This window comes from Lientehia hominis (genome assembly GCF_021044755.1).
Classification (GTDB): domain Bacteria; phylum Bacillota; class Clostridia; order Lachnospirales; family Lachnospiraceae; genus Lientehia; species Lientehia hominis.
Map to the genome: position 1 here is coordinate 634,388 of NZ_JAJNOR010000001.1, position 405,460 is coordinate 1,039,847.

General features: G+C 49.8%; 398 protein-coding genes, 5 tRNA genes, 4 pseudogenes and 2 riboswitches (1 of these 409 only partly in view). Of the genes and pseudogenes, 79 read left to right on the top strand and 328 right to left on the bottom strand.

Features of this window, described 5'->3' with window-relative positions:
• From LQE92_RS02855 to LQE92_RS02865, 3 genes are all read left to right on the top strand, one after another.
• On the top strand, positions 1-1,738 hold the 3' end of the coding sequence (locus LQE92_RS02855) for a DUF7507 domain-containing protein (protein ID WP_231061492.1). Its footprint begins 5,831 nt before the window's first position; the window shows 1,738 of its 7,569 coding nt (coding positions 5,832-7,569); its start codon lies beyond the left edge, outside the window; it ends in the stop codon at positions 1,736-1,738.
• Between the two features lie 260 nt (positions 1,739-1,998).
• Positions 1,999-2,877 carry an MBL fold metallo-hydrolase gene (locus LQE92_RS02860; RefSeq protein WP_231061493.1) on the top strand — a complete coding sequence of 293 codons (879 nt, stop codon included), beginning with the start codon at positions 1,999-2,001 and terminating at the stop codon, positions 2,875-2,877.
• A gap of 5 nt (positions 2,878-2,882) precedes the next feature.
• Complete coding sequence (locus tag LQE92_RS02865; RefSeq protein ID WP_231061494.1) at positions 2,883-3,332, top strand: GNAT family N-acetyltransferase; 450 nt, start codon at positions 2,883-2,885, stop codon at positions 3,330-3,332.
• A gap of 71 nt (positions 3,333-3,403) precedes the next feature.
• On the opposite strand, the gene LQE92_RS02870 is transcribed toward LQE92_RS02865, so the two are convergent.
• From LQE92_RS02870 to LQE92_RS14620, 7 genes and pseudogenes are all read right to left on the bottom strand, one after another.
• Positions 3,404-4,531, bottom strand: coding sequence for an aldo/keto reductase (locus LQE92_RS02870; RefSeq protein WP_231061495.1), 1,128 nt, complete (start codon positions 4,529-4,531; stop codon positions 3,404-3,406).
• Between the two features lie 58 nt (positions 4,532-4,589).
• Positions 4,590-5,069, bottom strand: a complete 480-nt coding sequence (locus LQE92_RS02875; RefSeq protein WP_231061496.1) for a flavodoxin — start codon at positions 5,067-5,069, stop codon at positions 4,590-4,592.
• 305 nt (positions 5,070-5,374) lie between these two features.
• Positions 5,375-5,632 carry a heavy-metal-associated domain-containing protein gene (locus tag LQE92_RS02880; RefSeq protein WP_231061497.1) on the bottom strand — a complete coding sequence of 86 codons (258 nt, stop codon included), beginning with the start codon at positions 5,630-5,632 and terminating at the stop codon, positions 5,375-5,377.
• A gap of 139 nt (positions 5,633-5,771) precedes the next feature.
• Positions 5,772-6,023 carry a hypothetical protein gene (locus tag LQE92_RS02885; protein WP_231061498.1) on the bottom strand — a complete coding sequence of 84 codons (252 nt, stop codon included), beginning with the start codon at positions 6,021-6,023 and terminating at the stop codon, positions 5,772-5,774.
• Entirely contained in the window at positions 6,020-6,637 is a 618-nt protein-coding gene (locus tag LQE92_RS02890) for a TetR/AcrR family transcriptional regulator (protein WP_231061499.1), read from the bottom strand. Before LQE92_RS02890 ends, LQE92_RS02885 begins: the two co-directional genes overlap by 4 nt.
• 228 nt (positions 6,638-6,865) lie before the next feature.
• Positions 6,866-7,606, bottom strand: coding sequence for a 2,3-diphosphoglycerate-dependent phosphoglycerate mutase (gene gpmA, locus LQE92_RS14615; RefSeq protein ID WP_334301390.1), 741 nt, complete (start codon positions 7,604-7,606; stop codon positions 6,866-6,868).
• Positions 7,607-7,636: 30 nt separating this feature from the next.
• A pseudogene (locus LQE92_RS14620) lies at positions 7,637-8,194 on the bottom strand (hypothetical protein); the annotation flags it as partial.
• A 345-nt stretch (positions 8,195-8,539) separates the two neighbouring features.
• On the opposite strand from LQE92_RS14620, the gene LQE92_RS02905 reads away from it, so the two are divergent.
• The 6 genes from LQE92_RS02905 to LQE92_RS02930 all read left to right on the top strand — a co-directional run bounded on the left by LQE92_RS02905 (position 8,540) and on the right by LQE92_RS02930 (position 15,862).
• Positions 8,540-9,145 carry an MptD family putative ECF transporter S component gene (locus LQE92_RS02905; RefSeq protein ID WP_231061500.1) on the top strand — a complete coding sequence of 202 codons (606 nt, stop codon included), beginning with the start codon at positions 8,540-8,542 and terminating at the stop codon, positions 9,143-9,145.
• A 1-nt stretch (position 9,146) separates the two neighbouring features.
• Positions 9,147-9,824 carry an energy-coupling factor transporter transmembrane component T gene (locus LQE92_RS02910; protein ID WP_231061501.1) on the top strand — a complete coding sequence of 226 codons (678 nt, stop codon included), beginning with the start codon at positions 9,147-9,149 and terminating at the stop codon, positions 9,822-9,824.
• A 13-nt stretch (positions 9,825-9,837) separates the two neighbouring features.
• On the top strand, positions 9,838-11,223 hold the full coding sequence (locus tag LQE92_RS02915; RefSeq protein WP_231061502.1) for an ABC transporter ATP-binding protein: 1,386 nt from the start codon (positions 9,838-9,840) through the stop codon (positions 11,221-11,223).
• Between the two features lie 18 nt (positions 11,224-11,241).
• A complete protein-coding gene (locus tag LQE92_RS02920) occupies positions 11,242-12,180 on the top strand; it encodes a helix-turn-helix domain-containing protein (protein WP_231061503.1) in 939 nt (312 codons plus the stop codon).
• 150 nt (positions 12,181-12,330) lie between these two features.
• Complete coding sequence (locus LQE92_RS02925; RefSeq protein ID WP_231061504.1) at positions 12,331-14,121, top strand: ABC transporter ATP-binding protein; 1,791 nt, start codon at positions 12,331-12,333, stop codon at positions 14,119-14,121.
• Positions 14,114-15,862, top strand: coding sequence for an ABC transporter ATP-binding protein (locus LQE92_RS02930; RefSeq protein WP_231061505.1), 1,749 nt, complete (start codon positions 14,114-14,116; stop codon positions 15,860-15,862). Before LQE92_RS02925 ends, LQE92_RS02930 begins: the two co-directional genes overlap by 8 nt.
• A gap of 69 nt (positions 15,863-15,931) precedes the next feature.
• On the opposite strand, the gene LQE92_RS02935 is transcribed toward LQE92_RS02930, so the two are convergent.
• The 15 genes from LQE92_RS02935 to LQE92_RS03010 form a co-directional block, all read right to left on the bottom strand.
• On the bottom strand, positions 15,932-17,377 hold the full coding sequence (locus tag LQE92_RS02935; protein WP_231061506.1) for an ABC transporter ATP-binding protein: 1,446 nt from the start codon (positions 17,375-17,377) through the stop codon (positions 15,932-15,934).
• Entirely contained in the window at positions 17,374-18,069 is a 696-nt protein-coding gene (locus LQE92_RS02940; protein ID WP_231061507.1) for an energy-coupling factor transporter transmembrane component T family protein, read from the bottom strand. The genes LQE92_RS02935 and LQE92_RS02940 overlap by 4 nt, the downstream gene beginning before the upstream one ends.
• Positions 18,069-18,668 (bottom strand): MptD family putative ECF transporter S component, encoded by a 600-nt coding sequence (locus tag LQE92_RS02945; protein WP_231061508.1) that lies wholly within the window; start codon positions 18,666-18,668, stop codon positions 18,069-18,071. Before LQE92_RS02945 ends, LQE92_RS02940 begins: the two co-directional genes overlap by 1 nt.
• A gap of 23 nt (positions 18,669-18,691) precedes the next feature.
• Positions 18,692-18,943 carry a hypothetical protein gene (locus LQE92_RS02950; RefSeq protein ID WP_231061883.1) on the bottom strand — a complete coding sequence of 84 codons (252 nt, stop codon included), beginning with the start codon at positions 18,941-18,943 and terminating at the stop codon, positions 18,692-18,694.
• Between the two features lie 653 nt (positions 18,944-19,596).
• Positions 19,597-22,407 carry an ATP-binding protein gene (locus LQE92_RS02960; protein ID WP_231061509.1) on the bottom strand — a complete coding sequence of 937 codons (2,811 nt, stop codon included), beginning with the start codon at positions 22,405-22,407 and terminating at the stop codon, positions 19,597-19,599.
• A 17-nt stretch (positions 22,408-22,424) separates the two neighbouring features.
• Positions 22,425-23,804: a GntR family transcriptional regulator gene (locus LQE92_RS02965; RefSeq protein WP_231061510.1), complete on the bottom strand. Its 1,380-nt coding sequence runs from the start codon at positions 23,802-23,804 to the stop codon at positions 22,425-22,427.
• Between the two features lie 30 nt (positions 23,805-23,834).
• Positions 23,835-27,101 (bottom strand): response regulator, encoded by a 3,267-nt coding sequence (locus LQE92_RS02970; RefSeq protein WP_231061870.1) that lies wholly within the window; start codon positions 27,099-27,101, stop codon positions 23,835-23,837.
• Positions 27,102-27,178: 77 nt separating this feature from the next.
• A complete protein-coding gene (locus tag LQE92_RS02975; RefSeq protein ID WP_231061511.1) occupies positions 27,179-28,450 on the bottom strand; it encodes an ABC transporter substrate-binding protein in 1,272 nt (423 codons plus the stop codon).
• 88 nt (positions 28,451-28,538) lie between these two features.
• Positions 28,539-28,922 carry an Hpt domain-containing protein gene (locus LQE92_RS02980; RefSeq protein ID WP_231061512.1) on the bottom strand — a complete coding sequence of 128 codons (384 nt, stop codon included), beginning with the start codon at positions 28,920-28,922 and terminating at the stop codon, positions 28,539-28,541.
• A 3-nt stretch (positions 28,923-28,925) separates the two neighbouring features.
• Positions 28,926-32,522: a response regulator gene (locus tag LQE92_RS02985; protein ID WP_231061513.1), complete on the bottom strand. Its 3,597-nt coding sequence runs from the start codon at positions 32,520-32,522 to the stop codon at positions 28,926-28,928.
• Positions 32,510-35,101 (bottom strand): EAL domain-containing protein, encoded by a 2,592-nt coding sequence (locus LQE92_RS02990; protein ID WP_231061514.1) that lies wholly within the window; start codon positions 35,099-35,101, stop codon positions 32,510-32,512. Before LQE92_RS02990 ends, LQE92_RS02985 begins: the two co-directional genes overlap by 13 nt.
• Before the next feature lie 1,216 nt (positions 35,102-36,317).
• Complete coding sequence (locus LQE92_RS02995; RefSeq protein ID WP_231061515.1) at positions 36,318-36,488, bottom strand: hypothetical protein; 171 nt, start codon at positions 36,486-36,488, stop codon at positions 36,318-36,320.
• 439 nt (positions 36,489-36,927) lie between these two features.
• Positions 36,928-37,125, bottom strand: coding sequence for a YwbE family protein (locus tag LQE92_RS03000; protein ID WP_331001222.1), 198 nt, complete (start codon positions 37,123-37,125; stop codon positions 36,928-36,930).
• A gap of 9 nt (positions 37,126-37,134) precedes the next feature.
• Positions 37,135-37,863 (bottom strand): Fic/DOC family protein, encoded by a 729-nt coding sequence (locus tag LQE92_RS03005; protein WP_231061516.1) that lies wholly within the window; start codon positions 37,861-37,863, stop codon positions 37,135-37,137.
• A 1-nt stretch (position 37,864) separates the two neighbouring features.
• Positions 37,865-38,386 carry a hypothetical protein gene (locus tag LQE92_RS03010; protein ID WP_231061517.1) on the bottom strand — a complete coding sequence of 174 codons (522 nt, stop codon included), beginning with the start codon at positions 38,384-38,386 and terminating at the stop codon, positions 37,865-37,867.
• A gap of 221 nt (positions 38,387-38,607) precedes the next feature.
• On the opposite strand from LQE92_RS03010, the gene LQE92_RS14625 reads away from it, so the two are divergent.
• Positions 38,608-38,916 (top strand): recombinase family protein, encoded by a 309-nt coding sequence (locus LQE92_RS14625; protein ID WP_231061872.1) that lies wholly within the window; start codon positions 38,608-38,610, stop codon positions 38,914-38,916.
• Complete coding sequence (locus LQE92_RS03020) at positions 38,913-39,590, top strand: hypothetical protein (RefSeq protein ID WP_231061518.1); 678 nt, start codon at positions 38,913-38,915, stop codon at positions 39,588-39,590. The genes LQE92_RS14625 and LQE92_RS03020 overlap by 4 nt, the downstream gene beginning before the upstream one ends.
• A gap of 281 nt (positions 39,591-39,871) precedes the next feature.
• On the opposite strand, the gene queA is transcribed toward LQE92_RS03020, so the two are convergent.
• On the bottom strand, positions 39,872-40,897 hold the full coding sequence (gene queA, locus LQE92_RS03025; protein ID WP_231061519.1) for a tRNA preQ1(34) S-adenosylmethionine ribosyltransferase-isomerase QueA: 1,026 nt from the start codon (positions 40,895-40,897) through the stop codon (positions 39,872-39,874).
• Between the two features lie 120 nt (positions 40,898-41,017).
• Positions 41,018-42,268 carry an SH3 domain-containing protein gene (locus LQE92_RS03030; protein ID WP_231061520.1) on the bottom strand — a complete coding sequence of 417 codons (1,251 nt, stop codon included), beginning with the start codon at positions 42,266-42,268 and terminating at the stop codon, positions 41,018-41,020.
• Between the two features lie 173 nt (positions 42,269-42,441).
• Between LQE92_RS03030 and LQE92_RS03035 the strand changes: the two genes are divergently transcribed.
• Both LQE92_RS03035 and LQE92_RS03040 read left to right on the top strand, forming a co-directional pair.
• Positions 42,442-42,513 (top strand) — tRNA-Arg (locus LQE92_RS03035).
• A gap of 201 nt (positions 42,514-42,714) precedes the next feature.
• On the top strand, positions 42,715-43,695 hold the full coding sequence (locus tag LQE92_RS03040; RefSeq protein WP_231061521.1) for a DUF5688 family protein: 981 nt from the start codon (positions 42,715-42,717) through the stop codon (positions 43,693-43,695).
• 90 nt (positions 43,696-43,785) lie between these two features.
• On the opposite strand, the gene LQE92_RS03045 is transcribed toward LQE92_RS03040, so the two are convergent.
• The 13 genes from LQE92_RS03045 to LQE92_RS03105 all read right to left on the bottom strand — a co-directional run bounded on the left by LQE92_RS03045 (position 43,786) and on the right by LQE92_RS03105 (position 55,717).
• Positions 43,786-45,900, bottom strand: a complete 2,115-nt coding sequence (locus LQE92_RS03045) for a polyribonucleotide nucleotidyltransferase (RefSeq protein WP_231061522.1) — start codon at positions 45,898-45,900, stop codon at positions 43,786-43,788.
• Positions 45,901-46,074: 174 nt separating this feature from the next.
• Positions 46,075-46,341 carry a 30S ribosomal protein S15 gene (rpsO, locus tag LQE92_RS03050; RefSeq protein ID WP_147597329.1) on the bottom strand — a complete coding sequence of 89 codons (267 nt, stop codon included), beginning with the start codon at positions 46,339-46,341 and terminating at the stop codon, positions 46,075-46,077.
• Positions 46,342-46,493: 152 nt separating this feature from the next.
• Positions 46,494-47,429: a bifunctional riboflavin kinase/FAD synthetase gene (locus LQE92_RS03055; RefSeq protein WP_231061523.1), complete on the bottom strand. Its 936-nt coding sequence runs from the start codon at positions 47,427-47,429 to the stop codon at positions 46,494-46,496.
• On the bottom strand, positions 47,420-48,388 hold the full coding sequence (gene truB, locus LQE92_RS03060) for a tRNA pseudouridine(55) synthase TruB (RefSeq protein WP_231061524.1): 969 nt from the start codon (positions 48,386-48,388) through the stop codon (positions 47,420-47,422). Before truB ends, LQE92_RS03055 begins: the two co-directional genes overlap by 10 nt.
• A gap of 22 nt (positions 48,389-48,410) precedes the next feature.
• The gene (locus tag LQE92_RS03065) at positions 48,411-49,376 is read right to left on the bottom strand and encodes a DHH family phosphoesterase (protein WP_231061525.1); all 966 of its coding nucleotides are present in this window, start codon (positions 49,374-49,376) and stop codon (positions 48,411-48,413) included.
• Between the two features lie 46 nt (positions 49,377-49,422).
• Positions 49,423-49,821: a 30S ribosome-binding factor RbfA gene (gene rbfA, locus LQE92_RS03070; RefSeq protein WP_147597333.1), complete on the bottom strand. Its 399-nt coding sequence runs from the start codon at positions 49,819-49,821 to the stop codon at positions 49,423-49,425.
• Between the two features lie 27 nt (positions 49,822-49,848).
• Positions 49,849-52,671, bottom strand: coding sequence for a translation initiation factor IF-2 (gene infB / locus LQE92_RS03075; RefSeq protein WP_231061526.1), 2,823 nt, complete (start codon positions 52,669-52,671; stop codon positions 49,849-49,851).
• A gap of 19 nt (positions 52,672-52,690) precedes the next feature.
• On the bottom strand, positions 52,691-52,999 hold the full coding sequence (locus LQE92_RS03080) for a L7Ae/L30e/S12e/Gadd45 family ribosomal protein (protein WP_269141845.1): 309 nt from the start codon (positions 52,997-52,999) through the stop codon (positions 52,691-52,693).
• On the bottom strand, positions 52,986-53,264 hold the full coding sequence (rnpM, locus tag LQE92_RS03085; protein WP_231061527.1) for an RNase P modulator RnpM: 279 nt from the start codon (positions 53,262-53,264) through the stop codon (positions 52,986-52,988). Before rnpM ends, LQE92_RS03080 begins: the two co-directional genes overlap by 14 nt.
• A gap of 21 nt (positions 53,265-53,285) precedes the next feature.
• Positions 53,286-54,476, bottom strand: a complete 1,191-nt coding sequence (gene nusA / locus LQE92_RS03090) for a transcription termination factor NusA (protein ID WP_231061528.1) — start codon at positions 54,474-54,476, stop codon at positions 53,286-53,288.
• 48 nt (positions 54,477-54,524) lie between these two features.
• Positions 54,525-54,998, bottom strand: coding sequence for a ribosome maturation factor RimP (locus LQE92_RS03095; protein ID WP_331001223.1), 474 nt, complete (start codon positions 54,996-54,998; stop codon positions 54,525-54,527).
• A 160-nt stretch (positions 54,999-55,158) separates the two neighbouring features.
• The gene (locus LQE92_RS03100; protein WP_231061529.1) at positions 55,159-55,383 is read right to left on the bottom strand and encodes a hypothetical protein; all 225 of its coding nucleotides are present in this window, start codon (positions 55,381-55,383) and stop codon (positions 55,159-55,161) included.
• A 118-nt stretch (positions 55,384-55,501) separates the two neighbouring features.
• The gene (locus tag LQE92_RS03105; RefSeq protein WP_231061530.1) at positions 55,502-55,717 is read right to left on the bottom strand and encodes a hypothetical protein; all 216 of its coding nucleotides are present in this window, start codon (positions 55,715-55,717) and stop codon (positions 55,502-55,504) included.
• A gap of 198 nt (positions 55,718-55,915) precedes the next feature.
• On the opposite strand from LQE92_RS03105, the gene LQE92_RS03110 reads away from it, so the two are divergent.
• Entirely contained in the window at positions 55,916-56,167 is a 252-nt protein-coding gene (locus LQE92_RS03110) for a hypothetical protein (protein ID WP_231061531.1), read from the top strand.
• A 107-nt stretch (positions 56,168-56,274) separates the two neighbouring features.
• Here LQE92_RS03110 and LQE92_RS03115 read toward each other — a convergent pair.
• A tRNA-Val gene (locus tag LQE92_RS03115) sits at positions 56,275-56,348 on the bottom strand.
• 362 nt (positions 56,349-56,710) lie between these two features.
• On the opposite strand from LQE92_RS03115, the gene LQE92_RS03120 reads away from it, so the two are divergent.
• Complete coding sequence (locus tag LQE92_RS03120) at positions 56,711-57,853, top strand: M20 family metallopeptidase (RefSeq protein ID WP_231061532.1); 1,143 nt, start codon at positions 56,711-56,713, stop codon at positions 57,851-57,853.
• Positions 57,854-57,921: 68 nt separating this feature from the next.
• On the opposite strand, the gene LQE92_RS03125 is transcribed toward LQE92_RS03120, so the two are convergent.
• The 15 genes from LQE92_RS03125 to LQE92_RS03190 form a co-directional block, all read right to left on the bottom strand.
• Complete coding sequence (locus LQE92_RS03125; RefSeq protein WP_231061533.1) at positions 57,922-59,250, bottom strand: hypothetical protein; 1,329 nt, start codon at positions 59,248-59,250, stop codon at positions 57,922-57,924.
• A 27-nt stretch (positions 59,251-59,277) separates the two neighbouring features.
• Entirely contained in the window at positions 59,278-59,370 is a 93-nt protein-coding gene (locus LQE92_RS14665) for a DUF2200 family protein (protein WP_408611429.1), read from the bottom strand.
• A 66-nt stretch (positions 59,371-59,436) separates the two neighbouring features.
• Complete coding sequence (locus LQE92_RS03130; RefSeq protein ID WP_231061534.1) at positions 59,437-59,736, bottom strand: hypothetical protein; 300 nt, start codon at positions 59,734-59,736, stop codon at positions 59,437-59,439.
• A gap of 239 nt (positions 59,737-59,975) precedes the next feature.
• Positions 59,976-60,047 (bottom strand) — tRNA-Glu (locus LQE92_RS03135).
• A 24-nt stretch (positions 60,048-60,071) separates the two neighbouring features.
• Positions 60,072-60,145: transfer RNA gene (locus tag LQE92_RS03140), tRNA-Pro, on the bottom strand.
• 170 nt (positions 60,146-60,315) lie between these two features.
• Entirely contained in the window at positions 60,316-60,624 is a 309-nt protein-coding gene (locus LQE92_RS03145; RefSeq protein ID WP_147597340.1) for a metal-sensing transcriptional repressor, read from the bottom strand.
• A 79-nt stretch (positions 60,625-60,703) separates the two neighbouring features.
• Positions 60,704-65,143 carry a PolC-type DNA polymerase III gene (locus tag LQE92_RS03150; RefSeq protein WP_231061535.1) on the bottom strand — a complete coding sequence of 1,480 codons (4,440 nt, stop codon included), beginning with the start codon at positions 65,141-65,143 and terminating at the stop codon, positions 60,704-60,706.
• 41 nt (positions 65,144-65,184) lie between these two features.
• A complete protein-coding gene (gene ispG, locus LQE92_RS03155; protein WP_331001224.1) occupies positions 65,185-66,261 on the bottom strand; it encodes a flavodoxin-dependent (E)-4-hydroxy-3-methylbut-2-enyl-diphosphate synthase in 1,077 nt (358 codons plus the stop codon).
• A 35-nt stretch (positions 66,262-66,296) separates the two neighbouring features.
• Positions 66,297-67,595, bottom strand: a complete 1,299-nt coding sequence (gene rseP, locus LQE92_RS03160) for an RIP metalloprotease RseP (protein WP_231061537.1) — start codon at positions 67,593-67,595, stop codon at positions 66,297-66,299.
• A 5-nt stretch (positions 67,596-67,600) separates the two neighbouring features.
• Complete coding sequence (locus LQE92_RS03165) at positions 67,601-68,743, bottom strand: 1-deoxy-D-xylulose-5-phosphate reductoisomerase (protein WP_231061538.1); 1,143 nt, start codon at positions 68,741-68,743, stop codon at positions 67,601-67,603.
• Positions 68,744-68,784: 41 nt separating this feature from the next.
• Positions 68,785-69,630, bottom strand: a complete 846-nt coding sequence (locus LQE92_RS03170; protein ID WP_231061539.1) for a phosphatidate cytidylyltransferase — start codon at positions 69,628-69,630, stop codon at positions 68,785-68,787.
• Between the two features lie 2 nt (positions 69,631-69,632).
• Positions 69,633-70,355 carry an isoprenyl transferase gene (locus LQE92_RS03175; protein WP_231061540.1) on the bottom strand — a complete coding sequence of 241 codons (723 nt, stop codon included), beginning with the start codon at positions 70,353-70,355 and terminating at the stop codon, positions 69,633-69,635.
• A gap of 118 nt (positions 70,356-70,473) precedes the next feature.
• Positions 70,474-71,028, bottom strand: coding sequence for a ribosome recycling factor (frr, locus tag LQE92_RS03180; RefSeq protein WP_231061541.1), 555 nt, complete (start codon positions 71,026-71,028; stop codon positions 70,474-70,476).
• A gap of 13 nt (positions 71,029-71,041) precedes the next feature.
• Positions 71,042-71,755 carry a UMP kinase gene (gene pyrH, locus LQE92_RS03185; protein WP_231061542.1) on the bottom strand — a complete coding sequence of 238 codons (714 nt, stop codon included), beginning with the start codon at positions 71,753-71,755 and terminating at the stop codon, positions 71,042-71,044.
• 228 nt (positions 71,756-71,983) lie between these two features.
• Complete coding sequence (locus LQE92_RS03190) at positions 71,984-73,402, bottom strand: L-fucose/L-arabinose isomerase family protein (protein WP_231061543.1); 1,419 nt, start codon at positions 73,400-73,402, stop codon at positions 71,984-71,986.
• A 267-nt stretch (positions 73,403-73,669) separates the two neighbouring features.
• Here LQE92_RS03190 and LQE92_RS03195 point away from each other — a divergent pair, with 267 nt between their 5' ends.
• Both LQE92_RS03195 and LQE92_RS03200 read left to right on the top strand, forming a co-directional pair.
• Positions 73,670-74,245: a biotin transporter BioY gene (locus LQE92_RS03195; protein ID WP_231061544.1), complete on the top strand. Its 576-nt coding sequence runs from the start codon at positions 73,670-73,672 to the stop codon at positions 74,243-74,245.
• Between the two features lie 95 nt (positions 74,246-74,340).
• Entirely contained in the window at positions 74,341-75,027 is a 687-nt protein-coding gene (locus LQE92_RS03200; protein WP_231061545.1) for a TIGR00266 family protein, read from the top strand.
• Between the two features lie 41 nt (positions 75,028-75,068).
• Here the strand turns inward: LQE92_RS03200 and LQE92_RS03205 are convergent, their stop codons facing one another.
• The 12 genes from LQE92_RS03205 to LQE92_RS03260 form a co-directional block, all read right to left on the bottom strand.
• Entirely contained in the window at positions 75,069-75,473 is a 405-nt protein-coding gene (locus LQE92_RS03205) for a MerR family transcriptional regulator (RefSeq protein ID WP_231061546.1), read from the bottom strand.
• Between the two features lie 541 nt (positions 75,474-76,014).
• Positions 76,015-77,511 (bottom strand): rhamnulokinase, encoded by a 1,497-nt coding sequence (locus tag LQE92_RS03210; protein ID WP_231061547.1) that lies wholly within the window; start codon positions 77,509-77,511, stop codon positions 76,015-76,017.
• A 102-nt stretch (positions 77,512-77,613) separates the two neighbouring features.
• Complete coding sequence (locus tag LQE92_RS03215; protein ID WP_231061548.1) at positions 77,614-78,237, bottom strand: class II aldolase/adducin family protein; 624 nt, start codon at positions 78,235-78,237, stop codon at positions 77,614-77,616.
• Between the two features lie 80 nt (positions 78,238-78,317).
• Positions 78,318-78,554 (bottom strand): HPr family phosphocarrier protein, encoded by a 237-nt coding sequence (locus LQE92_RS03220; RefSeq protein WP_231061549.1) that lies wholly within the window; start codon positions 78,552-78,554, stop codon positions 78,318-78,320.
• 26 nt (positions 78,555-78,580) lie between these two features.
• A complete protein-coding gene (locus tag LQE92_RS03225; RefSeq protein ID WP_231061550.1) occupies positions 78,581-80,050 on the bottom strand; it encodes a rhamnulokinase in 1,470 nt (489 codons plus the stop codon).
• A gap of 65 nt (positions 80,051-80,115) precedes the next feature.
• The gene (locus tag LQE92_RS03230; protein ID WP_231061551.1) at positions 80,116-80,784 is read right to left on the bottom strand and encodes a class II aldolase/adducin family protein; all 669 of its coding nucleotides are present in this window, start codon (positions 80,782-80,784) and stop codon (positions 80,116-80,118) included.
• 48 nt (positions 80,785-80,832) lie between these two features.
• Positions 80,833-82,218: a hypothetical protein gene (locus LQE92_RS03235; RefSeq protein WP_231061552.1), complete on the bottom strand. Its 1,386-nt coding sequence runs from the start codon at positions 82,216-82,218 to the stop codon at positions 80,833-80,835.
• A gap of 12 nt (positions 82,219-82,230) precedes the next feature.
• Positions 82,231-83,289: a DUF4432 family protein gene (locus LQE92_RS03240; protein WP_231061553.1), complete on the bottom strand. Its 1,059-nt coding sequence runs from the start codon at positions 83,287-83,289 to the stop codon at positions 82,231-82,233.
• 87 nt (positions 83,290-83,376) lie between these two features.
• The gene (locus tag LQE92_RS03245; protein WP_231061554.1) at positions 83,377-84,459 is read right to left on the bottom strand and encodes a substrate-binding domain-containing protein; all 1,083 of its coding nucleotides are present in this window, start codon (positions 84,457-84,459) and stop codon (positions 83,377-83,379) included.
• A 62-nt stretch (positions 84,460-84,521) separates the two neighbouring features.
• Positions 84,522-85,517, bottom strand: a complete 996-nt coding sequence (locus LQE92_RS03250) for an ABC transporter permease (RefSeq protein WP_231061555.1) — start codon at positions 85,515-85,517, stop codon at positions 84,522-84,524.
• A complete protein-coding gene (locus tag LQE92_RS03255) occupies positions 85,510-87,027 on the bottom strand; it encodes a sugar ABC transporter ATP-binding protein (RefSeq protein WP_231061556.1) in 1,518 nt (505 codons plus the stop codon). The genes LQE92_RS03250 and LQE92_RS03255 overlap by 8 nt, the downstream gene beginning before the upstream one ends.
• 33 nt (positions 87,028-87,060) lie before the next feature.
• The gene (locus LQE92_RS03260; protein ID WP_231061557.1) at positions 87,061-88,029 is read right to left on the bottom strand and encodes a sugar phosphate isomerase/epimerase family protein; all 969 of its coding nucleotides are present in this window, start codon (positions 88,027-88,029) and stop codon (positions 87,061-87,063) included.
• Between the two features lie 267 nt (positions 88,030-88,296).
• On the opposite strand from LQE92_RS03260, the gene LQE92_RS03265 reads away from it, so the two are divergent.
• The 3 genes from LQE92_RS03265 (at position 88,297) to LQE92_RS03275 (ending at position 90,305) form a co-directional block, all read left to right on the top strand.
• Complete coding sequence (locus LQE92_RS03265; protein ID WP_231061558.1) at positions 88,297-89,058, top strand: DeoR/GlpR family DNA-binding transcription regulator; 762 nt, start codon at positions 88,297-88,299, stop codon at positions 89,056-89,058.
• 103 nt (positions 89,059-89,161) lie between these two features.
• Positions 89,162-89,830 (top strand): transaldolase family protein, encoded by a 669-nt coding sequence (locus LQE92_RS03270; RefSeq protein WP_231061559.1) that lies wholly within the window; start codon positions 89,162-89,164, stop codon positions 89,828-89,830.
• Between the two features lie 124 nt (positions 89,831-89,954).
• Complete coding sequence (locus tag LQE92_RS03275) at positions 89,955-90,305, top strand: hypothetical protein (RefSeq protein WP_231061560.1); 351 nt, start codon at positions 89,955-89,957, stop codon at positions 90,303-90,305.
• 108 nt (positions 90,306-90,413) lie between these two features.
• On the opposite strand, the gene LQE92_RS03280 is transcribed toward LQE92_RS03275, so the two are convergent.
• On the bottom strand, positions 90,414-91,244 hold the full coding sequence (locus LQE92_RS03280; RefSeq protein ID WP_231061561.1) for an aldo/keto reductase: 831 nt from the start codon (positions 91,242-91,244) through the stop codon (positions 90,414-90,416).
• 466 nt (positions 91,245-91,710) lie between these two features.
• On the opposite strand from LQE92_RS03280, the gene LQE92_RS03285 reads away from it, so the two are divergent.
• A complete protein-coding gene (locus LQE92_RS03285; RefSeq protein WP_231061562.1) occupies positions 91,711-91,995 on the top strand; it encodes a hypothetical protein in 285 nt (94 codons plus the stop codon).
• 47 nt (positions 91,996-92,042) lie between these two features.
• On the opposite strand, the gene LQE92_RS03290 is transcribed toward LQE92_RS03285, so the two are convergent.
• The 4 genes from LQE92_RS03290 to LQE92_RS03305 all read right to left on the bottom strand — a co-directional run bounded on the left by LQE92_RS03290 (position 92,043) and on the right by LQE92_RS03305 (position 98,672).
• Positions 92,043-92,999 (bottom strand): Gfo/Idh/MocA family protein, encoded by a 957-nt coding sequence (locus tag LQE92_RS03290; RefSeq protein WP_231061563.1) that lies wholly within the window; start codon positions 92,997-92,999, stop codon positions 92,043-92,045.
• Positions 93,000-93,231: 232 nt separating this feature from the next.
• Complete coding sequence (gene nifJ, locus LQE92_RS03295; protein WP_231061564.1) at positions 93,232-96,771, bottom strand: pyruvate:ferredoxin (flavodoxin) oxidoreductase; 3,540 nt, start codon at positions 96,769-96,771, stop codon at positions 93,232-93,234.
• A 135-nt stretch (positions 96,772-96,906) separates the two neighbouring features.
• Positions 96,907-97,848 carry a transketolase family protein gene (locus LQE92_RS03300; RefSeq protein ID WP_231061565.1) on the bottom strand — a complete coding sequence of 314 codons (942 nt, stop codon included), beginning with the start codon at positions 97,846-97,848 and terminating at the stop codon, positions 96,907-96,909.
• Entirely contained in the window at positions 97,836-98,672 is an 837-nt protein-coding gene (locus tag LQE92_RS03305; RefSeq protein WP_231061875.1) for a transketolase, read from the bottom strand. Before LQE92_RS03305 ends, LQE92_RS03300 begins: the two co-directional genes overlap by 13 nt.
• Before the next feature lie 348 nt (positions 98,673-99,020).
• On the opposite strand from LQE92_RS03305, the gene LQE92_RS03310 reads away from it, so the two are divergent.
• On the top strand, positions 99,021-100,046 hold the full coding sequence (locus LQE92_RS03310; RefSeq protein WP_231061566.1) for a glycosyltransferase family 2 protein: 1,026 nt from the start codon (positions 99,021-99,023) through the stop codon (positions 100,044-100,046).
• A 33-nt stretch (positions 100,047-100,079) separates the two neighbouring features.
• Positions 100,080-100,775 carry a putative ABC transporter permease gene (locus LQE92_RS03315; RefSeq protein ID WP_231061567.1) on the top strand — a complete coding sequence of 232 codons (696 nt, stop codon included), beginning with the start codon at positions 100,080-100,082 and terminating at the stop codon, positions 100,773-100,775.
• A gap of 61 nt (positions 100,776-100,836) precedes the next feature.
• Here the strand turns inward: LQE92_RS03315 and LQE92_RS03320 are convergent, their stop codons facing one another.
• From LQE92_RS03320 to LQE92_RS03330, 3 genes are read right to left on the bottom strand one after another with little or no spacing between them, the layout of a single operon-like run.
• A complete protein-coding gene (locus tag LQE92_RS03320; protein WP_231061568.1) occupies positions 100,837-102,309 on the bottom strand; it encodes a Mur ligase family protein in 1,473 nt (490 codons plus the stop codon).
• 12 nt (positions 102,310-102,321) lie between these two features.
• On the bottom strand, positions 102,322-102,693 hold the full coding sequence (locus tag LQE92_RS03325) for a VOC family protein (RefSeq protein WP_231061569.1): 372 nt from the start codon (positions 102,691-102,693) through the stop codon (positions 102,322-102,324).
• 35 nt (positions 102,694-102,728) lie between these two features.
• The gene (locus LQE92_RS03330) at positions 102,729-103,286 is read right to left on the bottom strand and encodes a 3-dehydroquinate synthase II (RefSeq protein WP_231061570.1); all 558 of its coding nucleotides are present in this window, start codon (positions 103,284-103,286) and stop codon (positions 102,729-102,731) included.
• Positions 103,287-103,425: 139 nt separating this feature from the next.
• Between LQE92_RS03330 and LQE92_RS03335 the strand changes: the two genes are divergently transcribed.
• From LQE92_RS03335 to thiE, 6 genes are all read left to right on the top strand, one after another.
• On the top strand, positions 103,426-103,755 hold the full coding sequence (locus LQE92_RS03335) for a hypothetical protein (protein ID WP_231061571.1): 330 nt from the start codon (positions 103,426-103,428) through the stop codon (positions 103,753-103,755).
• Positions 103,756-103,830: 75 nt separating this feature from the next.
• A riboswitch (TPP riboswitch) is annotated at positions 103,831-103,933 on the top strand.
• A 121-nt stretch (positions 103,934-104,054) separates the two neighbouring features.
• Positions 104,055-105,362, top strand: coding sequence for a phosphomethylpyrimidine synthase ThiC (gene thiC, locus LQE92_RS03340; RefSeq protein ID WP_231061572.1), 1,308 nt, complete (start codon positions 104,055-104,057; stop codon positions 105,360-105,362).
• A gap of 13 nt (positions 105,363-105,375) precedes the next feature.
• On the top strand, positions 105,376-105,894 hold the full coding sequence (thiW, locus tag LQE92_RS03345) for an energy coupling factor transporter S component ThiW (protein WP_231061573.1): 519 nt from the start codon (positions 105,376-105,378) through the stop codon (positions 105,892-105,894).
• On the top strand, positions 105,891-106,703 hold the full coding sequence (gene thiD / locus LQE92_RS03350; RefSeq protein ID WP_231061574.1) for a bifunctional hydroxymethylpyrimidine kinase/phosphomethylpyrimidine kinase: 813 nt from the start codon (positions 105,891-105,893) through the stop codon (positions 106,701-106,703). The genes thiW and thiD overlap by 4 nt, the downstream gene beginning before the upstream one ends.
• Entirely contained in the window at positions 106,690-107,523 is an 834-nt protein-coding gene (locus LQE92_RS03355; RefSeq protein WP_231061575.1) for a hydroxyethylthiazole kinase, read from the top strand. Before thiD ends, LQE92_RS03355 begins: the two co-directional genes overlap by 14 nt.
• Positions 107,520-108,137 (top strand): thiamine phosphate synthase, encoded by a 618-nt coding sequence (gene thiE, locus LQE92_RS03360; RefSeq protein WP_231061576.1) that lies wholly within the window; start codon positions 107,520-107,522, stop codon positions 108,135-108,137. The genes LQE92_RS03355 and thiE overlap by 4 nt, the downstream gene beginning before the upstream one ends.
• A gap of 59 nt (positions 108,138-108,196) precedes the next feature.
• On the opposite strand, the gene LQE92_RS03365 is transcribed toward thiE, so the two are convergent.
• From LQE92_RS03365 to LQE92_RS03375, 3 genes are all read right to left on the bottom strand, one after another.
• A complete protein-coding gene (locus LQE92_RS03365; protein WP_231061577.1) occupies positions 108,197-109,543 on the bottom strand; it encodes an MATE family efflux transporter in 1,347 nt (448 codons plus the stop codon).
• Positions 109,544-109,653: 110 nt separating this feature from the next.
• A complete protein-coding gene (locus tag LQE92_RS03370) occupies positions 109,654-111,609 on the bottom strand; it encodes a GTP-binding protein (protein ID WP_231061578.1) in 1,956 nt (651 codons plus the stop codon).
• A gap of 35 nt (positions 111,610-111,644) precedes the next feature.
• Entirely contained in the window at positions 111,645-111,983 is a 339-nt protein-coding gene (locus tag LQE92_RS03375; protein ID WP_231061579.1) for a cyclic-di-AMP receptor, read from the bottom strand.
• A gap of 153 nt (positions 111,984-112,136) precedes the next feature.
• On the opposite strand from LQE92_RS03375, the gene LQE92_RS03380 reads away from it, so the two are divergent.
• Both LQE92_RS03380 and LQE92_RS03385 read left to right on the top strand, forming a co-directional pair.
• A complete protein-coding gene (locus LQE92_RS03380; protein ID WP_231061580.1) occupies positions 112,137-112,274 on the top strand; it encodes a hypothetical protein in 138 nt (45 codons plus the stop codon).
• Between the two features lie 199 nt (positions 112,275-112,473).
• Positions 112,474-112,911: an RrF2 family transcriptional regulator gene (locus LQE92_RS03385; protein ID WP_231061581.1), complete on the top strand. Its 438-nt coding sequence runs from the start codon at positions 112,474-112,476 to the stop codon at positions 112,909-112,911.
• Positions 112,912-112,925: 14 nt separating this feature from the next.
• Here the strand turns inward: LQE92_RS03385 and cysK are convergent, their stop codons facing one another.
• On the bottom strand, positions 112,926-113,855 hold the full coding sequence (gene cysK, locus LQE92_RS03390) for a cysteine synthase A (protein ID WP_231061582.1): 930 nt from the start codon (positions 113,853-113,855) through the stop codon (positions 112,926-112,928).
• Between the two features lie 338 nt (positions 113,856-114,193).
• On the opposite strand from cysK, the gene LQE92_RS03395 reads away from it, so the two are divergent.
• A complete protein-coding gene (locus LQE92_RS03395) occupies positions 114,194-115,486 on the top strand; it encodes an O-acetylhomoserine aminocarboxypropyltransferase/cysteine synthase family protein (protein WP_231061583.1) in 1,293 nt (430 codons plus the stop codon).
• Positions 115,487-115,522: 36 nt separating this feature from the next.
• Here the strand turns inward: LQE92_RS03395 and LQE92_RS03400 are convergent, their stop codons facing one another.
• The 22 genes from LQE92_RS03400 to LQE92_RS03505 all read right to left on the bottom strand — a co-directional run bounded on the left by LQE92_RS03400 (position 115,523) and on the right by LQE92_RS03505 (position 138,727).
• On the bottom strand, positions 115,523-116,140 hold the full coding sequence (locus LQE92_RS03400; RefSeq protein WP_231061584.1) for a DUF305 domain-containing protein: 618 nt from the start codon (positions 116,138-116,140) through the stop codon (positions 115,523-115,525).
• 64 nt (positions 116,141-116,204) lie between these two features.
• Positions 116,205-117,158, bottom strand: coding sequence for a CobW family GTP-binding protein (locus LQE92_RS03405; RefSeq protein WP_231061585.1), 954 nt, complete (start codon positions 117,156-117,158; stop codon positions 116,205-116,207).
• Between the two features lie 104 nt (positions 117,159-117,262).
• Positions 117,263-118,324 (bottom strand): NAD(P)-dependent alcohol dehydrogenase, encoded by a 1,062-nt coding sequence (locus LQE92_RS03410; RefSeq protein WP_231061586.1) that lies wholly within the window; start codon positions 118,322-118,324, stop codon positions 117,263-117,265.
• Positions 118,325-118,426: 102 nt separating this feature from the next.
• The gene (gene deoC / locus LQE92_RS03415) at positions 118,427-119,143 is read right to left on the bottom strand and encodes a deoxyribose-phosphate aldolase (protein WP_231061587.1); all 717 of its coding nucleotides are present in this window, start codon (positions 119,141-119,143) and stop codon (positions 118,427-118,429) included.
• A 1-nt stretch (position 119,144) separates the two neighbouring features.
• Positions 119,145-119,876, bottom strand: coding sequence for a GntR family transcriptional regulator (locus LQE92_RS03420; RefSeq protein ID WP_231061588.1), 732 nt, complete (start codon positions 119,874-119,876; stop codon positions 119,145-119,147).
• Between the two features lie 87 nt (positions 119,877-119,963).
• On the bottom strand, positions 119,964-120,713 hold the full coding sequence (locus LQE92_RS03425; protein ID WP_231061589.1) for a GNAT family N-acetyltransferase: 750 nt from the start codon (positions 120,711-120,713) through the stop codon (positions 119,964-119,966).
• Positions 120,714-120,733: 20 nt separating this feature from the next.
• A complete protein-coding gene (locus LQE92_RS03430; protein WP_231061590.1) occupies positions 120,734-121,507 on the bottom strand; it encodes a helix-turn-helix domain-containing protein in 774 nt (257 codons plus the stop codon).
• A 416-nt stretch (positions 121,508-121,923) separates the two neighbouring features.
• Positions 121,924-122,005 (bottom strand) — tRNA-Leu (locus LQE92_RS03435).
• 89 nt (positions 122,006-122,094) lie between these two features.
• A complete protein-coding gene (locus LQE92_RS03440) occupies positions 122,095-123,429 on the bottom strand; it encodes a sodium-dependent transporter (protein WP_231061591.1) in 1,335 nt (444 codons plus the stop codon).
• A 98-nt stretch (positions 123,430-123,527) separates the two neighbouring features.
• Positions 123,528-123,752, bottom strand: a complete 225-nt coding sequence (locus LQE92_RS03445) for a hypothetical protein (protein ID WP_231061592.1) — start codon at positions 123,750-123,752, stop codon at positions 123,528-123,530.
• A 477-nt stretch (positions 123,753-124,229) separates the two neighbouring features.
• A complete protein-coding gene (locus LQE92_RS03450) occupies positions 124,230-124,640 on the bottom strand; it encodes a CBS domain-containing protein (RefSeq protein WP_231061593.1) in 411 nt (136 codons plus the stop codon).
• 111 nt (positions 124,641-124,751) lie between these two features.
• Positions 124,752-124,946 (bottom strand): small, acid-soluble spore protein, alpha/beta type, encoded by a 195-nt coding sequence (locus LQE92_RS03455; protein ID WP_231061594.1) that lies wholly within the window; start codon positions 124,944-124,946, stop codon positions 124,752-124,754.
• Positions 124,947-125,029: 83 nt separating this feature from the next.
• Positions 125,030-125,221, bottom strand: a complete 192-nt coding sequence (locus tag LQE92_RS03460; RefSeq protein ID WP_231061595.1) for a PspC domain-containing protein — start codon at positions 125,219-125,221, stop codon at positions 125,030-125,032.
• A gap of 65 nt (positions 125,222-125,286) precedes the next feature.
• The gene (locus tag LQE92_RS03465; protein WP_231061596.1) at positions 125,287-126,042 is read right to left on the bottom strand and encodes a hypothetical protein; all 756 of its coding nucleotides are present in this window, start codon (positions 126,040-126,042) and stop codon (positions 125,287-125,289) included.
• On the bottom strand, positions 126,039-126,926 hold the full coding sequence (locus LQE92_RS03470) for a DUF1700 domain-containing protein (RefSeq protein WP_231061597.1): 888 nt from the start codon (positions 126,924-126,926) through the stop codon (positions 126,039-126,041). The genes LQE92_RS03465 and LQE92_RS03470 overlap by 4 nt, the downstream gene beginning before the upstream one ends.
• A 2-nt stretch (positions 126,927-126,928) precedes the next feature.
• Complete coding sequence (locus LQE92_RS03475) at positions 126,929-127,243, bottom strand: PadR family transcriptional regulator (protein WP_147597406.1); 315 nt, start codon at positions 127,241-127,243, stop codon at positions 126,929-126,931.
• 159 nt (positions 127,244-127,402) lie between these two features.
• Positions 127,403-128,491: a C39 family peptidase gene (locus LQE92_RS03480; RefSeq protein WP_231061598.1), complete on the bottom strand. Its 1,089-nt coding sequence runs from the start codon at positions 128,489-128,491 to the stop codon at positions 127,403-127,405.
• A 130-nt stretch (positions 128,492-128,621) separates the two neighbouring features.
• Positions 128,622-129,845, bottom strand: a complete 1,224-nt coding sequence (locus LQE92_RS03485) for a pyridoxal phosphate-dependent aminotransferase (RefSeq protein ID WP_231061599.1) — start codon at positions 129,843-129,845, stop codon at positions 128,622-128,624.
• A 32-nt stretch (positions 129,846-129,877) separates the two neighbouring features.
• Positions 129,878-130,717 (bottom strand): YhfC family intramembrane metalloprotease, encoded by an 840-nt coding sequence (locus LQE92_RS03490; protein WP_231061600.1) that lies wholly within the window; start codon positions 130,715-130,717, stop codon positions 129,878-129,880.
• A gap of 51 nt (positions 130,718-130,768) precedes the next feature.
• The gene (gene addA, locus LQE92_RS03495) at positions 130,769-134,557 is read right to left on the bottom strand and encodes a helicase-exonuclease AddAB subunit AddA (protein ID WP_231061601.1); all 3,789 of its coding nucleotides are present in this window, start codon (positions 134,555-134,557) and stop codon (positions 130,769-130,771) included.
• Positions 134,558-134,568: 11 nt separating this feature from the next.
• Positions 134,569-137,985: a PD-(D/E)XK nuclease family protein gene (locus LQE92_RS03500; RefSeq protein WP_231061602.1), complete on the bottom strand. Its 3,417-nt coding sequence runs from the start codon at positions 137,983-137,985 to the stop codon at positions 134,569-134,571.
• A 43-nt stretch (positions 137,986-138,028) separates the two neighbouring features.
• Positions 138,029-138,727, bottom strand: coding sequence for a GTP pyrophosphokinase (locus tag LQE92_RS03505; protein WP_231061876.1), 699 nt, complete (start codon positions 138,725-138,727; stop codon positions 138,029-138,031).
• A 185-nt stretch (positions 138,728-138,912) separates the two neighbouring features.
• Here LQE92_RS03505 and LQE92_RS03510 point away from each other — a divergent pair, with 185 nt between their 5' ends.
• Complete coding sequence (locus LQE92_RS03510) at positions 138,913-139,353, top strand: FMN-binding protein (protein ID WP_231061603.1); 441 nt, start codon at positions 138,913-138,915, stop codon at positions 139,351-139,353.
• Positions 139,354-139,460: 107 nt separating this feature from the next.
• Here the strand turns inward: LQE92_RS03510 and LQE92_RS03515 are convergent, their stop codons facing one another.
• Positions 139,461-140,345 carry a fumarylacetoacetate hydrolase family protein gene (locus tag LQE92_RS03515; protein ID WP_231061604.1) on the bottom strand — a complete coding sequence of 295 codons (885 nt, stop codon included), beginning with the start codon at positions 140,343-140,345 and terminating at the stop codon, positions 139,461-139,463.
• A 38-nt stretch (positions 140,346-140,383) separates the two neighbouring features.
• Positions 140,384-141,391 (bottom strand): tryptophan--tRNA ligase, encoded by a 1,008-nt coding sequence (trpS, locus tag LQE92_RS03520; RefSeq protein WP_231061605.1) that lies wholly within the window; start codon positions 141,389-141,391, stop codon positions 140,384-140,386.
• 185 nt (positions 141,392-141,576) lie between these two features.
• Between trpS and LQE92_RS03525 the strand changes: the two genes are divergently transcribed.
• Both LQE92_RS03525 and LQE92_RS03530 read left to right on the top strand, forming a co-directional pair.
• On the top strand, positions 141,577-142,056 hold the full coding sequence (locus LQE92_RS03525) for an S-ribosylhomocysteine lyase (protein ID WP_231061606.1): 480 nt from the start codon (positions 141,577-141,579) through the stop codon (positions 142,054-142,056).
• A 171-nt stretch (positions 142,057-142,227) separates the two neighbouring features.
• On the top strand, positions 142,228-143,100 hold the full coding sequence (locus tag LQE92_RS03530) for a MerR family transcriptional regulator (RefSeq protein WP_231061607.1): 873 nt from the start codon (positions 142,228-142,230) through the stop codon (positions 143,098-143,100).
• A gap of 70 nt (positions 143,101-143,170) precedes the next feature.
• Here the strand turns inward: LQE92_RS03530 and LQE92_RS14670 are convergent.
• From LQE92_RS14670 to LQE92_RS03555, 6 genes and pseudogenes are all read right to left on the bottom strand, one after another.
• A pseudogene (locus LQE92_RS14670) lies at positions 143,171-143,272 on the bottom strand (TetR-like C-terminal domain-containing protein); the annotation flags it as partial.
• 18 nt (positions 143,273-143,290) lie between these two features.
• A complete protein-coding gene (locus LQE92_RS03535; protein ID WP_231061608.1) occupies positions 143,291-144,433 on the bottom strand; it encodes a carbohydrate kinase family protein in 1,143 nt (380 codons plus the stop codon).
• Positions 144,434-144,468: 35 nt separating this feature from the next.
• Entirely contained in the window at positions 144,469-145,179 is a 711-nt protein-coding gene (locus tag LQE92_RS03540) for a TraX family protein (RefSeq protein ID WP_231061609.1), read from the bottom strand.
• Positions 145,176-147,068: an alpha-amylase gene (locus tag LQE92_RS03545; protein ID WP_231061610.1), complete on the bottom strand. Its 1,893-nt coding sequence runs from the start codon at positions 147,066-147,068 to the stop codon at positions 145,176-145,178. The genes LQE92_RS03540 and LQE92_RS03545 overlap by 4 nt, the downstream gene beginning before the upstream one ends.
• A 16-nt stretch (positions 147,069-147,084) precedes the next feature.
• The gene (locus tag LQE92_RS03550) at positions 147,085-148,938 is read right to left on the bottom strand and encodes an ABC-F family ATP-binding cassette domain-containing protein (RefSeq protein WP_231061611.1); all 1,854 of its coding nucleotides are present in this window, start codon (positions 148,936-148,938) and stop codon (positions 147,085-147,087) included.
• Positions 148,935-149,693, bottom strand: coding sequence for an exodeoxyribonuclease III (locus LQE92_RS03555; RefSeq protein WP_231061612.1), 759 nt, complete (start codon positions 149,691-149,693; stop codon positions 148,935-148,937). Before LQE92_RS03555 ends, LQE92_RS03550 begins: the two co-directional genes overlap by 4 nt.
• Positions 149,694-149,903: 210 nt before the next feature.
• On the opposite strand from LQE92_RS03555, the gene LQE92_RS03560 reads away from it, so the two are divergent.
• Positions 149,904-151,544 (top strand): ABC-F family ATP-binding cassette domain-containing protein, encoded by a 1,641-nt coding sequence (locus LQE92_RS03560; protein ID WP_231061613.1) that lies wholly within the window; start codon positions 149,904-149,906, stop codon positions 151,542-151,544.
• Positions 151,545-151,563: 19 nt separating this feature from the next.
• Here the strand turns inward: LQE92_RS03560 and LQE92_RS03565 are convergent.
• The 13 genes and pseudogenes from LQE92_RS03565 to LQE92_RS03625 all read right to left on the bottom strand — a co-directional run.
• Positions 151,564-151,677 (bottom strand): annotated as a pseudogene (locus LQE92_RS03565) (protein adenylyltransferase Fic); the annotation flags it as partial.
• A 61-nt stretch (positions 151,678-151,738) separates the two neighbouring features.
• On the bottom strand, positions 151,739-152,293 hold the full coding sequence (locus tag LQE92_RS03570; protein ID WP_231061614.1) for a CarD family transcriptional regulator: 555 nt from the start codon (positions 152,291-152,293) through the stop codon (positions 151,739-151,741).
• A 62-nt stretch (positions 152,294-152,355) separates the two neighbouring features.
• Positions 152,356-152,829 (bottom strand): acyl-CoA thioesterase, encoded by a 474-nt coding sequence (locus LQE92_RS03575; RefSeq protein ID WP_231061615.1) that lies wholly within the window; start codon positions 152,827-152,829, stop codon positions 152,356-152,358.
• 41 nt (positions 152,830-152,870) lie between these two features.
• Positions 152,871-153,572 carry a winged helix-turn-helix domain-containing protein gene (locus tag LQE92_RS03580; protein ID WP_231061616.1) on the bottom strand — a complete coding sequence of 234 codons (702 nt, stop codon included), beginning with the start codon at positions 153,570-153,572 and terminating at the stop codon, positions 152,871-152,873.
• Between the two features lie 91 nt (positions 153,573-153,663).
• Positions 153,664-155,811 carry an RNA degradosome polyphosphate kinase gene (locus LQE92_RS03585; protein WP_231061617.1) on the bottom strand — a complete coding sequence of 716 codons (2,148 nt, stop codon included), beginning with the start codon at positions 155,809-155,811 and terminating at the stop codon, positions 153,664-153,666.
• Between the two features lie 3 nt (positions 155,812-155,814).
• Positions 155,815-157,341, bottom strand: a complete 1,527-nt coding sequence (locus LQE92_RS03590) for a Ppx/GppA phosphatase family protein (RefSeq protein WP_231061618.1) — start codon at positions 157,339-157,341, stop codon at positions 155,815-155,817.
• A gap of 152 nt (positions 157,342-157,493) precedes the next feature.
• A complete protein-coding gene (locus tag LQE92_RS03595) occupies positions 157,494-158,759 on the bottom strand; it encodes an ATP-binding protein (protein WP_231061619.1) in 1,266 nt (421 codons plus the stop codon).
• Positions 158,746-159,909: a bifunctional chorismate mutase/prephenate dehydratase gene (locus tag LQE92_RS03600; RefSeq protein ID WP_231061620.1), complete on the bottom strand. Its 1,164-nt coding sequence runs from the start codon at positions 159,907-159,909 to the stop codon at positions 158,746-158,748. Before LQE92_RS03600 ends, LQE92_RS03595 begins: the two co-directional genes overlap by 14 nt.
• A gap of 35 nt (positions 159,910-159,944) precedes the next feature.
• Positions 159,945-160,766, bottom strand: a complete 822-nt coding sequence (gene folK, locus LQE92_RS03605; protein WP_231061621.1) for a 2-amino-4-hydroxy-6-hydroxymethyldihydropteridine diphosphokinase — start codon at positions 160,764-160,766, stop codon at positions 159,945-159,947.
• A gap of 64 nt (positions 160,767-160,830) precedes the next feature.
• Entirely contained in the window at positions 160,831-161,643 is an 813-nt protein-coding gene (gene folP / locus LQE92_RS03610) for a dihydropteroate synthase (RefSeq protein WP_231061622.1), read from the bottom strand.
• Between the two features lie 18 nt (positions 161,644-161,661).
• Positions 161,662-162,144, bottom strand: a complete 483-nt coding sequence (locus LQE92_RS03615; protein ID WP_231061623.1) for an HD domain-containing protein — start codon at positions 162,142-162,144, stop codon at positions 161,662-161,664.
• 122 nt (positions 162,145-162,266) lie between these two features.
• A complete protein-coding gene (gene folE, locus LQE92_RS03620) occupies positions 162,267-162,821 on the bottom strand; it encodes a GTP cyclohydrolase I FolE (RefSeq protein WP_231061624.1) in 555 nt (184 codons plus the stop codon).
• Positions 162,814-164,124 (bottom strand): bifunctional folylpolyglutamate synthase/dihydrofolate synthase, encoded by a 1,311-nt coding sequence (locus tag LQE92_RS03625; protein ID WP_231061625.1) that lies wholly within the window; start codon positions 164,122-164,124, stop codon positions 162,814-162,816. Before LQE92_RS03625 ends, folE begins: the two co-directional genes overlap by 8 nt.
• A gap of 153 nt (positions 164,125-164,277) precedes the next feature.
• On the opposite strand from LQE92_RS03625, the gene LQE92_RS03630 reads away from it, so the two are divergent.
• On the top strand, positions 164,278-164,700 hold the full coding sequence (locus LQE92_RS03630; protein ID WP_231061626.1) for a putative ABC transporter permease: 423 nt from the start codon (positions 164,278-164,280) through the stop codon (positions 164,698-164,700).
• A gap of 64 nt (positions 164,701-164,764) precedes the next feature.
• On the opposite strand, the gene LQE92_RS03635 is transcribed toward LQE92_RS03630, so the two are convergent.
• From LQE92_RS03635 to LQE92_RS03670, 8 genes are all read right to left on the bottom strand, one after another.
• Positions 164,765-165,532: an SDR family oxidoreductase gene (locus LQE92_RS03635; protein ID WP_231061627.1), complete on the bottom strand. Its 768-nt coding sequence runs from the start codon at positions 165,530-165,532 to the stop codon at positions 164,765-164,767.
• 50 nt (positions 165,533-165,582) lie between these two features.
• Entirely contained in the window at positions 165,583-166,641 is a 1,059-nt protein-coding gene (locus tag LQE92_RS03640; protein WP_231061628.1) for an NAD(P)-dependent alcohol dehydrogenase, read from the bottom strand.
• A gap of 165 nt (positions 166,642-166,806) precedes the next feature.
• Entirely contained in the window at positions 166,807-167,925 is a 1,119-nt protein-coding gene (locus tag LQE92_RS03645) for an ROK family transcriptional regulator (protein WP_231061629.1), read from the bottom strand.
• Positions 167,926-167,958: 33 nt separating this feature from the next.
• Positions 167,959-168,732, bottom strand: a complete 774-nt coding sequence (gene hisA, locus LQE92_RS03650; RefSeq protein ID WP_231061630.1) for a phosphoribosylformimino-5-aminoimidazole carboxamide ribotide isomerase — start codon at positions 168,730-168,732, stop codon at positions 167,959-167,961.
• A 162-nt stretch (positions 168,733-168,894) separates the two neighbouring features.
• The gene (locus LQE92_RS03655; RefSeq protein WP_231061631.1) at positions 168,895-169,737 is read right to left on the bottom strand and encodes an ECF transporter S component; all 843 of its coding nucleotides are present in this window, start codon (positions 169,735-169,737) and stop codon (positions 168,895-168,897) included.
• A gap of 221 nt (positions 169,738-169,958) precedes the next feature.
• A riboswitch (FMN riboswitch) is annotated at positions 169,959-170,087 on the bottom strand.
• A 100-nt stretch (positions 170,088-170,187) separates the two neighbouring features.
• A complete protein-coding gene (locus LQE92_RS03660) occupies positions 170,188-170,604 on the bottom strand; it encodes a YjdF family protein (RefSeq protein ID WP_231061632.1) in 417 nt (138 codons plus the stop codon).
• A 225-nt stretch (positions 170,605-170,829) separates the two neighbouring features.
• Positions 170,830-172,122, bottom strand: a complete 1,293-nt coding sequence (locus LQE92_RS03665) for an MFS transporter (RefSeq protein ID WP_231061633.1) — start codon at positions 172,120-172,122, stop codon at positions 170,830-170,832.
• 143 nt (positions 172,123-172,265) lie between these two features.
• Positions 172,266-172,928 (bottom strand): TetR/AcrR family transcriptional regulator, encoded by a 663-nt coding sequence (locus LQE92_RS03670; protein WP_231061634.1) that lies wholly within the window; start codon positions 172,926-172,928, stop codon positions 172,266-172,268.
• A 149-nt stretch (positions 172,929-173,077) separates the two neighbouring features.
• Between LQE92_RS03670 and LQE92_RS03675 the strand changes: the two genes are divergently transcribed.
• A complete protein-coding gene (locus LQE92_RS03675; protein WP_231061635.1) occupies positions 173,078-174,265 on the top strand; it encodes a ComEC/Rec2 family competence protein in 1,188 nt (395 codons plus the stop codon).
• Here the strand turns inward: LQE92_RS03675 and LQE92_RS03680 are convergent.
• Positions 174,262-175,440 (bottom strand): iron-containing alcohol dehydrogenase, encoded by a 1,179-nt coding sequence (locus tag LQE92_RS03680; protein WP_231061636.1) that lies wholly within the window; start codon positions 175,438-175,440, stop codon positions 174,262-174,264. The two genes, LQE92_RS03675 and LQE92_RS03680, sit on opposite strands and share 4 nt — an antisense overlap.
• Before the next feature lie 587 nt (positions 175,441-176,027).
• Here LQE92_RS03680 and LQE92_RS14630 point away from each other — a divergent pair.
• Together LQE92_RS14630 and LQE92_RS03690 are read left to right on the top strand one after the other, a co-directional pair.
• A complete protein-coding gene (locus LQE92_RS14630; RefSeq protein ID WP_334301391.1) occupies positions 176,028-176,288 on the top strand; it encodes a methyltransferase family protein in 261 nt (86 codons plus the stop codon).
• Positions 176,289-176,316: 28 nt separating this feature from the next.
• Complete coding sequence (locus tag LQE92_RS03690) at positions 176,317-176,511, top strand: hypothetical protein (RefSeq protein WP_231061638.1); 195 nt, start codon at positions 176,317-176,319, stop codon at positions 176,509-176,511.
• 77 nt (positions 176,512-176,588) lie between these two features.
• On the opposite strand, the gene LQE92_RS03695 is transcribed toward LQE92_RS03690, so the two are convergent.
• The 9 genes from LQE92_RS03695 to LQE92_RS03735 form a co-directional block, all read right to left on the bottom strand.
• Positions 176,589-177,875, bottom strand: coding sequence for an alkyl/aryl-sulfatase (locus LQE92_RS03695; RefSeq protein WP_231061639.1), 1,287 nt, complete (start codon positions 177,873-177,875; stop codon positions 176,589-176,591).
• A 228-nt stretch (positions 177,876-178,103) separates the two neighbouring features.
• Complete coding sequence (locus LQE92_RS03700) at positions 178,104-178,952, bottom strand: MerR family transcriptional regulator (RefSeq protein WP_231061640.1); 849 nt, start codon at positions 178,950-178,952, stop codon at positions 178,104-178,106.
• 78 nt (positions 178,953-179,030) lie between these two features.
• The gene (locus LQE92_RS03705) at positions 179,031-179,396 is read right to left on the bottom strand and encodes a SufBD protein (RefSeq protein WP_231061641.1); all 366 of its coding nucleotides are present in this window, start codon (positions 179,394-179,396) and stop codon (positions 179,031-179,033) included.
• A gap of 134 nt (positions 179,397-179,530) precedes the next feature.
• The gene (locus LQE92_RS03710) at positions 179,531-179,863 is read right to left on the bottom strand and encodes a nucleotidyltransferase family protein (protein ID WP_231061642.1); all 333 of its coding nucleotides are present in this window, start codon (positions 179,861-179,863) and stop codon (positions 179,531-179,533) included.
• An 11-nt stretch (positions 179,864-179,874) separates the two neighbouring features.
• Positions 179,875-180,327 (bottom strand): DUF6773 family protein, encoded by a 453-nt coding sequence (locus LQE92_RS03715; RefSeq protein WP_231061643.1) that lies wholly within the window; start codon positions 180,325-180,327, stop codon positions 179,875-179,877.
• Positions 180,324-180,527 (bottom strand): helix-turn-helix transcriptional regulator, encoded by a 204-nt coding sequence (locus tag LQE92_RS03720; RefSeq protein ID WP_231061644.1) that lies wholly within the window; start codon positions 180,525-180,527, stop codon positions 180,324-180,326. Before LQE92_RS03720 ends, LQE92_RS03715 begins: the two co-directional genes overlap by 4 nt.
• Positions 180,528-180,675: 148 nt before the next feature.
• On the bottom strand, positions 180,676-181,539 hold the full coding sequence (locus LQE92_RS03725; protein WP_231061645.1) for an SIR2 family NAD-dependent protein deacylase: 864 nt from the start codon (positions 181,537-181,539) through the stop codon (positions 180,676-180,678).
• Positions 181,527-182,318: a protein-ADP-ribose hydrolase gene (locus LQE92_RS03730; protein ID WP_231061646.1), complete on the bottom strand. Its 792-nt coding sequence runs from the start codon at positions 182,316-182,318 to the stop codon at positions 181,527-181,529. The genes LQE92_RS03725 and LQE92_RS03730 overlap by 13 nt, the downstream gene beginning before the upstream one ends.
• A 15-nt stretch (positions 182,319-182,333) precedes the next feature.
• Positions 182,334-182,963, bottom strand: a complete 630-nt coding sequence (locus tag LQE92_RS03735) for an NAD(P)-dependent oxidoreductase (protein ID WP_231061647.1) — start codon at positions 182,961-182,963, stop codon at positions 182,334-182,336.
• A gap of 146 nt (positions 182,964-183,109) precedes the next feature.
• On the opposite strand from LQE92_RS03735, the gene LQE92_RS03740 reads away from it, so the two are divergent.
• On the top strand, positions 183,110-183,436 hold the full coding sequence (locus tag LQE92_RS03740) for a winged helix-turn-helix transcriptional regulator (protein WP_231061648.1): 327 nt from the start codon (positions 183,110-183,112) through the stop codon (positions 183,434-183,436).
• On the opposite strand, the gene LQE92_RS03745 is transcribed toward LQE92_RS03740, so the two are convergent.
• From LQE92_RS03745 to LQE92_RS03780, 8 genes are all read right to left on the bottom strand, one after another.
• Positions 183,425-184,069 carry a CatB-related O-acetyltransferase gene (locus tag LQE92_RS03745; protein ID WP_231061649.1) on the bottom strand — a complete coding sequence of 215 codons (645 nt, stop codon included), beginning with the start codon at positions 184,067-184,069 and terminating at the stop codon, positions 183,425-183,427. The two genes, LQE92_RS03740 and LQE92_RS03745, sit on opposite strands and share 12 nt — an antisense overlap.
• Before the next feature lie 328 nt (positions 184,070-184,397).
• Entirely contained in the window at positions 184,398-184,661 is a 264-nt protein-coding gene (locus LQE92_RS03750) for a CD3324 family protein (protein ID WP_231061650.1), read from the bottom strand.
• Positions 184,662-184,837: 176 nt separating this feature from the next.
• The gene (locus tag LQE92_RS03755; RefSeq protein ID WP_231061651.1) at positions 184,838-185,317 is read right to left on the bottom strand and encodes an NUDIX hydrolase; all 480 of its coding nucleotides are present in this window, start codon (positions 185,315-185,317) and stop codon (positions 184,838-184,840) included.
• A gap of 157 nt (positions 185,318-185,474) precedes the next feature.
• The gene (locus LQE92_RS03760; protein ID WP_231061652.1) at positions 185,475-186,353 is read right to left on the bottom strand and encodes an AraC family transcriptional regulator; all 879 of its coding nucleotides are present in this window, start codon (positions 186,351-186,353) and stop codon (positions 185,475-185,477) included.
• A 246-nt stretch (positions 186,354-186,599) separates the two neighbouring features.
• Positions 186,600-188,087 (bottom strand): aldo/keto reductase, encoded by a 1,488-nt coding sequence (locus LQE92_RS03765; RefSeq protein WP_231061653.1) that lies wholly within the window; start codon positions 188,085-188,087, stop codon positions 186,600-186,602.
• Between the two features lie 23 nt (positions 188,088-188,110).
• Complete coding sequence (locus LQE92_RS03770) at positions 188,111-188,641, bottom strand: flavodoxin family protein (protein WP_231061654.1); 531 nt, start codon at positions 188,639-188,641, stop codon at positions 188,111-188,113.
• A gap of 66 nt (positions 188,642-188,707) precedes the next feature.
• On the bottom strand, positions 188,708-189,865 hold the full coding sequence (locus LQE92_RS03775) for an iron-containing alcohol dehydrogenase (protein ID WP_231061655.1): 1,158 nt from the start codon (positions 189,863-189,865) through the stop codon (positions 188,708-188,710).
• Positions 189,865-190,110 (bottom strand): hypothetical protein, encoded by a 246-nt coding sequence (locus tag LQE92_RS03780; protein WP_231061656.1) that lies wholly within the window; start codon positions 190,108-190,110, stop codon positions 189,865-189,867. The genes LQE92_RS03775 and LQE92_RS03780 overlap by 1 nt, the downstream gene beginning before the upstream one ends.
• A 142-nt stretch (positions 190,111-190,252) precedes the next feature.
• Between LQE92_RS03780 and LQE92_RS03785 the strand changes: the two genes are divergently transcribed.
• The gene (locus LQE92_RS03785) at positions 190,253-191,131 is read left to right on the top strand and encodes a LysR family transcriptional regulator (protein WP_231061657.1); all 879 of its coding nucleotides are present in this window, start codon (positions 190,253-190,255) and stop codon (positions 191,129-191,131) included.
• A 94-nt stretch (positions 191,132-191,225) separates the two neighbouring features.
• Here LQE92_RS03785 and guaA (LQE92_RS03790) read toward each other — a convergent pair whose 3' ends face one another.
• From guaA (LQE92_RS03790) to uvrB, 12 genes are all read right to left on the bottom strand, one after another.
• Positions 191,226-192,518 (bottom strand): glutamine-hydrolyzing GMP synthase, encoded by a 1,293-nt coding sequence (gene guaA / locus LQE92_RS03790; RefSeq protein ID WP_231061658.1) that lies wholly within the window; start codon positions 192,516-192,518, stop codon positions 191,226-191,228.
• 157 nt (positions 192,519-192,675) lie between these two features.
• Entirely contained in the window at positions 192,676-193,803 is a 1,128-nt protein-coding gene (locus LQE92_RS03795) for a sensor histidine kinase (RefSeq protein WP_231061659.1), read from the bottom strand.
• Positions 193,800-194,486, bottom strand: a complete 687-nt coding sequence (locus LQE92_RS03800) for a response regulator transcription factor (protein WP_231061660.1) — start codon at positions 194,484-194,486, stop codon at positions 193,800-193,802. Before LQE92_RS03800 ends, LQE92_RS03795 begins: the two co-directional genes overlap by 4 nt.
• 85 nt (positions 194,487-194,571) lie before the next feature.
• Positions 194,572-197,121 (bottom strand): M13-type metalloendopeptidase, encoded by a 2,550-nt coding sequence (locus tag LQE92_RS03805; RefSeq protein ID WP_231061661.1) that lies wholly within the window; start codon positions 197,119-197,121, stop codon positions 194,572-194,574.
• A gap of 811 nt (positions 197,122-197,932) precedes the next feature.
• Positions 197,933-198,847 carry a DUF1848 domain-containing protein gene (locus tag LQE92_RS03810; RefSeq protein ID WP_231061662.1) on the bottom strand — a complete coding sequence of 305 codons (915 nt, stop codon included), beginning with the start codon at positions 198,845-198,847 and terminating at the stop codon, positions 197,933-197,935.
• Positions 198,844-199,305 carry a MarR family winged helix-turn-helix transcriptional regulator gene (locus tag LQE92_RS03815; protein ID WP_231061663.1) on the bottom strand — a complete coding sequence of 154 codons (462 nt, stop codon included), beginning with the start codon at positions 199,303-199,305 and terminating at the stop codon, positions 198,844-198,846. Before LQE92_RS03815 ends, LQE92_RS03810 begins: the two co-directional genes overlap by 4 nt.
• A gap of 394 nt (positions 199,306-199,699) precedes the next feature.
• The gene (gene guaA, locus LQE92_RS03820) at positions 199,700-201,241 is read right to left on the bottom strand and encodes a glutamine-hydrolyzing GMP synthase (protein ID WP_231061664.1); all 1,542 of its coding nucleotides are present in this window, start codon (positions 201,239-201,241) and stop codon (positions 199,700-199,702) included.
• Positions 201,242-201,324: 83 nt separating this feature from the next.
• The gene (locus LQE92_RS03825) at positions 201,325-201,822 is read right to left on the bottom strand and encodes a zinc ribbon domain-containing protein (protein ID WP_231061665.1); all 498 of its coding nucleotides are present in this window, start codon (positions 201,820-201,822) and stop codon (positions 201,325-201,327) included.
• 77 nt (positions 201,823-201,899) lie between these two features.
• On the bottom strand, positions 201,900-202,508 hold the full coding sequence (locus LQE92_RS03830) for a histidine phosphatase family protein (RefSeq protein WP_231061666.1): 609 nt from the start codon (positions 202,506-202,508) through the stop codon (positions 201,900-201,902).
• Positions 202,509-202,521: 13 nt separating this feature from the next.
• Complete coding sequence (gene uvrA, locus LQE92_RS03835; protein WP_231061667.1) at positions 202,522-205,368, bottom strand: excinuclease ABC subunit UvrA; 2,847 nt, start codon at positions 205,366-205,368, stop codon at positions 202,522-202,524.
• 6 nt (positions 205,369-205,374) lie between these two features.
• A complete protein-coding gene (locus LQE92_RS03840; RefSeq protein WP_231061668.1) occupies positions 205,375-206,193 on the bottom strand; it encodes a hypothetical protein in 819 nt (272 codons plus the stop codon).
• A 96-nt stretch (positions 206,194-206,289) separates the two neighbouring features.
• Positions 206,290-208,284 (bottom strand): excinuclease ABC subunit UvrB, encoded by a 1,995-nt coding sequence (uvrB, locus tag LQE92_RS03845; RefSeq protein ID WP_231061669.1) that lies wholly within the window; start codon positions 208,282-208,284, stop codon positions 206,290-206,292.
• A 799-nt stretch (positions 208,285-209,083) separates the two neighbouring features.
• On the opposite strand from uvrB, the gene LQE92_RS03850 reads away from it, so the two are divergent.
• The 5 genes from LQE92_RS03850 (at position 209,084) to LQE92_RS03870 (ending at position 215,475) form a co-directional block, all read left to right on the top strand.
• Entirely contained in the window at positions 209,084-209,287 is a 204-nt protein-coding gene (locus LQE92_RS03850) for a helix-turn-helix domain-containing protein (RefSeq protein ID WP_231061670.1), read from the top strand.
• A 113-nt stretch (positions 209,288-209,400) separates the two neighbouring features.
• Positions 209,401-210,525, top strand: a complete 1,125-nt coding sequence (locus tag LQE92_RS03855; protein ID WP_231061671.1) for a hypothetical protein — start codon at positions 209,401-209,403, stop codon at positions 210,523-210,525.
• Positions 210,526-210,542: 17 nt separating this feature from the next.
• The gene (locus LQE92_RS03860; protein WP_231061672.1) at positions 210,543-212,216 is read left to right on the top strand and encodes an ATP-binding protein; all 1,674 of its coding nucleotides are present in this window, start codon (positions 210,543-210,545) and stop codon (positions 212,214-212,216) included.
• The gene (locus LQE92_RS03865; protein WP_231061673.1) at positions 212,216-213,799 is read left to right on the top strand and encodes an ATP-binding protein; all 1,584 of its coding nucleotides are present in this window, start codon (positions 212,216-212,218) and stop codon (positions 213,797-213,799) included. Before LQE92_RS03860 ends, LQE92_RS03865 begins: the two co-directional genes overlap by 1 nt.
• Positions 213,796-215,475 carry a hypothetical protein gene (locus LQE92_RS03870; RefSeq protein ID WP_231061674.1) on the top strand — a complete coding sequence of 560 codons (1,680 nt, stop codon included), beginning with the start codon at positions 213,796-213,798 and terminating at the stop codon, positions 215,473-215,475. The genes LQE92_RS03865 and LQE92_RS03870 overlap by 4 nt, the downstream gene beginning before the upstream one ends.
• A 46-nt stretch (positions 215,476-215,521) precedes the next feature.
• Here the strand turns inward: LQE92_RS03870 and LQE92_RS03875 are convergent, their stop codons facing one another.
• Positions 215,522-215,851 carry a helix-turn-helix domain-containing protein gene (locus tag LQE92_RS03875; RefSeq protein WP_231061675.1) on the bottom strand — a complete coding sequence of 110 codons (330 nt, stop codon included), beginning with the start codon at positions 215,849-215,851 and terminating at the stop codon, positions 215,522-215,524.
• Between the two features lie 212 nt (positions 215,852-216,063).
• On the opposite strand from LQE92_RS03875, the gene LQE92_RS03880 reads away from it, so the two are divergent.
• From LQE92_RS03880 to LQE92_RS03925, 10 genes are all read left to right on the top strand, one after another.
• Positions 216,064-216,711, top strand: coding sequence for a TetR/AcrR family transcriptional regulator (locus LQE92_RS03880; RefSeq protein WP_231061676.1), 648 nt, complete (start codon positions 216,064-216,066; stop codon positions 216,709-216,711).
• A 118-nt stretch (positions 216,712-216,829) separates the two neighbouring features.
• Complete coding sequence (locus LQE92_RS03885; protein WP_331001226.1) at positions 216,830-217,504, top strand: ABC transporter ATP-binding protein; 675 nt, start codon at positions 216,830-216,832, stop codon at positions 217,502-217,504.
• Between the two features lie 39 nt (positions 217,505-217,543).
• Positions 217,544-218,275: an ABC transporter permease gene (locus LQE92_RS03890; RefSeq protein ID WP_231061677.1), complete on the top strand. Its 732-nt coding sequence runs from the start codon at positions 217,544-217,546 to the stop codon at positions 218,273-218,275.
• Positions 218,256-218,552, top strand: a complete 297-nt coding sequence (locus LQE92_RS03895) for a hypothetical protein (protein WP_231061678.1) — start codon at positions 218,256-218,258, stop codon at positions 218,550-218,552. The genes LQE92_RS03890 and LQE92_RS03895 overlap by 20 nt, the downstream gene beginning before the upstream one ends.
• Positions 218,549-219,814: an MFS transporter gene (locus LQE92_RS03900; RefSeq protein ID WP_231061679.1), complete on the top strand. Its 1,266-nt coding sequence runs from the start codon at positions 218,549-218,551 to the stop codon at positions 219,812-219,814. The genes LQE92_RS03895 and LQE92_RS03900 overlap by 4 nt, the downstream gene beginning before the upstream one ends.
• Before the next feature lie 24 nt (positions 219,815-219,838).
• Entirely contained in the window at positions 219,839-220,327 is a 489-nt protein-coding gene (locus LQE92_RS03905) for a winged helix-turn-helix domain-containing protein (protein WP_331001227.1), read from the top strand.
• Positions 220,328-220,515: 188 nt separating this feature from the next.
• Positions 220,516-220,902 (top strand): cysteine-rich VLP domain-containing protein, encoded by a 387-nt coding sequence (locus LQE92_RS03910; protein WP_231061680.1) that lies wholly within the window; start codon positions 220,516-220,518, stop codon positions 220,900-220,902.
• A gap of 373 nt (positions 220,903-221,275) precedes the next feature.
• Positions 221,276-221,560, top strand: coding sequence for a replication initiator protein A (locus LQE92_RS03915; protein WP_408611434.1), 285 nt, complete (start codon positions 221,276-221,278; stop codon positions 221,558-221,560).
• On the top strand, positions 221,550-221,798 hold the full coding sequence (locus LQE92_RS03920) for a transposon-encoded TnpW family protein (protein ID WP_231061682.1): 249 nt from the start codon (positions 221,550-221,552) through the stop codon (positions 221,796-221,798). Before LQE92_RS03915 ends, LQE92_RS03920 begins: the two co-directional genes overlap by 11 nt.
• 74 nt (positions 221,799-221,872) lie before the next feature.
• Positions 221,873-223,069 (top strand): DUF4368 domain-containing protein, encoded by a 1,197-nt coding sequence (locus LQE92_RS03925; RefSeq protein ID WP_231061683.1) that lies wholly within the window; start codon positions 221,873-221,875, stop codon positions 223,067-223,069.
• A gap of 95 nt (positions 223,070-223,164) precedes the next feature.
• Here the strand turns inward: LQE92_RS03925 and LQE92_RS03930 are convergent, their stop codons facing one another.
• From LQE92_RS03930 to LQE92_RS03965, 8 genes are all read right to left on the bottom strand, one after another.
• Positions 223,165-225,882 (bottom strand): sensor domain-containing phosphodiesterase, encoded by a 2,718-nt coding sequence (locus LQE92_RS03930; RefSeq protein ID WP_231061684.1) that lies wholly within the window; start codon positions 225,880-225,882, stop codon positions 223,165-223,167.
• 336 nt (positions 225,883-226,218) lie between these two features.
• Complete coding sequence (locus LQE92_RS03935) at positions 226,219-227,421, bottom strand: S41 family peptidase (RefSeq protein ID WP_231061685.1); 1,203 nt, start codon at positions 227,419-227,421, stop codon at positions 226,219-226,221.
• A gap of 112 nt (positions 227,422-227,533) precedes the next feature.
• Positions 227,534-228,910, bottom strand: coding sequence for a murein hydrolase activator EnvC family protein (locus LQE92_RS14510; protein WP_331001228.1), 1,377 nt, complete (start codon positions 228,908-228,910; stop codon positions 227,534-227,536).
• Positions 228,911-228,958: 48 nt separating this feature from the next.
• Positions 228,959-229,867 (bottom strand): permease-like cell division protein FtsX, encoded by a 909-nt coding sequence (ftsX, locus tag LQE92_RS03945; RefSeq protein WP_231061686.1) that lies wholly within the window; start codon positions 229,865-229,867, stop codon positions 228,959-228,961.
• Positions 229,857-230,555, bottom strand: coding sequence for a cell division ATP-binding protein FtsE (ftsE, locus tag LQE92_RS03950; protein ID WP_231061687.1), 699 nt, complete (start codon positions 230,553-230,555; stop codon positions 229,857-229,859). Before ftsE ends, ftsX begins: the two co-directional genes overlap by 11 nt.
• A 13-nt stretch (positions 230,556-230,568) precedes the next feature.
• Entirely contained in the window at positions 230,569-231,657 is a 1,089-nt protein-coding gene (locus tag LQE92_RS03955) for a PucR family transcriptional regulator (RefSeq protein WP_147595010.1), read from the bottom strand.
• Between the two features lie 207 nt (positions 231,658-231,864).
• Entirely contained in the window at positions 231,865-232,839 is a 975-nt protein-coding gene (locus LQE92_RS03960; RefSeq protein WP_231061688.1) for an ABC transporter ATP-binding protein, read from the bottom strand.
• Positions 232,840-233,092: 253 nt separating this feature from the next.
• Positions 233,093-233,380 (bottom strand): hypothetical protein, encoded by a 288-nt coding sequence (locus LQE92_RS03965; protein ID WP_231061689.1) that lies wholly within the window; start codon positions 233,378-233,380, stop codon positions 233,093-233,095.
• Positions 233,381-233,609: 229 nt separating this feature from the next.
• Here LQE92_RS03965 and LQE92_RS03970 point away from each other — a divergent pair, with 229 nt between their 5' ends.
• On the top strand, positions 233,610-234,047 hold the full coding sequence (locus LQE92_RS03970) for a helix-turn-helix domain-containing protein (RefSeq protein ID WP_231061690.1): 438 nt from the start codon (positions 233,610-233,612) through the stop codon (positions 234,045-234,047).
• Between the two features lie 230 nt (positions 234,048-234,277).
• On the opposite strand, the gene LQE92_RS03975 is transcribed toward LQE92_RS03970, so the two are convergent.
• The 11 genes from LQE92_RS03975 to LQE92_RS04025 all read right to left on the bottom strand — a co-directional run bounded on the left by LQE92_RS03975 (position 234,278) and on the right by LQE92_RS04025 (position 245,820).
• Positions 234,278-234,751 (bottom strand): hypothetical protein, encoded by a 474-nt coding sequence (locus tag LQE92_RS03975; protein WP_231061691.1) that lies wholly within the window; start codon positions 234,749-234,751, stop codon positions 234,278-234,280.
• Positions 234,752-234,807: 56 nt separating this feature from the next.
• Positions 234,808-235,629 carry a DUF4367 domain-containing protein gene (locus LQE92_RS03980; RefSeq protein ID WP_231061692.1) on the bottom strand — a complete coding sequence of 274 codons (822 nt, stop codon included), beginning with the start codon at positions 235,627-235,629 and terminating at the stop codon, positions 234,808-234,810.
• Entirely contained in the window at positions 235,626-236,207 is a 582-nt protein-coding gene (locus LQE92_RS03985; protein WP_231061693.1) for an RNA polymerase sigma factor, read from the bottom strand. Before LQE92_RS03985 ends, LQE92_RS03980 begins: the two co-directional genes overlap by 4 nt.
• Positions 236,208-236,275: 68 nt before the next feature.
• Positions 236,276-238,066 carry an aminopeptidase P family protein gene (locus tag LQE92_RS03990; RefSeq protein ID WP_231061694.1) on the bottom strand — a complete coding sequence of 597 codons (1,791 nt, stop codon included), beginning with the start codon at positions 238,064-238,066 and terminating at the stop codon, positions 236,276-236,278.
• A gap of 119 nt (positions 238,067-238,185) precedes the next feature.
• Entirely contained in the window at positions 238,186-239,463 is a 1,278-nt protein-coding gene (gene hemL, locus LQE92_RS03995; RefSeq protein ID WP_231061695.1) for a glutamate-1-semialdehyde 2,1-aminomutase, read from the bottom strand.
• Positions 239,464-239,491: 28 nt separating this feature from the next.
• Positions 239,492-240,475 carry a porphobilinogen synthase gene (hemB, locus tag LQE92_RS04000; protein WP_231061696.1) on the bottom strand — a complete coding sequence of 328 codons (984 nt, stop codon included), beginning with the start codon at positions 240,473-240,475 and terminating at the stop codon, positions 239,492-239,494.
• A 31-nt stretch (positions 240,476-240,506) separates the two neighbouring features.
• The gene (gene cobA, locus LQE92_RS04005) at positions 240,507-242,042 is read right to left on the bottom strand and encodes a uroporphyrinogen-III C-methyltransferase (RefSeq protein ID WP_231061697.1); all 1,536 of its coding nucleotides are present in this window, start codon (positions 242,040-242,042) and stop codon (positions 240,507-240,509) included.
• Positions 242,039-242,950: a hydroxymethylbilane synthase gene (gene hemC, locus LQE92_RS04010; RefSeq protein WP_231061698.1), complete on the bottom strand. Its 912-nt coding sequence runs from the start codon at positions 242,948-242,950 to the stop codon at positions 242,039-242,041. Before hemC ends, cobA begins: the two co-directional genes overlap by 4 nt.
• The gene (locus tag LQE92_RS04015; RefSeq protein ID WP_231061699.1) at positions 242,950-243,408 is read right to left on the bottom strand and encodes a precorrin-2 dehydrogenase/sirohydrochlorin ferrochelatase family protein; all 459 of its coding nucleotides are present in this window, start codon (positions 243,406-243,408) and stop codon (positions 242,950-242,952) included. The genes hemC and LQE92_RS04015 overlap by 1 nt, the downstream gene beginning before the upstream one ends.
• 41 nt (positions 243,409-243,449) lie before the next feature.
• Complete coding sequence (hemA, locus tag LQE92_RS04020; protein ID WP_231061700.1) at positions 243,450-244,688, bottom strand: glutamyl-tRNA reductase; 1,239 nt, start codon at positions 244,686-244,688, stop codon at positions 243,450-243,452.
• A 211-nt stretch (positions 244,689-244,899) separates the two neighbouring features.
• Positions 244,900-245,820: a LysR family transcriptional regulator gene (locus LQE92_RS04025; RefSeq protein ID WP_231061701.1), complete on the bottom strand. Its 921-nt coding sequence runs from the start codon at positions 245,818-245,820 to the stop codon at positions 244,900-244,902.
• 152 nt (positions 245,821-245,972) lie between these two features.
• Between LQE92_RS04025 and LQE92_RS04030 the strand changes: the two genes are divergently transcribed.
• From LQE92_RS04030 to LQE92_RS04050, 5 genes are all read left to right on the top strand, one after another.
• Positions 245,973-246,455, top strand: coding sequence for a spore coat associated protein CotJA (locus LQE92_RS04030; protein ID WP_231061702.1), 483 nt, complete (start codon positions 245,973-245,975; stop codon positions 246,453-246,455).
• Positions 246,452-246,736, top strand: a complete 285-nt coding sequence (locus LQE92_RS04035) for a spore coat protein CotJB (RefSeq protein WP_231061703.1) — start codon at positions 246,452-246,454, stop codon at positions 246,734-246,736. Before LQE92_RS04030 ends, LQE92_RS04035 begins: the two co-directional genes overlap by 4 nt.
• Positions 246,700-247,323: a manganese catalase family protein gene (locus LQE92_RS04040; RefSeq protein ID WP_231061704.1), complete on the top strand. Its 624-nt coding sequence runs from the start codon at positions 246,700-246,702 to the stop codon at positions 247,321-247,323. The genes LQE92_RS04035 and LQE92_RS04040 overlap by 37 nt, the downstream gene beginning before the upstream one ends.
• A gap of 3 nt (positions 247,324-247,326) precedes the next feature.
• Positions 247,327-247,824: a superoxide dismutase family protein gene (locus LQE92_RS04045; RefSeq protein ID WP_231061705.1), complete on the top strand. Its 498-nt coding sequence runs from the start codon at positions 247,327-247,329 to the stop codon at positions 247,822-247,824.
• Between the two features lie 161 nt (positions 247,825-247,985).
• Complete coding sequence (locus LQE92_RS04050; protein WP_231061706.1) at positions 247,986-248,975, top strand: diguanylate cyclase domain-containing protein; 990 nt, start codon at positions 247,986-247,988, stop codon at positions 248,973-248,975.
• Positions 248,976-249,057: 82 nt separating this feature from the next.
• Here LQE92_RS04050 and LQE92_RS04055 read toward each other — a convergent pair whose 3' ends face one another.
• The 7 genes from LQE92_RS04055 to LQE92_RS04085 all read right to left on the bottom strand — a co-directional run bounded on the left by LQE92_RS04055 (position 249,058) and on the right by LQE92_RS04085 (position 255,222).
• Positions 249,058-249,855 (bottom strand): SH3 domain-containing protein, encoded by a 798-nt coding sequence (locus LQE92_RS04055; RefSeq protein WP_231061707.1) that lies wholly within the window; start codon positions 249,853-249,855, stop codon positions 249,058-249,060.
• A 48-nt stretch (positions 249,856-249,903) separates the two neighbouring features.
• On the bottom strand, positions 249,904-250,698 hold the full coding sequence (locus LQE92_RS04060; RefSeq protein ID WP_231061708.1) for a PHP domain-containing protein: 795 nt from the start codon (positions 250,696-250,698) through the stop codon (positions 249,904-249,906).
• A gap of 238 nt (positions 250,699-250,936) precedes the next feature.
• A complete protein-coding gene (locus LQE92_RS04065) occupies positions 250,937-252,007 on the bottom strand; it encodes an ABC transporter substrate-binding protein (protein ID WP_231061709.1) in 1,071 nt (356 codons plus the stop codon).
• 6 nt (positions 252,008-252,013) lie between these two features.
• A complete protein-coding gene (locus LQE92_RS04070) occupies positions 252,014-252,799 on the bottom strand; it encodes an ABC transporter permease (RefSeq protein ID WP_231061710.1) in 786 nt (261 codons plus the stop codon).
• On the bottom strand, positions 252,799-253,611 hold the full coding sequence (locus LQE92_RS04075; RefSeq protein ID WP_231061711.1) for an ABC transporter permease: 813 nt from the start codon (positions 253,609-253,611) through the stop codon (positions 252,799-252,801). The genes LQE92_RS04070 and LQE92_RS04075 overlap by 1 nt, the downstream gene beginning before the upstream one ends.
• Positions 253,604-254,677 (bottom strand): ABC transporter ATP-binding protein, encoded by a 1,074-nt coding sequence (locus LQE92_RS04080; RefSeq protein WP_231061712.1) that lies wholly within the window; start codon positions 254,675-254,677, stop codon positions 253,604-253,606. The genes LQE92_RS04075 and LQE92_RS04080 overlap by 8 nt, the downstream gene beginning before the upstream one ends.
• 11 nt (positions 254,678-254,688) lie before the next feature.
• Positions 254,689-255,222 (bottom strand): cupin domain-containing protein, encoded by a 534-nt coding sequence (locus LQE92_RS04085; RefSeq protein WP_231061713.1) that lies wholly within the window; start codon positions 255,220-255,222, stop codon positions 254,689-254,691.
• A gap of 296 nt (positions 255,223-255,518) precedes the next feature.
• Here LQE92_RS04085 and LQE92_RS04090 point away from each other — a divergent pair, with 296 nt between their 5' ends.
• Entirely contained in the window at positions 255,519-256,574 is a 1,056-nt protein-coding gene (locus tag LQE92_RS04090) for a lactonase family protein (RefSeq protein WP_231061714.1), read from the top strand.
• A gap of 17 nt (positions 256,575-256,591) precedes the next feature.
• On the opposite strand, the gene LQE92_RS04095 is transcribed toward LQE92_RS04090, so the two are convergent.
• Complete coding sequence (locus tag LQE92_RS04095) at positions 256,592-260,782, bottom strand: HAD-IIB family hydrolase (protein WP_231061715.1); 4,191 nt, start codon at positions 260,780-260,782, stop codon at positions 256,592-256,594.
• A gap of 91 nt (positions 260,783-260,873) precedes the next feature.
• Between LQE92_RS04095 and LQE92_RS04100 the strand changes: the two genes are divergently transcribed.
• Positions 260,874-261,428: a manganese efflux pump gene (locus LQE92_RS04100; protein ID WP_231061716.1), complete on the top strand. Its 555-nt coding sequence runs from the start codon at positions 260,874-260,876 to the stop codon at positions 261,426-261,428.
• Here LQE92_RS04100 and radA read toward each other — a convergent pair whose 3' ends face one another.
• The 21 genes from radA to uvrC form a co-directional block, all read right to left on the bottom strand.
• The gene (gene radA / locus LQE92_RS04105; protein ID WP_231061717.1) at positions 261,429-262,820 is read right to left on the bottom strand and encodes a DNA repair protein RadA; all 1,392 of its coding nucleotides are present in this window, start codon (positions 262,818-262,820) and stop codon (positions 261,429-261,431) included. It lies immediately after the preceding gene.
• 134 nt (positions 262,821-262,954) lie between these two features.
• Complete coding sequence (locus tag LQE92_RS04110) at positions 262,955-263,368, bottom strand: endosialidase (protein ID WP_231061718.1); 414 nt, start codon at positions 263,366-263,368, stop codon at positions 262,955-262,957.
• 76 nt (positions 263,369-263,444) lie between these two features.
• Entirely contained in the window at positions 263,445-265,889 is a 2,445-nt protein-coding gene (locus LQE92_RS04115) for an ATP-dependent Clp protease ATP-binding subunit (protein WP_231061719.1), read from the bottom strand.
• Between the two features lie 17 nt (positions 265,890-265,906).
• Entirely contained in the window at positions 265,907-266,944 is a 1,038-nt protein-coding gene (locus LQE92_RS04120; RefSeq protein WP_231061720.1) for an ATP--guanido phosphotransferase, read from the bottom strand.
• The gene (locus tag LQE92_RS04125) at positions 266,931-267,488 is read right to left on the bottom strand and encodes a UvrB/UvrC motif-containing protein (RefSeq protein ID WP_231061721.1); all 558 of its coding nucleotides are present in this window, start codon (positions 267,486-267,488) and stop codon (positions 266,931-266,933) included. The genes LQE92_RS04120 and LQE92_RS04125 overlap by 14 nt, the downstream gene beginning before the upstream one ends.
• A gap of 39 nt (positions 267,489-267,527) precedes the next feature.
• The gene (locus LQE92_RS04130) at positions 267,528-267,935 is read right to left on the bottom strand and encodes a GntR family transcriptional regulator (RefSeq protein ID WP_231061878.1); all 408 of its coding nucleotides are present in this window, start codon (positions 267,933-267,935) and stop codon (positions 267,528-267,530) included.
• A 150-nt stretch (positions 267,936-268,085) separates the two neighbouring features.
• On the bottom strand, positions 268,086-269,723 hold the full coding sequence (locus LQE92_RS04135; RefSeq protein ID WP_231061722.1) for a cadherin-like beta sandwich domain-containing protein: 1,638 nt from the start codon (positions 269,721-269,723) through the stop codon (positions 268,086-268,088).
• A 157-nt stretch (positions 269,724-269,880) separates the two neighbouring features.
• On the bottom strand, positions 269,881-270,249 hold the full coding sequence (locus tag LQE92_RS04140; protein WP_231061723.1) for an arsenate reductase family protein: 369 nt from the start codon (positions 270,247-270,249) through the stop codon (positions 269,881-269,883).
• A 514-nt stretch (positions 270,250-270,763) separates the two neighbouring features.
• A complete protein-coding gene (glyA, locus tag LQE92_RS04145; protein ID WP_231061724.1) occupies positions 270,764-272,002 on the bottom strand; it encodes a serine hydroxymethyltransferase in 1,239 nt (412 codons plus the stop codon).
• Between the two features lie 23 nt (positions 272,003-272,025).
• Positions 272,026-273,816, bottom strand: coding sequence for an aspartate--tRNA ligase (gene aspS, locus LQE92_RS04150; protein WP_231061725.1), 1,791 nt, complete (start codon positions 273,814-273,816; stop codon positions 272,026-272,028).
• A 36-nt stretch (positions 273,817-273,852) separates the two neighbouring features.
• Positions 273,853-275,109, bottom strand: coding sequence for a histidine--tRNA ligase (hisS, locus tag LQE92_RS04155; protein WP_231061726.1), 1,257 nt, complete (start codon positions 275,107-275,109; stop codon positions 273,853-273,855).
• 76 nt (positions 275,110-275,185) lie between these two features.
• Positions 275,186-276,637 (bottom strand): coproporphyrinogen dehydrogenase HemZ, encoded by a 1,452-nt coding sequence (gene hemZ / locus LQE92_RS04160; protein WP_231061727.1) that lies wholly within the window; start codon positions 276,635-276,637, stop codon positions 275,186-275,188.
• A gap of 73 nt (positions 276,638-276,710) precedes the next feature.
• On the bottom strand, positions 276,711-277,355 hold the full coding sequence (locus tag LQE92_RS04165) for an MBL fold metallo-hydrolase (protein ID WP_231061728.1): 645 nt from the start codon (positions 277,353-277,355) through the stop codon (positions 276,711-276,713).
• Between the two features lie 10 nt (positions 277,356-277,365).
• Positions 277,366-279,612 (bottom strand): RelA/SpoT family protein, encoded by a 2,247-nt coding sequence (locus LQE92_RS04170; RefSeq protein ID WP_231061879.1) that lies wholly within the window; start codon positions 279,610-279,612, stop codon positions 277,366-277,368.
• 213 nt (positions 279,613-279,825) lie between these two features.
• Positions 279,826-280,800, bottom strand: coding sequence for a 6-phosphofructokinase (gene pfkA, locus LQE92_RS04175; RefSeq protein ID WP_231061729.1), 975 nt, complete (start codon positions 280,798-280,800; stop codon positions 279,826-279,828).
• Between the two features lie 58 nt (positions 280,801-280,858).
• Complete coding sequence (locus tag LQE92_RS04180; RefSeq protein ID WP_231061730.1) at positions 280,859-284,344, bottom strand: DNA polymerase III subunit alpha; 3,486 nt, start codon at positions 284,342-284,344, stop codon at positions 280,859-280,861.
• 171 nt (positions 284,345-284,515) lie between these two features.
• Complete coding sequence (locus LQE92_RS04185) at positions 284,516-284,758, bottom strand: HPr family phosphocarrier protein (RefSeq protein ID WP_331001237.1); 243 nt, start codon at positions 284,756-284,758, stop codon at positions 284,516-284,518.
• Between the two features lie 10 nt (positions 284,759-284,768).
• Positions 284,769-285,710, bottom strand: a complete 942-nt coding sequence (whiA, locus tag LQE92_RS04190) for a DNA-binding protein WhiA (protein ID WP_231061731.1) — start codon at positions 285,708-285,710, stop codon at positions 284,769-284,771.
• A 48-nt stretch (positions 285,711-285,758) separates the two neighbouring features.
• Complete coding sequence (gene murB / locus LQE92_RS04195; RefSeq protein WP_231061732.1) at positions 285,759-286,664, bottom strand: UDP-N-acetylmuramate dehydrogenase; 906 nt, start codon at positions 286,662-286,664, stop codon at positions 285,759-285,761.
• Between the two features lie 73 nt (positions 286,665-286,737).
• Positions 286,738-287,694, bottom strand: coding sequence for an HPr(Ser) kinase/phosphatase (gene hprK / locus LQE92_RS04200; RefSeq protein ID WP_231061733.1), 957 nt, complete (start codon positions 287,692-287,694; stop codon positions 286,738-286,740).
• A 96-nt stretch (positions 287,695-287,790) separates the two neighbouring features.
• Positions 287,791-289,638 (bottom strand): excinuclease ABC subunit UvrC, encoded by a 1,848-nt coding sequence (gene uvrC / locus LQE92_RS04205; protein ID WP_231061734.1) that lies wholly within the window; start codon positions 289,636-289,638, stop codon positions 287,791-287,793.
• A gap of 528 nt (positions 289,639-290,166) precedes the next feature.
• Here uvrC and LQE92_RS04210 point away from each other — a divergent pair.
• The gene (locus LQE92_RS04210) at positions 290,167-290,370 is read left to right on the top strand and encodes a hypothetical protein (RefSeq protein ID WP_231061735.1); all 204 of its coding nucleotides are present in this window, start codon (positions 290,167-290,169) and stop codon (positions 290,368-290,370) included.
• 163 nt (positions 290,371-290,533) lie between these two features.
• Here the strand turns inward: LQE92_RS04210 and ftsH are convergent, their stop codons facing one another.
• A complete protein-coding gene (ftsH, locus tag LQE92_RS04215) occupies positions 290,534-292,615 on the bottom strand; it encodes an ATP-dependent zinc metalloprotease FtsH (RefSeq protein WP_231061736.1) in 2,082 nt (693 codons plus the stop codon).
• Between the two features lie 241 nt (positions 292,616-292,856).
• Here ftsH and LQE92_RS04220 point away from each other — a divergent pair, with 241 nt between their 5' ends.
• Positions 292,857-294,467, top strand: a complete 1,611-nt coding sequence (locus LQE92_RS04220) for a CTP synthase (RefSeq protein ID WP_231061737.1) — start codon at positions 292,857-292,859, stop codon at positions 294,465-294,467.
• A 60-nt stretch (positions 294,468-294,527) separates the two neighbouring features.
• On the opposite strand, the gene LQE92_RS04225 is transcribed toward LQE92_RS04220, so the two are convergent.
• The 27 genes from LQE92_RS04225 to LQE92_RS04355 all read right to left on the bottom strand — a co-directional run bounded on the left by LQE92_RS04225 (position 294,528) and on the right by LQE92_RS04355 (position 323,632).
• Positions 294,528-296,012: a DUF1846 domain-containing protein gene (locus LQE92_RS04225; RefSeq protein WP_331001230.1), complete on the bottom strand. Its 1,485-nt coding sequence runs from the start codon at positions 296,010-296,012 to the stop codon at positions 294,528-294,530.
• A 115-nt stretch (positions 296,013-296,127) separates the two neighbouring features.
• A complete protein-coding gene (locus tag LQE92_RS04230; protein WP_231061738.1) occupies positions 296,128-296,535 on the bottom strand; it encodes a PH domain-containing protein in 408 nt (135 codons plus the stop codon).
• A gap of 382 nt (positions 296,536-296,917) precedes the next feature.
• Positions 296,918-297,682, bottom strand: coding sequence for a class I SAM-dependent methyltransferase (locus tag LQE92_RS04235; RefSeq protein WP_231061739.1), 765 nt, complete (start codon positions 297,680-297,682; stop codon positions 296,918-296,920).
• Between the two features lie 25 nt (positions 297,683-297,707).
• Complete coding sequence (locus tag LQE92_RS04240; protein WP_231061740.1) at positions 297,708-298,454, bottom strand: ABC transporter ATP-binding protein; 747 nt, start codon at positions 298,452-298,454, stop codon at positions 297,708-297,710.
• On the bottom strand, positions 298,447-299,253 hold the full coding sequence (locus LQE92_RS04245; protein ID WP_231061741.1) for an ABC transporter ATP-binding protein: 807 nt from the start codon (positions 299,251-299,253) through the stop codon (positions 298,447-298,449). Before LQE92_RS04245 ends, LQE92_RS04240 begins: the two co-directional genes overlap by 8 nt.
• Complete coding sequence (gene nikC / locus LQE92_RS04250; protein WP_231061742.1) at positions 299,246-300,070, bottom strand: nickel transporter permease; 825 nt, start codon at positions 300,068-300,070, stop codon at positions 299,246-299,248. Before nikC ends, LQE92_RS04245 begins: the two co-directional genes overlap by 8 nt.
• Before the next feature lie 14 nt (positions 300,071-300,084).
• A complete protein-coding gene (nikB, locus tag LQE92_RS04255) occupies positions 300,085-301,011 on the bottom strand; it encodes a nickel ABC transporter permease (protein ID WP_231061743.1) in 927 nt (308 codons plus the stop codon).
• Between the two features lie 64 nt (positions 301,012-301,075).
• Complete coding sequence (locus LQE92_RS04260; RefSeq protein ID WP_231061744.1) at positions 301,076-302,674, bottom strand: ABC transporter substrate-binding protein; 1,599 nt, start codon at positions 302,672-302,674, stop codon at positions 301,076-301,078.
• A 67-nt stretch (positions 302,675-302,741) separates the two neighbouring features.
• Positions 302,742-303,311, bottom strand: a complete 570-nt coding sequence (locus LQE92_RS04265; protein WP_231061745.1) for a DJ-1/PfpI family protein — start codon at positions 303,309-303,311, stop codon at positions 302,742-302,744.
• A 256-nt stretch (positions 303,312-303,567) separates the two neighbouring features.
• Complete coding sequence (mscL, locus tag LQE92_RS04270) at positions 303,568-304,065, bottom strand: large conductance mechanosensitive channel protein MscL (RefSeq protein ID WP_269141847.1); 498 nt, start codon at positions 304,063-304,065, stop codon at positions 303,568-303,570.
• Positions 304,066-304,118: 53 nt separating this feature from the next.
• Entirely contained in the window at positions 304,119-304,706 is a 588-nt protein-coding gene (locus LQE92_RS04275) for a hydrolase (protein ID WP_231061746.1), read from the bottom strand.
• A gap of 15 nt (positions 304,707-304,721) precedes the next feature.
• Positions 304,722-305,183, bottom strand: a complete 462-nt coding sequence (locus LQE92_RS04280; protein WP_231061747.1) for an acyl-CoA thioesterase — start codon at positions 305,181-305,183, stop codon at positions 304,722-304,724.
• Positions 305,184-305,236: 53 nt separating this feature from the next.
• Positions 305,237-306,325, bottom strand: coding sequence for a lysylphosphatidylglycerol synthase transmembrane domain-containing protein (locus tag LQE92_RS04285; RefSeq protein WP_231061748.1), 1,089 nt, complete (start codon positions 306,323-306,325; stop codon positions 305,237-305,239).
• Positions 306,322-306,951 (bottom strand): polysaccharide deacetylase family protein, encoded by a 630-nt coding sequence (locus tag LQE92_RS04290; protein WP_231061749.1) that lies wholly within the window; start codon positions 306,949-306,951, stop codon positions 306,322-306,324. Before LQE92_RS04290 ends, LQE92_RS04285 begins: the two co-directional genes overlap by 4 nt.
• Positions 306,902-308,056: an MGDG synthase family glycosyltransferase gene (locus LQE92_RS04295; RefSeq protein WP_231061750.1), complete on the bottom strand. Its 1,155-nt coding sequence runs from the start codon at positions 308,054-308,056 to the stop codon at positions 306,902-306,904. The genes LQE92_RS04290 and LQE92_RS04295 overlap by 50 nt, the downstream gene beginning before the upstream one ends.
• A gap of 450 nt (positions 308,057-308,506) precedes the next feature.
• Positions 308,507-308,992, bottom strand: coding sequence for an MGMT family protein (locus LQE92_RS04300; protein WP_231061751.1), 486 nt, complete (start codon positions 308,990-308,992; stop codon positions 308,507-308,509).
• A gap of 117 nt (positions 308,993-309,109) precedes the next feature.
• Positions 309,110-309,598, bottom strand: coding sequence for a deoxycytidylate deaminase (locus LQE92_RS04305; protein WP_231061752.1), 489 nt, complete (start codon positions 309,596-309,598; stop codon positions 309,110-309,112).
• Between the two features lie 137 nt (positions 309,599-309,735).
• Complete coding sequence (locus LQE92_RS04310) at positions 309,736-310,908, bottom strand: PucR family transcriptional regulator (protein ID WP_231061753.1); 1,173 nt, start codon at positions 310,906-310,908, stop codon at positions 309,736-309,738.
• A gap of 237 nt (positions 310,909-311,145) precedes the next feature.
• On the bottom strand, positions 311,146-312,324 hold the full coding sequence (locus LQE92_RS04315) for a pyridoxal phosphate-dependent aminotransferase (RefSeq protein WP_231061754.1): 1,179 nt from the start codon (positions 312,322-312,324) through the stop codon (positions 311,146-311,148).
• 55 nt (positions 312,325-312,379) lie between these two features.
• Positions 312,380-313,087 (bottom strand): ABC transporter ATP-binding protein, encoded by a 708-nt coding sequence (locus LQE92_RS04320; RefSeq protein ID WP_231061755.1) that lies wholly within the window; start codon positions 313,085-313,087, stop codon positions 312,380-312,382.
• Positions 313,081-313,857 (bottom strand): ABC transporter ATP-binding protein, encoded by a 777-nt coding sequence (locus LQE92_RS04325; protein WP_231061756.1) that lies wholly within the window; start codon positions 313,855-313,857, stop codon positions 313,081-313,083. Before LQE92_RS04325 ends, LQE92_RS04320 begins: the two co-directional genes overlap by 7 nt.
• Before the next feature lie 20 nt (positions 313,858-313,877).
• On the bottom strand, positions 313,878-314,972 hold the full coding sequence (locus tag LQE92_RS04330; protein ID WP_231061757.1) for a branched-chain amino acid ABC transporter permease: 1,095 nt from the start codon (positions 314,970-314,972) through the stop codon (positions 313,878-313,880).
• Positions 314,973-314,982: 10 nt separating this feature from the next.
• Entirely contained in the window at positions 314,983-315,864 is an 882-nt protein-coding gene (locus LQE92_RS04335; protein WP_231061758.1) for a branched-chain amino acid ABC transporter permease, read from the bottom strand.
• A gap of 110 nt (positions 315,865-315,974) precedes the next feature.
• A complete protein-coding gene (locus LQE92_RS04340; RefSeq protein WP_231061759.1) occupies positions 315,975-317,216 on the bottom strand; it encodes an ABC transporter substrate-binding protein in 1,242 nt (413 codons plus the stop codon).
• Between the two features lie 69 nt (positions 317,217-317,285).
• Positions 317,286-318,176, bottom strand: a complete 891-nt coding sequence (locus tag LQE92_RS04345) for a dihydrodipicolinate synthase family protein (protein ID WP_231061760.1) — start codon at positions 318,174-318,176, stop codon at positions 317,286-317,288.
• Positions 318,177-318,480: 304 nt separating this feature from the next.
• Positions 318,481-322,401 carry a PAS domain-containing hybrid sensor histidine kinase/response regulator gene (locus LQE92_RS04350; protein ID WP_231061761.1) on the bottom strand — a complete coding sequence of 1,307 codons (3,921 nt, stop codon included), beginning with the start codon at positions 322,399-322,401 and terminating at the stop codon, positions 318,481-318,483.
• A gap of 37 nt (positions 322,402-322,438) precedes the next feature.
• Positions 322,439-323,632, bottom strand: coding sequence for a DUF362 domain-containing protein (locus tag LQE92_RS04355; RefSeq protein WP_231061762.1), 1,194 nt, complete (start codon positions 323,630-323,632; stop codon positions 322,439-322,441).
• Between the two features lie 110 nt (positions 323,633-323,742).
• On the opposite strand from LQE92_RS04355, the gene LQE92_RS04360 reads away from it, so the two are divergent.
• Positions 323,743-325,101, top strand: coding sequence for an MATE family efflux transporter (locus LQE92_RS04360; RefSeq protein ID WP_231061763.1), 1,359 nt, complete (start codon positions 323,743-323,745; stop codon positions 325,099-325,101).
• Here the strand turns inward: LQE92_RS04360 and LQE92_RS04365 are convergent.
• From LQE92_RS04365 to LQE92_RS04375, 3 genes are all read right to left on the bottom strand, one after another.
• Positions 325,090-326,076 carry a hypothetical protein gene (locus tag LQE92_RS04365; RefSeq protein ID WP_231061764.1) on the bottom strand — a complete coding sequence of 329 codons (987 nt, stop codon included), beginning with the start codon at positions 326,074-326,076 and terminating at the stop codon, positions 325,090-325,092. The genes LQE92_RS04360 and LQE92_RS04365 overlap by 12 nt on opposite strands.
• A gap of 19 nt (positions 326,077-326,095) precedes the next feature.
• Positions 326,096-327,844, bottom strand: a complete 1,749-nt coding sequence (locus tag LQE92_RS04370; protein ID WP_231061765.1) for a DUF975 family protein — start codon at positions 327,842-327,844, stop codon at positions 326,096-326,098.
• A gap of 148 nt (positions 327,845-327,992) precedes the next feature.
• Positions 327,993-328,940, bottom strand: a complete 948-nt coding sequence (locus LQE92_RS04375) for an L-lactate dehydrogenase (RefSeq protein ID WP_231061766.1) — start codon at positions 328,938-328,940, stop codon at positions 327,993-327,995.
• A gap of 240 nt (positions 328,941-329,180) precedes the next feature.
• On the opposite strand from LQE92_RS04375, the gene LQE92_RS04380 reads away from it, so the two are divergent.
• Positions 329,181-329,567 (top strand): metal-dependent transcriptional regulator, encoded by a 387-nt coding sequence (locus tag LQE92_RS04380; RefSeq protein WP_231061767.1) that lies wholly within the window; start codon positions 329,181-329,183, stop codon positions 329,565-329,567.
• Positions 329,568-329,631: 64 nt separating this feature from the next.
• Here LQE92_RS04380 and LQE92_RS04385 read toward each other — a convergent pair whose 3' ends face one another.
• The 15 genes from LQE92_RS04385 to LQE92_RS04450 form a co-directional block, all read right to left on the bottom strand.
• Entirely contained in the window at positions 329,632-330,804 is a 1,173-nt protein-coding gene (locus LQE92_RS04385) for a phosphopentomutase (protein WP_231061768.1), read from the bottom strand.
• Positions 330,805-331,036: 232 nt separating this feature from the next.
• Complete coding sequence (locus tag LQE92_RS14420) at positions 331,037-331,162, bottom strand: hypothetical protein (protein ID WP_269141848.1); 126 nt, start codon at positions 331,160-331,162, stop codon at positions 331,037-331,039.
• Positions 331,163-331,227: 65 nt separating this feature from the next.
• Entirely contained in the window at positions 331,228-331,635 is a 408-nt protein-coding gene (locus tag LQE92_RS04390; RefSeq protein WP_231061769.1) for a Fur family transcriptional regulator, read from the bottom strand.
• Positions 331,636-331,646: 11 nt separating this feature from the next.
• Positions 331,647-331,829: a FeoB-associated Cys-rich membrane protein gene (locus LQE92_RS04395; RefSeq protein ID WP_231061770.1), complete on the bottom strand. Its 183-nt coding sequence runs from the start codon at positions 331,827-331,829 to the stop codon at positions 331,647-331,649.
• Positions 331,830-331,981: 152 nt separating this feature from the next.
• Positions 331,982-332,257, bottom strand: coding sequence for a hypothetical protein (locus LQE92_RS04400; RefSeq protein ID WP_231061771.1), 276 nt, complete (start codon positions 332,255-332,257; stop codon positions 331,982-331,984).
• Between the two features lie 172 nt (positions 332,258-332,429).
• Positions 332,430-332,723, bottom strand: coding sequence for a DUF2325 domain-containing protein (locus tag LQE92_RS04405; RefSeq protein ID WP_231061772.1), 294 nt, complete (start codon positions 332,721-332,723; stop codon positions 332,430-332,432).
• A 216-nt stretch (positions 332,724-332,939) separates the two neighbouring features.
• Entirely contained in the window at positions 332,940-333,719 is a 780-nt protein-coding gene (locus LQE92_RS04410; RefSeq protein WP_231061773.1) for a ZIP family metal transporter, read from the bottom strand.
• A gap of 31 nt (positions 333,720-333,750) precedes the next feature.
• Positions 333,751-334,254 carry a GreA/GreB family elongation factor gene (locus tag LQE92_RS04415; protein ID WP_231061774.1) on the bottom strand — a complete coding sequence of 168 codons (504 nt, stop codon included), beginning with the start codon at positions 334,252-334,254 and terminating at the stop codon, positions 333,751-333,753.
• Between the two features lie 21 nt (positions 334,255-334,275).
• On the bottom strand, positions 334,276-335,304 hold the full coding sequence (locus tag LQE92_RS04420; RefSeq protein ID WP_231061775.1) for an alpha-hydroxy-acid oxidizing protein: 1,029 nt from the start codon (positions 335,302-335,304) through the stop codon (positions 334,276-334,278).
• 153 nt (positions 335,305-335,457) lie between these two features.
• Positions 335,458-336,063 carry a flavin reductase gene (locus tag LQE92_RS04425; RefSeq protein WP_231061776.1) on the bottom strand — a complete coding sequence of 202 codons (606 nt, stop codon included), beginning with the start codon at positions 336,061-336,063 and terminating at the stop codon, positions 335,458-335,460.
• Positions 336,064-336,170: 107 nt separating this feature from the next.
• A complete protein-coding gene (locus tag LQE92_RS04430) occupies positions 336,171-336,914 on the bottom strand; it encodes an SDR family NAD(P)-dependent oxidoreductase (protein WP_231061777.1) in 744 nt (247 codons plus the stop codon).
• Positions 336,915-337,054: 140 nt separating this feature from the next.
• Complete coding sequence (locus LQE92_RS04435; protein WP_231061778.1) at positions 337,055-337,822, bottom strand: ABC transporter permease; 768 nt, start codon at positions 337,820-337,822, stop codon at positions 337,055-337,057.
• Positions 337,819-338,736, bottom strand: coding sequence for an ABC transporter ATP-binding protein (locus LQE92_RS04440; protein ID WP_231061779.1), 918 nt, complete (start codon positions 338,734-338,736; stop codon positions 337,819-337,821). Before LQE92_RS04440 ends, LQE92_RS04435 begins: the two co-directional genes overlap by 4 nt.
• Complete coding sequence (locus LQE92_RS04445) at positions 338,733-338,936, bottom strand: PLD nuclease N-terminal domain-containing protein (protein WP_231061780.1); 204 nt, start codon at positions 338,934-338,936, stop codon at positions 338,733-338,735. Before LQE92_RS04445 ends, LQE92_RS04440 begins: the two co-directional genes overlap by 4 nt.
• Positions 338,933-340,048: a helix-turn-helix domain-containing protein gene (locus tag LQE92_RS04450; RefSeq protein ID WP_231061781.1), complete on the bottom strand. Its 1,116-nt coding sequence runs from the start codon at positions 340,046-340,048 to the stop codon at positions 338,933-338,935. The genes LQE92_RS04445 and LQE92_RS04450 overlap by 4 nt, the downstream gene beginning before the upstream one ends.
• Positions 340,049-340,226: 178 nt before the next feature.
• Here LQE92_RS04450 and LQE92_RS04455 point away from each other — a divergent pair, with 178 nt between their 5' ends.
• Positions 340,227-340,988 (top strand): MerR family transcriptional regulator, encoded by a 762-nt coding sequence (locus tag LQE92_RS04455; RefSeq protein ID WP_231061782.1) that lies wholly within the window; start codon positions 340,227-340,229, stop codon positions 340,986-340,988.
• Positions 340,989-341,008: 20 nt separating this feature from the next.
• On the opposite strand, the gene LQE92_RS04460 is transcribed toward LQE92_RS04455, so the two are convergent.
• The 7 genes from LQE92_RS04460 to rplM form a co-directional block, all read right to left on the bottom strand.
• The gene (locus LQE92_RS04460; RefSeq protein ID WP_231061783.1) at positions 341,009-341,572 is read right to left on the bottom strand and encodes a CDP-alcohol phosphatidyltransferase family protein; all 564 of its coding nucleotides are present in this window, start codon (positions 341,570-341,572) and stop codon (positions 341,009-341,011) included.
• Positions 341,573-341,642: 70 nt separating this feature from the next.
• Positions 341,643-343,025 (bottom strand): MATE family efflux transporter, encoded by a 1,383-nt coding sequence (locus LQE92_RS04465; RefSeq protein ID WP_231061784.1) that lies wholly within the window; start codon positions 343,023-343,025, stop codon positions 341,643-341,645.
• 280 nt (positions 343,026-343,305) lie between these two features.
• Entirely contained in the window at positions 343,306-344,151 is an 846-nt protein-coding gene (locus LQE92_RS04470) for a MerR family transcriptional regulator (protein WP_231061785.1), read from the bottom strand.
• Positions 344,152-344,190: 39 nt separating this feature from the next.
• Positions 344,191-344,394 carry a hypothetical protein gene (locus tag LQE92_RS04475; protein WP_231061786.1) on the bottom strand — a complete coding sequence of 68 codons (204 nt, stop codon included), beginning with the start codon at positions 344,392-344,394 and terminating at the stop codon, positions 344,191-344,193.
• Between the two features lie 89 nt (positions 344,395-344,483).
• Positions 344,484-346,382 carry a collagen-like domain-containing protein gene (locus LQE92_RS04480; RefSeq protein ID WP_231061787.1) on the bottom strand — a complete coding sequence of 633 codons (1,899 nt, stop codon included), beginning with the start codon at positions 346,380-346,382 and terminating at the stop codon, positions 344,484-344,486.
• A gap of 258 nt (positions 346,383-346,640) precedes the next feature.
• Positions 346,641-347,033, bottom strand: coding sequence for a 30S ribosomal protein S9 (gene rpsI, locus LQE92_RS04485; RefSeq protein ID WP_147595121.1), 393 nt, complete (start codon positions 347,031-347,033; stop codon positions 346,641-346,643).
• Between the two features lie 29 nt (positions 347,034-347,062).
• Positions 347,063-347,491, bottom strand: coding sequence for a 50S ribosomal protein L13 (rplM, locus tag LQE92_RS04490; protein WP_231061788.1), 429 nt, complete (start codon positions 347,489-347,491; stop codon positions 347,063-347,065).
• 662 nt (positions 347,492-348,153) lie between these two features.
• On the opposite strand from rplM, the gene LQE92_RS04495 reads away from it, so the two are divergent.
• Positions 348,154-349,221, top strand: a complete 1,068-nt coding sequence (locus tag LQE92_RS04495; protein ID WP_231061789.1) for a hypothetical protein — start codon at positions 348,154-348,156, stop codon at positions 349,219-349,221.
• A 98-nt stretch (positions 349,222-349,319) separates the two neighbouring features.
• Positions 349,320-349,877 carry a hypothetical protein gene (locus LQE92_RS04500; protein WP_231061790.1) on the top strand — a complete coding sequence of 186 codons (558 nt, stop codon included), beginning with the start codon at positions 349,320-349,322 and terminating at the stop codon, positions 349,875-349,877.
• Positions 349,878-349,951: 74 nt separating this feature from the next.
• On the opposite strand, the gene LQE92_RS04505 is transcribed toward LQE92_RS04500, so the two are convergent.
• The gene (locus LQE92_RS04505; RefSeq protein WP_231061791.1) at positions 349,952-350,251 is read right to left on the bottom strand and encodes a hypothetical protein; all 300 of its coding nucleotides are present in this window, start codon (positions 350,249-350,251) and stop codon (positions 349,952-349,954) included.
• Between the two features lie 241 nt (positions 350,252-350,492).
• Here LQE92_RS04505 and LQE92_RS04510 point away from each other — a divergent pair, with 241 nt between their 5' ends.
• Positions 350,493-350,678 (top strand): hypothetical protein, encoded by a 186-nt coding sequence (locus LQE92_RS04510; protein WP_231061792.1) that lies wholly within the window; start codon positions 350,493-350,495, stop codon positions 350,676-350,678.
• Between the two features lie 53 nt (positions 350,679-350,731).
• Here LQE92_RS04510 and truA read toward each other — a convergent pair whose 3' ends face one another.
• From truA to LQE92_RS04535, 5 genes are all read right to left on the bottom strand, one after another.
• A complete protein-coding gene (gene truA / locus LQE92_RS04515) occupies positions 350,732-351,784 on the bottom strand; it encodes a tRNA pseudouridine(38-40) synthase TruA (RefSeq protein ID WP_231061793.1) in 1,053 nt (350 codons plus the stop codon).
• A 31-nt stretch (positions 351,785-351,815) separates the two neighbouring features.
• A complete protein-coding gene (locus LQE92_RS04520; protein WP_231061794.1) occupies positions 351,816-352,616 on the bottom strand; it encodes an energy-coupling factor transporter transmembrane component T family protein in 801 nt (266 codons plus the stop codon).
• Between the two features lie 6 nt (positions 352,617-352,622).
• A complete protein-coding gene (locus LQE92_RS04525) occupies positions 352,623-353,483 on the bottom strand; it encodes an energy-coupling factor transporter ATPase (RefSeq protein ID WP_231061795.1) in 861 nt (286 codons plus the stop codon).
• 9 nt (positions 353,484-353,492) lie between these two features.
• The gene (locus LQE92_RS04530) at positions 353,493-354,359 is read right to left on the bottom strand and encodes an energy-coupling factor transporter ATPase (RefSeq protein ID WP_231061796.1); all 867 of its coding nucleotides are present in this window, start codon (positions 354,357-354,359) and stop codon (positions 353,493-353,495) included.
• A gap of 104 nt (positions 354,360-354,463) precedes the next feature.
• Positions 354,464-355,666, bottom strand: coding sequence for an ROK family transcriptional regulator (locus tag LQE92_RS04535; protein ID WP_231061797.1), 1,203 nt, complete (start codon positions 355,664-355,666; stop codon positions 354,464-354,466).
• 177 nt (positions 355,667-355,843) lie between these two features.
• Here LQE92_RS04535 and LQE92_RS04540 point away from each other — a divergent pair, with 177 nt between their 5' ends.
• The gene (locus LQE92_RS04540) at positions 355,844-356,533 is read left to right on the top strand and encodes a D-lyxose/D-mannose family sugar isomerase (protein WP_231061798.1); all 690 of its coding nucleotides are present in this window, start codon (positions 355,844-355,846) and stop codon (positions 356,531-356,533) included.
• A gap of 25 nt (positions 356,534-356,558) precedes the next feature.
• Here LQE92_RS04540 and LQE92_RS04545 read toward each other — a convergent pair whose 3' ends face one another.
• The 12 genes from LQE92_RS04545 to LQE92_RS04600 form a co-directional block, all read right to left on the bottom strand.
• Positions 356,559-356,726 carry a hypothetical protein gene (locus LQE92_RS04545; RefSeq protein WP_331001231.1) on the bottom strand — a complete coding sequence of 56 codons (168 nt, stop codon included), beginning with the start codon at positions 356,724-356,726 and terminating at the stop codon, positions 356,559-356,561.
• Positions 356,723-357,607, bottom strand: coding sequence for a YitT family protein (locus tag LQE92_RS04550; RefSeq protein ID WP_231061799.1), 885 nt, complete (start codon positions 357,605-357,607; stop codon positions 356,723-356,725). The genes LQE92_RS04545 and LQE92_RS04550 overlap by 4 nt, the downstream gene beginning before the upstream one ends.
• 168 nt (positions 357,608-357,775) lie before the next feature.
• Positions 357,776-359,320 (bottom strand): FGGY-family carbohydrate kinase, encoded by a 1,545-nt coding sequence (locus LQE92_RS04555; RefSeq protein WP_231061800.1) that lies wholly within the window; start codon positions 359,318-359,320, stop codon positions 357,776-357,778.
• A 2-nt stretch (positions 359,321-359,322) separates the two neighbouring features.
• On the bottom strand, positions 359,323-360,168 hold the full coding sequence (locus LQE92_RS04560) for a class II fructose-bisphosphate aldolase (protein ID WP_231061801.1): 846 nt from the start codon (positions 360,166-360,168) through the stop codon (positions 359,323-359,325).
• 58 nt (positions 360,169-360,226) lie between these two features.
• Complete coding sequence (locus LQE92_RS04565) at positions 360,227-360,724, bottom strand: ureidoglycolate lyase (protein WP_231061802.1); 498 nt, start codon at positions 360,722-360,724, stop codon at positions 360,227-360,229.
• A gap of 22 nt (positions 360,725-360,746) precedes the next feature.
• Complete coding sequence (locus tag LQE92_RS04570; protein WP_147595132.1) at positions 360,747-361,730, bottom strand: ABC transporter permease; 984 nt, start codon at positions 361,728-361,730, stop codon at positions 360,747-360,749.
• Positions 361,727-363,223, bottom strand: coding sequence for a sugar ABC transporter ATP-binding protein (locus LQE92_RS04575; RefSeq protein ID WP_231061803.1), 1,497 nt, complete (start codon positions 363,221-363,223; stop codon positions 361,727-361,729). The genes LQE92_RS04570 and LQE92_RS04575 overlap by 4 nt, the downstream gene beginning before the upstream one ends.
• Positions 363,224-363,326: 103 nt before the next feature.
• Positions 363,327-364,385 carry a sugar ABC transporter substrate-binding protein gene (locus LQE92_RS04580; protein ID WP_231061804.1) on the bottom strand — a complete coding sequence of 353 codons (1,059 nt, stop codon included), beginning with the start codon at positions 364,383-364,385 and terminating at the stop codon, positions 363,327-363,329.
• A gap of 227 nt (positions 364,386-364,612) precedes the next feature.
• Positions 364,613-365,830, bottom strand: a complete 1,218-nt coding sequence (locus tag LQE92_RS04585; RefSeq protein ID WP_231061805.1) for a hypothetical protein — start codon at positions 365,828-365,830, stop codon at positions 364,613-364,615.
• Positions 365,831-365,853: 23 nt separating this feature from the next.
• Positions 365,854-366,651: a sugar phosphate isomerase/epimerase family protein gene (locus tag LQE92_RS04590; protein WP_231061806.1), complete on the bottom strand. Its 798-nt coding sequence runs from the start codon at positions 366,649-366,651 to the stop codon at positions 365,854-365,856.
• Positions 366,648-367,472: an alpha/beta fold hydrolase gene (locus LQE92_RS04595; RefSeq protein ID WP_231061807.1), complete on the bottom strand. Its 825-nt coding sequence runs from the start codon at positions 367,470-367,472 to the stop codon at positions 366,648-366,650. Before LQE92_RS04595 ends, LQE92_RS04590 begins: the two co-directional genes overlap by 4 nt.
• 5 nt (positions 367,473-367,477) lie before the next feature.
• Positions 367,478-368,575 carry an alcohol dehydrogenase catalytic domain-containing protein gene (locus LQE92_RS04600; protein ID WP_231061808.1) on the bottom strand — a complete coding sequence of 366 codons (1,098 nt, stop codon included), beginning with the start codon at positions 368,573-368,575 and terminating at the stop codon, positions 367,478-367,480.
• 177 nt (positions 368,576-368,752) lie between these two features.
• Here LQE92_RS04600 and LQE92_RS04605 point away from each other — a divergent pair, with 177 nt between their 5' ends.
• On the top strand, positions 368,753-369,658 hold the full coding sequence (locus LQE92_RS04605) for an ArsR/SmtB family transcription factor (protein WP_231061809.1): 906 nt from the start codon (positions 368,753-368,755) through the stop codon (positions 369,656-369,658).
• A 9-nt stretch (positions 369,659-369,667) separates the two neighbouring features.
• Here LQE92_RS04605 and LQE92_RS04610 read toward each other — a convergent pair whose 3' ends face one another.
• From LQE92_RS04610 to LQE92_RS04645, 8 genes are all read right to left on the bottom strand, one after another.
• Positions 369,668-370,426 (bottom strand): DeoR/GlpR family DNA-binding transcription regulator, encoded by a 759-nt coding sequence (locus LQE92_RS04610; RefSeq protein ID WP_231061810.1) that lies wholly within the window; start codon positions 370,424-370,426, stop codon positions 369,668-369,670.
• A gap of 181 nt (positions 370,427-370,607) precedes the next feature.
• Complete coding sequence (locus LQE92_RS04615; RefSeq protein WP_231061811.1) at positions 370,608-371,585, bottom strand: carbohydrate kinase family protein; 978 nt, start codon at positions 371,583-371,585, stop codon at positions 370,608-370,610.
• 194 nt (positions 371,586-371,779) lie between these two features.
• Positions 371,780-372,466 carry a D-lyxose/D-mannose family sugar isomerase gene (locus tag LQE92_RS04620; protein ID WP_231061812.1) on the bottom strand — a complete coding sequence of 229 codons (687 nt, stop codon included), beginning with the start codon at positions 372,464-372,466 and terminating at the stop codon, positions 371,780-371,782.
• A gap of 25 nt (positions 372,467-372,491) precedes the next feature.
• Positions 372,492-373,109, bottom strand: a complete 618-nt coding sequence (locus LQE92_RS04625) for an L-rhamnose mutarotase (protein WP_231061813.1) — start codon at positions 373,107-373,109, stop codon at positions 372,492-372,494.
• 13 nt (positions 373,110-373,122) lie between these two features.
• The gene (locus LQE92_RS04630) at positions 373,123-374,634 is read right to left on the bottom strand and encodes a sugar ABC transporter ATP-binding protein (RefSeq protein ID WP_231061814.1); all 1,512 of its coding nucleotides are present in this window, start codon (positions 374,632-374,634) and stop codon (positions 373,123-373,125) included.
• 118 nt (positions 374,635-374,752) lie between these two features.
• Positions 374,753-375,925: a sugar ABC transporter substrate-binding protein gene (locus tag LQE92_RS04635; protein ID WP_231061815.1), complete on the bottom strand. Its 1,173-nt coding sequence runs from the start codon at positions 375,923-375,925 to the stop codon at positions 374,753-374,755.
• Between the two features lie 68 nt (positions 375,926-375,993).
• Entirely contained in the window at positions 375,994-376,992 is a 999-nt protein-coding gene (locus LQE92_RS04640; RefSeq protein WP_231061816.1) for an ABC transporter permease, read from the bottom strand.
• 38 nt (positions 376,993-377,030) lie between these two features.
• Entirely contained in the window at positions 377,031-378,458 is a 1,428-nt protein-coding gene (locus LQE92_RS04645; RefSeq protein ID WP_231061817.1) for an L-fucose/L-arabinose isomerase family protein, read from the bottom strand.
• Positions 378,459-378,940: 482 nt separating this feature from the next.
• Between LQE92_RS04645 and LQE92_RS04650 the strand changes: the two genes are divergently transcribed.
• Positions 378,941-380,014 (top strand): GntR family transcriptional regulator, encoded by a 1,074-nt coding sequence (locus tag LQE92_RS04650; RefSeq protein WP_231061818.1) that lies wholly within the window; start codon positions 378,941-378,943, stop codon positions 380,012-380,014.
• A gap of 90 nt (positions 380,015-380,104) precedes the next feature.
• Here the strand turns inward: LQE92_RS04650 and LQE92_RS04655 are convergent, their stop codons facing one another.
• The 33 genes from LQE92_RS04655 to LQE92_RS04815 form a co-directional block, all read right to left on the bottom strand.
• A complete protein-coding gene (locus LQE92_RS04655) occupies positions 380,105-380,641 on the bottom strand; it encodes a bL17 family ribosomal protein (RefSeq protein ID WP_231061819.1) in 537 nt (178 codons plus the stop codon).
• Positions 380,642-380,725: 84 nt separating this feature from the next.
• Positions 380,726-381,685, bottom strand: a complete 960-nt coding sequence (locus tag LQE92_RS04660; protein WP_147595148.1) for a DNA-directed RNA polymerase subunit alpha — start codon at positions 381,683-381,685, stop codon at positions 380,726-380,728.
• A 69-nt stretch (positions 381,686-381,754) separates the two neighbouring features.
• Positions 381,755-382,348: a 30S ribosomal protein S4 gene (rpsD, locus tag LQE92_RS04665; protein ID WP_231061820.1), complete on the bottom strand. Its 594-nt coding sequence runs from the start codon at positions 382,346-382,348 to the stop codon at positions 381,755-381,757.
• A 17-nt stretch (positions 382,349-382,365) separates the two neighbouring features.
• Positions 382,366-382,767 carry a 30S ribosomal protein S11 gene (gene rpsK / locus LQE92_RS04670; RefSeq protein ID WP_087221165.1) on the bottom strand — a complete coding sequence of 134 codons (402 nt, stop codon included), beginning with the start codon at positions 382,765-382,767 and terminating at the stop codon, positions 382,366-382,368.
• 80 nt (positions 382,768-382,847) lie between these two features.
• A complete protein-coding gene (rpsM, locus tag LQE92_RS04675; RefSeq protein ID WP_147595150.1) occupies positions 382,848-383,219 on the bottom strand; it encodes a 30S ribosomal protein S13 in 372 nt (123 codons plus the stop codon).
• 148 nt (positions 383,220-383,367) lie between these two features.
• Positions 383,368-383,481 carry a 50S ribosomal protein L36 gene (gene rpmJ, locus LQE92_RS04680; protein WP_022088561.1) on the bottom strand — a complete coding sequence of 38 codons (114 nt, stop codon included), beginning with the start codon at positions 383,479-383,481 and terminating at the stop codon, positions 383,368-383,370.
• A 91-nt stretch (positions 383,482-383,572) separates the two neighbouring features.
• Entirely contained in the window at positions 383,573-383,791 is a 219-nt protein-coding gene (gene infA, locus LQE92_RS04685; protein ID WP_147595151.1) for a translation initiation factor IF-1, read from the bottom strand.
• An 11-nt stretch (positions 383,792-383,802) separates the two neighbouring features.
• A complete protein-coding gene (locus LQE92_RS04690) occupies positions 383,803-384,078 on the bottom strand; it encodes a KOW domain-containing RNA-binding protein (RefSeq protein WP_231061821.1) in 276 nt (91 codons plus the stop codon).
• Between the two features lie 12 nt (positions 384,079-384,090).
• Complete coding sequence (map, locus tag LQE92_RS04695) at positions 384,091-384,840, bottom strand: type I methionyl aminopeptidase (protein WP_231061822.1); 750 nt, start codon at positions 384,838-384,840, stop codon at positions 384,091-384,093.
• A gap of 2 nt (positions 384,841-384,842) precedes the next feature.
• A complete protein-coding gene (locus tag LQE92_RS04700; protein WP_231061823.1) occupies positions 384,843-385,487 on the bottom strand; it encodes an adenylate kinase in 645 nt (214 codons plus the stop codon).
• A 90-nt stretch (positions 385,488-385,577) separates the two neighbouring features.
• Positions 385,578-386,894 carry a preprotein translocase subunit SecY gene (secY, locus tag LQE92_RS04705; protein ID WP_231061824.1) on the bottom strand — a complete coding sequence of 439 codons (1,317 nt, stop codon included), beginning with the start codon at positions 386,892-386,894 and terminating at the stop codon, positions 385,578-385,580.
• 1 nt (position 386,895) lies between these two features.
• A complete protein-coding gene (gene rplO, locus LQE92_RS04710) occupies positions 386,896-387,336 on the bottom strand; it encodes a 50S ribosomal protein L15 (protein WP_231061825.1) in 441 nt (146 codons plus the stop codon).
• 21 nt (positions 387,337-387,357) lie between these two features.
• Positions 387,358-387,540, bottom strand: a complete 183-nt coding sequence (rpmD, locus tag LQE92_RS04715; protein ID WP_147595157.1) for a 50S ribosomal protein L30 — start codon at positions 387,538-387,540, stop codon at positions 387,358-387,360.
• Positions 387,541-387,554: 14 nt separating this feature from the next.
• Positions 387,555-388,064, bottom strand: coding sequence for a 30S ribosomal protein S5 (gene rpsE / locus LQE92_RS04720; protein ID WP_231061826.1), 510 nt, complete (start codon positions 388,062-388,064; stop codon positions 387,555-387,557).
• Positions 388,065-388,080: 16 nt separating this feature from the next.
• A complete protein-coding gene (gene rplR / locus LQE92_RS04725) occupies positions 388,081-388,449 on the bottom strand; it encodes a 50S ribosomal protein L18 (RefSeq protein ID WP_231061827.1) in 369 nt (122 codons plus the stop codon).
• Between the two features lie 21 nt (positions 388,450-388,470).
• Positions 388,471-389,013, bottom strand: coding sequence for a 50S ribosomal protein L6 (rplF, locus tag LQE92_RS04730; RefSeq protein WP_231061828.1), 543 nt, complete (start codon positions 389,011-389,013; stop codon positions 388,471-388,473).
• A gap of 123 nt (positions 389,014-389,136) precedes the next feature.
• Positions 389,137-389,538 (bottom strand): 30S ribosomal protein S8, encoded by a 402-nt coding sequence (gene rpsH / locus LQE92_RS04735; protein WP_231061829.1) that lies wholly within the window; start codon positions 389,536-389,538, stop codon positions 389,137-389,139.
• 71 nt (positions 389,539-389,609) lie between these two features.
• A complete protein-coding gene (locus LQE92_RS04740; RefSeq protein WP_147595162.1) occupies positions 389,610-389,795 on the bottom strand; it encodes a type Z 30S ribosomal protein S14 in 186 nt (61 codons plus the stop codon).
• Positions 389,796-389,811: 16 nt separating this feature from the next.
• Positions 389,812-390,351: a 50S ribosomal protein L5 gene (gene rplE / locus LQE92_RS04745; RefSeq protein ID WP_147595163.1), complete on the bottom strand. Its 540-nt coding sequence runs from the start codon at positions 390,349-390,351 to the stop codon at positions 389,812-389,814.
• A gap of 20 nt (positions 390,352-390,371) precedes the next feature.
• Entirely contained in the window at positions 390,372-390,683 is a 312-nt protein-coding gene (gene rplX, locus LQE92_RS04750; RefSeq protein WP_147595164.1) for a 50S ribosomal protein L24, read from the bottom strand.
• A gap of 14 nt (positions 390,684-390,697) precedes the next feature.
• Entirely contained in the window at positions 390,698-391,066 is a 369-nt protein-coding gene (rplN, locus tag LQE92_RS04755; RefSeq protein ID WP_147595165.1) for a 50S ribosomal protein L14, read from the bottom strand.
• Positions 391,067-391,096: 30 nt separating this feature from the next.
• Positions 391,097-391,351 carry a 30S ribosomal protein S17 gene (gene rpsQ / locus LQE92_RS04760; protein WP_408611436.1) on the bottom strand — a complete coding sequence of 85 codons (255 nt, stop codon included), beginning with the start codon at positions 391,349-391,351 and terminating at the stop codon, positions 391,097-391,099.
• 29 nt (positions 391,352-391,380) lie between these two features.
• A complete protein-coding gene (gene rpmC / locus LQE92_RS04765) occupies positions 391,381-391,584 on the bottom strand; it encodes a 50S ribosomal protein L29 (protein ID WP_147595167.1) in 204 nt (67 codons plus the stop codon).
• A complete protein-coding gene (gene rplP, locus LQE92_RS04770; protein ID WP_231061830.1) occupies positions 391,574-392,011 on the bottom strand; it encodes a 50S ribosomal protein L16 in 438 nt (145 codons plus the stop codon). Before rplP ends, rpmC begins: the two co-directional genes overlap by 11 nt.
• Positions 392,011-392,661, bottom strand: a complete 651-nt coding sequence (gene rpsC, locus LQE92_RS04775) for a 30S ribosomal protein S3 (protein WP_231061831.1) — start codon at positions 392,659-392,661, stop codon at positions 392,011-392,013. The genes rplP and rpsC overlap by 1 nt, the downstream gene beginning before the upstream one ends.
• Before the next feature lie 9 nt (positions 392,662-392,670).
• Entirely contained in the window at positions 392,671-393,057 is a 387-nt protein-coding gene (rplV, locus tag LQE92_RS04780) for a 50S ribosomal protein L22 (protein ID WP_147595170.1), read from the bottom strand.
• Between the two features lie 28 nt (positions 393,058-393,085).
• Positions 393,086-393,367, bottom strand: a complete 282-nt coding sequence (rpsS, locus tag LQE92_RS04785) for a 30S ribosomal protein S19 (RefSeq protein WP_147595171.1) — start codon at positions 393,365-393,367, stop codon at positions 393,086-393,088.
• Positions 393,368-393,389: 22 nt separating this feature from the next.
• Positions 393,390-394,232 carry a 50S ribosomal protein L2 gene (rplB, locus tag LQE92_RS04790; protein WP_147595172.1) on the bottom strand — a complete coding sequence of 281 codons (843 nt, stop codon included), beginning with the start codon at positions 394,230-394,232 and terminating at the stop codon, positions 393,390-393,392.
• Between the two features lie 131 nt (positions 394,233-394,363).
• A complete protein-coding gene (gene rplW / locus LQE92_RS04795) occupies positions 394,364-394,663 on the bottom strand; it encodes a 50S ribosomal protein L23 (protein ID WP_147595173.1) in 300 nt (99 codons plus the stop codon).
• A complete protein-coding gene (rplD, locus tag LQE92_RS04800; RefSeq protein ID WP_231061832.1) occupies positions 394,663-395,283 on the bottom strand; it encodes a 50S ribosomal protein L4 in 621 nt (206 codons plus the stop codon). The genes rplW and rplD overlap by 1 nt, the downstream gene beginning before the upstream one ends.
• A 30-nt stretch (positions 395,284-395,313) precedes the next feature.
• Positions 395,314-395,946 (bottom strand): 50S ribosomal protein L3, encoded by a 633-nt coding sequence (gene rplC, locus LQE92_RS04805; protein ID WP_231061833.1) that lies wholly within the window; start codon positions 395,944-395,946, stop codon positions 395,314-395,316.
• Between the two features lie 138 nt (positions 395,947-396,084).
• Positions 396,085-396,402 (bottom strand): 30S ribosomal protein S10, encoded by a 318-nt coding sequence (gene rpsJ / locus LQE92_RS04810; protein ID WP_231061834.1) that lies wholly within the window; start codon positions 396,400-396,402, stop codon positions 396,085-396,087.
• Between the two features lie 426 nt (positions 396,403-396,828).
• Positions 396,829-397,017 (bottom strand): hypothetical protein, encoded by a 189-nt coding sequence (locus tag LQE92_RS04815; protein ID WP_231061835.1) that lies wholly within the window; start codon positions 397,015-397,017, stop codon positions 396,829-396,831.
• On the opposite strand from LQE92_RS04815, the gene LQE92_RS04820 reads away from it, so the two are divergent.
• Positions 397,007-397,378, top strand: a complete 372-nt coding sequence (locus LQE92_RS04820) for a hypothetical protein (RefSeq protein ID WP_231061836.1) — start codon at positions 397,007-397,009, stop codon at positions 397,376-397,378. The two genes, LQE92_RS04815 and LQE92_RS04820, sit on opposite strands and share 11 nt — an antisense overlap.
• Before the next feature lie 29 nt (positions 397,379-397,407).
• Here the strand turns inward: LQE92_RS04820 and LQE92_RS04825 are convergent, their stop codons facing one another.
• Positions 397,408-397,872: a chromate transporter gene (locus tag LQE92_RS04825; RefSeq protein WP_231061837.1), complete on the bottom strand. Its 465-nt coding sequence runs from the start codon at positions 397,870-397,872 to the stop codon at positions 397,408-397,410.
• On the opposite strand from LQE92_RS04825, the gene LQE92_RS04830 reads away from it, so the two are divergent.
• Positions 397,871-398,053 (top strand): AbrB/MazE/SpoVT family DNA-binding domain-containing protein, encoded by a 183-nt coding sequence (locus LQE92_RS04830; RefSeq protein ID WP_231061838.1) that lies wholly within the window; start codon positions 397,871-397,873, stop codon positions 398,051-398,053. The genes LQE92_RS04825 and LQE92_RS04830 overlap by 2 nt on opposite strands.
• A gap of 257 nt (positions 398,054-398,310) precedes the next feature.
• On the opposite strand, the gene LQE92_RS14635 is transcribed toward LQE92_RS04830, so the two are convergent.
• The 6 genes and pseudogenes from LQE92_RS14635 to LQE92_RS04860 form a co-directional block, all read right to left on the bottom strand.
• Positions 398,311-398,517: a MobA/MobL family protein gene (locus LQE92_RS14635; protein ID WP_334301387.1), complete on the bottom strand. Its 207-nt coding sequence runs from the start codon at positions 398,515-398,517 to the stop codon at positions 398,311-398,313.
• A 251-nt stretch (positions 398,518-398,768) separates the two neighbouring features.
• Positions 398,769-399,140 (bottom strand): metal-dependent transcriptional regulator, encoded by a 372-nt coding sequence (locus tag LQE92_RS04840; RefSeq protein WP_231061839.1) that lies wholly within the window; start codon positions 399,138-399,140, stop codon positions 398,769-398,771.
• Positions 399,137-399,541: pseudogene (locus tag LQE92_RS04845) on the bottom strand (ATP-binding cassette domain-containing protein); the annotation flags it as partial. The pseudogene LQE92_RS04845 and the gene LQE92_RS04840, both read right to left, overlap by 4 nt.
• Positions 399,542-399,668: 127 nt before the next feature.
• The gene (locus LQE92_RS04850) at positions 399,669-401,135 is read right to left on the bottom strand and encodes an ABC transporter ATP-binding protein (protein ID WP_231061840.1); all 1,467 of its coding nucleotides are present in this window, start codon (positions 401,133-401,135) and stop codon (positions 399,669-399,671) included.
• A gap of 15 nt (positions 401,136-401,150) precedes the next feature.
• On the bottom strand, positions 401,151-401,891 hold the full coding sequence (locus LQE92_RS04855) for an energy-coupling factor transporter transmembrane component T (RefSeq protein ID WP_231061841.1): 741 nt from the start codon (positions 401,889-401,891) through the stop codon (positions 401,151-401,153).
• Positions 401,891-402,475: an MptD family putative ECF transporter S component gene (locus tag LQE92_RS04860; RefSeq protein ID WP_231061842.1), complete on the bottom strand. Its 585-nt coding sequence runs from the start codon at positions 402,473-402,475 to the stop codon at positions 401,891-401,893. The genes LQE92_RS04855 and LQE92_RS04860 overlap by 1 nt, the downstream gene beginning before the upstream one ends.
• A gap of 191 nt (positions 402,476-402,666) precedes the next feature.
• Here LQE92_RS04860 and LQE92_RS04865 point away from each other — a divergent pair, with 191 nt between their 5' ends.
• Positions 402,667-403,659 carry a helix-turn-helix domain-containing protein gene (locus LQE92_RS04865; protein WP_231061843.1) on the top strand — a complete coding sequence of 331 codons (993 nt, stop codon included), beginning with the start codon at positions 402,667-402,669 and terminating at the stop codon, positions 403,657-403,659.
• Positions 403,660-403,717: 58 nt separating this feature from the next.
• Here the strand turns inward: LQE92_RS04865 and LQE92_RS04870 are convergent, their stop codons facing one another.
• Both LQE92_RS04870 and LQE92_RS04875 read right to left on the bottom strand, forming a co-directional pair.
• A complete protein-coding gene (locus tag LQE92_RS04870; RefSeq protein ID WP_331001234.1) occupies positions 403,718-403,897 on the bottom strand; it encodes a TnpV protein in 180 nt (59 codons plus the stop codon).
• A gap of 237 nt (positions 403,898-404,134) precedes the next feature.
• Positions 404,135-405,061, bottom strand: coding sequence for a hypothetical protein (locus tag LQE92_RS04875; protein ID WP_231061844.1), 927 nt, complete (start codon positions 405,059-405,061; stop codon positions 404,135-404,137).
• Positions 405,062-405,460 lie beyond the last annotated feature (399 nt).

A 405,460-nucleotide genomic window follows, 5' to 3' on the forward strand; every position in this document is an offset into this window, starting at 1 on the left:
GGAAAACGTCATCATAAGGGATACCGAAGTGACGGGGCAATTGACCGATGTCCAGTACTCTGCCGACGACGGTAAGACATGGAATATCTGGAATGGAAGCTATAACGCCGGAATCCTGCAGCCCAACAGCACACTTCCGGACTTCCTGCTCCGCGGGACCGTACCGGAATCAGCCACGGTCATTACCAACACCGCTTCTGTGAGCAGTGATACGCCGGACCCGGATACTAGCAATAATACGTCCTCCCTCAACATCCGGGCAGAAAATATGGCCAATTTGTCAATCACCAAATCGGCCTCTCCGTCTCCTGCCGTACCTGGGCAGAAAATCACCTACACTTTGACGCTGACTAACAATGGGCCTGGAACCGCCAGGCGTGTCACCTTAGTCGACGCGGTGCCGAGTCAGATATCCGGCACAGAGTTTTCCATTGACGGAGGAGCTACGTGGACACCCTGGAAATCCCCTTATGAAATCGGGTCCATGAACGCCGGAAGCACCACTGTAGTGCTGATACGGGGAACCTTGAGCGTATCGGCATCCGGCACAGTCATCAATACCGCCGTTGTATCCTCTTCCACCCCGGATCCGGTTCCCGGCGACAACACGGCAACCGATACAACTCCTGTGCAGGATGCTGCCGACGTATCCGTAATAAAACTGGCCCATCCGACACCTGCTGTCCCCGGACAATACCTGACCTATACCCTTTTTGTTGCCAACGCAGGACCTGCCGATGCCCACGATGTCCTTCTGACTGACTTAACAAGGAATGCGGAATATTCCCTGGACGGAGGCGTTCACTGGCAGCCTTGGTACGGTTCCTACAAGCTGGGCACCATATCCGGCGGAGCCTCGGCCAGACTTTTGATTCGCACCCTGCTTCCGTCCGACACATCCGGAAGCATTGAGAACACGGCATCCGTATCTTCTTCCACTCCGGATCCGAATCCGGATAACAACACGGATACCATAAATACACCTGTGGCTGTGACTGCCGACCTCTCCGTACAGAAAACGTCTGAGACTGCCGTTGCAAGTCCTGGAGATACGGTGACTTATCAGATTGTCGTGAGAAACCTCGGAACTATACAGGCTGAAAACGTCCGGCTCCGTGATGATATACCGAATGGACTTTCCAACCTGGAATACTCCACAAACGGCGGCGCAAACTGGTCCGCGTGGATCAGCCCCTACCAGCTTGGAAATCTGGAGAATCAGGGAACCAGGACGATCCTGCTCCGGGGGACGGTGACCGCCTCGGCCGGCATCATTGCCAATACCGTATATGTAAACAGCGATACACCGGATCCTGATTATACCAACAACAGAAGCCAAGCCAACGTCACGGTCACCGTCCCTGACGCGGCGGATCTTTCCATTACCAAAACAGCCTGCTCCGATACGGTATGCCCCTGCAGACCCGCGGCTTTCCACATCACCGTGACAAACAATGGTCCCGGCACGGCTAAAAACGTGATAGTCTCCGATCCGCTTCCGTCTGAGCTTCTGCACGGCCGTTATTCCCTGAACAACGGATTCTCATGGCATCCGTGGTCCGGGCAGCTGGCGGCCGGCGATCTGGTAAGCGGTGCGTCGTTCACCATACTCCTCGCCGCAAATGTGGACCGGTGCGCATGCGGGCTGATCACCAATAAAGCTATGGTATCCGCTTCGACTCCTGACCCGAATCCTGACAACAACCGTTCTTCAGCAACCGTACGCATCTGCAGATAAAAAACCGGCACCTGACAACAAAAAGAACTCTATTATTTTACGACGGCCTTTCGGGGCCGTCGTTTTTTATACTCTGACGCCCGGGGTGCGGCAGGGCAGAGGCTGGTGTTCCCCAGGCGGAGGAAGGCAGAAACGGCGGAGCCTGCTGAAAATGATTCTAAAAAATGTTTTGTATCATGCTATAATAAAGTAACGCCTTGGAAGACCACTTCCGGTCACAGCACAATATTCTGTCCCAAGCGTTAGAGGAGGAGACGAAAATGTATGAATTGATACAGCTGACAGAACGCAGCTACTATATTCAAAATCCCTCGAGAATTGGACTTGTCAGGCTAAATGATACCGACGTCTGTCTGATCGACAGCGGCGGCGACAAGGATGCGGGGCGTAAAGTGCGTCAGATCCTGGATGCCCACGGCTGGTGTCTGACCTCCATATACAATACTCATTCCAACGCCGACCATATCGGCGGAAACCGCTATCTGCAGGGACAGACGGGATGCAGGATCTATGCGCCGGGCATCGACTGTGAATTCACAAGGCACCCTGTCCTGGAGCCGTCGTTCCTCTATGGCGCATTCCCGCCCCGGGACCTGCGGCATAAATTTCTCATGGCACAGGAAAGCGACGCCGCGTATCTGACGAAAGACGTTCTGCCAGAGGGCTTCACAATCATCCCGCTCCCCGGACATTTTTTCGATATGGTGGGCTTTAAAACACCGGATGATGTAATCTTTCTGGCTGACTGCCTGTCCAGCAGGCAGACCCTGGACAAATACCAGATAACTTTCATTTATGATGTTGCGGCTTATCTGAATACACTAGAAATGGTCTGTTCCCTTACCGCAAGGATGTTTGTTCCGGCCCACGCCGACGCTGCGGAAACCATAGCCCCGCTGGCACAGTATAATATCAGCAAAGTACTGGAGACCGCAGAAAGGATTCTCTCTTTCTGTGAAGAACCGATCTGCTTTGAAATTCTGCTGCAAAAAATTTTTACGGCATATGGCCTCACTATGAACTTTGAACAGTACGTTCTGGTGGGCAGTACTGTCCGTTCTTACCTCGCGTGGCTGAAGGATACCGGCAGGGCCGACGCTTTCTTTGAACAAAACATGCTGCTTTGGAGGAAAATTTAAATCCTATGAAGATACGTAACTATCAGCCGTCCGACTGCATATGTCTGGCAGAGCTCTTTTATGATACCGTCCATGTCGTCAATGCTCAAGACTATACAGAAGAGCAATTGAATGTCTGGGCATCGGGAAACGTGGATCTGGAAAAATGGAATCAGTCCTTTTTAGATCATCATACCCTCATTGCCGTTGAAAATGAAATGATCGTTGGTTTTGGAGATATAGATAAAACCGGATATCTGGACCGGCTGTTTGTCCATAAGGATCATCAAAGGAAAGGAATCGCCTCCGCAATCTGTGACGAGCTGGAATGCGCAGCCGGAGGCGCCAAGATCACTACAGAAGCTTCTGTCACAGCAAAGCCTTTCTTTGAGAAAAGAGGATATCAGGTCGTAAAAGAACAGCAGATAGAGAGGCAGGGAATTCTGCTGACCAATTATGTTATGGAATTATATTAGCTTTTCTATAAACAAAAAAGAGGACAGAATCCCATCTGTCCTCTTGAAGCAAACGATATAGTCCGCTCTTTTTATTCCTTATTTCCGAAGGTCTCTGCGGCTCTTTCAAGCTCTTTGCGGATGGATATATGCTGGGGACATACCTCCTCGCACTTTCCGCATTTGATACATTCAGCCGCCCTCTTCTTTCCATGCCCGCTCACCAGCCAGTCTTCCTGATGGGCCGCCGACGGCATATCCTGATACAAGGTCAGGTAATTTAATGCGGTAAAGGAACCGGAAATGCCGATATTGCCGGGACAGACTTTTGCACAGTAATTGCAGGTCGTACAGGGAATCAATGGAATCCGGGCAATCTCTTTCTGCGCGGCTTTAAGGGTTTCCTTCTCTTCTGTCGAAAGACCAGTGAAGTCCTTCATGTATGAAAGATTGTCCTGCATCTGCCCCAGATCGCTCATGCCGGACAGCACCGTGATCACTCCTTCCAGATCAGCAGCAAAACGGATGGCCCAGGACGCGGTGGATTTGTCCGGCTCCGCAGCTTTAAAAATCTTCTGGACCGTTTCCGGAGGATTGGCCAGCATGCCGCCCTTCACCGGCTCCATGATCACCACCGGCTTTCCATGTTTTCTTGCCACCTCATAACAGCGGCGGGACTGCACCGCCGGATAATCCCAGTCGGCATAATTAATCTGGAGCTGTACAAATTCCATTTCTGGATGCCTGGTCAGAAGCTCGTCAAGCTCCTCCGGTGTGGAATGAAATGAAAATCCAATGTGTTTGATCAACCCCTGCTCTTTTTTCTCCTGCACAAAACTCCACATATCAAAATCATTAAAGAAATGGGTACGGCCCTCTCCCAGATTATGCAGCAGATAAAAATCAAAATAGCCCGCCCCTGTCTGTTTCAAAGAAACATCGAACTGCCCGGCTGCATCCTCTCTGCTTTTACAGTCAATCCACGCCGCATTTTTAGTCGCCAGCTGGAACCTGTCACGTGGATAGCGCTCCACCAGCGCCTGACGGACCGCGTCTTCGCTGCCGGCATATGCCCACGCGGTATCAAAATATGTAAAGCCGGCCTCTAAAAACATATCCACCATCTGTTTGGTCTGTTCGATATCGATTCTGTTGTCCTTCTGCGGCAGCCGCATCATACCAAAACCCAGTTTACCAATCTCTTTTCCTAAATGATCCATTCGTGCTAACCTCACTCTTCTTTCTTTTTATTTATCTGCGAACAGGCTCTCCGCTTACTTACAGCCTGAAGCTGTCCGCCCATTTCTTAAGTTCTGCCACATCCGCATCCGCGTTAAAGCGCTTTCCTTCTTTAAGGACCGCACCTGGGCAGGATACTTTCAATTCTGCATTGGTCTCTCCCATTCCGCTGCTTCCAGAAGTCGCAAACGGGATGACAGTCTTTCCTTCCAGATCATAGGTCTCCAAAAATGTATTGATGATCGTAGGAGCAATGTACCACCATATGGGAAATCCAATATAGAGGACATCGTATTTCCCCATGTCGGGAACCTTATTCGCAATGGCCGGGCGGAAAGACTTATCATTCATTTCAATACTGCTTCGGCTTTTTTTGTTCATCCAGTCCAGGTCGGCCGCCGTATAAGGCTTTTCAGGTACGATTTCATGCAGATCCCCGTCCACCGCCGAAGCCAGTCTCTTTGCCAGTCCGGCAGTAACACCGCTTGCTGAAAAATATGCCACCAATATTTTACTCATATTCCTTTCCTCGCTTTCTTTTCATGTTCAAGATCATTTAGAGCAAAGGCTGCTTCCCCACATCAAAAAAACAGATGCGCCAGGAAGATCATCCCATATCTGGCTACATCTGTATTTTACTTCTTATTTGTCTCAATGTCCAATGCTTATATAAAATCTTCCGCAATTCCTGCAGGGTATTTCTGCACGTCTTTTTGAGCCGGCTTCTACATAGCCGCAGGTTTTACAATCCGTTTTTCCTTTTCCTGTTTATCCGCATGGATAGTACCTTCAGGACTCCTTCCCCTGTCGATTACAGAAGCAACCTACTTTCTCCCAAAAGAAAACAGGCCTTTTTTCTCGTACGATTCTTTTTTTACGGACAGCACCTTATATCCGCTGCCGTTTATGGCTTCCTTTAGTTTCTCTTCCTCCAAATCCTCCTCCGTGAGAATCACAGTCTCTCCCTTCGAATAGGAAGAGGTCACTTTTTTTACGTTAAATGCCCGGCGCACCGCATCGTTAATATGCGCTTCGCACATACCGCACGCCATTCCGTCAATCTTTGCTGTAATTTTGATCATTTTCTTCCATCCTTTCATTCATCTTTTTTCCCGGCAGTACAAGGCCGCCGCCTCCGATTAGTTTTAGCTAACCAGAAATGGAATGTTACAATTATACCTCATTCCATTTAACATTGCAATTATCCGCCTGCTCCCGCTTTCAGTTCTTTATAAGGCTTAACTGTGCAAAACGCCAGAGACAAGTATTTTTCTTTGTCTTTATAATCCCCAATTCCCAGATCATGCTCTTAGTCTGACCCTTCAAGAATGTAGCCGGTGTTTTCAGCTCCGCCAACGCAGCGTCATGTCTATCCGGATGGACTGTCAAAAACTCTTGAACCCGCTTCACCGTCTGTACCTGGGTCCGGTAAAAATACTTTTCCTGACTATTATCTAAAATATTAAAGCTCATTCGAGCCTCAATAGGCCATCCCACCCACAGTTAAAGAAAGTGGCAAGCTCATTCACATAATCAATAGCCTGTTCTCTTGTCATATCATGTGCTACCGTTTCAAAAACAGCGGTAAAATAAGCACTGGTGATCATATGATGCAGTTCATGGCTGACAGTCCCCTTCAGCTTTCCAAGCTGGCGGAGCCTGGCATGATAATTTTCCGTTTGAACAACCTCGATTTCCACCAGGTCATGAATATAACCGGCATATCTGGTTCCTTCGGAGCAGCAGATCACCAGCTTAAAAGCATCAAAATTATCGTAAATATAATTAATAAAATGATTCAAATAATCCTTAGAAAGATCTCTGCTCTCAGCCGCCTTATCTTCTGGAATCAAATCGTAGTGAGCTTCCTGCGCCGCCTTGAATTGATCCGTGAGACTGTCAGCCGCCTCGGATACCAGCGCGTCAAACAACGCTGCTTTATCAGAATAGTAGCCGTAGAACGCCCCCTGTGTAAATCCGGCATCCTTGACTATTCCCCGCAAAGAAGCGTCCCTAAAGCCTTTAGCTAGAAATTCCTTCTTTCCCACTTCAAGTATTCTGCGTTGAGTTTCCGTATATTTTTCCATACTTTTTGGCATCCCTTTTTACCGCCCGATACGAAATATATCGCCGATATACTAGCATGCAAAGTCGGATTTGTCAATAAATCTCAATATATATTTTTCGTATTCTATCCTCAGCATGGAAATCTAATTGCGCCTGCTGAATGACAATCCAAGTTGGAGTTCCCTTTTGTTCTAAATCTGTCAGGAGCAGTTAAGTAAAGGCCAAATCTGCTTGTTTCCTATAGTGTTTCAGCTTCTATGTATCATTCCCTGATTTGCAACCTTCTGCATTTTGGCTGCCACAGTTTCCGGATCTCCGAGATATTTCTTCTCCTCCACAGCCAGGTTTTCATCCAGATGATACACCAGAGGAACACCGGTAGGAAGATTGAGGCGCACAACCTCCTCTTCTGAGAGATGCTCAAGGTACATGACCAGCGCCCGCAAGGAATTGCCATGAGCTGTGACGAGCACCCGCCTGCCATTCATAAGCTGGGGCCTGATCTGTTCCTCGAAGTACGGGATCACCCGGGCGATAGTATCTTTTAAACTCTCTGCTAAGGGCAGTTCCTCTTCTGGTATCTCACGATAGGGTCGCTGGCGTGCGGGAGTCTGCCCGTCATCCGGACTCAGAGCCGGTGGACGTACATCAAAGGAACGGCGCCAGATTTTAACCTGCTCCTCACCATACTTTTCCGCCGTTTCCGCCTTGTTCAGGCCTTGAAGCGCACCATAATGACGCTCATTAAGGTGCCAGTCCTTTATAACCGGCAGCCACTCCATGTCCAATTCCTCCAAAACCAGATCCAGCGTATGGATGGCCCGCTTTAAATAGGACGTATAACAGATGTCGAACTCATATCCCCGTTCCCGAAGCTGACGGCCGGCCTCCCGGGCCTCTTCCCTTCCGTCATCGGAAAGATTCACATCCGTCCATCCAGTAAACAGATTTTCCTTATTCCACACACTCTCACCATGGCGCAGGAGCACCAACTGTCTGCTTCCACTCAGTCCCCCTTTTTCGTTCGATGCTGCATAGATATCCAGAATCGACCGGGAAAGAACCGCATCAAAGCTTCCCTGTTCCTGCTGGACAGAAAGTCCCTCGGTGAGAGCACGGGAGAAGCTTGCAATGAGACCTGGATTCCGGGACAGATGTTCATCCGCTTCCGCCCGGCTATAACCGCCGGATAAAGCCGCCACACGGACCACATGAGAATCCTTCATGAGCGGAGTATAGAGACCGTCTGTCGAAGGGACGGACAGCTTGGACAGGAGCTTAATGTCCTGAGGCAGGGCGATGTGCAGGCCCAGCTCAAACTGTTGGTCTGCAATATCCCGAATATCAGTTGGGCCGGCGGCAGGCATACCGCAAATTTCCCGGTTCATAGTTTCTTGAAAGAGAATGGCTCCCAGGATGTGTTCAGAGGTGAAGACAGGGCTGGTGATGATGCGTGTACCCATCTGATGAATAAGGTCGTACAACTTCAGTGCCTTGGACGTGCTGCCGCCGCTCTGGTCCAGTGCGGCGGTAAAGCCCCTGCCCGTGTGCATACGATTCAATTGCTGAATATTCATGAATTACTCCTTCCATGCCGGATTAGCATTTACACACCTCTGCGGCATTCTGCAGGCTTTTGATGTCAGGCAGCAGACTACCCGCCATCACGCATAGTTGTATACCAGGATTTCTTTAGTTAGCTTTTGCTAACTATGATGCAGATTAATCATATACCCATTTTAAGATAAATGCAATCTAGACTATAAAAGAATTGTCCAAACGGTGTAAAACAAGCCAAACGGAGTAGACAATATTCCGGTATTTCTACTATGATACATCATTGTAAGGGCACCTGCGGTGCCCTATATAAAAACGCGTCAGTTAGCACATGCTAACTGATGGGAAATCGGAGGAACTATTTTATGAATGCAACGAATAACAAGAGGGCCTTAACTGGCAAAGATGTAATCACCGTTGGCATCTTCTCGGCAGTCTACTTCGTGATCAACTTTATTTTCATGCTTTTGGGAGGATTCCACCCTATGTTGTGGATCCTGATGCCGGGCCTGATCGCTGTATTTACCGGCATCCCCTACCTGATGATGTGCGCTAAGGTCCAGAAACCGGGTTCAGTGCTATTGATGGGTTTAATCACCGGTTTGATTTATTTCGTCACAGGGCAGTTTACCGTAATCATCTTAATCACCTTTGTTATAAGCTGCGTGCTGGCAGAATTGACCCGGAGACAGACAAAGTACAGAGGTTCCAAAGGCAATATGCTGTCCTTCGTGTTCTTTTCTTTAGGTATGACAGGCTCTCCACTGCCCATCTGGATTATGCGGGACAGCTTTCTGGCGCAGATTACCGAACAGGGAATGCCGGCAGATTACATAGCCACACTGAAGGCAGTGTCATCGCCGGTCATGCTGGTTGTCATGGTTGTTGCACCTATCGTCGGTGCATTGATTGGTGCCGCGATCGCCCGGACCATGTTTAATAAACATTTCATCAAAGCAGGCATCGTCTGACATGAAGCAGATACAAAAAGACCGATATTTAGACCCGCGGATGGGTGCATTGCTTTTAGTTCTGGCCAATGTGGCTGCATTCAGCCAAAAATCCTTCGCAGTGGAACTGTCATGGATCATCTACCTTACCCTGCTCACCACGCTTTACGGCTGTTGGATAATGGCGTTGAAATGGCTTACAGCCTTTGCTGCGGTGCTGCTGATCCAGTGGTATGTCCTGCCGGCATCTCCCATGGTCATCGCCACCAGTTTTTCTATTTTTGCCAACTACGCCCGCCGGATGTTTCCCTGTCTGATCGTGGGCATGCTCATGGTGAAACGGACGCCCCTGCGGAATCTGATTGTAGGGATGCGAATGCTGCACATCCCGCAAAAGCTGATTATTGCCATCTCCGTTACCCTGCGGTATTTTCCCGCCATTCGGGAGGAGTTGGGTTACATACGCGACGCGATGAAGCTCCGAAACATCCATGGTGCTGAAAAAGTAGAGTGCCTGGCAGTTCCCATGATAGTCTCGGCTGCCGGCACGGCAGAGGAACTCTCCGCCGCCGCAGTGACCAGGGGCATCGAGAACCCTGTCCGCAAGACAAGTGCTGTGCAGCTTCGGCTGGGAGCCGTGGATGCGCTGGCACTGACAGCAGGCATCGCCTTTACGGCTGCCGCATTTGTGATAAAATAAGGAGGAGGCAATTATGATTAAAATAGAACATGTCTCCTTCAGCTATGCCAAAGGCTATGCTGCATTGAAAGACGTAAGCTTTACCGCAGAACCGGGTGAAGGAATCCTTTTATGTGGAGAGTCGGGGTGTGGAAAGACCACGGTGACCAAACTCATCAATGGCTTGATTCCCGCATTTACCGAGGGCTGTGCACTTACCGGAAAGGTCACAGCGGATGGCCTGACAGTTGCAAAGACCCCTCTGTATGAACTGGCAAAACGAATCGGCTCTGTGTTTCAGAACCCCAAAAGCCAATTTTTCAATCTGGATTCAGACAGCGAGCTGGCCTTTGGTTTGGAGAACGAGGGCATGGCACCTGCCGAAATTCAATCCCGGATCAAGGAAACGGTGCTCAGCCTCCGGATTCAAAACCTTTTGGGCCGAGATATCTTCTCCATGTCCGGCGGGGAGAAACAGACTCTGGCCTTCGCCTCTGTCTATGCCATGAGGCCGCGGATCTTCGTTTTAGACGAACCGTCCGCTAATCTGGACAGCGGGGCCATGGAACGCCTGCATGACCAGATTGCTCTGTTAAAAGCCGGCGGTCACACCATTTTGATCGCAGAGCACCGTCTGGCTTTCCTGATGGACCTGATTGACCGTGCCGTCTACATGAAGGATGGACAGATTCAAAACATATTCACGGTGGGGGAGTTTCGGGCTCTTACCGAGCAGCAGCGTATTCAAATGGGACTGCGTACTCTGCTTCCCGTGGAAGTAGAACTGCCCGCCGCCCGGGAGGCAGGAAACAGGCAGGGACTTTCCGTGGAGGACTTGACCTGTGCGTTTGGAAAAAAGTCTCCGGTCATTGGGAAGCTTTCCTTTTCTGCCGTTCCCGGAGAGGTGCTGGCCGTCACCGGCCCAAACGGTGTCGGAAAAACAACACTGACCCGATGCCTGTGCGGCCTTCTGAATGAGAAAGCGGGAACTGTCCGCTTGAATGGCAAACCGCTCCGGGCAAAAGAGCGTCAGCGGGCGGCCTTCTGCGTCATGCAGGATGTCAACCACCAGCTTTTTTCCGACAGCGTATGGAATGAGTGTGGAATGTCTGATTCAGGCGCGGCTCCGGAGCAGATTGAGGCGGTACTGGCACAGCTCCAGCTGCTGTCTTTCCGTGAGAACCACCCTATGGCCCTGTCAGGCGGGCAGAAGCAGCGGCTGGCGGTAGCCACCGCCATGCTCTCCCACAAAAAAATGCTGATATTCGATGAACCAACCAGCGGCCTGGACTATGCCCGGATGCTCAGCGTGGCCCGCGTAGTGAGGGATTTGGCAAAGCAAGGCCATATCGTACTGGTGGTGAGCCATGATCATGAGTTTTTACAGTGCGCCTGCGACCGTGTACTGACTTTAGTATAAAGGAGTGATATCTTGTACATGGAAGAAATTTTGAAGAATGGCGGCCTGACTCTGCTGGCCAAGAGTGACGGCTGCGCGGTCTATCAGCTCAAAAACGAGACTGGAGACGGAACCATGGCTTTTTATGAGGTGCTGCCCGGCGTCAGCCTGATTTTCAACGACCTTCATATTTCCAGCTGGGAATCCAATTTTCACACCACGGAGGACTTGTTTTGTATCGACCACTGCCGGGAAGGCAGGCTGGAATATGAGGCCGGACAGGATGTGTTCTCGTATGTGGAGGCCGGAGATGTGAAGCTGGACCGCCGGATCAAGCACAGCGGCCATTTTTCGCTGCCTCTCTCCCACTATCACGGTATCACAGTGAGTTTCCATCTGCCGGAGGCTGCGGGACCGGTATCCGAGGCCATCCCTGAATACCACATGGATTTGTACTCCGTCCAGAAAAAGTACTGTTCTGAATCTCATCCAATGATCCTTCACAACGCGCCGTCTATTGGACATATCTTTTCGGAGCTTTACGATGTCCCGGCAGCAATCAAGCCTCAATACTTTAGACTCAAGGTCATGGAGCTGCTGCTGTTTTTAGATGCGATGGAATGCCCCGACGCACATGTGCAGCCATATTTTTACCGCTCCCATGTGGAGAAGATCAAGGCCATGTATGCACTGATGACCGGAGATCTGGAACACCACTACACTATGGAATACCTTTCCCTGCACTTTGATATTCCCCTGACCACCATGAAAAATTGCTTTAAAGGCATGTTCGGCTGTCCGATCAATACCTACATGAGAACCTACCGGATGAAGCAGGCCGCCGTCATGCTCCGGGACAGACGGGAACTCAGTGTGGCGGAAGTTTCCGGACTGGTAGGCTACGACAGCGCGAGCAAATTTGCGGCGGCCTTTAAAGACGTGATGGGCAGAACGCCGCTGGAATACCGGAATAACTGACTTATAATACAGGTCTCAAATTTTTTTGTCCAAACGGTGCCGAACGGTCAGGCCGGAGCGGAAAATGATAGAAGAATCCTCTATAATGGAGTGTGGTTAGCATAAGTAAACCACACTCCATTAATTTACTTTAGAAAGGAGACCTTCTCTATGAAGAAAAAAGAGGGCTGGATTCAGACGCTGCTTTCCTTTGCGTTGCCCTGCAGGGGAAAAATGACTGTGTCGGTGCTGTTTGCCATCATCAGCGTGGCGGGCGGCTTTGTCCCATATTTGGGCGTTTACCAGATCATCCGTATGTTTATTGATAAAAATATTACCACGGCTGGATTATTGCAGTGGTGTGGTGTATGTTTGTCCGGCTATGCAGTTCAAGTGGCGTTTTACGCCTTTTCCACCATGCTGGCCCACATATCGGCTTATACCATCCTGGACGGCCTGCGCAGGAAAGTGGCAGATCGGCTGATGTATGCAAGCCTCGGAACCGTAATGTCTAAGCCAATCGGGACTCTCAAGAGCACCATTGTAGACCGCATTGAGGATATCGAGCCTCCCCTAGCTCACATGATTCCGGAGCTGAGCTCCAATGTGCTGCTTCCTGTTATCGTCGCCGCAGCTTTATTCACACTGGACTGGCGCATGGGTCTTGCCTCACTGGCCACCGTTCCTGTGGCCCTCATTCCCATGGCAGTCGGAATGAAGACCTACAATTCCAAGTACGCCGGCTATATGGCAGCCAACGCCAATGTCAACAGCATCATCGTGGAGTATGTCGAAGGAATCGAGGTGGTCAAAGCCTTCAATCAGGCCACCAGCTCCTACGAGAAATTCGCCGGTTCTGTCCGCTCCTTCAGGGACTTTACTATGGAGTGGTTCAAGGCTACCTGGGCCTCCATGAATCTGTGTCTTTCCATCCTGCCCACCACTTTGTTGGCTGTTCTGCCTGTGGGGATCCTTCTCTACCGTTCGGGAGACATGGCGCCTGCCAAATTGGCCCTGTGCCTGATGCTCGCTTTAGGTATTGTCGGACCATTAGTGAAAGCCACCACGTTCATCAATGTCTGCAAATCCATGGAGTATGCCGTTCAGGACACCCGGGAACTGCTGGATATGGAAGAGCTGCCTGAAGCAAAACACCCTGCCCAGCTTCACGGCAGCAATATCATCCTGAAGGATGTTTCCTTCTCCTACACTGGAAAAACGCAGGAAGGCGTCCTGCACCACATTGATCTGGAGATGCTTTCCGGCACATTTACCGCCTTGGTAGGGCCCTCCGGCTGCGGCAAGTCCACTGTTGCCCGGCTGATCGCCCGCTTCTGGGATGTGACGGAGGGTGCCGTCTCAATCGGCGGTGTGGATGTCAGAGACATCCCCTTAAAGCAGCTGGCCAATCAGGTGAGCTTCGTTACACAGGACAATTTCCTTTTTGAGTGTTCCCTGAAAGAGAATATCCGGCTGGGCAAGCCAGCCGCCACCGACGAGGAGGTCTTCGCTGCTGCCAGGGCCGCCCAGTGTGAGGAATTCATCTCCCGGCTGGAACGCGGCTGGGATACTCCGGCGGGGGACGCGGGGAAACAGCTCTCCGGCGGAGAACGCCAACGCATTGCCATCGCCCGGGCCATCTTAAAAGATTCCCCCATTGTCATTTTGGATGAAGCGACAGCCTTTACAGACCTCGAGAATGAGGATAAAATTCAACAATCTATTCTGGCTCTTTCCAAGGGAAAGACCCTGCTGGTCATCGCCCACCGTCTGTCCACGATCCAGAACGCAGATCAGATCGTAGTCCTGCAAAAGGGAGAGATCGTGGACAGAGGCGTGCAGAAGGAGCTGCTGTCACGCTGCCCGCTGTATCAGAAGCTGTGGCAGGCCCATGTAGGCTCTAAGCACTGGGCGGTCGGTGCCGAAGCCATTAAGATAAAGGAGGAACAGGCTTATGTTTAAGAGTGTCAAACGGATCTTGGATTGGGTGGGACCCTATAAGAAGCGGCTGTATCTTGGCTGCGTGTGTTCCTTTTTCTCTGTCTGGTGTGCCGCCGGGCCGGTGATGCTGGCGGCCTGGACGCTGGGCCTTATCATCGACAATGCCCAGGGTGGGGTCCCCCTTCCCCCTTCTCTTCCATGGGTTTGTCTTTGTGGAATTGTGGGCCTTATTCTCCTGCGTTTTTTCTTCTCCTATTGGAAAAACCGGCTCCAGGAGAGCATCGGAACAGAGCGCGCGGCAGAGCAGCGCATTGACATCGGAGATACTCTCAAGCGGGTGTCTCTGGGCTACTTTGCCAAAAACAACATAGGAGACATTCTTTCCGCGCTGACCACAGAATTGTCCACTCTGGAACTGCAGAGCATGAAGATGGTGGATGCGGTGGTCAACGGCTATGTCCAAGTGGTGGTCATCATCCTGTGCGTGGGCATGTTCTGCCCGCCGGCCGCCCTGGCGGCCCTTATCGGCGTACTCCTCTCTGCCTTCGCTCTGCAGGGTATCAGCAGACAGAGCGCTCACACTGCCCCTGTAGCTCACAAAGCTCAGGAGGACTTGTCCGGCGCAGCCATTGAATATATTCACGGTCTGTCCGTGGTCAAGTCTTTTGGCCAGGAGGGCGTCTCGGTGGAACGGTTCTGCAGTGCCTGCCGGGACAATAAGGAAATCCGTATTATAAATGAATTTGGGTTCGTTCCCTGGAACTGCCTGCACTTGTTCTTTCTGCGGACGGCATCTGTGGGGCTGGTGATGATAGCTGCCTGGCAGGCATTGGCCGGAGCACTGGACCTTCCATTCCTCCTCATGGCAGCTCTGTTCTCCTTTACCATTTTCGGCAGCGTGGAAAGTATTAATGACGCTGCCCACATCCTGTCCGTTACCGACTCGGTGCTGGGCCGGCTGGCGGAGCTGGATGAAACCAGTTTCATTGATCAAGGCGGCCGGGATGTGCCGCTGGATTGCTGGGATGTCTCCTTCGATCATGTCTCTTTTAGCTACGGAAAACGGGAAGTCATTCATGATACATCTTTCTTCATACCCCAGAACACTACAACTGCCATTGTAGGTCCCTCGGGCAGCGGTAAAAGCACTCTGTGCTCACTATTGACCCGGTTTTACGATGTGAATGCCGGTGTCGTCACCGTGGGCAGCCACGACGTGCGGGAATTCACCTGTGACAGCCTGCTGCGAAACATATCCATGGTCTTTCAGAACGTGTACCTCTTCCGCGACACAGTGCGCAATAACATTTGTTTCGGCCTGCCCGGCGCCACAGAAGAGGAAATCATAGCAGCAGCTAAAGCCGCCCGTTGTCATGAATTCATCATGGCTCTGCCCGACGGTTATGACACTGTGGTGGGCGAGGGCGGAGGCACCCTTTCCGGCGGTGAGAAACAACGCATCTCCATCGCACGGGCCATGCTCAAAGACGCGCCCATCATCATTCTGGACGAAGCTACCGCCAGCGTGGACCCAGAAAATGAGCACGAAATCCAGCAAGCCATCTCCGCTCTGGTCCATGGCAAGACCATCATCACCATTGCCCACCGGCTGGCCACCATTGAGCAGGCGGATCAGATTCTGGTGATGGACAACGGTCGTATCGTCCAGCAGGGCACCCATCAGGAGCTGCTCCAGCAAACAGGCGTCTATCAGAAGTTTGTCCAAATCCGTCAGCAGGCGGAGGGCTGGAAGCTTGCCTAAAAAGCAAAACAGCCCTGGCTGACAGCAGATGTCAGTCAGGGCTTTCAGGATAGAAAACCGCAGCAGCTTTTATTGCCCGGCAAAAACCACCATCTCGTAATCGCAGCAGCAGCGGACCAGCTCTTGATCATGAGTGATGACAAGGATCGTTTTCCCTGCTTTTGCTTCAGAACGCAGCACATCTGCAATCTGATTCATACTACCTCCATCTAATCCGCTTGTGGGTTCATCAAAAATGAGTATTTTGCGGTCAGAAAGTACGCCGCAGGCAATGGAAAGTCTCTGCTTCTGCCCTCCTGACAGGGTGGTAGGATGCGCATCCTTGTAGGCGTACAGTCCTAAATCGTTCAACAGTTCCCTAGTCCGCTCCAGGCGTTCTTCCGATCGCTCAGAATGAAGCAGCAGCTCCTCAGTGACACTATTGGTAAAAAATTGAGTACCCGTGTCATTGGAACTGAACCAAATCTGTCTGCGGCGCTGTCCGGCGCGCCGTTTTTTCCCGCCAATCTCAATCTGGCCGCCGCTTTCCCGCCATAGACCAGACAGAACCAGAGCCAGACTAGTCTTACCTGCCCCGTTGCGTCCGGTGATCGCTGTGATCTGCCCGGTGTAGGCAGTAAAACTAATATTTCTGAAAATCTCACGGCCCTTTTTCCTGCAGTAAAGGTTCTGTACCCTAAGTGCGGCAGCCGGAGAACAAGGCGCCGGCGGGTCAGACTTTGTTTCATTCACTTCCCGCAGAACAAGGACGTCTCCTTTGTATACACCTGCAGTCTCTCCCTCTCTTACCACCCGAAGGCCGGCTTCTTTCCTCTGCTTATCAGATAATCGTTCCATTTCATCCGCATTTCGTTCCCAACGAATCCGCCCGTCACAGACATAAACAAAACGATCCGCAATACCGTGAAGCCATGACAGCCGGTGCTCGGCAATCACAAGCGTACACCCCTCTGCTTTAAGCCGCCTGAGTATCACTGCCAGTTCTTCGGCACCTTCATAATCCAGATTTGATGTAGGCTCATCACAGATGTAGATGTTAGGGCGAAGTGCATAGACCGATGCGATGGCTGTCCGCTGCTTTTCCCCGCTGGAAAGGACATCCAGATTCCGTTCCCGCAGATGATCCAGAGAAAGTGCATCAATTGCGTAATCTGTCCGGCTGCGGATCTCATCTTTTAAGAGTCCGTAGTTTTCACAGGCAAAGGCCACCTCACCCGCCAGCTCCGAAGAAAAGAACTGGCTTCTCGGATCCTGAAACACGCTGCCCACCTGCTGTCCCACAGCATACAGCGGCAGTTGAGGCAAAGGTGTCTTATTAAGAAAGATGCGGCCTGTGAGCGCTCCAGGATAATAGGAAGGGGCCAGTCCGTTTAAAAGCCGCATAATGGTGGTCTTCCCCCCGCCGGAGGGACCTGTCAGCACCACACATTCACCATTTCGGACATTGAGACTGATCCCGGACACCCCTTCTTCACTATCGATATAGTGAAAAGAAACATTTTCCATCCGAATCATACGCGCACATCTCCTATCCATAAAAACAATCCGGTGACAGCCGCCCAGACAAATAACCAGCACCAGTCTATAATACTGGTACGTTTTTCATAGTAGCTTCCCCGTCTGCCGGGGTGCTCCGCTCCACGGGCCACAGCGGACACCGAGAGCTGATCTGCAATCTGCAGGCAGCGCAGCAGCATAGGAACCAACACATATTCGCAAGATGAAACCGGATGTAACAGCAGCCATGCCGGGGCCGTCAGCCCCCGGTTACGCATGGAACGTCCAACGCTTTTAAACTCCGCCTTCATGGTGGGGAAGAAACGGAACATGACAAGCAGCCCCAAAATCACAGGCGTCGGCGTATGGATGCGTGACAGGAAAGCGGCCAGTTCTCCAGGCGGCGTGGTGATCAGGTCAAACCCTACAATAAATACCGCGGACAGATTCCAAAACATCAATACATAAAACTCAGAAAAAACGACCATATGCAGTCCGTGATATTGGATCAGATATAAAAGCAGGGTCAGCAGACCATAGAACACCCCCATAGAACACAGCAGCCGGAAATTTCTCTGGAAAGCAAGATAGGCCAGGCCCGTTACTGTCAATACAAAGGTCCAAACGGCATCGGCAGTCAATGAAATCCCAAGAATCGTACAGCCTAACGCCCAAAGCTTCACGAGTACAGCCAGGTTTCTTCGCTGCATCAGAGAACGCCCGCCTTTTTAAAATGCTTATGAATCAATCTGCCTCCAATCAGGCTCCCCACAAAGCCGCATCCTACGGTAAACAGGATGATAAACACCAGCCATCCGGCAGATGTATAATACTGGACAAAAGAATCAATATAGCTCTGTTCCATGCCGCTGGAGAGGGCAAAAGCCTCGTACGTATCCCAAAAAAACCAAATGGGCAGTAAATTGACACCGTTATAGAGCAGGCTGGAAACGGTCCATGCGGCAGTCATTTTCTTTTTGGATTCCCAGCCATTTCTCCAGAGAATTATTTCGCAGATAGTTCCAACAGCCATGTAATAAGGCAGCAGATACCAATTACCCATGATCATGAATACAAGACCCAGAATTGTCATGTAGATCAGGGTAACGAAACGCTTATGTACACGGCTGACCATAAGGAAATAGACCGGCGCGCACAGCAGCATGGTGAACCCCACAGACAAGACCATACTTACAAAATCGTTTGTCATGCAGATCATGTTGACTGCCAGTTGAATAAAGATCATCAGCACCGTGAGTAATACAGTGGTGACCACATCCTTCACAGACAATTTATTTGTTTTGTTCATATTCGTTACCTTCTTTCTCATCTTTATTTGTATCCTGCGTCTTCCCCACACTGCCCCTGCCTTCCGGTTTCAAGTCCTCGTCCACTGCTCCCAGTTTCCATCCTATAGCATGCCTGCGGATTCCGAATTGGAATGAGGATATTAGCCGTCAGTTCCGGAATCATGTGCGCCAATGGAAGCTCCAGTTTTTCTACAGTATCCACCAGCATAGTCTTGAACTTTCCCGATGGTGTATCTAATATGCAGCCCAATGTGTTATTCTTTGTCTGTTCCATTTGTTACCCCTTTCCCGTTTTTAATACAGATGCGCTCCGTGTGAGACTGCATCTTTTTTAGTTAGTTTATACTAACTTATCTTTAAAAAATCAAGGCTCATTTGAGCCTTAAAAACGCGGCAAACTCATTCAAATACTCAATAGCATCGTCTCTTATCATCCCATGGTTTCAAAAACAACGGTGAAATAGATACTGGTGATTATATGGTGCAGTTCATGGCTGACCATTCCCTCCGGCTTTCAATCAGAATATTTCGTTCCTTCGGAGCAGCATAGCACTCTTTTTCAGGAAATTCCTTTTTCCATTGTCACGTTCCCCTTCTTTAAAATAGCAGCGCCATATATCAATGATATATAGCACTGCTATAATACTTCTGATTCTGCATTTTGTCAATAGATAAAATATGCTTTTAAAAAAGTCAAATAGTATACCTCTTTTGGGTTTACGTCAGTTTCCAGCCGATGGCCTCCTGTCTGACTGTTACAAAGTCAGCATACAATCTTTTTGTTTTATTGGCTCGGCATGAGTTCTACGCCGAACGATACTCATGCCATGAGCATTGCATCTGCGTCCCAAATCTAATCCCGGTAAAACTTCTCATTGTCATTCTCCGACCTTTTCTCGCTCTTTGACCATATAAACGGCTCCTCATTTAGCCATATGTCTTCAAAACCATCTGCAGTTCCCTATAAAGAAATTCTACATCAATGGGTTTTGCCACAAACCCGTTCATGCCGGCTTCCTCGGCGGCCAGCCTGTCCTCCTCAAAGGTATTTGCGGTCATGGCGATGATAGGAATATTCCGTGCACCCGGATGATCTGAAGCCCGAATCCGGCGGGTCGCTTCCAGGCCATCCATTTCCGGCATCCGGATATCCATCAGGACCGCCTGGAAGGTTCCCGGCCCGCTGCTCACGATTGCCTCCACCGCTTCCCTTCCGTTCACTGCGCGGATTACCTCAGCGCCCCGCGCCTTCAGCAGTTCCAAAGCAATTTCGGCGTTCAGGTCGTTGTCCTCCACCAGCAGGATGGAAACACCAAGGAATTGTGTGTCTCCGCCCTCTTCTTTCTTTTCCGCAGTGGCGGGAGCTGCACCGCTCAGAGGAAGAGAGACGGTAAAGAAGAACTCGCTCCCCTCGCCCGGCTTACTCTTCAGCTTTAATTCTCCGCCCATCAGACGGACAATATGGCTGCTGATGGCGAGACCAAGACCGGTGCCCTGGCTTCTGGCACTGTTTGGGCCCACCTGCTCAAAGCTCTCAAAGATGCGCTTCTGATCCTCCGGCGCGATTCCCATGCCGGTATCGATGACCCGAAAGGTAATGCACGCCTCCTGTCCAGAGCCTGCATCTTCCACGGCATACAGTGTGACATCACCTCCGTCCGGCGTAAATTTGAAAGCATTGGACAACAGGTTCACAATAACCTGGCGCAGCCGGATGGAATCGCCAAGCAGCATTTCGCTTTTAAGGTCTGGTTCGACCCTGAAGCGGACGCCCTTGCGCTCCGCCTCTGAATTCATCATACTTTCGACCTCATCCAGCATAGCCCTGATGTAAAACGGCTCGCTGGCAATCTCCATCTTCCCGTTTTCAATCCGGCTCATATCCAGAATATCATTGATCAGTCCCAGCAGATATTGCGAGGATGAGATAATCTTACCCATATTTTCCCGGGCCTTTTTTGGAAGACCGTCCACATTTCTTGTCAGCTCGGTCAGGCCCACAATGGCGTTCATGGGCGTTCGTATCTCATGGCTCATGCGGGAGAGGAATTCGCTCTTTGCCCGATTGTCCGCCTCAGCCTTCTCCAGCTCATTGCGCATTGCGACCGCGTGCAGCCGGGAGCGGCTGATCATGATGACGGCAAACAAGACTAAAATGAGAAATACAGCCACCACGGAGATAGCCAGCCCGGGATTGGCGTAGACGATGCTGGAAAGGGTCATCCGCGACTCTCCGAGAGAAACTATATTACGGCTGTTGATGACGCTCTTTTCCTCGCTGGAGAGGTTGTTGATCCCCTTGTTGAGGATGGACATCAACTCCGGCTGGGCCGGGCTTTTCAGCGCAAAATTCATATTCTGGTTTTCGTTGACCAGATTCACCTGCACCAGATTGACAAAGTTATTCTGCTGGATGATACTCTCCAGCCGGGAGGAAATACCGTAGACATAATCCAGCTTACCCCGGTTTACGTCAGAAAGCGCCCCAGTGACGTCGGAATAGTAGACCACATTTTCCGCCGCAATGCTCTCCGGCATCCGAAGCCCCTCCACGATTCCCCCTGTCAGGCCCTCCGCCGGATAGCTGACTTCCTTGTTCCGCACCAGGATAAAATTCAGATCCACATAGGGCGAGGACAGCGCCAGCCTCTGCTCCAGTGCGGTTTCATCCGAGTCCAGATAAAATCCCAGCATATCCGCTTCGCCGCTTTGCACGGCGGCGACGGAATCCGCATAGCTGTCATAACGCACATATTCAAACTCCAGGCCGGAATATTCGGAGATCTTTTGCAGCACGTCCGGCACAAAGCCGTCGTGGCCGTCTGAATTGTTCATGCAGTACAGAGGATGCCAGTCGTGGGGGATTGCCACCGTTACTGTTTTTTTGCTCTGCACATAAGCCTGTTCTTCCGCGCTTAAACCCGCATTGATGTTGGAGGTATTGGGGAAGTTTTCCTCATAGATTTTTTGAGCGAAATTGGAATCCGCCTCATAGATCAGTTCCAATGCGTCATTCAGCGCCTCCAGCGTTTCGGTGTCGCCCGGCCGGGTCACGATATAATGGGGCTGGGAGTCAAAGGATGCCGCAACATAGAGCTTATCCCCGGCATCCGCGCTGTTGCCCAGCAGTAAATCGACTTCTCCGCTCTCAAGGAATTGATTCAGATCGCCGGTTTCCATAATCTGGTCATAGGTGTAAGTTTTCAGCGTGCAGTCCAGATCGTTGAGTTCCAGGTAGATTTCCAGACGGCGGATGTTTTCCTTTGCCCGTTCAAACACGCCGATGGTCTTCCCGTTAAAGGTATTGAGGTCGTAGCCCTTGATCGTGTCGTCGTCCCGCCGGGCCAGCAGAATCAGCTTGCTGTAGCCGCAGTTGTATTGAGGGTAGCCGAAGTACTCCTCCAGCCCCTCCATGTAATACTGCCCGCCCATCAGGTCAAAGGCACCCGCCTCGAACTGATTGAGAATATCGTCGTTGGACACCGGCACGTATTCATAGGCCCATCCCGTGTATTTGGCCACTTCATTGAGCATATCCACCACCAGCCCGTCCGGTTTGCCGTCTTCTCCGGTGGAGGTGTATCCCTCCGCCTGTGGAAAGGCCACGCGCATGACCTTCTGCTCGTCAGCCGATTCCTCCGCATAGGCGGCGCGGGGCGCCGCCATCCCCAATAACAACAGTAAGGAGAGGAGAAGTGCAGCGGCTTTTATTATTTTAACTGATTTCATACGTTTCATAAATGCACCTCTTCACTCTATATTCCGTAGGTTTCTGCGAACTGCCGTTCTTCGCGTCCCATCAGTTTCGCCCATTCTTCTGAAAACGCAGCGTTTTCCCCTTCTCTCAGGCAAACTGCGGCCTCCGATACGAACTGGTCGTATTCCAAATGCAGGTTTTGATCCTTCCGCTTCTGCAGCGCAAAGGGATACCCCCAGGCCAGCAGCTCCAGGATGTGGCCATAGCATTCACGAATCAAGGCCGACGGGCATTCCGACCGGATAAAGGACAAATACCGCTCAAAGCACAGATAGCTTCTCCCCGCATTATGAAGCCCGTCAAAAAGTTGGAACAGAGCGGCTCTTTTTACCTCTGGAAGAGCTTCCAGCATATAGCGCGACACCGGCCCGACCGTCAGGGTCAGCAGCTCCAGGCTTTCCCGATAAAGGCGCATCCCTTCCTGAATATCTTTTCCGGAGCAGTCAAGATGGTCCGGATGGATACAGACCTGCGTGCCCTTCCCGTGGTAAGAGGTTACAAAACCAAGGCCGCCCAGCATGGACAGGGTGCGTCGGATCGTACTCTGGGCGACTCCGTACTGCTGTGCCATCTGAGGCAGAGAGGGCAAATAGCTGCCGGCAGGATATTTTCCAGACATAATCTCCCGGATGACCCGGGAAACCAGGGAATACCGAACCTGCGGCCGCTGACGGTAAATGGTCCACTCAAAGGGAATCTGTTCCATATCCGGATATTTTGCCCTGGCTTCCTCCATGAAAGCAAACACCCGACCGGCGGACTGCTCATTCTTTTCTAGAAACATCCGATTCAAGACGGTGATCACTTCCTCCACGGAGTTTCCGTTTATGACTTGCGGTATCAGTTTCTCCTCATCATGGTTTTCCAGGTACGGGAACATCATGTATTGGATGACATCCCAGTACAGGCCCGTGATCAGCCCGTTGTGCAGGCCCGCGAGCGCCAGCAGATAGAACTCGATCGGCATCGGCACCATGCCCTGCGCCGGCGCCGTCAGGGCGGAGCGAAGCTGCACCAGCGTGTCATTATCCCACCGGCACACCCCTGCTTCCCACAAGCTTCCGAACAGATGCTCCCCGGTGCGGAAAATATCTGCGATCCCCTTTTCTCTCTGCAGCAAATAGATCGTGGCGTTTTCCTGAACTTTCTCCGGCAAAGCGCGATAGGTGACCTTAGACACTTTTCTGGCGTCTACCCGAATATACCCGTTCCGCTCCAACTGCGCCAGAGCGGTGCGTATCGTCGCCGCCGCCATGTCAAACATGGAGCATATCTTGGAAATGGACGGAAGGCTTTCCCCATAGGAATAATAGCCGAATAAAATTCTGGCCTCAAAAAAATCATAGACAAGTCTATTTATTCCGCTGCTCTCTATCATCTCGCCACCTCAACCGCTTTCTGTTTTTTTCTATCTGTCCAGGAACCGGTGTAAAATCCGCTCCAGCTTATCCACATCCACCGGCTTTGCCAGATGGTAGTCCATCCCTGCCTGTAAAGCCTCGCGCACATCCTCATCAAAAGCATTGGCTGTCATGGCGATGATCGGGACGCCGGCAGTATCCTTCCGGCTTAATGCCCGGATGGCCTTCGCCGCCTGATATCCGTCCATCACCGGCATCCGGATATCCATGAGAATCATGTCAAAATAGCCCTCGCCGGATGCCGCCACCTTTTGGACCGCTTCTTCGCCGTTGGCAGCTGTCTCCACCTGAACGCCCATCTCTTCAATTAGAGTCCGGGCAATTTCCAGATTGATCTCGTTATCTTCCACCAGCAGCACGCGTCTGCCATCAAAGGTACTCAGCTCCGAGTCATTGCACTTGGGAACGGATTCTGTCTCCCCGCTCAATTCACGGAGCAAATAGCACATTTTAGAGCGGTAGAAGGGTTTGGACAGGAACGCGGTAACGCCGGCTTCCCGGGCGTCGCCCTCAATCTCCGACCAGTCGTAGGCCGTCAGGACGACCACCGGAATATCCGGCCCAACCTCCGCCCGGATTTGCCGGGCAGCCGATATGCCGTCCAGGTCCGGCATTTTCCAGTCCAGGATCACCAGCTCAAACGGGTCCTGGGTATCCTTTGCCTCCACGACCTGGGAAACCGCCTCCTGCCCGGTGGTTACAAACCGGGCGCGAAGCCCCATCTCCTCCAAAAGCTCCGCAGTGTTTTCACAGACCTGCAGGTCATCGTCAGCAATCAGGCTGTGGACGCCGGTCCACTCCTCCGGAATCTCTTCATGCTCCGTATCCTGCAGCTTCAGTGGGAGCGTCACCGTAAAGGCGGACCCCTTCCCAAGCTCGCTCTCCACCTGGATATCGCCGTTCATCAGGTCTATGAGGTTTTTCGTGATGGCCATGCCCAGCCCTGTGCCCAGTATCTTGCTGTTGGTGGAATCCTGTACCCGCTCAAAGGGCAGGAAGAGCTTCTCCAAAAATGCCCCGCTCATCCCCACGCCCGTGTCGGCGCACCGGAATACAAAATTGGAATAGCCCTGATACGTGTTCTTTTCCTGCCAGACCTCCACTCGGATTTGGCCACCCGCGGGCGTATACTTCACCGCATTGCTCAGGATATTGAGGAAGACCTGCCGGATACGCAGGGAGTCTCCGCAGACTTCCTCGTTTTTGACAGCTGCCAAATAAACCTCCAGCCGCAGGTGGCCGGCCTCGGTCTGTGCCCGAGTCAGTTCAGCCGTCTCTGCCACCAGCTCCGCAAAATTGAAGGGCTCCTCCCGCAGGGCCATCTTCCCATTTTCAATTTTGGACATATCCAGCACATCGTTGATGAGACTGAGCAGATGCTTGCTGGAAAGGTTGATTTTTTTCAGGCTATCCAAGACCCGCTCTGGCTCGTTCGGATGGGCGGCCGCAATGGCCGTCATCCCGATGATGGCGTTCATGGGCGTGCGGATGTCGTGGGACATATTGGAGAGAAACTGGCTTTTTGCCACGTTGGCAGCTTTTGCGCTCTCCAATGCGCTTTTCAAAACCTGCCGCTGCTGTTCCTCTTCATACCGCTGTTCGTCGATCCGGCGGGAAATGAGGATGGCAAGCTGATCCTCCGAATAGGGGTTGTCCACCGCAATGATCTGGGTGGAGGTCCAGTGGTACTGCCCGTCCGTCAGCATCTGCCGGCACTCCACAAAAATCTCTTTCCGTTTTTTCCCCAATGTGCTCACCAGGTAATCCGGCGCAAAGCGGCGCTGAAACTCCTCCAAATTATCCGGATGGATGGTTGGAAGCATCTCAATGTAGAGCTGGCTGTAAGAACTCTGCTCTCCGACGGGAAGCATCAGGCCTGGCTTGACATAGATGAAATTCAGCGTATCCTGCGACAGGTTGAGACTGATGATAACCGGATAGGCGTTGGAGACCGCGCCCACCAGGGTCAGGCGCTCCTGTAAATCTTTACGTTTGGCCGCCTCTTCCGCCAGCTTTTCCTCCGTGATATCATGGATGGCAGAAATCAATACCGGCATTCCATTTTCATCCAGCGTCTTTTCAACAATGCCTGCTCCCCAAAAATAGGCGCCGTCTGTTCGGCCCACCCGGATTTCAAAAATATTCTTATGGCCGTTCCGGGCGGAATCCTGGAACAGTACGGCCATTTTTTCATAATCCTCCGGATGTACTGTGCTTTCAAGGCTCTGACCATGAAGCGCATCGTTTAAGGACCCCTCTGGGTACCCTAACAGCCGAAGCCCTTCTTCGTTGAGCTGCAGGAAGCGGTACGGCTCCTCCACCGTTATTAGAGCGATTCCCTCCGGCACTGCGTTATACAGATGGCTGGTATAGTCCGCCTGGTTTCGCAGTCTGCGATTGGTCCGTTTCACATACCGGAAGTACATCAGCACCAGCAGGGCAATCCCGAGGAGGATGCCCCCGATCAAGACCATGGTACGCCAAATAATTTGATTTGTCTGTGCGTCTACCACACTGGCGGGGATAATGGAAATCAAATGCCAGTCTGTCTGCAGCTTCAAAGGGGTGAAGCAGAAAACAGTCTCCTCCTCCTGATACATAAGGGAGGCCCAGCCCGTCTTTCCGGAGCGCAGCGCTTCGCGGAACGCTTCCAGCTGAGCCGGGGTGTTTTCGGTATCCGGCAGCATATCGTAGAGATTGTGCACTGTCTTATTGCTGCCGGGGTGCGGCGGCCGGATCAGAACATTGCCCTGTGTATCCACCACGTAGGAAAAACCCGCGTCCTGGTAGAAGGAAACGGTGAAAGTATCCACCATCTGGTCCACTTGATATTCTTTAACCAGGTATCCTCGGACCCCCTCCTGAAAGGTTACCCGGACGTACAGGTCAAATACATTCACTCCGGTCACGCTGCTGATATGCGGCGCAATGATCCCGTTTCTTTCGTCGATACCCTCCAGCCGGTCCGCCACATTCTCGTCCATCTGCACACCCAGGGGATAACAGCCGCCATTCTGCAGATACAGGCTGACGCCGGTATCCACGGTGCTGTAGTCCGCCAGAAATTCATCCAGATCTTCCTGCTGGGTGCTCTCATATTCCTTCAAGTGTAAGGTCAGCGTGCCCATGGCTTCGTATTCTCTCCGCAGCTGCACTTGAAGGGTGTTGCGCCCCTGCTGGGTGGCCTCTAAAATAGTAGTGATGGACTGCTGCCAGAGCTGTTCCTGCACCGCATTGATGAACAAAAACGTCATGGCGCCCAGCGCCGCGGCCACAAGGATGGCGGCAATGACGATCCTCTGTTTGGAATTTTTGATTTCCTTTCTCTCTCTCACCGCAGCCTGACCTCCTCCGCCTGCCGGTCCAGCTCCTCCATCACGTCATTTAACGGCTCACCCGCCAGCAGTTTTTTCGACGCTTCCGCCGTCAGATCCCAGATGGGAAGGTCCAGCGAAGCGTCCGTGCCGATCACCGTCCGCCCATTTACATAGTCGGAAATGAGCGGCTGCACCTCCTGCACCGTGGACGGGTTCCCGTCCTGCAGCGGGCTGAAGGAGGACTGCTGATCCGCAAATTTTCGGATATTTTCCTCCCCGGTAAAATACTCCACAAATTTCATGGCCACGTCTAAATGCTCACTGTCCGTGTTTACGCTCAGCTTGGTATCCGGGTTGATCACCAGAAGCGAGCCGTCCTCCAGCACCGGGAGCGGCGCCACCTCGAAGGCAAAGCCCGGCTCCATCGCCTCCACGCGCCCGGCCGACCATGCCCCCGTCAGCATAAAGGGGGAGTCCCCCTTTATGAATTCCTGTAAATCTTCCGAGTTCTTTTCCGTGTTCAGGGCCGTTTCGCCGTCTATATAGCCCCTTTGGATAAATTCCTCCGCCAGCGTGAAGCCGGGGCGCAGGTATTCGCTGAGCGCGGCCTCTCCCTGGCTCAGCCGTTCCATGACCTCCGCCTGCTTGTTCTCTTGATACACCTCATAAAAACCCGCACCGATCGCCAGTGTTTTCAGGGAGATGTCGTTGTTGGCGATGATGGGGGTAATACCCTGGCTTACGAAATAGTCGCACACCGCTTCCCACTCCCCAAGGTTTGACGGTACATTCTGTTTATGCTCTTTCAGCAGGTCCAGGTTGCAGTAGAGTCCAAAGGCGGACACTGTGGTGGGCACCCAGTAAATTGCCCCGTCCTGCTCCATTTGTCCGCGCATCTGGTCCGTAAAGCTGGAAATGGTACTCAGACTGGACAAATCCGCCACCATGCCCTGCTGCTCTAACGCCAGAAGTCCGTCATGGTTGGCCAAAAACACGTCGCTTCCATTGCCGGAGGCCATCCGTTTCTGCAGGGCGTCGTGGTATACGTTCCCCTTGATGCTCTCATAAGAAATGCGGACGCCCGGGTTTTCCGCCATAAAGTCAGATAGAATCTCCTCAATGACCTTGACATTCTCCGGCTCATATTTGTAGCCGAAAAAGGTGATGGTGACGGTCTGTTGATCCGGTTCCTCTAACGTCACAACGCTGCCCTTTCTGCCGCAGCCGGTAAAAACGGACAGTACCAATGCAAGAAGAACAGATAAAATGAATATTCTTTTTTTCATCTTGCTTCCTCCTGACTCTGCTGAACATCGCCTGTGCCTGTCACATGGCAGCGTAACTGAAATCCCCCGATGGCTTCCCAAAAACAGATCAGCGGGGCATATCCTCTTCTCGGCAGCGCACAAGCGCCGCCCTTAACTGTTCTGCTTTCTGAAATTCTGATTGGATTTCCTGAAACAGGACCGGATAATCCTCCCGCGGTTCCCTTATGCGAAGCGGCTCAACGATTCGGCAGACGGCTTCAAAAAGCGGCGCAAGGCCCAGATTGCCTGCAACACCCTTGAGAGTATGCGCCGCATCGAATGCGTCCGGGAGATTGCCTTTTTGAAGCGCATCCTCCAGCTTCTGCATATTATCGTCCCGTGAGAGCATATTCAGTATTTTCAGGTACAGCTCTTCTTTTCCCATAAACCGGTCCATGGTGGTTTCGTAATCGCCGCCGTAGCTCTCAAAGATCAGCTTAAAATTTTCCATAGCTCACGCCTCCTCCCCTTTGAAAATGAAATCGTATAGGGTCTGATACAGGCGGCTGGGGTCAATGGGTTTTGCCAGATGCGCGTTCATCCCGGCTGCCTTGCTCTTTTCGATGTCGTCGTCGAAAGCGTTGGCAGTCATGGCGATGATGGGTACCGTACCGGAGTCCGCATTGCTCAGATGCCGAATGTTGCCTGCGGCCGTAAGACCGTCCATCAGCGGCATCCGGATATCCATTAAAATAGCGTCATAAAAGCCTTCCTGGGATTTGTTGAACAGTTCCATGGCCCGCAGGCCGTTTTCAGCTGTATCCACGGTAAACCCCTTATCCTCCAGGAGCATCTTGGCCACCTCGGTGTTCAGTGCGTTGTCCTCGACCAGAAGAATCCGCTTGCCTGTAAAGTCATAGTCCACCGGCTCCTCTTTGCGTTGATGCTCCTGTTGGATTCCTAACGCTTTAGAGAAGGCTGACACCAAAGAGGATTTGAACATGGGCTTGCTCATCAACAGGTTTACCCCTGCCAGCTTTGCTTCCTGTTCGATGGCAATCCAATCGTAGGCCGTCATGATGATAATCGTGACCTCCGGCCCTACGATGGCACGGACCCGGCGGGCCGTCTCGATGCCGTCCATCTCCGGCATCTTCCAGTCGATGAGGATCATGTCGTAATGGTTGCCGGCAACCCACATCTCCCGGACGCGCTCCACTGCCTTGCGGCCGCTGTCCACCCATTGGGCCGTGATCCCCATCTCGTGCAGCGTGGCCACCGCGCTCTCACATACGGCCACATCGTCGTCCACCACCAGCGTCTTCAGCTGGGAAAAGTTATAATTCTGTTTTTTCTGATTGTGCCGCAGCTTTTCCTCCTCCGTGATGCCAAGCCGGACGTCGACAGCAAACTCCGTGCCGATTCCTTTGATGGAACGGACGGTGACCCTGCCGCCCATCATATCCACGATACTTTTGCTGATGGCAAGTCCCAGGCCTGTGCCGCCGTAGAGAGCGGTTGTTCCTGTATATTCCTGTGAAAATGGTTCAAAAATATGGGGCAGAAATTCCTCACTCATGCCCACTCCCGTGTCATTCACTACGAATCGCAGCTCGGCACCATTTTTATCCCGGCGGCGCTGTTCGACGGAAAAGGCCACCTTTCCGCCTTCCGTGGTAAATTTGATGGCGTTGCTCAGCACATTGATGAGCACCTGCTGGAGCTTCATGGCGTCACCCATGTAATAGTCGTCCAGCACTGGGTCCAGAATGCACTCATATTCCACACCCTTGGCCGCCGCCTGGGAATAGCAGATGGAGTTTATGCCATTCAAAAACTCCTCCGTGGGAATCTTTTCTTCTTTCAGCAGCATTTTACCGCTCTCAATCCGGCTCATGTCCAGGATGTCATTGATGAGGGACAGCAGAAACCGAGAGGAAATGCCGATTTTGGAAATGCACTCCTCCACCTGCTCCCTGTCCCCGATATGATGTGCTGCGATGGTGCTCATACCGATGATGGCGTTCATGGGCGTGCGGATCTCATGGCTCATGCGGGACAGGAAATCAGACTTGGCGGCGTTAGCCTGTTCGGCTGCTACTAATGCGGAGGCCAGTTCCTCCTTCTGACGCTGCTCCTGCCGCACCACGTCGGATACGTCTGTCTGAGTCATACAGACGCGGCCCAGCTCCTTATTGATATAAAAGACTTGGAAACGCTTGACGGAAGTTTTGCCGGAGACATCCTGGAATTCTGCGATAAAAGTATAGGCGTCATGCTGCTCCAGCTGTTCCTGCATATAGACAAAATCTAATTGGTCTATCACCGTCTGCCGTCCAGCTTCATCGATGCAACTACCGGAAATGCCCAGCACCTCCCGCTGGAAATCCCCCTCCGTGGGCACTGTCCGCTTCCAGCTGGCGTCCTGGGCGACCAGCCGGTATCCTCCCTGCCGCAGGTCGATCTCTGCGATGAGGTCGTAGTCCAGACAGGTCAGCCGGTCCAATAGGTTCTCCAACAGCCTCTTCTCGGTGACATCCAGCGTATAGAAGAACGCGATAATATCCCCGCTGTCGGGATTGCGGGAAATACGGAAGCTGGTGCGGGCCCAGAAAAGCCCGCCCGTGCTGCTCCTGCGCAGAAAATCCAGACAGTAGTCCACCTTGCCCTTGGCAAAATTGGAAAGCATCTGTTCCCGATTGAGCGTGCGGAGGATCTCGCTGCCATAGGCGTTGTCGATGGCAGTGGCCGCCAAGTTGATCACAATCTCGTCGTAAGTGTCCCCGATGTGCGCCACCGCCACATCTGTATTGGCAAGGTAAGTCTCCACCCGGTTTTGAGTAAGATTGATACTGCCCTGGATGCAGCCTTCGTCTGAAGCCACTTCTGCGAAATAAGCCAGCTCCTTTTCATAGAGTTCCCGTACCTGCTGCTGGAGCAGCGCCTCTTCCGTGATATCCACAAAGACGCAGTAAAAATGCCGGTCTCCCCCTTCACCCAGCAGCTGGGCCTTGATGGAAATCCACTTGACCATGCCGCCCTTGCAGATCAGGCGGTTTTGGTTGCAGAGAGTGGTTCCGCAGGGCAGCTGCCCGTTCAGCTTGTCTGTCATCACGGCCATGTCCTCCGGGTAGGTCACCGCGGACATCCTGCTGCCCATGGCCGCAAACTCCTCTCGGGTATAGCCCAGGATATCATAAAAACCATCGTTGGCGTCGATGACGGAAAAGCCCTCGTCGAACCTGCAGCGGAACACAGCTCCGGGAATGTTGTTGTACAAGTGCAGCAGCTCGTTCTGCAGCTTTTTCTGGTCTGTGATGTCAATGCACACAGAGAGGATTGCCGGACGTTCATCCTCGGAAATAATCCTCCGCCCGGTGTCATGGACCCAGATATAGCTGCCGTCCTTTTTCCGCATCCGGTATTCCACAACATACTCATCCGAGTGTTCTAATTGTTCCGATACAGACTTGTCCACCATCTCCCGGTCGTCCGGGTGCATACAATTGGAAACATATCCGCCGATATCCGCAACAAACTCCGCCTCATTCTCATATCCCAGATACTTAAGCATCTGCCGGTTAATAAAATAAAATGGGAAGTTTTCTTCTATGTAGCCGCCCATCATGCCGCCTGGAAGGGACGAGTCGAGAAGCTCCTGCCGCTGCCGGGCAATATGCTCCATCACCAGCGTCTGCGGATAATGCTCCTGGCCCCGCTGGCTGCTGCCCGGCTCCGCAGCATGAAAGCTCCGGATGAGCCAGCGCCCGTCCATCTGCCTGCACAGAGTGAAAAACACACGCAGGTTCCAACGGTACAGCCGGTTTTTCAGCTTCAGTTCCATGGCAAGATTGCAGACGTTTTCTGTAATCTGCTGTTCACGGATTTCATACAGTTCACAGACAAAAGGCTCCGTCAGCTCTGCAATATCCGCCAGCAGGTAGACCGTCATATCCTCTTTGCCGTGGGCAAATTCCTTTTCGCCCGTACCAACAAAGTCAACATCCTCCGCAAGGAATTCCGAAGTCCCCGCGGCGTCACGCTGCTCAAACCAGGTACGGCAAAATGCACGCACAGTCTCTTTTGCAGTCATAAAATTCACGCCTTCCATATGCGGCACCCGCCTTTCTGTTTACTTTTCACTTCATACAAAGCTTTATCCGCTTTTTGAATCACCCCGTCGAAGGTTTCTTCCCCATTCCAGAGTACGATTCCTGCGGAGCAGGACGCCCGCATATCCTTTGCCAAGGTGAACTCCTGAATAGCACGGCAGATCTCTTCACCCTTTTGCAGGGCCGTCTCTTCCGACTTCATCCGTTTCATGACCGCAACAAACTCATCTCCGCCATACCGGACCAGCAGGTCGCTTTCAGCACGGGTATGGGTATGCAGGAGTCTGCCAAACTCCCGGATCAGCTCATCCCCCTGGACATGTCCATACGTATCGTTGGTGCGCTTCAGGTTATCCAGGTCAAACAGATACACTGCCAGCGGGGCGTCCTCCCTGCGCAGTTCTCTCAGCGCCGCTTCCAGGCCCCGGCGGTTCAGCAGACCGGTCATATAATCCCTGTGAGCCTCTGTTTTCAATGTCTGTTCCCGCAGGCGGGCTTTCGCCAATTCCATGGCGTGCTGTACCTTCTTGTACAGGCTCTCCTGGAAATGCGGCTTGTCCGCATACTCGTCTGCGCCGATGCGGAACGCTTCCCTTTCCAACCGTGCGTCCGCAGGCCCTGTGGCGATCACCGGGACATTCCAGGCCCCCCTCTCCCTTTGCAGGCCTTTCAAGGCTCCAAGTCCTTCTCCGTCGGACAGCGTCAAGCTCAAAACCACAGCGTCAATTTTCTTATCGAATTTTTGTATCGTTTCCAATACGCCTCCCCCGTCCGCCGCTTCTTCCACCTGGAACTCATTTGAAAAGGTATTCCGCACCGCGCTGCGGTAAGCTGGGTCTTCGTCCGCCACCAGGATGACCCGGCGCCAATCCCTGGTAAGAAATGGCGGCTGGTTTGCGGTTTCCGCCCCTGCCATCGTGTCATGGCTTTTCCACAATTCTTCAAAGTCCCCGCAGCGCATAGGTTTTGCGAAATAATACCCCTGTACATAGTCGCAGCCGATTTCGCGGAGGCGCTCCAATTGGCTCTTCGTCTCTACGCCTTCCGCCACCACGCTCAAGTTCATCGAGCGGGCAAGCTGCATGATAAATCGGAGCACCCCCTGATTCATGGGTTTGGCGGTTTCATTCTGGATAAACTTCATGTCCAGCTTCAGAATGTCCAGCGTCATTTGATTAAGCATGTTGAGGGAGCTGTAGCCGCTTCCAAAATCGTCCATTTCAATGATAAAGCCCAGGTCCCGCAGGTGGCGCACGGTCTTAATGATCTGCTCCGGATTTTCGGTATAGGCGCTCTCCGTAATCTCCAGATGGAGCCGTGCCGGCTGCAGGTCGTATTTTTGAACCGTTTTTGTAAGAATGTCGGCCAGGTCTGCGTTATAAATATCCGCACGGGAGACGTTTACCGAGACAGCGAGCGGCGGATAGCCCTTTGCGTCCCATTCCTTTAAAATGGCGCACGCCTTATCCCATACAAACTCGTCCAATTTCGTAATGAAGCCGTTCCGCTCAAAGATCGGGATGAACTCGCCTGGGGACTGGAGCCCCCATTCTGGATGGTTCCAGCGGACCAGCGCTTCGGCACCTGCGAGGGAATCGCAGCTGAGCTGGTATTTTGGCTGCAGATAAATTTCAAACTGTCCCTGTGCCAGTGCGATTTCCATAGCGTCGGTAACTGCCTGCTCCCGCAGCAGCTTTCCGCGCAGCTCCTCGTCATAAATAGCCAGATATTTTCCGTACTGCCCTTTGATCCGCTGGACTGCCAGCAGCGCCCAGTCGCACATCTGCTCCACCGGGAGGAAACGGTTATCCACGGGATAAATGCCCCATTTCATCGCCACGTTTTTGGTCGGGGAAACCGCAGTGAGCCTGATACTCGCCTCTCTGAATGCATCGTCCGTATAGGATGCGGGACGCTCGATCAGGCAGGCAAACTGATCCGCATTCAATCGGCCGTAAATGCCCTTTTCACCCACAAATTCCCTGCAAAGATCCGCCACGTTCATCAGAAGGCGGTCTCCGGCAGGAATGCCAAATACATCGTTGATCAGCTTGAAATTTTCAATATCAGAACAGATGATGTCGTACTCCTTGTCCGGGTTTTGGATGAGGATTGTCTTTGCCTGCTGGTAAAAATATTCCTTGCTGTAAAGGCCGGTCAGCCGGTCGTACTGGATGAGATTGATCATTGCGGCGGTCTCCCGCAGATTGATAATGCTGGCGACCCGGTGCAGAATGATCTGCGGCCGGTACGGCTTGGCCACAAAATCCGCGGCGCCTTTAGACAGCGCCGCCACCTCATCCGATTCTCTGTCGCTTTGCGTGGTGACAATTACGGGGATGGACGAAAGGGAAGAATCTGCCTTGACTGCCGAAAGGAAGGCATACCCATCCATGACCGGCATGACGATATCCAGCAGGATCAGGGAGACCTGCTCGCCGTATTGCTTCAGAAGATCAATCGCTTCTTTTCCGTTTTCCGCTTCCAAAACCTGATACTTCTCCGATAAAATCCCGGAAAGAATCATCCGGTTCACAGCACTGTCTTCTACAACCAATATTTTTTTACAGCCATCCATATTCTCATCCCCAGTTTTTAACCAACCATCTTATCGCAGTATTTAAAACGCAAACTCTGTTCAAGTATAAATCAGTTTTAATTGTAGCAGTAAAGAAGTGATAATGCAATATTTTCCCGGTAAAACGCAAAAAAAGCAGGATTTGTACCTCCTGCCTCTGTTAAAACAGAATTCTTCCAGCCATTTAGAACTCTCTGCACGGATTGGTATAAAAGCGATAACAGGCGGCCCGGCCGACGATCACACAGGCGTCCTCTGCGCACGGAAACAAACACATTGCCATGTTTTGAACGACCTGTTATTCTGCACAAAATGTGGACAGCCACTGTTATCACAGGCATGAAGCACACAAAAGTCCGGCCGGAAATGTTCCAGTTATGTTTGCAGAACCCGCAAAAAGCTGCCTTTTCAAAGCATTGTCTGCGGAGATATATTAGACCCAGAGACAGGTATCCTGAATCCATGATATCTGAAACCGCTTATTCCCCTGAAGTGGAGCATATTAATAAAGAAAATGAAATGGGTATGGAAAAAGATATTGCTGTCTTTCAAGAATATCTATCCAGTGCCTCTCCTCTCACTTCTGCCGAAGTGTTTTCCAGTATGAATCCTTTTCTGCTGCAGGAAATTGTAAATAAACTGCTTTTACAGGCAGCGGTCTATGACCATACAGCAATATGCAATGAGAATCTATGTTGACCAAGGAACTGTCTCATCCGTTACATTCAAGAACAACTTCACGCTGCGTTTCATCATCCGCAATCCGGTCAAAAACTTCACTGATCTCTATCACTTTTTTGATTCTATTTCATCTTAATATAATGCTCCTGCTTTAAATAACATACCGTCGGGTTCAATATTATCAGCATAGCGTCTACGCGCCGTGCTTAATCCCAGTAAAATAGCGTGCTGTAAACAATAACAAGATTTTTAACAATTATAAGTTCTCGTGACATCAATAGCAACTATCGCTTTGCTGGACCGTAGTACACGAAATTACGTTCGCCACTTTGTTTTCCCGATACTTATGAGATATATGCTTTCATCATTTTTGATGAAGCACAAAATCCCACACTGGTTGAGTATCCAAGGCAAACGAGTTCATTGTAGGCAATTTTTCTATGCTGCGTTTTTATGATCCATTAACAACGATACAAGATCAGGCGAACCTGCTCACCCGATGGACAATATCGTTATAGACTCCGTACCAATCTTATCACTCGTTCCATTCGAAATACACATAGTCTTTCTTTTCTTCTTCTGAAAGGAAGTCGTATTCCTGCCTGGTGAGCCAATCGATGATTTCTTCCTGTTCTCCAATTTCATAAGCGGCAATCGAGTATTTAAGGACATATCCATGATATCGAAACGGCCTGTCTTTTTTCACTCGGCTTTTTACGCTCTTTCCGTAGTTGACGAGAAACATGCTGTTGTCATAATGCTGTTTGTATGTCGTAGCAAAGCAGCCGCAGCTTTCATCGTCATCCTGATCAAATATTTCTTGAAGCTCCGGGCTCTAATTGGCTGGTCTTCCATGCATATAGTGACCATTCTCTAATTTATCATATGCGTCTCTAAGCCATGACTGCCCCTAATAATAGGACAAGCCCTTAAGGAACCGTCCGGTTTCTTTATCAAAGGTTTGATATTATACCAATTTTCACCAATGTGAGCTTCGGCATATATCCAATAATAAGTCCCCATGAACACATTTCCTTTCTAAAAATTATTATTGATCTCATTCAAGGTCATCGGTTCATGATTCTAATGCATGTAACCAATACCATATTCTCAAGAATATATTGGTACCAACCATTTTGATTCATCTATTCAACAATCTCCTGTACTCGGCCGACTTGTCCATCCTCAAGCATCACTTTGATACCATGGGGATGGTAGCTGCTCTTCGTCAGCAGCCGCGCCACAATACCTTCTGTCAGCTTGCCGGTACGCTGATCCGCCTTCAGAACAATCTTTACCGTTGCTCCAACCTTCACATCAGATCTGTTTTGTCCGTTCATCATTTCTTGCTCCTATTTTCTATATTTTTCATAATCCTGATATTCGTGCGGCCGCTCTTTGTAATCCCGAACCATGTAATCGCCGACCTTCTCATATTTCCTATTAGCAGATACATCTGTATCATCGGAAGTTATCTCGTCTTGGAGAATCGCGTCAAAGAAAATACGTTCCAAATACTCATACTTTGCATATATCCCCTTCGATGCCCGAACAAGGGCGCTGTGTACATAAACGGAATGTGCTCCAAACAGCTCGTGATCCACCTCAAAACCGAGCGACTTGGCAAACAATACCGCAAAGACGATAACGCTGCGGGTATTTCCCTGCCGAAAGGGATACGTCTGCCAAATCTGGGCAATGATTCTGACCAGACGAAATACAACGTCTTTGTCATTCTGGCCGTTTCGCTTCAGCTTGGCAATTTCTTTCATAGACGCCGTCAATTGCTTTTTAATCTCCTTGGGATACGCATATCGCACCGTGTCGCCGCCCAATACGTCTTCCGGCTTGATCATCTGAATGGTACGGAATTCTCCAGCCCAGTCATAAATCTGGCTGAAGATGGTACAGTGAATATCTTTGAGGGTATCCGTGTTAAATTTCTCGTACTGCCGATTATAAATGCTTGTCATCGCCAGATTGGTAATGTCTGCCTCCGCCTTGTGCAGAAGCTCCGGGTCTTTGATTCCGGCAAGGTTTATCAGTACGTCAGCGTCGTCATATAAATAGGGATCCCGCATTTCACACCTCCGCTGAGAAGCCATACCTCTTGAGCGTCGCTTCAAAAATCGAAAGGAAAGGTTTGTTTCCGTTTTGCCAAGTCGCAATGTCCTGCGCTGTTTGTTCGCTGACTGGGATTCCCTCGACAGCGTTCATGGCGCCGGCAAAGGACGAACTCCGCCTTTTTTGTTCCGCAGACAAGCTGTCTATCCCTGTACTAAGTTTCAGAAGCATGAGTTGGCGGCTGATGTTTTTCCCAAGTAACCCCGCAGCCCGTTCCAGTTCACTGAGCCGGGCTTTCAGCTTTGGTAAATCCGTCTCACATTCTTTGCGGCGCGCAATCTGCTCTGTGATCTCATCCACTTCCTCACTCTTTAAATATTGGCTTATTAACTTCCCGCCAACTCTATTCTGCAGATAACAGTAAGTCTTACCTTTTATCGTCTTTTTTGAAATATAGCCTTGTACCAGCGTCTGTAATTCTGTTTCCAGCTCCAATTTGCGTTCCAGCAGATTTTTGTACTCCACGAATATATACTCCATAAATGCCATACCTCTCTTTTATTTTATAGTATACCATATTTTAACCTCAAAGCAAATGTTTGTATAGATTTGTAGGTTATCTGTTAAGATTGTTTTTCGCTTCCACTTGCATAAGCATTTTCTATAATTATGAAGAGGTTAATGCGCAGATTTCTTTGTTTTCCATGTTTGAAAATAAACTCCTTCGCTCCTATTGTCTGTCAGCTTCCCACATATTTAGAATGCAGAAGCTCGGACGAAAAGATAAATTCACACATTTGCTGGTCTGGAAGATCAATCGCATAAGCCGGAATCTAATTGACTTTATTGAAATGTATCAGGAGCTCCAAAAGCGCCATGTTATTTTCGTCAGCAGAACAGAGCAATTCGATACTTCTTCCGCGATTGAAAATGCCATGCTCCGGATTATTTTAACATTTGCTCAACTGGAAAGTGAGATGACAAGCGAACGGATCCACGCTGAATTAAATTTCGAAAGCAAGCACCGGCAACTGGAACAGAGGGCACCCGCCATATGGATACCGCTATGATTCAGAAGCCAAAGAAATCACCGTTAATGAAATGGAAGCCCAGGTCCTCAAATATACCGGTCCGTTGCAAATCGTCTCAATACGAATACAAACGCACTAAAAATCGGGAAGAAGGAACGGGCCAGCCATCTTTGATTGCCGTCGAAGAGCATCACTGCGCCCTCATTGAATCCAAATTGTTCAAGGTATGTAACTCCATCCTATCAACTCAATCGAACCATATTAAGGAACAAACTTTAGTACAAAAGCAGCCTTCCGATTTGGAGGGCTGTTTTTGTATCTATGCCTGGAAAGACCATAATATCAGGCTTTCCCGGCTTTTTCTGTTTTCCGCGAGTTTGGCAATACAGCTCGCCAGCCTTCCTTTCAGACCAAATATTAGCTTGGATATGATTCAGATGATAACAGGGAGTGAAGCAGAATATTTCGTTTACTTGTTTAGTCCAAATGAAGGAGTTCAAAGACTCAACGATTCATTTTACCATGAAAAAAGATTTGAATATTGGGGGCTGATGGATGAAATCAATCCATGGATTCTAAAAGAGTTTTTGCAGCAATTTGTCACGAAAATCTATTTTGACCGAGGAGCTGTCTCATCCGTTACATCCAAGAACGATTTCACGCTGCATTTCATCACCTGCAATCCGTCCAAAAACTTTACTGTTTTCTTTTAAACCCAGGCATTTTTTAATAAACGGCAGCTGTATCCTATAGGACGCAACTGCCGTTTACTGATAATTACTTATTAAACTTGTATGAATATACGGGAAGCAGTGTAAAAAGCGCTTTTTTAAAGGCCGATTTCGCAAACAATCTTTTGGTCTATTTCATCCTAATAGAATGGTCTAGGTTATCTTTCGATAAAGTTCTATTTGGTGACTTTTTGCAATATTAACGCAACCCTATTGTGAATATTCCCCAATTTCCTCCCGCTTGAATAACATACCGTCGGGTTTTATATTATCAGCATGGCATCTCCAAAGCTAAAGAACCGATATCTCTCTTTCACCGCCTCTTCATATGCCGCCAGCACATGTTCTCTGCCTGCCAGGGCGGACACCAGCATCAAAAGTGTTGACTGTGGCAGATGGAAATTGGTGATCAGTGCATCGATGCATCTGAACTTATAGCCCGGATATATGAAAATTTCTGTCCAGCCACTCTTCGCGTCAATATGTCCGTTTTCGTCGGCAGCTGATTCCAGGGTCCGGCAGCTGGTGGTCCCTACGGAGATTACTCTGTGGCCGCCCTCCTTTGCCCGATTGATCTTCTCCGCTTCCTCCGGTTCTATGCGGAAAAATTCCGAATGCATATGGTGATCCTGGACATTTTCTACCTTGACTGGCCGGAAGGTCCCAAGCCCCACATGGAGGGTAACACTCGCGATTTCCACTCCTTTGGCCTGGACTTCCTCCAGCAGCTCCTTTGTAAAGTGCAGGCCGGCTGTCGGTGCGGCGGCAGAGCCGTCGTATTTGGCATATACCGTCTGATAACGGTTCTTGTCCTTGAGGGGATGCGTGATATAAGGAGGCAGCGGCATCTGGCCCAGTTCATCCAATATCTCTTCAAATATTCCGTCATAAGAGAACTGGATAAGCCGGTTACCTTCCTCAACTACCTCCACCACAGTCCCTTTCAGCAGACCGTCCCCAAAGGACAGCACCGTTCCAGTTTTAGCTTTCTTTCCCGGTTTCACCAGAGTTTCCCAGATGTTGTTCTCTCTTCGTTTCAGGAGCAGGACTTCGATCGTGGCCCCCGTATCCTCCTTGACCCCGAACAGACGGGCCGGAATCACCTTCGTATTATTGATGACAAGGCAGTCTCCGGGGATCAGATCATCCACAATATCTCGGAATGTCTTATGTCCAACAGCTCCCGTATGTTTGTCCAAAGTCATCAGCCGTGAAGAGCTCCTGTCGTCCAGCGGATCCTGGGCAATGAGTTCCTCAGGCAGTTCGTAATCAAAATCCTTTACATTCATGTTATCTCTCTCCCACTTGTGACCAAACCTCAGAAAAAGGGACGTCTCACACGTCCCTTTTCCATATGCCGCCGCGGTCATTTTTCCATGGCCGTATCATACTTTCAGAATACCCAGAATCTACTCAGACTGTGCAGGAGCTGCCGTAGTCAGATAACCTGCCCCGATATAGCAGGTCTCGCCTTCATAGATGACTCGGCTCCAGCTGTCATTATAGCCTGTCCGCTTTATGGACTCGCCTGTCAAAAGAGAACCGGCTACCTCTCCATTGGCATCGGGTGTCTTCCGGATACGCACGGTCTCTTTTGCATAGACTGTCTCATCCACTTCTGTAAAGCCGTCTCCCTGGGCCTGGCTTTCAGGGGCTGCCGTCGTAAGATAGCCGGCGGCAACATAGCAAATCTCGCCATTAAACTCCACACGGCTCCAACCGTCATTGTAACCAGTCCGGCGGACCGACTGGCCACCTGCAAGAGATCCGGCCACTTCTCCGTTGGCGTCCGGAGTCTTTCTGACCTTGACATTTTCCTTCGCGTAAACCGTCTCATCTACATCGGTAAACGTACTATTATCAGCAGATGAGGACTCTGGAGAACCTGTTGTCTCCGATGAAGATTCCCCGCCGTTATTCTGTTCATTGCCATACAGCTTCGTTACCAGCGCGTTAAGCGCCTCGTCTCCGGCCATCGCTTCCGTCAGCTTATCATCCGTTTCCTTTAAAAGTGCCTTTACGTCTTCTCTGGTATTTACTTCCTCCATATAAGTGGCAATCTCATTATCCACATCATGATTGTAGATATACATATCCCCCGCGTCATTGGTACAGACATACAGGCGGATCAGGCAGGGCGCCGGCGTCTCCACATTCAGGAACTTCATGTCATAAGATACGTAAACAATATAAGTACCGTCCACAAGACCGTTCAGTGTATAGCACACCATGTTCTGGTAGCTTTCAACAAATTCCTTCTCCGCCTTCAGCTGCTCCTCTGAAATGGATTCCGTAGAATCCACGAGCTTTGCCAGAGCACTCACGTCACAGTTCTGTACTGCGGTGAAATAGGAATTTACCAATGCATTGATCTCAGGATGTGCATCCTTCTCCAGCGTGCCTCCCTGTTCCGGCGAAGCGCTGGTACTTAAATCAATCACCGTGGTTTCTTTATCTTTTCCGTTCTTCTTTACTTTTCCAACAACTATGATCACTGCCACCACCACAAGAATAGCGGCCAACGCCAGGATGATATATTTTCCGTACAATTGCAGAAACTCAACAAATGGATTCCGTTTTTTTCTTCTTCTGCGGGAACTTCCGCTTTTCTTCTGTTCGTCCGAGTCCGGTTTCTTCTGCCAAGATTTCAGTTCGTCCATTCAAAAGCCTCCTTTTCTGACAGGCAACCGACAGGCCGCCATCTTGAGCATGTGTACATAATAGCAAAAAAACCATAAAAATGCAACAAACTCATAATTTTTTAATTTTTTTCATTTTTCGCTTGCCCTTCTCTTGTAAATGAGTTAGAATATTCTTCGATGGACTTTTACATGCACCTGTAGCTCAGTGGATAGAGCAGTGGCCTCCGGAGCCACGTGCGGTGGTTCGATTCCACTCAGGTGCAGTCCTTCTTTTTTCAGCCGTTCGGCGCCGATTTCCATTTTAGCATTTGTCAATTGAAGAGTTTATTATCAGCAGTTATTTGAGCAGCTGTTTTTTCTGATACTCCTGTATCATTTATCCTGTCTGGTATCCTATCTATTCATTTCTTTTGCGGAAACCCCGTTTTTTGCACGGGCATTCCGCTTCCTAGGAGGTATTTTCTATGAACTATTCTGATTTTCTGTCTCAAATCCGTTGTCAGGTGGAGCTCCGCATGGGCGGCCAGGCTTCCGTATCCATTCAGCCTGTGCTGAAAAACAATGATCTGCATCTCGACGGTCTTCTTATCATGCAGCCGGGAGAAAATATCACTCCCACCATCTATCTCAATGATTACTATGAAGAATATCTGAGCGGTGCTTCCATGCAGGATATCCTCTCGGATATCGAATGCGTCTATGAAGCACACCGCTGTCCTGCCAGTTTCGACGTGGCGCTGTTCCAGGACTTTGAACGGCTGAAAGGAAAGATTGCTTTCCGCCTTATAAACCGCGCCGCCAATAAAACGCTGCTGGAGGACCTTCCTTTTATTCCATTCCTGGATCTGGCCGTCGTCTTTTATTTCACCATAGAAAACGATTTTATCGGCAGCTCCACCGCTCTTATCCACAGGAGACATATGGAACTCTGGGAAACAACCGCGGAAGAGCTGTACCTCCTGGCCTTTTCCAACACACGTTCTCATTATGGCTGTGAAATACGTCCTATGGAGCAGCTGATACGAGAAATCCTGGAACGTGACGGCGGTTCCTTTTTAAATAAGGACTTGTCTGTCTCTGACTGTCTGTCCGCCGGCACGGCAGACAGTTCTCCGGAAAAAAAGCCGGTAAATCCCATGTATATCCTGACCAACCGCGAACGTGCCTTCGGCGCGGTCTGCCTGCTGTACGACGAGGTACTGCAGAAGTTTGCCGATGAACTGAACGACGACTTCTATGTTCTGCCCAGCTCCATACATGAGGTCATACTTCTTCCCTGCAAAAAAAGCCCGTCACCGGATTCTCTTCAAAATATGGTCCGGGAGATCAATGAAACCGATGTCGCCCCCGATGAGGTCCTTTCTGACCATATCTATGTCTACAGGGCAGCCGGCCGCCATCTGGGCCTTGTCCTCTTCTCCCGCGAAAAAATATGCTGCCATTAGCCACTTTTAGAAAAAGTGCGGCAGAAATCCTTTGTCTCCTGCCGCACAGTTCTATCCGCTATATTCAATTTACAGGTATCTGACCTTCTTCTACTTAGAAGACTCTTCCGCTTTTTCCTGAGGGACATCCTTCAGACTCAGGTTAATCCTTCCCATACGGTCGATTTCCAGCACCTTCACGGTCACTTCATCGCCGATGTTCACGACATCCTCTACCTTCTCCACACGCTTCTGGGAAAGCTTCGAAATATGGATCAGGCCGTCCTTATTGGGAGCAAGCTCCACAAAAGCGCCGAAATTCATGATCCGCACGACTTTTCCAGTGATAATCTCACCGGCCTCCACATCATTGACGATGCGGTTGATGATCGTTATCGCTCTGTCAATCATTTCCTTGTCCGTACCGCATACAGAAACGGATCCGTCATCTTCGATGTCAATCTTCACGCCAGTCTCTTCAATGATCCTGTTGATGACCTTGCCCTGCTTGCCGACCACATCCCCGATTTTCGTGGGATCGATCTGAATCTGCAGGATCTTGGGCGCATATTTGCCCACTTCATGCCTGGGTTCTGAGATCACAGGGTTCATGACCTCATCCAGAATATAATACCTGGCTTCCTTTGTCTTGGCGATAGCCTCCTCAATGATCGGCCTGGTAAGTCCATGAATCTTGATATCCATCTGAATGGCTGTGATACCCTTATGAGTTCCTGCCACCTTGAAATCCATGTCACCGAAGAAATCCTCCAGCCCCTGGATATCGGTCAGCACAATGTAATCATCATCTGTATCCCCAGTCACCAGACCACAGGAGATGCCCGCAACCGCGCTCTTAATGGGCACGCCTGCAGCCATCAGAGACAAGGAAGACGCGCATACACTAGCCTGAGAAGTGGAGCCATTGGACTCCATCGTCTCTGAAACCGTCCGGATTGCGTAAGGGAATTCCTCTTCCGAAGGAAGCACAGGAATCAAGGCTTTCTCCGCCAGCGCTCCATGACCGATTTCACGGCGTCCCGGCCCTCTGCTGGGTTTCGTCTCACCTACTGAGTAAGAGGGGAAATTGTAATGGTGCATATATCTCTTAGAGGTCTCGTTTCCATCCAGACCGTCTAGCTTCTGGCGCTCAGAAAGCGGCGCAAGGGTGCAGGCGTTGAGGATCTGAGTCTGTCCTCGTGTAAACATACCGGAACCGTGCACTCTGGGCAGGATATCCACTTCTGCCGCCAGAGGGCGGATCTGTGTGATCTGTCTGCCGTCAGGACGCTTATGATCCTTCAGGATCATCTTACGGACCGTCTTCTTCTGGTATTTATAAAGAGCCTCTCCAATAAGCGGCACCCAGTCAGGATGCTCTTCCGCATAGCGCTCTTCCAGCTCGGCTTCCAATTTTTTGATGTTTTCTTCTCTCACCTGCTTCACGTCCGTGAAGACTGCGGCTTCCATAACATCGGAAGGGATTGCGGAGGTCATGTCATCCCACAGCTCTGAGGAAACCTCGCAGCTTTCATAGCTGTGCTTGGGCTTTCCACACTCTGCTACGATTGTATCAATGAATTTGATGACTTCCTGATTCAGCGCGTGAGCCGCAAAAATCGCTTCGATCATCTTATCCTCCGGCACTTCATTGGCTCCGGCCTCTATCATGATGACCTTATCCCTGGTTGATGCCACCGTAAGAGCCAGATCAGAGACCTGCTTCTGGGCCGCGGTAGGATTGAAAATCAGCTCTCCGTCAATCATTCCGACAAGAGTGGCCGCCGTAGGGCCGTCAAAGGGAATGTCCGAAATAGAGACTGCGATAGCAGAACCCAGCATAGCGGTGAGCTCCGCACTGCATTCCGGATCCACTGACATGACCAGATTGTTCAGGGTAACGTCATTTCTGTAATCTTTGGGAAACAGAGGACGCATGGGACGATCGATCACTCGCGCTGTGAGGACTGAATTCTCAGAAGCTTTTCCCTCTCTTCTGTTAAATCCTCCGGGAATCTTCCCGACCGCGTACATTTTTTCCTCGAACTCCACGCTCAGGGGAAAGAAGTCAATGCCTTCCCTTGGTTTGTCAGATGCGGTAGCCGTAGAAAGCACCACGGTGTCCCCATAATGCATGAACGCAGCGCCATTGGCCTGAGCCGCTACTCTGCCCACATCAACCGTCAGGGTTCTTCCGGCCAGTTCCATTGAAAAACTCTTATACATATGATATCTCCTTTTCTTTCTGAGGCAGAAGACACCGAAACTACTGAGAAACACAGCTTCCCACCGCATAAGCTGTGCTTTTCAGTGGTCTCAATGTAAACTCCCGCCTGTTAATAGGTTTGTCTTAAAAGAACAGGGTGGATTTCTCCACCCTGATGCCTTCAAAATCCATGATTATTTTCTGATTCCCAAACGAACGATCAAATTACGATATGCCTCGATGTCACTTCTCTTCAGATAATCCAGAAGGCCGCGTCTCTGACCAACCATTTTCAAAAGGCCGCGTCTGGAATGATGATCCTTCTGATTCACTTTGAGATGCTCAGTCAGCTCTGTGATGCGCTCTGTTAAGATTGCGATCTGAACCTCCGGTGAACCAGTATCGCCGGGTTTCCTTCCATAAGCTTCAATAATCTCTGCTTTCTTTTCCTTAGAAATCATTTCAATTTCCTCCTTATTCTTATTCACACCTGGCACCAGGCATCGGTTGGAGTATCCGGAAGCTGGGTGTCGGCGTATTTTTACACCATGCCAGTATAGCATATGTTTTACTAAAAGTAAACATGATTTTTATGCAAAGTGCTTGTTTTCCGTTACACTTCCGGCTGCTGTTCAAAATAAGCAAGACTGCCCTCCGCGTCCCGCTGAAGCTGTGCCTTCAACGCCGCCACGGAACTGAATTTTTCTTCTTTGCGAAGGTAATGGAACAGCTGAACATCCAGAATCCTTCCATATACGTCTTTATCAAAACCGAAAATATAGGTTTCCACGCCCTTCGGGTATTTTCCGGCTATGGTCGGTTTATATCCCACATTGGACACGCTTTGGTAGACCAAACCGTCTATTTCCACCTTCGACACATATACGCCGTTGGGCGGAAGAAGCTTGTCCTCCACCGGGATTTGGTTAATGGTGGGCATGCCGAAGGTTCTCCCCAGGTGATTTCCGTGCACCACTTCACCCGTTACGGTATAAGGGTATCCAAGCAGTTCATTCGCCTGCTCCACATTTCCCATCAAAAGCTCCCTCCTTATGAGTGTGCTGCTGATGATCTGTCCGTCCTCCGTAACAGCTTTGTCCATCACTTCCACTTCATATCCATACCGGGGCGCAAGCTCCTTAAGAAGCTCCACGTTTCCCCGCCTTTTGTAGCCAAAGCAGAAATCCGGTCCGGTTATGATCTTCCTCGCCTTTAATCCTCCAGCCAGTATTTTTTCCACAAAATACTCCGGCTCCATATGGTGTACTTCCTCGGTAAAAGGATACTCTATCATAAGTTCAACGCCCAGCTTTTCCATATGGGCCCTTTTTTCCCGGTTTGTGAGCAGGACAGGCTGTGTCCCGCCGTCCACAAGACTCTTCGGAGGGCGCAGGAAGGTAAAGACCACGGCCTGAAGACCCTGTTCCCTGGCCAAGAACAATTCATTTATAAGCTTTTGATGCCCTCTATGGATACCGTCAAACTTCCCCAGGGTGACCGCAGAAGGCCGAACCGTACAAATCTCTGTCCGTCCGGTGATCACTTCCATTGTCTTTCCTCCATTCCTCCGTCCGAAACCGTGAAAAACAACTTCACAGGACGGTACCGCCGAATAGCTTCGTCAAAGGAATAAATCCCCATGAACTGCCCGTGTCTGTCATACAGCCGGATCTTTTCTTCAGACTCATTCTCTGTTTCCTCGCTGATATCTGTTCCCGTTCTATCCTCTTCTCTCCTGTCAAGCTCCGACAGCTTCAAAGGATTTCCATTATAAAGAAGCTTCTCCGTCCCTTTTGCCGCCAGATAAGCCGGATACTCCTGGAACAGAGAATCTATGGAGATCAGCTCCTCCTCCAGCACTCCCTCATCCCGCAGAAGCTCTACCTGTGAAAGAGTCAGCGCGTCTTCCATACGAAAACCGGCAACTCTCACGCGGACCAGTGACTCCATACAACCCCCGCATCCCAGTTTCTTGCCGATGTCATGGCAGAGCGTACGGATATAAGTTCCCTTTGAACAAGTAACCGTCAATGTGACCCGGGGAAGCTCCACTTTTTCTATGACGATCTCATGGATTGTCACCGGCCGCGCGGCTCTTTCTATTTCTTTTCCCTGCCTGGCCAGTTCATACAGTTTCTTTCCGCCTACCTTCAGGGCCGAATACATCGGAGGCACCTGGGCATACGGCCCGATAAAGCTCAGGACCGCTTCCCGGACGCTTTCCTCATCCACATCTGCGGAAGACCTCGCGGTTATCTGTCCTGTGACATCCTGAGTATCTGTCTCGATTCCCAGCAGAAGCACCGCCCGGTACGTCTTATTCTTGTCCGCCAAAAGTTCACAGACCTTTGTCGCTTTTCCCAGGCAGACTGGCAGAACGCCTTCCGCATCCGGATCGAGAGTCCCTGTGTGGCCTATCTTTTTCTGTTTTAAAATTCCACGGAGCTTTGCCACCACATCATGGGAGGTAAAGCCCCGCTCCTTATATATATTCAATAATCCATCCATAACTGGTCTTTCCGCTTCCCGGCTATCTCAGGCCGGCGTCCATAAGCTGCATTTCTATGCGCTCTGATAGGTTATTTATCACATCGTATACGGAACCTGTCATCGTGCATCCCGACGCCCTCACATGGCCGCCGCCGCCGAAAAACGCGGCAATCCGGCTCACATCCACTACGTTGTTCGAACGCATGCTGACTTTAAATTCCTGGGGAGACGTTTCATATAAAAAGACGGCGCACTCCACACCTTTAGTAATTCTCAGCTGGTCGATGATCCCGTCCAGGTCCTTAGTCTCCACCTGATAAAAATCCAAGTCCTTCTGGCGCACCGCCGAATAAATGCAGGCTCCGTCCATAAACTGCACACTTTCCGTCAAAGCTCTTCCTAAAATCTGATTCTGTTTATAAGTCTTCTCATAAAAAGTCCTGTCTATGATCTCGGAGAACGGGATTCCTTTCTCAATGAGCCGGCCGGCGATCTCCATGGTAGCTCTTGTAGTATTGGAGTGCTTGAACACCCCGGTATCGTGAACGATACCCATATACAGGCATTCTGCCACCTGTCTGTCCACATAAGCGTCATCCATCAGCGTATAGAGAACTTCACTGGTCGCGCTGCATTCCGGACGCACATGCATGAGCCCGGCAAATCCGGTATTCGTCACATGATGATCAATACAGACTGTTTTTCCCGCATGATCAAAATAACCTGCGAAGCCTCCCAGCCGTTCTTTGTCACTGGCATCCAGCACAATACAAAGATCATATACATTTCCGTCGGCTGTATCATGGCTTACGGTTTCCGCCCCTTTTAAAAAGCCGAATGACTCCGGAAAAGATTCCAGGTACACCTGTACCTGAAGCTCTGGTGCCGACAGCTCCAGATAGTTCCGGAGTCCCAGGCAGGAGCCGACACAGTCTCCATCCGGCCTTACGTGCCCGATGACAGCAACATTATTCACTTTGGTCAAAATTTCCTTAAGCCGTTCCATATCTGCTCCTTTCCGCCTCTGTTTCGCTGTCTTCCCTGCGGCATTCTCAATCCTGCCGTTCCTCTTCCTCAGATTCTTCTTCGGACTCTGTACTGCCGCCCATCACGTCATCGATCAGCTTCGACATGTGCACGCCATATTCAATGGACTGGTCCAAAATGAAGGTGATCTCCGGCGTATTTCTGAGATTCACAGATTTCGCCAGAGCCCTTCTGATATAGCCGACTGCATTTTTCAGGCCCTGGATCGTCTCCTTTGCCGCCTCTTCGTCCCCCAATACGCTGATATAAGCTTTACAGTACTTGAGGTCAGGCGCCACCTCCACCGCTACGACAGACGTCATAGGGTGGATTCTGGGGTCCTTTACCTCAGTTCTGATGATATTGCTCAGTTCTCTCTGCACTTCACTGTTGACACGGATATTCTTAATGCTGTTTTTACGCATAGTTCACCAATCCTTCCGGGATTCCGGCTATCTGGGGACCTCCACCATGATGTAGGCCTCCACCATGTCGTCCTCCTTGATGTCATTAAATCCCTCGAATACGAGTCCGCATTCAAATCCTTTGGCCACTTCCTTCACGTCGTCCTTAAACCGTTTCAGGGATGCGAGAGGACCTTCGAAAATCTGCTCTCCTTCGCGGCTGATTCTCACACTGCAGTTCCTCTGGAACTTGCCGTCCATGACGTATCCGCCCGCGATCGTCCCGACTCCCGATGCCTTGAAGGTCTGGCGTACAACGGCATGGCCGATGACCTGCTCCTCAAAAACAGGATCGAGCATCCCCTTCATGGCTGCTTCCACATCCTCGATTGCCTGATAGATCACCTTATACAGACGTACATCTACCTTTTCTCTTTCCGCAACGGACTTGGCAGTCGCATCCGGGCGTACATTGAAGCCGATAATGATCGCGTTGGAAGCAGACGCCAAAGATACGTCGGACTCATTGATGGCCCCCACGCCGCCGTGGATGACCTTAACGATCACTTCTTCATTGGAAAGCTTCACGAGGCTCTGCTTCACCGCTTCCACGGAGCCCTGGACATCTGCCTTGATGATAATTCCCAGTTCTTTCACATTGCCTGCTTTGATCTGGGTGAACAGGTCATCCAGAGACAGCTTTGCTTTTGTATCATCCAGGAGCTTTTCTCTTCCCTCAGAAATAAAGGTCTCCGCAAAACTCCTTGCTTCTTTTTCTGACTCCGGCGCCACAAAGATCTCTCCGGCGCTGGGTACGTCGTTCAGGCCCAGGATCTCTACCGGAGTGGAAGGACCTGCCTCCTTCACGCGGCGTCCCTTGTCGTCCATCATGGCTCTCACTTTGCCGTAGCAGGAGCCGGCCGCAATGGCATCTCCCACATGGAGCGTTCCCTTCTGCACCAGGATCGTAGCCACAGGACCCTTTCCTTTATCCAGCTCTGCCTCAATGACAAGACCTCTTGCACGGCGGCTGGGATTGGCTTTCAGTTCTTTCACTTCCGCTGTCAGAAGTATCATCTCAAGCAGGTTTTCAATACCCTCTTTTGTATGGGCCGATACGGGCGCAAATATGGTGCTTCCGCCCCAATCCTCCGGAACCAGCTCATACTCGGACAGTTCCTGCTTCACCCGGTCGATATTAGCGCTGGGTTTGTCGATCTTGTTAATGGCCACGATGATCTCTACGCCTGCCGCCTTCGCATGATTGATGGCCTCTACCGTCTGGGGCATGACGCCGTCATCTGCCGCGACCACCAGAATCGCGATATCCGTAGCCTGCGCGCCTCTCATTCTCATGGCAGTGAACGCCTCATGGCCGGGCGTATCTAAAAACGTAATCTTCTGTCCTGAAATCTCCACTACCGACGCGCCAATATGCTGTGTGATCCCGCCTGCTTCTCTGGCGATGACATTCGTCTCCCGGATTGCGTCCAGCAGAGAAGTCTTTCCATGATCCACGTGACCCATAACACACACTACCGGAGATCTCGGAATCATACTGTCCGCGGGATCCTCTGTGTCCTTTAAAAGCTCTTCTATGACATCTATCTTGATCTCCTTTTCACAGAGGACATCAAACTCCATAGCGATCTCTTCCGCCGTATCGTAATCAATCTCCTGATTGATCGTGACCACTTTCCCCTGCAGGAACAGCTTTTTAACAATGACAGAAGGCTGCAGCTTCATCTTTTCCGCCAATTCCTTGATCGTCAGGATTTCAGGAAGGACAATGGTCTTTACTAATTCTACCACCGGCTCTGTCTTCTGGTCAGGCACTTTTGCCAGAGACTTGACAGGCGCCTTTCCTCCGCGCTTCCCGGACTTAAGCTCAAAATCTTCTCCCTGCTTCTTGTCATACTTATTTCCGACTCTGTTCCCTTGCTTTTGCTTCTGCTTGCCTGAATTCTTCTGGCTGCTGTCCAGCTGGGGAGCGGGAACGGAAAATCCGCCGCTTCTCCTGTTATCTCCCGGTTTCTGGCCGGGCCTTCTGTTATCTCTGTTAAACTGGCCCTGACGGTCTCCGCTTCTTTCTCCGCCAACAGGCCTGCTGCCATTCCGGTCTCCAGCCGGCCTCCTGTTAGGATCATAGGGACGCTGCTGGCCTTGTCGGTTTCCGCCGGTCCTGTCTCCTGTCGGTCTGCTCCCGTTCCGATCTCCTGACGGTCTTCTGTTCGCGTCATACGGACGGTCTCCCTGGGGGCGGCGTTCCCTGTTATCCGAAAAGCTCCGTTCTCCGGAAGGACGGGCAGTCCTCTGCTGATCCGGGCGGCGGTTCTCCCCGCGCGAAACAGGCGCCGTCTGACGGCCTTCCGCAGAAGCAGGCGTCACTGCCTGGGCTCTCATCTGCGGCCTCTGTACGTCTGCCTGAGGTGCCGGTCTACCTGTTCCTTCCGGTTTCTGAGGAGCAGACGCCGCGGAAGCTGCAGGTTTTATGGACGGCTTAGGTCCGACAGGCCTTGTGGACTGTCTAGCCGGCTGACCGGACGCCGCCGGACGACCGGACTGGCCGGGGCGTCTCGTTCCGGGTCCTGCCGGCCGGGCGCCGGTACGGCCTCTTCCGGCCTGAGAACTATTCTGAGAACGGAATACCGCAGTAATCCGCTTCTTCGGCGCTGCTTCCGCTTCTGCCTTGGGTTCCTCCTGAGGCTCCGGTTTCGGGGAATACGCCCTTCTGACCATATCGGCCTGCGCTTCATCGATCACGCTCAAAGGACTCTGGACGTTTACCCCGTTCGCCTGAAGTACGTCCAGCACATCCTTATTATTTTTATCTATTTCCTTCGCTAATTCATGGACTCTCATTTTTGCCATACTTACTACCTCCGTTTGATTACTCACTCTCTATCTGTTTTACCACAGCATCCCGGAAACCTGCGTCTGTCAGCGCCACGGAAGCCCGAAACTCCCTGCCGATGGCAGAACCCAGGTCTTCTTTTTTACCCCAAATGTACAAAGGAACTTTATAGTAAGTACACATATTCGTGAACATTTTCTTTGTATTATCCGACGCATCTTCTGCAACGATCACCAGTGTGGCTTTCATGGATTTGACAGCCTTCTCTGTCAGGAACTCACCGCTGACCAGCCTGCCTGCCTTCATGGCCAGGCCTAAAAGGGACGCTACCCTATTTGCTCTCAATGGCTCCCAGCTCCTTTCTCAATCTGTCATACACTTCTGCGGATACCGGCATTTTAAAGGACCGTTCCAGCCCCCTGCCTTTCACGGCTTTCTCCAGGCACTCCCTGTCAAAACACAGATAAGCCCCCCGGCCGTTCTTCTTCCCGGTCGCATCCAGGACGATATCCCCCTCCGCTGTCTTAAGGATTCTGATCATATCCTTTTTATTCTTCATTTCGCCGCAGCCGACGCATTGTCTCTGTGGGTTTTTCTTTTTTACGCTCATGGAATCACGCTCCGTTATGAATTACTCCTGCGGCACTGTCCCTTCCGGATAGTATCCGCCGTCTCCTTCTTCATATCCCTCTTCGTACCCGTCTTCATACTCGAACCCTTCATAGTTGTCAAATTCACCTTCCATCCCCTCTTCATATCCGATCTCCTCCAGGAGTCCGGATTCTCTTGCCTGAGTCTCGCTCTTAATATCTATCTTAAAGCCGGTGAGCCTTGCGGCCAGTCTTGCATTCTGGCCCTCCTTGCCGATCGCAAGGGACAGCTGATAGTCCGGCACGATTACCTGTGCGGTCTTCTCATCATCGTCGGCCACCACGCAGATGACCTTTGCAGGGCTCAGGGCGTTCTCGATCAGCAGCGCTGAATTATCGCTCCAGTTGATGATATCAATCTTTTCTCCTCGCAGCTCTTCTACCACAGCGTTTACCCTGGCGCCGTTAATACCCACGCAGGCGCCGACCGGATCCACATTGGGGTCATTGGAATGAACCGCCATTTTTGTCCTGGAACCTGCTTCTCTGGCAATGCTTCTGATCTCCACGGTCCCGTCCTTCACCTCAGCCACTTCCGATTCAAACAGGCGCTTCACCAGCTCCGGGTGTGTCCTGGATACCAGAATCCTGGGCCCCTTGGTTGTATCCTTCACTTCCAGGATATATACCTTGATACGCTCTGTCGGCATAAAAGTCTCGCCCTTTACCTGCTCATTTTCATTCAGCATCGCGTCCACTTTGCCCAGATTGATGCTGACGTTCCGTCCGAGATACCGCTGGACGATGCCGGTCACGACTTCCTTTTCTTTTCCGTAATACTGATTGAACAGTACCTTTCTCTCCTCTTCGCGGATCTTCTGCAGGATCACGTTCTTCGCATTCTGAGTGGCGATACGTCCGAATTCCTTGGATTTGATCTCCACCCGTGCGACGTCTCCTATTCCAAGATGGGGATCGATCTCCCTCGCTTCCTCCAGTGTGATCTGAAGAGCGGGGTCTTCTACGTTTTCCGCCACTTCCCGTTCGGCGTATACGGAAAAGTTACAGGTTTCTCTGTCTATGATCGCCTTTACATTATCCGCTTTCCCGAAATGGGTCTTACATGCCTGAATCAAAGAATTCTCGATGGCTTCCAAAAGAGTTTCCTTGCTGATATCTTTCTCTTTTTCCAAAAGCTCAAGGGCTTCCTTCAATTCCTTGTTTTCTTTCATTTTTCTGTTTCCTCCTCTTCCTTTCCCTTTCGGGATGTATCCTCATACTCAGCCGAAATCAAATGCCAAACGAATCAATGCAATATCGGTTCTCTCAAAAGCAATGGATTCTCCGTCCTCTTTTTCAATTGTTACCGAATGGTCATCGTAGGATGTCAGTATCCCTACAAATTCTTTCTCCTTATTTAAGGGACGGTACAGACGAATCTCTACCTCCTCTCCAATGCTTCTGGCAAAATCCTTTTCTTTTTTAAGGGGTCTGCCGAGCCCCGGTGAACTGACCTCCAGAATATAGCTGTCTGCGATATAATCCTCTCTGTCCAGAATATCGCTGAGCGCGCGGCTGACTGTCTCGCAGTCATCCACGGCTATCCCGCCCGGCTTATCAATGTAGGCTCTCAGAAAACGGTTCCCGCCTTCTTTGACGAATTCCACATCCACCAGTTCAAACTGGCGGGATTCCACGATCGGAAGCAGCAGTTCCTCGGTGCGTTTCTCAATGTCTTCTTTTCTTGTCAGCATTCTCTGACCCCTTTCTGCTGATTCTTGTGATATTCACAAAAAGCAGAGTTCTCCCTCCGCAAGCCAAAAACAAAGAGTGGACATCCGCCCACTCTTCATCCTGCTTTATTTATTATCATTAGTACTATAGCACATTTTTCCATTCAATGCAAGCCTTTTATTATAAGGATATACTGCTCCTCGCCGCTTTCTCATCAAAGAAAACCGTATGTCCGATCTGATGGGAAGAAATCACGTACTGCCCCTCACAGTTCCCATAGGTATCTATCTGAAAATCAAATCCGTCGTCTGTCTCTTCTATCTCCATCATCCGGCCCGAATGGACCAGACCATCCTCTGTATAATAAACCAGCCGTCCGTTTTCCGCCAATTCTGTATATTTCATTCCATGTTCTCCTTTCATTTACCGTCTATTTTTTCCAGCAGACGGAAATCCATCCCTTTTTGCCGGATTTTTTGATATCTTTATTCTTTCATGGTATGATACAAAATACTTTTTGGAATCATATATAGTCAGCTCCAATCAAGCTCCAGCTCAGCGCCGGCAGAAGTTCCGAGCCGTCACGATTTCGGTTCGCTGGCGATGCAGGGGCCGCTTTATCCCCGCTCCGGCAGTACCGCTCACATGTCGACAGGAAATCTTTATGATTTCCTGTCTCCTGTTCGCTCAGAAACGGAATCGGTATTTCCGTTTCTGCCTCCCTCCGTCTGGGGAACACCGGCCGCTGCCCTGCGGCGCTCTCCTTAGGCCGGCCCGGAATCGTTCTGCCGGTTTTCTTTCTGCCGCACCGTTATGAATGTTTTCCATTTTCCTGATTCCAGAAAAGGATCGGATATCCACAGGGCCCGCACGCCTTACGGCGGCGGGCCTCCGTGGCCGCCTCAATGGCTTTCACAACAAATAAAAGCTTATTTCGGTGCGGGAAGAGGAGCAGGAGGAACGATCCGATTCCATCATAAGGGGAGCGCTGCAAAGGCGTTGGCAGGATCTTCCCGGCCGCAGGGAAGCAAAAATCGCATGTCATGCGGATTTTTGTTGGAATCTGACATGGAAAAATATCGATTTATCCATGTCAGTTGGAAAGGACCGACCGGAGGCCGTAAAGATGCTGGTTACGGCTGCCAGCGAGCCGTCTGGATGGAAGCGGACTTCCTTCTGTTCCCTCTGATCTGCAAAGATAAGTTTGTTTAAAAGGTATTCAAAGGTATGAAACAAAAAGCCTTGTATCCACGGGACATGCTGCATTATCCGCGTACATACAAGACTTTTTTATAGTGGAAGCAATGGGGCTCGAACCCATGACCTCTCGCGTGTGAGGCGAACGCTCATCCCAGCTGAGCTATGCTTCCAATGCTCTTCTATTTTATCACTTGTAACGAAATAGTCAATAGAAATCTGAATTTTTCTAGAAACCGCTGTCAAAAGATACTCGCCGAAAAGCAGGGAATTCGCATAATTTGTATATTAGTACAAAATATAAAAATAATGAAAAGTTAATGCCGAAAATGCTTGACCCTTCTGCATAATCTCATTACAATATAGATAATTTCTAATACTCACATATGGCATAATATCCTAATCTCAACACGCTTTACTGCGTCTTAGTTTCTGGCATCAGGACACTCCCCGGTTTTTCATCCATTCAATCACAAAACCCCCCAGCGTCACCGTTTCACTACATATTTGCCAACGGCAAAAGAAAGGAAACACAATGAAAAAAGATATTTTAGAGCAGGTAACCTACGACTATGTCAAAGCCGCCCTCGAGGACGTGATTGCGATTCCCAGCGAGAGTCTGCAGGAAAAAAAGCTGGCAGAATACATCTGCGGCCGGTTGAAAGACGCAGGAATGGATGCGTCCGTTGATCCTCATGGAAATATGGTCGCCAAAAAGAAATCCGGCAGAACCGGCAAAACCATTTATTTCAATTCACATATGGATACCGTCGAAGTCGGAAATTTATGGACAAAGAATCCCTACGGAGAAGTGGACGGCGACCGCTTTTATGGCGTAGGCGTCTGTGACTGCCAGGCTTCTCTCACCGGCATGATGCTGGCTGTAGAACTTCTCTCGAAAAACGGCGTTGAATTGTCCGGGGAATACGGTCTCTGTGCCGTAGCCAGGGAGCAATGGCCCTGCGTGGCTACAAAGGGTACTGTAAATCTGATCGACGACGGTTTCCAGGCCGATATGGTAGTAATCGGAGAACCCACCAATCTGACCATCTGCCGCGGATGCGAAGGCATGCTGGAGGTCATCATAGAAGTCACCGGAGTCCCGGTTCATGCATGCAATCCTGAGTTGGGAGTAAATGCCATAGAGGTCATGTACGAAATCATGTCGGAAATCAAAAAAATCCCGGTGGGAACCAGTGAAATATTAAATAAGGGCGCAATTAACTTCGGAGTGATCGAAGGAGGATCAAGATCCTGCGTCCTCCCTGAGAAATGTACCCTGAAGGTTTCCAGGTTCATCGTGGAAGGGGAAAACGGCGCTCAGTTCATGAAACAGATCGAAGCCATCCTGGAAGAAGTGAAGAAAAAAGACGAACGCATCCAGGCTACCGCCATTCTCGGCTACGATACCCTCGCCGGCGTCGTCCAGGACGGTGCGGAAGTAATCGAGATGTTAAAAGAAGCCAGCAGAGAAGTAACCGGCAAAGCAGCTCCCCTGACGGCTATGCGGGCCCATATGGACGCGGATTTCCTGATCAACAAAGCAGGTATCCCAACCGTGGCTTTCGGACCTGGAGACTTGGACGCTTATAATGCAGGCGCCGAGTGGGTCAATATCAGCGATGTCGTCACTGCCGTAAAGGTGTATATCACCGCTGTCATGAACTTGCTCGGATAGCGATTTCTACCGCCCTTTTCAGTCACAGTGCATTTCCTGTGCAGGAAAGGGCGGTTTTATGTATTCCGTCATTCCCGGTCCTCCTGAAACAAAATTCCGCATCCAGCGCACCACTGCCTGAGCGATGTTACCATCTCTCCATACTCCTTAAGGACCAGTTCCTTCGGCACACCGGCAGAAGCTGTGCTTCCCAATTGATATTCTTCCCGTTTCGTCTCTAACAGAACGACCATCCTTCTGCGAAAAGAAGTCCCGTTCTTTGACCAGCCAAAATTGACAGGCGTCATGGAGATTCTTTTGATTTCCCTGACAGGATAAGATATCTCATCCACCCGCAGGCTGGAATCCGCCAGTACGATTCGCTCCGGCACTTTTCCCGCATATGCAAGGCATCTGAAAATCTGCAGAACCGGCACAGGAACGCTGATAAGCAGAAAAATAATCAGCATCAGAAATACGGCTTCTGTATCCAATGGCTTTTTATGTAGGAAACAGAACCACAGAGCCGCAGAAATCGCTCCCGCGGCCGCGCAGCCAATTCCAATCTGCGCCGCTCGTCTTCGCTCCCTTTTCAGCAGTTTTTCTCTGGGTATTTGGAATTCTCTTTTGTCACACGTTTCATAGATATGTTCCGCCGTCAGTTCTTCCCGAATCTTTTCAAAGGTCCCGTCCTTTCTCAGCTTATTGATGTCCTCCATCAGATTCGAAAAATCCAGCGCCTGTATGCCATAGCAGTTCAATACCTTATTATAATGCGGCCGGACCGGCACAAAGATCAGCCGGTTTGTTCCAGTGAATATGCCGTTCAGACGCTTCTTCTCCGTCACCGCCCAAAATCCAGTGTTCAGCGGATACTCCGCATATCTTCGGCTGCCTCTGCAGAATTTGAGTCCTGACGCACTTACTTCAATCCGGATCCTGCACCAGTAAAATGCCCAGAATGCAGAAAGGACCAGTGTACAAGTCAGCCAGATACCTGTACAGACTCCTTTGGCAATAGCCAGATACTTAAGTCCATCCAAAAGGACATAAAAGAGGAGGAACAGGAGAAATCCTATCAAAATGAGCTTTTTAATAAATTCAGTCAGCAGCAGTCTCGGTGCACTTTTATATACTTTCGTATCCAGATCTTCAGACCATCGTTCCGTACCGGCGGATCCTTCAAAATTTTCTCTTTCACCGGCAGTCCTGTTCTTCCTGCGCATAAACTGTATCCCCATTATACAAAGCAGTGCCATCAGGATCATAAAGATGAAAATGATAAAAAAGAACCTGAGCTCACTTTTACAAAATCCCCACTCCATCCACTTTATAATCTGATGCACTGCTAAAAGAGCAGAAAGAAAACATAAAACGGCCCCCACAGCCGTCATCAAGATACCCGCAGCTTTTTTCATTCCGTGTTTCCCTGCCTTTCTCCATCCTCAAAGCAATCCGTTTATCCGGACATCGTATTCCCGTATGAGAGGTTCTTTAATATTTTCTGCCCTCACTCCGCAGACAACGCCTTTGATCAATTATCTCTTTCAACTTCGCCTGAAATCCCGGCCCAATCTTTTTCGGTATACCTTTAGAAATCATTTTTAGCTAATTCCGACTAAGCTCCGGTTAAGCACCGTCAGAAGTTCCGGACCGTCACGATTTCGGTTCGCTGGCGATGCAGGGGCCGCTTTATCCCTGCTCCGGCAGTACCGCTCACATGTCGACAGGAAATCTTTATGATTTCCTGTCTCCTGTTCCCTCAGAAACGGAATCGGATTTTCCGTTTCTGCCTCCCTCCGCCTGGGAAACACCGGCCGCTGCTCTGCAGCGCTCTCCTTTAGGCCGGCCCGGATTCGTTCTGCCGGTTTTTTGTCTGCCGCACCGTTACAGACATACGCCATATTCCTGATTCCAGAAAAGGATTGGATATCCACAGGGCCCGCACGCCTTACGGCGGCGGGCCTCCGTGGCCGCCTCAATGGCTTTCACAACAAATAAAAGCTTATTTCGGTGCGGGAAGCGGACTTTCTCCTGTCTCCTCTGGCTATAAAAATGAATTTGTTAGAAAGATATTCAAAGGTATACTTTCCCATAAAAAAAACTCAGCACACCGCTGAGAATTTTCAAAAACAACTTTTAGTAGCCTGTAGGGGAATCGAACCCCTGTTTCCGCCGTGAGAGGGCGGCGTCTTAACCGCTTGACCAACAGGCCATATCATCAGTACCCGGGAAAAAATCGAGGCGACAAGATTCGAACTTGCGGCCTCCGCGTCCCGAACACGGCGCTCTACCAAACTGAGCCACGCCTCGATACCTATGTGAGTATATCCTAAATTATATGAATTGTCAAGAAAATAATTGCAACTTCTTTAAAAATATTTTCTCTCCGTTTTCCTATCAAAAAGACTGGGAGAACCAGAGACGGAAAGAAGCAGAAACTGCTTCTTTTCAGCCTCGTCCCGGTTCTCATATAAAGCAATTTATTTCATCAGCTTCTGAATCGTCTTACACAACTCGTCCACAGATGCCTCTTTTCCGTCCCGAATGTCCTCCACAACGCAGGTCTTGATATGGTTGGACAAAAGCGTCCTGTTAAAGGCATTGAGCGCGGAGCTCACCGCCTGCACCTGCGTCAGGATATCCACGCAATACCGTTCTTCCTCCACCATGGACCGGATTCCGCGAATCTGTCCCTCCATCCGGTTCAAACGGTGAATCAGATCCTTATATTCTTTTTCATCGCGGTGCTTCATCTTTCCGCAATTGCAGCATTCTTTTTTACAATCCATGGAAAACCTCCTGTATCCCGGTCCTGTTTTCGTATCTCATTCATCATACCACAAACCTGTTTTTCCGTAAAGGCAAAGCCTACAGATCAAAGAGTGACAGCTGATTGCTCTTCGGAAGGTCTCCGAAGATACCCATATCCGCCATCAGATCAATGGTAGTCTTCGGCACCTTCGTCTTCTGCCAAAAGTCTTCCAGAGACAAAAACCGCTCTCCTGCCTCCACCGCTTCCACAACGGCGTCGGCGGCCTTGCCCCCCAGCCCGTCGATGGAGCTCAGAGACGGCATCAGTTTCCCGTCGATGATCTGGAATTTGTCCGCCTTCGCCTGATATATATCGATGGGCACAAACTCAAATCCTCTGGCATACATTTCCTGTACGATCCGCATGTCGCGGAGGGTATCCTGCTCCTTTTTAGAAAGGGTATCCGAACGATTTTTATAATCCTGCAGGTAATATTCCAGCTTGTCCCGCCCCTGGCACATGATCTCATAAGAGAATCCGGATGCGCGGATGCTGAAAAACGCCGCATAGTACGCGAGAGGATAAAACACCTTGCAGTACGCGATCCGCCAGGCCATCATGACATAAGCCGCCGCATGCGCCTTGGGGAACATGTATTTGATCTTCTTACAGGAGCTCACATACCAGTCGGGCACTCCAGACTCTTTCATGGCTTTTTCCCACTCCGGCTTAAGCCCCTTGCCCTTCCGGACAGCTTCCATAATGGTAAAGGAAAGGCTCTTGTCCATTCCCATGTGGATCAGATAGATCATGATATCGTCACGGGTACAGATAGCGGTCTGAATCGTCGCCTGCCCGCTGAGGATCAGATCCTGCGCGTTGCCCAGCCAAACATCCGTGCCATGGGAAAGGCCGGAGATCCGGACCAGGTCAGAAAAGCAGGTGGGCTTTGCGTCAATAAGCATCTGCATGGCAAAATCCGTCCCGAATTCCGGGATTCCCAGCGCTCCCAGCCTGCAGCCGCCGATATCCTCTGGATTTATCTTGAGGGCGCTGGTGTTCTGAAACAGGCTCATGACTTCCTTACAGTCCAGAGGAATTTCCTTCGCGTCCAGTCCCGTCAGATCCTCCAGCATTCGGATCATGGTAGGATCATCGTGTCCGAGGATATCCAGCTTGAGCAGGTTATGGTCGATGGAATGATAGTCAAAATGTGTGGTGACGATATCTGTGGTCATATCATTGGCCGGATGCTGAATCGGCGTAAAGGAATTGATTTCCTCTCCATGGGGCATGACCACGATGCCTCCGGGATGCTGCCCCGTCGTCCTTCTGACGCCCACGCAGCCTAAAACGATCCTGTTGATCTCCGCATTTCTCTTTCTTGTCCCCCGCTCTTCGAAATACTTCTTCACATAGCCGAAAGCCGTCTTATCCGCCAGGGTGCCGATGGTGCCCGCCCGGAAGGTATGTCCCTTCCCGAATATCACTTCCGTATAGGCATGGGCCTTGCTCTGATAATCCCCTGAGAAGTTCAGGTCGATATCCGGCTCCTTGTCTCCTTTAAATCCCAGGAACGTCTCAAAGGGGATGTCGAATCCGTTTTTCTTAAGCGGCCTGCCGCAGACGGGGCAGTCCTTGTCAGGCATGTCGCATCCTGCTCCGCCGCTGAATTTTTTCACATCCTCTGAATCAAATTCACTGTAATGGCAGTTCTCACAATAATAATGAGGTGAAAGAGGATTCACCTCCGTGATTCCCGACATGGTGGCCACAAAGGAGGAACCCACAGAACCACGGGAGCCGACCAGATAGCCATCCTCATTGGACTTATGCACCAGCTTCTGCGCGATGATATACATGACGGCAAAGCCATTGGTGATGATGGAATGAAGCTCTCTTTCCAGACGCTCCTCCACTACCTCCGGCAGCGGGTTTCCGTAGATGGACTTCGCCTTTTCATAGCACATGGTACGAAGCTCCACATCAGAATTTTCAATAACAGGAGGGCACTTGTCCGGCCTCACCGGAGCAATCCTCTCACACATATCGGCAATTTTGTTGCTGTTGGCCACCACGATCTCATAGGCCTTCTCCGGGCTCAGATAAGCGAATTCTTTAAGCATCTCCTCCGTTGTCCGCAGATATAAGGGCGCCTGGTTATCGCAATCCGAAAATCCCTGGCCCGCCATGATGATCCTCCGGTAAATCTCATCCTCCGGATTCAGAAAATGTACGTCGCAGGTAGCGACTACCGGTTTCTTGAACTGCTCTCCCAGTTCAATGATCTTAAGGTTCAGGTTCTGCAGATCCTCTTCACTCTTGATTCCGTGCTTGCCTTCCCTCAGCATAAAAGCATTATTGGCAATGGGCTGGACCTCCAGGTAATCATAAAATTTCACCAGGCGCGCCAGCTCCTCGTCGGGCGCTCCTCCCAGGACCGCCTGAAACAGCTCTCCTGCTTCACAGGCCGAGCCGATGATCAGGCCCTCCCTGTGCTTTGCGAGCTCACTTTTGGGAATTCTGGGCCTTCTGGCAAAATAGGTCAGATGAGACATGGAGATGAGCTTATACAGGTTCACGCGCCCCGTATCGTTCTTGGCCAAGATGATCACATGATAGGTAGGCATTTTCCGGATATTGTCCACGGACATACTGCCCAGCTCATTTACTCCGTCCAGAGTCTCTACATTTTTCTTACGGAGCTTTTCCACAAAAGCCACAAAAATATGTGCCGTCGCCTCTGCATCATCCACCGCCCTATGGTGATTCTCCAAGGATACACCCAAGGCTTTTGCTACCGTGTCCAGCTTATACCGCTTAAGCTCCGGAAGAAGGATCCTGGCCAGGGTCACCGTATCCACGACAGTCGGTTTATAATTCATACCGAGAAGCCCTGAGTTGTGCTCAATAAAGCTCATGTCAAAGGACGCGTTATGGGCCACCATGACAGAATTTCCGCAAAATTCCAAAAACTGTGGAAGGACCGTTTCAATGGTCGGTTTCCCGATGACCATGCTGTCATTGATACCGGTCAGCTTTTCAATCTCAAAGGGTATGGGAAGCTCCGGATTTACAAAAGCGGAAAACCGATCGTTGATCTCCCCGTTCACTACCTTTACCGCGCCGATCTCGATGATTCTGTTTTTCGTGGCGCTGAGGCCTGTCGTCTCGATGTCGAACACCACATAAGTATCCAGAAGAGATTGGTTTTCCGAACGCACCACCACGTCCTTCAAATCGTCTACCAGATATCCCTCCACGCCATATATCACCTTAAACGGGTCTGTCTTAATAGTCTCAAACTGATTATAATCGAAGGTATGGAACGCGTCCGGAAACGCCTGTACACAGCCATGATCGGTGATGGCCATGGCCGGCATTCCCCAGGACCGGGCCCGTTTTATCAGATCCTTTACGTCCGAAACACCGTCCATGTCGCTCATCTTTGTATGGCAGTGAAGCTCTACCCGTTTTACATCGCTGTTGTCCTGTCTTTTGGAGGTGAAATCAGACGCCTTCCGAATCCCGGTGACCGACGCGATCGTAAGCTCTCCGTCAAACTTGTCAATATTGGTGATTCCTTTGATCTTGAGGAATATCCCTGTCTTTAAGAAGCCGCGGACCTCACCGAGCATCTCCGGCTTGATAAACATCTTCACGGTAATCGTATCGGTAAAATCCGTGACATCAAAGATCATGATGGTCTTACCGCTGCGAAGCTCCCTTTCCTCCAGGCGGAGTACCTTCCCGCAGATGACCACCTCGCCCATCTCGCCGATAACCTGGTCTAAGGATACCTCTTCTCCATCGTCAAAGTCATATCCGAATAGGACGTCGTCGTGACGCATTTTGCTCCTTCTGCCAAAATAGCCTCCCTTTTTCACGGCTGTCCTGGGCGCCGGCTTCTTCTCCTCCACCGCGGGCTCATTCTTTTCATCCAGCTCCTTCAATTTTTCTTCTTCTGCCGTAGCAAAAGAAGACTGCCGCACTACCTGGGCAGCCTGCTTTTTCGTAAGCTGTTCTTTTTCCTTTTCATGCTGTCCCAGCCGGCATTCCTTATAGAGATAGCGGACCTCTATTCCAAAGCCGCAGCGTTCGTTGAATACCTTTTCCAGCACCCGCTTCAGCTCATCCACTTTGCTCTTGGTGACAATATCGTTCTCCACCTCCAGCGTCAGAATGTCCTCCTCCGGAAATTCCCACTGAGCCTTCCGAAAGACATTATATTCGATGAGGCTGTACATCTTCAGTTCCAAAAGAATGCTGTCCCGGTAAACCCGCATCAGCTTTTCCGGATTATACTGAGCCGACAGACGGTATGTCTCCTGTATCTTGATCTCTGTCTCATAGCCGCCGAACAGCTGCTTTTTTATGCTCGCTTCCAATATGTAGATATTTCTTTTATGTATCAGCCTTTCGGAGACGATATAAATACGGATGGAGCTTCTGTCCTTGTTGGCCACCACCTTTTCTATGGTGACCAGCTCCAAAAGCTCCCTCATTTCGTCCGAAACCTGCAGCTGGGGAATGACCTCCCAGAATTTCTTTCCCATTATCCGCACTCCCTGCCATTCGCGGCCCTGTTATGCCGCGGCTACCTCTTCCAATGCAGCAGCTCGTCCTTAAGTACCGACAGCAGCTCCTTCTCAGGAACCTTCCGAACGACCTCGCCTTTTTTGATCAAAAGACCTTCGCCGATACCTCCGGCAATCCCTATATCCGCCTCTCTCGCTTCTCCCGGTCCGTTGACCACGCAGCCCATAACCGCCACCTTAAGCTCCAGGTCATCCATGCCGGATACCATGGTCTCCACCTGATTTGCCAGACCGATCAGATCGATCTTGGTCCGGCCGCAGGTAGGACAAGACACCACTTCGATGCCGCCCTTCCTGAGTCCCATGGTGCGGAGGATCTGTCTTGCCGACCTCACTTCCTCCACCGGATCTCCGGTGAGGGATACCCGAATCGTATCGCCGATTCCCTGATACAGGATGATGCCCAGGCCCAGCGACGATTTAATATTCCCCGAATGCAGCGTGCCGGCTTCCGTGATTCCCACATGCAGCGGATATGACGTCCTTTCTGCTATCAGCTCGTGGGCTCTGGCACACATGAGCACATCGGAGGACTTGATGCTGATCACCAGGTTGTCGTACCCCATGTCCTCTATCAGACGCGCCTTATCTAAAGCGCTCTCCACAAGGCCTTCCGCCGTAACACCTCTGTATTTCGCTATGAGCTCCTTCTCCAGGGAACCACTGTTCACACCGACACGGATGGGAACATGCCTCTCCTCCGCGGCGTTTACGACGGCTTCTACCCGCTCTCTGGAACCGATGTTTCCCGGATTGATGCGAATTTTATCCGCTCCGTTTTCCACTGCGGCTATCGCCAGCCGATAATCAAAATGAATATCTGCCACCAACGGGATGGATATCTGCTTCTTGATCTCTTTCAGAGCGCGGGCCGCTTCCATAGTCGGCACCGCACAGCGGATGATCTCGCAGCCGGCTTCTTCCAGTCTGTGGATTTGAGACACGGTAGCGGCAATATCTTCCGTCCTCGTATTGGTCATGGACTGAATCAGGACCGGGCTGCCGCCGCCGATCTCTCTGTTTCCAATCCGGATTCTCTTTGTATTATCCCGATATGCCATAGCATATTCCTCCACACTGCGTATCTTCTGTCTGCCGCGCCGTTTGCCGGTCAGCGGACGATCTTCAGGACATCATTGAACAGGACAAATACCATGAGCGCCATCAAAAGCACGATTCCGATGGTGTGCACCATTCCTTCTTTCTCCCTTGGCACAGGTTTTCCGCGGATTATCTCTATGAGAATGAACACCAGGCGGCCGCCGTCCAAAGCCGGCAGCGGCAGAAGGTTCAGTACGCCCAGGTTCACACTGAGCAGGATACTGAAATTCATCAGGTTCAGGAACACATATAGAATTCCGTCCGGCTTGCTCTGCTCCACAACTTCTCCGACCATGTTCACAATCCCAACAGGGCCTGACAGATCATCCACGCCCACCTTTCCGGTGACCAGCATCTTAAGAGAAGTGAGTGTATAACTCATCCAATACCGCACTTCCGAAAAGCTGCTTCTGATCACAGAAAGCGCTCCCGCGTTCTTATTCCGGTAGCCGACCGCTTCCATTCCCAGGGTATTGGATTTATAATATGCAGGCGTCACCGTCAGGTCGAAGCTCTCTCCATCCCGTTCGCAGGTGATCGTCACCGCCTTATCCTTACTGAGAGGATGTTCTTCAAAATATGTCTGAAGCGCCGTACCGCTGGCGATCGGAATCCCGTCTATCGCCGTAATAGTATCTCCTACCTTCGCACCGTTCTTCTCCATATCCAGACCTTCTACCAGGCTGGTAATCTCAGCCGGTTCTTCCGTGGCATAATAGGAAAAACCGGTCATATAGGATTCATATGTCGGGTCAAGTTCTGTGGTATGAGTCTCTCCATCCCGTTCATAAGTGATCGTGAGAGGGGAACCGTCCATCGGATGGTTCAGGAAATAAAGCTCGATGTCCCGCCCGAGCGTGATCTTATGGCCGTCAATGGCCTTTATCAAGTCTCCTTCTTCAAGACCTGCCTTGGCGGCGCCGTATTCTTCCGACACATAATACACTCTCGGCTCATTCACTCCGGCCAGGCTCAGCACCACAATGGAAAGCACAAGTGCCAACAGGAAATTAAAAATCGGTCCGCCTGCCACCACCGCAAACCTGGCAAGAGGAGATTTACTGTTGAAAGAATCCTCACTTTCATCCTCATCGTCTTCCCCGACCATCTGGCAGGAACCGCCAAATGGGATCGCCTTCAGGGAATATCTGGTCCCGCCCTTTACGCCGCTTATGATCCGGGGACCCATGCCCACAGAAAACTCCACGACACCGATACCGTTTTTCTTTGCCAAAAGGAAATGTCCGAATTCATGGGACACCACCAGGATGCTGAACACCAGAAGTGCCAGCACAATGTTTAAGATCATGCTTTCTACCACCTGTCTTCAATATAGGAATATGTCTCTGCTTCTGCCTGAAGGATTTCTTCCAGTCCAGGGTTCTCCTGCCGCTTATGGTGGGCCATCGCGGCTTCTATAATATCCGTAATCTGCAAATATCCGATTTTCTGCCGTAAGAATGCCGCCACCGCCCATTCATTGGCCGCGTTGAACACGGCCGGCATCGTGCCGCCCTTTTCTCCGGCCTCATAGGCCATGGAGAGCCCAGGGAAATTTTCAAGATCCGGCGCCTCAAATTCTATGGAACGAATACTCCAGAAATCCAGCCGTTCTCCATTCATGTGCCGCCGTTCCGGGTATAAAAGCGCATACTGGATCGGCAGCTTCATATCCGGAGTCCCCATCTGGGCAATCACCGCTCCATCCTCATACTGGACCATGGAATGGATGATGCTCTGAGGCTGTACCACCACCTGTACGTCGGAAAGCTCCACATCAAACAGCCATTTCGCTTCCATAACCTCCAGCCCTTTGTTCACCAATGTGGAGGAATCGATCGTCACCTTGTGTCCCATAGACCAGTTCGGATGCTTCAGCGCGTCCTGAAGCCGTATTCCTTCCATCTGTTTTCTCGTGAAGCCTCGGAAGGGTCCTCCCGAAGCTGTCAGGAGAATCTTCTCTATTTTATTTCCTTCTTCCCCGTTCCGGGACTGAAAAATAGCGCTGTGTTCACTGTCCACCGGAAGGATTCTCACGCCGGCCTTTTTCGCCAGCGGCATGATCAGATGCCCCGCCGTCACAAGCGTTTCCTTATTGGCTAAGGCAATATCCTTCCCCGCCTCAATGGCTGCGATGGTAGGCCGGATGCCAATCATGCCCACCACTCCGGTCACCACGATCTCTGCCGTTTCCTCCGTGGCCGCGGACAGAAGTCCTTCCATCCCGGCCAGCACCTGGATATCTGTATCTGAAAGCTTAACGGCCAGGTCCTTCGCTTTTTCCTCGTCCCAGAGACTCACCAGTCTGGGACGGAATTCTCTCGCCTGTGCCTCCAGAAGCTCTATGTTAGTCCCGGCCGCCAGTGCGGTCACCTGCATATCCGGATTCTCACGCACTACCTCTAAGGTCTGTGTCCCGATGGAGCCGGTGGATCCTAATATCGAAATCTTCTTCATTTATCTTTATCTCCGTTATATGAACTTATTATACGCCGCCCTTATAAAAACCATTTAAACGCTTCCATTCCCCGGGTCAGCAGAACAATGGTGAAATAAATGGCCGGAGCCACAAAAATAACACTGTCAAACCGGTCCAGAATGCCTCCATGACCTGGAATCAGCTTTCCATAATCCTTCACATCATGGTTCCGTTTGATGGCAGAGGCCGCCAGATCTCCGATCTGGGAGATCACCGCTCCTACCATACAGATAATGGCACAGTCCAGGACCGGAGAAGTGAGCTCCGCTCCTATGCCGCTTCCAAAAACCGCGCCGTAAGCGGCGCCCAGGATTCCCGCTCCCAAAATGCCTCCTACCGCGCCCTCCACTGATTTCTTTGGGCTCAAACGAGGCGCCATCTTATGCTTTCCAATGAGCATACCCACACAGTACGCACAAGTATCACATCCCCAGGAGCTTAAGATCACCAGCCATACCAGAAGCTGACCTCCTTCCATCACCCTGGTCCGGTACATATAGGACAGCATCACAGCCACATATACCAGCCCGAAGAAAGCAGTCATCACCTGTCCTGCCTGATGTCGCGGGAATGTGAACACATAGACCGCCATCAAAAGAATCAGAAATACAACGAAGAAAATCACCGGCATGGAATCCACCGCCGGATTTTCCGAAAGAATGAGAATGAGATAGTAAAGCGCTGCCATTGCATATCCCACCGCACCAAGCAGGCTTTTTTCTATTCCGACGGTCCGGTACAGCTCATACATACCGATAAGGGAAATGAGGAGCAGCCCTCCTGCCAGGACATATCCTCCCAACGTCAAAAGGCCTATGGCAATGAGAACCAAAACAACGCCGCTTATCAACCTGGTCCTGAACATTTTCACACCCCCCCAAACCGTCTGTCTCTATCATTGTATTTCTCTATGGCTTTGGCCAATTCCTCTTTATTGAAATCCGGCCAAAGAACATCGGTAAAATAGAATTCCGTATACGCCAGCTGCCATAAAAGATAATTGGACAGCCTCTGTTCTCCGCTGGTACGGATGAGGAGGTCGGGATCCGGCAGCTCCCTGGTATCCAGATAGCTGTTGATCAAATTCTCCGTCACCTCTTCGGGGCACAGCTTCTCGTCCCGGCAGTCTTCCATCATGCGGCGCACCGCCCTTGTGATCTCGTCCCTGCTCCCATAATTTACCGCGATCGTGAATACCATCTGCGTATTCTCCCGCGTCTCATTCTCCAGCCGGTTCAGACCTTCAATGATATCCGGGTCGAACCGGCTCCTCTCTCCTATCATGATGACCCGTACATTATTCCGCTTCGCCACCTTTAATAGCCGCTTCATATAATAGCGGAACAGCTGCATCAAAGCCCCCACTTCTTCCGCAGAACGTTTCCAGTTCTCCGTGGAAAAGCCATAAACGGTCAGGTATTTTATCCCCATCCGCGCCGCGTCTTCAACAGTCTGCTCTACTACCTTGCAGCCTTCCACATGTCCCATGTTCCTGGGCAGACCCCGTTTTTTCGCCCATCTGCCGTTGCCGTCCAATATAATGGCCACATGCTTTGGTATCTTCCAATCCGTTTTCTCTGTCTCTGCCATAGATCCTCCAACTTTATATCCGTTCGCCGGTACAAAACTGCCGGCGGAAGAAAAGGGAGCAGGAACCTCTTGTGCCTGCCCCCCTGCTATTCATGATTTCGTGGTATCTTCCTGCGTCCTATACGGTCAGTATCTCTTTGCTCTTGATCTCGATTTCCTTGTCCACCTTCTCGATGAACTTGTCCGTCAGCTTCTGCACCTTTTCTTCCAGCTGCTTCTGTTCGTCCTCGGAAATCTCTCCGCTCTTGTTCTGTTTTTTGATGGAATCATTGGCATCACGACGGATATTCCGAATCGCCACCTTCGCCCCATCTCCCTTTTTCTTTACGTCTTTAGCCAGATCTTTTCTGCGCTCCTCTGTCATCTCGGGGAATACCAGACGAATCACACTGCCGTCGTTGCTGGGATTGATGCCCAGATCAGATACCTGAATCGCCTTTTCGATATTCTTTATCAGGCTTTTCTCCCAAGGCTGGATAAGAAGCATCCTGGGTTCCGGCACGGACACGTTGGCTACCTGCTGGATACCGCTCGGCACTCCATAATAATCCACCGTTATCTGATCCAATACATGAGGGTTCGCACGCCCTGCCCGGATTGACGCATATTCTGACCGCAGTACGCTCACCGCTTTTTCCATTTTCTCTTCAAATACTTTTAATTTCTCTTCCATATTCGAATCCTCCCTATTTATCATCCACCGTCACCACGGTGCCTGTGATATCGCCTTTCATGGCTTTACCGATACTGTCTTTTTCGCCCAGCCCGAACACTGCCATTGGCATATGGTTCTCCATACACATGATAGACGCGGTCAGGTCTACCACCGCCAGCTTTTTCTCGATCACTTCCCCAATGGAAACCGTATCATACTTTTTCGCGTCCGGATTCGTCCTCGGATCGCTGTCGTATACTCCGTCCACCGCCTTTGCCAAAAGGATGAGGTCCGCCTCCATCTCAATAGCCCTCAGCACAATGCCCGTATCCGTGGAAAAGTAAGGATGGCCCGTCCCTCCTGCAAAGAACACGACCTTACCTTCCCGGAAGCACTGGTTCGCCGCATCCTTGGAAAACAGCTTCGTCATGGTGCCGCAGGCAAACGGAGTGAAAATCTCTGTGTCCATCCCCTCGGAACGGAAAATCTCCGATACGTAAATACAGTTCATCACCGTAGCCAGCATTCCGATCTGATCGGCCTTCGGACGGTCTATGGCATTACTGGAGCGTCCTCTCCAGAAGTTCCCTCCGCCTATCACAACGCCGATTTCTATTCCTTCCTCTGCTGAAGGCTTCACCTGCTTCGCCACAGCCTTCACCGTGGCTTCGTCAAACCCTTTTCCGGCCGGCCCTGCCAGAGCCTCACCGCTGAGCTTCAGTAATACGCGTCTTGCTTTCTCCATGATCTCCCTCACTAGTATCCATCATGCAGCTGCCAAACTTTTCCATCGCTGCCCGTAATTATCTCATATAGTATAACACAACCTCCCTATACTGTACAAGTTATAAATTCGTGATAAATTCATGAACAAAGAATTCTGCTGCAAGGAATTCCCAACCGGTTTTCCGTTGATACAAAAGGAAGCGGGGCCTCGCCCCGCTTCCGCATAAAAATCTCAAAGCATATTCTATTATCCCATCATATCCACATCGATATTCAGCATCCGGCAGATCATCTTCAGCTTTTCCACCTGGTCGCCGTATACGGCATGGCAGTGGTTGGCATCGAACTTATCCAGGAAAATGCTGTGGTCAAAGGGAAGCTTTGCAAATACATGAGGCCATTCTTCCGTGGTCTCCGCCATTTTTTCTTTGGGCAGCTCTACAAATTCTGCCGGAATGATGGTCATACGGTATTTGCCTTCCCGGCGGCACAGTCTGGCAATGGTGGCCTTTCCGGGTTTCGTCATCAGATTTACATGGCAGCCGCCGCCGGCATAAATGGGAAGCGCCGGATAAAGCGTGGTCTTTGCCAGGTTCTCTTTGTAATCATCAGAAGCAGCTGCGTAATAGGTAGACTGAGATCCACAGTTGCAGAATACCATAACATCATAATCCTTGTCGTAGTGGCGCACATCCATGAACACGACCGGATCATCGGTCAGAAGATGAAGGATCTCCATGGTCAGAGCCGCGTCGGAATCCGCTTCGCAGGCACAGATCACGGGTTTTTTAGGGCCGTCCCAGTCATAGGGGTCATTCATGAAAGCTGCGGATAAGCACTGAGTACAATAGTGACGGCTCATCTCATAATGACATTTCACCCCGATGAAATCCAGGTCGTTGTCCTTTACGATTTCCTTAGTAGCTTCATAATGACGAATCTGCGTCTTCAGCTTTTCAGGTGTGAAGCTGGTGCCATTGTATTTGATCTCGCCTACATTATCGGTAAGCCATTTAAATGCCTTCTCTACCTGCTCCTCACTGACATTGTCTGCCCGGCGGACGATTTCCAGCTGATCAATATGTTCAATATCCACGCCGAAGTTGCGTTCCCAGTCCTGCATATCAACGGTAGCACTGTACATACCAAGACTTCTTCCGCCGATAAGACCGTATTTCATTCCGTTCAGACGGCTGACCACCTTGGAACATTTTGCAAAATCAACGATCTTATTTAAGACTTCCTTTTCCCGTACATCCCCCGCCACGCGGAAATGATCGATTCCAATATGGCTTAAAGCTCCGCCTGCGGCGAGCATGGACACCATGCCGGGCCAGTCGGGGTTTAAGTTGGCCGCCAGAAGGAAGGGACCCTTGCCGTTCTTGGCCGCGATCGCACTGAAGTTGGGGAATGCGAATACGCCGTAGGAGAAGATCGTACCATCCACACCCTTACATTTCAAATCCTCCGCAAGTCTTTTTGCAGATTCTACACTGTTTACCAGGCTGTCCGCCACGATCACGTCTACTTCCCCGCTCTTGGTCAGCTCTTCATAGATCACGTCCACCTGCTTCTGAACAACATCCTTGAGCTGCTCGTGTACTTCCGGGTCCCCGTCGGAAAATCCGATGAGGCCGATCAGTGGTTTCTTGTTCTTTTCTGCCATAGATGATACCTTCCTTTCTTTCCATGCCGCACAACACCCCCGTGCCGGCGATTTTGTTATGTATAATGTATTTTGTATTTACTATTTCAAATATGAAATAGTAAATTTCATATATTAAGATTATAGCACAATGATTTAAAATTATCAATAGAAAGCTGGAGTCCCGAATGTCAATCTATTTTCAAATATGGTTGACATTATATTTCTTCTATTTTATAATGTCAGCAGTCTTATTTATTACATAGAACGTTTGGAGGAACCCTGACTATGGAAAAAAGCAACGCAAAAAAGAGTACCAAACCGGCATTGTCCATCATGCAGATGACGCTGATCGGTGTGATGACCGCCGTGACCTGCATACTCGCTCCCCTGGTGATTCCGCTTCCCATCAGCCCTGTGCCGATCTCCTTCACAAATCTGGCCGTATATATATCCCTGTATGTACTCGGCATGAAAGCCGGAACCATCAGCTATCTGGTCTATCTTCTGATCGGCCTGGTTGGAGTCCCCGTCTTTTCCGGCTTTACAGGAGGCCCGGGCAAGCTGGCAGGGCCTACCGGCGGATATCTGGTCGGTTTCCTGTTCATGGCGCTGATCGCCGGATATTTCATCGACCGTTTTTCCAGGAATTACATTCTTCAGGTCCTCGGAATGATACTGGGAACTGCCGTATGCTATCTGTTCGGCACCGTATGGCTCTGCATTCAGATGAAGCTGTCCTTCCCCGCAGGTCTGATGGCCGGCGTCGTCCCCTACCTGCCAGGGGATGCGGCCAAAATCGTCCTGACGGCACTTGTCGGACCTGTTCTGAAAAGGGCCGTCTCTCGGCTTAAAGGCCGTTAAGCCCCGGGGATTCCAGTTGACGGATGTATCCTGTCATGATAGAGTGAAATTGTTAATCGTCAACAATCTCTTACTTGAATCAGGAGGATATTTTTATGAAATATAACATTCAGGGAGGCAATCTCCCCGTGGTCATCTGTGAGCTGGAAGCCAATGAACAGATGATCACAGAACGCGGCTCCATGAGCTGGATGTCACCTAATATGCAGATGGCTACCAGCGGCGGCGGCAGCATCGGCAAAGCCTTCGGACGGATGTTTTCCGGCGAGGCAATTTTTCAAAACATTTATACTGCTCAGGGCGGCCCCGGCATGATTGCATTCGCCTCCAGCTTTCCCGGCTCCATCCGGCCGTTGGAGATCACACCTGGAAACGACATGATCGTGCAGAAAGCCGGATTCCTGGCCTCCACCGCCGGTGTGGATCTGTCTGTTTTCTTCCAGAAAAAACTGGGCGCCGGCTTCTTCGGCGGAGAAGGCTTCATCATGCAGCGACTGTCCGGAAACGGCATGGCTTTCATTGAAATCGACGGAGCCGCCATAGAATATGACCTGGCCCCCGGTCAGCAGCTTATTGTGGACACCGGCTATCTGGCCGCCATGTCTTCCGCCTGCAGCCTGGACATCCAAAAGGTCCCCGGTGTGAAAAATATGTTTCTGGGCGGCGAAGGCATCTTCAACACCAGGATCACCGGCCCCGGCCATGTGATCTTACAGACTATGCCTGTGAGCGATGTCGCAAAAACTCTGCAGCCTTTCTTTAACACCAGCGGAAACGGCTGATCAATGTACTGAGCCGCAATACCGTCAGAAGTTCCAGGCCATTAAGCTTCTGGTCTGGGACTTTTTTGCATCTTCTGCAGCCGCTTTTCCGTGGCCATCAACCCCTTCTCATACCGCTCGATTTTTTTATCCAGCCGTTCAATCGACGTCCGTATGTCCTCCATGCGGTCCATAAGCTGATTTCTCTGTTCAATCAGGATCGCTTTTCTGGCATCAGCCGTCTCCTCCCCTTTCCGGAACAGAGTCACATACTCAATCAAGGCTTCTATTTGAACCCCTGCTTTTCTCATACATTTCATCAGTTCAATCCATCCGCAGGACTCTTCGTCATAGTCCCGAATGCCGCCTCCCGTCCGCGGAACCGGAGGAATCAGACCAATCCGCTCGTAGTAGCGGAGAGTATCCGCGGTAAGGCCATATTTTCTGCTCACCTCTGCAATTGTCATAAGAATCCCGCCTTTCTATGATACAAAATACTTTTTGGAATCATTTTTAGTCAGCTCTGATCAAGCTCCAGTTCAGCACCGACAGTAGTTCCGGACCGTCACGATTTCGGTTCGCTGGCGATGCAGGGGCTGCGGTGGGCCGCCTCAATGGCTTTTGTAACAAATGAGAGCTTATTTCGGTGCGGAAAGAGGAGCAGGAGGAACGTTCCGAACCCATCGTAAGGGGAGCGCCGCAAAGGCGTTGGCAGGATCTTCCCGGCCGCAGGGAGGTAAAAACCGAATTTCATGCAGGTTTTTATTGGAATCTGACATGGAAAAATATCGATTTATCCATGTCAGTTGGAAAATACCGACCGAAGGCCGCAAAGATGCTGGTTACGGCTGCCAGCGACCCGCCTGGATGGGATCGGACTTCCTCCTGTCCCCTCTGCTTTGCAAAAATAAGTTTGTTTAAAAGGTATTCAAAGGTATACGTTTCCGCTCTCTTTTAATACAGCATAACATCCGGACCTCACTCTATGTCAAGGATTTTTTGAATCTTTTACTGTTCCAGTCCGCACACATCCAGAAACGCCTGATAGTGTCTTCTCCACTCTTCTGCCTTTTTGGGATAAAAAGTCTCCAATGTAAAGGAGTTTCTCACCACTTCCCTTACTTCTTCTTCCGAATCAAGCGCTCCGGTCCCCACTGCCTGCAGCAAAGAATTTCCGATGGCGGCCGCCTCCTTTGGCCCTGCGATCACTTCCAGATCAGCCGCGGAAGCCAGCATTTCATTCAGAAAACCCACGCCGCTGGCTCCCCCCACTACATAAAGCGTATCAACCCTCTTTCCTGTAGTGCGCTTTAAAGCATCCAGGGAATACAGACATTTAAACGTGATGCTTTCATAGATGATTCTGGCCATCTGCCCTACATCGTCTCTTCGGACTTCCGGCTGCCCCGTCCGTCTGAGATAGGCCGCGACTGCCTCGGTCATGTCATCTGGATTATAAAAACAATTATCATCCGTATCGATGACGGCGTAAAAGGGAACCGCGGACCGGGCGAACTCCACTATAGCCGGATAATCATAATCAATCCCCATCATCTGTTCCCATTTCCGTTTACATTCCTGCATGATCCACATGGCGCATACATTCCGTTTAAGCAGTGTTTTCCCAAAAGCCAGCCCCGTATTGGAAAGATTGTAGTGGTACGACAGTCCGCTGTCCGCCGGTTCCTCCAGCTCCATACTCACCAGATACCAGCTTCCAGTTGAAATATAGGCCCAATCCCTTCTGCCATCCACCGGGACCGCCACTCCCGCCGACGACGTATCGTGCACGGCCGGGGCCACCACTTCAAACCGGTTTGTTCCGTACCATCTGGCCTGTTCCTCCGATATCCTCCCCAGGCACGCACCGGCATGGACTACCGGCGGCTGAAGGCTTTTAGGAATTCCGAACAGATCAAATACCCGATCCTCCCAGCATTGGTTCCTCATGTTGAACATCTGAGAATAGGAAGCCACTGAAAATTCTGAGCATACCTTTCCGGAAAAAAAATACATCAGGATATCTCCCAGATGCATCATCCGATTTTCGTTCTGAAGAAACTCCGGGCTCTCTTTTTTCAAAGCCAGCAGCTGGCACAAGGTGGCGTCCTGAATGCGCCGCTGGGTGGTCAGATCATAGAGATCCCGGTAGCTGATCTTCTTCTCCACCTCCTCGGGCATGCCGTTCGTCCGTTTATCCCGGTAAAAAACCGGAAGGCCTACCAATTCCCCCTGAGGATTCACAATTCCAAAATCGCTGGACCAGGAATCCGCCCCGAGGCTTCTGATCGTTACACCTTCTCTCCCCAGCTTTTCCAGTGTCCGGCAGATCTCCCCATAGATTCCATAGACATCGATGCAAATATGTCCGTTCATATAAATTCTGGGAGTAGGAAAGCGCCCCACCTCCCGCATCTCTATTGTATTCCTGTCTGTCAGCGAGGACAGCAGAATCTTGCCATTGCTGGACCCCAGGTCTACGGCTAAATATTCTTCCTTCATCATATCCCTCCGATTATGTAAAAAGGGCAGAACTCCGTTTCATGAGATTCTGCCCTTTCCGTCTGCATCTTGTTCCGATGGCATTGGCCTAACTCTCCGGCCGGCTCACTTCTGATTCAAAGAGAAGAAAAAGTCACATTCCTCCGGGCTCAGATCTGCCTGCCTGCCCAGGGCATTGGCAATGAACACCGTCTTCGTAATAGCCTCGGCCGCTTCCACTCTGTTCATGGCATCTGTCACCGTCGCTCCTACAGCCAGTACACCGTGGTTGCCAAGGATGACGATATCATGATGCTTAAGAATGGGGATTGCCCCTTTCAGGATGTCTTCTGTGCCGGGCCGGCCATAAGGAGCCACCTGAAAGTAATCAAAGTTCCCCATCATCTCCGGATATGCCCTTGTCTCCACCGGCTTACAGCAAAGAGCATAAGCAGTCAGAAAGGTGGGGTGGCAGTGTACCACTCCTCCTATATCGTCCCGGATAGTATATGTTTCCATGTGCATGGGAAGCTCCGAGGTGGGTTTACAATTTCCTCCCACCTGTCTTCCGTCCGAATCGATCACGGCCACCATCTCTTCAGTCAGGAGAGCTTTATTTTTTCCTGTCGGAGTAATATAGACCAAGCCGTCTTTCTTTGTCGATATATTTCCCTCAAAGGCATTCACCAGGTTCTTCTCATCCAGGCGCTTTGCCACCTGGAGAACTTCCAGTATCTTTTCTCTGTCCATCGTCTCAAATCCTCCTTATATTGTCCTCCGGTCAACCCATCCCCCGCATTCCGCCCCGGCTTACCGCCGGGCACGGTCTGTCATGATTCCTCTTCCAGATAATCCTTAAGCTCTTCAAAGAGCTTTCCGGCGTCGATGTCATCTTCCACCACTACGAACATATCTTCCTTCAGGCTGAGGATGAACATGCCGAGCAGAGACTTGGCATCGACCATTCCCGATTTGCTGTGAATCCAGATATCATACGTATACTGAGATACGATCCGGTTGATCTTCATAATGTCATCGGCTTCGTGAATCTGTATCCGTTTTCTCATTTTTTGCTCCTTTCCATATCAGAGGCCTAATAGTGAATGCGTTCAAACAGCTTTCTGCTGTTCTCAAAAGCTTCCTCCATCCTGTCATTTTTCTTTGGCTCATAGATCCGGATCTTCACAGAACGCCTCACAATCTCCCTGGTCTCCATAAGACTCCCTGCCAGTCTGCCGGCCAGAAGCTGGACAGAGGTATTTCCGTATGCGCTGGCTTCCGCCGGCCCAGCCTTCACCACGCACGCGGCCGCATCGGCTATAGCCTGGCATAAAGACGCGTCCTGGCTTCCCCCGGCCACGATGTGGATTACGGAAAACCTTCGTCCGCTGCATTCCTCCAGCCGTTCCTTCATCACCTTAAATTTAAGTGCCAGGCTGTCATTTATGCACCGAATCACCTGTCCCACAGTCTCCGGTACCGGCTGTCCGTTTTCCAGGCACAGACGGCGAATCACACCAGGGATATCTCCCGGAGGCACCAGCCTGGCATCATCCACATCGATCACGCTTCGGAAAGGCTCACATTCAGTCCCCAGCTCTGCCAGCTCTCCGAAACTAAATTCTTTTCCTTCCCGTATCCATTGGCGCCTGGATTCCTGTATCATCCACATACCCATGACATTTTTGAGGAAGCGGATTCTTCCGTCAGATCCCCCTTCATTGGTAAAGCGATACCGCGCCGCAGTTTCATTGACAATGGGAATATCCGATTCAATCCCGATCATCGCCCAGGAGCCGCATACGATATACACAAAATCCTGGGATTCCGCCGGCACTCCGGCAACCGCCGCCGCGGTATCATGGCTGCATCCTGACATCACCGGCACCCGGCGTCCCCGGATGCTCTCCCTTGTCTTTCCCAGCATATGGGCCTGTGTGACCGGGAGCAGTTTTTCCCTGGGAAACGGCACCGCCTCCAAAAGTGTCTCGTCCCAGGTCTTACGCCATGGATCCAGCATCTGGGACGTAGACGCGATGGAATAATCCGCGTTCATTTCTGCGGTCAGAAAGTAATTAAACAGATCTGGGGTGAACAGCATACAGGATATGGATTCCAGCATACAGGGCTTTTCTTTTACCAGATAATAAAGCAGATACAGTGTATTCCAGTTCAGGAACTGGACACCTGTCCTCTCATAAATCTTTTTTTCCGGAATCCTCTCAAAAAATTCTTCCTTCAGGCCATTAAACCGCCGGTCCCTGGCGCAGATACCGCCCCAAAGATATTCTCCGTTCCGATCCAGTGCCGTTATATCGGTCCCCCAGGAATCCAGGGCCAGACTGTCCAGAGGAGCGTCTTTTGCTGCCGCCAGCAGGGCATTTCTCACTTGGGTGAACACTCCCAAAAGATTCCAGTATTCATGTCCAAGTACGGGAACCGATTCATGGTAAAACCGGTCCTTCTCCTGGATTTCTACCGTCCTCCCATCGTATTCCGCCAGAAAAGTCCGGACACTGGAGGTTCCTATGTCCAGGGCCGCCATCCTGAATTTCTTCTCCATCCGTTTCTCCTTTTACAATGCCGGCGGAAAGCACCGCCGGCCGGTCTTGCCCATACTGTCTATGTTCAGAATTTCACATAGCCCGGGTGCTTCGCCCCCGGATTATTGCCCCGGTACATTTCCACCAGCTTGTCGATTTCTTTTCTGGGAAGCTCATTTTGTTTTCCAAGCATCATGCCCAGATAAACGATCTTTGCATTGTACTCCAGCGTCTCTGTTTTAAAATACGCGGTGGTCAAATCTTTTCCTACGGTCACGGTCCCGTGATTCTCCAGCAAAAACGCGTCATACGTCTGAAGGAACGGAATCATGGCATCGGCCAGCTCCTGTGTGGAGGGCTTCGCATAAGGAACGATGGGCACCGCTCCCAACGCGCAGACGGCCTCCGGAAGGATATATTTATCCAGGGGGATATGTGCCACAGCGAACGTAGTCGCATAAGGCGGATGTGCATGTACTACGGCCCCCACGTCCGGCCTTTCTTTGTATACCCGCAGATGGACCTTCACCTCGGAGGACGGCTTCCAGGTGCCTTCCAGCAGTTCCCCCTGTTCGTTCACTTTCACGATCATATCCGGTGTCAGATATCCCTTGCTGACTCCGGTCGGCGTGGTCAGATACTCTGTTTCGTTCAGCTTTACGGTGATATTCCCATCGTTCGCGGCCACAAATCCATTGGTATAGATCCGCTTTCCGATATCGCACATAAACGCCTTTAATTCCTGTTCATTCATTTTGTCTTTCCTCCTGTATTGGCTTTTTGTTTCATGCAGCTACTATGATCATTTCCCCGCTTCCAGACAAACCGCATGGATGCCGAGAATACTGCAGATTTCTTTCAGCTCCTTTTCATATTCTCCATATACTACATGGATATGGTTGGAGCGCACTTCATCAAAAAATGTCTCTTTGTCACAGAGCAGTTCAAAATAAGCGTGGGGTCTCTCCCATATGGTTTCCCGGAGCTTTTCCCGGTCAAAATACACAGCATTGGCCGGAACGATCAGCATCTCATATTCTCCCTGCTTCCGGTTCAGCCTCGCCATAGTCACCCGCCCCTCTTTTGTCACGTATTGGGGACATGTGCCGCCGTATTTCCAATAGTGTTCATGTACGCCTTCTCTTTCCCAGATGACTTCCTTCTTATCCCTGGCAAAGTCCGTAGGCTGGGACCCGCAGTTGCAGGTGGTCAGCACCTGATCCTTATAGTCATATTGGGACAGATCTGTGAACATCACCGGTCCTTCCTGCAGATGGTGAAGAAGCTCCATGGTCAGCGCTGCATTGATATCCGCTTCACACCCGAAGACCATCCTCTCTTTTTTTCCAAAGGCGTCTTCACAGTCTCCCATCATGGAATGGCACAGGCAGAAGGATGTATACTGATTGGCCATCTCCGGCAGACATTTAGCGGAGACAAAGGACAGGTTATTCTCCCTGCAGAACTGCTTCATGGCCAGATACAGCTTGATCTGTTTCATCATAGCTTCCTTAGTCGTCACAATGCCTCCGAAGCTTTCTTCGATCCATTTATAAAATTTCTCGGCTTCGTCGTCGTCTACTTTCTCCGCCCTGGCGATGATCTCCATCTGTTCAAAGGTCTCAATCTCCACTCCGAACTTTTCACGCACCACATTGGGATCGCATACTGCCGTCACCATTCCCATGCAGGTTCCTCCGCCCAGTCCCAGCTTTTCTCCCTTCATGGAAGAGACCGCGCAGGCCGCGTCCAGATAGACTCTGCATTTTTCTCTGGCGGCAGCATCCTCGAAGGGACCGTACACCAAATTCGCATGAAATCCGAATTCATCCATTCCCCCTCTGGCAATGGCTCCGCCCACCAGGCCGCAGGTCCCCGCGCCCGCATCAGCCCAGATGACCACAGGGACGCCCGCCTCCCGTACCAGTGCCGCGGCACAATTGGCATAAGTCCAGGTACCCACATAGAGGACCAGTGCCTGAATCCCCATACAGCGCAGCTCTTTTCCGGCTTTTACCATGTCTTCCATGGTGCGGTTTACATTGCCGGCATCCTTTACCTCATATCCCATCTCCCTCAATGCAGCCTTCACCACCTCGTGGGTGGCCGCAACACGGTCAATGGTTTCCTGGGGCCAGCTGTCCCCAGGCGCAAAGGTCGAAACAAGGCCTATCACTTTTTTTGACATAGGATTTCCCCCTTATTCTGATATTTTGATCAATTGTTCTATCTGCTCCCTGTCCTCCAGGATACCGAGCTCTGTCACCACCCGCACCGTTTCAAAAGGAGCGATGGTCTGGAGCGTCCCGTATCTTCTCTCATTCACCCGGCCCTCACAATGGCAGTTCGCAGGTTCCAAGCCCACTGCATAAGCGCCTGCTATGTTCGTTTTCCACTCATGCAGAAACGGCATTACATTCGTATCCTGTTTGATATAGAATCCAAATCCAAGCCTCTCATTAAACGCCAGAGTTGTCACCTGCTTCTTCTCCCGGAAGCTGTGCATGATACAGATCTCCTTTCCCGGCACCTGAGGCTTTTCCACCTTCCGATACTCAGAAAGATACGGCACCGCCCATTCATCCCTGCAGGATTTCTCCGATGGCTCCACATAAATCTTCATCTCTGAATCCGCAAAGGGAAAACCCAGATTCAAATGATACATATACATGAGCGGCCGTTCCTCAAACCCTTCATTTTCCAGTTCATCGGTGATCTTTACAGCCGGCTTTCCCATGGAGACCTGCATATGGCGCCTCAGCGCGATATTCTCTCCAAAAAGGCTGGTTTCTCTCATCTCTCCATAAAGCTCAATGAGATAATCATCCTCCTCCCAGTGGGCTGCCGCCGCCGCGTTCACTGCCGACATGGCTTTGATCCGTCCATGGCACACCTGTTTTTCTCCCGCATCCACACAGTCATATCCGACATTCTGGGTACCGCAGGTATAAAACAGTCCGCCGCACAAATGCTTAAGGGTATCCTCCGAAGATTCCGGAAGATATCGGAGAGGATACACCAGGCCGTTTTTACTTAAGAAGTACAGGGGAATCCCTTTGTAGCTCATGGAATTTACATCCATGCACCGGTTTTCCATCACAGAAAATTCCATTCCGCTCCCGTTTTTCACTTCCAGGAATCGGATTCCATCCCCGTTTCCGTCAATTTGCTCCTTCCTCGTGACACCGGCTATCTGAGTGATGTTTCCAGCATAGGAAAGAAGCTCTTGTTTCGTATAATCCCGTCCGAATACTTTCATTCACATTCCCCTTTTCAAAACCTGTGGCCTGCTTCCGCAGGCGGAAACAGACCACAGCGTTCCGTAAAGCATGGTTATTGGTTTTTATTACTTTCCGAAGGGGTACAGAAGCTCCTGAATATGTTCGTCATCGAAGTTCGCAGGAGTCACGATGCTGTTGCCGGAGTTCACGAATTTTTCAACATCTTTTCCTTCAATCAGGTTGATAGCCTGTGCTACAGACTCATAGCCCATGTTATAAGCTTCTGCAACGGAGCATGCCGCTATCGTGCCGTTCTGGATATAGCCGTTGATAGTATCCGATGCGTCAAAGCTTCCCAGGAGGACCTTGCCGCCCAGTTCTTTTTCTTCCAGAGCAGACGCGATGCCTTCTGCCGTAGGAGTATTGGTAGTATAGAATGCTTTGATATCGGGATATGCCGCCAGCATGTCATAGGTCTGGCTCATAGCCTTGGAAGAATCGTTCTGAGAATACAGGATTTCTCCTACGATTTCGATATCGGGATAGTTCGCTTTGATATAATCGATGAAGCCGTTCTCACGGGCCATGATGGTAGCGCCGCCGGGTACCGCAGAAATGATTCCGATCTGTCCCTCTCCGCCGATTCTCTGAGCGATTTCTTCTGCCACGTCCGCGCCTGCTTTTTCATTATCCAGGGCTACCAGACAGTCATAATCTTCCGTAGAAATCTTGGAGTCTACCAAAACCATCGGAATTCCTGCTTCCTGAACCTCAGCACATACGCCGGCCAGAGCGTCCGTATCATTGGGAGCCAGAACAATAGCCGCGGGTTTCGTTCCGATGGCTGCCTCAACCATAGATACCTGCTTCTCAATATCCACTTCTCCTAAAGGCGGAGCCTGATAAACGACTTCATAGCCTTTTTCCTTGCCGCATGCTTCCGCGCCGTCCTGCAGACATAACCAGTGGTTGTACTGAGACTCCTTGCCGATTACATAAATAGTTTTGCTGCCGGATGAATTATCGTCCTTCTTTGCTTCGGTGGTCTCGTCTGACTTGGCTTCCGTTGTCTTTTCTTCAGCGGCTTTCGTTGTCTCTTCTTTCTTTGCCGCAGTGGTCTCATCCGCCGCCTTCTTTCCGCAGCCCGCCAATGCCATGATCAGGCAAAGCATAACCGCTACTACTGCTGTCCATTTGTTTCGTTTCATGTTTTTTCCTCCTTTTACATTTTATATAGTAAACAGCCCTTTGCTGTTCCTAGCGTACCTTCCTATTTCTTGGATGCCTCTCTGCGCCTTCTCATGATGTCGGCCCATACGGCCACGATGATGATCACGCCGGTGATGATCTGCTGCCAGAAGGTATTCACTCCCATGAGGTTCAGTCCGTTCCTCATGATGCCTACTATAAAAGCGCCCATCACAGCGCCGGGAATGGTTCCCTGGCCGCCCATCATGCTCACTCCGCCGATCACGGACGCCGCGATGCCTTCCAGTTCAAAACTCATCCCTGCTGTAGGCTGTGCAGACAGGAGCCTGGTGGTAAGCATGACGCCTGCCAGACCGGCCATGCCGCCGCTGAACATATAGGCGATGGTCGTGATTTTATCGGTGTTGATTCCTGAAAGCCTTGCCGCCTCCACATTGCTGCCGGTCGCAAAGATCTTTCGTCCCAGAACTGTTTTCGAAAGGACAATGGACAAGATAATGGCACATATCACCATGATATAAACTAACATCGGGATTCCGAGAATTTTGCCGCTTCCGATGAATTTAAGCACCGGCAGATCCCCTTCACTCGCCACCTCGCGTACAGAAATGGAGGATCCATTGGAAATGATATAGGTAGCGCCCCGGAATATGTACTGAGTACCCAACGTGGCAATAAAAGGGATCAAATGCATCTTGGTGACCAGAAAACCATTGAACAGGCCGCAGAGCATGCCGCAGGCCAAAGTGATAAGGATACAGGCGAAGGCCGGTATTCCGGCCCGGAGGCTGACGCAGAAAACCGCCCCGGATACGCCGACCACGGAACCTGCCGACAGCTCGGCGCCGCCGATGATCAGTACAAACGAGATACCACAGGCCAGAGTGGCGTAAACAGCCACAGAAAGACAGATGCTGATAAAATTGTCCACGGTCAAAAAGGTTCTCGTCAGAACGGAAAAGATGATAATCAGGCCGAACAGCCCCGCCATGCTGCCCAGAAAGTTTGCAAATTTTGTCCGGGCAATCTTGTTTTTTACACTATTTGAATTATTCATTTCCAACACACTCCGTTTCGTTCGTTTTCAGACCAGTGATATATGCCATGATTTCTTCCTGCGTCGTTTTCTTCGCTTCTACTTCTCCCACAATGCTCCCTTCGTGCATAAGAGCGATCCTGTCGCTCATGCCGAGGAGCTCCGGAAGCTCAGACGAAATCATGATTATGCCGACTCCCTGATCGCTCAGCTCGTTCATCAGCTTGTATATCTCAAACTTGGCTCCAACATCGATCCCCCTCGTCGGTTCATCAAAGATCAGCAGATCCACCTGTCTCGACAGCCATTTAGCCAAAACCAGCTTCTGCTGGTTCCCTCCTGAGAGGAACTGGGCCAGCTGCCCCAGCTTCGGAGTCTTCACCGCCAAAGCGTCCACATAGTGCTTCGCATTCTCCTCCGCGGTCTTATTGATGACAAAACCGTATTTGGAAATCTTTTTCATGGAAGCCATGTTGATGTTCTTTTCACAGTCCAGGCGGAGGGCCAGGCCTTCGTTCTTCCTGTCTTCTGTCAAATACGCAATCCCGTTTTTTATGGCCTGCCCGGGACTGCCCACGCCTACTTTTCTGCCGTTTATTTTCACCTCAATGCTGCTCACCGGGTCGGCTCCGAAAATAGCCCTGGCCGTCTCCGTACGCCCTGCCCCCATAAGACCCGCGATTCCCAATATTTCCCCTTTTCGCACGTCAATATGCTTTACATTTACCTTCTTGTTTCGAATATGGTTCGCCTCGAAGAAGACTTCTCCTATCGTTCTCTCATGCTTCGGGTATTTGTCATCCATGGTCCGGCCCACCATCCGGTTGATCAGTTCATCCAGCGTGACGCTGGCGAAATCAAAGGAATCCCCCACCTGCTGGCCGTCCCGAAGCACAGTCACCCGGTCTGCGATCTTTGAGAGCTCCTCCATCCTGTGGGAAATATAGATGATTCCTTTCCCCTCCTTCTGAAGCTGTTTGATGACCATGAAAAGCTGCTCAATTTCCGATTCTGCCAGCGCCGCCGTCGGCTCATCAAACACTACCACCTCCGAATCAAAGGACATTGCCTTACAGATCTCTACCATCTGCATCTGGGCCACGCTCATGGTCATGACCACATCTCCCGGCTTGATCATATTCAGTTTGAACCGGTCCAGAATCTTCTGCGTTTCTTTTTCCACATATTTGGCATCTACAAATCCGAACCGGTTCTTGTGACGTCCAATATAGACGTTATCCGCCACAGTCAGATCCGGACAGAGATTGAATTCCTGAAAGATGATGCTGATGCCCAGTTCCTGAGCCTCCTTGATATTATGAATGGAGACTTCTTTTCCCTTAACAAATATCTTCCCTTCATCCGGCGTATATACTCCGTTTAGAATCTTCATCAATGTGGACTTCCCCGCACCGTTTTCCCCCAAAAGCGCATGGACTTCCCCCGAATTGACCACGATGTTTACGTTATCCAATGCCTTTACGCCGGGAAAGCTTTTTGAGATTCCTTCCATCCTAAGAATTTCACCCATACTATGTACACCCTTTCTTTTCCCTTGTCCTCACTATTTTGAAAGGAACGCCTTTTCCCGCACCAGTCTGGAAGCGTAAGCCGCGTCGCCTCTCCGGATGCATTCCTCTATGTTCTCCATACCGATCTTATCCACCATCTTATCGAACATATCAAGGTACAGGATGCTCTCTTCCGCACAGGCAAAGGAATCCTCACGGCTGGGGAATATGTCCACTGAACACCAGCCGTCATATTTTACCTTTCTCAGTACGTAGCAGAGCTCTATGTATTCAATAAACCGGACCGACCCCAGAATCATGTCGTCGTCCCAGTATCCCAGGCAGTCATTGGTGTGCATATGGAAGAGGCGTCCTCTTTCCGCACAGGCCTGTACTGCCGCAGCCATATTAGCGTTGGCGTAGAGTACATGCCCCACGTCCACGGACACGCCCAGATTCTTTCTCCCTCCCTCCGCACACATCAGAAGGGCCGTCCCGTATGTATCCACCAGCGAACGGTTTCTGGGCTCCCTGGGCTTGAACTCCAACGCTACCTTCACGTCTGGATTATGATCTGCCACTTCCACTGCTCCGTCCAGGAAATCGTGATAGAGCCTGCTGTAATCCGTACAGAGCGCGTAGTCAAAGCCGTCCTGCCCCGGCCAGATGTTGATGACCTCTGCTCCCATCTCTGCCGCATAGTCGGATGCCTGTTTGCAGATATCGATGGCTTTCCGTCGGAGCGCCGGATTCGGATTGGCCAGAGAACCTTTCCCCAAATCTCTCCTGCCCGCGATGGCCACATTGATACAGGCGCATTTCAGGTTCAGGTCTTCCAAAATCTTTTTCGTTTCTTTTCCGTCGGCTTCCTCTCCGCCCGAGGAAATCTCAAGGCCCTGGATACCGGGAATCTCCGCCAGTTTTTTTGCCTTCTCCGCGAAAGAACAATCCTCCTTGTACCCTTCAAATACGAATCTGTCGCCGAGGATACCCATGGATCCCGTGATTACGCTTTGTTTCATTTCCATTCCTCCCTGTTCGTTTTCATGTTCCTTTTGCACTGGAACGGTGTTTGCTCCATCGTCATTTTAAACAATTAATTGTGCCATTTTTTAAAATAAATCATACAATTGCACATGTTTTTGTGTCTCATGGTGTTATTCTACGATATCAAATGAACATGGTCAACATTTTTCATGTTCGCTTTGTTTTTTGCTATTGCTTTTTTTGTTATGCTATGATATATCTAAGATAGACTTACGAAAAATCAAATAAAGGAGGGAACGCCCGTGAATGCAGAAACCAGACAGATAGCGATTTACGACATGATAAAGTCCAACAAAGAAATGTCCGTTAATACTCTGGCACAGTGCTTTGGCGTATCCGCCATGACAATCCGAAGAGACTTAGAGCAGCTGGAACGCTCAAAGCTCATCGAACGCGCCTATGGGAAAGCGCAGATTGCGGATGAAAGCAAGACCGAGCTTTCATTCAACCTGCGTAAATCCATGAATCTCACCTACAAACAGAAAATCGCCATGCATGCTGCCAATTCCATCACCGAGCGGGACATGAGGAGCATTTACGTGGACGGCAGCTCCACAGCCATGGAGCTTTTAAAGGTCCTGCCGCCCAACCGTTCCATGACCGTATTTACCAACAGCGTTTTTGCTCTGAACCTTCTCCAGCCGAAGACCTGGATCGACACCTTCATCATTGGAGGCTTTCTGAATCGCGAAGTATCATCCATGGACGATATAACCTCCGTTGATCTCTGCAAGCAGATTTATGTGGACGCCACTTTCACTTCCTGCAGCGATATTTCTGCGGACGGCATGTTCAATAACGGCACCACCGGCACTCAGATCCGCCGGATCATGATGAAGAATTCCCAGCACAACTATCTGTTGGCAGACCATACTAAATTTAACTCCAGGGGAGTATTCCTTCTCAATACCTGGGATAAGGTCGATACTCTGATCACCGACGAAAAGCCGGACGCCGCCTTCCTGACGGCAGTCCAAAAATACGGAGTTTCTGTCATCTGGTGACGGATATGACCGGCATTTGCGCAAGCAGCCGGAAGGTAAATTTTGAATCCGTCATTCACAGGCGGTGCAGAAAATCCGAAAAATCAACAAGGAGGATAGTATCATGAAGTTATTTGCTGACACTGCCGATATGGCAGAACTGACTGAACTGGAAGAAATGGGGCTTCTGGCCGGAATCACCACAAACCCGTCCCTCTCTTCCAAAGAAGGCGCCGACGTCGTGGAGACCATTTCAAAGCTTTCCAGACGCTTCCCCGATATTCCGGTACTGGCGCAGGTCGTCGCCGTCACTAAAGAAGAAATCATAGAACAGGCAAAGAGTATCCGAAGCGCCGGAGACAATGTGGTAGTCAAAGTGCCTGCTACTGCAGAAGGTATCAAAGCCATACGTGCCTTAAAAGAAATGGGCATCAGGACCTGTGCTACCACCATCCTGACCTCAGCCCAGGCTATGCTCTGCGCCCATGCCGGAGCCGCTTACGTGGCCCCTTATACCGGACAGAATGACTGTATCGGCTACCACGGGCTGGACACACTCCAGGAAATCGCGGAGGTGTTCGCATCCTCGGACTATGAAACGGAAATCCTGGCAGCTTCCATTGAAAAGCCTCAGGAATTTGTGGATTACGCGGTCCATGGAGCCGATATCACTACGGCACCTTATCACGTATTCATGGATGTATTCCAGATGCCCATGCCGCTGACCCAGCATTATATAGACAATTTCTACAGGGACTGGACCGCGAACGGCGCTTTTTTAAAAGGGAAATAATGGAATCTAAAGAAAAAAGATCAGATAGAAAGGTAGCATCAGTGGACAAGGGGGACATACGGTCATTTTCAAGGCAGACGATGAAGGCGTACTGGATGTACGCCGACTGAGGATAACGCAGAAAATGCCCGGATTATCCCGCTTTGAGGCGTATGTTCCCCTGTCCACTGATGCTAACTGCTACGGAAATAAAGATCACGGTTACCTGGAGTGGACGGCTTTCAAGCTGACCAGCCGTCTGAATACTACAGAAGTGACCGCCGGCCTCCTCCAGGGATGGCATCACACCCCTTCCTTCAAGGTAGTGGAGACCCATGAAGATAATGAAATCTTCTGTTTTCTGGAAGGACCGGCCCTTATGAGCAAGGAACATTTCGTGGCAGTGGCAGAAGATACCACTTACAAAGCTGTCGTAGTCTCTCCGGTCCAGGCTGCGCCGAAGGTCATGCTTCCCGAGATCATTGCAGGTATTTAAGTATATTTTTTATTCCTCTTTAAAGAGAAAAGGCCTCCGCGTCGTCTTCGGAAGCCTTTTCCCGTTATACGGACCCCATTCATGTGAATCCTGTATATCGATTCTTTATCAAAAATCTACACAGTCCGGATCAGGGCCTGTCCGCTTCCCACAATTCATGGCATCCAGAAGAGCGCATTCCTCTTCCGTTAATTCAAAGTCGAACAGATTCCTGTTTTCTTCAATCCTGTTCTTATGCACAGATTTGGGAAACACGATGATGTCTTTTTGCAGGATCCACCGCAGAATCACCTGCGGTCCGCTCTTCCCGTATTTTCTCCCGATCTCCGCCGCTGTGCTGTCCTGAGTAAAGGCGCCGCTTCCCAAAGGGCTCCAAGCTTCAAAGGCAATTCCCTTTTCCCTGCAGAATGCCAAAAGCTCATTGTCCTGCATACAGGGATTGAACTCCATCTGATCCACCGCGGGACAGATCTCCGCCTTCAGCAGAAGCTCCTCCATCTGGGAAACCTTGAAATTAGACACTCCGATGGCCCTGGCCCGGCCGCTTCTGTAAATCTCCTCCAGAACCTTCCAAGTCTCAGTAATGCATTCTCCCACCGGCCAGTGGACCAGGTACAGATCCACATAATCCGTATCCAGGCGCGCCAGACTTTCCTCAAAAGCTTTCCGCTGCCGGTGCTCTCTCTGATCCGCGTTCCAAAGCTTCGTGGTCAGGAATATCTCATTCCGCTTAAGCCCGCTCTTTTTCATGGCCCGTCCGACGCTTTCTTCATTTCCATAAACCGCCGCCGTGTCAATATGCCGATAACCCGCTTCCAGGGCATATCCGATGGCATTTTCTGCTTCTTCCCCGTTCTTTGCCTGCCATACGCCAAACCCGAGACGTGGAATCTCCACGCCGTTGTTCAGCCGGATGACTGACTGAAATGATAAACTCATAAATACCTCCCGATAACAAATGGTCTGCTATACAGCAGAATACGTTTTTTATGTTCCCGTATATATACCTTTGAATACCTTTTAAACAAACTTATTTTTGCAAATCAGAGGGGACAGGAGGAAGTCCGATCCCATCCAGGCGGGTCGCTGGCAGCCGTAACCAGCATCTTTGCGGCCTTCGGTCGGTATTTTCCAACTGACATGGATAAATCGATATTTTTCCATGTCAGATTCCAATAAAAACCTGCATGAAATTCGGTTTTTACCTCCCTGCGGCTGGGAAGATCCTGCCAACGCCTTTGCGGCGCTCCCCTTACGATGGGTTCGGAACGTTCCTCCTGCTCCTCTTTCCGCACCGAAATAAGCTTTTGTCTGTTGTGAAAGCTATTGGGGCGGCTCACCGCGGCCCGCCGCCGTAAGGCGCGCGGGCCGTGTGGTTATCCAATCCTTTTTTGGAATCTAAGAAATGAAATTTGTCCAGTACAGTGCGGCAGTCAGGGTACCGGCAGAACGATTCCGGGCCGGCCTAAAGGTGAGCGCCGCAGGGCAGCGGCCGGTGTTCCCCTGGCGGAGGAAGGCAGAAACGGAAATACCGGTTCCGTTTCTGAGCGAACAGGAGACGGGAAATCATAAAGATTTCCTGTCGACATGTGAGCGATACTTCCGGAGTGGGGATAAAGCGGCCCCTGCATCGCCAACGAACCGAAATCGTGACGGTCCGGAACTTCCGCCGGTACGGAATTGGAGCTAACTAAATACGATTCCAAAAAGTGTTTTGTATCATACCTTAAGGCCCCCTTAATGTCGGAGCATATCCAGAATCCTCATCACATTCAAGCTCTCCTCCTGCCATCTGCCGCAGACCTCCCAGTCACCGGATTCATAAGCTCTTACAAAGTCCTCCACTTCATAGGTCATCCTGTTTACGCTTCCGTCATATCCAATGTTCTTTGTTTCCCCGTTCCGGAGGCAGAGCTTCACATTTCCGCATAGATTCCCCGCTTCCTTCACCAGGATATAGCCCTTTTCTCCTTCTATCAGCCCGGTATTCTCTCCGTCACAGTCCTTCGCTCCCATGCAGGTACATATGAATCCGCCATACTGGAGCACCGCGGTTCCAGAGCAGTCGATACCGTTAAAGCCGCGGTTCGCAAAATAAGAAGCCGTTTCTGGTACTCCGAAAAGATCCGCGATCACATGGAGATTATAGACATTGATATCCATCAGCGCGCCGCCCGCATATACCGGATCAAACACGTTGGTCACTTTTCCGGACAGATATGAATCATAGCGGCTGGAATATTGACTGTAATTGTAATGCACCAAACGCACCGGGCCAATCTCCCCCAGCCATTCCCTGATCACTTTATAATTGGGCATGTGAAGGATCGTGATAGCCTCAAACAAATAAAGGCCTCTTTCCCCAGCCAGACGGACCAGCTCCTTTGCCTCTTTAAAGCTTCCTACGAAGGGTTTTTCACAGATAACATGTTTCCCCGCCTCCAGGGCCTGTTTTACATAACTGTAATGAAGACTGTTGGGAGACGCCACATAGATAAAATCAATGGTCTTGTCATTCAACATCGCGTCCAGATCCGAGTACCAGCTGACGGCGCCATGCTTTTCGGCAAACTCCTCCGCCCGTTCCTCCGTCCTGGAATACACTGTCGTGCAGCAGATGCCTTCTGTCTTCTCCACCGCATCCAAAAACAAATCCACGATACTGCCGCTGCCAATCGTCGCCAAATGTATCATAAATTTCCGCCTTTCCGTCAAAGGTCAGCCCATAGCCAAAACGGCTCTGCCTTCCGCAAGCACACTTGCTTCTTTTCCGCTCCAGCATTTCGCCCAGGCTCCGCCCGGGCGCACGCGGACATTCCTCAAATGTCCGCCCATAGCCAAAACGGCTCTGCCTTCCGCAAGCACACTTGCTTCTGGCAGAGCCGTTTTGTCTATTATGCTGTCGCTTGACTCAAAGTCAACACGTTCATTCTTCTACGCCGTACAGCTTAACCAGCTTCTGCAGGTGAGCATACTTCGCTTTGGACTGTTCTTCCGCAGCTTCAAACAGCTTCGCAGCTCTTTCCGGATTCGCACGTACCAAAGAATTGTAACGTACTTCTCCATTCAGGAACTCTTTGTAGTCTCCTGTAGGAGCCTTGCTGTCCAGGCTGAATCCAGCCTTGCCTGCCTCAACCAGTTCAGGGTTGAAACGGAAGTTGAACCAGTAGCCAGCCTCAACGGCTGCCTTTTCTTCCAGCTGAGCTTTCGCCATGCCGGCCTTGATGCCATGGTTGATACAAGGGGCATATGCGATTACCAGAGAAGGTCCGGGATAAGCTTCTGCCTCTGCCAGAGCCTTTACACACTGATTGTAATCCGCACCCATAGCGATCTGAGCAACGTATACATAGCCATAGCTCATGGCGATGGCAGCCAAGTCTTTCTTCTTCACATCCTTGCCGCCTGCCGCAAACTTAGCGATCGCGCCGGTAGGTGTAGCCTTGGAAGACTGTCCGCCTGTATTGGAATAAACCTCGGTATCAAATACCATGATATTGATATCCTTGCCGCTGGCCAGAACATGGTCGACGCCGCCGAATCCGATGTCGTAAGCCCAGCCGTCGCCGCCGAAAATCCACTGCGACTTCTTTGACAGGAAATCCTTATCCTTCAGGATCTCTTTTGACTTCTCACAGCCGCATGCTTCCAGAGCAGCTACCAGCTTGTCCGTAGCAGCGCCGTTCAGCGCGCCGATGGAGTAAGTCTCCAGCCATTCCTTGCCTGCCGATTCCACCTCGGCATTGCCGCTGTTCGCAACCGCAGCTTCTACTTTTGTCTTCAGGCTTTCTCTCATGGCATTCTGAGCCAGGCTCATGCCGTATCCGAACTCAGCCGCATCCTCAAATAAGGAGTTTGACCAGGCCGGTCCTTTTCCTTCGGGAGTCACGGTATAAGGAGTGCTCGGCGAAGAGTTGCCCCAGATTGAAGAGCAGCCGGTCGCATTTGCAATATACATCCTGTCACCAAAAAGCTGGGTGATCAGCTTCGCATAAGGAGTCTCGCCGCAGCCTGCACATGCGCCGGAGAACTCAAGCAGGGGCTGTCTGAACTGACTTCCCTTTACGGTATTTTCTTTGAACTTCGCAAGAACCTCCGGCTTCTTAGGAAGCTCCAGTCCATATTCAAAGCCCTTCTGGCAGTCTGCATTGGCTTCCATATTTTCCATAGTGAGAGCCTTTGCGCCTTTCTTGCCGGGACATACTGTCGCACAAGAACCGCAGCCCATGCAGTCCAGAGCATCCACTGTCATGGAGAAGAACATTCCAGGCATACCAGTCATAGGAACCTTTTTCATATTCTCAGGAGCCGCAGCCGCTTCTTCTTCTGTCATTACAGCAGGACGGATTGAAGCATGAGGGCACACATAAGAGCAGAAATTACACTGAATACAGTTTTCAGGATTCCACACGGGAATATCTACTGCAACACCGCGCTTTTCAAATGCAGAAGTTCCGCTGGGTGTGGAGCCGTCCACATAATCCACGAATGCGGATACCGGCAGCTTGTTGCCTTCCTGAGCCGCAACGCTCTGCTGAACACTTTCAACGAATTTAACGGCTTCTTCTCTACCTTCACGTACCTTCTCGGAGAGATCCTCATACTGAGCGTCCTTCCAGCTGTCAGGTACTTTGATCTCCTTCACATCCGTTGCGCCGCGGTCGATGGCGTCATAGTTCATCTGAACAATCTTGTCGCCCTTTCTTCCGTAGGTAGCCTTTGCAGCGGCTTTCATCAGCTCGATGGCTTTATCCTCAGGTATAATGTTTGCAAGTTTGAAGAATGCAGACTGAAGTACGGTATTGATACGGCCGCCGAGACCAATCTCTTTGCCGATCTTGATTCCGTCGATCAGGCAGAGCTTGATGTTGTGGTCTGCAATATATTTCTTAGCCTGTCCGGGCAGATGTTCTTCAAGACCTTCCATATCCCAAGGGCAGTTCAGAAGAAATGTTCCGCCGTCCTTCAGATCCTGTACCATGTTGTATTTTCTCAGATAAGCAGGATTGTGGCAGGCCACAAAATTCGCTTTGCTGATCAAATAGGTGGACTTGATCGGATCCTTGCCGAAACGCAGATGAGAGATCGTCACGCCGCCGGATTTTTTGGAGTCATAATCAAAGTATGCCTGTGCATACATATCGGTATTGTCACCAATGATCTTGATGGAGTTCTTATTCGCGCCTACGGTGCCGTCCGCGCCAAGGCCCCAGAACTTACAGCTGATCGTGCTTTCAGGAGCAACGCTGATCTCTTCTCCAGTCTCTAAAGACAGGTTGGTCACATCGTCCACGATGCCGATGGTAAACTGTTTTTTCTCGGTATTGTTGTACACGGCAACAATCTGAGCAGGAGTCGTGTCCTTAGACCCCAGACCATAGCGGCCGGTAAAAATGTCGATATTGTGGAACTTCGTATTCCTGAGGGCTGCAACCACATCCAGGTACAGAGGCTCGCCAAGAGCGCCGGGCTCTTTTGTCCTGTCCAGAACGGAGATTCTCTTAACGGTATCCGGAATCGCCTCGATCAGTTTCTCAGCGCAGAAGGGTCTGTACAGACGCACGATGACAAGGCCTGTCTTCTGACCCTGTGCATTCAGGAAATCAACGGTCTCCTCGATAGTCTCACACACGGAACCCATCGCAACAATCACATGTTCTGCATCCGGAGCGCCGTAGTAGTTGAACAGCTTATAATCTGTGCCGATCTTTTCGTTTACCTTGTCCATATACTCTTCTACGATAGCGGGAAGCGCATTGTAGTAAGAGTTGCAGGCTTCTCTTGCCTGGAAGAAGATATCAGGATTCTGAGCGGAGCCTCTTTCACAGGGATGCTCAGGATTCAGGGCACGGCGTCTGAACGCGTCGATCGCATCCATGTCTGCCATATCCTTCAGATCTTCTGTATCCCAGACTTCAATCTTCTGGATCTCATGAGAGGTACGGAAACCATCAAAGAAATTGATAAAGGGAACACGGCCCTTGATCGCTGCCAGATGAGCTACTGCAGTCAGGTCCATGACCTCCTGCACGCTGCCTTCACAAAGCATAGCGGAGCCGGTCTGACGGCATGCGTACACGTCGGAGTGATCGCCGAAAATAGAAAGGGCATGACTGGCCAGAGCACGCGCAGATACATTGAACACACCGGGAAGCAGCTCGCCGGCGATTTTATAAAGGTTCGGGATCATAAGCAGCAGACCCTGAGACGCCGTATAGGTAGTGGTCAAAGCACCTGCTGTCAGAGAGCCGTGCACAGCGCCCGCCGCGCCTGCTTCAGACTGCATCTCTGTAATCTGAACGGTCTGTCCGAAGATATTTGTCCTCCCCTGTGTCGCCCACTCATCTGTGGCTTCTGCCATCGGTGATGAAGGGGTAATCGGATAGATGGCCGCCACATCGGTAAATGCATAAGAAGCATGAGCCGCTGCATGGTTGCCATCCATGGTTTTCATTTTTCTTCCCATAGATAATCTCCTCCTCTAGGAATATAAGTGAATGTGATATAGATTGATATAAATAGCACAAAATCATCCTTCTCATTATACAATTCTTGTTACAAGAATGTCAAACAAGTATCTCAAAAAATACATTATTTGTGCTTATTTTACAAAGGCTTTTACCTTTTCCGCAATGCTGTCGCCGTCAAGGCCATATTTCTTGATCAGAGCAGCCGCGGGGCCAGATTCTCCATAGGTATCGTTAACGCCGATCTTCAGTACCGGAGTGGGCGCTTTTGCAGACAAGGCGTCACACACGGCGCTTCCCAGGCCTCCGATGATGGAGTGCTCCTCAACAGTTACCACTTTTCCTGTTTCTTTGGCTGCCGCTACTACCAGGTCTTCATCGAGAGGCTTGATAGTATGGATATTGATGACCTTGGCGTCAATGCCCTCCGCCGCCAATTTTTCAGCTGCGGCCAGTGATTCACTTACGCACAGGCCGGTGGCGATGATGGTCACATCTTTTCCTTCTCTTTCCACAACGCCCTTTCCTATTTCGAATTTATAGGAAGCTTCGTCATGGATGACCGGAACCGCCAGACGCCCGAATCTCAGATATACGGGGCCCTGATGCTCTATGGCCGCACGCACGGCCGCTCTGGCCTCAACGTCATCCGCCGGGCTGATCACCACCATGCCGGGAATCGTCCTCATCAGAGCGATATCTTCATTGCACTGATGGGTAGCGCCGTCTTCTCCTACGGAAATGCCAGCATGGGTAGCGCCAATCTTCACATTCAGATGAGGATACCCGATGGAATTGCGGACCTGCTCAAAGGCTCTGCCCGCCGCAAACATTGCGAAGGAGCTGGCAAAGGGAATCTTCCCCGTGGTGGCAAGGCCTGCCGCCACACTCATCATATTGCATTCTGCGATGCCGCAGTCGATATGGCGCTCCGGAAACGCCTTCTTAAAAACTCCCGTCTTGGTAGCGCCGGCCAGGTCGGCATCCAGCACGACCAGTTCCTTATATTCAGCGCCACATTCTGCCAGTGCCTTGCCATAGCTCTCTCTTGTCGCGATCTTCTTTATTTCTGACATAATGCTTCACCTACTTTCTCCAAATCTGCCATTGCAATGGCATACTGCTCGTCATTGGGGGCAGTTCCATGCCAGGATGCCTGATTTTCCATAAAGGATACTCCCTTGCCCTTTACCGTTTTCGCGATAATGGCGGTAGGCTGTCCCTTTACCGTCTTCGCTTCCGCAAACGCCGCGCGGATCGCTTCAAAGTCGTGTCCGTCAATATTGATCACATGGAAATTAAACGCTTCAAATTTCTTGTCAATGGGATAGGGCGAGTTTACGTCCGCGATGTTCCCGTCGATCTGAAGGCCGTTGTTGTCCACAATGACTACCAGGTTGTCCAGTTTTCTGTGAGCGGCCAGCATGGAAGCTTCCCATACCTGTCCCTCCTGAATCTCCCCGTCGCCGAGAAGTGTATATACACGGTAATCCGCATTGTCCAGCTTGCCTGCGATCGCCATGCCGACAGCCGCGGAGATTCCCTGTCCTAAAGAGCCGCTGGACATATCCACTCCGGGGATATGCTGCATACAGGGATGTCCCTGGAGATATGAGCCCAGATGGCGGAGGGTCAAAAGATCCTCAACCGGGAAAAAGCCTTTGTGGGCAAGCGCCGCATAATATCCGGGAGCCGTGTGCCCCTTGGACAGTACAAAACGGTCCCTGCCAGGCTTCTTCGGGTCCTTCGGGTCCACATTCATCTCTTCAAAATACAGATAGGTGAAAATCTCTGCAGCGGAAAGAGATCCGCCGGGATGACCAGCTTTCGCGCTGTGTACGGATGACACAATGCTCTTGCGAATTTCATTGGCCTGTTTTTTGAGTTCCAACGTATTCATCATAGTTCCTCCTTTAATTTCTAATAGATGGACTCCGGATAAACAGAATCTCTAATAGACATACTTGTTTAAAGTATACCATTTTACCGTTTTTCTGTCCACTATAAATCACAATCCCTTTTTGCCCATATTCACAGCCTCTCCCATCATTCCGTTCTTTTTTATTTCCCGGCGAATTTTGTCCGCTTTTCTTCCATATTATATAGGTACAGAACCTGTTTTCTGTCATACTTTCCGTAACAGACGTTGCAAGTTTCCAAAAAAAGCCGTATAATGTTAGATGGCTGTAAAGCAAGTCGCTATAAAATACAGCAATTTAGACGCTGATCAAGATAAGGAGTGAATTCCGTGAAATTATTATCCATCGCAGTGCCCTGCTATAATTCTCAGGATTATATGGAGCACTGTGTCAATTCCCTGCTTCCCGGAGGAGACGATGTGGAAATTCTCATCGTAAATGACGGTTCCAAAGATGATACAGCAGATATCGCAAACCGGCTGGAAGCAGAACACCCCGGCATCGTCCGTGCCATCCATCAGGAAAATGCCGGACACGGCGGCGCGGTGAACACCGGCCTCGCCCATGCTACAGGCCTGTTCTTCAAGGTCGTAGACAGCGACGACTGGGTGGATCTGGAAGCATACAAAAAAATTCTCAGTTTTCTTAAAACGGCAGTCATGGAAGACCGTCTTCCCGATTTGCTGCTGTCCAACTATGTCTATGAAAAGCAGGGAGCGGCCCGTAAGAAGATCATGCAGTACCGGAAATATTTTCCTGCCGATACTTATTTCACCTGGGATGATGTAAAGCCGCTGCCGCCCACTATTTACATTTTGATGCATTCCGTCATTTTCCGGACGGCTGTCCTCAGGCGCTCCGGGCTGGAGCTTCCGAAAAAGACCTTTTATGTGGACAATTTATTTGTATTCCAGCCTATGCCCTACGTAAAGACATTGTATTATATCGATGCAGACTTCTACCGCTACTTCATCGGCCGGGAGGACCAATCAGTCAATGAATCTGTAATGATCTCACGGCTGGACCAGCAGTTCCGCGTGACCCGCCTGATGATCGACTGCCTGGAGAAGTCCGGACCGCTTTTTAAGAACAGGACACTTTGCAAAAACATGTGTTCCTACCTGAACATCATCCTGAGTATCTCTTCCATTATGGCCATTAAATCCGGCACAGAAGAGCATCTGCGGGAAAAAGAAGCACTATGGCAGGAGCTGAAGGATATGAACCCTTCCCTCTATCGGAAGTTCCGTTACCGGACCCTGCTCGGCATCGCCATGAACCTGCCCGGAAAAATTGGCAGGAAATGTTCCGTACTGGCTTATAACGTGACCCAAAAAATATACGGTTTCAATTAAAAGATACCGGTTGCACTGGAAAGGAGGAGGTCTATGGCTTTCAAACGTCCATTTAAACCAAATACAAAAGACGCAGACTGTAACTTTTACAAAATCTTCTGGATTTATATAATCGGCGGCATCCTGGGATGTCTGGCAGAAACAATCTGGTGTTATTTTGCCTTTGGCGGATACTCCAACAGAAGCAGCAACCTGTTTTTCCCCATGAGCAATGTCTGGGGAGCCGGCTGCGCCCTGTTCAGTATTTTGCTGCATAACAACCAAAATTCTAAGCCTTTTCATCTGTTTATTAAAGGCTATATTTTCGGCGGTGCATTTGAATTTTTGTGCGGCTTCGTCTGTCAGATCGTGCTGGGAGTCACATTCTGGGATTATTCCGGAATACCGCTCTCCATCGGAAACTATGTGAACCTGGTCTTCTGTGCTTTCTGGGGGCTCGTGGCCATTGCCTGGGCCAAATGGATCTATCCGTTCCTCTCCGGGCTTCTGGAGAAGGTCCCGCAAAAAAAGCGGCGGTTCGCCACCCGGTGTACCGTATGCCTGGTGGTATTTACTTCGGTCATTTCCTGCCTGGCGCTCATCCGCATGAGCGAACGGCATAAAAATATACCGCCCAGAAATTTCCTGGAACGCCACCTGGATCAATACTATCCGGATCAGCTGCTGGGAAGCACCTTTCCGAAAATGAAATATCTGGATACCGGGGAATACATAAAAGATCTGCCATAAAATAAAGAAACACCTGGGTGCCATGCCGGCACTCGGGTGTTTTTATATTTACAGAATTCTTTCAGACACGATTCCGCTGTCTTTCAGCCATCCATTTCTGTGCCGCCTTCGCGTCCGATATATAAGGCTCATAGGAATCCCGCACACGCTGGGTCACTTCGGCGCCTTTCCCGGCCAGTATCACCACATCTCCCGGCTCTGCCGCATCCAGAGCGGCCCGGACGGCCTGTTCCCGGTCCGGGATTATCCTGCACGGTTTCTTAATATGGGACTGGACCTCGAGACAAATCTCCGCCACATCCTCATAGCCCGGATCATCGGCCGTCAGATATACAAAGTCCGCATACTTGTCCGCCAATATCCCCATATCCCTCTTTCTAATAGGAGAACGCTCTCCGGCACATCCGAACACCGAATGGATATGATTCGGGGCAAACGTTTCCTGCACCGCTTTATATACATTCAAAAAGCTTAAGTAATTATGGGCGTAGTCCACTACGATATGAAACCCGCCGTATTCCATCAGCATCATTCTCCCAGGAATATGGATATGACGGATTCCTTCTGCAATAGTCCCTGGGCCGATGCCCATGACAAAGGCCGCCAGGATTGCCGCCGTCAGGTTTTCCACATTGAACCGTCCGACCAGGCTGCTTTCAAAAGCATACCACCTGCCTTTATATCCCAGCTCAAAGCGGCTCCCGCCGGCGCTGACCTCTATGTTCCGGATCACACCGTCGCACGTCTCGTCGTGTCCATACAACAGCACCCGTTTTCCCGCGCATCCCGCCATGACCTTGTCGAAAAACCTCGTCTCTTTATTCACTATGACTGTATCACACTGAGATAAAAAGGATATCTTACAGCTCACATATTCCTCCAGGCTCGCATGCTCCTTTTCTCCGATATGGTCCTCATCCACATTCAAAAAAATTCCGATAGGAAAATGCTGCCCGTACACCCGTGATAATTTCATGGCCTGAGAGGACACCTCCATCACCACATGATCACATCCATTGTCCTTCGCTTCCCGGAAATAAGACTGAAGCTCGACCGGCTCCGGAGTAGTCAGATGGCTCAGGCGGGACATCTTTCCTGTGTTGACCTCCATCGTGGAAAAGACAGCCGTCCGTCCGGGGGATCCGGCATCCAGAATCGATTTTAAAATATAAGCCGTTGTTGTTTTCCCTTTTGTCCCCGTGATTCCGGTGACGAACATCTCATCCCCGGGATTCTCATAAAACCATCTTGCCGCGGCCGACGACGCTTTCCTGATATCCTTCACCAGAATGTGAGGCAGGACGACGCCGAAGTCCGTCTCCGCCATGTAAAGGACAGCGCCCTTCTCGGCCGCCATCTCCAGATATTCTTTTTTGAATGTAAAACCCTTGCAGATGAAAAAAGCTCCCGGACCCGCCTCCCTGGAATTCGTGGTCAGGGAATCGGGCACAAGACATTCCGCCTCTCCGGAAGCCTCTATGAGCAGTCCCTCCTGCTCCAGCAGTATGATCAAATCACTTATGGTACCCTTCATGATGCCGCTCCCTTATCTTTTCTCCGGTATGATCTCCAGCCAGTATCCGTCCGGGTCTTCAATGAAGTAGATTCCCATGGACGGGTTTTCAAAACAGATGCATCCCATTTCTCTGTGCTTTTCATGAGCCGCCTCAAAATCGTCCGCCTGGAACGCGAGATGGATCTCATTGTCTCCCAGGTTATAAGGCCTGTCCATGTCCCGGAGCCAGGTCAGTTCCAGAAGATGACTGGTCTGTCCGTCGCCCAGATACACAATGATAAAGCTTCCGTCTTCCTTTTCAATTCTTCTCGTTTCTGTAAGCCCCAAAGCCTCTTTATAAAAATCCATGGATCTTTTCAGATCATATACGTTAATATTGTTATGCACAAATCTGAATTTCATATACGCCGCTCCTTAATTATTATAAAACGCCAATGTTACATTTCTTCTATATATTCCGCCACGGCTTCGCCTTTATGGCGTCCGCAGGACTCTGCCGGATAAGAGGACAGACTGCCGCCTTCTGTAAGCCCCACAAACGCAGATGAACTTCCGTCCCCTTCCAGATAAACACTGTCCGCCTCCTGAACTGTGGCAGATATGCCATTTTCCAGTTCGATCCTCCACAGAGGCCTCTTTTCTTTTTTGACGCGGCCGACAAATGCCGTCCGGAAACCGTCCGGCGAAAACACCGTGATTTCATCCCCCGGTTCCACTTCTGCCAGATATTTGGTCGTCCCATCCCGCATATAAACGTACTGATGGAGAGCGCCGGCATTTATCCGGAACACCCGTCTGGGATAAGTATCCACTTCCCGGTTTTCCGACATGGCCTTTACGAAGCCTTTACAGGTATTTCCGATCAATATACCCTCCTCCTCAGACAGGGCGTCAATAAAATCCAGTTCCACCCGGACTCCCGTTCCCAGCTTCAAAAGCCTTGTTATTTTCGTGGGCTGCCGTACTGCGGTCCATTCTTTATTCTGATTTTCCATGGTCTCAGTATATCACAAAGAAATTCCCATTACCAGAGCGAGTTCCGGAGTCAGAACACATTTCCTACACACACCCATGATAAAATAAAATAAAAACGCTGGCAGGAAGATAAAGACCGAATCAAGAAAGGAGTATGCGATGTACCGAATAACCATGAAGTTCAATAAATTCAAAAGGCGGCTTCTTGTTTTTTTATCCGTTGTCCTCACAGCCTTCTTCTTGGCTTCCTGTACGGGTCCGGGAAAAGCGCCGAATCCGGAAAAGGCGGAGGAAGAGACCGTAGTTTACATGGGCCGCGGCCTTCCGGTCTCAAAGCTCTCCGACGAGACCCTGGAATGGCTGGAACGGTTCAATCAAATGCCTGAAGAAGCGCAGCTGGCAATCGATTATGTCCCTCACGACATATGCTCACTGATAAACGAGGGTTCCGAAAGCCCGGAAGCATTAGAGACCACAGACGCTCCGTAATGGGTTGACTTTCCATTGAAAAAAGCATATAATCGCCATATAAATGAATACGAGCTGGATTTAAGCTGGCCTTTGGTCAGTTGTCTGGGGAGCTTAGAAATAGGCTGAGAGGGAGTATGGCTCCGACCCATGACCTGATACGGATAATGCCGTCGTAGGAAGACATCCCGCACCGGATGATGATATCTGGGGCTTGTCCTTACGGGCAGGCCCCTTTTTTTCGGCTGAATTACGGCTCTTTTCCGGAATGCGTCCGTCATCCGGAGTACCAGCCAGACATTTTTATCAGGAGGATAGATATGAATTACACAACACAGATGGATGCCGCCAGAAAAGGCATCGTTACCAGAGAAATGGAACTCGTTTCCAAAAAAGAACAAATGGAGATTCCGGAGCTTCTCCGGCTGATGGCTGAGGGAAAAGTCATCATTCCCGCCAATAAGCTCCACACCTGTATTGAGCCCAACGCCATTGGTTCCATGTTAAAGACTAAGATAAACGTAAACCTCGGCACTTCCAGGGATTGTGTGGATCTGAACAAAGAGCTGGAAAAAGTGAATGACGCCGTGAAAATGGGCGCGGAAGCCATCATGGATCTGAGCTCCTTCGGAAAGACACAGGAATTCCGCCGCAAGCTGACTCATGAATGCCCGGCCATCATCGGCACTGTTCCCATTTACGACGCTGTCGTATATTACCATAAACCCCTCAAGGAAATCACCTCACGGGAATGGCTGGATATTGTAAAAATGCACGCTGAGGACGGCGTGGATTTCATGACCATCCACTGCGGCATCAACAAAAACACCGCAGACCGTTTTAAAGACAACAAACGCCTGACTAATATTGTCTCCCGCGGCGGCTCCATCATCTTCGCATGGATGGAAATGACAGGAAATGAAAACCCTTATTTCGAACATTACGACGAAATCCTGGATATCTGCCAGCAATATGACATAACACTGAGTCTGGGGGACGCCTGCCGTCCCGGCTGTATTGCAGACGCTTCCGATATCTCCCAGATTGAAGAACTCATCACCCTCGGCGAGCTGACCAGAAGAGCCTGGGAGAAAAATGTCCAGGTCATGATCGAGGGCCCCGGCCACATGCCCCTTGACCAGATAGAGGCCAATATGAGAATCCAGAAAACCATTTGTAAGGGCGCGCCTTTTTATGTACTCGGGCCGCTGGTCACGGATATCGCTCCCGGTTATGATCACATCACCGCAGCCATCGGCGGGGCCATCGCCGCCGCCTACGGCGCGGCATTCCTCTGCTATGTGACTCCGGCCGAGCATCTCCGTCTTCCCGATGTGGATGATGTAAAGGAAGGTATCATCGCTTCTAAGATAGCCGCCCACGCCGCAGACATCGCCAAGGGAGTCAAAGGCGCCTCTGACTGGGACTATGCCATGAGCACGGCCAGGAAAAAGCTGGATTGGGAGAAAATGTTCGAATTGTCAATCGATCCGGAAAAGGCCCGCCGTTACCGTGCGTCCGCCAAGCCGGAAAAAGAAGATACCTGCTCCATGTGCGGTAATTTCTGTGCTGTCAAAAATATGAACCGTATCCTCGATGGAGAGATCGTCAGCATTTATGACGAATGAGAGGGAAATGAACATGAAACCCAATATTAAAAAACTGGCCGTCGGCGGCATGCTGGTCGCCCTGACCGTCGCACTTTCGGGATTCTATATTCCCATAGGCGCATCCAAGTGTTATCCGGTCCAGCATCTGGTGAATATCCTGTGCGCCGTTTTTCTCGGCCCCTCATACGGGGTGGCGTCCGCTTTCTGTTCTTCCCTCATCAGGAATCTGATGGGGACGGGAAGCCTCCTGGCTTTCCCCGGAAGTATGGTGGGCGCCCTTCTGGCAGGCCTTCTGTACAAAAAGAGCAAAAAACTCATTTTCGCTTATGTGGGAGAGCTTTTCGGCACAGGCATCCTGGGAGGGATTCTATGCTTTCCCGTAGCTTCTTTTCTCATGGGAAAGACCGTGGCCGTATTTGCTTTTGTGCTGCCGTTTTTCCTGAGTTCCCTGGCGGGCACCTGCATAGCCGTTATCCTGACCGGAGCTCTCTATAAATCGGGGCTGCTTGAAAATCTTCAGCACAGCCTGAAAGGAGGCACCTTATCATGAAACGCAGTACAGTATTGACGATCGCCGGCTCTGACCCCAGCGGAGGCGCCGGAATCCAAGCGGACTTAAAGACCATGACAGCATTTGGATGCTATGGGATGTCCGCCATCACGGCGATCACCGTCCAGAACACCACCGGCGTCACCCGCGTGGAGACCTTAGACCCCGGCCTGGTAAGCGCTCAGCTGGACGCCATTTTTACCGATATCCGTCCCGATGCCATAAAGATCGGCATGGTTTCCTGTAAAGAAACTATACAAGTGATCGCGGAAAAGCTGACAGAATATCACGCGCAGAATATCGTCATGGATCCGGTCATGGTATCTACCAGCGGGCACCGGCTGATGGAGCCGGACGCGATGGATACCTTGATACGCGTTCTCCTGCCCCTGGCCGATTTAAGCACGCCCAATCTTCCGGAGGGGGAAGCGCTCTCCGGCCTGGCCATAGCATCGGGAGCTGATATGCCCCGTGCTGCGCGGAAAATCTGCGATGCCACCGGCCACCCTGTCCTGTTAAAGGGGGGGCATCTGGACGGCTGTGCCGATGACCTGCTCTGGAACGGCAGAGAAGAGATATGGTTCCGCGGCCGTCAGATAAATACCAAAAACAGCCATGGAACCGGCTGTACGCTGTCCTCCGCCATCGCTTCCGGCTTAGCCTTGGGCCTTTCGCTGGACGGCGCCGTCCGGGAAGCCAAAGCCTATCTTTCCGGCGCGCTGGCTGCCGGTCTGGAGCTTGGACATGGGCGCGGTCCCGTAGACCATTGTTTTCGTATTGAATGGAGTCCCCGTCATGACAGAGAATGAACAGATTTCCAAAATCCTGGAACTTTGGCAGGCCCTCCCAGAGACAAAGCCTCTGGTCCATGTGATCCCCAATCAGGTCTCCGCGGCCTTCTGTGCAGATGCCATGTCCGCTTCCGGCGCAAGGCCTGTCATGGCCGGTTCTTCTCTTGAGACCGGCGAAATCACAGAACATTCACGCGCCTTTGTCGCCAACCTGGGACAGCCTTCGCGGGAAAAGGAAGCGGCTGTCCGGGAATCTCTGCTCTCCGCCGCCCGGAACAGGATTCCTGTCGTACTGGATCCGGTGGGAGCCGGCGCATCCGCATACCGGCTTCAATTGGCCGGTTCTCTTCTTTCTCTCCCCTGGAAAGGCATCGTAAAAGGAAATGCTTCTGAGATTTACACCATCTGTACCGGACAGCTCACTCATCAGGGAGTCGATTCCATCGGCTTCGGTTCTCCGGAGCTCTCTCCCCCCGCCAATCCGCTGTTTTCCGGAAGAATCCTGGCTGTCACGGGAAAAGAGGACTGTATCCTCGATGACGGCGGTCAGAGAATCATCCTTTCACATCCTGCTCCGCTCTCCCATGCCATTGTCGGGACGGGATGCGCTGCAGGCTGTCTGTGCGGATGCTTTGCGGCACTCACAGAAGACCTTTTCCTGGCCGCTGCCGCGGGACTCAGCTTTTTCAGCTATGCTCAATCCCGTGTGGATGACTTAAAGGGATATGGCTCCTCCAAGCTTCATCTGCTGGATTTTCTCAGTCAGACAGAAGCAGACGGTTTCAAACGATATCTGCAGTCAATCCTCACCTATCAGTCAGGAGGAAGAACAAAATGAGACTTTTAAAAGAACGAGGGATACTCTACGTGATCGTGGACTGCCGAAACGGACTTTCTCCCATCGAAGAAGTGCTGAGCGCAGGCGTCGACCTGCTCCAGCTGAGAGAAAAAGGCCTGACCTCCGCAGAATATCTGAAACGTGCCAAAACCGTGAAGGCCCTTTGCAGAAAATATGGAACGCCTTTTATCGTAAATGACCGCATTGATATCGCCCTCTTGTCTGACGCCGACGGAGTGCACCTGGGCACCGATGACGTACCTGTGAACGAAGCAAGGCGCGTTTTGGGGGATGGTCTTATCATTGGCGCAACTGCCAAAACCGTATCCCAGGCAGTATCAGCCGAGCTGATGGGAGCTGATTATATCGGCAGCGGCGCCTTTTTCCAGACGGAGACTAAATCCGACGCCATGCCCATCTCACCGGACACTTACCGCCAGATTCTCGCATCCATATCCATTCCCGACGTAGCAATAGGCGGGATCACAACGGAAAACTGCGGGTTTCCCCTTTCTCTCGGAGCAGACGGACTGGCCATAGCAGCCGGCATCATGAAATCCGGAGATATCACCGGATCCGTCAGGGCGTTCCGGAAAACACTTTCCGCACAGTAAGAATTCCTATTTCAGATGCAACAAAGCCCTGCCGAAAAAACATAGCGGCAGGGCCTTTATCATACTGTTTTTCGTTTCAGCCGTTCATCTGAGCCATGGCGGATCCATTTCCCGCTTATCATCCTCCACAGGAAAACTGCAAACCGGAAGATCCAGTCGACGCTCATGGCTATCCAGATTCCAATGACTCCCGTATGGAATACCTTTACCATGAGGTATGCGAGACATATCCGGAAAAGCCACATGGAGGCCACGGCGATCACCATGGTAAACGTCACATCTGACGCCGCCCGCAGCGCATTGGGCACGATAAAGGCCGGGGGCCAGAACAACATGGCAAACCCATGAAATACGATCAGGCCGGCAGCGATGGCTGCCGCTTCCGGGGAAAGATTATAAATACCGATGATCGGCTTGTGCAGCAAGTCGATCACAACGATGATTCCAATCAGGATGGAATAATCCAAAAGCACCAGCTTCTTAGTATATTCCTTGACCTGGCCGAATTCTTTGGCTCCCACGCACTGAGACGCCACTGTTACCAGTCCCAGTCCGATAGCCTGTCCCGGCAGATATTCGATGCTGGCCAGATTTGTGGCCACTGCAAAACCGGCTATTGCGACAGTTCCCAAAGAAGACACGAGGCTCTGGACCATGATCTTTCCCAATTGGAACATACTGCTCTCCATGCCGCTGGGAATCCCTATCCTCAGAATCTGCCTGATCATGTCTGGTTCATAGCCCAGCCTGAGATGCTTGTCCACATGTACCTGATTTTTTTCATTCCGTATGATAACAAGCATGATGACAGCGGCAACCATACGGGAGATCAGGGTCGGCACAGCCACGCCGGCCACGCCGACGCGCAGCACATATACGCCTATGGCGTTCCCTGCAATGTTGATTCCGTTCATGACCAGAGAGGTCTTCATCGATACCTTGGAATTGCCCATGGCCCGGTAAAGAGCCGCACAGGAATTATACATAGCCAGAAAAGGGAAAGAAAGAGAAGTAATATAAAAATACAGGCTGGCGTCTGCCATGACGTCCGCGTCGATCTTACCGAATATGACGCTTAAAATGACCCGATTCCCCACAAGGGCAATCATCATGATCGCCGCAGAGATCACCGTGGTCACAAGCAAAAGCTGATTCGCCGCCCGGCAGGCCCGCTCTTCATTTTTACAGCCCAGGTATTGGCCCGCCACCACTGCGCCTCCGGTGGCCATTGCACCCAAAAGCTGTATTAGGAGCAGATTAATGGCGTCCACCAAAGACACGCCGGACACGGCGGCCTCTCCAACCCCTGCCACCATGACCACATCGACCATTCCCACCAGCACTGCGAGGAACTGCTCCACGATCAGTGGTATCAGCAGCCTCCGTAAATCCTTCTTTGAAAACATGTATTCTCCCCTGTTCCGTCTAAAAAGCTTTTCATACCATTCTTCTTATACCGATTCCGATTGTATCACCGAAGACATCCTTTTACAAGCCTTTTGCACTTTCTTTTTCCTCATCCTTTTATATGCCGCATCCTGTCCACATCGTACCATTTTACTTCATATCCCGCCCCGTGAGAACAGAATATAGAGCCGGACGGATTTTCCAGATCCCGTTCCTTTTCGTAGCCCGAAGCTGCTGCCGCCTCCTCCTGATCGTGGCAGGGCGCATATCCGTCAGGCTGAAACGAAGCAGTCCCGTCCCCTCTGCTCAAAGAAGCCAGCTCCAGAGGATATTCCATGAACTCCGACACGGGTCCCCTGCCCCGTATGATCGTTCTCCCATTACCAGGTACCGGCGGTAAGAATGTTCCGTTTCGCTTTTGAATATCCATCATCACTTTACCTGACAACCCTTCCGGCACCTCAATCTCAAAGCGGTACCAGGGTTCTAAAAGAACGGTCTCCGCCTTTTCCAGTCCCTGTCTCACCGCCCGGTATATCGCTTCCCGGAAATCACCGCCCTCTGTATGCTTCAGATGGGCCCGTCCCGCTTTCAGGACAATATCCACATCGGTGAGCGGCGCCCCCGTCAGGATGCCTCTGTGTTCTTTTTCCAAAATATGATGAAGAATCAAACGCTGATAGCTGCCGTCCAGTTCATCCTGACTGCAGTCTGAAAAAGCCCTGATTCCCTGTCCCCGCTCTCCCGGCCGCAGCAGAAGGTGAACCTCCGCATAATGGCGCAGGGGTTCATAATGGCCATATCCCATCACCGGGGCAGCGATCGTCTCCTGATACAAGACCCGGCACGGCCCAAATTCTGTTTCCATATGGAACCGTTCCATAATAAGCGCCTTCAGAACCTCCAGCTGGACGGTCCCCATGACAGACGCCTGAATCTCTCCCGTCTCTTTTTGATACCGTATGGTTAGCCCCGGTTCCTCTTCCTCTAAAATCCGAAGATATTTGAGCGCCGTCAAACTGTCTGTGTCGTCTTTGACCAGCACTTGTACCGCCATCACAGGGCACAGGAGGAACGGGCCTGCGTCCTCCTCCTCCCCCAGTCCCTGCCCCGGCCGGGTCTTTGTGAGTCCCGTGACCCCCGCCACTGTTCCGGCGCAGATTTCCTGTACGGTCTGATACTTGTCTCCGCTGTAGAGGCGGATCTGATCGACCTTTTCCTCCTCTCCTTTTTCCCGAAAACGTATGATATCCTTCACATGAAGCTTTCCGCCCGTCAGCCGCAGAAATGTGATCCGGTTCCCCTGATCATCGTGGAGGATCTTATATACCCTTGCCCCAAAGTCAGGGGATCCCGCCTTTTGGTCTGTACACGCTGCAAGGAACGACAGCAGCTCCGGCACACCCTCCCCGGACAGCGCAGCGCCAAACAGACACGGGTATGCCACCCGCTCTCTTATCTGTCTCCGGAAGATTTCCGGCCACCGGGACTCTGATATCCTCCCTTCCAGATATTCTTCCAGCACATCGTCTTCAAGGGACGCGATCTCCTCTTTCATCTCCTCTGAGAACCGGAGCTGCCCGTCCTCTGCCGCAGCCAAAGAAGCCGGTATGAACCCGGCTCCAAAGGCTGACTGAAACTGTTTCAATATGGCTTTTTCTCCGATGCCTTCTCTGTCCATCTTATTGATGAACAGGAACACCGGAAGACCCTTCTTTTCCAGGAGCCTCCAAATAGTCTTTGTATGCCCCTGTATCCCGGCGTTTCCGTCCACAACCAGGATTCCGTAATCCAGGATATCCAGAACCCGTTCCATCTCTCCGGCAAAATCCACATGTCCCGGAGTATCCAGCAGAATGAAGCTCCTTCCGCCGAGGTCAAATGCTGCCTGGCGGGAAAAGATTGTAATTCCTCTCTCCCGCTCTATCCGGCTGCTGTCCAAAAAGGCGTCTCCGTGATCCACCCTTCCCCTTTTCCGTATCATTCCCGCTTCATAGAGCACAGCCTCTGTAAGAGTCGTCTTTCCGGCGTCCACATGAGCCAGCATCCCCACTACCGTATCCATCTCAAGCGCTCCGTTTCATCCATTTTCTATGCTGGTCAGTATTTCTCGATCCGGTCGATTGGGAATTCAAATATCGTGCAGCCGCCCACTTCTACCTCTAAAGGTACCGGCATATTAATCCCAGTATAAGAGCCTCCTGTCAGGTTTCCGGAATTGTCATAGCGTATGGCCCTCCGTTTTCCGGCATTTTCCCGGATGACGTTTACCGCCTCGTCCACTCGTTCATCTTCCGTACCTATCATGATGGTAGTGTTCTTTCCCTTCAAAAATCCGCCTGTGGTCGACAGCTTTGTCACAAAAAAATTCTGCTCATTCAAACTTCTTACCGTATCCATTTCATCCTCGTGGTGGATGATCGCCATTATCATCTTCATATGCGTATCCTCCTTTAACTTATATTTCTTATATTATAGCACGCCTCCCATAAAAAATTTGTTAGAATTTTATTACGTTCTGTCTGAACTTGAAAAATCTGCTTCCCGTATGAAAACCGCCGTTCCAGGTATACTAAGTCTGAGGTGATAACGATGGAAAACAGCAAGGAGTACAATGTAGCTGATGTTTCAGCAAATACCCTGGATAAAATCAAAACTCTGGAAAAAGAACTGGAGAAGGAAACCAAAGAAAAGATTGTTCTGATCGCATATAAAGAAACTGTGCGCTAAGCATCGGAGCATGCAAAAATTTCGGGCCAAATAACGATCAGCACAATACTGCCCGACAAAAAAGCAGAAGAAAGGCCGATCTGTCCATACAGACGCCTTGCTTCTGCTTTTTCCTTTTCTTTACGGCCGGAGAAAAAGCGCCGGCTTGAAAGCCTACTATATATATGTTATTATAGTAATTATATTGGGAGGTGTAAAAATGAAAATATCAACCAAGGGCCGCTACGCCCTTCGTATGCTTCTGGACCTCGCCCAGCGCCAAAATGACGGATACACCGCGCTCAAAGATATCGCCGCCCGTCAGGGAATCTCTAAAAAATACCTGGAACAGATCATACCAATCCTGAATCAGTCCGGTCTTCTCCAGGCAAGCCGCGGGTTCCAGGGAGGATACCGGCTGGCAAAATCCCCCGATAAATATACAGTGGGAGATATCCTGCGCCTTACGGAGGGAAGTCTCTCTCCCGTCGCCTGTCTGGACCATGAGCCAAATCAGTGCAGCCGCTGCGACGAATGTGCCACTCTTTCCGTGTGGCAGGGGCTTAACCAGGTGATAAATGAATATCTGGACAGCATCACCCTGCAGGACCTTTTAGACCGGCAGAAAGAACACTACAGCAATGATTATATAATATAGCACCGGGCTTTTTACTATTCAGAAAACATTGGAGTAGAAAGATACCGTTCTCCTGTATCCGGAAGCAGCGCCACAATGATCTTGCCCGCGTTTTCCGGACGTCCTGCCAGTACCGCGGCTGCCGATACGGCCGCTCCGGAAGAAATGCCCACAAGCACTCCTTCCTTTCTCGCAAGGCTCCTGCCCGCTTCAAAGGCTTCTTCATTCTCCACCAGAATGATCTCATCATATATTTCTGTGTTCAGAGTATCCGGTACAAAGCCCGCACCGATACCCTGTATTTTATGAGGACCCGCAGTTCCCTTGGATAAAACGGGAGAACCAGCCGGCTCAACGGCAACGACCTTGATATCCGGATTTTTCGATTTCAGATATTCTCCAACGCCTGTCACGGTCCCGCCGGTACCGACGCCTGCCACAAAAATATCTACTCTGCCGTCTGTGTCCGCCCAGATTTCCGGTCCTGTCGTCTGCCGATGAGCCTCAGGATTTGCTCCGTTGGAAAACTGGCTGGGAATAAAGCTTCCTTCTATTTCATCCGCCAGCTCCTCAGCTTTGGCAATGGCTCCCTTCATCCCTTTTACACCTTCCGTCAATACCAGCTCCGCGCCGTATGCCTTTAACAGACTGCGGCGTTCTATACTCATGGTGTCCGGCATCGTGAGAATGACTCTGTAGCCTCTGGATGCTGCTACTGCGGAAAGACCGATTCCCGTATTGCCGCTGGTTGGTTCAATGATCACCGAACCCGGCTTTAAGAGGCCCTTTGCTTCCGCATCATCGATCATGGCTCTCGCTATCCTGTCCTTTACGCTTCCTGCCGGATTGAAATATTCCAGCTTGGCGAGGATCGTGGCCGAAAGCCCATGCTCCTTTTCATAATTCTTAAGCTCCAGAAGAGGCGTTCCGCCGATCAAATCTGTAATCCTTTCAAATGTCCTCATTCTTCATACCTCCTGATTATTTCTATTATGATATTCTTCCAGTTTTTCGTACCTTTATGAAATCTTTTCAGACTATCTCACAGCACTTCCTTTTTCTTTTATCTTATTAAACCTATGAGTTTAATAGGTTTTATGTATTTCATAATAGCACTATGGATTTGTTCTGTCAATCCTAATTTTAAAAAAGTGTTTTTTTACTTTTCTGGATAATTTTACTTGACAAAGAAAAAATACTTATGTAATATGTAAAACATATCAAACCCATAGGTTATATGTATTTGATATGCTTCATGTCCATAAGACAGAGAATAGAAATGAAAGCTGAAGAGGTGCTCACTATGAACAAACATTCCTACAGATTTGAAACAATCCAGCTGCATGCAGGCCAAGAAACCCCCGACTCCGCTACAGACGCAAGGGCCGTCCCCATTTACCAGACCACATCCTATGTATTTAAGGATTCCGCCCATGCGGCGGCCCGTTTCGCTCTCACCGACGCGGGCAATATCTACGGCAGGCTGACGAATTCCACCGTCGATGTATTCGAACGACGCATGGCAGCGCTGGAAGGAGGCACTGCCGCGCTGGGCGTAGCCTCCGGAGCCGCGGCCATTACTTATACCTTTTTAAATCTGGCCCAGGCCGGGGATAATATCGTATCCGCCAAAACCATATATGGCGGAACTTACAATCTGCTGGAGCATACGCTTCCTCAATACGGAATCACAGCCGTTTTCGTGGACGCAGATAAAAAGGACGCTTTTGAGGATGCCATAAACGAACGTACAAAGGCCGTATTCATTGAGACGATCGGCAATCCCAACGCTACTCTAATCGATATCGAAGCCGTGGCCGCTGTGGCCCACAAGCATAAGATCCCATTGGTCGTGGATTCCACCTTCGCGACTCCTTTTCTTGTGCGTCCCTTTGAATACGGCGCGGATATCGTAGTCCATTCTGCCACAAAATTCATAGGAGGCCATGGTACGGCCATAGGCGGCGTAATCGTCGACAGCGGCAAGTTCGACTGGGAAGCCAGCGGCAAGTTCCCCTCTCTCACCGAACCCAACCCCAGCTATCATGGAATCAGCTTTACAAAGGCGGCCGGAAAAGCAGCGTTCGTGACTAAGATTCGAGCGATCCTCTTAAGAGATACCGGCGCGACTCTGGCTCCGCTCCATGCCTTTTTATTTCTTCAGGGTCTGGAGACGCTTTCTCTCCGTGTGGAACGTCACGTATCAAACACGCTTAAGGTCGTGGATTTTCTCTCCAGGCATCCGCAGGTGGAAAAGGTCAGCCACCCGTCTCTTCCCGATCATCCCCACCACGCCTTATATCAAAAGTACTTTCCCCACGGTGGAGCTTCCATTTTTACCTTTGAGATCAAGGGGGGAGCCAAAGAAGCGCAGGATTTCATTGACCGCCTGGAGATCTTCTCTTTGCTTGCAAACGTAGCCGACGTAAAATCCCTGGTGATTCATCCGGCCTCCACCACACATTCCCAGCTCACAGAAGAAGAGCTTTTGGATCAGGGAATCCGTCCGAATACGATCCGCCTGTCCATAGGCACCGAGCATATCGACGATATCCTGGAGGATTTAAGCCAGGCGTTCGTCCAGCCGGCTGTCTGACCAAAAAGCCGGAGGGCCTCCATCCTCCGGCTTTTATCAATGGGCGTGTCCGCCATCCTCTTGTTCCATCTGCTGTATCTCTTTTTCCTGCTGGGCGATGATAACATTGGCCAGCAGGATCACTTCTTCCTCATCAGTATGGTTCAGAACGGCTTTCGACATATCCACCGCCATCTGGTGATGCATCGACATCCCTTCCGCAAAAGCCCTGTCCAGACTTTTTGCCTGAGAATCATGAGCCGAATGGTGGCTTTTCATCATTTTTTCGTATTCTTCCAGATAGAGAGCCTCCTGCTCTTCATCTGCCATTCCTTCGTCCATGATTCTTGCGGCCATTTCACTCATCTGTTTTATCTCATCTTCCTGAGTGCTGATGATCTGTTCCGCCAGCTCTTTGAACTTGCCTTTTTCTCCCGCATGCTGCAGATAGCTCTGAGACATTTTAACGGCGGACTGATGATGAGGTATCATCTGATTCAAAAATGCAGCGGCTGCAGAGCCGGAAGGCTCCACATCGTCCATCTTTTCCATCATCTCTTCCATGATCTCATCCTGCTCACCCATATACGCGTCCAATTCTTTTTTGCTGCTGCCGCATCCACTTAGTAAGACCAGCACGGCAGAAACAGCCAAAGCTATCCGGTATTTTTTCATATCGCCCTCCATCGGAAAAATATTCTTATCCTATTATTTCCCAAAAGACGATATTTATGCCATCCTAACTTCTTGAGACCTCCGCGCGCGCCTTCACAGGAGCACCCTTTCCTCTCCTTCTGAAAAAAACCCGGCGCAGCTTCTGCCGTCTGATGCCATTGCCGATAAATACAGCTTTCCCTTCCTGATCCGTGTCAATATCCATTACCGAATACTGGCCGTCCGCCACATCGAATTGAAACATCCGGCCGCCGGCCCGCAGGTGTCCTTTAGCCCGGAAAATGTCCCCAAACTGCCCATAGATAATCTGTTCCATTAATAGGATCAGCCTTTCCGGACTTTCCAGAGAAACGCTGCTGAGAGAAAATGTATCCGGCATTCCCTCCGCGTCCGCTCCCGTATTCTCAAGAACCTGTCCGTCATAGCTCAGCTCCAGCAGACCGTTCCACCAATCCGGGCCCATGGCGCTGTAATGCTCCGTGACCACCAGACCGTCCGGGTTCCAGTCTGACAGCTTCTTTCCCAAGGCCTCTCTTTCTTTCTCATCTGCCTGTTCCATCTTGGACACGGCTACAGTACGGGCTGATGCAATCTGATCCCTGTAAAGCTCCGGGAACTCCCGGCAGTAACGCTCATAGCTGTGCCCATCCACTATGGTGACCGGTGCCAGCAGTGAAATCCTTTCATATTCGATTTCCTGGAGGCTCCGTATGATATTGCTCAGCATACCCACCCCTGTCGGCTCGATCACCAGATATTCTGGATCCACTGTATTGGCAATCGTCAGGACAGATGCTGTAAAGTCCCCCTTCATGGAACAGCAGATACACCCTTCCGCCATCTCCCAAATGTTGACCTTTCCCGCATCCATACTGTCTTTGAGCGTATCGCCGTCCACTCCAACAGAACCGTATTCATTTTCCAGAATCGCAAAATCCTTCCCCGTATGCCTTGCCAATGCTTTGATAAAAGTGGTCTTCCCCGCCCCCAGAAAGCCGGATATTACAAGTATCTTCATGAGCTGATTCCCTTACCTTTTCTTTTATTTCCTAAACCTGAAAGAGACAGTGCCTCTCCCTGGAGAAACATATGGCCCAATGCAGTGCACTGGGCCATTGTTCATCAGTCTTCGATTTTTACGACCGGCTTGATCAGATCAGCAGGCTTGTCTCTCATCAGGAACAGCGCCTCTTCCACATGCTCCCAGCCCTCAAACACATGGGTGCTCAGCGGTGAAAGATCCAGCTTTCCAGATGATACCAGCGCTCCCAGCTTTTCCATACGCAGGCGTCCGCCCGGCATCAGTCCGCCGTTGATCTGTTTGTGGCCCATTCCCACACCCCATTCAACACGGGGGATATCGATCACTTCACCGGAACCCAGGTAATTGACATTACCAATCTTTCCGCCGGGTTTCAGGCACTTGACCGCTTCTGAGAAGGTCTTCACACTGCCTCCCGCGATCACGACCTTGTCCACTCCTTTGCCGCCGGTCATCTTAAGCACCTGCTCCGCAATCGGGCCGTTTTTATAGCTGACAAAATCTGTCGCTCCATATCCCCTGGCCGCTTCCACACAAACGGGCCTGGTGCCGACCGCGATAATCCTGGCAGCTCCGCGAAGGTTCGCTCCCGCTACGGACATCAGGCCTACAGGACCGATTCCGATCACCAGAACGGTATCTCCAAACTGTACGTCTGCCAGCTCGACACCGTGAAATCCGGTGGGAACCATATCAGAAAGCATACACGCGTCCACTGTATTGATATTGTCCGGAAGCAGAGCCAGGTTTCCATCCGCATCGTTTACATGGAAAAACTCGGAAAACACGCCGTCTTTGAAGTTGGAAAACTTCCAGCCTGCCAGCATGCCCCCAGAATGCATGGAATATCCTGCCTGGGCCTCCAATGAGTTCCAGTCGGGAGTGATAGCAGGAACCAGGACACGGTCTCCCGGCTTAAAATCCTTGACAAGCTCTCCTACCTCTACTATCTCTGCGCAGCCTTCATGGCCGAGGATCATATTATGTCGGTCTCCGATAGCGCCCTCCCAAAGCGTATGTACGTCTGAGGTACAAATGGCAATTGCCAGGGGCTTACAGATTGCGTCCATCGGTCCGCATTTCGGTCTTTCTTTTTCAATCCATCCCGATTCACCAATCTTTAACATTGCATAACCTTTCATGTTCTATATCTCCTTTCCATCCTTCAATTTCAAAAGATGTTCTAAGTATATCATCAATAGATTATGTAATCAATCAATAACCTTTTGGCATTTTTACCAAAATTATAGGACTTTATCTGTACCTTTTGCCAGAAGCCCTCCGTTCAGCTCTTCCATAACGGAAAGTGCCGAATCAAGTCCCAGCCCGAAACGGCTGCAGCCTTCTTGTTCCATGGCAAAAATCGTGCCGGATGTACGGATTCCGCCCGCCGCCTTCAGTTTGATCCTTCCCCTCGCCTGAGAGGCCATGATCTTTATATGCTCCAGCTTCGTCTTCTCCGCATACCAGCCTGTGCTCGTCTTTACATAATCGGCTCCGGCTTCCACGCACAGATCCACCGCCCGGCGGATCTCCTGCTCCGTCAGACGGGGAGCTTCGATGATCACCTTCACCGGTATTCCGGAAGCATTCTCGATCACAGCCATGATCTCTTCCGTTGTCCAGGCATATTCACCACTCCGGAATGCCGTCAGATTCATGACCATGTCCATTTCTCCGCAGCCCATCTCCCGGAGTTCTCTGGCTTGTCTCCCCTTCTGAGCCACCGTGTCGCCGCCCCCCGGAAAGCTGATGACGCCTCCCGTACGGATATCCGGCTCATCCCGCAGCTTTTCCGCCACATAACCGCTGAATGCCGGAAGCGTAAACACACAAATGAAGCGGTATTTCCTGGCCGCCTCAATCATCCTGTTGATCTCATCCCTGGTATGAAGTGCCTGGACACAGCTGATATCAATATGTCTGGCCAGCCTCTGTGCTTCTGTACTCCTGTTTTCCATTCTATTTGCTTCTCCCATGCCCGTGAATTTCGACCTCATACCAGCTGCCTATGATTCTTACATAATCCATACATATGGGCCTGTCCTCATGATAGCAGACCCGGCGCACCACTAAAAGAGCGTCTCTCGGCTTAATGCCCAGAATCTGAGCCTCCATAAAGGTGGCCGATGCCGCGGATATCCTGTCCTTCGTGCTGTCAATGGCGATTCCATAGGTTTCCTCCAGAAACTGGTAAAGGGCCACAAACTTGTCTTGATATTTTTCTATACCTGGAACGAAAGAATATGGAATATAATTTTCCATGATCGTCACAGGATTATCGTCCGCCAGCTGCAGGCGCTGCACCCGCGCGAGCTTCGTCCCGCTGGATATCTCCAATTCCTCCGCCGTTTCCCCCACAGCATCCACAATATCGATCATCATACTTCCCGTAGATACTGCATAGCCCTTTTTTCTCAGAGATTCTGTAACCGAGGTCACCTTGTTGTAATCCTGCGTCGCCTTATGATCACAGACCTTTGTGCCGCAGCCCTGCCGCACTTCCAGGATGTTCTCCTGGCTGAGCATCTTCACTGCCTTCCGGACCGTGGTCCTGCTCACGCCATATATTCCTTCCAGTTCGCTCTCCTTTGGAAGAAAGCTGTTGACTGGATACGTTCCCTTTTGAATCTCCGCTTTCAGTCCCCGGTATACCTTCATGTAAATCGGCTCATTTGTCCTGTTGTTTTCCATTCTCTCCCACCCCATACGCACTTCATTACTGTGCCACAAGTTTATCATATTCAGGAAACCGTTTCAATAAAGCCAGGAACCTGCTCCTCACTTTTTGAGTATTCTGCTCAAACTGGCGGCGTCTAATAAATTCACCGTCTCAAACTTTCCTTTATAAAACACACTCCAGTTATTGAAAACACAGGGCAGTTCCTTTGCTTTCTGCAGAGTATCCACCTGTATAAAGGACACGGGGACGCCGTTTTGTTCACAATATTTTTTTACTCTCTCCACGTTCTGACAGATATAGGGGCATTGCATATCATGGTAAATCGTCAGCTCTTTATTTTCAATCTCCGGATTTTTAACACGCTGTGTGAAATTCGGCAGTGTTCCGTCAAAAGAAAGCGCCAGCAGATCATATCCATAGTCAGTGGTATCGACAACCTTAAAGCCAAACTTCTTCGCAAACGCTTGGTCGGACAGCCAGGCCTTCTGTTTTTGTGCTCCGAGCATACAGACTCCGGATTTGCCTTTTCTTTTGGCATCCGCCAAACAATATTCCATCAGAGATTTCCCGTATCCCTTTCTTTTATGGCTGCCGGAGACCCATAAGCAGTACAGATAATAATAATTGCCGCCTATTATGGGAACCCATGCCGTTTCAAGAGGAGCATATTCAATAAAAACGACAGCCTTTTCATTTAACTTTCTAAAAACATGGCCTTCCTTCAGCCGTTCTGAAAGCCATTTCTTCTTTGCTTCGATACCTTGATGCGGCTTTTTGCTGCGGATGATGCAGCATAAATGCTCATCGGCAAGGTTCTCTGCAGTTATGTTTATAAAATCAGATTCCATGTGCATCCTCGTTTCTTAAACTATTGACAATAAAACTGTCTCTCTGTCCAATGGTCAAAATGATAAGTATTGTTACCCGTGACATATAGATCGGAATATAAAAAGGTAATCAGATCCATATCATCAAATAAGTCAAATATCCATTCGTCCCAACTGTCGTAGTCTATTTCGTCATCATCCGGCTCCATACTTTCTATCAGGAAACGTGATTCTTCCACAACCAGATATAGTGCCAGTTCTTCCATTACACTATGAGCTGTCATTTGATTGCCAGCGTGAGCAATTGCCTGTAATTGAACAACTGCAGCATGCAGAACATACAAGAAATCATAATCATAGCGCATAAGAAACTGCGGAGGCAATAAGGATTCCAGCCATGAAGCGCCTATTTCGCCAATATGCGACCCCTTGGGCATGGAAGAAAGTGCTTCCATATCCTCATGTAAATGGTCCAGCAAAATATCGCTGCCAATGACAAAGGACGCGGCCGCAAGTTCACCAAACGTATTCTCCAGATATGACGACCATATTTCCCGCTTTTTATATTCATCCATATTTAATGTGTCACTTGTATCATTATCCTCTCCATCCGGTAGGGCATGCCAATTTAACGCTTTGCAGATTCCTATACATTTGTCCTTTCTTATAGATTCTCCGGATTCATAGCGGCTCCATGTCTTTGTTCCAACCCCCGCTTTAGACGCGGCCTCTTCAATCGTAAGATTTAGTTCATTCCGCCTGAGTCTGATACATTTAGCAAGCTCTGAACTGCCTTTAATTGATCTTTGTCCCATGTTTTGCTCCTTTCAGCATTCATTATGACCGGTCATCTATATGTCATTATGTCACCAATTTTCGGTTATGTCAAGAAGCTTTTTTAAAAAGCTGCGGAAATTTACAGAGAAAAAAGGCCCTTATTTGGATTATCTCAATTTTGAGTTCCAAATTTGAGCCTCGTTTTATGGTACACCTTTGAATACCCTTCAAACAAACTCATCTTAACGAATCAGAGGAGGCAGGAGGAAGGCAGAAACGGAAGACGGGAAATCATAAAGATTTCCTGTCGACTGTGAGCGGTACTGCCGGAACGTGGATTTCCAAGGTTGATTCCAAAAAGTATTTAGTATCACAAGTCACTTTTCGATGTCTCATTTTCAAGTCATAAGAAAAAGCTGCATCGTGATTTCTCAAAATGCAGCTTTTAGCTTCATACGGATAATGGGACTCGAACCCACACGCCTTTCAGCACAGGAACCTAAATCCTGCGTGTCTGCCAATTCCACCATATCCGTATGGAAAAACTACCGCACCGGCCCAAAACCGATGCGGTATCATCTTACCATCTCCGTCAAAAAAAGTCAACATAACGGCGGAGTTCTATTCAGCCGATCCCTCCGAACAAAATTCCCAGGACATATACCACAAGCGTCAGTCCCACAAAGAGATACTTGGTCACCGGTTCAAACCAGCTGCCCAGCTTTTTCTTCCTTCCGAGCTGCACCTGTTCTCTTGCGTATCCCTTTGGGCATACCCAGAAAAACATCACCGCCGCCAGCAGAGCGCCAAGAGGGATAATGTAGATGGACACCACGTCCATCCACTTGCTCACAGCATCGGCGCTCTCGATGAAGATTCCCACCGCGGCAGCCACGAAAGCCACAATTCCCACCGCCATCTTCCTAGACATCCGGAATTGCTCCTGAAGAGCTTCGATGGGAGTTTCAAACAGGTTCATAAGAGAAGTTATGGCTGCGAACAGCACTGCCACAAAAAAGATCACAGAAAACAGCCATCCAAAGGGCATCTTCTGAAATACGGCAGGCAAAGTAATGAACATGAGCGGCGGTCCGGCAGAAACGTCCAGCCCAAAGGCAAAAACTGCCGGAATCACCACCATTCCCGCCAGAAGCGCAGCACAGGTATCAAATATCGCCACATTCCTGCCGCAGCTCACCACGTCCACATCCTTTTTCAGATAGCTGCCATACACTATGGTCCCCGAGCCTGCCAGGGACAGAGAGAAAAAGGCCTGTCCCAGAGCATAGACCCAGGTCTTCACATCCGCCAGTGATTCCCATCTCGGAATGAACAAATAGCGGTAGCCTTCCGAAGCGCCTTTGAGTGTAAAGACTCGAACAAGAAGGACCACAAAAAACACAAAGAAGGCCGGCATCATAATCTTGTTCATTTTTTCAATTCCTCTGGATACGCCAAACAGCATGATGGCAAAGGTAATGGCAAGCCCCAGCATATGCCAGCCGATGCTGCCGAAATTTCCGGCAAGAGCGCCAAAATAGGCTCCCATATCCCCAACCTTCCCCAGGTTTCCAGCCACAGCTCCGCACAGATATTTTATAAACCAGCCCACTACCACCGAATATCCAATGGCGATTCCCAGGGAACCGATCACGGGAATCAGGCCAATCAGCTTTCCTCCCTTCTTTCCCCGCAGCTTCATGGCCTTTTCAAAGGCCCCGGCAGGGCCTGTCCCCATGGAACGGCCGAAGGCCATTTCGCCGATCACACCGGAAAAACCCAATAACACCACAAAAATAAAATACGGGATCAGAAAAGCTGCTCCGCCGAATTTCCCCGTCCGGTATGGAAACATCCAGATATTTCCCATTCCCACTGCTGATCCGACACATGCTACAATAAAACCCATCCTGCTGCGGAATGCATCTCTTCCCGGAATCTCTTCTCTTTTCTTTTTCATGACTCTACCCCATTTCCGTTCTCATTGCAATACAGTCGACCAAATATGGCCGGATTTACTCAACTATGATACAAAACACTTTTTGGAATCATTTTTAGTCAGCTCCAATTCAGTACCGGCAGAAGTTCCGGACCGTCACGATTTCGGTTCGCTGGCGATGCAGAGGCCGCTTTATCTCCGTTCCGGCAGTACCGCTCACATGTCGACAGGAAATCTTTATGATTTCCTGTCTCCTGTTCGTTCAGAAACGGAATCGGATTTTCCGTTTCTGCCTCCCTCCTCCTGGAGAACACCGGCCTCTGCGCTGCGGTGAGCCGCCTCAATGGCTTTCAGGACAAACGAATGCTTATTTCGGTGCGGAAAGAGGAGCAGAAGGAATGTTCCGATTCCATCGTAAGGGGAGCGCTGCAGAGGCGTTAGCAGGATCTCCCGGCCGCAGGGAGGCAAAAATCGCATATCATGCGGATTTTTGTTGGAATCTGACATGGAAAAATATCGATTTATCCATGTCAGTTGGAAAAGACCGACCGGAGGCCGCAGAGATGCTGGTTACGGCTGCCAGCGACCCGTCTGGATGGAAACGGACATCCTTCTGTTTCCCCGGGTTAATAAAAATAAGGTTATTTGAAAGGTATTTAAAGGTATACCTTGTATATCGACGCTAAAATGTTAACAGATAAACGCCTTTTTGACAATAGCTCTTTCTTCCGGTCCTATCCGCGCAAACAACGGAGCGGCATCAATTTCTGATGCCGCTCCGCCGCCGGAGAAATATCCCCGTATCCCCTGTCCTTCGGAGACTATTCACATTTTACCATATGTTCATAACAATAATGGATGATATCCTTCCGTTTCACGATGCCGATAAAAATTTCATTATCATCCACCACAGGAACGAAATTCTGATTCATGACCTTTTCCATCAGGTCCTCCATCTTCGCATTTACGGACACGGCTGCGGTTTTCTTTTTCCGCCTGATGTTCATAATGCGGACATTCTCTGCCTCACGTATGTTGAGGTCCCAGTCCTCCTTCACATACCAGAGCAAGTCTCCCTCCGTAATAGTGCCTGCATATCTGCCGTCCCGGCTGATGACCGGCACCTCGGAAAATCGGTGGTACTCCATCTTTTCAATGGTCTGCCGAAGAGTATAATCTTCATATACAAATTCCACATCACTTTTGGGAGTCAGGAAAAACAATATGTTCATGGACATCTCCCTCCCGCCGGCTTGCCGGCAGTTCTCTCGGTATCCATAGTACCATATTCTTTCCTAACTTTCCAGTCTCTCCCTTCGGATTTTAGAAAAGATTAAGAAGTTTCAGGATTTACTCATTTCTCTTTTTTTCTTTGTCATCAGACCGCCGATGCGCCCGGATTCTTTTGCGGAAAGACATCTCCAGCCTCCATCTATTACCTTCTGATAAACTCCGATCTCATCGGCAATCTCCAGCTTTAATTTCTCCTCCGGCGTCAGGTTTTCCAAATCAATCGGCTTATCTTTTTTCTTTCCCATAAAAACAATGCTCCTTTCCCCCTGTCCTTCAGGGCTACTTAGAGCATCGCCGTTTTTTTAAAAAATATACAGGCCTTCCCGCACTAATTTTCTGGATTCTGCGGCATGATCACAGCTGCTATCAAATACGCCAGGATACCGGCACCCGTACAGCCAAACAGCGCCCAGATCACTCGAATGATCGTAGCGTCAACGCCGAAATACTCTCCAATGCCGCCGCATACGCCAAGCAGCATCCTGTCTCTTACAGAACGGTATAATCTTTTTGGTTCCATGCTCTATTCCTCCTATAACCTTAATTCAGGCCTCCTGCCCATTCTATATCAAATTTGCCGTAAACTCAATAATTTTCTGAAAAAGCGAACTCAACGCTCCCTGCATCACAGGAAATCGTCATCTTCTTATCCGCGCCATAGGATACATTATCTCGGTTGAACACGCCTCCGCACTCATAGGTTCCCACCACAACACTTCCCAGATTGCAGTCGATGCTCAGATTAAAATCTTCATCTTTCCCATCTAAAAACCCGCTTACGCCGCCGGCCTGACACTCCGTGGAAATCTCCTTTGACACATCTGCTGCAAAATTCACTGCTCCTGCCTGGACATCGATATCCATCGTCTCACAGGAAATCCTGTCAATCTCCACCGCACCGGCCTGTACGTCTATCTCCACATGCTCCAGACGCACTCCTCTCGGAACCGTGATATGGACTTCACCCAGGGAAGATTTCAGATAGACTCCTCCATTGTTGATATAGAATCCGCCAACGGACGTTCCTTCCTGATGCTTTTCTTCCTCTTCCAGCGTCCAGGTGCCGTTTTCCACAGTACTCTTAAAATGTTCTCCGGCCGTCGATGCAGTAATCGCAAAGGCATCGCCTTCTTCCACAATAATGCTGCCCGCTTTCACTTTGAGACAGATGCTCCGGATGTCGCCTTCTATAGCCTGATTCCTCTCCACCAATTCCCAGTCATACAAATCGTGCGGATGATATCCCCGGAATCCCATGGCCCAGCTGACAGACATCATGAGAATGCCGACCAGAAAAGAGATCCCGCATATCCACAGACATACTTTCGTAAAACGCTTCATGCGGCAGCACCTCCTCTCCGCAGTCTCCGCGACAGAAAGTTAAAAAAGTTCCCGATCATATGGATGATGCCGGGCACCGCTTTTCCGCAGAACAGAACGGACAGCCATGTAAAGAACATTCCTATCGACAACAGCACCAGTCCCGCGCCGCATATCATGATTCCCGCGATTGGATAGATCAGAAGTTTCGCAATCCCGACACCAATCAAAATCACGCTTACTACAAGAAGCACGACTGCGATCAGAATCACTGCCAGGGCCACTCCTCCGACACCGACGACGATCGTCACGGCAATCCCAAACACCACCCCGGCTCCTCCCAACAGGAGCGGCGATATCATCAAAAACCCTAATATCACGAGAATCCACATCAGCAGGCTGAAACGGCGTCTGACCGGGCGTCTGTCCTGCCCTTCTTCCGCAAAGGTCTGATGATGCGTATCGTTTTCATATTTCCGGGAGCTTTCCTGCCATGTATCTTCGCTCTGGCCGGTTTCTTCTTCCATGCGCCGATAAGAAGCATCCTGATAATCTTCTTTCTGAAAACAAGAACTTTCTTCCCGGCTGTCGTTTTTATCTTCTATCGTGTCTTTTCTACAGCGCTCCGGCGGCACCACTTCATACTGAGGACTGCGGTAACGCTCATTCCGATAACCGGCCTCCGTATACTCCGCGTCCTGGTTCTCGTACCCGTTTCTTGCTCCCTCACGGATGATCGCGGCTATCTTTTCCGGCCGGCCAAGCTCTGAGATCACCTGCGCTTCGTTTTCCACCCCGGCATCGTCAAAATAATCCTTATAGTATTGAAGGGCTTCTTCCTTTTCCTCATCCGGTACGTCCTGTAAAAGATATGCCAGCTCCTTCATATATTCTGCCCTGTTCATATTCACACCTCCTGAAGGATCATTGATATTTTGCTGGAATACTGCCGCCATTCCCCTTTGTAGAGATTGAGCTGGGCATCTCCCTTCGATGTCACTTTATAATATCTTCGATTCCTGCCCCCGTATTCCTTGTCATAGACCTCCAGGCACTCATCCTTTTGAAGCCTCCTGAGCACCGGATAAAGCGTTGACTCCGATATGTCAATGGCTTCCCGGACTTCCTGGGTGATCTTATACCCATATGTCCCGTCCTGGTCTCTGGAGACGACTGCCAGCACAATGGCATCCAGGAGAGCGGCACCTGTATTAAATACCATGCGACCAACTCCTTATCTGTAATATATAATATTATTTCTTGATTAATACTATATATCATATAATATTATTTGTCAACAACTAATAATAAATTATATGCCGTATTTTCACAGAAAGACACAATAACGGCCGGAAGGACTGAATCCTTCCGGCCGCACAGATCATATCTGAGAAAAACTCTTTTCAACCTTCCGTTCTTTACTTCCAACAGAATATGACCAGATATTCTTTATCTGATACTCCAGATCTGAATAGGACCATTTCATTCCGCTCCGCTTTGGGCTGTTAGGATCGTGGACAAGGAGCTCATCTCCTTCCCGTCCATATATAACGATAAAATGCCCGTTCGCCGTAAAATCCCCCGGCCGCATGCTGCAGATCAGCGGACGCCCCGCATCCAGCTCTCTGAAGACCGCCTCCCTGCTCAATGAAATCGTATTCGACCGGAGTCCCAGCTCTTCTGCGCCGGTCCCCATCAGCTCCCAGCTGGTGCCCACGTTTTCCAGATAAAAACCGTTACTCTCGCTGTACGCGGCCATTACCTTTGGATTCATGGAAGCGTCTCCCGTCAGTCCCACATAGACCATAGACAGACAGGTAGGGCCGCATCCGCTGAGACCCAGCAGGTCGTCTCCGTATTTCCAGTATCCCCACCGCTTGTCCCACTGGATGAAAAGAGGAATCTCCCCTTTGGTAAATTCTCCTGAAAGGTCAATAACCGTCTCTTGATTCTTTTCTTCCGGATAAGAATAGACGAAATCCAATGCTTCCGGGGAGCTTTCCATTAAAGACACCAAATATTCCGGATACTCTTCCGGGTGCTCCAGCACATAGGCCCTTTTTTCCTCGTCGCTCATCTCCGAATCCTGTTCGCTCGCCGTGGACATAAACCCGCTCCGTGACATTCCCGACTCTCCGGGCAATGAATCATCCGTCCTTCCCAGAGTCTTGTTCCCGGCAGGCGCCGTAAGCCTTCCCGCGAGAAAAGAACCGGTACAAAGGACGAAAGCTCCGAAAACAAGTCCAATCCGTTTTCTTATCCTTTGATTTCTTCTCATGCGCTTTTTTTCTTCCATTCTGGAAGTGTCAAACCTGCCTGCCGGTCTCCGTCCCGCGGCCTTAAACGTCCCTGTATCGGTTCTTCTGACGCTTCCGCTTCTTTCTTTGCCGGAGCTTTTCTTTCCTGTCGTGTATTCTTTCCCCGTATTCTGCCACCTGGGAGGCTCTTTTCCCGTGGTCATTTGATTCATGAGTGTCTCCTTTGCTTTTTCATCCAAACTCTTATCTTAGTATACATAAGAATTCTTGTGCAAACATGAATCAAATCTGAAGATTTTCGAAAAAAAAGTAAAGAATTGTCGGATATGCCTCCGAATTCACTTACGGCTGACGGTATTCAGACAAAAACCTTGCCAGCCGGCCGGTGGCGTTCCTGAGCTCCTCGACCCTGGGAAGGTATACCACGCGGAAATGATCCGGCTCCTTCCAGTTGAAACCGCCTCCGTGCACCAAAAGCACCTTTTCAGAACGCAGAAAATCCAGCACGAACTGTTCGTCATCGTGAATATTAAATTTCTTCACATCTATTTTGGGGAAAATATAAAACGCCGCCTTGGGCTTCACTGCCGTTATGCCGGGAATATCGTTGAGCGCGTTGTATATAAACTCCCTCTGCTCATAAATCCGTCCTCTTGGCAGCAAAAGCTCATCCACATTTTCCTGCTGGTAGCCTCCAAGGGCTGTCTGCACTACCATCTGTGCAGGAACATTGGCACAGAGCCTCATGGAGGACAGCATATTCAGTCCCTCGATATATCCTTTGGCTTTTTTCTTATCTCCGCTTAGAGTCATCCAGCCGCTCCGGAATCCCGCGATACGGTGGGATTTGGAAAGACCGTTGAAGGTCACGCACATCAGATCCGGTGCCAGAGACGCAATCGAGACATGAGTCTCCCCGTCCATCACAAGGCGGTCATAAATCTCGTCGGCAAACAAGATCAGTTCATGACGTCTGGCAATCTCCACGATCCGCTCCAAAAGCTCTTTAGGATACAGCGCACCGGTGGGATTATTGGGGTTGATGATCACAAGCCCCTTCGTCCGGTCCGTGATCTTCTTTTCCATATCATCCAGATCCGGGTACCAGTCCGCCGATTCATCGCAGATATAATGCACCGGCCGGCCGCCGGACAGATTGGCGGCCGCTGTCCAAAGAGGATAGTCCGGAGAGGGAATCAGAATCTCGTCTCCATCATCTAAAAGTCCCTGCATGGACATGGTGATCAGCTCACTGACACCGTTTCCCACATAGATGTCCTCCATGGTCACATTGGGAATCTTCTTTATCCTGCAATACTGCATAATGGCCTTTCTGGCGCCGAAGACCCCTTTAGAATCGGAATAGCCCTGTGCTTCCCGCAGCCGGGTCTGCATATCATGGATGACCTCATCCGGCGCCTGGAATCCAAAAGGAGCCGGATTTCCGATATTCAGCTTCAAAATATCGATATTTTCGGCAATCATCCGGTTAGCCTCGTCGACCACCGGTCCCCGCACATCGTAACAGACATTGTCAAGCTTTTTTGATTTTTCAAACGTCCTCATAGTCAATCTCTCCTTTTCTATTCCGTTCTTCTCTACTGCTGTATCCTCTCTGAATTATCCGCTGTCTTCTCTATTTCATCGGGATATTCCAGATATAGCTTCCTGGCAAACACAGCTGTTATCACCATAACCGCCAAAATCAGAAATTCTGTTAAAAATACACTGGTCAGTATCCCCTTCTGGTAAAGTCCCGCGAACATGTCGCTAAAACTGTGGATTCCAATCGCCGCCGGAAGCAGCCATTTTTTTCCGCATCGGGCAGCGCCGTATACCAATACCGAAAGGCTCAGATGAAGCCCCATGGCAACCAGTCTCTCCAGAAAGGACAACAAATAGATCCAGGCCGGCTGCGACGCGATAGATTCTGCGGCGTTCCGCACGGTATCTGCAGACGCGGCCGGAATCGTCGCGATATATGCGTCTATCCCCATTTTATTAACTGCAAACGCCAGTGTCATGGTACTCACCAGGCTGAGCGCCACCAGAAAAGTCTCGATTCCTCCATGTCCCAAACCGTACATGAGGGATATTCTCTTCCCTCTCTCATTTTTCAGCAGTTTCTTAAAAGCCACAAAACGTCCGATCTCCTCAAATATGCCGGCCGCCAGACCACCGTATATTGCATAGGCCCACCCATTATTCAAGATCAGATTTCCCGCGCCGGGCACACCCAGCACCACCTGATGCAGGATGTTTTCCAGAAAACGGACAAAGACAAAGAAAGTCAGCGCTCCTACTAACAGCGGATACAGCTTCTGTCCCGTCCTCTTTTTCAAAAATACCACTGCAAGAACGGGCGCCAATACCATCCCCGCCAGTGAGGCCGCCATGCAGAGAACTGAGCTCTGCGGTATTAGAATTCCTGAATCCATATATTCCCTCCGTCCGTGTTTTCCACGTCTTTCTGCGATCACCTGCCGCCGTCAAAGCGGGATTGCCCGTTCCAGGGAAAAAGAGTACAGATATCTTTCTTTCACCCGTTTTCCGGTATTCTGCTCCAACGCTTCCTGATAATAATCCACCTGTGTCCGATATCGTTCCAGGAAACGCCTCACGCCGGCCTCTCCTACCATCTTATCCACTTTGTCCGTCTTATAGTCCACCAGGACTAACCCGTCGTCTTCTTCGAACCAGGCGTCGATAATTCCCTGAATGAGCATCCGCTCCTCTGACAGTCCGGCTTCCTCATACTCAGGACGAATCCTGGCCGCCGGCATTCCCATGACAAACTGCTGCTCTTTCCTGAGTGTCCCGCGGCGTTCTCCTTCTGCCATCCTGTGTCCCAGAGGAGAATCCAGAAATCTTGTGATCTTTCTCAAATTCAGCCGTTCTCCCGTTCCAAAGGGCAGCAGCCCCTGTTTTTCCAGAATCCTGACTGCTTCCTCCACACTTTCCTTTTTGGCCTCCGTAGTCATGGGAAGGAGCTCAAGCACCCTGTGATAGGCGGTGCCCCTGGCCGCTCCTGACAGCTCTTCCTCTTTTTCCAGGAAAGCCGGACGTTTTCTGTCCGCATCCCTGTCCTGATTCTCCAAAAGGCGGACCGCCTCTTCTTCCCCTTCTGCCATACCAATCTCTTTCAGCTGGGAGACTGTAAATTTTCTCGGCGCCGATACGGCCGCCAAATATGGATACACATAAGACAATTGATCCGCTATCCGGCCCGAAAGGGCTTTTTCATCTTCATCCCGGAGCCCGTCCCAATCCATCAGCCTTTCCTTGAAAAGCTCTCCTGAGGCCTGTTTCTCGACCTCGTGATACACCAGCGTCTCCACACTCTCCACATGCACCGCCGCCGGTATTTCTTCTCCGTAGACCGGATGAAATACCGGAGGAGTAATCCCCCGTTCGGAAAGGACCCCGCCGTAAATACGGCTCCTCACCAGCGCCATAAGCATCCAGTCAAGATAAGAAGACGCTCTCGAGACTTCCTGATAAGGCAGCTCTCTTCCCTTTTCCAGGCGGAGACTGTTCCATTTTGTGAGCTTTGTCTCCAGATATCGGTCTGTCCCCGTGATGATCAGCTTCTCTTCCGCCCTTGTGAGCGCCACATACAGAACGCGGAGCTCCTCTCCCAGGTTCTCCAGGCGCAGCTGCCTCTGAAAAACCTTCTTCGGAAGGGTGGCCGCCTTCAGCCGTCTTTCCGTATCGATGTAATCTGCTGCGATTCCCAAATCCGGATGGAGCAGTATTTTTCCTTTCGCATCCCCCTGGTTGAACAGCTTGCCCGCGCCAGCCAGAATCACAATAGGATATTCCAGTCCCTTGCTTTTATGAATACTGGTGATACGCACCGTATCCTCCTGCTCCCCGGCCAGGGAAGCTTCGCCGAAATCCACCGAATATTTCTGCAGGTTTTCAATATAGCGGACGAATTGAAATACACCCCGGTAACTGGTATTCTCATAATCGACAGCCCGTTTTATGAGCATCTCTATATTTGCCAGCCTCAGCCGGCCTCCCGGCGAAGCCGCCAGGATATATTCGTATTCTGTCTTTTCCAGAATATAACGAAGCAGCTGGTGAAGCCTCATATATACGGCTTTCCCCCGAAAATCACAGATCATATTGTAAAATCGGCGCACCTTTCCGCGAAGCTCCTCCGATACCATGGCATAGCTTCCGCCTTGTCCCTCTGCTCTCGTTTCTTCGAGGCACCGTTTCACGGCTCCATAAAGCCCTCTCGTTTCCTTCGGCGTGATATCTGCGCGAAAATCGGCGGTTATCAGCGCCAGCTCCTCCGATGTGAAGCCTCCTATGGGAGATTTCATCACCGCAGCCATGGGAATGTCCTGCATGGGATTGTCGATCACCCGCAGCAGGTGAAGCACACACTGCACTTCTCTGGCAGTAAAGTATCCTGTCCTGGACTGGGCATAGGCAGGAATTCCGGCTTCCATCAGACTGTCCACAAAGACTTCTGCCCATCCGGTGACTGTCCTCAGAAGAATCACAATGTCTCCATATCTGGCCGTCCGGCATCCCCCTATCTGGCCGTCGTAGACCTTATATCCAGAGACCGGGTCCGTCAGTTCCCGAATGCGTTTGGCGACTGCCTTTGCTTCCAGCTCCTTCGCCTGGTATTCCGCAAGCTTTGCATCGGCTTCCTTATCCCGGTCCTTCCCGGAATCCAGGAAAATGATCTCCGTCTTGCGGCTTTCCCCTTCCACTTCTTCAGGCTCTTTCGGAAATCCACGTCCCGGAACGAGGGCCGCATCTTCGTCGTATGCGATTCCCCCCAGCTTCTTTTCCATCAGCTGGCTGAAAAAGAAGTTGACGGTACTGAGTACTTCCACCCTGCTGCGGAAGTTCCGATGGAGATCTATCTTCTGATACAAGCTGTCTTCCACTGTATAGGCTTCATATTTTTCCATGAAAAGCTCCGGTCTCGCCTGCCGGAACTTATAAATACTCTGCTTTACATCGCCCACCATGAAGATATTGGGACGCCCGTCCCTTTCCCTGGATACGCTGCGCAGAATCTCTTCCTGAATCCGGTTGCTGTCCTGATATTCATCGATCATGATCTCATAAAAGCTCCTGCTCATCTCTACCGCTGCTTCCGTGGGGAAGAATTTACCGTCCGGGCCTTCCTCCGTCAGGACCTCTAAAGCAAAATGCTCAATATCCCCAAAATCCACCAGATTCTTTTCCCGTTTGGCCGCGGAATAATCTTCCCCGAACTCTGCCGCCAGATCCACCAGCTCGCAGAGCGGTCCGCTGCATCCTCTGATATCGGAAAGCACCTGTTCCATACTCCCCAGGTAATATTGCTTCGCCATGTCCTGCAGGGCCTTTTTCATTTCATCCCGGAGGGCGGACAAAAATGCTTTTTTCTCATCATCCACCGCCGGATCCCTTTTAGAAGGCTTGCGAACAAACGCCGTTTTTAATCCCGACAAAATCTCTGCCGCTTCCTCATAAGTCCGTGCAGACAGTAAGCCCTTGACGATCTGTTCGTCCGACCGGAACATATCCTCATAATAATACGGACCTCCCGGTTCCAGGCAGGCCTCCCGCGCCGCCGTATAGCGGGCGGCCAGTTCCTCCGCCTCCAGATGGATCTCATCCATGAGACACTCCATCCATCCCGCAGACCGGACGGCTTCTGCGGAGCCGGCTTCCAGCTGGCCCTTCCACTGCTTCAGCTGTCTGTCTGGATTCGGATAAGCAGACGCAAACTGATACAGCTTCTCAATATATTCCGGTATCCCTCCGTCTCCCTTCCCCTCGGCATAGCTTTCCACGAACCGAAAGAATTCCGGAGCCGCTTCCTCATATTTCCTCTCCAGCAGGGTCTTCATGACATCCTCGCGGAGCAGCTTCAGTTCCCCTTCATCCCCGATCCGAAAATCCGGGTCCAGGTCCAGGCTGCTGAAATAATTCCGCACCACATAAAGGCAGAAGCTGTCAATGGTCATGATCTTGGCATGGGGGAGCAGGTCCTCCTGGCGTTTCAGGTTCCGGTCGTCCGGCTCTTCTTCCAGCCGGCCGGAAAGCCGCTTTGCGATACGCTCCTTCATCTGACCCGCCGCGGCATTGGTAAAGGTCACCACCAGCAGCCTGTCTATATCCACAGGATGATCCTCATCGGTGATCATGGACAGAATCCTCTCAACCAGTACCGCGGTCTTTCCGCTGCCCGCCGCCGCCGCCACCAGAATATTGCGGTTCCGCAGCCCGATTATTTGTTTCTGCTCATTTGTCCATTCCACAGCCAATTGTCTCACCTGCCTTTCCCGCCGTTTTCGTCCTTCTCAGCCATTTCTTTCCAGATCTCCTCCGGCTTCCGTTCTGCCAGCCGTTTATAATCATAGCCCGCCGTCTTTTTGTCAAAACCGCAGACAGACCGGAAATCACAGTAATCGCATCCCGTCCTGTCCCGGCGTTTATAAGGCGCCGCAGTAACATCTCCTCCGGCGATGGCCGTTCCGAACTCCTTCATCCTGCCGCTTACAAAGTTCCTCAAATGAAAGAACTGCTCCTTGGAAGCGGCTGCGGATTTTCCTTTCACCAGGCTTCCATCCTTCATGACTGCCGGAATCCACCTGGATGCTCCATTTTCTCCGCCCTCCTGCTGGAACAAGGAGACGACCTGTTCCTCGCCATTGAAAAGCCCCTTGGGGCGCAGTGCTTCCAAAACCGCGTCCTCCGGGCTCGTCCCCGCGGATTCCCGTTCCAGCACCGGATCCTGAATCTGATAGTAAAACATGCCCGCCGGAACGATTTCCTTTCCCGGGCGCTTTTTTTGCTCCCGTCTCATCACCGCGTCCATGTAGACGACCAGCTGCAGCTGCAGGCCATGGTATACGGCATTCAGATCAAAATCCGCGCCGCCGGATTTGTAGTCCACGATTTTCACATAGACATGCTCTTCATCTTCAAATAAATCGACCCGGTCAATCTTTCCCTTCAGCTGCATACTCCCGCCTTCTGAAAGAGTGATTCTCATGGCCGAATTTTCCCCCGGTTCAAAGCTCAGCTCAAAAGCGGCCGGTTCAAATCTTCCCGCAGCCAGCTGCTCTCCCAAAGCCCATATCGTCTTTTCCGTGATCTTCTTCATCCGATCGTACAGGTAATGATTTCTGGAAGAGCTTTTCAGAATGTCGCTCCCCAGAGAATCGGCTGCCTCTTCCATTGCCGCTTCCACCAGCTCATGCCGTTCTCCGTCGTCAGCAGAGGCGATGGAGACACCCTTTTCTTCCGCTTTTCGGAAGCACAGCTCAATGGCGCGGTGAAACACGTTGCCCATGTCCAGGGCTGCAAACTCAAATTCCTTCCGCTTTACCAGATTCAGCCCATATGTCAGAAACTGGGCATACGCACAGACCGCATACGTCTCCAGCCTGGTCACACTTCCGTACAAGGGCTCTCCATAAAGCACCCTGGCCACAGCTCTGGATATCTGGTCTCCTCCATAAGTATAAAAGGCGGCATCCGCCATCCGCTTCAGCAGATGCCGGTTCTCTTCCTCCGAGTACAGACAGTCATACAGAGCGGTCCAAGTCTTCGATGCCTTCCCGTTCCGATATTCTTCCATCCCCTCCGCCAGCATCTTCATGGCTAAAGAAGGGGTAAGAATATGGGAGGGTTCCCTCTCCGGCTCTGCCTCTGTCTCCAGCTCCGGAAATACTCTGCAGAGAAAGGCAATATATGACGAAGGGCTCTTTCCCCCGCCCGCTTCATCCGCGGCCGCATAGGAGATAAAAAGCTTCCTCGACGGTTTTGTCACTGTCAGATAGAAATAAAATTTATCCATCAGACTGCTCTCACGCCTTGTAGGAACGAGTTCCACATACGCCTTCAGCTCTTCCCGGTCAAGTTCCGACAAAAGTCCGCCCTGCTTTCCGGGCGACGGCACGTTTCCGTCATTCACTCCGATGAAGAACAACGCCTTAATGTCTTTCAGTCTGCTCCGCTCCACGTCTCCCACCAGGACCCTGTCGATGGCCGCTGGAATCACGCCCACCCGTATTTCTCTGCAGCCGGCGTCCAGCACGTCATTATACGTCCTGACCGAGAGGGTCTCATCTCCCAATAGACCGACGATCCGGTCAAACAAACCCAAAAGCAGCTCATAGGCCTGTTCATATTCTTTTGCAAGGCTGTATTCCCCTGCCTCCTCAAACCTCTCCGCCATCTGCTTCAGAACAGACTCTGCTTCCTGCCCTTCCATCCATAAAAACAGCGCCTCTGTCATTTGGCGGACAGAAGCTCCTTTTTGCTTAAACGCCTCCCTGAGGGTGAGAAGGGGACCGGCCACTGCTTCTCTGGCTCGGTTGAGCGCCTCCAGATTCACATGCTCGCCGCCCCGGTATATCCGCTCCCATGGACTGCTCCATCGTTTATGACCGCGGATTCCGAGAGCCAGCACATAATTCTCCATCTCATACAGGACGTCTTCCTCTACCGGAAGAAACCCGCATTTAAGATAGCGGAAAACACTTTCATAGGAAAAATCTTTTTCCACGATCTCCAGGGCCGCCCGCATATATTCCACCAGAGGATTGGTGAGCAGGCTTCTTTTATCATCCAAAAAGCAGGGGATTCCCGCCTCTTTCATAGCCTGCTCTAAAATCGGCCTGTAACCTGCCATATCCCCACAGACTACGGCGATATCCCGGTAACGGAACCCTTCCTCTCTCACCAGGACCGATATCCTCCGCGCCATCGTCCGGGCCTCTTCCACCGGCGTCCCTGCTCTGAACAAAATAATATCCTCCGGAACACCCTTCCACACACGGCAGGGACAGCGGAGAATCTGCTCCGACAGGAACATGAGCTCTTTCGATTCCCGGAATCTTTGTGGCTGTCTTTTTTCCATGAGGACATCCTCGTCCCGTCCGGTGCGGAGCTCTTCTGCCATACGGCTGAGGGTCCCGATGGTCTTACGGCTCAGAGAAAAGATATCGTGGTTTTTCTTTTCCCCATAGGGATCCGCGTCCACATCTATCGTCACAGCCACCATGACCCTCCGGCCCTGGCAGAGAAGGAGGGCCAGCACCTCATACTGCGCCGGAGTAAAACCTGTAAAGCCGTCCAGGGCTATTACACTGTCCCTCACTTTTTCTGAGCGGGGAAGTACACGGCACAGCGCCGCCAGCAGTTCCTCGGCCGTTATGGTCCCTTCTTCCATGGAAGCGCGGAACGCGCCGAACAGCACCTGCAGATCTTCCAGCTTTTTGTGCAGAAGAGGTCTGTTTACTGTACTCGCAGTCAGCCTTTTCAGCTCTTCTTCTCCTATCCGGTACTGACCGAACTCGGACATCACAGATTTCAGCTGATCGATGAACCCCGCTCTGTCCAGATGTCCCCGGTAAACTTCCAGCTCCTTCTCCACCCCGGCGCACGCTTTCCGGAGCACCATGCTTTTTCCCATATCGTCCAGCACGGCATGAGGCACGCAGGAAAGCTCTTCGAAGACCCGGTAGGCCAGGCGATCAAAACTTAAAATGTCTATATTCAGGATGCTGTGCCCCGGATGGATGTCCACCAGTTCTTTTTGAGTCTCCATTGTAAACTGCTCCGGCACGATGGCAAAGAACTGCTGCTCTGGATGCTCTGACGCCTCTTTCACAAGAGCATGATTCATATAATAAGATTTTCCGGTGCCTGCTCCCCCCAAAATAAACTGAAGTGACATATCATCCCTCTTTCTAAAGCCTCAGACGTGTCCCTGACATCCGTCATGACAGATCGTTGAATTCTCCGATCATCTGCTTGATCTCCTGCATCTTCCTATCCGTATCTGAGATGGTGTCGGCACATTCCAGCAGCCTCCCGCTTATCTCTTCGTGACCTTCCACGTCCTCGATGTCCTTTTTATACCGCAGCTGATGCTCCAGGCTGGCCCAAAAATCCATGGCAATGGTCCGTATCTGGATCTCGACCTTCATCGGTGTTTTTCCCCTGGAAAAGAACACCGGAATCTCCACGATCATATGATAGCTTCTGTAGCCGTTCGCTTTCGGTTCCTTAATATAGTCCTTCACCTGAAGGACTGTGATGTCGTCCTGGTTCGCCAGGAGGGCGGCGACCATATAAATATCGTCTATGAACGCGCAGACTACCCTCACACCCGCCACGTCATGAAGCCCCTTCAGGATGTTCTCCGGAGTCAGCTCCAGGTCATACTTCTTAAGCTTCCGAAAAATACTGATCGGCTTCTTCACTCTTGTCTGAATGGAAGAAATCGGATTTCTCTTATACCGGACGGAAAACTCATCGTCCAGCACCTCCAGCTTCGTCCGCACTTCCCGGATGGCGCATTTATACATCATCATCAGATTGGCGAACTCCTTGCTGTCCCGGAAGAACTTCTCGGGAGATGCTCCCCGCGGAAACTCATCTTCATCCCATTCCCGTTCTTCCCACTTGAGCTCTATATTGACTGATTCCTGTATTTTTTCCTGTTCCTTCAAAATATGTTCCTTTCCAGATCCCTTATCTGTTTTCCTCTGTATTGTTTCAATGAGTGATACCTATTATACCATTTCCCTCTTTTCGGTACAACTGTCATATTCCAATCCGCTTTCTCATATCCTGTACAAAGGAAATCGAGGAGCCGTCTATGAGTTCCAAAACAAAAATAGTTGTATTACGCATGAAAGAGCTGATCTACACGGGTATTTTCGTTGCCCTGGGCATTCTTCTCATCATTCTTCTGGTCTGTATGTTCGCGCCGAAAAATAAGACAACGAAGACGAACGCCACCGTTTCTCAATATACTCCCGGCGTCTACACCTCATCTTTGTCGCTGAACAACCAGGCCATTGATGTGGAAGTAGTGGTGGATTCTGATCAGATCAAGTCCGTCCGTTTCGTGAACCTGGAAGATTCCGTAGCCACCATGTATCCTCTGATGGCTCCGGCTATGGAAAACCTGGCAGAACAGGTAGTGGCAAACCAGGGAGTGACCGGCCTTTCTTATGACCAGAGTTCTCAGTACACCTCTATGGCGCTCACAGAGGCCATAAGCTCTGCTCTGCAGAAAGCCGTACCGAAAAAATAGGCTTTCCGGCAATACATAAACTTTCCTATGAAATAAAACGGCGGCAGGAGTCTCCTCCTGCCGCCGTTTGTATTGTCAGCCCGCCGCTGCCCTCAACAGCTCCGCCGTTATTTCACCACATTCTTAATCGTACCAATGCCCTCAATAGTACAGGCGATCTCATCTCCCACCTTTAAGAATTTAGGCGGGTCAAAGCCCATTCCCACTCCTGCCGGCGTCCCCGTCGCGATGATCGTCCCTGCTTTCAAAGTGATCCCCTGAGACAGCTCATGGATGATATGGGGAATATCAAAAATCAAGAGCTCCGTATTGCTGTCCTGGCGGAGCTCTCCATTGACCCTGGACCGGATGTCCAGCTTCGGGGGAAACGCGAGCTCATCCGTCGTGACGATCCAGGGGCCCATGGGCGTGAAGCCATCCAGGCCTTTGCCGAAATACCACTGCTTGTGCCGTGTCTGGATCTCTCTGGCGCTGACATCATTGATGACCGTATAGCCCAGTACATATCCGGCCGCGTCTTTTTCCTCTACTTTTTTTGCGTCCTTTCCTATGATGAGAGCCAGTTCCGCTTCATAGTCCAGGCGTTCCACGATATCAAAATGGCCTTCTATCTCCCCATAAGGCTTCACGGCTTCCCCTATCCGCTTGGAAAAGTACACGGCAAAGGGCCGTTCCCCGCCGAAGGCCTCCTTCTTGTAACGGGCCGATTCTTCCGCATGGGCCATATAATTGATTCCCAGGCAGATCATATCCTGCTTGGGAACCGGAATCGGCGCCAATAGCTCCACCTGTTCAAACGGTATCCCCGCCTCTGTGCCGGCTTCCGCCGCTTTCCGAAGGCCGCAAAGCCCTTCGCCGGACAGACCGTCAATGAGCTCATTCATTGTATCAAAAGCAAATCCGAGGTCTTTCACCGGATATACATAGTTCCCGCAGGGGGACACCACTCCCACCGCTTCCTTTTCTTCATATCGGTATGTCACCAGCTTCATATCTCAGCCCTCCTTGTATTCTATTAAAATATGTTCTCTCAATTACGTATTCTGTCCGGGAATCCGATCTTCCTCTGTACCTTGCGAAGCGTCTTATTCGCATAATAAGCAGCTTTTTCGGCGTTTTCCTTAATGATCCCGTCTATATACGCTTTATCGGCCGTCAGCCTGGCCTGTTCCTCCTGCAGGGGCATAAGGATCGCCGCAACAGCTTCTCCCACGGCAGGCTTAAATTCTCCATAGCCCTTTCCATCAAATTCCTTCATCGTCTCATCCGGCGTCTTTCCCGTACACGCACAGTAAATGTCGATCAGGTTCTTTAACCCCGGCTGTTCGTCGGTATAGCGGATGATGCCCGCAGAATCCGTAACGGCCCTCCTGCATTTCCTCATAATAGTATCCTTGTCATCCATCAGATAAATGCTTCCATTTGGATTTTCATCGGACTTGGACATCTTTTTGGAGGGCTCCTGGAGGCTCATGATCTTCGCCCCCACCTTGCCAATATACGCTTCCGGCAGAGTGAATACATCGCCGTAGGTACTGTTGAACCTTTGGGCAATGTCCCTTGTGATCTCCAGATGCTGCATCTGGTCGATACCCACCGGCACCAGATCCGCCTGGTACAGAAGGATATCCGCCGCCATCAAAACGGGATACGTAAAAAGCCCGGCATTGATATTGTCCGCGTGCTTCGCGGCCTTATCCTTGAACTGGGTCATGCGGTTGAGTTCGCCCATATAAGTAAAACAGTTGAGAATCCAGGCCAGCTCCGCATGGGCAGATACATGGGACTGATAATAAATACAGTTTTTGACTGGATCAAGTCCCGCCGCGATATACAGGGTCAGGAGCGTCCTGGCCCGTTTTCTTAAAACGGCCGGGTCCTGGCGGACAGTTATGGAGTGCATATCCACCACGCTGTAAAAGCAATTATATTCATCACTGATGGTCACCCAGTTTTTCAGGGCCCCCAGATAATTTCCCAGTGTAAGGTTCCCCGTAGCCTGCATCCCGCTGAATAGGGTCTTCTTTCCGTCTAGCATCAGTTTCTTCCTCCTTGTGCGGATAATCTCGTTCATTCCCGGCTGAATCGCTCTTAAATCCGGGCATTCTAGGTTTTAGTGTAACACCCGCTCCGGCCCCTGTCAACAGACGGTTTTCTCTTGCTCTTCTGCCCCCGTTCCGTTATACTGGTAGCATTGATATGCAAAAGGAAAAGGAGACAACTATGGAGAAAATCGCCAGTTTCACCGTAAATCATCTGGCTCTGCTGCCAGGTCTTTATGTATCCAGAAAAGATCATGTGGGAGGAGAAGTCGTCACTACCTTCGATATCCGGATGACCCGGCCCAATCATGAACCGGTTATGAATACAGCCGAGCTGCACACTATTGAGCATCTGGGAGCAACATTTCTGCGGAACCATCCTGTGTACGGAAGCAAAACGGTCTATTTCGGTCCCATGGGCTGCCGCACCGGCTGCTATCTCCTCCTCGCGGGAGATTACGAATCCAGGGACATCGTACCTCTGATGACGGAAATGTTCACTTTCATCCGTGATTTTAACGGTGAAGTCCCCGGCGCCAGAGCCAGAGACTGCGGCAACTACATGGATATGAACCTTCCGATGGCCAATTATCTGGCAGACCGGTACCTGAAGGAAGTCCTGGCAAACATCGGAGAAAAACGGCTCTTCTATCCAGAATGACCGTCCTCCTTCTGCCGCGGAATAAAAATACCATAAACAGGTATCTCCTCGGTGCGCCGCCCCTGTTGGGCGGCGCATTTTTTTAAAACAAGATATATGGTACGGAAGAAAAAACCATTGACTCTAACGCATGGTGATAGTGTACAGTATAGTTCAGGGAGGTGATCAGATATGATGACTGTAAAACAAGTTTCTTCGCTCACCGGTATCAGTGTACGGACCCTTCAGTTCTACGACGAAATCGGCCTGTTCAGACCGACAAAGGTGACCGCCGCGGGATATCGCTTATATGATGACGCCGCGCTGGAGGTTTTGCAGCAGATACTGTTTTTTAAGGAACTGGATTTCACTTTAAAAGAAATCAAGGCAATCATGGAAAACCCGCGGTTTGACAAAACCGCAGCATTTGAAAAGCAGAGAGAACTGATCCTCATAAAGCGCGACCGGCTGAACGCTCTGCTGGATCTATTGGACAAACTCGTGAAAGGAGAACGATGCATGGAATTTAAAGATTTTGATATGAACGACTATTTCCGAGCCCTGTATGACTTCAGAACGGCACATGGGGATGAGATTACGGAACGTCTGGGAAGTATGGAAGCATTCGACAAGATAATCTCTGAATTAAAAGGAAATGAAGAAAAAATAACAGATATGGCGGTAAGAGAATATGGCAGCCTGGAAGCTTTCACAAACGCCATGAAAAAGAATTTCCAGGAATATCTATCCCACGGCCCTTCTGTTTCCCAATCGGAGATTCCCGGTCTCATTGAGAAAACAGAAGAACTCACCAAAAAGCTCACGACTGACTTAAGCAGGGATACCGCCTCTCCCGAGGTCCAGGAAGCTGTCCGGGAATTGATTTTTTTCACTAATGAATGTAATGGAACCATGGACATGGGAGAAAACCATTGGTCCTTCATGGCTGAGCTCTATCTGACAAATCCCGCTTTCATTGAAACCACCGACAAAAAATACGGAAGCGGCGCGGCAGAATTCATCGGCCGCGCAATACAGGCCTGTCTGAAAAAAACAAGACTCTGATCGGACAATATAAGCGGCCCGCGCACATAATACAGCGGGCCGCATTGTTCACATTGGGGATATCCTCCGCTCACTTTGCCCCATATTCCGCCATAATAATGGCGGCTATCTCTTCCGGCGATTCTTCGCAGTCATTCCGCAGCCACTTCTTGATCATGGCATTCAGGCCGTTTCGGAAAAATTCCTTTTGCTATTGTTTTTTCCAGCCTGCATCGATCTTCCGTATCAGCTCTTCGAAGCTCTTCAGGCCGCCCAGTGCATCATAGGATTCCACACAGGACGCTCCCGTCGCCGCCGCCAGCTGCAGGCATCTTTCTCTGGAATATCCCTGCGTCACTGCATAAAGGAATGCAGCAATGGTCGTATCTCCCGCGCCCGTGCCTGAAAGCACCTGATCCGGCACGTAGCTTCTCTCAAAGCACGCTTTATCCGCCCAATCCTCCGGATCGAGTGTGATGCCTCCTCCGATCCCGGCCAGGGCACCTGCTCCTGCAGTCATCAAATATAATCCCTTATATCCGCATTTCACAAGCACTACTCTTGCTCCCCAGGAAATCAGCTGCTCTGCCAGAGGCTTCACATCCCTTTCCATATCCAGAAGCCCGATCATATCACCGTTCTGCGCCTCGGCAAACAGGCGGTTATATTTATCCCTGTCCAGATAGAATATGAGCTCCTCAATACTCGGCTCGAAGAAATCCACATACGGAGAAAGCCTCCGGATGATCCCGATCCAGTCCGCCCGGCCGCTCTCACATTCCGGGTCTACCGCGCATAAGTCTACGGAAGTGGCCACTCCTGCTTCCTTCGCTTCCTTCATCATGGCAATGCACTCCGCCCCTTCATTGATATAAAGGTAATGGCTGACCGGCGGATATCCATAATGGAAGACCTCGGCTGTTTCATAAAGCGTTTTGTCGATATCATCCTTCCGGAAGGTATTACCCGCGCAGGGATCGTGAAGAAAAATCCGGTCGATTCCAGGAGGCGCCAGCGCAATGGAATATGACGTGGAAATGCTGCCGTCTACAATTAAATCTCCGGCCGCTCCATACTTTTCGTAATAACGGCAGACGATGTCTCCCAGCTCGTCTTTACCTACTTTTCCAATAGGATGTACCTTTGCCCCCAGGACCTTAAGACCAAGGCCCGTATTCGAAACGGCCCCGCCCGGGTGGATGTCGATGCCCGCCACATGAACGACCTTTCCGGGAACCAGGATTTCCTCTACGGCTCCGGCTTTTTTCTGGGACTCAAATACCGGAGTCAGATCCAGTGTGAGCGTTCCTGCCACGATGATTCCCTCTCTCTTTGTCTCTGCGTTGTTTCCCATAACATACACTCCAATCTCTTTATGTTCGTCTTTTTTCAGGAGAGCAGAAAATATTCCGCTGCCCACAATAAAACTAAATGAACCGGATAAAAGCAATAGAAGAAATATTTCTGCCATATACGCTTCGCCGGGGAATCCGGGACCCTGCCGCCTCTCTCTCCGTTATATACCGCGATCGGCAGAAATGCCAGCATGGCAAAAGGCTCGATTCCTCCCATTAAGAACAGGACGATGCCGACACTGATGACCATAGGGACTGGACGGGCGCGGAAAAAATAAAACAAAAAAATGATCAGCACGCCTTCTGCCCCGTAATCGCTCCGAATCACAAACGCCAGACACAGCATAGAAACAAAAGCCATGATGGCATATATGGGCTGCACATTAGCCAGGAACCGGTTGTAAAGATACAGCAGCAGCAGGCCAATGAACAGAGTAAAAAATACGTTTTGATAGTCTGCATAAAATATCCGTCCGAATAAAAGCAGATCAAAGGGGATTTCCGATATCAGCGCAAACACGCCCAGACGTATTAAATATTTTTTTATATTGCTGGTATGATAAAAGCCCTCTACCAGCAGGAAGCAGTAAATGGGGAACGCCAGCCTCCCGGCGATCCTCATGCCCCCGCAGACCGCGTCCGGCGCCTTCCCCAGAAGGGCAATCCCCAGATGATCCGTAAGCATCGTGATCACCGCTATCCATTTCAGCGCCAGCGCGCTGAACCCTATTTTCTTTTCCATCATTTTCCGGCTTTCTCCCAATCTCTGCTATGCCTTCTGCCTGCCTCATCTTCCGGCCGGGAACTCCTTTTCGAGACAAAGACAGCGATGCTCCTCGGTTCCAGCTTAAAGGAATCCTGCTCTTCCAGAACATGCGGCTCCAGGAAAAAACCGTTTATTTCCTCCTTCGCCGTATGAACCGCCAAATGCCACAGCCCGCCTGTATGAGGAAGGGAAAAGACGTGAGATTCCCAGTGCATGTTGAGGATAACGTAGATATCCTCGTCCTCACTTCCTTCCGCATATTTCCCGCTGTATAAAAAGCCCATCTGCCTTCTGTAATTCTCGAACTGCGGATACCAGGGAGCCTCTCCGTGGACAGAAAAGTCCGGACAGCCCGCTCCCAGATAATCCATGCTCCTCAGACCTCCCGTCTTATGGAGCATCGGATGTCTTTTCCGAAACTGGATCATATATCTCGCAAACTGATATATGTCTTCATTTAAACGCCCTTTTTTCCAGTTCACCCAGCCCACCGCATTGTCCTGACAGTAAGCATTGTTATTTCCGTCTTGAGAATTCCCCCATTCATCTCCGGCCAATATAAGAGGCATTCCCTGGGCAAGCATAAGAAGCACCCATCCGTTTCGAAGCTGCCGCTTCCGCAGCTCCAAAATCCTTCTCTTTTTAGTCGGTCCTTCCACACCGCAGTTCCAGCTGTAGTTATAATCGGTGCCGTCCTTCCCATTCTCACCGTTGGCTTCGTTGTGCTTCCTGTCGTAGGAAACCATGTCCATCATGGTAAGACCATCGGTATTCGCCAGGAAATTGACCTTTCCCCTGACCCCTCCATTTTCTTTCATATGAAAGATCAGAGGACGGAGCTGGTCTTCATCTCCCTTGATGAACTTCCGCATATCCTTTAAAAAATCATCCCGGTAATCTGCCAGATACCGTTTTCCAGCGGGGCAGGCCCCGTCCCATCCGCCCGCAAACAATTTTACTCCTCTCAGTGAGGGATCCTCTGATACTGACCTGGCGTCGAAACGTCCGCCGATATGGATACCGTCCACATGATATTCCTGTACCCAGTGGCGGAGACATTCCAGCAGATACGGTGTCCCCGCGTCCGGCTCGAAATAAAGCTCCACTGAGAGCTCCAGCCCATTCTCATGGAGGGCTTTCACCAGCCGCTTAAACTGGATATCCACACCCCCGGCTGCATTTTCCGGCAGTCCATACGCCGCTTTCGGAGCGAAACAGTATGCGGGTCCATATCCCCAGTAATTGAGCTTCCCCTCTGCCTTCCCGGAATCAAAGGGACCGGAACATGACTGTGCGGCGGGAAGCTCCGTGAACTCATCCGGCAGCTGCAGCTCCACCATAGTGACGCCCAGCTCCTTCAGATACGGAATCTTCTCCAAAATGCCCTCAAATGTCCCTTTATGCCTGACGCCGGAAGAAGAATGCTTTGTAAATCCTCTCACATGAAGGCGGTAGAGGATTGTATCCTCAAAAGGATAACCCGGCCTTTTATCCTGTCCCCAGTCAAAGCCTTCCGTTAAAAACCCATACCTGACAGGGGCGCCGGTCTCCGCCTGCGTCCCCCATCTGCTCCGCCCGGCCACCAGGCGGGCACACATATCCCTTACCGGTTTTCCGTCCACCGACAGGCTGTATTCATATTCCTCCGGCCGAAAACCGGACATGGCTATATAGCGCACGTCCCCCATCCTGTTTTCCTCCGGAAAAACAAAGCTCTTCGTTTCTTTTTCTCTCCCCTTTTTATAAAGATGGATCCTGGCGGTCCCCTCCGTTTCAGAAGTAAATGCCACATGGACACGTCCGTTTTCTGTCTGCGCTCCCAGCGGAAGCGGCCTAACCCATGATGTCTCCACTTGAATTTTATCCAAGGCTATCCTCCTTTTATTATGAAACCGTTTCCCCGGCCTCGATTCTGGCGGCCAAGTCTTCCAGGTACATCCAGCGCTCCATTTTTTCCTCCAGCCTGCTCTCCAGCTCCTGTTTTTCTTCCATCAGACGGCTGAGCCTGCCATAATTCGCGGCCGCTTCCTCTATGGCCGCCTCTTTTTCTAAAATCCCTGTCTCCAGAGCCTCTATCTCCCCTTCTATCGTTTCAAAATCCCTTTGCTCCTGAAATGTAAATTTAAGTTTCCTAGGCTTCATCCGAGAATCCTGCTTCCATGCCTGCGCGGCGGGTTCCACATTCTCCCGCTGCCCTCCAGGCCTTCCGTTCTGCCCCCGGTCATTCTCAAAAGCCTCCTGCTCTGCGCGTTTTCGTTCTGCCGCCGTCTGATAGTCCGTATAACCGCCTTCATATTGGACAAGCGTCCCATTACCTTCAAAGGCAAAAATCCTTCTTGTCACCCGGTCCAGAAAATAACGGTCGTGGGACACAGAGATGACAATCCCCGGAAAGGTATCCAGATAATCCTCCAGGACCATCAATGTCCGGATATCCAGATCGTTGGTCGGCTCATCCAGGATCAGTACATTGGGGGCTTCCATCAGTACCCGCAGAAGATAAAGCCGGCGCCGTTCTCCGCCGGAAAGACGTTCTATGACAGTATACTGAATATCCGGCGGAAATAAGAAACGCTCCAGCATCTGGGAAGCGCTTATGCTGCCGTCGGCCGTCGGTACGTATTCCGCCACATTCCGGATATAATCGATCACCCTCAAACTCAAATCCATATATTCATTTTCCTGGGAAAAATAGCCCAGCTTTACCGTCTGGCCGACGACAAGCTCTCCTTCATCCGGCGGCTCTGCTCCCATTATGATCTTCATAAGCGTAGATTTGCCGCAGCCGTTCCGGCCAATGACGCCGATTCTGTCATCCTTTAAAAAGATATAAGTGAAATCCTTTATCAGGATATTCTTTCCGTAGGACTTGGATATCCCATGAAGCTCCACGGTGGTCTTGCCAAGGCGGCTCTTCACCGAGTTTATCTCCACTCCGGCATCGGACTCCGGCGCTTTGGCATCCCGCAGCTCCTCAAACCGCTGGATATGGGCTTTCTGCTTGGTAGATCTGGCCCGTGCCCCCCGCATCATCCACGCGAGCTCTGTCTTAAGAAGGCTCTGTCTTTTTCGTTCCGCCGCCAATGCCATGGCCTCTCTCTCCGCTTTTCGCTGAAGAAATCCGGAATAATTGGCCTGATAGCTGTAAAGACACCTTTTGTCAAGCTCTACGATCCGGCTGCAGATACTGTCCAGAAAATATCGGTCATGGGTGACCATAATAACGGCTCCTCTGAACCGTTTTAAATAGTCTTCCAGCCATCCGGCCATTTCGCTGTCCAGATGGTTGGTCGGCTCATCCAGAATCAGAATATCCGAAGATGACAGCAGCGTATTCGCCAAAGCCACTCTCTTTCTCTGGCCGCCGGACAGCTCTTCCACCGGCTGCGTAAAATCCGGTATGTCCAGTGTATTCAGCATGGCTTTGGCCTGGCTCTCGATATCCCATTTATTCTGCTCTGTCACATTCCCCGAGAGCACGCAGGCAAGGACATGACTTTCTTCTTTAAATACCGGCGTCTGAGGGAGATAACGTACCTGCAGCCCATTCCCCATAGATACCGTGCCCCCGTCCGGTTCTTCCAAACCGGCTGCAATACGCAGAAGAGTGCTCTTCCCCGTGCCGTTGATGCCGATGACCCCTACCTTCTCCCCGCTTCCCAGCGAAAAGGATACGTGGTCAAATAATTGTCTGTCCGTATAGGACTTCGTCAGATTCTCAATGGTGAGCAGGTTCATAGCGCGATCACCAGCTCCACCGGGCAGTGGTCGGAACCCAGCACATCCGTGTGGATGTCCGCGCTCACCAGCTTGTCCGCAAGGCTCTCTGAAACGCAGAAATAATCGATACGCCAGCCGGCATTCTTTGCTCTGGCGCTGAAGCGGTAGGACCACCAGGAATATATCTCCGTCTTATCCGGATAAAAGTACCGGAACGTATCCACAAAACCGGACTCCAAAAGCCCGCTGAATTTATTCCTCTCCTCATCGGTGAAACCCGCGTTCTTTCTGTTTGTCTTGGGATTCTTAAGATCGATCTCCTTATGCGCCACGTTCAGATCTCCGCAGAACACTACAGGCTTTTTCTCCTCCAGCTTTTTTAAATAACTGAGGAAAGCGTCCTCCCATTCCATCCGGTATGGAAGCCGGGCGAGCTCATTCTGTGAGTTAGGGGTATAACAGGTCATCAGGTAATATTCCGGATACTCCAGGGTTATCACCCTGCCTTCTTTGTCGTGCTCCGGCACTCCAATGCCGAATGCCGCAGAAAGAGGCTCCTCCTTCGTGAATACAGCTGTTCCCGAATACCCTTTTTTCTCCGCATAATTCCAATACTGGTGGTATCCTTCTGCCGGCAGATCGATCTGCCCTTCCTGCAGCTTCGTCTCCTGTATACAAAACACATCTGCGTCCGTCTCTTTAAAATACTCTAAAAATCCTTTTGTCACACAAGCCCGCAGCCCGTTGACATTCCAAGAAATCATTTTCTTCATAATTTTCTCCTAATAATTTCCGGCTCCAGTCTGTAAATCATCAGCAGCGTAAAGCTAGTTTTCATTATAAACCATCCCGCATATGCAGGCAACCGAAACTTTTACTTGCAAAATGCGGATTTTCCTGTAAAATATAGGATTGACAGCTTATAATCAGGAAACGGAAAACCCATAAAAACAGACCTGTTAAAGATAGAAAGGAAAGTTTAGATGATCAGTGCAAACAATATCACACTCCGCATCGGAAAAAAAGCTCTTTTTGAAGATGTGAATATCAAATTTACAGAAGGCAACTGCTATGGCCTCATCGGAGCCAACGGTGCAGGGAAATCCACCTTCCTCAAGATCCTGTCCGGACAGCTGGATTCTTCCAAGGGAGAAGTCATCATCACCCCCGGGCAGCGTCTCTCATTCCTTCAGCAGGACCACTTCAAATATGACGACTGTGTGGTCCTTGACACGGTGATGATGGGAAATCCCCGTCTAGTGGAAATCATGAAGGAAAAAGAAGCCATCTACGCCAAACCGGACTTTTCCGATGAAGACGGCATCAGGGCCGCTGACCTGGAGGCGGAATTCGCCAATATGAACGGATGGGAAGCGGAGTCCGACGCCGCTACACTGCTCAACGGCCTTGGCATCGGCCCGGAGCTCCATTACTCCCTCATGAAGGATTTAAACGGCAACGATAAGGTAAAGGTGCTGCTGGCGCAGGCCCTGTTCGGAAATCCGGATATCCTGCTCTTAGATGAGCCTACCAACCATCTGGATCTGGACGCTATCGCCTGGCTGGAAGAGTTTTTGATCAACTTTGAAAACACAGTCATCGTAGTATCCCATGACCGTTATTTTCTGAATAAGGTCTGTACCCACATCGCGGACATCGACTATGCCAAGATTCAGCTCTATGCCGGAAACTATGATTTCTGGTATGAATCCAGCCAGCTGATGGTCAAGCAGATGAAGGAAGCCAACAAGAAAAAGGAAGAAAAGATCAAAGAACTGCAGGAATTCATCCAGCGTTTTTCGGCGAATGCCTCCAAATCCAAGCAGGCCACCTCCAGGAAACGCGCCCTGGAAAAAATTCAGCTGGACGAGATCAAACCCTCCAGCCGTAAATATCCTTATATTGATTTCCGCCCGGAGAGAGAAATCGGGAACGAGATCCTGACCGTGGAGAACCTCTCCAAATCCATCGAAGGCGTAAAGGTGCTCGATAACATCTCCTTCATACTCGGCCGGAATGACAAAGTGGCCTTCGTCGGCTCCGATGAGCTGGCAAAAACCACTTTATTCCAGATTCTCGCAGGAGAAATGGAGCCTGACGAGGGCTCCTACAAATGGGGTGTGACCACTTCTCAGGCTTATTTTGCCAAGGACAATACCTCGGAGTTCGACAACGATCTGACCATCGTGGACTGGCTGACCCAGTTCTCACCGGTGAAGGACGTGACCTATGTCCGCGGCTTCCTGGGCCGTATGCTGTTCGCAGGAGACGACGGCGTTAAAAAGGTGAAGGTCCTGTCCGGAGGTGAAAAGGTCCGCTGCCAGCTGTCCAAGATGATGATCCAGGCTACAAACGTGCTGATACTGGATGAGCCCACCAACCATCTGGATATGGAGGCCATTACGGCTCTTAATAACGCCCTGATCAAATATTCCGGCGTCATCCTGTTCTCCTGCCACGACCATCAGTTCGTACAAACCACAGCTAACCGCATCATGGAGCTTACGCCCGGCGGCCTGATCGATAAGATCACCACCTATGACGAATACCTGGAGAGTGATGAAATGGCCCGGAAACGGCAGAAGAGCTACAGCCTGTCCGAATCCGATGCAGAGGACAACTAAAAAACAACAAAACCAGTTCCTTACAACTGCGCCCATTCCCTTCTCTGAAGGGGTGGGCGATATTCATTTCTATATATTTTTCTATAATTTCATCAAACGCTGACTGTGACATCTCATCAATATTTTTAAGAGCCCTTCTGTGCTTCCTTCCGCTAAATTAAAAAGGCGTAAGATCACTCTCACGCCCAGTAATTTTATCCTTCTGCCAAAGCCCCGTTCAATCTGTCTCCGGCCTGTTCTATTGAAATCTGGAAAATCTCAGCGGTTTCTGCACAGAGACTGGCCTCTACCTTTTTCAGATTCTGCTCATCGGAAATGCCCAGCTTCTTCACGTGGGCAAGACGCCTCCGCTTCTCTTCCTTTATCCCCTTCCACATCTGCAGCCATTTTTCAAATTCGCAGGAATGCAGTACCTCTGCATACTCCTTCTGCCGTTGTCTCTCGTCCTCGTTATACAAGGATTTAAGCTTCGGTATCTCCGCCAAAAGCTTCTCGGCGTTCGGCCCGCTCATAATCTTCCGGACAATCCTCTTTTTCGGATTTTCCGTTTTTACATAAAGCGTCGTCCCCTTACAGCACAGGGGCTGCAGATAGTAATATTCCGCACCTCCGTCCAAAAAGTCCGGAAATCCTATCCTCATGACGGAACAAACCTCGCTGCATCCATATACTACTACATCACTCACACGATACAATTTTTCACCCTGCTTTCCAGTCCTGTGGAGCCATTTAAAAATCCTCAGATTCATAAAACAGCAGTTGCTTATTTTATTATATCACAAAAAAGCCGAAAACTAAAGGCATTTTTCTTTCAAAATCCTTCCAGTCTTCTCCGCTTTCTAAGACGCTGACGTTTTTCGGCTCCTTCCCACTCGGCCTGCTGCCCTGGTGTCTCCACGATCAGCCTGGGCACCCGCTTTGGTTTTTCTTCTTCATCCAACGCCACCATCACGATATACGCTCTGTTGATGGGACGCCTCATCCCGTCCAGAGATTCCACATAGGTATCTACCCTCACCTCCATGGAGGAATTCCCCACATGAGTTATCCGGCCCACAAGAACCACCGTGTCCCCTGCATAAGCACCCTGCTTAAACTGAAGATTGTCGATAGCCGCCGTGATGATATTTGATTCGCTGTGTCTTCTGGCTACGACGCCCGACACCTCATCTATCCATTCCAGGAGCTGGCCGCCGAACAATCTGCCCGCCCCGTTCAGATGGGTTGGGAACAGAAGATGGACCTGCTCCGCCATGGAATCCTCCATATGCTTTTCTTCTTTCATGGCACTCCTTCCTGAAGGCTGGCAGGACGCCGGCATTTTTATCATTTCTCGATCTTATATCCCACGCCCCACACGGTGGTGATGATCTTCTCCGGCCTGGTATCTTCTTTCATCTTTCCCCGGAGCCTCCTGATATGGACCATGACTGTATTATTAGCTTCGTATACCCGTTCTCTCCAGACTTGGCTGAAGATTTCATCGGTGCTGAAGACCTTCCCCGGATTGGAAGCGAGCAGATACAATACGTCAAACTCAATGGGAGTCAGGCGCACTTCCTCTCCGTATACTTTTACCTGCCGGCTCACCCGGTCCATGACCAGTCCCCGGACAGACAAGATATCCTTTCCGTCCGGTTCTTCCTGCCCCGTATCCATTTCCATATAACGGCGGAGCTGCGCTCCCACTCTGGCCACTACCTCCAGGGGGTTCACAGGCTCCGTCACATAATCATCGGCTCCGCTTCCGAGTCCGATGATCTTATCCATATTTTCCATCCTTTCGCTGATCATGATGATAGGAATGTTGCTGACCTTCCTGATCTGCCTGCACATGGAGACGCTGTCCATACCGGATACCGCCATGCCCAGGATTACCAGATGAATGGCTTTTTCGTCCAGGATATCAAACCCTTCTTCGGCATTTCCGGCCCGGTACACCTGATATCCCGCACTGACCAGATGAAGCTCTATGGTGTCCGCCGCTTCTTTTTTTCCGCTTACAATGAGTATATTCACCTGGGGCAAAACAGCCCCTCCTCTCTGTTCACAAAAATCTCAGGTACAATTTCGCTGCAATTTCAGTCTTATTTTAACATAAAGACCCAAAAAGAGCAATTTATTCCGGAGATTCCCTTGGAACAAAGACTCTGCCTGTCATCGCCGCATTCCTTCCCTTCACCGGCGGCTTAGCCGCTTTGACGGCTTCCGCACAGAATTGACTCTGGGAATCTACCAGGATCTTTCCCCGTTTGTCCGGCTTTTCATAGGTATCGTCCGGAAGCAGGACGTGGGCTTTCACGTTGTCTTCCAGCTCCACCTCCAGGATGTGAAGTACCTTTTCTCTATTTTCCTGTACCTCCACGGGGAAGAGAAGCTCTACCCGGCAATCCAGATTCCGGGGCATCCAGTCCGCGCTTCCCATATATATTTCATAATCTCCGCCGTTTTCAAAATAAAAAATCCTGCTGTGCTCCAGAAATGTCCCGACGATGGAACGGACCGATATGGTATCGCTGATTCCGGGAATCCCCACCTTCAGACAGCAGATGCCCCTGACGATCAGATCGATCTTCACTCCGGCAGCAGAAGCCTTGTAAAGGCTCTGGATGATGACCGGGTCACAGAGAGAATTCATCTTCGCGATGATTCTGCCTTCATGCCCCTTCTTCACCCATTTGATCTCTCTCTCAATCAGGGCCACGAACCGGTTTTTCAGCCAAAGAGGAGCCAGAGACAGTTTATTCCACACCAGCGGCTCCGAGTATCCCGACAGCATATTGAAAACCGCGCTGGCGTCCTCGCCTGTGGCTTTGTCGCAGGTCATGATTCCCGTGTCCGTATAGAGCTTAGCCGTGGAATCGTTATAGTTCCCCGTGGCCATATGAACATAGCGGCAGATTCCTTCCTCTTCCTTCCTGACTACCAGGCAAATTTTGCAGTGGGTCTTAAGACCCAAAAGCCCATAGATCACGTGGCATCCGGCCTGCTCCAGTTTTTTGGCCCATATGATGTTGTTTTCCTCATCAAAGCGCGCCTTCAGCTCGACCAGGACCGACACCTGCTTGCCATTTTCCGCGGCCTTCGCCAGAGCCGCCACAATTGGGGAATTGCCGCTGACCCGGTAGAGCGTCTGCTTAATGGCCAGGACCTGGGGATCCGAAGCGGCCCGCCGCACAAAATCCACGACCGGATCAAAGGATTCATAGGGATGATGCAGGAATATATTCCCCTTTTTTATATTTGTAAATATGTCATCTTCATTGGCCAATTCCGGCACCGCCTGGGGAACCCAGGACTTCTGCCTCAGATGGTCAAAGCCTTTTATCCCATACAGCTTCATGAGAAACGTCAGATCCAGAGGACCGTTGATCGTAAAGATATCCTCATCCCGGATCACAAACTCTTTTTTTAGGATCTTTAAAAGCCGTTTGTCAATGCTCTCTTCCACTTCCAGGCGGATGACCTCGCCCCATTGGCGCCGTTTCAGCTGCCTTTCGATCTCCTTCAGCAGATCTTCCGCTTCCTCCTCGTCTATGGGCAGGTCCGCGTTTCGCATGATCCGGTACGGATGCGCGCATACGATATCATAATTAAGGAACAGCCTGCTCATATTCCGTTCAATGATCTCTTCCAGAAGGATGACGTTCCTCACGCCGTCCTTTCCCGGCAGCTCTATGATCCTGGGAAGTACAGCGGGCACTTGTACTGTGGCGAAATCCAGGGATCCTTTTCCTTCGCCGCCTTTTTTCTTTTTTAAAAGAGCCGCGATATTAAGCGTCTTGTTGCGGATCAGCGGAAAGGGCCTGGAGGAATCCACCGCCATGGGCGTTACCACCGGATAGACGGAAGTCTCAAAAAATCGATCCGCAAACTGCTTCTGCTCCTCATCCATGAGCTCATGGCGGGCAATAAAGACCAGCCCCTCTTTTTTAAGGAGCGGGAGCAGGGAGCGGTTCCAGGTGGAATACTGGGTATCCACCAGCTTATGCATACCCTCCCCGATCTTTTCCAGCTGTTCCCTGGGAGTCATGCCGGCAATATCCTTTTTCGTATAATCCGCATGTACCATATCCTTAAGGGACGCCACCCGGACCATAACAAATTCATCCAGGTTTGAGGCGGTGATAGCCAAGAACTTCAGCCGTTCAAACAACAGATTGCTCTTGTCCCTTGCTTCTCCCAGCACCCTTATATTAAACTGAAGCCAGGACAGTTCCCTGTTCTGGAAATATTCGCTTTTCTGGAATTCCTTTCCCTCTGCCATAGTTTATATTCCCTTCTTCTTCCTCAACACCGGCCTGATGCCATAGACTTCTTCAAAGAAATCCGCTTTCTGTTTAAACAGGCTCTCTTCCAGCATGATGTTCTCCGCTGAATCGGTGGTCAGAAACATCTGCTGGTCTTTTATGGATACCCGGATATCCTTGAATTTCTGTTTGTGGCTCCTGTCCATGGCGTTCCCAATCTTAAGGATCGCCGTCAGCTTGGCTATGATGATCCTCATATCCTTATTCAGAGTATAGGAATCCGCCGTATAGTCGAATTCCATTGTATTGTATTTCACCACATTCGCGATGATCTCCCTTTCTTTATGGGATACGCCGATGATCTCCGTAGACATGATGATATTATAGGCACATTCTCCTGGGGTCCGCATACTGATATACTTTCCGCAGTCATGAAGGATCGTGCTGATCTGCAGGAGCAGACGCTCCCGTTTCCCCAGGCCGTGGTATTTCCTCATGCTGTCAAATATATTCAGGACATTCTTTTCCAGAATCGCCGAATGTTCCTTATCGCTCATATACCGTTTAGCGATGTTCCGGGCGGCCACCAGGATATCCTGTGAAAAATCATGGGGAAACCTCAAAAGCTTTTTCTGCTCTGCGTACTCCGCCGCGATGCCGTCCCCCAGGCGGACCCCTGGAAGCCATACCATCTCCGCTCCCGTAATCTCGATCAGTTTTTTATATACCATGGCCCCAGGCACGATGAGAGCCACAAATTCTGCCGGAATATCGTATTTCTCCGCGATCTGCTCCTCGCTCATATCCCGCAGCGCCTGATAGAACTCCTGAAACTCCTGGACGCTGATGCGCTGCTTGTCAGCATGGGCGCCGCGGCCCATATATAAAGCGCATACTCCCGTGGCAATGATATTCTTCACCTCACGTTCTTTTAAAAACAGCTTCTTGAAGGTCTGGATATCATTGTCGATCAGTTCCTGGATGATCTGCTTTTTATCACTGTTTGTCCCGCCTGTCCTGGCCAGGATCTGATGGATACGAAGCGCCCCCAGCGGCAGGTTCTGCGTCGTCACCAGCGCATCCTTGTCAAACAGAGAAATCTGCATGCTACCAGACCCCACCTCAGCGATGGCAGTTCCTTTCTGGATGATATTGTTAAACTCGTTTTCTTTAGCCGCGATGGCCTTATAGCATAAAAACCGCTGCTCTGAGTTACTCAATACATTTACTTCTAAACCGGTGCGGACCTTGATCTGATCCAGCACCACCTCCCGGTTTTCCGCTTCCCGGATCGCGCTGGTGCCGTAAGCCTTATATCCATCCACCTGAAACTCTGTCATGACTCCTTTGAATTTGGAGAGCAGCTTACACATCTCATCCACCCGGTCATAACTGATGATGCCCCTGTCATAGGTATCGCGCCCCAGGCCGATGACCTTTCTCACTCTATTTAACTGTGTGATCCCCTTTTTCGGGGAGATTTCGTATATCGTAAGCTCCAGTTCATAAGACCCCACATCGATTGCTGCAAATGTCGCAACTGCCATTTTATCACCCCTCGCCGGCATTCTTCTTTTGTTACTATTTTACTCCATCTTTCAGCTAAAATGCAAGTAAGAAACACGTAAAGAGGGTTTCCCGGACATTCCTCCTTCCGGAGGCTTCGCCGGGAAACCCTTTTTAACCGATCATTCTTATTTTATTTCCGTTTTCCCATCAGATAGGTGATAAACTGAGCTGCCGTCCTGCCGGATATGCCGCCGTGAGAAAGCTCCCATTTATTGGCTTCGGCCAGAAGCTCTTCCTCCGGCATACAGATACCGTTTCGTTCCGCCAGTGTTTTCACGATGGTCTGAAACTCCTTCGGCTCCGGTCTTCCATAATAGATCGTCACGCCGAACCGGGCCACTAAGGACAGCTTTTCCTGAACGGTATCAGAACGGTGCATGTCCTCGCGCACCTCTTCCTTGTCACTGAACTTCTCACGAATCAGATGCCGCCTGTTGGAAGTGGCATAGATCAGTACATTGCCGGGCTTTACCTCAAGACCGCCTTCTATGATGGCCTTCAGATATTTATATTCTATCTCAAACTCTTCAAAGGAGAGATCGTCCATGTAGATGATGAATTTATAATTCCGGTTTTTAATCTGGCCGATCACCGACGACAGGTCCCGGAACTGGTGCTTGTAGATTTCTATCATCCTCAGGCCCTGGTCATAATACTGATGCAGGATAGCCTTGATGCTGGAGGACTTCCCAGTCCCGCTGTCACCGAACAGCAGACAGTTGTTTGCTTCCCGTCCTTCCACAAAAGCCTCTGTATTTTCTATCAGCTTCTTCTTCTGCAGTTCATATCCCACCAGATCATCCAGATAGACATGCTCGATATTCTTTATGGGAACGATATGGGTCTTCTCCTGCTCCCGCTCCACACGAAACGCCTTGTGCAGTCCGAACTTGCCCACTCCGAAATGACGGTAGAATTCCGTAACAATATCCAGCCAGGCTTCCGGACTCTCAGCTTCCGCCAAAGCCACACTCAAGGACTGGATATTATCCCGAATTCGCCGGTTGAAGATCTTGCTGTGAGTCCCGGTGCTTTCATAATCCTTTAAAAGTCCGAATACCGGGCATCCCGTCTTCTCGTCCAGCCGCTCCAGGTCATAATCAAACCACTCCTTAAAAATCACAAAGTCGTGGCGCGCCAGAGAATTGATGGTGCCCTTTACCTTTCCCCGAATCTCACAGGCAGTGCTGAAAGCATTTTCATTGGTCGCCAGAATATAGGCCAGAAAGCTATGCCAGAGATTCCCCTTAAACCCATGAGAAGCGGAAAATTCCACCAGCGTTCCAGCGGTCCTGTAAGGATCCGGCACACGGCTGCCTTCCATGAGCGCCGCCATCCCTTCCAGAAGCTCTTTATGTCCCGGCTCCCGGTATAATATCAGATTATTTATTTTCATCGATGTTCTTTCCCTTATCCGTATAGTAATTGCCCAGAATCCTGAAATAGTTGGCCTCCTCCAGGATTCCCCTGAGGGCGTTCTTCACTCCCGCGTCTCCCAGATTGCCTTCAAAGTCCACGAAAAACCGGAATTCCCACGGACGCCCAAGGATGGGTCTGGACTCCAGCTTCAGCATATTTAACCCGTTGTAAGTCAAATGTGACAGCATGTTGTAAAGAGCGGCATTCTCGTGGTTCGTTTCAAAGCATAGACTGATTTTATTGGAATCCGCCACATACATTTTCCGGCTGGCTACCACGATGAAACGGGTGGTATTCCCCCGGCTGTTCATGATATTTCTGTCCAGGACCTTCAAACCATATAAGCTGCCGGCCATTTCGCTGGCAATGGCCGCATGGGTGATGTCCTTTTCCTCCTGCACCCGTTTGGCGCTGAGGGCCGTATTGCTGGTGCTGTATTTTGTAAGCTCCCTGTGCTCCTCCAGAAACCGGCTGCACTGCATCAGCCCCTGGGGATGGGAATAGACCGTCTGGATATCGGAAAGCTCCGCTTCCGGCAGTCCCAAAAGTACATGGTCCACCTTTACAAAGGTCTCCCCCACAATATAATTATCGTATTTTACCAGCAGGTCATAGACGTCTGATACGCTCCCTGCCGAAGAATTCTCTATGGGAAGGACCGCAAAATCAGCCGTTCCGGCGCAGATAGCTTTCATGGCGTCATCCCAGGTCTTCACATGGAATACCTTTGCCTTTTCCCCGAAGAACTGGAGAGCGGCCACATGGCTGTACGCCCCCTCCACTCCCTGAAAGACCACATTGGCCCGTGATTTCTGCAGGTTCGGCACCATCTCAAAGGGCAGGCCGGTGATGACCCCTTTGTCCGCCAGCAGCTGATACTGCAGCTTCCGGCTGATGGCCATGATCTGTGTAAACAATTCATGGACGCCATATCGGTTGAAATCAGAGTCCGCCATCTGCTGTATGGCCTCCAGCTTCTCCACCTCCCGTTTCCTGTCCAGCACCTGCATACCCGTCTTTATCTTATACTCCGCCACCTCCTGGCAGAGGGCCATTCGCTTTTCAAACTTCTGCACCAGATCTCTGTCGATATCGTCTATCTCTTTTCTGAGCTCGCTCAAATCCATCTTTTCTTCTCCCACATTCCTATGCCGCAAAGCACTTATTCCCTGTCTGAAAGTTCCTCCAAAAGCTCCTTCACCCGTTTTTTCAATACCGGGTGCATTTTGTAAGGAGCGATCTGCGACAGAGGCTCCAGAACAAATCTGCGCTTTGGTATCTCCGGATGAGGTACTACCAGCTCCGGCTCCTCCAGGACTGCGTCATCATAAAACAACAAGTCCATATCCAGAGTCCTCGGTCCCCAGTGAATCAGCCTTTCCCGATTTTCCTTCTGCTCCGCCTTCTGAAGGACAGCCAGCAGCTCCATGGGAGTGAGCAGAGTCTCCAGCTCCAGGCAGCCATTTAAGAAATCCTCCTGCTCCACTCCGCCATAAGGCTCCGTGACGATCATCTCCGAAATGCTGCCCACACGGATCGCCGAATCGTCCCGCAGCACCTGTATCCCCGACTCAATATGGGCTTTCCTGTCTCCCATGTTGGAACCGAATGCCACATAAGCCCTGTGCCAGCACCGCTCTATCTTCACCGATACGGTATCAAGGGGCAGCCCCACAGGCGCCCAGGGTTTTTTGATCTCCAGAGTAATGCCCTTTAAAAGCGGCAGCGTCTGAAGCAGATACTCCGCCAGCTGCTCCGCAACCGCTTCTATCAGCCTGCTGGTGTGTTCTTTCATAAACCGGGTGATCTCCTGGCACACTGTCCCATAATTTATAGAATACTCCAGATCGTCAGTCCGCCCTGCGGTCCGTATCTCCGTCCAAAGCTCCGCGCATACCAGAAATTTCTGGCCCAGCGCCGTCTCCTCCGGAAACACCCCGTGATTTGCGTATACCTCCAGATTCTGAATAGTTATTTTATCCATAGCGTTTATTCCTCATCCGTTTCATCCGCGGCCCGCCCGCGGGATTTTCTGCCTTCGGGTCCGGTCATACCGCATTCAGAATCGCTTCTGTCATCTGAACCGCCCTTTTATTCGCCTTCACGTCGTGGACGCGCACAAAGGCGCAGCCCTTCATGACGCCCATGACTGTAGTCGCCAGAGTCCCCTCCAGACGTTCTGAAGCCGGCAGATCCAGCGTAAGCCCGATCACGGACTTTCTGGATGTCCCCAAAAGCACGGGATATCCCAGCCCTGCCAGTATCTCCAGGTGATTCATAAGCCTCAGATTGTGCTCATAAGTCTTTCCAAAACCTATGCCGGGATCCAGGATGATCTTATCATCCGCCACACCCGCTTTTTTTACGATCGACGCCGATTCTCTCAGATCGTCCGCCACTTCCTCCAGGTAATGCTCATATACCGGTTCCTTCCGGTTGTGCATAAGGCAGCAGCAGACTCCAGACTTCGCGATCACCCCGGCCATCTTCTCATCATATCTGCATCCCCAAATATCGTTGATCAGATGGGCGCCGGCTTTGACCGCCGCCTCCGCCACCCCGCTTTTATACGTATCAATGGAAATCGGCGTTTCAAACCGTTCCTTCACAGCCTCAATAACTGGAAGGACCCGCTCCATTTCTTCCTCGTCAGGGAGTACCGCGCCGTACCCCGGCCTGGTGGATTCTCCTCCTATGTCAATGATATCCGCACCCTCTGAGAGCATGTCCTCTGCATGTTTAAGCGCCGCGTCCAGACGATTCCATTTTCCTCCGTCTGAAAATGAATCCGGCGTGACATTCAGAATTCCCATGATATATGTATGCTTTCCTATCTCAAACTCTCTGTCTCCGATCTTCATGCCGTCACCTTCCCGTCCCTATCGTTTAATATTAAAGTTTTTCTTTTCCAGAGGCCAGCTGCAGGACGCCTGTACTTTACAGGCGAAGCAGGCCCTGGATTTCTTGTCCGCCGCATACAAAAGCCTGGCGAGAGGCCGTTCCTCCGCTTCACTTTTGGAACGGTGCCGCCCGATGGCCTCCAGAATCTCCCCAGTCTCGTCTTCGTCAAAGCCGCAGTCCCTTAAAACAGTCTCCGCCAGCAGCGCGCCTGCCCGGTCATGTGGAATCCCCGTCTCATACTGACTTGCCCGTCCGATATCATGGAGAAGGGCCGCCGCATATATCATGTCCTTCCTGACCGGGAGCTCTTCTTCCAGCGCCGTGATATACGCCACCCGCGCCACGCTTAGCAGGTGGTCAATATCGTGTCGGCAGTACACCCTGTCCCGCTCCAGGCGGGACAGCTTCTTCAGCTCCCGGATGAAAATCTCATGCTGAATGATCTGATTCACTCGTTCCATAATCTGCCCATGCCTTTCTACGCATAATTAAAATAATTATAGCATAGATAAAAACAAAATAAAAGCCTTGCTCCACAGCAAGGCTTTTTAACAGACCGGAAACAATTTCATCCGGCTTTTGATCAGCGTATCATAGAAAATACCCGTTCGCAGAGAGCCGGGTTTTCTTTAAATGCCCCGCGGCAGACATAGGTTATGGTCTGTGCGCCTGGCTTCCGGATTCCACGCATGGTCATGCACATATGCTCGGCCTCGATGACGACCATAGAACCCTTCGGCTTCAGATATGTCATGAGAGCGTCGGCAATCTGCGCCGTCAGCTGCTCCTGAATCTGAGGCCTTCTGGCAAATGCGTCCACCGTACGGGCCAGCTTGCTGAGGCCCACCACTCGGCCATCAGGTACATAGGCCACATGGGCTTTGCCGTAAAAAGGCAGCAGATGATGCTCACACATGGAGTAAAGGGCAATGTCCTTTTCCAGTACAATCTCATTGCTGGACGCCGGAAACGTCTTGGAAAGATGCACCGCCACTTCTTCGTCGGTACCGCCGTATATCTCCTCACACATCCGCGCGATCCTGTCCGGAGTCCCGATCAGTCCCTCACGGTTGACATCCTCTCCCAGGCCCTCCAGCATAAGGCGGACAGCCGCTTCGATTTTCTCTCTATCAATCATGGATATTCTCCTTTAAGGCATTTGACAGTTCTCCCAGATAAGATAGGGATCCGAACGCCAGAATCACGTCCTCTTCCCCTGCCCAGCTCAGGCTGTCTTCCACAGCCTTCGAAAGGCTTCCCTTCGCTTCCACCGTTCCGTGGAAGCCGACAGTCTCCGCCTGTCCTTCGATACAGGCTTTCAGCCTCTCTGCCGGAAGTGCTCTGGGACTCCCCGGTGTCACTGTATAGATCCGCTCCGCCAAAGGCGCGGTGATTGCTGTGATCTCCCGGTAATCTTTATCTGCCAATATCCCCATTATATATAAAATTCTTCTGTTTGTAAAATACAAGTTTATGGAATCCCTGAGTCTCTGTGCCGCCTCCGGATTATGTGCTCCGTCGATCACAAATACCGGCTTGTCCAGAAGCTTTTGGAACCTGCCCGGCCACACCACCGACGCCATACCCTCGTAAACCGCGCTCACTTCAATATCATAGCCCAATTCTTTCAGAATTTCAACCACTTCGAGAGCCGTACTTGCATTAATCACCTGATACGCTCCAAGAAGAGGAATCTTCACTCCGCGGTAGGAACCATAATCAAAGACTGTCCCATCCGCCCCCGTCTCCACGATCTTCACTTTTTCCGGGCAGGATATCCTCAGAGGGGACCCCTTTTCCCTGCATATCCCGCGGATGATCTCCGTAACCGTACTACTCTGTCCGCAGAGGACCGCCGGGCGCCCCCGCTTGATGATGCCGCCCTTCACCCGAGCGATTTCCTCCAGGGTATTCCCCAGGAACTTCATATGATCCATACTGACCGACGTGATCACGCTGCACACTGTGGTCTCCACCACATTTGTGGCGTCCGTCTCTCCTCCCATGCCTGTCTCCAGCGCCACAAGCTCACAGCCTTGTTCACGGAAGTAAAGAAAGCTCACGGCCGTCTCTATCTCAAATGCCGTCGGGCAGGAAAGCCCGTCCGCTTCCATAGAATCGGCCGCCGTCCGGACCTCCGTCATCAGACGCGCCACATCAGTTTCCTCTATGGGCACACCGTTTATCTGGATCTTCTCACAATAGGAAAAAACAGAAGGGGAGTTATACCGCCCCACGCGGTAGCCTGCCGCCCTGCATACCGACGCGATAAAGGCCAGAGTAGATCCCTTTCCGTTGGTTCCCGCTATATGGATAAAAGACAGATCATCCTGTGGATTCCCCAGACGGGAAAGAAGTTCTCTCATGGAGGAAAGTCCCAGAACAATATTTTTTTTCTTTGTAACTTGATCGATATAGTCGATTGCTTCTGTATAGTCCATCGTACTCTTTCTGCTCCCCGGATGTCCGTTCGTCAATGTATTAATTGTCATCCATCATTTTATACTATCACGTTTCCCGTCAAAATCAACCTTTCCCGAAGGAAAACCGCTTTTTTCCTGCATATTTTTTTATACATTTCTCATACTAACCCCATGGAAAACAACTTTATCAAATGCGGTCTGGCAGGCTGGACCGCCGAGCTATGTTTCAGCAGCCTGGTCTCCCGCACGGTGGAACATGACAAGCGTATGATCGGACAGACCTCTCTCTTTATGTTTCCAATCTATGGCATGGCCGCCGCCATCAGCCCGATCAGCCGCGCTCTCCGCTCTCACAGTAATCTTCTGAGCAAAAGCCCTCTCTGCCGAGGCGGTATCTATACCGGCCTGATTTTCATCACGGAATACTGTACCGGCTGGCTTCTGCGGAAGGTCGGACGCTGTCCCTGGGATTACAGCGGCGCCAAGCTCAACGTGGATGGTCTCATCCGTCTAGATTTCGCACCATTATGGTTCGCCCTGGGGCTGTTTTTTGAAAAATATACATGCCCCAGCCAAAAAAAACTGCTCTCTTGAAGTGAAAAGGATGTACCGCACAAACGGCACATCCTTTTCCAATGGGTATATTGAAACAATGACTTTAGAAGCAGGTATAAGCGCCGTCCACGATCGCGTCGCTTCCGTTGGTATAACCGGAGGCGTCACTGGCCAAATACAGTACGGCGGGAATCAGTTCTTCAGGCTTGCCCATGCGGTGCATCGGCATCAGGGGCAGCCACGCATCCTTAAGCTCCTGAGGGGTGTCCACAGACATAGGCGTCGCGATATATCCGGGGCTCAGGCTGTTGACACGGATACCATACTCCGCCCATTCAAGGGCCAGAGAACGGGTCATGTGCATAACGCCGGCCTTGGAAGCGTTATAAGAGCACTGCCACTGAGGAATATTGGCAATGGTTCCGGACATGGAGGCCATATTGATGATGCTTCCGTGAATGCCGTTGTCTGCCATGATTTTTCCAACGGCACGGGCCATGATATATTCACCGGTCAGGTTCACGTCGATCACTTCTCTCCAATCCTCGATGGATGCCTCAAAGGTCCCCTGATGCTTGCAGATTCCGGCATTGTTGAACAGCACGTCAATGTGGCCGGATTTTTTCATAATCTCAGCCAGAGCTGCGTCCACATCGGCTTCTTTTGTCACATCGGCCCTCACGAAATAGCATTTTCCGCCCTCCGCGGTGATTTTCTCAACCGTTTCATCCGCATTGCTTCTCGCAATGATGACTACCTCTGCTCCTGCCTTCGCCAAGCCGACGGCAACGGTCTGTCCGATTCCCCGGCCGCCGCCTGTCACGACAGCAACTTTTCCTGTCAATCCAAATACTTCATCCAAATAACTCATATCGTTCTCCTTTTCCATTTGTTTTATGTTCACACGGTTTCATACTTTTTTCATTCTGCTTCTTTGTTGATCTTAATAACGCCCTTTACAATCTCCGCCTTGTTGTTGATACTGTAATCCATTCCCTTCTGCACGTCATCCAGGTCGAAGACATCGGTCACAATACCTTTCAGGTTTACTTTTCCCTCAGCAACTGCTTCGATCGCCATAGGATAGATGTGGCGGTAACGGAATACCGTCTTGAACGTAAGCTCTTTATCCAGGGCCAGACTGATGGGCAGCGTCAGCTCTCCGCTCTTGGAATATCCCACCAGCACGATGGTCGCGCCTTTTTTCGTAAATTCAATGGCCTGCCTGGTGGTGATTTCCGTCCCGGCCGTCTCGATCACGAGATCGCATCCCCTGCCGCCGGTGAGACGTTTCACCTCCTCCACCACATTCTGGTCTTTTCCGTTTATCACTCCGGTCGCTCCCAGCTCCATGGCTTTTTCAAGACGCTTTTCCATGATGTCCACCACATACACCTTGGACACTCCCATGGCTTTCAGCGCCATCATGGAAACCAGGCCAATGCAGCCTGAACCTGTCACGACCGCCGTCTGTCCGGCATGAGCGCCGCCCTGCTGCGCCGCATGGAAGCCGACTGCCAGGGGCTCGATCAAAGCTCCCTCCAGGGTACTCACATTTTCCGGAAGCTTGAAACAAAGATCCGCCTCATGGGCCACATACTCCTGAAACACGCCATCCACCGGCGGAGTCGCAAAAAAGATCACATCCGGGCAGAGATTATATTTTCCCTCTCTGCAGAACTCGCAGTGTCCGCAGGTCTTTCCAGGCTCCAGAGCAACCCTGTCTCCAACCTTCAGATGTTTTACTTCAGCTCCCACCTCCACTACGACGCCGCCGGGCTCATGTCCCAGCACAAAAGGAGGCTCTACTATATAATCGCCAATACGGCCGGTCTCATAATAGTGGAGATCGGAACCGCAGATTCCTACATAATCCAGCTTTACCAGCACCTCGTCCGCTTTCGGTGTGGGGATGTCCCGTTCTGTGAACCCCATCTTCCCGATGCCTTCCATGACTGCTACTTTCATTTTGCCTTCCATGGCTTACCCTCCTCCATTCGTGGATGCCAATCTGTTCACAATGCAAACACTTCCATAAAACCTTTTATCTAAGTGAGTATATTATCCCACTATCCCTTCAAATTGTCAATACCTCTCCGGCAGATTCCGAAAGAAAATCATGCCTATTTCACTCCAGTGCCGTCACTACAGGGAGTCGAAATATTCCTCTACAAACCGTATCCCGGCTCCAATAGCGGCCGCCTCATGCTTATATCGTCCGGTCCTGACATAGTTCTGATCCGACTCAAATATCTGATACTCCAGGATATTGTCCTCCAATGCCCCCAGATACCGGTCCATATAGCCTCCTACATAACCTCCCAGGATCACGTCACAGTCAAAAGCCATCCGCAGGTTGGTGATAGCAATTGCCAGATATCCCAGATAATCTCTCCAAGCTGCCTGATACACCGGGTTTTCATGCTCCAGGCCCTGAAAAAAAGCGTCCAGATCGTCTCCGGCCCATTTGGCAAGCGCCCTTGCAGAGCAGTAGGAATCCATGCAGCCCTTTTTTCCGCAGTAGCAGGGCGTCCCGCCCGGTATCAGAATCATATGGCCGAACTCCGCACTTCTGAAATGACCTCCCTTATAAATATCTCCGTTTATATAAATCGCCCCGCCCACCGTATTGCTCAGAGACAAGTATATCGTATTCTGCCCGATTCCCCGCAGTTCTGCGTAGGCTGCGCTGTTGGCGTCATTCCGGAAGCTGGTCTCATAGGGAATATACGCCGACACCTTGCCCAGGTCGAACTCCTCCAATCTCAGCACATGGGACTGGGTCATCCACCTGCGCTCCTCATCCACGATACCGGGAATCGAGATTCCCACTCCCAGGATCCGTTTTCTGTCTGCCCGGCAGGAATCCAGGAACTCCTCCAGCCGGTTCCCCAGCTCCTGGTAGTAGTCATCTCTGTCTTCAAACGCAGACCGCAGTCTTTTTTTATACCGCACCTGTCCGCTGGCATCCAGAAGCACGAAGCTTATATGATTCCTGGTGATATCAAGTCCCACCGAGTACCGGATATCCGCGGCAATGGACAACGCCTTTGCTTTCCTTCCGCCAGTAGATTCATATTCTCCCGCTTCAACGAGAACGCCTTCTTCGGAAAGTTCCTTCACCCGCTGCAGCACCGTGGGCATGGAAAAGCCAAGATCGGCGGCGATCTCCTGCTTGGATGCTTCCCCGTGATGATAGATGTATTTTGCAATTTTTATTTTATTCAGCCGCTTAGTTTCGGCGTTGCTGATTTTCTGTTCCATGAAAACCCCTTTTCTTCTGATGCCTCTGTTTCTTCACCCCATGCAGGCGAGCACCTCGTTGTATTTCATATCTCCTCCAAAGAGGTCGAGTGCGCTTCCTATGGTCACATCCACATGACCGCGGCCCAGCTCTTTTACCTCCCGCAGGTCTGAAAAGCTCCCCACTCCTCCCGCATAGGTCACAGGAATCCCGGTAAATCCCCCAAGCATTGAGAGCAGTTCCCGTTCCACGCCGGATGCCTTGCCTTCCACATCCACCGCGTGAATCAAAAACTCATTGCAGCCGGCCGACAGCTGGCCGAGTATCTCCGCAGTGACTGGAACCTCTGTGAATTTCTGCCACCGGTCTGTCACGATATAATATCCGCCGTCTTTCTTCCGGCAGCTCAGATCCAGTACCAGCCTTTCTTTTCCAACCGCCCTGATCATACGTTCCAAATTCCGTTCTTCCATCCGGCCGTCCCGAAATACAAAAGAAGTAACGATCACATGGGAGGCGCCCAGATTCAGGAACTCCTCCGCATTCCGGTCGTTTATGCCCCCTCCCAGCTGAAACCCTCCGGAATAGGCGGCCAGCGCTTTCGCGGCCTGGCGCTTCGTCGCCTCGTAATAATCAGATCCTGCAGGATTGAGAAGAATCACATGGCCTCCCCGCAGGCCGTCCTTTTTATAAAACTCTGCGTAGAATTCCGCATCCTGCTCTGCCACAAAATTTTCCCTGGCCCGATTCCCCGCATCCTTCAGACTGTCTCCTATGATCTGTTTTACCTTTCCGTTGTGAATATCAATGCAAGGCCTGAATCTCATCTTGCGCTCCACTCCCCTCTGCAATTCAATGCTCCGGCTCTTTACCCAATGGGATACTCTGCCCCACAAGGTAAAAAACCGGAGGTGTCCGCACCTCCGGCCTGATTCTCCATGTACAGCATCCTTCCCACTGTCAGCAGAATCTCTGTCCTTCCATCCGCATTACGCTTTTCCGCCAGATGTCTTTTCCAGGTTTTCCGCCTTCCCGGACGTCTGTCTGGGGCTGTCGGCCTGCTTCATTATAACACGGATTTTTTTATAAATCAAAACGGTAATTAAGGAAACGACCACACCTTTGAAAAGATTGAAGGGCGCTACGGCCAAAAGCACAAATGTCCATATCCCCTTTATGGCCGGATTGATCGCTGTTCCCATTCCCACAAGACCGGCCAGGCTGTCCTCGGAAAACAGATGGAGGACATTCATCAGCAAGACAGCCGCCGCCAGAATGGCCGCTTCCACCACAACGCCAACAGCGATGGGATGTTTTCCCTTTTCCCGTCCGTAGAAAAAGAAAATGGGAAACGCGATTGCCGCTGTAAAAGCACCCATTACAAGAAATCCCTGCCATGCCCCTTCAAAGGCCTGAGCGTAGGTCGGCAGAAGCACATAAGCATTCAAAAAGCAGCCTACGGTAGTCATGGTCAGCGTACCTACCGCCAGGCCGATGACAGCCCCCTTTTTCGTCCGGTTCTTCCGGTAGATCATCGACGCGGGAATGACCAGAGCACAGCCGATCAAAAGATTCGCCCAGTCTCCTACCCCCATGGTACTGGAGCCTTTCAAGAGAAGCTTCAGCACCACCTTCAGCGCCTCGATGATAAAACCGGCGGCCGGACCCATGGAGAAGGCCCCCACAAGAACCGGAATCTCGCTGAAATCAAATTCATAAAAGGGCGGCGCGAACCACAGCGGGAACTCCAGATACATGAGAACTGCCGCTACGGCCGACAGGACCGCGATGGTCACCAGGTTTTTCACAGTAAGTAATTTCGCTCGTTTCATTTTTCCTCCTGTCTGTTCTTCCAGTACGCATCCTCTGCAGACCGCAGAGGAATATCAGAGGACATGCGTCAGTGTGAAATTCAGAGAACTTTCCTATGAAATAAAAAAGCCCCGAATACCATCAAGTATTCGGGGCATATTCTCTGTCATCCTTCCGTCCTCCGACTCGCGCCCGCCGTATCACCGGCATCAAAAGCACTATCATGAGAACTTCTTTGACGCACCTTCTTCTCTCATCCAGACTATACTGTCGGTCCCGGAATCTCACCGGGTCAGCTGCCTTGGTATACCAAAGCAGGTCGCGGACTGTCACCGCCGGTGGGGAATCGCACCCCGCCCCGAAGAACGTAAACTTTTTTCAAAATGTATTATAGCACTCCGCTGGAAAAATTACAAGCAGTACAAAATATTTTTGAAAACATTGCTGGAAATCGGAAAAACACCGGGACATCATCTGCCCCGGTGTTTTTCTTTCTTTTTCTGCTGTTTCAACTGAAACTGACGCTCACTGACCGCGTCTTTTCGTTCCCGGACTGATACCTTCTGGGCGGATCTGCGCTGTTCCTGCTGCAGCTTGAGGGCTTCCTGAGATCTCGTGCCAATCCCGCTCCTCTCTGTCTGCCTGCGTGCCTCCCGCTGGATCCGCTTCGGATTTCTCCCTGTTTCCTTCCGTTCCGCCTCCACAGCCGGACTGAACTGCAGCCGGTAATAATGCTCCTTCAGATATTCATACACCTCATAGTCCCTGGGCTCGGCGCCAAAAACAATCCTGCACGCCGACAGCTTTCCTTCTGAAACCTGCTCCACCACGCCTATCCAGAATGGGTCCTCAAAGAACACGGTTACCGTTATCCATTCTCTGTCCATCTTCACTCCTCCTTAAAGTTCAATGAACAAAGAACGGACGACCAAGGAGGAAGGCTACTGACAGCGGCCGCACTTCTACGGCCACTGCGCCCGGACTACCAACCGGACTGTGTTTTTATCTTTGCTGTCTCCATACTACCGTTTTGACGGTACTTCTGTCAAGCCAACTGTTTTAGCTGAGACCTGATCGGAACCGGCCGCAATGATTCAAATAACTATCTTGTTTCATACTTCCATATTCGCCTGGCCGCAGAAATCGTTTTCTGCGCTCCCTATCTGCATGGATATCCCGCGGCTGTACCAGGCGATCGCAGCGGACAGAAGCGCAGATACAAGAAATATCCATCCTTCTCTGCCTGCCATCTTTTCAAACAACAGTCCGTAGGTCATCTGCCCCAGTGGCTGAGAACATGTGGAGATAGCCAGTATCCAGGAAATCACCTTTCCGATCATGGCCGCCGGAGTCGTTCTCTGGATATAGGCCATAATCTGGATTGTGTAGAGCGTGGAGCAAACCATGATCAAAAATCCAGAAACTGCAAATACTCCATAGGATATAAAATCCGAGGAATGCAGCAGAAGGACCAGCCCCATCGGAATCACACCGAAACAGCATACCAGCAGAATCTTCCAGCTTTTTCGAATGTTCAGCTTTTTGTTCAGTACGCCGGCTGATATCCCGCCTGCCAAGCCTCCAAGCGCAAGGATTCCCTGCAGATATCCCAGCATCTGGGAAGAGAGACTGGAAGGAAAATGAAGGACCTGTGTGACGACTACAGGAAAACTGATGATGATAAGCGCGGACAGGGTAAAATTGATCATGGCGCAGCATATTGTCATCTTTCCTATCACCGCATTTTCTTTTCCTATGAACCGAACGCTGCCTTTCAAGTCTCTCCATGCCGTCCGGATGATCCGCTCGCTCCGCTTCTGCTTCTGAAAAGGAATATTAATGAATATCTCCATGACCGCCGATATGGTGAAACACACCGTACATACGTATAACACCGGCAGGATTCCCCAAATCTGATAGACGATACCGCCCAAAGCAGGCCCCAGGAGCCCGGAAAGTGACGCTACCATATTGATGACTGCGTTGGCAGACATCAGCCCTTCCCGCTTTACGAGTAAAGGAATGCTGGCCTGCACCGAAGGCTGATACGCTCCCGATATCCCATAGAGAAAAAACAGCACGATCAGGATCATGACCACCAGATCCGCCTTTCCATAAAGGAGCGCAAATAAAAACACCAAAGCCGCCGTAAAAAAGTCCAGCACTACCATGATGTTCCGCTTATTCACCCTGTCGGCAATCAATCCTCCGATGGGGGACATCAGAAACATTGGGATGAAGGTACAGCCGGACACCACTCCCAGCAGAGCCGATGAACCGGTCTCCCTCAGCAGATGCAACGGCAGAGCAAATCTCAGCACTGCATTTCCGAACAGAGAAATGATCTGTCCGATCACAACCATGACAAAATCCTTTGAAACAATCTGTTGTCTTTGTTCTTCCATAAATAAACCTCTATCCTTCTGTTTTGTTATGAGTCAGAATTTCTGTCTCAATATTTAATACCAACCGTTGGTATGTATCAAGTCAAAAAAATATGCCTTTTCATACTCCAGCACCAGTATATCCGGCGGTGTCTCCCGCCGGATCATTCCAATTTTCTATTTTGCCTGTAAATCTCCGCGTATTTTTCAAGCTGCTCGACCATTCCGTCTTCGATGACATCCACGCCCCACAGCTTAAGCGTGTACTGAAAAAACCGCATCCTCCGCACAGCCTCTTCCGGTGTGCAGTGGTAAACCATAGGATTCAGCCAAATGCCCCCCAGTAAAAGCAGTGTCTCCGAAAGCTCCTTCGGATAATCTGTCACTATGGAGCCGTCCTCTATCCCTTCCCGAATCGTGGGAAGTATATAGGATACGGATTCATCCTGTATGGATTCAGCCAGGTAGCGGACCAGAAGCTGGGGATTTTTCAGCATATCAGGAGCGGCCGTGAACATTTCTATCTGAGAAGACTGATAGACAGATTCATGAAACATGAGCCGGAGCTTTTCTTTTCCGGTGAGGTCCTTCCTGTCCCGAATCTTCTGCATTTTTTCCTCGGCTCCGGAATATATCCGGTCAGCTACGGCTATCATGATATCTTCCTTTGATTTAAAGTGATGATAAATAGCTCCCTTACTCAGCCCTCCCAGATGATTGATAATCTCCTGAATAGAGGTATGCTCATATCCCTTTTCTATAAACAGCCTGGTGGCTGTTTCAATGATCAAATTTCTGGTTTCCTCTGGATATTTATTTCTGGCCATTTCTTTTCTCTCCATACATACCAATGGTATGTTTATTATACATACGATTGGTATGTCTGTCAATGACTTTATTTTTTTAAGTTGGCAAAATTTTCTTGACTTTGAGTCCGCTCCAGGTGCTATAGTTTTGACATTCAGGAGGTGATACATTGAAAAACAAAGGATACTGGTATAAAAAAATAATTCAGTTGGCTGCAGGATTCATGGCTCTCTTCGTTCTCTCTGGATGCGGAGCTCCAGAAACACGGGAAGCGACAGAAGCCCCGGAGAGTCCTGTGCCTCTGGAAACAGACGCAGTTTCAGCAGACCTTGACCGGGTGTATTTTCTCAACGGCAATGATGTCTATGAAGAAAACGGCGAACTGAAAAAGGTGCAGAGTGACTGTGCTGTGATCCGCAGCAACGGACATTGGGGAATCATCGACGTCGGAATTGGAGATTATGGAAATATCCGGACTCAGCTGACGGAACAGCTGCAGCAACTTACCCAGTTAAACGGGGGGCAGATACAGCTGGATTTTATCCTCATCACCCACTCACATGTGGATCACGGAGGATATTTCTCCAGTTTGTTCAAGGATAATCCCAATATCACGATGTCTGACAGCTGTACGATTTATCTGAAGGATTATGAAAACAATAATCCTTCGTATTCCAATCCCGAAATGGAGTCCTTATACAACAACGCCCAGGTATATGAAGAAATTCTGGGCGAATTAGAACGCCGTTTCGGCAGTGAACTTCCCACTCATCTGCTCCGTTCTGATTATTCTCCCTCTGCCTTCGGAGACTTCACTCTGGAATTCTACAACAGCGGGGCTGAGGCTGCTACAAGCGGCAGACTGAATGACAACAGCACTGTAGTTCTGATAACTCACAAAAATGGAACAAGGCTTCTGATGATGGGTGACTGTGAGCTCTCTGCGGAAGAAAATCTGATGTCCGGAGAAATGGCAGACTTGGCAGATATCGATATATTAAAAGCAGGGCACCACGGCCTGGCCTCTTCCACCGGCGTCCGTTTCCTGGCGAAAATGGATCCAGATGCCGTGGTCGCCACTGGTATTTATGGAATGTATGTAAACGGTGACGGCGGTTCCCTTGCTTATAAGTGCCGGGCATCCGGCGTCCCTATGTATTCTCCGCAGTTCAATGCGGAAGGATTGACTCTGGCCTTCGGGGAAGATCAGAAGGAATATGCTTTTTACAACGGGATTCCAGAAACCGTGAGCGCCGCACCCAGCCCTCTGATAGAAGGCTGGATTACCATAAGCCCTAATTTCCGAATTCAGGTAAACCAAGACCTGGCGCTGATAAAAGAAGAACCGGTTCTTTAAAAATCTACTTCGGTCCCGTTATAAATGCAGGTGAACAGCTTTTCCATCGCAGCGGTATCAATCGTCCTGGGATTGGAGCCTGTGCACGCATCTTCCACCGCGTTCTTCGCAATCTCTCCGATTTTTTCCCTGAATTCCTCTTCTTTCACACCGCATTCCTTCATGGTATTAGGAATTCCCAGGTAATCGTTCATGGAGCGTATCTTTTTCTTCAGCCCGTCTATGCACTCCTGCTCCGTGCCGTTTATTCCGACGGCATTGGCAATCTCGGCATATCTTTTGGCTGCTTCGGATTCTTTTGCATTATAGGAGATCACATAGGGCAGATACATGGCGTTGGCAAGACCATGGGTGATATGACCCGTGGAAAATGCCGCGCCGGTTTTATGGGCCATAGAATGAACGATTCCCAAAAGAGCGTTGGAAAATGCCATACCTGCCAGGCACTGACCATAGTGCATTTCTTCACGGCTCTTCATGTCCCCATCATAGGATTTGATCAAATCACTGTTCACGATCTGGATAGCTTTAAGGGCCAGCGGATCTGTAAAGGTACAATGGAGTGTGGATACGTAAGCCTCAATGGCATGGGTAAGGGCATCCATCCCTGTATAAGCCACCTGCTTTGCAGGAAGCCCTTCCACGAGCTCCGGATCTACGATCGCGACATCAGGCGTAATATTGAAATCCGCAAGGGGATATTTAATCCCTTTCTGATAATCGGTAATCACGGAAAAGGCAGTGACCTCTGTCGCCGTACCGGAGGTGGTGGGAACCGCCGCAAATTTTGCCTTTATCCTCAGTTCCGGGAAATTGAAAGGTGTGCAAAGGTCCTCAAAGGTAGTCTCCGGATATTCATAAAATGCCCACATGGCCTTGGCCGCATCGATTGGAGAACCCCCGCCCATGGAGACGATCCAGTCCGGCTGGAATTCTCTCATGGCCTCCGCCCCTTTCATGACCGTCTCAACGGAAGGGTCCGGCTCCACTCCTTCAAACAGCCTCACTTCCATACCTGCTTCCTTCAGGTAATTCACAGCCTTGTCCAGAAATCCCTGTTTCTTCATGGAGCTTCCTCCCACTACGAAGAAAGCTTTTTTTCCCTTCAGATTTTTAAGCTCTTCCAGGCATCCTTTCCCATGATAAATATCTCTGGGTAATGTAAATCTGCTCATATGATCCTCCTTCTGCTCCGTAAGCACAATTGGGTTTTTATTGTTAAGTGTTTGTCAATCACAAGCGTATTATACTGGAAAAAGCTGAGTTTTACAAGCGTTTTGTTAACAAAATATCATATATGTTATATTTTTGTCAATACCGCACAATACCCCACCGGGGAATGTCTTTCTCTTTGTGGATATTGTCCAGCCCTGGACTAAACCTGCAAAAGATGACCACGTACCCACAGGGGACTACTTAAATCTGAATAGCAAATGACAAAAGCGGCAAGGCGATGTATACTGAGAATCACAGACAGCATAGAAAAGGATGTGAAAATTCAATGAGTGGATTCTTCTTGCTAATACCATTTTTTCTGATAAGGTTCGGGCTTCTCTCTCATTTGGGCAGGGGCGCGGTAAAACGCGCGGCTTATTTTCCTCCTGTGGCCGGAAATGAGAAAACTGCCTATTGGATATATCAGACTTCAAACGTCGCAATTTTTGTGTACTTATGCTTTCTCACTGTTAATATGGATTTTTTTTCGCTGTTCGCCGCAGGCGCCGCCGTCTACATATTGGGACTTTTATTCTGCGTGATTTCCATGATAAATTACGCATCCCCTTCCGTCTCGGGGTTAAATTCCAGCGGTCTTTACCGTTTCTCTCGTAACCCCATGTATGTATCCTATTTCCTATTCTTTTCAGGCTGCGTGCTGCTGACAAAGTCACTGCTGCTGGGAGGAATCGTCCTCGTATTTATAATCTCCACCCATTGGATTATTCTTTCCGAGGAAAGATGGTGTTCAGAAAAATTTGGGGAAAGCTACGAACAATACCGGAAAAAAGTAAGGCGGTATCTTTGACAAACCCCTTTAAAAACAGGAAACAAAAATGACAGGTGTTTATATGCGCCATATTTCTGATTCCAGAAAAGGATTGGATATCCCCAGGGTCCGCGCGCCTGAAGGAATCGGGCCTCCGTGGCCGCCCCAATGCTTTTACAACAATCAAAAGCTTATTTCCGCACCGGCTGTACGGCAAAGCTGTAAAAACATGGGGCTGTCGCTGTATCAGCAGCTGTCCTAAACAGGCAATCGCCTTGCCGGCAAAGGCAGTGCAAGAGCAGCGCCGCTATGAAAGCTATATTTAATGGGCATCCACAATCATCCTTTTTTATTCTTCTCTCTAAGCTCTCTGGCATACTCCAGATAATAATGCCGCCCGTTGGCGCTCGTTTCATATTCCGCGATCCGTTCCAGAGCGCGGGCCTTCAGCAGCAGAGCTTCTCCGCATGCCGTCTCATCATTGGATAAAAGAAGATCACACAGCTCCAGGCACCATTGGTATTCTTTTTCTTCCATGGCTTTCCTGGCCGTTTTCCAGACATTCTGGGCCCCTCCTGCCAGGGCGGTCATTTTTTTCGAATGAATGCCCGGACTCAGCGGGTGCAGGTTGGTGGGATTTCCGTCGAACCACCCCAAATACGCCGTATAAATGGCCCGTATCGTCCATTCCACGCATCCATAATGCTCTACCAGATATGGAAGCTCTGCATATTCCGGCGGCAGGGATAATTCTGAAGCCAATTGTTCCGCGCTTTTGCCTGCATTCATCCCTTCCAGTGCATGAATCAAAATATATTCAAACGCATTCCGGAAATTCCCCAGCGTCCTCTTGATCTCTTCATGGCCCAGGACAGCGGCCGTATGTCCCGACAAAAGACAGGAGGCCGGATAGGACATGATTTTGTCTAAACTGTCTATCCATTGAGCAATATCGCGGTACTGGCCTCCGCGTATCGCGTAAAGGTTGGGAAAACAGCCATAGTAATTATCCCCGCAGCACAGCACTTCCTTCTGAGGGAACCAGATCATGATCTGGTCTTCCGCTTCCCCGGGAAGCCGCACCATTTCCACTTGTATGCCATCAATTTCCCGGGTGACAGTATCTTGCCGGTACACAGTCGTCGGTGAGACAAAAGCCCGGCGCTCTCCATGAGTGATTCCTTCCCTCACTCCGATTCCCTGTGAGACCGCCTCTTCATCCGTAAGGGAATAACCAAACTGCCTCGTCCCCCGCAGTTTCTGGATATCCTGCAGGAGATCAGCTTTTTCTAATTCCGCACACTTCGGCTCAAAGGCAATGATCTCGGGCCTGCTTTCCAGGAATGCCCCTGCGCCTCCTCTGTGGTCCGGATGTCCATGGGTATAAATAATGGTTTTGACTTCCTTCCCGGTATTCTGCCGTATGATTCCAAGCAATTTTTCTCCTCGCTCCAGCGTGTCCAATGTATCGATCAAAATAATGCCGAAATCCGTTTCAACAAAGACCGCGTTGCTGTGTCCTGCCCCCAGGACAAACCATACTCCTTCTGCCACCTCGGAAATCGTCTCTTTATAGTTCTTTTCTGTAAAATCCCGCAACTGTTTACATCCATCTTTTGTCAGCATGATTCTCATCCCCTCCTGCTTTCCATAGGAAATCTTTATCTAAAATGGCCCGTTAAAACTGCCTGCGGCAATATATGCTCAATCGGTATCATGCCTCCGTCTTCAAAGCACGGAGGAGTAACTGTCAATTTTTCCATCTGTGGAAATGTCAAACGGCCGAGGCATCCGGAAAATAACCGCGGACCCGCCGATATCAATGCAGGTCCGCAATATCACACATATTGATAATCAGCACTTATAAAATTCAAGGATCGCTTTTCCGATATATTCGGATGCACCTTCTCCATACTGCTGGTCCAGCGCTCCCTTCACCCTTTTGTCGGTCCGATAGGATTCCGCCAGCTCCTTCATTAGTCTGCTCACATCCTTCATCTGATACAGCTGTTTGGAAACAAAATCATATTCGCCTATCAACGCCTTTACTTCAAAAGCAGACACATCTGTGCCTTTTTTATCTGCCAGCTTCCGGCAGATTGCGTCGATCCGGTTCTGATACGCCTGCATGATCTCCGAGCTGCCCGGCTTCTTTACCGATTCTTTGACGGTTTCCTTGTCCCCGTACCACTCCACTACCTTCTGAAAATTTTCCTGCGCCTGCTGACTGCCCGCGTTTTCCAGAAAATGCTTCCGGAAATTATCCAGCCCGCCGTACTTCTCGGTGAGGACTTGAACCTGCTGCTCATCCATCTTCCCTACCATGGACTGATACATTTCTTCAATCTCCGTCTCATTAAACACTTCAAAATTCATTCGATTGACTCCTTTCAGAATATCGTCAATGCCGGATATCAAACGGTCCAGCCGCTCTCTTTTCAGCTCCAGCATCTTCCTCTGGCTCTTCAATATCAGTTCCTCATCAAAATCAGGATTTTCCATGACTGCCTTTATTTCTTTTAACGGCATGTCAAGCTCCCGGAAAAACAGTATCTGCTGCAGAGTCTCCAGGGCTTTATCGTCATAAAGCCGGTATCCCGCCCCACTGTAGACGGTTGGCCGCAAAAGGCCGATCTCATCGTAATAATGAAGCGCGCGCACGCTGATACCCGTCAACTCTGAAACTTCTTTCACTGTTCTCATTGATGCTTCCTCCTGACCTTGATAACGTCACTCTACACCATGACGTTCCGTAGGGGTCAATACTTTTTTAAATATTTTTTAATTATTCTCCATCGCCTGCTTGATCCGCGGAATCCATTCCGGACGGGCTGAGATCATGTTTCGGAGCCCCTGGATACATTGTCTCGCAGTGATTGGCTTCTCATCCACGACGTGAAGCAGATATTTGTCCAGAATCCGGTCCATTTTTCTCTCCTCGTCCCACTGCACATTTTCCGCCAGCAAAAGCAGTCCCCTATTTCGAACATAAGAGCTTTTTGAATCCAGCATTTCCGCAAATCTGTCTGTATAGAGATACACAGCATCCGATTCTCCGGACAGTTCCTCCAGCCGCCTAAGGGCTGCACAGCCCGCATTATGGTCTTTGCTCCAAAGCAGAGAAACCAAATTTTCCATATGTTCCATGTTATTCCACTCCATACTGTGTCCTTTTCCTTACTTTCCGGCCGGGCTGCCCCGGTATTTTCATATCAGAATCCTTTTCACAGAATACCACCAAGGACTTGACAGCGGCATGTCTTGTTTCACTTGGTTTCTTCCTATAAAAATAAAATGGGAATTATGACACAGAGAACGACTGCGACGGCCAACAAAATCCAGCCGATCACTTTCTGGCCCTTGGAATAGACACGGCGGCCCTCTCCCGAACTTGTGCTGATGGGCTGGAATCCCTCCAGAATCTTCTTCGCTGTATCCAGATTTTCAAGGGAGACCAGGATTTCTTCACCTGTGATCGAATTCCCCATGTAGACATCCATGACCCCGCCCTTCCTGACGGCGGGGATTTCGTTCTCTTTCAGCAGCCGCACTATCTGTTCCGCTTCTGTCCTGCCCGCTGCGGAGAACACCACCACTAATTCCTGTTCTTCCATGAATACACCCCCTATTCGAAATACTTTTCCTCTTGTTTCCGTTTTCGCATCTCCACTGCCTTTTCCAAAGCATAAAGGCAGATAAAGCACAGAATGGCCGCTCCCACAAAAAATATAGCGACATATTTGGCGACAACTGCATTTTCACCGGCTTTTTGTACGATGATATAAGCAAAGAGCACCGAGAAGAGGCCGGAGCACACGATACTTCCCAGCACCATCTGCCACACCGTCATTCCGCCGCCGTTCCTGGTCCAGATGCCGCTCTTGATGCAGCCGGCCAGATAGACGATACCGCCGGCGATCAATATAACTGTTTCACCTGAAGCATCCTCCAGTCTTCCCTTTCCGGCCAGCTTAATCAGGATCACGGCCGCACATAGGATGAACATGACATAAAAGCTGACAGCCCCTGTTCTGGCGGCAGCCTGTCTCTGCCTTTCGTCCAGCCCTTTTCCTTTCATCTAATTCCCTCCTCCCAAAACAGATCATTCAGCGTTTTGTCAAGCTCCCTGCAGACCGCGATGCACAGCTTAAGTGTTGGATTATAATCTCCCGCCTCTATCATCCCGATGGTTTGCCTTGTCACGCCGACTCGTTCCGCCAGTTCAATCTGCGACATATCCTTTTCCATCCTTGCGATTTTCATTTTCAGGTTTTTCATCCCTCACCTCTTTGTTCCTCTTCTTATCTGCCTTAATTATATTCTTCTCGTCCCTATATGTCAAATATATATTGCATATATATAATATATATGTCACTCAAAGTTGAGAAAGTTTTCCGGCAGACAGAATCCGGCCCCTCTGCTCTTCTTACTTACCCGGCTCGGCAGAGCAGAATTCCTCCAACACTGTTCCAATATCAGAATCCAGACAAAGGCTCCGTTTTTCAATTTCGTGGGGAACATAAGCCTCTCCTCTGTTTATACAAACATAATTTGCCAGGGGATTCTGCCTGACCTGCTGCCAAAAAGGAAATTTAATGATTCCAGGGGTGTTCATGCCCACACCCAGCTCTAAATAAAGAACGGAAACTCCTTGATGCCTGCGGAGAAAATCCTGATACCGCCCGTATGCCTGATACCATCCTTCATCCTGCACAAAGGTATCGTCACAGCGAAGATTCATGGTCATCGGTGCACCGCATACAGGGCAGTGCGGCACTATCTCCGCTGGAACCCTCATATCCTTCTGTTCCTCTGTCATCTGACGCACCATTTTTTCATTATCATATGTCTTATTATGACAGGCTTTGGAGCATTGCCACAAACCATAGTCACCCTGAGTATAAAACAGGCACTTTTTATCAAACCCGGCTTTTTGAAAACAGTGGTCCACATTGGTGGTCAGCACAAAATAATCCTTGCCGTCTACCAGCCGCAGCAGGGTTTCATATACCGGCTTCGGTATGTCCGTATAACGATTGATCCAGATATACCGGCTCCAATAGGCCCAATATTCCTCCAGCGTGTCATAGGGATAAAAACCGCCGGAGTACATATCGTGAAAACCATACTTTCTCTTAAAATCCCCAAAATATCTTTCAAATCGCCCGCCGGAATATGTAAATCCCGCAGAAGCGGACAGCCCTGCACCGGCGCCGATCAGTACTGCATCGGCGCCGGCGAGCAGCTCTTTCAATGTTTTCTGTTTTGTATTAGTTTTCAGTAACTGCATTGATTATCTCCTAACAGTTTCCGATAGATCTGAAAATCGGCATCTTTATAGACATTGAATACAACACGCTGAATCCGATCGTCCGCCCGAATAAACCCCTTTACGGCTTCCACCGCAATCTTAGCCGCTTCTTCGCCTGGAAAATGGAATTCTCCCGTGGAAATACAGCAAAAAACAATACTTTTAACCCCATAGTCCGCTGCCAGCTCCAGGCAGGAATGATAACAGGATGCCAAAAGCATTCTGTCTGTTTCCGTCGGCTCTCCCTGTACGATCGGGCCTACGGTGTGCAGTACATACCGGCACGGCAGATTATACGCCTCCGTGATCTTGGCGGCTCCTGCCGGTTCATCCCTTCCCTGCTCTTCCATGATACGGCGGCAGGCCAGCCGAAGCTGCACTCCCGAGGCAGAATGTATGGCATTGTCGATACATCCGTGACAAGGTACGAAACAGCCCAGAAGCGCCCGGTTAGCCGCGTTCACGATGGCGTCTGCCCGCAGGGTGGTGATATCTCCCTTCCACAGACAGATACCCTCCTGCATCATGGACAGCTCCGATACGGAAACCACCCCTCTTTGGTCCCGCTCTTCTGCCAGATATGCGTCCTGAACCTTTAAGAACTCATCTGTGACCGGTTCCGGCGGGCGCACGTTCATCAGGGAGCGGAACAGACGCTTTTGTTCCTCTGCGAACCGTGGAATCTTAATCCCGCTGTACCTGGAGTTTTCCTTGATCAAATACTGTATCAGATAGAGCAAACGTTCCTGCTGTGTCATGACTTCCGCCTCCGTTTATTCCGCGACAACAGAAATCCTCTGCTGAATATGGTTTCCGTTCACTGCCTCGTCGACCATGGCAATCGCATAATCCGCGTAGCTGATGACACTTTCCCCTTTAGAATTCAGCGTCAGCTCCTCGCCACCGAGAATATAGTTACCTGTTCTTTCTCCATCGGCTCGGAAATCTCCGGCCGGACTTAAATAAGTCCATTTTACATCCTTCCTTGTGCGGAGCTCCTCCAGGGCTTTCCCCATATTGGATGCAAGCGGCTTAAAGACATCCGGAAAGTCAGGGCCGTCCATGACCTGTGCAGTATGCTCTGGATCCACATAGAGACTCCCCGCCCCTCCGACCACCAGAAGCCTTGTGTCTTTCCCGCTGACAACGTCACATAAATGTTTCAGAGATGTGCTGTGCTTCGGCAGTTCCTCCGGCGTCCATGCTCCGAAAGCGTCAATGACTACATCAAAGCCTTCCAGGTCTGAAGCAGTCAGCTGAAACAGATCTTTCTGAATGACCTTCTCTGCGGCCGATCTGTTCTCTCCGCGCACCACTGCCGTGACGTCAAGTCCCCTGCCCATCGCTTCCTTCACGATCAGGCTTCCTTCTTTTCCATTTGCACATACGACTGCAATCTTCATTTCAAATTCCTCCATTCTTTTCTTTCAATCACTTGTATTTTCTCATCTGTAAGATTATAATATATCTATAAGGGCTATTTGTAAAGTAAGCACTTTATTGTGCCCTAGTAACCCAAATGATACTATTGTATGAAATGGAGGTTTTTATGAACAAAGAGCTGCCCGCCTGCCCGGTGGAGACCACCCTGATGCTCATCAGCGACCGTTGGAAGGTATTGATCATCCGGGATCTGATGGACGGAAAGAAACGGTTCGGAGAATTGAAGAAATCCATTGGGAGCATATCGCAGAAAGTTTTGACCGCCAATCTCCGCTCCATGGAAGAAAGTGGTCTTGTGAACAGAAAGGTGTATCCGGAGGTTCCTCCGAGAGTAGAATACTCTCTTACGGAAACCGGATACAGCCTAAAGCCGGTGCTGGACGCCATGGTGGACTGGGGCACCGACTATAAAAAGAAAGTATCAAACATGTGACGTTTTCCTCAACTGTTCAATGGAGCCTGTTTGGATTGCTCCGATGTTCTCTGCAATCCTTTCCTTGGGCCAGTCCCACCACTTTAATTCCAGCAGCGCAGAAATGGTTTCTTCTGAGAAACGCTTCTTAATGGTTTTGGCGGGTATTCCCCCGACCACCGTATAAGGCGGTACGTCCTTCGTGATCACCGCTCGTGTTCCAATGACTGCACCATCTCCAATCGTGACGCCGGCCAGAATCACAGCTTCATAACCAATCCATACGTCATTTCCAATGAGGATATCCCCTTTGTTGTCCCAGGAGCCGGCGACGTCCGCACGGTCCAGTCCCCATTCTTCATAAAACAGGGGAAACGGATAGGTAGACAAAGAAGCCATTGTGTGGTTTGCGCTGTTAAATAGGAATTTCACTCCGCAGGCTATGGAACAGAATTTTCCGATTACCAGACTGTCATGGTTCACCGGGTAATGGTATAAGACGTTATTTTTCTCAAACTGTACCGGGTCATTGACAAAATCATTGTACATCGTATATTCCCCGACCGTTATGCCGGGATCATGGACCACATGTTTCAAGTAAACCGTTTCTTTATCTCCCGTACGGGGATAGATCTTTTTTTCTGTATCAGACATTTCCGTTTACCTCCTTCTGGCATTCACCTATATTTTATCTATTGACTTTTCCCTCTTCAATATACACTATGGTCCGGCAATGTTTTGTATATGATAAAATCGGACGGACCCGCTGCTCCAATTCTTTATAGATCCACTTATTCAAATCTTTCTGCGGCGATCATCCGGCGAAAATGATCAGCCCACAGCCGTAATACGTGATATTTGCATCAAGGCCTACTGGATTTCCGCCTGATATAAGGACTGCCCGCAGAAAGGGACAAGACCGCCATGCAAAAAGGAGACAGCTTCTTCACGAAGTGTCTCCCCTTTCCCGCCCATCCCTGATCTATCTTTGATAGAGGATTTTACGAATGGCATAGACCGATAACCCGTACCGGTCAGCCAGAACCTCAATTGCAGATCCGCTGCGGTATTCTTTCTTTATTTTGTTATTTCTCTGCTGCAATTCTTTCCGGTAGCCGGAGACTTCTCCCCAGCGTTTCTGTCTGCTCCGCTCCACAGGCACATAAAGATACCCTCCTTGTATGTATTCCTGCAGCTCTCTGACCAGTTCCTCCGGAAGCACAGCGTTCGCATTCTTATATTTCATGCAGGCTTCCTCCTTGTTTAAAATCCACAAGTGTCAAAGCCGGCATATATATCCAGCGACTAAAATCACTCACTCCATACAAAGGTCGCTGACGGCCGGCTTTGCATGGAGCCATACTTCATTTCTCTTTTTCATTTCACCTCCGCGTCAATGAACAAAGGGCAGCCCTTACCAGATCAGACTGGTCTGCCGTCCAGAACCGCAAGCTTCAGGGTATCTCCCTCGTATTCCAGTTTCAGGGAGAAAAAGGGCGCACCGGCCGCCAGAAGATCCAGAAATATCTTATCCCCGGTCCACAGCTCCAGACGGTCCAGTTCTGATTTTTTCACCCACTCAAGCTTTCCCTCATCGCACTCCCTCAGCTCTCCTTCAAATCCGTCAGCCGTATACAGACACATATATTCTGTGCCATATCCCGCCTGGGTGAAGGTCACCAGACCACGGAAATGATATCTTGTCAGAGACAGACCTGTCTCCTCCTTCGCTTCTCTCAGAAGGCAGTCCTCCGGACTCTCCCCTTCCTCAAAATGACCTCCGATGCCAATCCATTTTCCCTCGTTCACGTCATTTTTCTTGCTGATCCGATGCATCATTAAATAACTCTCATCTTTTTCCACATAGCATAACGTAGTCATGCAGGAACGTTTTTTCTCCATCTTTCTTCTGTTTCCTTTTCTAAAAAGACCTTCTGCCAGTATATCTCTATCCTAACATCTTAGAAGAAAATAAGCAAATCTGACCGTAGGATATGGAGAGAGCAAAAAGGAGCCACCCTTAAAACCGATCAAGGCTCAAAGGGTGGTTTTTCTGATCCTATTTCTTTTCAACTGCTACCCAGATCTCGCAGTGGTAGTCTGGAGATGTCACATCTGCCGACGGATAAGCCTCAAAATCGGTTCCTCCACAGGGCTGATATTCACTCGCCGGGAAGAATTCGCTGTAAATCTGCTGATACAGCTTCTGAAAAGCTTCCGGCATCTTTCCGGTACAAGGAAATACCACATAGGTGTGCGCCGGTATCTCTTCCACAATAAAATCGGCTTCTTCCACAGGCCTCCCATCATACATGGCCCCAATCGCATAGGGAAATTCTTTGTCAGAAGCGTCCTGTCCAAAACTGGCCCCCACAATACAGTCTTTAAAAATGTTGTCCTCCGGAATGTACTTGCACAGTGCCTGGATGGTGCCGTCTGTACTACACTGCTGCCAGAATTCTGAGATTTCTGCCGCCGTCAGCTCCTGTTTCCCGGAGACCCTCTTTCGTTTCATGACCAATTTAAACGCTTTTTTTGTTTCAATCCTGTAATCCATCATATTTCCTCCGTTCAGAATAAGTTTTACGGACAGACGGGAAAAGGACTTTAAAACTGCCTTGCTGCCTTTCGCCTGAGAAGGAGACATTCCATGGAAACGGGAAAACGCCCTGCTGAAGCTTTCCGGTGAATCGTAACCATACCGCAGGGCTATATCAATCACCTTATCGTCGGTGCTCAGCACTTCACTTCCCGCCAGGGACAGCCGTCTGCACCGGATATATTCTCCCAATGTAAAACCGCATAAGATACTGAATACACGCTGAAAATGAAAGCTTGAAGAATACGCGCGTTTTGCCACCTCTTCATAATCAATGGGCTCCCTGATGTGATCCTCTACGTAGTCAATCGCCCGCTGTACTCCCGAAATCCAATCCATCGTCTCCCTCCTTCCGTATGATCCTATTTTAGAGGAATATGAATGTTTTCTCTTGACTTTTTATGCTGTGGGATGTAGTCTTCAAAAACATTCTATCCATACCGGTCTTTTACTATTATAAACGATTACGCTGTGCCTGTCTTCGTCAGTAAGATTTCTTAATCAAAGCAAAACTCTTTCTATCATCCGAACAGCAGAGAAATGTTTTTCATTTGAAAAGAGAGCAGAGCGGCCGCTTCGTTTCATTTAATACCAATCGTGCTTTTCGCCACGGTCGAGGGCGCTGATTCGGTACATTTCCTCCTCCGTCAAAGAGAAATGATAGAGCTCCGTATTTTCCTTAATGTGTTCCGGATTGCTGGAACCAGGGATTACGACAACACCTTTTTGCAGGTTCCAGCGCAAAATCACCTGTGCGGAAGATACGCCATGGACGCCGGCAATTTCAGAGATCACCGGGTCATTTAACAGCTCGGCAGTGTGCCCCCTGCCGCCAAGCGGATACCAGCCCTGAACCACAATGCCCTTTCCCTGAATAAACGGAATCACATCATTTTCTTGGTAGTAGGGGTGTATCTCGTTCTGTATCAACGCAGGAATGGTATCAACCTGCGACAGAAACTCTATCAGTTCCTCCACATACCAGTTAGAAAGACCAATGGAGCGAATCTTTCCATCCTCCACAAATTTTTCCATGGCCTTGTACGCTTTCACATCGTTTACATCGGGGTGATGAAGCAGCATCATATCTACATAGCCAATATCAAGCCTGTCCAGACAGGCCTGAATGGATTCCTCCGGGTTGGCCATTTCGCTGCCCGGATAAATTTTTGTGGTGACAAAAATTTCTTCTCTCTTGACAATCCCCTCGTCGATCGCTTCACGAATTGCCTGACCGACCTCTTCTTCATTACCGTAGGCGGAAGCCGTATCAATAAGCCGCACACCGCTTTGCAGCGCAGATTTCACGGAATTGATGCACTCGTCGCCGTGCAGGCTGTATGTCCCTAATCCATTGATCGGCATCTCGTGGCCGCTGTTGAGCGTTACAGTACGGCTCTCAAGGTCAAAGGAAATATCACCGACGGTCTTATCGGCAGTAATCTCCATCTCATCCAGCCACGCCTTAATATCCTCTCTCGGAGTACCTGCGGCAAAACGCCTGCCTTCAAACCATTCCGCGTTTTTAGCAAGATCGTGGAGATTGACGTCACTTGAACCGATCCCGCTGCTGTGAGAAGTGCAGAACGGCAAAATCTTCTTTCCTGAAAAATCGTAGGTTTCCAAAAATGTACTGATGATCCTCGGTGCCTGCCCGTGCCAAATCGGATAGCCGAGCAGAATGGTGTCATATCGGTCTATATTGTCCACACCGCCGGAAACAGCGGGACGGGCAGAGGCGTCATTTTGCTCACGATCGGCGCGGCCGTCTGTATCGTAAGCCAAGTCCTCCTCGGTATAAGGGTCTTCCGGCACAATCTCATAAAGATCGGCATTCAAAAAATCTGCTGCATATTCTGCAAGCGGCTTTGTCGTGCCTGTGGCAGAAAAATATACGACCAATGTACCGTTTACTGTATTTAATTCGTTATTCATTGTATGGGTTTCGCTTTCTGTCCCGCCGGATTCAAGATTCAAAAATGTTTCTGTTTCCTTTAGTTCTGCCCTGTTACTGCACGCCGCAAGACCGAGCGAAAGGATAATCGCCAAGAAAAGTGTCATAATGCGTTTCATTCCGCTTCCTCCTGTTTCTGCTTTTATATAAGGGAGGCTCCAAAGGATTTTAACTCCTCTTTTTTCTTATCGGAACCGTTTTCCATTCCATATGCCGTAAATACGCCCATATTCTCCAAGCCGAGATAACCAAGAAAATCTCCTTCAAATGAAAACAAAGCGCCGTCATACATATCCGCATCACCCGAGCTCAATATCATGGCGGCCTTTTTCAGCTTATTTGGTTTTTGAGGATAGGCTGCGGAATAGAGGCGGTCAATTACACATTTCAACTGCCCTGAAATACCATGATAATAAATCGGGGAAGCGATCACAAGCATTTCCGCTCCTTTTAACAAGTCATAGATTTCCTGCATATCATCCTTTTGGATACAGGCTCCGTTTCCTTTTGTATGGCAGTATTCGCAGGCAAGACAACCGCCGATTTTTCTGCGGCACACGTCTATAACATCTACTTTATTTCCGGAAGAAACTGCCCCCTCTTTAAAGGCATCTATCATCATTTTCGTGTTTCCCCTTGGACGGGGACTGCCGTTCAGAACCAATATATTCATAAAAACCTCCTGCCTGTACAGCCGCACTATGTATCTGGTACTATAGCGCCGCCGTCTTTTATTTATTTAACAATAAGATCGTTCAAAAATCCCTGCAACATCTTCGTCCGTCATTTCACACGGATTCGAGGTATACAAAAATCCCTGCATGGAACGAGCGCCCTTCGCAAGTGTCATTGCTTCACTCTTTTCGAATCCGTAATCGCTCATTTTCAGATCATCTACACCGCAGGCCTTTTGCAGTTCCACAAGTGCGGTAATAAAATCCTCCGCCTTGTCAGCATTTTGAATCCCCATCGCCTTTGCCATTTTAAGAAATCGGTCATCACAGGCGTGCCTGTCAATAAAGAATTGAAAGAACTCTTTGGAAATCATGATAAGTCCCGCACCGTGAGGCAGGCTGTGATGATAGGCGCTCATAGAATGTTCCATGGAATGTTCTGCTGTTGTCAGCGTAAGGTTCATTGTAATGCCTGCAGCCGTCGAAGCATAGGCAATATGCTCTCTTGCCTCCATATCGCTGCCGTTCTTGACCGCACGGGGCAGATACTTGGCAACATTTTCGATCGCGGAGAGTGCAATCGCCTCGCTCAAAATATTTAAGCCCTTGCTGATCATCACTTCAGCATGATGAAATAATGCGTCGAATCCCTGATATGCCGTGTACCTTGCAGGAACAGTTTTCATCAGTTCTGGATCGACGATTGCCAGAACAGGGATATTTCTCACATCACCAAACCCGATTTTTTCCTGCGTTTTAAGGTTGGAGATAACGCCGGAACAGTTGACCTCCGAGCCCGTTCCCGAAGTGGTCGGAATTGTAACGATCGGCAGCCCTGCATTGGGGAATTCTTTGCCTTTTGCATACTCCCACAGATCGCCTTCATTGGCCGCCATAGAAGAAACCATCTTGGAACTGTCCAAAACAGCGCCGCCGCCGAGTGCAACGATAAAATCACAGCCGTTTGCACGGGCAAATTTTCCACCCTCCTCACAATGTTCCTTTAACGGATTTTCCGTAAATTTATCGTAGACAGCATAAGCCGCTCCTGCAATTTCAAGCTGCTCCAGCGTGCGGTCAAGATAGCCGTTTGCACGGGTGGATTTTCCGTTTGAGATAAGTACGCAGGCCTTTCTGCCAGGCAACTGCTGCTTACCAAGCTCATTCAGCATACCCCTGCCGAACAAAATATTGGTCGGGTTGTTAAAATTAAAGCTTATCATTATTTTTCCTCCTGAATAGTTCCTTTTCGAATTTTGTAGATCAAATAGTCAAGACAGTCTATTTGTTTTTGCCCGGAACGAACTGTGCCGAATAATTCCGATCTGTATCTTGTGAGAATCGGCAGCATTCCGCCCATATCGCCGCTTTCTGCAAAGGCCATACATTTTTTAGCCGTTTGCTCGTCACAGCCTGCATCCTCTAGGTTTTGAAAGATGATTCCCAGCGTATCCGTTGCTTCTGCCATTGCTTTGCACCTCCTATGACTTTATCATATTCATTTTCATGTGATATATCTAATATTTATATTCTATACCATGTTATTCTTTACAAGAATAACATGTTGCTGTTATAATAATATCAAGTTCAGTATCAGGGAGATTAAAACAATGGAAATTCGTGTTTTGCGTTACTTTTTAGAGACTGCGAGAACCGGCAATATATCAAGGGCCGCCGAAACTCTCCATATTTCACAGCCAACCTTGTCAAAACAAATCAAAGACTTGGAACAGGAACTTGGCAAAAAACTGTTTCGCCGCGGCAGCAGCAGTGTAAGCTTAACCGACGAGGGAATGCTTCTGCGAAAACGAGCGGAAGATATTTTAGATATGGTAGACAAAACGACTGATGAATTCAAGGCATTAAACAATATTATGGGCGGCGAAGTCCATATTGGTTGTGCAGAATCTCATCAAATCAAATATTTAGCGCGGGCACTCAAGCATTTCAAGGAAAAATATCCGCTATTCCGTTATCACATTACAAGTGGAAATACCGAGCAGGTGGCCGAGCGGTTAGACCGGGGGCTCATTGACTTCGCCGTTATCGTAGAGCCTCCGAATTTATCAAAATATAACTATTTGGAAGTACCGGAAACAAACACCTGGGGCCTTGTTATAAGAAAAGACGACCCCCTCGCACAAAAAGAAAAGATATGCGCAGACGATTTGACCGACCTTGATTTGATTTGTTCCCAGCAGGCAATGCAGGCGGATATCCCAAGGTGGTGCGGAGAAAAAACAGATATGCTGAATCTTTCCGGCACGATCAATCTTGCCTATAATGGCTCTGTCTTTGTGAAGGAAGGACTTGGGTATATGCTGACTTTTGATAAACTTACAAATGTCGGAGAGGACAGCGAGCTGTGTTTTCGTCCTTTAATACCTCCTCTGGAAACAAAAATGTATGTGATCTGGAAAAAGTATCAGGTATTTACCCCGATTGCAGAACTGCTGTTGGAGGAACTGAAAACATCTTTATCCGTATAAATAATATGCTCCTTTTATAATAGACTTAAAAATTTTTCAGATGTCTATTATATAGGGAGCATATCAAAGCACTGGGTTTCCCCGACTTTTCAGTTTACTCGAATTCAATCGTTGCCGGCGGCTTAGGCGACATATCATAGCAGACCCGGTTCACATGATCCACCTCATTCAGAATCCGGTTCGTGATCACCTCCAGCACATCCCAATCCACCTTTTCAATACTCGCCGTCATGGCATCAATGGTATTGACTGCCCGGATGATCACCATATAGTCAAAACATCTCGCATGGTTTCTCATACCAACGGACTTAAAATCCGGCACTACAGTAAAATACTGCCAAACCTTCTTGTCCAGTCCAGCCTTTTCAAATTCTTCCCTGAGAATCGCATCGGATTCCCGCACCGCTTCCAGACGTTCTCTCGTGATCGCGCCAAGGCAGCGGACGCCAAGCCCCGGTCCCGGGAACGGCTGACGATAAACCATATAATCCGGCAGGCCCAGTTCTATGCCGCAGGCCCTCACTTCATCCTTAAACAGCTGTTTCAAAGGCTCCACCAGCTCAAACTTCATATCTTCCGGCAGGCCGCCCACATTATGATGGGACTTGACCATTTTCGCCGTTTTGGTTCCGCTCTCGATTATGTCGGGATAAATCGTTCCCTGACCCAGAAAATCAATCCCTTTAAGCTTCCTGGCCTCTTCCTGAAATACATTGATAAATTCTCCGCCGATAATCTTACGCTTCACCTCCGGATCTGATACATTTTCCAGTTTTGTAAGGAAACGTTCCGTTGCGTCTACATAAATCAGGTTTGCGCTGAGCTGATCCCGAAAAACACTGACTACGTTCTCCGATTCATTTTTTCTCATCAGCCCATGGTTTACATGGACACAAACCAGCTGCTGACCAATGGCTTTCAGAAGAAGAGCCGCCACAACAGAAGAATCTACGCCGCCGGATAACGCAAGCAGAACCTTACGGTCGCCTACCTGTTGTTTTACAAGCTCTATTTGATCCGCCACAAAATTCTTCATGTTCCAATTGGCTTCTGCTCCGCACTCGCTGAATACAAAGCCTCTCAATGCCGCTTCCTCCGGGATTCTGTTATACTGCTTCTCACATTTCGCCGTAGGATGATCAATGGAGATCATTGGATAACCACAGTCATACAGCTCCGGCGCAACGTCTACAGCCACACCGTCTACAATCCTGTTTTCCCCGCCGTTCAGGATAATACCCTTCACATTCTGAAGCGCCCGCAATTCCTTTGCGGTAATGTCGTGAGGATGTATCTCACTATACACCCCCATATCTCGTATAGCCCTTGCCAAAACCGTATTTTCCGTACTGCCCAGATCCAAAATAACAATCATATCTTGTTTCACTTTATTTTCTCCCTTGTATTAAAAATGAATTTGATAAAATTATTATATCGTAAATACAGCAGATTTTCCATGAGTATTTTACAAATCCAAATCTGTTTCGCCGTTCATACAGCACTGCATCATTCCCAAGGGATACCTCATAATAGTGCCTTGGCAGTTACCGTATCAACATGATGCTGAACGTCGAGCCGGAATCCGTCTGGCTAGTCACTTCGATTTTTCCGCCATGCCGTTCCACGATCAATTTTACCACAGACAAGCCCAAACCGGAACCGGGGATCTGTTGGGAGCGGGAAGGGTCAGCCCGGTAAAAGGGCTCAAAGATGTGAGACAGAGCATCTGCTTCGATACCGATCCCGGTATCTTCTATCCGTATGCAGATGCCGGCTTGGCTTTGTTCCAGCGAGACAGCTGCCGTTCCGCCGGGGCGGTTGTACTTAATGGCATTTTCAATCAGATTGAAAACCGCCCGGTACAGGAGGCTGGCATTCCCCCGCACCGGTGGCGCCTGGCCGGAGACGGTAAATGTCACTCCATATTCCTTCGCCATGCCGGACAGCTCCCGAACCGCCTGGTCCAGCAGAGTCCGCAATTCCACTGTCTCTCCGACCAGAGCCGCTTCCAGATCTGTAAGGGAAAGAAGCTCCTCCACTGTATGAATGATACGTTCCAGACTCTCTCCGGTGTCCGCCATAAATTCCCGATAATCCTCTTCCTGGGGATGGGGTGACATTTCCAGAACCTGAAGGGAGGACTTAATAACCGCCAGGGGAGTTTTCAGTTCATGGGCCGCATTGGCAGCAAACCTTTTTTGTATGGAAAAAGACCTCTCCAGCCTGTCCAGCATTCCATTAAAGGACTCCGTAAGGGCCAGCACCTCGCCTTTTGCTCCTTCTGTAACGACCCTATGGTCCAGATGCAGGTCATCGACAACATGGACGGATTCCGTCAGTTTTTTCAGAGGACGCAGTATCCGACCGGCTGTCCAGTAGGTACAGCCTACGCTCAGAACCACAAGAAAAACCATAGCGGTCAGAGACTGTGCAGAAAACCTCTGAGATGCCTCCTGGTAAAATTCACCCGGAGACACCAATCCTGGATCAAATCTATCTGCCTCATACCAGGCAGGGTCTGGCTCCGCCTGACCAGACTCGATCAGCATGGCATAATTTCCGTAATAAGCATTTGCGGCAAACAGGGAATTGACCGTCAAAAGCAGACATACGGAAAACAGAATCACACCGACAAATACAGTGAGCCGAACTTGTAACGTCCATTTTTTCATAATGTCCTCTCCTCCGGGGCCTGAATCCGGTAACCATGACTCCTTTGGGTGATGATGTAGTTTCTGGCCCCCGCTTCGTCCAGCTTTTTACGCAGAGAATGAATGTGAAAACGGAAGGAATTGGAAAAGGGATCGGCGGCGCTGTCCCAGGCGTGCTCGATCAGCTCTTCCGCACCGACAACCCGGCCGGTGTTGATGAGGAGGTATTCCAAAATGGCATACTCCTTCGGTGTCAGTTCCACCGGTAACTGACCGCACCAAGCCTGCCGGGACGCCGTGTTCACCCGCAGACGGCCACAGAGCAGCTGAGAAGGAGCGGTAGTAAAATTTCTCCTCAGGAGACCCCGGATACGGGCCTCCAATTCCCGAAACTCAAAAGGCTTGGTTAGGTAGTCGTTGCTTCCCTCGTCCAATCCGCTGATCTTGTCCTCTAAAGTATTCCGGGCTGACAAGACAAGTATCCGAAAGTCGGCGTCCTGTTCCCTGATGCGCCGCAGGACTTCCATACCGTCCAGCTTAGGCAGATTTAGATCCAGGATCATCAGATCGTAGTCATTCAGGCCGTACAATTCCAGGGCCTCCTCGCCGTCATAGGCGCAGTCCACTGCATAGCCCAATAACCTGAGTCCTTTCGATATATTTTTAGATAATAGAACTTCGTCCTCTACCAAAAGTAATTTCATGTCATCACTTCCTTTTTTTCAGCATACTGGACTTTTTCTGGCTTGTCAATGACGGAGGTGTTTACCACGCCTCCGTCATTTTATGTTACCAGATCACGATTCGCTCCTCCGGAGCAACGTACATCCCGTCGCCGGGCTTGATGCCGTAAGTATCAAAGAACTCCTGAAAATTGGAGAGCACCCGGTTGACCCGCAGGATATTAGGGGCATGCTGGTCGGACTGAGCCAGACTGGCCAGGGTCTCGTAACTTCCGGTACGCAGCCATTGGCGGGCAAAACTTCGGAAAAAGGCGTCATAGTCCGGGTTTTCCATGGTGGACAGCACTTCCAGGCCACAGGCGATGCCTCCAATGTCGGAGATGTTCTCGCTCAATGTCTCTTTACCGTCCGTGGGGATGCCCGGAGCAGCCTCGTAGCCGTCGAAGAATTCTTCCGCCTTTTTGCACAGCTCCTGAAAATGGGCGAAGTCACTGTCCGTCCACCAGTTCCGCGCCGTGCCGGTCGCATCAAACTGGGCTCCTTCGTCATCAAATATGTGGGTGATTTCATGGGCGATGGTGCTGCCAATGGCTCCCAAATTGGCCTCAAAAGAAGCGTTTTTATCATAAAAGGGAGCCTGAAGGATTCCCGCAGGGAAGATCAGTGTGTTGGTATTGCGATTGGCAGCTGCATTGACAGTAAAGGCTGCCATAGGGAAACGGCGGGAGTCTACCGGTTCATCCAGCCCTTTGACCATTTTCTTCCACTTATCCGTCTCTGAGGCGGCCGCGTTCAAGAAGTAGCTGCCGCCTTCAGAGACTCCTCTGATCTCGGCGTTGTTCAAATCCCACTGATCCGGGTAGCCGATCAGCACGGTGATATTGTCCAGTTTCCTGAGGGCCTCCTGCTTGGTGGATTCTTCCATCCAGTCCAGGCGGCTGATGCGGGTCTTAAAAGCATCAATCATCTTTTGTACCATTTTCTCTACTTCGGCCTTAGACTCGGCAGGGAAATAGCGTTCTACATAAAGCTGACCCAGTTCCTCGGAAAGGAAAGACTGTACCGCTTCATTGGCCATCTCCTCAGGAGTGCTGCTCTGACTGTCAGAGTTCCCGTCCTGCCCTTCGCCCAGAAACTGGCCGAAACCAGAGATCAGGGCGCTCTTCTGCATGGCTTTGAAAATCTCCAGATTTTCTTCCGTGAACCACTCGGCATAAGCGGCAAATTGTTTATTGTCAAATACCTGCATCGGGGCATCAGATTTCAGACCGATTGCCGTGAACAGCTCCGAAGGCTTGGCCTGCGGCATCAGCTCATCCAGAGATTCAGGGGTATAGCGGTCTGTCTGGCTTTGCAGACTGTTCAGCTCCTCGGAACTGGAAGCATGCTCCGTCAGCGCTCTCTCTATACGGAGGATACCGTCGGTCAGTCTCTCTGCCTCTTCCCTGCTCTCACCTGCCGCAGTCAGCTGGAATATTATTATTTCCCGATATTCCTGAATCATCTCATTGTCAGGGTCGTCATAGTCCCCGGCAGAAAATAGGGGACTCAGAGTCATCAGCTGCATGACTTTCCGGCTGCTGTCCTGAGTATCGGTGACGGACACCATGGGAAAAAGACCGTTTCCAAGATTGCCCAACTCATTGACCGCCAGCGCAATGGCGGCGTTGAGTTCAGAGAAGTTCTGCGCTGCGTCCGCAGCCTCCAAATATTTTCGCAGAGGCTCCACACCCTCTTCATTGCGGGCATCCAATGCCAGAACGCTTTTGTAGAGATCACGTATCTTCTGTTCCGGACTTCCCTGGGGATAGTCTTCCCCGCTGTTCACGATTTCCAGAATCAATTCGTGAAGCTGCCTGTCTGTGTTTGCGGCTACGGCACTGGAACCTCCTGCGGTAGAACCGTCGCTGGGAAGCTCCAGAGCATCAAGCTCGCCTTTATTGACAGCCGCATAGAAGTTATCCTTCAGGTTGGTACCGAAAGCCTGGAAGAAACGCTGGGCAATGATTTCCGCGTCCTTTTGGGTCACATGGGCGTTCATCTTGTCATTGCCCGAGATTTCTCCAGAAGAGGAATCCTGGGTATCGGAAATCCCGTCAGGATCCTCCTCCATACTGTACGACACGTCTGGACCCCATAAGGATGTATCATCCGTATCGGAAAGGGGATCGTCCTGACCCATGGTTTCAGGATCTTCCTCCAGTTCAGACAGGCCCAGGTCAGAGGCGGCCAGCACGCCGCCGTTGGACAGGTTCCGCAGGACGCTCCAGGCCCACTCGGGCGTATCGGTCAGGTCCACAGAAGGCGGAGCTGTATTTTTACCGTTGCCCGTAGGAGCAGGCAGATCACCGAAAGCCCGTCCCGCCATCACGAACATTTGCAGCCGTGTTGCCTGCTCTGTTTCATCAAAGCCTTCCAATACTGCGGCGCGGTCGGCATTGGGATTGTAATCATCCGCTGCCTGCACAAAATAGTCCGCAAGCTGCCCCAGTGTCATAGATTCCCCTTCGGTGTCCGATGGAATCGACGCAGCACCAGAAGAGCTGCTCTCTTCGGGAGCCGTGCTCTCCGATGCTGCGGGACGGGTACATGCGGTCAAGGTCAAGGACAGCAAAAGTACGATCGCCGTAATCGTCTTTATCCGTTTCATTTTCATAATAGTTATTCCCTTCTGTTTTATTTTTATTTGATTTTTTCCTTTTTCTATTCACAGTTCTTTTGGACATTGTCTTGAACTGTGATTATACAATAACATAAGCTATGTTAGATTTTTGTTAGGACAGAATACTGATTCATTGGAAAGAAGCCCGCTGCCAGCAGCATAAAAATAATCAGAGTAAATAAAAAAAGCTTCGATGAGTTTGACATTCATCGAAGCATTTTGTCTATTCTCTGCCGCCGATAACGATACGACATAATGCATTACCACAACTCGGGCAAAATTCATCGTCTGTCGGATGGGCAATAACCTCCTTGCGGTTTATGGTTATATGTTCTATGGTAAGTCCTTAGCGGTTCATACCATCGTCATTTGTCACATAATCAAGTCCGATTTCGGCAGCATACTCTTTCAGCTCTGCGTCAAGTGATTCCCAATAGCTGTGGTCGAAATATTTTTATCAAGTTCAAATCCCGCAGAATCAATTCGGATCTTGTCTCGTACGTCCATAAATTTCTTCCTGCAGATTATGCGGGTCTGTAACCGAACTGATAAAAAGTTTCTTTTCCGCATATTTTTCCGGATTTTTAATCTTATTCCAAATCTTCACATCCATAAATTCGCCCCACGGTTCAGGGGAGGTTGTAATCCGCTTCATAAAGAAAAGGCAGCAGTATTTGCAGGCGTGAGGACAGCCAACATTTTTTATGATCGGAGATTCCATAATCACCACGCTCCCATATGGATATGACCTTCAGGCTTGCTGTCATACTGTTTCATTTTGTACGATTTTTTTCATCCATTGCTCTTATTTTTTTCGGAAAGACTTCTGCACTCCTTGTATGATTGTATCGTCCGGCTTTACATCGCCGAGCAGCAGAGGAGAAGTCTTATTATGGAATTTATAGTTTTCAAAGGCTTTCTGCGGATTCTTATTTGCATAACAATATTTGCAGCCGTTCATACAAGTGTCATAAGCACCGATGTCACGGCTTTCAATACAATGACAGCCCTGCCGCATACCTTTGTGCTTTAAATCCTTAAAAATAATTCCGTTTGCACCGCCAAGAATACTTAGTGTCATACAGCCTGAAGAATGAATGCCGTATCGGGTAAAATCGCCGTTTGTTCCGCAAGTCTGTATATAAACGCCGTATTTTTCAGCGATTGCACCAAGCCCCTGTGCCAATCTTTCCATATCCTGTTCCGTCAGGGGAATCAATTCCGGCATATTAACTTCCAGCTTTTTATACATCTCAACAAAGCTGAAAATACAACGGTCAATATAAGGTGCTAGTACGCTTGCCATTTTTTCAAAGGTCTGCAAATGCCTTTCTATCGTGTACTTTTCAGTCAGCAGAACAGGATCGTATCTCCATGCAACACGTTGTTTTCCCGCCAATTTTGAAAGCTCGATCAGCGTCTGCATACTATCCTCTGCAGATGGAACGCCCGGTTCAATATCCTTTCCGTAGGCGGTAATGGTATAATGAAAATAGGTGTTGAATTTATCTGTAATTTCGTGAAGCCTCGGCAAAATAGGCTTGTAGTTTTTGGAGCAGAACACCACGCAATCCACCTTGTCAGGTATCAGTTCGTAGCGGCTTACTTTATTAGGGAATAAGGGGTTGCGTGTGAGAACATAGCCCTCGGTAAATCTGTTCAGAAGCCAGTCTGTGTAATATTGAACAGTATCTGTCCGTCCACCTGTGTTAAGTATCATTTTTCTTCCCCCTCAATCTCGGAAAATTTGTTTTTCATATGTTCTGAAAAAATAGTTGTAAGGCGTACCAGTTCTTCTATATCGGTATTTGAAATTTCAGCCATAGCTTCCACCTCAGCTTCAGCCGCCGGGGGGATTATTTTTTTCGTATATTCTATACCTGCGTCAGTAAATCGGACAATCTTATTCCGTCTGTCAGTTTCCGATTCGGTAAGAGATAAATAACCTAGCTTCCAGAACTTCTTGACAATGGCACTCACTGTTTGCTTTGTGGCGGATAATCGTTCACAAATTTCCGATTGCAGACACCCATCTGGAGCAAACCAAATAATATCAAGAACAAAGAGTTCTTTAGCCGATAAGTTATGCTTTCTCGCATATAGCTCATATGCAGAAAACTGAATATCTCGCAGCTTACAGTATTGTTCAACATAATTTCGGACTTCTTCTCGTTCCATATTCATCCCCTCTTTGCCAAAAATCAGACGGTCTAATATTTGACTTTATGGTAACACGAATATTCTGCAATGTCAAGCATCTCAAAATACAAAATAAGGCGTTACATTCGTTATCAATAAGTTCACTATTCACAGCCTGTTCAGCTTGCCACTCGTTAATAATTCAGTATAAAGCAGTTTTTTGTGATTCTTTATATACCATTGCTTAGTGTACTTTTATTATACTAAGCATATATGCTATACTGACTGCGCATACATAAGCAAGGAGTGAAAACTTCATTGTTAATACTAACCCCTGCGATTTTATATAACCAGATTAAATACAGATAAGATAAAAATAACAGGCAATCTCATAGACTACCTGTCATTCAAAATAATTTATTTCAAACTTCCGTCATTCGAATTCTATCGTTCCCGGCGGTTTACTGGTCAGATCATACATGACCCGGTTCACGCCTTTTACCTCATTTACTATCCGGCTGGCTGCGATCTTCAGCACATCCCAGGGGAATTCTGCCACATCGGCCGTCATAAAATCACTGGTATTGACGGCGCGCAGCGCCACCGCATAGTCATAAGTGCGTTCATCACCCATGACTCCCACTGACCGCATGTTGGTCAGAGCGGCAAAATATTGGCCGAGACCTTTGTCGAGACCTGCCTTGGCGATTTCCTTCCGGTAAATGGCATCGGCATCCTGCACGATACGCACCTTTTCCTCTGTCACCTCTCCAATAATACGGATACCCAGCCCAGGACCCGGGAAAGGCTGGCGGTAAACCAGATATTCAGGAATGCCCAGCTCCAGTCCCGCTTTCCTCACTTCATCCTTAAAAAGCAGCCGAAGCGGTTCGATAATCTCCTTAAAATCCACCACGCTAGGAAGCCCGCCCACGTTATGATGAGATTTGATGACCGCAGATTCTCCAAGGCCGCTCTCAATCACATCAGGATAAATGGTACCCTGTACTAAATAATCCACAGCGCCGATCTTCCTGGCTTCCTCTTCAAACACGCGGATGAATTCCTCGCCGATGATCTTTCTCTTTCCCTCAGGTTCCGTAACACCCTTCAGTTTCCTGTAATAGCGTTCCTGAGCATTCACGCGGATAAAATTCAGCTCATAAGGGCCCTTTGGACCGAATACCGCTTCTACCTCGTCGCCCTCATTTTTTCTGAGCAGACCGTGATCCACAAAAACACAAGTCAGCTGTCTGCCGATGGCTTTCGATAAAAGAACCGCTGCCACAGAAGAATCCACACCGCCTGACAGCGCGCAGAGCACCTTCCCATCACCGATCTTTTCTCTCAGAAGTCTGATGGTATCCTCCACAAAAGAACCCATCTTCCAGTCCCCGCAGCATCCGCAGACCTTATATACAAAATTGGACAGCATCTTCATGCCTTCCTGAGTATGCATTACCTCCGGATGGAACTGAACCGCATAAAGCTTCCGTTCCGTACACTCCATACCTGCCACGGGACATGCGGCCGTATGCGCTGTCACTTGAAAATCGGCAGGCGCCGAAGCAATATAATCCGTATGGCTCATCCAGCACACCGTCCGGGCAGAAACACCGCCGAAAAGAACAGAATCCCTATCCACATCCACTTCTGTCTTTCCATATTCGCTGACAGGAGCCGTTTCTACTCTGCCGCCCAGCATATATGCCATCAGCTGGGAACCATAGCAGATCCCCAGGATAGGAATCCCCAGCTCAAACAGCTCCCTTTCACAGCGTGGCGAATCATCGCCGTACACACTGTTGGGTCCGCCGGTAAAAATAATGCCTTTCGGGTTCATGGACCTTATTTTATCCAGTCCTATGCTGTAAGGGTGGACCTCACAGTAAACACTGCACTCCCGTACCCTTCTGGCGATCAGCTGATTATACTGGCCGCCGAAATCCAGTACAATAATCATCTCTTTTTCCACAAAAGATCTCCTCCTGCCTGTTTTTTCTCTAGTCTGTCACTTCCAGCGCCCTTCAGCAGACAGGACTGCCGGAAACCGGCAATTTATGGCTGAAGCTTCTCACCGCACTCCGGGCAGTAGATAAGCTCTGCGCTGACCTTCGCCTGGCAGGACGGGCAGACCCTGGTCTCACCTTCCGGTTCATCCGTCGCTTCTTCCTTCTCTTCCGGTTCTGCGTCCTTAACCAAAATCTCATTTTCCGCGCCGCATTTTCCGCAGAACTTGTCTTCATTGGGCATCAGTGCGCCGCATTTCACGCAGCGCTTCTGATTCTTCAGAATCTGCTTCTCCTTCTTCAAGGCATTCAGCCGGTCCAGACATTCCTTCACATCCACCGCGTAAATCGCATACTGCTCCGGCATATCCTCCGCATGGTCGTCATAAAAAGCCTCACCCAAAGCGGCATAGGCTTTCTTTACTTTCGCTTCTTCCTGGGAAATCTGAAGGCTCAGCTTGGTACTGCCCGCCACCTCTTTAGTCTTATGGCCGATCACTTTTCCGGCGCTTGCTACAGTTTCACCTAATGTATCGAAAAAGTCCATTTGAATCCTCCTCTCAGCCCTGCCCCGAATCATACCGGACGGACGCACTTTTATTATAGGAGCATCCCCGATAAATGTCAATCCAAGTGGTGGGAGTCATTCAGGGTACGCAGGATACTGCGGTCCTTCTCTATATCAATGACGGTCAAAGACGTATTATCCAGTTCGATGCACCGATACAGGCGTGAGGACATATCCAGCAGGTAAAATACCGCCAGCTTGAGAATGCCTCCATGGGCCACTACTACTACGGTCTTATCCGTATGGCGGTATTTCTCCTTGATATCTTCCAGCGCTTCGCCTACGCGCAGCTTCGCCCGATTCAGCGTCCCTTCCCCCGCCATCGGATAATGGAAAGGCTCAATCCTGTATAAAGAAAAAGCTTCGCCGAATTTCTCCTCAATCATTTCCTTCGTCAGACCGTCCCATTCGCCAAAATCCAATTCCTTGATGCCGTCGACCTTATGGATCGGCAGCCCCTTCGGCTCCGCGACCGCCCTGGCAGTATCATAGGCTCTCTGCAGAGGGGAAGAATAAACCGCATCCACCTGAATGGATTCAAACCGCTTTCCCAGCGCCGCCGCCTGGGCTCTTCCTCTCTCAGAAAGGGGAACATCCGTCTGTCCCTGATACCTTCCCGCTGTATTCCACTCTGTCTCTCCATGCCTTATCAATATAAATCTCATTCGTCTGACTCTCCTAGTCCATTCTCTGCTGCAGATATCTCTTCACATATTTTCCAGTATACGAAACAGGGTTCTCCGCCACTTCTTCCGGTGTTCCCTCCGCGATCACGGTTCCGCCTCCGTCTCCGCCTTCCGGCCCCATATCGATCAGATAATCGGCCGTCTTGATGACATCCAGGTTGTGTTCAATGACCACTACGGTGTTTCCATTTTCGCATAAACGCTGCAGAATTTCAACCAGCTTGTGGACATCCGCAAAATGAAGGCCCGTAGTCGGTTCATCTAGGATATAAATGGTTTTTCCGGTATCCCGTTTTGACAGTTCCGTCGCCAGTTTGATTCTCTGGGCCTCGCCGCCGGACAAAGTCGTAGAGGGCTGACCCAGTTTGATATAAGAAAGCCCCACATCATAAAGCGTCTCAATCTTTCGGCGGATGGCGGGAAGGTTCTCAAAAAACTTCATCGCCTCTTCCACGGTCATATCCAGCACATCGTAGATACTCTTTCCCTTATATTTCACTTCCAGAGTCTCCCGGTTGTAGCGTTTTCCTCCGCACACCTCGCAGGGAACATACACATCCGGAAGGAAGTGCATCTCGATTTTCAGGATTCCGTCTCCGCTGCACGCCTCACAGCGTCCGCCCTTTACGTTGAAGCTGAAACGCCCCTTCTGGTATCCTTTGGCTTTCGCGTCCGCGGTGGAGGCGAACAAGTCCCTGATCGTATCAAATACACCTGTATAGGTGGCCGGATTGGAGCGGGGTGTCCTCCCGATGGGAGACTGGTCGATGGCGATCACCTTATCCAGCTGCTCCACTCCTTCAATCTCCTTGTGCTTGCCGGGAATCAGCCTGGCCCGGTTCAGCTTTCTCGCCAGGGATTTATACAGAATTTCATTGACCAGAGAAGACTTTCCGGATCCGGATACTCCGGTCACACAGGTGAACACTCCCAGCGGAAGCTTCACTGTAATATTTCTCAAATTGTTTTCCGCAGCCCCTTTCACCGTGAGAAAACCAGTTGGTTTTCTCCTGGCGGCCGGCACCGGAATTTTGGTCCTGCCGCTCAGATAGGCTCCTGTGATGGAGTTCGGACAGTCCATGATCTCTTTGGCTTTTCCGACCGCTACCACCTCGCCGCCATGCTCTCCCGCCCCTGGTCCGATATCCACGATACAGTCGGCCGCCATCATGGTATCCTCGTCATGCTCCACTACCAGCACACTGTTCCCAAGATCTCTCAGATGGATCAGGGTTTTCAGGAGCTTGTCATTGTCCCTTTGATGAAGGCCGATGCTGGGCTCATCCAGGATATATGCCACTCCAACCAGACCGGAACCGATCTGTGTAGCAAGGCGGATCCGCTGGGCCTCTCCGCCTGACAGCGTGGCCGTCCCTCTGGCCAGAGACAGATATTCCAGGCCCACGTCGACCAGGAATCCGACCCTCGCCCGGATCTCCTTCAGAATCAATCCTCCAATGGCGATCTGGGTCGGCGTCAGCCTTTGTTCCACATCCTTCATGAAGCTCTGCAGTGCCCCAATGGACATGGACGTGATCTCATAGATATTCTTATCGCAGACGGTCACAGCCAGGGACGTCTGTTTCAGGCGCTTCCCGCCGCACACTTTACAGGGAGTGATCCGCATAAAGCTTTCATATTCGGCCTTTATGGATTCGGATCCGGTCTCCCGGTAGCGGCGCTCCACATTCCGGATGAGTCCTTCAAACGCCACATCATATATTCCTTCTCCCCGCTGACCGCGGTAATGGACCTTTACCTCTTTTCCGCTCGTTCCATGAAGCAGGATATGGCGGACCCGCTCCGGGTAATCCTGAAAAGGAGTGTCCAGATCAAAACCGTATTCTTTGCACAATGCGTCCAGAATAGCCCTGGTAAAGCTTCCTTTGGTCGCACAGGACTGCCAGCCGCAGACGGTGATGGCTCCCTGATTGATGCTGAGGCTTTTATCAGGGATCATCAGCTCCTCGTCAAATTCCATCTTATAACCGAGCCCGGCGCACTCCGGGCAGGCACCAAAAGGATTGTTGAAGGAAAAGCTCCTGGGCTCTACCTCTTCGATACTGATTCCACATTCCGGACAGGAAAAGCTTTGACTGAACGTAATTGGCTCCCCGTCGGCCACATCCACAATCATCAGTCCGTCAGACAGCTGCATGGCCGTCTCGATGGAATCCGTCAGACGTTTTTCGATCCCCGGCTTCACCACCAGCCGGTCCACCACGATTTCAATATTATGCTTGATATTTTTATCGAGACTGATCTCCTCCGTAAGCTCGTACAGGTTATTGTCGATGCGGACTCGGACATACCCGCTCCGCTTCGCCTGATCCAGTACCTTCTCGTGGCGGCCCTTTCTGCCCCGCACCACGGGAGCAAGCAGCTGTACCTTCGTTCGTTCCTGCAGGCTCATGATATGATCCACCATCTGGTCTATGGTCTGCTTCTTTATCTCCCTTCCGCATTTGGGACAATGGGGAATCCCGATCCGCGCATAGAGCAGACGGAAATAATCATATATCTCCGTCACCGTGCCCACCGTGGAACGGGGATTCCTGTTTGTAGACTTCTGGTCGATGGAGATGGCCGGCGAAAGCCCCTCGATGCTCTCTACATCCGGTTTTTCCATCTGTCCCAGGAACTGCCTCGCATAGGAAGACAAGGACTCCATATATCTCCTCTGCCCTTCCGCATAAATGGTGTCAAAGGCCAGAGAGGACTTCCCTGAACCGCTCAGTCCCGTCAGCACCACAAACTGATCCCTGGGAATATCCACCGATATATTCTTCAGATTGTGCTCGTTGGCACCACGTATTTTAATATATTGCTGCTTTGCCATATCTTTTCACCTGTCCAATTCCCAATATTCTTCCCTGGTAACGAAAGGCGGTTCCATATACAAAATGCTGAAACTGTCCTTTCCCTCTTTGATCTCTGCCGCAAATTCCGCAGCGGACTCGATCGCCGGCTCAACCAACTCGATGAATAAGTGTGTTACCGAGCTGTCCGTTTCCAGAAGAGAAGAAACCTCTTCATCCGATACAAACACGAAAACGTCCTCCGGATCAATTCCTTTCTCTGCACAGACCTTCTCTATTTCCCGGAGGAACAGCGAATCATCTGTGGAACCGGATCCGGATACTGCCGCACATTTTCCAAATCTTTTCTTTCCGCCCACGACAAGTTCATCCAGAACTTCTTCGATTCTGGCATAATCATACGAAATATAAATCGCTTTGTAAATTCCCTCCGGCGGCATCATTGCCAGCGCGATCTTATCAGAAGGAGAATGATTGAAGATAAGCACCGGTGTCTCCTCCGATACTTCCTTCACGATCTTCTCCGCTTTCTCCTTATCCATTGGAGACGCCATGATGATATCGGCGTGTTCATCCTTCAGTTCTTCCAAGCTTCCGGTGATGACCGTGATCCCTTTCGCCTCCAGACACGCAGTCAGATAAGGCGCAAACTTTGTCATGACAGCCTCATCATCTCCTGTCAGACATAGTCCTGCCCGGAATCCCAATTCTTCATTCGCGGCGGAGCGTCCGCCCTTTAATGCCAGAGAATCGTTTTTGATTCTTTCTTCATTGCCGCTCAGCAGAAAACATAAAGCCAAAATCGCCATGCACGCAGAAATTCTGCGGCTCTTTCTCACATTCATTCCCTCATCTCAATCTCAGTGATTATTGATTCCTATTTTTACTGGCGTTTTCTGCTTTTTCAATACTCTTTTTAATCCCCCACCCGGCAGTCCCTGTCAGGTCTCCGCCGAATACAGCTGCTTTTTTAAAAGCATCATCTGGTCCCTCAGCTCAGCTGCCTGCTCAAAGTCCAGTTCCGCGGCTGCCTGCTGCATCTTCTTCTGAATGCTTCCGATCAGCTTCTGAAGCTCCTTACTGCTCATGGATTCTGGATCTTTATCCAGCTTAATGCCGCGTGTGCGTTTTTCCTCCGCCTTGGAGATACTGATCAGATCCCTTACCGCCTTTTTAATGGACGTCGGCGTGATGCCGTGCGCTTCATTGTATTCCTGCTGGATCTTCCGCCGCCGCTCTGTTTCACCTATGGCCACACGCATGGAGTCGGTGATCCTGTCCGCATACATGATGACATGTCCGTCCGCATTCCGGGCCGCCCGGCCAATGGTCTGTATGAGAGAGGTCTCTGAACGCAGGAAGCCTTCCTTATCCGCATCCAGGATTGCCACAAGCCCGATCTCCGGTATATCCAATCCCTCTCGGAGTAAGTTGATTCCCACCAGGACATCGAACAGATCTAATCTCATATCCCGGATGATTTCGCTCCGTTCCAATGTATCTATATCGGAATGCAGATATTTGACGCGGATTCCCACCTCCCGCATATAATCGGTCAGATCCTCCGCCATCCGCTTTGTCAGGGTCGTCACCAGTACCTTCCGTTTCATTTCTACTTCCCGGTTCACCTCGGAGACCAGATCGTCGATCTGTCCTCCCACCGGCCGCACCTCGACTCTGGGGTCCAGAAGCCCGGTAGGGCGGATAATCTGCTCCGCGCGCAAAAGCTCATGATCCGCTTCATACGCACCCGGAGTGGCAGACACAAACAGAAGCTGACTGATCCGTTCCTCAAACTCTGAAAAATTAAGAGGACGGTTGTCCAGCGCGGAAGGAAGGCGGAACCCAAATTCCACAAGAGTTGTCTTTCTGGACCGGTCCCCCGCGTACATTCCCCGAATCTGAGGAATGGTAATATGAGACTCATCTATCATGATCAGGAAATCGTCCGGGAAGTAATCAAACAGCGTACATGGAGGCACTCCCGGCTCCTGCCCGGTCAGATGTCTCGAATAATTTTCTATGCCGGAGCAAAATCCGGTCTCCTTCATCATCTCGATATCAAAATTGGTCCGTTCCGAGATCCTCTGAGCCTCCAGAAGCTTATCCTCACTCCGGAAATATGCCACCTGCGCCTTTAGCTCTTCAGCAATGGTTTCCGCCGCCTCCAGCATCTTATCCCTGGGGACTACGTAATGGGACGCTGGAAAGATCGCGATATGCTCCAGGCGGCTCTTCGCCTCACCGGTCAGCGGATCTATCTCCGTGATCCGGTCCACTTCATCGCCGAAAAATTCGATTCGGTAAGCGACTCCGTCGCAGTAAGCCGGATATACCTCCAGCACATCTCCTCTCACTCGAAAAGCGCCGCGCTTGAAATCCATGTCGTTCCGGTTGTATTGGATCTCGATCAGCTTGTGTACCACCTCGTCTCTGTCCCGGACCATGCCGGGCCGCAGAGATACCACCATGTTCTTGTAATCGATGGGACTTCCCAAGCCGTAAATACAGGAAACGGAAGCAATGATGATAACATCCTCTCTCTCCGACAGAGCTGCCGTCGCCGAATGGCGGAGCTTATCGATCTCGTCATTGATGGAGGAATCCTTTTCTATATAAGTATCTGTGGAAGGCACATAGGCCTCCGGCTGGTAATAGTCATAGTAGGAGACAAAATACTCCACCGCATTGTTAGGAAAAAATTCCTTGAACTCCCCGTAGAGCTGCGCGGCCAGTGTCTTGTTGTGTGCAATGATGAGCGTCGGCTTCTGAAGCTCCTGGATCACGTTGGCCATGGTAAAGGTCTTTCCTGATCCTGTGACACCCAGCAAAGTCTCAAACTGGTTTCCTTCCTTAAAGCCCTGGACCAGTTCCTTTATAGCCTGCGGCTGATCTCCGGTAGGAGTGTATTCTGATACCAATTCAAATCTGTTCACCCCAGTAAACCTCCTTACTGTTTATACTGCCTCCGGAAGCTCCTTGCATGAATCCCAAATTCCTGCATATACCCGCCAAAAACAACATAAAACCCTCAATGGTATAGTATACCATGATTCATCCTATATTAACACGCTATGCTTTAAAACCTATGCCGCAGACAGACACATCCGTCTGTAGTTCTCAGAACATACGTTCATTTACCAGTATAACTGCTATTCCCTTTCGCGTCAATAGGAGAAAATCCGCGCGATTTCAACAACCGTCTGCAGAAAATAAAAAAGAGCCTGCATAGGGCAGAGGTGCATAAAGAAGTATTGTAAAATACTGACCTATGCCAAGTGAACGGGAAATAAGAAAACTCTATGTGAATGGACAAACCATTTGCATAGAGTTTTTCTTTTGTTTATTTCACATTTCAGCGTCCGCAGGATGCGCAGCCGTCACTGAAGGGGACGATCTTGGGGGGCTTGAGGGTTATCCCTTAACAAGCGTTTTGGCGGGGAGAAAATCCGCCAAAATCGCAAACATGTACATGTTTGCATTGCTTGCTATATTGAGCTTGCTGAACAGTAAGCACATCTAATGTTGTCACACAACACAAAAATGAGCGTTCCGGCTACCAGCTGAAACGCTCATTTTTCTTCTGGGGAGTATTCCCACACTCTTAATCCGACACTTTTGCAAAATCTTTCCGGATATTCCGACGGCTATCTTGATTTTATTCGGTTAAACGAGTATAATACATACTATGTTATTATATCTATCCCAAAAATCACGGTAATCGGAGGTTACAAAATGAAATATCTATCCGTAACGGAAACCGCTGAACGCTGGGGTATTTCTACGCGCCGCATACAAATTTTATGTAATGAAGATCGCATACCGGGCGCGATAAGAATCGGACGCACTTGGGCAATCCCTGATGATGAGCCGAAACCGGCAGATGCTCGAATTAAAAGTGGAAAGTATATCAAGACTTCCACTGAAAACAAAAAGTAAGCCACATTTTTATACCAGCACCTCCTACAATAATGGGATAAGTCGGCACGGAGGTTTAAGCCCTTCCGATACGGGAAAGGTCATTTGCGATAATAGCTGCATGGAGGTTTATTATGCCTACACTGAATAAAATATTTGACAAGTGCGGCGTTGCGCTGTATCAAAACGAAAGTCTCGATCTTGATCATTATTATCAAGAACCGTATCAGGACGAGGGCGATGAAATCAAAGTAATCGGAGAACCGTTTGAAACGGACAAGTCAAAGAAAATACGAAAATATGACCTCTATGTAGAAGATCGCACTTTCTCTAATTTTTCATTCTTCATGGATGGTTCTAGGCGGACATATAAAATTGGCGATATTGTGATTGAGGGCAAGAAAATTTATCCAGTAGTCGTTGCTCAAATCAGAGCTGGCTGTACTGAAAGAGGCAGTAAGAAAAAGCTCCACTCGCATCAGGCAATACAGCGAAAGAATCTTTTACTATTGAGCGACAAAGTCAACACGGTAGATTTCAAAGAAATCCAACAGCGTATTACCAGAACAAAGGTCGCACAAGAAATGTTTCTGGAAGTGGTCGAGTATCGCTTTGAGCCGGAAAAACATAATATTCCTGTTAATGCTGCAATCGCAAAAGCCAACACTATGATGCATGACATGGAAATAGAAATTCTGTCAAATATGGTCAAATCTGGAGTGTTGGACACTGACCGCATGCTAGTGGTAGACGGACCACTTCAATTTCTCCGTCAAGACACAGGAAAAACCGAGTTTGCTGATCTGTTTTACAATGTAATAGGGGTTTCAAAGAGTTTCAATCCTATGCTCCCCACATCCAGCAAATCCAAACGCGGAGGAACACAAATAGGCGCAGAACTTTTGAAACTTGAATATGGTGAACGTACCCCGGTGTTTTTGAAAGAAAATGACCGTGGCAGGCGATTTGGGGTATGGTATCTAAGAATACGTCCCAAAAACAAAGTTTCAAATCCTCTCGAAGGAATAATCAAAATTGAGAAAATGGTGTTAGAGGATTATTACGACAGCGGAATTCCAACAGATGTTGTCGATACGATTTCTTTATCATTGCTCAATGAAGGTTCACCAACTTGTTATGGGCGCGATGAACGGTGGGCAAGTCATCTATACCCGGTATATCTGACAGAAACACTTATCAAGTCCACATTTGAAAGCGACCTGGTGTTTATCAATAATTTCAAACGAGATTTTCGGTAATAAGAGGAGATAGAAAAATGAGTACAAGAAAGCTGATTGGCAAGGTATCTGCCACAGAAAAGAATCCTTCATCCTGCGATGAGTTCCAATTTTGGCTGTCTGATGATACAATTCTGAGTCCGTTCGACATTGTCCTTGTACATAACAAAACGGACGATTCGATCACATATGGCGTTGTTCAAGATATTTTCCATATTACAGATGGTACAGGTCATATCAGCAACTACGTTTCCTCCGATTTTGGCAATGTGGATATTGCGCCTATGACAAGACGTCTGTCTCTTTCCTATGCCAAAGTGTCAGTCATTCATAACACCAAAGAAAACTTCATGCCGGTATTCGAAGGATCTGCTGTATATACGGCGGATGAAGATGATATTCAAGTCGCACTTGGACTTGATAACATTGATGAAAAAACTGCTATTCCCGCAGGTCTGATGAAAGCAGGAAACAATGTCTCTGTTCCAATTAAATACAACGGCGATTTCCTGATCGGTCCGGAGGGAGCGCATATGAACATTTCCGGTATTTCTGGCTTGGCAACAAAGACCAGTTATGTTATGTTCCTCTTGAAAGCAATTCAGCATAAATGTAAGGATGATGTCGCCATTATTGTAATGAATGTCAAGGGCGACGATTTACTTCATGTACATCAGCCAAATGAGAAGATTACGGAGGCGCAACGTCAAGACTGGACTGATCTGGGCGTACCATGCACACCGTTTGAGAATGTAAAATATCTGTATCCGTATAGACAACAAAAGGATAAGCTGTACGCAAATACCGCATTGCCTACCAATGATTTGATTGAACAATTCGCCACGAATCAAGCGGCGAATTTTGTCTACACCTTTGAACATGATATCAGCAAGGTAGACATGCTATTTGCAAATGTAGATGATCCCAACTATACAATCGAGTCCATCCTGAACTATATTGATTATGGCCCTGAGTTTAGAGGTGATTTGAGTTGGGTCAATTTCAAAGAGGTGTTGAAGGAATTTTGTAGCAAAGGAAGTGGAAAAAAAGACAACTCAAGTATTTTGATTCAATCATGGCAACGATTTCGCCGCCTCATTAACAATTCCATTAACGATGATATTTTTGTTAATGCAAAGTCGAGCAAGAAAGAGCAGCATCAGGTATATCTTTCAGACGAAGTGCTGAACATCAACGGCGGGGAGATGATGGTTGTAGATATTGCGGGGCTAACGGAGCAACTTCAATGTCTTGTTTTTGGCGATATTATTCGTTCTGTCTATTCTTTGAAGCACGGAGATTTTGATCAGGAGGATCGTATCAGCGATAAGCCGGTTCCCAAGAAAATCATTATTTTTGTGGATGAGCTGAATAAATATGCTCCCTCTACTTCCAGCAAGAACTCGCCTCTCCTCGCAAACTTGTTGGATATTACAGAACGAGGACGTTCTGAGGGGGTGATTCTGTTTTCAGCAGAGCAGTTCAGAAGCGCGATCCATGATCGTATCAAAGGGAATTGTGGAACAAATATTTATGGACGTACCAATGCCATTGAGGTATCCCGTCCTGATTACAAATTTGTTCCGTCTGTATATGCCAATATGATGACACGCTTAAAGAAGGGCGATCTGATTGTGCATCACCCTGTTTTTAAGACGCTGTTGAAAATCCAATTCCCGTTTCCGTCCTACAATCAAGGAGGTAGCAAATAATGAGCGAGCCTATTGCCGGAAAATTCCTTCTGGAAATATTGACAAAAGGAATGTATTCTAATCCTATGCACATTTATCGTGAATACATTCAGAATTCTTCTGACTCTATCGACAAGGCAATAAAGGCGGGCATTCTGCAAACTACCGAAGCTGAGATACATATTTTCATTGATGATAAGGAACGCAATATTGTCATCAGAGATAATGGCCTTGGAATACCGCTTAATATTGCAAAGGTAAAACTAATGAATGTTGGTGCATCTGATAAAGATGGCGTGACAGAACGCGGTTTTCGCGGCATCGGACGATTAGGTGGACTTGCATATGCAGAGAAAGTGCAATTTATCACCTCTGCTATCGGAGATACCGCAAAAACCATAATGACTTGTGACTGTGTTCGAATGCAACAACTGCTCCAAAAATCAAATACTGAAACATCAGACATCATGGAAACTTTCAAAGCGATCAGTGCTTTTGAAGAACAGCCGGAAGAAGCTGAACAACATTATTTTGAAGTACGCCTAATAGGTGTCCCTAAGGAATCCGGTCTGTTAGACGAAGATGACGCTATTCGCTATCTCGCAGAAACTGCACCCATTGATTTTGATAGTCAGCATTTCGTTCAGGCAAAAAAGATCCGGGAATATTTTATAGAAAAGGGTTTCCCGATTCCCTGCTATAAAATCCTTCGCGGCGCACGTAAAAAGCCAATCTACAAACTGTATTCTCGCAGTATGTCAACTGGAAAACAGGAACGTACAAAAACAAAGGATTATGTGCGCGATGTTGAGTTCATTTATCACGAAGCATCTGACGGCAAGCCGCTGTATATCGGCTGGTTAGCTATTACCGATTTTTCAGGCATTATATCCGACGAGTCCGTTCAGGGAATTCGATTCCGCAAAGGAAACATTCTTGTCGGCAACGGAACAACTTTTGCAAAATTCTTCCCATCTGAAGGTCACAATGCCAACCGCATGTTTGCAGGAGAAATTCATGTACTTCATGACGAATTGGTTCCGAACTCCCAGAGAGACGATTTTGAGCCAAGTACAGTCTACAATGAAATGAGAAAAGCGCTTGCTGAATGGGCAGGAACAATCAACAAAAAATATCGTCGTGGAACATCGGAGGCGACTTCTGCACTTCGTAACCTAACTAAATTGAATGAAGAGCAGAGGGAATTGGAAGAGAAAATTGACTCCGGTGCAATTACTTCTGACGAAAAAAGAGAACAAATTTCTGAACGCCTCGAAAAAATCGCCCGTACTCGCGAAAAAGAAGAAAAGACCGTCCGCAAAGCGTTAGAGCGTGGCACATTCGATAATGAACGTAAAGAAACGGTGGAAAAAGCTCTTTCTCAGACGGAAACCGCAACTAAAAAAGTAGCTGCGTTGAACACGAAAATTGTAAATGCAGGTTATGCAACTAAAAACGATTTACCTTCCTCTTACAGCCGTGATGAACGTAAGTTGTACCAACGCATTATTTCTGTGATAGACATCTATTTTGCGGATGATCCAAAGACGGCTGAAGCATTACGTGAGAAGATAAAATCAGAACTGAGCGTGAAGAAAAAATGAGAGTATTATTAGTAGAGCCAAATTATAAAAACAAATACCCCCCAATGGGTTTGATGAAAATAAGCACTTACCACAAAATGCTTGGAGACGAAGTACACTTTGTCAAAGGGACAAATCCGAATATTGATGCGGAAGTGTGGGATAGAATTTATGTAACAACGTTATTTACCTTTGATTTTGCAATTTCTGTTAAAACGATAAATCATTATATGCACCTTGTTAATGATGTTGATTCGCTGTATGTCGGTGGTATTATGGCATCTCTTATGCCCGACAAAGTTATTGATGCCACCGGCATCAAACGTTCACATATTCTGACAGGTTTGTTTACAGATACTTCCGTTGTAGGCGATAATAACGACATCAATGTAGATCAGCTTCCTCTCGATTATGATATTCTTGAAGAAATCGACTATGAATATCTGGCAGGCGACAATTATTTTGCCTATACAACCCGCGGCTGTCCTAATCACTGCTCTTTCTGCGCAGTGCCGATTTTGGAGCCAAACTTTCACGTTACTAACAATATCATTGAACAAATCAACACGATTGATCGAAAATATGGTCCAAAGCAGCATCTTCTGTTATTGGATAATAATGTGCTGAATACCCCTGATCTTGAGGCTTTGGTTGACGATTTATGTGCCGCGGGATTTGGACGAGGCGCAAAATATGTTGATCCGGGGAGCTATAATATTGTTATGATGCGTTATCATAACGGTGATCGTGCTGATTTTCTTGACAGAAAGATGATGACATATTTGGAGAAATTCAAAAAGCGCATCAAGTCCCCAGAAATGCTTGATGTTTTCCTCCAAATTGTTATCGGAGCAGAAGATGCGGAGAACTTTGCCGAGTATATGCTTGAACATGAAGCTGAGTTAACTCCGATTATTGAGAAATATCGAAACAAAACGCCTAAGGCTCGTTATTTGGATTTCAACCAAGGTGTTGACGGAAGAAAGATTAATGATGAAAATATGACGCAACTTGCTCGTCTTGCAATCAGGCCACTGCGAATCGCTTTTGATGATATTAAGTTGAAAGACAAATATTGTGCCGCTGTTCGTACTGCGCACAAGTATGGAATAAAAGAGATTTCTAACTATATCCTTTTCAATTATAAGGATAAGCCGGAAGAACTCTATGAACGCCTGCGTATCAATATTAAGCTGAACAGAGAGCTTGGAATTCAGATTTTTTCGTTTCCGATGAAATATTCGCCCATTGATCGTACTGACCGCGATTTCATCGGTACAAATTGGACAAAAAAATCCATTCGTGCAATTTCTGCTATTTTGCAAGTAACAAAAGGCGTGGTAGCTGCTGGATCAGATTTCTTTTATAAAGCGTTTGGCAGTTCTCTCGACGAATACTTTGAATTATTGGCGATGCCTCGTGAGTTGATTATGTTCCGTTACCACTTTGAAAGGAATGGAACAACTGCACAATGGCAGAAACTATATCGGGCGCTGAGTGAGGAACAGAAGAAAGAACTTATGATATTTGTTTCTCATACGGTTTCTGAACTGAGAATACTGCCTTGGCCCGAACAATTCAAAAAAATACTACCGTATTATTTGATTAAGTTCAATGACAAAAAAGAACAATTATCCAACGGTGCTGTACAACTGTCCTTTATAAATGACAGCGATGTTGTAATTGAAGGTGAATAAACAAAAGCCGCGACCATCCACAGTGTTGAATGGTCGCGATCATTTTCTATTCCTTTTTCTTCATCAAGCCCCCTACCTCACAGCATCGTATCTTTGCCAGCACGATAAGATACCCCATCCGAGCCTTGTTGATATTCTTCTGCCGTTGCTCGTATTGCTGGATAGTGCACACCGTGACACCGGACAAAGCCGCAAGCTTGCGTTGACTCAAATCGGCTTTCTGCCGTAGAAGTTTTAGAGTTGTTTCCGATTTCGCCTCTTTACACATCGCATTCACCTTATCGACGAACTGATGAATATCCATTTCATAATAGGGCTGGTAAAGAGCTATCATATCTTCGATGGGAACATACCGCACAATCTCCGCAAAGCTCATGGATGTTTCCTACTGATAATAATAACAACGAAATAACTCTCAACAAGCGGTCTTGTCGCACAGCATTTTTTTGCAAACCATTCGATGCCTTCGGCAATTAGACGGAAAAACTCAAAGGCAAATAATACCAACCGAATGTATCTTAACAAGGACCCCTCTATTCGATATAATAAATACATACTAATCGTATGTTAAAGAAAGGGGGAAGTTATGTGGCACGTAACAAATACCCTGAAGTGACCGTGGAAAAAATTCTTGATGTGGCTCAGCGGCTATTTTTAGAAAAAGGATATGGCAATACCACCATTCAAGATATTGTAGATCATTTGGATGGCCTATCCAAAGGAGCCGTCTATCATCATTTCAAATCAAAAGAAGAAATTATGGACGCAGTAGGCGACCGAATGTTTTCTGCAAATAACCCCTTTGAGAAAGTTCGAAATCGTTCAGATTTGAACGGCCTGCAAAAGCTGCGTGAGGCCATCCGTCTGAATCAATCGGACGAAGCCCGAACCAACATGACAATACAATCGATTCCCATCACGAGAAATCCCCGGCTTCTGGTAGAGATGATTGAATCCAACCGGCGTATTCTAACCCCATATTATCAAGAACTGCTGGAAGAAGGAAATAAGGATGGTTCTCTGCATACCGAGTATGCCAAAGAAATTGCGGAACTAATGCCATTGCTCACCAGCTTATGGCTACTGCCATCTGTGTTTCCTGCGGATAAAGAGGGAATGAAGCACAAGTTCCGTTTTCTTGGTGATATGCTGGAGAAGATGGGAGTTCCCCTTATGGATGATTCTATCTATGCTTTGGTGGAAGAATTTTTTGACAAAATGCCAGACGAAAAATAAAGTTGCCGCAAGGCAATTTTATTTTAGTAGAATACATTCATTCGACCGGTATTTTAACGATGTTGTATTTTCTTTATTGTTATACATACCGTCGTGTGGTATTGAAAAAGAGGACGCAATGAAAGAAATCGTGATTTCCACAGACCGGATAACCAAGATTTTTTCGGGGAAAGAGGTTATCAGGGAGTGCCGAATTTCAGTGGAACAAGGGACGATCTACGGCTTTCTTGGTAAAAACGGAGCCGGAAAAACCACCATGTTCAAATTGCTGCTTGGTTTTCTCAAACCAACAACCGGGACTGCTACTGTTCTCGGTATGGACAGTGTTAAAGAGAACGCCAAAATTCTAAAACATACCGGAAGTCTGATTGAAGTCCCTGTATTCTACGAACATTTATCGGCTACCGATAATCTGCTCCTCCATTTAGCCTATATGGGGCTTGAAAACATGGAGGTGGAACTGGTGCTTAAACGTGTAGGACTTCCCGGCACAGGTACACAACCCGTCCGTGAATTTTCCTTGGGAATGCGTCAACGTTTGGCAATAGCCCGCGCTATTGTTCATAAACCGGAGGTATTGATTTTAGACGAGCCGGTTAATGGACTTGACCCTGTGGGAATGAGAGAAATGCGCGTCCTGTTTCGCCAGCTTGTCGATCAAGACGGGATAACGATTCTGCTATCCAGCCATCTCATATCCGAAGTGCAGCAAGTTACCGACCGTATCGGGATAATTGCAGATGGAAGGCTTGTTTTGGAGGAGGATACCGCAGAAATCATCCATGCGATATAGAAGATTATCTGATCGGCGTGATGGAAGGAGGGCAGCTCCATGAATAAACTCATATCTTTGGAAGTTAAGCGAAACCGCCTGCGTCCTTACCATATTGCAGTGCTGATCGGTGGTTTTGCCCTGTTGGCTTTTCACTATTTTATGGCTGCGATTCCTCTTATCGATCCAACGGAAGCCGACATTGCAATGTTTTCTTCCTATGACTTTCTGTTTAACTTGAATCTTCTTGTAGGTATGGCCACCTTTGGGATTTTAGGTGCGGTGATGGGGACACGGTTTGTCATAGAGGAATATAGCGGAGCAAAAGCGATTTTATTATTCTCCTATCCGATCAGCCGGAAAAAGATGATGGGCGCAAAGCTATGGCTGGTTTTTTGCTATCCTGTTGCCACCATGTTGCTGTGTGGAATTGTAATAGGCGGTGTGTTCTTCTTTAGCGAGAGCTTGTTTCCCTTATGTGTTGACCATCTCACAAGGGAAACGATAGGATGGGCTTTTCTTTCTCTCCTGTGCCATTCTCTTTTAACTGGCGCTGTGACACTTTTGTCGATATGGATTGGATTTCTAAAAAAAATCTATTCCCGTAACGATTGTAACGGCGGTCATTGCTGCAACAATCCTATGTCAAGTGCTGTCGGCAGCGTTCTCTTTCCGTCCAATGCTTTTTATTCTGTTGGGCGTTGCAGCAATCTTCACAATGGTAACTGTGAGAAGTATGTTTTATCAAGTAGAAAATATGGAGGTATAGACAATGACAGAAAAAGAATTTAATCAAAAAGTTGAGGATATGGCTGCACGGTTTGAACACCGGGTTGAAACTGCTGCAGATCACTTAGACAAAGGGATTACCCGTAAATACGACAAAAGCCCCTTGTTTCGTTTTGCCGCAAGAGGTACTTCCATTGCTGCTGAAATCGGACTTTTGTTTAGCGCAAAACATCTTGCAGACAAAGGATACAGAACAGCCGCTATGTGGTGCGTCGGATTAGGCATTGCTGGTCTTGCGGCAGAGTTATTATGGATTTTGGTATTTAGGAGGAAGCGATGAAGCCAAAACTTTTTACCCGTAATTTTACTTTTTTGATTTTAGGTCAGATCAGCTCCCTGATTGGAAATTATACGCTGAAATTTGCTCTGTCCATGTATGTATTAGAGCAAACCGGGTCCGCTTCTATTTTTGCAGGGCTGTTGGCACTGGCGATGCTCCCTACGATTTTGCTGTCTCCTTTTGGCGGAATCCTCGCAGACCGGGCAAACCGCCGCAATATCATGGTTGCGTTGGATACTCTTTCCGGGCTGTATGTACTGATTGCCAGCTTTGCGATGGCACTCGGGCAGGATATTTTCGTCATCGGAGCCTTGCTGATTATTTTGTCGGTATTGGGCGCTTTTGAGTCACCCACTGTGCAAGCATGTGTCCCACAAATGCTGTCCGGAGATAACATCGTAAAAGGGAATGCTGTCGTCAATCAGGTGGCTTCTATTGCTTCCTTGATTACTCCGTTTTTGGGCAGTGTATTTTATACCGCATTTGGAATCCGTCCGGTATTTTATGCTGCGGTAGTATGCTTCTTTGTAACTGCACTGCTTGAATGGTTTATCCGGCTGGATTACAAAAAGCCCGAACAAAAAATGGGGATTGGCGTAATTATCAAAGAAGATTTCTCTGTCAGCATGCACTTTTTGCGCCGGGAACAACCAGGGATTATGAAACTTCTTCTGCTGGCAGCGGCCGTAAGCCTGTTTGTAGCGGGCACTGCTGTGGTAGGCTTTCCCTATTTGGTACGTACCGTGTTGGGCCTTTCAGCTACCCATTATGGCATTGCGGAAAGTGCCATGGGTGTCGCATCTGTTTTGGGAAGTCTGTGCGTCGTGGTATTAGCGAAAAAGCTGCCGGTGCGCCATCTTGCCATCGTTTTAGTATCCTTTGGGATCTGCCTTATTCCGTGCGGCATTGCTTTCCTGCTGCCGGTAAGTACTTTTACCAGGTATCTGATTTTGCTGGTAATGTTCTGCGCTTGCCAGCTTGGATGTAGTTTGTTTTCCACCTATGCCATTTCCATCATACAGGAACGGACACCGGAGCATCTGATGGGTAAGGTGATGTCCTATGTATTTACGCTCGCTATGTGTGCGCAACCGGTGGGACAGATTGTTTACGGAGCCTTGTTCGACCAGTTTGTGAGCAGCGCCTATTGGGTACTAATTCCAAGCGGTTTGATTGTGTGTTTTATCGGGCTGGCTTCCACCGGATTTTTTACGAAGTTTGAAAAGCAAGCTTCTACACTAGTTGAAAAAGAAACCATTTGAAGGAGGTGGTGGCAAGATGGGAAATTGGTCGTACTGGACTTAGAGGAATCTGGTAGGCAAATTGGAGAAAAATTGTTTATTCTGCTTTCCACCCGTCAAAAGAAGGAACTGGCTCAGTTTGTTCTTGACTATAAGATTGGCGATATTCAGACTGATATTCTATACGCCGCTTTCCTCCAAGAAAACCAAAAAACACATGGTCAATCCCTGACAGAAATCCGGGAAGGTGACTTGTATTTCTGCTTGGAGCAACGCCTTGTTACTGTGCGAAACCAGGTAATCCCGTTGACGGTCAAGGAATTTAAAATCTTCTCTTTGCTCATACAGCACCCCAGGCGTGTGTATTCCTATGAGGTGATTCTGGACTTGGTTTGGCAGGAGGACTACAGTTACTATTCCCGCAAGGCGGTCAACAACCATATCAGCAACCTGCGCCGGAAAATAAAGATAGCGCCGGATGTTCCGGACTATGTCAAAAGCGTCTATGGTATCGGCTATAAATTTGAAATCTGAGAAATACCATCATGATCCATAAAAGCCATGGTGGTATTTTTTGTGGAAACGCCTACAAAAACACCCTTCAAAATGTCACGACTAATAGAAGAATATTTTTCTGAGTTTTTCAATGAGAACCCCGAAAAAACCCGGCAAAAATGAAATGAATATTAGAGGGATATTCTTTGACCGCCAGAAAGGAGGTGATGGAAATTAAAGAAAAAATCCCCATCATGACCTATTCCCAGTACCGCAGGGCAAGAAGACTGGTTCGTCAGTGTTGCAACTATGAGAGAGGGAACTGCCTTGCTCTTGACGATGGAGAAGAATGCGTGTGCGTGCAAAGCATTTCCTACTCCCTGCTGTGCAACTGGTTCCGTGCCGCTGTCCTGCCCTTGGATGAACCTCTGGCGGCTGCTTTGCTTTATCGGAAAGAGCAGAAACCGTGTGCTGTCTGCGGACAACCCTTTCTTCCCGGTTCCAACCGGGCGAAATACTGTAAGTTCTGCGCCGTCGTTCATCGCAGGCAGAAAACAGCCAGTGACCGGAAAAGGAGGGCTGCCTGCGGACAATTAGGGAAGAAAAAGCCTTGATTCTATGGGCTTTGTAAGCGCCGGTCAACGGGATAGGGGGATAAATCCCTTATACCTGTCCAGAACGAGCTTCTGATTGTCCGCACGGGCCTTTGACCTAAACGGGAATATCCAAGATTGGTTTTTCAGAACGTGGCAAAGCTGACGCTCTGAAGCGTCCATATCCTACATTTCAGTCCGTGGCTTTTCTGCCTCTCTGACCGCCCGGTTTTAGACGATAGTTAATAAGAAAGAATTAAATACAAAATAGTCAATATCAATCAATCTATCATAGCGATGGGTAGATAAGAAGGAAAATTTATGAGATACCATACCATACAAAACAGATACGGAAATTTCATCTTACATTATTTTCCCCCGTTTCCTTATCCCCTTGGATTTATCCAATGACGCCAAGGTGCTGTACGCCCTGTTTTTGGACCGGGCGGGGATTTCCAGGAAAAAAGGCTACATAGAAACGGATGGAACGATTCGCTTGTACTTCACTGTGGAGGACGCCAAAGCGAAACTCCGCCGGAGCAGACAGGTAGCAACACGGGCGTTTCACGAACTGGAGTCCTGTGGCCTAATCGTCCGCCGGAAACAGGGTCTTGGCCGGCCGGCTGTGATCACTCTGAATCTGCCGGCTGATAAAAGGAGGGACGCCAATGACCGATGAGCAAAAGCTGTATGAGCTACTGAAAGACTTTGATCCTGCCGTGGGGGAACGGATGGAAAAACATTTCAGGGACGGAGCGTTTTACTTTGACCTTGGCGGCAACAGCTATCCCTTCTTTGAGGGAAATACCGTCTACACAGTCATTCCCCACTTTGCGAAAAAAGGCTCGGAAGGGATCGTGAAGAAACTAAAGCGGCTGATGGAGAAGGATTTACGGGAAAAAGAATCAGAGACATAGCTGAAAAATCTAAACCGGAGCGTTATAATAAGGGCAACCGTTTACTTGGCTGCCTGAACAGAAAGGAGAAGCAAATGAACCAGCAGCCAGAGAAAATCACCGCTTTATACTGCCGCTTGAGCCAGGACGATGCCCTGGACGGGGAAAGCAATTCCATTACCAACCAGAAAGCCCTGCTGAGCAAGTACGCCGCTGACCATGGATTCCGGAACACCCGGTTCTTTGTAGACGATGGATTCTCAGGGACCAGCTTTCAAAGGCCGGGGTTCCAGGAGATGATGCGGTATGTAGAGGATTACAGCGTATCCACTGTGATTGTCAAAGACCTGTCCCCGCTGGGCAGGGAGTATTCCTACATGGGGCGGCTGCAGGATTTTATCTTTCCCGCCTATGACGTCCGCTTTATTGCCATCAACGACGATGTGGATAGCGCCAAAGAGGAAAATGATTTTGCGGTGTTCAAAAATGTATTCAACGACTACTTCGCCAAGGATACCGGCAAGAAAATCCGGGCAGTGGTAAAGATGCGGGGCGAAGCAGGGGAGCATATCGCCAGTAATCCGCCCTATGGATACATAAAAAACCCGCAGGATAAAAAGAAATGGATTGTGGACGAAGAAGCGTCAAAGGTGGTACAGCGCATCTTCAACCTCTGCATTGCCGGGAAAGGCCCCATGCAGATCGCCAAAATCCTCACAGCCGACAGGGTGCTGACCGTTACCGCCTATCACGCCAGGCAGAAAGGCTGGGCCATGCCAGAGAATCTTTATCAGTGGTGCGCAAAATCTGTCGCCGGGATATTGGAGCGGCGGGAGTACACGGGCTGTACCGTGAATTTCAAGACCTATACCAAGTCCCTGAAATTCAAAAAGCGGATGGAGGATTTGGACAGGATTATCCAGCACATCTATGAGGACAATGTGCTGGGCAAGCTGTCTGACAGCCGGTACTTAAAATTATCCCGCCAATACGAGAAGGAGCAGGCGGAGATTGAACAGCTTGCCGCCGTATTGGAACGGGAAATCGTGGCACAGGCCAGGCAGGTTTCCGATGTAAACGAGTTCTTGAAACTGGTGGACAAGTACCTGGATATTCCGGAGCTCGACGCCGCCATTCTCAATGAGCTTGTGAGCAAGATCGTGGTGCACAGCCCGGTAAGGGAAAGCGGGAGGAAGCATGTACAGATAGATTTATACTTTACCTATGTGGGGCAAATCCGTATCCCTTTGAAGATTGGAAGGGAGTCCTTAAACGAATCGGAACCGGCGTGACTTAACACGCCGGTTCCGACTAAAATTCTTTTTTACTTCCTTATGGGACGCTGCCTAATTTGCAGGCCCTTTTTCATCGGATCGATCCCATATCCTTACTGCAAATATTCTTTTTCATAATCCTCGATGGGGATCGGCTCGCTGAACAAATATCCCTGAACCAATTCCACGCCGCAGGACCTTAAGGCTTCCAGCTGTTCCTCTTTTTCGATTCCTTCCGCCACCAGCTTAATCTCCATTTTCCTGCAGATATCCACGATCGAGCTTATGATCTCCTGGGATTTCCTGTTCTCAGCCACATTCTGCGCCATGCTCCTGTCCAGCTTAAGAACATCGAATTCCACAGCTGAAAGTAAAGAAAAGTCAGCATAATTGGTACCAAAATCATCTATTGTAACACTGAAGCCTTCCCCGCGGAGCGCCGATATGAGCTGGCTCATATCGGTTCCCTCCGTATCCCCGGCATACTCTGTGATCTCAATTTCCAAATATGTAGGCGAAATGCCATGCTTCTGACAAATGTCTTTCAACTTTTCCAGAAAATTTGGCTGTATCAGAGAACAGCGGGAAAAGTTCACCGACACCGGAACACTCCGCTTTCCATCTTCCAGCCATTTTTTGATCTTCGCACATACGAGATCAAATACATAAAAATCAATCTGGCTGATAGTCTTCGCTTCTTCCAGAACAGGGAGGAAATGTCCTGGCAGGACCAGGCTTCCGTCTTTGGACAAATATCGAATCAGTGCTTCCGCACCGACTGCCGTGCGGTCGGAAGAGGAAATTTTAGGCTGCAGATAAACTACAAACTGCTTCTTATCGATCTCCGCCTGTAGTACCACCGGATTTGCCAGCTGCAGCAATTCGTCACTATGATGGCGGTATCTTCCCGCCTTTTTATTCTTTCTGTAAAACAACTTTTTGTCTTCGTACATGCTGGCATCCGCATCCGCCACGATCTGGTTGATATTCTTTGCGGAATCAGACCACCGGCTTCCTATCGCCGCCCTGCATTCATCCTCATATTCGAAACTCCTTCTGAGTTCCGCTACTCTTTCCTCGAACATCTCCTCCGACATATTCAGAGAGATGATAACAAATTCATCACCGCCCACCCGATAGCAGTCTTCTTTCCGAAATACTGACTTCATCTTGTCCGCTGCCTGAATCAGCAGCCTGTCTCCTTCACTGTGTCCCAGCCTGTCGTTCACTTCCTTCAGACCGTTTACATCCAGGTATACGATACCCACCGGAGTGTTCCCACGGGACAGCGTTTCCAGATTCTCCATATATTTATTGCGGTTATAGAACGAAGTGAGTGTATCATGGAAGCTCAATGTGGAAAGCTGCCGCTCATTTTCCGTTCTCCTATATGCCAAAAGTAAAAAATAGCAAAGTGTCTGCAGCGGCGCGCTTATATTCGCTATCTTTTCAGCCGGCGGATTATCTACTCCCAAAGCTCCGGTAAGAACTCCGTCCGTCTCCATTGGGGCCACCACAAGACTATTGATATTCTGTACCTTCAGGGCCTCGTATTCTTCCGGAGAACTGTCTTTGTATGTTTCCAAATCTTCGATCACAACGCATCTCTGCTCAGAAAACACAGGCAGCCAACGGTTAATGATGGAAATCGGCAGATTCTGTAGCATATCTTTCTGCGGCTCCACGCCCTGACTGCACCACTCATAGTCATTGTACAGCATATTATTCCTAAAACTGAAAATATAGGTGCGTTCTGCCTGAAGGAACTCTCCCACCAATTTCAGGACCTGATCCACCGCCTTGTCCAGATCCCTTCCCTGATACAGTATCCTTATACATTCCATCACCATATTTTCCATATCAAGCGCATATTTCAGCTTTTCCTTCTCCCTTTCAACCTGGGTCATGTCAAAAGCTATCTCCATCCGCGCTTTCCGTCCATCCCACTCTATCAGCCTGTCCTTCAGCATATAATGACAATTTGTCAGCGGATTTGTGATCTCCCAATTATAATTCTCTCCCGGCTTTAATCTGCTGTTGGTGCAAAAGGAACATGGCCCGTCCATTCCCTGAAGGACCTTATAACATTTCTTTCCACTGATATCATCCACATGGAACGTCTTTTTCCCCGCCTCATTAATAAACAGAAGATCGTAATTCTCCAGATCAGAGACATATATGAGTTCAGATATTTCATTTATAGGAGCCTGTATCGCCTTTTCCATCTGAGAGAGACGCTCCTGTTTCTTCCTGTTCTCTGCCTCTGCTTCCTGAAGAGCCCGTCGTCTCCTTCTCTGAACAGAACTGAGCCATGCCAGAGCGCACGCAACTACGATAAAAAATACGGTCAGTGCTAAAAAACAAATCTCTGCGATCTTCGCGTTTTTTTCTGAATACTGCTCTGCCTCTGTCACAGTCTGATCTGCCAGATCAAAGTATTCCTGGCTAAGAATAAACAGATCTTCCTTATCCCCGCCCTGACGGACCGACATGATTGCTTCTTTCAGTTCCTTATAGCGGTCTTTCATCTGAGCCATCAGGTTTTGGAATTTCTTGTCGTTCAGCCGTGTCAGCCCCAAGTTCCCCTCACCGGTCAGCAGTTCTTCTATGATCTCGTCCAGACGTTTTATGAGCGCATCGTCCTGGGTCCCCTGCAGTTCCTCTTTGATCAGCTTTTGTGTTGCCCCGCGCACCACCCCCGCATAATTGATCACTCTGGCGTTCCCCTGCAGTTTGCGTATTGACACAAACGAAAATATCCCCACAAAAGCTACCGCGACTGATAATACGACAGCGATCATTTTCTTCTGTACTGTACTGTTCCCAGTCATAATCTCTTCCTTCCGGGTCGAGCAGTATCTTCCTTACTAATCTGCCCCTGACCTGTTTCATTAAATAAATCTATGATACTCCATTTTCATCATTTTGTACACCGATATCTTTTCAGGTATGATACAAGATATTTTTTTAGAATCGTTTTATCTGCTTCCGATTAAACATCGGCAGAAGTTCCGGGCCGTTACGATTTCGGTCAACTGGTAATGCAGAGGCCTCTTTATTCCTGCTGCGGCACAAAATAAAGACACAGGGCAGACAAAACATTCGCCCTGTGCTTCTTATCCGATTTTCCTGCAGATCCGCCTTCCTCCCCGTCTCCGGGGAATTCCTCACTGCATTTTCTCTTTTATGATCTCTACAGCTTTATCCAGCTGATTGTCATTCTCGCCCTTTTCCGCCTCGATCACTACATCCGGTTCAATTCCCACCTTATGGATATTGGTCCCATTTGGAGAATAGTAATTGGAAACTGTCATTTTCATAGCGGTCCCGTCTCCCAGGGCGACAATGTTCTGAACAATCCCCTTTCCATAAGTGGTGGTCCCTACAATAGTCCCCTTCTGGAAATCCTTAACGGCGCCCGTCAGTACCTCGGAAGCGCTGGCAGAGTTCCCGTTAACCAGGACAACAATCGGGCCGTCATATTTCATATCCGCATCCGATTCAAAAGTACTGCCTTCTCCATTTTTATCCTTTGTGGAGACGATGGTTCCTGCAGGAAGCAGATCATCGGCAATCTCTATCACACTGTCCAGAAGGCCGCCCGGATTATCCCGCAGGTCGAGTACCAGCCCTTTCATCCCCTGGCCAGACAGCTCCTCCAGAGCCTGTGAAAACTGAGCATAGGTAACGCCGTCAAATTCTGTTATCTGAATATAGCCGATGCCTCCGTCCAGCATCTTCCAGTCTACGGTGTCCATGCTGACCTCCCGCCGTACCACATCCATGGAAACATAGCCTGCCGCCGCTTCCCGGTATACTTCGATATTGACCGTGGTACCGTCTCCTCCGCGGATCTTGGACACTACATTGTTGATATCCTCCTGGGTGATATCCTCACCGTCCACCTTATACAGTATGTCTCCCGGCTGTATTCCAGCTTCCTCCGCGCCCGAGCCCCGGAACACACGAATCACCGTGATCAGATTCGTCTTTACATTCTGACTGATCTGAACGCCAATCCCTTTATACTGCCCGCTGGAGGATTCCAGAAGCTCATTGTACTCCTCTTCCGTGTAATATACGGTATACGGGTCGCCCAGGCTGCTGATATAGCCTTTGTAGATGCCCTCCGTCATCGCATCTTCATCCACGTCAAATAAAAAGTCCTGATCTATCTTCCCCTTCAAAAGGCTCAGCTTTTCATCTATTTCCTGATAATTCAGCCCTATCTCTTCGCTCTTTGCAGCATCTTCCCGGTCTCTTGCCTCCAGCATTGAGTACAATCCCCAGGTAGCTGCCGCCACCACGATCAGGCTGCATAAAACTCCGGTCAGAAGTCCTTTCAGAAAGCGGTTGTCACGTCTTTCCATGCGTTATTCCTTCTTTCATTCTTTATTTCCCGAAATCCGCATCCGCGTATAAACGGGCCGCATGCTTTTCCGTTCACTCATTCCCCCCGCCGGCTGTCTCCCTTCCTCGTTGTCATGGCGGCGATACATAATTTAAAGGATTCCGGGAATAAGCGGAGGTACTGAACCCTCCTACTCTCACCTCAAAATGCAGGTGCGGGCCTGTGGACCAGCCTGTGCTTCCCACCAACCCTATGGTTTCCCCCTGGCTCACCGTATCTCCAGCCGATACCAGCAGCTTCTGGCAGTGCATATATACGGTATAAGTACTGTTTCCATGGTATAAGATGATCCAGTTTCCCGCCGAGGAACTGAACCGGGATATGATCACCTCTCCGTCCGCCGCAGCCACGATAGGTGCGCCTGCCAGCGCGCCGCCGGGCAGGGCGATATCAATTCCGTGGTGGTCGCTCAAGGTCCCGTCGGATTCACCGGTGATCGGATCGTCCCTTCCCCCGTAGCCGGAAGAAATCCTGCTGCAGCTGGGCACCGGCCAGATAAATCCGGTATTAACCGCCGGAGGCTTCGTCGGCGCTTCCGTCGGAGCCTTTGTCGGGGCCTCAGTCTGAGTCGGTTGCGTCCCTTCGCTGCTCTCCGGCTTCTCCGGAGAAGCAGCAGTGGGGTCTTCCCCGCCATCTGCCACAAGCGTTGTCTCAGCCTCCGTCTTCTCAGCCGCAAGAGAAGCTTCTGCGCTCTCTTTAGCCTCTTGTTCCCGGATGGCCTCTTCCATGGCCCGGAATTCCTCCAGCTCGCCTTTCAGCGCCTCATCATAATCTGCCATCAGGTCCTGATTTTCCGAAATCTGTTCATTCAGGTTCTGAAGCTCTTCTGTTTTGGCCTCCTGGAGAGTCACTAAAGACTCCTGCTTTGCCACAGCTTCTTCCTTAAGGGTATCCAGGCCGGCATAGGCCGCCTCCAGTTCTTCCGTTTTGTCCGCGATGGTCTGCTTCGTCTCCTGATAGGCAGTCAGCATATTCCTATCATATTCGGATATCCTGGAAATATACTCCGCCTGATTCAGGAAATCACTCAAATCTGCCGAATCAAACAAAAGCTCCAGAAAATACGTATCCCCTTTTTCATACATATACTGAATCCGGAGCTTCATCTGGTCATACTGCTCCGCTTCCGTAACTTTCGCGGCCTCCAGCTCCGCCTGAGCCGCATCTATCTCCGCCTGTGTTTCCTCCATCTTATCCTGGAGCTCATTCAGGCTGTCCTCTGTCTGGGACAATTCTTTATTGATGCCTTCAATGTAAGCGCTGGCATCTTCTCTGTTCTCATTCAGTTCATCCAGTTTTTTCTGTACCCGGTCCTGTTCTTCCTCAATGGCGTCAATCCTGTCCTGCCGGCTTTCCAGGTCCCCCGACGCACGCACTCCGAGCATGCTGCCCGCCAGGAGAATAAACGCCCCTGCCAGACATATCAATCTTCTGTACCGTGATCTCATTTTATCCTCCATCAGCCTCTGTCCGGTGTCTGCTTTTCCTGTCTGTCCTCAGGCCCTGAGGTGCTTCCGGACGGAAAAGAGGCTGCCGAACAGACCGATACCAAGCCCAAGTCCCAAAGAGACCGGAATCAGCACCTGGAACACCTGGCCAACCGGAAGGAGGGTCAGGATCCTGGACAGGATACTAAGCCTGCTGATGCAGAAACGGACAGCGTATTCATAAGCATAGTATACGAGGATCAAGGGAAGCCCCGCCCCCAAAAGGCCAATGATCAGCCCCTCCACCACAAAAGGCGCGCGGATCAGATAATTGGTGGCGCCGATCATCCGCATAATCTTGATCTCTTCTTTTCTCGCTGTAATGGTTATGGCGATGGTATTGCTGATGAGGAATACCGCTACTCCGAGGAGGATCAGTATGATCCCCGCCGACACATAACCCACCACATTGTTCACACTGGCAAGACCGGCGGCCGCCATTTCCGAATAATTGACTTTTCGGACGCCGTTAATGGATTTCAGATATTCCACAAAGCTTCCCTGATCCTCAATATCATTCAGATACAGCTCATAGGAAGCGGAATTAGCCAGAGGATTATCCTTTGCAAAGCCTTCTGCCAGCTCCGGCGCATCCGCAAAATAATCAGTCTTGTAGCTCTCCCATGCCTCTTCCGCCGACACATATTTCATATCGGCCACTTCAGCTCTGGCGGAAATCATCTCACCGATGGACTGTATCTCTTCCTCCGGCAGCTCTTCCTCAAAAAACACGGTCACGCCGACTGTGTTCTCCACCATCTTTACCATATTCTGTACGTTCACCACAATGGAATAAAAAATACAGAACAAAAAAACACAGGCCGCCATGGTCCCCACGGATGCCAGAGAGAATAATTTATTCCGCCGGATACTCTGGAGGCCCTGTTTTATACAATACCAAAACGTACTAATCCTCATTTCCGTACCCGCTTTCTTCCTTATCGTTGACGATCACGCCATGCTTCATCGTGATCACCCGCTTTTTCATCCGGTCGACAATCTCCTTGCTGTGCGTCACCACGACCACGGTGGTCCCCATCCGATTGATTTCCTCCAGAAGCTTCATGATCTGCCAGGCATTGCCCGGGTCCATATTCCCGGTAGGCTCGTCAGCCAACAGGATCTCCGGCCGGTTGACCAGCGCCCTTGCGATGGCCACCCTCTGCTGCTCTCCGCCGGAAAGCTGGCTGGGAAGAGACTTATATTTGGAAGACAGCCCCACCATGGAAAGAACCTCCGGCACTCGCTTCCTGATCTCCCTGATGGGGGTCACCACGACTCTCTGGGCAAATGCCACATTCTCATAGACATTTTTATCCTTCAGCAGGCGGAAGTCCTGAAAAACAACGCCCAGGCGCCTTCTGTACCTGGGTATCATTTTTCGCTTCATTCCGGTAATATCCGTGTCGCCGACACGGATATTACCGGAAGTAGCATCGATCTCTTTTAACAGCAGGCGTATCAGCGTCGTCTTTCCCGATCCGCTGTTTCCCACAATAAAAACAAATTCTCCCTTCTCAATCTTCAGGCTGATGTCGCGGACCGCTTTTGTCTCCCGGTCCGTAGATCTGTCATAAGTCTTACATACGTGATCAAATTCAATCATAAAAACCTCAATTCTAATTATCCAATGTCTCAATATAATTCATATATTTGACTACCATCAGTGCTATCTTAAATGTAATGGCATCTTCAAACACACGCAGATCCAGCCCCGTACTCTTCTGCAGCTTATCCAGGCGGTAAACGAGCGTATTCCTGTGGATATAGAGCTGCCTGGATGTCTCTGACACATTCAGATTGTTTTCAAAAAATTTATTGATCGTGACAAGCGTCTCCTCATCCAGATCGTCAGGAGACTTGCCGTCAAAGATTTCTTTAATAAACATACGGCAGAGGGATAGAGGAAGCTGATAGATCAGCCGCCCGATACCCAGATTGTTGTAAGCCACGATGTTCTTATCACTGTAAAAAATCTTTCCCACATCCAGAGCCATCTTAGCCTCTTTATAGGAGCGGGAGACTTCTTTTACCTCGTTCACGATAGTCCCGTACGCCACATGGACCGTCGCCATCGCTTCGGTATTCAGCATATCCAGAATCATTTTGGCCACTTTATCCATGTCCTCGTAGCCTTCATTGGATTTAAGCTCTTTCACCAGGATGATATTTTTCTCATCCACCGCGGTGATGAAGTCCTTCGACTTGGCGGAGAACATGCTCTTCACCGTCTCCAGAGCCACCGTGTCATTTTCTGTCTGCGTCTCGATGACAAATACCACCCGCCGCACATTGATATCAATATGCAGCTTTTTCGCCCGGTTATAAATGTCCACCAGGAGCAGGTTGTCGAGCAGCAGGTTCTTTATAAAGTTATCCTTGTCAAAGCGTTCCTTATAAGCCACCAGCAGGTTCTGGATCTGGAATACCACGACCTTGCCCACCATATAAGCGTCATCCCCTGAGCCTCTTGCCAGGAGCACGTATTCCAGCTGGTGCTCATCAAACACCTTAAAGAACTGATAGCCCTGTATCACCTGGCTGTCCGCCGGAGATTCCACAAAGGCAAGCACAGAAAACTCATATTCTTCCGCATCGGGAAACGTGGTCGCAAGGACCTTCCCCTCCGTATCGCAGATACAAAGCTCAATCCTCGTGATTCCCTTTAAGCCTTCGATCGTATTCTGCAAAATCTGATTCGATATCATAGTTTCACTCCCTGATACATTCTCAATCCACATCTATTAGTTATATTTTTTATCCACACCTTGCAAACCCTGTTACTATCTTAATGCAAAATGCGTAAAAATAAAAGAGTTTTTTGGATATTTTTCATGTTTTTTTAACAGAAAAAGAGATTCGGCCTCTTTTCTCCCTGCTGCTTCAAGAAAAAACGCCGAATCTCATTGCGCATATTACACAATAACTTTTTCTGTTTCTTTGTCGAAAAAGAATACCTTCGAGTCTGGTTCCGGAATCATTTCCTCCGGCATGTCCCCATCTTCCGGAACATTCCTTGATGTGACCGTATAGCCCATCAGCACTTTGCGGCCGATACAGCCGGCCCGTTCCAGCTTCGGCAGCCATTCTGCCGGCACATCCAGGCTGAATTTATCTCCCAGCGCCTCTACGGCGGTATGGCCTTTTACAATCTTTACCTCGCTTGTATAAAATCCCGGCTCATTCATGAACTGTGCCACGAAGAGATTGCACGGAGATTCCAGCAGCTCTTCTACAGTTCCTGCCTGCTCGATCTGACCGTGATGCATCACGACTGTACGCGCCCCCATACAGACCGCTTCCTGCGCGTTGTCTGTCACATAGATGAGCGTAGTCCCCAGCTCTTTATATAATTCCTTAAGGCGGTTCCTGGCTTTCGCCCTGGCCGAAAACTCCAAATTCCCCAAAAGATCCAGCAGCAAGAAGGCTTCGGGATGATGTACCTGTGCTCTTGCCATAGCTACATACTGCTTCTGCAGTTCCGTGAGTTCCCTGGGATAACAGGACAGCAGTTTTTCTATCCGAAACAGCTTTGCCGTCTCTTCCACCGCCCGACGTATCTCCTCTTCCGGTGTCTGGCACAGTTTCATGGCAAACGCCATATTATCGTACACCGTCATACCTGGATACAACGTAAAATGCTGAAAGATCATACCCACATTCCGCTTCTGTATCTTTCCAGTCTCCACAAGCTCGCCGTCAATCCGCAGCTCACCGCCGCTGACCGGCTCCATGCCCGCGATCATCCGCAGCACAGTCACCTTTCCGGAACCTGAGGGTCCTGTTAATACCAGAAATTCCCCGTCTGCAATTTCCAGATCAAAGTTCTTCACTGCTGCCTTTCCATTGGGAAATGTCTTCGTCACATTCCGGAATGAAATATCTGCCATCTGCCAGCCTCCCGTTATCGTATATTTCTGTGCTTCTCCAGCCCCTGATAATTTATTTCACAAAAGATCATGCCCTTTAGCCGGCTGCACCCGTTTTGTTCCAGGATAGTTAGATTCATCATATCCTATCACATTGTAAAAAGCCATGACCGAAATCCACAAAAAGCCATTTTACTCTTTAGCAACTTTGTACACCTGTTCTCACAACCACCAAGCGGCTCCGTATTTTCTTCCGTTTTCCTGTAAACTTTTACTAAGAATCCTTTTCAAAGCTGACCAGGATACGGCCATTTTCTTCTTTTTCCAGAAGCGTGCAGATCACATGCGCTCCCTCATCGAGCCAGTCCAGAACACTGGCCGCTGTCTGTACATCACATGGAACGATTCCGCCGCCAGGGCCGGTGATTTCCACCAATTCCCATTCAGAAATCGTATCATATCGGCGCAGAATAGTCAGTAAGGAACCCTTCTCCCAGATTTTCACCTGTGCCTCTTTCCCTTTTTGGGGCCAAAGCCAAGTCTGAAGTTCATAATTCTCCATATGCTGTGTTCCTCCTCGCATAAATGCGCTCTTAAAAAGCGCACCTCTTTTTTATTATAACATAATTCTGCTTAATTCGTTCTTATTTTATACGTATTAATCCATTCTTTTCATTCCATTTCTCATATATGAGAATATTTAATATCCTGCGGAAGCAGAATGGCCGTCATAAAAACGAACCGTCGGAAACAAGTGATGCTGCATTTTATGCAATGATAAAGGGGAATACATGAGTCAGCAAAAGCAAAATGCCGGAGAACAAATTCAGCGGCTGCGCAACCTATGGGGATTATCTCAGTCTCAGCTGGCAGAAGCGGTCGGTACTTCCGCTGATTACATCAGCGATATCGAAGGAGAAAGAAAGCCTCTTTCTCTTCGCTCTGCCTGGAAATTCTGTACTTATTTTGGAGTCAGCCTGGATGAATTGTATTTTGGTAACGAATGGAGAGATGCCCCGGATTCTGTGGCCGAGCCTGAAAGCCCTTACCATACGGAGGATTCTGTTTCGTCAAGGAATTCTCTATGGGAAATATTGGAGACTTGCACAGAAGAAGAATGCGAGATTTGTGAGAAAATTTTGAGACAGACCTTGGATGTCCTGAGGCAAAGTTCCAATGCTCCAATCGTATCAAAGTCCAATGAATATCCTGATGATGATTCAAAATAGAAAAATCAGTATCCTGATTGAGAGGGGAAAAGCTGTCAGGCGTGCTTATACACGACCTGACAGCCTTTTTATATGCCGCCGGTGAGATGAGGTTAAGGCCGGCGGCGACGGCTCAGCCGTCACTCAACTCCTCCGCGGAAAAATAGAAAACCGCGGTGGAGAATGAGGCAAGGTAAATAAAATGTCATTTCATAGTTTGTCGTTTTTAGAGGGATAATAAAATGTTCTGACTAAAACGTTGACTCCGTGCTCAAATAAATAGGTTCCGAACCGGTAGTACCATAAGCCGTTCCATCAAATACCAGTTTATATGTATATCCACGAGGAACCGCAATCTGTCGGGATCTAGAAAGATAATCACTTGTCGTAGACATATTGCTCCATTTCCCCTTACTGATATAGCTTGAACCCGATTTTTGATATAATATAAGGGTACCTGATATTTTCGTACAATTACTTAACCCGGAAATATACACATAACAAACAGCATTACTACCATCATAGCCTAATGACAAGGTCGTATCATTAACATAAATCCATCTAGGAGACGGTCCGATTAAATCATATCTTATTGGATCTTCCTCAATGACACCACTTTCATCAAAGTACACACATTCTCCATCATCTTCATCCGCAAAGGCTACCAATGAAAAACTGCTAATTGCTAATACACACATCAATAAAATAGATATTATTCTTTTCATAATTTCCTCCTAAAATCACCCTCTATTTATATAACGGACTTTTAATAAATATTATTTCATTCAAATAAAATACTTTCAGCTATTTTTTTCATCTCCTCAACAGATAAATCTGCTTCAATTTTATAACTTATTACATCGCTATTCCAATGCAAGATATTTCCATATTCATCACTTTTCCAAAGTTCCACTTCTTTATTTCTTATCATTATCTCTTCTTTATCAAATATTTCTGAATTATATCCCTCCTTAGTTCCTTCCAAAATTAAAGTATAACTGACAATTATTTTTTTATCATCTTTAGAAGCATATTCCCATATCCTACTTATTGGAGTATCATCTTCTTTAATTAGCTCATAGTCTTCTGGTATAAACCCCGGTTCTTTTACATTATAATTTACTATCCAATACTCTGATACTTCGTTTTTCACCTCTACATGATCTTCAAACCATTTCACAACCACATCCACCACGGTCTCGATACTGGCGTCTACGCTTTTCACGATCGCAGATTGTACCACGACTACAAGCACCAATACTGCTGCTGAAGCGGCGATGACCCGCAGAACATGGCTTTTCTTTTTCTTTTCTTTCCTGGCAGCTTTCTTTCTCCTTTTGCGGATATGGGCAATGCGGGCTTCCATTTCTTTCTCTTCTTCAGCGGAATATTCAAAAGGCCCCTCATCCTCCAGTTCCTTCTGGATGGCTTCCCAGCGTTCTTCGTCCTCTTCCTTTACCGCAGCCTTTATAAGGTTTTCTAATTCTGTTTCCAGATCATCCTGCCCGCTGTCACCACCCCGTCTGCCTTCTATCTCATTCCCGGAATTTCGAGCAGAACTTTCATCCGGTTTTTTTATAAGGCCGCGCTCCGGTTTTCTCATTCCGTCAGCCCCTTTCTCACTAAAATTCTTTTCAGGTGTTCCTTCGCTCTCATGATCTTTACACCTACAGAACTGGTGGGAATCTTTAAAAGCTCTCCAATTTCATGATACTTCATCTCTGACACGAAAAAGAGCTCCAACACACGCCGCTCACTTTCAGGCAATTCACCCAAAGCTTCTCTAACGATATCGATCCGTTCCATGCGGATGATTTCTTCCAACGGATTGCCTTCACCAAAGTCGCTTCCTGTTTCTTCATTTGTCTCCATTATCTCATCTAAAGAGGGTTCCCGTCTAGTCCTCCTGAAATAATCTTTGTACTGACTGTCCACGATTCTCCACAGATAACCGTATGTTGCGGAAGGATTGTTCACATCCAGCTTTTCCAAATGTTTGTCGGCGATAATAAATGCCTGTTCCACGATGTCCTCCGCCAAGTGTGAATCGGATACGAACCTGCTGATCGCACGAAGCAGCGGCCGGCGAAATGTCTTATACAAATACGAGAGCTTATCCCTGCTTTCTTCGGTATCAAAAGTCATCAAAAGCATAGCAGCTCCTCTCCCCGGCAATCTCAATCATTTTGCCCCTCCTCATAAGTATCTCCGTTTCCCTAAACCTTGTCCTCTGTACAGTTTCCGTCTCTTTATACCAGCTTTCTGGTGGCCTCCTTCAGCCACGCAAGTTCTTCCCCCTCAAGATATGGCGACAGTGTTTTATACACCTGTCTATGATACCGGTTCAGCCTGTCCATATCCTCCGGTCCCATCTCTGTCCTGTCGATCCCGTCTAAATCTATGGGAACCATGGTCAGAAACTCAAACTTCAGAAACTGTCCGTATTCTGTTTTTTCCGCTTCCGTACACAGCAGCAGATTCTCCGTACGGATGCCATACTTGCCCGCCAGATAAACGCCAGGTTCATCGGAGGTCACCATTCCTGGCTCCAATACCGCGCTGTCCATCCGTTCCGGGACCATTTTCCAGCGAAATCCGTTGGGCGCCTCATGGACATTCAGCAGATATCCCACTCCATGGCCGGTACCATGCTTATAATCCAGCCCCATGGCCCAGAGAGGTTCCCTTGCCAGATAATCCAGATTGGTCCCTCTGCATCCATGCAGAAAATGAGCGTCGCCGAGAGCCAACATTCCTTTCAGCACAGCTGTGAAGTGTTTTTTCTGTTCCCCTGTTATATTCCCCAATACAACGGTCCTTGTGATATCCGTGGTCCCTTCCAGATACTGTCCTCCGGAATCTACCAGAAAAAGGCCTTCTGGTTTCAATACCGCGCTGCTTTCCTCCGTCGCGCTGTAATGCACCACCGCGGCATTAGGACCATATGCCGCGATCGTCGTAAAGCTGGGTTCCAGGTAATGATCCTGCTCCCTGCGGCAGTTCTCCAGATATTCCGCCGCCGACAGTTCCGTAATCTCCTCCCGGCCTATCTGTTTTTTCAGCCAGTAAAGAAATTTGGTGACCGCGAGTCCGTCTTTTCTGTGGGCTTCCCGAAGATTGTCTGCCTCCGTCTCATTTTTCACGGCTTTCAAAAGCTCTGAAGGATTTGGACAATCCACAATACTCGTCTCTGGCTCTAAGACTCCAAATATCTGTTCGTTCACCTTCCCGCTGTCCAGCATGACGGTCTTTCCGCTGCAGACGGCAGGAAGCGCTTCATAAAACCCGCCGTATTCTCTCAGCTCAATGCCGTCTCCCCGCAGCTTTTCCCTCAGCTCACGGGAGAAAGCCTTTTCCTGAACGAATAAGTATACGGCAGACAAAGTCAATATGCAATAGCTCATAAAAACCGGACTGCAGGGCACGTCATTGCCTCTCAGGTTCATGAGCCACGCGATATCATCAAGAGTCGTCAGAATGTGCGCCTCCGCTCCGGCCGCTTCCATCTGCTCTCTGATTTTCCGTATCTTCTCCGTTCTGGACTGTCCCGCATACCTCATATCCAGTTCAAAGACAGGTTCTGAGGATATCGGCGGCCTGTCTTCCCATATCTGTCCCGGCAGATCCTCCAGAAGAATACGGCCGAATCTTCGTTCTGCCGTCCGGCGCATATCCGCGCCCAGCCTCCGGCTGACCACCGTACCGTCATAGGCCAGCGTCCCACCCCGGGGGAGCCGTACCGAAATTTCCTCTTCCAGGGCGGGTACCCCTTCTTCCCCCATTCTGTACAACGTGATACCGCTGCCTGTAAGCTGCGCTTCCGCCTGAAGAAAATATCTGGCGTCAGTCCACAATCCGGACCAATCCGCCGACACCGCCAGCGTACCCGCAGACCCGGTAAACCCGGACAGAAACCTCCTGGCTGCAAAATGGGCGCCAGGATATTCCGATTCATGGGAATCCGCCGTCGGTATCAGACAGATATCCACTTCTTTTTTCTTCATCAGCTCTCTGAGCAGCTCCAACTCCTTCTTTGCCATGCAGATCCTCCTATCTTAAAAAAGCGGCCTTTTCTCAACGACGGCCGCCTTCTCAATACATCTTTCTGTTATCTGTCTTTTCTCCATTAGCCATTTTTGAGATCAGACATCTGTCGGTCTTATTTCTTCCAGTATTCCTCAATCACCGACAGTGTTTTATCCACATCTTCTTTTGTATGTACACTGGACATAAACACCGCTTCAAACTGAGACGGCGCGGCATAAATACCGTGACTGAGCAGATAACGGAAATATTCCCCAAAGGCATTTACATCCGCCGTCTTCGCAGAACGATAATCTGTGACCGGCTCGTTGGTGAAAAACAGGCAGGAAAGAGAACCGACACCGTTCACCTGACACGGAGCGCCGCTTCTGGACACAATCCCCAGAAGCTCCCTCCTGAAATATTCACCCATTTCGTTCATATCCCGATAAATTTCGGGATGATTCTTCAAGATACGAAGCTGTGCGAGCCCTGCGGCCATAGCCACCGGGTTCCCGCTGAGGGTGCCCGCCTGATACACGTTCCCCACTGGCGCCACCATCTCCATGATATCCCGGCGTCCGCCATATGCCCCAACCGGCATGCCGGCGCCGATGATCTTCCCGAAAGTGGTCATATCCGGCTCGATTCCATAATATCCCTGCGCGCCGTCGAAACCAAGCCGGAAGCCGGTGATCACCTCATCAAAGATCAGCAGCGCCCCCTGCTCCGTACACACCTGCCGCAGTTCCTCCAGAAACCCCTTCCTGGGAGCCACCACACCCATATTGGCGGCCACCGGCTCAACGATCACCGCAGCGATTTCTCCGGGGCATTCCAAAAACAGCTTTCTCACGCTGTCCATATCATTATAAACTGCTGTGAGAGTATCCCTGGCGCAACCTTCCGGCACTCCGGCGCTGTCAGGCACTCCGCTGGTCATCACACCGGACCCCGCTTTTACCAGCATCCCGTCACTGTGTCCATGATAACAGCCTTCAAATTTTATTACCTTACTCTTCCCTGTATACCCTCTGGCCACGCGGAGAGCGGACATCACCGCTTCCGTCCCGGAATTCACCATTCGGATCAGCTCGACGGAAGGCACCATCTCACAGATGAGCTCCGCCATCTCCACCTCTGCCGGGCAGCTGGCTCCAAAGCTCAGGCCTTTCTCAGCCGCCTCCATGGCGGCAGCCTTAATGGCCGGATGGTTATGGCCGAGGATCATCGGTCCCCAGGAGCCAATGTAATCGATGTATGTATTCCCGTCCACATCCGTGATCATTTCCTTTTCTGCGTGAGCAATAAAACGTGGATTTCCCCCTACCGCCTGAAACGCACGGACCGGACTGTTGACGCCGCCGGGGATCACTCGCTTTGCCCTTTCAAATAGTTGCTCTGATATGCTCATATCCTGTCTCCTCTCCTCTTTGGCTTCTTTATCCGATTCTGCCTTCGTCCATATATCTTGCCAGCTCTTTTGCATAGTAGGTGATCAGGATGTCGGCGCCGGCCCGGTATATGGAAGCCGCTGATTCACATATAACAGCCTCTTCATTGATCCAGCCCTTCTCAGCTGCCGCCTTAATCATCGCATATTCTCCGCTCACGCTGTAAGCCGCCACCGGCACATGGACTGTCTCCGAGACTCTCCGTATCACATCCATATAAGAAAGGGCCGGCTTCACCATGACAAGGTCGGCTCCTTCCTCCACATCCAAAAGCGCTTCCTTTATGCCTTCCTTCACATTGTGGAAATCCATCTGATACGTCTTCCTGTCTCCAAAACTGGGGGCAGAATCCGCCGCCTCCCGGAAAGGACCGTAAAAGGCAGACGCGTACTTTACAGCGTAAGACATGATCGGCGTATTTACATAACCATTCTTGTCCAGGGTTTCCCGGATTGCCCCCACTCTTCCATCCATCATATCGGAAGGGGCGACCATGTCAGCCCCTGCCTGCACATGAGACAGCGCCGTTTTCGCCAGGAGCGGAAGCGTCGCGTCGTTATCCACATCATGGCCGCACAAAGCGCCGCAGTGTCCATGGGAGGTATATTCGCACATACAGACATCGGTGATATAATAGAGCTCCGGCACCGTTTCTTTTCCGGTCCTGAGCGCCCTCTGTATGATTCCGTCACGGTCGTAGGCGCCGCTGCCAAGTTCATCCTTTTTGTCTGGTATTCCAAACAGCATAATGCTGGAGACTCCGGCATCTGCTGCTTCTTCCAGCGCCGCAGGCAGCATATCCAGACTGTAATGGTACTGCCCCGGCATAGAAGGAATCTCATGCCGGATTCCTCTTCCTTCCACCACAAACATCGGATAGACCAGGGAAGCCTTATCCATCCTGGTCTCCCGCACCATTCTTCTCAGCGTTTCTCCGCCTCTCAGACGCCTTGGACGCTTTACCATATCCATTTATCGTTCCTCCTTCAGCATACATGCCCGATTATCTCCATCCGCTGTCCTTCACATCCAGCAGCTTTTCTACCATACTTTCCACATCCGCCCGATCCGATATTTCTACACGGATTCCATATCTTACGGCTTCCTCCGCCGTCTGCTCACCAATGCAAAGGCCCCTTATCCCGCTCAGATCAGTTCCCTGCATCATCTGCACGAATCCCCTCACTGTGGACGCGCTGGTAAAGGTCACAATGTCATCCGGCAGAAGTTTAAATTCCGACGCCCCGATGTGTTCCCATACGGTATCATAGACCGGAATATCATCAAACAGGATTCCCGCCTCCGTCAGCGGCCCGATAATCTGCTCTGTACCGATTCTGGCCCTTGGAAGAAGGAGTCTCTCGCCTGAAGCCACCGCCTGAGCTAAAAGCTTCCCAAATGCTTCCCCGGTATATGTCTCCGGCTGCAGCTCCACCAGGATCCCTCTCTTTTCCACAGACCTCCTGGTCGCCGGCCCGATGGCTGCAAACCGAATCCCTGCCAGGCTCCTCACATCGATTCTTCGGCGGCAGAGCGCATCAAAAAAGCAGTCCGCCCCCTCTGAGCTGGTAAAGCCTATCCACTGATACCGCTCCAGACTCTGAAGCGTCTCCTCCAGCGGTCTATTGTCTTCTATAGGCCTCGTCTCTATGGCCGGAAGCAGAATCACCTCCGCACCCAGAGCCTCAAGCCTGTCCGCCAGCTTTTTGCTCCTCTTCTTCGGCCTGGTGACAATGACTCTCTGTTTCCCCAGAGGCCTGTCTTCCGCCCAGTGAAAGGTATCCGCCAGACTGCAGACCCTGCCGACCACGATCAGAGAAGGAGAACTCAAATTCGCTTTATCTGCTTCCTTCTTCAGACTGGAAAGGGCAGATATCACCTTTCTCTGCGCGGCAGTCGTCCCCCGCTCCAGCACCGCTGCCGGCATATCCGGATCCATGCCGGCTCTCAGAAGTCCTTCGCATATGTCCCCCAGGGCGCTGAGACCCATATAAAAAACCAGGGTCCCGTCCAGTCTGGATAAGGTCTCAAAATCCAGTTCTTCCTCGCTTCCCCGCTTTTTATGAGCGGTTATCAAATGTACAGAAGAACAGCAGTCTCTGTGGGTCACCGGGATTCCGGCATAAGCCGGCACTGCCGCTGCAGCAGTCACTCCCGGCACAACCTCAAAGGGGATTCCATTCTTCACCAAAAGCTCCAGCTCTTCTCCGCCCCTTCCAAATACAAAAGGGTCTCCTCCCTTCAACCGGACAACGCGTTTTCCCTCTTTCGCTTTATCCAGAAGAATCTGGTTGATCTCTTCCTGAGGCACCGGATGCGCTCCGGACTGCTTCCCTACATTTATCTTCTCTGCCGTCTGCGGCATCATCTGAAGGACTGCCTGTCCCACCAGACGGTCATATACCACTACCTGGGCCTGCTCCAGCACCTGTAATCCTTTAATCGTAAACAATCCGGGATCTGAAGGGCCCGCTCCCACCAGCCATACCTTGCCGATCTTATTCATATCTGACTGCTGCCTTTCTCGTTCTAAGTTCATGCTCCGGCCGCCGCCTCCAGCCGAAGTGCATCTGCCAGATTCTCGCCCAGTTTTTCCGCTTCTTCCGAACGCCCCTCTATGCTGCCGACCGAATGGCGCCCTGTCTCTTCGTCAAAGAAGAGCCCCTGCAGACAAAGCTGCCCATGTTTTTTTTCCGCGTACGCGGCTATGGGGGAAGAACATCCTCCATTCAGTTTTTTGACAAAGCTTCTCTCCGCGCCGGCTGTCTGCCAGGCATCCTCATCATTTATGCAGTCCAGGTAAGAATAATCCTCGCCTGACCTGCCCTGCACCGCCAGCACCGCCTGCCCCGCAGCCGGAATCACCTGTGCAGGCTCCAGGTACGCATCAATCCGCTCTTCAAGCCCCAGGCGGATAAGCCCCGCGGCAGCCAGGACGATGGCGTCATATCCTCCTTCGTCCAGCTTTTTGAGCCTGGTCAGTACATTCCCCCGTATTAAAAGGAATTCCGCCTCCGGAAACAGCTTTTTCAGCTGAAGGCGCCGTCTTTCACTGGATGTTCCGATCCGGAACGGTCTGCCGTCCTCCGGCCTCCGCCTTTTTCCGCCTCTGGGATAAACAAGAACATCCCTGGGTTCTCCGCGCCGGGACAGAGCCACGATGGGCATTCCCTCCGGCTGTTCCATGGGCATATCCTTCAGGCTGTGGACAGAAAAATCAATCTGCCCTCCCCGGAGTGCTTTATCCAGTTCCTTGACAAAAAGGCCTTTTCCGCCCACCTTATCCAGACTCCGGTCCAGGATCATGTCGCCGGTAGTCTTCATTGTCACCAGCTCAAACTGAAGCTCCGGATGATACTCCTCTATTTTCCGCAGAAGCAGCATGGTCTGTTCCACCGCCAGCCTGCTTTCCCTGCTTCCCACACGGATCACTCGTCTTTCTTCCATTAAATTCCCGCCTTTTCCTTCCAGAATTCCCGGATTTCTTCCACCGCCTGTCTGGCAAGCCTGTGATCTTCACCACCAGCACAGACTCCGGCTACGAGACTTCCTCTCTTGGCGATCCCCGGAAAATAAAAGCTGCATTCTTCCTTTTTATCTGCCACATTCACTGGAATACCTGCCTCCGAGCACCACTCATAGATCTGGTGATTGATCTCCCGCTTATCCGCGGCAGCCACTACCAAAAATGCCGTTTCCATATCCTGTTTTTCCACAGTCCGCAGCTCACACTGGACTTTCCCTGACTGCCAGAGATCTCTGACTTCGCCGGATACTTCCGGCGAGATGACCAGCACGCTGGCGCCGAATTCTACCAGAACTCTGATACGCCTGGTCCCAATGGTCCCGGCGCCGGCCACGACCACTCTTTTCCCTTCCAACTCCACAAACATCGGAAATCGCATGTGTTACCGTCCTTCCCGCCGGCTCCCATCCGGACTGCTGCTTACTCCAAATTCTCCGCGGAACGTCTGAGACCATCCAGACAGAGTTTCCATGCATCCTGCTCCAGCTCCTCCCGAAGTCCGTAGCACAGCTTCGCCACCACCTTAGAAACTGACTTTTCGATCGCCCGCTCCAATTCTTCTCTTACTTCCAAAGTCAGTCCCAGGCGCTTAAGCTCCTTCCGAAGTCTGGCCGAAGCATCCTCTCCCGCAGTCTTTGAAATCCCTTTTACCACCGGAACAAACTCCCGGAATTCATACCACTGCTCATATTCCAGTTCATACTTCGAAAGAATCTCGTCAGCCACCGCGATCTGCCTGGAATCCCCTTCATATTTCAGCCGGCTGAAGCTGTCCATGTCATAAAGCTTTATCCCCGGCAGCGCCGCAAGCTCCGGTTCCATATCTCTCGGAATGGCCAGATCCACAAGCACCTTTTCCGTGCCGTCAAGACAGACTTCAGCCCGTTCCTTCGTCAGGGTATAATGGGGGCTGACTGTAGCGCTGACTACGACATCCATCCGGGCCAGATGCTCATACCGGGCGTGATAATCAATCACATGGCAGCCTGCCGGAATGATAGCTTCTCTCGTCTTATACTGCCGCAGGGTCATGAACACCTCTCCGCCGGCTTTCACCAGCTCCGCCGCCGCCAGTCTCCCGATCTCACCGTTTCCTATGACCATACAGCGTTTTCCCTGAATAGGAATCTGTTCCTTTTGCAGCAGAAGAGCCATGGCCGCAGCCACAGACCGGTCTACATTGGTCAGCAAAACCTCTGTCTTTACCTTTTTTGCGCCGGTCACTGCCGTCCGGAACAGCGTCTCCAGCACGGAATCCACCGCCGCCTGTTCTCTCGCCGCATCCAGTGCGTGCTTCACCTGGGTGATGATCTGATCGTCCCCGAATATCTGAGACCGCAGCCCGCAGGACAGCTCCATCAGATAATGGACCGCCTCCATCCCCTCTCTGACTGAAAAATATGGCTCATATGTATCAAGGGCCTGCCCCTTTTCCTGTGCAAGAAGCTCCGCAGGGTTCAGACTGTCAAAGCTTTCCTCTTCTCCGCTTATCCAGTATTCTGTCCGGTTGCAGGTAGAAATGATGACACAGCCGGTCATCCCCTCTATCTCTCTGCTGTTCTTAAGCGCCCTTTCTGCCGCAGAAGCCGTCATGGAAAACAGCTCCCGTACCTGGAGCGGCGCTTTCCGGTAATCAATACCGGCCATCTTTATCCTCATGAAAATATTAGTCCTCTTTTCTGTACATATCTATTAATAATCGGAAAGCAAATGCTGCCAACAGCCCTGTTCCGGCCCCGGCAGAGTCTGCAGGCTGGAGACCAAAAATGCCGGTTGCAGCTGCCGGCATGGCGCCTGGACAAAAAGCAGATCTCCTCCTGTTCCAGAGCTATTGAAGATGTGGTTCCTTTGCTCATTATATCATATATTTCTACGTCTGCAAGATACCGACATGTTTTCCGGGAGGCAGTTCCGGTTCCCTGTAGGTATGAAGGATCCTCTCCAATGCCTGCAGATCCTCTCCGATAAATTTATTTTTATGATACACAATCTTAAAGGACCGGTCCCATTCTCTGCTGCTGCTCTCAAACGCCCCTATATTCCCTTGTTCTATCTCATCCAGGATCAGTCGGATGGACAGTACAGCCAGGCACCCGTTCTTCATCACCGCTTCTTTCATCGCCTCTGAGGACGCACATTCTCCGCAGACGCGGATATTCACATGCCGGCTCTCCAGAAAGCTCTCAAATAAAGCCCTTGTACCGCTTCCGCCTTCCCGCATGAGGAACTTCTGTCCATGCAGATCCTGCAGAGTCAGCTCCTTCCTCCCAAAAAATGGATGGTCTTTCCCGCAGGCCAGGACCAGATAGTCCTGTATCATCGGAACGCTTACCAATTCCGGGCTTTTAACCCTTCCTTCCAGAACGCCCACATCCAGCTCTGCTTTCAGCAGCAGCTCTTCGATAAATGCCGTATTGTTCACGCAGGTATAGACCTCTGTCTCTGGTCTCTCCGTCTTCAGCGCTTCCAGAATCCCAGACAGCAGACAGTTTCCGACCGTCACGGATGCTCCAAGCTTCAGCAGCCTCTTCCGGCCTGTCAGGAACATGGCAGCTTCCAGCTCATCGAACTGGCGTATCACCTGTCTGGCATAAGTCAGCAGCATTTTCCCCTCTTCTGTGATAAAAAGCCGCTTGGACAGCCGCTCAAAAAGTTTTACCTGATAATGCTCTTCCAGTTCCCGGATGGTCTGGCTGACCGTGGGCTGTGAAATAAAACACCGTTCTGCCGCCGCGCTCATCTTTCCGGTGTCCGCTACCTCCACAAATATTTTCAGATGCCGTATCGTCATATTTTATCCTTTATAGGTTTTTTCTATATACTCAAAGAAATAATATCACTTTTCCGATGAATGCGCAATACTGCCGGCATACGATCCTGCACCTTCCTTTTCATTTTTCATACACTACTAATAACCATACCAATCTGAAAGGAGTTCTTATATTGGAACGATACAACCAGCGCCGCTGTGACTGCCGGCGCAATGCAGCTATGTCCAGTTCCTGCGGCAGCCCTGCATCTTGTAATACCGCCGGGCAGAATTGCTCCTGCGGAAATTCCGCATCCCATTCAATGCCCGGTTCCTGTGATACCCCTACACCCCGTACCATGCCCGGTTCCTGCGGCTGTTCTTCATCCCGCAGCACATCCGGCTCCTGCGGCGCCTCTGCGCCCAACATCGCATCCCGCCGGAACTGTGCCTGCCAGACCGGTTCCTGTGCCTGCCAGACCGGTTCCTGTGCCGACTATAATGTCTGCCGTCCCGGCAGCCGACTCTCTTCTGAAAACCAGGACGTCGCCATGGGCTATGTCCCCTGGCAGCAATGGGAATGTACGTACCCATTGGACCAGGCTCTCTTCATTGGGACGGTCTTTCCGTCTCTTGATAAACCCTTTGTGATCGGGAGGTGCGCAGTTCGTCCATGAATGACTTAATGACTCAAATCTATCAGTACAGCTTTGCTGTGGATGATGTCCTTCTGTATCTGGACACTCATCCGGATGACCAGGATGCCCTGGCTTACTATCAGTGTATGAAGGATGCCAGAGAGACCGCAGTCGCGGCTTATGAATGCCAATTCGGCCCTCTGACAAAAGACGGCGTGAAGGATTCCGCCGATTATTGGACCTGGGTGAACGGCCCCTGGCCCTGGGAAGGAGGTGGGAGCAAATGTGGAACTATGAGAAAAGGCTGCAGTACCCGGTAAACATCACGACTCCCAATGCAAAAATTGCAAAAGTAATAATGAGCCAGTATGGTGGTCCGGATGGTGAAATGGGGGCTTCCATGCGCTATCTTTCCCAACGCTATGTCATGCCTTATAAACAGTGCCAGGCGACCCTGACAGACATCGGTACGGAGGAACTGGCCCATTTGGAGATCGTAGCTTCCATCGTCCATCAGCTGACCCGCAACCTGACTGCAGAGCAGCTGGAAGCAGAAGGCTTTGCCGATTATTATGTGGACCACACTGCAGGTATCTGGCCGCAGGCGGCAGGCGGTGTACCCTTCAACGCATGTGAATTCCAGTCCAAAGGCGATCCTATCACAGATCTTTTTGAAGATATGGCCGCAGAACAGAAAGCCCGCACCACTTACGACAACATTCTCCGTCTTGTAAAAGACCCTGAGGTCTGCGATCCTATCCGTTTCCTCAGGGAAAGAGAAGTAGTGCATTTCCAGAGGTTTGGTGAAGCGCTCCGCGTCACTCAGGAAAATCTGGATTCCAAGAATTTTTATGCCTTTAACCCTGCTTTTGACAAGATGGGCGGCGACTGCCCCTGTAGGAAATAATCTATGAGGACTGAATTAAACGACGCTTTTGATACCATTCTGCGAATGACGCCCGTTTCTCATTCAGATATATACGGCAGCGATGAATATCCGGATATCCACGGAACAGTATACTTCTATCCCTTCTGGGACGGAACTTTAGTCGTCGTGGAAGCCGCCGGGCTTCCGTTCACAGACCATGCCTGCACAGAAGGAATCTTCGGATTCCATATTCATGAAGGAGATTCCTGCCAGGGGTCTCAGGAGGAACCGTTTTCAGAAACGGGAAACCACTATGCCCCGGAAGGCTGCCAGCACCCATATCACGCGGGGGATCTTCCTCCCTTGTTCGGGAACAACGGCTACGCCCTCAGCATGTTCTATACCAACCGGTTCCAGCCGGATGAGATCATCGGACGGACCGTCATAATCCACGATCATCCGGACGATTTCCACACACAGCCTTCCGGAGACTCCGGCGCTAAAATGGCCTGTGGAGAAATCGTAGGCGATCTGGTATAAATAGTACACTATAAAAAACCGGAAGAAAGCAGAAGCTTTCTCCCGGTTTTTTACTGGAAATACCTATCCCGTTCGTTGACATCAATCCTTTTTTCTAATATGATTATCTTAACAGAATTTCTGTTTCCACAATTGGATTTTTACAAACTCAGGAGAAGATCATGACAGAACGAGAGTTGATCAACATAACCAAACGCTTTTGGAATTTCTATCTCATGGAACCTACCCCGGAACATTTTCAGGAGATTCTTTCCTGCTGCAGCGACAGTCTGACTATCATCGGCACCGGCAAACATGAGGTCTATCATTCCCTGGAGGAGGCTGCTCACGCTCTGCTCATAAACCAGCAGCAGGCCGCGCAGATTCAATTTGAAATCGTAGATGACTGGTATGCTTTCCGTTCCCTCTCCGAAACGATCTGTCTTGTATACGGCGGACTGTGGGTCCGTGAAAAAGGGATTTCCGGTTCTCCGTTCCAGATCAATATGGACACTCGTTTCAGCGTCATTTTCCGCAGGGAAAAAAACGAAGTCTGGAAAATCCTCCATATTCATCAATCCACTCCCAATATCGACCAGGCAGATCATGAATTCTATCCGAAGACCTTATCTCAGCAGGTAAAAGACGCCCTTCAGCTGGCTGATGAATTCCGTTATAAATCGGAGCTGGATCTCATGACCGGACTCTATAATCATGTTTCTTTTCACGAAAAAGTAGAGCGGTATCTGGAAAGCAACCGGGAAGTGACTTTTTTTCTGATCGATCTGGATCATTTCAAATCTGTAAATGATACATACGGGCATGGAGAAGGTGACAAAGTCCTAAAACGGTTCTCCCGCCTTCTTCAGGTATATACCTCTTCTTCCGGCATCCTGGGCCGTCTCGGCGGAGATGAATTCGCTGTTTTAGAACCGGGAGTCCAGCCCAAAAAAGTACTGGAGCAAAACCTCTTTTCATTGCAGAAACAGTTCCGGGAGCTGATGGAACGATACGAAAGCTGTCAGAACCTCGGCTGTACCGCCGGCATCTGCCGAAGCATCGGGCAGCCAATTGATTTTGATACCCTGTACCGGAACGCAGATGAAGCCCTCTATTACGCCAAACGGCGTAACAAGGGCTCCTACTGCTTCTACGAGGATATCACTCCTTAAACAGCATATCTCATTCTTTTATAAGAGTGAGGCAGACTTTTCTTAGAAGCGAATAAGCGGCCGGATCACTCCGGCCGCTTATTTATTGTACTGTTTCCAAAAGGCTGGTCACCGCATATACCTCTGTCCCGTTATAATCAAGCTTCGACCACCCATTGCTTCCAATACCGATCCTCGCCACAGATGTTCCTTTGGTCAATGTGGCGACCACATTGTCATCGGACGCGGAATCTGGCGACGAACGCAGATAAACTTCTTCCTTCGCCGTCACAGTATCGTTCGCTGCCTGATAGATGGGTTCTGAAGAAGAAGACCCGTCTGTGGAAAGATAACTGGTCACCGCATACAGGACCTGTCCGTTGTATTCCACTCTGGACCATCCGTTATGGCCGATTCCGGTCCGCTTTATCCAGTCCCCATTATAAATCGTGGCTATGATATCCTCATCGCTGTTGGTACTGGGCACACGGCGGAGATTCGTCTCGATCTTGGCCGTCACGTTCTCATCCACAATCTGGAAATATACTCCGTATTCATTGATGGTATCTCCCAGGGAAGGAGCCGCCGCGCCTGCTGCCGTTGTTTCACTGCCGCCTGCCGCCGTTGTGGCCGCAGTAGTAGCCGCTTCTGTCGGCTGAGTCTCTGCGGCAGATGTCTGGCCTTCAGAAGAAGCTTGTCCCGATGTAGTTTCCGCCGTAGGAGATTCTGTCGTCTCTCCGTTCCCGGCTTCTGTTGTAGTCTTTGCTTTTTTTCCGTGGCCGCCGTCAACCGCATAGCTGATACCATAGGCCGCGCCGCCCACCACTATCACAATCAATAAAAATACCAGGATGCCAGTTATCTCACTGTGATCAGACATCCATTGCCGAAACCCTCGCATAGAATTCCTCCGTCATTATTGTATCCTGCCTGCCGCCAGACCAGACTTTTATAAGCTGTAGGGAACTCCCCTCAGGCCCAGCTCTCTGAGGCCCAGTATTCTGGCGTGGTATTTGGCTGCCGCCAGTCCCCGGTTATAGACCTTCCAGACGGCCCCCAACGCCATCTTTGTAATAGGTGCCTGTTCCTTCGGCGCCCGCTCCGTACCGCCGCATCCTGCGATCTCATGAGCCTTCACCAGCCGGATCAGGTCATCGCAGCAATTCACGGGCGAATCAATCTCCGTATATGCCATGCCGATATAATCTGTCCGGTGGGAATCTGAGCCTCCGAAACAGACCTTTCCGTATTTTTCTGCCAGAGCCCTGGCTTTTTCATTGGAGCCGGGAAGCTCACAGGTATTGAATGCTTCCACGAAGTCGAAATCGTGGATCAGACGGATATCCCGGTCCAGTCTTTTGGAACACATAGCGCTCAAAAATTTAGCACCATAAGGATGCGCCGGCCCCAAGATCCCTCCATACCGATGCACCACTTTGACGAGCATATGGATGGGGAGGCCTCTTACCTCCAGGATCTTGAGATCCACATCGTCGGGCATGACCACCAGGATATGTCCCGCATCCAGTGTATCGTACTCGATTCCTCTTAAGACCGTGAAATCCTCCAGTTCTCCATACCTCTCCTTATACTCAAGCCACGCACGATATCCGTTGTAGCTGTTATGGTCTGTAACCATCATGCCCCCGAAGCCCTTTTCTTTCAAAAGCTTCGCATATTCCCAAACGTCCACCCTGGCATCCAGGGAACCGTTTTTCGTATGGCAATGAAAGTCAAATTTCAAATCATCATCCCTTTCCGATCAGCGATTCCATCTCACTTCTATTTATTATACGCCGTTCCCGGCGGATATTGCAACCCGTATTCCTTCCTTCTGTCTCCTCTGGTCTACATAGATAGATTTGTTAGAAAATATTCAAAGGCACAGGCAAAAAAACATGGCAGAATATCTGACGACATTCTACCATGTTTTCCAAATCAGGTAAAGGGTTATTCGCCGTTTCCATTCAATTCATAAATAATTAAGATTTCACCGCCGCATCCTTGATTTCCAGCCACAGATCGTTGAAAAGGGTGTCTCCTTCCTCACCAAGAGAGTGGAAAACCTCGCATTTTTTCAAAATCTCCTCTCCCGGAAACACAGCCGGATTCTCCAGGAGTGCCTGGTCCATGAGCTCCTGAGCGCCGGTATTCGGCGTAGAATATGTAATATATTCAAAGTTTTTAAGAGCGATCTCCGGATCGTTCAGAAAATTGATCCAGGCCTCCGCATTTTCCTTATTTTCCGAGTTGGCTGGAATCACCCAGGAATCGATGAAATAGTTGCTTCCTTCCTCAGGCACCACATAAGCCAGATCCGGATTTGCCTCCTGGAGCTGGAGCACTTCTCCGGAATATGCCATGGCCATGGCCGCACTTCCCGAAATCATGATGTCCTTTATCTGATCCATGACATACCTCTGAAGCAGAGGCTTCTGCTCCAGAAGAAGCTCCTTCGCTTCCCCAAGCTGCGCTTCATCCGTGGTGTTGATGGAATAGCCCAGAAGCTCAAGAGGCGCCGTAAACAGGTCCCTCGGGCTGTTATACATCAGAATCTCTCCTTTGTATTTTTCATTCCAAAGGGCGTTCCAGCTGGTCACCGGTTCTTCCACCATAGTCGTGTTATAGAGTATCCCCAGCGTGCCGAAGGTATAAGGGACCGAATATTTATTTTCCGGATCAAAGGCTTTCGAACCTTCCATGATGCTCTCACTGATATATTTCATGTTGGGAATATTGTCAAAATTAATCTCTGAAAGCAGATCATTTTTTATCATTTTCTCGATCATATAATCGGACGGACAGACAGCATCATAGGAAGTTCCCCCCGCTTCAATGATCGGATACATCTCCTCATTCGTCTCAAAGGTATCATAAATTACTTCTATTCCGGTTTCATCCTCGAATTGCTGGATTACCTCTTCATCAATGTACTCCCCCCAGTTATATATCTTGACCACGCCCTTTGAATTTTTCTTTCCTCCGCCGCAGCCGGCCAGGCAGGAAAGGCACAGGGATACCGCCAATACGAATATCATTATCTTTTTTTTCATGTCTCGTCATTGCTCCTTTACTGTTTCTTTGCTCTTCTTCTTTGGCAGATTGGCTATGATCAAGAGTACCAGGACCGCCAGGAAAAGGATTGTGGACAGCGCGTACAGACTGGGCTTTATGCCCTTCCGTACCTCGCTGTATATGAGAGTGGACAATGTATTAACACCCGCCCCTTTTGTGAAATGGGTGATAATGAAATCATCCAGGGACATTGTGAAGGAAAGCAGGAACCCCGACAGGATGCCGGGCAGGATATCAGGGAATACCACCTTGAAAAAGGCCTGGAGCGGAGAAGCTCCCAGATCCAGAGCCGCTTCATAGGTGCTCTTCTCCGTCTGCTTCATTTTCGGCATGACACTGAGCACTACGTAGGGAATATTAAAAGTAATATGGGAAATCAGCACCGTTCCGAAACCCAGACTGACCCCAAAGGCAATAAAACAAAGCATCAGGGAAATACCGGTCACAATATCGGCATTCATGAGCGGAATACTGTTCATTCCCATTACCAAAGTCCTGGGGACCTTTTTCATGTGATTGATACCGATACAGGCCGCCGTCCCGATCACCGTCGCGATGAGTGCCGACAGGAATGCAATGATCAGCGTAGTCTTTAAAGCCGACATGATAAGCTGACTGGAAAAAAGCTGCTCATACCATTTCAGACTGAAGCCGCCCCATTTGGACATGTACTTGGAACTATTGAAGGACAGCACCATCAGCGCCCCGATGGGAGCATACAAAAACACAAACATGACAACCAGATAAAACCGTTTGAAAAATCTGCCCATCAGAATGCCGCCCCCTCTCCGTCTTTGTCATATTTGGCCAGCAGCGCCATGCTGATCAGAATAAATATCATGAGTACCAGGGAAAGGCCCGAACCCAGGTTCCAGTTGGCTGTGAACGTAAATTCCTGTTCAATCACATTGCCGATCAGAAGGACCATGCCTCCCCCCAGCAGATCGGAGATAACAAAGGTCGTGAGCGCCGGTACAAACACCATGGTAATGCCGCTTATGACGCCCGGCATGCTCAGGGGAAAGATCACCCGAAAAAAAGTCTGCGTGCTGTTGGCTCCCAGATCCCTGGCTGCCTCCACTGTGTCGTCCCCAATCTTCACCAGCACATTATAGATCGGCAACACCATAAAAGGCAGGAAATTATAAACCATGCCGAATATGATGGCTGTCTGCGTGTTAATGATATTCAGCGCCGGCAGATGCAGAAAATTCAATATACTGTTGATTACCCCATTCCGGTCCAGCAGAGTCTGCCATGCCATGGTCCGAAGCAGAAAATTCATCCACATGGGAAGAATGAAAATGAAAACGATAAAGCTGCTCTGCTTCACCTTCAGACTCTTCAGTATCATTGCCAGTGGATATGCCAGAAGAAGGCAGATCCCCGTGCTGATAAGCGACAGCTTCAGGGATCGGAGCAGAGCGTTCATTCTCTCCGGAGTAGCAATGGACAGGATATTCTGCAGCGTGAATGCCCCTGTCTTATCCGTGATTCCGTAATATACCACCAGAGCCAAAGGGATCATCGTAAAACCGATCATCCATATTAAATATGGCGTGGACAACAGTTTCTTACTCATCGATTCCCACCGCCTCCTCATCTTCGGACTCCGGCTTTTTCATGATCTGTATATTGAACGGATCCACATGTATGCTCACCTTGGTCCCAACCGGATAACAATTGGTGGAATGTACCAGCCACTCATAGCCGCCGGCCATGACCTCCATCTCATAATGCACTCCTTTGAAGATCAGATGGGACACGGTGCCCTCCATCGTGCCCTTCCCCGGCTCCCGAAGCTCAATGTCCTCCGGGCGGATGACCGTATCCACCGGACGGTTCCGTCCAAATCCCGTATCCACACAGGGAAACCTGGTCCCCAGTATCTCCACCAGCTTATCCTCTATCATCAGGCTGTCTATGATATTGCTGTCGCCGATAAAATCTGCTACAAACGCGTTTTCCGGCTCATTGTAGATGTCCTCCGGGGAGCCCATCTGCTGAATATAGCCCTGGTTCATGACCACGACTGTATCCGACATAGTGAGAGCTTCCTCCTGGTCATGGGTCACGTATACAAAAGTTATTCCCAGCTCATTTTTAAGCCGTATCAATTCATACTGCATATCCTGACGAAGCTTCAGATCCAGCGCCCCCAGCGGCTCATCCAGAAGAAGGACCTTCGGTTCATTCACAATAGCCCTCGCAATGGCGATTCTCTGCTGCTGGCCGCCGCTCAGGGATGCTACGCTGCGCTTTTCAAATCCATCCAGGTTCACCAGCTTTAATGCATAACGAATCTTATCTTTAATGTATGCCTTGGATTTTCCCTTTATCTTCAGCCCGAACGCAATATTTTCTTCAATGTTCATATGGGAAAACAAAGCATATTTCTGAAATACCGTGTTTAAAGAGCGCTTGTTTGGCGAGATTCCGGTGATATCCTTTCCGTCAAAAAACACGGTTCCCGTATCCGGCTTCTCAAAACCTCCGATAATGCGGAGCGTAGTAGTTTTTCCGCATCCGCTCGGTCCAAGAAGCGTCATAAACTCGTTTTCCTTAATGGACAGGTCAAGCTCATCCAGCACCAGGTTTTTGTCAAAGGCCTTTGACACATGGACCAGATCAATCAATGGTGTACTCATCCCGTTACCTCCTAAAAACTGGGCGGCGAGCTGACCCATAAGAGCACAGCGCCTGCCTTCGATGTAAGATAATGCTTTTTATCCGGCGTGAAATAAAAAGAGTCCCCTTTTTTCGCCTTGTAGCTTTTTGTCCCCACATGGATCACAAGGCTCCCCTGAAGCACATAGCCGAATTCTTCCCCTTCATGGGGAGTGTCCGGATAAGTGGATCCGCCTTTTTCCAAAGTCAGCAGGATCGGCTCCATGATGTTTTTCTGAGCGTTGGGAATGATCCACTGGATACAGTTTCCCAATTCCCCGTCCCTTTTCTCAAAATAATCCTCTGTCCCGAATACTACCTGCTCCTCCGGCTCCTCGGTAAAGAATTCATTGAGGCTGGTGCCCAGGCACTGGAGTATATCCGTCAGGGTGGCTATGGAAGGGGATGTCAGGTCACGCTCCAGCTGGGATATAAATCCCTTGGACAATTCCGCGCGGTCCGCCAGCTCCTCCTGAGTCAAGCCCTTCAATATCCGAAGTTCTTTCAGCTTCTGACCAATATCCATTTTCCGTCCGTCTTCCTTTCCACTGTTCCAGACACTCTGAAACAATATGCACCCGGTATCCTGACAAAGTAAATATAAACAAAAAGTTTAGTATCTCTAAACTCCGAAACAGATTTAATTATACAGGTTTCCAGAAAAGTGTCAATGACTTTTTACAGGATTTTTCATTTTTTTACTCAGAATCTCCATGCAGCGCATTTTTCTCAGGAGAATCTTGCGGTGACGGGGGTTAACAAACTTTTTCGGATATGATATGATGGGAATAAGATTTAGAGATGACAGAAGGAGGACACGTTTTGGGTAATAAATATGCAGCGTATGTAGGTTCTTACACATACATCGGAAACAGCAAGGGGATTACCATCCTCGATGTGGACGCGGAAAAAGGGACCATGACCCGCAGAAAGGAGATCCGCGTCAACAACGCTTCCTACGTATCGTCCTCCAGGGACGGCACAAGACTTTACTCCATCGCAGACGACGGCATCGTCAGCTTCCGCATCCTCCCCGACGGGGATCTGGAGCGTATGGGAAAAGCAACCATCCGCGGCATGCGGGGCTGCCATATTTCCACAGACCGGGCCAACCAATACATGTTCGTATCCGGTTATCATGACGGAAAAGTTACAGTCCTCCGCATGGAAGAAGACGGAAGCGCAGGGACGATCACAGACAGCTTCTACGACAAAGGCATCGGCAGCATTGCCGAACGAAATTTCCGCCCCCATATCAGCTGTGCCCGTCTGACGCCGGACGAAAAATTCCTTTGTATCACAAACCTGGGCATCGACCAGATAAAAGTGTTCCATTTCAACAAAGATACCGGAAAGATCAAACTGGCGGATGTCATCCGCTGCGAACTGGAATCCGCGCCGAGATTTCTCCGTTTTTCCTCAGACGGAAGATTTATGTATGTAATTTCTGAACTTAAAAATTACCTTTCCGTATATTCCTATGACGGAAGAGACGGACTGCCAGGATTCGAGCTTCTGCAGACGATCTCCACCGTGGGAAAAAAATGCAGTAATGTGAACGCTGCGGCCGCCCTGCGTTTCTCCCCCGACGAGAGCCTGGTCCTGTGTTCCAACGCGGGAGACAACAGCATCGGCATTTATGACCGGAATGCTGAAAACGGTCTTCTGACCCAGAGGGTAGTCCTCCCTGTCAGCGGAGAATACCCCAAAGACATCGGCATGTTCCCCGGTGAAAAATTCATATATTCTGTCAACCATGAGACCAGTACCATGACCTTTTTCACCTGGGTTCCGGAAAAGAACTACTTCTATATGCATACACCGCCGCTGAAGGTCGATCAGCCCAACTGCTGCGCACTGGTGAAGCTGCCTGACTGAGTCCGCGGCGCCGCCGTCTATCTTGCCCAGTGCCTCAGCACCTTTTTCAGTCGCTCAATATCCAGCGGCTTTGCCACATGTTCATTCATGCCCGCCTGTTCCGAGCGGCGCACATCATCATTAAAAGCATTCGCCGTCAGGGCTATGATGGGGACGGTCTGTGCATCGGGGCGGAGCAGTCTTCGGATTTTTCCGGCCGCCTCATAGCCGTCCATCACAGGCATCTGAATGTCCATAAAAACAACAGAATAATAACCCGGTTCCGAAGCGCTGAATTTTTCCAGCGCTTCTTTTCCGTTATCCGCCGTCTCCACCCGGACTCCGCACATACTCAGCAGTTCAACGGCTATTTCCTGGTTCAGTTCATTGTCTTCTGCCAGAAGTACATTTCTGCCCGCCGGCAGGCAGAAGCTTTCGCCCCGTGTTTCTTCGTATCCTTTATATTCCCAGTCTTCCTTTCCCGTCCACATCTTTAAATATACAGTCACCCGGAACAGGGAACCGTTTCCCGGTTCGCTGGATACATCAATGGTCCCGTTCATCATCTGAACGATGTTGAGGGCAATGGAGGTCCCCAGACCGGTGCCCTGCGCTTTGCTGACCCTGGAATCTTCAGCCCGCTCAAATGGCTCAAATATTTTTTTCAGAAAATCCTCAGTCATGCCGATTCCGTTGTCTTCCACCAGAAATTCATAACATCCCACCCCTGCCATATTGGAGGGCTTTTCCAATGCCCGGAACGAGATTCTCCCTCCCTCCTGGGTATACTTCACCGCATTGGACAACAGGTTTATGAAAACCTGCTGCAGTCTGGCCATATCTCCAAGGACACAGTCATGGACCACTTCCTCCATGGACATCTGAAACACCTGGCCTTTTTTCTTTATTTCCGGCTTCATCATGACTTCCACTTCTTCCGCCATATTCCGTATACTGAAAGCCGACTCATTCAAGGAAGCCCGCCCGCTCTCGATCTTGGACATGTCCAGAACTTCATTGATGAGAGTGAGCAGATGACGGCTCGAAACCTTGATCTTATCCAGACAGTCTTCTATTTTATCCGGCTCGCTCAAATGAGCTCCCGCTATGGAAGTCATGCCGATGATGGCGTTCATGGGCGTCCGGATATCATGGGACATCCTAGATAAAAACATGCTCTTTGCCTCATTCGCCTTATTCGCAGCCTCATAAGCCTGGGTCAGAGCTTCTTTTGCTTTCTGCTCCTCCAGAAGCTTTTCCAGCTCTCTGCGCTTTTCCCCGCTTATGTTGATGAATGTGATGACCATATAGCCAGACCGGCCGCCGATGTCCGCCGCCAGGTTCATTTCCATCCTCAGCCAGACCGGCGGCTTTCCCTCCGCCCGCTTCTGCCTGAACTCGATCTCCATATGGTCCTTCCCGTTCCGGAACCCTTCTCCCGACGCTGCGGCCGCAGTGAACTGCTTCATCCGCTCCCGATCCTCCGGCACTACAAACTCCATTATATATCCGGTCATGATCTCCGAATACCTGCCCCGCTTCGGCACCTCCATCGCGTCCTCGCCCTCCGGGATTCTCACTCCATAATAAAAATCCTGCAGAAGATCTACGTAAAAGGTACCGACATAAACATTGCTCACCGCCTGCAGCGTCATCTGGCTGACGCGCAGCTCTTCCGTCTTCTCCGACATGCTCTGTTTCATTTCATGAATATCCCGCAGGGTCCCCACCACTCTGGCAGGTCTCCCTTCGTGCCGTATCATTCTTCCTGTCATCCGGCTCCAGCGGAGTCTTTTTTTCCCGCTCCGCTGATCATAAATACGCGCTTCCGCCGTCGGCGTTTTTCCGCAGCAGATAGTCTCCACGATAAAAGGAATATCATCTGCATGTGCAAAATTCCCACGATAAAGCTGCTCACGGAATCCGGGGACCTCAAGGCGAAGGATATTTTCTCCTTTCTCCTGTTCCCGCGAGGCCACATAGGCAACGAACAGATCATCATCCACCCGGTATTCATAAATGGTATCTGTGCTGCTTTCCATCGCTACCCGGTACATTTCCTGCTCTCTGCTCAGCTGCTCCTGAAGACGTTTTCTTTCTGTGATATCCACCAGTGTCCGCTGAATGACTGGTATCCCATTCCTTTTTTCCACCATCATATTCATGGAGGAAACCCATCGGATCTCCCCGCTTTTCCGCAGGACCCGATACTCTACCTCTGCCTGACCTCCGTCACGGCATATCCTGTCATACACCTCGTACAGATTCTTATGATCCTCCGGTATCACATGAGACGCGACGCCGCGGAAGCTGTCTGCCATACATTCCTCCACGCTCTCATAATCCAGAATATTAAGAGCCGCCCGGTTCATGGCCACGATCTCATGATCTTCCTCTCCGTGCAGAAAACGAAAGATACCGCATGGAATCGTATCGTAGATACTGTCCAGCAGTTCCTTTTGTTCCCGTATCCTTCTCTCATCCTCTTCTGCTTTGCTCACATCCAGATAGAGACTGTTGATGACCACGGTACCGTCATCATTCTTTACCTTTTTTCCGCTGTCAAGAATCCATTTGATGCTTCCGTCCTTGCAGGGAACCCGGTATTTGATGGCGTAGCTGCTTCTTCCGTCCTGAAAGGCCTCCACACATTCCTGGGCCACCCGGGGAACATCCGCCGGATAAACGGCTCCGAAGGCGTTCCCTCCCGTCACCTCCAAAAATTCTTCTACCGTGTAGCCGAACAGACCTGCCGCCTCTTCACTGACAAAGGCATAAGTATAGAGATCGTCATCCAGGCTCATTTTCAGCCCGCCCGATATGGAGGACATGATCACGTCCAGCTGCTGGGCTTTCCGGACTTTTTCCATCTCCAGGGCATTCAGTCTTTCCTGAATGTATTCATAAGTATGCTGACCGACCTTTTCCGGAAACAGCTCGTCCTCAACCATCTCCTGATAAGGATTGGAACAGTGCAGATAAGAACATTTCCATTCCCCGTCCAGCTTTTTTACGGCAAAGGTCACCCGCTGATGGACCTTCAGATACATTTTTGTCCTGGGGACTGTGGCCACCCACATGATTCCAGTACAGATATAAAGATTTTCCGAGGCCCTCTGCACCTCATACTGCTCATCCCAGATCCGGCATTCCGGAATCTCATTTTTAAACCTCCGAAAAAATTCTGACACAGCCTCGAAACCGAAAGCCTGCTGTCCTTCTCCCGCCCCTATCCAGACAATATCCGGTGCAAACATGCCGATGACGCCTTCCACATCATTTTCACAATAATGCCGCCTCATCATCTTTCCCGCAAACTGTATCACTTCCGTCTTTACGTCCATACACTTCCTCACTCCCTCATTGGTATTCCGGTCACGGTCCCCCCCAGCCGCTTCCGATAGGATTCTTCTGATCTCCCTGGCCGCCCCGTTCTCATCGTTGGAAGCTCCTATTCGGTCCGCTGCCGCCTGACACGCCTTTGTGGCATTTTCCACCGCAATCCCCAGTCCGGCATAGGCCAGCATATCCGCATCATTATCCGCATTTCCAAAAGCCGCCGCCTGATCCGGGCTGAGCTCAAGCCGCTCCAGAACAAAGGCCAGAGCGTTCGCTTTCCCGGAAGCTTCATCGGATATTTCCAAAAATCTCGGCACGGACGCCGTTATATATACATGCGGCACCTTTTCTTCCAAAAGGGACCAGATTCTTCGCTTTTCCTCCTGATCATTGATGATCAGATCCAGGCTGTCCAGCTCCTCCAGATGACTGTATAGAAATCCCCGCATATCCCGGCAGGGCTTCCTGGTCGCTCTCACATATGACGCGGCCCTCTCATCAGCGCCAAAAGCCTCAGGATTCGCCACGTATTCTTCCGGAGCATAAGCTGTCCCGTCCACAAACGCCTCATACAAGGGGTCCTCTAAAGCCTGCCCTGTCAGAGACAGGACAGCCTCCACAGCCTCCCGGCGAAGTTTATGTACGCAGATACACTCCGATGTGGGCACCCGATAGACCGCCGCTCCATTGGAGGTGATTGCATATTCGATCCCGGGAATGGATAATACCGCTTCCGGAAGTGTAGAATAAGCCCTCCCGCTGGCCACCACCACATGCACGCCTGCTTCTATGGCGGCCGCAAGGGCCTCTCTGCTCTCTTTGGAAAGGGTTCCGTCCCCCGCCAAAAGGGTTCCGTCCAGATCCAGTGCGATACATCGGCATACTTTCATTGGAAATCACGTCTCCTTCTTCTCTCGTCCCTGCACCCGGGTGATTCTTCCGGAATACCATACAAACAAACGATATTCTTGGTGTTTATCCATGACAGCGATCATTTTAGAGATAATTGTACTGGCTGCCGCGCTCTCCGTTGACACCTTTGCCGCCAGCTTCGCCTATGGGATGGGCCGCATACGGATACCCGCGGCCTCCATCGGCATCCTTGCCGCCATATCCAGTCTCACCCTGGCTGCGGCGCTGCTGGCAGGAAACCTTCTGAGCGGGCTGCTTCCTCAAAGTCTGACCAATGACATCAGCTTCTTAATCCTGTTTATTCTCGGGATAATCAAATTATTCGATAAATCTTGTAAAAAACAAGCCGAACAGGCCAATAAGGACAAGGACAATATACTTTCACCGGCAGAAGCAGTCCCGTTGGGCGCCGCCCTCTCCATTGACAGTGTGGCAGCCGGTATCGGAGCCGGTGTATCGCCGGCCCATATCATCGCCACCATACTCGCGACGTTTCTCATGGGCATAGCGGCCATACTGGGAGGAAGCTTCCTGGGGCGCGCCGTTTCCCGCCATTCCGACGCAAATCTTTGCTGGATCAGCGGAGTCCTGCTCATAGTCCTGGCATTTATGAAGCTATTCTGATCAGCGGACGATCAGATCAATGGCCTCCTGGACATTGCCGACTCCGATCAGCTTAAGACCTACGGGCGGTTCCTGAATCCGCGCCAGACACACTTTTGGAAGGACACAGGAGGTAAAGCCCAGCTTGGCCGCCTCCTGTACCCTCTTTTCTGCCATGCTGACCGCACGCACTTCACCGGAGAGACCAACCTCACCGAAAACCATCATATTGTCATCCACCGGAATGTCCCGGTGGCTGGAAGCCAGTGCCATGACAATCCCCAAATCCAAAGAAGGCTCATTGACCTTCAAACCTCCGGCTATATTCACATAAGCGTCACAGTCGGAAAGACGAAGCCCGGCACGTTTTTCCAAAACGGCGATCAGCAGATTGACACGGTTATAATCTGTCCCGGCCGCCGTCCTTCTTGGCATGCCGAAATTCGTATGGCATACGAGGGCTTGAATCTCCAAAAGCACAGGCCTCGTCCCCTCCATGGAACAAGCCGTCACGGAACCGGATGCCCCTGCCGGTTTCCCGCTCAGCATATATTCTGAAGGATTCGGGACTTCCGCAAGCCCATCTCCCCGCATCTCAAAGACTCCGATTTCATTGGTGGACCCGAACCTGTTCTTTACCCCCCGCAGGATTCTGTAAGAAGCGTTCCTCTCTCCCTCGAAATAAAGGACCGTATCCACCATATGTTCCAGCATCCGAGGCCCTGCCACAGTCCCTTCCTTGGTGACATGTCCCACGATGAAGATTGTGATATCGTTCCCCTTTGCCAGCTGAAGCAGCGTATTCGTAGACTCCCTCACCTGTCCTACGCTGCCCGGCGCGGTGCCGGCATCCTCCCGGTACATGGTCTGAATGGAGTCAATTACCACCGACTCCGGCCTTTCCTTCATGATCACGTCTGAAATCAGCTCCAGGCTGGTCTCACATAAAAAAGACAGCTCTCCGCTGAAGGTTCCCAGCCTGTCAGCCCTGAGCTTGATCTGGCTCAGAGATTCTTCTCCGGAAATATAAAGGATCTTATGTCCCGACTCCGCCAAATTCCGGCATACCTGGAGAAGCAGGGTCGATTTCCCGATTCCCGGATCTCCTCCCACCAGAATCAGAGAACCTCCCACAAGCCCTCCTCCCAGTACACGGTCCAGTTCCTCCATGCCCGTGCTCACTCTTGCCTCCATGGCCGACTGAATTTCGGACAGCTTCTGGGGACGTCTTTCCATTGCGGATCCCTTACCTGCCAGCCCGGCCCCCAGCCCTCTCACCTGAGATGTCTTTTTCGCAGAAGGCGCCTCCACAAAAGTGTTCCATTCCCGGCATCCGGGACACTGTCCCATCCACTTGGCAGACTCATATCCACATTCTTTACAGTAAAATACCGTTGCTCTCGCTTTTGCCATAACTGCTCCGATCTATATAACAAAGAGTGCTTCCTATAAAATAAAATAAGCTGCCGCAGGCTTTTCAAAACCCCGCGGCAGCCTGATAAAATACGGTTCCGACTGTTTCTGTTACCACTGCAGTCCCGGCTGTCCTATCTTTTTCTTACTTCAACCACTGTGGATTCTCCCTCAGAAAGCTCCACACTCAGTGTCAGCTTTCCGCTCATATTCGCTTTGATCATACCGGCATCTTCTCCGCCGATCTGCACGCCGTACTCCGTATCATCCTCCAGTTCCAACGTGATCTGTGCATCCTGACTGCCTTCCACGATGAAACGCACTCCCGTATCATCCGCCTCGAACTCATTCACAGCTGTGCCCGGAACCGACTCGTAGACAAACATGCCGTTCCGCTCCAGTTTCGTGATATCACAATACGTCTTTACCTTATATAGATCGCCGTTGAATTCATAATCCTGAAGCTTCGACTTTGCGCCCAGTGTATAGTCTCCAAAGCTGAGTGTACCATTTTGTTCTGTGCGTATTAATTCCTTTACTGCTGGCATGATTCATCCTCCCGATGTTTTCATCACTAAAATACTGGTTTCATTATAGTATAGAATTCGACTTTTTACCAGTCGTTTAAACAGAAAATTTCAGTTTTCCATCCTCCGCCGTAACGGAAACCGTATCTCCTTTTTTCACGGCGCCATCCAGTATCTCTTCCGCCAGTTTATCCTCGATCTCACTCTGAATCGTCCGGCGGAGCGGCCGAGCACCGTATTTTTGATCATAACCTTTGTCAATGATCCATGCCTTCGCTGCGTCGTCCATCACCAGAATAATGTCCATCTGCTCCTTCGTCCTGCTGCAGAGTCCCTTCATCATGATATCCACGATCTGTCCCATGTCCTCTTTGGTCAGAGCATGGAATACGATCGTCTCATCGATCCGGTTCAGAAATTCCGGCTTAAAAATCCGGCGGACCTCTTCCATCACGCCGCTCTTCATATATTCATAATCCTCTTTCTCCGTGCTGACGGCTCCAAAACCAAGCTTCTTCGGCTCAATGATCCGCGCCGCACCTGCATTAGACGTCATGATCAGCACCGTATTCTTGAAATCTATTTTTCTTCCCTGAGCATCGGTTATGTGTCCGTCATCCAGAACCTGAAGCAAAATATTGAACACATCAGGATGGGCCTTTTCTATCTCATCGAAGAGTATCACAGAATATGGATTCCGGCGGACCTTTTCGCTGAGCTGGCCTCCTTCGTCATAACCCACATAACCGGGCGGCGATCCGACTATTTTGGATACGCTGTGCTTTTCCATATACTCTGACATATCGACCCGTATCATGGCATTTTCCGTGCCGAACATGGCCTCCGCCAACGCTTTCGAAAGCTCTGTTTTTCCTACGCCGGTAGGTCCCAAAAACAGAAACGAACCGATTGGGCGCTTCGGATCTTTAAGGCCCACACGCCCCCGGCGTATGGCCTTCGATACCGCTACTACAGCTTCTTCCTGCCCTACTACTCTTTCGTGGAGGATACTTTCCAGATTCTTAAGGCGCTCTGCCTCTCCCTCTTCCAGTTTTTTCACCGGTATTTTCGTCCAGCCGGACACAACATCAGCGATTTCATTTTCTGTAACATAGAGCTTCTTGCTGCTTTTCTCTTTTTCCCATTTGAGCAGAATCTTTTCCTGACGTTCCTTTTTCTTCTGCTGTTTCTTTTTGATCTCTCCGGCTTTTTCATAAGCTTCCGTCTGAATGGCCGCGACCTTCTGCTCCTCCAGCTGGGCAATATCTTCTTCCAGCTTTTTTATCTCCTCCGGCTCCACATAGGTGGTCAGACGCACTTTTGAGGACGCCTCGTCAATCAAATCGATAGCCTTGTCGGGCAGAAACCGGTCGTTGATATACCGAGCCGACAGATTCACTGCCGCTTGAATGGCGTCTTCTGTGATTGTCACCTGATGATGCTCCTCATATTTGGATTTGAGCCCTTTTAAGATGGAAACCGCTTCCTCTGCCGAGGGTTCTTCTACCATCACAGGCTGAAACCTTCTCTCTAAAGCCGCGTCCTTCTCGATATATTTCCTGTACTCGTCAATGGTCGTAGCTCCGATCAGCTGAATCTCGCCTCTGGCCAGAGAAGGCTTCAGGATATTGGACGCGTCTATGGCTCCTTCCGCGCCTCCGGCGCCGATGATGGTGTGTATCTCGTCAATGAACAAAAGAACGCTGCCGTCGGCCCGCACCTCCTTCAGTACATTCTTGATTCTTTCTTCAAACTCGCCGCGGTATTTGGAACCGGCGACCATTCCGGACAGATCCAGCGTCATCACGCGTTTTCCCTTTACTGTATCCGGGACATTTCCCTCCACGATCTTTCCTGCCAGCCCTTCCGCGATGGCGGTCTTGCCCACGCCGGGTTCACCGATCAGGCAGGGATTATTCTTTGTCCGGCGGCTGAGAATCTGGATCACCCTATCGATCTCATGCTCTCTTCCGATGACCGGATCGAGTTTTCCTTCCTTTGCAAGAGCAGTCAGATCCCGGCTGTAATTGTCCAGTGTGGGCGTAGCGCTTTTTTCCTGCCCTTTACCCTTTCCTTCCAGCTCGTCCTTATACTGGCTGGCGTCTGCCCCCATAGTGGCCAAAATATCCACGTACATCCTCTGGATGTTCACATTCATGGTATTCAGGAGCCGCGTGGCAGAACAGTCGCTGTCCTTGAGCATTGCAATCAGGATGTGCTCAGTCCCGATCAGCGGAGACTTAAACTGTACGGCCTCCCGATAGCTGTTCTCCAGCACCCTGGCGGCGCGGGGTGAATATCCTCCCCGGTCGGCCATATGCACCGGCGTCATCGGAGCTATCAGCTGCCGGACCAGCGTGAGAACCCGTTCTTCCTCTACCCCATGGCTGGAAAGCACCTGAGCCGCCGCGCTGCTTCCTTCACGGATAAGCCCCAAGAGGATATGCTCGGTACCCACATATCCCTGCCCCAGAGCTTCCGCCATTCCCACGGCCAGCTGGAGTGCTTCCTCCGCTTTATTTGAAAATCTGTTGTTGTACATATTTTCCTCCTATTTCTTCAGACCAGCTCCGGCAGCATGGACCGTATATAAGATGCCCTGGCCTGCTTTAAGTCTGTCTTTTCATTTTCCGGGGCCAGCAGCTTTATATTCGTTGGCTGTATCTCCATCATGAGCCCGTAGAAATTCAAGGGCTTCTTAAGCTGCAAAAGTCCTTCCATCTCTCCTACCCGCACCTGAGAAAGATATGTCATCGCTTCCTTCACAGAAAGCTTCTTCGCATATCTCAAGACACCATAGGATTTATAGATTTCATCCTCCAGATCCAGCCTGTGGTTCCGGAGAGTCAGCGATTTAACCTTGCGTTCGCTGGCAGCCAGACGGTCCGCCATCTGCTGTACCAGCGCGATGATCTCTTCTTCGGTCTGCCCCAGTGTTTTCTGGTTGGACACTTCATAAAGGGAACCGTAATTTTCGCTCCCTTCCCCATAGAGCCCCTGGACAGAAACCCCAAAGCGGCTCATCTCGCTCACCAGCTTGCCGAACTGTTTCCCGGCTGAAAGCATGGGAAGATGCAGCGTCACTGCTGCCCGCAGGCCCGTCCCCACGTTGGTGGGATAAGCCGTCAGGTATCCATATTTTTCATGAAACGCATAGGCAAACCGCTCATTGATATAATCGTCCAGACGGCTGGCCTCATTCCACAGTCCGTTAAGATCCACTTTATGGGAAAGACATTGGAGCCGGATGTGATCCTCTCCGTCCAGCGTAATGCTGACCGTCTCATCTTCCGACAGCAGCAGGCTTTCCGGGCCCCTTTTCTCCGCTCCGGCCCCGTTTATGGCACGGCGCTCTTTTAACGCCTCTTTCTCCTCCGTTCCCATCGCTGACAAAGGAATCGTATGAAAAATCCGTTTATCTGCTGAACCGATATCTTTAAGTCCATTTTCCAGTTTTTCTACCAGCTCCGCGCCGTCCTCTTCCGTAAGCTTCACCGGAAAAGGATAGTGCTCCAGATTCCGCACCAGACGGATGCGGCCTGCCAGAAAGACATCATGCTGGTCCTCCGTTTCCTGATACCATTTAAGCATCTGCATTCATCCTCTCCTTCAATTCTCTGATCTCATCCCTGTACTTTGCCGCCATCTCATACTCTTCTTCCCGGATGGCTTCCTGCAGCTTGGATGACAGGATCTCAATGGAGTTTTGGATATCTTCCGTTTTCTCCGTCCCTTCATGGTCCTCTGTGGCTTCATGTCCATACAAAGGGCGCTTTCCCGTATGGGTGTCATTGCCTTGAATTTTCTTGATATTCTCACTCATCAGCAGGTCAAAAACCCGGTAACAGTCTGGGCAGCCAAAACGGCTGTCCTTTACAAAATCACTATATGCTGTATTACAGGTGGGGCAGACCACCTGGTCCATGTCCATCTCATCGCTGTCCCCGCGCTCTGCATCCAGCCCAAACAAATCCGACAAAAGCTTCCCTATCGGATAATCTGTATCAAACATCGCTGTATAATGTCCAAAATCCATTTCCTTGGCACAGTGGCTGCACAGATTGTGCTCTGTCTTCACTCCGCCAATCACTTCAGTATATCGGATATTGGCCTCTCTTATTTTACATTTTTCACATAACATGGTCTATCCTCCCAAACTCAGCCTGTCAGAATCCGGTAGTCACTCCATATCGGAGCAGTCCTCCGAAGCTTCCGGCGAACAATCAAACTGGTTCATCACCATATCCACCAATTCATGGATCTCTATCCGGCTGATGTTTTTACATGCCGCTTTCGCAAGCAGCACCTGCATGTCGGACATCAGTTCCTCCATTGCCCGCATTTTATCAAAATCGACGGCAATGACGGCTCCCCTCCGGCGGTCCAGCTTTACAAAGCCTTCCTGCTTCAGGACCGTATATGCCTTATTTACCGTATGCATGTTAATTCCAATGGTGTCAGCCAGACTCCTGACCGACGGGAGGGCTTCCCCCTCTTTGATGGTTTCGGTGGCGATGCCAATGATGATCTGATTTCTCAGCTGTATATATAATGCTTCGTCACTGTTAAAATCTATTTTCATTATCATCTTCTTCACCCGGCCTCTTTCGTTATATTTGTTATAACAATATTAGCACAGTCTCATAAGAATTGCAAGTGGCAGTGTCTGGATGGAATCAGGATACCCCCTCAGAGACAAAAGTGCAGTCCCCGCCCGGGGCTGCACTTTTGTTAAAATCTATAAATCGAAAATCTCAAAATCATCATCGTCTTCCAAATCCTGAGAGGGCTTCCTGGCTGGCTGCGGTTTCACAGCCGGATTTTTCTCGGCAGGCTTTTTCCGTTCCCTCTTTTCCGGTTCACGAACCGTCTGTTTTTCCGGAGTAGGCGCCGGCTGCTCCGGAGGCCGCTTCCCGGCTTTTTCCGCCGCTCGGTTCACTATGCTCTCCGCATCGTCCGGCTTCACACTCCGGACGGAATCCGATAGGAGAGCCTCCAGCAGATCAAAGTCCGCGTCCAGATCATCCTCTTCTTCTGCTTGGGGCGGAAGCTCCTCACACGCTTCGTGAACGGCTTCCTCCTGATAATCTTTGTTTTCTGCTCCGGCCATATATTCTTCGGACAATTCCTCCGGTACTTCTTCCAGATATGGCTCTTCCTCTTCAGCCGGCGCAGAATCCGTTTCCAGTTCTGAAGCGTGTTCCTCTGTGGACGCCCACGTAGGCTCTTCAGCCGCTTCATCCTCGGCATCTAGATCATATGGCTCCTCATCATAAGGCTCTTCTTCATAGGATCCTTCTTCGTAAGATTCTTCCTCGTAAGGTTCCTCGTCATAGGGTTCCTCGTCATAAGGCTCTTCGCCGGCTTCTTCATGATCATCTTCATCCGGCTCTCCGCCGTAGCCTCCGCGGGGACCGTCATCATAAAAATCATCTTCTCCATGTCCGTTCCTTCTCCTGGTCATAGCGGCGGTAAAGGCTATCAAAAGGATAAAGCACAGCACAGAAAGAACGATAATGATCAGCATCCGGTTTTTCATGGATTTCTGATACGCTTCCTGAGCCTTCTGCAGCTGCACCTGTGAAATCTCATTCTCCTGTCCGGCCGACAGAATTCCGTCCGGCGCCGTGATCACGGTGCCTTCTGCCTCATCATAGATATAAAACGCCGTTTTGCCGGCCTCATCACTTCCGTATATCAGGTAAAATCCTTCCACGTCATATTCCGACGGGAACTTCCACACTTTTATAGTCTGCTCTCCGACCTTCAGATCCATCGCCGTAAATCCATCCGGCACCGCGGACGCGTCAGGCTCAGAGAGAGTATACGTCTTACCTGTTGTCGTGATCGTACCTGCGGAAGCCGCACCGGAGCTCTGGGACTCCTGGCTTTCTGCGCTGCCCGTTTCCGCAGCAGCAGAGCTATTGACCAGAGGATTATTGGCAATCTGACTTTCCGAAGACTCTGCAGCCGTGCTTTCATTACCCGCTGCAGAGGACCGTGTCTCACCCGTACTCCGTACTGCCTGGATGGTATATTTGGCCGTTGTCACCCCGTCGGCCGCTGTCACATTTATGATGACGGTGTTCGTCCCCACCTTCAGTCCGGAATTTCCGGCTATCACCATTTTGGCCCCGCTGTCGGAAGTCTTGGCATTTACCAGAAGCTTATCACAGTCCGCGCCCACCTCTACCTGATATTCATACACTTCGGATGAAAATTCAGGACTGAGCGTACCCGGCGAAATCTCCAAAGAAGCCAGCGACGCGTCGTTGGTCCCATTAGTCCCTGCAGCAAATGACGTAATCCCCATTCCGAACAGCAGGATGCAGCATATGATTAAAACAGAAAATATTCGTTTTGTTTTTTTCTCCATATTGTCTCCTCGAACCGGCTAGCTCAGCTTCTCTCAATATTATCCCATGTCCAAAACGGACACAGACCTCCGGCGGTTGTATAACATCATGCTTCTCCCGATATTATACCGAGTTCTGGCGTTCATTGTCAACCGCACGGAAAAAGATTCGAAAAGATTAAGAATTGGGCGCAAGCTTTAATTTTTCCGCCCATTCTTTCTCCCGGAAGCCAGTGAGAACGAAATCCTCCCCTGCCAAAACCGGCCTTTTCACCAGCATTCCATCCGCAGCCAGAAGGGCAAACTGCTCTTCTTCACTCATATCCGGAAGCTTATCCTTTAATTCGAGAGCCTTATACTTCATGCCGCTGGTATTAAAAAACCGTTTCAGAGGCAGACCGCTTTTTTCTTTCCATGCTTTCAGCTCCTCCGCCGTGGGATTTTCTTCCAGTATGTGGCGGTCTTTAAATTCTATTCCATTTTCTTCCAGCCATTTTTTTGCTTTTTGGCAGGTACTGCATTTCGGATATTCCACAAATAAAACCATATAATCCCCTTTCATGGTCTGTATACCTTTAATTGAGGCGGCTCACCGAGGCCCGCTGCACCGCCAGCGAACCGAAATCGTGACGGCCTGGAACTTCTGCCGGTGTCTTTTCTGCCGCGCTGTACTGGACAAATTTCATTTCTTAGATTCCAGAAAAGGATTGGATATCCACAGGGCCCACGTGCCTTAGGGCAGCGCGCCGCGGTGAGCCGCCTCAATGGCTTTCAGAACAAATGAGTGCTTATTTCGGTGCGGAAAGAGGTGCAGAAGGAATGTTCCGATTCCATCGTAAGGGGAGCGCTGCAGAGGCCTTAGCAGGATCTCCCGACCGGAGGGCCGCTAAGATGCTGGTTACGGCTGCCAGCGACCCGCCTGGATGGAATCGGACATCCTTCTGTTTCCTCGGGTTAATAAAATTAAATTTGTTTGAAAGGTATTCAAAGGTATATCAGAAAGGACGCCGTGGCATAACGATACAATGCGGCATCCTCTTCTGTGATTTTTATTCAGATGTTTAATACAGTGGGTATTTATCCGTCAATTCCTTCACCATGGCTTTTGCCTTTGCCGTATTGGCTTCATCCTGTGTGATCACTAAACGGATGGCTTCTGCAATGGTCTCCATATCCGCTTCGACCGCGCCTCGGCTGGTGATAGCCTGGGCTCCCAGACGAATGCCGCTGGTCACGAAGGGCTTCTCCGGATCATTGGGGATTGCGTTCTTATTGCAGGTAATGTTGGCCGCATCCAGCAGCTTTTCCGCGGCTTTTCCGGTCACGCCAACGGGACGGAGGTCCACAAGCATCAGATGATTATCGGTACCGCCGGATACGATGTCAAAGCCTCTCTTTATCAGCTCCTCTGCCAGCTTGGCCGCATTCTTCTTCGTCTGAGCCATATAAGTCTTAAAGCTGGAATCCAGCGCTTCTTTAAAACACACGGCCTTGGCCGCGATCACATGCATCAGCGGACCGCCCTGAATGCCGGGGAATACCGCTTTGTTGAAATTGAATTTTTCCTGCATCTCATTGCTGGAAAGAATCATCCCGCCTCTCGGGCCGCGGAGTGTTTTATGGGTCGTGGTCGTGGTCACATGAGCGTAAGGAATCGGGCTCATATGAAGTCCGGCGGCCACCAGACCGGCAATATGGGCCATATCCACCATCAGATATGCTCCCACCTCATCAGCGATCTCCCGGAAGGTTTTAAAATCGATCTCTCTGGCATAAGCACTGGCACCTGCCACGATCAGCTTCGGCCTGCACTCATTGGCGATCCGGCGCACTTCTTCATAGTCGATCACACCGGCGTCTGTGACACCATAGGGCACCACATGGAAATAAGAACCTGACATATTTACGGGGCTCCCATGGGTCAGATGTCCGCCATGGGCCAGGCTCATTCCCATCACCGTGTCTCCGGGCTTCAGCATCGCAAAGAAAACAGCCATATTGGCCTGTGCGCCGGAATGGGGCTGCACATTAACATATTCACAGCCAAACAGCTCTCTGGCGCGCTCCTGGGCAACAGTCTCCACCACGTCCACGAATTCGCATCCGCCGTAATAGCGCTTTCCCGGATATCCTTCCGCGTACTTATTGGTCAGGGGACTTCCCATGGCCGCCATAACTGCCTTGCTCACAAAGTTTTCAGAAGCGATGAGCTCGATGTGGCTCTGCTGTCTTCCCAGCTCGTCCTGCATCGCCTGAGCGATCACGGGATCGAAGGAAGATACCTCTTCAAATGAATACATTTTATTTCCTCCATTTAAGTGATTTATAGTGATGTTTCTGAAACTGCGATCTTGAGCTCCGTGAGCTGATCCTCATCCACCCGTCCGGGAGCCCCTGACATCAGGCAGGAAGCATCCTTTACCTTCGGGAAAGCAATGACCTCACGAATGTTGTCCGCTCCTGTCATCAGCATTACCAGACGGTCCAGCCCATAAGCCAGGCCTGCATGGGGCGGCACGCCGTATTTAAACGCATTCATCAGGAAGCCGAAGCGTTCTTCCGCTTCCTCTTTGCTGAATCCGAGACATTCAAACATCTTCGCCTGCACGTCGCTCTGATGGATTCTCACGCTGCCGCCGCCAATCTCGCAGCCATTCAGCACGATATCATATGCTTTTGCTCGGACCGCTCCTCTGTCCGTATCAAGCAGAGGCAGGTCCTCGTCCATGGGCATCGTGAAGGGATGGTGCATCGCCACGAACCGCTGTTCTTCTTCCGAATATTCAAACTGAGGAAACTCGGTGATCCATACAAATTCAAACGTGTTCTCCGGAATCATCTCCAGGCGCTTCGCCAGTTCCACGCGCAGAGCGCCCAGGCTGTCAAATACCACCTTGTTTTTATCTGCTGCAAAGAGGAGCAGATCACCGGGCTCTCCGTCCATCGCCTTCACCAATGCCGTCAGCTCATCCTCCGTCATGAATTTCGCAAAGGAAGATTTATAGCTGCCGTCCTCCTGAACAGCCAGGTATGCCAATCCTTTGGCTCCATAGGTCTTCGCAAACTCCACAAGAGAATCAATCTTCTTTCTGGGCATGCCTGCCTGCCCCTTCACCGTAAGGCCGCGGACAGATCCGCCCGCCTCCAGAGCATTGCAGAATACAGCAAAACCACAGTTCCTGACCGCGTCGGACACGTCATGGAGCTCCATCCCAAACCGCAGGTCCGGCTTGTCGGAGCCAAAGCGGTCCATGGCCTCCGCATAGGTCATGCGCCGGATCGGAAGCTTCACTTCCACATCGCATATTTCCTTCATCAGATAAGCGAGCAGCTTTTCATTCACTTCGATGACATCGTCCACGTCCGCAAAGGAGAGCTCCATATCCATCTGCGTAAATTCAGGCTGCCGGTCTGCGCGCAGGTCCTCGTCACGGAAGCATCTGGCAATCTGAAAGTACCGGTCAAAGCCGGAGCACATCAAAAGCTGCTTATATATCTGTGGCGACTGGGGCAGCGCATAAAAATTCCCCGGATGGATCCGGCTGGGCACCAGATAATCCCTGGCTCCCTCCGGCGTACTTTTAACTAATATGGGCGTCTCCACTTCCAGAAATCCCTGCTCCTGCATAAAATTCCGGGACAAAATGGCCACTCTGCTCTTCACTGCCAGATTTCTCTGCAGATTCGGCCTTCTGAGGTCCAGATACCGGTATTTCAGGCGAAGCTCTTCCTTGGTGCTGCACTCCTCCTCTATGGGAAACGGAGGAGTCAGAGCCTCGGAAAGAATCCGCAGAGACTTTGCACGTATTTCAATATCCCCCGTCTTAAGATTTTCATTCACGGCGCCGGAACGGACTTCCGCCGTACCCTCTACTGCGATGACATATTCATTTCGGAGCGTTCCTGCTTTTTCAAAGCCCTCACTGCCCACGTCTTTTTCGTCAAATACGATCTGCAGCAGACCGGAACGGTCTCTCAGATCCACAAATACCAGGCTTCCCAGATTTCTTCTTTTCTGCACCCAGCCCATAACGGTCACGGCTTCTCCCACATTGCTCTTCGACACTTCGGTACATCTGTGGGTCCTGTGGAGACCTCTCATTGATTCTGCCATTTCTTCCACGTCCTTTCTTTTGGGAATTTCTCACTGTCACTGAAAATCCTTGTAGAATTCCCGGAATTCCCCGTAGCCCTCTTTCTGGAGCTGCTCCTTTTGGAATTTCTTGTTTTTATTCATATTTGAGACCAGCACCTGTATGCCGGCCTCCCGCTCTTTTTTGGCCTCTGCCAGCACCTTCACCATGGTCTCGGCCGGCATGCCCTTTTCTATCAGATATGCTTTCCTGGCTCCTGACTGCGGCACCTGGAAGCCTTTTTCCGTCAATATGGTGATAATGCGTTCAAATCCAATGGAAAATCCACAGGCCGGAGTGTCCATCCCGGTGAACTTTCCTATCATCTCATCATAGCGGCCGCCTCCGGCCACGGAGCCTCCCAGCTCCTCCATCTTGATCTCAAAAATAGATCCTGTATAATAGGACATTCCGCGCACCAGCGTCGGATCAAATATCAGGCTGAACTCACAGGATGCCGTAGCTCTCACGCTCTCGATGATGGTCCTCATACCGGCGATCACGTCTCCGGCCACCACGCCGGCCAGTTTTTCCTCCAGATAGGCCAGGCTGTCCGGCGCCTGCTCCAGCTCAGCAAAAAGTCCCATATATGTCTCAACGGCATTTTCAGAAAAGCCGTTTTCAGACAGCTCCGCAGCCACACCTCCCATGCCTATCTTGTCCATTTTATCCAGGATGATGAATACCTGGTCATAATCTTTCTCCGCAAAACCACTGTACGCCGCCATGGCTTTCAAGACCCGCCTGTCGTTAAAGCAGACCTTAAATCCGGAAAAACCAAGTCGTCCGAGAAGAGTCGTCGTCGCTGACATCAGCTCGATCTCCGCCAGGCAGGAGGCGTCGCCGAGAATGTCAATATCACACTGCATGAACTGACGGAACCGTCCCCTCTGAGGTCTGTCGGCCCGCCAGACATTGCCCATCTGAAGCGCTTTGAAAGGCGCGGGCAGCTGTGCGGAATTATTGGAATAATATCGGGAAAGGGGCACGGTCAGGTCGTACCGCATGCCACAGTCCACCACGTCCGCTTCTGTCTGGGCTTCCGGTATATGCAGCTTCTCGCCTCTTTTCAATACTTTAAAGATCAGTTTTTCATTTTCTCCGCCCTGCTTGCTGCACAGATTGGAGATATTCTCCATACAGGGAGTCTCAATATGGGAAAACCCAAAACTCTTATAGGTCTCCTGAATGAGGCCGATCACATAATCCCTTACCTGCATTTCGGCAGGCAGAATATCCTTCATGCCGGTCACCGGCTTCTTGCTTAACGCCATATCTGGTTCTCCTCTTTCTTTTTTCCCGTCACACCCGGGCATTCCTTGTCTATCATACACGAACACTTGTCTATTTTCAAGACAAAAGTTTCCGTTTTCTGTCAATCATCTCATCAATTCTGCCAAGATACTGGTCAATATCCTTTACATTGTCGCACCGCTCGATCCGCCCTCCCGGAAATACCGCTTTTGTGGTAGAACCCGCCCCCAGGGCCATGATAGTCTGCTTTTCTTCCATTATAAGGATGTTGTAAATGCCGGCCTTACCAGGGCTGGCATAGCCCACATTTTCAAAATTGCCGGCCATGTTCTTCTGTCGATACAGATAATAAGGCTCCAGTCCCAGTCTTTCACAGTATTCCGCCGCCAGTCCCATCATCTCCCCGGTATTCTCGAATTTCAGATGGGCGTACTGTTCTTTCATGATGTTCAGCCTGGCCGCGCGTTTGACCGCCAGGGAATGTACCGTGATATTGTCCGGCGCCATGGCATAAAGACGCTCCATGGTATACTGGACGTCCTCCGGCCCTTCCTCCGGCAGCCCCATGATCAGATCCATGTTGATATTGTCAAAGCCTTCTTCTCTGGCCATGGCAAAGGCCTCTTCTATCTGCTCCGGCGTATGATGCCGTCCGATAATCTTGAGAGTTTCCTGTCTCATCGTCTGTGGATTGATGGAGATTCTGGAGACCGGATGTCTCCGCAGCGTTCTCAGCTTATCCCGTGTCACACTGTCCGGCCGTCCCGCTTCCACAGTCCATTCCTGCAGATTATCAAGGCTGAAGCTCTCCTCCACTTTGGACAGCAGGCGCTCCAGATGTCTCGGGCTCAGCGTAGTGGGAGTGCCCCCTCCAATGTAGACCGTGTTCAGCTTTTTATGGGAAAAAGCCTCCTTCGTATAGTCGATCTCCCGGAAAAGCGCGTCCAGGTATTCATCCATCCTGGGCTCCCATTTGGCCACGGGATACGAGGTGAACGAACAGTACAGGCAGGTGGTGGGGCAAAAAGGAATTCCGATATAAAGGCTGTAGCCGTCTTCATAATCGACGTCTTTTAACACTTGCTTCTCCCGCTTCGCGATCTCGATGCTGAGCCTGATCTTTTCCTCGCTGGCCAGATAGTTTTCTTTCATATAAGAAACGATCTCTGTCTCATCGGCCCCTTCCTCCAGCAAAGCCATCGGTATCTTCGTAGGACGGATACCTGTGAGAGTTCCCCAGGGAAGCTCCCTGCCCGCATCTGCCGACAAGAGCCCATACACCAAACGCTTGAGCACCGATTTCGTTTCTTTCCGGTCCTCGTAATCAACTGCTGCCTCTGCTGCCTTCTTCTCTCCATGCTCAAGGCTCACACGAATCTTTCCGTCCATGTAGTCCACAGAAAGAATCCGTCCGGCAGAGCCCGGTTCCAGTTTTCCCTCTTGTCCGTTTCTGACCGAAGCGCATATCTCCTCCCCGGGATAAAAGGCCGTCAAAAGTCCGCGGACATCGTATTCAAAATTTTCTTCACTGAGTATTAAACAGATCATTCTCTCCCCTTTAATCTATCGCTGTGCCATTATGAAAGGGCGCCCCGCAAGCGCCCTTTTTGTCATAAATCCATCATCTGCTCCACTGGGCCAGAGGATTATAAGCTTTTTCATATCCGATCGTCGTACTTTCCCCGTGGCCGGGATAGACAACGGTATCCTCCGGCAGCACCAGCAGCTTCTCCCTCACGGAACGCCCCATTTCCGACATGGAAGAGGTGGGGAAATCTACCCGGCCGTAAGATTCTCGAAACAACGTGTCGCCGCTGATCAGCACGCCCTCTTCTTCCAGATAATAGCACATGCCGCCGGCCGTATGGCCAGGAGTCAGGATGGCGCAGATCCGGAATCCTGCCAGCTCCAGTACCTGGCCATCTGTCAGATACTCATCCGCTTTAAGCACCGCCGGCCGGCTCCACTGGCCGGAAAGATTGGCAGCAGGATCCTCCAGAAGCTCCCGTTCCGCTTCTGCCGCATAGATGCGGATGGAAAATTCATTTCTCAGCGCGTCTGCCGCCAGCATATGGTCAAAATGCCCGTGGGTCAGCAGAATCGCCGCCGGCTTCCTTCCATTGTTCCTGCACCAATTCCTGATATCTGCGGCGTTGTCCGCCGGATCCACGATGATTGTCTCACTTGTCTCTGCATTGATCAGAAAATAGCAGTTGGTGCTGATCATCCCCAGCACTGCACATTCAATCTGTAATTTTTTCTTCATATATAATATCCTATCCGGCCGTCCTCTCGATATCGATCACGCTCTCCACCTGGCGGAGCTTTTCGACCAGTCTCTGGAGCTCTTCCACGCCGTGGATATCAAAACTCATGGTGATCGTCGCCAGTCCCTGTTTGCTGGTCCTCACGTTCATGGATGTGATATCGATCTGACGCTCTGTAAATATCCTGGAAATATCCACAAAAATACCAATTCTGTTATGGGCGAATATTTTAATCTCCGTAGAATAAGTCTCCTGCGTCTTGTCTCCCTCGGGAAGCTGCCACTCGGCGTCAATCAGCCTGGAGCGTTCCTCCTCCGGAAGATTGATGATATTGATGCAGTCCGTCCTGTGTATGGAAATACCGCGGCCTCTTGTCACAAACCCCACGATCTCGTCTCCGGGCACCGGGCTGCAGCACCTGGAAAACCGGACCGCCAGATCATGGACGCCCTTGACGACGATACCGCTCTTACTTTTCTCCGACGCAGGCTTTTCCTTTCCAATGGAAGCGTCGCCCAACACCTTTTCATCGGTGATCTCCTTCTGGTGCTTCCGCTGATATTCCTCCATCAGCTTATTGATGACCTGGCCTTCCTTCATGCCGCCGTGGCCGATGGCCGCCAAAACGGCGTCCCATTCCCGGAAGCCATATTTCATGAGGACCTTGTCCTCATACTCAGACTTATTGATGTCGCTGAAATTGATTCCTTTCGCTTTACAGTACCGCTCCACCATTTCCTTGCCGCGGATGATGTTTTCTTCTTTATTCTGAGTCTTGAACCACTGGTTGATCTTATTTTTGGCCTGAGCGCTCTTGACCGTCTTCAGCCAGTCGCGGCTGGGGCCCTTAGAATTCTGGGAGGTAATGATCTCCACCCGGTCTCCGTTCTGGATGACATAATCAATAGGCACCAGCTTGTCATTGACTCTGGCGCCTACCATCTTATTTCCCACGGCGCTGTGGATGCTGTAAGCAAAGTCCACCGTAGTGGATCCGCTGGGCAGGTTTTTCACATCGCCCTCCGGGGTAAAGCAGTAGACGCTTTCCGAAAAGATATCCAGGTCTGTTTTCAGAGAAGACAAGAACTCCTTGTTGTCGGACATGTCCTTCTGCCATTCCAGGATCTGGCGAAGCCAGCTCAGCTTTTCTTCTTCCTTCTGGGCCGCGTTCTGCCCGTCCTTTCCTTCCTTATACTTCCAGTGGGCTGCAATCCCGTATTCTGCCGTCCGGTGCATATCATATGTCCGGATCTGGATTTCAAAGGGCTGTCCCGTACTGCTTATCAGAGTCGTATGGAGGGACTGATACATATTGGCTTTTGGCATGGCGATATAGTCTTTGAACCGCCCCGGTATGGGTTTGTACATCTCATGGATGACTCCGAGAGCCGCATAGCAGTCCTTCACCGTATCCACAATGATACGCACCGCAAAAATATCATATATCTGATCCAGAGTCTTGTGCTGGTTCACCATCTTCTTATAAATACTGAAAAAATGTTTTACACGCCCGTCTACCCTGGCTTCTATACCGGCAGATCTCATATGCTCCTGAACTTCTTCCATGATATTCTGTACGAGCTCTTCACGGGTGCTGCGTCGCAGCGTGATCTTTTCCTTTAGTTCGTAGTATACCTCCGGCTCCATGTACTTTAAAGACAGGTCATCCAGTTCAATCTTGATCTTGGAGATTCCGAGACGGTCAGCGATGGGAGCATAAATCTCCATGGTCTCCCTTGCCTTCTCTTTCTGTTTCTCCGGTCTCATATACTGGAGCGTCCGCATGTTGTGCAGCCGGTCGGCCAGCTTGATCAGGATCACGCGGATATCCTTAGCCATAGCCAGGAACATCTTTCTTAGGTTCTCAGCCTGTATCTCCACCTTGTCCACGGACCAGGACAGCTGAGTCAGCTTGGTGACTCCGTCCACCAAAAGAGCGACCTCCTCACCAAAGGCCTGCTTCATCTCATCCATGGTCATGACCGTATCCTCTACCACGTCATGCAGGATACCGGCGATAATGGATTCCTTATCCAGCTCCAGCTGCGCGAGGATGATGGCCACGCTCAGGGGATGGACAATATACGGCTCTCCCGACTTCCGCAGCTGCCCCTTGTGGGCGGAGTTGGCAGTCTCATAGGCTTTCCGTACCATGCTCAGATCGTCGGACGGATGATATTTTTTGATCGACTCTATGAGGAACTCAAAGAGTTCTTCCGGAGTGGTCGCCGTCACTTTGGTATCTCCGCCGGCCATCTTCCGCTTGGATTCCAGAGTCCCGCCGTCAAGTGATATCTCATCCGAAAAAGTCTCAGCGGCTCCGCCCTTCAGACTCACTCCCGTTTCCAGGATATCCTCTGAACGGAGCACCGGTCTGTCTTCTATATTCAACTTTTCATTCTGATTGGATACTGCCATATATCGTCACCTTTGGTATAGTAGTTTTCTGTCCGGAATTTCCTCAGCCTGTCACTGAGACAGCATCTTGCTGATCGCGTACTCTTCCTCGCAGATGTCCTTCTGCATCGCCAGCGCTTCATATAAGTCGTAGTCCACGAATTTTCCGCCCCGCCAGCCGACAACGCGGTTGCTCTTTCCTTCGGCCAGCAGCTCCACCGCCTTGGCCCCCATGATGGAAGCATATACCCTGTCTTTACAACTGGGCATGCCGCCTCTCTGCATATATCCCAGGATGGAAGCCCTCGTCTCTATGCCGGTGGCAGCCTCGATCCGCTTCGCCATGCTGGTGGAGTGGCCGATGCCCTCAGCGTTGATTATGATATGGTGCTTCTTTCCGTTTTTCCTATGCTCAATGATATGATTGATGATCGTCTGCTCATTGCAGTCATACCGCTCCGGCAGGAGAATGTCCTCCGCGCCGTTGGCGATCCCGCACCAAAGCGCAATATATCCGGCATTTCGTCCCATCACCTCGATGATACTGCACCGCTCGTGGGATGTGGACGTATCCCGTATTTTGTCAATGGCCTCCATGGCTGTGTTCACCGCCGTGTCAAAGCCGATCGTATAATCTGTACAGGCTATGTCCAGATCTATGGTCCCCGGAAGTCCCACCGTGTTGATCCCTTGCTCCGCCAGTTTTCCGGCGCCGCGGTATGATCCGTCGCCGCCGATGACGACCAGGCCGTCGATACCGTGCTTACGGCACATCTCCGCCCCTCTCGCCTGCCCTTCTTCCGTCCGGAATTCTTCACAGCGGGCTGTATAAAGGATAGTTCCTCCCCGCTGGATGATTTCAGACACGCTCCGGCTGTTCATATCCACGATCTCTTCATTCAGCAGCCCTGCATATCCCCTCTGGATGCCTTTTACATTCATGCCTTTGGAAATCGCGGTCCTGACCACCGCACGGATAGCGGCGTTCATTCCCGGCGCGTCGCCGCCGCTGGTCAGCACACCGATGGTATTGATTCCTTTTGCCATATTCTTTTCCTCCAAGCCGCCCGCCGTCTGCCGGGGTCTTTACAAAATAGAATTACTTTTAATTATATTTGATTATTCCCCTGTTTTCAATAGGCTTTTCTACAACTTTTACGTTCTCTTTCCCATATTTTACGGCAAGTTTTTCCAAAAGCCCCGTCTCGGCCTGTACCGTGTGGCCCAAGCCCAGCAATTTTTTGGCCCGTTCCTTTTTCAGGAAGATCCCCACCTGATCGCTTCCGTCGCTGTCGGACAGGAGCTTTAAAAGCTCCTCTTCTCCGCCGAAATAGGATTCCTTGTCATCGAACTGAATCCACAGAGTTTTAGGCAGGCTGTCAAAGGGAATGATCTTCTCGCATACTAATTTTCCTTTGTTCTCATCTCCCAGGGATACCCTTCCGCGTACGAATACTTTATTATCTTCCACAAGAAGCGCGCGGCTGTTCTCATAATCTCTCGGAAAAACGATTACTTCCACGGTGCCCACCATATCCTCTATGGTCAGAAACGCCATCAGCTGGTTGGTCTTTGTAGTCTTTACCGTTTTACCCGTAATCATGCCTCCGACTGTGACGATCCTGCCGTCGGTGACCACCGCTTCTCCCGTCTCGTCGTCCACATTGAAGTCTGAAGTCATGGCTGTGATATTTTTTCTCCATTTGTCCTGATATTTTTCCAGCGGATGCCCGCTCACATAGATTCCCAGAACTTCCTTTTCATAGGCCAGCAGCTCTTCCTTTTCGTATTCTCCCACATCCTGGAATTTGACTTCATAGGATCCCTTCTCTTCTTCTCCCATAAAATCAAATAGATTCATCTGACCGACGATATCAATCTTCTTCTCCCGGTTTTTCTGCTCGATCAGCTCCATTGACGCAAGCATCTTCTGTTTTCTCGTCCCCGGCAGGCCGTCCAGCGCTCCGGACTTTATGAAGTTCTCCAGACTCCTCTTATTCACTTCCTTATTGGTCAGCCTGTAAATGAAATCCTTCAGGCTGGTATAAGGACCGTTCTCCTCCCGGTTCCGGACGATCTCATCTATGACATTCTTTCCTACGCTCTTAATGGCCGACAGACCATACCGGATGCTTCCTCCGGAAACGGAGAAATCCGCCACCCCCTCGTTGATATCGGGAGGCAGGAGAGAGATTCCCATGGACCGGCTCACCAGAATATATTCAGACACCTTTGAGGAATTATCGATCACCGACGACATCAGCGCTGCCATATATTCCACCGGATAATAATATTTCAGATACGCCGTCTCATAAGACACCACCGCATAAGCCGCCGCATGGGACTTATTAAAAGCATATTTGGCAAAGTCCGTCATCTCGTCATAGATCTGGTTTGCGGTCTTCTCATCGATGCCGTTGGCAATACATCCTTTGACTCCCTCTTTTTCATTGCCGTATACAAAGTTCTTCCGCTCTTTTTCCATGATCGACGCTTTTTTCTTGGACATGGCCCGTCGCACCAAATCGCTTCTGCCCAGGGTATAGCCGCCCAGGTCACGGACGATCTGCATCACCTGCTCCTGATATACGATGCAGCCATAGGTCGGCTCCAGGATCGGCTCCAGCTGAGGGCAATGATACGTGATCTCGTCCGGATGGTTTTTCCCGCGGATATACTGGGGAATAAAGTCCATGGGGCCCGGACGGTACAGGGAGATGCCGGCGATGATATCTTCAAGGCTATGGGGCTGCAGCTCCTTCATAAAGGTCTTCATGCCCGCGCTTTCCAGCTGGAACACGCCCTCGCACCTTCCAGTGCAGAGAGAATCCAGCACTTTTTTATCATTGAAATCAATGTGGTCGATATCAATAGCAATTCCGCGGCTTTTCTCTGCCAGCTTTACTGCATTCTGTATGACCGTCAGGGTACGCAGGCCCAGAAAATCCATCTTCAAAAGACCCAGTTCCTCCAGAGTGGTCATAGTGTACTGGGTGGTGACAGATCCGTCAGTGGCCCGTGACAAAGGCACATACTCCTCCACCGGCTTCTGGCTGATCACGACTCCGGCGGCATGCATGGAGGTATGTCTGGGAAGCCCCTCCAGCCGGCGCGACATGTCAATGAGATATTTTACCTGTTCATTTGTCCTATAAGCTTCTGAGAGATCCGGCCTTTTGAGCGCCTTATCGATGGTGATGCCAAGCTCATTGGGCACCATCTTCGCGATCTGGTCACAGAGAGCATATGGAAGGTCCAGCACCCTTCCCACATCCCGTATGACACCCCGGGCCGCCAGCGTACCAAATGTGACAATCTGCACTACTCGGTCTTTTCCGTATTTTTCTCCCACATAATCGATGACTTCCTGTCTTCTCTCGAAGCAAAAATCAATGTCAATATCCGGCATGGATATCCGCTCCGGGTTCAAAAAACGTTCAAACAAGAGATTATACCGTATCGGATCAATATTCGTGATCCCCAGAGTATAGGCCACAACACTTCCGGCGGCGGATCCTCTGCCGGGCCCTACGATGATATCATGGTCCCTGGCAAATTTGATGAAATCCCATACGATCAGGAAATAATCCACATATCCCATGTCCTTTATGACGCCAAGCTCATACTGCAGCCGCTCCAAAAGCGTTCCGTCATCGTCGGGATACCGTTTATTCAGCCCCTCCATGCACAGCTCATTGAGATATCCCCAGGAAGTTTTTCCCTCCGGCACATCAAATTTCGGCAGTTTGGTCACGCCGAATTCGATATCTACCTGACAGCGTTCCGCAATCTTCTGAGTATTCGCCAACGCTTCCGGCGCATATGGGAACAGATGCAGCATCTCTTCCTCAGATTTACAGTAATACTGTCCGCCTTCATACCGCATCCGGTTCTCATCACTGACTTTCTTGCCGGTCTGGATACAGAGCAGAATGTCATGAGGCTCCGCATCCTCCGCAAACGTATAATGAATATCATTGGTCGCCACCAGATCGATTCCCAGCTCTTCGCTCATCCTCACCAGCTGAGTATTCACCATCTTCTGTTCCGGTATCCCGTGGTCCTGGAGTTCAAGAAAGAAATTCCCTTTTCCGAAAATAGATTCATAGCGGCGGGCCGCTGCACAGGCCTCCTCATACATCCCCCTTACGATATTTTTCGGTATCTCCCCTGCCAGACAGGCGCTCAGCGCGATCACTCCTTCATGATAGGTCTCCAGTACCTCATAGTCCACCCGGGGTTTATAATAAAAGCCGTCCAGAAATCCTTTGGAGACAATCTTCATCAGATTGGAGTACCCGGTATTATTTTCTGCCAGAAGAACGAGGTGATAATAACGGTCCTCTGAATTTGTCCCTTCTTTATCAAAGCGGGAACCGCTCGTCACATAAACCTCACATCCCAGTATTGGACGGATTCCCGCTTCCTTGGCCGCTTTATAAAAATCTATTACTCCGAACATGACTCCATGGTCTGTGACAGCCAGGCTGTCCATGCCCAGCTCCTTCGCACGGCCGACCAGTTCCTTGATCTTGCTGGAGCCGTCCAGCAGACTATATTCCGTATGAACATGCAGATGTGTAAACGCCATGCCGATTCCTCCTTTGTCTGCAAACACTCACTTCTATTCTATCATACAGGAGAACAAAGAATCCCGCAAGCGGGATTCTCCTTCCGGAACTTCTGCCGGTACCCAGCTGAAATCATTTCAAAAAAGAACAAAATACCCCACAGCGCCCTGTGGGGTATTTTGTTCTTTTCGTCATGATGCATTGCTCAGATACTGTTCTATGGCAGCTACGGCCCGCTCCTCGTCCTGTCCGTTCGCTGTCACCAGTACAGCCTCTCCCTCATTAAGGCCCAGGGTCATCATACCCATGATGCTTTTCGCATTCACCTTCTTGGAATCGCCTTCGATATAAATACTGCTTTCATACTGGCTGGCCACCTGTACAAGCATCGCCACCGGGCGGGCTTCCAGTCCTGCCGGAATCCCAATGGTTATTTTTTTGTAATCATAGACTCTCCTCCTCGTCTTCCCTTAAAGCACTGGCCAATTCCTTCAATTTCCGCAGACGATGATTGACTCCTGACTTCCCGACCGGAGGCTCCAAAGAGCATCCCAGCTCTTTCAGAGTCGCATCCGGCTGTTCCAGCCTGGCGACTGCAACCTCCTCCAGGCCTTCCGGCAGCTTGTCAAAGCCAATCCTATCACGGATATACAATATATCATTCATCTGCTCCACGGCAGCTGATACCGTTTTATTTATATTAGCGGTCTCGCAGTTCACCTTGCGGTTCACGGTTCCTCTCATTTCCTTCAGGATCCGGACATTCTCAAGTTCCATCAAAGCCACGTTGGCTCCCATGACTCCCAGCATATCCACGATCTGATTCCCCTCTTTGATATAGAGGACATGATACTTTTTCCGAAGCACCGTCTTCGCTTCGATATCAAATGAACTGATGAGTGTCTGAAGCTGCGCGGCTTTTTCCGCGTTGGCACAGACAATCTCCAAATGATAAGATTTCTCCGGATTGCTGATGGAACCGCCCGCCAGAAACGCTCCCCGGATAAAAGCACGTTTACAGCAGGAGTTCTGGACTACCATGCTGCTGATGAAATCCTTCCGTTCCTCCGGACACTCCTGTTCATCTATCAGCTTCATCGCCCGCAGGACACGAAGGACATCCCCGCTTCCGCAGACAGCCAATGTATGGGCATCTCCTCCCACGGCGGCCTCTGGTGATATATCAAAGCTTTTTTTCAGCAGGGCTGAAAATTTCTTTGCCACCGCCTGGTTCTCTATCCGGAGCACCAGCTGATACTGCCCGTCCCCGACTGCCGCGATCCTGCCGCACATGCGGAATATAGCAGCCGCTTCTGCGATCTGGCAGTGCCTCGCGCTGCTCACCTGACGGGACAGCTCCTCCTTCACTTTGGACGAAAAAGACATGCTCTCACCTCAAAACACTTCCAGTTATATCATCATACAATCGTCTTGTCAACTGAAATCACCCAGAGTCCTGATCTCCATTTCCAGTAAAACTCCGAACTTTTCCTGGACCCGTTTCTGTATATCCCGGCACAGATTCAGGACATTTTCTGCCGTCGCACCGCCTTTATTGACCACGAAGCCACAGTGCTTTTCCGAGACGCAGGCCCCTCCTACCGCGTAGCCCCTAAGGCCCGCGTCCATGATCAATTTACCTGCAAAGTATCCTTCTGGACGCTTAAATGTGCTGCCGGCGCTGGGAAACTCCAGCGGCTGTTTTTCCTTCCGTCTGGCAGACAGCTCATCCATCCTGGCCCTGATCTGTGTCTTGTCTCCGGAGGTCAGATCCACTTCCACTTCTGTCACAATATATTTTCCGGGCAGGATGCAGCTCCTGCGATAGCCCATATCCAGCTCGGCCAGGCTCAGCTCTTTTTCTTCTCCGTCTTCCGTCAGGACCCGGGCGCACCGAACAACCTGCGCCATCTCTCCTCCATAAGCTCCCGCGTTCATCACCATGGCTCCGCCGAGAGTCCCGGGAATGCCTGATGCGAATTCCAGACCTGTGAGTCCCTCTTCCAGTGCTTTCAGAGCTACCTTCGCCAGCATGGCGCCGGAACCGGCACGGAGCCCTCCGGCAACAGCCTCCACTTGTCCGAAAGCCTTCCCCATATGGATGATCACGCCCCGATATCCTCTGTCGCTGACCAGAAGATTACTTCCGTTTCCAAGGATAAAATACGGCTTCTCCATTTCCCGGCACAGCCGGATTGTCTTTCCCAGTCCGTCGCGTCCGCCCGGTGTCACAAAATAGTCCGCAGGACCTCCTATCTGAAATGTCGTGTGCTTTTTCATCGGTTCATCACAGCATACCTGAATTCCCGCCTCCTGCAGTCTGTCGCAAAATAAATCCATATACTTCTCCTGCCTGATTTTATTTACTTGATGATATGATATTCAGTCTTGTCAAAGATATTTTCTCCGTCTGTTATTTTTCCTCTTCCGCGGCGTCCGTTCTGCTCTTCATCAGATTCCTCTGTACTCGATTGTAAAGCTCCTTGGCGGCGTTATAGCCCATTTTCTTCTGGCGGTAATTAACGGCTGCCGATTCTACGATGATCGCCAGGTTACGGCCCGGACGGATTGGAATATTGTGACAGACCACCTTATTGCCCAGGAACTCCGTATACTGTTCATCCATGCCCAGCCGGTCATACTCCTTATCTCTGTCCCAGTCCTCCAGATTGATCACCATATCAATGGTCTGGGTGTTCTTCACACTTTCCACGCCAAACAACGTCTTTACATCCAGTATGCCGATGCCGCGCAGCTCGATCATATGCCTGGTGATATCGGGGGCCGTCCCCACCAGCGTATCATCACTGACCTTGCGGATCTCCACCACATCATCAGTCACAAGACGGTGGCCTCTCTTGATCAGCTCCAGGGCGGCCTCACTTTTTCCAATGCCGCTCTCACCCATAATCAGCACACCCTCGCCAAACACATCAACCAAAACGCCATGGATGCTGATGCTGGGCGCCAGCTGAACCTTCAGCCAGCGGATCACTTCCGCCATAAAGTCGGAAGTCGTCTTTTTTGTGGAAAGAAGGGGAATATTGTATTTAATCGCCAGCTTCCTGACTTCATCGTCGGGCTCCAGACTCCTGGCATATACCAGACAAGGTATCTCCCGGCTGAAGATCTGCTCGTACATGGCGACCTTTGCGGATTCACACATGGTGCTTGTATAAGCATACTCCACATTTCCGATCACCTGTACCCGCTCATGGCTGAAATGGTCAAAAAAGCCTGCCAGCTGCAGGGCGGGCCTGTTGATGTCCGGATAGTTGATCTCTATATCCGTAATATCGATTTCCGGCGTCAGGTTTTCCAGCTTCATTTTATCGATCAAGTTGCTCAGCTTTACCACTGGTGAATTCATCTTTTCCTCCTTACGACCCGCTGATTCCAAAGATACCGCAGGGTGCTCCCGTTTTTTTCATACTATCACAGGAGAGAAACAAGCGCAAGTACGGAATCAGCTGTGGAAAAACTCGTAGACTGCCTGTGCCGACGCTTCATTCATCTGCGGCAGCCCGGCCAGTTCCTCCACGGAAGCCGCTTTCAGCTGCTCCATCGTCTTAAAATACCGCATCAGCGCTTTCCGGCGCACAGGCCCTATCCCTTTAATGTCTTCCAGCACGGAGTGGACCTGGTCCCTGCCGCGGAGACTCCTGTGATATTCTATGGCGAAACGGTGGGCTTCATCCTGAATCCTGGTCAAAAGCCGGAATCCCTCTCCGTGGTGCTCCAATGGCAGCTCTCTTCCTTCAAAGTATAAAGCTCTGGTCCTGTGATTGTCATCCTTCACCATGCCGCAGACCGGAATGTCCAGCTTAAGCTTCTCCAGCACCTGCTTCGCTACGGAGACCTGTCCCTTGCCTCCGTCCATCATGATGATATCCGGAAACCGGTCAAACCCTCCGGTTTCCCGGATACCGGCCTGTTCTTCCTTCCCATGGACAAAGCGCCTGGTCAGCACTTCTTCCATGGAAGCATAATCATCCGGCCCTTTGACTGTCTGTATCCGGAATTTCCTGTAATCCGCCCGTTTCGGACGTCCATACTCGTAGACCACCATAGAGCCCACCGACTGGAATCCGCTGATGTTGGAAATATCAAAGGCTTCCATCCGCACGATGCCCGAAAGCCCGAGGATCTCTTCCAGCTCTTTTACCGCACCCGTTGTCTTTTGCTCTTCTCTCTTTATCTTTTCCCTGTCCTGGTTTAAAATAATGCTGGCATTTTTTTCCGCCATCTCCATGAGCCGGGCTTTCTCTCCTTTTTTCGGCACCCGAAGGACCACCTTCTGCCCTCTTTTTTTACTCAGCCAGCTCTCAATGATCTCCCGTTCTCCGTCCTCCACGTCATGCTGAATCATCAGCTCCTTTGGTATAAACGGAGTTCCCGCGTAAAACTGTTTGATAAAGCCTGTCATGATCTGAGCCGGACCGTCTCCTTCTCCAATGGATAAATGAAAATTGTCCCGGCCGATGAGCTTGCCCTCTCTCATAAAGAAAATCTGCACCACGGCATCCCTGCCGTCATCCGCAAACGCGATGATGTCCCGGTCCTCCTGAACGCTGTCCGTGATCTTCTGGGTCTGTGCGATCTTCTGGACGCTGAATAACAGCTCCCGCACCGATGCGGCTGTTTCAAAATCCAAAGTCTCCGCGGCCTCCTTCATCTGCTTCTCCAGCACATTCAGGATATTATCATAATGCCCTCCCAAAAATTCCAGGACCTGGTTCACCGATTCCCGATATTTCTCCTGGCTGATATATCCTTGGCAGGGAGCCTCGCACTGCCTGATATGGTAATTCAGACACGGCCGCTCCTTTCCGATATCCTTTGGAAGATTCCTGTGACAGGTACGTATTTTATACAGCTTATGGATCAGTCCGATGCTGTCTTTCACGGCGCCAGCGCTGGTGTAGGGGCCAAAGTAGCGGGATTTGTCCCGCTTCATGTCTCTGGCGAACAGCACTCTGGGATAAGCCTCTCCCACCGTCACCTTGATATAAGGATAATTCTTGTCATCCTTCAGCATGGTATTATACCGCGGCTTATATTCCTTGATCAAATTGCTTTCCAGCACAAGGGCTTCCAGCTCCGAATCTGTAACAATATATTCAAACCTGGCAATCCGGGAAACCATTTTATTGATTTTCGCAGTTTTTCCCCGACTGCTCTGAAAATACTGGCGCACACGGTTTTTCAGGCTGATTGCCTTTCCCACATATATGATCTCGTCTTTATCGTCGTGCATCAGATAGACCCCCGGCTTTCCCGGAAGCTTCTTAAGCTCCTCCTCTATGTCAAACATCGAGTCCCTCCCTTCCGAATAGCTGAAACTGTTACTGTATACCTTTAAATATCTTTCAAATAAATTCATTTTTATAGCCCTAGGAGACAGGAGGAAGTCCGCTTCCATCCAGGCGGGTCGCTGGCAACCGTAACCAGCATCTTTGCGGCCTTCGGTCGGTCCTTTCCAACTGACATGGATAAATCGATATTTTTCCATGTCAGATTCCAACAAAAATCCGCATGATATGCGATTTTTGCCTCCCTTCGGCCAGGAAGATCCTGCCAACGCCTTTGCAGCGCTCCCCTTACGATGGAATCGGATCATTCCTCCTGCTCCTCTTCCCGCACCGAAATAACCTCCAGTTTGTTTTGAAAGCCATTGAGGCGGCCACGGAGGCCCGCCGCCGTAAGGCGGGCGGTCCGTGCGGATATCCGATCCTTTTCTGGAATCAGGAAAATGGCGCATGTCTGAAACGGTGCGGCAGACAGGGCGCCGGCAGAAAGATTCCGGGCCGACCTAAAGGAGAGCGCCGCAGGGCAGCGGCCGGTGTTCCCCAGGCGGAAGGAGACAAAAACGGAAAATCCGATTCCGTTTTTGAGCGAACAGGAGACGGGAAATCATAAAGATTTCCTGTCGACATGTGAGCGGTACTTCCGGAGCGGGGATAAAGCGGCCCCTGCATCGCCAGCGAACCGAAATCATGACGGCTCGGAACTTCTGCCGATTTCTTGGCTAGGACTAATAGAATGATTCCAAAAAGTATTTAGTATCATACCCAAAGGCACCCCTAAATACATGCCCTCCGAGCAGGCGCACTTCGTGCGGCAAGGTATAAAATAAGAATCCCGGCCAGGCTCCTCAGGAGTCTCCCGGCCGGGTTCCCACACTCATTTATCAAATTCAGAAGAATGCTCTATTCTTCTTTTCCATCATCCCCTGATTCCGGTTCTCCGGCTTCCGCCCCGTCTTCTTTATCCGAATCGAGATTGGCCGCATTCAAGTCTGCCGCACCCACACTGCGGACCTCATCTTCCTGTTCCGGTTTTTGTCCGCCGGCAATTTCCGCCGTTTTCTTTTCAGGAGCCGTTTCTTCCACGGGCTCTCCTTTGATCTCACGGAAGATACGCATGAACTCTTTGCCCGTGATCGTTTCCCGTTCGATCAGGAACGCGGCGATCTTATCCAGCGCCTCGCGGTTCTGGGACAGCAGACGCTTTGCCTCTTCATGGGCTTCCTCCAGCATCAGCTTGACCTCGCTGTCTATCTCAGCGGCAGTCACATCGGCACAGTTGAGCACCGCCCTGCCGTCCAGATATTTGCTCTCAACGGATTCAAGGCCCATCAGACCGAACTTCCTGGACATTCCATACTGGGTGACCATGGCTCTGGCCACAGCGGTCGCCCGTTCAATATCATTGGCCGCTCCCGTAGTCACTGTGTCAAACACAAGCTCCTCGGCAGCCCTGCCGCCCAAAAACTGCACCAGCATGGCTTTCAGTTCCGCCTCGCTGTTCAGATACTTCTCTTCCTCCGGCACGTTCATCACATAACCAAGGGCGCCCATGGTGCGGGGCACGATGGTGATCTTCTGTACCGGCTCCGAATCCTTTTGGAGAGCGCTGACCAGCGCATGGCCCACTTCGTGATAAGAAACGATCCTGCGCTCCTTCTCGCTCATGATACGGTCCTTCTTCTCCTTGCCTACGAGCACTACTTCCACGGCTTCAAACAGATCGGCCTGGCTGACCACGTGGCGTCCGTGCTTCACTGCGTTGATAGCTGCTTCATTTATCATATTTGCCAGGTCAGAACCCACTGCGCCGGACGTCGCCAGCGCAATCGCTTCCAGATCTACGGAGTCATCCATAAGGACATCTTTGGAGTGCACCTTCAGTATATTGATACGGCCCTTCAGATCCGGTTTATCAACGATGATCCGGCGGTCCAGACGTCCGGGACGCAAAAGTGCCTTATCCAGGATTTCCGGACGGTTCGTCGCTGCCAGAATGAAGACGCCTTTATTGGAATCAAAACCGTCCATCTCCGAAAGCAGCTGATTGAGCGTCTGTTCTCGCTCATCATTCCCTCCGCCGTATCGGGAATCACGGCTCTTGCCTATGGCGTCGATCTCATCTATGAAGACGATGCACGGCGCGTTTTCCTGGGCCTTTTTAAACAGGTCACGTACTCTGGATGCACCGACACCCACAAACATTTCCACAAAATCAGAACCGGAAAGAGAAAAGAACGGCACTTTGGCTTCACCGGCCACAGCCTTTGCCAGCAGTGTCTTACCGGTTCCTGGAGGTCCCACCAGCAGGGCTCCTTTCGGCAGTTTGGCGCCGATGGTTGAATATCTTCCTGGATTGTGGAGGAAATCCACGATCTCCTGGAGCGATTCTTTGGCCTCGTCCTCTCCGGCCACATCCTTGAATGAAACACCGGTCTCCTTTTGGACGTCATACATCTTGGCGTTGCTCTTGCCCACGCCCATGACTCCGCCGCCGCCGGAACGTCTCATGATAAACATGAGGAATATCCACACCAAAGCGACCGGCAGGATATATACCAGCAGAATATCGAGCAGCGTGGAATTGGTGTTTGGCTTTTTCCCTTTTATCTCTACATTGGAACTTAACAGTGTGGAGGTCAGATCCGGATCTTCTATCCGCACCGTATAATAGGTCTCAGTCTGCAGATAGTAAAAAGGCGAGTCCTCCGTGCTCTGCACCGTATAATCGGACACAGGTGTGATCAGGATCTCATCGTCCTTGATAACTACGGATTTCACCTTCCCGTCCTTCACCATCTGAATGAAATCGCTGTATGTCACCTCAGTCCTGGTACCGTCGGAAAGGAAGCTGCTCATCATGGAAACACACAGCAGCGTGACTACAGCGGCCACTACCAGGAGCAGGATCATCTGATTATTCCTGCCCGGCTTGTTTCCATTCCCGTTCCCTTTCTGGTTCCGGTTCTGATTTGGGTTATCCATATATTATTTTCTCCTTTATGCTCCTATATCGGCAGTTAAGCTGTTTTTCTGTCCACCGAAGCTGTCTTTACTATTATAAAGCATTTCCATAATAAATCAATACATCCATCATGAAATATTGTTCACATTTCTTAAGGATTTATAAAATTTTCCGCAAAAAGTCCTAGCATTATTTTTTTTCCGGTTGTATACTATATAAGTTATTTTTGACATAATCTCTTACTCAAAAGGAGGACAAAACATGCCCGTAAAATACGTGTTCGTTACCGGCGGCGTGGTATCCGGCCTCGGAAAAGGAATTACGGCAGCATCCCTTGGGCGCCTGCTGAAATCCAGAGGCTACACCGTCACCATGCAGAAATTTGACCCCTACATCAACATCGACCCGGGTACCATGAACCCCATCCAGCACGGAGAGGTCTTCGTCACCGACGACGGAGCCGAGACTGACCTGGATCTTGGACATTACGAAAGATTCATTGATGAAAGTCTCACTAAAAATTCCAACGTAACCGCAGGTAAGATTTACTGGTCTGTTTTATCTAAAGAAAGACGGGGAGATTTCGGCGGGGGCACCGTACAGGTCATCCCTCATATCACCAACGAGATCAAAGACCGTTTTCATCGAAATTATTCCACCCAAGAAACTGAAATCGCCATTATAGAAGTGGGCGGCACCGTAGGCGACATAGAAAGCCAGCCATTCCTGGAAGCCATCCGCCAGTTCCAGCACGACGTCGGCCATGAAAACGCCATTCTGATCCATGTGACTCTGATTCCTTATCTAAAAGCTTCCGGAGAGCTGAAGACAAAGCCCACCCAGGCCAGCGTAAAGGAACTGCAGGGCATCGGAATCCAGCCGGATATCATCGTATGCCGTTCCGAGTATCCTCTTGACGACCAGATCCGCTCTAAGATCGCCCTATTCTGTAATGTTCCCGCCAGCCATGTTCTGCAGAACCTGGATGTTGACATTTTATATGAAGCCCCGCTCGCCATGGAGAAGGAGCATCTGGCTGAGGTCGCATGCCAATGCCTGAGACTCAGCTGTCCCAAACCAGATTTGGCGGAATGGGAGGCAATGATAGAAGCCTGGAAAAAGCCCAGGAAAAAAGTCACTGTGGCACTGGTGGGAAAATACATCCAGCTCCATGACGCATATATCAGCGTAGTCGAGGCCCTCCGTCACGGCGCTGTAGCCAATCACGCAGACGTCACGATCAAATGGGTCGATTCTGAAACTGTAACAGACAAAAACGCAGCCGAGATCCTTGGAGACACGGCGGGTATCCTGGTACCAGGAGGTTTCGGAAGCCGGGGCATCGACGGCAAGATTTCCGCCATCAAGTATGCCCGTGAGAACTGTGTCCCATTCCTCGGCCTCTGTCTCGGTATGCAGCTGGCCATCGTGGAGTATACCCGCAATGTGATTGGATATGGGGACGCCCACAGTGTGGAACTGGATCCCCAGACAGCCCATCCGGTCATCCATCTGATGCCCGACCAGAACGGAATTGAAGACATCGGCGGCACACTGAGACTTGGGTCTTATCCCTGCGTCCTGGACAAATCCACAAAAGCTTATGAGCTTTACGGTCAGGAGATCATCCACGAACGCCACAGACACCGCTATGAGGTCAACAACGATTTCCGAAAGGTCATGGAGGAAAGCGGCCTGACACTCTCCGGCATTTCCCCCGACGGACGCATTGTGGAAATGATTGAATTGAAATCTCATCCTTGGTTCCTGGCGACTCAGGCCCACCCGGAACTGAAGTCCCGGCCCAACCGGCCCCATCCTCTGTTCCGCGGCTTCGTTGGCGCTGCCCTTAAGCATCAGGAAGGAAAATAAAAGCTTCCTATTAAGAGGACCATGCACAGATGTGCATGGTCCTTCTAATTATTATTACGGTCATACATGATACAGCTTCGAAGTCTGATATTTGGGCTCATATGTGATGTTCACTCCCAGCCTGCGGAATATCTTCTCATCCACATGGGAAAGGATTACCGTAGAATGGGCTTCACAGCCTCTGAGCCTGGACAGCTGCTCCATGGCTTTCTGGGCTTCTCCGTCGGATGCCGCACAGATGGACAGTGCGATGAGCACCTCATCCGTATGGAGCCTGGGATTCTTATTCCCGAGATATCCTACCTTCAGCTTCTGAATCGGCTCAATGATGGTCGGTGAGATCAAATGGACACTGTCCTCAATTCCTCCCAGCGTTTTCAGAGCGTTCAGAAGAAGCGCCGAGGAAGGTCCCAAAAGCTCCGATGTCCTGCCCGTGAGGATGGTGCCGTCCGGCAGCTCCATGGCGGCGGCCGGTTCCCCGGTAGCATCCGCTTTTGCCAGAGCCGGCTTCACCACAGCCCGGTCTTCCGGTGTGACCCCTGCTTTCTTCATCAAAAGCTCCAGCTTATAGACCACATTATCCTCTGTGGCTCCCTTTCGCTGTCCGCAGAGGGCCGTATAGTACCGTCGAATGATTTCCTGGCAGGACGCCTCCCTGACCGCCTCGTCATCAAAGATACAATTGCCGGCCATATTGACCCCCATATCCGTCGGGGACTTATAAGGGCATTTCCCCACAATCTTTTCCAACATCGCAGTCAGCACCGGAAATATCTCCACATCCCGGTTATAGTTGACCGTGGTCTCTCCATATGCCTCCAAATGGAACGGATCGATCATGTTGATATCATCCAAATCCGCCGTAGCCGCTTCATAAGCCAGATTCACCGGATGCTTGAGAGGCAGGTTCCAGATGGGAAATGTCTCAAACTTCGCATAGCCTGCCTGAATTCCCCTCTTATGTTCATGATACAGCTGGGAAAGGCAGGTGGCCATCTTCCCGCTGCCCGGCCCCGGGGCTGTCACCACCACCAGTTCCCTGGTGGTCTCTATATATTCATTTTTTCCATAGCCTTCATCGCTGACAATTCTGGTCAGGTCGGAAGGATAGCCTTCAATCAGATAATGTCTGTATACACGCACCCCCAGAGATTCCAGCCTCTTCTGAAATGCCTCAGCCGCTGGCTGCCCTTGGTATCTGGTCAGCACCACGCTGCCCACATAGAGGCCGATTCCCCGGAATTCATCGATCAGCCGGAGCACATCGGAATCATAGGTGATGCCCAAGTCTCCCCGGACCTTGTTCTTTTCAATATCAGCCGCTCCTATGGCTATGACGATCTCCACCTGCTCCTTGATCTGCAGGAGCATCCGAAGCTTGCTGTCCGGCTGAAATCCCGGGAGCACCCGGGAGGCATGATAATCGTCAAACAGCTTTCCTCCGAACTCCAGATAAAGCTTCCCTCCGAACTGAGAGATCCGCTCCCTGATATGCTCTGACTGCATCTGCAGATATTTCTCATTGTCAAATCCCGTTTTCCTCACTTTTGTATCCCCCAATAATAGCATCGATGTACAAAGGGTATCCTGTGTAATACGTTCCTATTATACAGAATCATTCGGCGCATTGCAAGCGCCTCTCTTTATTTCTGCCTCCCCTTCAGCCCTGGTTTGAAACAAGACCGGCCCTGGTCTTGATCTCCTCCAGAAACCCGTCTTTGTCCTGCACGGATATCATGAACTCGGCCCCCTTAGTCTTTATGGCGATCCTGTCCAGAGAAGCGGCAGAGGAAGCCAGCGGATTATGAGTTTTCCACACCCTGACGATATCTTTATAACAAATTTTCTCATTAAAAAAACCGAAGGCCACGCACAGCGCGTCCTCCTGAAACACCACATAGTTTCGAACTAAGCAGGGAATAAAAATAACATCCGCAACTATGAGTGCCAGACCAAGGAGCACTGCCTCCGAGATTTTCCGGCTTCCGGCAAGCTGCCATATGATGCCCGAATTTACGAGGATCACAACCGTATAATACCATATAGCTTTCTTTCCTTTATACCTCATAACTATACACTCCCCATTTTCTGCCCTGCACTATTTTTTATTTTATCACAGCCTTTATAATATAGAAAGCATTCAACATTTGTAATTCACGTTCGTTGTTAAAAAAAGAAAAAGCCGGTTTCACCGGCTCTTTCTTTTTTGATAGAGTATTTATTTGAGGTATAATAATGGGCTTTTGTTTATGTCATTATCTTATCAGTACCCGGCCGGCCGCGCAAGCCGCCCCCATGGTTGTTTTTAATGATTATTTTTTCCCTTGATTTAAGGGGATTCCGGAAGCGTCTTTTTTCTTTTCCATCCCCATGCCCGGGATATCATAATGCAGACCTCCGCTGTCTTCCGCCAGCCCCTAGGTGATTGGGCAGGCTTAAACGGTCCCGCTTTACCGATCCAACGGCTTATCCGCTGTCACCAGAAACATCGGCGTTGAACGGTATAAAAGCTGTTTTGATTCGCTGTAGACTTCCTCATTGACTCTTGGAATCACTCTGACGTTACAGTATCCGCAGTTCGGAAGGTAGCGTTCATCCCATTCCGGTCTCCACACCTTGTCAAAATAAAGCAGACTTTTGAATTTTTCTTCTGTCTCCTCATCCCCTTGATATGTATTGGCCGGTTCTCCATACAGCTTTCTGTATGCCTCCTCGTCTCTCTTCTGAGCTTCCAAAAAAGACTTACTTTCCGAATAAGGCCAATTCGCATCGAAATAAAGAATCCGTCCTCCCGGCTTCAGCACACGGAACCATTCTTTAAAGGCTTCTTCCGGATCATAAAGAATCCAGGTGACATTTCTGCTGACAATATAATCAAAGGTATTATCCGGATAATTCAGATGGTGGTTGTCCATTTGATAAAACCCAGCCTTCAGGCCTAAAACCTCGGCATTTTTGGCGGCAGTTCTGACCATCTCCTCCGCACAGTCTATGCCTGTGACTTCCCATCCCATCCGGCTGAGCAATACCGCAAAAAAACCGGGACCAGTCCCGATATCCAATGCCTTTCCACACGTCTTTGGGGCATTTTCCCGCAGCAGCCTGCTCCAGCGGGAAGGCTGCTCCCCTTCAAATTCCTCCTGAATGATGGAATCATATCCCTCAGCGCAATAACTCCAGCGCTTTCCGACGATCACCGCTTCTTTATTATTCATATAAATCTCCTTTTTGTCCGTCTTTTTATAAAGTCAGTATCGAATCAATCAGACATCTTGTATATTCATTTTGAGGATCTGCAATCACATCTTTTGTTCTTCCTATCTCTACTATTTTGCCCCGGTACATCACGGCCACTCGGTCACAGATGCTGCTCACCAGAGCGATATCATGGGAAATGAACAGATACGACAGTCTCAGCCGTTTCTTCAGGCTGTCCAGAAGTCTTATGATCTGAGCCTGAACGGAAACGTCCAGAGCGCTGGTCACCTCGTCACAGATTAAAAGCTCCGGCCGTATCAGGATAGCTCTGGCGATGGTCGCTCTCTGGCATTCTCCGCCGGACAGTTCCCGGCTGTACCGTTCCGCAAAGCTCCTGTCAATCTGTACCATATCCATGGCCTCCAATGCTTTTTCCCGGATTTGGGCTCTGGAAAGTCCGTTTCTATGATAAAGAAGCCCTTCGCTGATGCTGTCAATGACTTTCTTCCGCGGATTCATGGCTTTCATGGGATCCTGAAATACCATCTGCATATGGCGGCCATGAAATAAGCACTCCCCTCGATCAGGCTTCAAAAGGCCGGCCGCCATATAAGCCGTCGTAGACTTCCCGCTCCCGCTCTCACCGATCAGGCCGAGGCATTCTCCCTTTTCTATGGAAAAGCTGACGCCGTCCACCGCCGCCTGTTCTTCCGTATCCTCCCGTCCTTTTTTATCCCTGCCGCGGAAGCGCTTTGTCAAATCTTTTACTTCCAGAATACATTCAGCCATGGCCAACCTCCTCCGCGGCTGCCGGAAGCTCTCCGCCCATTTTCGGAACAGCCCGGATCAGGGCTTTGGTATAGTCATGCTCCGGCGAGTAAAGTACTTCTTCCTTCGTCCCCCATTCTACCATCTGCCCTCTCCTCATCACGCCGACGAAATCAGCCATCTTCGCGATGACGCCTATGTTGTGGGAGACGATCAAGATTGAAGCGCTGAATTCTTTCCTCATCTGCATCATTGTTTCGATCACCTGTTTCTGTACGGTCACATCCAGAGCGCTGGTCGGCTCATCCGCCAGCAGAATTCCCGGCCGGTTTGCCATGGCTATCGCGATGGCCGCCCGCTGGCACATTCCTCCCGACAGTTCAAAAGGATAAGAAGAAAGAATCTTATCCGGTTCTCCCAATTCCAGCGCCTCAAGTAATTTCCTTCCCTGTACGGCGGCTTCCTTCTTTGTGATCTCCCGATGAACGCGTATACTTTCATAAAAAGATCTTCCGACCGGCCAGACCGGATCTAATGAAAGCTCCGGATGCTGAAATACCATGGCTATTTCTTTTCCCCGAATCTGCCGCATCCTGCCGGAAGTAAATCCCAGCAGATTTTCACCGTTCAGAAGGATCTCGCCTCCCAGCACCTTTCCACGGCTGTCCAAAAGCCCCAATATGCTTTTAAGAACCGTACTCTTTCCGCTTCCGCTCTCGCCCACGATTCCGATCACCTCTCCCGGCTTCACGGCAAAGCTGACGTCCTTCACCACCGTGTCGCTTCCATAGGCAACGGTTATGTTTTTCACCTCAAGCATCTGCTCGCCCCTCCCCCCTGGCATCTATTGCATCCCGGAGACAGTCCCCGGTCAGATTAAACAAAACCACTACTGCGAACAGCGCCAGGCTGGGGAAGAAAATACACCACGGAGCTGTCTGCAGGTACGGTCTCCCATCGCTGATCATCAGCCCCCATTCCGCCAGAGGCGCCTGTACGCCAAGTCCCAGGAAGGAAAGACCTGCCATGCTGAGGGTCACATTGCTGATATCCAGCGCCGCCGTGATCATCATTGGAGAGATCATGTTGGGAAGGATATGGCGGAATATAATATGGCGGCCCTTCGCCCCGCACATTTTCGCCGCTTTTATATAAGCTTCCTCCTTCAGCTGTATGACCAGGCTTCTGGCAAGCCGGGCATAGGTGGTCCAATACATCACAGCCAGAGAAATCATCGCGTTTCTCAGCCCCGGTCCCAGCATTCCGGCCACTGCAACCGCCAGGATAAAGCTGGGAAACGCCTGAAACACCATGGTGACCTTCATGAGCACCTGATCGATCCACCCGCCGGCATACCCCGCGGTCAAGCCGATCAGCGTACCAATTGTAAAAACAACGGCGACCACCGCCAGAGCGGAAAAAATCGATGCCGCGGCGCCTTCCAGTATCCTGGACAAAATACACCGGCCCAGATTGTCGGTTCCAAACGGATATACCGCAGACGGCCCTTTAAGCGCCTGAGAAAGATTAGTCTGATACGGATCATTCGGCGCCAAAAAACGTCCGGCCATCGTCGGCACCAGAACCATGGACAGCATAACAAGCAAGACCACAGCTCTTTTTTTTGTCCTATTCATGTTCTTCCCCCCGCTCATCTTCTGACCTTTGGATCGATCCATCCGTAGGACAAGTCCACCAGGAAATTCACCAGCAGGAATATGAGAGCCATCCATACCACATAGCCCTGAATGACCGGATAATCCCTGGCCGTGATGGCCTCCATGGCCAACTGCCCCAGACCCGGCCAGGAAAATACATTTTCCACGATGGTAGTCCCTCCCAGCATTCCGGCCAGAGAAACCCCGACCAGCGTAGTGATCGGCAGCATGGCGTTTCTCAGAACATGAGAAAACAGGATCTCCCTTTCAGGAACTCCCCTCGCCCTCGATCCGGCTATATATTCTTTTGACAATTCGTCCAAAACGATCGTACGGACCTGCCGGATATACCAGGCGCTCAAAGTGAGCGCCAATACCAGCGCCGGCATTATAATCCCCCTGATTCCTTTTGGGGCAATGACCGGGAACCACCCCAGCTTCACGCTGAACAGATACAAAAAAACAAGGGCCAGGAAAAAAGATGGAAGGGAGGCGAACAGATATGTGACAAATCTGACGGCGATATCAAAGGGCCCGTCTTTGAATCTGGCACACAGTACTCCGAAAGGTATGGATATCAAAAGGACCGCAGCCATGGAGACCAGCGTCAGCGCGGCGGTCTGGGGCAGTGCTTTTTTCAGCTCAGAGACCACCGGCTTCCCATTTCGGATGGATGTCCCCATATCTCCTTTCATCATATCAAAGAGCCAATCCCCGTATCGGACCAGCAAAGGACGGTTCAGCCCCATTTCTTCCCTGGTCTGCTCCAACAGCTCCTCCGTGGGCGGTACTCCGGTTTTATTCAATTTAATCTCAGCCGGATTGCTGGGAGACAAATAGGTAAGACAGAAAGAAAGGAACGTGATCCCAATAAAAATGAGTATCAGCATCCCAGTCTTTCTCGCCAGAAATTTGATCATCCGTATTCCTCCTGACAGAACAAACGGCGCAGCAGGACTGCGCCGCTCTTCTGGTTCATTCAGATCATTTATTGATATCCATGTTGACATCCAGCAGATAATACTCAGAAGGATGTGTACGGTATCCGGTCACATTCTTGGAGTAGATATTCGTCATCTTCTGATGGTTAAAGATCGTCAGGGCATTGTCATCCAGGATCATCTGTACCATCTGACGGATAAGGGAAGTCCGTTCTCCTTCGTCAGAAGTCTTTTCCAGTGTCTGAGCCAGCTCGTCCAGCTTTGGATTGGAGTAGTGTGACCAGTTGGAGCTGCCCCCCGATACCGCCATCATGTTAAAGAAATACTGGGCATTTCCCGTGGGTACCATGACCCCGGTCTCGCAATCCAGATCATATTCGCCGGAAGCCTGTACATCCGAGGTGTTTTCCATTACGTCCACGGTGAGCTTGATCCCGATGCCGGAAAGCTCCGACTGCAGGAGTTCCAAGAACTGTCCCAGCTCTTTTCTGGAACTGAAGGTGACAGCGCGAAGCTCGAGTTCGACGCCATCTTTATCCAGCGTCCCATTTCCGTCGCTATCGCTCCAGCCTGCTTCCGCCAGAAGCGCCTTTGCTCCGTCCGGATCATATATCGTCACGGTCAGATCGAGTCCCTCTGTCCCTCCATAAGGTAAGAATTCCGGGAAGATGCCATAAGAGGGGGCCGCCATACCGTTATAAATACTTTCTGCCACGCCTTCCCGGTCGATGCACATGGAGATTGCCTGCCGGACTACTTCTTCCTTCAGCGCCGGTCTGTCCATATTATAGTACATCCTGTTTCCTCTGGAGGTCGTCACAGCATCTACTACATAGTCCGCGTTATCCTGGAACATAGATATGGCCGATGTGGGCATAGCTACCGCCATATCGATTTCTCCGCTCTGGAGAGCCATGGACAGCGCCTCCGTATCGTTTATGGTGATGAGATGCGCTTCATCCAGCTTCGGCTCTCCGCCCCAGTAGCCTTCATATTTTTTCACGACCGTCTCCTTGAACGGCTCAAATTCGGTGATGATATAAGGGCCGGTGGCATACAAAGTGTCTGTAAAATTGCTGTTTTCCGAATCGTATACGCTCCAGAGCGGATCCGTCAGATCATTGATGAGCGTCACATTTTCCTTCTCCAGATGAAAGGTCAGGACCTGTCCGTCCGCCTCTATGGATTCCACCGGAATCTGTTCCTTCGCCCGGTCGCTGACTTCATAGGTGCGTTCAAAACATTTCTTTACCGCGTCCGCCGTCATCTTCTCCCCGTTCTGAAACGTAACATCATCTCTGAGCGTAAACTTCCAGGTGAGATTATCCACGTTTTCATAGGCCTCCGCCAAAAATTCCACCGGCGAACAGCTCTCATCCAGACGGAACAAAGTCTCCATCGTCCCGTCATAAGTCATGTACCAGCCGTCCCAGCCATTGGCCGGATCCATGGTTTCCGCCGCAAAATATCCGGTCGAGCCAAAATTCATAACCTTTGTCTCTTTTTCCGTTTCCGCTGTGGTCTTATCTTGCCCGGATTTCGTACTTCCTCCGTCATCCTTTGCGTTCCCACAGGCGGCCAGCCCCAGGACCAGCAGCAGGGACAGCACCGCCGCAGTTATTTTTTTCAGTCTTTTGTTCATGGTACTTTTTGGGGGATAATAATCCCCTCTCCTCCTTTTAATTTTTATTTTCTGTTTTCTCAGCAGTTCATTCTTCCTCTTCCCACAAAAGGGCCAGCTTCTCCGCGGCATATTCCGCCATATCCACATCCAGTACGTCGGCGATATATCCCAGGATCATGTCCGAAATGGCCCCGTCCGAGGAGCAGGAATAATATTTTCCGTCGGAGATCCACCGGACGCCGGACGTCCATTTGACTTCCGCCGTGAACATCCGCTTCCAGTTCTCGTCCACATGGCAGTCCGCCACGAGACGCCGGTACAAAAGCCCGGTCTGAGCCAGCATCGTAGAACTGTTTCCGGCCATCAGGCAGGTATCCGCCCGTTCCATAGCCCGTTTCAGATATTCCAGAAGCTTTTGATCCCGATACAGCACTCTCCTGGCCCCTTTTCCTCCTGGAATCAGCACAGCTCCCTTTATCTGCTCCGGCTCCAAAAACTCGGTCCAGACCTTGACTCCCTGGGAACTGTTCACGATATCACCTCCCATGGAAAGGTAATTGATATGAAATTCTCCCGGCAGGCAGCCTAAAATGCTGACCGGCAAAAAGGCGTCCATCGTCTCAAAATCATCATATAAGATCACATTTACATCCATTTTTTCCTCCTGATTTCCCAAAGCTCCGGCAAAAAGCCCGAAGGCCGGCTGACGCCGAGTCTTTCGGGCTCTCCGGCATGAAATATACTTATGGTGGGAGTCATTCAAAACATCTTCATGATAACGGACCGTTTTTCTTTCTGCAAGCCGCCCCCACGGTTATTTTTTCATAAAAAAAAGAGCCTTAGAATATAAGGCTCTCTTTGCTTTTCACCGTGTTTTCTATCCCTATGCCCCGGATATCCGGCAGAGGAAGCTATTCCTCCGTATCCGATTCCATATCCGGCTGCTCAGAAGTACAGTGAGGACATCTGCTCGCGGTCATGTCGATCTCACTCTTGCAAAATGGACATTTTTTGGTAACAGGCTCTGCCGGCGCCTCTTCCTTTTTCGGAACCATCCGCGCGGCCAAAGCGTTCATTCCCTTCACCATCATAAAAATGACGAAGGCCATGATCAGGAAATCCAGGACTACCGTGATAAACGACCCATAATTGAAGGTCGCAGCCCCTGCCTCCTGTGCCGCGGCCAGCGTCTTATAGTGGCTCCCGTCCAGTGAAATAAACCAGTTATTGAAATCCAGACCTCCTGTGATCAGCGTGATCACAGGCATGATGATGTCATTGGTCAGGGATGTGATGATCTTCTGGAAAGCCCCGCCTATGATCACGGCTACCGCCAGATCCATCACATTGCCCCTCATGATAAATTCTTTAAACTCTCCTATGATGCCCTTTTTCTTCTCTTTCGCCATAGCAGTCCCCTCCTGCGTATTTTCCGCGCCGTTCCAGGCGCGCCTCATCTCACTTACTCTATCATATCCATTTCCCGATTTACACTCTCCTCGCAGGAACGCATGGCGAGTATGGTCTTCTCCATCAGCTCCTCCAAGGGCCAGCCGAGCATATCCGCCCCTTCTTTTATTACCTCCCGGGAGCAGCCTGCTGCAAAACGCTTATCCTTAAACTTCTTCTTAAGGCTTGACACCTCCATGTCCATCACACTTTTAGAAGGCCTCATTCTGGCTGCCGCTCCGATCAGCCCGGTCAGCTCATCCGACGCAAACAGCACTTTTTCCATCAAATGTTCCGGCTTCACATCGGTGACAAGACCGTATCCGTGGCTGCATACCGCATGGACCAGCCCTGCTTCCGCGCCTCCGTCCTCCAAAAGCTCCGGCGCTTTTTTACAATGCTCCTCCGGATACATTTCGAAATCAATGTCATGAAGAAGTCCGGCGATTCCCCAAAAATCCTCCTCTTCTCCGTATCCCAGTTCCTTTGCATACCAGCGCATAACGCCCTCCACCGTCAGTCCATGGAGAATATGAAAAGGCTCCTTATTATATTTCTTCAAGAGCTCCAGAGCCTCATCCCTCGTCAGTTTCGTTTCCATCCAAACCGCCTCCTGTCATTTGTCTTCCACATATTCTGCTTTTTTATCTCTGTCCTTGAATACCTGTGTCCATTCCGCCAGCAATTCGTGATACTTGGGATAGTCTTTTTTTAAAGAAATCGGCTTTCCCTCTTTTCCTAAAAAGCAATGACTGCTCTCACCCGTACAGCGTACCGCTCTGGTATCCTTATCCCTCACCTCATAGGCAAGACAGAGCTTAACACCGTTGTATGAAGTGATCTTCAGTTCTATCTCCACCAGGTCATGAAAGCGCACCATGGATTTATATTGACAGGACACCGATACTACAGGGCTGATGACTCCGATCTCTTCCATCTCCCTGTATCCGGCTCCGGCACGCTCCAGGAAATCCACCCTCGCTTCCTCAAACCACCGGATATAATTGGAATGATGAACCACTCCCATCTGGTCTGTCTCATAGTACTGCGCCCGCTTTTCGTATATTCTGTAATCCATAACGTATTTATCTGCCTCCGCACCTGTTACATGCTGCTTCTTTCGCTTTTATCTTACTCCATTCCAGGCTGTCCGTCAACGGACTTCTTTTTCCGGACCGCCGCTCTGGTCACTCGGATCTGCACAAAAGCACAGACGGCAAAACTCAAGATCAAAAATAGGTAAAAACTGATCCCCCGGCTAACCACCATAGCCGTCTTAACTGCTTCCTTCGGGAAGATCGTCTGAAAAGCCCATAGGAAGCCGCCCTCTGCCGCCCCTACAGCTCCTGGAGAAGGAACGGCCGACGCGGATAACGTGAGGATCGACTGCACAGTCATCACGGAGCCCCATCCAGTCCCGATATATCCCAGCGCCCGGTATACGCAGTAAGGCACAGAGGACAACGCTCCCATCTGCAGAAGTGTCACCGCAAGCACCCGCAAAAACAAGAATGGATTTCCTTTCATGATCATGGTGCTTTGATGGTATTCTCCGATTTCGGCGTTCACCTTTTCCATTGCCTGATCCCGGTTCTTTATCAGATGAAGACTGGCTCCCAAACGAACCAGCCACCCCAGAATCCGTGTCACAGTCTTCTTCGATAACATGATAAAGGCCAGGAACCCGGCCATCAATCCGTTCACAAGACCTCCATAGAGCAGCAGATATTTGAGATGGCCGGCCGCCTCACCCGCCATGGCTGGATGGAATACCGCCATAGTCCCCGCGAACAGCAGCATGGCTATTTGATACACCAGAACAATAAACAAAATTGCCGCTGACGAGTCGGCAATGGATATCCTGTCCTTTTTCATATAATAGACCTGCATCGGCTGGCCGCCGCTGGAGGATGGGGTGATGGAACTAAAATAGAAGCCGATAAACGCGTATTGCTCGCAGTTCCGGAACGATACTTTCTTTCCCAGAGCCCCCATGATCATCCGGATATTCACCGCCTCACAGGTTACAAAAAAAACCATACAGGAAAGGCCGAGAAGCAGCCACCGCCCGTCGGCCTGACTCAGCGCCTCCCACAGATCGGATATGCGGTATCCCCTCAGCAGTACGAACACGGTGGCTGCCGTCAGAAGGAGCAGCAGCAAAATACCTTTTCCATATCCAGTTTTCTTCTCTGTCTTGTCCGTACCTGTCTTACTCATAAAGCAGCTCCTGCAAAATACTCATCCAAACTGATAAAATGATAACCCGAGGCTTTCAGGTCCGGGATGGCCAGCTCAAGAGCTTTAATAGTTTTCAGAGGCGCTCCGGCCGCGCCTCCTGTGTCCTCTCCAGCATCATGAAGACAGATTATGGCTCCGTCCGACACCCGTTCCCTCAGCTTTTTTGCGATTCCAACTGTCGAAGCATCCGCCCGCCAATCCTGCGCCATCACATCCCACAGTACCATTCTCATTCCCTGCCCTTTTACAAATTTTCTTGTGAACATGTTCCGTATTCCCCACGGTGGGCGAAAATAGCGCGGCGGTCTGCCCAGAAGCTCCATATGAATCATCCGGCAGGCTTCAAAGTCCCGTTTCATATAGTTGTATGTAGAAATAAGAGCATTCCTGTGTTCTATGGAATGGCTGCCTACAATATGTCCCTCTGCTTCCATCCTTTGTACCAGCTCCGGTTCTTTTGCCGCATGATTCCCAACCACAAAAAACGCCGCCGGAATCTGCTCTTTTTTTAACAGATCCAAAAGAGTTCCCGTATACCGTCTGTCAGGTCCGTCATCAAATGTTAAAACCAACCGCCCCCCGCAGTTTCCTGTGTTTTGCCGCATAACGATTCATTTCCTCCCGGATCACATAATCGATCACTTCTGATATTCCATGATAATCAAGCCTGTGCTGCAGACGGCGCATCTGCATTTTATAGTACGCCAGCTTCCTGCTGTCTGACAGCAGAGCCTCCAGCCGGTCCAGACATTCCTCTGCATCTCCCCAGATCACTTCTCCCAGCCGGTTTTCCTCTAAATATACTGCGTTATACACCTCTTGCTTAAGCCGCGGGTTCAGAGCCGCCACAGGCGTCGCCACCGACACCGCTTCAAATACAGTGATGCCTCCCGGCTTCGTCACCACCAGGTCTGAATCCCTCAGATGATCCGATATGTTCTGGACATAACCGAGCACCTGAATGTGCGGAAATCTCCCTTCCAGGCGTCTCCTCAAAGCCTGGTTACTGCCGGTTATCAGCGTTGTTTCCACCCCTGGCATCCGGTCCAACGCTTCATAAAATGACAGGTCGTGGGGCAGAAGCCCCAGTCCTCCTCCCATGAGAAGCAGCTTTCTCCTTTTTTTACAGCCATTTCCGTATCCATTCTTTGTTCTCAGCTTTTCATGGAACTCCAGCCGAACCGGAATGCCCGTTACAAATATCTTTTCTCTGGGCACGCCTTTTCGGATAAATTCATATTTTACTTTCTCCGAACCGACCATGTAAGCATCCGTATGCCTGTTTATCCACTCCGAATGGCCTGTGATGTCGGTGACACATGTGATCAGCGGCACCTGGCATCTGTGTTTTTCTTTATAAGAAGAAACGGTCTTCGCACAGAGCGCCAATGTTGCGATGAGAATATCCGGCTTTTTCTCCTTCAGGAGCCGGCTCACCCCCCACCGGCCCGCCAAAGCCACCTCCGGCCTCTGATCGATCTCTGCGTTTTCCAGCCGGGAATAGCGATGATTGTAATACCACTGACAGTGATTTACTATCGCGGCATATGTTTTATATATCATACCAGAAAGCTGCGGAAAGATGTATTCCATCCAGTCCACCACTTCCACCTGGACATCTCCGTACTCTTTTTCTAACTGCTCCAATACTGCCCGGGCAGCCTGATAATGTCCCATTCCGAATTTGCCCGCTAAAATAACGACCTTCATGATTCTCCCCCTATATCAGATCCATTTGATTCCAAACTCTGTTTTAATCCGCATTATAACTGTTATAGCATTTTACCAATGTATATACAACTTACAATTCTGTCACTTTTTTGTTACTAAGCCGTCACATTTTCCCGGCGGCATCTCCTGTTTTCCCCGCCAGCAGCAGAGAAATCCCTCTTCGCTTGACTTTGATTCTACAATAAACTTCTCTATAAATTCTCTACTTTCCAGGAATCTCCTGCGGCCGGGAAGATCCTGCTAACACCCCTGCATCGCCAGCGAACCGAAATCGTGACGGTCCGGAACTTCTGCCGGTGTTTAACCGGAGCTTGATCGGAGCTAACTATAAATGATTCCAAAAAGTATTTAGTATCATGTAATAAGGCACCAGACAACATTATCTGTCTGGTGCCATGATCGCATGTATATACTCAGGTTCATTTTTCCTCAAAGTTTCCTTAACGGGCAGAGCCTCTCTTCATAATCCTTGACGTAATATTTTATATTTTTCCTGCCTCTCTGCAGGATGGTATGTCCTTCTGCTTCCAGCTTTTCCTTCTGAGCCTGAACTCCGCCTGGATATTTGGGATTCAATTCTCCGCCGGCTTTCAGCGTTCTCCAGTACGGAGTCTCATCCTCCTCCCGCTGAAAACTCGCCCATGCTGCTATGGAGACAAAGATCCCTGCCGTGATCGGATCTGTAAAATCCGCATGGTTCTTTTCAGCAAAATATTCCCGGATCATCCCCACCGTGGCGACCCTTCCCCAGGGAATCTTTTTCATGATCTTGTCGTAATCGATCGGAGGAGCAAAGTACATTTTCTCTCCTCCATATTTTTTGACCGCAGCCTCATCGGTGATGATCTGTATCTTCGGCATCCCTGAGTCCTTATGGAGCATCGCATTAAAATCTTTTTTATCTTCGTTCGCCATATCAGCACCTCCTTTTAAAAGCATATACGTTTTAAAAGTTTCCTGCAATGAGGCGGTTTTGTTTTTTATGGAAATTCGCTCAGTTTTTTAGTCTCTTTGATAAAGCTTATGCCGCTCTCAGTAGCCGAACACACCCTCCAGGGACTCATCCTGCTCCACCCATTCGGAAACATAAACCATCCGGTATTCGTCCTTAGTATCGCGTATGTATACCCGCTCAATCCCCGCATTGATGATAAGGCGCTTGCACATGGAACAGCTGCTGGAATTTTTCACGTACTCCCCGCTCTCTGCCTCAACTCCTACCAGGTAAAGTGCGCTTCCAAGCATCTTATCCCGGGATGCGCTGATAATGGCGTTGGCCTCCGCATGGACACTCCGGCACAGCTCATACCGTTCTCCTCTCGGTACGGACAGCTTTTCTCTGATACAGGCTCCTGCATCGGTACAATTTTTTCTTCCCCTGGGCGCCCCCACATAACCCGTGGAAATGACTTCATCGTTTTTGACAATGACCGCGCCATAATGACGCCGAAGGCAAGTACATCTTTGTGAAACCATCTCCGCCAGATCCAGATAATAGTTCACTTTATCTCTACGTTTCATAACCGCTCCTCTCACCTGTTCGTATGACAGATGCAGACCGCTGTAACCTCCTGATCCATAGGTGTCATGCGAAGTTCCTTGACCTCGCGGCGCTCCGTTTCACCTCTTCAGCAGTGCATATTTCCCTTTCTCCTGTTTCACTGGGAAATATCCCTCTGTATTTCGTAGGTGCGGAATGCAATGGAGATTTGCTCGTCAAATCGGGCGTCTCCGTCCGCGCCTATCAGCTCCCGCACCCGGCTCATCCGGTAGCGGATGGTATTTTTGTGAAGATGGAGCTGAGCAGCCACTTGCTCTACGTCGCCGTTCAGCTTAACATAAAGAAGCGCTGTCTGAAACAGTTCCCCATCATACTGCCGGTCAAAGTCCAAAATTGGCTCCAAGATATTCCTGCAGTACTGTTCCATCCAGGGACTTCTGCAGTAGGGAAGCAAGATCTGATAAATCCCCATCTGCTGGAAGCACACAGAGCTTTCCCCCAAAAGCTTCGCGTACTGGCTGGCATAAAGCGCTTCCTGCATGGAAATGCTGACCTCATCCATGCTGTCGTGTATGGTCCCGATGCCGACGAAATAGTCCTCCTGCTTCAGCGACAGATTTCTCATGACTGTTCCCGCCAGATCCCCCTTTATCTGACGTTCCTCCATGTCCATCACGATCAGATAACCATTGCGAAACCGAAAAGCCGCATCCCGTTTGCCGAGTCTGTCCCTCAGTTCATTAAAAGCACGTACATAGTATATACTCTCCGACAGAGACTTCGCATTGCAGTAAATTGACAGGTATTGCCGGTATCCTCCCTCAGGCAGGATTTCCTGGGACAGGCTCCGGACATTTGCCACGCTCAGGTTATCGTTGACCAGGAGGCCAATCTTCTGCTCCAGCAGCTCCGTATCGTCTCTTTCTTCCATCTTTGTCCGGATGATCACCGCTATATCCTGAAAATAGGCATCGTCCCGTCCAAAAGTATAGACTGGAAGCCTATGTTCATTGGCATAGTCCATGGCATCCTGAGGAAGTGTTTCATAATAGATTGTCTTGATGGCCAGCGCAGCCACTCCGTCCCGGCACAAGCCTTTGATCGCCGATAAGATCCGTTCCGGATGGTCTTTTGCAAACAAAAGACTGGAAATCACAAACGCATTCTTTCCAAAAGCCCAGAGCCGTTCCAGATCAGGATCTTCATTGGCATACTCATAATCCAGGATACCAATGTTCATGATTTCTTTTCCTTCCCCCTCACGCCCGGCAATCAAGGTGAAATTCTGAAATTCCTTCAGCTGCATGATTTCTTTTACCGTAATCGGCATGATTTATCACTCTCCTCCGTTTTTTACGGCTGAACAGGATGCTACTCTTAGTCTACTAAGAAAACATCCCCTTTTCAAGCCCGTTCCCCCCGTAAGATTTTTCCAGTAAAAATATGTTTTCCTTCAACATACCACAAAGCCCTGCACAGTGATGGGACGGAATCAATGGAATTCCGCCCCATGCTTTGCAGAGCTTTTAGCAAGCATCTACGAACTAGTTCGTACCAGCTGCTCTTCTTATTTTTTTAAACTTTCCACAAACTCTCCCATCCGTTTGATGCCGTCCCGGATATTATCCGTGGAGGTCGCATAGGAAAGACGTACAAAGCCTTCTCCGGAAGCACCGAATCCTGTGCCGGGAACCATGCCCACATGCTTTTCTTCCAAAAGCCTCGTTGCAAATTCCTCAGCGCTGAGTCCCGTCTTCTTGATATTTACGAATGCATAGAACGCACCCTGGGGCTTCACACAGGAAAGTCCGTCAATGGCGTTGATTCCTTCGTAAACGATGTTTCTCCGGTTCTCAAATTCCTTTACCATGGAGTCTATGTATTTCCTGGTCCCTTTGATCGCTTCTACACCTGCCCACTGAACAAAGGTATTCACACAGGAAATAGAGTTCTCATTGAGTCTCCCGATCGCTTCAATGATATCGGCCGGCCCCGCCGCATAAGCGAGTCTCCACCCCGTCATCGCATAGGTCTTGGAGAAGGACTGAGAAATGATCACCCTGTCTTTCATCCCCTCTATCATAGCTGGACTGTAGAATTTAAGTCCGTCGAAGATGATGTTATAGTATACTTCATCGGAGATCACCAGCAAATCATGCTTCTTGCAGAAATCACAGAATGCACACAGCGCTTCATGGGATATCACGCCGCCGGTGGGGTTGTTCGGGGAATTCAGAAGAATCGCCTTCGTCTTCTCATTTACATACTTCTCCAGCTCCTCCAGGTTGTAGAAGAAATTATCTTCCTCATGGACCGGAACCAGTACCGGCTTGCCGTGTGCGATTTTGGAATGATTCGGATGATTTGCCCAGCAGGGATCATTTACGATCATTTCCTCGTCATCATCCAGGATGGCCATGGCCGCAAGACGCAGCGTATCCATTCCGCTGGGGGTGATGACAATCTCCGTTTCCGGATCATAGTGGACACCATGGGTCCTCTCCAGATCCTCGGAGATTGCTTTCCGCAGCTCAGGAATGCCTGAGTTGGGCGCATACTTCGTCTTTCCTTCGGAAAGAGCCTGGATAGCCGCTTCCACAATGTTCGGCGGCGTCTGGAAATCAGGCTCACCAATGGTGAACGAAATCATATCGTCACAAGACTCCGCAATTTTGTTTTGTTTTTCTAAGAAAATACGGATAGAAGAACGATCTACGCATTTTCCTGTTTTTGATACACGACTCATGGCCGGATACCCCCTATTATATAAAAATTTGGCTGATCAATATTGTGTCTGTTATTTATGCTCCCAGGTATGCCTTCCTTACCTGGTCGTTGGCCTTAATCTCGGCCGCAGGCCCCTCAAGAGAAATCTTGCCTGTTTCCAGGACATACGCACGGTTGGCGATGGAAAGTGCCATGTTGGCATTCTGCTCCACCAGAAGGATTGTCATGCCTTCCTTCTGCAGTTCCTGGATGATATCAAAAATACCCCTTACGACAATGGGCGCGAGTCCCATGGAGGGCTCATCTAAAAGAAGCATCTTCCCTCCGGTCATCAATGCCCTGGCAACTGCCAGCATCTGCTGCTCGCCGCCGGACAATGTCCCGCCTATCTGACTCTCCCGTTCCTTCAGACGGGGAAACAGCGTATATGCCCGTTCCATATTTTTTTTAATGGTCGCCGCATCCTTATCAGTCCACGCTCCCATCAGCAGGTTTTCCTTCACCGTCATGCTGTAGAAGATCCTTCTTCCTTCCGGCACATGGTTCAGTCCCTTCGCCACAATCTGGTGGGGCGTCATCTTCGTCAGTTCTTCTCCCATGAACTTAATAGAAGTCATAGTGCCTACCTTGTTCAGTCCAGAGAGCGCACGAAGAGTACTAGTCTTTCCGGCACCGTTGGCGCCGATCAGGGTAACGATCTCCCCTTCATCCACATGGAAGCTGATATCGTCCACGCCTTTGATGGAGCCATAATTTACCACCAGGTTCTTGACCTCTAACATAATTCCTCTTCCTCCTTTCCAAGATATGCCTCGATAACCTTCGGGTCATTCTGTACCTCGGAAGGAAGGCCCTCAGCGATAGTCACGCCGAAGTCGATTACCTTGATTCTGTCGGCAATGGCCATGACCATGTTCATATGGTGTTCGATGAGAATGATCGTAATATCGAATTTCTCCCTTATTTCCTTGATCAGACCCACCAGCTCATCCACTTCACTGGGGTTCATGCCAGCCGCCGGCTCATCCAGGCAAAGAATCTTAGGCCTGGTAGCCAGGGCTCTCGCGATCTCCAGACGGCGCTGTTCGCCGTAAGGCAGGTTTTTCGCGAGGAAGTCCGCTTTATCATCCAAACGGAATACCTTCAGAAGCTCCATAGCCTGGTTTTTAAAATCTTCTTCCTGTTTCCGGAATTTCTTGGTCCGGAAAATCGCGCTGGCAAGGTTATAGGTAACCTGCAGCTCCATGGCGATGATGATATTGTCCAGCACACTTGCGCTGCCGAACAGACGGATATTCTGGAATGTCCTGGCAATCCCATGCTCCGTAAACACATTGGAGCGAAGGCCGTTCATCACCTGATCGCCCAGCTTTACCGTGCCATGTGTCGGCTGATAAATGCCTGTCAGCATATTGAAGATCGTAGTCTTTCCGGCGCCGTTTGGCCCAATGATAGCAAGAAGCTCGTTTTCCCTCAGCTCCAGGTTGAAATCCTGCACTGCTTTCAGTCCGCCGAATTCAATGGATAAATTTTCTGCTGTTAATAACGACATGTCGTTTCCTCCTTTCTCCCTTATTGTTTTCCGGCGCCGCCGTTGTTCTCGCCTGCCTGCGCCAGTTTCTTTGCTTTCCGTCTTTCTACAAAGGAGGAAATTAATCCGCCGTTATCTGCCTTCTGGTGAGCGCTCTCTTTATCACCGAATCTCATGAAACCAAATTCATGCTTGCCGAAGATTCCCTTAGGCCGGTTCAGCATGATGATGATCAGGATCAGCGCGTAGATAACGAGACGCCACTCACCCATGAAGCGCAGGAACTCCGGCAGCATTGTAAAGATCAATGCTCCGAGAAGGGCGCTGCTGTAGCTTCCCACGCCGCCGGCATAAAGGAATAACAGCATATCAGTGGATTTCACCTGGCTGAACATCTCCGGATTGATGAACATCATCAAATGGGCATATAAACCTCCGCCCAAGCCCGCAATAAATGCGGAGAATACAAAGGATTTAATCTTCGCTTTTGTAGTATTGATACCCATGGTCTCCGCCGCCAGCTCATTCTCACGGATGGCGATGCAGCCTCGTCCATAACGGGATTTTGTAAAGTTACGAAGCAGGATCATCACGATGATCACCGCTACGAAAATGATTGGAAAGGTACTCAGCTTCTGGATGCCGTTGAGTCCCTTCGCCCTGCCGGAAAAAGGAAATACACGCCACAGCACGCGGATGATCTCACTGAATCCCAGTGTGATGATGGCCAGATAATCGCCCTTCAAACGAAGGGAGGGAATACCGATCAGGAAACCGATAAATGCCGCCACCGCCGCGCCGATCAGAAGCGCCAGGAAAAAGAGGCCGTAAGAGGCAAACGGATTTCCCATGGCTGACTGGAATACCAGCTTCGTCAACATTGCTGATGTATACGCGCCAACGGACATAAAACCTGCCTGGCCCAGGGAAAACTGACCCGTCATACCGTTGATCAGGTTAAGGCTCATGGCCACGATGCCGTTGATACATGCCAGCTGTAAGATCTGATACCAATAAGAGTTGAGGATCTCCGTTCTGTAAAGAATCTGGATCACCACGAAAAGAACAGGAATCATAATGTAGCTGACATAGGATTTTTTATCTTTCTGCAACTGTACTGCTTTTGTCTTACCCATCCGATATCACCTACACTTTCTCTGTTGTCAGCTTGCCGAACAGACCGGCCGGCTTTACAAGAAGGATCACGATCAGTATGGCATATGCCACGCCAAAGCCCACATCTGCGTTGAGGTTCGTGGCAAAGATCTCCGCGATACCCATGATGATTCCGCCGAACATGGCTCCTTTAATGCTACCGATACCGCCGACTACTGCGGCAATAAATGCTTTGTTGCCCAGGAAGGAGCCGATACTGACCTCCAGGGTCGGATACATGATTCCATAGAACACACCGCCTGCGCCTGCCAGTGCTGCGCCGATGAAGAAGGTGCTGGAAATGACCATGTTGATATTGATGCCCATAAGAGCTGCCGCATCTCTGTCCAGAGAAACCGCACGCATGCCCCGGCCTACCTTCGTCTTATTTACAATGAAGTTAAGACCAAGCATCAGGAGGATAGCCAAGACGATCAAAAGAATCTGAGTCGTTGTAAAGGTGACGCCAAAAATCTTGATACTCTTGCTTTGAAGCAGAGTAGGAAAAGCTTTCGGGATAGGCCCGATGAAAGGCAGGGCCCTGCAAAGGTTCTGAATGAATGTGGATACGCCGAGGGCCGTGATCAAAGCTGACAGCTTCGGCTGGTTCCTCATGGGCTTATAAGCAATCCTGTCTGTGATCACACCGATGACACCGGCCACCAGCATAGCCATGATCAGGCATACCACGAAATTTTCTCCTGCGAAAAGCGCCGCAAAAAACGCCGTATAGGCACCCAGCATCAGGAAATCGCCGTGGGCGAAGTTAATCAGATCTACGATTCCATATACCATAGTATATCCGAGTGCCACCAGTGCATATATGGTACCCAGCTGGAGCCCGTAGATGAGAAGCTGGAAAAACTGTGACATATTTTCACCTCTTTCTGAAAAATGGGAGGAATACACTCCTGGAAAAACTTTTATCTCCCGTTACATAAGACGAGAGCGAGACTTGCGCCTCGCTCCCCAATTCTTACGGTTTACGGATTGATTGTAGAAACGTAGGTCGGTACACCGTCTTTATAAATCATAACATTGGCAGATTTTTCCGGGTCTCTGTTTTCATCGTATACAAGATGGCCGCTGGGCAGGTTGATGTCGGTCGCCTGGATAGCGTCTCTAAGAGCTGCGCTGTCATCTACCTTACCGGCTCTCTTGAAGGAATCTACAAGAATCTGTACACAGTCATAGGACATAGTGGACTGAGTGTTGGGCTCTTTGTTGTATTTCTCACGGAATGCTTTTGTGAAAGCCTGAGAAACGGGGTCCGTGCTGTCAGCAGCGAACAGAGAGATGAAATAGCATCCTTCTACGTTCTCATTTCCAGCCAGCTCGGGTACGTTGGGGTTATCCCAAGACATCTCGCCCATGATTTCTGCTTCGATGCCCATTTCACGAATCTGTTTGATCTGAAGGGGAAGCTCACCAGCCTGGTTGGGAAGGAAAATAACTTCTGCTCCAGAGTTTTGGATATTGGTCAGCTGAGCCTTGAAGTCTTTTACGTCAGCGCCTGCATATGCTTCGAATGCAACTACTTCGCCGCCTGCCGCTTCAAATTCTTTCTTGAAGTTGGTAGCCAGTCCTGAAGAATAGTCATCAGCGTTGCTGTAAAGAACGGCAACCTTGGATGCTTTTAATGTTTCCTGAGCCATCTTTGCACAAACTACAGCCTGGAAGCTGTCAATCCAGCAGGCACGGAATACATACTCGCCGCCCACGGTCGTACAGTCAGGGTTGCTGGAAGTGGTGCCGATAGCCGGAACCTTAGCAGCTGTTGCAAGAGGGCCTGCAGAGATAAGGGGACCGCTGGAGTCGGGTCCGATGATGGCAGCAACTTTATCCTGGCCAATCAGCTTATTGTAAGCATTGTTGGTGATCTCAGGCTTACCTTCATTGTCCTCTTCCACGATTTCAATCTTATACATCTTGCCGCCTACTTCGAAGCCGCCTGCGTTGTTGATTTCCTCAACAGCCAGGTCAACGCCGTATCTGGAATATTCACCTGCTACCGCATTGGGGCCGGTGAAAGGCTGGCAAAGGCCGATTTTAATGGTTTCTGCATCACCGCTCGCGCCGCCTTCTTCTTTAGTTGCTTCAGAACCATCTGCAGCAGCGGTGGTCTCTTTGCCCTTGTCTTTGTCAGCGTCCTTATCTTTGCCGCCGCAGGCAGCCAAAGAAAATACCATGACAAGTGCTAACATCAAAGATACTACTTTCTTCATAAGTTTTATTCCTCCTTTTTTATGATAAGTGCGTACTACACACACTTATTTCGGTTTCTGTGTATTGCTTTACTGAAGGCCGATGACAGCCAGCTGCTTCTTCATCTCAAGGATTTCATCCTGAGTCAGGTTATGTAACGGTCCGCGTACATATCCCGCATCGATTCCCCGCAGCTTCATCGCCTCTTTGAAATGGCCCATGCTGGCTCCGCCCTTCAGAATATCGCAGACTTCATTGGCAAGCCTCTGCTGTTTCCTGGCCTCATCCCAATCGCCGCGCATACACGCCTGATAGGTCGCTACAAATATTTCAGGATATACGCTGGATACGCCGGATACTACACCGTCACAGCCCATGGCCATCAGCGCATTGATCAGTTTATCACATCCGTGAAGCACAGAAAAATTGCCGTCATTTACTTTCTGATATTCCAGAGTCCTGCACATATCGGCAAAGCTGTACTTGATTCCGATAATATTTTTAAATTCTCTGGCCAGCTTATCAGCTACGGCCACCGGCAGATCATTGGAAGAGCACTGAGGAATGTTGTAAAGGTAAATCGGGAAATCCTCCGGCACGCTCTTTGCGATCGCTGCGTAATACTCATATATGGAAACGTCGGTCGCGCCGTAGAACGCAGGAGAAACTGCTCCGATACCATCCGCCCCAATTTCACAGGCATGGCGCGCCAGCTCACAGGCATCCTTTGTTTTCATGGCTCCTACGTGAATGAACACGGGAATACGGTGATTGCACTGATTCACAACTGTCTCGGCTACCAGTTTTCTCTCTTCATTATTCATCAGCATCATCTCACCTGTTGTACCCAGAGGATACAGGCAGTTGATACCTTTTTCAATAAGGAAATCCACATGCTGTCTGATTGCTTCCACCCTTACGGTCTCGTCCTCATTAAAGGGAGTGACCATGGCTGTAACAACACCATAAAGCTTCTTCATGACTTGCCTCTCTTTCATACTTTTCACCAGATTATTGTTTTTAAATCCGTGCAATTATTTCCAATTCACCGGTATATTAGCAAATTTCTCAACGCCTTTACAAGGACATTATGGTGATATTGCACAACTTTCGTTTCGTTAATGATAGCACACAGAAAAGTCACATTTCATCGTTTTTCCTCCAAAAATTCCTGTTTAATTTTTGTACTTTGTACAAAGGGGTCCCTCGCGGCGTCCTCTGCGGAACAAAAAGGGCCTGTCCGGCGATTGGCCGGACAAGCCTTTTTCCTGTTTCTTCTATATATTATTTATCTTCGCCTATAAGGCCGCTGTGAAATACCCTGTACAGGGTTCCAAACAATAATTCCTGTTCAATCGGCTTTGTCAGATATTCATTAATGCCTGCCTTTTCTGCTTCCTGCCGCTCATCCTCAAAAGCATTGGCAGTCATCGCAATGATCGGCATCCTGCCGGCATCCGGATGATCTGAGCTCCGTATCCTCCTCGTAGCCTCCAGGCCGTCCATATGCGGCATGCGGATATCCATGAGCACAGCCTGATAGGTCCCGGAACGGGCAGACAGGAATTTTTCCACAGCTATCCGTCCGTCTTCTGCCGTATCCACCTGAATTCCTCTCATCTCCAGGAGCGTCTGGGCGATTTCCCTGTTTATCTCGCTGTCCTCCACCAAAAGCACGCGCTCGTGGTCAAAGGCTGTCTCTTCTTTAAGCTGACGTTTTTCTTCCGTCATGTCTGTCTTTGCAGCCTGCCGCAGCACCGCTCCAAGTGTGCTGGTAAAAAACGGCTTAGCTAAAAACAGATCCACACCTGCGGCGCGGGCTTCCTCCTCTACATCGCTCCAGTCATACGCCGACATTACGATCACCAGGATATCCTTCCCTACAATCCTTCGTATCTGGCGGGCTGTTTCCACTCCATCCATCCCGGGCATCTTCCAGTCGATGATCGCCACATCGAATTTTTCTCCACGGTCTGATCTGCGGCGCACTGATTCCACAGCCTCAGCTCCCGAGACCACCCACTCAACCTTTACTCCCATATGATTCAAGATAGCCTGGGCCTGCTCGCAGACAAAAGGATCGTCATCCGTCACCAATACTTCCATATCCTCAGGAAACATGCAGTCCTCTGCCGGACCGTTCCCGGTCCGCTGCAGCGGAAGCTCTACTGTAAAACAGGTTCCTTCTCCCTGGCCGCTCTCAGCTGCGATGCTTCCGTCCATCATTCGAAGAAGATTCTGAACAATGGAAAGGCCTAACCCGCTTCCTTCAAACACTCTTCCGCTTTCCTGTGATTCCTGTTCAAACGGCTGGAACATTTTCTGCTGGAATTCTTCCGATATTCCAATTCCGTCGTCGGACACCTGAATCCGGAGCCATTCCTTGTCTTTCGTCTGCCGCATAGATTCCAGCCGAAGAGATACATGGCCGCTCTCTCCAGTATACTTCACCGCATTGGAAAGCAGGTTCATGAGTATCTGGTTTATCCGCAGAGAATCCCCGATATATGTGCTTTCCAAGCGCTCGTCGACCATCACGGTAAATTCCTGTCTTTTCGCGCTGGCCTGAGCATAGATCATCTGGGTCACACTCTGCACCAGCTCCCGGAAATCAAACGGCTCTTTTGCAAGATCCATCTTTCCACTCTCTATCTTTGACATGTCCAGAACATCATTCAGAAGAGAAAGAAGATATCTGGCCGACAGTCCGATCTTTCCCAGGCAGTCCCTCATTTTTTCTTTATTGTCCAGGCTGACCGCCGCTATGGCAGTCATACCGATAATCGCATTCATCGGAGTGCGGATATCATGGGACATACGGGAAAGGAAATCGCTCTTTGCCAGACTGGCCTGCTCTGCCAGGGAAAGGGCATCCTGCAGCGCCTGCTTCTGGCGCTCCTGCTCTTTCTTCTGTCTGTCGACATTCTTCATATATATCATGGCCCGCAGCTCTCCGTCCACATTCTCCAAAAGCTGCATGTTCATGGTAAACCAATAATACTGCCCGTCCGGGCATTTGTTTCGGAATTCCATAAAATGTTCGCTCTGGCGTTCCTTAAAGCTTTCCGTCAGCCGCTCCGGCGCAAAATTGTCCTTAAATTCTTCGCGGTAATCCGGATGGATATATTCCCAAAGCACCCGTTCGAAATGCTCTTTCACAGACTCCGCCATGCGGAAGGACTCCGGATACCCCTGGAAACCTTTCCACGCATAGGCTTCTCCGCCTGTCAGGTTCCACTCGTAGATCGCATCATAAAAATGGTTCACCGAGGTCAGCAGCCGTTCATTGGCTATCCGGCTCTCCGCCCTGGCCATATAAAGCTCATGGATATCCCGGAAGGTCAGCAGCATCACATTCACTTCCTCATCCTCCAGCAGATTCCCCATCAGCTCGCACCACCGGTAGTGTCCTTCCTCATCCAGCCGGCGCGCCTCCAGAAGCAGCTTTTTCCTCCCCTCTTTCGCATTTTTTCTGATATTTTCCATGGAAAATATGGAGAAAAACCGGCCCCGGTCCTCCGGGTGAATAAGATTCCCTCCGTACTCTTTACAAAATAAGGTGAAATCCTCCTGCTCTTTAATGGCCTCCATCCCGCTGCTGGATTTATATGCCATAAAACGGCCTGTCTCAACATCCAGCACCAGGAGCTCTCCGAACAGCGTCATGATGCTCGCGGTCATCAGCGTCTCCCTGGAGCGGTACAGCTCCTCCCTCTGTTTCAGCTGTGTGATATCCCGCAGAGTCCCCACGACCCGCTCTTTTTCTCCGTCCTTACGAATCAGGTCACCCTGCACCAGATACCAGCGGTAGCCGCTCCCTCCATAAGGGATGATACGCACCTCCGCCTGTCTCAGTTCCCCTCCCAGGACACTGTCCACCAGACCAATATCCTCCGGATGCAGAATATCTCTCATTATCTGCCGGTAGTTCTCCAGTCTGGCGGCACGTCCGCCTATTTCCGGGTTTTCCTGGCTCAAGAACAGATCCTCCTCCGGAAAATATTCAAAAAAAACATCTGCAGCACTTTCCACAGCGATCTTATATTTCATCCGTTCCTGTTTAAGCTCTTCTTCTGTCTCTTTGCGGCCGGTGATATCCAGGACTGTCATTGTGTATTCAGGAACTCCGTCCTGCTCTCCTGTCATTTTTCCTTCCAAGTGAAGCCAGATACATCTTCCCATGCTGTCCGTGGACTGTCCGTCCAGGCGGATCGGTTTTCCTGCCGCCGCGCAGGAACGGCAGTATGCCAGATCCGCTTCCCTCTCTTTCCCCTGAAACAGATCTGCCGCCTTTCGTTCGTTTCCCTCCATTATCCCGAACATCTCCCGGAAATTCCGGCTCATGCTCAGGATTGTAAAGGATTCATCCGCCAGACATTTCACAATGCCTCCCGGAAGGCTGTCATAAACTGCCTGCCGCTCCCTTTCTTTCTTCTTCTGGGCCAGTCTTTGTTCATGGATATTTTTGCACAAGGTAATCTCCATCACATCATCACTCAATGTGTTCTCCAGAAATATCACTTGTACGCTGACCCATTGATAGCTTCCGTCACGGTAAAGCTGAAGAAATTCCAGTCCCAGCTCTTTTATGCCGTTTTTGTAGTCTTCCAAAAGCTTTTCCCGTCCAAAGGTGCGGATATACTGTTCCTGGTAATCCGGGTGTACTGTCCTGGAGGCCAGAAACGGCAGATCGTCAAACTTTCCGGAAGAAGGTGGAAGATAGGATTCTGATGACTGAAATTCTACCATTGAATAAGTATTCTTCGTCAGATTCACCGAATATATGACGGGATAGACTTTCCCGGCCACCGCCGCCAGCTTTTCCCGCTCCAATTCCAGTTCCTGTTCCTGGATACTGAAGGTATGGGGAGTCACCGATATCAGGTAAGCCGGTATTTCCTCCGGCCCCCAGTCAATCTTCGTCGCTGAAATATCCACCACCTTTCCAAACGGATCATCATAGCTCACCGTGGTATTACTTTCCTTCTTTCCAAGAGTCAGAAGAGGACAGTTTTTACAGTACCCTTCCCATATTTCATGGCAGACATGACCAATCTGGATACCGGGACTGACTGCTTTTACCCTGTCATTAAAAAACAGCAGTTCATGAGTATCCCTCCGAATTGCATAGACGGCGGTATCACCCATATGGTTTAAGATCTTCTCCAGCATTTGGCTGCCGTTTTTCCCTTTTTCCTTATTCATCTCCCTATTCCTTCCAATTCCCTTCTCCCGTATCACTCTATTTTACCTGAATCGCCTTGTGGGGGCACATTTCCTGACAGCAAAAACAACGAATACACTTTTTATAATCATATACGGGAGGATTCATTCGCCCATCCGCAAATGCCACCGCTTTTCCGTCCACCGGACAGCTGTCCACACAGACACCGCATTTTACGCATTTATCCTGAAGTATATACGGTTTTTTCTGAAAGACATTGAACAGTCTCCCAAGCCTTACCCAGAAGTCACTTTTAGCCCTTCTTCTGTCTGCCCGGAAGCTTCCGTTTCCATATCTCTCAAAAGCCTCCTTCACGGTAATCTCTCTCGCCCGGGTCCGGCCGTCCGCCGCAGCGGAGCTGTCCGCTTCCCCATCCTCCAGAAGAATCAATTCTATCTTCTCTTCCTGCCAGCTTCCCAGCCCCATTTTCTCTCCGTGATAGTTGGTAGGGACCAGGTCCGGCTTCAGGTCGATAAGATGACAGAATATGCTGTCCATGGCCACCGGGTCTCCGGACAGAAGAAGCACATTCATGGACACCGGGTCGCCAGACGTGGGGCCATTCCCTTCCATCGCCGTGATTCCGTCCATCACATAAAGCCTGGGGGCAAGAAACCGGTTCAGATCCACCAGCATCCTGGCGAAGCTGTCGGCACTCGGATACTGAGTGTGTCCCTTTGCCTTATGGAGGCCGTAGACACAGCCATACATATTTTTAACGGCCCCGGTCACCCGCTCCAGGGCATGGGTCTTCATTTTACAGATGTTGATGAGCGCGTCCGCCTCTGCCGCTTCCTTTGACAGAAAAAAGGCTTTCGCCTGAACGCCTTCTTTATAGGGCACTTTTCCCATCCCTGTAAATTCCACCACAGGCACGCCATATTTTTCAAGTACCGAATCTAAGCCGGCTCCGGCTGCCGTGCTCAGAGCCGATCCGACTCCACAGGAATCCCCTGCCGACACGTTCCTCACTCCGGCTTCTTTCAAAAGCCTGGCCACGGCGCCCACTACAGACGGATGTGTGACCACTGCCCTGGAAAGCTCCGCCTTCCTCACCAGATTGGGCTTTAAAAGCACCTTTTCCTCAGGGGTCACAAAATTTTCAATCCCTCCCAAAAGCCCGATCCCCGCTTTTATTTTTTCATATACGGTCTCTTCCTCGTAAGTATCGCAGGGAATCAGAACCACCCTGCTCCTTTCCATAAACGCCATATAAAAAGTCCTCCGTTATCACTTGAAGTTCCCTCTCTTCTCTGCTACAATTTATCCAGCCGGCAGCCCCTGTCCGGGATAAATCTCAAAAGACAAAGGAGTCTTCGATTATGAAGCAACAGGTAAATTTACTGAAAGGAAAGATTTTTCCTGCCCTTACGGCTCTTGCCCTGCCCATCATGCTCACGTCTTTGGTTCAGATGGCCTACAATCTGACCGACATGATATGGATCGGACGTCTCTCTGCCGATGCCGTGGCCGCCGTAGGAGCCGCCAGCATGTTCTCCTGGCTTTCAAGGGGAATGGGCATTGTGGCCCGAATGGGAGGCCAGGTACTCGTAGCCCAGAAGCTCGGCTCCGGCAAGGAAGAGGAAGCCGTCTCATACGCTCAGGCCTCCGTTCAGATGGGGGTATTCCTGTCTGTCGTCTTTGGCCTGATCACCGTCTTTTTCTGTAAGCCTTTGATTGCTTTTTTTAAATTGAATTCTTCTGTCGTGATCGCAGATGCCGAAATCTATCTGGCTATCACTTGCGGACTCGTGATATTTTCTGTCATGAATCAGATATTCACCGGTCTTCTGACCGCGATGGGCAACAGCCGTATTTCATTTCTGTCCAACACCATCGGTATGGTCATCAATATCTTCCTGGACCCACTCCTCATCTTTGGCTGGGGTCCCATCCCCGCCATGGGAGTCGCCGGAGCGGCCATTGCCACAGCAGCTTCCCAGGCCATCGTTTTTTTGCTCTTCCTCTTAGCGGTCCGAAAGGAGCCTGTCATTTTCTCAAAAATCAGACTGCTTCGTAAACCCGACGGAGAAAAAATAAAAGCCATTACAAAGATCGGACTTCCTTCTTCCCTTCAAAGCATGGCCTTTTCAGCTATTTCCATGATAATCGCCAGAGTCATAGCCGGATGGGGCGACGCCGCTGTGGCTGTCCAGAAGGTAGGCAGCCAGATTGAATCAATCTCCTGGATGACCGCAGAAGGATTTTCCGCCGCCGTCAACGCTTTCGTCGCTCAGAATTTCGGGTCCGGGAACTGGTCCCGGGTGAAAAAAGGATATCAGACCTCAATGGCCGTGGTGCTGGCCTGGGGGCTCCTCTGCACGGTCATTTTATTCACCGTCCCGGAATTCATTTTCCGGATTTTCATCCCCGACCCTGAAATCCTGCCCATGGGGGTCCAATACCTGAAAATACTCAGCTATTCCCAGCTTTTCATGTGTATCGAAATCACCACCTCCGGCGCTTTCAGCGGACTTGGGAAGACTATGCCCCCATCCCTGATAGGAATCATATTCACAGTGGCCAGGATCCCCGCCGCTATTTTACTCATGAACACAAGCCTTGGTCTGGACGGCATCTGGTGGAGCATAACCGTATCCAGCGTTTTCAAAGGTATTTTCCTGTTCCTCTGGTTTCTTGTCTTCATGCGCCGGTTTGGAAAAAAATTCTCACCGGACTGATACGGAGACACCGTCTCTTCCACAATATGCTTCTGTACACACAGGGCCCTGGATTTCAGGGTCCTTTTCCTTATTCATGATTTCATCAGCTGCCATTAAAACTTCTTCATCATCAGATTCCAGCGCAAAGAACAGCCGGCGGGGCATGCCGACGTACAGCTTCCGCCCGCCCGAAACAGGAATTTCCGCCTCTATCCGTTCTTCGCCAAAGACCATCTGATTCCGTACCGACTCCCGCTCATAACACTCTCTCACAATTCCATAGACTGCGTCATAATACGCCCGGAAATATGCAGCAGGCGGAAATGAGATCTCCAGTCCTTCCGAAGCTGCGGCGGTGGTTTTAACACGGACAGAGAGGCACCTGGAGCCATAATATGTCATACAGGAATCTGCCCTGCAGGGCGTATGTCCATTGACCGTCAGAATTTCTTCCGCGCTTTTACAGCCTTCCTTCAGCGCCTTTCCGCTGTTGTTGCTTCTCCCTATGGCCTCCCAGACGCTGAAACAAACATCCGTTCCTTCCCGGTATCCAATCATATCCCTCCGCCTCTTTCCGTGGTAGCGGAGATTCTCCTGTCCCTGCTCCAGCCTCACCAGCTGCAGGGGGACGAGATAATCCACACCGTACACCTTGCCGCTCACCAGCTTTGTGATGAACATGCCCAGGTAATAGGAGATCAAAGACCGCATGCTCTCATCCAGTTCCAATATCCGGTCGGATTTCCGCAGATATTCTCCCTGGGCCTCCAGAGAATATTCTACCAGCGAGATTCTTCGGCTGATTCCTGTACCCGGCTTCTCCGAATATCCGGTCATCAGCCGTTCTTCCGGTATCCCGCAGGTAACGGCCGCGTGGAGAAGTTCTCCTCCTGAAATAGTAAGATCCGTATCCTCTTTCAGAAATCCTTCTCCGCCGGAATGGCCGTCGGCCTCCACACTGAGCTTATAAGTTCTTATTTCATCCAGCTTCATGACCTCCTCCTTTCCATATCTACGCTGCATCTATCCGTTCTTTTAACAACTCGGCAGCCTGTGACCGGCGCCGTTTTTCCGGAAGCTCCTCCGGCCGGCATTCCCATGCATAGTCTGTGATTCCCTGTCCCGTATTGGGATTGCTCCTGGAATAAAAATAATCTCCCGCAAAGGCCGAGATCAACACGACACACAGCAGAATCCTGACTTTTATGGGAATCTTCTTTATCAGACTGTTCATGATGAGCGGAGCCAGTATGTAGATGAATGCACATCCGCCCAGGCCAAATACCAGCAGCCCTTCCGCGCAGATACGTCCGTCCAGATTCAAGAAATATCCGCTGTAATCCCACCACTTCACACCGTTGTGGGTGATCTCCAGATACCAGCTGGTGAAATATTCCACACATCCGCAGACCACCACTGTCAGGAAAAATGTCACGACTGGATGATCACGGAATTTCTTAAGAAGCACCAGCACAAGGACTCCACCGGAACCATAGATCGGCAGCCAGGGCCCATGGAATACTCCCCGGTTCACAAACTGGCCGTTCTGCACCAGGTGCAGCCCGACTTCCCAGCACCAGCCTACAAAGGAAAAGATGAAAAACAAGAGGATTATGCCTGTGATACCGTATTTACAGTGATAATCCACATTCATGCGGTAACGTCTCTCGGACTCCGGCACGGTAAACAGCACGGACGGGTATTCCTCACTCACATCAAGAGGCTGCTCCCATGCCGCTTTCGCTTCTTCTCTCCAGCTCTGTGACTCGGACATCTTAGCCGCGCGCTCCATCGCCGCCCGAAGCTCTTCTTCCGCAGGCGGCGCCGTCAGATACCGGTCCGTAAAGACATGACAGTATTCTGCATTTTCCTCCATCGCTTTTCTTCGGAGCGTCAGATACAGTTCTGCCCTTACACCCGCTTTGTAAGGGTTGGCATAGAAGATGTTTACAAGTCCAAGGGTCATAAGGCTCAAAAGACTCCATCCAATGAAAGAGCAGTCCAGAAGAAACGCTTTCCACTTATTGCCGTTCATCATCCTCCTGGATACGCGGATGGCTTCTCTTCCGTGCAGATTTGGATTTTCCGCGGCCAGATACGGAACCATCATATAGGAATATCCCTTGATCCAGCCTCCTATGATAGTCAGTGACCACAGCCACTGATATAAGAACTTCCTCGCCATGATCCTGGTCACTTTCCAGACCCGGCGTATCTTATACAGATAGAGGACCCGTTTTCCGGCAGTATTTTTGTAGGTATCCGCCTCCATAAAAAAACGGCAGCCCCCCACCTGAATAATATTCTGGACCAGCAGCCACCAGAAGAACAGAAGCGCGGCTCCTGCTGCCGCCGAGATTAAGGACAGCCAGGCCCCCTTAACCATCGGTTTCAGGAGCATGGCGATAATCCCGGAAAAAATAGAACCTGTCGCTACCGTATGGTTAAAAACAGAAGAAAAGACCCCCCTCTTATACGGGCTGTTCTCAACAATCTCTTCTTCTGTCTGATTTCGTTCTGAAAATTCTTCCAGGATAATATCGGAAAACCGTTTCGTCTGCACGTCGTTGAAATCGGACACGGTATTGTCCTGCACTACGTTTGAAATCTCTTTAGAGGAGTCGTATGAGAACACAGCAGAAAAAGTCCCGTTATAGCTCCCTGCAATAAACGCTACGATAAAGCTGACGGCGATCACCCGCCAATAATGCTTCTTTATGATCCCCCGGCTTTTTCTCTTCAGTTCCCCTCTTTTCCACATACTCTATGTCCTTTCATTCAACCTTTATCTTGTCTGTGCCCTCCCCCGGAAGGCCCTCTGTCCCCAACGGCAAATCTTTTACCATCATAACACAAAACGCCCCGGCTGTATAGACAGCGGGGCGTCTGAAACTTCTTTCCAATTTTCGTTACTGCTCCAAGACCTCTCTTAAGAAATCCTTTAGCTTTCTGGTGGAAGCGTCCATGGCTTCCTGTTCGCGGATACTCATGGGAATACGGACAGTCTTTGCGATTCCCTCTCTATTGAGGACGCAGGGCATACTGATGGCCACGTCACTCCAGTCCTCGAATTCCTCTCCCAGCACATGAGCAACGGGAAGAACTGCGTTCTCGTCGTCGGTGATGGCCTCCACGATACGGGATACGGTCATGGCGATTCCATAGAAGGTGGCGCCTTTCAGGGAGATCACTTCGGCTCCTGAATCACGGGCACGTTCAAATATCTCCTCCATATCCAGCTTCTGGCCGCTCTCTGCCATAAAGCTCTCCACCGAATTTCCTCCGATGGTCGCCCGGCTCCAGATAGCTACCTGGCTGTCTCCATGCTCACCCAGGATGAACGCGTTGACGTCACATACATCCACGTTGCATTTATCGCTGATGAAATAGCGGAATCTCGCGGTATCCAGCGCGGTGCCTGTACCGATTACCCTCTCTGAAGGGAGTCCGGACTCTTTCTGAACCACATAGGTCATGATATCGACCGGATTGGAAACCACAATGATCATGGGGTTTTCTGCATATTCCATAATATTCTTTGTAATACTCTTAATGATCGATACATTGGTCTTGGCAAGATCCAGTCTGGTCTGACCGGGTTTTCTCGCGATACCAGCAGTGATGATGATAATTTCCGCATCCGCACATTCGTCATATCCGCCCTTGCGGATTTTTGCCTGACGGAAGAAAGCGGTGCCATGGGCAATGTCCAGAGCGCTTCCCATGGCCCTGTCCTCGTTAAGATCCACCAACACGATTTCACTGGCCTGGCGCCGCAGCATCAGAGTATAGCCGATAGCTTCTCCCACGTTACCTGCTCCGATGACTACGATTTTGCTCCTCTGTAAGATTGTCATTTCTCTTTGTCTCCTTTTTTCGTCGTTTTTGCATAGATGCCGGTGCTCCGGCGGTCATTAATCACTGTTAAGATTCCGTTAAGGCTTTAACAATTATCCTTGATTATAATAACCTATAATTGTATTTTTATCAATACATATTTTCAGAAAATATTTACCAAGTTGTCTGAATATTGAATTTCAGGACAAAGTATGTTATAATGGATAAAATATCGCCTGAAATGAAGTGAGGGAAACGTCATGAAAATACAAGAATCTGCTGAAAATTATCTGGAGACCATATTGATTTTAAGTCAGAAGAAAGCGAATGTCCGTTCCATCGATATTGCCAATGAACTGGAATTTTCAAAGCCCAGCGTCAGTGTCGCCATGAAAAATCTTCGCCAAAACGGCTCCATCGTCATGGACGAGGACGGCTTCATCACGCTGACCGATGCCGGCCGCCAAATCGCCGAGACGATCTACGAACGCCATACCCTCATCTCCAGCTGGCTCATCCAGCTGGGCGTATCGGAAAAAACCGCAAGAGAAGACGCCTGCCGAATGGAGCACGTCATCAGTGCGGAAAGCTTCGCGGCCATTAAACGGCATGTCTCGGTGAGCCCAAAAGCACCGGACGATAAATAAGACCAGGCGGACTGATATCCGCCTGGTCTTATTTTTATTACACCCCGACCATATGCCGCACAGCTCACTTCAGTATCTCGTCAAGAAAGCTCTTCCCCGCGATCGCTCCCTCCAATCCAAAATAGTCCAGGATTGTCTTCCCTATATCGGCAAAGCTCTCCCTGGTGCCGATATTCACGCCAGACTTCACTGGTTTCCCCACAGTCACCACCGGTATATATTCCCTGGAATGGTCGGTGGAGGGCGTAGAAGGATCGCAGCCATGGTCGGCCGTCACCATGAGGATATCTTCCTCTTTAAGGAGGGACAGGAGCTCCGGCAGCCTCGCATCAAAATAGCTCAGAGCTTCCGCATACCCGTCCACATCATTTCTGTGACCGTACAGCATGTCATAGTCTACCAGATTTGTAAAGCAAAGCCCTTCAAAATCCTGTTTCATATATTCAATGGTCTTTTCGATTCCGTCCGCATTATCTACAGTTCGGACAAATTTTCCGATACCCTTACCGGCAAATATATCGTTGATCTTTCCTACGGCCAACACATCTTTCCCGTTTTTAAGGAGAACATCCAGCATAGTGTCTCCGGGAGGCGTCAGGGAAAAATCATGTCTTCTTTCTGTTCTCTCAAAGCCTCCCGGCTCCCCGACAAAGGGTCTGGCAATGACTCTTCCTACCCCATATTTTCCGGTGCAGAGTTCTCTGGCCGTCTCACAGATCCGGTAAAGCTCATCCACCGGCACCACTTCTTCATGAGCGGCTACCTGAAACACACTGTCCGCAGATGTGTAGACAATCAAATCTCCCGTTTCCATGTGCTTTTCTCCAAAATCCCGTATGGCCTCGGTGCCGGAATAAGGACGGTTGCAGAGCACTCCCCTTCCTGTGCGTCTCTTAAACTCATCCAGGAGCTCATCAGGAAAGCCTTCCGGAAAGGTGGGCATCGGCGCTTCTGATATGATTCCTGCAATCTCCCAGTGGCCCGTAGTCGTATCCTTTCCCTTCGAGGCCTCTGCCAGGCGTCCGACCGCCCCGTCAAAAACCCCCTCGTTTTTATCGTTCCATTCTGCCACCCCGTCAATGTGAAAAAGCCCAAGCCTCCTCATATTCGGCATGGAGAACCGGCGGCTCTTCGCCGCGGCTCTCAGAGTATTGCTTCCGGTATCTCCATATTCTCCTGCATCAGGCATTTCCCCAACGCCAACACTGTCCAGTACGATCAATATTATTCTTTTCATATTCCACTCTCCTGTATTCCTATTGTATTCCCAAAATTTCTTTTTCATCCGCTGCACAAAGCAAAAGGGAGCACCTCTGCAGACCGCAGACGGATACTCCCTTTTCAAACCATCTATTCCATTCGCGCTGTCCGGCGTCTCCTGCCCATAAAAGCAACGGAGATCATATCCCCATCATACCAGAATGAACCAGAAATTCAAGGCAGATCCCAACAGCCCTATTCTCTTTTTATCATTTCAGCCTTTTGCTTCTCCCGCTCCCGCCGGAACCACAATATCGGGAGCTCAGGCGCTTTGTATAATTCTTAACTCCAAAAATAAAGATAAGCAATAACGACAGATAAATTACTGCTGCCATTTTCTCCCTCCTTTGATATTTATATTTCTCCGCGGAAGACTCTCCGGCCGCGAGCTGCCTTTTCATCAGCTGTCCACCAATATCACCGCGCGGAAATCCTTCCCTCTGAGATATCCTCTTTGCTGCAGAAATCCTTTGATCTGTTCATAAAGCTCTGCATCATCCCTTTCTTCTGCCTGGGCACCTCCTGAATAAGCAATCCTGCATTTCATATCACAGTCAAAATCCCAGCCTGCTGTCTGAGTCGACATGCTGCACTCCTTCTTCAGTATTCCCATATCCTGCAGCACGTTTATCGTGCGATAGACCGTCGCCATCCCAATAGATGGATCCTGCTTCAGCGCTTCATAATAAATCTCCTTACTGCAGTGGTATTCATTTTTTAAAATGATCTCTATCAATATCCTTCTCTGCTCCGTAATACGACAGCCTCTGCTCCGCATTTCCCGAATGATCCGTTCTTTATTCCACATCGGCGTCCTCCTCACGGTCTGTCGCTGTGGCAGGCCCCAGGCTCATGGCAGCTGCCACAGCAGCCGCTGCATCCGCCGCAGGATTTCCCCTGCTTCTTACCTCTTCGAATGCTTCTCACCGCCAGGGCTGCAAGCCCCACGACCACCAAAGCGATCAGAATGGTTGCCAGGTTCTCATATAAAAATGCTAACATGATCAAACACCTCTTTCCAGATTCCTGAATCCATAGTTAGAAACAACTAACTATAAGTAGATTAGCATCCATGACCTGATTTGTCAATATCACTTTGATATTTTTACTGGTATGATACTAAATACTTTTTGGAATCATTCTATTAGTCCTAGTCAGGAAATCGGCAGAAGTTCCGAGCCGTCACGATTTCGGTTCGCTGGCGATGCAGGTGCCGCTTTATCCCCGCTCCGGCAGTACCGCTCACATGTCGACAGGAAATCTTTGTGATTTCCCGTCTCCTGTTCGCTCAAAAACGGAATCGGATTTTCCGTTTTTGCCTCCCTCCGCCTGGGGAACACCGGCCGCTGCCCTGCGGCGCTCACCTTTAGGCCGGCTCGGAATCGTTCTGCCGGTTTTCTTTCTGCCGCACCGTTATGAATGTTTTCCATTTTCCTGATTCCAGAAAAGGATTGGATATCCCCAGGGCCCGCACGCCTTACGGCGGCGGGCCTCCGTGGCCGCTCCAATGGCTTTCACAACAAACAAAAGCTTATTTCGGTGCGGGAAGAGGACTTACTCCTGTCACCTCTGACTCTAAAAATGAATTTGTTTGAAAGATATTTAAAGGTATGCTTCCGCACATCTTCTCTCCAGTATCTCGCAAAGTGCGGTCCCGCTGCTGGTATGACAGCGAATGATCTCTATGTTAGCCCGCTTTGCTTCATCCACCGCGCATTTGATCATTTTATGGGAGACCGTATTGGTAAAAAGCACCAGGAGGTCCGGACGTCCTATCTGTTTGTTCATTCCGGCTGCCATCTGAGTGAAGACTTTCGCTTTACAGTTATAGTTCTTGCAGATTTTTTTATATTGACAGACCATACGGTCATGTCCTCCTACGATCACAATGCTCATTTTTTCCCTCCTTGAAGCAATCTGCGATACACGCTTTAAACAGATTCGATGTACAAAGGGCTGCTTTTCAACTGAAAATTTTAACTGATGCCCCTTTTAGTTAGATATAACTAACTCAATTCCATGATACACGATTATCCATTATTTGTACAGGGGAGTAACTGAGAAAGATTCTCAGCTGCTCCCCTGTCCGTTCCTTTTCTTGTTTTAAACCTTCTATCCCAGAGCCACGTCCAGAATCATCATGAGTACAAAACCAATCGCAAATCCCATTGTCCCCAGATTCGAATGTTCTCCCTCCGAGGCCTCCGGAATCAGTTCTTCCACCACCACATAGATCATAGCTCCCGCAGCAAACGCCAGCAGATAAGGAAGAATCGGCACAAAATACTGAGCCAGCAAGATCATAGCCGCCGCTCCCAGCGGTTCTACCACTCCAGAGAGGCTTCCCATGAGGAACGCCCGCCAACGGCTGACGCCGCCTTCGCTTTTCAGAGGCATGGAGATGATAGCTCCTTCCGGAAAGTTCTGAATCGCCATCCCCAGAGCCAGAGCCACAGCGCCGGTCATGGTGATGCCGCTCTCTCCTGACAAAAGCCCCGCGAATACCACACCTACAGCCATTCCTTCCGGGATATTGTGAAGTGTCACTGCCAGAATCAGCATCGTGCTCTTTCTGCAGTTGCTGGCCGGTCCCTCAGGCTTACTGCATTCCAGATGCTGATGCGGTACCCGCTTGTCAAGAAGCAGCAGAAACGCCATGCCAATGAGCATGCCCACAGCCGCCGGCACAAAGGAGAACTTTCCCATATTATCCGAAAGCTCTATGGCGGGAATCAGCAATGACCATACGGAAGCCGCAACCATCACACCGGAAGCGAATCCCAACAGAACTTTCTGTATTCCCGGCCGGATCTTATCCTTCAGGAAAAATACGCAGGCAGATCCCAGCGTCGTCCCTATGAACGGTATCATGATCCCAATCAATATATCCATATGTCTATGCCCTTTCTTTTCTGTTCCTTCATCAGAAGCTCCGCAGCTTATCCGTTCCGTCGTCCACCGTGTTCTCAATGGAGCGGATCACTACGTCATAGCCATAGCTGTCATTGACTCTGACATGTACGGTATCTCCGACTCTGCGGCCGAAGATGGCCCTTCCGATGGGAGACTCTGTGCTGATGTAATGCTTCAGGGAATTCCCCCGCACAGAAGTGACCAGCTTATAAGTCTCTTCCATGTCATCTTCTTCAAAATAAAGCCTGACCGTGTTGTTCAGCCCCACTTCATCATCCCTTGAATCCTCCGGCACCACCTCTGATGTTTTGAGCATCCTCTCCAGATAACGGATACGGCTCTCATTTTGATTCTTATCCTTTTTAGCCGCATGATATTCAAAATTTTCACTCAGGTCTCCGTGAGCCCGCGCTTCCTTCACCGCTTCCAGTGCCTGTTTCCTCACTACCAGCTTCCGGTACTCAATCTCTTCCTCAATCCGTTTCACATCTTTACTCGTCAACTGATTCCGCATTTTCTGACCATCCTTTTCCGCCTATCTCCCCGGATTCCATATCATGTCCCTGGTGATATCCGCCAGAGAAGAAGCGCCGCACATAGACATGGTATCCGCCAATTCTGAACCAATCTTTTCCACATAGGCCCCCACGCCTTCCGCACCACCGCCGTAGACTGCCGTCACGAACGGTCTTGCGATAATGACCGCATCGGCTCCCAGGGCCAAAGCCTTGAACACATCTGTTCCAGAACGGATTCCCCCATCCACAAAAATCTTCATGGAGCCGTCCACAGCTTTGACAATCTCTTCCAAAACCTCCGCCGTGGAAGGACACTGGTCCAGCACACGTCCTCCGTGATTGGAAACCACAATACCTGCTGCCCCGGCTTCCTTCGCCTTCAGAGCGCCTTTTACAGTCATGATACCTTTTACGACAAAAGGCACCCCTTTACAGAAGCCTACGATATTCTTAAGCTCTTCTACGGATTTCCTTCCGGCAGGAGGAGTCATGTTTTTCAGAAAAGGAAGTCCCGCCGCATCCACATCCATGGCCACGGCAAAGGCCCCGGAAGCCGTCACCGCATCCATTTTTTCCAATACCGTTTCCAGATTCCAGGGCTTCACCGTGGGAACGCCTGCACCTCCTGCCCGGCTTATGGCCGCAGTGGCTCCCCTCATCACAGCCGGATTCGTCCCGTCTCCGGTAAATGCGGCAATCCCGGCAGCGGCACAGGCCGATACCAAAACCTCGTTATAGCTTTCATCATTGTATGCTTCTCCGTAGTGAAGATTCACGGCGCCGACCGGTCCCGCAAAAAATGGAAACCGGAAACGTTTCCCGAAAAGCTCCAGCCCGGTGTCCACCGGATCATTGGGACAGAGCGTATCCATATTCACACGAATTTCCTGCCATTTATCATAATTTCGGATTGCCGTATCTCCGGCGCCCTTTGCTCCGGGACCGGGCATCTGGTTCCTGCATGCCCTTCCGTTGCATACGGGACATGCCTTACAATATTTTCCAATACAGGTACGCGCGTTTTCCAACATTTCCTGATATGTCATATTCTCCTCCTGAATTCACCTGGGATTCCCCACCACGATTTTTCTTTATTGTATCTCTTTTTCCCTGTCCAGTCAAAGCAAAAACCGGCTTTTCAAAAGCCGGTCCGTTTGAAGACTATAATCCGCCTGATATACGGCGAAATACTCTTTCCGTCACTCTATTTTTTCAAAATCCGCGGCACCATGCTTGCAAATTGGACAGACGAAATCCTCCGGGAGCGGCTCGCCTTCATATATATATCCGCAGATCCGGCACCGATAACCGGTCTTCTTCGACTTTTCCGGCTTAGGTTTTATATTGCTCTGATAGAAGCCATAGGTCAGAGAAGGCACTTCGCTGAATACCTCTGCATCGGTCACATCCGCGAGAAACATGGTGTGTGTACCCAGATCAATGGAATCCATCACTTTGGCCGATATGTAAGCATTGGTATATTTCGCGACAGCATACAGTCCATTCTCCGTTCTCATGGCCCCTTCCCACTCCTCGAGCTTCTCCGTATCCCGTCCGCTCTGGAAACCGAAATGCTTGATCACAGAGAACGGGACCTCCTCTGTCAGCAAGGACACATTAAAGAGTCCCGTCGCCATTATCATATCATGGGTCTTATTTTGCTTATTGACCGTGATGGAGACGCGGTTTGGAGATGTAGTGACCTGGATAGCCGTATTGATGATGCATCCATTGTCCTTCTCCCCCTCTTTTGCCGTCAGAATATAAAGGCCGTAGCTGATCTTATACATTGCTTTATGATTCATGAAAAACCCCCATTTCCGGAATCCTTCACTTCCAGAAGAATCCATTTTCTTCTACCATACCGCACAGCCCGGCCTTTGTCAATTTATGAATTTTCTGCCAGAAAGACTCAGCTCATCGCTGCTCCGTCCACGGACAGAATCTCTCCCGACACATATGCCGCCATATCACTTGCCAGGAACAAAAATGCATTCGCCACATCCTCCGGCTCTCCAACCTTTTTGAGAGGGATGGACTCGATCAGAGGTTTTAACACCGCATCCGGCACAGCGTCCACCATATCCGTCCTGGTCACCCCGGGAGCTACCGCATTCACGCGGATGCCATCCTTGCCAAGCTCTCTCGCCAGAGATTTCGTAAGACCGTTCACGGCAAATTTTGAAGCCGGATAACCACAGCCGGACGCCTGTCCATAGAGGCTTACCATGGAGCTGGTATTCAGGATCACTCCGCTCTTCTGCTCCCTCATATGAACCGCGGCGGCTTTGGAGCAGTTAAACACCGCTTCCACATTGAGCTCCATGATCTTTTTAAAATCCTTTTCTTTATAATCATAAATGCTTCCCATGGCGGAAATACCTGCATTGTTGACCAGAATATCGATCTTTCCAAGCTTTTCTTTTATCTGATTTATGCATTCCTCCACCTCTGCATAATTTCCCAGATCGGGCCATACACCGGATACCTCATATCCGCTGTTTTCTGCCTTGAGTTTTTCCAGTGCCTTGTCAACTGTCTCTTTTCTGGAACCGCACAGGACTACCGCCGCTCCGTTATCCAGAAACTTTTTTACGATCGCATAGCCGATTCCCCTCGTTCCCCCTGTAACAACAGCTACCTTTCCCTTAAGCATGAATATGCCTCCTTTTCACATATGCGCGATTCAGCGCTTTTGTCTATTTTTTAACGTGTGCAACATATTGATAATACCGAGGATATTCCATTTTGTCAATCCTATGCACACATTTTTCTGTGCATATTCCGCTGTTTTCTTTAAATCTGTTTCTTCCCGAACACAAAGCAGGAGCCGGCCAAGAAAAGAACAGTCAAAACTGCCGTGGTCACGGCAGCCCACGCCAAATCTGCAGTCACGGCAGTCCCCTGAAGCAGGGCCATATTCTGAGAGGCCAGACTCACCGGCAGATACTTTCCGGCCTTCGGTACTATATTAAGAAGAAACTGAAGGACAACGATTCCCCCAGTAAACAAAAGACTGCCATAAATCGTACGAAACAAAACGCCTCCGAACAGAGAAGCGGCAATTAGTAAAATACCGAACAGCCACAGACAGAATACGGAAAACAGAAGTGCGGCGCTCCATGCCTCTCCCCTCCAGAAATACCAAGCATAAAACCAGGCGGTCAGAAAACACAGCAGGTACGCTCCTGTCCAGGCTGCGGAAGCCGCCGTGAACTTAGCAAAGATCACCGTCTTTCGTGGCATCCCTTTCGCCAATATGGTAACTAACGTTCCTTTCCCGTACTCAGACGCCATACTGCCGCTGAACAAAATCACCAAAATGATCAGCCCGATTTGTGTGACATTTTTAAAAAACTGTGCCCAGGCATCCAATGCCGACGGTTCAGCAAGAGCAATTTGCATTCCTTCCGGCATGAACTCTTTCATGAGCTCCGGCAAAAACTTGGCCGCCAGCGGCGACATGATTCCCAGAAGCAGGAAAACAAGCCCCATCACCAGATATTTATAAGTCCTGAAAAACTCCAGGAACTCTTTTTTTGTAAATGCTCCATATTCCCTCATAACACTGCCTCCATAAACAGGTCCTCCAGCCCCGGCTCCTCTATCTCAAACTTAAGAGGTACCATCTCATGGCGTTCAAGCGCCTGCAGGATCTCATTCCCTGTTCTGTCCACATCGGCAGTTCGGATGGCCGCCCCTCTTCCGGATGCTTCCGCATGGATGAATAAATGGCTTAGCTCCGGCAGTCCCCGAAATTTCTTCCACTCTTCTTTTTCCCGGAATTCCACATAGATACCGCTTCTCTTTTTGGCGGCCCGAATCTCTTCCATGGTCCCGCAAAGCGCGAGCTTCCCCTCGTGGAGCACGGCAACCCGGTCGCAGACCCGCTCCACATCAGAAAGAATATGAGTAGAAAAGAGCACCGTAGTCTTCTCAGTGACCTGCTCCAGGATTTCAAGGATTTCTTTTCTTCCCACCGGATCAAGCGCCGACGTGGGCTCGTCGCAGATTAAAAGCTTCGGACTGTGGAGCAGGGCCTGGGCTATTCCAAGTCTCTGTTTCATCCCTCTGGAAAATCCTCCAATCTTCTTTCCATTATTCTTAAGACCCACCATGTCCAAAAGCCGGGTTCCGGCCGCTTCCGTTTCTCCAGGCCCCATCCCCGCCGCGGCTCCGCAGAGCCTCAGATATTCCATGGGCTTCATATAAGAGTAGAACTGGGGCACATCCGGCAGATATCCCACATAACGATTTGTACCAGATTTCCCGTATACTACCGGCTCACCGAATACCTCGATACTTCCGCCGTCCGGCTCCAAAAATCCCAGTATCATTTTCATGGTAGTCGTCTTTCCGGCTCCATTCTGTCCCAAAAACCCGAAGACTGAATGCTCCGGAATTTCAAGGGACATGTCATTTATCACCGTATTAGCGCCAAAACTTTTTTTTAAGCTTTCTATTTTAAGCGCGTTCATTCATCTTCTCCCCTTCCGAAAAGTAAATATATGACCGGCCCAATTATTTGAATAAAGACCACTGCCAGGATCCAGACTGCCCTGTTTCCAAACCGGTAATTCGGATGCCTGAAGATGTGGACCAAAGCCACTGTCATGAGAACCAGTTCAATGATGATGAGCGGCAGTAATAACGGGAGATTTTCCAGTAACACCTTCATATTATATTACCTCCTGAATTCTTTTTCATTTCCTCTACGACTTTCTGATACCGGGGCTCGTTTCTCCATCGGTCCAGATATGGATTTTCCGTGACCCCTTTCAGATATGCCTCTTTTATCATGGCCTCGCTGCGCGGAGCCTGTATTCCCAGCTCCAGCTCCTCCTTCAGCCAGCCGTCAATCTGATTAAAATAACTGTCGCCATGGAGGATTGGCGAAAATTCCGGAGAATAGCAGCATCTTCCATATCGTTCCAGCATGGCCAGGCCTTCTTCCTTATTCTCTGTGACGGCATAATACACAACAGCGGACATATATAACTGGATCATGGCGTTCCAATGCAGACGTTCCATTTGGAACAGCTCTCCGAGCTTCACGGTCCTTCGTATCATCTCCTCGATTCTTTCATCCTTGACAGACGTCCCCGCGATGCTGACGGCGGCATCCCCCACAAGGTACAAAAGATGCTGATACATACAGACCTGGAGGATCTCTTCCGCTTCCCTGACACGGCCCTGTACCCGGTACGCCTCCGACAGAAGCTCCGCATCCTGAGAAAAAGGCCGTATGTGCTCTCCGATGTATTCCGGTACCTTCTCCGGATGTCCAAGCATCAGATGGCACAGAGCTTTCATGGTCAAGGCTGCTTTTCTTTCATCGGCATCTTCGCTCCCCTTTTCCACCCGTTCAATGATCTCCAGCACCCTGTTAAGGACGGGCCCCGGTTCATCTGCAATCCCTGCGTGGTTCAGCAAAAGGGTAATCATCTGTAAAAGCAGAGGATAACAGGAATAATATTTTTTTATGATCTCCTCGCATTCCTCCAGCACCAGATCAAATGATTCTTTTTCAAACCTTCCGGCCAGCCGGCGGTAAAGCTCTTTGATATCTTCCCTTGTCATCTGGGGCTCATAGCCAATCAACTCATCCACGCTGATATCAAAGAAAGCAGCCAGCCTGGGAAGAAGAGTGATATCCGGATAACTCTGGTCATTCTCCCATTTGGAGACCGCAGCCTTGGATACACCAATGTACGCGGCAAGCTCCTCCTGTCCGATTCCCTTTCTGTGACGCTCTTCCACTAACTTCCTGGATATATTTATCTCCCTCATATTCTTCACCTCTTTATTGACAGTATACAGAAGCTTTCAATGAAGTACAAGGGAATGGAGGTTGATTTTAGTTGAATGAATCAACCTCTGGTTGATATATTAATATTAAATAAAACTCTTGACTTTGACGCAGCGTCAGCTGATAGAATTAAGATACAGTCTGAAAGGAGTGATAAAAATGGAATACAGCACTCATGAATTGTCCCGCCTGGCGGGAATCAGTGCCAGAACTCTGCGGTATTACGATGAGATTGGGCTTTTGCGGCCCTGCCGGACAACGGCGGCTGGATATCGTTTCTATGGAGAAAAAGAAGTGGAACTGCTGCAGCAGATTTTATTTTACCGGGAACGGGGCCTGGAGCTCGGCACCATCCAGGAGATCATTTGCCGGCCGGATTTTGATGTCCTGGAAGCGTTGAACGGCCACTTGTCCGCCCTGACGCAGCAAAAAGAACGGCTCAACATTCTAATTCAGACTGTGAAGCTTACCATTGCCACAATGAAAGGAGAAAGTAAAATGGATGACACCATGAAATTTGAAGCATTTAAAAAACGCCTGATCGATGAAAATGAAAAAACCTATGGAAAAGAAATCCGAGAAAAATACGGAGATGAGGAAGTGAATTCATACAATCAAAAAATTCTCGGACTGTCCGAGAAAGAATATGAACAATTGAGGAATCTGGAAACAACGATACGAGACCGATTGGAGGATGCCGTACGTTCCGGCATAAAGCCCGAAAGCGAAACCGGCCGCGAGGTCGCCTGCCTGCACCGCGACTGGCTGGGCTATACCTGGAAGAAGTATTCCCCCAGGATGCATAAAAGCCTCACAGACATGTACGTCCTCGACGAGCGGTTCAAAGCCTATTATGATAAGGAAGTAAAAGGCTGTGCGGATTTTCTGATGCAGGCAGTCAAATACTGGATAGAAGATTAAAAACAGCGGCCCGCCGCGGGTCATTTATCCTTCATTTTCCAAAACACAGGGATATAAAGGACCCAGGTCACAAGACAAGCGGCACACGCCGCCGCCACCAGCATGTTGACCCAAAAAACGGACATCTGAGGCAGGAATACAAGCACCAGCAGCACTGCAAACAGGACCGTAGTGCAGACTTTTCCAAAAAAATGCGCTCCGTCCAGCATCCTGCCTTTACGCAGGTATATGATTCCCATGATGCCCATGAAGCTTTCCTTTACCGCGAGTATCACCAGCAGAATCCACACCTGCCGGTATCTGCTGCACAGGCAGAATACGACTACAATATGGGTCATCTTATCCGCAATGGGATCCAGCGCCTTTCCAAGCCTGGATATCATATGGTACTTTCTGGCAATCTTTCCGTCCAGCATGTCGGTCAGGGCGGAAATAAAAAGCACAAGGGCCGCCGTCTGATAGCCTCTGACTGTCTTCGCGTTCAGATAAATACAGGCGAATACCGGAAGCAGCGCCAGCCGGAAAAAACTCATCATATTGGGAATGGTAATTATTTTGTTGTATTCTTCTCCGTTCTCTTTCATCTGTCTCATTACCTTCTTATCTGCAGCAGTCTTCTGTTATGTCCTATTTTACCACATATCCTTCTTATCGTCACCCCGTCCTCTTGCTCCGCCTGTTTATATGAAAGAAATAGACCAGACAGAGACTGATCTGAAGGACCGTGGAGGCAGGAGTAGCGAGGCCTATTCGAAACAGGGACGCGTGTTCCGTCCGGCTCATGATATATGACACAGGAATCCTGACCAGAAACGCTCCCACAATTCCCTGGACCATGACAAAGGTGGTCTTTTCCCTCCCGTTGAAATACCCGATAAAACAGAACAAGAACGAAACCAACAGGGTATCAATGGCATATGCCCTCAGATAATCGGCAGCAGCGGCAGCGACGTCTGCATCTTTGGCAAACATGCCGGCCAGAAACTCTCCGTGGAAAAAGGAGAGGTATGACATTACCACTCCAAAGACAAAGGATGAAAGCATCCCGCAGACCATGGCACGAACTGCCCTGTCGTTCCTTCCGGCCCCGATGTTCTGCGCCGCAAATACGGACATGGACTGCATATAGGAAGACGGCACCAGCATGATAAACACACAAAGCTTTTCAGCCACGCCGACCCCTGCCGACGGTATGACGCCCAGAGAATTCACAATCGTGATAATGGCAAGAAAAGAAAGACTCACCAGCCCGTCCTGAAGGGCTATGGGAAATCCCAGCCGGAGTGTCTTTGCCACTACCTCTTTCCGGAAACGAAGATTCCTCCTTGTAAAACGAAAGAGCAGTCCCTTTTTTTTCACAAGGAGAAGGCATAAGACCACGCTGACGGACTGGGCCGCCACTGTCGCAATGGCGGCTCCCGCCGCCGCCATGCGGAATACGGCCACCAGCAGGAAATCCCCCACGATATTGACTGCACAAGCCGCAAGTACTGTATACAGAGGCGTTTTGGAATCCCCCATTCCCCGGAAGATACTTCCCAGCACATTATAAGCCACAATGAATGCAGAACCCGCGGAGCATATCCTGACATATTCTACGGTTTTATCAAACGCCTCTTTCGGAGCGTGCATAAAAGCAGAAAAGGGAACCGCTGCCGCCACCATAACTATGGTGATGAAAACCGCCAGCACGGAAAAAATAAAAATGGCGCCGCCTATGACATTTCCAGCCTCTTCTTCTTTTTTCTGCCCAATCTTCTGTCCCAGCAAAATAGTGGTCCCCATGGACAGCCCGGTAACCACCGAAGTTATGGTCTGCATGATCTGGCTTCCCGTCGAAACCGCGGAAACATCCGCAGCAGTGCCGAACTGCCCGACGATCAGAAGATCAGCAGCTCCGTACATCGCCTGTAAAAGAAGCGCAAACAGCACCGGCATCGCAAACCGGAAAAGCTGCGCCAGAATTCCGCCTTCTGTAAATCCAGCGTTCTGTCCGGTTATCACTTCTCTGTTTCTCTGAATCTCTTTCCTCCGCATCTCTCTTTTCCTCCCGGATTTTGTGAAAAAACAAATTAGGTAAGCCCTTTTCAAATTCCTTTTCTCTTCACACACGACGAGGCTTGCATACCTTGGCAGCACTGCGGTACAGCTCTGCAGTTCTACAGAACAAAAAGCCGGATAAAACAGCAGGCATCCCAGCCTGCCATCTTATCCGGCTAAACACTTCTTTCGAGTGGTCACCCTCCGATGAACGAAACATATTATAGCAAAAATGTATTTTCCAGTCAAGCGGTATCAAACGGTCCCCATCCTTGCTTTATTCCGCCGTGCTCCGATACTGCCTGCAGCGCAGCCATGCAGCCAAGGATACGACAGCAAACACCCCGGCGTCTGTAATCAACACCGCAGTCACATGTTTTACATGTCCGAGGCAGAACAGAATCGTGAAAATCTCCACCGAAAGCACCACAAAACACAGGAAATTAGACAGATAATCTGCCGCTACATCGCTGTAAAAGCCATTCAGCCTCAGGCTCCTCCAGATGAACGGCCTCAGGAAAAAACGAATCACAACGCAGGCCGCCGTATATACAAAAATAAACTCACTGGCTACCTGGGTCGTCGCCGCCTCCCCATTCCACTGGATAGGGATCTTTTCCGGAAGAATAGAGTACGAGCATACAGCGGCCAGCAGGCAAAGGGCGGTGAGCACCGCCCAAACTGCGCAGCCGCCCCACAGGCAGAAAAATGATACCGTATCTGAACCATACTTCTCCCTATTGTGTTCTACATATTCATTCAGATTCTCCACATACTGTTCCACATTCAGGCTTTCGTAGCCGCTCTCCTGCCGTTCAAGCATCTGTTCACATATGTGCTTGGACTGTTCCAGTCCCTGTATTCCGTCTTTCAGCTTCTGTTCCTGCCGGCGGAGCACCTCAGGCAGCCGGCTCTTGCCGGACTTAAGGCTCCGTATTTCTTCCACCGGTATATCGATACTGCGTAAAAATGCGATTTTCTTAATTTCTTTCACATCCTCCGGCGAGTAATCCCGGTAACCGTTCCCCTCGTTCCTGGCAGGCGTGATCAGCATCTCCTTTTCATAAAAGCGAATATTGGAACGGGATAGCCCTGTCAGCTCCTCTGCCTCTTTGATCGTCATATGAGTCACCGTCCTTTATCTGTTTGCCAAAATCGTACACTATAAACCAGGTTTACAGTCAAGGAAATCCAAAAAATCCTCTTGTTTTTTCCGGGATTTTCTATCTTCTTCTGCCGTCAGGCGCTCACATGCCATCGGACGCCTTTTTTTTGCCGTCTCATGCTTCGTTCTGCAGGCGGCGCAGTCTCCATGATAAGCGCATTTTCTTCGTTTACACGGGCAATCCTGTCTGTATTGATTCATTCTGTCCTCCCTGCATATTTCCTGTAGAACGATTATATCACACCTGTATCTGCCATACTACTTCCGTTTTTTGTAAATTCAAGGGTTCTTCACGGAGCCTGAAACGAAGCACCCACGTAGAACCAGTTTACACACACAGAAGTTCTGGCGCCGCCCATGGAAACAAACGTGCTGATCTCACACATGGACCACAGACTGTCCGCCGGATTCTGCTGGCGCAGACGGATCCAATGCATTTCCTGAGACTGGCTGTACACAAGGTCATCCAGGACCAGTACTCCGGTAACCTTTGTATTATCGTTTGTCTGCGTTTCAATGGAGCTTCCGCTGTAAATACTGACACGCCGTATATCCGTTAAGACCGGCACTGCAGAATCTTTCGGCCGAACGGAAATGCGGATGGATGAAGAAGAAGTATTCTGCACTGTCATGATAAGATTCTCCATCGGGATATCCAATGAACTGCCTGTTGCAGACAGATTTGTATTGTAATATTCCATATTTGATTTTAGATTCGGGCTGAGAATCTCCTGATCATCTGTTTTGAAGCTCACTTTATAACCGGTCGGGGTATCTTCTGTCACCGTAATCTCCGGCGCCGGACCGGTAGCCCCAGTGAGGCCGGTGCTGCCCTTCTCTCCCTGTGGTCCGGCAGGGCCTATAGGCAGTACAAAGTCCAGAGTGATCCCATCCTCCGCAGGATCTGCCGTCACCTTTGCTGCGTCTCCGGAATCCACGGTTCCGACCGCGATATTGGGCGTCTCTCCCTGTTCTCCTTTCGGACCAGTCTCTCCCTTCTCTCCCTGTGGTCCGATCTCTCCTTCCGGACCCTCCGGTCCCTGGGGTCCGGCAGGGCCTACAGGCAGTACAAAGTCCAGAGTAATCCCATCCTCCGCAGGATCTGCCGTCACCTTTGCCGCATCTCCGGAATCCACGGTTCCGACCGCGATATTGGGCGTCTCTCCCTGCTCTCCTTTCGGACCAGTCTCTCCCTTCTCTCCCTGTGGTCCAGCCTCTCCTTTCGGACCCTCCGGTCCCTGGGGTCCGGCAGGGCCTACAGGCAGTACAAAGTCCAGAGTGACCCCATCCTCCGCAGGGTCTGCTGTCACCTTTGCCGCGTCTCCGGAATCCACGGTTCCGACTGCGATATTGGGCGTCTCTCCCTGCTCTCCTTTCGGTCCAGTCTCTCCCTTCTCTCCCTGTGGTCCAGCCTCTCCTTTCGGACCCTCCGGTCCCTGGGGCCCTGCAGGGCCTACAGGCAGTACAAAGTCCAGAGTGATCCCATCCTCCGCAGGATCTGCCGTCACCTTTGCCGCATCTCCGGAATCCACGGTTCCGACCGCGATATTGGGCGTCTCTCCCTGCTCTCCTTTCGGTCCAGTCTCTCCCTTCTCTCCCTGTGGTCCAGTCTCCCCTTTCGGACCCTCCGGTCCCATAGGACCCTGTTCTCCCTGGGGGCCCGGACATCCTTTTTCTCCTTCTGGTCCCTGAGGACCGGTTTCACCCAGAAATCCCTGCTCCCCCTGGGGGCCTTGTTCTCCCTGAGGTCCGCGTTCTCCGGGCTCTCCTCTGTCGCCCTTTGGTCCAGCGGGTCCGGCAGGGCCGGAATCGCCCTTCGGGCCAATCGGACCGTGATCTCCCTGAAGACCGATCGGTCCTGGGATCCCTTGTATTCCTTGAGGACCCATAAACCCAGGATCACCCTTTGGGCCGGCATCTCCGCGTACACCCTGGGGGCCGCGCGTTCCCTGCAGACCTGCCATTCCTCTTGGTCCGACAGGCCCCTGACATCCCATGTCCCCTTTCATTCCCTGTGTTCCCTGGGGGCCGCGTTCTCCCCTGGGTCCCTGAGGACCCTGCGGACCTGGAAGTCCTTGCGGGCCTTGAGGGCCCTGCTCTCCCTGTGGTCCCTGCAGCGCTGCATTGTTTTCATTCTGCGCCGGGCAGGAATTGCATCTATTTACATAATTACTTCCATAACAACTCATTTTATACTCCTTAATCGAGGTTTACATGATATATTCCAATACGATTCTGCCATTTCCATACAAGCTGTATCTATTGCCAGGTCCTGAATCTGCCTGTTATTTATAATACGCAGCGTCCTCTTTTCTTGCCACGTTCGGAATAAGTCGGCATTCTTATTTTACGAAATCAACAAAAATCAGAAGATCTGGATACAGAAAAACCCCGGAAACCATATGGTTCCGGGGTTTTGAGTCTTTTTATCGATTAAATCCAGCCAATTACCTCTTGCTGAACTGAGGAGCACGTCTTGCTGCCTTAAGACCGTATTTCTTTCTTTCCTTCATACGAGGGTCTCTGGTCAGGAAGCCTGCTTTTTTCAGAGCCGGGCGGTAATCGCCGTCTGCCTGAAGAAGCGCTCTGGAAATGCCGTGACGGACAGCTCCGGCCTGGCCGGTGAAGCCGCCGCCTCTTACGTTCACCATCACATCAAATTTTCCTTCTGTCTCGGTGGCCGCGAAGGGCTGGCGTACCACTACCTTCAGCGTTTCAAGACCGAAATATTCGTCGATGTCTCTCTTATTTATTGTAATCTTGCCGGTTCCTGCTGTCAGGTAAACTCGTGCAATAGATTTCTTTCTTCTGCCTGTTCCGTAGAATTTTGAATTAGCCACTGTAATTTCCTCCTTTCAGTACCTTCCGATTAAAATGTCAGAGCTTCCGGTTTCTGAGCCTGCTGCTTATGATCAGGTCCAGCGTACACATGAAGCTTGCTATACATTGCTCTGCCTAAAGGTCCCTTGGGAAGCATTCCCTTAACAGCCAGCTCGATAACCTTCTCCGGCTTCTTCGCCATCATTTCCTTCAGTGTGGTCTCTTTCATGCCGCCCACATATTCGGAATGGTTATAATAAATCTTCTGGTCCATTTTCTTGCCGGTTACTTTTACTTTTTCAGCGTTTACGACAATCACATAATCTCCGGTATCGATATGAGGAGTGAACGTAGGTTTGTTCTTTCCTCTCAGGACTGCTGCCACTTCAGATGCCAGACGTCCTAATGTATATGCGGAAGCGTCAACTACATACCATTTTCTCTCAATGGTCGACGGGCTAGCCATAAATGTTTTCATTGGTTTGACCTCCTTGGATTTCACCTTTCAAATATTCAATCTCGCGAATCTGTGCTTCTATTTCCACGGCAGAAAACAGTATTCCGGGGCTTTGGTTACTTATTATCCGCCAATAAATAGACATACGTTTATGGACACTGTTCCAGTGTCACAGCCTTTACATTATATTACACTATGTGGGGTGTGTCAATGCTTTTTTGTCCGTTTTTTGAATGATTTTCCAGCCCTGGAGGTCTCCTGATTTTTCCACATGCACTTGTTATACAGTAAAAAATAAAGGGCTAGATTATTCCACTACAAGATAATAGAAACAATAAGCGATGTCAAAATAACAAAGTGTCTGTTGTTGGTTAATTGTCTATATATAAACGCAAATTACTGCGCGAATATTTGGTGTGAAAAACATTTATATATATAATATTTTTATTTATATTGAAAAAAGACAAATTATAATGTATAATATATATATATTGCATAATTAATTACAATAGAAGAGATGGTAATACGAGATAATAGGTACACACATAACATGACTGATAATAACAAAAGCCTTGAAAACATTAGAAAGTTAGTATTGTTCGCTAGTATTTATGCGGGTGCAAATGAGTGTAACAAAATGGAGTGGCAATGTTTACAAGATTTTTTATAAAAGGAGGGGCATTATGAAAAGAACATTATCAGTTGTATTATGTTTAATGATGTTGATGTTATTATCATTTACAGCATTTGCAGAAGAATCATCAGATACAAATTGGGATAGTATTTCAGAACAACGTTATCAGTACTTAGATAGCACTTCCAGAGACATATGGGACGATATGACTTACGAAGAAAAGCTAAATGCGTCCCATATTCCGGAAGAAAAATTAATATCCATGACGGATCAACAATTATTATGGGCAATAGACGATTATCCCTTTTTGGTGAATATTTTATTGTTTGATTCATACCGTGACGGATACGAAAATCTTCTAGAAAATTGTGATGCTTTGCGAGAACTTGTATCAAGAGAAAATGCGTTTTGGAAATATTTGAATCACTATAACAGCTTAAATGTCCCCAAAAGTGTTGATGCGGTCAATGCATATGGAGATATTGCGGACTTAATTTACGCAGAAATTATTTTGGCTAATATGGAAGACGTTGCTGCATTTAGTGTACAAGAAAAAGTAAGTGTGTTAGAGGTTATCCAGGAGAAACGTGAAGAAAAAGCTTCAGTTCCTGAGATTTTTGGTGGAGATATTTGTACACTGTATGAAAATGAAACAGGAATTGCAGATACTGTTTTTAGAGCTTCTTATAATGGTCCCTATACCATTGTTTCGCTGAAAGGAAAATCTATCAGTGGATATAAATTATCTAGCATTGATTACACAACTGCTGAAAGCGATAGCATTTGTGCAGATATAAGGGATAGCTATACAAATATTACGATTTCGGGCGCAGCAACTCGCAAATATAATTGTCATTCTTATGCCTGTTATAAGAGATCGACATCAAATACGTATTGGGTGGAAACAGCACCGACAGGTTGTGGATATACAAGAAGAGATACAGCTGTAAATGGTGGGGCTATTTATTACGCTTCAGGATCGCCTCATTCCGGAGTAGTTCACGCTGTTTCTGGAGGTACTTCTGTTCTTGTTAAATCAAAGTGGGGGAATGGACCTTTAGTACAGCATGGGACGTCTAACTGTCCCTATGGCAGTTCCGTATTATATTACGATTAAGGTTGCTGGATATGGAGAGAAATAAGTTTCTTTTTGCTTTGGTTATTATAGCTGCATCAGTTACGATAAGTTCTTGTGAAAATAAAGAATCAAATATTATGGACACGGAAAAGGAAACAGGAAATCTTTCGGCGGAGAATGAGCAGGCATGGGAAGGATGTTATCAGTACAAGGAATTGGTCCGGCCTGGAAAAGAGTTCATAGTGGGGCCGAAGGTACTAGATTATGAGACAGATTACTATGAAAATGCAGTATATGTAGTATCGAAAGAGGAAACTCGTTTCTATTGTGAATCCCGGGCTGATGAGGATGGTTTTACAGACGGATTTCTCAAATATGCCGATGATTTTGATGAAACGGTTTTGGATGAGGAACTTGCGGAGACTTTGAATTACTGTTTCTTAAAATTTCGGGAGACAGAGTTCAATAAATTAGAAGCAGACTTTAAAGGTTCAGAAGAAGCGTGGTCATTGTTCTCTGATCCTGACTTGAAATTTGATATGGAGGATTTTATTGGAAATAAAGTTCGCTTATATCCTTCAGGAAGTGAATTATGCCGTCTGTTGGAATGTTGGATTGTAGCAGGAGAAGGGAAAATCTATGTTGTAAAGCGGACAGATGTTACAATGTGGGAGAGGTATGGCGCGGATAAATGACAAAACCGAGAAGAGTAAATTAATTCTTGGATGGATAGATACCAAATGTGAATCTATACCTTTGAAGATCATTTTTAGCTAATTCCGACTAAGCTCCGGTTAAGCACCGACAGGAGTTCCGGTCCGTCACGATTTCGGTTCGCTGGCGATGCAGGGGCCGCTTTATCCCTGCTCCGGCAGTACCGCTCACATGTCGACAGGAAATCTTTATGATTTCCTGTCTCCTGTTCCCTCAGAAACGGAATCGGATTTTCCGTTTCTGCCTCCCTCCGCCTGGGAAACACCGGCCGCTGCTCTGCAGCGCTCTCCTTTAGGCCGGCCCGGAATCCTTCTGCCGGTGCCCTGCCTGCCGCACTGTACTGGACAAATTTCATTTCATAGATTTCAGAAAAGGAGTGGATGGACACACGGCCCGCGCGCCTTACGGCAGCGGGCCGCGGTGAGCCGCCTCAATGGCTTTCAGAACAAGTGAGCGCTTATTTCGGTGCGGAAGAAAAAGCAGGAGGAACGATCCGCTTCCATCGTAAGGGGAGCGCCGCAGGGACGTTAGCAGAATCTTCCCGGCCGCAGGGAGGCAAAAATCGCATATCATGCGGATTTTTGTTGGAATCTGACATGGAAAAATATCGATTTATCCATGTCAGTTGGAAAGGACCGGCCGGAGGCCGCAAAGATTCTGGTTACGGCTGCCAGCGAGCTGCCTTGATGGAAGCGGATTTCCTCCTGCCCTACAAATCTGACCAAGAAAACTTGTTTGAAAGATCTTTAAAGGTATGCATTCAAAAAAGCGAAAACGCGTAATCACACATCTTTCACCTCTTCACATTTTTACAGCTGTTAAAAACCAGGCTGCACTATATAGGGTGTGTCAATGCTTTTTTGTCCGTTTTTTGAATGATTTTCCAGCCCTGGAGGTCTCCTGAGGCCGCCGGACACAGATGATACGGTCCTGCCGTCTCCTCACCGTTACCGGCGTTTTCCTCCCGCACCCACAGCTCCTCGGCGCCGTCGCGGAAAGCCTGTTTCGCGGTCCGGACAATCATCCGCTCCCTCTCCTCTTCACGGCAGGAGTGGATGACCATATAGACCCTCCTCTTCTCTTCCAGCTCCGCCTGATACAAGGAATAGTCGATCCAGCGGTTGGTGTTCCGCAAAAGCGGCTCCGGCTTTTTCCCAGGCAGAATGGAAATCAGCGTCAGGCCCATGGCCGGAGCTTTGACCCCGGCCATCCTCCTGTCTCTGGCATTTAATATCTCCTCCATATGGCCGGGAGGATAAGCGCCCCGCCCAACCTCAATCAAGGTCCCTGCGATGATCCGTACCATATTGTACAGGAACCCGTTTCCGGTCAGACAGATCGTGATCATGTCGCCGTCCTTCGTCACCGAAGCCTCATATATCTTCCGAATCGTATCCTCCGCCTGGCTGCCCGCCGAACAAAAACTTGAAAAATCGTGCTCTCCCACCAGGCAGACCGCCGCCTCCTGCATCTTCTCCACATCCAGAGGCCAATGGACAAAATAGGAATCCCGTCTTCTGACCGGGTTCGGAAACCGGCGGTTCAGTATCTGGTATTCATATGTTTTTAAAGAATTGCACTTTCTGGGATGATAAAAAGCATCCACTTCTTCTGAAGACTGCACAACAATATCCTCCGGCAGCCTCTGGTTCACCGCATAGCAGATCTTTTCCGGAGGAATCTTCGTTTCTGTATCAAATACGGCAATATTACCGAGAGCATGTACACCGGAATCTGTCCGGCTGGCTCCGATCACATGGATATCCTCCCCTGTCAGCTCCGACAAGGCTTTGTTGAGCACTTCTTCAATGGTCACTCCGTTGGGCTGGTACTGCCAGCCGCAGTATTTGGTGCCGTCGTAAGCCACCGTAAGCTTGATCCGCTTCACAGGACCGGCCTCCTTTCCTGTACAACCGGTATTATAAGAAAATCTTCAGCAGGATGATACACAGAAGAAATCCCAGCAGGACCAGATAAGCGGCCCGGTCCCCCGCCGCGTACCGGAGAGGTTTCATTTTTGTCCGCCCTTCTCCGCCATGATAACATCTCGCTTCCATGGCCATGGCCAGGTCAGACGCTCTTCGGAAAGCAGAGATAAAAAGAGGCACAAGGAGAGGGATCATCGCCTTAGCTTTTTTTATCAGTCCGCCAGATTCAAAATCCGCTCCTCTGGCCATCTGCGCCTTCATGATCTTATCCGTTTCCTCCACCAGAATAGGAATGAAACGGAGAGCGATGGACATCATCATCGCAATCTCATGGACCGGCACCCGCACCACCTTCAGAAAGCGAAGGCTCCGCTCCAGTCCGTCGGTCAGCTGATTCGGCGTAGTCGTAAAGGTCAGCAGAGAAGTCCCCATTACCAGAAAAATCAGCCGTACTGCCATCATACCTGAACGTGAAAGGCCTTCACGGGTAATCTTAAAGACCCAGAATTGAACGAGGACTTCGCCGCTTGTCAGGAATAGGTTGAACACCACGCTGAACAAAAGCAGGAAAATCACCGGCTTCAGTCCTTTTACGATATGCTTCACCGGCACTCTGGAGAGCCGGATCGTGCCGAACAGGAATACTGCTGCCAGGATATAGCAGAAAAGATTGTCCGCCGCAAAAAGGGCGGCGATCAGCACAAGCGTTCCAAACAGCTTTGTTCTGGGGTCCAGTTTATGGACAGGAGACTGTACCGGATAATACTGGCCCAAAGTAATATCTCTCATCATGAGCGTTTATTTCTCTCTTTCTTTACCAAGAGTGCAGAGAATCGCTTCTTCTGCCTCTTCCACGGTAATCACGTCTGTCTTCATGGGAAATCCCGCATCCTTTAAAGCATGGGCAATATAAGTCACCTGCGGTGCCGCAAGTCCCATCTGCTCCAGCTCTTTATAATGTGCGAACACTGCTTTCGGCATATCGTTGAAAACCAGTTCCCCGTGATTCATCACCATGATTCTGTCCACATATTTCGCCACATCCTCCATGCTGTGGGATACCAGGATGACGGTCATCCCCTGTTCCCGGTGCAGCCTCACGACCTGCCCCAGAATCTCATCCCGCCCTTTGGGATCCAGCCCAGCCGTCGGTTCATCCAGTATGAGCACCTCCGGCTTCATGGCCAGCACTCCGGCGATGGCCACTCTCCTCTTTTCCCCTCCCGACAGCTCAAAGGGAGACTTCTTATAATAGCTCTCTCCGATTCCGACCAGGGACAGAGCCTCTTTCGCCCGTTCCTCCGTCTCCTCTTTGGAAAGCCCCTGGTTCTTCGGCCCGAAGCACACGTCTGTGAAGACATCCACTTCAAAAAGCTGGTGCTCAGGATACTGGAACACAAGTCCTACCTTGCTCCGCAGCTCCTTCATGGAAAATCCTTCCGCATAAATGCTGCTTCCGTTATATCGGATATCACCAGAGGTAGCCCTCATCAATCCGTTCAGATGCTGGATCAGCGTGGATTTGCCTGATCCGGTATGTCCGATCAGTCCGATGAATTCACCATCCTGTATCTCCAGGTTCACATCATGCAGGGCATCCGTCTCCATGGGTGTCCCTTCGCTGTATTTGTACTCCACATGCTCCAATATAATTGCCATGTCATTTCCTCACTCGCTGTGCTTCCTATATGTGTCCATGATCTCTGTCACAAACTCCTCCACGGTCAGAATGCATGGCCGCATTGGCACACCCTTTTTTCTCAGCTCATAAGCCAGCTCCGTCACCTGGGGCACATCCAGCCGATATTTTTTCAACTCCTCCACGCGGCTGAAAATCTCCTCCGGCGCTCCTTCCATGACAATCTCTCCCTCGTCCATTACGATGATCCGGTCCGCGTGAATGACTTCTTCCATATAATGGGTGATCAAAATGACCGTTATTCCCTTTTTCTCATTCAGTTCCATCACCGTGCGGATGACCTCCCGCCGCCCGTTGGGATCCAGCATGGCTGTGGGCTCGTCCAAAACGATACATTTAGGCTCCATGGCCATGACTCCCGCAATGGCCACTCTCTGTTTCTGTCCGCCTGACAGGCGGTTGGGTGAATGAGTGCGGTATGCGCTCATCCCCACTGCTTTCAGGCATTCATCGACCCGTTTCCAGATCTCATCTGTGGGCACGCCGATATTCTCCGGTCCAAATCCCACGTCTTCCTCTACCACGCTGGCGATGATCTGATTATCTGGATTTTGAAACACCATTCCGGCAGTCTGCCGGATATCCCAAAGGTTATCCTCCTCTAGAGAATCCTTACCCCCGATCCATATGGTGCCTTCAGTCGGCAGCAGCAAAGCATTCATATGTTTGGCAAGAGTGGACTTGCCCGATCCGTTATGTCCCAGGACAGCCACGAACTCTCCCTCTTTAATATCCAAGCTCACGTTCTTGACCGCTTCGCTGACTTCTTCTATTTTTTCCTCTTCATCACGTTTTATATAGTTATATACCAGATTCTTCGTCTTAATGATGCCCATAAGCCACCGTCAACTTCCATCGGAATTTCGTTTACATTCTTTCAGACCCTTATTGTACTCGATTCCCTATGAAAAATCAAGAACAATGTATACCTCCTGCCCTTTCACTCCAGAGTCTGCGGCGCAATAGGCTGTAGAAGCTTACCCCGCCGGATATACTGCTCCAGCACCAGGTTGGCGCTACTCACGGCTTCTTTATCCTCAGGCAGCATTGTCACCAGAATCTCTGCTCTGCCTCTGCCTTCTATCGCCTGCTCTCTCACCTTTTTCCGCAGGGCGCTCAGGAGCAGCTCCGGCTTGTAGATGATTTCCCCATTCAGCACCACCGCCTGGATATCCAGAATATTGACCATATTTACGATCAGCGACGACAGATAGCCCGCCTCTTCCCCTATGGCAGATAGGCCGGCTTCGTCACCGGCCTCGGCAAGATGCACAATCTCTCTCCAGCTGTCAAGTCTCCCGTCTTTTTTCTCTGCAGCTTTCACGATATTGGGGATGGACGCATATAACTCGGCGCATCCTGTATTCCCACAGCTGCATTTTGGCCCGTGAATATCAATGGTCATATGCCCGAACTCACTTCCTCCTCCTTCCGGCCACAGGCTTCCTCCCAGGATCAGGCCTCCTCCCAGTCCGTTATCCACCAAAAGCTCCAGAAAGTTTTCATATTTCCCTTTCAGCCCAAACCGGTTCTCTGCCAGAGCATAAGCGCTGGCGTTCTGCTCCAGGAAAACAGGACAGGAAAATTCCTTCCTATAATAATCCGCTATCTCCACACCCTGCCAAAGCGGGAAATTCGGCGGATTCAATATCTGCCCTCTCCTGCTGTTGAGCGGCCCCGGCGCCATGATTCCCATTCCCAGAAGTTCTCCCTCCGGTTTTTTCTCCCTTATCATGGCCTGTATTCGTTCCGCAAAAAAACCCATTGCCTCTCTGCTGTCTCCGTCGACACCGGCTCCCCTATACCGCTCCGATATGAGCGGTTGTCCGGAAAAATCACACAGTGCCAGTGTGGCACAGTTTCGTTCCAGGCACAGGCTTATGATATGATAACGGGAACCATTGAGACCCACAGCCACAGGCTTTCGGCCTACGGAGCCCGCCACAGGGTCATATTCCCGGACCAGCCCTTCTTCCAGCAGTTCGTCCATGATTCTGCTCACACCCGCTCTGGTCAGTCCTGTCCTCCTGGAGAGCTCCGCTCTGGAAAGAGGTTCCCTGCTGATATGATCCAGAATCCTTCCCCTGTTGTTGTATTTCATTTCTTCCGCATTGATCGTCGTCCGCGCTCGCATCTCCACCATCCACTTATTTTCATTGCCGCATTATACATATGTTCCAATTTTCTGTCAATTTTAATACTATTTTTGCATAAACTCTCCATCCATTTGTCAATTCAATTGACAATCAATTCCTTCCCATGATATAGTTGTCTTAACTATATTTACCATAAAAAGTCATACTTCAGGAGGAATTCTGCCATGAAACGTTCTGAGATCAACAAGGCGATCAAAGCCATGGAGGCTCTCATAAAAGAGCACCGTTTTGAGCTCCCCCCCTTCTTCGGCTGGACACCGGAGGAATGGAAGGGCAAAGATCACGAATACGATGAGATCCGTGACAACATGCTTGGATGGGATATCACCGATTACGGGGAAGGGCATTTTGATACCCTTGGCTTTTCCCTCGTCACCATCCGCAACGGAAACCAGCATAAAAAGGATCAATATCCCAAAGTTTATGCCGAAAAGCTTCTGATGGTAAACGAAGGGCAGTACGCCCCGATGCATTTTCACTGGACTAAGATGGAGGATATCATCAACCGCGGCGGCGGAAACGTTTTGATCCGCGTATATATGGCCGACCGGAATGATGAGGGAAAATATTCGGACGAGGATGTGACTGTCCATACCGACGGACGCAGATACACCGTCCCCGCCGGCACCCAGGTCCGCTTAAAGCCCGGAGAAAGCATTACCATTTATCCGTATATGTATCACGATTTCAGTGTAGAATCCGGAACTGGCGCCGTATTGATCGGAGAAGTCTCCATGTGCAATGATGACAATACGGACAACCGCTTTTACGAAAAACTGGGCCGTTTTCCTACCATCGAAGAGGATGAAGCGCCTTACCGCCTGCTCTGCAATGAATATCCCAAAGCAGAATAACATCGGCACATATGTACTTTAAGGCTCAGCAGACCGAGGCAAAGTCGATTTTCGGCTCCTCCGCAGCAGCCTTCGGCTTCATGATCACCGGGCGGAGACCGTCGCTGCAGCTGCAGATGGCCACGCCCGGTTTTCTGATCCAGCCGCCATAGCAGAAAACTTCGTCACAGAAACCGTCCGGCCAATTCCTCATCCAAGAATATCTTTTTTCACATCCAGGGCCTTGAACCCTTCCCCGAATACTTCATTTGTCTCCATGACCATAACAAAAGCATCACTGTCGACCTGATTTATCAGACGCCGCACTTTATACGCCTCCACTTTGGAACAGGCGCATAAAAGTACCTCCCGCTCTTCTTTGGAATAGGTCCCGACCGCCCGGATCATCGTCGATCCCCTCTCAAAGCTCTCACCGATCCCAGCTGCGATATCGCTTCCCCTTCCGGATATGATGATGACCAGCTTTCCCGCTCCGGTCCCGTACATGATCTTATCGATCACAATAGAAGCCATAAAAGTCGATAAAAGACCGTACAGGACCGCATCCAGCTTTCCAAATACCGGCCAGCCAAGCAGGATCACCACCAGGTCGATGCTCATGGTCACCATTCCGATGGACAGGTGGGGCCTCAAGACCTTGATAGAGATAGTAAGAAAATCCGTGCCGCCGGAAGACGAACCGTGCATATAGAAAATAGCCAGCCCGGCGCCAAGACACACGCCGGAATACAGGGCCGCCATGATCGGGCTTCCGGTATATATGGGAAAATGGGGAAATATCACATCCAGAAATATGGTGCAGACTGCCATGGAGAAGAAGGATTTCGCCAGGAACTTCTTCCCTACAATCTTATAGCTCAGCAAAACAAGGGGCACGTTGAGCAGCAAGGTGGTCACACCTATGGGAAGGCGGAACAGATAATTGGCCATCAGGGCCAGACCGGAGATTCCTCCTGGCGCAAAATCCGCGCTTTTCGCAAAAAAATAAATCCCAAGCGCATATAAAAACCCGCCGGCCAAGTCTCCTGCCAGGCTTAAAAGGATGTCCCTGCCCTGCTTTGCTTTCAGATTCATGAAATATCCCGTTCCTTTCCCGGAAAGTGCCCTCAGCCCCTTCCATTTCTTTTATTATATCATGTAACTTCAAACATGGGAAAGGGGGAAAAGAAAACTTTGTATACCTTCAAATCCCATGCACATAAAAGACGCCGCGGTATAGAGACCGCGGCATCTTTCTCAATTTTATAGTGTCTGATAAAGCTCTTTTACTGTTTCACGGATCAGGCAATACTTCTCATACTTCTCCTGATAATCATTTTCCAGAACATATTCTCTTGCTGTCCTTACAAATACCTCCGCGGCTTCTTCATAATTTTTATAAGCCCCGTCGGCCACCGCGCAGATCATGGCCAGTCCTGTGATGCCCGCGTCCGGATTGTCCAGGATATGAATGGGCCGGCGCAACACGTCGGCTTTCATCTGCATGAACAAAGGAGATTTGGAGCATCCTCCGGAAGCCACTATTTTATGGATGGGAAGCCTCACCTTTTGGAGCGTGTCAAAGCAGGTCCTGGATTCGAAGCAGAGCCCTTCCAAAAGCGCCCGGTACATCTGCGCCCGGCCCGTGTTCACATCCAGCCCGAGAAACACTCCCAGAGCCTGATTTGACGCGTCCATGCTCTTTACCCTGGAAAGATAAGGAAGAAAGTACACATCCCCTGAATCCGGCGCACAGTTCTCATTTGCCAGATCATAGATGCTCTTTCCCGCACTCTTTGGTTTCACCGGGACCTCTTTCCCGCCGCCCGTTCCTGAGGACAGCCCGCTTTTCCCCGCCTTAAAATCCGCGCCAAACTCGCTCACAAACCACCGTATGCTGGTGCCATGGGACAGCTGTCCAACCGGAATGATATACTGTCCCGGCTGGATATAAGGCTCAAAGCAAAGCTGATTTTCATAGAATGAATCATTAAAATTTTCTTTATGTATGATCAGATTGATACTTTCCGTGGATCCCTCGCCGGCCATGATATCGCCTGGATTCACGGCGCCTGATCCCAAAAGAGCGCTGCACTGATCATGGCAGCCCAAAACTATCTTCAGATCATATGGAAGCCCGGTTTCCTCCGCCAGCTCCTTCCGTATCTTTCCAACTGTCGCGCCTGTGAATGCCACCGGGGAGAACTTCTCCACGGGCACCCCGAATTTCTCCCCGATCTCCCGGGACCAGTCCAGGTTTCCAGCGTCAAACAGCATGGTCCTGGAGGCGCTGGACTGGTCGATCACCTTCTGCCCGGTCAGCATATATGTGATATAATCACCGAACATAAAATAATGAGCGGTCTTTTCCACGATTTCCGGCTGATGCTCTTTCAGCCAGATACAGCGGTTTAAGGTATACATCGGATTCACCGGCACACCGGTCAGTCCATGGAGATACCTGTCATTCATTCTGCCGCGGATATATTCCGTCGTTTCCGGTCCCCTCTGGTCCAGATAAGTGATCCCATTCCGGAGGACTCCGCCGTCCTTATCTACCATGACCACGGCTTCCCCAATCGAGGATACCGCGAGCATGCGTATCTCAACCTCCGGAGACACGGCTTCTGCCAGTGTCTCCTTTACCGCATTCCACACAGTGGCCGGATTCAGCTCCACCATTCCAGGCTCCGGGCTCTCAAAGCCATATTCTCTGCGGGCTATGGCAAGTATCTTCCCATTCCGGTCCACCAGAGCCGCTTTGCAGCCGGAGGTCCCCACATCAAGCCCAATATAAACCGCTTTCATACTTATATCCGAAACTGTGTCAGGATATCCAGCTTCTGCTCCGCCACTTTTTCCACTGCTGTCCTTGCGGTCTCCAGCGCGTCCGCGATATCGCAGCGGGCTCCGTGTTCTTTGTAGAACGCATAGAGCGCCTCGTTGTAGGCAATAAAGAAGTCGGTTCCGACGTTCAGCTTTGCAATTCCCATGCGGACCATTTCCGTTACGTCCTCATCCGGTGTCCCGGAGCCTCCGTGTACGACGATGGGGCAGGATACTGTATCGATCAGCTCCTTCAGCAGATCAAAGTTGATCTTAGGGGTATACTTATACACGCCGTGAGCCGTTCCAATGGACACAGCCAGGCAGTCGATTCCGGTATCCTTTACAAACCGTCTCGCGATCTCCGGATCTGTATAGCCCAGGGCGATTTCTTCCGGCGTTCTGTCCGCGTCGGAAATGGTGCCCAGCTCCGCCTCCACAGAGATTCCCCTGGCATGTGCTGCCTCTACCACCCGGCAGGTTTCCTTCACATTATAGTCATAATCCTCGGAGGCCAGGTCAATCATCACTCCGCTGTATCCCGCGTCGATGCAGAGCTTCGCCTGCTCATAGGAGCGTCCGTGATCCAGGCCCATTGCAATTTTTACCTTAGAATGGGTGGAAGCCACCTCAGCGATGGCGCGCATGTAATCCGCCCCGGCAAAGTCCACGTGCTTGTGATACGTCTGTACGATGATCGGAGCGTCTTTCCGGCTGGCCGCCGACACCAGTGCCTGCAGAATCTCCAGATTCAAAGCATTGAACGCTCCTATTGTGATCTTGTGCTCCTTTGCGTAGTTCAACAGTTCTACATAATTTGAAAGTGCCATTTTGAATTCCTTTCTCTGCCTTCTGAAGCAGACCTTTTCAAGTTCATGAATATTTGTCTTACAGGACAATCTCTATGTAATCCTCTTCCGGGAAATCACATACAATGCAGTCATTTCCATATACCCGCTCCGGCATCACGATCATCAGATGAAGCACGTCGTTGTGGAGAGGGTACGGGGACAGATGCCATACGCCTGTATTTAGTTTGACCAAAGTTCCCTTCGGCACGATAAACGCCTCTGTCTTTTCCGGCGTGATTATGTGTTTGGAGGGCGGTGCCACATGCATCACGGCATCGTCGTCCACAAAGAAGATTCCTTCTCCTGTCCAGTTATGGTATTCGGCCGCCTTGACCACCATTTTTTCCGGTCTGTTCACCGTCAGCGGAGAAAACGCGATCTGCTCTCTTCCGCTGACCGACATGGTCACCGGATCCGGGTAAAAGGCACTTTCTCCTCCGTCAAAACAATTTCCCGAAGGCTCCAGCATACTGGCAAAGCTGCCGTATGGACGGAAACCCTCCACTGTGAGGGGTTTTGCTTGAATCGTCCTCATCGTTTCTCCTTTCTTCCTGCTGTTATTTGGATTTTCCTTTTTCCTTCCTCATGACGTCAAAGAACACGGCCGCCAGGATGATACATCCTTTTGTGATATTCTGCACATACCAGGGCACCTGCAGCATACTCATACCGTTTGCGAGAACGCCAAGCACGATGGCGCCGAGCAGGGTGCTGCCGATTCTTCCTTCACCGCCCAGGTAGCTGATGCCGCCCAGGTAACAGGCCGCTACCGCGTCAAACTCCATTGCATTGCCGGTGGTGGGCTGTCCCGTCGTGATTCGGGAACATGAGATGATCCCGCAGACAGCAGCCAGAAAGCCGGAGATAGAGTACACGATCCAGGTTACTTTCCTGATCTTGATGCCGGTGAAGCGGGCCGCCTCCCGGTTTCCGCCGATAGCGTAAACACAGCGCCCGAATTTTGACTTGCCGAGCAGAAGGAACATGACAACAAAGATGACCAGCAGGTAGATCACAGGCAGAGGAATGACGTTGAACAGATACCCGTTGCCCAGCTGGCCGAACGCAGGATCCACATTGATCATATTTCCTCTTGTGATGACGTAGCAGCCGCCGCGGCCGATCAGCTGAGTGGCCAGAGTGACCACAAAGGGAGGCAGGGATGTATTCGCCAGCAACGCTCCGTTGAAGACGCCGAACAGAGAGCCGGCAGCCAAAGCGCCGAGGATGGCCGCCCAGAACGGAAGGCCCACGCTGGACAGCAGCCATGCACAGAAACAAGACGTGAATCCGATGACAGAGCCCTGCGAAAGGTCAATCCCGTTGATGATGATGCAGAGTGTCATACCAAAACCGATAATACCGGTAATGGAAATCGACCGCATGATATTAAACAGGTTCTTTACCTGCAGGAAGTTCGGCTGCAGGATGGAAATAATGATACACATGGCGATCAGACCGATCAACATGCCAATGTTGTTATTGAGATACTGTTTCACCGGATTTGTCTTCTTCACAGAAACAGCTTTTGCTTCACTCATGATTCAATTCCTCCTATCGCATACTGCATAATGGTCTGCTCCGTGATCTCATCCCTTGCGATCTCTCCGGTGATCTTTCCCTCCCGCAGCACATAAATACGGTCACAGAGATTCATAACCTCCGGCATTTCCGAAGAAATCAGGATAACGCCTACGCCCATTTCTACAATCTCATATATCAATTTATAAATTTCCTGTTTCGCACCAACGTCAATTCCTCTTGTGGGCTCATCCAGGATCAGTACCTTGGGGTTTGTAACAAGCCATTTTGCCAAAACCACCTTCTGCTGATTTCCGCCGGACAGATTGACTACCTTGGCGTCATAGGACGGCGTCTTTATTCTGAGACGTTTCCCAATGTTCTCAATAGTCTCGTCGTTCAGCTTCTTATCCAGCTTGATCCCTTTGATGATCCTGCTCAGAATCGGAAGGGTGATATTGAATCCAACTGTCTGTTTCAGAATCAATCCTTCATATTTCCGGTCCTCCGGCGCCAATACGATCCCTTCCTGGGTGGCTTCCGTCGGATTATTGATCACGATCTTTTTTCCGTCCAGGATCACCGATTCCTTGGTGCTCTTATCGATTCCAAGAAGAGCCCGCATAAGCTCGGAGCGTCCTGCTCCCATCAATCCGTAAAAGCCCAGAACCTCTCCTTTTCTCAGCTTGAAGCTCGCGTCAAATACCCGGTCGGAATTTATATGGTTCGCTTCCAGGAGCATTTCTCCGGGATTCGTCTTATGAGGCGGATAAACGTTCTGGATGTCACGCCCGACCATCATATTGATCAGCTCCTCGTACGGCAGCTCCTTCGTGACCCTGGTGCCGATATATTGGCCGTCCCGCATGACCGTGATCCGGTCGCAGATTTCAAAGATCTCATTTAGTTTATGGGAGATAAAGATGATGGTAACGCCCTTCTTTTTCAGCATCCGCATGATATCCATCAGACGCTCCACTTCCGCCGTGGCCAAAGAAGCCGTAGGTTCATCCATCACCAGGATCTTTATCTCCTCTGACAGGGACCGGCATATCTCTACCATCTGCTGCTGTGCCACGCTCAGCCTGGAAACGGGCGTATCCGGCTGAAGCTCATCCATGCCGATTAGCTTGAGGAGTTTTGCCGTTTCCTCCATCATGCCGGAATCATCCACAAAATATTTGCTTTTGGACGGAAACTTCCCCATAAAAATATTCTCGGCCACCGTCATATTCTTGGCGAGACTCAGCTCCTGATGGATCACGCTGATGCCATGCGCCCTTGCCGTTATGACATTGTCCATCTTCACAGGCTTTCCATCAATGAATATCTCCCCGCCGTCCGGCTGGTAGATGCCCGCGAGGATTTTGATCAGGGTGGACTTTCCGGCGCCGTTCTCACCGATAAGGGCGTGTATTTCTCCCTTCTCCACCTCAAAGTGAATGTCGTCAAGCGCCTTCACACCGGGGAAGACCTTGTTGACGCCCACCATTCTCAATGCAAGTTCACTCATTTCGCTTACCCCTTCATCGAATAAATTCAGGGCGGAATGCCAAGCATCCCGCCCTGCTGTTTGATTGATTTGTTACACTGCTGCACGTGAGGTCTGCGGAATTTTAGAATCCTTCGTATGTACTGGCGTTGTCCTTATTTACTTCCTTGCAGTCCAGATTTTCCAACTTCTCAACATCCTTGCCGTTCAGATAATCCAACGCGTTCTTTACGCTGTGGATACCCAGATCTTTGGGGAGCTGTGCCGCTGTCGCGAGCAGATAACCGGATTCAATCAGTTCAACCGCGTTGGTCGTGCCGTCTACGCTAGTAACTTTTACATCGCCGGGCTGATATCCGTTGGACTGCAGCGCGGAGCAGATGCCGATCGCAAACACGTCGCCGGTGGTGAACACGCCTGACAGGTCAGGATTTGCCTGACAGATATTCTCCATAAGCGTAAGAGCTTCCTCTGTGGTAGCGTTCTGTACGATCTCTTCCTGTACGATTTCTACATCGGGGAATTCTTTTTCGATCAGGTCATACAGAGCCTGTTTCCTGTCGTTTACTGCTTCGCTTCCGGTAGTGGTGATAGTCGCGATCTTTCCTTTTCCGCCGATGCCTTCCAGAAGCGCGCGCCCTGCGATCTCGCCTGCGCTGTAGTTATTGGAAACAACAGTGGAGACAACCGCGTCTGTCTCGCCTGCAGGAGTATCCATACATACTACAGGAACGCCTGCTTTTGCAGCTTCTTCCAAAGCCGGGATGATGGCGTTGGAATCGATGGGGATACAGATGATGGCTTTACATCCCTGAGATACCAGATCGGCTATCTGGTCCATCTGCTTCTGGGAATCGCCGGAAGCATCTGTCACGACTACGGAAGCCGTAGGGTCATACTGTTTCACGCCTTCTTCCACGCCAGACACACATGTCGCATAGAAAGAGTTCTGGGCATTAGGTACGGCACATCCGTATTTTCCGCCCTCACTGCCGCCTTCTGACTTGGCAGCCGTAGTCTCGTCAGCCTTGGCCGCGGTAGTCGTCTCATCCTTTTTGGCTTCTGTCGTCTTCTCTTCCTTCTTGGCAGCCGTAGTCTCATCCGCTTTCTTGCTCCCGCAGCCGGCCAATACAGATGCGACCATAGCCAGACACATCAGTAAACACAAAACCTTTTTCTTCATGAAAATACCCTCCTTTTTACATTTCTTGTCGTTTTCATGACAACGAACAAAACCAAACACTTTGCACATAAAGCTTGCTTTAATGTTCAACTTTGTTGTATTTACATACAAACAATATCATATTTCTTGTCCTGATGCAACACTTTTGCACAAGAAAATTGTTGGTTTTATTATTTTTTTATATTATTTCAAACATATCCAAACACATACAAACATCTGCAAACTTGTCAGAATTGTTTGCCCGGATATCCAAAGTGCTTCAGCATCACGATGTCCGCATTATCGCTGGGATTCGCGACCATTACACCCCTCTTTGCCGCCGGCTCCGATACAAAATATTCGTCGCAGGTCAGCTGATCATAACGGATACAGGCAGGCGTCTCAATGGGAAGCCCGTCTATGGTCCCGTTCCCCTGCATCATGATAAATCCATAGGCTCCTTCGTCCTGAATCATGACCGAGGCCCCCGGCTTTACGACAAGGCGCTTTGCACAGAACTCTTTTGATCCATATACGATCCACTCCTCATAATATCCCTTTTCTTCCATAGCTCCCACATCTCCCGCCGGAACCGGCTCATGATAATGATGCTCTTTAAAATCCAGGTCTGTATTGGCCTCCCAATCCAGACAGCTGATCAGATAATCCCAATCACCTTTTTTGTCGGCCGGGACTTTGTCCCAGAGCATAAAATCATCCGCTGCCAGATCATTATTCAGGTTCTGCATGAAGATGGAACAGTCGCTCATATACTGAGGCTCATATGTCACCAGAGAACCGGGAGCATGAAGGATACCGGCGGGCACATCCCACCCGGTGCCCAGCTTAAGCTTATAAGCTCTGGAAAGCTCCAGAATACCGTTGTCTTCACAGTCCCATTTCTCCAGATAAGCTTTAAGCTCTGCTCTCGTAAGGTGAGGGTCCAGTCCGAAATAAGTATACCCCGCCTTATAGTCATATGCATTCAGCTCCACCGGATAATAATATGCCTCCGGTTTTTGTGCCACCCCGACCAGAACCGCCTGTTCCTCCATCAAATGCACATGATGGTTGATGGGCACAGAGAAATCATAGAACTTTGCAAAGAAAGTCATTTTTCCGCGTTCCTTCATGATCCTTTCTCCCAGAAGCTCGTCACCGATCAATTCCACGGCCTCTCGCAGCTGAACCTTCTCCACGCCATTCGCCGTCGGGCATACAATGAAGCTGAGTCCTTCGTCCGGCCCTGTGGTCTCACCGTTGTCCGCCATGCCTGTGGAAGCAAACCATCTCTCACATACCGGCCCGGCCTTCAGTCCTCTGGGATACAGGTCCCTCACATCAAGCTTCATCCTCCTTCCGGCCGGCAGCGTCGTCCTCGTCACCCAGCAGGGGGCGAGGCGGAGGATTCCTCCTGTCCGTTTCATCTCCTCCTTCAGTATTTTTCTTTTTTCCTCAAGCTTCATACAAACTCCTTTCTGATATCTCTTTACAATTGTATCCTCTGCATGTACGCACCGTCCTGCAGCATAGTTTCATCCGGCCGGAGCACTGCCCGCGGAGATTCCTCCTCCACCGCGATCCAGCCGTCGTAATCCGCCTCTTTCAGGCATCCGAGCAGCTCCGGAAACGGAATTATCCCTTCACCCATCGGCGTCCACAGGCCGTTCTTCCCCATATCTTTAAAATGGACATGGCAGATATGGGGCATAAAAAGGCGGAGAATCTCTTCTACGTCCATTCCGCCGTGAGCAATATGGCCGGCATCCGGGGTAAAGCCCATGCCGCTGTCTTCGAAAAACCTCTTTAAAAGCTCATAATCCTCCCTGCTGTGAAACAGGGAAAAAGGCGACGAATTAGTATGAAAAGACGAGGGATATCCTGCCTCCTCTGCCATTTCCCCCAGCCGGGCCAGAAATTCCAGGAACTCCTTCTGTTCTCTTTCCCTTTTTTCAAAGGGTACGTCCGGAGGGATGATGGAAAAGGACATCAGGATCCCGCCGAAAGGCGCAGCCGCATCAAAGGACAGTCTGACCGTCTCCAGGATCTCATCTTCTCCGGCCGTCCCCCAGAGGACCGGCACACCAAACGCCATAAGTCTCATGTTTCTTTTTTCAAACTCCTTTTTCAGCTCCTTCGGTTTTTTTCCATAATCCCCCAGCATAGTAGTCTCAATTTCCAGACCGACGAATCCCGCCCGGGCGCAGATATCCAATATGTGGGGGATTCTTCCCTTATATGTACCATAGGACATCTGCCACGCATAAGTCTGAGCGCCGTATTTCATATCCCCGCCTCCTTCTGTCCCATATTTTTTTTCAAAAATTCCAGAGATATCCGGTTGAACACATCTAAATGTTCAAAATGCTGCACATGGCCTCCTTCATTCACATACAGCTTCGCCCCGGGAATCCGGCTTTTCAGTTCCTCCGCACAGGAAAGCGGCGTAAGGATATCTGCCTTTCCGGCCACTACGAGGGCCGGCACACGAATCCGTTCCAGATATGGCAGTGCGTCATGACCCATACAGGCTTCGCACTGCGCCCGGAATGCGTCTGCCGCCATTCTGCTATCCGTATTCTGCTCAAGCTGCCTTTCTCTTTCCGTGAGGACCTCCGGATGTCCGGCAAAGGTGGCGGGAGAATAGATGAATGCCTGGAGCAGTCGGTCAAAAGCCAGCGGCGTCAGACAATCATAAAAATCCTGAAATGTACCCATTATCCGTCTCATATAAGGCTCAGGCCTGGCGAAGGTATTGATCAGCAGAAGAGATCTCACCAGCTCCGGCCGAAGAACCGCCAATATCTGGGCAATGGCTCCTCCCATGGAAATCCCTGCCACATGAGCGCCTTTAATATCCAGGGAATCCAATACGGCCGCCGCATCCGCGGCCATGGACTCTGTAGTGCAGTCTTCCGCCTTTCCCGCATCGGAAAGTCCGGCTCCCCGGTTGTCCACGCTGATGCATCGGAAACAGTTCCGATACACCTGTCTGTGAGGCTCCCACGCAGATAAGTCAGCCCCCAGTCCCATGAGGAGGAGAAGCGGTTCGCCCCTTCCCTCCTCTTCAAAATGGATCTTGATACCGTTTCTTTCTATGTAAGGCATAAAGATCACTCCTTTCCATCCATGGTCATGACAATCTTTATGACATCCGGCTCCTTTCGGGCCGCCTTTTCCACCGCCGCCAAAAACTGCTCCAGAGGATACCGGTGGGTGATCATCCCCTCCGATTTAAGCGACCCGTCATATAACCCCCGGATCACTTTCTCAAAACAATGGCAGCTGGTATAGGAACCATAGATATCCAGTTCTTTCCGGTCTCCGATAATAGTCCAGTCGTAGGTTATCTCCTCGGGCAGAGCGCTGAACTGTACAAACCTCCCCTTTTTCCGGATCATGTCCAGACCTTGGTAAACACTGCTGGGATGGGCCGCCACTTCCAAATATACATCACAGCCTCTTCCCTCCGTGAGTTCCTTCACCCGTTTCACCACATCCGTCTCCTTCGGATTCAGGACAAGATCGCAGCCAAATTTCTTTGCCAGCTCAATACGCGCGGGATTCATCTCCAGCCCCACGATCATCCTGGGCTCATATTTCTTGGCGATGCTCACCATGGCGAGGCCGATACATCCCATACCGGAGATGACGACCAAGTCTTCCTTCGTTATCCCTGCTCTCTCCACTCCGTGCATAGCACAGCAGAACGGCTCGATCAGGACCGCCTTATCCAACGGCATGTCCGCCGGAAGACGGTACACAACAGTCCCCTCGGGAATCCGCATATACTCCGCAAATGCCCCGTTCACATCCGACTGATGTCCAAAGTTCCTCTGATTCTCGCACATGTTATACTCACCGCGCTTACAGTAGAAGCAGTCTCCGCAGAACTTGATCATATCAGCCACAACCCGTTCTCCAAGGGCATACCCCTTGGACGCGGCCCCTGTTCCCATGGCCACTATCGTCCCGGTATATTCATGCCCTGGTATCACCGGCGGTTCCATGGGTCCCTTCTCCTTTTCATTTCCCCAAAAGGAATCCGCTCCCTGATACCACATGACGTCGCTCCCGCATATCCCACAGGCGTCAATCTTAAGAATGATATCATCCGGATTCTCTATCTGAGGCACCGGCGCATCCTCCAAAAACGCATAGTCATTCCTTCCATAAGCCATGACGGCCTTCATCGTCTTCGGCAGATTCATCTTCTTATCCTCCTTTATATTATATATTTATATTAATATTTCATGTTTTTATTAATTAATTAGAGCATAGCATCTCCTGAAATATCTGTCAACGCAAAAGAAAAATGATTAATTTCTTTATGTTCCATCTCCACAACTATGTTATACTTAAAATATTGAAGAACCGGGAGAAAAGACATGATCTATTATGATAAGCTGCAAGAAGCGCTGCCTTTGTTTCAGGCGCTTGATTCCGAAATACGTCTTCGGATATTAGAACTGCTCATGGAAAACCGTAAAATGAACATGAACGAAATCGCCCGGGCCGTCGGTCTGTCCAACGCGGCGATCTCCGTTCATATGAAAAAGCTGAGCACCGCTGGTATCATCAGCATCTCCAGTGTGGCGGGAAAACGCGGCACACAAAAGATCTGCTATCTGAACGAGGATACCATACTGATTAAGCTGGCGGAAGAATTCCCCGGGCGGGAATCCTATGATACAGAGCTGAATGTGGGCTGCTACTCCAATTATCAGATAGCCCCTACCTGCGGCCTTTCCAGTCGTGACCAGATCATAGGAGCCCTGGACCAGCCTCAGTTTTTCGCTTCCCCTAAGCGATTCCAGGCCGATATCCTCTGGTTCACCCAGGGCTTTGTCGAATACCTGATCCCCAATTATCTGAACGGCAGCCAGATTCTGGACGAAATCCAGATTTCTTTCGAGATCAGCTCTGAAGCGCCGGGCTTCTGCGACGCCTGGCCGTCGGATATCTATTTTTATCTGAACGGGACCGAGCTCGGATATTGGACCTGCCCCGGCGATTTCGGCGAAAAGACCGGCCGCCTGAATCCGGAATGGTGGCCCAGGGTGAACCAGTACGGCCTTTTAAAGCTTTTGACCGTCAATCAGCTGGGGACCTTTATCGACGGCCTTCCCCTCAATGATGTGACGATCCAGGACATAAAAACAGACACAGCGTCCGGATTCCTCTTCCGGATCGCCGTGCCCGAGCACGCAAAGCATATAGGCGGCCTGACTTTATATGGCACGCATTTTGGCAACTACAGCCAGGGCATCCGCGTCAAGATCCTGTATCATTGATGCGGCCTGTCATAAATCAGCCACGATCAGATTGGCCCCCATCTTCTGAAGCCTTTCTTTCGTTTCCGGGCTGATATTGCTGTCCGTTATCACGCCCGTAACATCCTTTATGTGGCTGTAGGAAATCAGGCTGTATTGATTGAATTTGGAGGAGTCCACCAAAACGTAAGTCTCCATCGCCGATTTAATGATACTCTGTTTTACACCGGCTTCCGGCGGATAGCCGTCGTAAAAATAACCGTCCTCTCCCACTGTCGTAGCTCCCAGAAATGCGATATCCACCCGGTAACGGCCTATCTGTTCCTCGGTCTGCGCCCCGTAGCAGGACAGCGTCTGAATCCTCAGAGATCCCCCGATGATCAGTACCGAAATATAAGGGCGGTCTGAAACCTGGTCCACGATCTTCAGATTATTGGTCACGACTATGTTCCGGCTTCCCATTGGAAGGTTTTTGGCCAAAAGCGTAGTCGTCGTTCCTGAATCGATAAAAATCCTCTGTGTAGCACCGATCAGCTCAAATGCCTTTCTGGCGATCATCTCCTTCGCCTGCTCTGTGGCCCCCTTAAATTCCATGTCTTCCTTGGCTTGCCCCAGGAACACAGCGCCTCCATGGGTACGGCTTACATTTTTCCCTCCCGCCAGATATTCCAGGTCCCGGCGGATCGTCATATCCGACACCTGAAATTTGCGGCAAAGCTGGCTTGTCTGAACTTCGCCGTCTTCCATCAGCATCTCATATATCTGCCGGCGGCGCTTCTCCCTCAGCACGGGAATCCCCCCTCACCAAATCACATTATATTCTGGGCCATTCTATTCGGCTCAATTTTCCGTCTGTACAACATTATCATTATACTTATGTTTCCGGAATTTAGCAACCTCTGAATTTTTCAGGGGAATATTCTGCCCCGGCGCAGAAGAAACGGTGATACCCTCCGGCGGCTTTATGCGGCTATTTCCTGTTAAGCGCCACCTTTTCCGCCCGTCTGATAAATTCCTCCACATGCTGTTCCGACTGAATATACAAATGGGCGCCGAGTCCTTGAGAATTCAAGGCTCCCGCGCCGCAGGCAAATTCTGCACATGCCTCCGGCTCCATTCCTTTCAGCAGGCAGTGTACAAAGCCTGCCACAAAGTTGTCCCCGCATCCCGTAGTATCCAGCGGCTTGATCTTAAAGGGGTCGGTAAAAAACCGCTTTTCCGCATTCTTGAAAAAGCACCCCTCCGCCCCCATTTTCAGCACCACATTTTTAACTCCGGCTCTTAAGAATGTATCCGCGATCGCGTCGGGATCCTTTTCGCCGGTCACATAGACTGCCTCGTCATAGCTGGGCATCAGATAATCGGTATACGGGTATACCTTTTCCACCGCACGGGGGCCGATTCCCGCACAGTCAAAATTCATATCTGCGATGGTGAGCGCGCCGGCTCTCTGAGCCTCTTCGAAAATCAACTCGATCCCGTTCTGGTCCAGCGTCCCCAAAGCGAACAGGCTGCCCGCCGTCACGGCTCTCGTCTTTCTGAGCACCGACAGATCCACATCCGACATTTCCGGAGTAAAGTTCTCCCCCGGTCCCACCAGGAAAGAATGGTCCCCGTTTGGCTTTACCACGACCACCGTAGAAAATGTCCTGCAGTCGTCCGGGCGAACCAGAAGAGAAGTATCGACACCTTCCCGCACCAGATCCCCAAAGATCATATCGCCCACGTTCCGTTTATCCAGCCTGGTGAGCAGCGCCGAATGATCTCCCAGCCTGGCAAGAGTCACGGCCTCATTCACCGCGTCTCCTCCGGAAGCCAGCAGCACCTGGCCCGCCATCACGGTATCCTTTCCGGATACCAAAGCATCCTCCGGAATATCCGTTACCAGGATATCCTGCACTACCTGACCAATGCAGATCACATCATATTCTTTGTTCTGATTATCCATCTCCTTATACCTCTTTCCCAAATTATGCAGAATGTCTTATGCCCCGATTATGCTACTATTTTAACTCCTGCTGCAAAAGTATGCAATATCGTCTTCTTTATCTTAAGATTTTGGTGCTGAACAGCATAACAAGACACAGAAAACAGATGCCGCCCCCGCGGCATCTGTCTGGATACCCTTTCCTCACTCTTATCTCACTGCAGAACAAGCTTTTTGTATTCGTTGCACAGGGGATGGAGTACCGGTTCATCTTCGTCTATGTCCGCATACTGCTTCGGCTGGAGCTCAATATGGTAGTTATCAATATTGTCATCGTTGATCTTGGAGACCTCGCCGCAGATAAGGTCCCCGGACCCCGGCTTCGGGCCGAATGTATGGGCAATCCCGGGAGTGATGCTGATACTGTTGCCGGGATGGATCAGTACTTCTTCTCCTGCCGCATAGGTATGCCTGATCCCGTCCTGATAAATATCCACAGGCGTGTCAACTGCTTTCCCGTCTACGGTATTATACAGCTTGATGAACATCACGCCTCCCCCGCGGTTGATGATATCTTCCGTCTTAAAACCATGATAATGGATGGGAAGCCTCTGGCCGTCTTTGAATATCAGAAGCTTCTCCGCGTAGGGCACACCCACCTCTGGATTATCCAGCAAGCCGTTCCGAATCGTAAAAAGCACACATCCAATTTCATCAAACCTGCCCAGTCCATGGTCAGTCATATCCCATCCCAGCATCAGCTTATGGATCACGTCGATTTCATCTTTGTGTTTCTTCCATTCCTCCAGGTCCCAGTACCCAAATTCAGGAAGTTTAAAATTGTTTTTCTCCAACAGCTCTTCCGCATAACGGATCGAAGCATTTACCAGTGAACGTTTCATTGTTTCCTTTCCTCCGTATTCCTTATTATCGTTTAAACTCATATACCGGCCGCATTTGTTTCCAGAATTTTTCTCCCGGAAGCGGTATCTGACACTCTCCGGTGACCCTCAGCCATTCCTGATAGGTATCATTTTCATAAAGAGCCGGATTCTCCTCTCCCAAGAACTCCACAAACTGCAGCAGGTACAGGCCGCCTCCGGGAAGCTCAGTCACATAGATCGAAGATTTCCGGAAGCCGTTCTGATAGCAAAGATCGTGAATGATCTGAGGCTGGTTATCGTGCAGGCGGATATATTCATCCAGAAGCTCTTGTTTTACACCGATAATGATGCCTTTGGACTGCAGACAGGTCAGGTCATCCCCTTCATGAAGTTTAAACTCATATACGTGCCTGGCCTCTTTCCATTTATCTCCCCATTCGGAGCATGGTGTTATTTTCTTTCCGTCCTCTGCCGTTTCGGTATAACAGAACAGACAGGTTCTCTCCTCTACGTCCTGCATATAAAGCCTGCACTGCAGGAAACCGGCAACTTCCATTTTCCTGTCCAGCTCTTCTTCTCTGCCACGGCAGTCCGCAGCAAACCGTTCTGCCTGCTCTTTTTCCATTTCCGCCATATAAGCGCGCTTCTTCACCGTCTCCATCGTCCCGGCTCCTCTACACAAATGATTTTCCGATTTCGGTGCTGATCTCCTCGCCTGTCTTTGCGAAGAACTCTTCGCCGGACAGTTCTCCTGTTATCTGTCTGTCCCTGAAGATCAGGATCCTTCTGGCCAGAGAGATCATCTCGTTCATATCGGAGGAAATCAAGATCACAGTCTTTCCTTCCTTAGCAGCCAAATTCCAGATCAGTTCGTGAATGTATTCCTTTGCGCCGATATCCACCCCGACGGTCGGTTCGTCGATGATCAGGATATCGCAGTCCGCCGCCAGCCATTTTGCTATGCTGATCTTCTGCTGGTTTCCGCCGGAAAGCTTCCCGGCCAGCGTATTGAGACTAGGCGTTTTTATCTCCAGGCGCTTCGCAAATACATCCGCGTTTTCCTTTTCTTTCTTTAAATTGATAAACGGAATACGCCGGTAATAGCTCTTATTCCAGGAATTCACACAGACGTTCATCGCCACCGTATGTTCCAGAAACAGGCCCTCTTCCTTCCGGTTTTCCGTCACATATCCAATTTTATATTTATGGAGGGCCGTCTTAAAAGAATCGATCTTTACCGGCTTCCCCCAAAGCAATACTTCTCCCCCGTCGCACTTATCAATATTTAACATCGTCCGGACCAGCTCTGTGCGGCCGGAACCGACCAGTCCATAGAAACCCAGTATCTCCCCCTTATGCACCTTGAAGCTCATATCCTTAAATCCATGAATACGGGATGTGATATTTCTCGCTTCCAAAGCAACTTCTCCGTCGTAAGCGTCCAGCCTGCCCCGGTAACGATACACAAAATCCCGTCCGATCATCATTTTAATAATCTTGGAATTTTCCATATTTCCAATGTTGTCCGTTCCCACCAGGCATCCGTCCCGGAACACAGTCACCCGGTCAGCGATGACCTGTACTTCCTCCAGCTTATGGGACACGAATATGATTATCATCCCTTTATCCTTAAGCTTCCGCACAAGCTCAAATAAAGTGTTTGCCTCATGGCGCGTGAGAGACGAGGTTGGTTCATCCAAAAGCAGGACCCGCGCGTCGGCGCTAAGCGCTTTCGCGATCTGGATGAGCTGTTTATGCGCCGCGCTCAAAAAGCGTACTTTCTTTTCCGGCGGAAAATCAAGTCCCACCTCTTTCATATATTTAAGCGCAAATTGGTTGATGGCTTTCCAGTTCACAAATCCAAATTTCGTGAACTGGCTTATCTTGTCATTGACGATGTTTTCCGCAATACTCCCTTCGGGAATCAGCTGGATTTCCTGGTGTACCATACTGATGTGCTGCTTAACCGCATCGCCGTAGCCATGAAGCTTCAGCTCTTTTCCATCCAGCACGACCTTACCGGTATCTGCTTTATAAATCCCGCAGATTATCTTCATCAATGTACTTTTTCCGGCGCCGTTCTCTCCCAGGAGTGCGTGGATCTCTCCGTCTTTAAACTGTACCGAGATATCCTGGAGCGCTTTTACGCCCGGAAAGGATTTCGAAATACCGCTAACTTCCAGCATATATATTCCTCCGGTTTCTGCAAAAGATCTTGACTTCTTTCTTGTTTCCCCCTCCGGAAAAGGAGAGGGAAACAGAAGAAGATAATTTTACTCTGATACTTACTGCATTCCGTTCGATTTATTCCGGTTTGTTCAGATAAGTGGTCTCCAGATCTGCCGCGATCTTGACACTCAGCTCTTCGATCTCTTTATCATAGGTATCTATATTATCCTTTGTAATGAAGACATAGCCGGTTACAATATGTACGCCCCAGTCTTTGATGGTCCATCCCTCTGCCATGTACAGCAGCGCCAGGCTTCCCAGATATCCCTGTCCATAGCCGTTTTGTGCTACACCGACATCGAGTGTCCCGTCTTCCAGGCCGCCCAGCACTTCTTCAGAGGGGTCCGTTGCCACTGCGTACAAGTGCTTTGCATCACTGTTGGAAGCATAATAATCCTTCAGCGCATTGGTCATGCCCCTGGACGCCGTGCCTCCGGTAGCAATGATTCCTGTTGCATTAGGATTTGCCGCCAGTGCGTTCGCTACTTTTTCATATCCTTCATCTTCTGTTGTAATATCGCCGATGGTCTGGCAGATGGTAACGCCGTCACTTTCTGCCACTGCCGCTTCTACGCCCTTCTGTCTTGCCAGCGTATTCACGTCTCCCAGGTTCTCCAGGACATTGATGATAGAACCTTCTCCACCCATCTCCTTGATCATTTTCTTAGTGGCCTCATAAGAGTAATCATATACATCTCCGCAGATGGTTGCTGCTGATTCCTGAGGATCGTCTACCTCGCCGCCGTAGTTTATCACCTTGCAGTCCGCTTCTGCCAGCTCTTTGTAAAGTGCGTTGGCTCCGGAAGTATCCGCGCCGTAGATCAGGAATAAATTATATCCCTCAGCCGCCTTCGCTTCCACGATCTGGTTCTCGATATCCTGTGTCCACTCCGTACCGATCGCATAATTAATGGTCACGCCATATTCTTTTTCGATCTGCTGATATCCAGGCTGGATATTCTCTTCGAAATAAGTATCGGGAGCCGGCCAGTAAACACAGATTTTATACTCGCTGGGATCCTTGGAGAGCTTCAGCTCCCGTTCCAGTGAGCTGGTATCAATCCCTGCCTTCGTGGTCTCCGGCGCCGCCGTCGTCTCTTTCTGTCCGTCGCTTTCCTTTGCTGCCGTCGTCTCCTTTGAAGCGTCCGGAGCCTTTGTTGTCTCATTCGCCGCCTTGCCGCCTCCGCAGCCGATCAGGCTGACTGCCATGACTGCTGCACACATCAAACTAACTAACCTTTTTTTCATCCTTTCTACCTCCACCTTTTTATTTTTTTATAAAAGCCCCGGCCTTACCGTATGGCCATTTATCCTTGTCACATCATTTTCTCTGCCACCCTGGCCCGTACAGATTCCACCGATACGGCCAGCAAGATGATCGCGCCCAGGAAAACCTGCTCATAATAAACATCCACGTTCAGCATCGTCAGCCCGTTTCGGACCATGGTCAGTATCCAGGAGCCGCAGAAAAAGCCCAGCGCCGTAAAGCTGCCTCCCAGGAGCGGAATACCGCCTATGGCGCATACGGCTATGGAATACATCATCCAGTCAGAGCCTGTATTGGGCGAGGCCGTTCCCGTCCGGGAAGCCCACAGGATAGCGGCGACACAGGCAAATACGCAGGAGAGGATATTACAGGAAACCACGATCCAGTTCACATTGATTCCCGACAGCCTGGCTGCCGTCCGGTTGCCGCCCACCGCCAGAACATCCCTTCCATATTTCGTGTGACGGAATACAATGTAGAGAACTACTACCAATACGATCATAAGAATGAACAGGAAGGAGAACATCCCCACCTTTTTCCGGCCCGCCCATGTCAAAGCCGCTGTCATTTCATAAGAATAACCATGAGAGCTGCCAATCGCCAGTCCATTGAATATGAAGGACATGGCCAGTGTGATAATCCAGGGATTCAGATTCAGCTTTACTACCAGAAGCCCTATGACGAGACCGCAGACTGCCGATACCGCCAGAGCCGCCAGGATAGACGGCAGAGTTCCCATTCCATAGTTTGCCATCAGGGTCCCCATCACCACCGTGGACAGAGCCCCACAGGCGCCGATGCCCAGGTTCATATCTCCAATGACCATCAAAATCAGCTGGGCAGCCCCGATAAAAGCATACACGGCAGCCGTTCTGGACAGGTTGAAAATATTAAAGGGCGTCAGAAACGCGTCTGTAAATATGGTAAACACCAGCACCAGTATGACGATCGCAACGATGGCACTGGAATAGGACTGCAGAAAGAATCGTTTTAACAGCGATACTCTCGGCTTGTTCGCCGTTCCGGGCATTTTCTCATTATTACTCATATCCTCTTCTCCTTTTGACCCTTTTTATCAAGATATCTTTATGACCTGAGCCGTCTTTCCAGTTCCCCGTCAGACGGATACACCGGATCCGCCCGAAGCCCCGGAATATACCGGCAGGCCTCATACAGGACATCGGCGACCTTTCCATAAGTACCCGCCACATGATGAATATAAGGACCTTTGACCAGCTTGTGTTCCCAGGCCGGCCAGTCATTCACTTCAAACCACACATATGTCCCCCTGCAGTATGGGCCGTCAATCCCTTTCCCTTCCCCCAGGAACAGTGAATACTCCCCATGGTCTCCATCGAAGCGGCATACGGTGATATCCCCGTTCTGAAGCTCCCAGGCACAATTTCCGCACTGTGGATTTCCGTCCCACGCCTCTGTGATCCGGCAGTTCTCCTTATCCTTTGCAAAAGCGGAAGGAAACGCTCCGCAGTGCCACAAGAGTTCCACATTTTCCTTTTCCGGATGCCTCACAGTCAGATCTGCCAGAAAATGCGGAATGCGGTTTCCGGCGGCCGCCTGAATCAGCATCGCTGAAACGGCTCCATTTATATCCGTCTCGCATGCCACAGGAAATCCCTCGTCAGCCAGCATGGAATTTACCGCGCACGGATATATATCCAGCTTTTCCTGCATGGCCGCCCAACACTGAATACACGCACAGTTACACAGGTATCTGTCTGCAAAGCTCTGAACAGCCAGCTTCATCGCCCCTAAAGTTTCTCTCGGTCCAGTCCTCTCCGCTCCCGGTCCTGTATAGGTACTGCTTATGAAGCAGGAGACCTTCTCCAGTTTGTCTTTTTCTTCCCTCCGTATCCGTTCCATCTCCAATTCCAGTTCCATGAGAGATACCGGATAGACCTCGATTCCGAATTTTTCCATCAGCTCACTTTCATTTGCCATCACACTCAAGAAATCACAGGGTCTTGGCCCAATCTGGAGCACACGGATATGTTTCATGGTCTTCACCACCTCTGCCACCCGAATGAAACGTTCAAATCCGTGAAGGAAAACTTCATCTGTGGGAGATACGTTCGTTATGTAAGAAAAGGCCACATTATGCCTTCTCATCACCTTTCCCGATGCGAAAAGTCCGCATTGAGAATCCCTGGTCCTCATCCCCGTCTCGTCAGGAGCGTCATCCCGCGGTCCATATAAAAGCACCGGCACCTGAAACGCTGCAGCTACCTGTCCGATCGCACCCTCGCATCCAAAATTACAGTGGGGAAAAAACAGCGCATCTACATCCTGCTCCTTCATCTTTTTGATGACCTTCGGAACATCTGACTGACAAAGCAGCAGTCCTTCCTCATTGATGTCCTCAATGTCGATCAGACGGATCGGAAATCTTTTTATCTGGTCCGCAATCTCCTCCTTATAGTGCAGTGCCGCCTCAACGCTGAAATTGCTCCTTCGCGTAGGCACATATCCAACGGTGACTGGTTCCATAACTGTCATATGTTCCCCTCCCGTCATCTAGACTTGTATTTCCATTGTCCGAAATATGTATTTATTTTTTTAATATTACAGTACATATTTCTCTTTTCTGTCTTTGTTTTGTATTTACAACAATAGCATATATGTGAACATTTGTAAATACCTTTTTGTGAATTTTATACCCATTGTTTCAAGTTTATGTATTTATTTTAAAAGAGCAGACAGCATTATGTATTATTATTGGAAAAACATGTCAACTATTTTGGTAATTTTTCATTATTTTCTCCATTTTGCCGGCCACAAAAAGTTGCTGATATCTGTCTTTTATTCTTCAAATATAAATATATTCATTAATAATATGTTTTATGAATAATACCAATTAAATATTTATTTTAAATACATCTTTCTGAACTCTTGCATTTTTATTGGGTTTCCTGTATGCTTAACATATGCGAAAAATTCACCGCTCTTGAATAAACGCGGTGTTGAATGGAGAAATTTTTATGTCAGACTATGTATTGAATACAAGCAATATAAAATACAAGGCTCTCTATACCTGGCTGATCGGCAAGATCAACGACGGTTCCTTTGGCTATAAGGAAAAGCTGCCGTCAGAAGCGTCTCTCTGTGAGCAGTTCCAGATCAGCCGCCAGACAGTTCGGAACGCCATGGACCGGCTGTGCCGGGAAGGCTACGTGGAACGGGTCAAGGGAAGTGGAAGCTTCGTCAAAAAGCCGGTGCGGCAGCGGGAAAAGACGATCGGGGTCATTTTCCTCACTATTTCCGGTTACATTAACGCCAACGTACTCAACGGGATAGAAAATGTCCTCACCTCCAAAGGTTACAGCATTCTGCTGGAGCTCAGTCACAACCGTGTGGGCAATGAAGCCCGCTTTCTTCAGAAAATGCTGACAAGCAACGTTTCCGGCCTGATCATAGAGGGGACCAAAAGCAGCTTTCCCACTCCCAATGACGCCCTGTACCGGCAGCTGGCGGAGCAGAAGATCCCGTATGTTTTTGTTCACAATGGCTACACCAATGTACCCGCCCCTGCCATCGTCTGGGACGATCACAGGGTATCTTATGAACTCACACAGCGTCTGATCAACGCCGGGCATAAAAATATCGCCGGACTTTTTAAGTTCGACGAAATGCAGGGTGTCAATCGATATCTTGGCTATATCGACGCTCTTATGGATAATCAGATGGAAATCCAGGAGGATTATATCGGATGGTACAGTGATTCCAACCAGCCGGAAGAGAAACGGCGGAAAACGAATTACACTGACGCTTTTGCCATGGATATTCTGGGTCATTGCAGCGCTCTTATCTGTTACAATGACCTGATCGCCTGTCATATCATACGCCACTATATCGCCAACGGCATATCCATACCGGATCAGGTTTCTGTGGCCAGCTTCGACAATTCGGATGTCACAAAGCTGTATAATTTGCAAAGGATTCCCAGCGTCACCCATCCGAAAGAAGAAATGGGCAGACAGGCCGCCTCTCTCCTGATGGAGTATATCGAAGATCCGTCGCTTAACGCTGCAGAGCGGAAGATCATCACACTGTGATAATACCAGGAAAATCCTATGAAATAAAAAAGGCTGTCACACCGTTCACACGGCAGACAGCCTTTAAAATCTCATTATAAGATCAATGCATTATACCAGCTCAATCAGCACTTCCATCGCTGCGTCGCCTTTTCTCTGACCGATCTTTACGATTCTGGTATAACCGCCTTTGCGGTCAACATATTTCGGGGCGATCTCATCAAAAAGCTTTGCGGGCATATCAACGGATTTCGTGTTTTTCTTGCGGCCTGCGACTTCCTTCGGAACCTCGGTCACAGGATACAGCACTTCCAGCATCTTGCGTCGTGCGTGCAGTCTGCTGGGCTTATCTTTTTTGATAGTCTTCTGGATCTCGTCATAAACGGTAACTTTCTTCCCGTCTACCACTTCTTTTACCCTCTTGCCATCTTTATCTTTTCTTGCTGCCTTCGCAGTAACAGTAACTTCTTCAAAGTTATCTTTTTCCTTTACTGCCATAGCGATCAGGCCTTCAGCAATCTTGCGGATTTCCTTTGCCTTTGCTTCGGTAGTCACAATCTTGCCGTGATATAAAAGATTTGTCACCTGATTACGTAACAATGCTTTTCTCTGGCTTGAAGTTCTTCCAAGTTTTCTATAACCTGCCATGATTTCTTTCCTCCATTTGTGGAACAGGCGGCCACGCATCTTCGGGCTTACTGACCGTCTGCTTTGTATCCATAATGTTTCCTATTATTCGTCGCTGGGATTAAGCTCGAGTCCAAGCTCTTTCAGCTTGCCGAGAACTTCCTCCAGGGACTTGCGGCCCAGATTCCTGACCTTCATCATATCTTCTGAAGTGCGGTTCGTCAGCTCCTCTACGGTATTGATGCCCGCGCGCTTCAGACAGTTGTAGGAACGGACAGAGAGCTCAAGCTCATCAATGTTCATTTCCAAAACTTTCTCTTTTTCATTGTCTTCCTTCTCTACCATGACTTCCGCAGTCTTGGCATTTTCAGAAAGGTCAATGAACAGATTCAGATGTTCGCTCAGCACTTTAGCGGCGAGACTTACCGCCTCGTCGGGAGCCAGAGTGCCGTTGGTATATACGTCCAGAGTCAGCTTATCGAAATCAGTAATCTGACCTACACGGGTGTTCTCAACCGAGAGATTCACACGCTCAATGGGAGTGTAAATGGAATCGATCGCAATCACGCCAATGGGCAGATCCTCACTCTTGTTCTTATCTGCGCTCACATAGCCCCGGCCCTTGGTAATGGTCAGTTCCATGTACAGCTTGCAGTCGCTGCCGCCGCTCAGGGTGGCGATCACCTGTTCAGGATTGATCACTTCAATATCCTGGTCAACCTGAATATCGGCACCTGTTACAACGCCTTCCCCCTCGAACTCCACATATGCCACCTTCGGCTCATTGGTCTCGCTGGTGTTCCGGATTGCCAGGTTCTTCAGGTTCATAATGATCTCAGTCACATCTTCTTTAACACCCGGGATGGAACTGAATTCATGGAGGACACCGTCGATCTTCACCTGGCTGACCGCCGCTCCCGGCAGAGAAGACAGCATGATCCTTCTCAGGGAGTTGCCCAGAGTAGTGCCATATCCCCTCTCCAGAGGCTCGACAACGAATCTTCCATACTTCTTATCTTCTGAAATCTCAACAATCTCAATATTGGGTTTTTCAAAATCGAACACTATTAAGCCCTCCTTATGGGTATAAAGTTGAGGGCCGAAAAATTTCGGACACTCCTAATGTCTTTCGGATTATTTGGAGTACAGCTCGACGATAAGCATTTCGTTAACCGGTACATCGATCATCTCTCTTGTGGGGAGCTGTTTGATCGTAACAGAGAGGTTCTCAGCATCCGCATCAAGCCACTCCGGCACCAGCCTTCCGGCTGTCACATCCAGAACATCCTTGTATCTCTGGGAATCTTTTGCTTTTTCTTTAATAGTGATGACATCGCCTGCTTTTACCAGGAAAGACGGAATGTTCACACATCTGCCGTTTACCAGGACATGCTTGTGATCCACAATCTGTCTCGTTTCTTTTCTCGTTCTGCCGAGGCCGGCTCTGAACAGTACGTTGTCCAGTCTGCACTCCAGCATGATAAGAAGGTTTTCACCAACCATGCCGCTCATTCTCTCAGCTTTTGCATAGTAATTTCTAAAAGGCTTCTCTAACACACCATAAATGAATTTGGCTTTCTGCTTTTCGCGCAGCTGAAGGCCGTATTCGCTCATTTTTCTATTGGATCTCTTTAATTCTCTCGTCGATTTCTTATCTATTCCTAAATAAACCGGGTCAAGTCCAAGGGACCTGCATCTTTTAAGAACAGGAACTCTATCTACTGCCACTTTTCAGCACCTCCTAATTAAACTCTTCTACGTTTGGGTGGACGGCATCCATTATGGGGAACCGGGGTTACGTCTTTGATACTGGTTACTTCCAGACCGCATGCCTGCAGTGCACGGATAGCAGCCTCACGACCTGATCCGGGGCCCTTTACCATTACGTCAACGGACTTCAATCCATGTACCAGTGCTGCCTTCGTAGCAGTTTCTGCAGCCATCTGCGCTGCATATGGAGTAGATTTCCTTGAACCTCTAAATCCCAGACCGCCTGCACTAGCCCATGACAGAGCATTGCCCTGTGTATCTGTTAACGTTACGATGGTATTGTTAAAAGATGACTGGATGTGCGCTTGTCCGCGTTCAACGTTTTTCTTAACACGCTTTTTTGTCACTTTCTTTGCAGTGGACACTTTTTTAGCCATTTTAAACTAACCTACTTTCTTTTACTTGTTTACCTGTTACTTAATCAATGCAGTATAAATACGCATTGTCAGCAGCCTGCTTATTTCTTCTTGTTCGCTACTGTCTTCCTGGGACCTTTTCTGGTCCTGGCGTTTGTCTTGGTCTTCTGACCGCGAACGGGCAGACCTCTCCTATGACGGATGCCTCTGTAACAGCCAATCTCCTGTAATCTCTTGATATTCATCGCCACTTCACGGCGGAGATCACCTTCTACCAACTGGTGATCTGCCTCGATGGCGGATGAGATCCTCTTGACTTCTTCATCAGTCAGGTCTCTCACACGAGTATCAGGGTTTACATTGGCTTCTTTTAAGAGGCGGCTGGCACTAGTCCTACCAATCCCATAGATATAAGTCAATCCGATTTCAACGCGCTTTTCTCTTGGTAAATCGACACCTGAAATACGAGCCATGTGTGTATTACACCTCCATTGTTATTCTCATTACTGTTTCCATTTTTATTTAATCATTATGAACAACCCTGCCGGGTGTGTTCATAATGCAGCCGCATGATTTTAGTGGGTATACCGACACCGCAAATTAAAAACCTGCACTCCCGTGTCAGCCCTGACGCTGTTTATGCTTCGGATTCTCACAAATAACCCTGACGCTGCCTTTTCTTTTAATAACCTTGCATTTCTCACAAATCGGTTTAACAGATGATCTTACTTTCACAGGTTTACTCTCCTTTCACAAAAAAGTCCGCATATCATTATAACACCTACCCCTATTAAAAGCAAGCGCAAATATGGGAATTTTTCCAATGTCACTTATCTCTCCAGATAATCCTTCCCTTGGACAGGTCATAAGGAGACAGTTCCAAAGTAACTTTATCACCCGGCAAGATCCTGATGTAGTTCATACGAAGCTTACCGCTGATATGTGCCAGTACCTGATGTCCGTTTTCCAGTTCAACCTGAAACATGGCATTGGGCAGTTTTTCAACTACGGTTCCTTCAATTTCAATAACGTCACTCTTTGACATCCCGTTACCTCCTACTTGGTGGGGACCTTGGCCTGATACAGCTTTATGGCCCGCTTCACGTCTTCATTCCTAACCGGCTTTCCGCCCCTTATAAGTTCTGCCAGCCGCTCATCCTGTGCATGAATAAACTGCAGATGCTTTTCCTTCTTCGGTTTGGCTTTTTCCAAAGTTCTTAACCTTCCATCGGCCAGCAGGTATTTTCCCTCCCGGTATCCGATGACGGCATACAGCTTTCCTTTGTCATGACCGGCTTTTGAAATGGCGAATCCGCCTGTTTCCTTCCTCATGTCCGACACCGCCTACAGGGAAAGGATCTCCGGCTCCCCTTCGGTGATGAGAATCGTATTCTCATAATGAGCCGACAGAGAACCGTCTTCCGTGACTACGGTCCAGTCATCATCCGTCCAGGCCACATCGAAACGGCCGATATTGACCATCGGTTCAATGGCCAAAGTCATACCGGGCCTGAGCTTTATGCCCCTTCTGCCCGTATCGAAATTGGGAATCTCCGGCGCCTCATGCATTTCAGTCCCGATGCCGTGTCCTACCAAGTCGCGGACAACGCCAAAGCCGAACTGTTCACAATACTTCTGCACCGCAGTTCCGATATCGTTAATGTGATACCCGGGTCTGGCATATTTGATTCCTTCAAAGAAGCTCTGCTTCGTCACCTCAATGAGCTTTGACGCCTCTTCGCTGATCTCTCCTACGCCGTAGGTTCTGGCTGCATCTGACTGATAGCCCTTGTATATCAGCCCCGTGTCGAGGCTGACAATATCACCTTCGTGGATCACCCTGCTTCTGGTCGGGATCCCATGAACGACTTCATCGTTGACGGATACACATACTGATGCGGGAAAACCGTTGTAATTCAGGAAAGACGGAACGCATCCGTAGCTTCTGATGATCTCTTCACAGATGCGGTCAACTTCCTTCGTTGTCATTCCCGCGTGGAGCGCTTTTTCAAGTTCTACATGGGTTTTGGCAAGGAGCCGCCCGGCTTCCCTCATCAGTTCGATCTCTCTTTCTGATTTGATGGTAACTGCCATTGCTATTCTCCTAATATTCTGCAGATATCCGCGAAGACATCTTCCATATCCTCAGTGCCGTCCACTTCCGCCAGGCAGCCCTTCCGGCTGTAATACTCCATAAGAGGCTGGGTCTGTTCATGGTACACGGCAAGACGTTTTGATACGGTCTCCGGCTTGTCGTCATCTCTCAGGATGAGCACCTCTCCGCATCTGTCACAGATTCCCTCTTTCGCAGCAGGAGCATGAACGATGTGATACGTTGCTCCGCAGCCCGCGCAGGCCCGCCTTCCGGACATCCGGCGGACGATATGATCATCCGGTACTTCCACATTGATGGCATAGTCAATCCTCTGCCCCATGGAAGTGAGCACTGCATCCAGGTTTTCCGCCTGGGGAATAGTCCTCGGGAATCCGTCCAATACATAGCCGTTTTCACAATCCGGCTGTTTTACTCTGTCAGCGACCAGGTCGACCACCAGTTCATCCGGAACGAGCGCGCCCTGATCCATAAAAGCTTTCGCTTTTTTTCCAAGCTCCGTGCCGTTTTTAATGTTGGCCCGGAAGATATCACCCGTGGATATATGCGGAATCCGGTACCGGTCGGCAATTTTCTTCGCCTGTGTCCCTTTTCCTGCCCCAGGTGCTCCTAACATAATAAGTCTCATATCATTTCCCTCCGACAACAGGACTCCGGCACCTTTGCAGTCTGCCGGAAGCTATACTGCAGCGGGAACATTCCCGCTGCGGCATACGGATTAGTCGCTCAGGAAGCCCTTGTAGTATCTCACTAGCATCAGGGATTCCACCTGCTTCAGTGTTTCAAGGATGACACCCACGATAATGATGATGGATGTGCCTCCGAAGGACAGCTGGCCGATGTTGAAAAGGCCGGAGAACAGAATCGGGATGATAGCCACGACCGTGAGGCCGACAGCACCAATGAATACAATATAGTTAAGGATCCTGTTCAGATAGTCCGACGTAGGACGTCCCGGGCGGATGCCTGGAACAAAACCACCCTGCTTCTTCATGTTGTCCGCAATCTCAATCGGATTGAAGGTGATTGAGGTATAAAAATATGCAAAAGCAACGATCAATAGAATATAAACGATCATGCCGATGCTTAAAATCGGGTCAGAGGGCCTGCACCAGTTGGAGGAGCTGAGTCCCAAAAGGATCCTGCCGCCAAAGGTAGAGTAGTCCACTGTGAAAAACTGTGCAATGACCACCGGGAAAGACATGAGGGAAGAAGCGAAGATCACCGGAATCACGCCGGCCGTATTCACTTTCATCGGAATGTTGCTGGACTGTCCGCCTACGAACTTCCGTCCCTGCATCTTCTTGGCGTACTGCACTGGAATTCTTCTTTCCCCGCCCTGGAGCATGACCACAAAAGCCACCATGGCCAGAATGACAATCAGGATGATGACTGCGGAAAGCGCCGCTTTCGCCACAGATGTTCCTGACATGAACCGCTCATAAAGTGCGGCAAAGTCATCCGGCAGCCCGGACAGGATATTGATCAGGAGGATAATGGAAATGCCGTTTCCAATCCCTCTTTCTGTTATTCTTTCTCCCAGCCACATGAGCATCGCACTGCCGGCCGTCATGGTCACGATAACGACAATGACATTATACCAGTTATAGTCGAGAATCAGGCCGGAGCGTCCAAATCCGATCGCCATGGCGGTGGACTCGATAAGCGCGAGGCCGACCGTCACGTATCTCGTGATCTTGGCTATGAACTTTCTTCCTTCTTCGCCTTCCTTCTGCATCTCTTCCAGCTTCGGAATTGCAATGGTAAGGAGCTGGATGATGATGGAGGATGTAATATAAGGAGTAATGCTCAGTGCAAATACAGAGAGTTTCGTAAATGAGCCGCCGGTCATGGCGTCAAAAAAGTTGAATGCCGTGCCGGACTGGCTTGCAAACCAATCGGCAAAGTATGCCGTGTTAACACCCGGAACTGGCAGATGAGCGCCAATTCTCACTACAATTAAAATGAAGAATGTGTAAAGGATCCTCTTTCTGACTTCTTTTATTTTAAATGCATTCTGGAGTGTCTTCCACATATCAGATCACCTCTGCATTTCCACCAGCAGCTTCAATTTTTGCTTTTGCACCTTCACTAAATGCGTTCACCTTAACCGTAAGCTTTTTGGTTAACTCGCCGTTACCGAGAATCTTAACGCCGTCTCTGGGGTTCTTCACAATGCCGCACTCAATTAAGGTCTCAACCGTAACGACCGCATCGTTGTCGAATCTCTCAAGGGCTTCTACGTTAATGCCCACGATCACTTTTGTATTCCTGTTTGTGAAGCCTCTCTTAGGAAGTCTTCTATATAAAGGCATCTGACCGCCTTCAAAACCAGGCCTGGGAGCTCCGGAACGTGCCTTCTGGCCTTTGTGTCCCTTACCTGCTGTCTTGCCATTGCCTGAACCGTGTCCACGGCCTCTTCTGAAAGCGTCGCTGTGCTTGGAGCCTTCAGCGGGTCTTAAATTTGATAATTCCATCTTGTGCACCTCCTCCTGGAACTAGATTTCTTCTACTTTCACCAAGTGCCTTACATGCCAGATCATGCCTCTGACAGCCTCATTATCCGGAAGCTCGACCGTCTTGTTCAGCTTTCTTAAACCAAGAGCTTCAACAGTCTTTTTATGCTTCGGAACAGCACCAATGGTAGATTTCACCAGTGTAACTTTTAATTTCTCCGCCATTTCAGTTTCCTCCTTTAGCCAATTAACTCTTCAACAGATTTGCCGCGGTTCTTGGCAACCTCTTCCGGAGTCTTTAAGCTCTTCAGGCCGGCCAGTGTAGCGAGAACGACGTTCTGCTTGTTGTTGGACCCAAGAGATTTTGTTCTGATATTCTTGATTCCTGCCATCTCCAGTACGTTACGCGCAGGACCGCCTGCGATAACGCCGGTACCTTCAGGAGCTCTCTTCAGCAGTACAGATGCGCTGCCAAATTTACCGATGAAATCATGAGGGATGCTCTTGTTCACGTCTACGGGAACCTCGATCATGTTCTTAACTGCATCTTCTTTGCCTTTACGGATAGCTTCCGGAATCTCCGTAGCTTTTCCCATGCCTGCACCTACATGACCATTACCGTCTCCGACAACGACCAAAGCGGTAAAACGCATGTTACGTCCACCTTTAACGGTTTTGGACACACGTTTGATCGCAACTACTTTATCTGACAGCTCTAACTGACTGGCATCAATAATTGTACGTTTCATGTGTTCTCCTCCTCGATTAGAATTCCAGACCAGCTTCACGAGCTGCATCTGCCAACGCCTGAACTTTGCCCTGATAAATGAATCCTCCTCTGTCGAATACGACAGCGGTGATACCCTTTTCCAGCGCTTTCTTTGCGATAACGGTTCCCAGGTGAGCGGCAGCTTCCACATTATTCGTCTTAGTGAGCTCAGCCTTCACATCCTTCTGCAAAGTAGATGCTGATACTAAAGTATTACCAACCGTATCATCGATAATCTGAGCGTACATATGATTATTGCTTCTAAACACAGCCAGACGCGGTCTCTCAGCGGTTCCACTGAAACGATTGCGGATTTTTCTATGTTTATTACGACGGACTTCCGTTCTTGATTCCTTGCTAATCATTTTTGTCACTCCTCCTATTTATTATTTTTTACCGGTCTTGCCAACTTTACGTCTGATCACTTCATCAGCATACTTGATACCCTTGCCCTTATAAGGTTCAGGACGTCTCTTATCCCTGATTTCAGCAGCGTATTGGCCAACTTTTTCTTTATCGATACCCTTTACGATGATTTTGTTCTGGCCGTCTACGGTAGACTCCAGACCTTCGGGATCTTCCATTTCAACCGGATGGGAGTAGCCCAGTGACAAAACAAGCTTCTTGCCCTGCTTCTGCGCCTTGTAACCAACACCGTTTACTTCAAGAACTTTTTCATATCCTTCGGTAACACCGTGCACCATGTTGGCGAGCAGGCTTCTGGTCAAACCATGTAAAGATTTCATTTTCTTCAGATCATTCGGTCTTGCTACAACGATATTGCTGTCTTCCAGCTTAATTTCCATCTCTGTGGGAAGGACTCTCTCCAGAGTTCCTTTCGGTCCCTTTACTACTACTTTATTATTTTCTGCAATATCGACTGTTACTCCAGCCGGTACCGCGATTGGCATTCTTCCTATACGTGACATGCCCGTACCTCCTTTATTATGGTTAATAGTTTCCGTTAATCGCGCGAGCAGACAGCCTGGATAAGCTGTTCACTCTTCACTATTAACTTAACTTCGGCTTACATCCGCCAAGCGCCCGCATTCTTACCAGATAAATGCTAACACTTCGCCGCCGACGTTCATCTCTCTCGCTTCTTTATCTGTCAGAACACCTTTATTGGTGGAGATGATCGCGATTCCGAGACCGCCCAATACCTTGGGAAGCTCTCCTCTTCCTGCATAAACACGCAGACCGGGCTTGGAAATCCTCTTCAGGCCGGTGATAATTCTTTCGCTCTTGTCCTTGCCATATTTCAGTGTGGCGCGGATGGTCTTGAAACCACCGTCCTCTACGAGGTCATACTTTGCAAGGTATCCTTCTTTCACCAAAATATCGGCAATCGCCACTTTCATTTTTGATGCAGGGATATCTACTGTATCGTGCTTTGCAGTATTTGCATTACGGATTCTAGTAAGCATATCTGCAATGGGATCGCTCATAGTCATTTTAATTTGCCTCCTTATTTAAATTTGCATCACTTGTATCTGGAGCATAAGCCTCGCCAAGTGTGGGATATTTACCAGCTTGCTTTTTTCACTCCGGGAATCTGTCCTTTATATGCTAATTCACGGAAACAAATTCTGCAAATTCCGTATTTTCTCAGATATGCATGCGGACGGCCGCAGATTCTGCAGCGGCTGTACTCTCTTGAGGAGAACTTTGCCGGTCTCTGCTGTTTAATCTTCATTGAAGTTTTTGCCATTGGATCTTCCTCCTACTTATTTAGAAAACGGCATATTGAATAATGTCAAAAGTTCACGAGCTTCCTCATCCGTTTTTGCCGTAGTAACAAAAATGATATCCATACCTCTTACTTTATCGACCTTGTCATATTCAATCTCAGGGAAAATCAGCTGCTCCTTGATGCCAAGCGCAAAGTTTCCCCTGCCGTCAAACGCGTTGGGGTTCACACCGCGGAAGTCACGCACACGGGGCAGTGCCAGATTCACAAGGCGGTCAACGAATTCATACATCCTCTCGCCTCTCAAGGTCACCTTGCAGCCGATGGGCATGCCTTCTCTGATCTTGAAGTTTGCTATGGACTTCTTTGCCTTTGTTAATACAGCTTTCTGACCTGCGATCGTTTCCATATCTTTAACGGCTGAATCAAGGATCTTGGCATTTTCCTTTGCCTCGCCTATGCCCATGTTGATCACGACTTTTTCAAGCTTAGGAATCTCCATGACGTTTTTATAGCCGAACTTCTTCATCATTGCGTCCTTGATCTCACCTGTGTATAACTCTTTTAATCTACTCAATTTCCTGACCTCCTTTCTGATTAGTCTATCACTTCACCGGTTGACTTCGCAACGCGGACCTTTTTGCCGTCTTTTACGTCAAAACCGACTCTGGTTGCTTTGCCATTGTGAAGGTACATAACGTTGGAAGCATCGATTGATCCCTCCATGTTGACGATTCCGCCCTGCTGATTCTGCGCGCTGGGCTTGGTGTGCTTTGTGAGCATGTTCACACCTTCCACAACCACACGGTTGTTCTTTCTGTCAACGCTGATGACCTTGCCTTCTTTGTCTTTATCTTTACCGGCGATAACCTTAACCATATCGCCTTTCTTAATTTTCATGGTCGCCATTCCCCTGCACCTCCTTATAATACTTCGGGAGCCAGGGAGACAATCTTCATGAACTGTTTCTCTCTGAGCTCTCTTGCAACAGGTCCAAAGATACGGGTACCTCTGGGGGTCTTGTCATCTCTGATGATGACGGCAGCATTTTCATCGAATCTGATATAAGAACCGTCTTTACGGCGGGTGCTGTTCACGGTACGTACCACTACAGCCTTGACTACATCACCCTTCTTTACAACACCGCCAGGTGTTGCATCTTTAACCGTAGCAACGATAACATCGCCAATACTTGCATATCTTCTGGTGGAACCGCCCATTACACGGATGCAGAGGAGTTCTTTGGCACCAGTGTTGTCAGCCACCTTCAGTCTGGTTTCTTGCTGAATCATGATAACTCTCCTTTCAGTCGGATCAAAAGCTTATTTTGCTTTATTGATAATCTCGACAAGTCTCCATCTCTTATCCTTGGATAAAGGTCTCGTTTCCATAACCTTTACTGTATCGCCGACCGTGCACTCATTCTTCTCGTCATGTGCTTTCAGCTTATAAGTTCTTTTCACGATTTTGCCGTATAAAGGATGTTTTACATGGTCCTCGATCGCAACAACAACTGTCTTGTCCATTTTGTCGCTGACAACCTTGCCGGTACGGGTCTTTCTTAAATTTCTTTCCACGGATGGTTCTCCTTTCATAGCGCTTATGACTATTCAGCAGCCTTCGCGGTAATCACGGTCTGAATCCTGGCGATGTTCTTGCGAACCTCTTTGATTCTGCTTGTGTTATCCAGCTGGTTGGTTGCATTCTGAAATCTCAGGTTAAAAAGTTCCTTCTTAGCAGCTACTAATTCTTCGTTTAATTCTGCAGCTGATTTTGTCCTCAAATCTTCTACATACTTATTAATTTTCACTGTTATCACCGCCTTCTAAGTCTGCGCGAGAAACAATTTTACATTTTACTGGCAGCTTATGCATAGCAAGACGTAATGCTTCTCTGGCTGTTTCCTCTGGTATGCCTGCGATCTCGAACATCACACGGCCGGGCTTGACAACTGCCACCCAGTATTCCAGCGAGCCTTTACCAGAACCCATACGGGTTTCAGCCGGTTTCGTAGTTACGGGCTTATCGGGGAAGATTTTAATCCAAACTTGACCGCCACGCTTGATATATCTGGTCATGGCCACACGGGCAGCCTCGATCTGATTGGACTTGATCCAAGCGGGCTCCATAGCTACAAGGCCATATTCACCATTGCTGATTTTATTTCCTCTCATGGCTTTTCCCGCCATGCTTCCGCGGAATTGCTTACGACGTTTAACTCTTTTAGGCATTAACATTATTTAGCTCCCCCTTCCTTTTTAGCTGGAAGAACCTCACCTTTGTAGATCCATACCTTTACGCCAACCTTGCCGTAGGTAGTATTTGCTTCGGCGAAACCATAATCGATGTCGGCTCTCAGGGTCTGCAGCGGAATCGTACCGTCGCTGTAGAACTCTGTACGCGCCATATCTGCGCCGCCCACGCGTCCGGATACGGAGGTCTTGATGCCGAGAGCTCCTCCCTTCATGGTCCTGCCCATGGTGGACTTCATGGCACGTCTGAAGGAAATACGGTTCTCGAGCTGAAGTGCAATGCTCTCAGCCACCAGCTGCGCATCTTTGTCAGGTCTCTTTACTTCTTTGATATCGATAAAAAGCTTCTTGGAGGTCATTTTCTGAACCTGAGCTTTCAGCTTCTCAATCTCAGATCCGCCCCTGCCGATTACGATACCGGGCTTTGCTGTATAAATAATCACTTTTAAGCGGTCGGATGCTCTCTCGATCTCGATCCTGGAAACGCCCGCGCTGTATAATCTCTTTTTCAGGTAAGTCCTGATCTTGTAGTCTTCTACCAGATTGTCGGCAAAATCAGCTTCCGCATACCATTTGGAGTCCCAATCCTTGATAATTCCGACTCTCAAGCCATGAGGATTTACTTTCTGTCCCATAATGCCCTCCTATCTTTCATTCAGCACAACAGTAATGTGGCTCATTCTCTTTTCGATCCTGTAAGCCCTTCCCTGTGCTCTCGGTTTGATTCTCTTCATTGTCGGCCCCTTGTTCGCGTAGCATTCCTCCACGTAAAGCTTTTCAGGGTTCATGCCATTGTTGTTCTCAGCGTTTGCGATTGCCGATTTCAGTAATTTCTCTATTAAAGTAGAAGCATATCTGGGATTGTAGGTAACAATACCGAGTGCAGTCTGCACATCCTTGCCTCTGATGGCGTCCAATACAAAGCATGCTTTCTGAACAGATACTCTAGCATAGGATAACTTTGCTGAAGGTCTGGTATCTTTGTTCTCATTTCTCTGTCTTTTAATTTGACTTCTGTGTCCCTTAGCCATGGATAAAACCTCCTTTCTCTATTCCCGATTAACGCTTGCCGGTCTTCTTCTCGTCCTTGCCGTGGCCTCTGTAGGTTCTGGTAGCAACGAATTCGCCAAGCTTATGGCCTACCATATCCTCGGTAACGTATACCGGAACATGTTTTCTGCCGTCGTGAACTGCAATTGTATGTCCAACCATCTGCGGAAAGATAGTGGAGCGGCGGGACCAGGTCTTGATAACCTGCTTCTGTCCTGCGGCGTTCATCGCATCTACCTTCTTTAATAAATGGTCATCTGCAAATGGTCCTTTTTTCAGTGAGCGAGCCATTGGTTTACCTCCTTCTTATCGATTACTTAATGGTCTTGCCATCGCGTCTTCTTACGATTAACTTATTGGATTTCTTATTCTTCTTCCTGGTCTTCAGACCCAGAGCAGGCTTGCCCCAAGGAGTGCTGGGACCGGGACGTCCGATACCTGCTTTTCCTTCACCACCGCCATGGGGATGGTCGTTGGGGTTCATGACAGAACCGCGGACTGTAGGACGGATGCCCATGTTGCGCTTACGTCCCGCTTTACCAATGTTAATCAGGGAATGGTCGCCGTTTCCTACAACGCCGATCGTTGCACGGCAGATAATGGGCACCATTCTCATTTCGCCTGAAGGAAGTCTTAAGGTGGCATATTTGCCTTCCTTAGCCATCAGCTGTGCGCTGACACCAGCCGAACGGACCATCTGTCCGCCTGCTCCGGGGTACAGCTCAATGTTGTGCACCTGAGTACCGATCGGGATGTCTTTCAGTTCAAGGCAGTTGCCGACTTTTGCTTCAGCCGTCTCTCCGCTCATGACTTTCATGCCGTCCTTCAGCCCTTCGGGTGCCAGGATATATGCTTTCTCGCCGTCTGCATAGCAGATAAGGGCGATGTTTGCGCTTCTGTTGGGATCATATTCAATACCGATAACGGTTGCAGGAATACCATCTTTCTTCCTCTTGAAGTCGATGATCCTGTATTTCCTTCTGGAACCGCCTCCGCGGTGCCTCACTGTGATCTTGCCCTGGTTGTTCCGGCCGGAATTCTTATTCAGAGAAACCACTAAGGCTTTCTCCGGTGTGCTCTTTGTGATTTCAGAGAAATCAGAGCCGGTCATATTTCGTCTGGAAGGTGTATAGGGATTGTATGTCTTAATTCCCATTTCCTTACTCCTTTCTACTGTACAACTCTGTCGAGTGTGTTTTGTTATCACGGCATAATATTCGCCGTATAGTTTAATGACGCCGCCTCACGGGGCGTATATCTTCGCTGGCGCTCGCCAACCGCCAAGTCTTATAGGCCCTCGAAGATTTCGATGTCTGCGCTGTCTTCAGTCAGCTTCACGATCGCCTTCTTGGTAGCAGCGGTCTTGCCTACATCCTTGCCTCTCCTGCGCTCTTTGCCGACACAATTCATGGTATTCACAGAAGCCACTTTTACGCCTGCGAACATTTTCTGAACCGCTTCTTTGATCATGCTCTTGTTGGCATCCACATGCACCAGGAACGTGTACTTCTTTTCAGACATCTGGTTCATGGTCTTTTCTGTGACTACCGGTTTCAGGATTACGTCATAGTACTTAATATCAGCCATTATGCGTACACCTCCTCAATCGCAGCAACAGCAGCCTTTGTGGTGATGACTGTGTTGTATTTCAAAATATCGTATACATTGATGGCGGATGTGAGGGCCGTCTTCACGCCTTCGATGTTCCTCGCGGACATCATGACATTTTCATCCTTCTGATCCATGACCACCAGCGCCTTATTTACCTTCAGGCTGTCAAGAACGTTCTTCATTGCCTTTGTCTTGATCGCTTCAAGCTTAAGTTCATCCAATACGATGAACTTGTTCTCAGCGACTCTGGAAGTAAGAGCGGACTTCAGTGCAAGTCTTCTCTCCTTCTTGTTCAGTTTGATCGTATAATCCCTGGGCTTCACAGCAAATACTACTCCGCCGCCGGTCCACTGGGGCGCTCTCGTCGAACCCTGTCTTGCGTGACCGGTCCCCTTCTGCCTCCAGGGCTTCCTTCCGCCGCCGCTCACTTCGGAACGTGTTTTGGCGCTCTGTGTTCCCTGACGCTTATTTGCAAGCTGGCTGACTACAGCCATGTGTACCAGGTGCTCATTTACTTTCACACCGAACACGGCATCGCTGAGTTCCAAGGTGCCAACTTCTTTGCCTTCCATATTGTAAACAGATACGTTTGCCATCTGTGTGTTCCTCCTTTCCGTGTAAAAACATTAAACTGCTTTTACAGTTTCCTTGATCGTTACCAGACATTTCCTGGGTCCGGGCACCGCGCCCTTTACCAGCAGAATATTATTTTCCGCATCAACTCTGACCACTTCCAGATTCTGAATGGTGATTCTCTTGTTACCCATCTGGCCGGGCATCTTCTTGCCCTTGAATACCTTGCTGGGATCTGATGCCGATCCGTTGGAGCCGGCATGGCGGTGGAATTTGGAACCGTGGGCCATAGGTCCTCTGTGCTGGCCGTGACGTTTGATCGCGCCCTGGAAACCTTTACCTTTGGAAACCGCAGTAGCGTCGATCTTATCTCCGGCCGCAAAAATGTCCGCCTTGATCTCATCCGCCACTTTATAGTCTGCTGCGTTCTCGAATTTGAACTCTCTTACATATCTCTTATAGGACACGCCCGCTTTTTCAAACTGTCCCTTCAGGGGCTTGCTCACAAGCTTCTCTCTCTTGTCGCCGAACCCTACCTGAACGGCCGCATAGCCGTCATTTTCAACTGTCTTCACCTGTGTGACCACGCAGGGTCCAGCCTGAAGCACGGTTACCGGAATAAGTGCGCCGTCTTCTGCGAAGATCTGGGTCATCCCGACTTTTGTCGCTAAAATCGCTTTCTTCATTCTTTTACCTCCTGTTAATCTACAGCGGATTACCACATGGGCAATCATCCTAGAACAGTCAGATATAAGTGGAACATAAACTTTTACGTTACTTCTATATCGTCAACCGATTCCGGACTTTTTCCTTTTCCTTTTTGCTTACTTCGTCTTCATCTTAATGTCGATGTAAACACCGGCAGGCATTTCCAATCTGGAAAGAGCATCAACGGTCTTCTGAGTGGGCGCCGTGATGTCGATGAGTCTCTTGTGAGTCCTCTGTTCGAACTGCTCTCTGGAATCCTTGTACTTGTGTACAGCACGGAGAATAGTAATTACTTCCTTCTTCGTGGGCAGCGGCACAGGTCCGCTCACCTGAGATCCGGTTTTCTTTACAGTTTCGATGATCTTTCCAGCGGACTGATCCACCATCTGATGGTCATAAGCCTTCAACGTGATTCTCATTACTTGACTTGCCATAAAAAAAGTCGCCTCCTTTTCGCACTTTTCAATCTAAGTACGACAAGCGGTGACTGTACACTCTCCCGTGTGTATCGCAAAACCACACACGTCATTTCTACGTCTATGTTGTAGATGATTTAATCTGTACAGTGACTTGTCGCCAGTTTCCTAACTTGACATTCGCTCCACGGAAAACCTGCCACAGTGGGCAGCAACCTCTCGCTTCATCGCTATCATGCCACAGCAAATAACATTATACATGAATGATATGGAAAATGCAAGAAAAATTTTATATTCTTTTTGTGGATACAAAATACTTTTTGGAATCATTTATAGTTAGCTCCGATCAAGTTCCGTTTAAACACCGGCAGAAGTTCCAGGCCGTCACGATTTCGGTTCGCTGGCGATGCAGGGGCCGCTTTATCCCCGCTCCGGCAGTACCGCTCACATGTCGGCAGGAAATCCTGATGATTTCCCGTCTCCTGTTCGCTCAGAAACGGAATCGGTATTTCCGTTTCTGCCTCCCTCCGCCTGGGGGAACATCGGCCGCTGCCCTGCGGCGCTCTCCTTTAGGCCGGCCCGGAATCGTTCTGCCGATTTTCTGTCTGCCGCACTGTTATGAATGTTTTCCATTTTCCTGATTCCAGAAAAGGATCGGATATCCACAGGGCCCGCACGCCTTACGGCGGCGGGCCGCGGTGGCCGCCCCAATGGCTTTCACAACAAACAAAAGCTTATTTCGGTGCGGGAAGAGGAGCAGGAGGAACGATCCGCTTCCATCGTAAGGGGAGCGCTGCAAAGGCGTTGGCAGGATCTTCCCGGCCGGAGGGAGGCAAAAATTGCATATCATGCGGATTTTTGTTGGAATCTGACATGGAAAAATATCGATTTATCCATGTCAGTTGGAAAGGACCGACCGAAGGCCGCAAAGATGCTGGTTACGGCTGCCAGCGACCCGCCTGGATGGAAGCGGACTTCCTCCTGTCCCCTCTGATTTGCAAAGATAAGTTTGTTTGAAAGTATTCAAAGGTATATCATAATTTCTGCCGCACCGCACAGGATCATGACCAGAATCGGATTCCACCTGAGCTTCCGCAAAGCAATGAGGGCGGCAATAAAATATATTGCCATCCGCATGGTGACCGCTCCCTCCGCAAAAAAAGCTGTCCGGAGAATCGTGACGCCCGCCTTGGCTATCATCGCCACCACCACAGGACGGACGCCGCTCAAAACGCTCTGCATGACTGTCTGACTGCGATATCGGTTATACAAAAAAGCCAGTCCCGTCACAAAAATACAGGAAGGGAGGACGCAGCCCCCAGTGGCACAAACAGCTCCAAAAACGCCTCCCATCTGTGTTCCTACAAAAGCAGCGGCGTTGACTGTAATAGGCCCCGGCGTCATCTCGGCAATAGTGACCAAATCCGCAAAAATTCCGGCGGAAAGCCAAGAGTGGCGGACGATTACCTGCTCCTCAATAAAAGGCATGGCAAAGGGACAGGTCACGATCCCAAAAGATGTTCGGGAAGTTCTCGGTGTAGCAAGCGGCGACAGAATTACATTCGTGGTGGATGGCAACACAGTTCGTATTGTTAATTCCGTGGTCTACGCCATGCAAATGCTTCAACAGGAAATGGCCGGAGAAACAGAATGCACCGGATTGGATTAGGAAGATGATATGATGGCGCTTGTCAAAGAATGACGGAACGAGGATGAAACGGATTTTCAACAAAAAATTCCCGCACTGGCTGGCCGCTCTGGATAAGTTCCTTTCGGTAGCTCTGCTGCCTTTGGAATTAGTCCCGGTTCCAACAGATGAAAACGCATCAGAAACACAAATCAGAGATGTAATTGACCGTCCTATCCTTCGGGCGGCGATTGAGGCAAAGGCCGGGCACGCAGGCCTTGATTTCCTTCAGCAGTTTATTATCTGCGGCAATCTGGCGGTTGACTTCCCCTTTGTCGGTTTTGATACCGCACATCTCCATCTGGCTGGCCGCTGGCCCAAATGGACAGAGGGGATTTATCCATTCCGCGCCGTTTATAGCTGCGGTGGTCTACCAGCGCCGGTTGACCGGCAGCCTCTAATGCCTGGTTGGTAAAGGCCGCCCACTCCGCCCGCCAGATTTTCATATTTCCTTTGTCGTTCCAGTCGGCGGTGTCCTCCCGGTAGTTCTTCCAGCCGCCTTTGCCGTCCGGGGCGACTCTCTCCTAAAGCCGCTGTATTAGATCAGGTGGGTGGCAGTTTATAGCAAAAACGGCGGCTTTGATGTCAAAACCGCCGTAAGGGTAAAACCCCGAAATGAGCGCACGAAAAGCATCTGCCCCGGCAACGTTTTTTCTTTCCCCGTCGGACGGGGTAGGATAGCTTCAATGTATTCGGTTTACTCTTGTTCCTGTGCGGCTGCCTTTTTTAGCCGGGTATAACTCTCGTTGCTAATAACGTGTTCGATCCGGCAGGCGTCGGCCTCTGCTGTTTTAGGATCAACGCCTGCGGCGATAAGCTGCTCGGTAAAAAAGCAATGCCGCTCGTAGATTCCTTCGGCAACCTCCCGGCCCACATCGGTCAGATGGAGAAAATGATCCTCGTCCATCGTGATAAAACCGCCGTCTTTCAGGATATTGACCGCATGGCATACACTGGGCTTAGATACCTCCATACGTCGGGCAACATCCACGGAGCGTACCATACCGAGTTTCTTTTGAAGAACAAGAATGGTTTCCAGATAGTCCTCCCCGGACGCATAAAGTTTCATGTGTGTCTCCTTTCCTGTTCCAGTTTCCAGCCAATCGCCTCCTGTTTCGCAGATACAAAGTCGGCATACAGCCCTTTCTGCCGGATTAGCTCCTCATGGGTACCGCACTAGACAATTTGAGCGTTATTCAGCACAAGTATCTGGTCTGCATTTCAAACCGTTTTCAGCCGATGGGCAATCATAAGGATGATCTTGTCACGGGTCAGCGCCTCGATAGCCTGCTGCAATTCATCCTCGTTCTCCGGGTCAACACTGCTGGTAGCCTCGTCCAAAATAATGATAATCGCGTTTTTCATCATAGCGCGGGCAATAGCGATCCGCTGGCATTTCCCGCCGGAAAGCTGGGAACCGCTCTGTTTTGCCGCCTGCTCTGCCTCAGCGTCTGTGACGTTTGGTTTTCCCATATTGCAGGCACTTATGGTTTTCTGGTTTTCCCGCTTTGGCCACGCTCTCCCATTTGACAGACCACATCTAAGATTGCAAGAACAATACTGCCGATGAATTTCCTATGCTAGGTCTTCTTTCATTTTACAGGCACCCCCTTAGAAAAAAGCTCCATATTTTTTCAAGGCCAGACGCATCCATTTGGAATTGGTCAAGGATGGAACCGTTCTCAAAGTGGACAATATCCGTACAGCATTCCAAGATCAACTCAAGGTCATGGGTAATGACATATACGGTAATACCTGTATTCCTGACTTGACGCAGGACGTTTGCGACCTCTTTCATGTGCTTATAATCAAGACCGCTGGTGGGCTCATCAAAAAATAAAATGGAACGCTTAGAAGCGATTGCCGAGGCAATCGCAACCCGCTGTTTTTGCCCGCCTGAGAGGGACATAGGGTGTCTGTCTTTAATGTCACCCAAATCTAGGCTGGAAAGGATTTCCTCTGCCCACTCTTGATTTTCATCCTCCATACTGATTCGAACTTCGTCTAATACCGTTTCTGTAAAAAGCTGATGATTGACTTCCTGCATCACCATATAGCAGGTATTTAATCTGTCTTTCGGCCGATAAGTTCTGCCATTCCAGATAACCTCACCGCACCGCTTTTCTAAACCGCAAAAGCACCTGGAAAAAGTAGACTTCCCAGCTCCGTTATTTCCAATAATCCCTACAATGCGGTTTGCCGGAATTTTATCTTTACTAATGTGAAGTGTTTCCGGTTCATTTTTGTAGGCGAAACAGAAGTTGTGAAGCTCCATTTGTTTCCCAGTCTGTGGTGATGTTTCAGGCGGCAGCAAATCTTCAAGAATAAAGGTACGAAGTCCCATATCGGCTCTTTGCCGCTCTGTCAGTTGCTCAAACTCTGCCGCAGAGTAATCCTTTTCCACCTGCCCGGCGGTAATATAGATAAAGCAATCCGCAAGGCCGCGCAGATAGTAAAGCCGATGTTCTGACACGATAATTGTTTTCCCCTGCGACTTCCAAAATGCAAGTGTGGCTCTCAAATCGAGAATAGAGGAAGCGTCAAGGTTGGAGGATGGTTCATCCATAACAAGTACGTCAGGCTCCATGATCGATACACCAGCACAGGCAATTTTCTGCTTCTCTCCGCCGGAGAGGTGGAAAATATTGCGGCCCATCAACTTCTCCAAGCGAAAATTCCGTACAGTCTTTTCTAATCGTTCCCGAATACCTTGCTTCGGCTGACCGAGGTTTTCACATCCGAATGTAATTTCGCTGGTCGTATCCACATTAAAAAATTGAGAACGTGGATTTTGAAATACACTGCCAACGGTTTTCGCTGTATCATAAAGAGGCTGTTCTGAAATCTTCGCCCCATTCACCCACACTTCTCCATTCATTTTACCTTCGTAGTAGTGCGGAATCAGGCCGTTAATCAGGCGGGTAATTGTCGTTTTCCCACAGCCACTTTCGCCGCAAAGCACGATAAATTGTCCATCCTCTATGTTCAGGTTTATATCCTGAACACCACCGGCGCTCTCGTTTTCTTCCCCATAAGAGAAAGTCACATGGTCAATCCGTATCACAGGCTCGCCCCCCTTTCAAAAAATAATTTGCTTCTGAAACAGAAATAAGATAAAGCAGAGGATACAGAATATGGTGGCAAACACATCTTGAAAACGGAAACCAATCTGACATACATTCGTGCGTCTGACGGGAGCACCAAGCCCCCGTGTCAACGCAGCGGCAGAAAGTTCGTCACCAATCTTTACAACAGATACCATCAAGGGAACAAGCCTATATTCCATCATCAGCAAAGGATTTTTCCCGCCGAAGCGGATGCCCCGCATTTTCATAGCATCCTGAATCGCCTGATATTCTTCGCTGATTGTGGGAAAAAAGCGAAAAATCACAGACATAGGGATGACAATTTTTTCTGTGACGTGCATACGCTCCGCTGCGCCGATAAACTCACTGACCGAAGTTGATGAAATCAGCCAGGCTCCGGTCATGATGCCAGGCGCAAACCGTGTCATAATGGATGTAACTGCCAGCACGAGGAAAGAGAGCAAGCCGCTTAAAACTGTAAGCGCGATCCGTTCCAATACAAAACAGACCGCATATAACAACAAATACTTTCCTGCCGCTCTGAAACGACGCTCTGATAAAATCAGCACAAAGGGGACAAGGCTTAAACAAGGCTTTACGATGTTCATAATCCCTTCATTGCTGGTGCTGAACATCAATGTTGTAATCGTCAACAACAGGAAGAGCTTTGTGCGGGGATCAAGCAATATTCTTTTTCCCTTTTCAGTTGTTTCCGAGAATGATACCCCATTCATTACACAATTCCCGCTTTGGAAAAATGCTTTTTCAGAAGTGCCTTACCTAACAGGCCGCCTAAAATCGCAAAAACAAAAATTCCTACAATTACCAGAATAATGCTCCACATGGGCATCACTGCCATTACTTTGTCAGCGTATTCCTCACCGAAGCTGGCTGCAAAACTGGCCCAGGAGTCCTCTACCATGAAATACATGGGAATATATGTACCGACCATCCAAAGGCTGAATACCGCATAACCGATCAGGCTCCTTTTGGCACTTTTATATCCGCCGGATTTCAAAAGCAGATCACCCAGCAAGCCAAAGACTGCGCCCATTGGCACACCCCAAAATCCCATGCCGGTCAATCCCATCAGCAGGCCGCTTAAAATTCCCATGATTGTAACCATGCCGAATTTCTTTACTCTTGTCAAAAACAGCATGAAAGGGATTCCAGTAATCAAAGACCACAGGGCGCCGAGAATCGGCAAAAAGATGGGCACAAATCCAATAGGAATGGCAACACAGCAGCCAATCACGAAGTAGAGGACGGTAAATAGTCCGAGGTTAATCAAATCCTTTGCTTGTAACTTGTTTCTCATAACGAATACCTCCATTCATTTCTTAGTTAGTATTTTCTAACCTGTTTATAAGATAGCACAGCTAGTCATGGCTCTCTACAACCAATCAGCTTTTTAGCTCCAAACAGCAACGAGTTTTTCTATTGACTGACTTCTGCTGCAATTCTATAATTAAAATTAAAGTTCAGAAAATCGAGTAACAGGAGCGGGTAATGAAGATTGATGATATTATAAGAAAATGTATTGAAGTACCTGGAATCTCTATAAAGCGAAGCAATTTCAGCGCAGAGCTGCTCATGAAAACAAAAGAAGGAAAAGGATCAATGACCTTTTTCCCCCTTTTTCCAGGACTTACTCTTGCGTATATCTTTGTAAATTCGCAGGCTTGGGCAGCGCCCAATATCCGTAAAGATAGCTCCATTGAAAAAGGCCCTTTGCTCTTAAATTATTGTGTGACCGGGCGCTGTGAGCTTATCTTGAATAACGAAAATTTTGTTTATGTAAAAGACGGAGAAATCTCTCTGACAGAGCGTTTTGCCAGGAAACAATATGTCTATCCTCGCCGCATTTATGAGGGAATGGAATTTTTCGTTGATATTGATACACTGACAGCACAAAGCGCATGGGTACGAAAAGAATTTGACATTGATTTCCGCAAAATTATTGACATTTTTTGTCCCAATGGCAATACCTATATTTCAACGGTTACTCCTGAAGTCGAAGAAATACTGACAAGACTTTGGAGCCTTTTTGATGTTTCAATTCCATTTTCAATCTCACAAATGAAGGTTTATGCCCTGGCACTGTTTTCATTGCTGCAAAGCCTCCACGATATTCCCTCATCACAAGCCTGCACATTCTTCACAGAAACACAGGTAGACATTGCAAAGCGGGTAGAAAAAATTATCACGTCCAATCTGCGCCAGCATCATCCAGCGTGGGAATTAGCGGCACGATTTTCTGTCAGCGAAACCAGCTTGAAAAATTATTTTCGGGGTGTTTTTGGACAAAATATTTCTGTTTATCTGCGGGAAGTCAGAATGAAAAAGGCTGCGGAACTACTTGTTACCACAAGATTATCTGTGGCAGGGGTGGCAGAACAAGTTGGCTATGTGAACCAAAGTAAATTTGCCGCCGTATTCAAAAAACAATTTTCTCTGTCTCCACTGGAATACCGGCGGTCAAAGAATTTGGAAAATAGATAAAGCAAAAGCTGGGATTTGTTGCTTGATGGCAAAATGCCGGCTCCACTTATACTCTCAATCAAGTGTAGACCAATTCTTGAAGTATCAATTCCTCAATCTGCGCTTTCAGCGAGTTCATCAGCCTCATCCATTTCATGGGACTACGGGCTTTCAGTTCCTTGGCAACTCCCGCCGTCTCCATCATGCGGGGCAGCATGGCGTCTATGTGTTCCTGTGCTGCCCGGTCAGCTTCAGACAAGTGTGGGTGTTCCTTCAGGTAACACTAGTCAGTTCAGACCGTCGGCGCTATCCGAGCCATGGAACGATTTAAAAGCACCTCAAGGCAGCTGTCTAGAATTAACCCGCCTGCTCTTCGATCGGATCGACTCGGCAAAAAATATCGGCCGGAAACCAGCTCCTCAAAGGCTGGTGCTCCGACCGTCTATAAAGTTAAAAACTTCCATATCCAGTTTAGACTGACTGAACCTTTTCACAGTCACCGGCCGCTTATGAGCCGGCTCCTCAGATTCAGGATACTGATGGTGACGCAGAGGGTGGCCCCCATGCTCAGCGCGTTCTGCAGAATAGGCATGAGATCCGGGTTCACCGCCCTGTTCAGTCCTCCGACTCCTGAAAGAATGCTCAGAAGATCCGCGCCCACTACGATAAAATTCATCACGATCAGGAACATGGACAGCTTTTTATCCGGCCATCCGGTCCGGCAGATATGGGCGACCACATTTCCTGTCCTGATTGCTTTGGCCAGATATGCCACCGCCAATCCGACGACCGCCAGGCAGATCAATGTCACCAGTACCAGGACAAGCCCCATGACCGCTTCGCTGCCCTCAATGTACCGGCGGCCAAAGTAATAATAAAGATATCCATTCCAATCTGCTCCTCCGATGCCGGCCGCCACTGCTGCCATGATCACCACGATCAGGGCTCCTCCAATGATGATGACGACCATGTTGGCGACCATTCCTCCCTTCGCCAGAGAGAGCCCGCTTGTCTTCGAAACGCCTTCGCCCCTGCTGCTCCCGTAAAACATCCACATGCCGGCGCAGATGAGGATTCCCGGAACCATCAAGATAAGCGACAGCACAATGGCCATACCGGAAAAAATTCCAGAATCGATCATCCCGGCCTGCTTCGCCGTATTCACGTAGACGCTCCCGTTTCCCATAACACTTTGAAACAACCCGATCAGCAATGCTGCCGAATAGAGAATCACTCCCGCCAAAAAACACGGGGAGCTCCCGCAGTCCTTCACAGCCCTCTGGTTCGGAGTCATATTCCATCCTGTGTAGTTTTGGCCCCCGGCCGGATTTTGATATCCCTGCCAACTCTGATATCCAGGATTGTTTTGATATCCCTGTCCTCCATCCTGCCCCTGATAACTGCTGTTATCATATCCTTCCATACGCCTCACTTCTCCTTTCCGGATCTTATCCCGTCTGTTCTTCTCTGCCGTTTTGTCTTCAGTATACCATAATGCCTGTCGATTTCCTATATGTGAATCTATTCTCCTTTCATCTGTCCGGCCTGCGCCATAGTCAAAGCCGCCCCTGTGCTCAAAACTGCGGCACAAGGACGGCTTTGACTGAAATTTATACTTTTCTGCTGATTTGACTGGATAACAAAATTATTTTCTGGAATCCTGATATGCTTTCCGGAGATTCGACAGAGCCGTCATGGAGCCGTCGATCATATAGGCAGGCTCGCTGCCCACAGATATCATGCTCACACCTTTATCAATCCACATTTTTACGGATTCATAATCATACGCTCCGATGGACACACCGATATGACGGCCCGCCTT

Coding starts and splice junctions, on each gene's coding strand:
- LQE92_RS02860 (WP_231061493.1), top strand. CDS start 1,999: ATGTATGAATTGATACAGCTGACAGAACGCAGCTACTATATTCAAAAT.
- LQE92_RS02865 (WP_231061494.1), top strand. CDS start 2,883: ATGAAGATACGTAACTATCAGCCGTCCGACTGCATATGTCTGGCAGAG.
- LQE92_RS02870 (WP_231061495.1), bottom strand. CDS start 4,531: ATGGATCATTTAGGAAAAGAGATTGGTAAACTGGGTTTTGGTATGATG.
- LQE92_RS02875 (WP_231061496.1), bottom strand. CDS start 5,069: ATGAGTAAAATATTGGTGGCATATTTTTCAGCAAGCGGTGTTACTGCC.
- LQE92_RS02880 (WP_231061497.1), bottom strand. CDS start 5,632: ATGATCAAAATTACAGCAAAGATTGACGGAATGGCGTGCGGTATGTGC.
- LQE92_RS02885 (WP_231061498.1), bottom strand. CDS start 6,023: ATGAGCTTTAATATTTTAGATAATAGTCAGGAAAAGTATTTTTACCGG.
- LQE92_RS02890 (WP_231061499.1), bottom strand. CDS start 6,637: ATGGAAAAATATACGGAAACTCAACGCAGAATACTTGAAGTGGGAAAG.
- LQE92_RS02905 (WP_231061500.1), top strand. CDS start 8,540: ATGAATGCAACGAATAACAAGAGGGCCTTAACTGGCAAAGATGTAATC.
- LQE92_RS02910 (WP_231061501.1), top strand. CDS start 9,147: ATGAAGCAGATACAAAAAGACCGATATTTAGACCCGCGGATGGGTGCA.
- LQE92_RS02915 (WP_231061502.1), top strand. CDS start 9,838: ATGATTAAAATAGAACATGTCTCCTTCAGCTATGCCAAAGGCTATGCT.
- LQE92_RS02920 (WP_231061503.1), top strand. CDS start 11,242: ATGGAAGAAATTTTGAAGAATGGCGGCCTGACTCTGCTGGCCAAGAGT.
- LQE92_RS02925 (WP_231061504.1), top strand. CDS start 12,331: ATGAAGAAAAAAGAGGGCTGGATTCAGACGCTGCTTTCCTTTGCGTTG.
- LQE92_RS02930 (WP_231061505.1), top strand. CDS start 14,114: ATGTTTAAGAGTGTCAAACGGATCTTGGATTGGGTGGGACCCTATAAG.
- LQE92_RS02935 (WP_231061506.1), bottom strand. CDS start 17,377: ATGATTCGGATGGAAAATGTTTCTTTTCACTATATCGATAGTGAAGAA.
- LQE92_RS02940 (WP_231061507.1), bottom strand. CDS start 18,069: ATGCAGCGAAGAAACCTGGCTGTACTCGTGAAGCTTTGGGCGTTAGGC.
- LQE92_RS02945 (WP_231061508.1), bottom strand. CDS start 18,668: ATGAACAAAACAAATAAATTGTCTGTGAAGGATGTGGTCACCACTGTA.
- LQE92_RS02950 (WP_231061883.1), bottom strand. CDS start 18,943: ATGGAACAGACAAAGAATAACACATTGGGCTGCATATTAGATACACCA.
- LQE92_RS02960 (WP_231061509.1), bottom strand. CDS start 22,407: ATGAAACGTATGAAATCAGTTAAAATAATAAAAGCCGCTGCACTTCTC.
- LQE92_RS02965 (WP_231061510.1), bottom strand. CDS start 23,804: ATGATAGAGAGCAGCGGAATAAATAGACTTGTCTATGATTTTTTTGAG.
- LQE92_RS02970 (WP_231061870.1), bottom strand. CDS start 27,101: ATGACGTTTTTGTTCATCAATGCGGTGCAGGAACAGCTCTGGCAGCAG.
- LQE92_RS02975 (WP_231061511.1), bottom strand. CDS start 28,450: ATGAAAAAAAGAATATTCATTTTATCTGTTCTTCTTGCATTGGTACTG.
- LQE92_RS02980 (WP_231061512.1), bottom strand. CDS start 28,922: ATGGAAAATTTTAAGCTGATCTTTGAGAGCTACGGCGGCGATTACGAA.
- LQE92_RS02985 (WP_231061513.1), bottom strand. CDS start 32,522: ATGGAAGGCGTGAATTTTATGACTGCAAAAGAGACTGTGCGTGCATTT.
- LQE92_RS02990 (WP_231061514.1), bottom strand. CDS start 35,101: ATGGATGGCTGTAAAAAAATATTGGTTGTAGAAGACAGTGCTGTGAAC.
- LQE92_RS03000 (WP_331001222.1), bottom strand. CDS start 37,125: ATGATGAACGGACAAAACAGATCTGATGTGAAGGTTGGAGCAACGGTA.
- LQE92_RS03005 (WP_231061516.1), bottom strand. CDS start 37,863: ATGCGGGATCCCTATTTATATGACGACGCTGACGTACTGATAAACCTT.
- LQE92_RS03010 (WP_231061517.1), bottom strand. CDS start 38,386: ATGGAGTATATATTCGTGGAGTACAAAAATCTGCTGGAACGCAAATTG.
- LQE92_RS14625 (WP_231061872.1), top strand. CDS start 38,608: ATGCAGAAGCTCGGACGAAAAGATAAATTCACACATTTGCTGGTCTGG.
- LQE92_RS03020 (WP_231061518.1), top strand. CDS start 38,913: ATGATTCAGAAGCCAAAGAAATCACCGTTAATGAAATGGAAGCCCAGG.
- queA (WP_231061519.1), bottom strand. CDS start 40,897: ATGAATGTAAAGGATTTTGATTACGAACTGCCTGAGGAACTCATTGCC.
- LQE92_RS03030 (WP_231061520.1), bottom strand. CDS start 42,268: ATGGACGAACTGAAATCTTGGCAGAAGAAACCGGACTCGGACGAACAG.
- LQE92_RS03040 (WP_231061521.1), top strand. CDS start 42,715: ATGAACTATTCTGATTTTCTGTCTCAAATCCGTTGTCAGGTGGAGCTC.
- LQE92_RS03045 (WP_231061522.1), bottom strand. CDS start 45,900: ATGTATAAGAGTTTTTCAATGGAACTGGCCGGAAGAACCCTGACGGTT.
- rpsO (WP_147597329.1), bottom strand. CDS start 46,341: ATGATTTCTAAGGAAAAGAAAGCAGAGATTATTGAAGCTTATGGAAGG.
- LQE92_RS03055 (WP_231061523.1), bottom strand. CDS start 47,429: ATGGAAGTGATCACCGGACGGACAGAGATTTGTACGGTTCGGCCTTCT.
- truB (WP_231061524.1), bottom strand. CDS start 48,388: ATGGATGGATTATTGAATATATATAAGGAGCGGGGCTTTACCTCCCAT.
- LQE92_RS03065 (WP_231061525.1), bottom strand. CDS start 49,376: ATGGAACGGCTTAAGGAAATTTTGACCAAAGTGAATAATGTTGCTGTC.
- rbfA (WP_147597333.1), bottom strand. CDS start 49,821: ATGCGTAAAAACAGCATTAAGAATATCCGTGTCAACAGTGAAGTGCAG.
- infB (WP_231061526.1), bottom strand. CDS start 52,671: ATGGCAAAAATGAGAGTCCATGAATTAGCGAAGGAAATAGATAAAAAT.
- rnpM (WP_231061527.1), bottom strand. CDS start 53,264: ATGAGCGTAAAAAAGAAAAACCCACAGAGACAATGCGTCGGCTGCGGC.
- nusA (WP_231061528.1), bottom strand. CDS start 54,476: ATGAAAGAAAACAAGGAATTGAAGGAAGCCCTTGAGCTTTTGGAAAAA.
- LQE92_RS03095 (WP_331001223.1), bottom strand. CDS start 54,998: ATGCTGACAAGAAAAGAAGACATTGAGAAACGCACCGAGGAACTGCTG.
- LQE92_RS03100 (WP_231061529.1), bottom strand. CDS start 55,383: ATGAAATATACAGAATTGGCGGAAAACGGACGGCTGGTTTATTATACA.
- LQE92_RS03120 (WP_231061532.1), top strand. CDS start 56,711: ATGAAAAAAGATATTTTAGAGCAGGTAACCTACGACTATGTCAAAGCC.
- LQE92_RS03125 (WP_231061533.1), bottom strand. CDS start 59,250: ATGAAAAAAGCTGCGGGTATCTTGATGACGGCTGTGGGGGCCGTTTTA.
- LQE92_RS03130 (WP_231061534.1), bottom strand. CDS start 59,736: ATGGCGTATGTCTGTAACGGTGCGGCAGACAAAAAACCGGCAGAACGA.
- LQE92_RS03145 (WP_147597340.1), bottom strand. CDS start 60,624: ATGGATTGTAAAAAAGAATGCTGCAATTGCGGAAAGATGAAGCACCGC.
- LQE92_RS03150 (WP_231061535.1), bottom strand. CDS start 65,143: ATGGGAAAGAAATTCTGGGAGGTCATTCCCCAGCTGCAGGTTTCGGAC.
- rseP (WP_231061537.1), bottom strand. CDS start 67,595: ATGATCTTAAACATTGTGCTGGCACTTCTGGTGTTCAGCATCCTGGTG.
- LQE92_RS03165 (WP_231061538.1), bottom strand. CDS start 68,743: ATGAAGAAGATTTCGATATTAGGATCCACCGGCTCCATCGGGACACAG.
- LQE92_RS03170 (WP_231061539.1), bottom strand. CDS start 69,630: ATGTTCAGGACCAGGTTGATAAGCGGCGTTGTTTTGGTTCTCATTGCC.
- LQE92_RS03175 (WP_231061540.1), bottom strand. CDS start 70,355: ATGGCAGAGACAGAGAAAACGGATTGGAAGATACCAAAGCATGTGGCC.
- frr (WP_231061541.1), bottom strand. CDS start 71,028: ATGGAAGAGAAATTAAAAGTATTTGAAGAGAAAATGGAAAAAGCGGTG.
- pyrH (WP_231061542.1), bottom strand. CDS start 71,755: ATGGAGAAAGCAAGACGCGTATTACTGAAGCTCAGCGGTGAGGCTCTG.
- LQE92_RS03190 (WP_231061543.1), bottom strand. CDS start 73,402: ATGGCAGAAAAGAACAAGAAACCACTGATCGGCCTCATCGGATTTTCC.
- LQE92_RS03195 (WP_231061544.1), top strand. CDS start 73,670: ATGGAAAAAAGCAACGCAAAAAAGAGTACCAAACCGGCATTGTCCATC.
- LQE92_RS03200 (WP_231061545.1), top strand. CDS start 74,341: ATGAAATATAACATTCAGGGAGGCAATCTCCCCGTGGTCATCTGTGAG.
- LQE92_RS03205 (WP_231061546.1), bottom strand. CDS start 75,473: ATGACAATTGCAGAGGTGAGCAGAAAATATGGCCTTACCGCGGATACT.
- LQE92_RS03210 (WP_231061547.1), bottom strand. CDS start 77,511: ATGATGAAGGAAGAATATTTAGCCGTAGACCTGGGGTCCAGCAATGGC.
- LQE92_RS03215 (WP_231061548.1), bottom strand. CDS start 78,237: ATGGACAGAGAAAAGATACTGGAAGTTCTCCAGGTGGCAAAGCGCCTG.
- LQE92_RS03220 (WP_231061549.1), bottom strand. CDS start 78,554: ATGAGAAAACGGATACAGATTCACGAAGCCGATGACATTATGAAGATC.
- LQE92_RS03225 (WP_231061550.1), bottom strand. CDS start 80,050: ATGGAGAAGAAATTCAGGATGGCGGCCCTGGACATAGGAACCTCCAGT.
- LQE92_RS03230 (WP_231061551.1), bottom strand. CDS start 80,784: ATGAATGAACAGGAATTAAAGGCGTTTATGTGCGATATCGGAAAGCGG.
- LQE92_RS03235 (WP_231061552.1), bottom strand. CDS start 82,218: ATGTCAAAAAAAGTGATAGGCCTTGTTTCGACCTTTGCGCCTGGGGAC.
- LQE92_RS03240 (WP_231061553.1), bottom strand. CDS start 83,289: ATGAAAGTATTCGGACGGGATTATACGAAACAAGAGCTTCTTTCCTAT.
- LQE92_RS03245 (WP_231061554.1), bottom strand. CDS start 84,459: ATGAAACGAAACAAATGGACAGCAGTAGTAGCGGTTATGCTTTGCCTG.
- LQE92_RS03250 (WP_231061555.1), bottom strand. CDS start 85,517: ATGAATAATTCAAATAGTGTAAAAAACAAGATTGCCCGGACAAAATTT.
- LQE92_RS03255 (WP_231061556.1), bottom strand. CDS start 87,027: ATGGGTGAAATTCTTAGGATGGAAGGAATCTCAAAAAGCTTTCCCGGC.
- LQE92_RS03260 (WP_231061557.1), bottom strand. CDS start 88,029: ATGAAACAAAGCGTAATCACGGGATCCATGGGTATCCTCGGCGACAGA.
- LQE92_RS03270 (WP_231061559.1), top strand. CDS start 89,162: ATGAAGTTATTTGCTGACACTGCCGATATGGCAGAACTGACTGAACTG.
- LQE92_RS03275 (WP_231061560.1), top strand. CDS start 89,955: ATGCCCGGATTATCCCGCTTTGAGGCGTATGTTCCCCTGTCCACTGAT.
- LQE92_RS03280 (WP_231061561.1), bottom strand. CDS start 91,244: ATGAGTTTATCATTTCAGTCAGTCATCCGGCTGAACAACGGCGTGGAG.
- LQE92_RS03285 (WP_231061562.1), top strand. CDS start 91,711: ATGAAATTTGTCCAGTACAGTGCGGCAGTCAGGGTACCGGCAGAACGA.
- LQE92_RS03290 (WP_231061563.1), bottom strand. CDS start 92,999: ATGATACATTTGGCGACGATTGGCAGCGGCAGTATCGTGGATTTGTTT.
- nifJ (WP_231061564.1), bottom strand. CDS start 96,771: ATGGGAAGAAAAATGAAAACCATGGATGGCAACCATGCAGCGGCTCAT.
- LQE92_RS03300 (WP_231061565.1), bottom strand. CDS start 97,848: ATGTCAGAAATAAAGAAGATCGCGACAAGAGAGAGCTATGGCAAGGCA.
- LQE92_RS03305 (WP_231061875.1), bottom strand. CDS start 98,672: ATGAATACGTTGGAACTCAAAAAACAGGCCAATGAAATTCGCAAGAGC.
- LQE92_RS03315 (WP_231061567.1), top strand. CDS start 100,080: ATGGCTTTCAAACGTCCATTTAAACCAAATACAAAAGACGCAGACTGT.
- LQE92_RS03320 (WP_231061568.1), bottom strand. CDS start 102,309: ATGAAGGGTACCATAAGTGATTTGATCATACTGCTGGAGCAGGAGGGA.
- LQE92_RS03325 (WP_231061569.1), bottom strand. CDS start 102,693: ATGAAATTCAGATTTGTGCATAACAATATTAACGTATATGATCTGAAA.
- LQE92_RS03330 (WP_231061570.1), bottom strand. CDS start 103,286: ATGGAAAATCAGAATAAAGAATGGACCGCAGTACGGCAGCCCACGAAA.
- LQE92_RS03335 (WP_231061571.1), top strand. CDS start 103,426: ATGTACCGAATAACCATGAAGTTCAATAAATTCAAAAGGCGGCTTCTT.
- thiC (WP_231061572.1), top strand. CDS start 104,055: ATGAATTACACAACACAGATGGATGCCGCCAGAAAAGGCATCGTTACC.
- thiW (WP_231061573.1), top strand. CDS start 105,376: ATGAAACCCAATATTAAAAAACTGGCCGTCGGCGGCATGCTGGTCGCC.
- thiD (WP_231061574.1), top strand. CDS start 105,891: ATGAAACGCAGTACAGTATTGACGATCGCCGGCTCTGACCCCAGCGGA.
- LQE92_RS03355 (WP_231061575.1), top strand. CDS start 106,690: ATGACAGAGAATGAACAGATTTCCAAAATCCTGGAACTTTGGCAGGCC.
- thiE (WP_231061576.1), top strand. CDS start 107,520: ATGAGACTTTTAAAAGAACGAGGGATACTCTACGTGATCGTGGACTGC.
- LQE92_RS03365 (WP_231061577.1), bottom strand. CDS start 109,543: ATGTTTTCAAAGAAGGATTTACGGAGGCTGCTGATACCACTGATCGTG.
- LQE92_RS03370 (WP_231061578.1), bottom strand. CDS start 111,609: ATGGATACGGTAGTGGGGATGCTGGCTCATGTGGACGCCGGAAAGACG.
- LQE92_RS03375 (WP_231061579.1), bottom strand. CDS start 111,983: ATGAAGATGATAATGGCGATCATCCACCACGAGGATGAAATGGATACG.
- LQE92_RS03380 (WP_231061580.1), top strand. CDS start 112,137: ATGGAAAACAGCAAGGAGTACAATGTAGCTGATGTTTCAGCAAATACC.
- LQE92_RS03385 (WP_231061581.1), top strand. CDS start 112,474: ATGAAAATATCAACCAAGGGCCGCTACGCCCTTCGTATGCTTCTGGAC.
- cysK (WP_231061582.1), bottom strand. CDS start 113,855: ATGAGGACATTTGAAAGGATTACAGATTTGATCGGCGGAACGCCTCTT.
- LQE92_RS03395 (WP_231061583.1), top strand. CDS start 114,194: ATGAACAAACATTCCTACAGATTTGAAACAATCCAGCTGCATGCAGGC.
- LQE92_RS03400 (WP_231061584.1), bottom strand. CDS start 116,140: ATGAAAAAATACCGGATAGCTTTGGCTGTTTCTGCCGTGCTGGTCTTA.
- LQE92_RS03405 (WP_231061585.1), bottom strand. CDS start 117,158: ATGAAGATACTTGTAATATCCGGCTTTCTGGGGGCGGGGAAGACCACT.
- LQE92_RS03410 (WP_231061586.1), bottom strand. CDS start 118,324: ATGAAAGGTTATGCAATGTTAAAGATTGGTGAATCGGGATGGATTGAA.
- deoC (WP_231061587.1), bottom strand. CDS start 119,143: ATGGAAAACAGGAGTACAGAAGCACAGAGGCTGGCCAGACATATTGAT.
- LQE92_RS03420 (WP_231061588.1), bottom strand. CDS start 119,876: ATGGAAAACAACAGGACAAATGAGCCGATTTACATGAAGGTATACCGG.
- LQE92_RS03425 (WP_231061589.1), bottom strand. CDS start 120,713: ATGGAATCTGATTTTATAAACATAACTGCAGAGAACCTTGCCGATGAG.
- LQE92_RS03430 (WP_231061590.1), bottom strand. CDS start 121,507: ATGGGACAAAGATCAATTAAAGGCAGTTCAGAGCTTGCTAAATGTATC.
- LQE92_RS03440 (WP_231061591.1), bottom strand. CDS start 123,429: ATGAAAAAGAAAAGAGAAGAGATTCCGGGAAGAGATGCATTCCGCAGC.
- LQE92_RS03450 (WP_231061593.1), bottom strand. CDS start 124,640: ATGAACATATTGTTTTTCCTGACTCCCAAAAGTGATGTGGAATTTGTA.
- LQE92_RS03455 (WP_231061594.1), bottom strand. CDS start 124,946: ATGGGAAAGAAAAAAGATAAGCCGATTGATTTGGAAAACCTGACGCCG.
- LQE92_RS03460 (WP_231061595.1), bottom strand. CDS start 125,221: ATGGAACCAAAAAGATTATACCGTTCTGTAAGAGACAGGATGCTGCTT.
- LQE92_RS03465 (WP_231061596.1), bottom strand. CDS start 126,042: ATGAAGCGTTTTACGAAAGTATGTCTGTGGATATGCGGGATCTCTTTT.
- LQE92_RS03470 (WP_231061597.1), bottom strand. CDS start 126,926: ATGAACAGGGCAGAATATATGAAGGAGCTGGCATATCTTTTACAGGAC.
- LQE92_RS03475 (WP_147597406.1), bottom strand. CDS start 127,243: ATGGTATTTAATACAGGTGCCGCTCTCCTGGATGCCATTGTGCTGGCA.
- LQE92_RS03480 (WP_231061598.1), bottom strand. CDS start 128,491: ATGAATCAAATGACCACGGGAAAAGAGCCTCCCAGGTGGCAGAATACG.
- LQE92_RS03485 (WP_231061599.1), bottom strand. CDS start 129,845: ATGAGGACGTTTGAAAAATCAAAAAAGCTTGACAATGTCTGTTACGAT.
- LQE92_RS03490 (WP_231061600.1), bottom strand. CDS start 130,717: ATGGATTCAGGAATTCTAATACCGCAGAGCTCAGTTCTCTGCATGGCG.
- LQE92_RS03500 (WP_231061602.1), bottom strand. CDS start 137,985: ATGTCACTTCAGTTTATTTTGGGGGGAGCAGGCACCGGAAAATCTTAT.
- LQE92_RS03510 (WP_231061603.1), top strand. CDS start 138,913: ATGAGTTCCAAAACAAAAATAGTTGTATTACGCATGAAAGAGCTGATC.
- LQE92_RS03515 (WP_231061604.1), bottom strand. CDS start 140,345: ATGAAGCTGGTGACATACCGATATGAAGAAAAGGAAGCGGTGGGAGTG.
- trpS (WP_231061605.1), bottom strand. CDS start 141,391: ATGCTAGACGGAAAGAAGACCCTATTCAGCGGGATGCAGGCTACGGGG.
- LQE92_RS03525 (WP_231061606.1), top strand. CDS start 141,577: ATGGAGAAAATCGCCAGTTTCACCGTAAATCATCTGGCTCTGCTGCCA.
- LQE92_RS03530 (WP_231061607.1), top strand. CDS start 142,228: ATGATGACTGTAAAACAAGTTTCTTCGCTCACCGGTATCAGTGTACGG.
- LQE92_RS03535 (WP_231061608.1), bottom strand. CDS start 144,433: ATGGGAAACAACGCAGAGACAAAGAGAGAGGGAATCATCGTGGCAGGA.
- LQE92_RS03540 (WP_231061609.1), bottom strand. CDS start 145,179: ATGATGGAAAAGAAAATAGGGTTCAGCGCGCTGGCGCTGAAATGGATA.
- LQE92_RS03550 (WP_231061611.1), bottom strand. CDS start 148,938: ATGAACCTGCTCACCATTGAGAATCTGACGAAGTCCTATACGGACAGA.
- LQE92_RS03555 (WP_231061612.1), bottom strand. CDS start 149,693: ATGAAGAAAATGATTTCTTGGAATGTCAACGGGCTGCGGGCTTGTGTG.
- LQE92_RS03560 (WP_231061613.1), top strand. CDS start 149,904: ATGATCAGTGCAAACAATATCACACTCCGCATCGGAAAAAAAGCTCTT.
- LQE92_RS03570 (WP_231061614.1), bottom strand. CDS start 152,293: ATGAATCTGAGGATTTTTAAATGGCTCCACAGGACTGGAAAGCAGGGT.
- LQE92_RS03575 (WP_231061615.1), bottom strand. CDS start 152,829: ATGAAAGAAGAAAAGCATATGGAGGATTCCATGGCGGAGCAGGTCCAT.
- LQE92_RS03585 (WP_231061617.1), bottom strand. CDS start 155,811: ATGGCAGAGGGAAAGGAATTCCAGAAAAGCGAATATTTCCAGAACAGG.
- LQE92_RS03590 (WP_231061618.1), bottom strand. CDS start 157,341: ATGGCAGTTGCGACATTTGCAGCAATCGATGTGGGGTCTTATGAACTG.
- LQE92_RS03595 (WP_231061619.1), bottom strand. CDS start 158,759: ATGAAAATAAATAATCTGATATTATACCGGGAGCCGGGACATAAAGAG.
- LQE92_RS03600 (WP_231061620.1), bottom strand. CDS start 159,909: ATGGATTTGAGCGAGCTCAGAAAAGAGATAGACGATATCGACAGAGAT.
- folK (WP_231061621.1), bottom strand. CDS start 160,766: ATGGATAAAATAACTATTCAGAATCTGGAGGTATACGCAAATCACGGG.
- folP (WP_231061622.1), bottom strand. CDS start 161,643: ATGAAGATCGGAGACAGAGAGTTTGAGATAGGAAAGCATACATATATC.
- LQE92_RS03615 (WP_231061623.1), bottom strand. CDS start 162,144: ATGGAACGAGTGAATCAGATCATTCAGCATGAGATTTTCATCCGGGAG.
- folE (WP_231061624.1), bottom strand. CDS start 162,821: ATGATTGATAGAGAGAAAATCGAAGCGGCTGTCCGCCTTATGCTGGAG.
- LQE92_RS03625 (WP_231061625.1), bottom strand. CDS start 164,124: ATGGACTATACAGAAGCAATCGACTATATCGATCAAGTTACAAAGAAA.
- LQE92_RS03630 (WP_231061626.1), top strand. CDS start 164,278: ATGGAAAACAACTTTATCAAATGCGGTCTGGCAGGCTGGACCGCCGAG.
- LQE92_RS03635 (WP_231061627.1), bottom strand. CDS start 165,532: ATGAGTTATTTGGATGAAGTATTTGGATTGACAGGAAAAGTTGCTGTC.
- LQE92_RS03640 (WP_231061628.1), bottom strand. CDS start 166,641: ATGGAAGGCAAAATGAAAGTAGCAGTCATGGAAGGCATCGGGAAGATG.
- LQE92_RS03645 (WP_231061629.1), bottom strand. CDS start 167,925: ATGGAACAGAAAATCAGCAACGCCGAAACTAAGCGGCTGAATAAAATA.
- hisA (WP_231061630.1), bottom strand. CDS start 168,732: ATGAGATTCAGGCCTTGCATTGATATTCACAACGGAAAGGTAAAACAG.
- LQE92_RS03655 (WP_231061631.1), bottom strand. CDS start 169,737: ATGAAACGAGCGAAATTACTTACTGTGAAAAACCTGGTGACCATCGCG.
- LQE92_RS03660 (WP_231061632.1), bottom strand. CDS start 170,604: ATGGACAGAGAATGGATAACGGTAACCGTGTTCTTTGAGGACCCATTC.
- LQE92_RS03665 (WP_231061633.1), bottom strand. CDS start 172,122: ATGGAAGAACAAAGACAACAGATTGTTTCAAAGGATTTTGTCATGGTT.
- LQE92_RS03670 (WP_231061634.1), bottom strand. CDS start 172,928: ATGGCCAGAAATAAATATCCAGAGGAAACCAGAAATTTGATCATTGAA.
- LQE92_RS03680 (WP_231061636.1), bottom strand. CDS start 175,440: ATGAGCAGATTTACATTACCCAGAGATATTTATCATGGGAAAGGATGC.
- LQE92_RS14630 (WP_334301391.1), top strand. CDS start 176,028: ATGATAAATTACGCATCCCCTTCCGTCTCGGGGTTAAATTCCAGCGGT.
- LQE92_RS03690 (WP_231061638.1), top strand. CDS start 176,317: ATGACAGGTGTTTATATGCGCCATATTTCTGATTCCAGAAAAGGATTG.
- LQE92_RS03695 (WP_231061639.1), bottom strand. CDS start 177,875: ATGCTGACAAAAGATGGATGTAAACAGTTGCGGGATTTTACAGAAAAG.
- LQE92_RS03700 (WP_231061640.1), bottom strand. CDS start 178,952: ATGAGAACAGTGAAAGAAGTTTCAGAGTTGACGGGTATCAGCGTGCGC.
- LQE92_RS03705 (WP_231061641.1), bottom strand. CDS start 179,396: ATGGAACATATGGAAAATTTGGTTTCTCTGCTTTGGAGCAAAGACCAT.
- LQE92_RS03710 (WP_231061642.1), bottom strand. CDS start 179,863: ATGGAAGAACAGGAATTAGTGGTGGTGTTCTCCGCAGCGGGCAGGACA.
- LQE92_RS03715 (WP_231061643.1), bottom strand. CDS start 180,327: ATGAAAGGAAAAGGGCTGGACGAAAGGCAGAGACAGGCTGCCGCCAGA.
- LQE92_RS03720 (WP_231061644.1), bottom strand. CDS start 180,527: ATGAAAAACCTGAAAATGAAAATCGCAAGGATGGAAAAGGATATGTCG.
- LQE92_RS03725 (WP_231061645.1), bottom strand. CDS start 181,539: ATGCAGTTACTGAAAACTAATACAAAACAGAAAACATTGAAAGAGCTG.
- LQE92_RS03730 (WP_231061646.1), bottom strand. CDS start 182,318: ATGACACAGCAGGAACGTTTGCTCTATCTGATACAGTATTTGATCAAG.
- LQE92_RS03735 (WP_231061647.1), bottom strand. CDS start 182,963: ATGAAGATTGCAGTCGTATGTGCAAATGGAAAAGAAGGAAGCCTGATC.
- LQE92_RS03740 (WP_231061648.1), top strand. CDS start 183,110: ATGAACAAAGAGCTGCCCGCCTGCCCGGTGGAGACCACCCTGATGCTC.
- LQE92_RS03745 (WP_231061649.1), bottom strand. CDS start 184,069: ATGTCTGATACAGAAAAAAAGATCTATCCCCGTACGGGAGATAAAGAA.
- LQE92_RS03750 (WP_231061650.1), bottom strand. CDS start 184,661: ATGAAATATAAGAATGCGAACGCTGTGCTTCCGGAGGAACTGGTCAGA.
- LQE92_RS03755 (WP_231061651.1), bottom strand. CDS start 185,317: ATGGAGAAAAAACGTTCCTGCATGACTACGTTATGCTATGTGGAAAAA.
- LQE92_RS03760 (WP_231061652.1), bottom strand. CDS start 186,353: ATGGATTGGATTTCGGGAGTACAGCGGGCGATTGACTACGTAGAGGAT.
- LQE92_RS03765 (WP_231061653.1), bottom strand. CDS start 188,087: ATGAAACGCATTATGACACTTTTCTTGGCGATTATCCTTTCGCTCGGT.
- LQE92_RS03770 (WP_231061654.1), bottom strand. CDS start 188,641: ATGAATATATTGGTTCTGAACGGCAGTCCCCGTCCAAGGGGAAACACG.
- LQE92_RS03775 (WP_231061655.1), bottom strand. CDS start 189,865: ATGATAAGCTTTAATTTTAACAACCCGACCAATATTTTGTTCGGCAGG.
- LQE92_RS03780 (WP_231061656.1), bottom strand. CDS start 190,110: ATGGCAGAAGCAACGGATACGCTGGGAATCATCTTTCAAAACCTAGAG.
- LQE92_RS03785 (WP_231061657.1), top strand. CDS start 190,253: ATGGAAATTCGTGTTTTGCGTTACTTTTTAGAGACTGCGAGAACCGGC.
- LQE92_RS03795 (WP_231061659.1), bottom strand. CDS start 193,803: ATGAAAAAATGGACGTTACAAGTTCGGCTCACTGTATTTGTCGGTGTG.
- LQE92_RS03800 (WP_231061660.1), bottom strand. CDS start 194,486: ATGAAATTACTTTTGGTAGAGGACGAAGTTCTATTATCTAAAAATATA.
- LQE92_RS03805 (WP_231061661.1), bottom strand. CDS start 197,121: ATGAAAATGAAACGGATAAAGACGATTACGGCGATCGTACTTTTGCTG.
- LQE92_RS03810 (WP_231061662.1), bottom strand. CDS start 198,847: ATGATACTTAACACAGGTGGACGGACAGATACTGTTCAATATTACACA.
- LQE92_RS03815 (WP_231061663.1), bottom strand. CDS start 199,305: ATGGAACGAGAAGAAGTCCGAAATTATGTTGAACAATACTGTAAGCTG.
- LQE92_RS03825 (WP_231061665.1), bottom strand. CDS start 201,822: ATGGACTTTTTCGATACATTAGGTGAAACTGTAGCAAGCGCCGGAAAA.
- LQE92_RS03830 (WP_231061666.1), bottom strand. CDS start 202,508: ATGAGATTTATATTGATAAGGCATGGAGAGACAGAGTGGAATACAGCG.
- uvrA (WP_231061667.1), bottom strand. CDS start 205,368: ATGGCAAAGCAGCAATATATTAAAATACGTGGTGCCAACGAGCACAAT.
- LQE92_RS03840 (WP_231061668.1), bottom strand. CDS start 206,193: ATGAATGTGAGAAAGAGCCGCAGAATTTCTGCGTGCATGGCGATTTTG.
- LQE92_RS03850 (WP_231061670.1), top strand. CDS start 209,084: ATGAAATATCTATCCGTAACGGAAACCGCTGAACGCTGGGGTATTTCT.
- LQE92_RS03855 (WP_231061671.1), top strand. CDS start 209,401: ATGCCTACACTGAATAAAATATTTGACAAGTGCGGCGTTGCGCTGTAT.
- LQE92_RS03860 (WP_231061672.1), top strand. CDS start 210,543: ATGAGTACAAGAAAGCTGATTGGCAAGGTATCTGCCACAGAAAAGAAT.
- LQE92_RS03865 (WP_231061673.1), top strand. CDS start 212,216: ATGAGCGAGCCTATTGCCGGAAAATTCCTTCTGGAAATATTGACAAAA.
- LQE92_RS03870 (WP_231061674.1), top strand. CDS start 213,796: ATGAGAGTATTATTAGTAGAGCCAAATTATAAAAACAAATACCCCCCA.
- LQE92_RS03875 (WP_231061675.1), bottom strand. CDS start 215,851: ATGAGCTTTGCGGAGATTGTGCGGTATGTTCCCATCGAAGATATGATA.
- LQE92_RS03885 (WP_331001226.1), top strand. CDS start 216,830: ATGAAAGAAATCGTGATTTCCACAGACCGGATAACCAAGATTTTTTCG.
- LQE92_RS03890 (WP_231061677.1), top strand. CDS start 217,544: ATGAATAAACTCATATCTTTGGAAGTTAAGCGAAACCGCCTGCGTCCT.
- LQE92_RS03895 (WP_231061678.1), top strand. CDS start 218,256: ATGACAGAAAAAGAATTTAATCAAAAAGTTGAGGATATGGCTGCACGG.
- LQE92_RS03900 (WP_231061679.1), top strand. CDS start 218,549: ATGAAGCCAAAACTTTTTACCCGTAATTTTACTTTTTTGATTTTAGGT.
- LQE92_RS03910 (WP_231061680.1), top strand. CDS start 220,516: ATGGAAATTAAAGAAAAAATCCCCATCATGACCTATTCCCAGTACCGC.
- LQE92_RS03920 (WP_231061682.1), top strand. CDS start 221,550: ATGACCGATGAGCAAAAGCTGTATGAGCTACTGAAAGACTTTGATCCT.
- LQE92_RS03925 (WP_231061683.1), top strand. CDS start 221,873: ATGAACCAGCAGCCAGAGAAAATCACCGCTTTATACTGCCGCTTGAGC.
- LQE92_RS03930 (WP_231061684.1), bottom strand. CDS start 225,882: ATGACTGGGAACAGTACAGTACAGAAGAAAATGATCGCTGTCGTATTA.
- LQE92_RS03935 (WP_231061685.1), bottom strand. CDS start 227,421: ATGGAAAGACGTGACAACCGCTTTCTGAAAGGACTTCTGACCGGAGTT.
- LQE92_RS14510 (WP_331001228.1), bottom strand. CDS start 228,910: ATGAGATCACGGTACAGAAGATTGATATGTCTGGCAGGGGCGTTTATT.
- ftsX (WP_231061686.1), bottom strand. CDS start 229,867: ATGAGGATTAGTACGTTTTGGTATTGTATAAAACAGGGCCTCCAGAGT.
- ftsE (WP_231061687.1), bottom strand. CDS start 230,555: ATGATTGAATTTGATCACGTATGTAAGACTTATGACAGATCTACGGAC.
- LQE92_RS03955 (WP_147595010.1), bottom strand. CDS start 231,657: ATGATATCGAATCAGATTTTGCAGAATACGATCGAAGGCTTAAAGGGA.
- LQE92_RS03960 (WP_231061688.1), bottom strand. CDS start 232,839: ATGGCAGATATTTCATTCCGGAATGTGACGAAGACATTTCCCAATGGA.
- LQE92_RS03965 (WP_231061689.1), bottom strand. CDS start 233,380: ATGGAGAATTATGAACTTCAGACTTGGCTTTGGCCCCAAAAAGGGAAA.
- LQE92_RS03970 (WP_231061690.1), top strand. CDS start 233,610: ATGAGTCAGCAAAAGCAAAATGCCGGAGAACAAATTCAGCGGCTGCGC.
- LQE92_RS03975 (WP_231061691.1), bottom strand. CDS start 234,751: ATGAAAAGAATAATATCTATTTTATTGATGTGTGTATTAGCAATTAGC.
- LQE92_RS03980 (WP_231061692.1), bottom strand. CDS start 235,629: ATGAGAAAACCGGAGCGCGGCCTTATAAAAAAACCGGATGAAAGTTCT.
- LQE92_RS03990 (WP_231061694.1), bottom strand. CDS start 238,066: ATGGCAAAGAAGGAGTTGGAGCTGCTCAGAGAGCTGATGAAGAAAAAA.
- hemL (WP_231061695.1), bottom strand. CDS start 239,463: ATGAGCATATCAGAGCAACTATTTGAAAGGGCAAAGCGAGTGATCCCC.
- hemB (WP_231061696.1), bottom strand. CDS start 240,475: ATGGATATGGTAAAGCGTCCAAGGCGTCTGAGAGGCGGAGAAACGCTG.
- cobA (WP_231061697.1), bottom strand. CDS start 242,042: ATGAACTTAGAACGAGAAAGGCAGCAGTCAGATATGAATAAGATCGGC.
- hemC (WP_231061698.1), bottom strand. CDS start 242,950: ATGGAAGAAAGACGAGTGATCCGTGTGGGAAGCAGGGAAAGCAGGCTG.
- LQE92_RS04015 (WP_231061699.1), bottom strand. CDS start 243,408: ATGCGATTTCCGATGTTTGTGGAGTTGGAAGGGAAAAGAGTGGTCGTG.
- hemA (WP_231061700.1), bottom strand. CDS start 244,688: ATGAGGATAAAGATGGCCGGTATTGATTACCGGAAAGCGCCGCTCCAG.
- LQE92_RS04025 (WP_231061701.1), bottom strand. CDS start 245,820: ATGACGATACGGCATCTGAAAATATTTGTGGAGGTAGCGGACACCGGA.
- LQE92_RS04035 (WP_231061703.1), top strand. CDS start 246,452: ATGAATGACTTAATGACTCAAATCTATCAGTACAGCTTTGCTGTGGAT.
- LQE92_RS04040 (WP_231061704.1), top strand. CDS start 246,700: ATGTGGAACTATGAGAAAAGGCTGCAGTACCCGGTAAACATCACGACT.
- LQE92_RS04045 (WP_231061705.1), top strand. CDS start 247,327: ATGAGGACTGAATTAAACGACGCTTTTGATACCATTCTGCGAATGACG.
- LQE92_RS04050 (WP_231061706.1), top strand. CDS start 247,986: ATGACAGAACGAGAGTTGATCAACATAACCAAACGCTTTTGGAATTTC.
- LQE92_RS04055 (WP_231061707.1), bottom strand. CDS start 249,855: ATGCGAGGGTTTCGGCAATGGATGTCTGATCACAGTGAGATAACTGGC.
- LQE92_RS04065 (WP_231061709.1), bottom strand. CDS start 252,007: ATGAAAAAAAAGATAATGATATTCGTATTGGCGGTATCCCTGTGCCTT.
- LQE92_RS04070 (WP_231061710.1), bottom strand. CDS start 252,799: ATGGGCAGATTTTTCAAACGGTTTTATCTGGTTGTCATGTTTGTGTTT.
- LQE92_RS04075 (WP_231061711.1), bottom strand. CDS start 253,611: ATGAGTAAGAAACTGTTGTCCACGCCATATTTAATATGGATGATCGGT.
- LQE92_RS04080 (WP_231061712.1), bottom strand. CDS start 254,677: ATGAGTACACCATTGATTGATCTGGTCCATGTGTCAAAGGCCTTTGAC.
- LQE92_RS04085 (WP_231061713.1), bottom strand. CDS start 255,222: ATGGATATTGGTCAGAAGCTGAAAGAACTTCGGATATTGAAGGGCTTG.
- LQE92_RS04095 (WP_231061715.1), bottom strand. CDS start 260,782: ATGAAAGTATGCCGATGTATCGCACTGGATCTGGACGGAACCCTTTTG.
- LQE92_RS04100 (WP_231061716.1), top strand. CDS start 260,874: ATGACAGCGATCATTTTAGAGATAATTGTACTGGCTGCCGCGCTCTCC.
- radA (WP_231061717.1), bottom strand. CDS start 262,820: ATGGCAAAAGCGAGAGCAACGGTATTTTACTGTAAAGAATGTGGATAT.
- LQE92_RS04110 (WP_231061718.1), bottom strand. CDS start 263,368: ATGCCAGCAGTAAAGGAATTAATACGCACAGAACAAAATGGTACACTC.
- LQE92_RS04115 (WP_231061719.1), bottom strand. CDS start 265,889: ATGTACAACAACAGATTTTCAAATAAAGCGGAGGAAGCACTCCAGCTG.
- LQE92_RS04120 (WP_231061720.1), bottom strand. CDS start 266,944: ATGCAGATGCTTAAATGGTATCAGGAAACGGAGGACCAGCATGATGTC.
- LQE92_RS04125 (WP_231061721.1), bottom strand. CDS start 267,488: ATGTTATGTGAAAAATGTAAAATAAGAGAGGCCAATATCCGATATACT.
- LQE92_RS04130 (WP_231061878.1), bottom strand. CDS start 267,935: ATGATAATGAAAATAGATTTTAACAGTGACGAAGCATTATATATACAG.
- LQE92_RS04135 (WP_231061722.1), bottom strand. CDS start 269,723: ATGGAGAAAAAAACAAAACGAATATTTTCTGTTTTAATCATATGCTGC.
- LQE92_RS04140 (WP_231061723.1), bottom strand. CDS start 270,249: ATGGTTTTATTTGTGGAATATCCGAAATGCAGTACCTGCCAAAAAGCA.
- glyA (WP_231061724.1), bottom strand. CDS start 272,002: ATGTATTCATTTGAAGAGGTATCTTCCTTCGATCCCGTGATCGCTCAG.
- aspS (WP_231061725.1), bottom strand. CDS start 273,816: ATGGCAGAATCAATGAGAGGTCTCCACAGGACCCACAGATGTACCGAA.
- hisS (WP_231061726.1), bottom strand. CDS start 275,109: ATGGCGTTAAGCAAGAAGCCGGTGACCGGCATGAAGGATATTCTGCCT.
- hemZ (WP_231061727.1), bottom strand. CDS start 276,637: ATGATCTGTTTAATACTCAGTGAAGAAAATTTTGAATACGATGTCCGC.
- LQE92_RS04165 (WP_231061728.1), bottom strand. CDS start 277,355: ATGAAGAAAAAATTACAGATTGAATGTGCAGTGCTGGGGATGATCAGC.
- LQE92_RS04170 (WP_231061879.1), bottom strand. CDS start 279,612: ATGGCCGGCGGAGATACCAAAGTGACGGCGACCACTCCGGAAGAACTC.
- pfkA (WP_231061729.1), bottom strand. CDS start 280,800: ATGGCAAAAGGAATCAATACCATCGGTGTGCTGACCAGCGGCGGCGAC.
- LQE92_RS04180 (WP_231061730.1), bottom strand. CDS start 284,344: ATGGCGTTTACACATCTGCATGTTCATACGGAATATAGTCTGCTGGAC.
- whiA (WP_231061731.1), bottom strand. CDS start 285,710: ATGTCTTTTTCGTCCAAAGTGAAGGAGGAGCTGTCCCGTCAGGTGAGC.
- murB (WP_231061732.1), bottom strand. CDS start 286,664: ATGGATTTATTTTGCGACAGACTGCAGGAGGCGGGAATTCAGGTATGC.
- hprK (WP_231061733.1), bottom strand. CDS start 287,694: ATGAATTCACCAGTGGTAAAGCTGAGCAACTTGATCGATAAAATGAAG.
- uvrC (WP_231061734.1), bottom strand. CDS start 289,638: ATGTTTGACATAGAGGAGGAGCTTAAGAAGCTTCCGGGAAAGCCGGGG.
- ftsH (WP_231061736.1), bottom strand. CDS start 292,615: ATGGATAACCCAAATCAGAACCGGAACCAGAAAGGGAACGGGAATGGA.
- LQE92_RS04220 (WP_231061737.1), top strand. CDS start 292,857: ATGCCCGTAAAATACGTGTTCGTTACCGGCGGCGTGGTATCCGGCCTC.
- LQE92_RS04230 (WP_231061738.1), bottom strand. CDS start 296,535: ATGAGGTATAAAGGAAAGAAAGCTATATGGTATTATACGGTTGTGATC.
- LQE92_RS04235 (WP_231061739.1), bottom strand. CDS start 297,682: ATGAATAATAAAGAAGCGGTGATCGTCGGAAAGCGCTGGAGTTATTGC.
- LQE92_RS04240 (WP_231061740.1), bottom strand. CDS start 298,454: ATGGCTGAATGTATTCTGGAAGTAAAAGATTTGACAAAGCGCTTCCGC.
- LQE92_RS04245 (WP_231061741.1), bottom strand. CDS start 299,253: ATGCTTGAGGTGAAAAACATAACCGTTGCCTATGGAAGCGACACGGTG.
- nikC (WP_231061742.1), bottom strand. CDS start 300,070: ATGAATAGGACAAAAAAAAGAGCTGTGGTCTTGCTTGTTATGCTGTCC.
- nikB (WP_231061743.1), bottom strand. CDS start 301,011: ATGATCAAATTTCTGGCGAGAAAGACTGGGATGCTGATACTCATTTTT.
- LQE92_RS04260 (WP_231061744.1), bottom strand. CDS start 302,674: ATGAACAAAAGACTGAAAAAAATAACTGCGGCGGTGCTGTCCCTGCTG.
- LQE92_RS04265 (WP_231061745.1), bottom strand. CDS start 303,311: ATGGATGTAAATGTGATCTTATATGATGATTTTGAGACGATGGACGCC.
- mscL (WP_269141847.1), bottom strand. CDS start 304,065: ATGGCGAAAGAGAAGAAAAAGGGCATCATAGGAGAGTTTAAAGAATTT.
- LQE92_RS04275 (WP_231061746.1), bottom strand. CDS start 304,706: ATGGAAACGAAACTGACGAGGGATGAGGCTCTGGAGCTCTTGAAGAAA.
- LQE92_RS04280 (WP_231061747.1), bottom strand. CDS start 305,183: ATGGATTACAGAATATACGAAAAGCGGGCGCAGTACTATGAGACAGAC.
- LQE92_RS04285 (WP_231061748.1), bottom strand. CDS start 306,325: ATGAGTAAGACAGGTACGGACAAGACAGAGAAGAAAACTGGATATGGA.
- LQE92_RS04290 (WP_231061749.1), bottom strand. CDS start 306,951: ATGCGGCAAAACACAGGAAACTGCGGGGGGCGGTTGGTTTTAACATTT.
- LQE92_RS04295 (WP_231061750.1), bottom strand. CDS start 308,056: ATGAAGGTCGTTATTTTAGCGGGCAAATTCGGAATGGGACATTATCAG.
- LQE92_RS04300 (WP_231061751.1), bottom strand. CDS start 308,992: ATGGCGAACGAAGATAAAAAAGATTTTAATGCGATGCTCCATAAGGAC.
- LQE92_RS04305 (WP_231061752.1), bottom strand. CDS start 309,598: ATGAAACGTAGAGATAAAGTGAACTATTATCTGGATCTGGCGGAGATG.
- LQE92_RS04310 (WP_231061753.1), bottom strand. CDS start 310,908: ATGCCGATTACGGTAAAAGAAATCATGCAGCTGAAGGAATTTCAGAAT.
- LQE92_RS04315 (WP_231061754.1), bottom strand. CDS start 312,324: ATGAGTCGTGTATCAAAAACAGGAAAATGCGTAGATCGTTCTTCTATC.
- LQE92_RS04320 (WP_231061755.1), bottom strand. CDS start 313,087: ATGTTAGAGGTCAAGAACCTGGTGGTAAATTATGGCTCCATCAAAGGC.
- LQE92_RS04325 (WP_231061756.1), bottom strand. CDS start 313,857: ATGTCGTTATTAACAGCAGAAAATTTATCCATTGAATTCGGCGGACTG.
- LQE92_RS04330 (WP_231061757.1), bottom strand. CDS start 314,972: ATGGGTAAGACAAAAGCAGTACAGTTGCAGAAAGATAAAAAATCCTAT.
- LQE92_RS04335 (WP_231061758.1), bottom strand. CDS start 315,864: ATGTCACAGTTTTTCCAGCTTCTCATCTACGGGCTCCAGCTGGGTACC.
- LQE92_RS04340 (WP_231061759.1), bottom strand. CDS start 317,216: ATGAAGAAAGTAGTATCTTTGATGTTAGCACTTGTCATGGTATTTTCT.
- LQE92_RS04345 (WP_231061760.1), bottom strand. CDS start 318,176: ATGAAGAAGCTTTATGGTGTTGTTACAGCCATGGTCACTCCCTTTAAT.
- LQE92_RS04350 (WP_231061761.1), bottom strand. CDS start 322,401: ATGAATAAGGAAAAAGGGAAAAACGGCAGCCAAATGCTGGAGAAGATC.
- LQE92_RS04355 (WP_231061762.1), bottom strand. CDS start 323,632: ATGGCGTTTATGGAAAGGAGCAGGGTGGTTCTGATTCCCTGCGATACT.
- LQE92_RS04360 (WP_231061763.1), top strand. CDS start 323,743: ATGAAGCAACAGGTAAATTTACTGAAAGGAAAGATTTTTCCTGCCCTT.
- LQE92_RS04365 (WP_231061764.1), bottom strand. CDS start 326,076: ATGAAGCTGGATGAAATAAGAACTTATAAGCTCAGTGTGGAGGCCGAC.
- LQE92_RS04370 (WP_231061765.1), bottom strand. CDS start 327,844: ATGTGGAAAAGAGGGGAACTGAAGAGAAAAAGCCGGGGGATCATAAAG.
- LQE92_RS04375 (WP_231061766.1), bottom strand. CDS start 328,940: ATGACAATCTTACAGAGGAGCAAAATCGTAGTCATCGGAGCAGGTAAC.
- LQE92_RS04380 (WP_231061767.1), top strand. CDS start 329,181: ATGAAAATACAAGAATCTGCTGAAAATTATCTGGAGACCATATTGATT.
- LQE92_RS04385 (WP_231061768.1), bottom strand. CDS start 330,804: ATGAAAAGAATAATATTGATCGTACTGGACAGTGTTGGCGTTGGGGAA.
- LQE92_RS14420 (WP_269141848.1), bottom strand. CDS start 331,162: ATGGCAGCAGTAATTTATCTGTCGTTATTGCTTATCTTTATTTTTGGA.
- LQE92_RS04390 (WP_231061769.1), bottom strand. CDS start 331,635: ATGTGGAATAAAGAACGGATCATTCGGGAAATGCGGAGCAGAGGCTGT.
- LQE92_RS04395 (WP_231061770.1), bottom strand. CDS start 331,829: ATGTTAGCATTTTTATATGAGAACCTGGCAACCATTCTGATCGCTTTG.
- LQE92_RS04400 (WP_231061771.1), bottom strand. CDS start 332,257: ATGGAAAACATTCATAACGGTGCGGCAGAAAGAAAACCGGCAGAACGA.
- LQE92_RS04405 (WP_231061772.1), bottom strand. CDS start 332,723: ATGAGCATTGTGATCGTAGGAGGACATGACCGTATGGTCTGTCAATAT.
- LQE92_RS04410 (WP_231061773.1), bottom strand. CDS start 333,719: ATGGATATATTGATTGGGATCATGATACCGTTCATAGGGACGACGCTG.
- LQE92_RS04415 (WP_231061774.1), bottom strand. CDS start 334,254: ATGCGGAATCAGTTGACGAGTAAAGATGTGAAACGGATTGAGGAAGAG.
- LQE92_RS04420 (WP_231061775.1), bottom strand. CDS start 335,304: ATGACATATCAGGAAATGTTGGAAAACGCGCGTACCTGTATTGGAAAA.
- LQE92_RS04425 (WP_231061776.1), bottom strand. CDS start 336,063: ATGAATCATAAAGCAATGTATAAGATCAGCTACGGCCTTTATATTCTG.
- LQE92_RS04430 (WP_231061777.1), bottom strand. CDS start 336,914: ATGCTTAAGGGAAAGGTAGCTGTTGTTACAGGGGGAACGAGGGGAATC.
- LQE92_RS04435 (WP_231061778.1), bottom strand. CDS start 337,822: ATGAGGGAATATGGAGCATTTACAAAAAAAGAGTTCCTGGAGTTTTTC.
- LQE92_RS04440 (WP_231061779.1), bottom strand. CDS start 338,736: ATGAACGCGCTTAAAATAGAAAGCTTAAAAAAAAGTTTTGGCGCTAAT.
- LQE92_RS04445 (WP_231061780.1), bottom strand. CDS start 338,936: ATGAAGGTGTTACTGGAAAATCTCCCGTTATTACTGCCGCTCATCATC.
- LQE92_RS04450 (WP_231061781.1), bottom strand. CDS start 340,048: ATGAGGGAGATAAATATATCCAGGAAGTTAGTGGAAGAGCGTCACAGA.
- LQE92_RS04455 (WP_231061782.1), top strand. CDS start 340,227: ATGGAATACAGCACTCATGAATTGTCCCGCCTGGCGGGAATCAGTGCC.
- LQE92_RS04460 (WP_231061783.1), bottom strand. CDS start 341,572: ATGAAAGAGAACGGAGAAGAATACAACAAAATAATTACCATTCCCAAT.
- LQE92_RS04465 (WP_231061784.1), bottom strand. CDS start 343,025: ATGCGGAGGAAAGAGATTCAGAGAAACAGAGAAGTGATAACCGGACAG.
- LQE92_RS04470 (WP_231061785.1), bottom strand. CDS start 344,151: ATGACGATCAAAGAGGCAGAGGAGCTGACAGGGCTATCCCGTTCCAAT.
- LQE92_RS04475 (WP_231061786.1), bottom strand. CDS start 344,394: ATGAATCAATACAGACAGGATTGCCCGTGTAAACGAAGAAAATGCGCT.
- LQE92_RS04480 (WP_231061787.1), bottom strand. CDS start 346,382: ATGAGTTGTTATGGAAGTAATTATGTAAATAGATGCAATTCCTGCCCG.
- rplM (WP_231061788.1), bottom strand. CDS start 347,491: ATGAAAACATTTATGGCTAGCCCGTCGACCATTGAGAGAAAATGGTAT.
- LQE92_RS04495 (WP_231061789.1), top strand. CDS start 348,154: ATGAAAAGAACATTATCAGTTGTATTATGTTTAATGATGTTGATGTTA.
- LQE92_RS04500 (WP_231061790.1), top strand. CDS start 349,320: ATGGACACGGAAAAGGAAACAGGAAATCTTTCGGCGGAGAATGAGCAG.
- LQE92_RS04505 (WP_231061791.1), bottom strand. CDS start 350,251: ATGAAATTTGTCCAGTACAGTGCGGCAGGCAGGGCACCGGCAGAAGGA.
- LQE92_RS04510 (WP_231061792.1), top strand. CDS start 350,493: ATGGAAAAATATCGATTTATCCATGTCAGTTGGAAAGGACCGGCCGGA.
- LQE92_RS04520 (WP_231061794.1), bottom strand. CDS start 352,616: ATGATGAGAGATATTACTTTGGGCCAGTATTATCCGGTACAGTCTCCT.
- LQE92_RS04525 (WP_231061795.1), bottom strand. CDS start 353,483: ATGGCAATTATATTGGAGCATGTGGAGTACAAATACAGCGAAGGGACA.
- LQE92_RS04530 (WP_231061796.1), bottom strand. CDS start 354,359: ATGGGCATCATTAAGACGAAGAATCTGGTATATAACTATATAAAACGT.
- LQE92_RS04535 (WP_231061797.1), bottom strand. CDS start 355,666: ATGGTGGAGATGCGAGCGCGGACGACGATCAATGCGGAAGAAATGAAA.
- LQE92_RS04540 (WP_231061798.1), top strand. CDS start 355,844: ATGAAACGTTCTGAGATCAACAAGGCGATCAAAGCCATGGAGGCTCTC.
- LQE92_RS04545 (WP_331001231.1), bottom strand. CDS start 356,726: ATGAGGAATTGGCCGGACGGTTTCTGTGACGAAGTTTTCTGCTATGGC.
- LQE92_RS04550 (WP_231061799.1), bottom strand. CDS start 357,607: ATGAATCTGAAAGCAAAGCAGGGCAGGGACATCCTTTTAAGCCTGGCA.
- LQE92_RS04555 (WP_231061800.1), bottom strand. CDS start 359,320: ATGAAAGCGGTTTATATTGGGCTTGATGTGGGGACCTCCGGCTGCAAA.
- LQE92_RS04560 (WP_231061801.1), bottom strand. CDS start 360,168: ATGGCACTTTCAAATTATGTAGAACTGTTGAACTACGCAAAGGAGCAC.
- LQE92_RS04565 (WP_231061802.1), bottom strand. CDS start 360,724: ATGAGGACGATTCAAGCAAAACCCCTCACAGTGGAGGGTTTCCGTCCA.
- LQE92_RS04570 (WP_147595132.1), bottom strand. CDS start 361,730: ATGAGTGAAGCAAAAGCTGTTTCTGTGAAGAAGACAAATCCGGTGAAA.
- LQE92_RS04575 (WP_231061803.1), bottom strand. CDS start 363,223: ATGAGTGAACTTGCATTGAGAATGGTGGGCGTCAACAAGGTCTTCCCC.
- LQE92_RS04580 (WP_231061804.1), bottom strand. CDS start 364,385: ATGAAGAAAAAGGTTTTGTGTTTACTGATGTGTCTGGCTATGGTCGCA.
- LQE92_RS04585 (WP_231061805.1), bottom strand. CDS start 365,830: ATGAAGCTTGAGGAAAAAAGAAAAATACTGAAGGAGGAGATGAAACGG.
- LQE92_RS04590 (WP_231061806.1), bottom strand. CDS start 366,651: ATGAAATACGGCGCTCAGACTTATGCGTGGCAGATGTCCTATGGTACA.
- LQE92_RS04595 (WP_231061807.1), bottom strand. CDS start 367,472: ATGCCTTACATAGAAAGAAACGGTATCAAGATCCATTTTGAAGAGGAG.
- LQE92_RS04600 (WP_231061808.1), bottom strand. CDS start 368,575: ATGAATCTGCCGAAGACGATGAAGGCCGTCATGGCTTATGGAAGGAAT.
- LQE92_RS04605 (WP_231061809.1), top strand. CDS start 368,753: ATGATCTATTATGATAAGCTGCAAGAAGCGCTGCCTTTGTTTCAGGCG.
- LQE92_RS04615 (WP_231061811.1), bottom strand. CDS start 371,585: ATGGATAATCAGAACAAAGAATATGATGTGATCTGCATTGGTCAGGTA.
- LQE92_RS04620 (WP_231061812.1), bottom strand. CDS start 372,466: ATGAAACGTTCACTGGTAAATGCTTCGATCCGTTATGCGGAAGAGCTG.
- LQE92_RS04625 (WP_231061813.1), bottom strand. CDS start 373,109: ATGGAGACGGTGAAGAAGCGCGCTTATATGGCGGAAATGGAAAAAGAG.
- LQE92_RS04630 (WP_231061814.1), bottom strand. CDS start 374,634: ATGCTGGAAGTTAGCGGTATTTCGAAATCCTTTCCGGGCGTAAAAGCG.
- LQE92_RS04635 (WP_231061815.1), bottom strand. CDS start 375,925: ATGAAAAAAAGGTTAGTTAGTTTGATGTGTGCAGCAGTCATGGCAGTC.
- LQE92_RS04640 (WP_231061816.1), bottom strand. CDS start 376,992: ATGAGTAATAATGAGAAAATGCCCGGAACGGCGAACAAGCCGAGAGTA.
- LQE92_RS04645 (WP_231061817.1), bottom strand. CDS start 378,458: ATGACAGTTATGGAACCAGTCACCGTTGGATATGTGCCTACGCGAAGG.
- LQE92_RS04650 (WP_231061818.1), top strand. CDS start 378,941: ATGTCAGACTATGTATTGAATACAAGCAATATAAAATACAAGGCTCTC.
- LQE92_RS04655 (WP_231061819.1), bottom strand. CDS start 380,641: ATGGCAGGTTATAGAAAACTTGGAAGAACTTCAAGCCAGAGAAAAGCA.
- rpsK (WP_087221165.1), bottom strand. CDS start 382,767: ATGGCTAAAAAAGTGTCCACTGCAAAGAAAGTGACAAAAAAGCGTGTT.
- rpsM (WP_147595150.1), bottom strand. CDS start 383,219: ATGGCTCGTATTTCAGGTGTCGATTTACCAAGAGAAAAGCGCGTTGAA.
- infA (WP_147595151.1), bottom strand. CDS start 383,791: ATGTCAAAGAGTGACGTTATTGAAATTGAAGGAACCGTAGTTGAAAAA.
- LQE92_RS04690 (WP_231061821.1), bottom strand. CDS start 384,078: ATGAGGAAGGAAACAGGCGGATTCGCCATTTCAAAAGCCGGTCATGAC.
- map (WP_231061822.1), bottom strand. CDS start 384,840: ATGGCAGTTACCATCAAATCAGAAAGAGAGATCGAACTGATGAGGGAA.
- LQE92_RS04700 (WP_231061823.1), bottom strand. CDS start 385,487: ATGAGACTTATTATGTTAGGAGCACCTGGGGCAGGAAAAGGGACACAG.
- secY (WP_231061824.1), bottom strand. CDS start 386,894: ATGTGGAAGACACTCCAGAATGCATTTAAAATAAAAGAAGTCAGAAAG.
- rplO (WP_231061825.1), bottom strand. CDS start 387,336: ATGGAATTATCAAATTTAAGACCCGCTGAAGGCTCCAAGCACAGCGAC.
- rpmD (WP_147595157.1), bottom strand. CDS start 387,540: ATGGCGGAGAAATTAAAAGTTACACTGGTGAAATCTACCATTGGTGCT.
- rpsE (WP_231061826.1), bottom strand. CDS start 388,064: ATGAAACGTACAATTATTGATGCCAGTCAGTTAGAGCTGTCAGATAAA.
- rplR (WP_231061827.1), bottom strand. CDS start 388,449: ATGATTAGCAAGGAATCAAGAACGGAAGTCCGTCGTAATAAACATAGA.
- rplF (WP_231061828.1), bottom strand. CDS start 389,013: ATGTCACGTATAGGAAGAATGCCAATCGCGGTACCGGCTGGAGTAACA.
- rpsH (WP_231061829.1), bottom strand. CDS start 389,538: ATGACTATGAGCGATCCCATTGCAGATATGCTTACTAGAATCCGTAAT.
- LQE92_RS04740 (WP_147595162.1), bottom strand. CDS start 389,795: ATGGCAAAAACTTCAATGAAGATTAAACAGCAGAGACCGGCAAAGTTC.
- rplX (WP_147595164.1), bottom strand. CDS start 390,683: ATGGCGACCATGAAAATTAAGAAAGGCGATATGGTTAAGGTTATCGCC.
- rplN (WP_147595165.1), bottom strand. CDS start 391,066: ATGATTCAGCAAGAAACCAGACTGAAGGTGGCTGACAACACTGGTGCC.
- rplP (WP_231061830.1), bottom strand. CDS start 392,011: ATGTTAATGCCTAAAAGAGTTAAACGTCGTAAGCAATTCCGCGGAAGC.
- rpsC (WP_231061831.1), bottom strand. CDS start 392,661: ATGGGACAGAAAGTAAATCCTCATGGCTTGAGAGTCGGAATTATCAAG.
- rplV (WP_147595170.1), bottom strand. CDS start 393,057: ATGGCTAAGGGACACAGAAGTCAAATTAAAAGACAGAGAAATGAGAAC.
- rpsS (WP_147595171.1), bottom strand. CDS start 393,367: ATGGCTCGCTCACTGAAAAAAGGACCATTTGCAGATGACCATTTATTA.
- rplB (WP_147595172.1), bottom strand. CDS start 394,232: ATGGGAATTAAGACATACAATCCCTATACACCTTCCAGACGAAATATG.
- rplW (WP_147595173.1), bottom strand. CDS start 394,663: ATGGCTGATATTAAGTACTATGACGTAATCCTGAAACCGGTAGTCACA.
- rplD (WP_231061832.1), bottom strand. CDS start 395,283: ATGGCAAACGTATCTGTTTACAATATGGAAGGCAAAGAAGTTGGCACC.
- rplC (WP_231061833.1), bottom strand. CDS start 395,946: ATGAAGAAAGCGATTTTAGCGACAAAAGTCGGGATGACCCAGATCTTC.
- rpsJ (WP_231061834.1), bottom strand. CDS start 396,402: ATGGCAAGTCAAGTAATGAGAATCACGTTGAAGGCTTATGACCATCAG.
- LQE92_RS04820 (WP_231061836.1), top strand. CDS start 397,007: ATGTTTTCCATTTTCCTGATTCCAGAAAAGGATCGGATATCCACAGGG.
- LQE92_RS04815 (WP_231061835.1), bottom strand. CDS start 397,017: ATGGAAAACATTCATAACAGTGCGGCAGACAGAAAATCGGCAGAACGA.
- LQE92_RS04830 (WP_231061838.1), top strand. CDS start 397,871: ATGGCAAAGGGACAGGTCACGATCCCAAAAGATGTTCGGGAAGTTCTC.
- LQE92_RS04825 (WP_231061837.1), bottom strand. CDS start 397,872: ATGCCTTTTATTGAGGAGCAGGTAATCGTCCGCCACTCTTGGCTTTCC.
- LQE92_RS14635 (WP_334301387.1), bottom strand. CDS start 398,517: ATGAAAATCTGGCGGGCGGAGTGGGCGGCCTTTACCAACCAGGCATTA.
- LQE92_RS04840 (WP_231061839.1), bottom strand. CDS start 399,140: ATGAAACTTTATGCGTCCGGGGAGGACTATCTGGAAACCATTCTTGTT.
- LQE92_RS04855 (WP_231061841.1), bottom strand. CDS start 401,891: ATGAATGGGGTATCATTCTCGGAAACAACTGAAAAGGGAAAAAGAATA.
- LQE92_RS04860 (WP_231061842.1), bottom strand. CDS start 402,475: ATGAGAAACAAGTTACAAGCAAAGGATTTGATTAACCTCGGACTATTT.
- LQE92_RS04865 (WP_231061843.1), top strand. CDS start 402,667: ATGAAGATTGATGATATTATAAGAAAATGTATTGAAGTACCTGGAATC.
- LQE92_RS04875 (WP_231061844.1), bottom strand. CDS start 405,061: ATGGAAGGATATGATAACAGCAGTTATCAGGGGCAGGATGGAGGACAG.